This window comes from Clostridium nigeriense (assembly GCF_050585245.1).
Taxonomy (GTDB): Bacteria; Bacillota; Clostridia; order Clostridiales; family Clostridiaceae; genus Clostridium; species Clostridium nigeriense_A.
The window spans coordinates 1-461,373 of sequence record NZ_JBNOOF010000001.1 but is presented as its reverse complement, the minus strand read 5'-3'; the positions used below and the strand labels follow the sequence as shown (position 1 = coordinate 461,373).

Sequence of the window (461,373 nt, the reverse complement as noted above, 5' to 3'; positions counted from 1 at the left end):
AATACTTAAGATGCTTTATAGAAATGCAGAAGTTCTTATTTTTGATGAACCAACAGCTGTATTAACACCTCAAGAAATCGAAGATTTACTTGTGATAATGAAGAATCTTATAAAAGAAGGTAAATCAATAATTTTAATTACACATAAATTAAAAGAAATTAAAGAGGCAGCAGATAGATGTACTGTTATAAGAAGAGGAAAGTACATTGGAACTGTAGATGTTAAAGAAACTTCAGAAGCAGAAATGGCAAAAATGATGGTTGGAAGACAAGTGTCATTTAAAGTTGAAAAAGAAGGTTCAAAGCCAGGAGATGTAGTTTTAAGAATAGAAAACTTATCAGTTAAAAATAGTAAGAAAGTTTTAGGATTAAAGAATTTTAATCTGGAAGTTAAAAAAGGCGAAATCGTTGGTATAGCTGGAGTTGAAGGTAATGGTCAAACAGAATTAGTAGAAGCTATAACAGGGATGAGAAATGTAGATTCCGGAAAGATATTCTTTAATGAAAATGATATTACAAAGCATTCTATTAGAAAGAGAATAGATGAAGGAATAGCACATATTCCAGAAGATAGACATAAAAGAGGACTTATTTTAGATTATACTATGGAAGATAATATGGTACTTAAAGCTTATAAAAATCCGCCATTTTCAAAGAATGGTTTAATAAATAGAGAAGAAGTAAGAAAGTACTCAGATGAAATTATAAAAACTTTTGATGTTAGATCTGGGGAAGGGGGAGCATCAATAGCAAGATCTTTATCTGGTGGTAACCAACAAAAAGGAATAATAGGTCGTGAAATTTTATCAAATCCAGATTTATTAATTGCTGTTCAACCAACTAGAGGCTTAGATGTAGGTTCTATAGAATACATACACAAAAGACTTGTTGAACAAAGAGACAATGGTAAAGCTGTACTTTTAGTATCTCTTGAATTAGATGAGGTTTTAAATGTTTCAGATAGAATAGCTATTGTTAATAATGGTGAACTTGTAGGAATTGTAAATGCCGCTGAAACTGATGAAAATGAAGTTGGATTAATGATGGCAGGAATAAAGAAAGGAGAAAGCTAATGGGAAAAAATCAAGGTATTAAATCCATAATGGCTGTATTGTTAGGTATTTTAGCTGGAGCTTTATTAATGCTAATTATGGGCTTTAATCCCGTAGAAGGATATATATATTTATTTAAAGGCGGTTTAATGAACCTAGAAAGAATAGGTAATACTATTGCAACAGCAACTCCATTAATGCTTACTGGACTTTCAGTTGCCTTTGCATTTAAGACAGGATTATTTAATATTGGAGCTCCTGGACAAATGTTATTTGGAGGATTTTGTTCTATAGCAATAGGATTAACTTTAGATTTGCCTAGAGGAATATTAGTACCTATAATTGTTCTTGCTGGAGTTCTTGGAGGTGCAGTATGGGGAATAGTTCCAGGATATTTAAAGGCTAGATTTAATGTTCATGAGGTTGTTTCATCGATAATGATGAACTGGACTGCATATTGGATAATTTATTATATGGTACCACAATACTTTAAAGGAGAGTTCTTAGAAACTGAATCTAGAATGTTATCAGAATCAGCTACTTTAAGAGTAGATTGGCTAACGAACATATTTAAAGGATCTTATATAAATTTAGGAATTTTTTTAGCTTTAATAGCGGTTTTAATAATATGGTTTATTTTAAATAAGACAGTTTTAGGATATGAATTAAAAGCTGGTGGATTTAATAGATTTGGTGCAGAATATGCAGGTATGCCTGTTAATAGAAATATAATTATCTCTATGATGATAGCTGGTGCATTATCAGGGCTTGCAGGTGCTATACAATATACAGGTAATGCTAATATAATGCAAATTGGAGTTATGCCAAGCCAAGGTTTTGATGGTATAGCAGTTGCATTACTGGGAGCAAGTAATCCAGTTGGAGTTATATTCTCATCTTTATTTTTCGGAGTTCTATATGTTGGTAAAGGCTTTATGAATGCGGCTGTAAAAGTACCACCAGAACTTGCAGATACTATAATGGCTACAATAATTTACTTTGCAGCTACAAGTATGGTAATGGATAGAGTAGTAAGGTGGCTTAAAAAGAATAAAAACAAAGGAAAAAATGATGGAGATACATCTTCTGAAAGGATGGTGGAAAAATAATGTGGAGTATAATTGAACAAGTTTTTCCATATGCAATTTCTTACACAGTTCCTTTGCTAATAACAGCATTAGGGGCACTTTACTGTGAAAGAAGTGGTATTGTAAATATAGGTTTAGATGGACTTATGATAGTTGGTTCTTTTGCAGGAGCCTTAACAGTTTCTAAATTACAGGCAAATGGAGTTGCAGGAGCTTTATGGATAGGTTTATTAGTAGCAACTTTAGTTGGAGTATTATTCTCATTACTCCATGCTTTTGCAAGCATAAATTTAAATGCAGATCAGGTTATAAGTGGTACGGCAATAAATATGATGGCAGGAGCTTTGACAATTTACTTAGCAAGAAATATTACAGGAAGTGGTAACATAAGAGTAACTAATGGATTTATTCCAAAGGATATTCCGGTACTTTCAGAAATACCTGTAATAGGTCCACTTTTCTTTACAAAGACTTATGCAACTACTTGGTTAGTATTATTAATTTTAGTTGTAAGTATATTTATACTTTATAAAACTAGCTTTGGATTAAGATTAAGAGCATGTGGTGAGCATCCACAAGCAGCAGCAGCAGCTGGTGTTAGTGTATTTAAAATGAGATATATAGGTGTTATGATATCTGGAGGACTTTCAGCTTTAGGTGGAGCTATAATATTAGTAACATATTCCGGAGAGTTTAATGGAACAGTTTCAGGACTTGGATTCCTTGCTTTAGCAGCATTAATATTTGGACAATGGAGACCTCTTGGAATACTTGGAGCAACTTTCTTCTTTGGATTTGCTTCAACTATAGCAAATGTATCACAAGCAATTCCATCATTAGCTCAAATACCAGGAGTTATACTAAAGATATTCCCATATGTAGTAACATTAATAGCTTTAGTTTTATTCTCTAAATCATCACAAGCACCAAAGGCAGCTGGAGAGCCTTTTGATGCAGGAAAAAGATAGATTTAAAGTTAAAGATATTAAGAGTTAGATTATATATACTATAAATTGAAAAGTAAGAAATACTATATTATTGTGATGATATTATATGGTGTCACAAGATATAGAATATTTCTTACTTTTTTACTATTTTAAAAATTATATTTTTAAATGATTTATCAGAAGTAATAATGGTAAATTATAAAATAAATTAGTATAATGGATATATTAGCAATAAGAAATTGTAAAATTACGCTAAAAAAATTTAAGGGGGAAGAAAAATGAAAAAAGTCAAAATTGCTTTAATGGGGCTAGGCAATGTTGGACGTGGTGTTTGGATGATATTAAATTCAAACAAAGAAGAAATCATGAAAAGATCGGGCTATGAAGTAGAAGTAGCCAAAATTTTAGTTAGAGACATTAATAAAAAAAGAGGTTTTGAAGTACCTAGAAATATTTTAACTACAGACTTTAATGATATTATTGAAGATGATTCAATTAAAATTGTAGTTGAAGTAATGGGTGAGATTGAACCAGCTAGAGAATATATGCTAGCAGCTATGGATAGGAAGAAGCACATTGTTACAGCAAATAAAATGCTTCTTGCAACGGGTGGAGATGAGCTTTTTGAAAAGGCTGATAAAGAAGGTGTTATGTTCAATTATGAAGCTAGTGTAGCTGGTGGTATTCCAATAATTAATGGAATAAATGAGAGTTTAACAGCTAATAAAGTAGAAAGATTATATGGAATAGTAAATGGAACTACTAATTATATTTTAACAAAGATGGAATATGATGGATTAGATTTTTCAGAAGCTTTAAAAGGTGCTCAAGATATGGGATATGCTGAAGCAGATCCTACCTCAGATATTGAAGGATTTGACTCCCAATATAAGCTTGCCATATTATCTTCGTTAGCTTTTGGAACTAAAATTAATGTAGAAGATGTATATAGAGAAGGAATAACAAAAATTGAATCTATAGATATTGAGTATGCTAAAGAATTTGATAGAGTAATTAAATTGCTAGCTATAGTTAAAGATAATGATGGAATTTTAGATCTTAGGGTCCATCCTACTATGATACCTGAAAACCATCCTTTAGCTAATGTTAATGATTCATTTAATGCAGTTTTAATTAGGGGAAATGCAGTTGGAGATTTAATGTTTTATGGTAGAGGGGCAGGGGATCTTCCAACAGGAAGTGCTGTAGTTTCAGATATAGTTTCGATATTAAGAAGTAATATTGATATTGATAATTTAAATCCAGTAGTAAAAAACAACTTATGGAAGAAAGAATTCAATGCTATTAATGAAATTAATAGCAAATACTATATTAGACTAACAGTTGAAGATAGACCAGGAGTATTAGGAGAAATAACTTCAGTTTTTGGTGGAATGAATGTTAGTTTAAAGTCAGTTATTCAAAAAGGAATAGAGTCTTCCGAAAATAAAGTTACGCTAGTATTAGTGACTCATGATAGCAAAGAAGTAAATATTCATAATGCAATAAATAGTGTATGCAATTTAAATTCAGTTTATAAAATAAATAATTTAATTAGAATGGAAGATTTTACTTAATGAATTAAAAGGGGCTATTTGCGATAGCTCCTTTTTGATGTGAAAAATTAGAAGTAAAGTAATAAAAAAATATTGAATAAAAAAATTTATAGGTATTTTAATAAAAAGTGATTCTAGAAATTAAATTTCAAGTTTAATGCAGTAAAATATCTTTAATTCTCATCTAAAGGATTAATTTAATTCCAATGCTTAAGTTGAGTATACTAAACTTAAGTATTATAATAGTATAAAAATAATAGGAGATAAGATGATGAGTATTAAATCAATAAATAGTAATCAAGCTGAAAAACTAATTAAAAATAATAAGGAACTGGTAATTTTAGATGTTAGAAGAACTAATGAATTTAAAGAATCAAGAATACTAAACTCTATAAATATACCACTGGAAGAGATTGAGTGGGAGGTGGAAGAACTAGAAGAATATAAAGATAAACCTATTTTAGTATATTGTAAAGTAGGTGTAAGAAGTAGTATGGCTTGCGCATTTTTAGAAGAAGAAGGTTTTGATAATTTATATAATTTAAGAGGAGGAATATTAGATTTTAACGGTGAAATTGAGTAAAATATTATTATTTTTACATAAGAATATAGTATAAAATTTTTAATTTTTGTATAAAATAAATATGAGAAAATAATTGACAATAATAAAAAACAATGATAAAATAAATTATGTATTTAAGTAGAAACAGCCGTTTCTCACCTTACGGCAATGCTTAGTAGGGTAATTAGTTATGTAATAATTACTAGTTGTATTAACTAGATTTTTATAATTACTAGAGGGCGGCATTATATGTCCTCTATTTTTGTTGTGTTTTTATTTAAAATTTTGGAGGTGACTTGATATAAGTAAGGATTTTACTTGTAATGAAGCTATAAGAGTTAAGGAAGTTAGATTAATTGATGCAGATGGTGCTCAATTAGGAGTTGTTCCTACAAAGGATGCTCAAAAAATTGCAGATGAGAAGGAATTAGATTTAGTAATGATTTCTCCAAATGCTATTCCACCAGTATGTAAAGTAATGGATTTAGGAAAATACATTTATGAGCAAGCTAAAAAAGAAAAAGAAGCAAAGAAAAAGCAAAAGGTTACTACAATTAAAGAAATAAGATGTAGTTTAACTATTGAAGAAAATGATATTGCTATTAAAGCAAAAAATGCTAGAAAGTTTTTATTAGATGGTGATAAAGTTAAAATCACTGTTAGATTTAAAGGTAGAGAAGCACAATTAGGACATATTGGACAAAGAATTTTAGAAAATTTTGTTTCGAAACTAGAAGATGTTTGTGTAGTTGAAAAACCAGCTAAACATGAAGGAAGAAATATGACAATGGTTTTAGGACCAAAAAAAGCATAACCTGAGAGGAGAATAGTATCATGCCAAAAATGAAAACCCACAGAGGTGCAGCAAAGAGATTCAAGAAGACTGGAACTGGAAAATTAAAAAGAGCTAAGGCTTTTAAGAGTCATATATTAACAAAGAAAAGTTCTAAGAGAAAGAGAAACTTAAGAAAGTCTGCGTACGTTTCAACTACTCAAGAAAAAGCAATGAAGAAATTATTACCATACCTATAATATAGAGGTTTTTTAGGAGGATTAAAATGGCTAGAGTTAAAAGAGCAACAAATGCTCGTAAGAATCATAAAAAAGTATTAAAGCTTGCAAAAGGTTACTACGGTGGAAAGAGCAGATTATTTAAGACTGCTAACGAATCAGTAATAAGAGCTTTAAGAAATGCTTATGTTGGAAGAAGATTAAAGAAGAGAGATTTCAGAAGACTTTGGATAGCTAGAATAAATGCAGCTACAAGAATGAACGGACTTTCATATTCAAAATTCATGAATGGAATTAAGTTAGCTGGAATAGACATGAACAGAAAAATGTTATCTGAAATTGCAATAAACGATCCAAAAGCATTTGCAGATTTAGTTGAATTAGCAAAAAATTCTGTTAAATAATATATAACTATCTTAGTAGTTTATGCTAAAATTAGCCTATATAGTAGATTGCATCTACTATATAGGCTTTTTGCAATTTATATAAGAAATAGAAGTTCAACAAATAAGTTTCAGAAATACTAAAAAATTTAATATTTTTAATATAATATTAATGAAGTAAAGAGAACAAATGGGCTATAATTAAAATATAATAAATTACAATTACTAACGTTATAAAAGAGGGGATTACTATGAAGATAGGCTTAGTTTTATCTGGTGGGGGAGGAAAAGGCGCATATGAGCTTGGGGTTTGGAAGGCTTTAAAGGAACTCAATATAGATAAATACATAGAGGTTTTTTCAGGAACATCAATAGGAGCCTTTAACGCGGTCCTATTTGCTCAGGATAATATGGAAGCTGCTGAAGCCTTATGGGAAGAGGTAACAATGGATAAGCTTGTTCCAATAAGTAAATTTGATTTGTTAAAAAAGGGAATAGGACTTTTTATTGGTGGCAAAAGTATGAATTTTGCTAAAAAGTATATGAATCAGAAAATAGATGAGGGATCGGTATCTAAAGATGGTGCTAAAGAAATAATAGATAAGTATTTAGATATAGAAGCGGTTAAAAAGAATAATAAAATATGTTATGCAGCTTGTACTGAACTACCAGATTTTAAGGTTAAATATTTTAAAGTTAATGATTATGCTTTAGAATTAGGAAAAGATATTATAATTGCATCAGCATCTCTTCCCTTAATATATGAATCAACTGAGGTGTTGGGCGAAAGATATATAGATGGTGGTATAGCTGACAATACACCAATACAGCCAGTATATGGAGAAGGTTGCGATATAATTATAGTAGTATTATTATCAAAAGAAGCAAGAATAGATAGATCATTATATCCTAATACGCATATAATTGAAATTTATCCTAGAAATTTAAATGAAAGTGTTATAAATGGAACATTAAATTTAGATGAAGAAGCTAAGAAAAATAGAATTAGAGAAGGTTATATGGATGCAATGGCTCTTATAGCGCCTATTATGAAAATGGCTGAATGTAAAATTAAGATGGAGGAAGAAAAAATGCATCCGAGATTATATAAATTTTATAATTTCTTAAAGAAAATTTTTGAAGAAAATAGAAATGATAAGTTAGTATAAGTATTTAGGATGATATTAATATATACTTCTGACTTCTAGATATATATAGAAATAATAAGATTATTAAAACGGTGTAACTTTATAGATACACCGTTTTTCATTTTAATAAATAACTTAAATTATAATTGCTAATAAATAAAAATATAGTTAAATTTAATTATTTTAAAATTAATATTTTAACTTATTTTATAGTCATAAGTTAATCCTTCATATATAAATTCTTTATGATTAATATTTAATAAATCACTAGGTTTAGTTAAACTAGGAACTTTGTTTGAATCATATATATTACTTTGAATTAACAAATGGGATACAAATTCGGAACAAAAATATCTATTAGGTCTCTTTATAGGCTTTTGCAGTGCTACGCCTATTAATCCAAGCAAGCTATACTTGTACTTTTTTTGATCTTTTAAAAAGTTTTCAAGCTCTTTTATAAGTAGAGAATATTGTCTATTACTTACTTGAATCTTATAAATTACACATTGACTATTTTGAAATCTTTTATATACTCCATCTTTTAAATTTTCTTCAACAAGCCCTCCTATAAATGGGTTGCTAGGGAAAATCCTTCCGAAGGAATACATTTTCTCAAAAGAATCATCTAAGCTTAAAGAGACATGTACATATTTATCTTTTGTATAATAATTAATACACTTTGATAGTATTGTTCCTGTATTAGAAAATACTAGATATATATACTTTTTACTCATTACAACAAATCATCCTCCAATAAAAATAAGATTATAAAAGATAAATATATATAATTATATAATATAAATCTTAACATATCCTTAAGAAAATATGAAAAATGTTAAATATATTAACAAATTATATAAAAATAATAAATTAATTATGAATATAATATAATAAAAAACTCTTTTTAACTAAAAATAGAAATATATAAATGATAAATGTTATAATTTATAAATGAGGATTTACAGTATATTTGTTAAGAGGTGAGGATTTGAAGAAAAATGCAATGCAGAGGGAATTTAAAAAGTTAAAATCCCAGATTAATCATATTGAAGAAATTGCTCATAATTCCAAAGTAGGATCATTAATAGAACAAGAATCTTCCTTAAGAAAAAAAATAAGACTACTTATAGATATGGAAAAGGAAGGGTTTAAGGAATATTCGGATGTTAGAGAAAGATATGAAGATCTTTTAGAATATGTATCTAAAAGATTATTAGATGATTATAACAAGAAAAATAATACTGATTTTGACTTTTATCAAGTTATTAGAGGAAATTATAATAGTTTTATTAATTCAGGATTTATGTCTGTTTTAACTAAACAACATATACCTAAAATAATATCTAAGGAATTTGAAGAAAACTTTCCTGATAATCCAAAGGATGAGTATAAATTAGCAAGAAATATGAGAAGAAAGGTATATATTCATCTAGGAGAGACTAACACTGGAAAAACTTATACAGCTATGGAAAGATTAAAGGAAGCAAAGCATGGAGTTTATTTATCTCCTCTTAGAATATTAGCTTTAGAAAATTATGAAAAATTAAATAATAGTCAAATTTTGTGTAATCTCTTAACTGGAGAAGAGGAAATAATTAAAGAAGGAGCAACACATACTTCTTGTACTATAGAAAAAGTAGATTTAAAGAAGGAATATGATATTGCTATTATAGATGAAATTCAGATGATAGATGATTCCCAAAGGGGAGCTGCGTGGACAAGAACATTACTAGGATTAAGATGTAATGAAATTCATATATGTGGAGCACTAAATGCAAGGGAAGTAGTTGAAAAAATACTAGAAGATTGCAATGATGACTATGAATTTAAGGAATATAAGAGAAGTATTCCATTAGAAGTGCAGGATAGGAATTTTAGCTATAAAGATGTTGAAGAGGGGGATGCAATAGTAGTATTCTCTAAGAAAAAGGTTTTACAAATAGCTCAGCAATATTCTGAAGAAGGAATAAAAGCTAGCATAATTTATGGAGATTTACCACCGGAAGTAAGAAGAAAACAATATGATATGTTTATAAATAAAGAAAATAAAGTCCTAATAACTACAGATGCTATAGGAATGGGTGTTAATTTACCAATTAAGAGAATAATTTTCTTAGATATTCAAAAGTTTGATGGAGAAGAAATTAGAAATTTAAAATCGCAAGAAGTAAAACAAGTAGCAGGAAGAGCTGGAAGAAAAGGAATTTATGAAGTTGGATATGTAGCTACGGTAAGAGATAATCAAAAGTTTATTAAAGAAAAGTTAGAGGAAAAGGATAGAATAATAAGAAAGGCTGTTTTAGGACCTTCGGAAGCTATCTTAAATATTAAAGGATTACCTTTAAATGAAAAATTAGCATTATGGGCTACAAGGGAAGATATTTTAGATTATTATAGAAAAATGGATATAAATGAATATTTAATTATACTAGACAGAATTAAAAGGTATAAGTTAAAAGAAGAAATTCAATGGGAGCTATTAAAAATACCTTTTGATATTTCTAAAGATGAATTAATGAATGCCTTCTTGGGATATGTAGAAGAATTATTTATGCTAAAAAATAAGGTTATAAGTAAGCCTCAATGTTTTAAAGGCAATTTAGATGAATTAGAGCTTTACTATCAAAGAATAAATATGTATTATTCATTTTGTAAGGTATTTAATTTAGAATTTGATTTTAAATGGATTTATGAAGAGAGAATTAAAGTAAGTGAAGAAATAAATGAAATATTAATTAGATTATAGCCATTATGATATAATATATTTGATTAAGCCTCGAAAGGAAGAGATAAATGGAATACAAGTTTAGTTTTGATGGAAAAGAGTACGAATTAGGAGAAGATAATTTAGAATACTTTGCTAATGATGAGAATGAAGAACTTAATGGAATAGATGTAGACAAGATTTTAGAGCTACTTTCCAATAGTGATGAAGTTGATTTCCAAAATGCTTATTATGAAAGTTGTTGTAGCAACTGTAAAGCTGGAAAAGAAGAAAAGAAAAAAGTATTTGATTTCTTAGAATATTATTTTTATGCATATGGAAAAGATAATAATTTTATAACTAGTAGTATAGATTCTGAATATGACAAAAAGTCTTTCACTAGATTAAATATAGAAGGAGTAGTAGATAAAAGTTATTTAGTAACTATTATGGTGTGTAAGAATTGTGGAACATATTCAATAGAAATTGAAAATTTTGAAGTTTAATATAATTGTAGAATAAATGTATTAAAATTTATTTAGGGTATAAAATACATTTGAAAGGATGTGTTGTTATGCCGAAGAATACTAAAACAGAAACTCCTAAACAAAAAGGACAAAGAAGGCAAAGGTTGCATAAAAATCAAAATAATATAGGTAATGATAAAAATAAACCAGAGTATACAGATTTCGATGGAAATCCAATTTAAAAAAAGAGCTGTTTTCACAGCTCTTTTTTTAATAGTTAAGAAAAAATTACAAATGATTTTTATTAGTAATAAAAATACAAAATTATGATAATATTTATTATGATTATAAATGAGAGAGGTGAAGCTTTGAAAAGATATATAGATTTAATACTAGGTATTATTATAATTTTGTATGCGATAGCTATAAATTTAATATTTGGGAAAATAACTTTTAGTGAAGTTTTTCTTCTTATAGGTGTTTTATGTGTTATTTATCATTTTATAAAAAGTAAACTAATGATTTTGATAAGTAAAAATAAGACATTAAAAATAGGATTTAATGTGTTTAGATTTTTAGTTTCAATAGGGATAATAATATTTATAATTATTGAAGCTGCAATAATTATTTTCCCTAAACAGAATGATTCATATTCAAACTATGTAGTTATATTAGGTGCTGGTGTAAAAGGGGAGACACCAAGTTTAACCTTAGTACAAAGGCTAGAAAAAGCTATTGAATATGTAAATAGTCAAAAAAATGAAGTTAAGATTATTGTATCCGGTGGTCAAGGAGCGGGTGAAGATATATCAGAAGCAGAGGCCATGAGAAGATATTTAGTGGAGAATGGTATAGAAAATGAAATAATAATGGAAGACAAATCTACTGATACTCGAGAAAATCTACTTTTTTCTAAAGAAATTATAGAAAAGGATTCTAATAAAAATATTGAAGATATAAATATAAAGATAATAACTTCAGATTTCCATGCTTTTAGAAGTAATTTAATTGCTAAAAATTTAGATTATGAAGAGAGCAGTTTTTTAACTAATAAGACATTAACAGCTTTAATACCTGTAATGTATACAAGAGAATTTTTTGCCATTATTAAATACTTTTTAATAGAAATATTATATATTTTTACTTTATAAAAAGGTAAATTTAACTTTATGTAGAATATAAATTATAGTAATGCAATTTATTGATACTGAAGCTAATATCATAATAGTATTTAGGCTTAAAGGGGGAAAAGTAATGAGTAAAGTTGCAGAGTGCTCTATAATTATAAAAGATGATTTTAATAATATTTTTATAGTTAGAAAGAAGACGAAAAAGAATCAGCCACAATTATGGTACATTGTGGGGAGAAAAATAAGAGGAAGAGAAATAGAAGAAAAATGTATATCGCGTGCTGTAAAAGATGATTTAAAGTCTATAGTTTTTAATTTAGCAAGAGTAGGAGAATACATATTAGATGAAAATTTAAATGAAGTTTGTGCAGTATATGAAGGTGTATTAAATGAAAAAGTAGTTTATGGAAGTGATATCGCTGAAGGTAGATGGATAAGCACAAATGAATTAGATGATTTTGATTTTGCAGATGATGAAAAAGAGAAAATTTTAATGTATATAAAATAATTAAGTAGATTAAGCACTTCATATAAAAAATGAGGTGCTTTTATAAACTTAAAATATTCATAAGAGATTAAGTATTGACATATTTATATGCAATATTTATGATGTAAATATAGAATAATAAATACTCATTTGATTAGAGATTTTTTATCTTCACTCATTTGTATATTTGTTATCTTTAATGGTATAAAAATAATTATTTATCTAACAAAAAAGAGAAATCTAATTTGGAAGAAAATAGAAATTATATATTAATAATAAAGGTTATAAATTAATTTTTAAATAGTTTTATTTAAGTTAGTAGCTTTTATTATTAATATTTCCTGTTTTCTTTTATTGGAAGACAGGCTTTTTTATTTTTTGGGGCAAAGACATTTAAGTTAATTCATTAATTAGTTTGGGGGAGTGAACTATGAAGATTGGTGTAATAAGTGCAATTTTAGAAGAACCAAGTAAGTGTAATTCGGAATTTAATGAGGTGGTTGCTAGTTTTAGAGGAAGCATAAGAGGAAGGATGGGGATACCATTAGAAAATGAAACTTCAATTATTTCAATAGTAGTTGTTGGAAGTTTAAATGAAATAAATAGTTTAACAGGAAAGCTTGGAAACATAGATGGAGTAACAGTAAAAACAGCTATTAGCAAGAAAGAGGTAATATAGAAAAACTTACTAACATGTTTATGGAGGTATATTATGAAGGTTAAAAATATTATAGATAAGCTTTATAAAGAGAATAATGCTAGTGAGGAGGAGTTATTATTTTTGCTAGATAATTTAAATGAGGAAGATAAAAGTTATTTAGTTGAAAAATCTCATGAAACTAGGATGAAAAGCTATGGTAATACAGTTTATATGAGAGGATTAATAGAATTTACAAATATTTGTAAGAAAAACTGTGTTTACTGTGGGATTAGAAGAGAAAATAAACTTGCTGATAGGTATAGGCTTACTTTAGATGACATTTTAGAATGTGTAGAAATTGGAGATAGACTTGGTTATAAGACCTATGTACTTCAAGGTGGGGAAGATGATTATTTTACTGATGATAGAATGATAGAAATCATTAAAGAAATAAAAAAGAAATATCCTAAAAATGCTATTACCCTATCATTAGGAGAAAGAAGTTATGAGTCATATAAAAAAATGTTTGAAGCTGGTGCAGATAGATATCTTTTAAGGCATGAAACTGCAACCAAAGAACTTTATGAATCTCTTCATCCTGGTGCAAGTTTTGAAGAAAGAAGAAAGTGCTTAAGAGATTTAAAAGAAATTGGATATCAAGTTGGAGCTGGTTTTATGGTGGGGCTTCCAAATCAAACTAATAAAGATTTAGTTAATGATCTGCTATTTGTAAAAGAGTTTGAGCCTCATATGTGTGGTATAGGACCATTTATACCACATAAAGATACACCATTAAAGGATGAAGAAGCTGGAACTGTAGAAAAGACTACTACAATGTTGGCTTTAATTAGATTATTACTTCCAAATGTTTTATTACCTTCAACTACTGCTCTTGGAAGTATAGATCCAGTGGGAAGAGAAAAAGGATTAAAGGCTGGAGGAAATGTAGTAATGCCAAATCTTTCTCCAACTAGTGTAAGAGAAAAGTATTCATTATATGATGGAAAAATATGTACAGGTGATGAAGCAGCAGAGTGTAGAAAGTGCATAGAAGGAAGAATAAATAGGGCTGGTTTTAGAGTTGAAGTTACTAGAGGAGACAATATAGCATGGGCTAAAGATAATGGCTATTATAAAGTTACTAAAGGAAATATTCAACTTGAAAATATTCAATTAATATAAAATTTATAATGTAGGAGTGTTTATATGTTTATTGATCATGAGTATATTGAAAGAATTTTAGAGGAAGCAAAGGGCGCAACAAGTGAAGATATTAAAGTTGTTTTAGAAAAAGCTAAAAAAAGAGAAGGCTTATCTTATGAAGATATTGCAGTTTTACTTCAAGTTGAAGATAAGGGAGATTTAAATGAAATATTTAAATTAGCCGGAGAAATAAAGGATTCTATTTATGGTAAAAGAGTTGTTATTTTTGCTCCATTATATGTTAGTGATTACTGCGTAAATAATTGTGTATATTGTGGATATAAGAGAACTAATGAGTTTTGTAGAAGAAAATTAACTATGGAAGAAGTAGCTGAAGAAGTTAAGATATTAGAAAAAATGGGACATAAAAGGCTTGCATTAGAACTCGGAGAGGATCCAGTAAATGCTCCTATAGATTATGTATTAGAGTGTTTGAAAACTATTTATGCAACTCAAAATGATAATGGTGAAATAAGAAGAGTTAATGTAAATATTGCAGCAACTACTGTAGAAAATTATAAAAAGCTAAAAGAAGCAAAAATAGGAACATATATTTTATTCCAAGAAACCTATCATAAACCAACTTATGATAATATGCATCCAAAATCTTTAAAGGGAGATTATAATTATCATTTAACTTCTTTTGATAGAGCAATGGAAGCTGGAATAGATGATGTTGGAGCAGGAGTATTATTTGGATTAGCTGACCCTAAGTTTGAGGTTATAGGACTTATGATGCATAACAAACATTTAGAAGATAAGTATGGAGTAGGATTTCATACAATATCTATGCCAAGATTAAAACCAGCTTCAGGAGTAACATTACAAGAGTTCCCTCACTTAGTAGATGATGAAATGTTTAAAAAGTTAGTCGCAATTATAAGAATAGCAGTTCCATTCACAGGAATAATAATGTCTACTAGAGAAACAGCAGACATGAGAAGAGAATTATTAAGATATGGAGTATCTCAAATAAGTGCAGGCTCAAGTACAGGAGTTGGTGGTTATAAAGAAAGAGAAGAGGGAAGAGAAACTCTTCAATTTAAAACTTCAGATGATAGAACTCCTTTAGAAGTTATTAAATCTGTTTTAGATGATGGATATATTCCTAGCTATTGTACAGCTTGTTATAGGAGAGGAAGAACTGGAGAAAGATTTATGAAGCTTGCAAAGAGTGGGGAAATTCAAAATGTTTGTGAACCAAATGCAATAACTACTCTTTTAGAATTCGCAATAGACTATGGTGATAAAGAAATTTTAGAAAAGGCTGAATCTGTTATTAATACTGAAAAAGAAAAAATTAAGAGAAAAGATATCAAAGATTTACTAGAAAAGAATTTAGAAAAATTAAGAGCTGGTGAAAGAGATCTATACTTATAGGAGGTGTATGTAATGAATTCGACACCAAATGCAAATAGAAAGCATATTGCTATTTATGGTAAAACTAATGCAGGTAAATCATCATTGATTAATAAGTTTTTAGGTCAAGAAGTATCTTTAGTTTCAGAAAAGAAAGGAACTACTACAGATCCAGTTCAAAAGACCATGGAATTAATACCTGTAGGACCAGTTCTATTTATAGATACAGCAGGATTTAAAGATGAAAGTATCCTTGGTGAAATAAGAGCCAAAAGAACCCTAGATATTTTAAAGAGAACAGATGTAGCAATATATGTCTTTGATGCTCTTGACATGGATTTAGAAGAGTTTGAAAATATAAAGAGAAGTTTTAAAAAATACAATATTCCATATATAGTAGTTATTAATCAAATAGATAAATTAAAAAAAGAAGAACTAGATTTATTAAAAGAAAGAAATAAGAACTATTTATTCTTATCTTCATTAACAGGAGAAGGAATTGAAGATTTAAAAGAAAAGCTTATTAGCATATTAAAGGAAGAAGAAGAGGAACTTCCTATAGTTGGAGACTTATTACCGTATGATAGTAAGGTAGTGCTAGTAGTTCCTATAGATTCAGAGGCTCCAAAGGGGAGAATAATACTGCCACAAGTTCAATGTATAAGAGATTGTTTAGATCATGGAATAAAGAGTTATGTAGTTAGGGATACTGAGCTAGAGTCAGCATTAGAAGATATAAAAAATGTAGATTTAGTTATAACAGACTCTCAAGCATTTAAAGAAGTAGATAAAATAGTTCCTAAAGATATTAAACTAACTAGTTTTTCAATGTTATTTGCAAGACAAAAGGGAGATTTTGAAGAGTTTATAAAAGGAGCCTTTAAAATTAAAGAGCTAAATAAAGACTCAAAAATATTAATAGCAGAAAGTTGCACACATAATGTATCGCATGAAGATATTGGAAGAGTGAAAATTCCTAAGTTAATAAATAAATTTGTTGGATCAGAGCTAAGTTATGATTATAGTATTTTTCATGATTTCCCAGAAGATATAGATAAGTATGATTTAATTATTCATTGTGGTGCATGTATGATTAATAGAAAAACTGTTATTAATAGAGTAAAAGAATGTAAAAATAAAAATGTTCCTATTACTAATTATGGCATAGTTTTAGCATATTTAAATGGAATATTAGAAAGAAGTTTATCTTTGTTTAATATAAAAATAGATGATATAATATAAAAGCTAAAATTATACAAAGGAAAAAGGGGAGTTAGAATGAAAGACTTAGTTTTAGAATCAAATAGGTGCTACCTTTGTAAGAATCCAAGATGTAAAGCAAATTGTCCAATAAGTACTCCTATCCCGGAAATAATAGAATTATTTAAGGAAGGACAAATAGCAAAGGCTGGGGAAATATTATTTAATAATAATCCATTATCTTTAGTTTGCTCAATAGTTTGTCCTCACGAGGATCAATGTAAGGGAAATTGTATTAGAGGAATTAAGGATGAGCCAGTTAGATTTTGTGATATTGAAAGGCATATATCAAAATATTATTTAGAAAATATTAAATTAGAAAAAGAAGCAGAATTAGAAGAACGAATTGCAATAGTAGGTGGGGGACCAGCTGGAATTACTATAGCATTTATTTTAGCACAGAAGGGATATAAGGTTACTTTATTTGATGCCCATGAAAAAATAGGTGGAGTATTGAGATATGGTATTCCAGAATTTAGATTACCGAAAAGTATAATAGATCACTATGAAGAACGATTAGTGGAATTAGGTGTAAAAATAAGGCCTAATACTTTAATTGGACCAGTATTGACTTTAGATAAGCTTTTTTATGATGGATACAAAGCTATATTTATTGGAACAGGAGTATGGAATCCAAAGACTTTAAACATAAAGGGAGAGACACTAGGTAATGTACATTATGCCATTGATTATTTAAAATCTCCTGAAGTGTATAATTTAGGTAAGAAGGTTTGTGTAATAGGTGCTGGAGATGTAGCAATGGATGCTGCAAGGACTGCTAAAAAGAATGGAGCAGATGAAGTATATATATTATATAGAAAAGGAATGGAAAATATACCTGCAACTAAGGCAGAACTTGAAGGTGCTATTTCAGATGGAATTAAGTTTGAATTATTTAAATCACCAGTTGAATTATTAGAAGAAGGTATAAAATATATTGAAACTAAAAATGAAATAGATGAAAATGGTAAAGTTAATACAGTAAATATTGATGGAAAAGAAGGTATATTTAGCTGTGATTCCATAATAGTTGCAGTAAGTCAATCACCAAAGAATAATATAGTTTCGAACACAACAGGACTTGAGACTAATAAATGGGGATTATTATTAACAGATGAATTAGGTCACACTACAAAAGAGGGAGTTTTTGCATCAGGGGATGTTGTAACAGGAGCTAAGACAGTAGTTCAAGCTGCAGCTCATGCAAAAGTAGTTGCTGAGGAAATAGAAAAATATATAAAAAATAGTAAATAAAAAGAAAAACTCAAGATTTAATGCTTGAGTTTTTTCATGTTCTAGTGAAAAACTTTCTACATAGTAGATTAAAGAAAATTTATTTGAGGATGGGCAATCTATTAAAATACATAAAATTAATATGAGTGATTTATTTTTTTAGATTTTTATTATAATATTAAATAAATAAGCATAAATACCCTATTTTCAATAAATTTATAGTAGGAATATTATAAAAAATATGTTATAATAAAGATAAAAATAAAGTAATATGTAAAAAGGAGGAGCTATTAGTGGCTTTGTATAATTTAATTGAAAAGAAAAGAAAAGAGAAAAAAAGAAAATTAGTTAGAACTGCAACAGTTTCAACAGTTATTGGTGGAGCAGTAGGAGTTTTATCAGGAGTATTATTGGCTCCTAAGTCAGGAAAAGAAACTAGAAATGATATAAAAGAAAAAGTAGATGAAGTTAAATCAATGACTATAGAAAAATCAAAAAATATAAAAAGTAATGTAGAAGAAGCTAAGTATAAAATAAAAGATTATTTAAAAGAAAAGAAAGATAATTTAAATAAAGAAGAAATCATAGTTGAAGATAATAATGAAGAAAATAATGAAGGAAATGATTTAGAGTAGGTATAAATAATGTATATTAGTTTAGACGGACTTTATAAATTTACAATTTTTTCACTATTAATATTTGCATTAGTATTTGGTATTATTATATTATTTAAGTTAAATAAATTGATAAATAATATTTTTCAGCTAATAGAAAATAATAAAAGAAATATTGAGAATACATGTACTGATTTACCTATTATAACTAAAAATATAAGTGAAATAACTGAGAATATTAAAGATATAAGTGAGGTAGCAACGGAGTTTACTGCTGATGCTATTGTAACTAAAGAGAATATTGTTAATAATTATGAGATTTTAAAAGATATTTTAAAGATAATAAAATCAGTATTTTTAAAATAGAGAAAAATATAATAAAAATAAATTTGAAAGAGCCTATTTAATATTTTAGGCTCTTTTTTATTACATTACTTTAAATTTATTATATAATATATATTGAAAAGGATTTATAAAAGGGTGGATGTATATGGTAGCAATAGTCGAATTATTAAAAGAATTATGTGAGGAAACAAAATTAAAAATTAGATTACTAGATAATAACAATAATATAATTTTTGATAACTTGCCTTTAACTGAATCAAATATAACAAGAAAGCTTTCTATAGCTAATAAGACTTTCAAGATAATCTTAGAGCAAGATAATATTAAGCTAATAGCTATGATAGAATATTTACTTAATAAATTAATAGTAAGAGAAAATATTATAGAAGAGCTTATAGAAGGAAGAAAGCAATGGGATGCAATAGAAGAAAAGATTATTGTGAATTCTAGCAAATTATTACTTATAGAAGTAAATAATAAAAATGATGCTATTGAAATAGTAATGGATACCTATGATAATAATGAAGTATATGTGGGAGAAATATACGATAGAATAATATTAATAGGGGAATTAGAAGATGAAGAAGATCATGCTATATCTTTAAAAGAAACTATAGATGAGGTTTTAGGATTAAATGCTAAAATTAGTATTGCAAAATTTGATAAAACCTTTGAAGGCTTTATAAAGGCATATAATGGAGCTGTACAAGCTTTGAAAATAGGTAATAAATTTAAAATGAAACCTGAAATATATAGCATTAAAGAAATGTATTTAGAAAAGGCAATATATAATTTATCAAAGAATTATTCACAAGAATTAATGGTAGAATATAAAGATGTATTTAAAGGTTTTAATCATGAGTTAATCCAGACTTTAGAAGAAGTTTTAAAATGTGATTTATCTTTAACAAAGGCAGCAAAAAAATTGTTTATACACAGAAATACATTAATGTATAGAATTGAAAAAATAAAGAAGGAAACAGGATTTGATATTCGTAATTTCAAAGAAGCAACTTTTCTTTATATATTATATATGAATAGTAAAAATAATATTTGGAAATAAGGAATATGAAAAATAGAATATATTATTTAATAGTTTTATAAGGGGGTGGAATTTTGCCAATAAAAATTCCAAAGGAACTACCAGCGTTTACAGTATTATCAGATGAAAACATATTTGTAATGAATGTAGAAAGAGCACAAACACAAGATATAAGACCATTAAAAATAGCAATTTTAAATTTGATGCCAATAAAAATTCAGGCAGAAAATCAATTGTTAAGATATTTATCAAATACTCCAATTCAAGTTGAAATAAAATTGTTACAAACTAAGACACATACTTCACAAAATACACCTATAGAACATTTAGAAAAATTTTACAATTATTTTGATGAAGTAAAAGATCAAAAATTTGATGGATTAATAATAACTGGGGCACCTGTTGAAACTATGGAGTTTGAAGAGGTTGATTACTGGAATGAATTAAAGGAAATTATGGAATGGAGTAAGAAAAATGTATTTTCAACCTTGCATATATGCTGGGGAGCTCAAGCAGCATTATATTACCATTATAATATAAGAAAAAAAACACTAGAAAAAAAGATTTTCGGCGTTTTCCCTCATAAAATAAATAAATATAATGAGAGTTTAACAAGAGGGCTTGATGATATATTTTATGCACCACACTCGAGGCATACTACTACACTTAAAGAAGATATTGAAAAGATTAAAGAACTTGATATATTAGCTGAATCAGAAGAAGCTGGAGCATTTATTATTGCTACAGAGGATAAGAGGCAAGTATTTATTACAGGACATTTAGAATATGATAGAGATACTTTAAAAAATGAATACTTAAGAGATTTAAATAAGGGAGTAGAAATAGATATTCCTAAGAACTATTTTCCAAACAATAATATAAATGAAATTCCATTAGTAAAGTGGAGAGGAAGTGCCAATATAGTTTTTGGCAATTGGTTAAATTATTGTATTTATCAAAATACTCCATTTATGATTGAAAATATTAAATAATTTAGAAAAATGCTATTATAAAATGAATTTAATGTTGCAATGGCACTTTTTTTAGTTTTAAATAGTATAATATTTTATGAATCATAAAAATGGAGGAAATATGAAATCTAGAGCTATAGTTTTAGGCGAAATTAATGAATCTTTATTGGAATTTTGTAAATATCTTATTAAGAATGACTTAGAAGTATATTTAGCTCTTAAAAAAAATCAAGAATTTATAACTTTAAAGGATATTGAAAATACTATACCTATAATAAGATTTAATGACGAATTTGAAGAAATAAGATTTTTATTAAACTCTATTGAGCCAAAAGTTATTTATAATTTATATGGCTTAGAACATAAGAATGAGTTGAAAGAATTATTAGAGAATAGCTATGTAAATGTTATATTATTTTTAGAGGCTTTAAAAACATCACATAATACTAAGCTAATTAATTTAGTAGATAAAATACAAAGGGATGATAAAGGAAATCCATTAACTCTTCATACTGCAGTTTTAGATTCTTTAAATAAAGTAACTAAGTTTTACAATGATTTTTATAATATACAAGCATTGGTTAAATTTAAAGATGAATATAAAATTTAAAAACTACATTTATCATTATGAAATGGTTGAAATAAATATAAATAAAGTATATAGTATTATTAACAATTAATATTAAATAGTAATTTTTGTTGGAGTGTGGAGTAGATATGAAGAAGTATTTTAATTTATCAATTTTTTATTTAGTTTTAGGACTAGTTATGGGAGTATTCTATAGAGAGTTTACAAAAATTAATGGATTTGAAGGACAAACTATTTTATCAGTTGTTCATACTCATGCATTAACTCTAGGGTTTATATTCTTTATTTTGGTATTACTTTTAGAAAAAAGTTTCAATATATCAAATAATAAAGGATTTAAAGGATGGTGTATACTTTATAATGTCTCATTAATATATTTATTAGGAACTCTTACTGCTAGAGGAATACTTCAAGTATTAGGAAATAGTTTTGCTGGCTTAAGTCATATATCAGGACTTTCACATGTATTATTGTCAGTTGCTTTAATTTGGTTTGTAATTATAGTTAATAAATCAATTAAAGAATAATAAGCTATATATTGGGAAAAATAAATATACTTTAAGATAAAAAACATTTTTAATTAATAAAATGTTTTTTATTTTTATCTAATTTTGCAGTTTTTATATTTCTGTTATATAGTTTAATATAAAGTACTTTTTTATAGGATGGGTGCAAATGAATGAAAGAATTAGTAAAAGCTCAATTAAATAAAATGGAGCTATTTGATAAACTAAGTGAAGAAACTAAGGAAGCATTATCTGAATTTGGTGAAACAAAATGTTATTTAAAGGGAAGCCATATATTTATGGATAAAGAAAAAGTAAATAAGATATATATAGTGTATACTGGGAAGGTTGCGCTATATAAGTTAAATGAATATGCGCATAAGAAAGTAATTTTTATATTAAGTAATGGTGCAATTATTAATGCTGTAGTATTAGATGACTTAGCTTCATCAATAAATTGTGAGATTTTTGAAAAGGCAGAAATATTGTCTTTTGAAAAAGAGAGATTTGAAGAATTGATGAGAAGTGATTTTGAATTAACAAAGTTAGTTATATCCTCTTTAACAATAAAGGTAAGAAGATTATATAGACAATTAAAGAATTCTACCCCAATTAAGGTTGAGAAAAGAGTAGCAGCAAAGCTTTGGAAACTTTCTAAGGATTATGGAATTAAAGTTGAAAAAGGAATTTTAATTGATTTAAATATAAGTATAACTTATCTTGCTGACATGTTTGGAACTCCTAGAGAAACTATATCTAGGGCATTGAAAATTCTTCAAGAAAATGATTTAATTATTTTTGAAAATAAAAGGATAATTATTAAAGATAAAGATAATCTTTCTAAATTCTTTAAAGGTATTTCTTAGAAATTTGAAATTAGTATTCAATACATTTTTTATTAATACCTTAATATTTCAATTATATATAACAAATAAAAATAATAAAAATAAAAACTGTGATGTTTATCACAGTTTTTATTTTTAATAAGATTTATAATCTAAGAAAGATATTGTTATATAAATAACAATTATTTGCAAGTTTAAAAGTTTTATATAATATTTTAAATTTTAAATATTCAAATATATTGATATTAATTTTTACGTTGATATTTTATGATTCTAAAAAGCAAATATTAAACTAAGAGGTGTTTAAGATGGGATATAAATTTAAAGCAGAGGAATTTAACAAAGGTTTAAAAGAGTTATCGAAGAAATATAAGATATATGCACCAAAGATTTTTGAAGGGCAAGGTAAATTTTCAGATACTGATATAGTTAGATATGGTGAAGTTTCAAAAATTGAAGAAATTGAATTTAATCAAAAATCAAATTTTTCTTATAAAGAAGTATTACTTCCAATAACTCAAACTTTATTTTTCTTTACAGAAGATGAGTTTAAGGAACCTAATGTAGATGAAAAATCTATACTAATATTTTTAAGAAGTTGTGATATGCATTCCTTAAGAAGAATTGATGATATATATTTAAGAAATAAATTTGAAGATCCATACTACAAGAAACTAAGAGAAAAAGCAAAGTTTGTACTTATAGGATGTGAAAAAAGCTTTGAAAATTGCTTCTGTGTAAGTATGGGAACTAACAAAACTGATGAATACAGTGCTTACGTAAAGCAAAATGGAAATGATGTTTATTTAGATATTAAAGATGAAGAATTTGAAGAGTTATTTAAGAATATAGATAATGAATCTTTGGAAGTTAATCCTGACTTTGTTGAAAGCAATGATGTTAAAGTAAATATCCCAGATAATATAGATTTAAAGATTATAAATTCAAAAGTATGGGATGAGTATTCAGAAAGATGTATAGCTTGTGGAAGATGTAATTTTGTGTGTCCTACATGTACATGTTTCACTATGCAAGATATTTTCTATAAAGATAATGGAAAAGCAGGAGAAAGAAGAAGGGTTTGGGCATCTTGTCAAGTAGATGGTTATACAGACATGGCTGGAGGTCATAGCTTTAGAAAAGAAAAAGGACAAAGAATGAGATTTAAGGTTCTTCATAAGGTTTATGATTATAAAAAGAGATGGGGATATCATATGTGCGTAGGATGTGGAAGATGTGATGATGCATGTCCTGAATATATTTCATTCTCAAATTGTGTAAATAAATTAGAAAAAGCTATGGATGAGGTGAAGTAATATGACTAAAAATGAATATATACCATTTATTTCAGAAATATTAGAAGTTATTAAGCATACAGAAATTGAATATACTTTCAGAATGGAATTTAAAGGTGATGTTAAGCCAGGTCAATTCTTTGAAGTATCATTACCAAAGTATGGGGAAGCACCTATATCAGTAAGTGGAATAGGTGAAAATTATGTTGACTTAACAATAAGAAGAGTTGGTAAGGTAACAGATGAAATCTTTAATAATTATGTTGGAGATAAGTTATTCTTAAGAGGACCTTATGGAAATGGCTTTGATATAAACAATTATAAAGATAAAGAAGTTATAGTGGTAGCTGGAGGAACTGGACTTTCACCAGTTAAGGGAATAGTAGATTATTTCTCAAATAACACTAAAGATTGCAAGAACTTTACTTTAATATCAGGATTTAAGTCCCCTAATGACATTCTTTTTAAAGATGATATAAAGGAATGGGAAAAGAATATAAATCTTATATTAACTGTTGACGGTGCTGAAGAAGGCTATCAAGGGAAAGTGGGACTTGTTACTAAATATGTTCCAGAAATTGATATTGAAGATAAAGAAAATGTACAAGTAATTGTTGTAGGACCACCTATGATGATGAAATTTACAGTTTTAGAGTTTTTAAAACTTGGAATTAAAGAAGAAAATATATGGATTTCACAAGAAAGAAAAATGTGTTGTGGAATTGGTAAATGTGGTCACTGTAAAATAGATGATACTTATATTTGTTTAGATGGACCAGTTTTTAATTATGTAAAAGGAAAAGAATTAATAGATTAGGAGGAGACACTATGGATATCAATACTAAAAAGCTGAAAAAGAATGCCTTTAGAGTAACTAAAAGAAGAGGAATAACAGCTTCTAGAATAAGAGTTCCAGGTGGATTCTTAAAGGCTGAATATTTAGGGTTAATTCAAGAAATTGCAGATAAATACGGTGATGGAACAGTTCACTTAACTACAAGACAAGGTTTTGAAATTCCAGGAATAGATATGGAGGATATTGCTGAGGTTAACATTCTTCTTCAACCTATAATAGAAGGGCTAGAAATAAATCAAGAAGTTCCAGGAAAGGGATATACAGCAGCTGGAACGAGAAATGTATCAGCTTGTATAGGAAATAAAGTTTGTCCATTTGCAAATTATAATACTACAAATTTTGCGAAAAAAATAGAAAAAGCAATATTTCCAAATGATTTACATTTTAAAATAGCATTAACAGGATGTCCAAATGATTGTATTAAGGCTAGAATGCATGACTTTGGTATTATAGGAATGACTGAACCTCAATTTGATAGAGATAAGTGTGTATCATGTGGAGCTTGTGTTAGAGCTTGCACTAAGAAATCAACAGCAGCTTTACATGCAGAAAACTATAGACCGGTTAGAGATCATAGTAAGTGTATAGGTTGTGGTGAATGTGTAATTAACTGTCCAACAGGAGCATGGACTAGAAGTAAAGAAAAGTATTATAGATTAGCTATTATGGGAAGAACAGGAAAGAAGAACCCAAGATTAGCAGAAGATTTTATAGTGTGGGTTGATGAAGAAAGCATAATTAAAATAATTTTAAACACTTATAAATATGTTGAACAATATATAGATAAAGATGCCCCAGGTGGAAAAGAGCATATTGGATATATAGTAGATAGAACTGGTTTTATGGAATTTAAGAAATGGGCCCTTGAAGGAGTTGAACTTTCAGACAAGGCTATACTTAAAAACAATATTTATTGGAGTGGAATAAAATATTAATATAAGTAATTGCTTATAAGTTACATTATAATTACCTAGTGGACAAATACAATGTTAAATATGTAAAATAAATATTATAAGTTTTTAAGACCGCTATATTAAATTAGCGGTCTTAAATTAGTTTGTAAAAGAAAAATATATTTAAAATGTAAAAAATGAAAAAAATAATTAATCGGTGTATAATAAGGGTAATATAATAAAAACACAGAAGTATATTTGTTTTAGGAGAAAAATTATGATTCAGCTTTTAGGAATTAGGAAAAATACTGGAGTAGAAATAAGAGAAAAACTAACGTTATCTCCAAAAAAGAGAAAAGAATATACAAAGGAGTTACTTCAATATTTTGATGAAATAATTATTTTAAGTACATGCAACAGAACAGAAATTTATTATAATGGCTCTTTAAGAGGAGAAGAAAGCTTATTAAAAATTTTTGAAGTTTTAAATTGGGATATTGAGCTTAAAGAAAACTGCTTTTATTTAGAAGAAAAAGACACTATAAAGCACTTAATGGAAGTAGTTTGTGGATTTCATTCTAAGATTTTAGGGGAGGATCAAATTTTAGGACAAATTAAAGAAGCATATGCTTTAGCTATGGAAATTGGATCTGCCAATCGTGAACTTCAAAGACTTTTCCAAGAAGCAATTACTTGTGGTAAAAAGTTTAGAACAGAAGGAAAATTATATGAAATACCTGTTTCTTCAGCATCTATTGCAGTAAGTGAGGCTACAAAAAGTAACTGCAAAAAAATTATGGTTATAGGATATGGAGAAGTTGGAAGTCTTGTAGTTAAATATGCTCTTTCAAGTAATATAGAAAAGCTAAATTTAGTAGTTAGAACCGTAGAAAAAGTAACTAATATTTATGATGAAAGAGTAGAAGTTATGACTTATGATGATGGTAGAGAAGTAATAAATGAAATGGATTGTGTTATTTCTTGTACATCTGCACCACATTTAATTATAGAGAAAAGACATATTAATGAAGAAGGAAAAAATATAGTTATTTTTGATTTAGCAATGCCTAGAGATGTAGATGAAAAAATTAAAGATTTTAGCAGAATTAAACTTTTTGATATAGATGAAATAAGTTCTATTGATGATGAAAATAAAAATTTAAGAAAAGAAAGGATGCTGCAATATAAAAGCATAATTAAGGAACATATAAACAATTTTTCTGAGTGGAAAAACTTAAGAGAAGTATCTGATATAATTAAAAGTATGAAAAAAAATAGCTCTAAAGTTATAAAGGAAAGACAAAAAACATTAGAGCATAAATGTCATGATAAAAAGGATATAGAAATTGCTGAAATTCTTATAAAAAGCACTTCAGATTATTATGTTAATAGAGCTATAGAAGTATTAAAAGAAGAGCAATTAAAGGGGCAAGGCAAAGAATGCATGAAGATATTAGAAAAGATATTTCTAAAGGAAGTATAGAGTATACATATCTCTCTATTATGTCTAACAAATTTAATGTTGGAATAATAGGTGGAGGCAAGGTTGGATATATTAAAAGTAAAAATTTTTTATTAAAAAAATGCAATGTAGAAGTATTATCCTTAAACTTTGTAGATGATTTTAAACATATAAAAAATATTAAGCTTATTAAGAAAGGTTATTATAAAGAGTTTATAAAAGATAAACATTTAGTTATAATAGCAACTGATAATAAAGATTTAAATTTAAGAATAAAAAAAGATTGTGAGGAAGCTTATAAAATATATATATTTGCTGAAGATTACTTAAATAGTATGGCAATTGCCCCTGTACAAAGAAATCTAAATAATATAAGTTTTGCAGTAAACACTAATTACGGAAATCCAAAGGGCTCATTAATGGTAGCCGAAAAAATAATAGAAACTTTAAAAAAATATGATGAATTCATTGGATATTCTTCATTAATTAGAAAAAGTGCAAAAAATATAGAAGAACATAAAAAGCAGATAATAGACTTTGTATGTAGTGAGGATTTTAAATATATATATGAAAAGAAAAAAGATAAAATAGTTATAGAAATGTTTTTTGGAGAAGAAGTGCTAAATAAAATATATAAGAATTTATAGGAGATATTTTATGGAAATAATAATTGCAACTAGAAAAAGTAAGTTGGCTCAAGTGCAAGCAGATAAAGTTATAGAACTTATTAAAGAAAAAAATAATATAAGCTCAAAAAAACTTTTAGTAGTTACAGAGGGAGATAAAAGACTAGATGTAACATTATCTAAAATAGGTGGTAAAGGCTTATTTGTAAAGGAAATAGAATATGCTCTTTTAAATAAAGAGGCTCATGCAGCTGTTCATAGTATGAAAGATGTTCCGTTTAATCTACCAGAAGGATTTGAACTTGTAGCAATTCCTGAAAGAGAAGATATTAGAGATGTATTTGTATCTAGAAATAATATTCCTTTTGAAGATTTAAAAAAAGGGGCTGTAGTCGGAACCAGTAGTATAAGAAGAGCTGCAATGCTTAGAGAAATTAGAAAAGATTTAAAGATAGTTCCAATTAGAGGTAATGTTCAAACAAGATTAGAAAAAATGAAAAATGAAAATATGGATGGAATCATATTAGCAGCAGCAGGGTTAAAGAGACTAAATATGGAGGACATTATTACAGATTATTTTGATCCTAAGATATTCCTACCAGCCATAGGACAGGGGGCATTAGGAATAGAAGCTCTAGAAGGTAGTGAGTATAACCCATATTTAAAAAAATTAGATAATAAAGAAGTTAGAGTAGCAGTAGAGGCAGAAAGAAGTTTTATGAAAGAATTAAATGGTGGATGTCATACTGTGATAGGTGTTTATTCTGAAATTAAAAACAATGATTTATATATGATTGGAACTTTTGATATAGGGGGAAAAGTAGTTAAAAAAGATATTTTAGGGAATAAAGAAGAAAATATTGAACTTGGAATTAAGCTAGCAAAGAAAATATTGAAAGGATAATTAAAATGAGTAAGGTTTATATAATTGGTACAGGACCAGGGGATGAGGATTTATTAACTTTAAAAGCTGTAGATACTTTAAATAAGTGTACAGCAGTGTTATATGATAGATTAGTTTCTAATAATATATTAAATTACTTAAAAGAAGATTGTAAAATTTTTTATTGTGGAAAGGAACCAGGAGCTCATTATAAAACTCAAGAAGAGATTAATGATTCTTTAGTAAAATTAGCTAAAGAAGGTCATATAGTTGGAAGAATAAAGGGTGGAGATCCTTATGTTTTCGGAAGAGGTGGAGAGGAGGTCTTAGCGTTAATTGATGAAAATATAGAATTTGAAGTTATTCCTGGGGTAACTTCACCAATATCTGTATTAAATTATGCAGGAATTCCGATTACTCAAAGAGAAATGTCCCAAAGCTTTCACATTATTACAGGTATGACATCAGGAGTTTTAAATATTAATTGGGAAGCTATTGCAAAAGAAAAAGGAACTTTAGTATTTATGATGGGACTTAATAACTTAGGTTCTATAATTGAAAATTTATTAAAATATGGAAAAGATGAAAATACCAAAGTTGCTGTAGTAATGAGAGGAACTTCTTCAAAACAAAGGAAGGTCGTAGGAACTATAAAGGATATAGAAAAAAAAGTTCAAGATGCTAAATTACAATCTCCATGTATAATAGTAATGGGAGAAGTTGTTTCATTAAATGATAAACTTAATTGGTATGAAAAAAAACCTCTTTTTGGTTTAAATATTTGCGTTACAAGATCTAGAGAGCAATCATCTAATTTAAAAAAGAGATTAAGAGAATTAGGTTCAGAGGTTACAGAAATAAATTCTATAAAAATAGAGCCTACGAAAGATAACTTAAATGAAGTTAAGGATAAGCTTTCTGATTATGATCATATAATATTTTCTTCGGTAAATGGTGTAAATATATTTTTTGATTATATTATAGAAAATAAAATAGATTTGAGAGCAATAAAGGCAAAATTTTCAGTTGTAGGAAAGGCTACACGAAAGGCTCTTGAGAATAGAGGTATTCAAGCTTTTGTTATGGGAAGAGAATTTGTAGGTGAGGGCTTGTTTAAAGCATTAGAACCTCATTTGAGAAGTGAAGAAAAAGTATTGATTCCGTGTTCATCAGCAAGTCGAGAGTATTTAAAAAATGAAATTGAAAAATTAGAATTAATTGTAGATAGAATTCATACGTATAATACTGTTTGTGGTGAAGTGAAAAATGAAAGAGCATTTGAAGAGGTTGATTTTATTTTATTTACTAGTCCAAGTACTGTTAATAATATGATATCATTATTTGGTAAAGATAAAATAAAAGAAAAATATAATATTGCGATTGGTCCACAAACTTTCAAAGCTTTAAAGGAAAATTCAATAGAAGCGCATATGTGTAAAAAACATTCGGAGGATGGCTTCTTAGATGAAATAGTAGAAATATACAAAACATATAAAGAAAGATAAGGTGATTTAAATGATTAAAAGGGGAAGAAGATTAAGAGCAAATTCAGCAATTAGAGATTTAGTAAGAGAAAATGTTTTAAATTCCAATGATTTTATTTTCCCAATTTTCGTTGTAGAAGGAGAAAATATAAAAGAAGAAATAGCATCAATGAAAGGAAATTATCATTGGTCTTTAGATAGACTTCCTGAAATAATTAAAGCAGTTGAAGAATGTAATATAAGAGGAGTAATCTTATTTGGATTACCAAATCATAAAGATGATTGTGGGTCAGAGAGTTATAAGGATAATGGAATCGTTCAACAAGCAATTAGAAAAATAAGAGAAATTTCTAAGAATTTATACATAATAACAGATGTTTGTATGTGCCAATATACTAGTCATGGTCATTGTGGAATATTAAATGGAAATGAAGTTGATAATGATAAAACTCTTGATGTATTAGGAAAGATATCATTATCTTATGCTAAAGCTGGAGCTGATATGGTAGCACCTTCTGATATGATGGATGGAAGGATAGGTTATATAAGAGAGGCCTTAGATGAAAATGGATATGAAAATGTAGCTATAATGAGTTACGCAGCTAAATATTCATCAGCATTCTATGGACCATTTAGAGAAGCTGCTCATTCAACACCACAATTTGGGGATAGAAAGACTTATCAAATGGATCCAGCTAATTCAGAAGAAGCATTAAAAGAAATTCAATGGGATATTAATGAGGGTGCTGATATAATAATGGTTAAACCAGCAATGTCTTATTTAGATATTATTAGAAGAGCTAAAGAGTTAGTAAATGTTCCAATTTGTGCGTATAATGTAAGTGGAGAGTTTGCAATGGTTAAATCAGCAGCAGAGGCAGGTCTTATAGATGAAAAGTCAGTAGCCTTAGAAATGTTGTTATCTATGAAAAGAGCCGGTGCAGATATTATAATAACTTACTTTGCTTTAGATGCAGTAAGATGGTTAAAGGAGAATTAAGTTATGAGGAATGATGTAATATTTCATGAATCCAAAAAATATATGCCTGGTGGAGTTAATTCACCTGTTAGATCTTACAAAAATACAGGAATGACTCCTCCAATTATAAAAAGTGGAAAAGGGGCAATAATAATAGATGAAGAAGGAAAGGAATATATTGATTTTGTATTAGCATGGGGACCAATGATACTAGGGCATTCTGATAAGGATGTAGTAAAGGCTATAAAGGAAGTATCAGAGAGTGCAATAGCTTTTGGAGCTCCAACTGAATTAGAACTAGCTATGGCAAAGTTTTTATGTAAAAACTCAGAAAATGTTGAAATGATAAGAATGGTCAATTCAGGAACAGAGGCAACTATGAGTGCTATCAAATTAGCTAGAGGGTATACTAAAAAGAATAAAATTATAAAATTTGCAGGATGCTATCATGGACATTTTGATGGATTTTTAGTAGAGGCAGGTTCAGGTGTATTAACTAATGGGATTCCAGGTTCTTTAGGAGTTCCTGAAGATAGCATTAAAAATACATTAATTGCAGTTTATAATGATAAAGATAGCGTGAAATCTTTATTTGATAAGTATGGAAATGATATTGCAGGAGTTATAATAGAGCCTGTAGCTGGAAATATGGGAGTAATAAAGGCTGAAGAAGACTTTATGAATCTATTAAGAGAAGAATGTGATAAATATGGAACTTTATTAATATTTGATGAAGTTATGAGTGGATTTAGAGTATCCTATGAAGGGGCTCAAAAATTATTTACTGCAAAGCCTGATTTAGTTACATATGCAAAGATTATTGGTGGTGGTCTTCCTTGTGGTGTCTACGGTGGTAAAAAAGAAATAATGGAATATTTATCTCCAGTAGGTGAAGTTTATCAAGCAGGTACTATGTCAGGAAATCCAATAGTAATGGCAGCAGGGCTTGCAACATTAAATAAGCTTAAAAACAATAAAGAAGAATATTATAAAAAAATAGAGAACCTTGGAAAATTATTAGAAGATGGATTATTAGAGATAGCTAAAGAAAAGTCCATTCCATTAACTATAAATAGATATGGTGGAATGCTTACTATATTCTTTACAACTTTAAAAGAAGTAAGAAATTATGAAGATGTAAAAACTTGTGATGCAGAAATTTTCAAGAAGTATTTTAAACATATGATTGAAAATGGAATTAATATACCTCCATCTCAATATGAAGCATTATTTTTAAGTGTTGCTCATACAGAAGATCATATTAATAAATTCCTAGAAGTCTTCAGAAATTTTAATATTTAATAGGGGGATGATTATGTCAAAAGCAATTGTTATTGTTTCATTTGGAACATCTAATTTAGATGGATTAAAAGAGATAGAAGACTTTGAAGAAGAAATAAGAAAAAGTTTTAATGATAAGTACTATGTATGTAAGGCCTTTACATCTAGTATAGTATCTAATATTTTATTTAATAAATATGGAAAGATAGTACCTAGGCTAGAAGAGGTACTATTTAATTTAAGTAATGATAAATATAGAGAAGTATATATACAACCACTTCATATTATAGAGGGTATTGAATTTTTATCTATTGAAAAAACTATAAAAGAATACAATTATTCTTTTTCTAAAATAACTTTAGGTGAAGTTATTATGGGAAATGAAGAAAAATCATTGCATGAAGGATGTAAGTTGATTGTAGATGCTATGGATGAGGATTTAAAGAAAACTCAAAACATAGTATTAGTTGGTCATGGTTCAAAAAGTATAGATAATGAAAGTTATAATGAATTAAAAAATACTTTCATTAAAAAAGGGTTTAAAAGTGTATATATGGGAACATTAGAAGGTGAAATTAAGAAAACCGATATATTAAGAGAACTTATAAAGAATAATATTGAAGAAGTATCAATGGCTTCAATTTTGATGTTGCCTGGAAATCATATTAAAAGAGATATTTTTGGAGATAAAAACTCTTGGAGAACTTTAATGGAAGAAAATAATATCAAAGTAAATCCAGTTAAAAAATCATTATTAGAATATAAAGAAGTTAGAGAGTTTTATATAAGTAAAATCCATGAAAAAATTAAATAATATAGATGAAAAACAAAGTTTTAATTGCAAAACTTTGTTTTTCATTATACAATATTTTTTAGCAAAAAATTAAATTACTAGTTTAAGTGATTTGCAAAAAATTGATATTATATAGTGGGGTGCAACATGTACAGCAAAGAAATTCATAATTTAGCCCATTCAGCAGAGGTTAAAAGTAATTTATTAAAAAGAAGTAAAGCTAGATACTTAATAAGTGCTGCTTTAGGAAGCTTATTTGTAAGTTTAGGAATTATGCTAATTTATAGTATAGGTGGAATATTGCACCATAATGGAGTGGATACTTATAAAATTTTAATGGGAGCATCTTTTGGAGTAGCACTTAGTTTAGTATTAATGGCAGGTGGAGATTTATTTACAAGTAACGCCATGATTATGACTATGGGAGCTTTAGAAAAAACAGTAACTTGGATAGATGCTTTAAAAATTTGGTTTGCAAGTTGGATTGGAAATATACTTGGAGGAATTATTGGCGCAGTTCTATTTGTCCAAGCTGGTTTAGCAAGTGGTAAAAGTGATTATATTGGAGAATTTATAGTTAGTAATGCTCTTGCTAAAATAAATACTCCAGCAGAGCAGTTAATTATTAGGGGTATATTATGTAATATACTAGTTTGTTTAGCCGTTTGGATGTGCTATAAGCTAAAAGAAGAAACTGCTAAAATATTAATGATATTCTGGTGTTTATTTACTTTTATAACTGCTGGGTTTGAACATAGTGTTGCAAATATGAGCTTTTTAGCTATGGGTTATTTAATAGATCCAGCAACAATTACTTTAGGTGGATATGCATATAATATAGTTTTAGTTTCACTAGGAAACTTTATCGGTGGAGTATTATTTTTAGCTTTACCATATTACTTTATTACTAGTGGAAGCAAAGAAAAATAATTTAAGAAATTAATCTATGAGTAATTTATAAATAAAATATAGAAGGAGATAAAAATCATATTTTTATTGTTTAGAGCTTTAGCAATGGAATAATAAATATGATTTTTATCTCCTATTCTATTTGTAAGGAATTTGTTAGAAATATTATAGATTATTTTTAACTTTATAACTTAATATATAATTGATAGATGTTATAATTTACATATAATAACTTAAAGAAAAGGGAGAAAAAAATAAAAATATGGGGAAGTATAATGTTTTAGTAGTTGATGATGAAAAAGAAATAACAGATGCAATTGAAATTTATTTAAAAAATGAAAATATAAACGTAATTAAAGCCTATGATGGAATAGAAGCATTAAATATAGTAAAAAAAGAAGATGTACATCTAGTTATAATGGACTTAATGATGCCTAAAATGGATGGAATGAGGGCAACTATGAATATAAGAGAATATAAAAATATACCTATTATAATTTTATCAGCAAAATCTCAAGATACAGATAAGATTTTAGGCTTAAATATTGGTGCAGATGATTATATAACTAAGCCTTTTAATCCTTTAGAGCTTATTGCTAGAGTAAAATCTCAATTAAGAAGATATGTAGATTTAGGTAATTATTCAAGAGAGAATGAAGAAGATGTTTTATCCTATGGAATAATAAAACTAGATAAAAATAAGAAATTATTAGAATTAGATGGAAAAGAAATAAAGATAACTAAAACAGAATATAAGATTTTAGAATTACTTTTAAGAAGTCCTGGTAGAGTATTTTCTGCAAAAGAAATATATGAAAGAGTATGGGAGGAACCATGCTTTAATACAGATACAGTAATGGTACATGTAAGAAGAATTAGAGAAAAGATAGAAGTAGATCCTAAAAAACCAAGATATATAAAAGTTGTATGGGGAGTTGGATATAAGTTTGAAAAATAAAGGAGAAAACTTAAAATATTTATTTTTTATTTTATTAGGTATTTTATTAATTTTATTGGTGGTATATATAGTTCCACAATATAAAACCTTAGTATCGATTATTATAGTTTTGACATTATTAAATGTCTTAATGTTTATAAAGTTATTTAAAAATAATAGTATGAGTTCTTTTGTATGGAGTGGTATTGAAAAATGGATAAAGGACTTTAAAAATGAGGAAAAATCAAGTTACTATATTCAAAGGGAAGTGTTTAATAAAGAAAATATTGAACTACCTATAGATAGAAATTATTTAAATTTAATAGATAAAATTAATTATATATCCCTAGATTTAAAAAAATCTGCAATAAATATTAGAAAAAATGAAAAGGTTAATATGGAGCTTATAAATAATTTAACAAATAAATTAAATAAGCCATTAGAAGATATAAGTACTAATATAAATAAATTGAAGATAGAAGAAGATAATGATGATGCAATAAAAATTTTAAAGATTAAATCAAATAACTTAAAGAAATTAGTTGAAGAATTATTTGAAGCTTCTAAAACTGCTACAGGAGATATGGAAATAGAATTAAATGATATTGAAGTAATAGAGTTCTTAAAGCAAGCAACTATAGAAATAGAAGATAAGTTATTAGATAAGAACTTAATAATTAAGAGTAGTTTTCCTAAGGAAGGACTATATATATCCTGCAGTGGAGAAATGCTATGGAGAGTATTTGATATTATTTTTGAAAATGTTGTAAAGCATTCTTTAGAAAATAGTAGAATTTATTTAGATGTGAAAAGAGAAGATGAAAAGATATATATAATTTTAAAAAATACTTCTAAAAAGGAATTAAATATAGATCCAAAGGATTTAGTATATTTAATTAATAGTAATAAAAGTGAAGACGTTTCCGGTCTTGGGTTAGAAATTGCAAAAAATTTAGTTTTATTACAAAAGGGAGATTTTAAAATAAATATAGATGGAGATTTATTTAAAGTTATTATTACCTTTAATATAAAGTTATTAACTGAAGCTTCCTTAGATAAGGTGGTGAATTAATGTTATTAGATAAGGTTTTATTAAAAAATAATATAAGCTGGCTTAAGGATTATGAAGTTAAAAATTTAATATTAATAAATGAAAAAGTATTATTAGAGACAATAATAGGTAAGATTTTAATTTTAATTAATTATTTTGTTGTCAGAAAATTAGTTAATACAACAGGTAAAGAGTTTTTACCAAATTACAATACTGAAGGACCTAAATATATAGTTTTATTAACTTGGATAGTTTTCACTATAATAGTAGCTATTTCAGTAATTCAAATAGTTTTAAAATGTAGAGTATATAATAAAAGTAATATAGAAGAATATGAAAAGAGATTTTATAAGGTAAAAGTATTTGATAGATTCATAAAGATAGTAATTAATGTGATTTTTTATATGGTTTTTTATCAAATTATTTTTCAAATAACTATGAGTGGAATAGATATAAAAGAAACTATATTAGTTTGGATAATTATATTAAATACAATTGTTACTTTATATCTTTATATAGGTCTTGTAAAAAATAATTTAATAATTAAAAATATAAACTTAGTTTTAGATAAAACTATTAAATGTTTAGAAGATGGTAACTTTACTAAGGTTATTGAAATATTAAATATTAATAAAAGTAATTATGCAATTCTTAATGGAGTTGAGTTTAATATAATGAATAGAGCCATTTTTGATTTTATTTTAATATCTAGGGACATAGAAGATAGAGAAGCTATTTCTAATATAAATAAGATAGATTTAATAACTAATGTATCTCATGACTTAAGGACTCCTTTAACATCAGTAATAAATTATGTTGATTTTTTAAGTAAAGAGGATATTAATGCTAAGAATAGAAAAGAATATATAAATATATTAGAAAGAAAAGCAAATAGAATAAGTATATTATTAAAGGATTTAAAAGAGTCTATAATTGCAAATTCTGAAACAGTTATTTTAGAAATAAAAGAAATAGACTTAATAGAAGTATTGAATCAAGCTTTGCTTGAAGTAAAGGAGAAATTACTAGAAAAAGAATTAAATATTAATATAAAGATTTATATTAACTCTAAAGAATCTAGTATAGAAGAGAAAAAAAGGATTATAGTTAGCGGAGACTATAATAAAATATTAAGAATATATCAAAATCTAATATCCAATATTATTAAATATGCCATAAGGCCCTCAGATGTTTTTATAATAATTGAATATGATGAAAGTAAGGTTAATAAAAAGAGTAAAGTGATATTTATTAATAAGGTAGAAGAAAATATAAGTATAGATGCAGAAAGATTAGTTGAAAGATTTAAAAGAGGAGACGTTTCAAGAAGTACAGAGGGATCAGGCCTTGGATTAGACATTGCAAGGGGATTAGCTGAGGCACAAGGTGGAGATCTAAGTATAGAACTTAAAGATAGTATGTTTATTGTGAATATTTGTATATAATTTTCTTTAGATTAAAAGTTCACATATGTAATTTTGCGATGACTTGGAGCGAAGCGTATGAATAAGCAAAATTTACATATGTGAACTTTTTATAGTTTAATTTTCTTTAGATATTTTATCTAAGCAATCATTAAGCCAATCAATATAATTTTTTTCTCTCATTATTGCTCCGTTTAAAACAATATAGTCACCAAATCCTGGGGAAGAGACTTTTGAAATCTCTTTATCTTTTAATAAATTTTCCATGGCACTTTCTAGATAAGATAATCTTTCTGTATGTTTTGCAATGGCACTTTGAAATTGAGAATTTAGTGTTTCTTTATCCATTTCATCACAGAAATAGGCTTTTAATCTAAAAATATCTTTAGGTGTCTGTTCTAAAGGATCATCTTTTTTTAGCCAATTTTGAAGGCTAAGTCTACCTTTTTCAGTAATAGAATATAATTTTTTTTCAAGTTTCTCTCCTTGAATAACTACTTCATAAGAAATAAGTCCTTCTTCGGTTAATTTTTTTAATTCAGGATAAATCTGACTATGTTTTGCATACCAAAACTCAATTAATCCTGAATTAAAAGCTTTAGTTATATCATAGCCTGTTAATGGACTCCTATTAACAAGACCTAAGATTGCATATTTTAATGTCCTCATATGTACTACCTTTCTTACAATATTTATATTTAATATTTTATCATGAAAAAATATAAAATAAAATATTAATATAAATATAAACATGTAAATATTGACATGTTTATATTTGAGTAATATAATGGAGTTGTAAATGTTAATTTTTTAACTAACAGGGGGGATTTTCGTGAATAGATACAAAAAATTATTTGAACCAGTTAAAATAGGAAAATGTGAAATAAAAAATCGTTTTGCTATGGCACCAATGGGTCCACTAGGATTATCAGATAGTGAGGGTGGATTTAATCAAAGGGGAATTGACTATTATACTGAGAGAGCAAAAGGGGGAACAGGATTAATAATTACTGGTGTAACTTTTGTAGATAATGTTGTTGAAGAACATGGAATGCCTAATTGTCCTTGTCCAACACACAATCCAGTTCAATTTATTAGAACTGCTAGAGAAATGACTGAAAGAATACATGCTTATAACGCAAAGATATTTCTACAAATGTCAGGTGGTTTTGGTAGAGTTACAATACCTACTAACTTAGGAGAATTTCCACCAGTTGCCCCATCACCTATACAACATAGATGGCTTGATAAAATTTGTAGAGAGTTAACTATAGAAGAAATAAAATCTATAGTTAAGAAATTTGGAGATGGTGCGTATAACGCTAAAAGAGCTGGATTTGATGGAGTTCAAATTCATGCTGTTCATGAAGGATATTTAATAGATCAATTTGCCATATCATTATTTAATAAAAGAAGCGATGAATATGGTGGAAGTTTAGAAAATAGACTTCGTTTCGCTCGTGAAATAGTTGAAGAAATTAAAGAAAGATGTGGAGAAGACTTTCCAGTAACTCTTAGATATTCACCAAAGAGTTTTATAAAAGATTTAAGGGATGGAGCTCTTCCAGGAGAAAAATTCACTGAAAAGGGAAGAGATTTAGAAGAAGGAATAGAAGCTGCTAGATTACTTGTATCTTATGGATATGATTCATTAGATGTAGATGTAGGATCATACGATTCATGGTGGTGGAGTCATCCTCCAATGTATCAAGAAAAAGGATTATATAGACCTTTTGCTAAATTAATGAAAGATACAGTTAATGTACCAATAATATGTGCAGGAAGAATGGATAATCCAGATATGGCTCTTGAAGCTATTGAAAATGGAACATGTGACATGATAAGCCTTGGAAGACCATTACTTGCAGATCCTGATTATGTAAATAAGTTAAGAGCAAATAGAATTGAATCAATTAGACCATGTATATCTTGTCAAGAAGGATGTATGGGACGTATTCAACATTATTCTATGCTTAATTGTGCAGTAAACCCTCAAGCATGTAGAGAGAAGGATAATGCTTTAAATCCTATATTAAAAAAGAAAAAAGTTTTAATAGTTGGTGGTGGAGTAGCTGGATGCGAAGCTGCTAGGGTATTAGCATTAAGAGGACATATCCCAGTAGTTTATGAAAAGAGTGACAAATTAGGTGGTAATTTAATTCCAGGAGGTGCCCCAGATTTTAAAGAGGATGATATTGCGTTAGCTACTTGGTATGATAATACTTTAAAAAATTTAGATGTTGAAGTAAATTTAAATACAGAAATTACAAAGGAAGATATTCTTAATTCAAATGCAGATGAGGTAATAATTGCAACAGGTTCTGCTCCAAAAGTATTTTCTCTTGGTGACGATAGTAAAGTATATACAGCAGCAGACGTATTAATCGGAAAAGAAGATTGTGGAGATAATACTGTTATAGTAGGTGGAGGATTAGTTGGTTGTGAACTAGCACTTGATCTTGTAAAGAAAGGAAAGAAAGTTACAATAGTTGAAGCACTTAATAAAATATTAGCGGTAAATGGACCTTTATGTTCAGCAAATAGTGAAATGCTAGAAAGATTAATTCCATTTAATAATATAGATGTAAAAGTAAATTCAAAGGTTAAATCATATAATAATGGAGTTCTTGAAATAGAAAGAGAAAATGGGTTAGAAACTATAAAATGTGATTCAGTTATTCTTGCTATAGGATATAAAGAAGAAAATTCATTATACAATGAGTTAGAGTTTGAAGTTCCTAATATTCACCTTTTAGGGGATGCTCGTAAAGTTTCTAATATAATGTATGCAATTTGGGATGCTTATGAAGTAGCAAATCATATTTAGTTATAAAAAATGATGTATCATCACTATGTGATACATCATTTTTTATAATATCTTAAAATGTTAAAAATAATGAATTATAATTATTTTACTTCAAATATCCAACCCTCTGGTGCTTCAACATCACCAAATTGAATTCCACAAAGTATTCTATAAAGTTCTTTTATAACAGGGCCAACTTCCTTTTCGCTATAAAATACATGAAGTTTATCATTATATTCTATGCCACCAATAGGAGTTATAACAGCAGCAGTACCACAAGCACCAGCTTCTTTAAACTCATCTAGATTATCTACATAAACATCTCTTTCATATACAGGCATATTTAAATAATCTCTAGCAATATCCATTAGGGAGTATTTAGTTATACTTGGAAGAATTGATGGTGATTTTGGAGTAACAAATTCATTATTCTTAGTTATACCAAAGAAATTTGCAGCACCAACTTCTTCAATTTTTGAATGGGTTGCAGGATCTAGATAGATACAATCAGCAAAACCTCTTTCAGCAGCAATTAAATGTGGATGTAATGAAGCAGCATAGTTTCCACCTACTTTTTGGCCACCTGTTCCTTGTGGAGCAGCTCTATCATAGTCTGCTATCATAAAGTTACATGGTGATAAACCTTCCTTAAAGTATGGACCTACAGGTACAGCAAACACGCAAAATATGTATTCAGGTGCAGGTTTAACACCAATATTATTTCCAACACCTATCATAAAAGGTCTTAAATATAATGTAGCACCAGTACCATATGGTGGAACATAATGTTCATTAGCTTTTACAACTTGCATACAAGCATCTATAAATTTTTCCTCTGGTATTTCTGGCATAAGTAATTTCTTAGTGCTATCATTCATTCTTTTAGCATTTCTATTTACTCTAAATAATTGAACTTTACCGTCTTTTCTTCTATAAGCTTTTAATCCTTCAAAGCATTGTTGACCATAATGTAGGGCTGTTGAAGCTTCACTTATAGTTAACATATTATCTTCAGTTAGTATACCTTCGTCCCATTTTCCATCTTTCCAAACTGATATATATCTGTAATCAGTTTTAATATAGTTAAAACCAAGATTATCCCAATCAATTTTAACATCTTTATTCATAAATACTACCTCCCTCAGAATTTTAATATTATTTTATCACTTATTAATAAATTATTAAAGTTTTTATTAAAAAAATATTAAACTAATATAAAAAAATAAAATAAATTACTATAAGAAAAATATATTGATTTATTTTATGTTGAAGTTTTCTTTGAAACAGTGTATAGTTTTATTAGTAAAAAATGGATATGAATATTTTAAATAAAATCCAATAAAAAAATACATAAAAGAAAGGGTGTATATTATATGCAAAAAGAAATTATTTCAACTCCTAATGCTCCAGCAGCAATAGGACCTTATTCTCAAGGAATTAAAATAGGAGATATGGTATTTACTTCAGGTCAAATTCCAGTCAATCCAGTAACGGGAGAAATTGCAATAGAAATAAAGGCTGCTACCAAGCAATCTTTAGAAAATGTTAAAGCTATTTTAGAAGAAGCTGGCACTAGTCTAGATAAGGTAGTTAAAGTAGTGGTATTTATTAAGGATATGAATGACTTTGCAAAAGTAAATGAAGTTTATGGACAGTATTTTACTGAAAATACTCCAGCAAGAAGTTGTGTAGAAGTTGCAAGACTTCCTAAGGATTGTTTAATAGAAATAGAAGCTATAGCAACACTTTAATTTTAATAGGGGCTATAGGGCCCCTATTAAAATTAAAATGAATAATTATTGATATAATTTAATCTAAATCACTAAAATTTAATAGCTTTAAATTTTAGTGATTTTTTAGTTCGGTTAGGTTATTCCAATATCTTTTAGGCATTGATCTTTTTTGAAGTTTTAAATTACTTCTTTCTTTTATAGAAGTAGATTTAAAATAATTTCTCCAAAGATCCTCAAATTCATCATTATAATTTTTAAAAGAATTATATAAATCATTATCCATTTCGATTATTCCCCAAGAAATCTTATTGTAGATAGAAGCAATATTTCTTTTAACATCATGAATAATCCAATATTCATTACTAAATCTACTCTTAAAATGAGGAGATATTAATTCAAGAATATTATTATCAGGCTCTATTGAAGAATATAGAAATTTATTATTTATTAGTGAAAAACGAATAAATCCAGTAAATCTATGGGCTTCTAGAGAAACACGTCTTTCTATTAAGTCTAGTTCTCTAACTTCATTTATATATAAGTGCTTGTGTATATTTGTTCCTAATTTAAAGGCTAGTTTTAAATATTTATAGCATAGTAATCCTTTATTTTTATAATTTGATAAATAAAGTTTATATATTTTATTTAGGGCAAGAGGATCAATTTTTAAAACTATAGAATCTTTAACTTTTTTATATTTTTCTATATCTGTCTCTACATATTCAACTTTAGTTAACATATCAACATCAAAATCATTCTCAGTTGTTATAGAAGTTATTTCGTCTTTAGAGTAAAAAGCATAATAAATTGCACATAAAAAACCTTCAAAGGAATCCTCATAAATTATTTTTAACATAGATTCACCACCTTATATTTCACCAGTAATAGAAGTAAATTTATCTTTTGGAAGTATAATCTTCTTAGGTTCTGGAAGAAGTATATTACTTTTAGAACTAGTATATATATCATCAAAAAAAGATAATTGCTTAGAATTTTCATTATCTAATTTAGGTTTATCCATATATAACAATCTAGTTCTAATTTTTTCATCATTAAAAGACACATCTCCATAGTATTTTCCTTTGCAAGTAATAAAATATTTAGCTCTTTTTAAAACTACTCCTATCTTTTTTAAATCTTCAAATGAAAGAGAGTGAACTCTTCGAGCCATTAAAATTCTTTGAGCAGAACGAACTCCTACTCCTGGAATCCTAAGAAGTTCATTATAGGAAACTTTATTTATTTCCATAGGAAAGCTATATATATTATTTAGAGCCCAGGAAGTTTTAGGATCAAAATTTAAATCAAAGTTTTCACTTTCATTTTTTAACAATTCATTAGCTTTAAACCCATAAAACCTTAATAACCAATCTGCCTGATATAATCTATGTTCTCTAACTAAAGGTGGATGAGTTATATCTGGTAGAGCCTTTTCATTTTTAACTACAGGAACATAAGCAGAGTAATAAACTCTTTTTAAATTAAATTTATTATATAGATTTTCTGATAAATTCAAAATCTTATAGTCACTTTCTTGAGTAGCACCTACAATAAGTTGGGTACTTTGTCCCCCAGGAACAAATAAAGGAGTAGATTTTATATTCTTTTTTAAGTCTTTATTTTCTAAAATTGAATTTTTAATAATTCCCATAGGAGCTAATATATTTTCTTTAGTTTTTTGAGGAGCGAGAAGTTTTAAGCTAGAAGAGGATGGAAGTTCAATATTTACACTCATTCTATCAACAAATTTCCCAGCTTCTTTAATTAAATCTTCATCTGCTCCTGGAATAGCTTTTAAGTGAATATAGCCATTAAAATTTTCCTCTAATCTTAGCTTCTTAACAACTGAAAGCAAAAGCTCCATTGTATAATTAGGATTTTTAAAAATCGCAGAGCTTAAGAAAAGCCCTTCAATATAATTTCTTTTGTAAAAATTAATAGTTAAATATACAACTTCTTCAGGGGTAAAAGCAGCTCTAGGAATATCCTTAGAGGAAGCATTTATACAATATTTGCAGTTATAAATACAGTAATTAGTTAATAAAATTTTTAAGAGAGAAATACATCTTCCATCTGCTGCGAAACTATGGCAGATACCACTATTAGCAGCATCCCCTAAACCATTATTAGTATTTTTTCTTTTAGATCCGGAAGAAGAACAAGATACATCATATTTAGCAGCTGCTGAAAGAATATTTAGTTTTTCTTTTATATTCATAAAATCACCTACTTAAATTAATTAAGATTATTATACCGAACAAACGTTCTTATTTCAATAGAAATATAAATATTAAATATGTATAAAAAAGGATATAATAAAATATATAATTTATATGGATATTTTTTACTTGCAATAAATAAAATACACTTTATAATTATTATTGTTAAATAATTATTGTAAATGAAAGGAAGATTATAAATGAAAAGGTCTATGAAGATTTCTGCGTTAATTTGTAGTTTAGTTTTAACTTTTGGATTATTTGCAGGATGCCAAAAAAGTGATAAGAAAACTATAAATGTGCTAAACTATGGGGAAAACATAGCAGATGGAATAATAGAAGAATTTGAAGATAAGTATAATGTAAAAGTAAATTATAAAACTTTTGATGATATGGAAACTATGTACATAGAAGTTTCTTCAGGAAAAACTAATTGGGATGCAGTTTTAGTATCTGATTATATGGCTGATAGAATGATTCAAGAAGGACTACTTCAAAAGATAGATAAGGATAAAATCCCTAATTTAGAAGAAATGAATGAAAGTGATATGGGACAACCATATGATCCTAATAATGATTATACTGTTCCTTATATGAATGGTACTATCGGTATTATATATAATAAAGATTTAGTATCTGATCCAGTAGATAGCTGGGATATAATGTGGAATGAAAAATACAAGAAACAAATCTTTGTATTAGATGCCCAAAGAGATGCTATAGGAATGGCATTAAAGAAATTAGGATATTCATTAAATACAACTGATGAAAAAGAGTTAGAGGAAGCTAAGAACGCATTAATTGAACAAAAACCATTAGTATTAAAATATGGTGCTGATGAAGTTAAAGATTTAATGACTTCAGGAGAAGTAGCTATTGCTATGATATGGTCTGGAGAAGGTTTAACTTTAGCAGATGAAAATGAAAACTTAGAATACGTAATTCCAAAAGAAGGGGCTAATTATTGGTTAGATTCTTGGGCTATTCCACTTAATGCAAATGATAAGGAAACTGCAGAAGAGTTTATAAATTTTGTAAGTAGTAAAGATAATGCTTACAAAATTGCAGAAGAAATAGGATATACAACTCCAAATAAATTAGCTATGGAAGAGCAACCAGAGGAAGTAAGAAATAATGAAGGAGCATATATGCCACAAAATATTATGGAGAAATGTGAAGTTTATAAATACTTACCTCAAGAAAAGCTTAAGTTATATGAAAATGTTTGGGATGCAGTAAAAACAGCAAATTAATTAAAATTTTATTAAAAAATATTAATATTAAATTAAGTCAATAGAATAAAGTATGGATTAATAGTATAATATTAATAACATCTATTAAACATATAGGAGTTGATTAGTATTATGGATAGAATTATAGATTTTAATGAATTAAAAAATAGAGTAAATGACAAAGATATAGATAAATTTGAATCATATATTTATAATTTATATTATGATATGTCTTCTGGAAAATTAAATATGTCAGACTTCACTAAAAAGATGATGGAATATATGGAAGAAAATAATATATCCCAAGATAAGTTTTTAAAAATGCAAACTAAGCTTATGGAAAGATACGGATTTGATTCATCTGGAATTGAGGAACAAATTAAATCTTTAGGATTAAGTAATGTTATTCCAGGTGCAGGAGACATTGAAAAAATAAGAAAAAATATAAGTTTTCAAGAAAAATATAAAGATGGGATAAAGGTTTCTACAGTTAATCGTTATTCTATAAAGAATGATAAAAATGATTTAAATATATTAACAGATGGAGAAAAAATTATTTTAACTAGTAAAGGAAAAGTAGATTTAAATGATATAGAGCTAAATGACTTTTTATGTTCTTATAAAAAAGTTATAGATGATAAAACTTTAAGTATTTCTATCTGTGAAAATATTAAAGAATATGAATACTAAAATTGTTAAAAAAAATCTATTTATTTTCTTAGATTATAGTTTATAATAGGTAAGGTATGATATTAATCATACCTTATTTTTGTGAAAAAACAATTAAATTTTTAGTAAATAGATATAACTACAGGAGGCTAGTAAATGAGCGTATTAACAGTTAAAGATATGAGTCATGGCTTTGGTGATAGAGCTATATTTGAAGATGTGTCCTTTAGATTATTAAAGGGGGAACACGTTGGATTAATTGGTGCCAATGGTGAAGGGAAATCAACTTTTATGAGTATAGTTACAAATAAACTTATGCCAGATGAGGGAAAAGTTATTTGGTCAAACAATGTTAGAGTTGGATATATGGATCAACATGCAGCCTTAGAAAAAGGACAAAGCATTAGAGATTCACTAAGAGATGCTTTTAAATATCTTTTTGATTTAGAAACAGAGATGAATTCTCTTTATGAAAAAATGGGAGATTGTACACCAGAAGAATTAGAAAAGATGCTAAATAGAACAGCAGTTATCCAAGATCTTTTAGATCATAATGGATTTTACATAATAGATGCAAAGGTAGAGGAAGTTGCAAAGGGGCTTGGTCTTTTAGACTTAGGTTTAGATAGAGATGTAGATGATTTATCAGGAGGACAAAGAACTAAGATACTTTTAGGTAAGTTATTACTACAAAATCCAGATATACTACTTCTAGATGAGCCTACTAACTATTTAGATGAAGAACATATAGAATGGCTGAAGAGATATCTTCAAAATTATGAAAATGCATTTATATTAATTTCTCATGATATACCATTTTTAAATTCAGTAGTTAATTTAATATATCATGTTGAAGAAAGAAAGCTAACAAGATATGTTGGTGATTACTATGAATTTAAGAGATTATACGATGAAAATAAAAAGAGATTAGAAGCAGCTTACGAAAAGCAACAAAAAGAAATAGCTAGATTAGAAGATTTCGTTGCAAGAAATAAAGCAAATGTTGCAACTGCTAATATGGCTAAGTCAAGACAAAAGAAGTTAGACAAGATGGAGATTATAGAACTTTCTAAAGAAAAACCAAAACCAGAGTTTAACTTTAAAATTGCTAGAACTTCTGGAAAAACTATATTTGAAACTAAAGACTTAGTTATAGGATATGATTCACCACTTACAAAACCTTTAAATCTTTATATGGAAAGAGGACAAAAGATAGCTTTAGTTGGAGCTAATGGACTTGGAAAAAGTACATTATTAAAAAGCTTACTTGGAAAAATTCAGCCTTTAAGTGGAGAAGTTTATTTAGGAGACTATCAACATATAGGATACTTTGAACAAGAAGATAGAGAAAAAAATACAAATACATGTATAGAAGAAGTATGGCAAGAGTTCCCAAGTAAGACACAATACGAAATAAGAGCAGCCCTTGCTAAATGTGGATTAACAACTAAACAATTAGAATCAAAAATAATGGTTTTATCAGGTGGAGAAGCAGCAAAGGTAAGATTATGTAAGATATTAAATACAGAAACAAATATATTAATCCTTGACGAGCCTACAAACCATTTAGATGTAGATGCAAAGGAAGAATTAAAGAGAGCATTAAAAGAATATAAAGGTTCAATTTTACTAGTATCTCACGAACCAGAATTCTATAGAGATGTTGTAACGGAAATATGGAACTGTGAGGATTGGACAACTAAAATAGTATAATAGCTTGCTTTAGTACTATTGGATTTAGGATTATAAATAGTGAATCGTAACCAAATTAAACAGTTAAATTTTATATTTGGCCATGAGAACTTACTCATATAAAGATGCAAGAATTATTTCTTACTTTAGAAGATATAGAATATATTTTTAATGGGACAATACATTGATTTCGGAGGAATAATATTGATATTATATCTAGAAATTGAGGCATATCTGACAAACTTAAAATTCTGTAGTAAAATAAATGTGTAATAGAATAGTTTAAGTAATTTATTTGAAAAGGAAGTTATACTATGGGAGAAAATATAAAAATGAGATCCCCAGGATATTTTAAAGAATTTAAGTGTATAGGTGGAAACTGCAAAGATAGCTGTTGTGTTGGTTGGGATATAGATATAGATAAGGCTACCTTCAAACAATATTATAAAATTCAAGATAAAGAAATGAAAAGAATGTTTCAAAAAAATGTTCATAACAATGATTTTTGTACAAGTTATGATGTAGATTATGGGAAAGTAAAGTTAAAAGCTGATAAAAGGTGTCCTTTTTTGGATGAAGAAAATTATTGCATTATTTATTCTAAGCTTGGAGAAGAATATCTTTCAAATGTTTGTACATCTTTTCCTAGAATAATTAATAAAATAGATGGTTATTATGAAATGTCCCTTGATGTAGCCTGTCCTGAAGCTGCAAGAATTCTTTTGTTAAAGGAAGAGGGAATTAAGTTTAAAGAAAGTGAAGAAAACTTAGGAAAACATATAGTATCAAGTGAGATTGATACTAAATCTAAAAAATATAATAAGTCACCAATAAAGTATTTCAAAGAAATTAGAGATCTTAGTATTAAAATAATACAAAACAGAAAATTAAATTTAAGTAAAAGGCTTTATATATTAGGTGATTTCATTAATACATTAGAGGACGAGCTTAAAGATAATTATAGTAATGTACCTAAATTTATTAAAAAATATGATATAAATTTAGTTAATGATCATTATGAAAAAAATCAATTAAATTATCTTATTCAAATTGATTTTTTTAAAAAAATGTTAGAGTTTTTAAATGTATCTAAAAATGTGGATAGCTTTTCTTTTAAAGAATATACAAAGCAAATTATAGTTGGATTTAAGTTTGATGAAAATGTTGAAATAAGTGAATATTCAGGATTATACATAAAAGCATTTGAAGATTATAATGAAAATTTCATTAATAATAATAGCTATATTTTTGAAAATTATTTAGTAAATTTCATATATAATAATATTTTTCCATTTTCTGAATCTGAATCAATATTTGATGGATATATTATGCTTTTAACAAGATATTCATTTATTAGATTTTATTTGGTTGGGAAATATATATACAATAAACAGGAATCTAAAGAAAGCATAGTTGAATTTATCCAAGTTTTTTCTAAAACTATAGAACATCATAAAAGTTATTTAATTGATTCATTAGAGTACATAAAAGAAAATGAATTTGATAATATGGAATTTGCTAAAATACTTTTATAATAAATTAATCGGTAGTGCTTTTCCAATTGAATTTGAATTAAATAAAATATTGATTTTATAGTTTAAAGTTATAATTAAATTAGGATAGTATAGAATGAACCGGACCTCAAACAAATGAAATATTTGTAAAAATTTGACATATGATAAATAAGGAAAGCTTAGTGTTACATCACTAGGCTTTCTTTAGGATATTTATTCGATTACTTTGTTTTCTAAGTTGCTACGTCTACAGTCCAGGGGGTTTAAGTTTATGTGATGTACAGTTTCAGATTCAGTAGGATTCATTATAAGTTTATCTAAAGGAATTCTACCTTGTGGAGTATTTGCAATAATCATGATAACTCCATTCTTTTTATATTGAACCCAGCTAAACTCATCAGTTATAACAGTGTGTAAATCTTCAGAAGAAATTAATGCTCTAGCATGTGGAGTGCCGTATTTATTAGTTAAGATGATAGCAATTGTGTTATCATCAACTTTTTCATAATGATTTTTCTGAGCCCTTGGGACTATTTCTAAATTAGATTTTCTGTTATCTAGCATATTTTCATTAATATGTTTAACAGGAGCTTTTTGATTAGTATTTAAAATAACTGTTTGAAGACTTTGTTTTAAAGGTTTAGTTCCTTTTGATTTGCTTATATTTTGAATTGTATAAGCATTAAAGTCTTTATTCCATTCAGCAAACCAAGTTCCCATAGATTTTATTCTTTCAACATCATCAGCATCTATTAGGAAAACTAATTCACTTCCATCTTTCCTTAAAACAGTGGCATAAGCAATGTTTTCTTTAACATCAAATTTATTTTCAAAAGTTTTATAATTCATTAAATATGTACCTTCTTTCATAATGTCTAAATGAAAGTATAACATATGATGAGTAAATTAGCTCTGTTATCTTTCAATTAATTAACATAATTTAAATAAAATTTTGAGAGAGTTAACAAATAACTCAGAAGCTTTTAAATAATAAAAAAACCTTACAGTAAGAGTAAGGTTTTGGTTGCGGGAGCAGGACTTGAACCTACGACCTTTGGGTTATGAGCCCAACGAGCTACCAACTGCTCCATCCCGCGATATTATGTTTACATATTGGCTTAGCCAACTTGTATTATTAGTATATGTCTAATAAAGAGTTATGTCAAAGAGAGATATCATCATATTGTGGAATATGATGATAAGAGGTAGCTTAGCATGTCATATGATATCAAATGCTACGAAATAAGAAAAAGTTTCTAGAAAAGTAAAAAGTTAATTTTATAGCTATAAATTTTAAAGACGAAAGATTTAAATTAAATGGATTAAATCTTTTGTCTTTTTTATAATCAGCTTTATAATATCATATAGTAATTAACTTATATTAATTACATTAAATAGTTTAGAAAATGATAATAATATAATTAAATATTTAAAGTATATAAGGAAACAACCTCCAAGTAAAAAGGTAAAGGTGAAAAAATCTAAAAATATACGTAAAAAGTAAAGAAGGTATGAGAACAAACTCATACCTTTTAATTAATAATCAATTCCTGCTGACTTTATGTTATTAATATCACTTTGAGAACATGGAGTAATTCCATAAGTCATTTTACAATTTGGACAAACAGTTACAAAAGTCTCCATTACAAATTCTTCTCCACATGAACATTTTATTGGATAAGGAGTAGTTAGTTTTAAATTTGCTTTTCCTTTTTCTCTTAATCTATCAACAATAGCTTTTCCGTCTTTAGTATTTGTTCCACAACCACAACTCATAATTTTACCTCCGAAAATTTAAATTAATAGTAATTATATATAAAATATTAATTTAAGTATGTAACAATAGTTACATAGGAGAGTTTTTTATTTATTTTGAGAAAGTTTTTCAAAGCAGGATCTACACATGCAAGATTTTCCTCTTTTTTCTTCTGGAACCATTTCTAAAATTTCTTTTGTAAATTTCACAGTATGGCACCAACATTCTTTTTGTCCAACTTGACAATTATTATCTTCTCCACATATAGGACATGTTTTATTTGGTTTATGTTCGCTCATTATAATCACTCCTTAGCAAATAATAGAACTTTAATTTTACTATACAATATTACTATAAATTATAATATTTTTAAATGAAATCATGTAAGTTTTATTCTTTCTTTGATTTTTAATTGTCTTTACATAGATAGGTAATTATGCAATAAATAATATATAGTAATAATAAGTAAATTTTAATAGAAGGACTTTTAATTTTAAATTATAAAGATATATAGAAATAAATAAATAAAGAAGAGGAATTTATATATGGCTATAAGTGTGAAAGAAATTCTTGTTGAGGGATTACTAGAATTATGTGAAATAAAATCTTTAGAAAAGATAACTATTAAAGAGCTTTTAATTAAAACTGGAGTTAGTCGTCAAACTTTTTATAATCATTTTTTAGATAAGAATGATTTAATTCAGTATATTTATTTAAGTAAGATAATTCCTGAATACAGTACTAATTCATCAGAAAATATGAATTTTCATGATTCATTATTAGCTTCATTAAAAAGAATGAAGGAATATCATAATTTTATGAAGCAAGCTTGTTTAATAGATACTCAAAATTGTTTGAAAAATTATATATTCGAACATTGTAAACAATTTGATTTAAAATGGCATCAAAAGCTTTATGGTAAAAATGAAATGCCAAATTCATTACGGTTTGCAACTGAATATCATGCAATGGCATCAAGTAGTATGGTGTTATCTTGGATATTATCAGATATGCCTGCTTCATGTGAAGAAATGGCAGATTTAATTAATCAGCTTAGAAGTATAGGGATGGAAAAGCTATTTAAAGATGGAGAAATAGGAAAAAATCCATATATAAGATAGGTTGACATTTTTATATAAATGTCAAGATATTGATTTTACTTTAGCTTTGTAAATTTTAATATTAATTAATATTTTTTATAATAATTTTATAAATGAAAGGTGGTAAGATTAATGAAATATATAAAGCTTGGTAATTCGGATTTAAATGTATCCCGTATTTGTATGGGTTGTATGGGTTTTGGAGATTCTACAAAAGGTCAACATACATGGACATTAAATGAAGAGGATTCTAGAAAAATTATTAAAAGAGCTTTAGAACTAGGAGTGAATTTTTTTGATACTGCTATTGCATATCAAGGAGGAACTAGTGAAAAGTATTTAGGAGGAGCACTTCGAGATTATGCAAAAAGAGAAGATGTAGTTGTGGCTACAAAATTTTTGCCACGTACAAAAGCGGAAATAGAGAAAGGTATAAGTGGCCAAGAGCACATTGAAAATATGTTGAATAAAAGCCTTGAGAATCTTGGAATGGACTATGTGGATTTATATATCTATCATATGTGGGATTATAATACCCCACTGTATGAAATTATGGATGGACTAAATAGAATGGTAAAGGCAGGAAAGGTTCGTTATATTGGTATTTCTAACTGCTTTGCATGGCAGATAGCAAAAGCAAATGCTTTGGCAGAAAAAGAGGGATTTGCAAAATTTATTTCTGTACAAGGACATTATAATCTTATTTTCAGAGAAGAAGAAAGAGAAATGGTTCCTTATTGTAAAGAAGAAAATATTGCACTAACTCCGTATAGTGCATTAGCTGGGGGAAGACTTTCTAAGTATCAAGGAGAAAGGTCCGAACGTTTACAAAAGGATAATTATGCAAAATCTAAGTATGATTCATCAAAGGAACAAGATGAGATAATTATTGATAGAGTAGCAGAATTATCTAAAAGAAAAGGAGTGTCTATGACAGAAATATCATTAGCATGGCTATTGAGCAAAGTAGCTTCGCCAGTAGTTGGAGCAACAAAACTTCATCATATTGAGGGGGCTGTCAGTGCTGTAGATATAAATTTAACAGATGAGGAAATTTTATATTTAGAAGAGTCTTATGTGCCACATAGTTTAGTAGGAGTTATGGCGGAAAACAGGTAAATTTAAAAAAAGTATAATAGAAAATAAGCTCTATTATACTTTTTCATTATTTTTTTAATTATCTTTCGTAGAAAGATCCCATATATGAGATAAATTCATCTTCAGTATGATTAGCTTTCCAATTATGAATATTAGCTTTGTTATGCTCACCTGCAATAATAGAGAATTTCTTTCCTAAGTTTTCGAAAGCTTCTTCAACACAAGCCTCTGGGGTTAATGCAGATTTCATTACTGCTTCTCCAGCAGGACCTCCAGGAAGGTTTTTTAATAAACTAGGAGTTATTGTTGTGCCAAGTGTTATTACTTCTACATCAACATTAGTTTTTGAAGCTTCATAAGCAACTGCTTCAGTTAACTTAAGTATATAAGATTTTCCTGCGCCATATTGAGCGTTATATGGAGATGCACTAATTCCAGTAAGTGAGGATACATTTATTATTGCACCACGATCTTGCTTAGAAAAAATACCCATATAATGATAGAAGCATTTTAAAAAGGTTATTATATTGACATTTAGCATTTGTTTATGTTTTTCCCAAGGAGTATCTTGAAGTTTTCCAAAGGTATGGAAGCAAGCTACATAGGACATAAATCCCATATCTAAATCTTTAGTTTTTTCAAATATTTCATCTGCAGAATTAGAGTCAGAAAAATCTGCTTTAATAACTAAGTGTTCAACACCATACTTAGATGAAATATCTTTACCTAAAGCTTTTAGCATTTCTTCACGTCTACCAACCATAACAACATTCATACCTTCAGAAGCAATTTTTTCACAAAAAGCTTTTCCAACTCCTTCTGTAGCACCTAGAATAATTCCCCATTCACCATATTTATCTTTTAGATTCATTTATACCACCCCTTAATTTTTTATAGATCACTTATATAATAACATTTAAATAATTATAAGTAAAATTATAGATTAAAAGTAATTAATTTGAAAAAATAAATTGCATATTAAAATTATATTAGTTTATTTTTGATATAATTAATAAGAGTATATTAATTGTATTATAGTTAAAATAGTTAATAAGTTGGGGGAAGAGGATATATGAAAATTAATATTAAATACTTAATAGCGTTCATTATTTTATTTTTAATTGAAGTCGGAATTGCACTGTTTATAAATGATAGAATTATTAGGCCCTACATTGGAGATATTTTGGTAATTATCTTAATGTATACCTTTATAAAAAGTTTTATAAATAAAGAAATAAGATTTTTATCAATATATTTATTTATCTTTGCGGCATTTGTTGAAGTAATACAATTATTTAATATTCTAGAGATAGTGGGATTACATAATAATAGAATACTTTCAATTATTCTTGGAAGTACATTTGATTTTAAGGATATTCTATGTTATCTAATTGGAAGCATAATTTTATTAATATGGGACAAAAGATTCAATTTGAAAAAGATATGCCATAAAAGTTGGTCTATAATGAAGAATTATATAAAAATATAAATAATTTTACTAAATGTACAAATTCTATAGCAATATCTATACCTGTAAATTTGATCATAGAAATATCATTATTACTATCTCCAATGAACATAACTTAACTTTTATCTAAATTAAAGTATTTTGATAAATATTTTACTGCCTCTCCTTTTGAGCTACTTTTTAGAATTAAAAAAATAATAGTTAATTCTAAAAAATGCTATTTGATTTACAAGACTTTTTTGCTGAAATATGGTAAAATTTATGAGATAATGTTTTAACTAGGGGGAAAATATGAAAATTAAAAACTTATTTTTAAAAAATAAAGGCACAGTTATTTCATTAATTATAGCCTTGGGAATTGGTTTTATAGGTGGCATAGGGAATATGTCACAAGAAGAGTATAACAGTCTAATTAATCAAAATCAAAACTTAGAAAGTGAAATAGTTTTATTAGACAAGCAGTTAACAGATATTCAAGATGATGTAAATACTCTTCAAGAAAAGAAGGAAGAAGCAGAAAGAATTGCTAAGGAAGAAGCTGAAAAGAAAGCTAAGGAAGAGGCCGAAAAGAAGGCACAAGAAGAACGTGAAAGACTAGCACAAGAAGAAGCAGAAAGATTAGCCAAGGAAGAGGCGGAGATAGCTGCACAAAATCAACAAAGCTCAAGTACTTATGTAGTATCTGGAAATAATAATTACAATAATAATTCAGTGGTTTCAGAAACACCAGTTGGTGAAATGGTTTGGTTATCAGCAACAGGAACTAAATATCATAGAATTAATAATTGTGGAAATATGAATCCTAATAAAGCTAGACAAGTTACTCGAGAGAGCGCAATATCACAAGGGTTCGAAGCGTGTAAAAAGTGTTATTAATAGGTGATTTCGTAAAAATATATGGAGGTAAAGGTGCATTAAAATATAAAAAATTAATACATAGTAATTAAAGAGAAATAATGATTATAGAGAAAATAAAATAATATTTGTAATGTGCTGAAAGAAAATATGATATTAAAAAAAGTTTTAAAAGTATTTGCTGCGATAATTATAGGGATTATTTTAGGAAATTCAATAGGTAGTATAAATAGAGTTGATTATTCTTTATCTACTGAAATAAATTCAAAAATTGAAGAAAATAAAAAGATTATAGAAAGTAAACAAGATGAATTAGAAAATTTAAATTCTAAGAAGATTCAATTAGAGTCGTATCTAAATAATTAATAATTTATGGTAGATTTATTATATAAGTCTACCTTTTTTGTTTAATTAATAATTTATATTAAATTTAATAATTGTTGGATATTAATTAAAATAACTAATATAATTGATTTTAAGTAATAGAATTTAAAATATGAAGTTTGAGCTTATTAAAAGGGATGAAATTTATGAATGAAAATATTTTAATTAAAGTAAAAGAACAACTTGCAAAAGATTATAATTGTAGAATTGAAGATTTTGATAATAATAAAAATTTAATTACAGATTTAAAAATAATAGATGGTAGTAGAAAATATAGCAGTGATAAAGAAATACTAAAGATACTTATAATCAATGGAAAAACAGTGATATCTGCTGATAAGTGTATTAAAAACTGGTGCATTGAAAAATTATCAAACTTTCCTGGAGAGTGGATGTTTTTATATTCAGTTTTAAGAAGAATTGATAAAAAGTTAAATGAATTTGGTTATGAAATAGATAATACTCATCATTATTACTTACCAAAGGATAGTAACTTGGAAGAAATTAATGGCTTTAAATTAAAATGGTTTGAAAAAGATGATATACTACAATTTAAAGATGATAATAGATTTGATGAAGCCTTTGCTTTTAACAAAAATTATCCAGATGTTTTAGGAGTTGCAGTAGTAGATAATGAAGAGAATATTTTAGGAATGGCTGGAGCAAGTGAGGATTCTAATATTATGTGGCAAATTGGAGTTAATGTTTTACCAGAAGCAAATGGAAGAGGAATTGCTAGTGCTTTAGTACAATCATTAAAAAATGAAATATTAAAAAGAGGGAAGGTACCTTTTTATGGTACTGTTGAATCTCATATAATATCTCAAAAGGTAGCATTAAAGTCAGGATTTTATCCAGTATTTGCAGAAGTAAAGATAAGAAAGGTTAATAAGGAGATTTAATATGAGTGAGATAGAGAAAAAATTAACTTTAAAAATATTAAAGGATAGATATTCAGTTTGTAGATTAAATAAAAATGATGAAATTCCAAAATGGATTTTTCAAGAAGAATTCTTTTCTATAACTAGGACAGATGATGAATTGTCTATAGTGTGCTTACAAGATAAAATTAAAGAAGATATCAAATGTGAAAAAGATTGGAAGATATTAAAAATAGAAGGTCCATTAGATTTCTCTTTACTAGGTATATTATCAAGAATAAGTACATTAATGGCTAATAACGATATTAGTATATTTGCAATTTCTACTTATGATACAGATTATATCCTTATAAAAGAAGAATCAATAAAAAGAGCAATAGAAGTTTTAGAAAACAATAATTATAATATAATTTAATGTACTAAAAAATCATTTTTTAAGAAAGAATATAATCGAGTATTACTTTTGAAAGGATGATTTATATGAATAAGGAAAAAGTTGCATATTATAAAAATAAACTTAATAAAGAGAAAAAGAGAGTTGTTGATGTTATTAAACAACTAAGCGATAATGGAATGACTAAATTTAATGCTGAGACTGCTAGTGAATTATCTTTTTATGACAATCACCCTGCTGATATAGCAAGTGAAACCTTTGAAGTTGAAAAAGGTAGAGCACTTGAAGCAAATGAAACATCATTACTAGATAAGATAAATGATGCATTAAATGCAATAGAGGATGGAAGTTATGGTAAGTGTAAAATATGTGGCAAAGATATAGATGAAGGAAGATTAGAGTTTTTACCTTATGCACTAAATTGCATTGAATGCCAAGATACAATTAGTAATATACAAACCTATAATTCTAATCAAAGAGTTGTAGAAGAAAGTGTAATCGGTAAACCATTTGGACATAAATCTGAGCATAATGATAAAGATGAAGTAGGCTTTGACGAAGAAGATAGCTATCAAGCTGTAGGAAGATTTAATGAAATAAGAAATTCTCCAGAATACGATTATAATTATACTGATAGTAATTATAATGACAATGGTTATGTTGAGGATATTGAAAGAATAAGTAATGAAGAATATAAGAATCAACTACCTGATTAAATTTTATTTTATGAAGTATAAGTTGTAAAAAATAGTAGCTAATTTAGGCTGCTATTTTTTAGTTATAAGAAAGTATTTTGTACTTTTTTCGTTTTTACTTCTAATTAAACTAAAATAATACAATGATTAAACTATACTAACTATTAAATATTTGCAAAAAAATATATATGATATATAATTAAATAGTAAGTAATAAGTAGTAAGTAAATGTAAAAAAATTACTTAGTATAATTAAAAGAGGTGTTTATTTATGAGAGAATTAAAATTATCACAAAATTTTTCGATGATTGCTTTGAATGCACAAGATAGTGTTAATATGACAACTATTAAAAAGGTATCACTTCATGCAATTGCAGCTGCTGTTGTTTTAGAGTCATATTTAGATGGATATTTTGAAGAAGTAGATGGAAAGTTAGTATTGAATAAATCATTTTTTGATAATCCTAATGTTACTTTATATCAGGAAACTATTTTTAAACCTCTTTTTAATGAAAAGGAATATATAAGAGAGGATTTAAAGTGGTGGTTATATAAATCTTCAAATCTTTCAAAAAAACATTTGAAAGCTCTTGAAATTGCTATGTCAGATTCTTTAAAAGGGGATGATTATATAGAAGAAATCCCTAATTTATTAGGGTGTGATATGTATTATCAAACAGCAGGATTATCATTAAAAGAGTATAGAAGTAATGGTAATGAATATTCTAGAATTATTGAGGGACTGAAGGCAGATGTTCTTGAAGAAGGTGAAATAAGTGATGAAAGTATAATTATGTTATGGCTATTAAGAGAAAGTGGCTGTATTCAGGATGTATTTTCAAAGGCAGATTTAGAAATAGTATATAAAAATATGTATAATTTATTTATAGATAATAGATTTTCTAAAGAACTTTATAATATTCATATTTATCATGGTATTGAAATAGCAGTAAAAAGTTTTTTAAGAATGAAAAAAAATGCAATTAAAACGCCTATAGGAACTGGTTTAAATTTTATATTTCCAGCACTTGAACGTTCTCAATCTATATTTATTGATACAGAAGAATGGTTCCATAATTCAAGAGAGAGATTTGATAGTGTTAAAAAAAGGTTAGAAGAAAATGGTCATATTTATACTATTGTACGTTTGGGAGATGTACCTTTACTAAAAATAGACAATATATTATATGAAGCTATACCAGAAGCAGTTAGAGGGAGAGTCCCAATACATGGAGTACGTCTTAGAAGATACCCAATTTAAAGGAGTTGAAAATTAATGTCTAGACAGCGTTCTATGGAAAAAATATTAGAATCTGAATATGTTACAATTGGGGAGCTTGTTAGAATTACTAATTCAAGATACAGTACTCTTAAGTTTTATACTGAAGAAGGAATGTTACCTTTTGAACAAGAGGAAGAAAAATTAACAAGAAGATTTCCAAGAGAAAAAGCTGTAAAAAGAATAGATGAGATTAAAGAATTAAAAAGACAAGGGCACAGAGTAGATGAAATTAAGGAATTATTATTAGAATAATAAAAAATAGTATTCAGGTATAAATACTAATATAATTTTAATTTCTGCATAATGAGGCTGCTTGAAACAGCCTCATTTTCATTCTTTTAAAGAAATTGCTTTTCCTACAGTTCCGCCTAATTTTCTCCAAAAGTAATTATGTTCATCAACAGCTTGAGAGAAGTCATTATTTTGCCATCTAGTAAGGACCTCTAACATATAGTCCCTATCTTGGTAATCAACTTTTTCTATTAGGGTTTTTAATGAAGTAATATATTCAGGATCCATTTCTATCATTCCCCAAATTTGATTGTCTTCAGCAACTATTTTAGTATTACTCATTCTATGCATAATATCATAGATTTTTTCTATAGGGTAATATTCACTATCTTGTATTTCAGATGATTCTTCATTAGAAATTTCTTTATCTATTTTCTGAATTTCAGATATATTTGATTTAGCCTCTAAATTTCCAGACTTACTTTCCTTATAAAATAAAAAAGAAAAAGCACCGACTACAAGTATAAGAATAATAACAAGAACTCTTATAAATATCTTATTTCTAAATAAATTTTTTATAGAAATTACCTCCTTTGTAATAAAATATAATTACATTATATTCCAAAGATTGTATAATTAAAATATGTAGATACAAAAATTAACAATTCTAATTGAGTAAAGATAAATTATTAAGTATAATACAACTCATTAAATGGAAATTCTAATAAATATTGTGGAGTGATTTAAATGAATGTTATAGAAATTAACAACCTTACTAAGGATTATGGAGATAAAAAAGGAATATTTAATATAACTTTTTCAGTTAAGAAGGGAGAGGTACTTGGGTTTCTTGGCCCAAATGGAGCAGGAAAAACTACAACTATTAGACATTTAATGGGTTTTTCTAAAGCGGATAAAGGTAGTTGTAGTATTAATGGATTAAGTTGTTTTAATAATTCTAGTGAGATAGAAAAATTTCTTGGATATTTACCGGGGGAAATTGCTTTTTTAGATGATATGACAGGAATAAAATTTATAAAGTTTGTAGCAGAAATGAAGGGAATTAAAAATTTATCTAAAGCTTATGAATTAATAGAAAGATTTGAATTAAATCCTAATGGTAAAATAAAAAAGATGTCTAAGGGAATGAAGCAAAAGATTGGAATAGTATGTGCATTTATGCAAGAGCCAGATATTTTAATATTAGATGAACCAACCAGTGGATTAGATCCTTTAATGCAAAATGAATTTATAAAATTAATTCTTGATGAAAAAGAAAAGGGAAGAACCATATTGATGTCTTCTCATAGTTTTGAAGAAATTGAAAAGACTTGTGATAGAGCAGCTATTATAAAACAAGGGGAAATAGTAGAAGTAGAAAATATATCTACTTTAAAAGAATCTAAACAAAAGCTATATAATATAACCTTTGAAAATTCTGATATGGTAAGTAACTTTATAAAGGAAGGATTTAAAATTAAAGAGGTAGAAGGAAACAATGTTACTATAATTGTAAAAGGAGATATTATGCCTTTTATTAAAGCTTTAGGGAAATATAAAGTTTTAAGTTTAGAGTCATATTCACAAAGCTTAGAAGATTTATTTATGCACTTTTATGGAGGTGAAAATAATGATTAGTATTCCACTTTTAAAAAGAGAAATAAAATCAAATTATAAGATATTTTTAATTTTTGCAGCAGTATTAACTATGTATATATCAGTAATAATTCCAATGTTTGATCCGGAAATTGGTAATGCATTGGCTGAATTTGAAAAAGCTATGCCAGAAATGATGGCTGCCTTTGGAATGAGTAATTCTGGGACAACATTAATAGAATTTATTAATACCTATTTATTTGGATTTTTATTTATTGTATTTCCAATGATATTTGAGATAATAATAGTTAATAAAGTAATTGCAAAATATGTTGATAGTGGATCAATGGCTTATCTTTTAGCGACTCCAAATAAGAGAAGTAAAATAGCAATAACCCAAGCAATTTTTATGCTATTTTCTTTAGGCGCTTTAATAGTATTTATTACTTTAGTTGGAATAATTTCTAGTGAAGTATATTTCCGAGGAGATTTAGATATAAAGAAATATATCTTAATGAATATAGGTCTGTATTGTCTTCATATTGCAATAAGTGGATTAGGATTTTTTGCTTCTTGTATTAGTAATGATACAAAGCTTTCTTATTCAATAAGTGCTGGAATTCCAATTGGATTCTTCATTATACAACTTTTAGCTAATATGGGTGGAAAATTAGAGAACTTTAAATACTTTACTATCTTTACTTTATTAGATACAGATAAATTAATTAAAGGTGAATCTATTGGGGTATGGATGTTTATTATTTTATTAGTAATTGGACTAGTATTATATATAGGGGGAATTTTAAGATTTAGTAAAAGAGATTTGCCTCTATAAAATAAATATAAGATTTTAAATATATTTTATAATAAAGTTTTTAAGGATACTAAGGAGGAAAGAATATGAAAGATATAAAGAAAAAAATATGTCCAATTTGCGGTGAGACAATGAAAGAATATGAATATGCTTATGATAATAATCAGTATGGAAAGAAATATTATAAATGTAGTGAATGTGGACATAAAGAAAATACTATGAATTAGATAAAAATAGATATTGGATTAAATTCAATATCTATTTTTATTGTGATTAATTAAGAAATATAATTTATGGGTTACATAAAACAAAGAATTATATAAAAAAGCAATATATTTACAATATATCCCAATTTTGATAGATTATTCAATAGGATTATATATTAAAATATAATTGGGTTTGTAAATGTATACAAGGGGGAAGTAGTATGAAAAGAAAATCACTTAATAAAAGTATTGCTTTTATAATAGCTGCTGCAGTTGCAGTTGGGCAAATACCGGCTTCTGTATTAGCAGGTGTAAATACTGAGCAAGTAGATAGTATTCAAGAAGCAAGCGATTCCTTTATTTATAATCAAGAATATAGTGACTATGATAGTAATACTTGGACAAGACTTGTTGGAGATGGTGAAATTAAAGAAGTTTTTGACTTTACTGATGGAGATTCAAAAGGGGCCCTAACAGTTAAAAGAGGCAGTAGTAATAATAACTTAGTTTTTGTAGAAGATCAAAGTCCAGAGCTAAAGGATTTCGAAGCAGAAACGAGATTTAAATTAAATCCAGAAAGTGGTCAAGAGGCAGGGAGGTTTGGTCTCGTATTTAGAGGAAAAGATGCTAATACCTATGGATTTGTAGGATATAATATTGCAACAGGATGGTTAATAGAAACACCTACTTCTTGGAAAGATGATATAGTTGGACCTAAAATAGAAGGAGACCAATGGGTTACTATGAATGTAAAGCTTAAGAGAAATAATTTAACTTTAACTGTTAATGGAGAAGAAATATTTAATGATACTATATCAATGAATAATTTCCCTCAGGATGCAGGTAAATTTGGATTTAGGACTTGGTATGATAATAAGAATATTACTGTTGACTATTTAAAAATTAAGGAACTTGATAGTGTAGTTGCAAATGATATCATTAGTATTACTCCATTAAATATTGAAACCTTAGTCAAGGCTAAGCCAGAATTACCATATAAAGTTAATGTAACATATGAAGATGGAACAACTGGTGAAGAAGTAGTTATTTGGAATTATATTGATCCAAGTAATTATGATACTGCTGGAACATTTAAGGTTGAAGGTACAATAAGAGGGGCATCTGAAGAAACTCCTAAGGCTGTTGCAAACATAACTGTAAGAGAAAAGGTTTCATATGAAGCTAATTTTGATTCGCCAGAAAGTAGTGGAGATTGGAAAGTATTAAAACCAAGTGGATTAACTACTACAATAGAAAATGGAAAAGTTAAGGTACCTATGAATGGAGTTTCTTTAGCATATGATAATAAATCTCCAAATGTAAAAAACTTTACGTATGAAACAGAGTTTAGTGTAAATAGTGATACTGGAAGAATTGGATTAGCATTTAGAGTTCAAGATGTAAATAACTGGGGAGCTTTATGTTATGATGCAGGATCATGGGTATGGAAAGCAGCTAAAAATGGAGAAGAGAGTTATGGATCATTCCCTGGATCAAGTAAGATTGAAGCTAATAAAATTTATAAATTAAAATTAAAAGTTGAAGATAGCAATATAACATTATGGATAAATGATGAATTATTAGGAAGCACAACAACTTCAAATATACCTAGTGATGCTGGAAAAATAGGATTAGTAGGATGGTTTGCAAATAAAACAGTAACTTTAGATAATGTGAAAGTTGAAGAAATAACTCCAGAAGTTGAAGAAGAATTACCAGAAGTGCAAGTTCAAAGTATAGAGTCAGACGACATAAAAGTTAATCTTGATAATACTTTCCCAAGAATAATAGATTATATTTGGAAGGCAGATGCTTCTAAATTGATAGGTCAAGAAGATAGATATAATAAAGTTCAAATAAATAATGAAAATTATTCTCCAGAAGTAATATGTGTCATAGAAGACAATATTGCTAAATATACTTTGTATATTGAAGAAATAGGTGTTACATTAACATTAAATGTATCTGTAAATAATAATAAAGTTAGAATGGAAATAACAGATATAAAAGAAGAGGGGAATTTTAAAGTAAAGAAAATATCTTTGCCTAATAATAGTTTTGCAACAGTTAAAAGTAATGAAGGCGGAGCTATAGCAGGAGTTTTATCAACAGGTGCATGGCATCAAATAACTGATGAAATAAGTACTGTTGAAGATTTAGAGCCATCAGTAAAGAATAAAACATATGCATTTATTAATGACAACAACTTTGCTATAACAATGAATAATAATGTAATTGAGTATTCAAAAAGAATACTTTTAAATACCCAAAATAAAAATGGATATAAAGCTACATCAATGGGAACTGGAGAATGGACATATAGAGAAGTATTAGAGTCAGATACTGAATTATATGCTGAAGAAACTTTATGGACAGAAGTTATGATAACAAAGGATATGAATTCAGATGGAGAATTAGATTGGCAAGATGCAGCAATAGAATATAGAAATAATGTAGAGACTCCTATGGGAGGAGACATGATTAAAGATAGTCTTTCCTATATAGCATTTAATATTGGATATACACAAAGTCCATTCTTAAGAACATTAGATACTGTAAAGAAATTATATAACTATACAGATGGATTTGGGCAAATGGTACTTGAAAAAGGTTATCAAGCAGAAGGACATGATGATTCAATTCCTGATTACGGTGGACATATAGGTATAAGACAAGGTGGGGTTGAAGATTTTAATACATTAATAAATGAAGGTGCTAAATATAATGCAAAATTTGGTGTTCATATAAATGCAACAGAATATCAATTAGATGCCTTTCAATACCCAGACGGAATAGTTAATGAGAATTCCGCTGGATGGGGTTGGTTAGACCAAGCTTATTATGCTGATCAAAGAGCAGATATTTTAACAGGAAAATTATTTGAAAGGTTAGATCAGTTAAAGGAAGATGTGCCAAATCTAGGGTGGGTTTATGTAGATGTTTATACAGGCAATGGATGGAATGCTCATCAGCTTGGAGAAAAACTAAATGAGTTAGGTTACCCAGTAGCAACAGAATTCCACAGTCCATTAGAAGAACATGTAATTTGGAATCACTGGGGTTCAGATCCGGCATATCCAAACCAAGGTAGTACAAGTGAAATATTGAGATTTATAAGAAATAGCACTAAGGATGGATTCTTATCAAATCCTTTATTAAAGGGAAGTAAGCATTTATTATCAGGTGGATGGGGAAATAACCATTCAATAGAAGGTACAAATGGAGTAGAGAGATTCTATAATCAAGTTCTACCTACTAAGTATATGCAACATTTTGATATAATGAAAATGACAGAAGATGAGGTTATATTTAATGAAGATTTAAGAGCAGTAAGAGAAGGGAAAAATATAAATTACTATAAAGATGGTAGATTAGTTGCAACAACTCCTGAAAATACAATTAATTCAATTGGAGAAGGAAAAACTACTTTGTTCTTACCTTGGAACCCTGTTGAAGAAGATGAAAAAATATATCACTGGAATCCACTTGGAACTACTTCTGAATGGGAACTTCCAGAGAGTTGGGAAAATTTAAAAAATGTTGAGCTTTATGAATTATCTGATTTAGGAAGAACTAAAGTTAAGACAATTAATGTTGTTAACGGAAAGGTAACTTTAGATGTTGAACAAAATACTCCTTATATAGTAACTAAAGGAGAAGTTTCAGAAGATAGAATAGATTCATGGGGTGAAGGAAGTAATATAGTTGATCCAGGATTTGATTCACAAAGTTGGAATTATTGGAATAAAGAATCTGAATCTGGAAGCACAGATCATATAACCTTTGTTAATGAAGATAATAGCGTTAGAAAAGGAAATGATATAGTTTCAATTGGAGAAAGTCAAGGAAAAATAAGTCAAGATATAGAAGGATTAGAAGTAGGAAAAACTTATTCACTATCTGCTTGGGTTAAAAATAGTGGTAATAGGGAAGTGATTTTAGGAGTTAACTTAGGAGACGAAAGTCTTAATAATGTTATTACCAGAGGCGGAAGAGTAAGGCAAGGAGAAGGTGTTAAATGGTTAAATGATACTTATGTCAGAATGGAAGTAGAATTTACTGTTCCTGAAAATATAGATTTAGCTAATATCTATATAGAGGCTAAAGAAGGAAATACTCCAGTATTAATTGATGATTTTAGAATTTGGGAACACCCTGGTCATACCAATAAAGATGGATATGTATTCTACGAAGATTTTGAAAATGTTGATGAAGGAATAACGCCATTCTTCTTAGCACCAGGAAGAGGTACTTCAAATAGAACACACTTAGCAGAAAAAGATTTATATGGAAGACAAAAAATGAATTGGGTTCTTGATGGAAGATTCTCATTAAAGAGTAATCAGCAAGCTGGTGAAACAGGAGAAATGATAGTGACTGATTCATCAACATTAAACTTAGAGCCTAATACTAAATATGAACTTGGATTCTTATATTCTCTTGCAGACGCAGCACCTGGATATTCTATTAAAGTTAAATCATTATCAGGGGGAACTTTAGTTGATATTCCATTAGCAGCCACTGATGTTGCATCAGGACAATACACAAATGCTAAAGAAATAGCTAAAACATTTACTACTGATAATAAAAATGACTACTATATTTCGTTAGATAAAGGAAATGGATTTAAAGAAATAATTTTAGATAATATGTATGTTAAAGAAATTAATGAAGAAGAAAATCCAAATTTGAAATATGTAAATTTAAATATTATTTTAAATGAAATACCAGTAGACTTAGCAGTTGATTTTAGTGTTAATGCACTTATGAGTAATGGAACTAATGTAGATTTATCTAGTGCAGAAGTTAAATATGTTATTTCAAATGAAAGTGTGATTTCTATAGAAGATGGAAAAATAAGAGGATTAAAGGATGGAGATGCTACTTTATCAGTAGAAGTAACCGTTGATGGAAATACTGTAACTTCAAATATTGTAAATATAAAAGTGGGAAATGGAGGAGAAGAAGCACCTGTAGAAGTTGATAAGACGATATTAGGAATAGTTATAGATTATGCAGAAGAGGTAAAGACAAATGGTGCTCTTGAAAATGTTGTTCCAGCAGTAGTTAAAGAATTTGAAGCTGCATTAGAAGAAGCTAAAACTGTTTTATTAGACAAAAATGCTTCAGAATCTCAAGTAGATATAGCTATAAAGAGGTTAATAAATGTAATTCATATGTTAGATTTTAAACAAGGTGATAAGGAAGAACTTATAAAGCTTGTTGCAATAATTACTGCTTTAGATGAAAGTAAGTATACAAGTTCAACTTGGGCAGTATTACAAGCTGAACTTGAAAAAGCTAATAAAGTAATAGCAGATGAAAATGCTATGGAAGAAGAAGTAGCTAAAACTTACGAAAATTTAAATAAAGCATTTATGGATTTAGAACTAGCAGCTGATAAATCTAAGCTTGAAAATTTAGTATCAGAATTAGAAGGTAAGGATTTATCTAAGTATACAGTAGGAAGTGTTAATAAGTTTAATGTAGCATTAGCTAATGCTAAAGAAATATTAAATAATAAAGATGCTGCTCAAGAAGAAATAAATGAAGCTTATAATAAGTTGATTAAAGCTTATCTTGATTTAAGATTAATACCAGATAAATCTATTCTAGAAGATTTGATAAATAAAGCTGAGTCAATAGATACATCTAAATACACTAAGGCAAGTGTTAATAAGCTTAATGAAAAGCTAAACGAGGTTAAAACTGTATTAGATAATGAAGAAGCTAGTCAAAAAGAAGTAGATGAAGCTGCAAAAGAATTAGAATTAGCTTTAGCTGGTTTGGAATTAGCAAAAGGTAATAATGATGAAAGCACTGAAAATAGTGGCACTAATAACGGAAGTGCTGGAAGTAATAATACTGGAAAAGGTAATATTTCAAATAACTTACCAAGTACAGGAGGAAATTCACCAGCTGCAGTTGGATTATTCGGTACCATTAGTGCCTTAGTAGGATCATTTATGATTAGAAGGAAGAAAAATAATCAATAGTCATTTTAATTCTTAAGATAACTTTAAAATTGAGAAAGTAGATAGATTTTAGAAGGATATTAAGAGAATAAACAGTTATAAAAAACTATCTAAATCTTAAAATGAAAATAAAATTATAAAGCTCAAGCTTTTTAGCTTGGGCTTTATGTAGTTGTTAGTTAAAAAGGATTACTTAATAATTTGATTTATTAATATATTTTGTTAACATAATTTAAATATGTGAATAAAATGTACCATAGAGGGTGATTTAATATGAATTTTGATTGGTCAAGGTTTAAGAATTATGGATTATGGGTGTCTATTTTTGCATTAATACCAATTATATTAAATTCCTTTGGGGTAAAGATAGTGCCAGATGAGTATCAAGCTATTTCAAATACTATTTTAACTATCTTGGTTGCATTAGGAATAATAAGCAACCCAATGACTGAATGCAAATGGTATATAGATGATAAGAAAAAGAATAATTCAGATAGTGTAGACAAATAAATATAAATAGAATTTATATTTATTGCCTTAGAATAAAAAAATAGAAGGTACAAGGAATTAACCTTGTACCTTTAACCATTTTAACATATTAAGTATATTATTTTCTTGTGGAATATTAACATCTCCTACATTACCATGAGATATATCACTTGGAATACCATGACAATCAGAGCCACAAGAAATATATAAATTCATTTTCATTGCTAAATCTAAAAATTTATCAGTATCAGATGGAGTATTTTTATAATAAATTGCCTCAAGTCCATCAAAGCCTAGCTTAAGTAAATCTTCTACAGGTGTTTTTTTAACTAATACAGGATGGGCTAGGAAAACTAAAGCATTAAATTCCTTTAATAGCTTAATTCCATCTATAGTAGATAATTTAGTAGAAGGTACATATGCAGGACAGTCATTTCCTATAAAATTTTTGAATATATAGTCATGATTATAGGGGTATCCAGCATCTATAATAGCTTTTGCTATATGAGGTCTTGCAATAGTATCTTTTCCGTTAGATAAAACCTTATTTATATCTAATTCTATATTATGAAATTTTTTCAAGTTTTCAACTATCTTATATGCTCTTGAAATTCTCTTTTCTTTAAACTCTTCTAATATACTATTAAGTTTAGGATTATTATAGGTTTCTTTATTAAAAAATCCTAAAACGTGGATTGATTCACCGTTATATTCTGTAGATAACTCAATGCCAGGAATAAAATTAACATTAAGTTTTTTAGCTTCTTCCATAGCATCATTTATACCTGATAAAGTATCATGGTCTGTTAAAGAAATATAATCTAAATTTCTTTCATTTGCCATTTGTATTATTTCTTCTGGCTTAAATCTTCCATCTGAGCAAATTGAATGGGTATGCAAATCACACTTAAACATCGTATCTCCTTTCAATTTAATAAATTATTATGATATAATCTATTCATTAAAAATATTTTAACACATAAACATAGTTTTTAACATAAAACTTGGAGGATAAATATGCTTTTAATGATAGACAATTATGATTCCTTTGTGTTTAATTTAGTTAGATATATTGAAGAACTAGGGGAAGAAGTTTTAATCTATAGAAATGATAAGATTTCTATAGAAGAAATTAAAAAATTAAATATTGATGGAATAATTATTTCACCAGGGCCTAAATCTCCAAAGGAAGCTGGAATATCTTTAGATATTTTGCATAATTTTAAAGGATTAAAGCCAATCCTTGGAATATGCTTAGGGCATCAATGTATAGGACATTATTTTAATAATAAAGTAATTAAAGGAAGAGAGCCTGTGCATGGAAAAATAAGTTATATTAATCATAATGGTAGAGATTTATTTGAAGGGGTCAAAAATCCACTAAGAGTAACTAGATATCATTCTCTTATAATTGATAACGAGAATCTTAATAAGGATATAGAGATTACTAGCTATACAGATGATAATATAATTATGGGGGTTAGACATAAGACTTATCCTATATTTGGAGTTCAATTTCATCCTGAGGCTGAAATGACTGAAGAAGGACATAAGATACTAGAAAATTTTATAAAGATAACAAAAAAACTTAAGGAGGATAAAAATGCTTAAGGTAAAGGAAGTAAATATAGATTTTAATCCTCTTGAAATATATAATGTTTTTAAAAATGAAAAAGATAGTATATTACTTGATTCTTCAAAGGAAGATGAGAATTTATCGAAGTTTTCTTTTATTGGACTAAATCCATTTATGATATTTGAATCTAAAGAAAATAAAGCCTTTGTAGATGGAAAAGAAGTAGATGGAGATCCATTTAATGTTTTAGATAACCTTATAAGCAAATATAAAGTTTCTGAAGATATTTTTAGTGGTATTCCACTATTATCTGGAGCAATCGGGTATATTTCCTATGATGTTTGTAGAATCTTAGAGAGCATACCTGATAGTAGTGAAGAAGACTTCAATATTAGTGATATGAAATTTATTTTTTATAATAATATTATTATTTTTGATTTGAAAAATAATAAGCAATATATAACTTCTTTAAATGGTAGAGATGAGGAAATTAATGCTATTCAATATAAAATTGATGAAGCAATTCATTTATATGAAGAGGTAGTAAAAGAAGTTAATAAAGAGTTTATATCTAATTTTAATAAGGAAGATTATAAATCAGCTATAAATAAGTTGAAAAACTATATAGTAAGTGGAGATGTTTATATTGCCAATATGACTCAGAGATTCTATACAGAAAATACTGAGGATTCATTTGAAATATATAAAAAGCTAAGAACTATAAATAAGGCTCCTTTTTCAGCATTTATGAACTTTGAAGATTTTCAAATTATAAGCTCTTCTCCAGAAAGGTTTCTTGAAATAAATAATAGAAAAGTTATTACAAGACCAATTAAGGGAACAAGACCTAGAGGAGAAAATAAAGAGGAAGATATAAAAAATAGTTTAGAACTTTTAAATAGTGAGAAAGACAAAGCTGAATTATTAATGGTTGTGGATTTAGAAAGAAATGATTTAAGTAAAGTATGCAAACCACATTCTGTAAAGGTAACAGAATTATTTAAGTTAGAAACTTATGCAACAGTATTTCATTTAGTTTCCACAGTTGAGGGAGTATTAAAGGAGGATGTTTCTGCTATAAAATGTATTAAGGAATGTTTCCCAGGGGGATCTATTACTGGAACTCCTAAAATAAGAGCTATGGAGATTATAGAGGAATTAGAAGGATTAAAAAGAAATATATACACAGGTTCCATAGGATATTTTGATTTTAGAGGAAATGCGGATTTTAATATAGCTATAAGAACCATAGTTAAAAAAGATAATAAGGCTTATTTTGGAGTTGGTGGCGGTATTACTTATGATTCTATAGAAGAAGATGAGTATAATGAAACTTTAGATAAGGCTAAGGCGTTAATGAGGGTACTATAATGAGAGATATAATATTTAATGAAAATAAAATTAATTTAGATAGTGGATATTTTTTCGGAAGAGGCGTGTTTGAAACCATTTTAATTAAAGATAAACCAATTTTTTTAGAAGAACATATTTCTAGATTAAATGAAGGTATTAATATTTTAAATATTGGTGAGAAAGTAAGACTAGAAGACATTTTAAAAATAATTAATGAAAATAATATTAAATATTGCGGACTTAAAATTGTAGTTACTGAAAAAAATATAGTTTTAGAAAAAAGGGATATACCTTATAAATATGATGATTATTTAAAAGGATTTTCTTTAAAGCTATCTAATATTAATAGAAACTCTAAATCTAAGCTATCTTACATAAAATCAATAAATTATTTAGAAAATATTTTAGCTAGAGAAGAAGCTTTGAAGAATGGATATAATGAAGTCTTGTTTTTAAATGAAAATGGATATTTATCTGAAGGTAGTATGTCTAATATATTTATTGTAAAAGATAAAAAAGTTTATACACCAAGTATTGAATGTGGATTGCTACCAGGTATAGTTAGAAATTTTCTTATTAGAGAATATAAAATAATAGAAAAAGAACTTACAATTGAAGATGCAATGATGGCTGATGAAGTGTTTATTACTAATAGTTTATTAGGTATAATGGGAATAAGTAAATTTGAAAATAGAATTTTCACAGAAAATAAAATAACTACTATGCTTAGGAAAGAATATGAAGCAAGAATTGAAATTAAGGAGGAGACTTAATGATAGATAAGGAAAAAATTAAAGAGGGAGTTAAGCTTATTATTGAAGGTATTGGAGAAGATATTAATAGAGAAGGCTTATTAGAAACTCCTGATAGAATAGCTAGGATGTATGAAGAAATTTTTTCAGGTATAGGACAAACAGCAGAAAAAGAATTATCAAAAACTTTTACAGTTGAAGGTAATGATTTAGTGTTAGAAAAGGATATTACTTTTTATTCTATGTGTGAACATCATTTTGTTCCCTTCTATGGAAAGGCTCATATAGCTTATATTCCAAAAGGAAAAGTAGCAGGACTATCAAAGCTAGCTAGATGTGTTGAAGTTTACGCTAAGAAACCACAACTTCAAGAAAGACTTACAACTGAAGTTGCAGATGCATTAATGAATTATTTAGATGCAGAAGGAGTTATGGTTGTTATTGAAGGTGAGCATATGTGTATGACTATGAGAGGTGTTAAAAAACCAGGAGCAAAAACTATTACGACTACTTATAGAGGATGTTTTAAAGAGGATTTACACTTAAGAAGAGAAGTAATGAGTTTAATTAAATAACCTATATTAAAAGAAGGTGAAAAATTTGGATAACGTAAATATGATTTTACACCATCCTAAGTATAAATCATTATTAGTAGAATTAAATGAGTTAGAAAAGGATAGAGAATTTTGTAATCATACATTAGAACATTTTTTAGATGTTGCTAGAATTGCATATATTAAAGTATTAGAAGAAGGGTTAAATTATAATAAAGAGGTAATTTATTCTATTGCACTATTACATGATATTGGAAGAGTGTTACAATATAATAAAGGAATAGATCATAATGAAGGAAGTGGAATAATAGCTGATGAATTATTATTAGAAACTTCTTTTAATAAAGAAGAGAAGGATCAAATTATTAAGGCTATTAAAGAGCATAGAAAAGAAAGTGAAGATAAATTATCTAAGATAATTTATGAAAGTGATAAGCTTTCAAGAAATTGCTTTAACTGTAATGCCTATAAAGATTGTTATTGGGGGGAGGAAAAGAAAAATAAAATTATAAAATTATAGTAAAGGGTGAGAAAAATGAAAATAGGTAATAAAATTATAAACTTAGATGAAAGAACATATGTTATAGGAATATTAAATGTAACCCCAGATTCCTTTTCAGATGGTGGTAACTATAATGAAATAGACGCAGCAGTAAAAAGGGCAAAGGAAATGGTAAAAGAAGGTGCTGATATTATAGATATTGGTGGTGAATCTACAAGACCTGGAGCAAGCTATGTATCAGAAGAAGAAGAAATAGAAAGAGTTATTCCTATAATAAAAGCTATAAAAAAAGAGCTGGATGTGTTAATTTCAATAGATACGTATAAAAGTAAAACAGCAGAAGAGGCAATTAAAGCTGGTGCTGATATAATAAATGATGTATGGGGATTAAAAAAAGACAGTAATATGGCAAAGGTTGCAGCTGAATATAATGTTCCATGTATATTAATGCATAATAGGGAACCAAAGCCTTATAAGAATTTGATGAAAGAAGTATTAGAAGATTTAATAGAAAGTATTAATATAGCATTAGATGCAGGAATAAAAAGAGAAAATATTATCTTAGATCCAGGTATTGGCTTTGCTAAAACTTATGAAGAAAATCTAATAGTTATGGATAATTTAGAAAAAATTGTAGACATAGGATTCCCAGTTTTATTAGCAACATCTAGAAAGTCAATGATTGGATTAGCTTTAGATCTACCAGTAGATGAAAGAGTAGAGGGAACCGTTGCAACTACTGTTATAGGAATAATGAAGGGATGCAAAATAGTTAGAGTACACGATGTTTTTGAAAATAAGAGAGCTTGTGTTATGACTGACAAAATAATAAATAGGAAATAGAGGAATAACCATGGATAAATTGTACTTAAAAGATGTAGAGATATTTGCTAATCATGGCGTGTTTCAAGAAGAAAAATCTTTAGGGCAAAAGTTTATTATGTCTTTAGAATTAGATGTAGATTTGAGAGAAGCAGCGGTAACTGGAGATTTAAGTAAATCTGTTCATTACGGAGAGCTATGCCATAATATAGAGAAAGAATTTCAAAAGGAAAGCTATGATTTAATTGAAACAGCAGCAGAAAAGGTAGCAGAATATATTTTATATAATTATGATTTAGTAAATGGAGTTAAGGTTTTATTAAAGAAACCTTGGGCTCCCATAGGAAGACACTTAGATACTGCAGCAGTTGAGATATATAGAAAATGGAATAAAGCATATATTTCTATAGGTAGTAATATTGGAGAAAAAGAAGATAATATTAATATGGCTATAGAAAAGCTTAAAGAAGTAAATGAAATAAAAGTTACAAAAGTTTCAAGTATAATAGAGACAGAACCTTGGGGATATGAAAACCAAGATAGCTTTAAAAATGCAGCTATTGAAATAAAGACTTTTTTAAATCCAAGAGAACTTATGACTATATTATTAAATATAGAAAAAGAAATGAAAAGAGAAAGAATAATTAAATGGGGTCCAAGAATAATAGACTTAGATATAATATTATTTGATGATTACATAACATCTGATGACTATGTAACTATACCACATCCAAGGATGGAAGAAAGAGAATTTGTGCTAGTACCATTAAATGAAATTGCACCAAATTTAATACATCCATTAACCAAAAAAAGAATATTTAGAATGCTAAGTGAGATTCAAAATCTTTGATTTTGCTAATCGAAAATCATATAGCTTAAATAGAAACTCAAAACTAAAATTTTGAGTTTCTATTTAGTTTATAACGAGATCTAGAATAGTTAGCCTTCAAAACCTCTAGAAACTTTCTTTATATATTCGCAGAACTTATATAGATTATAATAATCAGGAATACCTTCCATGGAAATAGTATCTTCAGGATAAACACCATCCCAAGGATAAATGGAAATTAACTTATCATTATAAGTATTTATTATATATTTTTCTTTATCAAATTCGATTATAATTTTATATTCAGGAGTTATATCTTTAGTTATTTCAACTCCATAATTTTCATCATTTAAATAATCTATAAATTCTGGAAGGATACTATGTTCTTCTTTGCTTACTTCATAATACTTATATATATTTAAATCAAATACTTTAATAGTATAATCTTTATTTTCATTTAACTTTTCTTTAATTTCATTAGTATAATAATTTGAAGTAGGTTTAGCATCTGGCCTTATGTATTGAGATTTATTAAAATTACAACCAATTAATAAAGATGTAATTACAATAGATACAATAAAAAAAATATACTTTTTCATAGAAACCTCCTTTAGGATTAAGCTCTATATTAATTTATTCTTTTGGAAAAGACTTTAGAACATTTTAATTGAAAAGAGAATAAAATGAAAGAATAATAAATTTATCTTGGAGGTATAGTGAAATACGGGATTGATATTAATAATGAGAGAATTTTAAAGGCTATATCTGAAGGCTTAAAATACAGAGGAAACTTTATTGTTGATTTAACTGAACATGAAAATATAATTATTGGAAAAATGCTTTTAAAAAAAGTGTTAATTGCTAATGTAACTAATATAGATTTTTATTTTGCTATTGAATTTAAAAATTCATGGTTTAATTGTGAAATATTTTATGGAGAAGGTAGTAGTTCAAAAATTTATAGTGAAAAGATTATGAACCTTTTAAATAGTAGATTTAAAAATACAGTTTGTAATGATGGGCAGCATCTTTATTTATTAAAAAATACAAAGGCACCAGTAGTTTATGTAAAAATACCATTGCAATATGAAGAAAAATTAGAGGGGTTATTCTTAGATGAATTAATTAATATATTAAGAAGTATTGAATTATGAAAAAAGAAGTCTATTAAATATAATTTTTGCAAGATTATATTTAATAGATTTTGTAATAAAAAAATTAATTTCATAGTAAAGATAAATGATAATAATATTGTGGAGAGTAATATGAACATAATTGCAACTATAGGTCCAAAATCAATGAATAAATGGGTTATAAAAGAGCTTATTGAAAATGGAGTAAATATATTAAGATTGAACTGTTCTCATTTTAATAAAGAGGAATTTGAAACAGTTATAAGATACTCTAGAGATATAAAAAGTGATGTACATATATTAGTTGATTTATCAGGAAAAAAAATACGAATATCTAAGAATTTAAAGTATATATACAAGGTTTATAATAATCAGGAAGTATATTTTTGTGGAGAAGATTACTATAACAAGTTAAATATAAAGGAACTAAAAGATAAAAAGTATATTCCAATAAATATAGAAACGGAGAAAATAAATAAGAGTAATATTTATTCTATATCTATGAAAGATAATACTATGAAGTTTGAAGTTGTAAATAAAAAGGATGGTGTAGTAAGAGCTAAAGTTTTAAATGGTGGAATAATAAGAGGTGGAAAAGGGTGTAACATATCAGAAATATACGATAATAATAGTAATTTAAGTAAAAATGATATTGAAAATATAACCTGGGCTTTAGAAAATAATTTAGATATAATATGTCAGTCTTTCGTTGAAGAAAAAGATGATATAGAAATAATAAGAAATTTAATTAAGGAAAGAAATAAATATTGTGATATTTGGGCAAAAGTTGAAACGCCTGTTGGAATAAATAACCTCAATGAAATATTAGAAACAGTAGATACTGTTGTAATAGGAAGAGGTGACCTAGTTCCTGAGGCAGGAGTATTAAATTCAATTAATCTTCAAGAAAAAGCTATAAAGGTTATTAAAGAAAAAAATAAAAAAGTTATTATAGCAACACACTTATTAAACAGTATGAAAAATGGGTATTTAGCAACTCTACCAGAAATAGAAAGTATATATAAGTTTATTAATTATGAAGTAGATGGATTTCTTTTAGCTGGAGAAACATCTATAGGAAAGGCTCCAATTCAAACAGTTAAATTCTTAAAGAATGCTATAGATTATTATAATGTAAAGGAAGAGAGCCATGAATAAAGCTAATATAATAAATATAGTATTATGGATAATCCTAGGAGGATTTTTAATATTAGCACTTTTATATGTATATAATTTGATATTAAGATTTTAGTAAATTAAAAGAAATAATTTCTTACTACTTTTGTAACAATATTGACATATAGTCATAGTATTATATAAATATAGTTGTTAGTGCTTAACAATTAGTTATTTATCCCCTTAATAAAAAAATGATATCCTCTCAAGGATATCATTTTTCATTTATACTATCTTTTAGAAAAACTTTCACAATTGGTTTCACTGTATAAATTAGCTCCATTACCAGAAATATTTATGGAGTCAAGAGAGCATAATTGATTTTCATTATATTTACAGCTATTAACATTACATACTAAGCAATCACAAGGTTCTCCACTTTGAAATACATTATTTGTTAAAGTTCCATAAGTTTGACTATCTAAAAATGAAGAACAAGAAGTATCTCCATCCTTATTTGAGTTTATTCCTACAATATTTATTCTATTAGAGTAGCAAACTCTTTCTTTATTATGAGAACAGTTAACTGCATTACAATTTATAATTTGCATTAAAATCTCTCCTTTATTTAAAATATCTATTTAACAAGCCTTTAAAAGCACATCCATGTCTAGCTTCATCTTTACACATTTCATGAACTGTATCATGAATAGCGTCTAAATTTAATTTTTTAGCTAAATCAGCAAGTTGCTTTTTACCGTCGCAAGCACCATATTCAGCTTCAACTCTTGCTTGTAGATTAGCTTTAGTATCAGCAACTACAACTTCTCCTAAGATTTCAGCAAATTTACATGCATGTTCAGCTTCTTCATATGCAATTCTTTTATAAGCCTCAGCTACCTCAGGATAACCTTCACGATCAGCCTGACGAGACATTGCTAAATACATACCAACTTCAGTACATTCAGCGGTGAAATTAGATCTTAAAGCCTCTAACACTTCAGGATTAAGATTATTTTCGGTTCCAATTCTGTGTTCATCGGCCCAGGCCATTTCCTCTTTAACCTCTTTAAATTTTTCAGGTCCTACTTTACAAACAGGGCAAATTTCAGGTGGGGTATCCCCTTGATGGATATAACCACAAACAGTACACACAAACTTTTTCATTAATATTCCTCCTTTTAGTAAATTTATCTAATATCTAAAAGACAATAGTATTATTTACTAAAAAATATAAAATATACATAAAAAGTAATCTTACATGCTATTTTTATAATTATGTTTTCTTGTTGAGATTTTTATATTTATATTATTAATATAAGTATTATTCAGAATAATATTTGGAGAAAAAATATACAATCAATTGTCTTTACATAGAATTCGTTGTTATGAACAGTTTTTTATTAAAAAGTTTCCGTTATTTTAAAAAAACCAAAATATGAATAATATGGGAATATATTATATCGAATTGGGTAAAATATATAATAAATATAATTACATTTAAATAAATATAAGATTATAATATTAAGATTTTAATTGTATCTTATTTTGTGATTTGCTAAAATATAGAAGAAATTTATTGTAAATACAGATTGGAGGATTATATGAGATTTATAAGAAAAGTTTTTGACTTAGTTAAAGATAACTTTAAGATTAAATTAGGAATATGCATATTTCTTATAGTTATTTTAATTACAGTAGTAGTAAGTGGAGTACTTTATTCAAATGATTTAAATAGTAAGAATTTAGCTTTTCAAGTAATTAAAAAGAATAATTCTACTGAAAAAGACGCTAAAGTGGATAAAGAGAAAGAAGAAGAAACTAAAAAGAAGGAAGCTTTAGAAGAGATAAAAAATAAAATAAAAGAATTAGATGAAAGTGTAGATTTAAATATAACTGAAGGAGATATAGATAAAGATATATTATATTATGAAAATCTTTATAATGAGTTGTTGACTAATGAGGAAGATGAGGGAGAAGATGAAAATAAAGAAGAAACTTCCGTAGATAATATATATAATGATGAAACATATTATGAGTCTAGTGGAAGTACTAGTACTTGGGGAAATACTAGTACAGGAGGAAGCGCTAGCACAGGAGGAAATACTAATACTGTAACACAGACGCCTCAAGTATCAAATCCACCATCTACAAAACCAGTAGTTCCAACACCGCCAGCAAGTGAAGAAACAGTAGAACCTGATCCAGAACCTCAACCTGATCAACCAAGTGATCCAGATATTGATTTTAATAAACCATCTGATCCTAGTAGTGGAGGAAGTGGGGAAGTAGAAGGTGAAGGCTCTTCAAATTCTTCAGATACTCAACAACCTTTAGAGCAAAATACAGGGACTAGTGACTCTCAAACAGGTGATAATAATAGATCTCAATTAAATGATCAGATTAATGTAATTGAACAATAATAAATAGCATATATTTGAAATTAGGACTACCAGTTTGACTAGTAGTCCTAATTTTATACAAAATATTTAAGTATTAGAAAGGTAGGATAACATCTTGAATTAAAGGGTAATATTTCATATTGAGTTAATTAAAATCATTGATAATTCTATTGAGATTTCTTTTTTCACTAACTATTTTTCTTTGAAAAAGTTAGTTTGATAGTAATTATTTAGTGATGGATTTCCTACCATTATACCTATTTGTCTAATGGGTTCTCCTGTCCACATTTCATAAAATGTATCCCGTACAAATGTTTATATGCAAAGAGTGATTTTATTTAATGTTTAAGAATCTTTAAACATTAAATATAGAAGTTTACCTATTAATAAATATCTATATATTGGAATATACAACAAAGAAGTTTTTACTAAAGTAGCAAAGTTAGAATAAAATCATACCATATCACATAGATATTTATCTATATAATATTATTTAAAAACAATAAAATTAATAGGTATATTGACTACATATAGATAATTGTCTATATTTATAAATATAGACCATTATCTATATGAGGAGTGATAATATGAATAATAATTATGAAGTGAATGCTAAAATATTTAAGGCTTTAGGAGATCCTAATAGATTAAAAATACTGGATATCTTATCTTGTGGAGAAAAATGTGCGTGTGATTTATTAGAAAGCTTTGAGTTTACTCAACCTACATTATCACATCATATAAAAGTTTTAACTGAATGTGGATTAGTGCTAACAAGAAAAGAGGGAATATGGAATTATTATAGATTACATATGACTAATGCTAACAGATTAATGTTAAATTTAATGAATATCATTACTGATACTGAAGAATGTATTTGTAAGCAAACGGAGTGTGTATGTAAAAAAGATTAAATTAAGGAGTGTGTAAATTATGAAAAAAATGATTATTTTTGACCCAGCAATGTGTTGTTCTACAGGTGTTTGCGGACCATCTGTAAATCCAGAACTTTTAAGGATATCAACAACAGTAAATAACTTAAACAATAAAGGAATATTAGTTGAGAGATATAACTTAACAAGTAATCCTCAAATATTTGTTGATAATAAAACTATAAATGAACTACTGATGAAAAAAGGTGTTGATGTGCTTCCAGTAACAATGCTTGAAGGGAAGATTGTAAAAGTGGGAAGTTATCTAACTAATGAAGAAATATGCAATTTACTAGAAATATCTCCTGACTTATTAAAAGCAGAAGTCAATAAATCTAATGGTTGTAACTGTAAAGGCGGATGTTGTTAATTAAAAGGAGGTAATATAGATGTATAAAACATTTAATATAAAAGATATCAACTTAACTAAATATTTGTTTTTCACAGGAAAAGGTGGAGTTGGCAAGACATCAACAGCTTGTGCAACAGCTGTATCTTTAGCAGATGAAGGAAAGAAGATAATGCTTATTAGTACAGATCCAGCTTCTAATCTTCAAGATGTTTTTAATACAGAACTAAATAATAAAGGTATTCCAATAAAAGATGTTCCTAATTTAGTAGTGGCAAATTTTGATCCTGAAGAAGCAGCAGCAGAATATAAATAAAGTGTTATATCACCATATAGAGGTAAGTTACCAGAAGCTGTACTAAATAATATGGAGGAACAACTTTCAGGATCTTGTACAGTTGAAATTGCTGCTTTTAATGAATTTTCTTCATTTATTACTGATGAAAAGGCAGCTGATGAATTTGACCATATAATTTTTGATACAGCACCAACTGGTCATACATTAAGAATGCTTCAGTTGCCATCAGCTTGGAGTGATTTTATAAGTGAGAGTACTCATGGAGCTTCATGTTTAGGACAATTATCAGGACTTGAAAGTAAGAAGGAGATTTATAAAAATGCAGTAGCTAATTTATCAGATACTAGAAAGACAACTCTTATTCTTGTATCAAGACCAGAATTATCTCCACTGAAGGAAGCTGAGAGAGCATCAAATGAGCTGAAAGAAATTGGTGTGAAAAACCAGGTGCTATTTATTAATGGAGTCTTGGAAAACCATGATGATAAATTATCTAAAGCATTATATGAGAAGCAACAGAATGCATTAAAAGATATGCCAGAGAATTTGAAGAACATTGAAACTTATAAAATACCACTAAGACCTTACAATGTAACCGGAATTGAAAATGTACGGGCATTATTAAAAGACAACAATATAAGAATAAGTACAGATAAAATAAATACGACAAAAATCCTTAAGTTAAAAAATGTTGTTGAAGATTTATTTAATAGTGATAAAAAAGTTATCTTTACAATGGGAAAAGGAGGGGTAGGAAAGACAACTATAGCAGCTGCAATTGCAATAGGACTTGCTAAAAAAGGTAAGAAGGTTCACTTAACTACTACTGATCCAGCAGCCCACTTAAAGTTTGTTATTGATGAAAATTATGGAATAACTCTAAGTAGTATTGATGAAAAAGAAGAATTAGAAAAATATAAAGAAGAAGTATTAACTAAAGCAAGAGAAACAATGAGTGATGCAGATATAGAATATGTTGAAGAAGATTTAAGATCTCCTTGTACTCAAGAAATTGCAGTCTTTAGAGCTTTTGCAGATATAGTTGAAAAATCAGAAAATGAAGTTGTGATTATTGATACTGCACCGACTGGACATACATTATTACTTCTATATTCAACTCAAAGCTATAATAGAGAAATTCAAAGATCAGAAGGAGATATACCTGAATCAGTTAAAAAGCTTCTACCAAAATTAAGAAATGAAAAAGAAACAGAAGTAATAATTGTAAGCTTAGCAGAAACTACGCCTGTATATGAGGCTATGAGATTACAAAAAGACTTAAATAGAGCAGGATTAAATAGTAAATGGTGGGTTATAAATTCAAGCCTTTATGCTACTAATTCTAGTAATAAAATATTAAAAGCAAAGGCAAGTAATGAAATACAATGGATAAATAAAGTAGATAAAATATCTAAAGGAAATTTTGCATTAATTGAATGGAAAGCTGAAGAAGTAAAAGGCGATAAACTATTGGAAATAATTATCTAGAAGGAGAAAGTAAACATGAAAAAGAAAGTAGCGTTTATATGTGTTCATAACTCGTGTAGGTCTCAAATGGCAGAAACATTAGGAAAATTATATGGAAGTGAAGTTTTTGAAAGTTATTCAGCAGGTACTGAAACTAAACCTCAAATTAATCAAGATGCAGTGAGAATTATTAAAGATTTATACAATGTAGATATGAATGAAACTCAAAAGTCTAAATTACTTACTGATATACCAGATGTAGATATTGCTATAAAAATGGGATGTAATGTTGTATGTCCTGTGATATCGGCTAGTCATGTTGAGGATTGGGGATTAGAAGATCCTACTGGTAAAAGTGATGAAGAGTTTATTAAAGTGGCTAAAATTATAGAGGAAAAAATAAAAGATTTAGCAAAGAGAGTTGAGAATAAGGAGATATAGGAGGGAATCATGGAAGAAGAAAAAAACGGAAAGGGGCTGGGAGTATTTGAGAAGTACTTAACAATATGGGTTGTTATTTGTATTGTTATAGGCATCTCAATTGGACAGCTACTTCCTATTATACCTGAAACATTAAATAAGTTTGAATATTACAATGTATCTATACCAGTAGCTATTTTAATATGGCTCATGATATATCCAATGATGTTAAAGATAGATTTCTCAAGTATTTTAAATGCCACTAAAAAGCCAAAAGGATTAATTGTAACTTGTGTAACAAATTGGCTTATAAAACCATTTACTATGTATGCAATTGCAGCATTTTTCTTATTAGTAGTATTTAAAGGAATTATTGCACCAGATTTAGCTAAAGAGTATTTAGCAGGAGCAGTTTTATTAGGAGCAGCACCTTGTACAGCAATGGTATTTGTATGGAGTCATTTAACTAAAGGTGATCCAGCTTATACTTTAGTACAAGTAGCGGTGAATGATTTAATTATTTTATTTGCATTTGCTCCTATAGTAGCATTTTTACTAGGTATAGGTAATGTTTCTATACCATTTGAAACTCTTATATTATCAACTATCTTATTTGTAGTAATTCCTTTGGTACTAGGTTATATTACTAGAACTTTAGTAATCAAAAATAAAGGAAAAGATTATTTTGAAAATGTATTTTTAAAGAAGTTTGATAATGTAACTATAGTAGGGTTACTTTTAACTTTAATAATATTATTCTCATTCCAAGGTGATACTATATTAAATAATCCAATTCATATATTATTAATTGCAATTCCGCTTACAATTCAAACATTCTTTATATTTGGATTTGCATATATTTGGGCAAAACTTTGGAAGTTGCCTCATAATATTGCAGCACCAGCTGGTATGATAGGGGCAAGTAATTTCTTTGAACTTTCAGTAGCAGTTGCTATTTCTCTTTTTGGAATGCAATCAGGTGCTGCTCTTGCAACAGTTGTAGGAGTATTAGTTGAAGTACCAGTAATGCTTACTCTGGTCAAAATAGCAAATAAAACAAAGAAGTGGTTTCCAAATTAGAAATATGAGAACAAATTAATTAATAGAAAATAGCAATAAAATATGATTTTGAAAAGCCTGCTATGTTTTATAAGCAGGCTTTTAATTTAATAAAGTTTATTAATATTAAACTAATTTTAGATATTTTTGATTTGTAGAACATTGTATTTAGTAGCATTTAATTAATTTCGCTAAATAACGATTATGCGAAATATAGATAACAAATGATAATTTATTTTTTATAAAGGTTTTTTCTATTATCTGTAGAATTATAAAAGGAAAGGTAAAAAATGGAAAATAAATTGAAGAATGTAAGAAATATATATTGTTATGAAGTTACAAGAGAGAATCCAATTATTATTAAGCTAGATATAAGTAAAAAGCAAAGGTTATTTCATTATACAGGTGAAATTGCAGCTAATAATATATACGATAATGGATGTATGTGGGTTACTCAGTGGAATTATTTAGATGATAATGAAGAGTTAAAGTATATTTCAAAAATATTGAGAGGTGCTATAAATTATTTAATTAAAAAACAAGATGAGTATGTAAAAAATAATTTGGAGAAAGAAATTTTCTTGAATATAATTTTTGTAATTAAATCTATAATAAATATGTATGAAGAAGGTAATATACCTGTAAGTGATGCAACTTTTTTTCTGCTATCTTTAACTGAGAAAAAGAATAATAAGTATTTGATAGAAAATTATTCGAAAGGAAATGGTAAAATAATAGAAATTAATAAAAAAGAATTGAGTGATCTATATATTAAAGAAAAGAAGGATTGCTTAATAATAGAAGGAAAGGTTATTTATAATATTAAAGATAATCATAGAAGATATAAATGATATATATAATGAAATAACACGATCATATTAAATGACTATAAAGTTAATAGAGTAGAGTTAAGAGAAACAATAAAATCTATACTTTATTTAAAGGCTATAAATTATTCAATATTTTTTAAAAGAAATAAATTCAATGAAGAAGAAGAGTATAGAATTGCTATTTTAGTTGATAATAATATACTTAAAGATAATATAAAATATAGATACAAAGAAAATATGTCTAACTTTAAAATACCTTATATAGAAGTAAAGATTGATAAGCAATATCTGAAGTTAAAAAGTGCTGAAAATATAAAATAAAAGTTAAAAAGAACTCTATTTGTAGAGTCCTTTTTTAGTTGTAACAAATAGTGTAACAAAAAGAAAAAATGGCTTTATCAAAAACTATTTAAACCTAGTGATAAAGCCATTTCTTATAATTATTGGTGCCGGCAGAGGGAATCGAACCCTCACGGTTTCCCGCATGATTTTGAGTCATGTGCGTCTGCCAGTTCCGCCATGCCGACTTAAGACAAAAATAATTATAACAAAATATGATTAAAATAGCAAGAGATAATTTTTATAAAAGAAAACATAAGTTTTTTATAAGAAAATATTGTTAGACCTTTTTACATCTGTTATTATAGATATAGGATAAATATGCCCATAGTGGGGCTTTATTTGTCCCGATTAAAGTAGCATAAGTTTAAGTGGAGCTATAAACATACGATGGCTACAGAGATCTATAATTAGGGAGGAGATATAATATGATGTATTCAAGAGAAGTGGAAGAAATGTGCGTTGTTGCTAAGGGACCAAATCATGGACCTGCACCAATTCCGGTTGAAGGAAGATGGGTACAAGCTAAAGAAGTAAAGGACATTTCAGGATTAACTCACGGTGTTGGCTGGTGTGCACCACAACAAGGAGCTTGTAAATTAACTTTAAATGTTAAGGATGGAATAATAGAAGAAGCATTAGTTGAAACAATAGGATGTTCAGGAATGACTCATTCAGCTGCTATGGCTTCAGAAATATTACCAGGAAAAACTATATTAGAAGCTTTAAATACTGACTTAGTTTGTGATGCAATTAACACAGCTATGAGAGAATTATTCCTTCAAATAGTATATGGAAGAAGTCAAACTGCATTCTCAGAAGGCGGACTACCTATAGGAGCTGGACTTGAAGATTTAGGAAAGGGTCTTAGATCACAAGTTGGTACTATGTACGGAACAGTTGCTAAGGGATCAAGATACTTAGAGATGGCAGAAGGCTATGTAACTAAAATAGCTTTAGATGCAAACAATGAAATAATTGGATATAGATTTGTTCACTTAGGAAAGATGATGGAAATGGTTGCTAAGGGAATGGATGCTAATGAAGCTATGGAAAAAGCTACAGGACAATACGGTAGATTTGACGAAGCAGTTAAAGTTATCGATCCAAGACACGAATAATTTGAAGGGGGAACAGTATTATGCCATTATTTGAAAGTTATGAAAGAAGAATAAATCAAATCATTCCTGTATTAGAAAAATACGGTATGACTAAAATAGAAGATGCAAAGACAGTTTGCGATGAAAAAGGTATAGATGTTTACGAAATCGTAAAATCAACTCAACCAATTGCTTTTGAAAATGCTATGTGGGCTTATACTTTAGGTGCTGCTATAGCTATTAAAAAAGGATGTACAAAAGCTGCTGATGCTGCTGAAGCTATTGGTGAAGGATTACAAGCTTTCTGTATCCCAGGTTCAGTTGCAGATGATAGAAAAGTTGGTTTAGGACACGGAAACTTAGGAGCTATGCTTTTAAGAGAAGAAACTAAATGTTTTGCTTTCTTAGCAGGACATGAAAGCTTCGCTGCTGCTGAAGGTGCTATTAAAATAGCTGAAAAAGCTAACAAAGTAAGAAAAGAGCCATTAAGAGTTATATTAAATGGTTTAGGAAAAGACGCTGCATACATCATATCAAGAATAAATGGATTTACTTATGTAGAAACTAATTTTGATTTCTTCACAGGTAAATTAGAAATAGTTAGAGAAGTTCCATATTCTAATGGACCAAGAGCAAAAGTTAAATGTTATGGTGCTAACGATGTTAGAGAAGGTGTTGCTATAATGCATCACGAAGGAGTTGATGTATCAATTACTGGTAACTCAACTAACCCAACAAGATTCCAACATCCAGTTGCAGGAACATATAAGAAAGAATGTGTAGATCAAGGAAAGAAATACTTCTCAGTAGCATCTGGTGGTGGTACAGGAAGAACTCTTCACCCAGATAATATGGCTGCAGGTCCAGCTTCATATGGTATGACAGATACTATGGGAAGAATGCACTCAGATGCACAATTTGCAGGATCATCTTCAGTTCCAGCTCACGTAGAAATGATGGGCCTTATCGGAATGGGTAACAACCCAATGGTAGGAGCTACAGTTGCTGTTGCAGTTGCTATTGAAGAAGCAATGAAATAAAGTAAAATCAATGTCTTAAGAATTTTTTAATAAATTTATACTTATAAGTAATTATATTAAAAATCATTGAAAATTTAATTTTGTCAACAGATTGTCAACGGTATTTTATATATGTTGACATCATGTTGACAGATAGTAAGAGGGTGACTAATTTATTAGTTGCTCTTTTTTATTTAATATGGGGTGTATTTTTTATCTAAAAAGGAGTGAAACTATTTAATAAAAAATATTAGAAAAAGTTAATTGTATAACAATTAAAAGAGTATATATAACCTTTTAAAAGAATAAATAATATCTCTTATTGAAAAAATATTTTATCTATGGTATAATAACTTCAAGGTGGAGAAAAATAATATTAATAAATTAAAGAGGTATTAAAATATGAGTGACAGCATTAAAAGTTTGTTATATATTGCAGGTACAATATTAGTTATTGGAGTAGTAGGAGTTCTAGCTTTTAAACTTTTATTATTATTGCTTCCAGTTATAATAGCTTTATGGGTTATCTTTAAAGTAAAAAATTATTTTGGAAGAAAAAAAAGGACTAACTCAACAGGTAACTATACTTCAGAATATAAATCTTCTTATACTAATGAAAAGATAGATGATTCTATTGGTGAAGTTATTGATGTTGATTATGAAGATGTAAAGAAATAATAATATAAGAAAAACTCAGCCTTGGCTGAGTTTTTTATTATTTAAAAGGGGAGAAAATAGTGAATTTTAGAAAGCTTAAAATTTTTTATGAAACTGCAAGGTATTTGAATATGACAAAAGTTGCTAAAGAAATGTACATAAGTCAGCCGTCTATAAGTCAAAGTATTCATGAATTAGAATTAGATTTGGGGGTTAAATTATTTGATAGAATAGGGAAAAAATTATTTTTAACTCATGAGGGAGAAGTATTTTTAAACTATACTAGAAGAATTCTTAATTTATATGATGAGGGAGTTAAAACCATAAGAGATTTTAACAGTAATGAAAAAGGGAAAATAATTATAGGTGCGAGTACTACTATAGGTATATATATATTACCAGAAATAATAAAGGATTTTTCAAATAAATTTAAGGATATAGAAATATCTTTAATAATTGAAAATACTAAAAATATAGAAAATTTAATTTTAGAAAATAAAGTAGATTTTGCTTTTGTAGAAGGGGATATACATTCAGAAGAAATAACAAAAGAAGTTGTTTGGAAAGATGAATTAGTATTTATTTGTGGAGACCAAAATCGAATTAAAGATTATAATGAAATTCCAGGGAAAATGCTTGAAGATGAGAAGTTAATTATGAGAGAAACTGGAAGTGGGACAAGAGAACATATGGAGTTATTCCTTAAGAAAAATAAAATAAAATTTAATACATTCCTAGAGTTAGGAAATACAGAGGCTATTAAGAAAACAGTAGAAGCAAATTTAGGAGTGGGATGTCTTTCTTATAGGGTTGTAGAAGATAAAGTCAAAAGTGAAGAATTGTTTATGTTTAGATTATTAGAAGGAAGAATAGAAAGAGATTTATGCTTAATAATGCATAATGATAAATTTATTTCTAATAATATGAAGACCTTTATTGAGTATTCAAAAAGTTATATATAGGTAAATGGTTATTATAATAATAAAATAATAGTATTTTAACTTTTAACAAATAATATCTATAATGAATTTTGGTAAATAGTTTATAGATATTGAGGTGTTAAAATTGAAAAAAGTAATAAATATTTTACCAGGGATAGTTATTTGTTTAATTATTGGAATTATATCAGAAGTACTTGGTAAAAAGTTTTCTACAGTTGGAGCAGCTACCTTTGCTATTTTTATAGGTATAGTTGCAGGTAATACTATATTTAAAAGTAAAAAGTATGATGAAGGAACTAAATTTGCAGAAAAGGACTTATTAAACTACTCAATAGTTTTAATGGGAGCAAATTTAAACCTTGCAGAAATAATGGGCTTAGGCTTCAATGGATTACTTTTCATTGTTCTACAAATGACTTTAACTATTGTTACAGCATATTGGATAGGGAGAAAGTTGAAATTCAATGAAAAATATTGCTTATTGATGGCTTCAGGCAATGCAGTTTGTGGATCTTCTGCAATAGGAGCAACAGCTCCAGTAGTTAAGGCTAACGATTCTGATAAGGTAATAGCCATTACTATTGTTAATGTAATAGGTACAATACTTATGATTTTATTACCATTTATAACAGCAGCATTATATAATAATGAGACTCTACATACATCTGCTATGATGGGCGGTATATTGCAATCTGTAGGTCAAGTAATAGGATCAGCTAAGTTTGTATCGGATGATGTTGTAAATTTAGCAACTGTATTTAAAATTATTAGAATAATATTACTTGTAGTTGTGGTTTTAGTATTTGAAAAAGTAGATTTAACTGCATATGAAGTACCACATGAAAATGATGAAGTTATTCATATTGATAAAAAAAGAAGAATAAATATTCCTTGGTTTATAACAGGATTTTTCATTATATGTGTACTGTATACAGTTGGATTTATTCCACAATCAATTTCAAAATTGTTTAAATGGATAAGTAGCAACTTTGAAATAATAGCTCTAGCTGGTATAGGTATGAGGGTGAAAATTTCAGATTTAGTTAAAGAAGGACCTTTAGCAATGCTTTATGGTGGAACAGTAGGAATTTGTCAAATTGTTTTTGCAATAATTCTTATTAGTATATTCTTTTAAAAGTACATATATATGTACTTTTTTATTTACCAAAAAGAAAGATAATTGTAAAAACTTATCTTATAAGTTATAATTAGCTTATTAAAGATTTGAATTGGGGGGCTAAAAGTGGAAAAAATTAAAATGATAAATCCATTGGTTGAAATGGATGGAGATGAGATGACAAGAATCTTATGGGGCATTATTAAAGATGAATTGTTATATCCATTTATTGATTTAAAAACAGAATATTATGATTTAGGTTTAGAATATAGAAACGAAACTAATGATGAAGTTACTTCATTAGCAGCAGAAGCTATTAAAAAATATGGAGTAGGAGTAAAATGTGCTACAATAACTCCAAATGCTGCAAGAATGAAGGAATATAATTTAAAAGAAATGTGGAAAAGTCCAAATGGAACTATTAGATCTATATTAGATGGCACTGTATTTAGAGCACCTATTATAGTTAATTCTATAAAGCCTTATATTAGAACATGGGAAAAGCCTATTACTATAGCTAGGCATGCCTATGGAGATATTTATAAAGATGTAGAAATGAAAACAAAAGGCAAGGGAAAGGCAGAATTAGTTTTTACTAATGAAAATGGAGATGAAAAGAGAGAATTAATCCATAACTTTAATGGAGATGGAGTAGTTCTAGGAATGCATAATTTAAATAAATCTATTGAAAGTTTTGCTAGAAGTTGTTTTAATTTTGCAATAGATACAAAGCAAGATCTTTGGTTTGCTACTAAGGATACTATTTCTAAAAAATATGATCATACATTTAAAGACATTTTCCAAGAAATATTTGATAGTGAATATAAAGAAAAATTTAATGAATTAAACATTGAGTATTTTTATACATTAATAGATGATGCTATAGCAAGGGTTATAAAGTCTAAAGGTGGATATATATGGGCTTGTAAGAATTATGATGGCGATGTAATGAGTGACATGATAGCTACTGCTTTTGGATCTTTAGCTATGATGACATCTGTATTAGTTTCACCAGAAGGATATTATGAATATGAAGCTGCTCATGGAACAGTTCAAAGGCATTATTATAATCATTTAGAAGGAAAAGAGACTTCAACTAATTCTATTGCTACTATATTTGCATGGTCAGGAGCTTTAAGGAAAAGAGGAGAATTAGATAATAATAATGAATTAATAGAATTTGCTAATAATTTAGAAAAGGCTTCTATGCAAACAATAGATGAAGGTTATATGACTAAGGATTTAGCCTTACTTTCAGATTTGAATAATATTACAGTAACTAACTCTTCTGAATTTATTAAGGAAATAAGAGTTAGATTAGAAAAACTATATAATAATTAACAAATTAAGTAGTTGCAAGATTTTGTAGCTACTTTTTTCTTAGAATAAAAAACACCTTATATATTAAAACTATTTAAGGAGGTGTTTATAATGGCTCATAAAAATAATAAGAATTCAAAGAAAAATAAAAAATCAAGTCAAAAAACTAAAACAGAACTTAAAAAGATGAAAGTTGAGACAGCAGATGAAATAGGATATTCAAAGGAATCTAGAAAGCTTGGTAAGAATAAACCAAGAAAAGAGGATAATTAGTTAAAAGATAAAAGGATAGTTAATCCTTTTATCTATAGTTTAAAAAGCTGAGGAAACTCAGCTTTTTTACATTGCCCAGTTTCCGTTTTTAAAGATTTGAATTTCTTCATTATCTGAAGTATAGCCAACAATGTTTAAATCTTTTGTGCCTACCATAAAGTCAACATGAACGATAGAAGAATTAGCACCTTTTTTAGCCAAATCCTCTTTAGATAAGTTTTCACCATTTACTAAACAAGTTGGATAAGCTTCACCAAAAGCTAAGTGACAAGCTGCATTTTCATCAAATAATGTGTTATAGAAAATTATGTTTGAGTTAGAGATTGGTGAGTCATATGGAACTAAGGCAACTTCACCTAGGTATCTAGCTCCTTCATCGCTATCTAATAAGTCTTTTAGTGCATCATATCCTTCTTCTGCTTTAAAATCTATTACTTGACCGTCTTTAAAAGTCAATGAGAAGTTATTAATTAAGTTACCACCATAGCTTAATGGCTTAGATGAAGTAACTATACCATTGACACCATCTTTTTTAGGAAGTGTGAATACTTCTTCAGTTGGCATATTAGCATTAAATTCTATTCCTAAATTACATTTTTCAGAGCCTCCAAGCCATATGTGATCTTCAGGAAGTTCAATAGTTAAATCTGTACCTTGAGAATTTGTATAATGTAGTGTTTTAAATTTATATTTATTTAAAAATTCTAGTTTTTTATCTAGGTTTACATTATGTTCATCCCAAGCTTTAATTGGATCATCATTATTTAATCTAACAACATTAAATATAACATTCCAAAGCTTATCTACAGCTTCTTCTGCATTTGATTCATTAAATACTTTTAGAGCCCAAGCTTCTGTTGGAACTGAAACTACTGTCCAACGAATTTTATTAGACATAGAGTAAGTATAATATTCTTTTAATGCTATTTGTCTGCTCTTTTGATATGCGGATATCTTTTCCATAGGAATTCCTTTATATGCGTCTGGATCAGAAGCTGAAATTGAAATTACACAGCAACCTTCTCTTGCATAAGAGATATATGATTCAGCAACCCAGTTTGGAACATCCTTTAAGGTATCTATAGTTGCATATTGAAGCTTAAGTCTTTGTATATTTTGATCACCATAATGAACAATGACTTCTTTTGCACCTTCTTCATAAGCAACCTTTGTAATAGCTCTTGCAAAATCTACACATTCTACAGGAGAATTTATTAATAAAACTTGATCCTTTTGTAAGTTAACACCTTTTTTTACTGCTAGTTTTGCATACTTTTCTAGCATATTTTTCATATTCATAAAATCACCTCAATAGTATAATTAAAATCTTTCTACTATTTATTCTTACATAATATAGAAAAATAGTCTAGTTAAAAATATATAAGTATAAATTTCCTTGTGTATAATAATAATTATTAATATAATAGATATTACGAAAAGCTTAGGAAAAATAAGAGGTGAAAGTTTATGTTTAATTTATTAAATACACTAGTAGAAAAAAATAGAGAATATGGTAAAGAGGGAAAGCTTGCATCTTATATTCCTGCGTTATTAGAGGCAAATCCAAATGACCTTGGAATATATCTGGTAGATTCTAGGGGAAAGGAATATTACTCAGGGGAGTATGATAAAAAATTTACTATGCAAAGTATATCAAAGATAGTTACTTTGATATTGGCTATAAGAGATAATGGGAGATATAATGTATTTAAAAAAGTCGATGTAGAGCCAACAGGAATGGGATTTAACTCAATAGTTAATTTAGAGGCTAGTGATACTGGAAAGCCTTATAATCCAATGATTAATGCTGGAGCTATAGTAACTACTTCATTGATAGATGGAAAAGATGTAGAAGAAAGATTTGAGAAAATATTAGATTTTATGAAAGCTGTAACTAATAATGATAAAATTACAGTAAATGAAAGTGTATATTTATCGGAAAAAGAAACAGGAAATAGAAATAGAGCCTTAGCTTATTTTATGAAAAGTACTGGCGCTTTAGAGGGAGATGTAGAAGAAATATTAGATTTATATTTTAAGCAATGTTCAATAGAACTAACAGCAAGAGACTTAGCAAGATTTGGCGCAGTACTTGCTAATGATGGAGTTATACCATGGACAAATGAAAAAATAATTCCAAAGGAAGTATGTAGAATAGTAAAGACTATTATGGTTACATGTGGAATGTATGATGCTTCGGGTGAGTTTGCAGTTAATGTAGGAATACCGGCAAAGTCAGGTGTAGGTGGTGGAATAATTGCTACAGTACCAAGAAAATATGGAATAGGTATTTATGGTCCTGCTCTTGATGACAGAGGTAATAGTATAGCAGGAATAAATCTAATTAAAGACTTATCACAGGAATTAGATTTAAGCATTTTTTAAGCTATATATTTATGAAAATATAATGATTTATTTTCATAAAAATAGTATAATTTATATAAAAATACCTTTAAGGAATTTATCCCTTAATTTGGAGGAAAACATGGAAAGATTATTAATTTTAGATTCAAATGCTCTTTTAAATAGAGCTTTTTATGCAATTCCAGAGCTTACAACTTCAGAAGGCATTCATACTAATGCTGTTTATGGTTTTGTAAATATGTTGTTCAAGATGAAAGAAGAATTAAAACCAGATTATATAGTAGCAGCTTTTGATAAAAAAGGACCTACTTTTAGACATAAGGAATATGAAGATTATAAGGCAGGAAGAAAGAAAATGCCATCGGAATTAGCTGAGCAGTTTCCTATAATAAAGGATTTACTTGCCTTATTATCAATAACAAAATATGAGTTAGACGGATTTGAAGCAGATGATATTATTGGATCTCTAGCAAAATATGCAGAAAAAAATAATATTGAAGTTTTTATAGTAACAGGAGATAGAGATGCTCTTCAATTAGCTTCAGAAAATATAAATGTAGTAATTACAAAGAAAGGTGTAACAGAAACTGCAACATATAACTATAAAAGCTTTGTTGATGAATTTGGAGTTACACCAACTCAATTTATAGATGTTAAAGGGCTTATGGGAGATAAGTCAGATAATATCCCTGGAGTTCCTGGAGTTGGTGAAAAAACAGCTTACAAATTAATTCAAACGTATGGTTCTATTGAAGAAGTATTAAATAATATAGATAATATTAGTGGTAAAAAGTTAAAAGAAAATTTAGAAACATATAGAGAACAGGCTATTTTTAGCAAAAAATTAGCTACTATAGTTACAGAAGTACCAATAGAATTTGATTTAGATGAAATTAAGAGTCAGGAATCTTATGATAGAGATGGATTAAAGAAATTATTATTTAAATTACAAATGAAATCTATGATTGATAAGTTACCAAAGGGGAATGAGATAGAGGAGGAGATTTTAGAGGAAACTATAGATATAACATATATAAATAGTTCTAAATCTTTTTTAGAGTTATCTAAGAATTTAAAAGATGAGATTTATATAACATATGAAACTATTAATAGTGAAAAATATTCTGAAATTTTATTGAAGAATGTTTACTTATCAAGTGATAGTAAAACTTATTTTATAAAGTTTGATGAAATTGTAAATGAAGATAAGGAGAATGCTTACCTAGCCTTAAAAACTATTATGGAAAACAAGGATATAAAAAAGGTTATTCATGATGGAAAATCATTAATTACTATATTAAATAAGCTTAATATTTCTATTAAAAGTTTTGAGTTTGATACAGCAATAGCAGCATATTTAATTAATTCAGCAAGAAATGCATATGATTTATTATCTTTAATAAATGAATATCTTGGCGAAGATGTAAATGGTAGTGATGATGAAATTAAATGTAAGGTAAATAGTAAGTTAAAGGATATTTATAATATACTTCATGGAAAAATAGAAGATGAAAAGATGGAAGAGCTTTATTATAAAGTTGAACATCCTTTAATATTTGTATTGTCTTCTATGGAATCTTTAGGCTTTAATATTAATAAATCTATGTTAGAGGATTTAGCAGTAAAATTTAAAGAAGAAATTACAACAACAGAAAAAGAAATATTTGCTTTAGCGGAAGAAGAGTTCAATATTAATTCACCAAAGCAATTAGGAAAAATACTTTTTGAAAAGCTTGACTTACCAGTTATTAAGAAAACAAAGACAGGGTATTCAACTAATGCTGAAGTTCTAGAAAAACTTCAAGATAAGCATGAAATAATACCTAAAATAACTTATTATAGACAAATAACAAAACTTAATTCTACTTATGTGGAAGGTTTAAAAAATGTTATTGATGTAGATGGAAAAATACATTCAACTTTTAATCAGACAGTAACAACTACAGGAAGATTATCAAGTACAGAACCTAATCTTCAAAATATACCTATTAAATATGAAATGGGAAGAGAAATTAGAAAGGTATTTATACCTGATGAAGCTGAAGATATATTATTATCTTGTGACTATTCTCAAATAGAGCTTAGAGTTTTAGCTGAAATGTCTCAAGATACAAATATGATAGATGCTTTTAAACATCATAGTGATATTCATAGAAAAACAGCTTCAGAAGTATTTAAAGTTCCGGTAGAAGAAGTTACATCTTTAATGAGAAGTAGAGCTAAGGCTGTTAATTTTGGTATAGTGTATGGTATAAGTGATTTCAGTCTTTCACAAGATCTTCATATAACTAAGAAGGAAGCTGCTGAATATATGGAAATATATTTTGATAGATATCCAAAGATTAAAGGCTATTTGGATGGATTAATTGAAGAAGCAAAAGAAAATGGATATGTACTTACTATTTTAAATAGAAGAAGATTTATACCAGAAATTAAAGCTTCTAATAGAATCGTTAAAGCTTTAGGTGAAAGATTAGCTATGAATGCACCTATTCAAGGAAGTGCAGCAGATATAATTAAGCTAGCTATGGTAAATGTATATAATAAACTTAGAGAGAAAGAATTAAAAAGTAAGATTATTTTACAAGTTCATGATGAACTTATTTTAAATGTTAAGAAAGATGAATTAGAAGAAGTGAAGAATATTGTAAAAAATGAAATGGAAAAGGTATTAGAAATGAAAGTACCTTTAGAGGTAGATATAAATATAGGAAAGACATGGTATGAAGCTAAATAGGGGGGGCCTAACTAAAATGATAAAAATAGGGTTAACAGGAGGAATTGGTTCAGGTAAAAGCACTGTATCAAAAATGTTAATTGAAAATGGGTTTAAGCTAATTGATGCTGATGTTATAGCAAAAAATGTTTTAATTAAATATCCTGAAATAATTGATAAAATTAAAATTGAATTTGGAACAGGCTTTTTTGATTGGAGAGGTGAATTTAGAAGACGAGAGTTTGGTAACCATATATTTAGATTTCCGAAGCAAAGAAAAAAATATGAAGATATTATACTTCCATATATAAATAAAGAGATATTTGATGCTTTAGATGATTATGAACAGGCTGATGAAAAAATAGTAATTATTGATGCACCAACTTTAATAGAAAATAATCTCCATACATATATGGATTATATTATAGTAGTTTGGGTTGATAATAATACTCAAATAATTAGATTAAAAAATAGAGATAGATTATCTAGAGATGAAGCTATAAATAGGCTTAATGCTCAGCTATCATTAGATAAAAAAAGAGATTATGCCCATATAATTATAGATAATAACGGAGATTTATTAAAAACTAAGGAGCAGGTAGAGAAGGTAATTGAGTTTCTAAATGTAATTAATAAGTAAGGAGAAAATAATGAAATTTAAGCGTATATTAACCATTTTAATTGTAGCACTTATAGCTTATTTTGGACTTATGTTTGCAATGAAGAAGTATGTATATCCTTACAAATATGCTGAGTATGTAAATAAATATAGTGAGGAATATGAATTAGAGCCATATCTTGTTTTGGCAGTAATAAAAACAGAAAGCAATTTTAATCAAGAAGTTGTATCTAATAAGGATGCAAAAGGTTTAATGCAAATAATGGATACTACTGGTGAATGGGTGGCTGAGGAGTTAGAACTCAATGATTTTGAAACTTCCATGCTTTTTGATCCAGAACTTAATATAAAAATAGGCTGTTGGTATTTAAAAAATTTAGAAGATGAATTTGATGGAAATTTAGACTTGATTTTAGCAGCTTATAATGGTGGTAGTGGAAATGTGAATAAATGGTTAAGTCAGGAAGAATATTCTTTAGATGGGGAAAACTTAGATTATATTCCTTTTCCAGAAACAAAAAAATATGTAGATAAGGTAAAAGCTAATTATAATATATATAAATTCTTTTACGATAAATAAGAAAATGCACCTTTTGGTGCATTTTTTATTTAAATATAGCTGTTATCCATTCATTGCTTTGATATTTTTCTTCTAATTTAAATCCATATTTTTCAATTATAGATTTCACTTTATCAAAACTCCACTCAACAAGTCCTGATACTAATAGGCTACCATTAGGTAGTAAATGCTCTTTTATTAGATCCATAAATAATTCAGTTTCTTCTCCACCGATATTTATATAAATCCAATCAAATTTATCATTAATTTGAACTTCACCATTAAGTGCATTACCAACTAAGGTTTCAACGTTGTAAAGGCCATTTAATGCTGCATTTAATTCAACTTCTTCTCTTACATCTCTTATATCTAATGCAGTTACTTTAGAAGCACCGATTATTGCAGAGGCAATAGATAATATTCCTGATCCAGTACCAATATCTAAAACTCTTTTACTATTTAAATCTATTTTAGTTAAAATAATATTTAATAAGTCTTTTGTAGTTTCATGTAAGCCTGTTCCAAAAGCACCTTGAGAAATAAAAGAAATTTTGCTTATATTTTTATCATTTATATCCTCATTAGGGGAGGCTAGTACCCAATTATCATTTATATGAACCACTGGAAAATCATAAGTTTCATAATTATTATGAGCTTCTTCAATTAAAATACAATCGCTGTTTAATAATGAAGTAAGTTTACCTTTGAATAAGTCTAAACCTTCTTTATCTTCATCATAAGCAATTTTAATATCGATTGTATTAACTTCTTTTTCTAAATAGCCATATCCATATTCATCAGTTGTAATTTCTAATGGGCTTTCATAAAAAACATTAAAAATATCGTTGATTTGTAAAGCTTCTATTTTTTCATCTAGCTCTTTAAATTTAATATTATAAGTTAATATAAACATACTGCGTATCCCCCGAATTAATTCATTTCAATATAATTGAGTATAGATAGATTTTTAATTAATGTCAAGGAAGCTATTGGAATAATCATAAAATATACAAATAAAATATTTTATTTTTTTCTTTTTTTCTTTTTTATAGAGTATCCAAAAGACCCTAGAGGCTTAGCATTTAAGCCATAATATTCACCGTGATTATAACATATTAAATTAGCTTTATTGAAACAGATTTTACCTTTTTCATCTATTATTTCTTCATTTACCTTAACATTAACAACATCTAATAAGAATAGATCATGAGTTCCAAGAGGAGTTATACTTTTTACTTTACATTCAAGAGCAACAGGGGATAAATCTATTGATGGAGTGCTAATGGCTACACCATCATTTAATTTATATCCGAAATGTTTTATTTTATCTATTTTTCTTCCGGATACAACACCGCAGTAATCCAAGAACTTCACCATATCTCTTGTAGGTAAATTAATAACACATTCACCACTTTCTTTTATATACTCATAAGAAAGACGTTCAGGTCTAACCCCCATAGCAAGTATTGGCTCTTTAGTACACACAGTACTTATCCATCCTACAGTAAAAGCATTTACTTTATCTTCTTTATTTTTACAAGTAACTATTACTACTGGTGTAGGGTTTAACATTACGCTACCTTTGAAGTTTTGTTTTTTCATATAATTTAACCATCCTTTATTTTTTGATTTTATAAAAAGATAAAAACTCCCTTAGGAGTTTTTAAAATAAAATTATTATTTATTCGGAATCTTTAATAGTATCTTCTTCTACTTTTTCTTTTTTTAGTATTAATTATTTTAATAATTAATACTACTAGAACTACTACTATAACTAAAATTAATAATGATAATAAGTATAATGGTAAATTAGCCTTTATAAGCTCCATAGATGAAATTTTAATTGTTCCAGTAATATCTTGAGAATAACCAGGTGTTGAATAAGTTAATGTAACTTCTTTATTACCACTTAATTTCCATGCATCTTTTATATCACCATTATATGAGATAGTTGCATTTTCATCATTAAAATCATTTTTATAGTATTCTACATCTTCAGTTAAGTATATTGGAGCAGTTATTTGTTTTTCAGCACCAAAAAATCTAAAAGTTTTATAAGTTAAGTCTACAGTACCTACTTCATCACCAGAATTTTTATATATCTCTTTCTTTGCAGAGTAACCATAATCAGCTATTTTTTCTGTATCTTCAAATACATTTAAGCCAGTTGCACCATATTCTGATTTTAGAACTACAGTAACTAAGTCTCTACCATCTCTTTCAAAGAAACCAACGAAACAGTGTCCTGCTAAAGTTTCAGTGCCAGTCTTTCCACCAATATTTCCATCTTTACCAAGAATCTTATTTCTAGATTCAATAATTATTGGAGAGCCAGATAGGTTAATAGTAGTTTCAATATTCTTAGGGGACATGGTTTCTTTAATCCAGTCATTTTTAAATGCTTCAATAGCAATTTTGGCTAGGTCATAGGCTGTAGTTTGATTTATTGTTGCATTATTTGGATTTAAAGGATCTTCTTCTAGACCAGAAGGGTTTTCAAAATGAGTATTTTTAAGCCCTAATTCAGAAGCCTTTTCATTCATCATATTAACAAAATTATCAACTGTTCCACCTACAGATTCTGCCATTAAGTAAGCAGCATCATTAGCAGAATAAATAAGTACAGCTTTCATTGTATCATCGGCGGAAATTGTATCCCCTGAATGTAATGATACATAATTATTTAATGCAGTTTCTGTTACCTTTAAAACAGTATCAGAAAAAGTTAAAACATCTGTTTTAGACTTGTTTTCTGCAAATAGTAATGCAGTCATTAATTTAGTAGTACTTGCTGGTGATAGTTTCACATCTGCATTTTTAGAATAAATAACTTCTCCTGTATCAATATCCATAGTTATGGCAGCTTCGCCCATAATTTCTGGAGCTTGAATATTTGTCTCTTGTGCACTAACTTTATTAGCAATAGGAGCTAATAATGAAACTGAAAGAGCAAATGCTAGTGTTTTTAATAAGTGTTTTACTTTCAAGTTCATCTCCCCATTTCATTAGAATTTCATTTATTATGTATACGACTTAAACACTGTTTACAGTATAGCATCTAAAATAAATAATAACAATATTTTATCCATATGTTAAGTAGTTTAAATTATATATAATATAAATTTAATAATTAATGACAATGTATTTTTTACTTAGATATTTAGTTTATAAATACAATATGAATTATATCCAGATTTAGTATATATAGTCATTTCTTAAAAATAGAATTGTTATTTAATATTTTGCTTATATGAAATTAAAATAAAGGGGATGCAACTAAGACATCCCCCGTAGTTTATTTATTATCTAATTTTTTAATCATAGTATTTTTAGCTTTAATTTCTAATTCATCATCTAAAGGTGATAAGTTAACTTCGCCATATTTTTTTGTTAGAGCAATTTTTAAAAATTTATCAGCTAATTCAGGATTTTTCGCTAAAAGAGAACCATGGAAGTATGTACAATAAGTATTTTTATAAATACACCCTTCATATCCGTCTTCTCCGTTATTACCATAACCATGAAGGCATTTGCCGAGAGGTTTTAGGTTATTTATATAAGTTCTTCCAGAATGGTTTTCAAAGCCTACGTAAGTTTCATTGAACTCTTCATTATAAATTACAGTATTACCTATAAAACGCTTTTCTCCACCTTCTGTATATATATCTAAGATTCCAAGACCTTCAATTTTTTCTCCATTAGGAGCCATATAATAATTACCTAAAAGTTGATATCCACCACAAATTGCAATAACTACTTTTTCATTCTCTATATATCTTTGTAAATCAGTTTTCTTTATATTTTTTAAATCATCAGATACTATTGATTGTTCAAAATCTTGACCACCACCAAAAAATAAGATGTCCGTATTTTCTGAATCAAATTTATCATTTAATGATGAGTTTATTATATTAACCTTTATTCCTCTTTGTTCAGCTCTATGTTTTAGTATTAATATATTACCAACATCGCCATATACATTAAGTAAGTCAGGATAAAGATGACAAATATTTAATTCCATTTAATAGACTCCTTTCTTACCAAAGCTTTTTAATATAACCTTTTGAGTATAGGTATTTTCTATAATTAATCATTGCAGTATAAGTAGCAAGAATATATATTTTATTATTTTTACTAGATTTAATTTTTTCAGTTAATAATTCGAAGTTTTCTTCAATTATGAAATTTTCTTTATTTAATCCAGCAATTTTAAGTCTTACGGCCATATCGTAACATCTAGTACCAGAAATAAATATTTCATCTATATTCAAATTATGAAGCTTTTCGAAATCAACATCCCAAATCCAAGAAACATCAGTACCATCTGCATAATTATCATTTAATAAAAATGCAGCAGCAAAGGTATCCTTATTTAAGCAAAGAGTATCTAAAGCTTGATTATATCCAGCTGGATTTTTAACTAATATGATTTTAACATCTTTTTCATCAATATTTAAAGACTCCTGTCTTCCAAAACTTGAATCTTGATTTTGTAATGATTTTTTTATTGAATTATCATCAATTTTAAGCTCCTTAGCAATGGAATATGCACATAAAGCATTATAAATATTATAAACTCCTGATTGACTTATAGTAACTTCTAAGTCATTTAATTTAACAGTAGAACTATTTGGAGTTAATTCTAATATTTCATTTACAGCGTACTTTAACTCAGATCTTTTAAATCCACAGCCTGTACAGTAAAAATCACCTAAGTGATTATATGTAATATGATTATATTTATAAGGAGACTTGCAGAACTTACAGAACTTTGCATCTGCATTAATATCGATATTTTTATTTTCGTTTATTTTTGCATTAAAACCATAAAATACAGTTTTATTAGGAAGATCAAGCTTACCTAATAGAGATTCATCACCATTTAAAGCTAATGTGGTACTTGGTGAAAGTTTGATACCCTCTAAAATTTTACTTAGAGTAGTGTATACTTCGCCATACCTATCTAATTGATCTCTAAAAAGATTAGTTACTGTAATTATTTCTGGAGAAATATATTCAGTAATATATTTTAAGTTTGCTTCATCTACTTCAATAATTGCATAAGAATCTTTAGGAGTACTAAAGAATTTGTAATTATCAATAAATGTTGTTACTATACCAGGGAAAAGATTGGCACCGGTATTATTTGTAATTACTTCTTTTCCACTTTCTTTTACTATGTTGTATATCATGCTTGTTGTTGTAGTTTTACCATTAGTTCCTGTAACTAAAACTACCTTGTAACCTTTTGATACTTTTTTTAGTATATTTTTATCTATTTTTAAGGCCACTTTTCCTGGAAATGTCGTTCCCCCTTTTAGTATTGTTTTTGTTAGAAAAATTGTTAATTTTGAAGCTATAATGCTTACTATAGATTTAATACTAATCTTCTTCACCACCTTATAATACTTATCCAATATTATGTACAATAATATTAAGAGATAATCAAAGATTAAAATAATTTTTGATTTTTACTATGAATAGTATATCATAACTTTATATACTTAAAAATAAAGTTATGATAAGATTTTATTAAGAATATTATAAAGGAGAGTATTTTAAGTGGAGAAACACAATTTCACAAATAAAGAAGGTTCAATTATAACTTATTATAAATGGGGAAAAAATGATAATCCTAAGGCTATAATTCAAATTGTACATGGAATGTCTGAGTGGGTAGGAAGATATGATTATTTTGCAAATAAATTAGTCAGTGAAGGATATATAGTTTATGGACATGATCATAGTGGACATGGTAATAGCGCTAAGAGCGTAAATGACTTAGGTTATATAAGTGATAATAATATTTTTTATACTATGTTAGAAGATATTAAAACTTTAAATGATATTATTAGAAATGAAAATAGAGATGTTCCTGTTATTTTATTTGGACATAGTATGGGATCTTTTTTAAGTCAAAGATATCTAGAGGAGTATGGAAATACTATAGATGCATTAATACTATCTGGTAGTAATGGAAGACCAAAGTCATTTACCAAGTTAGGATTATTAGTTTGTAGAAATGAAATGTTAATAAAAGGTAAAGGAAATAGAAGTAAACTTATGGATAAGTTATCTTTTGGAGGATTTAATTCAAGTGTGAAGAATCCAGATACTGATTTTGATTGGTTATGTAGAAATTTAGATGAAGTAAATAAGTATATTGAAGATGAATTTTGTGGATTTATTTATCCAACAGAATTTTATTATGATTTAATAAATGGACTTTGGGATATTCATAAAAATGAAAATTTAGAAAAGGTTAAGAAATTAAATATACCAATTTTTATTTTTGCAGGAGATAGGGACCCTGTAGGGTATTTAGGAAAGGGTATTATTAATTTATATAATACATATAAAAAAATAGGAGTTAAAGATTTAGAATATAAATTATATAAAGATGGTAGGCATGAAATGTTAAATGAAGATAATAAAGATGAAGTTATATCAGATTTATTATCTTGGTTAAAAAAACATAAATTTTAAAACAAAAAGGAGGATTATGTCCTCTTTTTTTGCTTATTTTATATTAATATACAAAAGTTTACAACTATATTCACAGAATTAAAAAAATGATGTAAAATTATGTAGTGATTATATTTGGGTGAGGGAAAAAACGTGGATTATAATAACTTTAAAGAAAAAATTTATTATATGAATTTAAGAGATATATTAATGTATATTTTTATTACTACGGTAACCTTTTTATTAGTAATTATAATAGCATTATTCAATAAAGAAATAGCAAATGATTTAACAGGATTAATAGGATTAATAATGACGATGGTTTTGCTTATGTTTGCAATTCATTTAAAGAGATTAACTAATAGAGATATATATGGATTGTTTCAGATATTTCTTCTTATAAATTGTATTATTTATCTAGTCTATTTAACTCCCTATGGACAATTTATATCTTTTAAATCATTTTTAGAAAAGATAGGTTATAGCAAAATTTATAATATTAGATATATGAATATTATTATGATGTATTACATGATAGCTAAGTATAGAAAACAGGAAAATATAAGTAAAATTATTTATATTGAATATACATTTTTACTTATATTATCTAGTGTTATAGCTTATATTCGTAATGTATATTCATGGTTACCGATATCGGTAATATATATATTGTTATTAGCAGTATTTATTTTATTTGCTTATAAAAATATATATTATTTTGAGTTTAAGGTAAATGAAAAGATAGATTTATTAAAGTTAAATGTATTTTTAGCATTAATTACTTTTTTATTAAAATTAGCATCAAAAATATTCAATATATATGCAATAAATATTGTTGCTAGTATAGTTATGCAAATAGTATTTATATCTACATTAATATCTATAATATTTAATATATCCAAGGAGAACTATAATTTTGTTTTTAAAGAAGCTATAGATACAAGCAAGTATCTTGAATCTATAAATAGGAGAATAATAAAAAATAATAATAAATTAGAGGAAACATACAATAAATTAAAAGATAGACAAAGATTATATAAGAGCTTTTTAGGAAGCTTACCAAATCCAATAGTAATAGTAAATCATAATCTTAGGATTTCTTATTGTAATTCAAAGTTTATATATGAAATAGGAAAGAAGAATATTAAAGAAGTTGTAAATAGAAGAATAGATAATTACATTGATTTTAATTTAGATTTGAATAAGGTAGTATTAGATATTAATGAGGGACCACAAACAACTACTATAGATATTAATACAAAAAAAGTTGAAATAAGATTTTTCCATTTAGATAATGATGAAAAAGAATGCATAATGTTATTTAAAGACTTAGCAGAAGAAACAAAATTATCTACTATGAAGGAAGAACTTGAAAGTATTAAGCTTAGAGAAGAAATAAAGAAAAACTTTCTATCTAATATATCTCATGATATTAAAATACCAGTTAATGTAATATATTCAGCTATCCAATTAGAAAAAATATTAATTTCTAATAATGATATTAAAAAGATGAAGGATTATAACGAAATTAGCAAAGAAAATTGTTTTATACTTACAAAATTCACTAATAATTTAATTGATATAAGTAAAATTGATTCTGAAAATCTAGAAGCTAATATGATTTTAGATAATATAGTTGAATTCATTGAAGAGTATTTAGTTTCCTTAACACCTTATATTAATAATAGTGGGATTGATGTTATATTTGATACTGATGAAGAAGAAATATATATATATTTTGATAAAGAGATGATGCAGAGGGTGGTATTAAACTTAGTGTCAAATTCAATTAAATTTACTAATCCTGGTGGAGTAATTTCCATAAAGATAAAAAATTCCTTAAATACTGTTTTTATTGAGGTTAAGGATAGTGGTTCAGGAATGAGCAAGGAGTTCGTAAATAAAGCATTTAATAAATATGAAATGGAAGATAGATCTAGAATTAATAATCCAACTGGATCTGGTGTAGGATTGTTTGTTGTATATAATTTAATTAAAGCACAAAATGGGAATATAGAAATTAATAGTGAGGTAGGTAAAGGTACTACTTTCATTATACATTTAAATAAGTGAAGGGTGTTTGAATAATATATGATTAAAGGGATGATTAATTATAGGTATAGAGGATTAATGGCTCATATGTTTACTCCTATAATTTTAGTTCTTACTATGCTTAAAATAATTTTCAATATGACTGAAGAATATATTTTTATAACTAGAATATTATGTTTATCTATATCAGTATTAATTTTTATTATAAGCATAGTTAGGGTTAATAACAAAGAAAAAGGTGTTTTAAAGTATTATGGGATAGGATGCTTTTTTATATCTATACTAAGATTTATTGATATAGAAGTATCTAAGTACATAATGGATATAAGTATTCTTATAATTTTTACACAACTTATAACTTATTTAGAATTATTAAATAGTATTTTAAGTATATACTTTTACTACAAAAATTATTCAATTAAAATGTTAAGTTCTATATTACTTATCTTAATGCCAGTAGGTTACTTTATATTGGCAAACGAATGTCAAGGATTATATTATTTATCATGGATATGTACAAATAAAGACGGAATAATAGTAAATCAAATAGTAATGTTTATTTTATTTATAATAATATTATTTTTATATAAGAAGGTTGGAACTAAAGAAAAAGATAATTGGATTGTTTTTTTTAGTTTTTTAATACTATTAAGTAATTCTTTTTTCTTTATTTCAAGATTAATTGATTTGGAATTAACATTTTTTATATGGATTACTAAATTATTAGCATACTTTATAGCATATAATAAGTTTGAGGAAACTTTATTATTTAATGCCTATTCTAGTGCATATGAAAATTTGAATAAAGCAAAACAAACTAAAAAGAACTTAAATAAAAACTTGAAAAGAAGAGAAAAAGAATTAAAGGAATTAAACCTAGTATTAGAAAAAAGTGAGAAAAAGTATCATGATGTTGTACATGCTTTTTCTAAAGGCTTATTACTTTTTGAAAATGATATATTAACATATTCTAATAATTATGAAGAAACTTATTATAATGAAAATGATGAATTTAATTTTGATGGAAAGATTTTTACACTTAATAATATTTTAAATAAAATTACTGGTGATGAATATCCAAGTGAAATGGATATTAATGAATTTACAACTGAAATAGTAACAACCAATGCAAATGATGAAAAAAAGGTTATTGAAATATATTTGATGAAAATCTATGGAAATAAAAAAATCCTTGTGTTTAATGATATTACTGAAATATTTAAGCAAAGAGAAGAAATAATAAAGATAGAAAATAAAATTACTGAAGAAAATATAAAAGATGAGTTTTATTCTAATATTTCTCATGAATTAAGAACCCCTATTAATGTAATTTATTCTGCGTTGCAATTAAATGATATATATTTAAAAAATAAAGAATTAAATAAGATAAGTAAGAATAATGATATTATTAGACAAAATTGCTTAAGACTTATTAGAACTATAAATAATTTTATAGATAGTAATAAGCTTTCAGAAGGTTATTTAGATATGGATTGTAAATATTATAATTTAGTAGATATAATTGAAAATGTTGTTTTATCTTGTGATTTTTACATGAAGCTTAAAAAAACTAACCTAATATATGATCCACAATATGAAGAAATATATTTATATTGTGATAAAAATCATATAGAAAGAATAATGCTTAATATTTTATCAAATTCATTGAAATATGGAAAAGAGAATGGAAATATTTATGTTGCAGTTAAAATAGATAAAAATAATAAAATAATAATAGAAGTAACCAATGATGCAGAAGCAATTCCAGAAGATAAAAGAAATGTTATTTTTGATAAATTTACAAAAGTAAATACTTCTTTAAATAGACCTTCTGAAGGAAGTGGTTTAGGACTTTATTTAACAAAAGGACTAGTTGAGCTTCATAGTGGAGAAATTAGTATTAGTGCTGGAATAGAATACGGTAATATATTTAAAATAGTATTACCATATGACAAATCTATAGAAAAAAATATTACTTTACAAAATAATAATGTAGAGATTAATGAGTTACAACAAAAAATAGATATCGAGTTTTCTGATATTTATTTTTAATAACATAACTTTATTATTTAATGCATATATAATAAGGAATATCTTATAGAGGTGCATTATATGAAAAAAAAATTAAAAAGAAATGTAAAAATTATTCCTTTAATAGTAAATATATTAATTCCAATACTAGGATCATTTATTGTAGGATATATAAATAGAAATTCTATTGATACATATAGATCTTTAAAAAAAATTTTTTTAACTCCTCCAGATATAGCATTTGTAATAGTTTGGGAAGTATTGTATTTATTAATGGGAATTGCTGCATATAGAATATACATTAAAAATAAATCATCTGTAGATGATAAGGGGGCCTATTTCTTTTATTTAGTTCAACTTATATTAAATTTTATGTGGAGTTTTATCTTTTTTACATTTAGATTATATGGGATTTCATTTTTATGGATAATATTGTTATTTATATTTGTTTTAATAACTTTTATTAAATTTATAAGAATAGATATAAATTCCGGGCTTTTATTGATTCCATATATGCTTTGGCTTATTTATGCAGGAGTTCTGAATTACTTTATATGGTTTTTTAATGAAATGTAAATTAATTTGTAGTATAATAAAATTAGACCTTCTTATGAAGGTTTATTTTTGTTTAGAAAGGAAGTTTCTATGGGAAAAACTTTATTTATTGCAGAAAAACCTTCAGTAGCAATGGAATTTGTTAAGCTACTAAATGTAAAGGGAAAGAGAAATAATGGATATATAGAAGGTGAAAGAAGCATATTTACTTGGTGTGTTGGGCATATGGTAACAATGAGTTATCCAGAAGTTTATGATGAAAAATTAAAATTTTGGAATTTAAGAGACTTACCTTTTTTACCAAAAGAATATAAGTATGAAGTGATTCCTTCAGCATCTGCTCAATTTAATGTGGTGAGTAGATTAATGAATAGAGATGATGTAGAGACAATTTATGTATGTACAGACTCTGGACGAGAAGGAGAGTATATATATAGACTTGTTGACGATATGGCAGGAAATCCTAAAAAGATAAAGAAAAGAGTATGGATAGACTCACAAACAGAAGAGGAAATAAAAAGAGGTATAAAGGAAGCAAAGCCTTTAGAAGAATATGATTCACTAGCTCATTCAGCTTATTTAAGAGCCAAAGAGGATTATATTTTTGGTATAAATTTTTCAAGGCTTTTAACATTACAATATGGAAAAACCTTAGCTAATGCACTTCAAAAGGATAAGAATGTAGTGGTAGCTGTTGGTAGAGTTATGACTTGTGTCCTTGGAATGGTTGTAGAAAGAGAAAGGGAGATTAGAGATTTTAAGAAAAAATCTTTTTATAAGATTTCTGGAAATTTTTCTAAGGAAAATGATACTGCTGAAATTATAGCAGATTGGAAAGCTATAAGTGGTTCTGATTACTTTGAATCTACTAAGTTATATAGTGAAGTGGGTTTTAATAAAAAAGAAGATGCAGAGAAATTAATATCTAATCTAAGGGACATCGGACATGGAACTATTAAAGAAATTAAGAAAACTAAAGAAAAGAAAAATCCTCCATTGTTATATAACTTAGCAGAACTTCAAAATGAATGTACTAAAAGATTTAAAATTAGCCCAGATGAAACATTAAAGATAGTTCAAAATCTTTATGAAAAAAAGATGGTTACATATCCAAGAACTGATGCTAGGGTATTATCTACGGCCGTAGCAAAGGGCGTGAAGGGAAATATTATTAAACTTAAAAATATGCCTATTGGTGAGGATTTATCTAATATTGCAAATGAAATATTAGATAAGGATTATACAAAAGGAATATTAAAAAGTAAATATGTAGATGATAGCAAAATTACAGATCACTATGCTATAATACCAACTGGTGAGGGCAGAGATACTTTATTAAAATTACCTAATTTAGATAAACAAGTTTACTTTGTAATTTTGAAAAGATTTTTATCTATATTTTATCCTCCAGCTCAATATAGTAAAATGGCTATAACAATATTAGTAGGAAAAGAACACTTTATATTAAATAAAAAGATTTGTATTGATAAAGGATATTTAGTGATTCTTGGAAATGATAAGGGAGAAACTGAAGAAGCATTTCCTGAGAATCTACGAAAAGGTACAACAGTTAATATAAATGACTTAGAAATAAAAGAAGGGGAGACTTCACCACCTAAAAGATATACTACTGGATCAATGATTATAGCTATGGAAAACGCAGGTAAGCTTATTGAAGATGAAGAGCTTAGAGAACATATAAAGGGAGCAGGAATAGGAACCTCTGCAACTAGAGCAGAAATTCTTAAGAAGCTAATTAATATTGAATATATGCAGGCAAATAAGAAGACTCAAATTATAACTCCAACTAACCTTGGAGAAATGATTTATGAATCAATTAAAGTTTCTATACCTTCGCTTTTAAATCCTTCACTAACAGCTTCTTGGGAAAAGGGATTAAAGCTTGTAAATGATAAGGAAATAGAACCAGAGGAATTTATGACTAAGCTTGAAGCCTATACAATAAAGAATACTGAAAGAGTATTAAAGGCTTCAAATATTGGTTTATTAAATACAAAGTTATTGAAAATTAAGAATCAACAATAGAAATAGGCTGTCCTTTAGGCAGCCTAAATTCATTCCTTCCAGTTTTGAAGTGAAATTATTACCTTCAGTGGATAAAGAGATAAATATTGTATGAGGTTGACTTGGAGTTTACGACGGAGCAAGGAATATAATATTTATCTCTTTTCTATTTTGTAAAAATTGATAATAATGCATAACAAGCAGGAGCTAAAAATACTGTCATTATTCCTGCAATTCCAATAGATAATGAGCTCATGGCACCTTCGGTTTCACCCATTTCTAAGGCTTTTGTAGTTCCAAGAGCATGTGAAGATGTCCCTAGTGCCACTCCAACAGCAACTTTATCTGTTATTTTAAAGATTTTACATAATATTGGTCCAATTATGGCTCCAATTATTCCAGATAGAATAATTGCCAAGACTGTAACAGGAACTAAACCACCAAGTTGATTTGTAATTTCGATACCAATAGGTGTTGTAACAGATTTCGATAGTAAGGATATAGTTAATATTTTTTCTAAACCAAATATATTAGATAATAATATTATAGAAGAAATACCTATAGTACTACCAAATAAAATACCTAAAATTATTGGAACTAAATGTTTTTTTAGTAATTGGAGTTGTTTATATAAGGGTACAGCTAAAACTACAGTTGCTGGTCCTAAAAACATATTTATAAAATCTCCACCTTTATTATACACATCTACATCAATATTAAAAATTAATAAAAAACTAATTACTAATGCAATTGCAATTAATAAAGGATTAAATAGAGGAAATTTAGTTTTTTTATAAATAAATAATCCTATTTCAAAAGCTATTAGTGAAATTATTACTCCAAATAAAATGTTTTCTGATAAAATTTCCATTATTCTTATTTATCCTTTCTTAATTTTATTACTTTTTATTTTTATTATAAATTGAACAATTAGTCCCGTGCTAATTATTACTATAGCGGTAGTAATAATACATAAAATTAAAATATATACTAAACTATCCTTTATAGAATCAAAGGATGATATTAAAGCCACTCCAGCAGGAATAAAGAAAAACGAAAGATGGTCTAAAAAGAAAGTAGATATATTTTCTATTTTTTCAACTTTAATAACTTTTGTACATAACAATATTAATAACATAATCATTCCAATAATATTACCTGGTAATGATAAGGAAAAACCTTTAGATATAAGCTCCCCTATTAAATATATACTAAGAACTATTATTGCTTCTCTAAAAATTTTCATTTATTTAACCTCCTTAAACTATCAATTAATAATTTATCACTATTGATTAGATATGTAAATGCAATATAGCATTTACATTTCATTAAAATTTATAAAATGTAAAAATTAATTATAATTTCTTGCTTTTTAACAAAATTTGATATTATCTCATATTATGAAGCATAGATAAATTATAAATATTTGAGGAGTTTTAAATGAAAAGTAAATTTATTAAAATTGCTTCAATGGTTGCTTTATTAGGAGTAGTATCTTTAAGCTTAATTTCTTGTAATAAAAAAACTGTTGATACAGAAAAAAAATTAACTAAAGTTAGATTAAATGAAGTTGTACGATCGGTTTTCTATGCGCCAATGTATGTTGCAATAAATGAAGGATTTTTTGAAGAGGAGGGTATAGAAATAGACCTATCAACTGGACAAGGTGCAGATAAGACAATGCAACAAGTTTTGAGTAAAAATGCAGATATTGGTTTTGCAGGTCCTGAACAAGCTATATACATTAATAATCAAGGGAGAGAGGACTATCCGATTATTTTTGCACAATTAACTCAAACTGATGGAGCCTTTATAGTAGGAAGAGAAGCAAATGAGAATTTTAAATGGACAGATTTAAAGGGAGCAGAAGTTATTGGGGGAAGACCGGGTGGAGTTCCTGAAATGGCTTTTGAATATGCACTTAAGTTAAATGGATTAGATCCGAAAACAGATGTTAACTTGATTACAAATATAGATTTTACAGCTACATCAGGAGCTTTTAAAGCAGGTACTGGTGAGTATGTAACTTTATTTGAGCCAACTGCATCAATGATTGAGAAGGAAGGCAGTGGACATATAGTTGCATCTATTGGAAAAGAAGTTGGAAACCTTCCATATACTGCCTTCTTTGCTACTAAGTCTTATATCGATGAAAATCCAGAAATAATACAAAGATTTACTAATGCAATATATAAAGGACAATTGTGGGTTGAATCTCACAATAATGAAGAAATAGCTGATTCGATAATATCATTCTTTCCTGGAACTGATAAAGATATTATTATTTCAGTTGTTAAGAACTACAAAGATATTGATGCTATAGCAACTAAACCGACTATAGAAGAGGAAGATTTAAATAGGCTTATGGATGTTATAGAAAGTTATGATAGTAGCTTGTTACCAGCAAGACCTTCCTTTGAAAAAATAGTTAATAATAGCTTTTCAGAAGAAGCAATGAAAGCTAAGTAGTTTATTAAGCTAGCTCTATAGAGGGCTAGCTTAGAAAAAATTAATTATTTTTACATAATTAGAAGGGAGGAAAGACGATGAGTTTAATAAATATTTCTAATATAAGCTTAACCTATCATTCTTTAAAGGGAGAAACACCAGCGATAGACAATTTGAATTTTTCAATAGAAAAAGGAGAGTTCATAAGTATAATTGGACCATCTGGTTGTGGAAAGTCAACTTTATTAAATATAATTAGTGGCTTATTAAAGCCATCAGATGGAAAGATTATTTATAATGATAAAGATATTAAAAATAGATTAGATAAAATGGGATACATGTTTCAAAAAGATTATTTATTTGAATGGCTTTCGGTTAGAAGTAATGTTATGCTTGGACTAAAGATAAAGGGATTAGATACAGAAGAAAATATTAAAAGAGCAGATAAACTATTAGAAAATTATCAATTAGATAGATTTAAAAATCATAAGCCTTCAGAGTTATCTGGTGGAATGAAACAAAGAGTTGCATTAATAAGAACACTTGCTTTAAATCCTGATGTACTACTTTTAGATGAGCCATTTTCTGCTTTAGATTATCAAACTAGATTAAAAGTATGTGATGATGTTAAAGGAATAATTAAAAAAGAAGGTAAGACGGCCATAATGGTTACACATGATTTAGGAGAAGCAATAACAACGTCGGATAGAATAATAGTTCTTACTAAAAGACCAGCAAAATTGAAATTAGATGTAAAAATTAATTTTAAAAATAAAGAAGCGACTCCTTTTCAAAGGCGAAAAGAGCCTGAGTTTAATGAATATTTTAATTTATTATGGAAGGAGCTTGACACAGTAAATGAGTAAGGAACATTTAGAATATATAAAAAAGATAAAATCAGAGATTTTAAAGATTACTATATTTAGAGTTGCTATATTAGTTGTATTTATAGCATTGTGGCAAATATTAGCACAATTAAAGATATTGGATACATTCTTGACTTCTAGTCCTATTAGAATAGTAGAATCATTAATTTCTTTTATCAAAGAGGGAACGTTATTTTCACATATATTAATAACCTGCTACGAAACAATATTAGGATTTACATTAGGAACAATATTAGGAGCAATAATTGCAGTTATATTATGGGCTTTTCCGTTTGTATCAAAGGTATTAGATCCATATTTAGTAGTATTAAATGCATTACCTAAAGTAGCATTAGCACCTATAGTTATATTTTGGGTAGGAAATGGTATTACAGCAATTATAGTTATAGCACTGCTTATATCTATAGTAACAACTATTATAACGGTTTTAACTGGATTTAAAGAAGTTGATAAGGGAAAGTTAAAGCTTATGGAAACTTTACAGGCAAGTAAATTTCAAACCTTAAGATATCTAGTTTTTCCAGCGAATATTCAAGTTATTATTTCAGCATTAAAAATCAATGTTGGATTATCATGGGTTGGAGTAATTATGGGAGAATTCTTAGTTGCAAGAAAGGGATTGGGATTTTTAATAGTTTATGGGGGACAAATATCTCAATTAGATATGGTTATGATGAGTATAGTAATACTTTCTATTATAGCATTTATAATGTACAAAATAGTAGCAAAGCTGGAAGATAAATTGAAGAGTATAAATTAAATATGGTAATAAAAAGCTAGTATTATTAAAAGTAGTATTAGCTTTTTAAATTTTTATTAATATAATAGTAATAAAATATTAATTGTAAAAATTATAAATTTTTGATAGAATCAATATGTATAAAATCATATGGATAAAGTAATTTGGAGGGAAATATGAAAGAAGTAAAAAAGCTTTTTTCTAAGTTCGATAAAAGTGTAAAATTGTTTATCAATAAAGTTAAAAGTGCATGTAAACCAGTTCATAGGACGTTGAATAATATTTGCAAAAAAATAAGCAATAAATATAGACAGGTAAATTCAAAGAATAAATATGTAGAACCAATAATAGTAATAGGTACTTCCTGTTTATTTGTTCTAATGATGATTTTGGGAATTAAGAATTTTACAACAGTAGAAGAAATAAGTATTACTAGTAACCAAGCAGAATATTTATATTATGAAAACAAATATGATGAAGCTATTGAGGAATATAAAAAAATGCAAGATGAAGATAATTGGCCTATATGGACAGTTAAGATTGCAGATATATACTCTTTAAAGGGTGAAACTGATAAATCAAGTACATTATTAAAAGAAGTTATAGTAAAAAGAGATAAAATTGTAAATGATGAAGGCTATGATAAGAATAAGGAGAGGGATTTAGAGTTAATTAATTCAATGTTATTTACTTTTACATTAAACAAGCAATACGATGAAGCTATTTCCTTTGGAGAGCAATATATGAATGAGTATGGAGAAAATAAGGATATGCTTAAAACTTTATTCTTAGCATATGTTGCAAATAACCATATATATAAAGCAGAAGAAGTTTCAGAAAATTATCCGTTAGATGAAGAGTCGGCATATGATATTTCAGAACTAGCTAGTATGAATATGATGGTTAATAGATGGGATAAAGGAATAGAATTGTTAAAGGATGCATGGTCATTAGATAAAAATGAATTGAAAATATATAGTGTATTAGAAAGTATGTATTTATTTAATAAAGATTCTTTAATTAACACACTAGAAGATAAGTTAAAAGAATCTAATGAGGATGCTTATAAAGTATTTTTAGCTAAAACATATTCAATGAGTAAAGATACTTCAGATAAAGGATTAGATATAATCAATGAATTAGATGATGAAGGAATAGATAATATAGGAACAGATTTAATTAAGTATGAAATTAATAAGAATTTAAATAATGTAGATGAAGCAAGTGATTACCTAAATGGAGCTATAAGCAAATCTGAGGCTATAAACAAAGAGTCGTACACTACATATTATTTATTATCTCTTAGATCTATAAATAATTCTAAATATGATGAAGCATTAATTTATGCTAAAAAAAGTATTAATGCAAGCAGTAATAATGCTGACAGTTATGGGGTTTTAATACCACAGATATTAATTAGTAAGCAAGAATTTAATTCTGTGGAATCTTATTATAGAACTGCATTACAAAAAGAACCATATAATTATGAGTTAATAATGAACTTGGCTGATTATTATGCAAATATAGTTTCTAATGATACTAAAGCAAGATATTATTATGAACTTGCTTTAGATATAAGAAAAGATGACAGCAGTTTATATTTAAAAATATTTGATTTAGATATAAAAGAGGTAAAAACTGATGAAGCAATAGCAAAACTAGAGGAAGCTATTAAGTTAGATGAAGAAAACCCAGTTTATTATAGAACTTTAGGAGCTTTATATCTAGAACAAGGTATTAATGAAGAAGGAATAGAGCTTACACGTAAAGCTTATTCAATGAATGAAAAAGATTCAATTACATTAAATAATGCAGGTTGGTATTATCTAATGGTGGAGAATGATATTGCAAGAGGTTATGAAAATATTAAAGGTGCTTATGATGATATATCAGCATCTTTAGATGAGGATAGTAAAAAGATAATAATAGATAATTACAATAATGCAAAAAAAGTTTACCAAGAATTCTTAAGTAATGATTCTCAAGAATTTGATCTTAGTGGAATTAAATTAATATATTAAAAGTGCTATTTAGCACTTTTTTTATATATAATAAACTTTATAAAGACCTAGTAAAAAAATATAAAATAATAAAATTTTAATATTTTAAGTAATAGACAGTATTTGTTTATAAAGGTATAATAAACTTTGTTGTAAGAGATGAAGTGATAAGGGAGGAAAAGTAATGGGTTTAGATTTTATCTATATACTTAAAGCTATAGTAATAGCTATAGTTGAAGGTCTTACAGAATTTGTACCGGTATCATCAACAGGTCATATGATATTAGTTGGAAGTTTAATTGGATTTAGGTCTGGATCAGCTGGAGCAGCAGAGTTTGCTTCAATGTTTGAAGTTGTAATTCAACTTGGAGCTATATTAGCTGTAGTAGTATTATATTGGAATAAGCTTTGGGGAGCTGTGGTAGATTTCTTTACTTTTATATTTTCAGGAGGAAAAAAAGGAGAATCAGGCTTTAAATTTGGAATTAATGTAATAATTGCTTCTATTCCAGCTTTAATAGTAGGACTAACTTTATATGATAATATAAAAGGATTATTTAAGCCTTCAGCAGTAGTTGTTGGATTTATAGTTGGTGGTATATTATTACTAGTTATAGAAAATAGATTTAGAAATAGAGTGTCAAAGATAGGAAAAACTCCAACAACAGACGTATTTGATATTACGCCAGTTCAAGCTATAAAGGTTGGATTATTCCAAGTTCTATCTATGTGGCCAGGAATGTCAAGAAGTGCTTCAACAATCATGGGTGGATGGATTGCAGGACTTTCAACACCAGTAGCAGCAGAATTTTCATTTTTCTTAGCAGTTCCAGCTATGGTTGGATCTTCTGCAATGGATTTAATTAACTTTGACTACTCAATAATGAACTCTACTTATATAGTAGCATTAATAGTTGGATTCTTAGTTGCTTTTATAGTGTCAATAGTTGTTATGGATATGTTTGTAAGCTACTTAAAGAAGAAGCCTATGAGAATATTTGCTATATATAGAATAATTGCAGGTATAGTATTATTAGGATTATCTGTTGCTGGAATAGTAACATTAACTATATAAATAATAGGGCATATAAAGCCCTATTATTTTTTTAATTCTTCCTCTAATTTCAATTTTAAACTATCTAATTCTCTTGAATATGCTTTAGATTTATTAGTTAAATTACTTTGAATATTTATAACTTTATTTTTTAAGTTTATTGTTGAGTCTAAGGCAGAATTGATCTTTCCTTGGATGAAATAATCTGTAAAGAAATTATCAAAGAAATAGTCCATCACACTTGATAATCCATCTAACTGTAATGATATGTTTATCTCTTCACTTAAGTCATCTAATTCAGTATTATATTTTTTTAACATTACTTTAATTGAATTAATAGATTTAGAAGCATCATCCATTTTAGATCTTTTAGCCATAGTTGCTAATAAGTCTCCTCCCATAATATCGTAAATTCCCCAATTATGAGCACTATTTAAATGTGAAATAGAATTATTTATACATGGAAGAAGTCTATCTCCCTCAAATAAGGCCTCTCTTATTTCTTTTTGTTCTAAAGAAATAAATTTTATTCTGTCTAATATTTCTGAAATCTTTTGACTTTTTTCATTATTTAACTTTAATACATATTCAGCTGAATTGTTTAGTAAATCATCATATTTTAAATCTAAATCTCCTATAGTAGAGATTTCTTTAATTAATTCCTTCTTGTTAGTTATTAACCTATTCAAATAATCTTTTGATTCAATTAATTTTGCTTGTGCTTCAAAAAACTCAAACTTTTCTTTAGATAGTTTTTCATCTATATTACCTTTCATCTTATAATAAATATAAGATAAGCTAAAGTATTCAAGTTTATCCACATCATTTTTTTCTTTAGATAAATTTTTATTAAGGTTATCTAATATTTTTTCAGCCTTATTTATTTCATTTTTTATAGTAGAAAGTTTAGAATTTAATTTTCTTAGTCTATTTCTGTCCTCTTCTATTTTTAGAAATTCTTCATTAAAATTATACATGTTACCCTCCTAAACCGATATTTATAAATGTATTATACAGTAAATAATACTATTTATCAATGATTTTAGTAAAATCTTATAAAGTATTATTAGTTTTTACAATACATTTACTATTAAAAAATCTTGAAAATATAAATAAATTCACTTTTCAGCCTAATATCTTTATGATATTATAAATATGATAAGAAAAACAAAGAAATAAAAACAATTGCACATAAAAAAGAAGAAATATTTTTTTTAATTAAAATTGACAGAAAATTTCAAAAGTATAGTCAATTTGATAGTAACTAAATGGGTAGGGGGAATTTTTATGACACAACAAATTAAAAAAATAGCATTACTAACAGGTGGTGGTGATTGTCCAGGGTTAAATGCAGTAATAAGAGCCGTAACGAGAACAGCTATATTAGATTATGGTATGGAAGTAATAGGCTACAAGTTTGGTTATAGAGGATTATACAACAATGATTTTGTATCTCTAACATTAGACAGCGTTTCAGGAATACTCCATAGAGGAGGGACTATTTTATATAGTTCAAATAAAGATAATTTATTTGATTATTCAATTGAAGAAAATGGTGTTATGGTTAAAAAGGATGTTTCAGATGTAGCGGTAGAAAATCTAAAAAAAGAGGGAGTAGACGTTTTAGTTGTAATTGGAGGCGATGGAACTTTAACTTCTGCAAGAGATTTTGCAAGAAAAGGTGTTAAGGTTATAGGAGTTCCTAAAACAATTGATAATGATTTAGCCTCTACGGATGTTACTTTTGGATTTAATACAGCTATAGATGTAGCTACAGAAGCTTTAGACAGGCTTCATACAACTGCAGAATCACATCATAGAGTTATGATTTGTGAAGTTATGGGCAGAGGAGCAGGATGGATTGCGCTAGAATCAGGTATTGCAGGATCAGCAGATGTTATACTTTTACCTGAAATGCCTTATGATATTAATAAGATTGTTGAAAAAGTTAAAGAGAGGGAAGATTCAGGAAAAAGATTTAGTATAATAGTAGTTGCAGAAGGGGCTAAACCTAAGGATGGAGAGGTTGTTGTTGCTAAGATTGTCGCTGATAGTCCAGATCCTATAAGATTAGGAGGAATAGGTAATAAATTAGCAAATGATTTAGAAAAATTATTACCTGATAAGGAGATTAGATGTACTGTTCTTGGACATATCCAAAGAGGTGGAATAACATCAACATATGATAGAATTCTTTCAACTAGATATGGGGTAGGAGCAGTTGAATTAATAAATCAAGGAAAATTTGGTTATATGGTTTGCTTAAAAGATGGTAAAATCTCAAGTGATAGCTTAGAAAATGTTATTGGTCAAAAATCAAAACTAGTTAATCCAGAAGGAGAACTAGTTCAAATTGCAAAGAAAATAGGAATTTCTTTTGCGGATTAGGGTATTATAAGTGGTGGGGATTTACTTCACCACCTTTTTGTTTAAATAATTACAATGAATACTTCAAAATTTTCTGACAATATGATATAATTGTAATAGGCAAAGAATACGGTAAGAAAGCTGGAGGGTATTATGAAAGAAATAAAGAAATATTTAGAATCAAGAATTGGAACATATGGATTTTTCTTTGAGGATTTAAAGAGTGGTTATATTTATGGGTATAATGAAAACGTTCAGATGATAGCGGCTGGTTGTATGAAATTGCCTATAGCTGTGTCATTAATAAAATCAGTTGAAGATAATAAGATAGACTTTTTAGATAAGATTAAAATAGATGGTAAAGATAAGGTTTATGGGACAGGGATAATTCATGAATTTAATGAAAGAGAGTATACAGTTTTTGAATTATTAGTTGCAATGTTAATTCAAAGTGACAATACAGCTGCAAATAAAATTATTGATATAGTTGGTATGGATAATATCAATAGAGATATTAAAGCTATGGGATTAAAAAATACTGTTTTAAATAGAAAGACTACAGATGAGAGAAACTCTAAAGATGAAGTTGAAAATATGACATCAGCTTATGATCTTGCTCAAGTATGGAAGAATTTATATAATGGAACATTCTTAAATGAAGATAATAGCCAAATGCTAATAGATATACTAATGAGACAACAGATTAAAAACAAATTAGCTCTATATATTCCAGATGACTTAAAATATGAGATTTCTAGTAAAACTGGAGATAAAAATGGAGTCGAGAATGATACTGAATTAATTAGATTACCAAAAGGCAATTTTTCCTTTACAGTATTATCTATGGGGATACCTAATAGTGTATATGGGACTGTAACTCTTGCAAAATGTGGGAAAATGATGTGGGATGAGGTTATGAACAATTGGCATTAAAATAGTAAGTCTTATAGCTCCTAGGATTCTAGGGGTTATTTTTATTTCTAAATTCTATTTAATTTAATTTGAGAGATATTTTTCTAATTCCAATAACATAATTTATTTTAATTAATATAATGAATAGAGAAAGTAACTAAAAAAATACAGATTTATTATTATAAACAAAGGTGGAATTTAGAGTGGAAAATATATATGGAATAGATGTAAGTGTATGGCAGGGCAATTTCAATTTTAGACAAGCTTTATCAGAAGGTGTTAAATTTTCAATATTAAGAGGTGCCTACAATATAAGTAAGGATACTAGGTTCGAGGAATACTATAACAATGCTAAAGCCGTGGGATTAAATGTTGGCGTTTATCAATATAGTATGGCATTATCAGTGCAAGAGGCTTTAGAAGAAGCAAAATTTTTGGGAAAAAATGTTTTGATTAATAAGAAATTTGAACTTCCTATATATTTTGATATAGAGGATAATATTCATAAAAATTCAAGTAAAGAACAAGTTTCTAATATTGCAAAAGTTTGGCTAAATTATTTACAAGATAAAGGCTTTTTTGTTGGAGTTTATTCAAGTAAGTATTTTTTAGAAACTTATTTGAATGATGAAATAAGAAATAACTATTCTATATGGGTTGCTCAATGGGCTGAAAAATGTACCTATCAAGGTCAATATGGAATGTGGCAATTTGGTGGGGAAACGAACTTAATTAGAAGTAATAAAGTTGCCGGAGTAGTCTGTGATCAAAATTATATGCTTGTAGATTATCCAAGTATTATATTAGAAAAAAAGATGAATGGTTATGGAAGTTCAAATAATAATGGAGAAAGTAATTCGAATGAAAATAGCAATTCGATTTCTGTAATAAATTATGTAGTTAAATCAGGAGATACTTTATCAGAAATAGCACAAAATTATGGAACAACTTATCAAGCTATAGCAAAATTAAATGGAATAAGTAACCCTAATTTAATATATACAGGACAAGTTTTAAAAATACAAGTATTAAATAATAACTCTAATTCAGGTACTGTATATTATACTGTAAAATCAGGAGATACATTGTCAGAAATAGCACAAAATTATGGAACAACTTATCAAGAAATAGCAAGATTAAATGGAATAAGTAATCCTAATTTAATATATACAGGACAAGTTTTAAAAATAAAATAGTAAAGATAGAGTGTCCAATAAATTTCTAGGACATTCTTAATATATAAATAGTTTCTTGACAATAGATATTATAAGTGTTATTCTAGTGAAAAGATAACCTTTAACTTAATCCAGAGAGATTGATAAGGGAGATAAGAAGTAATTTAAATTCTTAGGTTTATTATATCTTCCTTTTACATAAGGAAGTTTTTTTTATGTATAAAAACAGTAAAACCTTTAAATTTAACACAGAGATGTTAACAAGGAGTGATAATATGAAAAACAAACATTTAATTGATCCAATGGATTTTTCTAAAGAAGAATTAGAAGAAATATTTAATTTAGCACGTCAAATTATATCAAATCCAAAAGAATACTCACATGTATGTGATGGAAAGATATTAGCTACACTTTTTTATGAACCAAGTACTAGAACAAGATTTAGTTTTGAAGCTGCTATGATGAGACTTGGAGGTAAAATATTAGGTTTTTCAGAACCCAATTCAAGTTCAACAGCAAAAGGTGAAACTTTAGCAGACACTATTACTATGGTATCTATCTATTCAGATATAATAGCAATGAGGCATCATATGGAGGGATCAGCAAGACTTGCTAGTATGTACTCACAAGTTCCAGTAATTAATGCAGGAGATGGTGGACATCAGCATCCAACTCAAACTCTAACGGATCTACTAACTATTAATTCTTTAAAAGATGGTTTATATAATCATACAATCGGAATATGCGGTGATTTAAAAAATGGAAGAACAGTTCATTCATTAATAAAAGCAATGTCTAGATATGAGGGAACTAAGTTTGTACTAATATCACCTAAGGAATTATCTATACCAGATTATATCAGAGATGAAATATTACTTAAAAATAACATAGAATTCAAGGAAGTTGAGAAATTAGAAGAAATAATTAATGAACTAGATATTCTTTATATGACAAGAATTCAAAAAGAAAGATTCTTTAATGAAGAAGAGTATTTAAGGCTTAAAGATAGTTATATACTAGATGTAGAAAAGATGAATTTAGCAAAAGATGATATGATTGTACTTCATCCACTACCAAGAGTAAATGAAATAGCAATTGAAGTAGATAAAGATAGCAGAGCGTGTTACTTTAAGCAGGCCGAATTTGGCATGTATGTAAGAATGGCATTAATTGCAAAACTTTTGGGGGTGCTATAGATGTTAGAAATAACTAGTATAAAAGATGGATTAGTAATAGATCATATAAAAGCTGGAATGGGAGTAAAAATATTTAATTATTTGAAATTAGATAAGGTTAATAGTCAAGTTGCATTAATTATGAATGTAAAAAGTAAGAAGATTGGTAAAAAAGATATTATTAAAATAGAAAATTCTTCAGAGATTAACTACACTATATTAAGTTTGCTATCACCACATCTAACTATTAATGAAGTTAAAGATGGAGAAATATGTAGAAAGTTAATACCGGAATTACCAGAAAAGGTAGTAGATGTATTAAGGTGTAATAATCCTAGATGTATAACTACTGTAGAAAATTATGTTCCACATACATTTAGTTTAATTAATAAAGATAGAGGAACTTATAAATGCGATTATTGTGATAATATAACAAAGTTATCTGATTTATAAGGATAAGAGGTGTAATTATGGATTTGATAATAAAAAATGCTAGAATAGTTGATTGTTCACAGGATTTTATTGGAGATATTTATATAGAAAAAGGAATAATAAAAGAAGTAGGATTAAGTATTAATATAGATAATATAGAAACTATTGATGCAAAAGGGCTTTTAGTAATGCCTTCTTTTATAGATACACATGCTCATTTTAGAGAACCTGGATTAACTTATAAAGAAGATATAGAAACAGGTTCTAGGGCCGCTTTAAGAGGTGGATATACGGGGGTTTGTTTAATGGCAAACACTCAACCGATATGCTCAAGTAAAGAAGTTTTAGGAAGAGTGAGAAATAGAGAAAAAGAATTAGGATTAGTAGACTTACATCAATGTGTTTCTGTTACTAAGGGATTTAATGGAAAAGATTTAAGTCATCTAGATGATTTTATAGAGGATGAAAGGCTTAAAGCAATTTCAGATGATGGTGTTGGAGTTATGGATTCTGAAATAATGTATAAGGCAATGCTTAAAGCAAAAGAGCATGGATGGATAATAATGTCCCACGCAGAAGATAAAGGCTTTTCAGATATAGATATGAAGATAGCTGAAAATATAATGACATTAAGAGATATATACTTAGCAAAAGAAACAGGGGCTAGACTTCATATGTGCCATGTTAGCACAAAAGAAGCCATTAAATATATTAGGGATGCAAAGAAGTGCTTTAGCAATATAACTTGTGAGGTTACTCCTCATCATATATGTCTAACTAAGGAAGTAAATAATTATAGGGTAAATCCTCCTATAAGGGAAAAAGAAGATGTAAATGAGGTAGTAAAGGCAATTAAAGATGGAGTAGTTGATTGTATAGGTACAGATCATGCTCCGCATACAAAGGAAGACAAAGAAAAGGGCTCACCTGGAATGGTTGGATTAGAAACTGCTTTTCCAATATGTTATACAACCTTAGTTAAATCAGGAGAAATAAGCTTAAATAAATTAAGTGAAATAATGTCTAGAAATGGTGCTAAGATTTTAGGAATGAATAAAGGAAGAATTAGCCCAGGATTAGATGGAGATTTAGTATTGCTAGATTTAGAGAAAAAAGTAGTGGTTGATTCAAAAGAATTTCATTCAAAGGCTAAAAACACACCTTTTGAAGGAAAGGAATTTTATGGTGAAGTTCAAATGACAATAAAATCTGGTAGAGTACTTTATAAAAATTAGGAGGATAATATGAAAAGTTTTATAATAGATAAGTTATACAATAGAGTAAAGGAAAGAGGCGTGGTATGTGTTGGCTTAGATACAGCAATTGAATATATACCAAGTCATCTTTTGGAAGGAAGAAGTGAAGTAGAGGCTTTAGTTGAATTCAATAAGCAAATAATAGATGCCACTATAGATATAGTAGCTTGTTTCAAGGTACAAATAGCTTATTATGAAGCTTTAGGATTAAGAGGACTTATAGCATATAAGGAAACATTGGATTATTTAAGAGAAAAAGATGCAATTATAATTGCAGATATAAAAAGAGGGGATATAGCAGCAACAGCTAAACAATATGCAAAGGCTCACTTTGAAGGAGATTTTGAAGCCGATTTTATAACATTAAGTCCTTATATGGGAATGGATAGTATAGAGCCATATATGCCGTATATGGAAAAAGGAAATAAGGGAGTTTTTTCACTAGTTAGAACTTCTAATCCAGGAGCAGAAGATATAGAAATGCTTAAAACTGTAGATGGAAGAGATATTTATAAGGTAGTTGGTGATAAAATTACTGAGATGGGTAGTAAAGTATCTGGAGATTGTGGATATTCAAGCATAGGTGGAGTAATAGGGTGTACTCATGTTGAAGAAGGGATAGAAATAAGAAAAAGATTTAAAAATATGTTCTTTTTAATACCTGGATATGGAGCACAAGGTGGAAAAGCAGAGGATGTAGCATTATATTTAAACGATGGAAATGGAGGAGTTGTTAATTCCTCAAGAGCTATACTTTTAGCTTATAAAAAGCAAGAAGGAAGAGAAAAAGAATTTGCATTGTGTGCAAGAGAAGAAGCTATTAGAATGAGAGATGAAATAAGAGCTGCAGTAGAGAGTCTATAGGAGGAAAACTAATGAAGATGGCTTATACTAAATCAAAAGTTATATCAAATGAAAAGATAGTTCATGGAATATATAAAATGGTTGTAGAGGACAATAATGAAGTAAGAGCAGGACAATTTTACATGTTAAAGTTAAATGGACAAACTTTACTTCCAAGACCAATAAGTGTATGTGAAAAAAATGAAGGAACTATAACTTTCTTATATGCAGTAGTAGGAAATGGTACTAAAGAATATGTAGACCTTAAAAAAGGAGATTACATAAATCTTACTGGACCATTAGGAAATGGCTTTAATGTATATGAAGAGCTTGGAAAAGTTGCATTAGTTTCAGGAGGAATTGGTACTGCACCAATGCTTGAGGTAGCTAAAAAACTAAGAGAAAACAATAATTCTTCAAAAATAGATTTATATGCAGGATTTAGGGACGATATTTATCTAATAGATGAAATAAAGGAATATACTGATAATACATATGTAAGCACTAATACTGGAAAGCATGGTCATAAGGGATTTGTAACTGATATTATTAAAGTTGAAGAATATGATACTGTACTTTGCTGTGGCCCAGAAATAATGATGAAAAAAGTTATAGATATGTGTAAGGAGGATAATGTTAAAATATATGTATCTATGGAAAAACATATGGCTTGTGGAGTAGGTGCTTGTTTAGTATGTACTTGTAAAACAAAAGACGGGCATAAGAGAACTTGCAAAGATGGACCAGTTTTTGATGGAAATTATGTTGAGCTTTAAAATCAAGGGAGGAAATTATAATGTTAAAGGTAAATATAAATGGAGTAGAATTTAAAAATCCAGTAATAGCTGCCTCAGGAACCTTTGGATTTGGAGCAGAATATAACAATTTTTACGATGTGGGAATATTAGGTGGAATATCTTCAAAAGGATTAACATTAATGCAAAAAGAAGGAAATGAAGGAATTAGAGTATATGAAACTCCATCAGGTATGATGAATTCGGTTGGACTTCAAAATCCAGGAATAGATAGATTTATTTCTGAAGAGCTTCCAAGAATGAAAACATTAGGAACTAATATTATTGCAAATGTTGGTGGCGGATGTATGGAAGATTATGAAGAAGCCATAGAAAAATTAAGAGGAACTGATATTGACATGATAGAGCTTAATATATCATGTCCTAATGTTAAATCAGGGGGAATGGCTTTTGGAATAAAATCGGATGTAGCATATGATGTAGTTTCTAAAATAAAGAATATTGTTGATAAGCCACTAATGGTTAAACTTTCTCCTAATGCAGAAGATATAGTAAGAATGGCGGTTAGCTGTGAAGAAGCAGGAGCTGATTCAATATCACTAATAAATACATTAAAGGGATTTGCAATAGATCCATATAAAAGAAAACCTATATTTAATAATACATATGCAGGGCTTTCGGGACCAGCTGTAAAGCCGATAGCACTTAGAATGGTTCATGAAGTATCAAAGGCTGTAAATATACCTGTAATAGGTCTTGGAGGGATTTCTAATGGACAAGATGCAATAGAATTTATGATGGCAGGAGCATCTGCAGTTCAAATAGGAACTATTAATTTTGTTAACCCTATGGCTGGTAAGGAAATTATAGATGAAATGGAAGTTTTCTGTAAAGAGCAAGGTGTTAAAGATATAAATGAAATAGTCGGATGCATATAAATGAATAATTAATAATTTTACATTAAAGGCTATCTTGGATGGCCTTTTTTCTTTTCTTAAGAAAATTTTAAGAAATAGCTTTATATTGTTTGTTAAATAAGTTAAAATATATAATGAACAATAATATAATAAAAATCATTGTATAAATAAAATTTTTTAGTTTTATTAATATAGTAGGTAAGGAGGATACAATGAGGATTAAAAAAGCAAGTATGGTTTTTAGTGTAGTTATTATAGTATTGTTATTACTTATAGGATTTATAGTGAATAATATACTAAAAAGAGGTACAAAAGAAGTTAAAGTCGCGAAGGATTTTATAGAGGAGCTTTATGATAGTGGCATAATAGAAAATAGTTATAGTATTAAAAAAGCTGTAATTAAAGAAGAAACTTTAAATAAATTATCAAATAAGAATTCTATAATAAAATATTCTGTTATAATTGGAAAATATGGTGTAGATATAGATAAGAATTTCAATGTGTTAGGCTTTTCTAATAAAAATATTGATGAACATATGGTAAAATCTAATTTAATAAGTGAAGAGGATGCTATTTATTTGGCCAAGTCATACTTATCAAAGATAACTAAGGATGAATTTGAATTTAAAGAAGTTAAAAAGGAAGATAATATAGAAAGCTCATTTTATAATATTATTTTTTATAAATATAGAAATGGTTATCCATATTATAAACAAGAAATAAAAACTGTAATAAATAAATTTACAGGTAAATTAGAGGGATATACAAATTATCCAATAGAAAATATTAAGTATAGTGAAGAAATTAATATTGATGAAAAAGAGGCAATTAAGATTTTAAAGGATAACTTTGAAGGCTTAAAGTTAGAAGTAACATCAATGGAGGATCCATTACTATCTTATATAAATGTTTCAGATAAGGAAATGGTACTAGCTTATATTTTTAATTCAAATTTAAAAGATAAAGATGGAAAAGAAGAAAGTTGTACTTCTTCAGTAAGAGCAGATACAGGGGAAGTAGTAAACTACAATTTAGAGTCTGTAGCAAAAAAATAAATAAGAAGAGCTGTAATAAATTCGTTTATAAAAATTTATTACAGCTTTTTTATGGTATTAATTAATAATCTATTTCCATTCAGTTAATTCGTCATCTAACTCAGGTATAGATGATGAATTAAATATTGGATCTTTAATTCCAGATCTTTTTTGAATCATATAATCTTCTAAAGCTTTGAAAGCAATTTTACTTAGTAAAACTATAGCGATTAGATTAATTATAGCCATTAGTCCCATAAATACGTCTGCTAAATTCCATACAATATCCATGCTAACTAAAGAACCAAAGAATACCATTAAAGCAACAAAGATTCTGTATAGACCTAAATATATTTTTTTATTGGTTATAAATTGTATATTTGTTTCTCCATAGTAGTAATTACCAATAATTGAACTATAGGCAAATAGTAAGATACATATTGATATAAATATTCCTCCCCAAGAACCAACTTGAGAGTTTATAGCTAATTGAGTAAGTTCAATACCTTTAACTGAGCCGTCTAATGGAACATCAGATAGCAATATAATAAAGGCTGTACAGCTACAGATTATTAATGTATCAGTAAATACTCCAAGAGTTTGTATAAATCCTTGTTTAACAGGATGAGATACTGTTGCAGTAGCTGCTGCATTTGGTGCAGAACCCATACCAGCTTCATTTGAAAATAAACCTCTTTTAATTCCTTGCATTAGTGCAGCACCGATACCTCCACCAACAACTTGATGAATGCCAAAGGCATTTTCAAAAATCGTCTTAAATACGTTAGGTAATGCTGTAATATTTTTAAACACTATAAATAAAGCAACTAATATGTATGCAATAGCCATAATTGGTACTATAACACTGGATACCTTAGCAATCCTATTAACTCCACCAAAAATAATAACTAAGGTTAATATTGTTATAATAGCACCTATTATTGTCTTGTTAAAGCCAAATGAACTATTCATTGAAAGTGCAATTGTATTTGCTTGAACAGAATTAAAAACTAATCCAAATGCAATTGTAATTAAAATTGCAAATAAAACACCCATCCATCTCTTTTTTAGGCCTTTTTCCATATAATATGCTGGACCACCAATATAGTTGTCGCCATCTTTTTCTTTATATATTTGAGCTAATGTTGATTCAATAAAGCTTGAAGCAGAACCTATTAAAGCTATAAGCCACATCCAGAAAATAGATCCTGGACCACCAATAGAAATAGCAGTAGCAATACCTGCAAGATTTCCAGTTCCAACTCTAGAAGCTGTACTTATGCAAAAAGCTTGGAAAGATGAAACAGAGTTTTTATCTTTATCGCTTGTAGCTCCATCATTTAATAATCTAAACATTTCTTTTATGTTTCTAAATTGAACAAACTTAGTTCTAAAAGTAAAGTAAAGTCCAACTATTATTAGCATTCCAATTAATATATATGTCCATAATAAATCATTAAATGCTAATATTGCATTATTTAAAGAATTCATAGAATAAGTCCCCCTTTTTCATTTGTATTTAAAATTTATTTTACTAAAGATATAATATATTATATCTTGAAATATTGCAAGATTAAAATATGGAAAATTCATAAATGCAATTTAAAGCGGTAATATAATTTATTATTTACATATATATTGAATTTTATTTATAAAAGTTATTCATAATTTTGAAAAAAGTGTATTGGTATAGTTTACTTTATTTAGTCACAATATTTTAATTAAAAATTTAAAGCTAAAGTACAGAAGGTAATAAATAGTTAATAATATAGTAAATTTTTTATACTTTCTTGTATATAAAAAATGAGAGCTTTTCAGCTCTCATTAATATTTATTCATCTTCATCATTTCCTGTTTGATTATTATTAGTAGAATTATTATCTCCAGTATCATTTCCATTGTTATTTGTAGAATCTGATTCTAGTTCTATAACTATAGTATCACCTTTTTTAGCTTTATCTGATGATATACTCTTAATTGTTCTATTTTTAGAGTCGTTATTTTTAATAGTTATATTAACACCTTTAGATTTTAAAATACTAATTGCATCATCTGCATTACCTCCAACTTTAATACCTAAGTCTGATAATTTAAATTCTTCATTTGCAGATGCTTTTGTATCATCTTTTTCAGTTGGAAGGATATATTGATAATCTAAAGTACTTGAATTTGGATTTTGTTTCTTTATAAATACCTTTTCCACTATTAAATTTTCAGGAGTATTTTCAGTAGCCAATTTATTATTGTTCTTATTTACTTTAGCTGTTACGTGAACATCACAAACTCCTGTAGGTTCAGTACCAGATATAAACATTTCAGTATAAACTCTTGATCCCCTTTGATCCTGAGCACAAAGGTCGGTAGCTATTTTTCCTGAATCCTTGCATATTGATACTGTGGTTACTCCTCCTGGGTTTCCATCAAATTCCTTGTATTCTAAGTTTTCATGAATAGGAGCCATTATAGCACCCCATAAAGATGCAGCTGATGAACTATAACTAGCACCACCTATTACTCTATTGTCGTCATATCCTATCCATACTGCACCAGAATAATAAGGGGTTAAACCAGCAAATAAGAAATCTGTAACATCGTTTGTGGTACCTGTCTTACCTATAACAGGCATATTTGGAATTTTTGCTAAGGCACCATCGAAACTTAAAGGCCCTTTAAGTAGATCTCTCATAATATAAGCGGTTTGTGGAGAGAAAACTTGTTCTTGTTTAGCTTTCTTTTCTAATAATACATTTCCATTAGCATCAACAACTTTAGTATAAAGCATAGGTTCTGTATATAAACCATTATTTCCAAAAGCACTATAAGCAGCAGCAAGTATAAATGTATTACCACCATCTGTAGAGCCATCATCATAGGTACCAGTAAATTCACCTAAAGATAGGGTAGATAATGTTTTAGAATTTTCACCATATACAAGCCCTAGTTTTTCACCATAAGCTAGACCGGTTTCTAGACCAAGCTTATCTTCAATAATTATAGTTGGAACATTTTTAGATAAAGCAAGAGATTCTCTTGCAGTAATATATCCATTTGATACTTTGTTCCAGTTAGTTGGAGTCCAACCAGGATATTTACTAGTTATTGAACTTGGAAGGGTAGAATCATCTATAACAGTTCCAGCAGTTATTGTTTTAGTATCAATTGCAGGTCCATATACAGTTAAAGGTTTAGTAGTTGAACCTATAGATCTTAGTGCATAATAAGCTCTATTAGTAGATCTTGCAGGTTGATCACCTCTACCTCCAACTAAGGCCTTTACCTCACCAGTTCTATAATCCATAATTACAGCAGATGCTTGGAGTTCTAAAACACCATTTTCATCAGTAACTTCTGGGTTAGCATATATATCAAGTTGTTGAATGCTACTTCTATCATCTATTACTGCTTGAGTAGAATCCTGTATTGATCTATCCATAGTAGTATAAATTTTTAAACCACCTGTAGAGAATAATCTGTCAACTTCTTCATCAGTATATTTATATGTTTCTTTTAAATCAGATCTTACTTGATCTAATGCAGGGTAAACAAACCATTCATAGTTTATCTTATAAGTTGTAACTGTTTGTGAAAATGCAAATTGATTTCCATCTACAAAAGCATATGCTTCATCATACTCTTCTTGACTGATTTTTCCTAATTCTAACATTTTAGATAAAACTGTTTTAGTTCTATCTAAGTACAGACTAGGATCCTCTATATTATCAGGATTATATGGACTATAAGTTGTAGGAGCTTGAGTTAAACCTGCTAAAAAGGCGGATTCAGGTAAAGTTAAGTCCTTTGCACTTTTATCAAAGTAATATTTAGCAGCAGCTTCAACGCCATAAATTTTTCCACCAAGGGGAATAGTATTTAAATAAGCTTGTAATATTTGATCTTTAGTTAATTGTTTTTCTAAGTTTAGAGAAAGATAAATTTCTCTAATTTTTCTTTCAATTTTTACATCATTAGTCAATAATGTATTTTTTATTAATTGTTGAGTTAAAGTAGAACCGCCTTGTACAGTACCATTTCCTGTAATATAATACACTGCTGATCTAAAGGCAGATCCTAAAGTTCTTTTAATATCTATTCCTTTATGTGTATAAAAACGTTCATCTTCTATAGATATATAGGCATTTTTTAAGTAATCAGACATTTCATCCAGACTAACTTTGTATCTTTCTTCATTAGTAGGAAGATTATCAATATAATCTCCATTACTATCATAAATCATAGAAGGTTCATTTAAACTTAAAACCTTATTAACATCAAGTGGATCTGTACTTTTTATTATTGCAAACACATATCCTAGGCCTACAACAAAACATAGAAGACCAGCTATTAGTATTCCAAGAAATGTACCTTTTAAAATTTTCTTATATTTAGGTTGATTTTTTTTCTTATTCTTTTTGCTACTATTCTTTTTATTCTTAACAGTAGCTTGGCTTTTTTCTGTTCTAGAAGTGTCTTTCTTAGCCATTTGTTCCTCCCTTATAATTTATAATTATTTAATGATGTGAAATAAATAATATAGTATATTATAGCATATTTATATAAAGAGTAAAATAATAACTCTAGAAGGTGCCTATGAAGTATTATACAAAAAGACCTAAAATGCGATTCAAAATTAAACACCCGAAGATTATAATGGTTATTATTGCCATTTTTGTATTGTTTAATTCTATATTGTACATTTTTGATAAAAATATTCTACCTGCAGCGTTAATTATTGGCGAGGAAAAGCTTAGAAGTGAGGCAACAACAATAATTAATGAAACTGCACTAGATATTTATTCTAATCAATTTGATTATTCAGATATAATAATTGTTGAAAAAGATAATGATGGTAATATTACAATGCTAAGAGCAGATACTGTTAAATTAAATTATCTATCCTCAAGATTAATATTAGCATCTAATAAAAAAATTAGTGAATTAGAAGAAGTAGGATTAAATATTCCTCTAGGATATATGACTAAGAATCTAGTTTTCTATAATTTGGGTCCAAAGATTAACATTAAAATGACGCAGGTAGGTAATGTTACAAGCAGTTATGAATCTGTATTTGAAAGTGCGGGAATAAATCAAACTAGACATAAGATTTATTTGAATGTAAATATGAAATTAAAAATAGTAGTTCCATTAAAGAGCAAAGAAGTAGAAATAGTATCACAAATACCAATAGCAGAAACAATTATTGTTGGTAAAATACCGAATACAGCAATAGAGCTAAACAAGCAATGAAGAATAAAAAATGAATAATGAATAATGAAGAATTAATGAAAAAACTCCCGTATGGGAGTTTTAAACTATTTATTAGTAAGTTGAAACAAATTTCATATCTAAGTATGAATTATAAATTTTTAGTTGTTTTCCCAGTTGAATACATAAGGAACATTTCTATAGAAACTTTCATAATCAAGTCCATATCCAACTACAAATAGGTCATCTATTTCAAAGCAGCAATAGTCAGGTGATAAATCAACTTTTCTTCTAGAAGGTTTATCTAATAATGTACAAGTTTTTACTGAGTTAGCTCCACGTTTTTTAACGTAGTTTATAACAAACTCCATTGTGTAACCTGTATCAATTATGTCATCTACTATAAGTACATCCCATCCTTCAATATTATCAGGAATATCATTAACTACTTTAACTTCTCCAGTACTTTCTTCTCCATGACCATAACTTGAAGTAGTCATAAATCCAACTTTTGCTTTACAATCTAGTGCTCTAAATATATCAGCTCCAAAGATAAAACTTCCTCTAAGTAGTGGAAGAACATAAAGTTTTTTATCCTTATAATCTTCAGTTATTTCTTTACCAAGTTCTTTTATTCTTGTTTGAATTTGCTCTTCTGTAAAAAGTATGTTTCTCTTATTCTCATTCATTAGTATAATCCTCCTAAAAGTTTATGTGAAAATAAATGCTTTTTAAAACTAATAATATTATTAGTTTTATATTACATATTATTTAACGTTCTTGCAACTTATTTTTGGTATCAGTTAAATATAAGTAATTAATAAAATTAAAATATATGTTGATGCCTTAGTTTACAATGATTAATTATTAGTATAAAATTATAGGAAAGTTGCTAATAGTATATAAATGAGGTGATATAATGATATTCGGTAATATAGATGGGATAAAAAAATCTTATTTAGAGGAACTCGAAAATATTTATAGAATAAGAGTTTTAAAAGATGAGGTTTGTAGTTCTGAAATTATAAATATAATTTCAAGAATATCATCTGTTATAGAAAGAGAAATAAGCGTTGCTATAGATAGGAGAGGAAAGGTAGTTTCAGTTGCTATTGGTGATTCAACATCAGTAGAAATTGGAATGATAGATATTAGAGAGAAGAGATTATCTGGAGTAAGGGTAATTCATACACATCCAAATGGCTTTTCTAATCTTTCAGCTTTAGACTTGTCTGCTTTATTAAAATTAAAGCTGGATGCTATTGTAGCTGTTGGTGTTTATAATGGAAATATAACAGATTATTCTTTAGGTATGATTACAATAACTAATGATTTATTAGATTATGATGAAAAACTAAATCTTTCTTTAGATGAACTTCTTTCAATTCATATATTAGATAAAATTCAACATATAGAAAGTTTAATAAAGGAAAGGGAAATTATTGAAGATGAAGGCGAAAAGGCCATCTTAGTTGGATCGGATACTAAAGAGAGCTTAGAAGAACTAAGCGAATTAACTAAGGCTTGTGATATACCTGTTTTAGATTTAGTTTATCAAAGCAGAAACAAGGTGGATCCAGCATTTTATATAGGTAAGGGAAAAGTTTTAGAAATAGCATCACTAAGACAAAGTAGACATGCAAATTTAATTATATTTGACGATGAGCTTTCTGGATCTCAAGTGAGAAATTTAGAAGCTGCTTTAGGAGCTAAAGTTATTGATAGAACAACATTAATTCTGGAAATATTTGCTAGAAGAGCAAGGAGTAAAGAATCTAAGATTCAAGTAGAACTTGCTCAACTAAAATACAGAATGAGTAGACTTCAAGGTCTTGGAACAGTGCTTTCAAGAACTGGAGGAGGAATAGGTACTAGAGGTCCTGGAGAAAAGAAATTAGAAACTGATAGAAGACATATAAAAGAAACAATTTATGATTTAAATGACGAACTTAAAAAGATTAAGAAAAATAGAGAAGTACAAAGAGAAAAAAGAAATAAAGAAAGTATACCAAAAGTATCTTTAGTTGGTTATACTAATGCAGGAAAATCAACTCTTAGAAATAAATTATGTGATTTAGCGGCTCAAAAAGAAGTTCAAGGAAAAGAAAAGGTTTTTGAAGCAGATATGCTTTTTGCAACTCTTGATATAACAACAAGATCTATTATTCTTAAAAATAAGGGAGTAGTTACAATAACTGATACAGTTGGTTTTGTTAGAAAACTTCCACATGATTTAGTTGAAGCATTTAAGTCTACTTTAGAAGAAGTTATTTATTCAGACCTTTTATGTCATGTGGTAGACGCATCATCAGATAATGCAATAGATCAAATAAATGCAGTAGAAGAGGTTCTTGAAGAGCTTGGAGCAAGGGATAAAGATACAATTTTAGTATTAAATAAAATAGATAAAGCTGATGAAGAAAAGTTAGAAGAGTTAAGAAAATTATGTGAATCTTATTTAACTATAGAAATTTCAGCAAAGGAAGGCATAAATTTAGATGGACTTTTAGATTTAATTGAAGAAAAACTTCCTTATAAAATGAAAAAGTGTGAATATTTAATACCTTATAATAGAAGTGATATGAATTCGTATCTTCATAGAAATGCTAGGGTTTTAGAAGAGGAGTATAGAGATAACGGAAGCTATATGAAAGTGGAAGTTGATGATGAAACCTATAATAAATCTAAAGAGTTTATTATAAATGTATTAGCTTAAATTTAATATTAATTAAAGTAAAAACTGCAATGAAGGATATACTTTATTGCAGTTTTTATATATATTCTATATAATTATTGTAATAATACAATTCTTGTAAAGTAGGGGGATGAGTAATGGCGAAATCAGTAGTAGATTACCAAAATGCCTATATGGAGATAACTGAGATACTAAAGAAAAACACTAATATTATTTCTATATTTGTATTTGGCAGCATGGTAAGTGGAGACCTATGGGAAGGTTCAAATATAGATTTGTTTGCAGTTTATAATGATGATTTTCATGAAATAAGAGATGTATATTCAGAGGTTCTAGAGATTCCAATACATATAAAATTTATAAGTAAGGATTCCTTTAAAAAATATTATAATGAAGCAGGTAAAAGAGATATAATTAAAAGCTCATTAATGTCTTCTAAGATGATTTATTCTATAGATCATGAGATAACAGATTTATATCAAAAAATTATTTATATGCTGGATTCGGATAAAGGAAGATTGAATTTGGTTTATCTTGGGAATTTCTTCAGGGATATTGGAATATGTAAAAAATATTTGAGTAAAGGAAGTAGATATACTGCTCATGAATTACTTATAAGGGCATTAAATAATTTTTCTATGCTTTATTTAAGTATCAACGGTTATACTGTTAGTAAGGATTCCTTAACTATGGCATGTAATTTAAATGATAGTTTAAATGAGAAGGTTAAAAATCTTTTATACAAAGAAGTAAGTGATGAAAGTATAAAAGAATTATTGAATTATATGGAAAACTACTTAGAATATAATATAGAGAAAGCTTCAAATGAAATAATTGATTTTATAAAAGCCGAGGATAAGCCCTTAAGTGCTCATGAAATTACTATGAATCCATATTTTAAAAATTTTAAAATTAAGGTAGAAGAAATTTTAAAGGTATTAAACAAGAATAACATTATAATTAAGGACAAGAGAGAGTTTAGAGATTCTAAAGGAAGTTTATTAGCAATGGAAAATGTATATAGTTACAAGAATTAGTTGATTTGGGGGCTCTGTATGAAAGAATTATATGATATAACTTTTCAAGAAGAAATTCCTAAATATATTCAAATAGCAGATTATTTAAAAAAATTAATAGATAATAAAAAAATTAAAGATAGTGAAAAACTACCTACTATAAGGGAGTTATCTAAGAATTTGGATGTAAATAAAGTTACTATAGTAAATGCGTATAATAAATTAAAGGCAGATGGATATGCTTATCAAAAAGTTGGATCAGGTACTTATGCAAAAAGAAAAGAAATTACATCTGCATTTAATAGGGAGTATTCTAAGATATTTAAAAGTATCAAATCTGAAGATTTAGAAAGAATAATAGACTTCACAGGAGAAACAAATTCGGAGATTTATTTTCCTATGGAGGATTTTAAAAATGTAATTAATAAAGTTCTAGATAGGGATGGGGCTAATGCCTTATTAATAAAAGAACCACTTGGATATGAGAGCTTAAGAAAAACTATAAATAAATCCTTTTGGAATAATGAAATAGATTTAAATAATATTCTTATAGTATCTGGTGCTCAACAAGGAATAGATATAGCATCAAAGGCAATAGTTAATATTAATGATAATGTAATAGTAGAAAAGCCTACTTATGGAGGTGCTATATCAGTATTTAAATGGAGAAGGGCAAATATTTTTGAAATTGAATTAGAAGAAGATGGTGTTAATTTAGAAGCTTTTGAGGAAATATTAAAGAAAAATAGTATAAGTTGTTTTTATACTATGAGTTATTTTCATAATCCTACGGGTATAAGTTATAGTTTAGAAAAAAAAATGAAGTTATTAGAATTAGCTAATAAATATGATTTTTATATAATAGAAGATGATTATTTATCAGAGCTTATTTATGATAAGAAGATTAATCATGAACCTTTTAAAAGTTTAGATAAGTATGAAAGGGTAATTTATATAAAAAGTTTTTCTAAGGTGTTTTTGCCGGGAATACGGCTTGGATATATGATTACTCCATCATCTTTTAATGAAAGTATTCAAAGTTCTAAAATTAATACAGATATTGCAACATCTAGTCTTATGCAAAGGGCATTAGAGTTATATATTAGTGAGGGATTTTGGAAAAAACATATAGATTATCAGCAAAGGCTTTATGAAGAAAAGTATCAATTGATGAAAAATTTAATTGAGAGTGAGCTTAATGATAAGGTAGAGTATATTGATCCGAAAGGAGGCTTATATTTTTATTTAAAAATAAAAAATGAAAATATTACTTCTAAGGAATTATTTTATAAATTAAAGAAAAAGAATGTATACATTACTCCAGGAATAATATTTTTCAAAGATTCTTTAAGTGAAGATTATCATTTTAGAATTAGTTTCTCACAAGTAAGTAAAGGCAAAATAATAGAAGGAATAGAACTAATAAAGGAGGAACTGCAATGAGTTATGTTACTATAAGAGATTTTGGAGAAGATAGATTTATAGAAAAGAAATCAGAGTTTATAGGATATGCTAAAAGATGTGAAACTGAAGAGGAAGCAAAGGCTTTCGTTTCTGAAATTAAAAATATGCATAAACAAGCAACACACAATTGCTTTGCATATGTTATTGGAGAAAATATGGGAATTCAAAGATATAGTGATGATGGAGAACCACAGGGTACAGCAGGTATACCTATTTTAGAAGTTATGAAAAAAAGTAATATTACTGACTGTGCAGTAGTAGTAACAAGATATTTTGGAGGAATATTACTTGGAGCAGGTGGACTTACAAGAGCGTATACTAAAGGTGCTTCAGTGGCTTTAAAAGCTGCAGGAGTAGTTGAAAAGGTAAGAGGAGTTAAAGTATCTCTTTGTATGGAATATGATATGCTTGGCAAAATTCAATATACTTGTAATGAAAACAATTGGCATATTGAAGATACTGAATATACAGATAAGGTAGTTGTACACTTATTAGCACAATTAGATTTAGCAAATGAAATTGAAAAAAAAGCTATAGAAATATCTAATGGAAAAATAACAATAAATAAAAGTGATGAAGATATTTACTTTAAAGAAGAAAATAGGCTTTACAAGATAATTTAAGGTATTTGTCATAATAAAATAATTGTGATATAATTTCCACTGTATTTATAAATTTAAATTAATGTTGGGAGGAATTAAAAATGTCAGGACATTCAAAATGGCATAATATACAAAACAAAAAAGGAAAAGCAGATGCAAAAAGAGGAAAAATCTTTACAAAGTTAGGTAAAGAAATTGTTATAGCAGTTAAAAATGGTGGTCCTGTTCCCGACACTAACCCAAAATTAAGAGACGTAATTGCAAAGGCTAAGGCAGCAAATATGCCTAGTGATACAATAAATAGATCAATAAAAAAAGCTTCAGGTGAACTTTCAGGAGTAAACTATGAGAAAATAGTTTATGAAGGTTATGGGCCATCAGGAGTTGCAGTAATAGTAGAAACATTAACAGATAATAAAAATAGATCAGCAGGAAATGTAAGAAGTGCCTTTACTAAAGGTGGTGGAAACATGGGAGCTACAGGCTGTGTAGGCTTTATGTTCCAAGAAAAGGGCGAAATTGTTATAGAAAAAGAAGATAAAGATGAAGATGAAATAATGATGCTTGCATTAGATGCTGGAGCAGAAGATTTTGAATCTGAAGATGAAGTATTTGTAGTAACAACTACTCCAGAAGATTTTGGAACAGTAAGAGAAGCTTTAGAAGCAGAAGGATTAGAATTCTTAGAAGCAGCAGTAAAGATGATTCCAGATACATATACTGAAATAAATGAAGATGATGCTAAGAAATTCCAAAAGATGTTAGACTTACTTGAAGATGATGACGATGTGCAAGAAGTTTACCACAATGCTGAATTCCCAGAAGGATGGGATGAGTAGACCTTGTAATCATTGAAATTACAACTTTTGAACAAAATTAAAGTTTAATTAAGAAAAATAATATATTGTGACATACATCAATTAAGATCTTTGTTTATGATGTGTTTTTTAAAGACTATTTTCTATTTTAAAGAATAGGAGGTAGTCTTTTTTTGTTATTTGATTTTATAAAGAATTTCAAATTTTAAAATAATACTAAGAAATGTCGCATTTTTGATGTTTTATAATTAAATAGAAAGTAAATAATCCTATTTACATTTATCAGCTTTTTTAAAAGAAATTAGGTAAAAATAACGAAATTGACAGTAAAAAATAGTGAATATATAATAATGCTAAATACTGAGAAATGATTCAAAAATATTTGTTTTAGTTACATGTAATAAAGGAGAGCTTAATATGAAATTATTAAAAAAAATAAGCCCAGGCAGAATAATTGTTTTGGGGTTTTTTTATGTCATTGTGATAGGAACTATATTATTAAAGCTGCCGATATCCATTAATGAGGGGGTAGAGGTCTCGGTTGTTGACGCTTTATTCACTTCAACTAGTGCAGTTTGCGTAACTGGATTAATTGCTGTAGATACGGCCGACACTTTTACTGTTTTTGGACGAGCTGTAGTAGCTTTGTTGATTCAAATAGGTGGACTTGGAGTTACTTCTGTAGGTGTCGGCTTTATTATATTAATGGGTAAAAAGGTTGGGATTAAGGAAAGAGTGCTAATTAAGGAATCTATGAATCTAGATTCAATGAAAGGTCTAGTAAAATTAGTTAAATCAGTATTACTATTAACACTAAGCTTTGAAGTAGTAGGGGTAATATTAAGTTATATAGTATTCTCTAAGGATTACAGCCCTTTAGATGCATTAGGTATAAGTGTATTCCATTCAATAGCTGCTTTTAATAACTCAGGATTTGATATTTTAGGTGGACTTAAAAATTTAATACCTTACAAAAGTAATATTTTATTAAACTTAACTACATGTGGGTTAATTATTTTTGGTGGTCTTGGATTTTTAGTTATTAAGGAAATAATTAAAAAGAAAAGGTTTAAAAAATTTAGTTTACATACTAAGATAGTACTTACTATGACAGCTAGCTTACTTGTAATTGGGACTGTGCTTTTAAAGGCAACTGAAGATATTACATGGCTTGGAGCATTTTTCTTTAGTACTTCTGCAAGAACTGCAGGTTTTAGTACGTATCCATTAGGAAACTTCACTAACGCAGGGTTGTTTATTTTAACTATTTTAATGTTCATTGGGGCATCTCCTGGATCTACTGGAGGTGGTATAAAGACTACTACATTATTTACTTTGTTTAAGAGTATATATAGTACTTCTACTAATAAACATTGTGTAGCATTTAAAAGAAAGATACCTACTTCAGTAATTTTTAAAGCATTTAATTTAATTATATTAGCACTTACTGTAGTTTGTCTTGGTACTTTTGCTTTAACTGTAATTGAACCTCAGTATTCATTTATACAATTACTGTTTGAAGTAACTAGTGCATTCGGTACGGTTGGTTTATCTACTGGGATAACACCAGATCTTACAGACTTAAGTAAGATGATAGTATCTTTAATAATGTTTATTGGAAGGCTTGGACCGATGACAATGGCTAGTATTTGGTATTTTAAAGAATCATCAAATGCTTGTTATTCAGAAGAAACAGTTATAATTGGATAGGGGGATAATTATGTTTAATCATAAATCATCAATAGAATTTGGAATAATAGGAATAGGGAGATTTGGTTTTGCATTAGCTAAAACCTTAATAGAAGCAGGAAAAGAAGTAGTAGTTTTAGATAGCGATGAAGATAAAATAAAGCAAATTAGATCATATACAGAAAATGCTTTTATTGTAAATAAATTAAATAAGGAAACTTTAGAGGAAACTGGAATACAAAACTGTGAAACTGTATTTGTATGTATTGGAGAAAAGATAGATGTAAGTATACTAACTACATTAAATGTAATAAATATGGGAGTGAAAAGAGTTATTGCAAAAGCAAACACTTATGAACAAGGATGTGTATTAAAGAAAATAGGAGCAGAAATTGTTTATCCAGAAAATGATATGGCAATTAGAATTGCTAATAGATTATTAAATGAAGAAGCATTAGAGTTTATTGAATTAAATAATGATATTCATATAGAGGAAATAAGGGTTACAGATAAGATAGATGGAAAATCTGTGATAAAATCAAAAATTCGTAATGACTTTAATTTAAATATTATTGCATTAGAGAGAAATGAAGAAACTATTATCGAAGTTGATCCTAATCATATACTACGAGAAAATGATTTAATAGTACTAATAGGTAAAAAAGATAACATAAGAAAATTTGAAGAATATTTAAATGACTAAATATTAAGTAGAAAAGGAATTTGTATAAAATCATCTTTTCATCTTAAAAATTTTATGATATAATCTTGGAGTATTTTAAGTATGGGGGAGTATAGTTATGAAACATATTAAAACAATTAACAAAACTAATATTAAAAACAGCTTAGTTAAACCAGGCTGTAAAGAATGTGCTAACTCATGTCAATCAGCTTGCAAAACATCATGTACAGTTGCAAACTTAGAGTGTGAAAACTAATTAAAAAGAAAGCGGCAGCATTAAAGTTGCTGCTTACTTTTTATTCTTTAGGAAATTGTAAAAATGTTACACTGTAACTAACTTTTTATAATTTCCATCATTCAGCTTTCAAGTGCATCTATTAATTTTGAGATGACTTGGAGCAGAGCGACGGAATAAGCAAAATTACATAGATGTACTTTTTTATAAATCATTTGGAGGGATTAAGATGTCTTTAATACACAAATTTAAACAAGGTGAAAATTATTTTGTATTAGATGTAAATACAGGTGCTGTTCATATAGTAGACGAGCTAGTATATGATTTAGTGCATGATGATGGAATGAAAGATAAGGAAGAAACTATAAAGCTTTTATCTCATAAATACGATAAAGAAACTATTGAAGAAGCTTATGATGAAATATTAGAGCTTATAAAAGATGGAATGCTATATTCAGAAGATAAGTATGAAGATATAGCTCATGGTTCAATGGAAGATAGAGATTATATTAAAGCAGTTTGTTTAAATATAATTCATGGATGTAATTTAAGATGTAAGTACTGTTTTGCAGATGAAGGAGAATATAATGGACATAAGGGTGTTATGTCTATTGAAACTGCTAAAAAGGCTATTGATTACGTAGTAAAAAGAAGTGGTCCAAGAAGAAATATTGAAATAGATTTATTTGGTGGAGAGCCGACAATGATAATGGATACTGTAAAGGAAATAGTGCAGTATGCAAGAGATAATGAGAAGAGTTGGAATAAAAATATTAGATTTACTATGACAACTAATGCAACACTTTTAAATGATGATATGATGGATTTTATGGACAAGGAGCTTGGAAACATAATCCTTTCATTAGATGGAAGAAAATCTGTTAACGATAATGTAAGAATTAAAGTTAATGGTAGTGGGTCTTATGATGATATTTTACCAAATATCAAAAAGATGATTGAAAAGAGAACTCCAGGTAAAACATATTATGTAAGAGGAACTTTTACAAGAGCTAATACTGATTTCTTTGAAGATGTAATGGCAATGGTAAATGAAGGATTTGATGAAGTTTCTATTGAACCAGTAGTGTTAGAAAATGGACATCCTCTTGCTTTAAGAGAAGAGGATTTACCTACTATAATGGAAAACTATGATAAGTTATATGAAGATATGGCTAAAAGAAAAAGAGAAAAGAATGGTGAATATAACTTCTATCACTTTAATGTAGACTTAAATGGTGGACCATGTGTATATAAGAGAATTTCAGGCTGTGGAGCAGGTTTTGAATATGTAGCTATAACTCCACAAGGAGAAGTTTATCCATGTCACCAATTCGTTGGAAAAGAAGAGTTTAAGCTTGGAACTATATATGATGATACATATAATTCTGAACTTGGTAAGGAATTTAAAAAAGCTCATATTTATAATAAACCAAAATGTAGAGATTGTTGGGCAAGATTTTATTGCAGTGGAGGATGTCAAGCAAATAACGTTAGCTTTAATGGAGATATGAAAATACCTTATGAAATAGGCTGTAAAATGCAAAAGAAGAGAATTGAATGTGCAATTGCTTTAAAAGCAGAATAAGGATGAACTATAGCAAGGGGCTGTTTTTTAAACAGCCCCTTAAATTTTAATTTTACATTAAATGTGTATTGCAAATTCTTCATTTTCATTATATAACAGCCCTTTTAGTTTTACATTTAATAATAGAAATATTAAAATAATATTAGTAAATATATGGAGGTAGTAATGGAAGCGGTATTAAATAATGGAATAAAGCTAATTTATAAAAAAACAATGTCTAAGCTTACATCAATATCTGTTTCAATAGACGCAGGTGCTTGTAAAGAAAGAGAAATTTTAGGGTTAGCACATGCTACAGAGCATATGGTGTATAAAGGAACTAAAAATAGAAGTGAAGAAGATATAAATAAGGAATTAAGTAGAGTTTTTGGATTTCAAAATGCAATGACAAATTATCCATATGTTATTTATTATGGAACTATGTTAAGTGAAGATCTAGGAAAAGCTATAGAACTTTTTTCGGATATAATAATAAATCCAAGTTTTGAAGAAAAAGGATTTAAAGAAGAAATGGATGTTATAAAAGAAGAATTAAGGGAATGGGATGAAGAGGTAGATCAGTTTTGTGAAGATAAACTTTTTCTTAATAGTTTTGAAGAGCGAAGAATAAAATATCCAATTATAGGGACTATGGAGAGTTTGAATAAAATTACTTTAAGTGATATAAAAGGTTTTTATTTAGAAAATTATAATCCTCAAAATACATCTATAGCAGTTGTATCATCATTAAATTTTGAAGAAATTAAAGAAATAATAGAATTATACTTTGGAAATTGGTCAATTAATAATGATAATAAAGATAATGAAATAATTTATGATATAGATAGTTTTGGAGTTTATAAAGATGTTAAGGAAGGAATCAATGGTTCTAAGGTGGAAATTATATTTCCAATAGATAGCCTTAGTATTGATGAATTAAAAGCCTTAAGAATATTTAATGAGTATTTTGGAGAGGGTGTCAATTCAGTACTATTTGATAGATTAAGAACGAAAAATGGCCTTGTATATGATGTTTTAACTAGAATTGCTTATGAAAAATATATTAAGCTATATAAAATAACTTTTAGTACTTCAAAGCAAAATTTAGATAAGGCTTTATCATTAATAGAAGAATGCATAAGGAAAGTAATAGGCGAAGAAACAGATATTAATGATGAAGATATAAAAGATTATATAAAGTCTATAAAGTTAAAGAGATGGTTTAGAGAAGAACAAAATATAATTCTTGCAAAAGAGTTATCTACTTATAATACAATGTTTGGAAATTATAGGATATATGATGAAGAATTAGATGGTTTAGAATATTTAAATAAGGAATTTATTTTAAATGTTGCGAAAAAGGTATTAAATAATAAGTCTATTGAAATAATAAGCAACTAATTAAAGGAGAAGAGATGAATAAGGCACCATTATTAGAAGAATTATTAAAATATAAAAGTGAAAATAATTTAATTTTATCAATGCCAGGAAATAAGTCTGGAAAAGGTTTTTTAAGAGATAAATTAGGAAGAAGATTAAAAGATTCTTTAGGAGAATTAGATATAACAGAAGTTGATCCTTTAGATAATCTACATAATCCAGAGGGAGTTATAAAAGAAGCACAGGAACTTTTAGCAAAGACATATAAAGTTAAAAAAGCTTATTTTTTAGTAAATGGTAGCTCATCAGGTAACTTATCAGCTATATTTTCAGCGTTTAATGAAGGCGATGAAGTGCTAGTAGAAAGAAATTGTCATAAATCAATTTATAATGCACTAATTTTAAGAAAGCTAAAAGTTATATATATTGATGCTGTGGTAGATAATAATTTAGGCATATTTTTACCCCCTAGAGAAGAGGAGATAAATGATGCTTTAGAAAAGGCAAAAAGCCCTAAAGGTATTATTTTAACTAACCCGAATTATTTTGGAGTTTATTACGATTTAGAAAAAACAATAGAAAAATTAAGAAAAGAAGGATTGAAAGTTATAATTGATAGTGCTCATGGTGCTCATTTTGGATTTAATGATAAATTGCCTAAATCTATGGCTACATTAGGTGATTATGTAGTAGTTAGTGCTCATAAAACCTTACCTAGCCTTACCCAAGGAGCTTTTTTATTATTAAATAGTGTAGATGATAATATTGAGTTTTACTTAAAAGCCTTTATGACAACCTCTCCTTCATATTTAATTATGGCATCCTTAGATTACTCAAGATATTACTTAGATAACTATTCTAAAGATGATTATGATAATCTAATTGAAATGGCAGAAAAATATAGGCAAGATATAAATTCATTAAATAAGGTATATATAGTTAGCAATAAAGATATGGAAGAAAAATATAAAATAGATAAAAGTAGATATTTAATGACTGTGAGAGATGGGTATAGTGGGCATAAGCTTTTAGAATATTTAAGATCAAAAAAAATACAAGCAGAGATGAGCTTTGGCAAAGGTGTAGTCCTAATTTTATCTCCATCAAATACAGAGGTGGATTTTGAAAAAATATATTTAGCTATTAAAGATCTTAATATCGATTTATTAAAAACTGAAGAAAATATAATAGAATTTAGTAAGTCATATCCTAAAAAAATTTTAGAACCTTATGAAGTCTTTAATTTTAAATATAAATATATAAGTTTAGATAACTCGTTAGATAAAATATCTAATGAGTTTATAGTTCCATATCCTCCAGGCATACCTGTAGTTTGTCCAGGGGAAAAAATAACTAGTGAAGTTATTGATATAATAAGGAATTATATAGACAATAAATTAAGTGTAATTGGGCTAGAGGATAATAGGATTAAAGTACTAGATATTTAAAGAGTTAGTATATAATTATTATTTTCATTAATATAAATTAAATAATAAATCATAAATGAACTAAAATAGGATATAGTAAATATTGACATAACTTTTTCTATTTACTAAAATTATTTCATATAAGAGGAGGAATTATTTATGGAGAAAAATAAAGGAAATATATCAATTCATACAGAAAATATTTTCCCAATTATTAAAAAGTGGCTTTATTCAGATAAAGATATTTTTATAAGAGAGCTTATTAGTAATGGGTGTGATGCAATAAGCAAATTAAAAAGGTTAGTAACTTTAGGAGAAGCAAATATAGACGAAAATCAAAAGTATAAAGTTTTAGTTACTGTTAATAAAGAAAATGGTACATTAAAGTTTACTGATAATGGAATTGGAATGACTGAAGAAGAAGTAAAAAAATATATTACGCAAGTTGCTTTTTCTGGAGCTGAAGATTTTATAAATAAATATAAAGATAGAATAGATGATGATAAAGATATAATAGGACATTTTGGACTTGGTTTTTATTCAGCATTTATGGTAGCTAAAAGAGTCCAAATAGATACCTTATCATACTTAAATGGATCAGAAGCTGTAACTTGGGTTTGTGATGGTGGAACTGAATATGAAATATATCCATCTGAAGACAGAAAAGAAAGAGGAACAACTATTACTTTATATGTAGATGATGATAGTAAAGAATTTTTAGAAATTTATAAGGTTAGAGAAATTATAGAGAAGTATTGTTCTTTCTTACCTACAGAAATATACTTAGAAGAAGAAGGAAAGGAAGAGAAAGAAGAGGATAAAAAGCCTTTAAATGATACAACTCCATTATGGATGAAGTCTCCAAAGGATTGTACAGATGAAGAATATAAAGATTTTTATAAAAAAGTATTTTTAGATTTTAATGATCCTTTATTTTGGATTCATTTAAATGTCGATTATCCATTTAATTTAAAAGGAATATTATATTTCCCTAAATTAAAACATGAATTAGAAGCAACAGAAGGTCAAGTAAAACTTTATAATAATCAAGTTTTTGTAGCCGATAATATTAAAGAAGTTATACCAGATTTCTTATTATTATTAAAAGGAACAATAGATTGTCCTGACTTACCATTAAATGTTTCAAGAAGTTTCCTTCAAAAAGATAAGGACGTTATGAAGATTTCTAAACATATAGTTAAAAAGGTAGCAGATAAGTTAATAGGACTTTATAAAAATGAAAGAGAAAATTTCAATGGTTTTTGGAAGGATATACAAATATTTATTAAATATGGGTGTCTAAGAGATGAAAGCTTTTATGAAAAAATTAAGGATATAATTGTTTTTAGAAAATTAAATGGTGAGTATATTACTTTAAAAGAATACCTTGAAGAAAATAAAGAAAAACATGAAAATAAGGTGTTCTATGTAACAGATGAAAAGCAACAATCTCAATATATTAAGATGTTTAAGGAAGCTAACTTAGATGCTTTAGTATTAGATTGTTCTTTAGATAATCATTTTATTAGTTTCTTAGAATCTAAGGAAGCTGGGGTTACTTTTGCAAGAATAGACTCTGATATTTCAGAAACTTTAAAAGGTGATGAAACAGAAGAGCTAAAGGATTTAAATGAAAAAATAGAAAATTTATTTAAAGAAGTAGCTTCTAATGATGTAAAAGAAATAAAAGTTGAGAGTCTTAAGAATTCAGAAACACCAGCAATGATATTAGTTTCAGAACAGTCTAGAAGAATGGCTGAAATGAGTAAAATGTTTGGTGGTATGGATATGCCTAATATGTTCAGCGAAGAAAGAACTTTAGTAATAAACAATAATAATCCAATTATTAAGAAGCTAACTAATGTAAGCTTAGAAGATAAGGAAAGGATTAATTTAATATGTAATTATATATTAGACCTTGCTTTATTATCCAATAAGGAATTAACTTCTCAAGAAATGGATAGCTTCATTGATAGAAGCAATAAACTATTAAAATTGGTAATAGATTTATAAAAAATAAATATAAAATTAGTTTTAATAGGGATAATAGATTTTTAATTTATTATCCCTAATTTCATTCCTTTAGTTCGGAAGTGCTTATATTAATTTTGCGATGACTTGGAGCTTACTTCTGAATAAGGAAAATTATATAGAAACACTTTTATTGTATCGATACAATGGACAAAATTTAACTATTGAATTATTATAAAGTAAATAAATTTAGAAGTAGGTGCACTTATGAATAAAGTTAAAAAGGTAGCAACAATTAATGATTTATCAGGAGTTGGAAGATGTTCTTTAACAGCAGCAATACCAGTTTTATCTGTATTAGGGGTTCAATGCTGTCCTTATCCAACAGCCGTATTATCATGTCATACTGGGTTTGATAATTATACTTTTTTAGATATTACTAATGAAATGATTAGTTATAAGGAGGCCTGGGATAACTTAAATATAAATTTTGATTGTATATATAGTGGCTTTTTAGGATCAGAAGAGCAAATAGACATAGTTTTAAATTTTGTTAAAGGAAAGGAAAAGGCTTTAGTTGTAGTTGATCCTGTAATGGGAGATAATGGTGCTATTTATGATACTTTTACAGAAAACATGTGTAATAAAATGAGATACTTGGTTTCAATTGCTAATATAGTTACACCTAATTTAACGGAAGCTTGTATTTTAACTGGTGATATATATGATAAATATAATACTAGTGATGAAAAGATAATAGAAATAGCAAAAAAGATATCTGATATGGGACCTGAAAAGGTAATTATAACTGGAATTATAAGAGAAAATAAAATTTTCAATTTTGCATATGATAAAAAAACAAGTGAATTTTTAAAAGTAGAATCAGATTTTAATAATGAGTCTTATAGCGGTACAGGGGATATATTTACATCAATTATAATTGGACTATTGTTAAATGGACACGATTTAAACTATGCTATTAAAAATGCTACAGATTTTATATTTAAAGCTATTGAGTTTACTTCAAAATTTAAATCTGATTCAAGAGAAGGAATTATGTTTGAGCCATGTTTAAAGGAGCTGATATTAATAAATGAATATAAGCAATAAAACTAAAAATATTGTATTAGCAGCACTCTTTGCAGCAATAATATGTACAACTATTGCTTTTATACCTCGAATTCCAACTGGATTTAATGGAGGGTATATTCACTTAGGGGATACTTTTATATATTTGGCAGCTGTACTTTTACCTACACCATATGCTATGGTGGCAGCAGGAATTGGTGCTGGACTTGCAGATGCTTTAAGTGGTGGAATAGTATGGATTATAGCAACTATAATAATAAAACCTGTTATGGTGCTATTCTTTACATCTAAATCAGATAAATTATTATGCAAAAGAAATATATTAGCATTATTTATTTCTGGTTTTGTAGGATGTTTTGGTTATTATTTAGCAGGAGCTATTATGTCAGGAAACTTTATTGCACCTCTAGCAACTTTATATTTAGAGGCTATACAACCTGTAGTTAGTGGTATAATATTCTTATTAGCTGGATATGCTTTTGATAATATAAAAATTAGAAAAAGAATTTTAAAGTAACAGCAAAATAACTATAAATAACGAGGTATTACTATGAAGGTAATGACTTTTAATTTAAGAACAGATTTTCCTTTAGATATCAATAATAGATGGGATAAAAGGAAAGAAATAGTTTATGAACTAATAAAAAATAATGATTTTGATATAATTGGAGTTCAAGAATTAAATAATAAAATGTTTAATGATCTTACTTCAGAAATATTTAATTATAATTTTGTTGGAATGCCAAGAAGTAGTAAGTTTTTTATAGAAAGAAATGATATTTTAGTTTCTAATAGGCATAGAATAATAGAGTATAATACTTTTTGGCTGTCTAAAAATCCTGAAAAAATAGGTAGTTCTGTTTGGTATTCTGTTTTTCCAAGAATCTGTACTACTGCATTAATTGAATTAGAGGATGGTAATATAGTTAGAGTTTATAATACACATTTGGATTTTCTATTACCTAAAGCTAGAGAATATGGACTTAAAAAAATAGGGGAATATATAGAAAATCAACATGAAAAAGATGATTACCCAGCTATATTAATGGGTGATTTTAATTCTAGTCCTAATAGCAAAGTAATTAGAAATTTATCAGAAGGTAAATACAGTAGTAAGAAATTTATAGCTGTTCAAGATAGTAAAAAGGAAATATATTCTTTATCAACTTTAAGTAAATTTAAAGGAAGTAGAAAAGGCCTTCATATAGATTATATTTTTGTTACAGAAGAGTTTGATGTTAAAAACAGTGAAATAATATACTATAACATTGATGGAAGATATCCTTCAGATCATTATCCTATTAGTGCAGAATTAAAAATTAAAGATCGACTAGTATAGAAATTATACTTATTTTTAAAAAATCTAATTTATTATTATTTAAAAATTCATATAACATTAAAAATATTTATATATAATTACGAATAAAAATTTGACTCTAATAATATTGGTATTATATACTTCTAATATATTATTAAACAAAGGAGAAATGGAATGGGAAAAAATTTATCTATTAAAACGATAGTTGCAATAGGAATAGGTGCGGCTGTATTTATGATATTAGGACGTTTTGGTTCTATTCCATCAGGAATAGCAAATACTAATATAGAAACAAGCTATGCATTTTTAGCCCTAATGGCAGTATTATATGGTCCAATAGCAGGACTTTCTATAGGTTTTATAGGACATACTTTAAAAGATTTAGTTTTCACCGGTTTACCTTGGTTTAGTTGGGTTATAGCTTCATCTTCTGTAGGTCTTATATTAGGATTATCATGGAGAAAATTAAAGGTTAATGAAGGAGATTTTGAAAAAAAGGAAATTATTTTATTTAACATTTATCAAATAGTTGCAAATGCTATAGCATGGCTTTTAATTGCTCCTACATTAGATATCTTTATTTATGCAGAACCATCAAATAAGGTATATTTACAGGGAATAGCAGCTACAATTTCTAACTCAATTACAGTCGGTGTACTAGGGACTATTTTAATTTATACATATTCAAAAAGTAGAGTTAAAAAAGGAAGTTTAGATAGAGAGTAGTATGTAGTTAAAATGCTAGAGACTTTAGGTTTCTAGCATTTTTTTGTATACATATTGCGAAAAATGTAGTAATATTTTAAATCGGAGACAAAGTCTTTAATATATATTTTACATGTAAAGGGAGATTTGCTATGAAAAAACCTGTAATTGAGTTCAATAACTTTACCTTCCAATACAGAGCTCAAGCAAAGCCAACATTAAATAATATAAATTTAACAATATATGAAGGTGAAAAAGTTCTTATTGTTGGTCCATCTGGATCAGGTAAAAGTACAATTTCAAATTGTATAAATGGATTAATTCCATTTTATCATAAGGGGAATATAACAGGAAGCTTAAAAATAAATGGTAAAGAAACTAAAGAAATGAGTATTTTTGAATTATCTAATTCAGTAGGTACTGTTCTTCAAGATCCAGATAGTCAATTTATTGGATTGACTGTTGCTGAGGATATAGCTTTTAAATTAGAAAATGATTGTGTACCTCAAGATGAGATGATGGAAAAAGTGAAAATAACTTCTGAAATTGTTGGTATCGATAATTATTTAGATTTGGCACCATATAGTCTATCGGGTGGTCAGAAACAACGTGTAACATTAGCTGGTGTTATGGTTGGAGATGTAGATATATTATTATTTGATGAACCACTTGCAAGTTTAGATCCAGCTACTGGTAAAAATGCAATTGAATTAATTGATGAAATACAAAAGAAGACAAATAAAACAATAGTTATTATAGAACATAGATTAGAAGATGTATTACATTGTAACGTAGATAGAATAATAGTTGTAAATAATGGAGAGATTACTGCAGACATGACTCCAAATGAACTTTTAAGTTCTAATATATTATCTAGAGTAGGAATACGTGAACCACTTTATATTACAGCTTTAAGATATGCAGGGTGTGAAGTTATTTCAGATATTAACCCAGAGCATATAAATACATTAAATTTAGATAAATGCAAAGATAAACTTAAACATTGGTATGATGAAGCAGTTGGACAAAGTAACAACAAAGATAATGAAGTTATATTAGAATTAAAAAATGTTAAGTTTGGTTATGAAAAAGATAGAGAAACATTAAAAGGTATTTCTTTTAATGTGAAAAAAGGTGAAATGATTAGTATAGTTGGAAAAAATGGAGCAGGAAAATCTACAGTATCAAAGCTGATTTGTGGTTTTTATAAACCAACTGAAGGGGAAATATTATTTAATGGAAGAAACTTAGAAAATGATACTATTAAAGAACGTGCAGAGAAAATTGGAATAGTAATGCAAAATCCAAACCAAATGATATCTAAAACAATGATATTTGATGAGGTAGCATTAGGTCTTAGGGTAAGGGGATTAAATGAAGAGGAAATTAAGGAAAGAGTATTTAACACATTAAAAATTTGTGGGTTATATGAATTCCGTAATTGGCCTATTTCAGCACTTAGTTTTGGACAAAAGAAACGTGTAACTATTGCATCTATATTAGTATTAAATCCTGAGGTAATTATTTTAGATGAACCAACGGCTGGACAAGATTTTAAGCATTATACTGAAATTATGGAATTTTTAAAAGAATTAAATAAAAAAGGAGTTACAATAATTATGATAACTCATGATATGCATTTAATGCTTGAATATACAAATAGAGCTATAGTATTTTCAAATGGATTAAAATTAGCAGATGATATTGCTGCAAATGTAATAACAGATAAAAATGTTATATCTGAAGCAAATTTGAAAGAAACATCTCTATATGAACTAGCAATAAAGTCTGAATTAGATAATCCAAGAGAATTTGTTAAAAAATTTATAGATTATGATAGGAGGATTAGAGGTATATGAGTAAAATGTTAGAGTATTCAAACATAGATTCACCTATTCATAAATTGACAGGTGCAGCTAAGTTAATTTCTTTTATAATATGGGCAGTAGCATCTATGATTACATATGATACAAGAGTGCTTATTTTAATGTTCGTTTTAAGTATAGTTGTATTTAAAATTTCAAAAGTAGAGTTTAAACAAGTTTCATTTGTGCTTTATTTTATATTAGCATTTTTATTACTAAATAATTTAGCAATTTTTATTTTCTCACCATATGAAGGAGTACAAATATATGAAAGTAGAACTGATTTGTTTAAGATAGTAGGGCCTTATACATTAACTTTAGAACAGTTATTTTATCAATTTAATATAACGATAAAATACTTTTCTATAATACCGATGGCATTGTTATTTATTGTTGCAACTAATCCAAGTGAATTTGCAGCATCATTAAATAGAATTGGTGTTAATTATAAAATAGCTTACTCTGTATCAATTGCATTAAGATATATTCCAGATGTTCAACGTGACTATCAAGATATATCATTTGCGCAGCAAGCTAGAGGAATAGATATGTCTAAAAAGGAAAAATTAACAAAAAGAATTAAAAATTCAGCTTCTATATTAATGCCATTAATATTTTCAAGCTTAGAGAGAATAGAGACTATAAGTTCAGCAATGGAATTAAGAGCTTTTGGAAAAAATAAGAAGCGTACTTGGTATAATGGAAGAAAGTTTGAAAAAGGAGATTATATAACAATTGCATGTGCAATAATATTATTAATTTTAGCTATAATTGCTACTAAAATTAATAATGGAAGGTTTTATAATCCGTTTGTTTAAATATATATTAAAAATTAATAGAAAGAGCTTATTAAATTATTTATAAAATAATATTTTATAGGCTCTTTTTTCATTCGTTAGGAAATTGTAATAAAGCTAAATTTTAGGGTAACTATAATAAATATGTATAAGTAAAAGTTTGACTTATATTACTAGAAAATATATTATTAAAATACATAAATAATTGAACATAGAATGAGGTGGTGAAAAATGGAATTTACAAATACTCAAAATAAGTTTATAAGACATAAGTCTTCTGGATATCAAGTTTTAAAAGGTAAAGAAGGAACAGGTAAAAGTACGGCATCCATATATAAAGCTTTAAATCTAGAAAATAACTATTGCCTTTATGAAGATGATAAAATATTATTTGTTACATCAAATTATAGTAAAAATAGTGAAGCTATTGAATTATATAATAAGGAAAGTAGTAAAGAATATTTTTATTCATTATTTTCATTAGATAAAAATAGAGTAAATATAGTTACTTTCGAGGAGCTTATTAATACATACTATAATGCTTATAGAAGAGAAAAGGGACAAGTGTTCAAAATAGTTAGTAAAAAGGACGCTTTAAGGTTATTAGAAAGCTTAGATGATGAAATATCTTCTTTTTATAAAAAATCTAAGTTTATTGAAAAAGCAAAATTAGAATTTTTACTAGATGAAATACTCTGGATTAAAGCTAGCAATTTTGAATTAGAAGATTATTTAGTTATAGATAGAAAGGGAAGAAAAAAAAGAATAAAGAAAAGCTCATATACAAGGGAATCAATATATAAAATAAAAGAATTGTATAATAAAAAATTATCAATGAATTCTCTTATTGATGAGTATGATCATGTTTTATTTGCACTTTCATATGTTAAAAAGTTCAAAGGATTATATAGTCATATAATTTTAGATGATATAGAAAGATTAACCAAGGCTGAAATAGATTTTATTAAGTCTATATATAAAGAAAAAGATTATTCTTCATTTATTTTTATATTAAACAGCGAACTAAATAATAAGGAAAATTCTTGGATGATAAAAGGTAGGAAGTTTAATTCATTAGGAGTTGATGTAAAAGGGAAGAGCTTTAGTTTTAAATTAAAGTTTGAAAAGAAGAAGAAGGTAATTAATACAATAGAAAAATATGAATATATTAATTTAAGAAATAAAGATGTAGTAGAATTTAATATAGATACAGCATCTAATAAAAAAGAAATATTTGATAACGAAAATACTATTTATAATGAAGAAGATTTAGTAGATTTACCTATGTTTAGTAACATAGCAGCAGGAAATCCTATTGAAATTAACGATAACATAGAAGGAAAGTTCTATTTACCTAAATATTGGCTTGAAAGAGGAAAAGATACTTTTATATTAAGAGTAAAAGGTGACTCCATGGTTGAAAAAAATATTTGTGATGGAGATTTGGTTGTAATTAAAAAACAGGCAAATGCAAATCATAATGATATAGTAGCCGCTAGTTTAGATGGAGAAGCAACGTTGAAAACATTAAATTTAAATAGTGATTCCCCTAAATTAATGCCAGCTAATTCATTATATTCACCAATAGAGCTAAGTAATAGAGATGTAAGTATTTTAGGAATTGCAATAGGTGTAATTAAGCAAGAGATAAGTTAATCTTATCTCTTTTTTGCTTTTAATAATTAAATAAAAATAAGTGACATAATATTTTATCTATAAGAATAATATAAAATAGGAAGGGGGAATATTCATGGATATGAACATATTAGTAGATCAAAAAAGAAAGATTTTAGAAAATATTAATTATGCAAAGGAAATTAAAATAAATAAAATTTCAGCACTTCTTGTCTGCAATGAAGAGGAGATACAAAAAGAACTATTATCTTGGTTAATTTTTGAAGGATATAAAGTATCGTTAATTAAGGATGATGTAAATATTCTAACAATTGAGTGGTAAACAATAATCTATTAGGATGTTGACAGTGTAAATAAAAGCAATATAATTAACATTATACGAGGTAATTATATGCTTTTGAAGGGGATTTGATATAATGAAAACTATAATTATTTTTGCTGCAATTAGTTTATTATTTATAGCAATTGGATTAGCTATAAGTAAATATAGATGCTATTGGTTAATTTCTGGATATAATACTGCGTCCAAAGAAGAGCAATCTAGAATAGAAATCGAAAAAGTAGCTATGCATATGGGGAGAATGTGTTACTTAATTGCTTTAGTATTATTTATAGGTGGAATTGTTACAAACTATACAAGAATATCAATATTCCCAGTTACTATACTAATTATGTTAATAGTTTTTGGATACTTATTTTACTTGCAAAGGTTTGATCATAATAAGAAAAGCAAAGCAGAGACTATTGTATTTATTGTAATTGCTTTTATAACATTTTCTATAACTATAATAACTTTTTCTTATGGTAGAGAAACTAATGAAATTAAAATAAATGATAAAACAATAGTTATAGATGGTAGTTTTGGAACAACTATTAAAAAATCAGAAATAAGAAATATTGAATTGGTTGATGAGTTACCTAAAATATCATTAAAAGTTAATGGCTATAGTGATGGGAGTTCAATAAAAAAAGGTGATTTTAAATTGGAAAATGGAGAAAATGTAAAGTTATATATTCAAGGCAAAAGTGGACCATATATAAAAATATCTACAATAGATAATGAAATATATATTAATTATAAAGATAAAAATAAAACTATAGATTTATTGAATGTTTTAGAATAGCAAAGAAGAGCTCTTAGTTAGCTCCGTTATCTTTGCTATTTTTTCTTTGTTTAGGAGTTTCAGATTTCATTTCCCAATGAATTATTAAGGTTAAAAAGCCTCTTAAAAGAGTTATTGAACCTAAAATAATTAATTCATTCATATTTCTAATAATAACTGTCTTAAGAATTTCAGCAGCAAGCTTGAATTCTAATGCTGTTGCCATAGAGTTTGCATATTCCCATTTTAACGGATAATTAGTATTCTTAATTAAAGAATCAATGTAATGATAAAAAGCTTTTAAAGAACCTATACATATAATAAAAATACCTATTAACTCTAATATGTTAACTAAGATAGGAATTATAGTTTTTATAAATAACTCTAACATGATTACCACCTATAATAATAATTTTATATTTAGTATTCCATAAAAAATGAAAAAAATTAGTTTAATTTAAATTTAAGAAATAAATAATAATGAGTAATTTAAAATAGGATATAATAAGTATATATAATTATTATTTAATGGAGCGATGAAATGATAATAAGTGAAGAATTTTATAAAAAAGGAGCAATAGAAGTTGCAAAAAGTATTTTAGGGGATTTTCTTGTTAGAGAAGTAGACGGAAGAAAAATTAAGTCTATTATAGTTGAAACAGAAAGTTATATTGGAGCAATGGATAAAGCTTGTCATGCATATAATTACAAAAAGACAGAAAGAACTAAACCCTTATTTGAAGAAGGTGGTTTAGCATATGTTTATTTCATATATGGACTATATCATTGCTTTAATATAGTAACAAATGTGAAGGATGAACCAGAAGCTGTTTTAATAAGAGCAATAGAGCCTATAGATAGCTTTGATTATCTTGCTAATAAGAGGTATAAAAAGAATTATAATGAATTAACGAAATATCAAATGAAAAATTTAACAAACGGGCCTTCAAAACTTTGTAGTGCATTAAGTATTACAAGGGAGGATAATTATAAAAAGTTATATTTACAGGAAGATTTATATTTGGAATATAATCCCGATAAGAATATAGAAATAGTAGAGACCAAACGAATAGGAATAGATTATGCAGAAGAAGCAAAAGATTTTCTTTGGCGATTCTATATAAAGGATAATCCATATGTATCTAGAAATTAATAATTAAAAAAATGAATATTTATATTAAATAATATAAAACTATTAATGATATTTAAATTCAAGGAGGTTTTTATATGAAAATTAAAAAATCATTAGTAGTAGTTTGTTCACTTTTATTATTTTCTTTTATTTTAGTTGGTGCTGATCCAGGACATGGGATGAATCCTAAAAGTCCTGTTGTTATTGGAGAAATTACAGAGGTTAAAGAAGGTGAAGATGGTAAATCTATTATGATTACTGTAGAAGGTTATATTAAGGATAAAGAGGTCTATAAAACAACCTTAGTTGGAATAATTAATGATGAAACTAAGATAATGAATTCCGCTAATGATAAAAAGGAAAACATTAAATTAGAGAAGGGTGATTTAGTATATATGAGAGTTAGTGATGCTATGACTAAATCAATTCCACCACAAACTGCAGTAAAAAGAATATTTGTTACAAAGAATAAATAGAAAAATATACATTATACATATATAATATAAATAAATGGAGGATGGATAATGAGTAAAAATAATAAAGAGAATTTAAGAAATAAATTAACGGATATTCAATATAAGGTTACACAAGAAAATGGAACAGAGCCTCCTTTTTTAAATGAATATTTTGATAATTTTAAGGAAGGGATATATGTAGATATAGTTTCTTTGAAACCCTTATTTATATCAACAGATAAATTTGAATCTGGATGTGGATGGCCTGCATTTTCAAAACCTATTGATAGAAGGTTGATAAATGAAAATATAGATAGAACACATGGGATGATAAGAACTGAGGTTAGGAGCAAATCTTCGGATTCTCATTTAGGACATGTATTTTGTGATGGACCTGAAGAGCTAGGAGGATTAAGATATTGTATAAATTCTGCTGCCTTAAAGTTCATACCAAAAGATAGGATGAAAGAAGAAGGTTATGAAGAATATTTAGTCTTATTTGAAAATAAGTAAAGGTGATCTTTCACTTTTACTTTTATTTAATTTAGTATACTTAACTGATTTACATAATGATTTATTTTTTGTTATAATTAAGTAATATAGCCTATGAAATATAATTACAACCATGGGGGGTTAGGATGAATAGAAAAGTTAAAAGTGCTAAAAGAAAAAATAAAAATAGTAATAGAGTAAGAGCGTTATATGTGACTTTAGGAGTTTGTTTAGTTTTTTTAATGTTAATATGCAAACTGACTTATATTATGATATATAAAAGTAAAGAGTACAGACATATGGCTCAAGGACAATGGAATTCTCAAGTAACAGTCGAAGCAGATAGAGGTGATATTACTGACAGAAATGGTGCTATTCTTGCAACTTCTATTGATGTTTACAGAGTTGACTTAGATTTAGAAGCAATAGATATATATATAGAGGATGAAGGAATAACTAAAGATAAAGTGGCACAAAAACTATCAGAGGCGTCAGGATTAACTTTGGAAGAAGTTAATCAAAAATTAAGTTCTACAGACGAAAATGGAAATCAAATTAAGACAAGCACTCTAATAACTGGCATAGATAAAGAGCTAGCAGATAAAATTAAGGATTTAGATATATATGGAGTTGTTATTACAATTAGTCCTAAAAGATATTATCCTAATAATAATTTTTTAGCTCATGTATTAGGAAGTGTAAACTCTGATAATACAGGCTTAAATGGTATAGAATTACAATATGATTCAGAACTTACAGGTATAGCAGGTTATAAAATTTCTGAGGTAGATGGGAACTTAGATGAGTTACCTTTTCAAACAGTAAAATATACTAGTCCTGTTGATGGTAAAAACGTTGCATTAACAATAGATGAAAATATTCAATTAATTGCTGAAAAAGCAGCGGAACAAGGATATGAAGATAATAAGGCAAAAGAAGTAACAATAATTGTTACGAATCCCAATAATGGTGAGATATTAGCTATGGTTAATAAGCCTGATTTTAATCCTAATACTCCATATGAAGATTATGAAAATTTTCAAGGTGATAATGATTTTGACAAACTTCAAAATATGTTCAGAAATGATGCAATAAGTGATTCCTTTGAACCTGGATCAACTTTTAAAAATTTTACTTTAGCAGCAGCTCTAGAAGAAGGAGTTGTAAGTGAAAATGATACATTTTATTGTGGTGGAGGATTGAAGTTTGGATCTACTACTATAAAATGTTGGAATACAAATGGACATGGTACTCAAACTTTAGCACAAATTTTACAAAATTCATGTAATGTTGGATTTATGGAAGTGGGTGCAAGACTTGGGAGTGAAAAGTTAAAAGAGTATATAGACAAGTTTGGATTTGGTCAATTAACTGGGATTGATTTACCTGGAGAAAGTGACGGGATAGTTAAATCAGTTAGTGATATGAGTGAGATGGATTTAGCAACTATTGCATTTGGACAAACTAATACAGTTAATAGTGTTCAATTAATACAAGCATTTAATGCTATAGCTAATGGTGGTGATTTAATTGAACCTCACGTTATGAAAGAAATTAGTTATGAAGCAAGCAACGGTACAAAAGTAATAGATGAAGTTTTTAAACCAACTGTTCAAAAAAGTGTAGTTTCAGAAGGAACAACTGCTATTATAAGAGATTATTTAGAAAGAACTATAAATGCAGGTGGAGAAATTGGAACCTTTATGGGAGATAAGAATAGAAGAGTAGGTGGAAAAACTGGAACGGCTCAAACTGTAGATACAGAAAATGGAGGGTATTCATCAGATAAGTATATAGCCTCAGTTTTATCATTATATCCAGTTGATGATCCGCAAGTCACTATATATATTAAAGTAGTTGAACCAAGTGCTGGCCAATATTATGGAGGACCTGTAACTACTCCAATATTAAAATCTTTACTAACAGATTTATTTAGCTATATGGATTCTGAAATATATGAAGAAAGATATACAGAAAAAAATAAAGTTATAGTTCCAGAATTAAGAGGCAAAAGTGTTAATGAAGCTAAAAAGATTTTAGATGAATTAAATTTAAATATTGAATTAGAGGATAGTTCATCTAAAGTTACAAATATGGTACCATATCCAGGAGCTTTAGTTGAAGAAGGAGCTACTATTAGCATAAATGTATCTGATGATACTGTTGATAATAACAAGCTGATTATGCCAGATTTAGAAGGTAAGACCTTAGAAGAAGCTACTAATATATTAAATAGTATGAATATTAGTTTTAGTACAAATGGTACTGGGGTAGTGGATGGACAAGATGTTATAGCTGGAAAACTTATAGAAAAAGATACTAAGGTAACTTTAAATTTGAAAGAATAATATGGTAGGAGATAAGATGGAAAAAGTTAAAAAGTCAAATATAAAGGGGAGAAAGTCAAGTAGAAAAAGAAAAAAGTATAGTATGAAAAGTATAGATTATGGTTTGTTATGTGCTATATTAGTATTATTATTTATAGGTATAGTTATGGTGTATTCATCAAGTTCATATTATGCTTTGTATCAAAAAAATGTATACAATACAGAATTTTATTTTTACAAAGAAATAACCTGGGCTATAGTAGGTATAGTAGGTATGTTTGTTACTATGTCAATAGATTATCATGTCTATAAAAAGTGGACACCGTGGCTAGTATTAATTACATTAGCATTCTTAGTATTAGTTTTGTTTATTGGATCTGATATAAATGGAGCTGTTAGGTGGATAAGGCTTGGGCCATTATCCTTTCAGCCTTCTGAATTAGCAAAATATGTAGTTGTACTTTATTTAGCATTACTAATAGATAAGAGAAAAGGAAAGATAAATAAGTTTAAAGAAGGAACAATATTTTATCTAGCTGTAGCAGGGGTTTTTGCAGGATTGATATTACTTGAGAAAAACTTAAGTATAACAGCTGTAGTTATGATGGTTGCATTTATAATGATTTTGGTTGGAGGAGCTAAAATTAGCCATTTGTTTTCATTAGTACCTGTAGGATTAGCTGCAGGAATTGCATTAATATTTACTCAAAGCTATAGATTAGAAAGATTAACAAGCTTTTTAGATCCATGGGCAGATATGTCAGATAATAGCTATCAGTTAATACAATCACTTTATGCCTTGGGATCAGGAGGTATATTTGGAGTAGGTCTTGGAAATTCAAGACAAAAGGCATTATTTATGCCGGAACCACATAATGACTTTATTTTTGCTATTATAGGTGAGGAACTTGGTCTTATAGGTTGTATTGTTATTGTTTTAATATTCATGTTTCTAGTAATAAAAGGTATATCTATTGCTATAAAATCTAGAGATAATTATGGATTTCTAGTAGCTGTTGGAATTATTTCGGTTATTGCTATTCAAGCTATAATTAACATTGCGGTTGTATCTGGTTCTATGCCAGTAACAGGGGTTCCAATGCCTTTTATAAGTTATGGTGGAACATCTTTGGTATTTAATTTAGGGGCTATGGGTATATTACTAAACATATCTAGACAGAGTAAAGAAGAGGATTTATAATTAAGAAAATAAAAAAATATGATATGAAGTGATAGAATTCATATTAGTAGAAATGGGAGTAATTATGAGGAAAATAATAATTTTCACAGATTCTTGTTGTGATTTACCTATAAGTTTTGTTGAACAAAATAATATTCAAGTTATGCATTTAAGGGTGAATATTAAAGGTAAAGATATACCAGATGATTTAGGTGTAAGCATATCGCATAAGAATTTTTATAATCTTATTAGAGAAGGAGAAATGCCAACAACATCTCAAGCTAATGTAAGTAATTTTGAAGAAAGCTTTAGAAAGTTTGTTAAAGAAGGGTATTCAATTATTTATATTGGCTTTTCATCAGCATTAAGTGGTTGTGTAAATAGTGCAAGATTAGCAAAAGAGGTTGTTGTGGAAGAAATAAAAGATGCTGATATAACAATAATTGATAGTAAGAGTGCTTCAATGGGGCTTGGGCTTATTGTGTATTATGCAACTAATATGCTTGATGAAGGAAAAAATAAAGAAGAAATAATAAGTTGGATAGAAGAAAATAAGCTTAAAATAAATCATTGGTTTACAGTAGATGACTTAAACCACTTAAAAAGAGGTGGAAGAGTTTCTAGTACAGTAGCTATTGTTGGTACAATGCTAAGTATAAAACCTGTAATGCATGTAGATAATGAAGGTAGATTAATTCCTATATCAAAAGTTAAAGGAAGAAAAAAATCTATAAAGGCATTACAAGAAAAGTTGAAAGAAAGAATTGTAAATCCAGAACAACAAGTTGTTTTTATAAGCCATGGAGATTGTTTAGAGGATGCTGAACATTTAAGAGCGTTAATATTAGAAGAAGTGAATGTAAAAGATGTTATTATAAATAATGTAGGTCCAGCAGTAGGTAGCCATTCAGGGCCTGGAACAGTGGCATTATTCTTTATAGGAAATGATAGATAAGTTAGAAGTGTAAAATAAAAAATTAGTTATTTCAATAGAAATATTATAGTAACTAAAAATTTTACAGTGTATATTGTAGATAATGAGGTTGCTTACGCAGCCTCATTTTTTTGCCTTGAATTATTTTATCTATAATGATAAAGTATAGTGTAGATTAAAATTTTATAGATTATTTTTTTATTGGCATAAAGGAGGGATAGTTGTATGTACGAATACATAAAAGGAAAATATAAAGGTATAAATAAAGATTATATAATTGTAGAAAATAATGGTATAGGATATAAAATTTTTACTTCAGGGGCAACTATGTCATCTATGCCTAAAATTGATGAAGAAGTTATGCTTTATCTTGAACAAATAGTTAGGGAAGATTTTTTAGGACTATACGGATTTGATTCTAAAGAAGAACTTGAAATGTTTAAGCTTTTAATTTCTATAAATGGAGTTGGATCAAAGGCGGCATTATCATTACTTTCTATTAGTAGAATTAACAATCTTAGATATGCAATTATGATGGGAGATGAAAAGCATTTATGTAAAGCTCCTGGAATTGGAAAGAAAACTGCTGGAAGAATTATTTTAGAACTAAAAGATAAGATTAAAAAGGAAGATTTAGTAGAAGGCATTGAAAATGTTGGAGATTTTGAAGATATTATACCTGAAAATGCAAGTAATATAGCGGAAGCTTTAGGAGCACTTTTAGCTTTAGGATATTCTGAAAAAGAGGCTGAGATTGCTCTTAAAAAAGTAGATAAAACGGATAGCTTGGAGAATATCATAAAGAATTGTTTAAAAGTTCTTATGGGTTAGAGGTGAATTTATGGAAAGAATTATAACTCCACAGGAAATTTTCGAAGATGGTAGTAATTTAAGTTTAAGACCTCAATCATTAGAGGAATATATAGGGCAAGACAAAGTAAAAGAAAGATTAAATATATTTATTAAAGCTGCTCAAAATAGAGATGAGGCGTTAGATCATGTTTTATTGTATGGGCCCCCTGGACTTGGAAAAACTACATTAGCTAATATTATTGCTAAAGAAATGAATGGAGAGCTTAAGATTACTTCAGGACCTGCTATTGAAAGGGCAGGTGATTTAGCGGCTATTTTAACAACATTAAAGGATAATGATGTTTTATTTATAGATGAAATTCATAGATTAAATAGAAATGTTGAAGAAATATTATATCCAGCTATGGAGGATTATGTTTTAGATATAGTAATAGGTAAGGGAGCAGCAGCTAAATCAATTAGATTAGATTTGCCTAAATTTACTTTAATAGGAGCAACTACAAGGATTGGAATGCTTACATCTCCTCTTAGAGATAGATTTGGAGTATTATGCGATATGCAATATTATACAGAAGAGCAACTTAAAGAAATTATTATAAGATCTGCTTTTGTTTTAAATTGTCATATTACTGAAGAGGGGGCATATGAACTTGCAAGGCGTTCAAGAGGCACTCCAAGAATCGCAAACAGGTTATTAAAAAGAGTTAGAGATTATGCTGAAGTATATTCTGATTCATTAATAAGTTATAAGGAAGCGAAGGCTGCTTTAGAATTATTAGAAGTAGATAATAAGGGCTTTGATAGAGTTGATAATAAAATATTACAAGCTATAATTGATAATTTTAATGGAGGACCTGTTGGTATAGAAACTCTTTCTTATTTTATTGGAGAAGAGCTTGGAACTATAGAGGATGTATATGAACCATATTTATTACAAACTGGTTTTATTGTTAGAACTTCAAGAGGAAGAGTTGCAACTGATAAGGCTTACGAACATTTAGGAAGAAGCAAGAAAAAAAGAGGAAACTTAGGGGAACAGCAAAAATTATTTTAATAAATATGCAATTAAAGATAAGGAGATAATAAAATGAGGGTTAGCGATTTTGATTTTGATTTACCAGAAGAATTAATAGCACAACATCCTTTAGAAAAAAGAGATGCTTCAAGATTAATGGTTTTAGATAAGAAAACTGGAAGTATAGAACATAGACATTTCCATGATGTAATGGAATATTTAAATGAAGGAGATACTCTAGTATTAAATAATACTAGAGTAATGCCAGCAAGATTAATAGGGGAAAAAGAAGGAACTGGTGGAAAAATAGAGTTCTTGCTCTTAAAGAGACTAGATGGGGATAAATGGGAATGTCTTGCAAAGCCTGGTAAAAGAGCTAAAATAGGTCAAAGTTTTATTTTCGGTGAAGGAAAGCTAAAATGTAAAGTAGTTGATATAATTGAAGAAGGAAATAGAATAATTGAGTTTTCATATGATGGTATATTTGAACAAGTATTAGATGAACTTGGAGAAATGCCTTTGCCACCATATATAACTGAAAAACTTGATGATAAAGAAAGATATCAAACAGTATATTCAAAAGAAGAAGGTTCAGCAGCAGCTCCAACAGCAGGGTTACATTTCACTAATGACTTATTAGAAGAGATTAAGGCTAAGGGAGTTAATATAGCATATTTGACTCTTCATGTGGGACTTGGTACTTTTAGACCAGTTAAAGTTGAAGATATTAATGAACATATAATGCATTCAGAATATTATCATTTAGATAAAGAAAATGCAGATTTAATTAATGAAACTAAAAAAAGAGGAAACAAGGTTATAGCTGTAGGTACTACTTCTACAAGAACTTTGGAAACTATAGGTGATGATAATGGATTTGTAAGAGAACAAAGTGGCTGGACTGATATATTTATTTATCCAGGTTATAAATATAAGGTTATAGATGAACTTATTACAAATTTTCATTTACCAGAATCTACATTAATTATGTTAGTTTCTGCATTAGTAGGTAAGGAAAATGTAATGAATGCATATAATATAGCTGTTAAAGAAAAATATAGATTTTTCTCCTTTGGAGACTCTATGATTATTAAAGAATAACAAAAAGAGGAAGTGAAAAATTGAGTAAAAAAAGATATACTTTATTAAAAAAAGATGGAAATGCTAGAAGAGGAAGGTTTGAAACTCCTCATGGAACGATTGAGACACCTGTATTTATGAATGTAGGTACTTTAGCCGTAATTAAGGGGGCGGTATCTACTATGGATTTAAAAGAAATAGGATGTCAAGTAGAATTATCTAACACGTATCATCTTCATTTAAGACCGTCTGATAAGGTAGTGGCTCAGCTTGGTGGATTACATAAGTTTATGAACTGGGATAGACCTATTTTAACTGATTCAGGTGGATTCCAAGTATTTTCTTTATCTGGAATGAGAAAGATAAAAGAAGAAGGAGTATATTTTTCTTCGCATATAGATGGTAAAAAGATTTTTATGGGACCAGAAGAATCTATGCAAATACAAAGTAATCTTGCATCTACAATTGCTATGGCCTTTGATGAATGTATTCCAAATCCATCAACAAGAGAATATGTAGAAAAGTCTGTAGCAAGAACTACTAGATGGCTTGAAAGATGTAAAATTGAAATGGATAGACTAAACTCACTACCAGAAACTATTAATAAAGAACAAATGTTATTTGGTATTAATCAAGGTGGTTGTTATGAGGATATAAGAATAGAGCATGCTAAGACTATTACCAAAATGGATCTTGATGGATATGCAATAGGTGGATTAGCAGTAGGTGAGACTCATGAAGAAATGTATAGAATTATAGATGCAGTAGTACCACATTTACCAGAAGATAAGCCAATATATTTAATGGGAGTTGGTACTCCAAGTAATATATTAGAGGCTGTAGATAGAGGAGTTGACTTCTTCGATTGTGTACTACCTGCAAGAAATGGTAGGCATGGTCATGTATTTACTAAAGAAGGTAAGATAAACTTAATGAATGCTAAGTTTGAGTTAGATATAAGACCAATTGATGAAGGATGTGAATGTCCAGCATGTAAAAGCTATACAAGAGCATATATTAGACATTTATTTAAGGCTAAAGAAATGCTTGCTATGAGACTTTGTGTTTTACATAATCTTTATTTCTATAATAAGCTTATGGAAGATATAAGAGCTGCTATAGATGGAGGATACTTTAAAGAATTTAAGGAGCAAAAACTTAAAGAGTGGAATGGAAGAGCTTAAAGTATTAAATATCTGTTAATATAATTGACAGTACTATTTAAATGTTATATTATGAAGTTATCTAAAATTAAGAATTTAAAGTGAAGAATAAAAGTTGATTAAAACTCTTAAAGAAGTTATTTTTAGTAGTTTGGAATAAATTACATCAATAATTATTTATTATTAATTTTTAATTATGCATTTTTATAAGAAGGGAATGAATATAATGGAAGTTGCATTATCACTAGTATTACCATTTGCTTTAATGTTTGGTCTAATGTATTTCTTATTAATATTACCAGAAAAGAAGAGAACAAAAAAATACAATGAAATGTTATCAGCTTTAGAAAAAAATGATGAGATAGTTACTAGAGGCGGAATTATGGGGAAGATAATTATCGTTGAAGATGATTATGTAATCATTGAAAGTAGTGCTGAAAGAACAAAACTTAAAATTTCTAAAAATGGAATAGCTACAAAAGTAAATAAAGTACAAGAATAAGAATAATGCCCCCTAGTAAATCATAAGATTATTACTAGGGGGTGAACTTTTATGGAGTGGATAAGTTACTTTAAGAGTGTATTAAGAGGACTTATTTGGGCACTTGTAGTTACAATAATAACCACAGTTATTTTTTCCTTTGTAATGAATAGAGTTCCTATTGAAGAAAAAATATTCAATATTATATATGTGGTAATTACATGTTTAGCTTTAGTTTTAGGTTCTGTAATTGCTGTAAAATCATATGGTAGCAAAGGGTGGATTGTTGGTTTAGCTGTAGGATGTATCTTTTACATAACACTATATATTTTAGGGATATTATTCGGGGCTGAAGCTACATTAACCATATATGATTTTATAAAATTTGTTTTATGTATATTTATTGGATTGCTATCTGGAATGCTTGGAATAAATTTATAGCTATTATCGAACAATGAAAAATGAAGAAGGTAAAATGAAAATTAAGGAGAAAACTCCTAATGGAGTTTTTAATTTAAATTATTTTTAGCAATTTGTAACAAATTGTATCAATAATTATTCATTTTTAATTCTTCATTTTTAATTTTAATGTCTTTGTATTATATGATTTTGATAATATAAAAATTAAATAAAGAAATTTCAACTTAATATTGGCAATATTATACAAACTATATAAAAAGCTATTGATATTACTTAACATAAGTAATATAATTTAATAGAAAATGTACCAGAGGGGGAAGAATATGAAAGGGAGAAGCAAAAGCAAGAGCAAAAGCTCAATATTATTTGTACTTTGTGTAGTTGTAATTATGTCACTAGCTTTTGTAGGTTTCAATGGATTTGAAATAGCGGGCTGGGAAGTTAAATCTTTTAATAATGCAATTACAAAGGGTCTTGATCTTCAAGGTGGAGTTTCTGTTTTAATGGAAATACAAGAAGATAACGTTTCATCTGATGTACTTGAAAGAACAAAACAATTATTAGAGCTTAGAGTTAACAGTATCGGAGTAGCTGAAACTGTAGTTACTGTAGAGGGGGATAACAGAATAAGAATTGATATCCCTGGAGAATATGACTCTAATGAAATAGTTGAGAATTTAAGTAAGACTGGTAATTTAGAGTTTAGAGATTCGGATGGAAATGTACTTTTAACAGGGAAAGATGTTAAAGAAGCAACAGCAGTCTTAGATAGTACATCTAGTCCTGTAGTATCATTAGAGTTTAATGATGATGGAAAAGAAAAATTTGCTGAAGTTACAGCAAATAACATTGGGAAAGCCATTAGTATATATATGGATGATGAATTAGTTTCATCACCTGTAGTACAAAGTGCAATTACTGATGGTAAGGCTGTAATTAATGGAATGTCATCAATGGATGAAGCAACAAAGCTTGCAGGAGTAATAAGTTCTGGTGCATTGCCGGTTGAAGTTAAGGCGGCTTCAATTAGTAATGTTGGAGCGCAATTAGGTGCAGAAGCACTTCCCAATGCGATAAAGGCTGGAGTTATTGGCGTAGGAATAATATTCTTATTTATGATTGTTTATTATAGAATACCAGGATTATTTGCAAGTATTGCATTAACATTGTATATTACTTTAGTCCTTTTAGTGTTTACAGAAATGAAGGTTGCATTAACATTACCTGGAATAGCGGCTTTATTATTAACTATTGGTATGGCTGTAGATGCCAATATATTAATATTTGAAAGAATCAAAGAAGAATTAACAAGAGGAATATCTGTTAAAAGCGCAATTAAGGCTGGATTTGAAAATGCTATGGCATCAATAGTTGATTCAAATTCAACAACATTTATTGCTGCATTAATATTGTATTTTATAGGTTCTGGATCGGTTAAAGGATTTGCAGTTACCTTAATGATTGGTATTGTTTTAAGTTTATTTACAGCTTTAATAATTACTAAGCTTTTAGTTAATTTAGCTGTAGATATGGGATTATTAAAGAAAATATGGCAGTTTGGAACCAAGAAAGAGAGAAAAGTATTAAAGATAGTTCAAAAAACTAAAATTTGGTTTGCAATATCTTTAATATGTATATTAATTGGAGTAGGATTTACAGTTACAAGAGGATTAAACTTAGGAATAGATTTCCAAGGTGGTACTAAGGTAGTTGTTGAACTTGGAGAAGGTTTTAACAAAGAAGAAGTAGATGAAGTTGTTAAAGCATTAGTACCTGATGCTGTTACTAATGAAGTTGAAGATACTCAATATGAGATTAAAGCAAAGGATTTAGATAATGATAAAGTTTCAGAAGTATTTAAGGCATTACAAGATAAATACAATTTAGAAGATGATGCCTTATTATCTCAAGATCAAATAGGAGCTTCGGTTGGTAAAGATCTTACTAAAAATTCAATAATTGCTTTAGTTGTTGCTTGTTTAGCTATGTTATTATATATTGCTGTAAGATTTAAGATGGATTATGGTATAGCAGCAATAGTAGCTCTTGTACATGATGTATTAATTACAGTTAGTGTTTTTGCAATTTTTGATATACCTGTGAATACGCCATTTATAGCAGCTATATTAACAATAGTTGGATACTCTATTAATGATACAATAGTAATATTTGATAGAATAAGAGAAAATGCTAAGAGTATGAGAAGAGCCTCTGATACAGAAATAGCAAACAAGAGCTTAACTCAAACAATGGCAAGATCTATTAATACTACACTAACCACTTTAATTACTATTGCTGCAGTAAACATATTTGTTCCAACAGTAAGGGAATTTTCATTCCCATTAATTATAGGAATAGCAGCAGGAGCATATTCTTCAATATTTATAGCAGCACCAACTTGGGTTGTTTTAAGAAAAAGAGAAGCTAAGAAAGCTGAAGGTAAAGTGAATTAAACCATAAAATATATAAAAAACATATAAACCTCCTAAATTATTTGGAGGTTTATTGTTTTTTTATAATAAAACATTTGTAATATTTATGATTTTACATTATAATATATGTGTTTTCTTAAGTTTTATGGAGGAGTTTATAATGCGTAAGTTTTGGGAGAGTATTTATAGTCCAAATTATATTACTGGATATAATCCCTTTATACTTAAAAATATGAATAAGGCTATTGAACATATGGTAGAGGCAATAAACAATAGAAAAAAGATAGTTGTTTATGGGGTACCAAATGTTGATGGATTATGTGCTATATCATCTTTAAATCTAGTTTTAAAGTATTTAAATGCAGATATAGAATATGTAATCCATGATGAAAATTCTGATTCTGGAATTACTTCTAAAAGTATAATAGACGATGTTAGCTTTTTAGGAGGGCAACTTTTAATAACTTTAGGGTTAGATTTAAATTCAGAGGAAGAAGAAAAGCTTTGTAGGGATCTTGGGATAGATTTGATAGTTTTGGAAAATAAAGAAGTTAATGAAGAAAGAAAGTACATATACATAAATCCTAATCAAAAGGGATGTCAATATAGATATAAGAATTTGTCGATTAGTGGACTTACTTTTAAATTGATGCAGGCAATTGCAATTTACTATAATATTAAAAGTATAAACAAGTATTTAGATTTAATTCTTATAGGAGAACAATGGGCAGAAGTTCCTTTAAAAGGTGAAAATGGTGTGATTTTAAAAGAGGGTAGAAAGTTTCTTACTAATACAAATAATTATGGGTTAAGAGCTATAATGAATCATTATAATATGGTAGAAATGGATGATAAATGTATTTTAAAGATTATAGATGTCATTACACCAACGATAAATGCTGTAAGAATGATGGACAATGCACGTATTATTATAGAACTTTTAACTACTAATAAAAAGGATAGGGCAGAACAAATAACTAAATATTTAAATAAATCAAGAATGACTATATAATTATTTTAATTATTACTATAATAATAAAGCTATATTATTTTTATGTAAAAGTAGTTATAATAATTATATAGTTTATAATTTTTAGTAATGGAGGAGTTATCATGAATCTAAAGGAAAAAATAAGAGTAATTGAAAATTTTCCAAAGGAAGGAATAAGTTTTAAGGATATTACAACTGTAATTGGAGATGGTGAAGCATTAAAATATTCAATAGATAAAATAGTAGAGCATTTAAAGGATAAAAATATAGATTTAATAGTTGGACCAGAAGCAAGAGGATTTATATATGGAGTACCTGTAGCATATGCTATGGGAATAGGATTTGTTCCAGTAAGAAAGCCAGGTAAATTACCTGGAGAAACAGTATCAGTAACTTATGACTTAGAATATGGTAGCGATACATTACAATTACACAAGGATGCAATAAAAAAAGGTCAAAGAGTAGCTATAGTAGATGATTTATTAGCAACTGGTGGAACTATAGATGCTGTAGCTAAACTTGTAGAATTAGCTGGTGGGGAAGTTGTTTGCTTAGACTTTGCAATTGAACTTACTGGACTTAATGGAAGAAAAAAATTAGAAAAGTATGAAGTCATGTCATTAGTTGATTATGAGTTTTAATATTGTTGAAATATCAAGATAAATATTATATAATATAAGAAAAATGGCTGGTTTTAACAACCAGCCAATTATTTTAGACTAAATCAAAGGAGATTACCCATATGTATGAATGCCTATTACAGAAAATAAAGGAAAATTGTAATAATGTTGATACCAATATAATTAAAAAAGCATATGATTTAGCATCTGATGCACATAAAAATCAAAAAAGAGAATCTGGGGAACCATATGTTACCCATCCGATTGATGTAGCTGTAATACTTGCAGAAATGGGTATGGATACTAGTACAATAGCTGCAGGCCTTCTTCATGATGTAATAGAAGATACTGAATATACCTATGATGATATTAAAAATATTTTTAACGAGGAAATTGCCAATTTAGTTCAAGGTGTTACAAAACTTGGCAAAATAGAATATAAAACAAAAGAAGAGCAACAAGCAGATAATGTTAGAAAAATGCTTTTAGCAATGGCAAAAGATATTAGAGTTATTATTATAAAACTTGCAGATAGACTTCATAATTTAAGAACTTTAAAATATATGCCAAAGGCAAAACAAAAACAAAAAGCAAAAGAAACTTTAGATATTTATGCTCCTTTAGCTCATAGATTAGGTATTTCTAAAATCAAATGGGAGCTTGAAGATTTATCTTTTAGATATTTACATGAAGAAGAATATTATGATTTAGTTAAAGAGATAGCTGAAAAAAGAGTGGAAAGAGAAACTTATATATCAGAAATAAAGGAAGATTTACATAAAAGACTTGAAGAGTCTGAAATAGATTCAGATATAGATGGAAGACCTAAACATTTTTATAGTATTTATAAAAAAATGGTTACAAAGAACAAAAGTATAGAGCAAATATTTGATTTAACTGCTATAAGAATACTAGTTAATACAGTAAAGGATTGTTATGGCGTATTAGGTATAGTTCATACTATATATAAGCCTATTCCAGGTAGATTTAAGGATTATATTGCAATGCCTAAGGCCAATATGTACCAATCTCTTCATACTACAGTAATAGGACCTCAAGGTAAGACATTTGAAATCCAAATTAGAACTTTTGAAATGCATAAAACTGCTGAATATGGTATAGCAGCTCATTGGAAGTATAAGGAAGGGGATACTCAAGATGATAAAGAGAATTCCTTTGAAAATAAGCTAGCATGGGTTAGAGATATGCTTGAGTGGCAAAAGGAAACTGCAGATGCAGAAGAGTTTATAGAAGGATTTAAAATAGACTTATTTACAGATGAAGTTTTTGTATTTACTCCTAAGGGGGTAGTAATAAACTTACCAAGTGGAGCAACACCGATTGATTTTGCATATAGAATTCATACTGATATTGGAAATAAGTGTGTTGGGGCTAAAGTAAATGGTAAAATAGTACCACTTGATTATAAATTAAAGACTGGTGAGATAGTAGAGGTTTTAACTTCTAAAAATGCAAAAGGACCTAATATAGATTGGCTTAATATGGCTAAGAGTAATCAGGCTAAAAGCAAGATAAGACAATGGTTTAAGAAAATTAAAAAAGAAGAAAATATAGATAAAGGAAAAGAAGTCTTTGAAAAAGAAATAAAAAAGCAAGGAGTTATATTTTCAGAAATTGCTAAGGGAGATGGATATGATAAGGCAGTTAAAAGATATAACATCCACAATATGGAAGATTTGTATGCAGCAATAGGCATAGGTCAGATTTGTGCCTCTGCATTTATTTCTAAACTTAAAGAAGATAATATAATTGAAAAACAAACTTTTGAAACTTTAAATAAGGTGATTGATGATCATATTAGTAAGGCTGATAAGTCTAATATTAAGTCTGCACCAGCTAATTCTTATGGAGTAACAGTAAAAGGTGTAAATAATATTATGGTTAGATTTGCTAGATGCTGTAACCCTGTACCTGGAGATGAAATTCAAGGATATATTACTAAGGGAAGAGGGGTTTCAGTACATAGAAGTGACTGTAGCAATTTAAAGTCATTAATTAATTATGATAGTGGAAAAGTAGTTGAGGTATCTTGGGGGTTATCAAAAGGAGCTGCGTATGTTGCTGAAATACAAGTTAAGGCAGAAGACAGAATTGGAATATTATCTGATATAATGACAATAATAACTGAAGCTAAATTACCTCTTAATGCATTAAATGCAAAATCTTCTAAAGGAAATATTGCTGTAATAAATATTAGAGTAAAAATAGATTCTATTGAGCAACTTAAAGAGCTTATGAGAAAAATAAGAAGGTTAAAAGGTGTAATGGACGTATATAGATTGAATAGTTAGAGGGGTAATATAATGAGAGTAGTAGTTCAAAGAGTAAACTCTTCAAGGGTTATTGTAGAAGATAAAATAATAGGTTCTATTGGTAAAGGACTTAATTTACTTATTGGCATTTCTAAAGAAGATACTGAAGTAGATTTACTATATTTAAAAGATAAAATTGTAAACTTAAGAATTTTTGAAGATGAAAATGATAAAATGAATCTTTCACTTTTAGATGTTAAGGGTGAAATTTTGGCTATATCTCAATTTACTTTATATGGTGATTGTAGAAAAGGAAGAAGGCCTAATTTTATGGAAGCTGAAGGTGGTGAAAGAGCCAAGGTTTTATATGAAAGATTTGTTGAATTATTAAGAGAATCTAGTTTGAAAGTTGAAACTGGAGAATTTGGAGCTCATATGATAGTTGATATTCAAAATGATGGGCCAGTTACATTAATGTTAGATAGTAAAAAACAATTTTAGTTAGGAGGAATAATTTATGATAGTTAAGGCATATTCTCTTGGATCATTACAAACTAATTGTTACTTAGCCATTGATGATAAGACAAATAATGCAGCAATAATAGATCCAGGAGCACAAGCAAATTATTTAATTAAGGAAATAGAAGCTTTAGGTATACAAATAGATGTTATTCTCTTAACTCATTGCCACTTTGATCATAATGGAGCGGTAGTAGAGTTAAAAGATAAATATAATGTTGATGTATATATAAATAAAGCTGAAGAAGAATATATGGAGATAGATTCTTCAGGTATTTTTGGTAAGTTACCAAAGCTTTATAAATATATAAATGAAGGGCAAGAAATTAAAGTTGGAAATTTAACTTTTAAAACTATATTTACACCTGGACATACAAAGGGAGGTACTTGTTATTTAGTAGAAGATAATGTATTTACAGGTGATACCTTATTTAATGGTTCAATAGGAAGAACTGACTTCTTAGGTGGAAGTTACAATGAACTTATAAATAGTATAGAGAGTAAGCTAATGATTTTAGATAATGATATAAATGTATATCCTGGTCATGGGCCAAAATCAACTATTTTTCATGAAAGGATGAAAAATCCATTCCTAGTGTAAGAGGAGAATAAATGGAAGTAATAGTAAAATTAAATGATTTAAAGTACAGATATGATGTATATCAAATGTTTAATATATATTATCCTTTAGAAGAAATTAAATTCGAAGATAGGGGAGAATATATAGTAAATATAGAAGAAAATAAAGTTTCTTTTTTATATAAAGACTTTTATAAAGAGTCCAACTTAAGTGAAAATATTAAAGAAGACATTAAAAGACTTATTTTTTCTTCTCTTAAGGATATAACTGGGGACTATTATCCTTGGGGGATATTAGTTGGAATAAGACCATCTAAAATAGCCCTTAAATATTTAGAAGAGGGAAAAAGTGATGATGAAATAGTTGAGATATTTAAGAATAAACACTTAGCTTCTGAAGATAAAGCAAGGCTTTGTATTGAGGTTGCAAAAAAAGAAAAGGAATCAATAAATAAGGATGAAAAAAATATTGCTATTTATATTGGAATGGCTTTTTGTCCAACTAGATGTTTTTATTGTTCATTTACAGCTAATCCAATAGGTGGTAATAAAAAATTAGTGAATCCTTATTTAGAAGCATTAACATATGAAATTAAAGAAATGAAGAATTATGTTGATGAGAGAGGATTAAAAATAGAAAGTGTATATTTTGGTGGAGGAACTCCAACTGCGGTAAATAATGAAGAATTTGAAGCTATAATGAAAGAAATATATATAGCTTTTGTTAAAGAAAGAAATATTCTTGAGTTTACAGTTGAATGTGGTAGACCAGATAGTATAACTTTAGAAAAGTTAGAAACTATGAAAAAATATAAAACTACTAGGATAAGCATTAATCCTCAAACTATGAATGACAATACATTAAAGATGATAGGAAGAGGACATACATCTAAAGATGTTATTGATAAGTTTAACTTAGCTAGGAACCTTGGTTTTAATGATATAAATATGGATATGATAATTGGTCTCCCTGGAGAAGGAATTAAAGAGGCTGAGCATACTGTAGAAGAAATATTGAAGTTAAGACCAGATAGCTTAACAGTTCATGGTTTATCATTAAAAAGAGCTTCAATTCTTTATGAAAATTTCATTTTAAAAAAGGGAATACAAATTAAGAAGCAAGAAGAACTTTCTTCAATGTACGAAGTAAGTAGAAAATTGGCTAATAGCCTAGAAATAAAACCATATTATATGTACAGACAAAAAAATATGGTTGGAAATATGGAGAATTTGGGGTATTCTAAAGAAGGAAAAGAGTGTTTATATAATATTCAAATGATAGAAGATAAACAAACTATTATAGCATTAGGAGCAGATGCCGTATCTAAAGTAGTATTTTTAGAAGATAATAGAATCGAAAGATTTGGAAATGTAAAAGACATTAGAGAGTATACGAGCAGAATTAAGGAAATGGTAGAGGAAAAGAAAAAACTTTTAGATACACTTTACCTTAAATAGGAGGAGATAATATGGAAATCCAAGCACCTAAGGGTACTAAGGATATGCTACCTCAAGATGCATATAAGTGGCATTATATTGAGGAAATTTTAAGAGAAGTTTCAAAGACATTTGGAGTAAGAGAAATAAGAACACCTATATTTGAACATACAGAGTTATTTTTAAGAGGTGTTGGAGAAACTACAGATATAGTACAAAAGGAAATGTACACTTTTAATGATAAAGGTGATAGAAGTATAACGTTAAAGCCAGAGGGAACAGCCCCTACTGTTAGAGCTTTTATAGAAAATAGATTGTTTAATGAAGCTCAACCTACGAAGTTATATTATATGATTCCATGTTTTAGGTATGAAAATGTACAAAAAGGAAGACTTAGACAATTTCATCAGTATGGAGTTGAAGTATTTGGTTCGAAAGAGCCATCAATGGATGCTGAAGTTATTTCTTTAGCTATGGAAGCTTTAAAAAAATTAGGACTTAAAGGCTTAAGTTTAAATATAAATAATTTAGGATGTCCAAAATGCAGACCTAAATATAATGATGCTTTAAAGAAATATTTAGAAGAAAATTACAATAATCTTTGCGATGTATGTAAAACTAGATTTGAAAAAAATCCAATGAGAATTTTAGATTGTAAAGAACGAACTTGTAAAGAAATTACTAAAAATGCTCCAATCATATTAGATTATGTATGTGATGAATGTGATTCTCACTTTACTGAAGTAAAGAGATATCTTGATGCTTTAAATATAAAATATACTATTGATCCAGGTATAGTTAGAGGCTTAGACTACTACACTAAAACTATTTTTGAAATATTAAATGATGATTTCACAGTTTGTGGTGGTGGTAGATATGACAAACTTATTGAAGAAATAGGTGGCCCAGAAATGCCAGCAGTAGGGTTTGGTTTAGGATTAGAAAGACTTATAATGACATTAGAAAAGGAAGGAATAGAAATTCCAAGGGAAGATATTATTGAGCTTTATATAGGAGCTAGAGGTGATGAAGCAAAAACAGAGGCCTTTGTCTTAGCAAATAAGTTAAGAGCTAATGGAATTAAAACAGAAGTAAATCACATGGGCAGAAGCATAAAAGCAGAAATGAAATATGCTAATAAAATTGGATCAGCATTTACTACTATAATAGGCGATGACGAACTTCAAAATAAAGTGTTAAAACTAAAAAGAATGAGTGATGGTGAACAATTTGAAGTTAGTTTAGATAATATAGATGAAATAGCGAAGGTTATTAAATAGTTAGGAGGAAGAAAAATGGGCGAAGCTTTAGGCGGATTAAAGAGAACCCTAATGTGTGGAGAAGTTAGAGAAAGTAATGTTTCTCAAAAGATTACATTAATGGGATGGGTGCAAAGAAATAGAAAATTAGGAGGTCTTCAATTTATAGACTTAAGAGATAGAACAGGAATTATGCAAATAGTTTTTGGAGAAGAAATTAATGCAGAAGCCTTTGAAAAAGCTAAAGATGTTAGACCAGAATATTGTATAGCTGTAACTGGAGAAGTAGTTTTAAGAGAGGCTCCAAATCATAATATGCCAACTGGATTAGTTGAACTTAAATGTGAAAGTTTAAAAATACTTTCAGAGTCAGATACTCCTCCTATTTACATAAAGGAAGGGTTAGATGCAGCAGAAAATATAAGATTAAAATATAGATATTTAGATCTTAGAAGACCTGATATGCAAAGAATATTTATGATTAGAAGTAAAGTTTCTAAATCAGTACGTGATTATTTAGATGCAAATAACTTTTTAGAAGTGGAAACTCCAATGTTAACAAAGAGTACTCCAGAGGGAGCAAGAGATTATCTTGTGCCTTCAAGAAACTATCCAGGAATGTTCTATGCACTTCCTCAATCACCACAAATATTTAAGCAACTATTAATGGTTTCAGGATTTGATAGATACTATCAAATTGTTAAATGCTTTAGAGATGAAGATTTAAGAGCAAATAGACAACCAGAATTTACTCAAATAGACTTAGAAATGAGTTTTGTTGAAGAAGAAGATGTAATAAAAATGAATGAAGGTTTAATATCTCATGTATTTAAAGAGGTAGCAGGAGTAGATGTTAAGTTACCTATAAAGAGAATGACATTTAAAGATGCTATGGAAAAATACGGTTCAGATAAGCCTGATTTAAGATTTGGAATGGAAATCACTAATATTACAGAAGACGTAAAGGATATGGATTTTGTAGTATTTAAATCAGCAATAGAAAATGGTGGTTCTGTAAGAGCTCTTTGCTTAAAAGGTGGAGCATCTTTAGGAAGAAAGCCAATAGATAAATTAGGTGAATTTGTTAAGACATATAAGGCTAAAGGACTTGCATGGATTCAAATTAAAGAAGACGGAATTAAATCATCAATTGCTAAATTCTTAACTGATGATGTAACAAATTCAATTATAAAAACTATGAATGCTGAAGTTGGTGATGCTATATTTATAGTAGCAGACAAAAATTCAGTAGTATTCCAAAGCTTAGGAGCATTAAGATTAGAGCTTGCAAAGCAGTTTGATTTAATAAAAGATAAGAATGAATTTAACTTTACTTGGATTACAGAATTCCCTCTATTTGAATATAATGAAGAAGAAGGAAGATATCATGCAGCTCACCATCCATTTACATCACCAATGGATGAAGATATAGATATGTTAGAAACCAATCCAGGAGCAGTTAGATCAAAAGCTTACGATTTAGTTTTAAATGGAGAAGAATTAGGTGGAGGTTCTATAAGAATTCATGATTCTAAGCTTCAAGAAAAAATGTTTAAGGCTTTAGGATTTACAGAAGAATCAGCTCAAGAAAGATTTGGATTCTTAATAGATGCATTTAAGTTTGGACCACCACCACATGGCGGATTAGCTTTTGGACTTGATAGAATGATTATGTTCTTAGCAGGAACTGAAAATATTAAGGATGTTATTGCATTCCCTAAGAATCAAAATGCTTATTGCTATTTAAGTGAAGCACCTAATATTGTAGATGAAAATCAACTTGAGGATTTAGGAATTTCAATAATTAAAAAAGAACAATAGTAGTTAAAGAGATAGTTTTAAAAACTATCTCTTTTTTAATGTCTAGGAAAGTGTAAAAGTTTATCCTTTTAATAACTATTTATACTTTCCTTTCTGCATATATTAATTTTTCAATGACTTGGAGCAAAGTGACGGAGCAAGCACTGTTCTTAATTCCGATTTAGCGTAAAATAGATAGTATAGTGTGGCGACTTGAAGCAAAGTGATGGAGCAAGCACTATGATATATTTCTATTATTGTTATTTAAAGATAAAAATTAAAATTTGAAGAATTAGAATTAATGGAATTCCTACTGTAAACTTTTTGTGTTTAGTTTTATGTCTAAATGTATACATACCTAAAAGAGTTCCTAAGCTTCCTCCTACAGTTGATAATAAAAATAAAGTTGATTCCTTGATTCTCCACTTATGTTTAATAGCTTTTTGTTTATCTATATAAATAGTAATAAAAGCAATAATATTAATTAAAATTAAATAATAAAATAAAATATTTTCCATACTAATCTCCTATAAAATTTATTTTATAGGTTAATTATATACTGGAATAATTATTATAGAAATAAAAATTATTTAATTAAATTATAAAGAGTTGAATTTATTATTTTTAAAAATTTTTAATTATAATAAATTTATTGTTCTAATTTTTTGATTTATATGATATATTGTACATAGAAAATTGGCATTATAGAATATTATATTAAAAATGAGGTGGAATTATGAAGAAAAATGAATATGGCTTATTTACTGCCATAGGTATGATAGTAGGTATAGTAATTGGATCAGGTATATTTTTTAAGAGTGATAATATACTTGTTGCAACAAATGGCAGTATAAGTCTAGGTGTTATAGTTTTCTGCATAGCTGCTTTGGGAATTATATTTGGAAGTTTAACTATTTCAGAGCTTGCTTCTAGGGAAAGTAGACCAGGGGGAATAATAACATATGCAGAATATTCTTATAATGAATCTGCAGCATGTGCATTTGGATGGTTTCATACATTCTTGTATTATCCAACTTTAATTGCTGTAGTTTCATGGGTTGCAGGAATATATATATGTATGTTATTTGGAATTGATGGTGGACTAGCTCTTAATATAGCTATTGGATTTGCATTTATAGTAATATTTTATATTTTGAACATATTATCAGGAAAATTAGGTGGCTATTTTCAAAATATATCTACAGTCATTAAAGTTATTCCTTTAATATTAATTGCATTAGCTGGTGTATTTTTCGGAAATCCAAATGTAATTAATATTGGTGATGTTACTCATATGAAGTCAGCAACATGGATGGCAGCAATAGCTCCAATTGCATTTTCTTTTGATGGTTGGATAATAGCTACATCTATTGGACATGAAATAAAAGATTCAAAAAAGAATCTTCCAAAAGCTTTAGTAATTGCTCCATTATTTATACTAATAATATATGTTTTGTATTTTGTTGGAATTAGTATATATGTAGGACCTGAAAAAATAATGGCTTTAGAAGATGCACACGTTAATTTAGCAGCTAATATGTTATTCGGTACATGGGGAGCTAAAATTATACTAACATTTGTAGTTGTTTCAATATTAGGAACTTTAAATGGACTTATTATGGGACATATAAGAATGCCTTATTCATTAGCAATTAGAGGTATGTTCCCAAAATCTAGAAAGATAAAAATTGTTAATGAAAAATTAGGAATGCCAATTTATTCAGCAATTATAGCTTTCATAATAACTCTAGTTTGTTTAATAATTCATTATATAACTCAAAAAAATAATTATTTACCAAATACAGATGTATCTGAAATATCTATAACTGTAAATTATTTATTATACATATTATTGTATTTTAAAGTTTTTAGAATGGGTTTAAGCGGAGAAGTTAAAGGAGTTTGGAAGGGAAAACTTAATCCAATCTTAGCATCAGTAGGATCACTTATAATTTTCTTTGGTAGTCTTACAAATCCATTATTTTTAGTATATCTTGCAATTTGTGGAGCTTTATTGTTAGCAGCAATTATATTCTGGAAATTTAAAGAAAAATCTATTTAATATAATAATAAAAAAATATACATATTAGAGTTGAATTTATAAAGTTTGAGAAACTTAGCAAAAAAAAAGAAGGGTAACCTTCTTTTTTTGTATATATAATAAATTTTATGTTATTATTAAATAAAAAATAAGTAGGTAATTGGGTGATGGGAATATGAAGAGAATATTAGAAGTATTTAAAAAAATTTTTTATGGCTTTTTATTAGCAATATTTACTATAGGAATTTCAACTATTATATCATTAAATTTTAAGTTTATATATAGTTTTTCTATAGATAAATATAATCTAGATAAAGTGGGACAAGTATCTAAAAAAATGCTTATGAAGGATTATAGTACATTAATTAATTATTTACAAAATCCGTTTGTAGATAAGTTGAATTTTGAAAATTTTTCTATGAGTAATAATGGAGAGTTTCATTTTTATGAAGTTAAGAAAATATTTTTAGCAATTTATCTTTTAACATTTATAATTTTTATATTTTTTATTGTTTTATTTATTATAAGAAAGAGTAAGAAGAAAAAAATTAATATTTACAAGCTATTTAATTATGGAGCTAATACACTTACAGGTATAATAGCTGTACTTTTATTAGCTATATTTATTGATTTCTCAAAAGCATTTATTATATTTCATAAGATATTCTTTAATAATGACTATTGGATTTTTGATGAAAGAACAGATCCTATTATAAAAGTTTTACCAGAAGAAGTTTTTATGTTATATGCAATAGTTATAATTTTTATAATAATGGCTTATATATTTATATGTAAATTATATTATTATAAAAAGACTTTCAGTAAGAAAAATAAAGAGGAGAAAAGTATATCAGTATAGAGATTATTATAGAAAAGCAAAATGGAACTGACATAAGCAGTTCCATTTTGTTTAATTTAACAAGTAAAAATTATAGAGCCAATTTAAATATTTCTAAAGCTTCCCTTTCTCTTATTTCTACAAAGTTACCAACATGATCACAATAAGCAACTAGTTTTTTAGACATTTCTTCAATGCGACTATCATCAATATCTACATGACTTAATCTAGTTGGTAAATCCATATCAGTAAAGAAGTTTTCAAGTGCTTCTATACCCTTTAAAGAAGTTTCTTCAAGATTGTTAATATTAATATCAATATTAAAGACTCTATTAGCAAATTGAGCAAATCTATTTAAATCATGTTTATATACATATTTCATCCAAGCAGGGAAAAGTATTGCAAGCCCTGCACCATGGGCTATATCATAAATACCGCTTAGTTCATGCTCGATATCATGAGTTGCCCAATCACCAATTCTTCCCATGCTTAAAGAGTTATTATGAGCTATCATTCCTGATAGCATAATTTCAGCTCTTGCATTATAGTCATTAGGGTTTATGTTTAATCTTAAAGCATTTTCAATGATAACTTTTAAAGTACCTTCGCATAATCTATCTGTTAAGTCAACATGCTTTTCATTAGTAAAGTATCTTTCGAGAATATGGGCTATCATATCTGCAATTCCACAAGAAGTTTGATATTTTGGTAGAGTAAAAGTAAGTTCTGGATTCATAATTGAAAAAACAGGTCTTAGAGTAGGATGGCCAGCGCTTCTTTTATACCATCCATCTTCGTTAGTTATAACACAACCAGAGCTTGTTTCACTACCAGCTGCTGGAATAGTTAATATAGTTGCAACATTTAAACAAGGATGATTAATAGAAGTATCTATAAATAAATCCCAAACATCACCATCATAATTTACTCCAGCAGCAATTGCTTTAGCAGAATCTATGACACTTCCTCCTCCAACAGCAAGTATAAAATCTATATTATTTTTTCTACAAATTTCAATGCCTTTTTTAACTAAAGAAAGTCTTGGGTTAGGTTTAACGCCAGGAAGTTCAACTATTTCAATATTTTCATTTTTTAAAGATGAAATAACTTTATCATATAATCCACTAGACTTTATACTACCTCCACCATAATGAAGTAAAATCTTATTAGTATATTTTTTTATTTCCTTGCCGATTTTTTCTTCAGTATTTTTACCAAAGATAATTTCTGTTTCATTTTTGTAATTAAAATTTCTCATAACTCCTCCTAAATAAATATATTTATATATTAATAATACTTTAAAAAATAGAGTGTTTCAAATAAAAAAATATAGTTGTTTTATTTCATAAGCTTTTTTATAGTGGAAAGCTTATTATTGTATGGGGCAAATCTAATAGGAAGCTCAAAAAAAGTTCCTCTTTTTATAATTGATTTTTTATGGGAAAATGTATCAAAGCTTGCTTTCCCATGATATTGCCCAGTTCCACTAGTACCTACACCACCAAAGGGGATATAGGAAGAAGCTACATGAATAATAGTATCATTAATAGTTGCTCCGCCAGAAGAAACATTTAATAATACTTTTTCAATAGAAGATTTATTTTCTGAAAAATAGTATAAGGCTAATGGTTTCTCTTTTGATCTAATAAATTTAATTGCCTCATCTAAGTTTGAATATTCTATAATAGGTAGGATAGGGCCAAATATCTCATCTTCCATAACTTTGGAGTTCTCCTTTATATTTACTAGAATAGTAGGTTCTAAATATAGATTTTCATCATCAAAAGAGCCACCAAAATATACTTTACCATCAGTAAGATATTCTTTAAGCCTATTTAATGAGCTTTTGTTTACCACTCTAGGAAAGTCAGGGCTAGATTTAATATCATTTCCAAATTGACTTGTAATTTCTTTTACTAAAGCCTTTAATAGTTTGTTTTTAATGCTACTTTCAACTAATATATAATCAGGAGCTACACAGGTCTGTCCTGAATTTAAAAATTTACCCCATATAATTCTTTTAGCAGCTAAGTCTATATTAGCTGTATTATCTACTATACAAGGACTTTTTCCTCCTAATTCTAATGTAACAGGAATTAAGTTTTTTGATGCTTTCTCCATAATAATTTTTCCAACTATTACACTTCCAGTAAAGAATATATAATCAAATTTTAAATCTAATAAATAAGAAACAGTTTCCTTTCCACCTAGAGGATCAATAACTGAGATATAACTTTTATCAAAGTTATTGTTTATTAATTTCTCTAGAAGTAAAGCAGTTTTGGGGCTATTTTCAGAAGGCTTAATTATTGCACAATTTCCAGCAGAAATAGCACCTATTAAAGGAGCTATAATAAGCTGAAAAGGATAGTTAAAAGGTCCAATGATTAAAGCAACTCCATAAGGCTCTTTATATATATAACTTTTTGCAGGAAAATGTACTAGAGGAGTTTTCTTTTTTTCTTTTTTTGCCCAAGATTTTAATTTCTTTATATGAAGGTTAATTTCATCATATACTATTCCTATTTCAGTGGCATAAGACTCAAAGTTCGATTTTTTTAGATCTTTGTATAATGCCTCCATGATTTCTTCTTCATTTTCTTTAATGATAAGTTTAAGTTTTTTTAAAGTATTAATTCTAAAATTTAAATCATTAGTTTTATTAGTGTAAAAAAAGTTTTTTTGCCTATTAAATATCTCTATTATTTTGTCCATAATAACCTCCAAGGTATCACATTATAAATAAATTAACATAATAATATATATTAATTATATCATTTTATATTTATTAGAATGATATATTTTTATTAATTGAAAGATACATAGATAAATGTTAAAATAAAGATACCCTATAGAGGTATAGTAATATGGAGGTATTAAATTGGAAGAAGAAAATGAAAAGATAAGAAAAGACATTATTAATAGACTTAAAAGAATTGAAGGACAGGTAAAAGGAATTCAAGGTATGCTTGAAAAAAACGTTTGCTGTTCAGACATACTAGTACAAATTTCGGCTATTAGATCAGCTATAAATAGAGTCGGAGGACTAACTATTGAATATTATGCTAATAATTGCTTAAATATAGAAGAAGGATCAATGGAACAGGAAACATTAAAACAACTTATTAAAACTATTAATACTTTTGTAAAATAAATTCAATAATAATTCAAAAAAAGTATTTACATTTTTATAATAAGATGATATTATTTATTTCAATAAAATATTGTATATAGAGGCAATGAAGAGAAGAAGTAGAGTTAATGTATCTTCAAAGAGAGTTCTACCATGGCTGAAAGTAGAATAAGAAAGTTAATTTGAATAACATCTCTGAGCTATATCCCGAAAGATAACAACTAGTAGGCGGTAATCAGGTTCACCTGTTATAGTGATAGAGTATCTAAGTTTACTTATGTACTTGATAAGGTTATTATTGTGAAATAATAGCGAATTAAGGTGGCAACATGGAATTTTACTTTCATCCTTTTATAGGATGAAAGTTTTTTATTTTATAAAATAAATTACTAATAGATTAAAGGGGGATTTTTCTATGAAAATCGAAGGAATAATAGTACCAAAGGATTATAAAAGTAACACTACATTAATTGAAACAGAAGTAAACATTAAGAAAATTAAGGATTTTTTTGAAAAGACTTTAGCAGAAAAATTAAATTTAACTAGAGTTTCAGCACCTTTATTTGTAGATGCTAAAAGTGGGGTAAATGATAATTTAAATGGAGTAGAGAGACCTGTTAAATTTGATATATTAGCAACTGGTGAAGAGGTTGAAATAGTTCATTCTTTAGCTAAATGGAAAAGATTAAGCCTATATAGATATGGATTTAATGTAGGAGAAGGTTTATATACAGATATGAATGCAATTAGAAGAGATGAGGAATTAGATAATTTACATTCAATTTATGTAGATCAATGGGACTGGGAAAAAATTATAACTAAAGAAGATAGAAATGAAGAAAAATTAAAAGAGATAGTTAAAGATATATATGATGTTTTTAAGAAAACTGAAAAATATGTTCATAGTGATTTGATTAAAGAAGAGGATAAACTTCCAGAGGATATTTTCTTTATTACTACTCAGGAGTTAGAAGATATATATCCTAAATTAACACCAAAGGAAAGAGAAGATGCTATATGTAAAGAGCATAAGGCCGTATTTATAATGAAAATTGGCGATAGTTTAAAATCAGGAGAAAAGCATGATGGAAGAAGTCCTGATTATGATGATTGGAGCCTAAATGGAGATATACTATTTTGGTATCCATTATTAGAAAGAGCAGTAGAACTTTCATCTATGGGTATTAGAGTAGATAAAAAAGCATTAGATTATCAGTTAAGAGTTTCAGGTAATGACCATAGAAGAGAATTGGAATTTCATAAGCTTTTATTAAAAGAAGAACTTCCATTTACTGTTGGAGGTGGAATAGGACAATCTAGAATTTGTATGTTCTTTTTAAATAAAGCTCATATTGGAGAAGTTCAAGCAAGTACATGGGATGATAAAAATATGAAAATATGTAGAGAATACGATATAAAACTATTATAAGCAATTTAATTTGATGCAATTAATATTTATCGCATATTATGGGTTGTGAAAATTATTGACAATTTTCAATAATTATTTATAATGATGGTATAAATAGATGTTAACTTATGGAAAAATGAGTTTAATATAAATAAAGGAGGCGGGTTTATGAAAGCATTTGTTGATGAAAATACATGTATATCTTGTGGATTATGTGAAGGAATTTGTCCGGAAATATTTACATTAGAAACAGGAGTATCTACTGCAAAAGAAGGAGATGTTCCTGCAGAATTTGAAGATGCTACAAGAGAAGCTTGCGATAGCTGTCCAGTAAGCGCAATATCAGTAGAAGAATAATAGACAAGAAAAAGCCGCATAGTTAAGAAATATGCGGCTTTTTTTTGGCTAATTTTTCTAATTCACGAACTTCTCTTTTCTTTTTAGCTGACATAAAAAGTCTAGTTAAAGTAGATACAAAAATTATTCCTAAGGCTAAGGAGCCAGCATTAGCCATGGTATGTAAACCTAATTCAATAGATTCCATAATGTTTCCGTTGATTGCCTCATACATAGTATAATACATCCCACCACCTGGAACCAAAGGGATTAATGCACAAATAATTAAAGTGGTAACAGGCGTTTTTAAAACTCGAGCCATTATTTCCGAATAAATACTAAAAATAATAGAGGCTATAAAAAAGGAAGAGGTTGTATCAAATCCTAGATTCTCAAAGTATAAACTAATAAACCAACTTATACCGCCACCTAATCCAGCATAGAAAAGCTTATGACCCTTAATGTTAAATAATATTCCAAAGCCAAGGGTAGCAAAAAAAGCAAAAATTGATTGCGTAATCATTGTTGTGTTACTCATTATAATCCTCCAAATGTAGAAATCCAAAAGCTAAGTACTGCTCCTGTTCCAACAGCAATTGATATTGCCACTAAAAAAGCTTCAACGGCTCTAGTTAATCCTGCTAATAAATCTCCAGAAATAGTGTCACGTATAGCATTAGTAATAGCAAGACCTGGAACTAATAGCATTATAGATCCAATAATAGTTTTATCAATATCATTTATAAGGTTTATTTTTAAAAATATAATTGCCATTATTGCAGTTATTCCTGCACATATGCTATTAATAAAAAATTGATTTATTTCTAGGGCAGCAAATTTTATAGATAATGACTTTATGACAAGTCCAATAAAAAATGCAGCTATTGCTTCAGGAACTTTTCCACCAAAAAGAAAAACAAAGCAAAATGCACCTAGAGCAGAAATTATTATAGCTGTTTTATCATTATATCTTTCACCATTATTAATTATTTTAAGTTGTTCTTTTAATTCTGAAACTGTCAATCCTCTATTAATTATATTTCTTGATAAATCATTAACCTTATCTACTTTATCTAAATCTATAGTCCTAGTTGAAACTCTTCTAATAAGAGAGTAAGTTTTTCCGTTATGGCAAATTGAAACCATTATTCCAGTAGTAGTTACAAAACTTTCTGCTTCTTCTATACCGTAAATTTTACATATTCTCCATATGATTTCTTCAGCTCTATAAGTTTCTCCACCAGACTCAAGCATAATTTTTCCAGCGAATGTGGCTACATGAAGTATTTCATTTAAATCCATAAGATATACTCCTTATATCTAAAATTTCTTAAGGTATTATAACATATTGAATATTGTATAGTATACACTACTTTCTATATTTAATAATAAAAAGGAAAAAATAATAAAAATAATAATTAATTACATATTTTAATTGATTATTATTGAAATTAAATTTATAATTTATTAAAAAGTATATTTTTAAATATTAAATTGGGGTGATAAAATGAATTTTGAAAATCTTTCAAAGGAAGATAAAGTTATTAACGAATTAATTAATAAGGAATTAAAAAGACAGCAAGATGGAATTGAATTAATTGCATCTGAAAATTTTGCTTCTAAAGCTGTTATGGAAGCAATGGGATCATATCTTACTAATAAATATGCAGAGGGATATCCAAATAAAAGATACTATGGTGGATGTCACGTAGTAGATGAAATTGAAGATATAGCTAGAGAAAGAGCAAAAGAACTTTTTGGAGCAGAGCATGCAAATGTTCAGCCTCACTCTGGATCACAAGCCAATATGGCTGTATATTTATCAATACTTGAATATGGTGATACTGTATTAGGAATGGATTTAAGTCATGGAGGTCACTTAACTCATGGTTCACCAGTTAATTTTTCTGGTAAGCTTTATAATTTTGTTTCTTATGGAGTAAATAAAGAAACAGAAACAATTGATTATGATGAAGTTAGACAAATTGCATTAAAACATAAACCTAAGTTAATTGTAGCAGGCGCTAGTGCATATTCAAGAGTAATTGACTTTAAAGCCTTTAGAGATATTTGCGATGAGGTTGGAGCTTATCTTATGGTTGATATGGCTCATATAGCAGGATTAGTTGCAACAGGAGCACATCCATCACCAGTTCCATATGCAGATTTTGTTACATCAACTACTCATAAAACCTTAAGAGGACCAAGGGGAGGTATGATACTTTGCAAAGAGAAATATGCAAAGCAACTTGATAAGACTATTTTTCCAGGAATACAAGGAGGACCTCTAATACATACTATAGCAGCGAAAGCAGTATGTTTTAAAGAAGCATTAGATCCATCTTTCAAGGAATATATAAATAATGTAGTGGTTAACTGTAGCGTATTATCTAATGAATTAAACAAATATGGATTTAAAATTGTTTCTGGTGGTACAGATAACCATTTGATTTTAGTAGATTTAAATAATAAAGATGTTACTGGGAAGGATGCAGAAATTCTATTAGATTCAATAGGTATTACAGTAAATAAGAATACAGTTCCTAATGAAACAAAGAGTCCATTTATAACATCAGGAATCAGAATTGGAACAGCTGCTATTACAACTAGAGGATTTAATAAAGATGATATGAAGGAAATAGCTTCTATTATAAATGATACTCTTTCTGTAGAAAATCCTAATATAGATAGCTTAAAAGCTAGAGTAAAAACTTTATGTGAAAAACACCCTTTATATAAATAGCATATAAATTTATTATGTTTTACCTGGTAAAACTGTTATAATATATATAAAATATTTTTACTATAAAGGAGAAATGTAATGAAGTTAATATCATGGAATGTTAATGGAATAAGAGCTTGTGTTACAAAAGGCTTTTTAGATTATTTTAATAAAATGGATGCAGATATATTTTGTATTCAAGAAAGCAAGCTTCAAGCAGGTCAAATAGATTTAAACTTAGAAGGTTATCATCAATATTGGAACTATGCTGAAAAAAAAGGTTATTCAGGTACAGCAATATTTACTAAAGAAGAACCTTTAAATGTTTCTTATGGTATTGGCATAGAGGAACATGATAAAGAAGGAAGAGTTATTACGTTAGAGTTTGATAATTTTTATATGGTAACAGTTTATACACCTAATTCTAAAAATGAACTTGCTAGATTAGATTATAGAATGGTTTGGGAAGATGCTTTTAGAGAATACTTATTGGAGCTAGATAAGATAAAACCAGTAGTAGTTTGTGGAGATTTAAATGTTGCACATAAAGAAATAGATTTAAAAAATCCGAAAACTAATTTAAGAAATGCAGGCTTTACAGAAGAAGAAAGAGGTAAATTTACAGAATTATTAAATTCAGGATTTATAGATACATTTAGATATTTTTATCCAGATGTAACAGGAGCTTATTCTTGGTGGTCATATAGATTTAAAGCAAGAGAAAAGAATGCAGGATGGAGAATTGATTATTTCTTAGTATCAAATTCTTTAAAGGATAAGTTAGAAGATGCTAAAATTCATACAGAAATTCTAGGCTCAGATCACTGTCCTGTAGAAGTTACAATTAATATTTAGGCGAATTTAAAGTTACTTTATCATTTTTAATATAATGATAAAGTAACTTTTTACATTTATAGGGGAAAAAATAATATAATAGTAAATGGGGGTGATGTAGTGTCAATAAAGGAAGTTAAAAATTATTTACCAGAGGATCTTATAGAAATTTTAGAAAAAATATATACAACAGGGCAATTAGATTCAATTTATAAAAGTTTTTATAAGGGAAGAAGTACTAGCTTTAGAATTAATACTTTAAAGGGAAGTACAAAGGAAGTAATGGAAGAGCTTATGAAAAGTAAAATTAAGGCAGTAAACCATCCGGTATTGAAAAATGCCTTTATAGTTAGAGATAAAAAGGGGAGTACATTAAGAAAATTAGAGGTATATAAATATGGAAAAATTTATTTGCAAAATATATCTTCTATGTTTCCACCTTTATTTTTAGACTTAAAAGAAGATTTAGTTATATTAGATATGTGTGCAGCTCCAGGAGGGAAAAGCCTTTATATGGCTGATTTAACTAATAATAAAGCAACAATTTTAGCTAATGATGTTAATGAAATAAGAAGAGAAAGATTAAATTATAATATAGAAAAGCAAGGGGCTAGTTCAATTATAGCATTTGGATCTGATGGATCTTTAATAGGAAAACGTTTAAATAGATATTTTGATAGAATACTTTTAGATGCTCCATGCTCAGGAGAAGGAATTATTCAAATAAATTTTAATAAACGATTTAATGGATGGAATAAGAGAAGACTAGAATATTATCCTAAGCTTCAAAAAAAATTAATAGATAGTGCCTATAATGCACTAAAACCCGGTGGAACTATGGTATATTCAACATGCACTTTAAATACTTTTGAGAATGAAGAAGTAATTCATTATATCTTAGAAAAATATAAAGATTTGAGGTTAGAGAAAATTAATATAAATTTATCCAATATTATTAGAGGAAGAGTTAAATATGATGATAAAATTTATAATGATGACTTAAAAAACGCTATTAGAATAATACCTAATAAACATATGGAAGGATTTTTTATTGCTAAATTAATAAAGGCTAAGGAATAATTTGAACAAGCCTTGGAGACTATAATATTAAATTATTATAGCTTTGGAGGTTGAAATGAAAAAGTTTAGAAAAATAAGTTTATTTTTATTAACAATAGTATTTATAAATTTTAATGTCAAATTACCTTTTGCTTATAGTGTAATAGAAAGTCAAAAGCAATTTACTATATGTATTGATCCAGGGCATCAAAAGAAAGGTAATAGTAAATTAGAATCTGTTTCTCCTGGTTCAGGAAATAAAAAACCTAGGGTATCTCAAGGAACAGAGGGAGTAGGAACAAAAAAACCTGAATATGTAGTGAATTTGGAAGCTTCACTTATATTGAAAGATATTTTATCTAATAAAGGATATAATGTGATCATGACTAGAGAAAGTCATGATGTTAATATAAGTAATGCCGAAAGGGCTGAAATTGCAAATAATTCAAAGGCAGATATGACTATTAGAATCCATTGTGATAGTTTAAAGGATGGAAACAAAACAGGAGCTACTATATTAGTTCCATCTAGTAAGGAAAGTAATACTAAGGCTATTTATGAAGAAAGTAATAAGTTTGCAACTATATTAAAGGAAGATTTAAAAAATAAAGGTATAAAAGTAAATGGAGTTTTTGAAAGAAATGATATTACAGGATTTAATTGGTCAACAGTACCAGTTTTAATATTAGAAATGGGATTTATGAGTAATTACTGTGAAGATAAGATGTTATGCGATGAAAATTATCAAAAAAAGTTTATGAATATAGTGGCAGATTCATTAGATAAATATAAGGAAATGAAAAATTAAAAATGTAAGATGAAAAATTAATTAAAAAGCTCCGTAAGGAGCTTTTTAATTTAAATTTTATTAATTTGGAACAAATAAAATCATCAATTCGGCATTCTTAATTTTTAATTATCTATATACTTTTACAGACATAGTTTTAAAAATAGTATAAAGCTCAGTTCCCTTTTCAATAGATAACTCGTTTAAGGATTTTTTAGTTATTAAAGCTACTATAGGTATACCGATATTTAGGATTACCTTAGCACTAGTACCATCTAAGATAATATTAGAAACAATTCCTTTATGGACATTTCTTGCACTACTTATGAAGGAATCTTTACTTAATATAATATCCTCTGGTTTAATAGAAACTTTAACTCTGCCTTCTAATTCAGTATTTACATGTATTTTTACTGAATTTATTTTTGCAAATACTTCCTCATCTTTAAAAATTAAATCAGCTTCATAACTATTCTCGTATCCTTTTGCTTTTAAAAGATAAATTTCAAATTGAGATTTAGATATACGGATATGCTTTCCCATACGATGAGCATCTAAATCTCCACGTTTTATCATTTCATATACAGTATTCTTAGTTATTTTTAATTTTTGAGCAATCTCATCTGGTGTATATAATATATCTTCGATCATTTTACTCACCTTTTTCATTTTTTATTCTTTAGGAAATTATAAAAATGTTACCCAGTGAATAACGTTTTATAATTTCCATCCTTCAGTTTTGAAGTATTAAAATATCATAGCAAAGTGACTTGGAGCGAAGCGACGGAACCTAGATATCATATTTTAATACTTTTTTATTATAAAAATAATTTAACATAATAATTAAAATATAACAAATAAAAATATATAATAAATAAAATGATCTATCAAATTTATATATTTAAATCTGGATGGGAATAACTATATAAATAAAATAATTTTTAGAATGAGATGGAGCTTACATGAGCAATAAATATCAACATCTTAGTTTTCCAAGAACTTATTGGGGAGAATGTTAGCCATTATCTATCACTTAAATTAGCTCGGAGTGTTTTAGATGGTAGACATAGGATAAAAGTTTATTGACACTGGGTAATTTTTACATTATAATCAATGTTGTTCATTTTAGTTCTGTTTTATTATGTTTTATTTAGTTTTATTAAAATTAATGGATATTAAAATTAATAATTATTTTATAGGTAGGAGAATAAAAAATGAAAAAGAAAATTAGTTTAATTTTAAGCATGGGATTATTAGCATTCAGTTTAAGTGGATGCACTAATAATAATCAATCTTCAGACAATACAAATAATAATGAAGAAGAAGTAACCATTACTCTTGCTGCAGCGGCAAGTTTAAAAAATTGTATGGATGATAAATTAATCCCTATGTTCAATGAGAAGTATCCTAATATCAAAGTACAAGCAACTTATGATAGTTCAGGGAAATTACAAAGTCAAATTGAAGAAGGCGCAGATATAGATGTATTTATGTCTGCAGCAAAAAAGCAGATGAACGAATTGAACGAAGAAGGACTAATTGAAGATGGATCTATAGTTGAGCTTCTTGAAAATAAAATAGTACTTATTGTTCCAAAGGGAAGCGATAATGGAATAAAAAACTTTGAAGACATATTAAAATCTGATAAAATTGCTATAGGAGATCCAGCAAGTGTACCTGCTGGACAATATGCTCAAGAATTATTTGAAAATCTTAATATTTGGAATGAAGTATCTTCAAAAGCAAGTTTAGGAACTAATGTTACAGAGGTTTTAAATTGGGTTGCTGAAGCTAGTGCTGATAGTGGTGTTGTTTACTCAACAGATGCTACTTCAAATGATAAAGTTGAAGTGGTGGCAGAAGCTCCTGAAGGAAGTGTTTCTAAAGTAATATATCCAATAGGAATAATAAAGAATAGCCAAAATAAAGAAGCAGCTAAGAGTTTTAATGATTTCCTACAAACTGAGGAAGCATTGAAGGTATTTGAGTCTTATGGATTTTCAGCAAATAAATAGGAGAATGTAATGGATGTATCACCGATAATAATTTCCTTGAAAACTGCAACTGTATCAATGATTATTACGTTTTTATTAGGTCTTTTTATAGCAAGGTTTATAGTGAATATAAAATATGAAAAAGTAAAAATTATTTTAGATGGAATTTTAACATTACCATTAGTTTTACCACCAACAGTAATGGGTTTTTTCTTATTAATTGTTTTTGGAATTAATAGGCCTATAGGTAAGATGCTATTAGATTTTCTGGGAGTTAAGATAGTTTTTTCTTGGTCAGCAACAGTAATAGCTTCTATAGTAATATCATTTCCACTTATGTATCGTTCAGCAAGAGGAGCTTTTGAACAAGTGGATCAAAATTTAATTATGGCTGCAAGAACTTTAGGTATGTCAGAAAGAAAGATTTTTTGGCGTGTAATTATGCCAATGGCACTACCTGGAGTTACTTCAGGAGGTATCTTAGCCTTTGCAAGAGGATTAGGTGAGTTTGGAGCTACAGCCATGATAGCGGGAAATATTGCTAATAAAACAAGAACATTGCCATTAGCAATTTATTCTGAAGTATCAGCAGGGAATATGGATACAGCTTTAAACTATGTATTAATTGTTACTGTGATTTCATTTGTAGTTGTTGTTTTAACAAATTATTTTACCATAAAAGAAAGAAAATATTTAAAATAAGGAAGAAGCTAATGGGTTTATTTGTAGATATAAAAAAGAAGTTAAAAGGATTCTCTATTAATGTTTCTTTTGAAACAAATGGTGATTATCTTGGAATTTTAGGAGCCTCTGGAAGTGGAAAAAGTATGACACTTAAATGTATTGCAGGAGTTGAAACACCTGATGAAGGTATTATAGTGTTAAATGGAAAAGTGTTATTTGATTCTAAGAATAAAATTAATTTGAAGCCTCAAGAAAGAAATGTTGGATATCTATTTCAAAACTATGCTTTATTTCCTAATATGACGGTAGAAGAAAATATAGGAATAGGTTTTGTTGGATCTAAAAGTAAAAAAGAAAAGAAAGTAAAGGAAATGATTAATTTATTTCGTTTACAGGGACTTGAAAAAAAGTATCCAAATCAGCTTTCTGGTGGACAACAACAAAGAGTTGCTCTATCTAGATGTATAATTTATAAACCAGATATATTAATGCTTGATGAGCCTTTTTCTGCATTAGATTCATATTTAAAGGAAAAACTTCAAACAGAACTTTTAGAGCTTCTGAGATTGTATGAAGGTGAAGTACTGATGGTTACCCATAGTAGAGATGAAGTTTATAAATTTTGTAAAAATATAGTTGTAGTTGAAAAGGGAAGTTCTATTTTAATTGGTAATACTAAAGATATTTTTGAAGATCCTAAAATTAAAGAAGTAGCAATTCTTACGGGATGTAAAAACATTTCAGGGTGTGAAGTAATAGCTGATAATAAGGTTTATGCTTTAGATTGGGATATTACTTTGGAAGTAGAGAAGGCATTGATGGATAATATAAATTATGTAGGAATTAGAGCACATAGTTTTGAAATTATTGATAATATCCACGAAAATAATAATAAAAATATTATAGAATGTAAAATAAATAAGATAGTAGAAGATGTATTTGAATATAACATAATGTTTGAAAATAAAAATTCAAATATAAAAAGTGATAACAATATAATTTTATATAAGGTAAAAAAAGAAGAGTGGGATAATAGAAAAAATAAAGAAACTCTATATTTAAGATTGCCTGAAGATAATTTGTTATTTTTAAAATAGAATGATTGTAAATTAAGGGGCTGTCGTATACAGCCCCTTAATTTAATATTTTTAAGTAATTTGTTTCAACTTACTCAATAATTATGCATTATTAACAATTAATAATTAATAATGAACATGTATAAGGTGAAATTTGATATTATCGTTACTCCAACCTAAGTCATAAGGAACTAAAAGCCTATTAGTATTATGACAAGTTACAAGAGGATATCCTTTAGAATCAAATCCTGTTACTGTAGATACATGAGTTATTCTTCCTTTCTTTTCATATGCTACGAAATCACCTGGTCTCATATTAAAAGCAGCTTTATAAATTTGTTCATAGGATCCTTTAGCAATATAGGAAGCTCTACCACTGTTAACCATATAATTTTTAAAGCCTTGAGCATTTAACCAAGCTTTTGTACCTGCTTTACCTGCATAGTTCCATGCAGAATTTTTCTTGAATTCTCCTCCTTCAAATAAGATTTGAGAAGCAAAATTTGCACAATCGCCACCATCAGGGTTATGATCTTTATAATTAGAATTATATTTAAATGTAAATTCTTCATCTTCAGAAACTCCACAGTATTTATGTGCGTAATCTATTGCATTTTGTATTTTTTCACTAGGAGTATATTCTGGAGAGTTTTGGTTTAATATATATTCTTTTATTTCTTCAGATTTTAAATTCTTTAACTCTAAAGAATCTGCAAAGGGATCGGTGTACCATTCCTTAGTTATAATATATTTATCTTCTTGCTTTTTTAAATTTAAATAATGATTAGTTCCAAGTCTAAAATGATTAATAGTTTCAGGACTATCTATGTAATAATAATTAAAATCGGTTGCTACATCACAAATAACACCATAAAGGTTAGGTTCTTTTTCAGCAACTTTTCTAATTCTTACTATAGACTTTATATCTTTAAATTTAACAGCTTGCTTTTCTGACCAATTAATTAAATACTGAGTTTTTTTAGCTTCGCTTTCATAGGCCCATAAGCTAACTTTAATGTCTAAATCATAAAATCCCTTAAGGAGTTCAGTGTCAGCTGAAACTATGGCAGCGTTTCTTTGTGCAAATAAGTTTTCTAATAAATCCTTAAATTCTTTTTTTACTTCATCAGAGGAATAATCTACTTTAGAAGAATTAGATTCATCTTCTAATGCTAAGCAAATGGATATAGGAATTATATTAAAAATAAGCAAGGTAATTAAGATTATATTAATAAATTTCAACTTCACAAATTTCTTTCCCCTTTCGTTTAAACTTTATATGTAGTTTGTACTAAAAGAATTAAATTTATATATAAGTTATGATTATTTAAGTAGGATGTTTTTAGCAAAAAAGTTATATAAACCATATAATATATATAATTAATTTTTAAAAGGTAGTTAAATGAAAAGGTTAAATCATTTATATGAAAATTCAAAGGAAGTTAAATTTGGAGATGATGATAATTTTGTTTTTATTTCTGATGTCCATAGAGGTGATGGAACATATTACGATTCTCTTTTGCCTAATAAAAATATATATAAAACTGCATTATCTTATTATTATAGAAAAGGCTTTACTTATGTAGAAGTTGGAGATGGAGATGAACTATGGAAAAATAGAAATTGTAATGATATTTCGTATATTTATAATGACATTTTCAAATTATTAAATAAATTTAAAGAAGAAAATAGAATTTATCTTATTTATGGTAATCATGATATAATAAAGAATAGGGAAAGCTTTTATAATACTCAATACAGAGCTCTTAAAAAAGTAGGTAAAAATTATGGGAAAAACTTTTTAAAATTTATAAAGGATATAGAGTTTTTTGAAGGAATAAATTTTAAATATATTCCAGTTAATGAAAAGTTTTTAGTAACTCATGGTCATCAAGCAGATCCAATGAATTCAACTTATTGGTTATTATCTAGATTCCTTGTAAGATATGTATGGAAATTTTTAAATGGACTAGCTGGCTTTAATGATCCAACCAGTCCTGCTAAAAATAATAAAAAAGGTAGTAAAGTTGATAGGAAGCTTGAAAAATGGTCAAAAGATAGCTGTAAAATGATACTTTGTGGACACACTCATAATAGTCGTATGCCAGAATGTAAAGAGCCACCTTATTTTAATGATGGATGTTGTATATTACCTTATGCAATTACAACAATAGAGGTTGAAAAGGGAAAGATAGCTTTAGTTAAGTGGAATATAGAATCTCAAGAATCAGGAGTTTTATGGGTTAGAAGAAAAGTTATTACAGGACCTAATAGTTTAGAGGATTATTTGCTATGGGCAAGAGATGAAAGAATAAGAATGATAGAAGAAAAGAAGGAAGAAAGATTAAGGAGGGAATAATATGTATTCAATTGATTTACACTGTGATACTGCAAGTAGATTACTATATGAAAATTTCAAATTAAAGGAAAGTGAATGTAAGGTAGATATTAAAAAACTAAAAAAAGCTAATGCAAAAGCTCAAGTTTTTGCTCACTTTATAGAGTTAAATATTGTAGATAATCCTTATACTGAATTTAAGAAAATGTATAGTAATTTCATGAAAGAATTAGAAGAAAATAAAAATGATATAGAGTTAGTTACAAATTTATTAGAATTAGAAGAAGTAAATAATAAAGGTAAGATTGGAGCATTTCTATCTATAGAAGAGGGAGAGGTTTTAGAAGGAAAGATAGAAAGAGTAAAAGAAATTTATGATATGGGAATTAGATTTATTACTCTAACATGGAATTTTAAGAATAGTATTGGATATCCTAATGCTGGATTTAAATATAAAGATTATGGATTAACAGAAAAGGGAAAAGAAATAGTTGAAGAAATGGAGAGAGTGGGAATTATACCAGATTGTTCTCATTTATCAGATGGAGGGTTTTATGATTTGGTCGATATATGTAAAAAGCCTTTTATTGCAACCCATTCAAATGCTAGATTAATTACAGATCATTCAAGAAATTTAACTGATGAAATGATAGTTAAACTTGCAAATAAGGGGGGAGTTATGGGATTGAATTTCTGTGCGCCTTTCTTAGGAAATGAGAAGGTACCTTCAATTAATTCAATGATATCTCATGTAAAACATATAAAGAACGTTGGTGGTATAGATGTACTAGCACTTGGTACAGATTTTGATGGAATAGGAAATGAAGTTGAAGTTGAGAATATAGGTGAAATTGGTAAGTTAAGAGATGCATTATTAAAAGAAGGATTTACTAATTCAGAAATTGATAAGATCTTTTATGGAAATATTAAAAGAGTACTTAAGGAATGGTTATAATTTAAATTAAGGAGTTAAAAATGGAAAACTTACAAGGTAAAATAGCATTAGTAACAGGAGCCTCAAGAGGAATTGGAAAGGCTATAGCTATAGAATTAGCAAAAGAAGGAGCTACAGTAATTATAAATTATTCTAAGGATGATTTATCTGCTGAAGAAACACTTAAGGAAGTTCAAGATATAGGTGGATATTGTAAATTGTATAAAGGTGATATATCAAATTATGATATATGCAAAGGTATGATAGATTATATAATAGATACATTTGGCAAAATAGATATATTAATAAATAATGCTGCAGTATCTTTTAGAGGATTATTTATGGATTTTTCAGAAAATAACATAAATGATATCTTTGAAATAAATGTATTAGGAGCTATGTACTTAAGCAAAGAAGCAATTCCGCATATGATTAATAGAGGAAAAGGTAATATAATAAATATTTCATCTATATGGGGTGAGGCTGGAGCGTCATGTGAAGTCTTATATTCTAGTACTAAGGGAGCTATTAATTTATTTACAAAATCACTTGCTAAAGAAGTAGCACCGATGGGGATAAGAGTAAATGCTATAGCACCAGGTGTGATTGATACAGAAATGAATTCATTTCTATCAAAGGAAGAAAGAGAAGAATTAGAGGAAGAAATTCCATTTGGCAGATTCGGAAGTCCTATGGAAGTAGCTAAAATGGTAACTTTTTTATGCAGTGATAAGTGTGAATATTTAACTGGGCAAATTATAAAAGTAGATGGTGGAATGGTTTAAGTGATATCGCACAATTGAAAATGAATAATGTATTATACATTAATGGGCTGTTTGTAACAGCCCATTATTTTGATTTTTTAGCTTGTTTTGAGTATTTTTTATAAAGATTTTTTATAGCTAATATAATTAGTTTAATTAGAAGATAAATTAAGAATATATAAATAAAACCGTATAGTCCATAGACAATATCAGCAAATTCCATATTACCTCTATTTGTTAGCTTTTGTTGGATTTCTATTGCAAAGACTATAACTATCATTACTGTGAATGTGTAGATAAATGAAATTGCAGTAATACTATATTTAGCTAGTTGTTTAAATATAAGTTGAGTAAAAGCAAATATAAAAATACCAATTAAAGCCATAAATATAAAATGAAGTTGTTTATCATTTAATTGATAACCTGCAATGTTTACAATATCTAATACTTTGTCATGTAAATCATTTATAAAACTTGCTGTTAATTTTAATATTTCTACCATAAACTTGTCCTCCGTTAGATGTTTATGGTTATTATATCATAAAATAACAATAATTCTAACTCTATGGTATAATGACTTTAGTGCTATGGCACAATTAAAAATGAAAAATTATTGATATAATTTTTTATTTTTAATTAATAATTCTTAATTTGCTGTCCTTAAGGCAGCGCCAGAAAGGATATGAATATGGGAAAAATACTAGTATTAGCAGAAAAACCCTCGGTAGGTAGAGATATAGCAAAGGTTTTAAAATCTAATGTAAATAAAGGAGCTTATATTGAAGGAAATAAATACGTTATTACCTGGGCTTTAGGACATTTAGTTGGACTTCAAGATCCGGAAAGATATGATGAAAAATATAAAACTTGGAGTATGGAAACTCTTCCAATGTTACCTAATAATATGAAACTAACAGTTTTGAAGAAAACATCAAAGCAGTTTTATGAAGTTAAGAAACTGTTAAATAGAAGTGATATTGAGGAAATAGTAATTGCAACTGATGCTGGAAGAGAAGGAGAGCTTGTTGCAAGATGGATAATTGAAAAAGTAGGAGTTAAAAAGCCTATTAAAAGACTTTGGATATCATCTCAAACAGATAAGGCTATTTTAGAAGGTTTTAAAAATTTAAAGCCAGGAAGTGAATATGAAAATTTATATAAGGCAGCAGTTTGTAGAGCAGAGGCAGATTGGATAGTTGGACTTAATGCTACAAGGGCATTAACATGTAAGTACAATGCTCAGCTATCAGCAGGTAGAGTTCAATCACCTACATTAGCGATGATAGTAGATAGAGAAGAAGAAATTAAAAACTTTAAACCTAAGGAATATTTCACTATATATACTAAAGGCAAGGATATAAGTTTCCAATGGACGAATAAAGATAATAATTTAAGAATATTTAATGAAGAATTTGCCAATAAAGTAGTTAATAAAATACAAGGACATGATGCAAAGATAGCTTCAATAACAGAAACTCCAAAGAAAAAGTTCTCACCAGCTCTTTACGATTTAACAGAGCTTCAAAGAGATGCAAATAAGATATGGGGCTATTCAGCAAAGCAAACTTTATCAATAATGCAAAGACTTTATGAAAATCATAAGATATTAACCTATCCAAGAACTGATTCAAGATATATTTCTACAGATATAGTTGCAACTATACCAGAAAGATTAAGAGCTATATCAATAGGTGAATATAGGTTGGCTACATCAGATATACTTAAGAAAAAGATTAATGCTAATAAAAGTTTTGTAGATAATAGTAAAGTAAGTGATCACCATGCTATAATACCAACAGAACAAAAACCAAATTTAAGCAATTTAAGCAGTGAGGAAAGACATATATATGACCTTGTTGTAAAGAGATTCTTAAGTGTACTTATGCCTCCTTTTGAGTATATACAAACTAATATAAGAGCAGAAATAAATGGAGAAGATTTCATTGCTAAAGGAAAAGTAATTAAATCTAAAGGATGGAAGTCATTATATGATAAGGAATATTCTGAAGAGGATGTAAATGATGATGAGTTAAAGGAACAGGTTATTCCTAAACTTAGCCAAGGTGATTTAATAAAAGTAAATAAAATTGATTTAATTAAGGGAGAAACTAAGCCACCAGCAAGATTTAATGAAGGAACACTTTTATCTGCAATGGAAAATCCTCAAAAGTATGTAAATGTAAATAAGGAAGCAGCTAAAACTTTAAATGAAACAGGAGGACTTGGAACAGTTGCTACAAGAGCTGATATAATAGAAAAATTATTTAATTCATTTGTTATTGAAAAGAGAGGAAAAGAAATAATTCCAACTTCAAAAGGAAAGCAACTTATAGATTTAGTTCCTAATGAGCTTAAGTCACCTTTACTAACAGCAAAGTGGGAAAAAAGATTAGATGAAATAAGTAAGGGTAAGCAAAATCCAAATGCTTTTATTAAAGAGATGAAAAATTACGCAATTGCATTAGTTGAGGCAGTAAAAGAAGACAATAGTAAATTTATTCATGATAATAAGACAGGAAAAAAGTGTCCTAATTGCGGTAAATATCTTTTAGAAGTAAAAGGTAAGAATGGTGTTATGAATGTTTGCCAAGATAGGGAATGTGGATATAGGGAAAGTGTAAGTAGAATTACTAATGCTAGATGTCCTGAATGTAAAAAGAAACTAGAAATCAGAGGTCAAGGTGAAGGAAAGATTTATGTTTGTACAGGAGCAAATTGTAACTTTAGAGAAAAGGCTTCACAATTTGAAAAGAGATTTGATAAGAAGGGAAAAGTTGATAAAAGAGAAGTAAATAATATTATGAAAAAAATGAAAAAGGAAGCAGAAGACTTTAATAATAATCCTTTTGCAGCTCTTCTTGGTGAAATGAAACTTGATGATAAATAATTAATATAATATTATTAAATTAGGATATATAGTGTACTGTATATCCTATTATTAAATAATTAAAAGTAATACTTTGCTATATACAATAGAAAGAAGGTTTAATCATGTATACATATGAAGAGTTTAAGGAAAATGAAATTATGTTAGAAGGAATGAAAACCTTAGATATGAATGATGAAGAACTTGAAAGTTTATATATTCCTGATGTTGAATATGTTAATTATGACGGAATAGGAAGAGTTCTTCAAATATTAGTTCCAAATAAGAGAGTTAATAAAGATGAGAAATATCCATTGTTAGTTTATGTTCAAGGATCAGCTTGGCATAAACAAAATGTTTATTCTCGTATTCCTCAATTAGGTTATGTTTCAAGAAAAGGATATGTAATTGCAATTGTACAATATCGTGAAAGTGATATTGCTCCGTTTCCAGCTCAAATTCAGGATACTAAAACAGCAATACGTTTTTTAAGAAAACATGCTGATGAATATCGTATAGATACAAATAATGTGTTTGTTTGGGGTGACTCATCAGGTGGTCATACAGCCTTATTAACAGGATTAACTGAAGATATTAAAGAATTAGATAATAATCTCTATCCTGAATATTCCTGCAATGTAAATGGGATTATTGATTTCTATGGTGTTGTTGATATTCGTATGACTGATGGCTTCCCTAACACAGATAATCATCAACAAGCAGATAGTCCAGAAGGATATCTTTTGGGGAAGGTTAATGTTTTAGAAAATATGGAACTTGCGACTAAAACTGTTCCGATGGAGTATTTGGAACATGACATTCCACCAATTCTTATGATTCATGGAACGAAAGATAGAACTGTTTCTTTTAAACATAGTATTGAGTTATATAAGGCACTTAAAGAAAATAATAAAGAAGTTGAATTTTATCGTTTAAGAAAAGCAGATCATGGGGGACCAGCTTTTTATCAAGATAACGTGTTAAATATTGTAATTGGATTTGTTAATAAATATAGAAAATAAGATGGATTCATTTTTCATACATCATTAATGGAAATAACTAAGGTGTTCTTATAGTGACTTAGTTATTTCTTTTTTTTATAATAATATCAATGTTATAAGCATAGAATTTAATAAACATAACATAAGTATTAAAGGGTAATTTGAATGAAGGGAGGAAAGTGTTTGGTACAAGAATTGGAAGAAAAAACATATATAAATGATGAAATGTTTTTAACAAATGGAATAAAAGCATTTATTAAGGATTATGAAATAAATATTAGGGATGTTAGTATAAAGGAAATTTTATATATTAAAAGATATTATGAAGCAAAACTATATACTATTAGATATATTAAATCTAAGAGAAGTGAGTTCAAAGAGAAAATTAATTTTATTGAAAATAATATAATATTGCTAAATAATACTTTAAAGGAATTAGAAATCGAAAAAGATATAAGATTGAAAAAAATCAATGAGGATAGTGAAATTAGTAAGGAAAAGCTAGAAGATATTACAGATGCTATATTAGAAAGTAAAAGAATACGAGATATTGAAATTAAAAAAGTAAATTATATAAAGGAACAATTTGATAGTTTTAATAAATCATCCTTAGAAGAGGAAAATTTAGTTTATATATTTTTAACATATATAAAAAGAGAATTTAATAAAGAAAAAAGAAAGATAGTTAATGCTTTAAATTTTAATAGTCTAGAGGATTTAGAGTTAATATTGAATTTTGAGCATTTAACATTAATAACTAAAAAAATGCAATTTATAGAGGAGGAGTTATTAGGTGGATAACTATTTATGGGAAGATACAATAAAGGGCAGTGTCAAAGAAAAGCTAAAACTACTTTATAAGGATGTTGTAATTGATGATATAAAAGAAGAGGTATTAAAAAGTAAAAATGAAGTAATACAAAATATTAATGAGATTAGTGAAAATAAAAAGGTTAATAAAGAAATTTTAATTAAGTTAGATCAATTACTAATAATTGTAGATATGATTGAAAATAAGGAAGAAAAGGATTTGAAAAGTATTGTTTTTAATAATAAGTTACTGTTAATTTCAAATATCGTATTATCTATTTTACTAGTTACAAGTTTCTTTATATAAAAAATAACCAAAAGATAATTGTAAAAAAAATCAAATAAATATATAATATATTAAGACCATAGATTTACAGAATTGGTATGAGTTATTTAAAAAGAAGGGAGATTGAGATGGATAATAATATTACACCACAAACAAATGAAGTAATTAATAAACCAAAGAATAAAGTAAAGAAAATAGTATTCTTTGTAATATTAGCTATTGTTATATTGGTTGGAGCAACTGTTGCCTATTTAAGTATAGAAAATAGAGAACTTGTAAATTCCTATAATGATAAAGTATATCCAGGAACCTTTGTCTTTGATGAAGATGTTTCAGGATTAACTAAAAGTGAATTGCATAATGTTTTAGAGGAAATGGTAAATGATATTTCATCAAGAAAGATAAACATTTCTATAGGTGATAATACTTTTGAAGAAAGTTATTTAGATTTTGATACTACTATAGATTATGAAACTTTTGAAAATGAAGTATTAGGGTATGGAAAGGATATGAGTTTTTTTGAAAAGCTTAATCTGATAAAAAAACCTGAAAGTAAAACTTATGAGTTTAATTTAACATATAGCGATGAAAAGATTTCTACATTTTTAGATAAGGTAAATGAACAGGTATTAGTTAATCCTACTGATGCAGGAGTAACTATAAGCAATGGAACTGTAAATATTACACCTAGCGCAATTGGATATGAGTTAAATAAAGAGGATTTAACTACCAAAATAGAAACAGCATTATCTGATATAAATGGAGAAAATTTAGTCTCAATATCTGGACAACTTAATGAAGTACAACCATATATAACTGCAGAAGCATTACAATCAGTAGATACTAAGATTTCTTCTTATACTACTCATTTTCCAGCAGGACCTAGTGGAACTAATATAACAAGAGGAGCTGGAATGATAGGTAGTAGAGTGCTTATGCCTGGGGATGAATTTTCAACAGTAGAAGCTATAGGACCTACAACAGTAGATCGTGGATTTGTATCTGCTAATACTTATCTTAATGGTAAAGTAGTACCAGGCCTAGGTGGTGGAGTGTGTCAAATATCTAGCACTATTTATAATGCAGAGTTAAGAGCAGGAATTATTCCAACTTATAGAATGAATCATGAAATGACAGTATCATATGTACCACAAGGGTTAGATGCAACTATTGGTGATGAATGGCCAGATTTGATTTTTGAAAATCCATATGATTATCCTATAGTAGTAAATGTTTATTCTGATGGTTCTGGATCTATTACAGCAGAGTTTTGGTCAAATAGCCAAGCAACAGCTGGAATAACTTACGAACCAAAGGCTTATCAAACTGGTACTTTATCAGCAGATACTTATTTATATGGATATAATTCAGCTGGTGAACAAATATCAGAAGTATATATAGATAGTAGTGTTTATAAACCTTTTAGCTAATAAAAATAATCACAAAAGCTTATTCTTATTAGATTATAAAAAAGAGGAATTCATATTTAGAATTCCTCTTTTTTAGTTTGAAGATATATTGAAAAGTTTTTAAAATAATTTCAAACTAATAAATAAATGTTATATTAGTTCAACATCATCAGCTTTTTTTAATGTAAATTCAAATTTTACTCCATCTTCTGTATTATATAAAGAGTAGGAGCTTTCATGTAAATTTAAAATTCTTTTAACTATAGCAAGACCTAAACCATTACTATTATTTGAGGAATTTCTAGCTTTATCTATTCTATAAAATTTATTATATAAGTTATCTATTTCTTCTTCAGGAATATGAATACCCTTATTTTCGATTGACAAGTTTAGTAAGTCATCAATACAATTTACTTCTATTATTACATTATTTCCATTTGGCGTGTATTTAAGTGCGTTGCTTATAAGGTTAGTTATTACTTGCTCTAATTGAAAAACATCACCTATAACATAACAATATTCTAAATCTGTATTAAGCATTATATTAATATTCTTTGAATCAAATTCTAGTTTAAAGCTCTTAAGTAATTTTCGAATTAATCTTAAAATATTAAATTTTTCTATTACTAGTTCTAAATTACCTGATTCTAGTTTTGATAGCTCTAACATATTTGTTACTAATTTATTCATTTTATGTGATTCATCAATTATAGTTTCAAGATATAATAAGGCATCTTCACCAGTAGCTATTCCATCTTTTAATCCTTCAGCATAGCCTTCAATTATACCTATAGGGGTTTTTAAATCATGGGAAACACTTGCAACAAAGTCTTTTCTCATTTCTTCAAGTTTACGTTCTTTTTCAATATCTTCTTCAAGTTTTTTATTTTTAAGTTTCAAATCATCTAATGTATTTTTCAAGGTCGATGATAAAAAGTTTAGCGTAATAGCAAGATTTCCAATTTCATCTTCAGAGGTTTCTTCACATTTTACAGTAAAGTCCATAGCGGACATTCTTTTAGCTACTTTATTTATATTCACTAAAGGTTTTGATATTAAGTTTGCATAAACAGAAGATAAAAATATTCCAATTACACTAAAGCCTAAAAATAAATAAATATAAAACTCTCTTATCACAACATTAGCTTCATGAATAGGTTGCATTGAAGACACAGTTACTATAATAGAGTCATTTTTTGAATTTAAAGACATTGGAGCTACAATACCAATTTTAGTAGTATTACTAACTTTGTTTTCAAAAACACTAGCTTGTGCTTTACCAGTAGTAAGAACTTTATTAATAAGAGATTTATCATTAATAAGTTCTGAAAAGAATGAAGTTAATGTATGCAAATCATCACTATTTGTATTATTATAATTAAGTAAAAATTTAAGTTGACCGTCTGTAGAAAAAATAGCAATTCTAGAATTTGTTTCTTGTTCAAATCTAAATAAAGCTGTTTTTAGATTATTATAGTCTGAAATATCATAGGAATAAATTTCACTAAATTTTGTTGTTTCTCTTGTTAAATCTTTAATTTTTTTACTTAAATAGAAATCTTCAAAAAATAAGATTTGAAATAGCATACTAATAATTAATACTATAAAAATTAATCCAAATGTTATTAAAAATAATTTTTTTGAAAGACTAAATTTAATTTTTTGCTTCAAATCTATATCCACTTCCTCTAACTGTAATTATATATGAAGCCTTATCCCCAAGTTTTTCTCTAAGTCTTTTTATATTTGTATCTACAGTTCTTAAATCCCCATAATAATCTAATCCCCAAACATTATCTAATATGGTGTCTCTAGATAAAGCTATACCTTCGTTTTCACATAAGTATAGTAATAACTCGAATTCTTTAGGAGAAAGGTTTATAATTTCATCATTAATCTTAACTTCATGAGATAATTTGTTAACAGTTAAACCATCATATTCATTTAAGCTAGAAAAGGTTTCTTCTGATGTTCTTTTAAGTAGAGCTTTTACTTTAGCAATTAATACCTTTGGAGAAAATGGTTTAGTCATATAATCATCAGCACCCATTTCATAACCAAAAAGTTTATCTTCTTCTTGTCCCTTTGCTGTTAGAAGAATTACAGGTACAGAAGAAACTTTTCTAATAGTTTCAAGAACTGTTATTCCATCTACTTTAGGCATCATAATATCTAGGATTACCAAATCTATTTTATTATTTATAAAGTAGTTAATTCCTTCATCCCCGTCACATGCTTCTATAATATTGAAACCTTCTTTTAGAAAATAATCTCTAAGTAAAAATCTTATACGAGTTTCGTCCTCTATTAAAAGGATATTTTTTTTCATAAAAGTCCTCCTCTTTTATTTTTTAGTAAATTATAAAAATGTTACCCTGTGAATAATGTTTTATAATTTCCATCATTAAGCCTCGAAGTGTGCTATATAAGGATGCGATGACTTGGAACGAATGTGACAGAATAAGCAAATTTATATATCACACTTTTTTTTCTTGTTATATTTATTATAAATGCCAATAAAAATATGGTAAAGTCTTATTATAAATTATTTAAATTAAATAAGACAAATTATGTAGATAATTACTATAAACATGGATATAATTATATTGTTATATTTTTAATGTAGTCATATTATATTTTAAATAAACAAGATAATATGAGGATGGGTGGACTAGAATGTTAAAATTGAACTTTGATGTCGAAAGACATTTTTTGGATAATGGATTAGAAGTTATTACTATAAAAAAGGATACTAAAATAACTTCAATTAATGTTGGAGTTAAGGTTGGATCATTATATGAAGAAATAAATGAAAAGGGAATATCACACTTTATAGAACATATGTTATTTAAAGGCACTAAAAGTAGAACTTATGAGGAGTTAAATGATGAACTTGAGTTTTTAGGGGGAGAGTATAATGCATATACAGATTATACATCCACTGTTTATACTATTAGTTGTCTTGAAGAAGAAATTAAAAATGCAATTAGCATATTGGGTGATATGATAATAAATCCTGCATTTAATAGTGATGAGTTAGAAAAAGAAAGAGGAGTAATACTTGCTGAAATGAGAGCAAGTAAAGATGATATTGAAGATTTAAGTTTTAAAAGAACTAATGAAATTGCATTTAATAAGAATCCGTTAAAATATGATGTAGCGGGGGTGGAAGAAAATGTTAAAACATATAAAAGAAAGGATTTGTTGAATTATTATAATAAGTATTACTTGCCAAATAACTCTTTAGTTACTATGGTATCTTCTTATGAGCATAGTGAAGCTTTCGAGGAAATTAAAAAAGTATTTTCTAATTGGGAAATGGGGGAAAAACCTAACAAATCATTTGTTCAAGAAAATAATTTTCAAAAATCAGTAACTACAATTAAAGATAATATTGAGCAAAATACTATAGTTTATTTATATACTTTTTATAATTTAAGTAAGGATTTAGAATTACCTCTTAGAATTTTAAATCATAGGCTAGGTGAAAGTTCTAATTCACTATTATTTAGAGAAGTAAGAGAAAAAAGAGGACTTGCATATGATATTTATACTAGTATAGATATGACTAATAATGTAAAGACTTTATATATATATACGGCAGTAGGGGAAGAGGATTTAACTTCTGCTATTGAAGCAATAGATGAAACAATAACATCTGTTAAAAATGGTGATTTATCAATAGGGGAAAGAGACTTAGAACTTATGAAAAAGGTTCATAAGACTGCTGTTATTTCAACTTTAGAAGACCCATCTGAATTATGTAATTATATGCTTCATCAGGCACTAGATAAAGAAGATATTTATGAGTTTGTAGATGATATGGAAAAGCTTAATGGATTAGATATAAATAAGATTCATGAAGTTGCAAATACAGTTTTAAATAATCCAACTATCCATATATTAAAATCTTAATAAAGTGGAGATAATTATGAATATTATTACAAAAATTGAATCACAAAAGAGGAACAAAGATAGGGCTAATATCTATATTGATAATGACTATGCTTTTTCTTTAAGCTGTGAGTTAGTTTATAAAGAAGGACTTAAGGTTAATGAAAAAGTTGATATAGAAAAAATAAAGGATATCGCAAATAAAGATAATTATTTAAAATGTAAAAATACTGCGTTAAGAATAGTGGAAAAAGCATATAAAAGTGAAAAAGAGCTAAAGGATAAACTTATTTTAAAAGGATATGATAATGAATCTATATATAAAACAATGAATTTTTTAAAAGAGTATAATTTCCTAAGTGATAATAATTATGCAAAGATGTATGTTAAGGATAAAAGTAGAATTCAAGGAAAAAAGAAAATTAAGTTTGATTTAATAAAAAAAGGAATAACAGATAATATAATAGAAGAAGAAATATCAAACATAGACAGAGAAGGTGAAAGAGAAGGTGCATATAATTTAGCAATAAAAAAATATAATACAATAGCTAAAAGAGAAGATGATAAATTTAAATTATCACAAAAGTTATATAGATTTTTATTATCAAAAGGATATGATTATGACACAGTTTCATATGTTGTAAAGAAAATTACAAATATGAATAATATTTAAAATATTTTAAAGGAGAGACAATAATGATTGCATATTTACCACAAATTATTGGTGCCTTATTAATTATTTTTTCAATAAAAGATAGTATTAAGGGTTCTCTAGAAGAAGAAAGTGCAAAATACTCCTTAAATAAGTTAATATATTATTTTTCTATATTTATAACATTTTTAATTATGCTCCTAAATTTAGAAAAAATATATTTAGTAATTTTAAAATTTATAAGCAATAATCCTAATTTATATGGCTTAAATAATAATTTATTTAAGGCTTTAATATTAGGAGGGATATTTCTTATCCTTCAATGTATTATTTATTTGATTTTGAAATGGTTAAATGAACCTTTAACTAAAGTATATAACTTTTTATTAAATAAAGGTAAAATAAGAATAGTTTTATTTTCAACAATTTTTGGCTTTGTAAAAGGTTTAATAATTATATTAATAATGTTTATGGGAGTGATAACATATAATTCTACCTTTGGCAGAGGAATGAAAATAAACATTTTTAATGATATAAACGGATATAATACATTAGAAAATATAGTAACTATTAATAAGCCAATTTTATCTTATAATGATTTTAAAGAATATATACCAGCTAATACTAATGTCATTGTTTACTATAATGGTGTAACCTTAGAAGATGGAATAAAATCTTTACCAGAAATAGATGAAAAAGCAAAAGAAATAGTAGAAAATGCTAAAACAGATAGGGAAAAAGCAAAAAGACTATATGCTTGGATTGGTTCTAATATAAAATATGATTTTAGTAAAGCAGAAAAGGCTCTTGGACCTGAAGGGGTAACTAATAGTGGAGCAATAGAAGCGTGGAATACTAGAAGTGGTATATGCTTTGATTATGCATGTCTTTATGTAGCAATGTCTAGGGCTGTTGGGCTTGGAAGTAGAATAATTACTGGAGAGGCTTATGATGGGCAAAATTATGGGCCTCATGCATGGAATCAAGCTTATTTAGAGGATGAAGGAATATGGATTAATGTAGATCCAACTTTCTATTTATCAGGAGATTACTTTGATAATATAGATTTTAATAATGATCATTTAAATGCAGAAATTGCAGGGGAATGGAATTAAAGGAGCCTTATGACCTAAAAAGGTTATAAGGCTTTTTTATTTTTTGTCATAATTAAATTAATTGCCTTTTCACAATCTTTATCAGAGGGGTCTAAAGACCAAGACATATTAAAATAAATCAATGCTTTTTTCATATCATCTTTCATAGCATAGCAATATGCCAGATTAAAAAAATATTTACTTTCCTGTTGACTAGATAAAGCTATTTTTATCATTTCTATTGATTTATCAAAATTTTTTAATTTTATATAACAAACTCCAGAATTGTAATAAGAGCACGCGGTATGTTCATTATTTTCTATAGACATTTTATAAAAATCTATAGCTTTTTCATAATCTTTGAGATTATAATATTTATTGCCTTCGTTAAAGAAACTCATAAATACCTCCAGAAATAATTATCTTTTAATAAAATTATTGACATTTTAGTAAGTTAATATTCAATATATGAAGGCTATATAAATTATGGGTACAAATAGATAGTTTTATAGCAAAAATAAAATTCGACAAAGTTTTTAAAAAATTTCTTTATTTTTTTATGTTTCTTTAATATAATGTATTTATGTTTTTTTGAATGGACTTTATAGATCGGGAGAGATGGTATGTGTAAGAATAAACCTTATATATTAGTATTAGGGGCATCAATAGTAGATATTATAGGCTTTAGTAGAAAAAAATATCAGAAAAGAGATTCAATACCTGGACATATTAAAATATCTTTAGGTGGAGTTTGTAGAAATATTGCTGAAAATTTAGCAAGAGTTAATGTAAATACTGAGTTTATATCTATATTAGGTGGCGATGATCAAGGTAGAAATATATTAGATAACTCTAAAAAAATAGGATATAATATGGAGCATTCTTTAATTTTAGAAAATGAATATACACCTACATATATGGCTATTTTAAATGAAAATGGTGAAATGGAATCAGCTATTGTAGATATGGAATGTTTGAATAAAATGGATACTTCTTTTATAGATTCAAAAGCAAGTGTTATTGAAAATGCTGAGTATGTAATTTTAGATGCAGATAATCCAGAATTATTAGAATACATTTTAACTAAGTTTTATGGAAAAACTAAATTTATTTTGGATCCAGTTTCTGCAACTAAAGCAAAAAGAGTTAGTCATTTAATTAAATATTTTCATACAGTAAAACCAAATAGAATTGAAACTGAAATGCTATGTGGATTTAAAGTTGAAAATAATGAAAGTTTAATTAATGCAGCAAATTATTTTCTATCATTAGGAGTAGAGAATGTCTTTATAAGCTTAGATGAAGATGGAATATATTATAAAAATTATAATGAAGAAGGAAAGATTAAAACTACTTGTGTTGACGTGAAGAATGTTACAGGAGCTGGAGATTCATTCGTAGCTGGTGTAGGATATGGATACATGAATAATCTTTCAATAAGGGATACTGTAAAATATGCTATGGCTATGTCTATAGTAACTATAATGCACGAAGAAACTATAAATCCAAATATGAGTGAAGACTTTGTTAATGAATTTATAAAAGATATGACTTGGATAGAAGGTTAATTACATAATTTAATTTCTTTTACATAAGCTAATTATACAAGCTGGAGGTGAAAGAAGTGAGTAAAAAATCTAAAAATAGTCATAAAAAACATATTAATCATAATCCACAAGTAGAAAGTGTAAAAGCAGCTTTTGGAGAACCAAAAGCAAAAGAACACGATACAAAGGATTTTAAAATTTAATATTATAAAAATAAGCTACCATTAAGGTAGCTTTATATTTTAAAATTTTATTTGAATAGCAGAATATTGACAAAAATAATAATATAGTATAAGATAACCTTACAAAATCATATATTAAAAGCAATGATAAAGAGGAGTAGGGAATACTGCATATAAAGAGAATGAAGGTCACAGGCTGAAAGCCTTCTATATTAAAGTATCCTGAAGGTAGCTTTTGAGCATCTTTACTGAAATAAAGTAGGTAAAGGCGGCTGTTCTTAGTCGTTAATAATTAAAGAGCTTAATATAAAGATTTATATTAAGAAAAAAGGTGGTACCGCGAGTCTTCGTCCTTTTGTGATGAAGGCTCTTTTTGTTATTTAAAAAGATATTTATAATAGGTTAATAGCCATATTATTTTAAATATTATATTTCTATTATTAGCTAATTAGATAAAGGAGGAAAATATATGTCAGAAAAGAAGAACTTAGCTACAACATATAACCCAAAAGAGTTTGAAGAAAGAATCTATAAAAATTGGGAAGAAAATAAGTATTTTACACCAGTAATTGATAAAAATAAGAAGCCATTTTCAATAGTTATGCCACCACCAAATATAACTGGAAAGCTTCACTTAGGTCATGCACTTGATAATACACTTCAAGATATGCTTATAAGATTTAAGAGAATGCAAGGATATTGCACTTTATGGCTACCAGGACAAGACCATGCTTCAATTGCAACTGAAGTTAAGGTTGAAAATGAACTTTTAAAAGAAGGCTTAGTTAAAAAAGAAATGGGAAGAGAAGCATTTCTTGAGAAAGTTTGGGAATGGGCAGATGAATATAGAGGAACTATAAGAACTCAGCTTAAGAAAATGGGAGTTTCTTGTGATTTTTCAAGAGAAGCCTTTACTATGGATGAAAATTTAAATAAAGCAGTTAGAACTGTTTTTGTTAAGTTATATAATGAAGGCTTAATTTATCAAGGAAATAGAATAACTAACTGGTGTCCAAAGTGTTCAACAGCACTTTCAGATGCAGAAATAGAATATGAAGAACAAGAAGGATTCTTCTGGCATATAAATTATCCATTAGCTGATGGTAGTGGATATTTAGAAATAGCAACTACAAGACCTGAAACTTTACTTGGTGATACTGCTGTTGCTGTAAATCCAAATGATGATAGATTTAAACATTTAGTAGGAAAAACAATAAAATTACCATTAACGGATAGGGAAATACCTATAGTTGCAGATAATTATGTTGATATTGAATTTGGAACAGGTGCTGTTAAGATTACCCCTGCTCACGATCCTAATGACTTCCAAGTAGGACTTAGACATAACTTACCTCAAATTAGAGTTATGGATGACCATGGAGTTATTAATGAGTTAGGTGGAAAATACCAAGGCTTAGATAGATATGAAGCAAGAAAGCAAATGGTTAAAGATTTAGAAAACTTAGGATTATTAGTTAAAGTTAAACCTCATACTCATAATGTAGGTACTCATGATAGATGTGGAACTGTTATAGAACCTATTATATCAAAGCAATGGTATGTTAAGATGGAATCTTTAGCAAAACCAGCAATAGAAGTTGTAAAGAATAATGAAACTAAATTCGTTCCAGAAAGATTTGATAAAATATACTTCAACTGGATGGAAAATATTCAAGATTGGTGCATATCAAGACAATTATGGTGGGGACATAGAATTCCTGTTTGGTACTGTGATGATTGTAGAGAAATGATAGTTGAAATTGATGCTCCAGCTGCTTGTCTAAAATGTGGATCAAATCACTTACATCAAGATGAAGATGTATTAGATACTTGGTTCTCATCAGCATTATGGCCTTTCTCAACTTTAGGATGGCCAAATAAAACAGAGGATTTAGAATATTTCTATCCAACAAATGTTTTAGTTACTGGATATGATATTATTTTCTTCTGGGTTGCAAGAATGATATTCTCAGGATTACACAACATGGATAAAACTCCTTTTGACACTGTATTAATCCACGGAATTATTAGAGATTCTCAAGGAAGAAAAATGAGTAAATCATTAGGAAATGGTGTAGATCCATTAGAAGTTATAGATGAATATGGCGCTGATGCTTTAAGATTTATGCTAGTTACAGGTAACTCTCCAGGAAATGATATAAGATATATTCCAGAAAGAGTTGAAGCAGCTAGAAACTTTGCAAATAAAATGTGGAATGCATCTAGATTTGTTATGATGAATTTAGATAATGAAATAATGAAGAAATATGCAGATTGTAAAGAGTATAGTTTAGCTGATAATTGGATTCTTTCAAGAATGAATACTTTAGTTAGTGAAGTTACTGAAAACATGGAAAAATATGAATTAGGAATTGCTCTTCAAAAAGTATATGATTTTATGTGGACTGAGTTCTGTGATTGGTATATAGAATTAGTTAAGGGTGTATTATATGGTGAAGATGAAAAAGCAAAAGGAATAGTTTATAATGTTTTAAATGAAGTACTACAAACTGGACTTAAGTTATTACATCCTGTAATGCCATTTATAACTGAAGAAATATATACTACTTTAACAGATGGTGAATCAATAGTTACTTCAAATTGGCCAGAATATAATGAAGCCTTAAGAAATGATAAGGCAGAAAAAGATATGGACTTTATAATTGAAGCAATTAAAGGATTAAGAAATGTTAGAGCAGAAATGAATGTTCCACCATCAAGAAAGGCTAAGGTTATAGCTCATACTACAAATGAAGCAAAAGAAGCCTTTACATTAGGAGTTAACTATATTGAAAAATTAGCTTCTGCTTCAGAAGTAGTATTTATTGATAATAAAAATGAAGTTCCTGAAAATGCAGTATCTTTAGTTGTTAAAGGTGGAGAATTATTTATGCCTTTACTAGACTTAGTAGATAAGGAAAAGGAACTTGAAAGATTAAATAAAGAAAAGAAGAAATTAGAAGGCGAAGTTGAAAGAATAGATAAAAAGCTTTCTAATCAAGGTTTCGTATCTAAAGCACCACAAGCTGTAATAGATGGCGAAAAAGAAAAGAGAGAAAAGTATCAAGAAATGCTAAATGCAGTTTTAGTTAGAATAGAAGCGCTTAGTTAAGAATGAAGAATTAAGAATGAAAAATTAAAAATTAATGAAGTAATTTGTACCAAATTACTGAGATTAGATTTATTAAAAAAACTCCCAATAGACTTGATATTCTCAAGTTTATTAGAGAGTTTTTTATTATGAAAATAGCTATAAAAACAATAAATTTTAATAGACAACTTTTTAATATTAAAATATCTGTAATATAGTATTGGCCAATGAGCTAGTAGGATCTTCATTAATTACTTCTTCAGCTATTTTTATAGCATCATATTGCTTTAGATAACTAGTTGGCAATGTAGAGAATATAAGAATCCATTCTTTATATTTAATATTATCATCATATTTTAAAGCTCTTTTTATATGATTAAAAGCTAAAGACTCATAGGATAAAGGCGTTAGAACTATAAAGATATAATAAGACATTAGATAGTGGGCATATGCTAAATCTTTATTATTATTTGTATCTTCAAAATAGTAAATCTTATTTATAAGCCAAAAATAGAAATTGTTTTTTAAATAATAATCACAATTTTTTAGTTCTATTAATTTTTCTTCATTTATTTCAAAAATAGATATATTGTCTAAATTTAAATTTAATACTTCTTTTAAATCATTCATAATTATCTCCTTTGTATTTTTTTGATAATATAAGTATATATGTTGACAAAGAATTTTAAAAGTGATAAAAATAGGTTAATTAATACTACATATCAAGAGAGTAGGTTGAATATGACAGGATGGATAATATATAATGGAACATTAAATGTACCAAAGATAAAAGAACTAGTAGATACTCTAGTTGAGGAAGGAAAGAAATTAAATATAAAGTTAGAAGCTGTTAAAAATACTGAAATAATTCCTATGTATTCAAATGAAGGAAAAGCAGAATTAGTGTATCTAAATAAATTAGAAGAACCAGAGTTTATAATTTTTTGGGATAAAGATGTACTACTTGCTAGTCATTTAGAGAAAATGGGTTATAAAGTTTTTAATTCAAGTAAAGCAATAAAGTATTGTGATCATAAAGGACTAATGCATTTAGTTCTATCAAATAATAATATAAAAATGCCAAGAACTATTTTATCTCCTATGATATTTGATTATTCATTAAATAGTGAAGATTACTTAATAAAATGCTATGAGACTTTAGGTGAAAGTGTAATAATAAAAGAGTCCATGGGATCTTTTGGAATGCAAGTTTACTTAATAAATAATAGGGAAGAATTTATTAATAAGGTTACTGAATTAAATAAGAATAATATTGATTTTATAATTCAGGAGAATATTAAAAGTAGTTTTGGAAGAGATATAAGAGTTAATATAATTGGGAATAAAGTAATAGGGGCTATGCTTAGAGAGTCTAATAGCGATTTTAGGGCTAATATTTCACAAGGTGGCAAGGGGAGATTAATAGAGCTTACTAAATCACAAGAAGAAATAGCACTAAAAGCACATAAAGTTCTAGGATTAGATTTTTCAGGTGTTGATTTATTATTTGGAGAAAATAACGAGCCTTTATTATGTGAAGTAAATTCAAACTTAAATTTTTTAAGTTTTGAAAAGATTTGGGGAAAAAGTTTTGGTAAAAAAATATTACAATATATATTAGGGGAAATCTTATGATAGATGGTTTAGTTATTTATGATGAAAAAGATGTAGACAGAAATAAAAGTTATATTAATTGGTTAATAGAAGAAGGAAAGAATAAAGATATTAATATAAATCTTATGTTAGATAAGGATATAGATAAATTAAGAAGTAAATATGAATTTGCAATAAATAGATCTAGAAACTTTAATGTAACTTATAAGTTGGAAGAAAGTGGAATTAGGGTTTTTAATGAATATAAGTTTTGTATATTAGGAAATGATAAATTAATTGCCTATGATTATATTGAAAGCTTAGGAATAAAATATCCTAAGGTATACAGTAGCTTAGAGGATTTTGAAAAAGATAAAAAAATTATAGAAAAACCTAAAAATGGTCATGGTGGAGCTAATATAAGAATATTAGAAGATTTTAATAGTTTAAATTTTAGCAAAAATGTCTATCAAGAGTATATAGATGATTATGTTGGAGATATAAGATTTTACATAATAAATAACAATATTGAACATGCAGTAATAAGAATTCCCAAGAAGGATAGTTTAGTTTCAAACTTTACAAAAGGTGGGGATGTAGAAGTTTATAATTATTCTATTAAAGAAAAAGAAATTATAAATAAGATTTTAAAAAATATAAATATAGATTTTGGTGGAATAGACTTTCTATTATTAAAAAATGGAGAAATATTATTTAATGAATTTGAAGATGCTGTTGGAAGTAGGATGTTAAGCTACTTAGGTATAAATGATACTATGGAGAAGTTTTTAAATCATATAGTTAATGAAATTAAAGGGATGGAGTAAAAATGAAGGATGTAGATACATTAAAATATTTAGAAGAATTAAGAGTACTTGGATCAAATTATGGTCTAGAACGTACAGAAAGATTATTAGAACTATTAGGAAATCCACATAATAGTTTAAAGTTGATACATATTGCAGGTACTAATGGTAAAGGTTCAACATCTGCAATTTTAGGTAGTATACTAATAGAGCATGGATATAAAGTTGGTTTTTTTAATTCTCCACATTTAGAGGAAGTTGAAGAAACTATAAGAATAAATGATGAAAATATAAAAGAAGAAGACTTTATAGATTTAATAAATGAAATAAAACCTTTTGTTAATCAGGTAGTTGAAGAAGGGTTTAATCATCCAACTGAATTTGAAGTTTTAACTTGTATTATGTTTCTATATTTATATAGGCAAAATGTTGATTTTGGAGTTATAGAAGTTGGACTTGGAGGTAGATTAGATTCTACTAATGTATTAACTCCAATTTTATCTGTAATCACATCAATAAGCTTAGACCATACCAATATTTTAGGAGATACTATTGAAGAAATTACAAGGGAAAAGTCAGGTATTATTAAGAAGCTTATTCCTATTGTAACATGTATACAAAAAGATGGAGCAATGAAGGTGATTACTGAAAAAGCTATTAAGATGAATTCTAACTTAATAATAGTTAATCCTAATAATTATAATTTCCTAAAAATAGATAAAAATAATACAATAAGTCAAAAAATTTTAGTCAATTATAAAGGTAAAGATGAATTATTAAATTTATCCTTACTAGGAAAGCATCAAATTATTAATCTATCTCTTGCTATAGAAGCTGTAAAAGAGTTAGAAAACTTAAATTATATTGATTTAGATATTAATAAAATTAAATTAGCTGTTCAAAAAGTAAAATGGAAGGGTAGACTAGAAATATTAAGTAAAAATCCTTATATAGTGATTGATGGTGCACATAATGTAGCTGGAATTCAATTTTTAAAAAGAAATATAGAGGAATACTTCGCTTATAAAAACTTATATTTAATTATTGGAATACTTGCTGATAAGGAAGTAGAAAAAATAGTAGAAATAATTAGTCCTTTAGCTAAAGAAGTTTATACAGTAACTTCTAATTCTATTAGAGCAAAAAGTTCAGAAGATTTAAAAGTAATAGTAAAGAACTATAATAAAAATTGTTTATCCTTTGAGGATTATGAAGAGGCAGCTAGAGTTGCAATAGAAAAAGCAGGTAAAGAAGATTTAATTTTAGCAGCTGGATCATTGTATATGATTGGACAAATGAGAGATATATTTAATAGGCTAAATAAGTATAAAATATAGTTAATATAGAGTGTTTTTATATATACTCTTTTTAAAATAATAATATAAGTATATAATAGTATAGGATTATAAAAAGTTTTTATAAATATAAATTAAGGAGGCTTTTAAAATGTCAAAGCATTTACACATAATGGCTAGTGAAGGAGCAATAGCAGAAACAGTATTATTACCAGGAGATCCACTAAGAGCAAAATTTATTGCTGAAACTTACTTAGAAAATCCTGTTTGCTACAATACAGTTAGAGGAATGTATGGTTATACTGGTACATATAAGGGAAAAAAAATATCAGTACAAGGAACAGGAATGGGATTACCATCACATTCGATTTATGTAAATGAATTAATAAGATTCTATGGGGCAAAAAGACTTATAAGAATTGGATCAGCAGGTTCAATAAATGATAATGTTAATGTTAGAGATATAGTTTTAGCTCAAAGTGCATCTACTAATTCAGGAATAAATAAAAGAAGATTCCTTGGAATGGATTATGCTCCTACAGCAAACTTTGATCTTTTATTAGAAGCATATAATAAAGGAAAAGAAAAAGGTTTAAATATAAAGGTTGGTAATATATTATCTTCAGATTTATTCTACGATGATACAAATGTAGGTGGAGCAAAGCTTTGGGCAGAATATGGATGCTTGGCTATAGAAATGGAGTCAGCAGAACTATATACCCTTGCTGCAAAGTATGGAGTAGAAGCATTATCAATTCTTACTATATCTGATCATGTATTTAAAGGAATAGAAACTACACCAGAAGAAAGACAAGAAAGCTTTACAGATATGATGGAAATTGCTTTAGAGCTTGCAAAATAAAAAAAGATTAAAATGAAAACTCCTACGGGAGTTTTTTCTATAATTATTCATTTTTAATTATTAATTATTCATTGTGCGAAGCACACTAAGGGGTGTATTATGATAGATTTAACTTTACTTGGATGTGGTGGTGGAATGCCTATGCCTAATAGACATTTATCATCTCTTTTTATTAATGTTAAAGGAAGAAAGATATTAATAGATGTGGGAGAAGGAACACAAGTTGCAATAAGAAAAAATAAGCTAGGATTTAAAGATATAGATATAATATTAATAACTCATGCTCATGGAGATCATATTGTTGGATTGCCTGGACTTCTTTCTACAATAGGGAATAGTGGAAGAGAAAATCCGTTGACTATTATCGGTCCAATGGGAATAATTGATGTAATAAAGGGACTAAGTGTTTTATTTAAATATTTGCCTTATGAACTAAAAATAATAGAGAATCCAAGAAAGTTGGAGTTTATTTTTAATAAGGATTTAATAGACTTAAGTAGTAAGGATAAATGTGACTTTATTCTAAATACTGAGGAGCTTGATCATTCTGCTCCTTGTTTAGGTTATAGTTTATATTTTAAAAGAAGAAGAAAATTCAATTTAGAAAAAGCTATAGAAATGAATGTCCCAAAGGAATTATGGAGTAAGTTGCAAAAAGAAGAAATGGTTGAATTTAATGGATTACTCTATGATAGTTCTATGGTTTTAGGCGATGAAAGAAGAGGAATAAAGTTAAGCTATATTACAGATACAAGGCCAATAGATAAAATTATAGAATTAATAAAAAGTAGTGATTTATTTATATGCGAAGGAACTTATGGTAGTGATGATGATATAAATAAAGCTATTAAAAATAAGCATATGACCTTTAGAGAAGCAGCAACCTTAGCCGATTTAGGAAAAGTCAATGAATTATTACTTACTCACTTTAGCCCTGCAATGAACGAACCTAAAGATTTTATAGAAAATGCAAAATCTATATTTGAAAACACTATAATAGGGGATGATGGAATGATAAAAGCCTTAAAGTTTATAAATTAAACTTTAAGGCTTTAAATTTAATTGCTATAAGAAGTATCTTCTATTTCTTCTAATTGAAATTAAGAAAGCCATATCATATTTCTTACAACTGAGATTAATGCAAAAACACCACTTATGCTTTTCATTTTATTTATATTTAAAAAGTGATATAATGGAAGAATCAGGAGGGACGAGATTATGAATAAACAGAATAAAGTTAAATTTAGTTTGGCATTATCAATTTTTATGTTGTTAGCATTTGTGGGATGTAGCCCAAAAGAAGAGGCTAATGATAATGCAAATATAGTGAAAAAGGAAATTTCTTTTGTTGCACCTAGTGGAGTACCAGCTACAGCTATTTCTAAGATGATAAAAGAAAATGTTCAAATAGATGATAATTATAATATTAATTATTCTATTGAAAATACATCTGATACTTTAGCTACAGCAGTTATGAAGGGAGAACCTGACATAGCAATAGTTCCATCTAATTTAGCTCTTCAAGCGTATAATAAGGGATTAGGATATAAGTTAGTAGGAACAACAGGACTAGGAGCCTTATATTTAGTATCAACTGAAGGAGAAATAAACTTTGAAGATCTAAGTGGAAAAGAAGTATTTAATATTGGAAGTGGATTAACACCAGATATAGTATTTAAGGCTCTATTAAATGAAAGTGGAATTAAAGATGTTACATTAAGTTACGTTGGTGGGGCAACTGAATTAGCACCATATATATTAGGGGGAAAAGCAAATTATGCAGTAGTTCCAGAGCCGGTATTAACTACTATATTAACTAAAAATCCTGATATTAAGGTAATTGCTAGTTTAAATGATTTATGGAAAGATAAATTTAATAGTGATACTGGTTTTCCGCAATCAAGTCTAATAGTAAAAGAAGAGTTAATTAATGAAAATAAAGACTTTATAAATAAGTTAACAGAGGAAATAGAAGCTTCTATAAACTGGGTAAATGAAAATAACAAAGATGCGGCAACATATTCAATAGAAAATGGTTCACAAGTAGAAGAAGCAATATTAGAAAAGTCAATATCTAACAGCAATATAACATTTATAAAAGCGAAAGATAATGAAGAAGATTATATGGCTTACTTTCAGGTTTTAGAAAGTGAAAATGCTAAATCTATAGGAGACAAGTTACCAGATGAAAACTTCTTCTATGAAGAATAAAAAACTTATATGTATATCATTAATATTAATAATTCTTATTTGGATTATTATATCCAATATAATAAATAACTCTATATATTTACCTAAGGTAAGTGAAGTAATTAAGGAAATTAGTAATATTGCAAAAGAAAAAGGATTTATTCAAAATATAATATATTCTTTGATAAGAGGAGCTCTTAGCTTTATAGTTGCTTTAATAATTGCAGTTATATTGGGTATTATCTCAAGCTTTAACAAAGTATTTTATAACTTCTTTTATCCAATTAATGCAATATTAAAATCTATACCTAATATTGCATTTATACTTATAGCATTAATTTGGCTAAATAAAAACTATGCACCATATTTAATTGGAATTGTTATAGCTTTTCCAATATTATATGAAAGTACATTGAACTCTATTTTGAATTCTAATGAAGACTTACTTGAAATGCTTAATTCTTTTAATATTAATTTTATTGATAGACTTTTGAATTTACATATTCAGTCTATTATAATTAATATTTCACAAATTGCAACCTCAACATTTTCATTAGTATTTAAAGTTGTAATTGCAGGAGAAGTTTTTGGACAGCCAACCTTTGGTATAGGAACAGCAATACAGGGAGAAAAAATTAATTTTAATACAGCAGGAATATTTGCATGGATTATTATTGTTTCAATTTTATGTTTTATAACTGATAAAGTAATTATGAGTTTTATAAACAAGCTTTTAAAAGGTGGTAGATATTTAATTGATTAAGTTTACTAATATAAATTTATCCTTTGGTGAGAGAATACTGTATAAAGATTTTTCTATTTCATTTATTGAAAACTCTATAAATTTTATAATGGGGGAATCAGGAATAGGGAAAACAACATTAATAAAGTATTTAAAGGATGAACTTTTAACAAAAGGAAATAAAATAAGTATTACATTTCAAGAAAGTAGATTAATTCCTTGGAAGAATGTATATAAAAACTTAGAATTAGTTATAAAAGATAAATATAGTAAAGATGAAAGAAGAAAAATAATTAAAGAAATATTAAATAATATGAATTTAAAAGGTATAGAGAGTCTTTTTCCACATGAACTTAGTGGAGGAATGAAACAAAGAGTTAGCATTGCTAGAGCAATATTATCTGATGGAGATATATTTATTATGGATGAGCCTTTTAAGGGTCTAGATAAGGATAATAAAGAAAGAATTATAAATTTTTTGAAAGATTATTTTAAGGAAAAGCAAAAAACAGTAATAATAATTAGTCATGATATTAATGAAGTAAAGGAATTTGTTAATAGATATATTTTGCTTAAGGGTGAGCCTGTTGTGCAAGAGATGTTATATATATAGAAGAGGTTAAATTAACCTCTTTTTTGTATTTAGAAAACCACTAATCTAATTTTGTTAATAAAATAACAAAAAAATATTTTAATTGTGATTATTATCACAGTTTATGTTTTTTATAAATGTTAAAATATAATCAATATAAATTAATTTCTAAAATTAGAAGTGGAGATGTAAATTATATGAAAAAAATTCAATCAACTTGTAACTTATGTGCTTTAGCATGTAACATAGATTTTTATGTTGAAAGTGGTGAAATAAAAAAGGTTTCCCCTACTAAAGATTATCCTGTTAATAAAGGATTTTGTTGTATAAAGGGATTAAATTTAGATAAGCAACAAACTAAAATAAAGGCAAGAAAATCTCCATTATTAAGAGATGAAAATGGAGATATGAAGGAAGTATCTTGGGAAGAAGGAATCAAGGTATTTGCTGGAAAAATGACAGATATCCAAAAAAAATATGGAAAAGAAAGTGTTGCCTATATTAGTACAGGTCAAATGACTACTGAGGAAATGGCTTTACTAGGTCATGTTGGTAGAAATTATATGGGAATGCATGGAGATGGAAATACAAGATTATGTATGGCTACATCTGTAGTAGCTCATAAGCAAAGCTTCGGATTTGATGCTCCTCCATATACTCTAAATGATGCTGAGCTTTCAGATACAATTTTCTTAATAGGAGCGAACCCTGTTATTGCTCATCCGGTTTTCTGGGGAAGAATAAGAAAGAATAAGGATGCTAAGATAATTACAATAGATCCAAGAAAATCAGAAACAGCTGTAAATTCAAACTTATGGATTGATATTAAGCCAAAAGCTGATTTAATTTTAATGTATACATTAGCCAATACATTGATTCAAAAGAATTGGATTGATAAAAATTATATTGAAGAACATACAGAGGGATTCGAAGAATTTAAGGCACATGTTTCTAAATTTACTTTAGAAGATGTTGAAGAAAAAACAGGAATTTCTAAAGAAAGGGTTCTTGAATTAGCAGAAATAATACATAATGGTAAAAGAGTGTCTTTCTGGTGGACAATGGGTGTAAACCAAGGTTATGAGGCAGTAAGAACAGCTCAATCTATCATAAACTTAGCTTTAATTACTGGAAATATAGGAAGACCAGGAACAGGAGCTAACTCATTAACAGGACAATGTAATGCAATGGGATCAAGAGCATTTAGTAATACGGCTGGACTTTATGGCGGTGGAGATTTTGATAACCCTGTAAGAAGAAAAGCTGTTTCAGAAGCTTTAGGTGTTAAAGAAGAAGATCTTGTTACTAAGCCAACATTACCATATAACGTAATAATAGAAAAAGCTATTGCTGGCGAAATTAAAGGTTTATGGGTAGTTTGTACAAATCCAAGACATTCATTTGTTAACAATGAAGAATTTGTTAAGGCTGCTAAAAACTTAGATTTCTTAGTAGTTCAAGATATATATGAAGATACAGATACAGCTAAGCTTTGTGATTTATACTTACCTTCAGTTCCAGCTATTAAAAAAGAGGGGGTACTTATAAATACTGAACGTAGATTATCAAAGGTTAACCCTGTTATACCTAAAGAAGAAGGCGAACTTACTGATTACGAAATATTCTTCAAAATAGGTGAAAAGGTAGGTATGGGAAGCCTATTAGATAATTGGAAGACTCCAAGAGATGCTTTCGAATTATTAAAGAAATGTTCTAAAGGAATGCCTTGTGACATTACTGGTGTTACTTATGAGATGTTAGAAGGAGAAAATATGAGCGGCTCTAGAGGTGTTCAATGGCCATTTAGAGAGGGACAAGTATTAGAAGAAGATGAAAGAAGATTATATGAAGATGGAAACTACTATACACCTTCAAAGAAGGCTAAGATTTTATTTGAAGATATAGCAGAAAATCCAAATAAGACATCAGAAGACTTCCCTTATATACTTAACACTGGAAGAGGAACTGTTGGTCAATGGCATACTCGAGTTAGATCAAGAGAAATAGAACATAATAAGATTTATAGTAAAGTATCTTATGTTTTAATGAATCCAGAATTAGCAAAAGAATTAAATATTGAAGAAAACGAAAGAGTAAATATTACTTCTCAAAATGGAAATACTAGCGAATTTAATGTTGTATATTCAGAAAATGTAAAGAAAGATCATATATATGCACCTATGCATTATATTGAAACAAATTCACTTACTCCTTCAGTTTATGATCCTTATTCAAAGGAACCATCTTTTAAAACTGTTGCAGTAAATATTTCTAAGAAGTAGGAGATTTAAAGATGAAAAGAATTAAAATTGATAGATCTAAATGTGTTGGTTGTTTAACATGCACAACTGCCTGTATAGTTTCACATAATTCGGAGGATACAAGAAGTAGAATAACTATAGATAGTAATGGGAAATATGCTCCGATTTTTTGCAGACATTGTGATAGACCTGAATGTGTTTATACTTGTATGAGTGGAGCAATGAGCAAGGATAAAAATACGGGTTTAGTAACTTATGATAAAAATCGTTGTGCAAGCTGTTATATGTGTATCATGGCATGTCCTTATGGAGTTTTAAAAGCAGATAGTAGAACTCAGATGGAAATAATGAAGTGTGATGGCTGTAAAGATGCAGGCACTCCACAATGTGTAGAAAAATGTCCAATGGCAGCTATTACATTAGAGGAGGTATCTAATTAATGAGATATGTAGTTATAGGAGCATCTGCAGCTGGAATTAGCGGTGCAAAAACTTTAAGAGAATTAGATAAGGATGCTGAAATAATATTAATTTCTAAAGATACTGAAGTATATTCAAGATGTATTTTACATCATTATATATCTAATCATAGAAATATTGAAAAATTAAATTTTACATCTAAAAATTTCTTTGAAGAATATAATATAAACTGGATTAAAGGTGTAGAAGTTGTAGCTTTAAAGGATGAAGAAAAAACATTAAATCTTTCAAATGGTGAAACTGTTAAATATGACAAGTTAATGATTTGTAGTGGTGCTTCTGCTTTTATTCCTCCAGTTGAAGGATTAAGAGAAGGTAAAAATGTAGTAGGTCTTAGAAATTTAGATGATGCAATTTTAATAAAAGAAGAAGCTTCTAAGGTTAAAAATGTTGTTGTTTTAGGGGCTGGACTTGTTGGAATAGATGCTGTAAGTGGACTTATAGATACAGGGGTAAATATTTCTTTAGTAGAAATGGGAGATAAAGTCCTTCCTATTCAATTAGATAAATATGCTTCTTCAGTATATGAAAATAAATTTTCAGAGCAAGGTGTTAACTTGAAGCTAGGAGTAAGAGCAGAAAAGTTAATACTTGATGAAGAAAAAAATCCTAAGGCTTTATTATTAAACACAGGAGAAGAAATACCATGTGAATTAGTAATAGTTGCAACTGGTGTTAGATCTAATATTGGATTCTTAGCTGATAGCAATGTTGAATGTGATAGATTTGGTTTAATAATTGATGAAAAGGGAAAAACTAATATTAAAGATATATATGGAGCTGGCGATGTTACTGGTAGAAATCCAATATGGCCAACTGCAGTAAAAGAAGGTATAATAGCAGCTCATAATATGCTAGATAAAGAAATGATAATGACAGATTTCTTTGGTAGCAAAAATACAATGAACTTTGTTGGAATTGCAACTATGTCATTAGGAGATGTAGAACCAAAGGATGAAACGTATAAAGTTGAAATAAGCATTGAAGAAGGTAATTACAAGAAGATAATTCATAAAGATGGTAAAATATACGGTGCTATAATTCAAGGAGATTTATCTTATGCAGGTGTACTAACACAATTAATAAAAGAAAAGATTGATATATCAAAAGTAACTAAAAATATTTTTGATATAGATTATGCAGATTTCTTTAATTTAGAAAAGAATTTTGAATTTAGTTATAAATAGAATGTTTATATGGAAATTAGGAATACTAATTTCCATATAAATTTATTTTTATTAATTAGGTAGGTAAATATATATACTTGAAATTTTATATTTATTACTTTTTAATTGTTAAAATGATAAAAATTATTATAATAAGTATAGAAGATATATTTATATAAAATAGTTTTAATAATTTAAGCTAAAGGATGAAGTATTATGGCGAAAGTTATAAATATAGTTGGAGATAAATCTAATGTAGGAAAAACCTTTGTTATGGAAGGTCTAATAAAAGAATTAATATATAGAGGTCTTAGTGTTGCCACAATTAAACATGATATTCATGGCTTTGATATTGATAAGAAAGGCAAGGATACATATAAGCATAGAGAAGCAGGATCTGAAACAGTAATAATTTCTTCGCCTAAAAGATTTGCCATGATTAAAGAAGTTAAAGAGGAAGTGGATTTAGAAAGTCTTATTAATTTAGCTAAGGATAAAGATATAGTTTTAGTAGAAGGATATAAAAATAGTAGCCTGAGAAAAATAGAAGTATATAGAAAAGATTTTAGCAAGGAGATAATATCATCAAAGGAAAATTTAATAGCAATTGCTAGTGATGATGAATTGGAACTTGAAGATATTTTAGTAATAAAAAAAGATGATTTTAAAAAATTAGTAGATTTAGTTTTAAAAGAAAAAGAATATAATACTTAAAAATTAATTATCAATAAAATTTTCTAGAGTATAAGATTCCTAAGGAGCTTCTATGGTTCTTATACCTGAATTTTAAATTCACAGGGTACATATCTGAAAAGATAGTATCTCCACGTTTTGGGAAGGAAAATAAGTTGATTTAAATAGTAGCCTAAGAAATATTTTTATGGAAAATGTTATCTTAAGCTGAATTTTAATGCTATATTTATAGTTATTAAGTATATTTAAATTTAGGCTTATTATTCGCAAAATGAATAATAAGCCTTTTATTATTTAAGTATTTTTATAGGAGGCATATATGAGATCCTTTATTTCATTAGAAGAAGCTATAGATATATTAAATGAAAAAGTAAACAATTTAGATGATAAAGAAGTTACCTTATTTAATGGGTTAAAAAAAGTATTAAGTGAAGATGTATACTCTAAAATAAATAACCCACCTTTCAATAAATCTGCCATGGATGGGTATGCATTAAAAGTAGAAGATTCTTTTATTAATAATAAGGTAAAAGTAATAGATAAGGTATATGCAGGTGGAGTTTGTAAAAGTTTTGTAACAGAAAATACAGCAGTTAAAATAATGACAGGAGCTCCAATACCAAATGGTGCAAATGCTGTTATAAAGCAAGAAAATGTTATTCTAGAAGGAAATAATATAGTAATTAAAAGCAATATAAAAGAAAATGAAAATATATGTATTGAAGGAGAAGATATATCTAAAGGTGATTTACTAATAAGTAAAAATAAAAAACTTGATTATGCAGATATAGGGATTTTAGCTAGCTCAGGTATTAATAAAATAAAGGTTTTTAGAAAACCTAAAATAGCATTTATTAGTACTGGAGATGAAGTTATGGATGTAGGGGATAAACTATTAGATGGTAAAATATATAATAGTAATAAATACTCGATTATATCAAGGATTTTAGAGCTTGGATATGATATTAATAAAATTCTTCATGTAAAGGATGACTATAAGGAAATAGGTACTGTAATAGAAGAAATATCTAAAGAAGTAGATTTAATAATTACAACAGGTGGAGTATCTGTAGGAGAAAAGGATTTGCTAAAAGATGCTATTGATGTTACAAGTGGAGAAAAATTATTTTGGAAAATAATGATTAAACCTGGTTCAGCAGTTTTGTGTAGTAAGGTTAATGAAGCTATTGTTATTAGTTTATCGGGAAATCCAACAGCTGCATTAACTACATTTGAACTTTTAGCAAGAACTACTCTTGAAAAGCTGTCTGGATATAAGGAAATAAAAATTAATAGTGAAAAGGCTATATTAGCAGAAGGAAATATTAAAAAATCTTCTAAGAGAAGGTTTATTAGAGGATATTTTGAAATAAAAGATTGCAAACAATATGTTTGTATAACTCAAAAAAAATCGGGTAATGGAATACTTAGTTCAACAATAAATTCAAATTGTATAATAGAAGTTAGAGCTAATAATGAAGAAATACAAACTGGAGATTTAGTAAATATTATAAAACTTTAGGAGATAAAAATGATTAAAAAGACTTTAGCTATCTTAGCTGGTGGAAAAAGCAGTAGAATGAATTATAACAATAAGGCATTATTACTTTATAAAGAAAAAACCTTTATAGAAAATATAATAAATGCAGGAAATGAATTTAACGAAATAATAATTATAGCAAATAAAATAGAAGATTATAAAAACTTAAATTTAAAAGTTTATCATGATATATATATTGGTAATGGACCTTTATCTGGAATTCATTCGGCCTTAAAGAACTCAAAAAATCATAAGGTTCTTTGTATAGCTTGTGATATGCCCCTAATATCTAAGAAAACTTTAGATATCATCGGTGAGGTTGATGGTGATTATGAAGTTTTAGTTCCAAATGTTGATAATAGACTTCAGCCAATGTGTGCTATATATTCTAAAAGCTTAATTCCTAAGATTGAAAAGGCTCTGCTTAATGGTGAAAATAAGCTTCAAAAGTTCATTTTGTCTACAAAGTATAAAGTTTTAGAAAATAATTTATGTATAAAAGATTTTTCAAATATAAATACAGAAAAAGAATATGAATTACTGGAGGGGATTTAATTGTATACGGTTGGAATAATAACAAGTAGTGATAAGGGATATGCAGGAGAACGTGAAGATAAAAGTGGAGAGGTTATTAAAAAAATAGTAGAAGAAGTAGGTTTTGAAGTAAAAAGACAGGTTATTTTACCAGATGAAAAAGAAATGTTAAAAAAAGAATTTGTTTATATGAGTGATGAATTAAATTTAAATTTAATTTTAAGTACAGGGGGAACTGGTTTTTCAAAAAGAGATGTTACTCCAGAAGCTACTAAAGAGATAATTGAAAGAGAAGCACCTGGAATATGCGAAGCTATAAGAATGCTTAGCATGCAAATTACTAAAAGAGCAATGTTATCTAGAGCAGTATCTGGAATTAGAGGTAATACATTAATAGTTAATTTACCAGGAAGCCCTAAAGCTTGTGAAGAAGCTTTAGACTTTGTATTAGGAGAATTAAAACATGGTATTGGTATTTTATTAGGTGAACAAAAGGAATGTGCAAGAAAATAATTATATAGTAGGAGATGTTTTATATGAAGATGATAAGTGTATATGACTCAGTGGGATGCATTTTATCACATGATGTTACTCAAATTATACCTGGAGAATTTAAAGGTAGATTATTTAAAAAGGGTCACATAATAAAGGAAGAGGATATAGAGAAGCTTTTATCTATAGGAAAAGAGCATATTTATGTATGGGAAGCAAAAGAAGGGGAATTACATGAAAATGATGCTGCTATTAGATTAGCAAATCTTGTACTTGGTGAAGGTGTTAGTAAATCAGAGGAAATTAAAGAAGGCAAGGTAGACTTTTTTGCAGATAGAGATGGAGTATTAAAAATAAATAAGGATGAGCTACTTAAATTAAATTCTTTAGGTGAAATTATAGTATCTACATTACATAATAATACTCCTATTAGAAAAGGTGAAAAGATAGGTGCTACTAGAGTTATTCCATTGATAATAGAAGAAGATAAGATTATTAAAGCAGAAGAGCTTATACGAGATAAGATTATTTATATTCAGGAAATAAGACATAAAAAATGTTTACTCATAACTACAGGAAATGAAGTATATAGTGGTAGAATTAAAGATGCTTTTTTACCTGTAATTAAGTCTAAGCTTGGATATTATGGAAGTGAAGTTATTCGACAAGTAATTTTACCAGATTCTAAGGAAAGAATTATAGAAGAAATAAAAAAAGGATTTGATGAAAAAGTTGATATGATAATTTGTACTGGAGGAATGTCAGTAGATCCTGATGATGTGACTCCAACTGCAATTAATGAATGTGGTGGAGAGTTAGTAACATATGGATCTCCAGTATTACCAGGAGCTATGTTCCTATTAGCGTATTACAATAATATCCCAATACTTGGAGTTCCAAGCTGTGCTATGTATTCTAAAAGAACAGTGTTAGATCTAGTTTTACCTAGAGTTTTAGCAGATGAAAGATTAACTTTAGAAGATATAGCTGAATATGGGCATGGTGGTTTATGTTTAGATTGTAAAGTTTGTACATTCCCACATTGTTCATTTGGTAAGTAGGAGGTATTCATGGATAATAAATTAACTCATTTTGATAATAGAGGAAATGCTAGAATGGTAGATGTATCTGAAAAAGATAAAACTGAAAGAGTTGCTATTGCAGTTTCAAGAATAAGAGTAAGTGAAGAAACTTTATCTCTAATAAAGGCAGGAAAAATAGGAAAAGGTGATGTATTAGGAGTCGCGAGAGTTGCGGGGATTATGGCAAGTAAACAAACTTCAAATTTAATTCCTATGTGTCATCCTCTTATGATTTCTAGTTGTAATATTGATTTTGAAATTAATGATGAAGAAAGCTGTATAGATATTAAATCAACAGTAAAAATTGTAGATAAAACTGGAGTAGAAATGGAAGCATTAACAGCAGCTACTATTGCAGCACTAACCATTTATGATATGTGCAAGGTTGTTGATAAGAGAATGATAATAGAAGGAACTCATTTACTTAAAAAAACAGGAGGTAAGAGCGGAGAGTTTAACTTTTAAAAATAGGCTCTTTAATATAATATGAAGGATAAGTATGGCAGAGAAATAGATTATTTAAGAATCTCATTAACAGATAGATGTAATTTAAGATGTGTTTATTGTATGGAGGAAGAAGGTAATACTTTCTTTAAAGATGAAGAAAGACTTACGAAGGATGAAATATGTAAAATAGTTAGTGCAAGTGCAAAACTTGGTATAAAGAAAATTAGATTAACTGGCGGTGAACCTTTAGTAAGAAATGATATTATGGAACTTATGAAAGGAATAAATAATATTCCTGGAATAGAGGAGATTTACTTAACAACAAATGGAATCTTATTAGAAGAAAAAGTTGAAGTATTAAAAAAGGCTGGGTTAAAGGGTGTAAATATTAGTTTAGACTCATTAAAGGAAGAAATGTTTCAAAAGTTAACTAGATTAGGAGACTTAAAAAAAGTATTGTCTGCCATAGATAAATGTTTAGAACTTGGAATTAAGGTTAAGTTAAATACAGTTATGATAAAGGGCATGAATGAAGATGAAATATTAGATTTCGTAAATCTTACTTTAGATAAAGATATGGATGTTAGATTTATAGAGCTTATGCCAATAGGTGTTGGAAGTAAGTATAAAGGAGTAAGTAACGAAGAAATTATAAAATTAATTAATGAGAATTATAAAGATATTGAGGAAGTAAAAAGAAATAAAAATGGTGGCCCTGCAACTTATATTAAGTTAAAGGATGGCAAGGGAAAAATAGGCTTTATAAGTGCAATTAGTAATTGTTTTTGTGAAGATTGTAATAGAATTAGGATTACCTCAGAAGGATTTTTAAAGCAATGCCTTCATTTTAATTATGGTATTGATCTTAGAAATTTAATTAGAAGTGGAGCTTCAGAAGAAGAAATTTTAAATGTTATTAAAGATAATATCTTCAATAAGCCTGAAAAACATTTATTTTTAGAAAAAAGTAAAGATAAAGAATTAAAGTTTATGAATCAAATTGGAGGATAAATATATGTGCAAGGTATTAGCTGTATGTACAAGTAAGCATAAGGGAACTTTAAAAAAAGAAATTAATGAAGCAAATTTCATAGAGGATTTTGGAATAGAAGGAGATGCGCATGCAGGAAAATGGCATAGACAAGTTAGTTTATTAGCCTTTGAAAAAATAGATGAGTTTAGAAATAAAGGTGGAAATGTTGACTTTGGAGCCTTTGGAGAAAATTTAGTAGTTGAAGGTATTGAATTAAATAAGTTACCAATAGGACAAAGAATAGAGGTTGGAGAAGTATTATTGGAAGTAACTCAAATAGGAAAAGAGTGCCATGATAAATGTGCAATTTATTATCAAGTTGGTGAATGTATAATGCCTAAGAATGGAATCTTTACTAAGGTTTTAAAAGGTGGAAAAGTAAGAGTTGGAGATAAATGTACTTTATTAGAAAGTGAAAAAAAAGTTTTTACATTATAAAACATTGCTAGTAGTGCTGAAAAGTATTGCTAGCAATGTTTTTTGTTATATGAGGAAATTATAAAAAATAAAAAAGGAATTAAGCTTTGATTAATTCCAACCATTAGTTGTAGAGTGTTTAAATATCATAGCGGGGTGACTTGGAGTCAGCGACGGAACCCAGATATGATATTTAAACACTCATTTTTTACTCTTTAGGAAATTATAAAGATGTTACCCTGTAAATAACTTTTTTATAATTTCCTTCCTTCAGCTTTGAAGTGCTTCTATTAATTTTGCGATGACTTGGAGCTTGCGACGGAATAAGCAAAATTATATAGAAGTACTTTTTCATTAAAGGATAAATGAATATAGATAGTAAATACTTGAAATACTAATTATGAAATGTATATGAAAATAAAGGAGATAAAAATATGAAGGTTGTTAGGTCTACTTGTAATTATTGTTCTATAGCTTGTAATTTTGATTTTCATGTAAATGATAATGGATTTATTGAAAGAGTTAAACCAGCAGAGGATTATCCAGTTAATCAAGGCTTTTGTTGTGTAAAAGGTTTAAATTTAGACAAGCAAAATACTATACATGAAAATCCTGTTTTACCTCTAATAAGAAAAGAAAATGGAGAATTTGAACATATTTCTTGGAAAGAAGCTTTTAATGTTTTCGCAGATAAGGTTAAAAAAATTCAAGATAAATATGGAAAAGAAAGTTTTGCTTTTTTAAGTACTGGTCAGCTTTTAAGTGAAGAAATGGCATTAGCTGGACATATTGGGAGAAATTTTTTAGGTGGTAATGGTGATGGAAACACTAGATTATGTATGGCAACAGCAGTAGTAGCTTATAAGCAAAGCTTTGGCTTTGATGCCCCTCCATATACTTTAGATGATTTAGAGCATTCAGATGTAATGATATTTATTGGATGCAATCCTATAGTAGCTCATCCAATATTATGGAGTAGAGTTGCAAAAAATAAAAATAAGAACAAAAAAGTAATAGTAATAGATCCAAGAAAAAGTGAAACTGCGGTAAGAGCTGATATGTGGATAGATATTAAACCAAAATCAGACATAAGATTATTATACACTTTAGCAAATGTATTAATAGAAAAGGGATGGATTGATGAAGAATTTATAAAAAATAGTACAGAGGATTTTGAGGGATTCAAAAGTCATGTAAAAAAATATGATATTAATGATGTAGAAGAGTATACTGGAATATCAAAGGGGAGGGTTTTAGATTTAGCAGAAATAATTCATAAAGGAGAAAAAGTTTCTTTATGGTGGACTATGGGAGTAAATCAAGGATTTCAAGCAGTAAGAACTGCTCAAGCAATAATAAATATAGCATTGATGACAGGTAATATTGGAAAGCCTGGAACTGGTGCAAACTCTATTACAGGGCAATGTAATGCTATGGGGTCTAGACTTTTTAGTAATACAACAGGTCTTTATGGAGGCGGAGAGTATAGCGATGAAAAAAGAAGAAAGGCTGTAGCTGAAATATTAGAAATAGATGAGGAACTTATACCTAAGAAGCCGACAAAGCCATATAACGAAATAGTAGATGGTATAAATAATGGAGAAATAAAGGCTTTATGGGTCTTATGTACTAATCCCTTAGTTTCATGGATTAACGACTTAGAATTTAAGAAGGCTGCTGAAAAACTTGAATTTTTAGCAGTTCAAGATATTTATTCTGATACAGAAACTGCTAGATATGCCCATTTAATTCTTCCTTCAACAAGTGGGTTAAAAAAGGACGGAGTTATTATTAATACTGAAAGAAGACTATCTAAGATTCAGCCTGTTCTTGAGAAGAAAGAAAATGAATTATCAGACTATGATATTATGCTTGGAATAGGAAAAGCATTAGGGATGGGAAGTTTATTAGATAAATGGAAATCCCCTAAAGAGGCTTTTGAAGTTTTAAAAAAATGTACTAAAGGAATGCCTTGTGATATAACAGGTGTAAATTACGATGAATTAAATGGATCAGAAGGTGTCCAATGGCCTTATAGAAAAAATGAAAATATTGGAAATAATCAAAGAAGATTATTTGAAGATGGAAAGTTTTATACACCTAATAGAAAAGCTAAATTTATATATGAAGAAATTATGAATCCACCATATGATAAGAGCGAAGAATATCCATATATATTAAACACTGGTAGAGCAACTGTTGGTCAATGGCATACACAAACTAGAACTAGAGAAATACCAGATGTAGAAGCAATAATAGTTAAGGAAGGATATATTAATTTAAATACTGACTTAGCTGAGGAGCTTGATATTAAAGAAAATGATGTAGTAAAAGTAAGTTCACCTAATGGTGTAAGTAATAGATTTTTAGTTAAGTTAAGTAGGACTGTTAAAAAAGATCAATTATATGCTCCGATGCATTATATTCAAGCTAATTCAATATTACCTTCAGTTTTTGATACTTATTCTAAAGAGCCTAATTATAAATATGTACCAGTTAAAATAGAAAAGATAAAAGGTGATAGTTATGAAGAGAATTAAAATTGATAGAAAAAAGTGCATAGGTTGTTTAACATGTACTACTGCTTGTAAGGTTTCTCATGGATGTAGAGATACAAGAGGAAGAATTGTAATAAATAGTGAAGGAAGATATGCTCCTATTTATTGTAGACATTGTACTAGACCGGAATGTGTTTACGCCTGTCCAACAGGAGCTATGAGAAGAGACGATGAAACTGGTTATGTGATTTATGACAAAAGTAGATGTGCTACTTGTTATATGTGTATAATGGCATGCCCTTATGGAGTACTAAAAATGGATTATCAAACTAATAGAGAGGTTATGAAGTGTGATATGTGTTTATCTACAGAAAGTAAATATCCTCAATGTGTAGATAAATGTCCTATGGATGCTTTAACATTAGAGGAGGTAAAAGAATAATGAAATATGTAATTATAGGAGCATCAGCTTCAGGTATAAATGCAGCAAGAACACTTAGACAATTTGATAAGAACTGTGATATTACATTAATTTCTAAAGATATATATGTTTATTCGAGATGTATACTTCATCATTTTTTAGATGGTAGAAGAGAAATAGAAGATTTAGATTTTACACCAGATAACTTTTTTGATATGTATAAAATAGAGTGGATTAAAGGTGTTGAAGTAACAGGAATAGATATTAAAGAAAAGAAATTGGCTTTAGATAACGGGGAGAATATATCATATGATAAGGTGTTATTAGCAACTGGTTCATCATCTTTCTTGCCACCAATAGAAAATTTAAGAAGTGCTAATAATGTTATTGGATTAAGAAATTTAGATGATGTAATAAAAATTAAAGAAATGGCAACAAAGGTTAAGAATATAGCAATATTAGGAGCAGGACTTGTTGGTGTAGATGCTTTAGCTGGATTATTACATTATGATGTTAATATTACTTTAATAGAAATGGGAGATAGAATTCTTCCCTTGCAATTAGATAAATATGCTGCAAGTGCATATGAGGAAAGATTAATAAAAGAAGGAGTTAACTTAAAGTTTGGAGTAAGAGCAGAAAAAATTATTGTAGATAATGAAAATAATCCAGTTTCAATAAAACTAAATACTGGGGAAGAGGTGCCTTGTGAAGTTATTATAGCTTGCACAGGAGTGAGATCAAATGTAGGCTTTTTAAAGGATAGTGGAGTTGAATGTGATAAGTTTGGATTAATTATTAATCAAAGGGGAGAAACAAATGTTAAAGATGTATACGGAGCAGGTGATATAACAGGAAGAAATCCAATTTGGCCAACAGCAGTTAAAGAAGGAATAATAGCTGCTAATAATATGGTAGGAAAAGAAACATATATGGAAGATTTCTTTGGAAGTAAAAATACAATGAACTTTTGTGGACTCGCAACAATGTCTCTTGGAGTTGTAGTTAAACCAGATGATACTTATGAAGAAGTAATAGATATTGATGGCAAGGATTATAAGAAAATTATATATAAGGATGGGGCAATTTATGGAGCTATAATTCAAGGGGATTTATCTTATGTAGGGGTTTTAACTCAATTAATAAAAGAAAAAATCAATATAAATAAGGTTAAAAAACCTTTATTTGATATAGATTATTCTGATTTCTTTAATGAAACTCAAAATTTAGAGTTTGTTTATTAATAAAGTAGGTGATATTTTGGAATCAAATTCTATTTTGAAAAAACTTAAAAATATGCCTGTACCTATTTTACCAACTATGGTAGGTGCAGCAACATTATCTAATGTTTATCAAATAATAGGATATAATTGGATTAGGCATATTACTATGTGGTCAGCAACGATTATATTAATTTGTTATATAATTAAAATTACATTATATTTTGATACTTGTAAAAGTGAATATAGTAATACTGTACCTGCAAGTTTATATGCTGGATTTACTATGATTTTAATGATATTAGGTTCATACTATTTTACTTATAATAATTTTATAGGTAAAGCTATGTGGTTTGTAGGGCTGACCTTACATACTGTACATATAATAATATTTACTTACAGAAATGTATTCTTAGGAATTAATAAGGAAACCTTTGTTCCAAGTTGGTTTGTAACTTATAATGGAATTATGGTTTCAACAGTAGTTGGAAAGCCTATGAATGAGCCATTTATAGGAAAGATAGTAGTGTATTATGGGATAATTATATTTATAATAATTTTACCCTTTATGATTAGAAGGTTAAGAAAAGAACCTTTAAAAGAAGCGTTATTTCATACTCAAGCTATACTTTTAGCACCATCTAGCCTTTGTTTAGTTAGTTACTTAAATTTTATTAATAACCCTAATAAAATGCTAATTTATATATTATATATAATTATAATTTTAACATTATTATTTATTTTATATATGCTTCCTAGGTTTTTTTCTTATACTTTTACTCCTGGATTTGCAGGGTTAACTTTCCCTATGGCAATAGGAATAGTGGCATCTATAAAAGCATCTTCATATTTTGAAAGTATTGGTTATAAATCATTATTCTATATAATAAAAGAAGTTAGTGGAATACAAATATATATTACAACGACTATAATTGCTTTTGTTTTATATAATTTTATAAATATATTAGTGAAAAGTTATAATAAAAGTTAGATGTTAAATAAGCTAGAGAATTTTCTTTGGCTTATTTAACGTAAAAAAATATAAATTTTGTGATAATAATCACAGAACTTATATTTTAAAGGTGTATAATTAAAGAGCAATCTTATTTAATGAAATTATTATAATAATTTAAGTGAAAAAATTAACAAGAAAACGAAAGATAAGGTTAATTTAAGAAGTTATTAAATTAGGAGGGAAAAATGAATAATAATTTACTTAAAAAAACAGAAAACATTCCAGCACCTTTATTGCCAACTATGGTTGGAGCAGCAACATTATCTAATATTTATTCAAGTTTAGGATATAGTTGGATAAGACATATAACTATGTGGATAGCAACTGCAATTTTATTGGCTTACTTAGTTAAAATTTTAGCATTTACAGATACTTGTAAAAAAGAATATTCTAATACTGTTCCAGCAAGTTTATATGCAGGGTTTACAATGATTACAATGATTTTAGGATCTTACTATTTTGAATATAACAATTTTCTCGGTAAATCATTATGGGTTACTGGACTAACTTTACATGCTATACATATAATAATATTTACATATAGAAATGTTGTCAAAGGTATTAATAAAGATACATTTGTACCAAGTTGGTTTGTAACGTACAATGGTATAATGGTTTCTGTTGTAGTAGGAGGAGCTATGAAGGAACCACTAATAAATAAAATAGTATTATATTATGGTGTCTCAGTATTAGTTCTTATTATGCCGTTTATGGTAATTAGATTAATAAAGTTACCTTTGAAAGATGCTTTTTATCATACTCAAGCTATATTATTAGCACCGTCTAGCCTTTGTGTAGTTTCATATTTAAATGTTATAGAAAACCCTAATAAATTTGTTATATATCCTTTATATTTCCTTGTGGTTATTACATTTTTGTTTGTAGTGTACAAGCTAAATGAATTCTTTTCATTTAAATTCACTCCAGCTTTTGCAGGATTAACATTCCCAATGGCTATAGGAACTTTAGCTTCAATAAAAATGTCTGGATTCTTAAATAATACTGGTTATGAGACTTTTGGAAATATAACAAAACAAATATCAGGAATACAGCTATATATTACAACAGCTATAATATCATTTGTTTTATTTAATTTCTTAAAATTATTTTTAAGTTCAATAAAAGAAAAATAAAATAAAAAGAATTTGTATCTTAATTGATGCAAATTTTTTTTGCTTATTTAAAAAAAGGTATTCACAAATATGCTAAAAAGGAGTAATATATTATTAAAGGAAATAAACATATCGGAATAGTAGGAATAAAGGAGAGGTTTATATGAAAATAGCAAAAAGTTTAGTTCAATTAATAGGGAATACACCATTACTAGAATTATCAAATTATAATGAGGAAAAGGAAACTTTAGGCACAATTATTGGAAAACTAGAATATTTTAATCCAGGTGGTAGCGTAAAAGATAGAATAGGATTTGGAATGATAGAAGCTGCTGAAAAAGATGGATTATTAAATAAAGATACAGTTATAATTGAACCAACTAGTGGTAATACAGGGATTGCGCTAGCATATATCTCAGCAGCAAAGGGATATAGATTAATTTTAACTATGCCAGATACAATGAGTATAGAAAGAAGAAATTTATTAAAGGCTTTAGGAGCAGAATTAGTATTAACTCCAGGTGCAGAAGGAATGAAAGGAGCTATTGCTAAGGCTAATGAATTAAAAGCAGAAAATGAGAATTCAATTATTCTTCAGCAATTTGAAAATCCTGCAAATCCACAAATACACAGAGTAACTACAGCAGAAGAAATATGGAATGATACAGATGGACAAGTTGATATAGTAGTTTCTGGAGTAGGTACAGGCGGTACTTTAACAGGTGTTGGAGAAGTTTTAAAGGCTAAGAAGTCTGATGTTAAAGTTATTGCTGTTGAACCAACTAATTCACCAGTTATATCAGGTGGAAAACCAGGACCTCATAAACTTCAAGGAATAGGGGCAGGATTTATACCGAAAAATTTAAATGTTTCAATTATTGATGAAGTAATAAAGGTTGATAATGAAGCTGCTTTTAAAGCTTCGAAGGATTTAGCAAGGACAGAAGGATTATTGGTTGGAATATCATCAGGAGCAGCAATAGTTGCAGCAACAGAATTAGCAAAAAGAGAAGAAAATAAAGGAAAAAATATAGTTGTAATTTTACCTGATACAGGAGAAAGATATTTATCAACTGATTTATATAAATAATTTATAATAAAGTCATTGCTATTTTTAGTAATGACTTTTATTATTAAGATATATAATAAATAGAGAAAGGTGATTAAGTGAAGATTTCAACTAAAGGAAGATATGGATTAAGGGCTTTAATTGACCTAGCTATTAATATGGATTCTGAAAATGTAAGTATTAAGTCTATTTCAGAAAGACAAAATATTTCGGAAAGATATTTAGAACAAATTTTTTCTTTATTAAGAAAAGCTGGCATTATATTGGGCAGAAAAGGAGCACAAGGTGGATATATCTTAGGTAAGGATATTAGTGAACTTACAATAATAGAAATATTAAAGGTTTTAGAAGGAGATAGTATTTTTATAGATATTAATGAAAAAGAAGAAAATGAATTAGAAGACTTCATTAATAAAAACTTATGGAAAGATATAAATGTTTTAATTAAAGATTATTTTTCTTCAATAACATTAGAAGATTTAGTAGATAATTATAAGAAATCAAAAGATACAATTATATATTATATTTAAAAAGCTAATAAGAGTTTAATTACTCTTATTAGCTTTTTGATTTAAAAGAATTTAGAATTTAATTCATTAGATATTCCAATATTATAAATATATGAATTACATACTTCTAAAACGAATTCTTCCTTTTCGGTTTCATTAAAACTAAGATTGTTTAACATAGAGTGATAGTTCATAACATAAGCTTTTATATCTTTTAAGTCTTCATAAACATAGTAGTTTAGAGCTTCATCGCCTATTTGATAATGATCTTTTAATAGAGAGTAGAATATTCTACCTCCAAATAAATCAGCTAAAAATCTTGTATAAGCATGAGCTATAAGTAATTTTGGATTTTTTTCAGATATAGAATTTATTCTATCTACATAAGCTAAAGTTGAAGATAAAACTTCTATTTTATTGTTATTAGATAAAGCATTAACATCTTTTTTAATAAGCTCTGATCTATATATTTCAGGGGTAACAAAAGGTTTAACATCTTCAATATTTTTATATTTATTTAGGTTATTTTCTATTGCTTCATATACATAGCATAAATTATAAATATATTCTGTATAACTTTCAACACTTGCATTTTTATTTAGAAGTCTTTGATTAAATCCTGAGTTTTCAGCTGCTTTATGTAGTACATTACTTCTGTTTTTTATTTCTATCATAAAATTATTCATTATAGCACCCTTTCGATAACGATTATCATTTAATATTTTATATTTAAAGATTACAACTTTTTACTATAAATATCAAATCTAAAAAAGGCTCAAATTTTAGCAAATATCACTAAAAAGATTTGATTTTAATAGTTTTTTTCACTATATTGAACAATGTTCACTATAGCATATTAGCAATTTAGTAAGTAGATTTATATTATAAAGTATAAGAGATGATGAATTTGTATAAACACTAATCTCATAGAATATTTATGTTTTTTTATAATAATTATAAATATATAGTATAAGTTAGAAAGGAATTTTAAGTGTTTATAGTATTGAAAATAAAAAAGCTTTATCTTGTCCTAATTTTTGGTGTATTTATATTTTTATTATTTACTTTTATATTTAGAAATAATGTAAGGGAGTTTTTTAAAATTAGCTACAAAGATTACTATAATATTAAAATAGATAGTGAAGAAGTTGAAAATATGAAAAATAATCTAAATATTATAGAGATAGATTATAATTGGACTGAGGAATTAACATTAAATAATAAGCCTAACAAAATAATATATCATCATGCAGCAAGAAGTGAATGGAGCCCAGAAGGAGTAAATGAATTTCATAAATCAAAAGGATGGAAGGGAATAGGTTATAATTTTTATATTAGAAAAGATGGTACTATCTACTATGGAAGGCCTGAAAATGCAGAAGGAGCCCATACAAGAGGCGAGAATAACAATTCTATAGGTATTTGCATAGAAGGGAATCTCGAAGAAGAGGAATTAACTAAAGAGCAAATCAATAGTCTTGTAAATTTATCATTATATATTTCTTTGAAATATGATATTTATAAAATAATTGGGCACAGGGATGTATATGAGACACTTTGTCCAGGTGAAAACTTTCCTATGGATGAAATAAGAGATAAAGTAGTTAATCTAATAAAGAATAATAAAAAGGAGCTTTTATAGCTCCCCTTATATTTTATGCAGATTTTTTGTATTCTTCTAAAGCTTTTGATAATTGATCAGGACAAGAAGTATCTTTATTTCCACAAGTGATTCCTTTCAGCTTAGTGATAGCTTCATTTATGTTCATACCAGATACTAATGATGATATCCCTATTAGATTTCCAGGACATCCTCTAACAAAATTTACTTCTTTTATAATATCATTTTCAATATTAAGGTGTATTTCAGTTGAACAAACCCCTTTAGTTTTATAAACAAACATATATAATACCTCCAAATTTTATTGCAACAATATTATATATTTATATTTATAAAAAATAAAGACTATATGTAGAAAAATGAAAAAAAAGATAAAACTTTGGTCCAAATAATTATCTTATACATATACTATAAATGTATCTACAATAGGCTTAATAAAAATGGGGGTGCAGTATGAATTCTTTAATTGTATGTAATACGGGTAGTGATTCTATTAGTAAAATACCTTTAGTAAATTCTTTACAAGAAAGTATATTATACGAAGAAATATTTCTTACTGAAGGAGAAAAACCTCTAGGACCGAATGGTATTTATATTAAAGATAGTATAGCTTATATAGCAAATAATTATAGTAATTCTATATCTATGCTAAATATGGATACCTTAAAGGAAGAAAGCACAATATATGTGGGGGCTCATCCAAATGATTTAATTGGTTATGATAAATACTTATATATAGTCTGTTCAGAGTCAAATGCTGTAGTACTATATGATTTAAATGAAGAAAAAATAAGTTTAGAAATTAAAACAAATAACTGGCCTTATAATATTGAAATTAGCTATAAATTAAATTTATTATTTATTACAAATTTTCAAAGTCATAATATATCAGTTATTGATATTAAAACTAATAAGATTATTGGTGAGTTAGTTACATTAGAGTACCCAACAAAGGTTAAGGTTTCTAACGATGGGAAACTTCTGTACGTTTGTGAAAGCTATATGGGGGATGAAAATGAAGGATATATAGAGGTTTTTAATTTAATAACATTAGAATCATTAGGGAAAATCAAAGTTGGTAAGGTACCTATAGATATATATGAAGATAGGGAAATTCTTTATATATGCAACCTAATGGGTTCTAATATTGCTTTAATTAATAAGATTAATTTAAAAAAGATTAGAGAAATAAATATAGGTGGTATGCCTAGGGTATTAGTTAAACATGATAATATAGCCTATATTGGAGATTATCTTAATGGAAGGTTAGTTTGTTTAGATTTAAATAATAATGATATAAAAGCCATAACAATAGGTAAAGAACCTAATGCTATGACCTTTTATTAATTAGCCTCACTAAATAAAGAAATCATTAATTTATTGTAGATATCAGAAGGATTTTCCTTCCATCTATTGCATAAAGATAAAGCTTGTTTTTTTGTCGGTACTGAAACTTTTAAAGAAATCAATAAGTTATCATTTTCTAAAGCTTGTAAATCTACAATAAATGAATTATCCTTACCAAGAGTATAATCACTATGAATTGTTAGTTCTTTTTTTATAGAATCTTTTATTGAATGAAGATAGTCATCGATTATCTTCTTTTTTATTGAAGAAATTCGATCAGAAAAGAATGAAAGAGTATTTGAACCTTTTTCTGTTATATGTATTAGATTTTTATCATTTACTTTTTCATACTTTAAAAAATCTGATGAAATTAATTCACTTATATATTGTTGAAGAGTAAAGTAATTTATAAAGTTATTTTCTAAAATAATTTCTGTAAGTTGAGTATTAGTAATAGGTTGTTTTAATGACTCCATTACATAAAGAACTAATAATTTATTTTCTGCTAATTCAGCTGAGTTTTCGTACATATTAAACCTCCATTTTAGAAAGTATAACTTTATTATAACACAATATTTTAAAATTTCATAACCACATATTATTGTCATTATTACAAATTGTAGCGAATATAAATTAATTATAACAATATATAGGAGCTTAACTATGGAAAGAAGATACAGGGTTGTTGTAAGCTTATTACTACTAATATTAACAGTTGTAGTTTCTATTATAGCTACTGAAAAAGCAAAATATAGTTTTATGGAAGTATATAACGATAAACCAATTTATAGGGTTAATACAGATGAAAAAAAATTAGCTTTGACTTTTGATATAAATTGGGCAGAAAATGAAGAGCTTTTTAACATATTAGAAGTACTTGATAAATATAATGTAAAGGCAACCTTTTTTATAATGGGAGGTTGGGTAAATTATAGTGAAGAAAATAGGGAGAAACTTATAAAAATAAAGGAGGGAGGCCATGAAATAGGAAATCATAGCTATATACATCCTATATTTAGTAAAATCTCTGAAGAAAGGATGAAAGAAGAAATTGATAAAACAAATAAAATAATTGAAGAAACGGTAGGAGAAGAGGTTAAGTTATTTAGATTTCCAAGTGGTGACTATAATAAAAAAGCAAGTGAGTTTATATCTAAACAAGGAATGATTAGCATTCAGTGGGATGTTGATTCTGTTGATTGGAAGCAAACTAGTGCTGAGGAAGAGTATAATAGAGTTATGAAGAAAGTATCAGCAGGATCTATACTATTATTTCATAATAATGCAAAGTACACTCCAGGAAATTTGGATAAGATAATAAAAGAACTTCAAGGAGAGGGATATAATTTCGTTACAGTAGGAGAAATGATCTATTATGATGATTATTATATTGATGAAAAAGGTGAGCAAATAAAAAAATAATAAAAAATATTGAAAAATGATGATATAATGTATTATAATGGAAATATATCCATTGAAGTTATAAAATAGCAAAAGAATTAAAATTATTACTAAGGGAGAGAGGGGTTAGTGATGGACAACTTGATGTTAAATAACAAGATTTATTTAGAGGGAAAGGTAATATCAGAATTAGAATTTAGCCATGAAATGTATGGGGAAGGGTTTTATACATTTTCAATGGAAGTTATGAGGCTTAGTGACTCAGTAGATATTTTAAACATAACAGTATCTGAGCGACTTATTGCGAATATGGACTTATCTACTGGTAAAGAAATAATAGTAGATGGTCAATTAAGATCTTACAATAAATTTGTAGACGGTTCAAATAAACTTATATTAACAGTATTTGCTAGAAATATAGAACCTTGTATTGAAAGAAGTAAGAATCCAAATGAAATTTTCCTTGATGGATTTATATGCAAGGAACCTGTTTATAGGACAACTCCATTTGGAAGAGAAATTGCGGATGTGTTATTAGCTGTAAATAGAGCTTATAATAAATCTGATTATATTCCTACAATAGCTTGGGGAAGAAATTCGAGATTTTGCCAAACTTTAGAAGTAGGGGATAATATACGAGTTTGGGGTAGATTACAAAGTAGAGAATATCAAAAGAAACTAAATGATACAGATGTGATTAAGAAAATTGCTTATGAAGTATCAGTTTCTAAAATGGAAAGAGTTCAAGGGGAACAATTAGAGCCTGTTAATGAAAATAATGAACAAGAAGTAATGTAGAAATAAATAAAGGTGAAAAGTTTAGCTTTTCACCTTTTATTTATGTATTTTATTTTCTTAAATCATCTAATAATTTTGTCTTATCCCTTGTTTTTTCATCCACAGATTTTATAATTTTAGCAGGACTTCCAGCTACAACAACACCTGATGGAACATCTTTAGTTACTACAGAACCTGCAGCTATAACAGATCCATTTCCAACCTTAACACCTTCTAAGATAACAGCATTTGCACCAATCAATACATCATTGCCTATTTCGCAAGGTGATTTACTAGGTGGTTCTAATACGCCAGCGACAACTGCACCGGCACCTAAATGAGATCTTTTACCAATTTTAGCTCTTGCTCCTAAAACAGCATTCATATCTATCATAGTGCCTTCTCCTATTTCACAACCTATATTTATTACGGCTCCCATCATAATTACTGCATTTTTTTCAATTTTTACTCTATCTCTTATAATAGCCCCAGGTTCAATTCTTGCATCGATATTTAAAAGACTTAGCATAGGAATGGCAGAATTCCTTCTATCATTTTCAAATCTAAAATGATTTATTAATGATTTATTAGTTTCAATAAATTCAATAACTAAATCAGATTCACCAAAAATAATATAAAAATTATTATTTCCGTACCATTCTAAATTTTTAAAATTAACATCACTTAAGTTTCCGTTAATATAGGCTCTAATAGGTGTAGTTTTTTTTGAATCCTTAATAAATCTAGCAATTTCATAAGGATCAGTTAAATTATAATTCATAATAAAATCCTCCCCAAATAATAACATAAATAACATAAGTTGAAAAAATTATATCAATATATTAATGGGATAGCAAGAGTAGTATTATAAAAAACAACAAAAAATATTATAATATTTACAAAGAAGACATAATTAATGTAAAATTTATAAAAAGGAGTGATAATATTGAAGTTAGAACAAGGATTAGTTCAAGTATATACTGGAGAAGGTAAAGGGAAAACTACTGCAGCTATAGGACAGGGAATAAGAGCTTATGGTAATGGTTTAAAAGTATATATGATACAATTTTTAAAGAGTGGTAAAACAGGAGAACTTACCACCATAGAAGAATTAGGAGAGAATTTTAAAATATTTAGATTTGAAAAGCCTAAGGATTTCACTTGGAATTTAAATGACGAAGAGCTTGAAGAGTTAAGACTAGAAATTAGAGATGGATATAAATTTATTTTAGATGTTATAAAAGAAAATAAATGTGATCTTTTAATAATAGATGAGGTTATGGCTGTTTTATCAAATAAGTTCTTATCGGTAGAAGATGTATTATATATCATTGACAATAAGCCTAAAAATATGGAAGTTATATTAACTGGAAGAAATGTACCTAGTGAAATAATAGAAAAAAGTAACTTAGTTACAGAAATGAAATGTATAAAACATTATTATAATGAAGGAATACCAGCAAGAGAAGGTATTGAATATTAATTTATAGGGGGCTAACATATGAATAAGAATTTGGAAGAAATAGAGATGTCAGGTATAAGAAAGTTTTTTAATAAAGTTAAAAAAGTGGATGGGGCAATATCTTTAACATTAGGGCAGCCTGATTTTACAACACCTATGGAAATTAAATATGGGATGATTAAAGCTATAGAAGAAGAAAAAACAGTATATACAGATAATTTTGGAATTATAGAATTAAGAAATGAAATTTCTAAGTATTTAAATATTAGGGGAATTAATTATAGTCATAAAGATATTTGTATTACTGTAGGTGGTAGCGAAGCTTTATTTTCATCATTTGCAGCATTAATAAATAAAGGTGATAAAGTTCTTATTCCTACTCCAGCGTATCCTGCTTATGAAAATATAGTTAGAATATTAGGAGGAAAGGTTGTTAATTATAATTTAAATCAGGATTTTTCAATAAATTTTAAAGAATTAGAAGAAATAATTAATAACGAAAAAATAAAATATATGGTTTTATCTTATCCTTGCAATCCAACAGGAGCTATTTTAAGTAAAGATGAGTATATTAATCTAGTAAAATTAATAAAAGATAAAAACTTAATTGTTATTAGTGATGAGATATATGAAGCTTTTTGTTACGATAAATATTATAGCGTTGCTATGAATGCTGATATTATAAATAATATTATATATATAGGTGGGTTTTCTAAGATGTTTTCAATAACAGGTATTAGAATCGGATTTATTGCAACTAAGGATATATTCTTGAAAGAAATAGGTAAAGTGCATCAATATAATGTTTCCTGTACTAACTCTATCGGACAATATGGGGTTCTTGAAGGATTAAAATATGGATTATATAACGTTGATAAAATGAAAAATGAGTTCCTAAAAAGAAAAGAGTATGTTGAAAGTAGATTAAAAGAAATTGGTATAGATTTTATATCGCCAAAGGGAGCATTTTATATTTTTCCATCGATAAAGAGGTTTAATTTAACATCAGAAGAGTTCTGTGAAAATTTACTATATAAAGAAAAGGTGGCCTGTGTACCTGGAGGTGCATTTGGAATTGGTGGAGAAGGATATATTAGAATTTCTTATTGTTATTCAATAAATGAATTAAAAGATGCATTAGATAGACTTGAAAACTTTATAAAGAGATAAATTTAAAGTGCTTATTATATGAAAGAAATTATATTAATAAGCACTTTTTTTGAATAAATATTCTTTAGTTATTAAAATGAATATATAAATATGCTAAAAAATGTATTTGTATAACGAACAAATTACTAGATATGTCCGTATAATATTCAAATTATATAAAAAAATAGTTTAAAAAAATTATTAGATTAATAATAATTAGAAAAATGAAAGTTTAATATTTATACTTGCAAAAATATTGAAATAATAACACATTAAACGTTTTCGAAAGTTCGATATATCTTTTCTTAAGTATGAAAAAAAAGAATGTATTATTAACAAATCGACAAAATAATCAATTGAAAAATAAAAAGTTAATTGACAAATTTGAATAAGATAATATAATTATTAATAACTACAAAAATGAATGTTCGTAGTATTATGAATGGGGGTTGAAAACGAATGGTAAAGTATATAGGAAAGAGACTTTTAACTAGTATCATTACAATATGGGCTGTAGTAACAATAGTTTTCTTTCTAGTAAGAATAATGCCAGGTGGACCTTTTGATGGAGAAAAAATTACACCTGAAATGAAAGCACAATTAAATGAAAAATATGGATTGGACAAGCCTGTTGGAGAACAATATACAATTTATATGAAAAACCTTCTAAAGGGCGACTTTGGTAAGTCGATGAAGTATAAAGGTAGAGATGTTGCTTCTATAATAGGAAAGAGTTTTCCAAACTCAGCAAAAGTTGGTGTAGCTTCAATAATATTTTCAGTAGCTGTAGGTATAGCTCTTGGAATAATAGCTGCATTAAAAGCAGATAGATGGCCGGATAGGGTATGTATGATTTTATCAACCTTAGGTATTACAATTCCTAGTTTTGTAATGGGGACATTTTTAATTTTCATCTTCACAACGAATTTGAAATTATTACCATCAACAGGACTTAGCACACCAAATAGATATATAATGCCAGTTTTAGCTTTATCAGGAAGTTCTATGGCATTTATAACAAGATTAACAAGAAGTAAACTTATTGATGTATTAAAATCAGATTATATAAGAACTGCTAAGGCAAAAGGCTTAAGTGGAAGAACTATTGTATTTAAACATGCATTAAGAAATTCATTAATTCCAGTAGTTACATATTTAGGACCATTAGTAGCTGGAGTTTTGACAGGATCCTTTGTAGTAGAAAAAATATTTGCAATACCAGGACTTGGAAATGAATTTACAACAACAATAACTAATAGAGATTATACTTCGTTATTAGGTGTTACAGCATTCTATTGTACATTAATAGTTGTATGTAATCTTTTAGTAGATATAATATATGTATTAATAGATCCAAGAATTAAGTTAGAAGGTTAATAGGGGGTAAAGAAATGGAAAATTTAAAAGTTGATTTAAATATAGATAAAGAATTATTTACTCCTTTAAGTGAAGAGGAAAAGAATTTTGAACAAGTTGTTAGACCAAGTGTAGGATTTTGGGCTGATGCTTGGAGAAGACTTAAAACTAATAAGCTTGCTATAGTTTCATTAATAGCAATAGGAATTATATTTATTTTAGCATTTTTAGGTCCGATATTAATGGAAAAAATTATGGGATATACATATTATGCAACAGATTTAAATGCTACTAATTTAAGACCAAGTGCAGAGCATTGGTTTGGTACTGATAATTTAGGTAGAGATTTATTTGTAAGAGTTATGTATGGTGCAAGATATTCTCTTATAATTGCAATATCAGCAGCAGCTATTAACCTAGTTATTGGAGTATTATATGGAGGAATTGCAGGATTTTTTGGAGGAAAAGTTGATAATATAATGATGAGAATAGTAGACGTATTATATTCTATTCCTACACAAATTTATGTAATTATTTTAATGGCAGCATTAAAAAAAGAAGGATCAACTGGTCTTGTAACAATTATATTAGCTATGGCTATTTCTTATTGGGTTGGTATGGCAAGAATAGTTAGAGGAGATATATTACAATTAAAACAACAAGAATTTGTTCTTGCAGCTAAAACTTTAGGAGCTTCAAAAACAAGAATTTTATTTAAACATCTAATACCAAACTGTATGGGATCAATATTAGTAACATTAACATTATTTGTACCTCAAGCTATATTTACAGAAGCATTCTTAAGTTTTATTGGATTAGGTATAAATCCACCTCTTGCTTCATTAGGAACTTTAGCAAATGATGCTAGTGGATTATTAAGTACAGATGCTTATCAATTAATATTCCCAGCAGCTGCAATTTGTGTAATTATATTAGCATTTAATTTATTAGGTGATGGATTAACTGAAGCCTTAGATCCTAAGAATAAGAGATAGGAGGATATAATACTATGAGTAAGTTATTAGAAGTTAAAAATTTAAAAACCTCCTTTAAAACACATATAGGTGATGTAAAATCGGTAAGGGGTGTATCCTTACATTTAGATAAAGGAGAAGCTTTAGGTATAGTTGGAGAATCTGGATGCGGAAAATCAGTAACTATGATGTCTTTAATGAGATTATTAGCAGATAATGCTGTAATAGAAGCTGATACTATACTTTTTGATGGTAAAGATATAACAAACCCAACAGAAAAGGAAATGCAAGAAATAAGAGGAAATGATATGGCTATGATCTTCCAAGATCCTATGACATCATTAAATCCATTATTTACTGTTGGAGATCAATTAACAGAACATTTAATAAAACACAAAAAGGTTTCAAAAAAAGAAGCTAACGAAATGGCAATAAAAATGCTTGATATGGTTGGAATACCAAGCCCTGAGAAGAGATTATCACAATATCCACATGAATTTTCAGGTGGTATGAGACAAAGGGTTATGATAGCTATGAGCTTAATTTGTGAGCCTAAGCTTATAATTGCAGATGAACCGACAACTGCATTAGATGTTACAATTCAAGCTCAAATATTAGATTTAATGAAAGATTTAAAAGAAAAAGTAAATACTTCTATTATACTTATAACTCATGATTTAGGAGTAGTTGCAGATCTTTGTACTAGAATAAATGTTATGTATGGTGGATTAATTGTAGAAGAAGGGTCTGATGAAGATATTTTCTACAATGGTAAGCACCCATATACATGGGGACTTTTAAATAGTGTTCCAAATCCTAAGAGCGAGCTAAAGGAAAAACTAGTTCCAATTGAAGGACAACCACCAGATTTATTAAAGCCACCAGTAGGATGCCCTTTTGCTGCAAGATGTAAATATGCTATGAAGGTTTGTATACAAAAACAACCACCTTTATTTGAAATTTCAGAAGGACATAGGGCTGCATGTTGGTTATGTCATGAAAATGCACCAAAGGTAGAATCACCAATTAGGAGGGAAGAATAATGGAAAAGAAAAATGATGTAATATTAGAAGTTAAGAATCTTTGCAAGTACTTCCCTGTAGATAAAGGGCTTTTTGCTAAAAAAAGTTATGTTAAGGCTGTAGATAATGTTTCATTCTCTATTAAAAGAGGAGAAACATTAGGATTAGTTGGAGAATCAGGCTGTGGTAAAACAACAACAGGCAGAACAATTTTAAAATTATATGAACCAACTTCTGGACAAATAATATTTAATGGTGAAGATATAACTAATTTTAGTGAAAAGAAAATGGTATCTTTAAGAAAGAATATGCAAATGATATTCCAAGATCCATATGCATCATTAAATCCAAGAATGACAGTTGGAGATATTATAGGAGAAGCTATAGACATTCACGGATTATATAAGGGTGAAGAGAGAGAAAAGAGAATAAGATTTCTTTTAGATAAGGTTGGTTTAAATGGAAGTCATATAAACAGATACGCACATGAATTCTCAGGTGGACAAAGACAAAGAATAGGTATTGCAAGAGCTCTTGCAGTTCAACCAGATTTTATAGTGTGTGATGAGCCAATTTCAGCATTAGATGTTTCTATTCAAGCACAAGTAATTAATATGCTAGAAGAGTTACAAGAAGAAATGGGATTAACTTATCTATTTATAGCTCATGATTTATCAATGGTAAAACATATATCAACTCATATAGGAGTTATGTATTTAGGGCGAATGGTTGAAAAAGGACCGGCTGATGATGTATATATGAAACCAAAGCATCCATATACACAAGCATTACTTTCAGCTGTACCAATTCCAGATCCTAAGGAAGCTAAGACAAATAAGAGAATAGTATTAGAAGGTGATATTCCTTCGCCTATAGATCCACCAGCTGGATGTAGATTTAAAGGAAGATGTAAGCATGCAATGCCAATTTGTGGGGAAAAAGATCCAGAATTAAAGGAAGTTGAACCAGGACATTTTGTAGCATGTCACTTATTTAATAAATAGTTATCAATTGCATTTATGCAGTTAGTATAAAAATAAATACATTAAGGGGGAAACACAATGAAGAGCAATAAGCTTAGAAAAATTTGTGCTGTAGCACTAACACTTGCTCTTGGAATGTCTGTTTTTGCAGGATGCGGAAGTAGTAGTTCAGGAGATAGTAGAAAATTAATTTATAATTTAGGAGAAGATCCAGAGACTATCGATCCTACATTAAATACTTCTTCAGGAGCAGGAACTATAATAGAAAATGCTTTTGAAGGATTAATGAGACTTGATGAAAATGAAAAGGCGATTCCAGGAGTTGCAGAAAGCTATGAAGTTTCTGATGATAGTTTAGTATATACTTTCCATTTAAGAGAAGATGCTAAATGGTCAGATGGAGAACCTGTAACAGCCAATGACTTTGAATATGCTTGGGTTAGAGCATTAACAAAAGATACAGCAGCTGAATATGCATATCAATTATATTACATAAAAAATGCAGAAAAATTTTATAATGGAGAAGCTACAAGAGAAGAACTTGGAATTGAAGTTGTAGATGATTATACATTAAAAGTAACTTTAGAAGCTCCAACTGCTTATTTCTTAGAACTTACAGCATTTACTACATACTTCCCAGTTAGAGAAGATATAGTTGAAGCAGATCCAGAAGGATGGGCATTAGAACCAGAAACTTATGTTTCAAATGGACCTTTCAAATTAGTTCAATGGGATATGAAGGATCAATTAATATTTGAAAAGAATGAAAACTATTGGAATGCATCAGAAGTAAAGCTTCCAGGAGTAGTTTATAAATTAGTTACAGATCAAAATACTGCTTATGCTTCATTAAAATCAGGTGAATTTGATATGGTAGATACAGTACCACCTTCAGAAATAGCAAGTGGAGAAGAAGAAGGATTAGTTACTATATATCCAAATCTTGCAACTTACATGTTAATTTTTAACGTTGGTAAGCAATCAACTTTACCAGATGAAGTTAAAGAAGTTTTAAGCAATGCAAAAGTAAGAAGAGCATTATCAATTGCAATAGATAGAAAAGCGATTGTTGAAAATGTTACTAAAGCAGAGCAAGTTCCTGCATATTCATTTGTTCCACAAGGAATAAAAAATGAAGATGGAGAAGATTTTGCAGATAGAGAATATTATGATGCAAATCAAGCAAATATAGAAGAGGCTAAACAATTATTAGCTGAAGCAGGATATCCAAATGGAGAAGGAATTCCAACTTTAGAATTTATGTTTAATACAGAAGGTGATCATAAATTAATCGCACAAGCTATACAACAAGACTGGGCTAAAATAGGTGTTAATGTAGAATTAACTAACCAAGAATGGAAGGTATTCTTAAATACTAGACAAGAAGGTGGATATGAAATAGCAAGACATGGTTGGTCTGGAGACTATGTTGATCCAATGACATTCTTAGATTTATGGGTAACTGGCGGAGGAAATAACGATGCTGGATATTCTAACTCAGAATATGATGCATTAGTTAAAGCTGCAAAAGTTGAAGCTGATTTAGATAAGAGATGGGAAATGATGAAACAAGCAGAAGATATATTAATGGAAGATATGCCGATTATTCCATTATACTATTATACTAAGGTTAAAGGTGCTAAACCTGAAGTTAAAGGTGTTAGAGTATCAACTTTAGGACATGTATTCTTTGATAAGGCTTATATTGAAGAATAATATTAAAAAGAAGAGTCTTTCGACTCTTCTTTTTAATTTCCGGCTTTATTAATATGCTGGCTTGAAAATCCTTCTCTTTTTATAGATTTATGCTTGGCATTAGGGTTATGATTATGACCTTCTTCTGTTATTGGAGTTTGATAATTACATTTTTCCATTCTAGATCTTTTATTATCTGGTTGACTATCTTTAGGCATTTTTTACCCTCCTTAACTATATTATATTATAGTTTTTCACTTAATTTAAAAATTTAAACTGGAAATAAAAAGGCTACTGTATTTAGATACAATAGCCTTTTTATTTAAATTCCTAAAACATCTTCCATATTATAAACCCTAGGAAATATAATAGTGCTCATATATTCGGCTGCCTTTAAAGCTCCAACAGCAAATACTTCTCTAGATAGAGCGGTATGAGATAGTTCTATAATTTCACCAGAGCCTGCAAATATAATATCATGATCGCCAACTATAGAACCGCCTCTAACAGCATGGATTCCTATTTCGCTTTTTTCTCTCTTAGAATCTCCGCTTCTTCCATAAATATATTTAGTTTCAGTTGGGATTGATTCTTTAATAGTGTCTGCTAATAAGAGAGCAGTTCCACTTGGAGAATCAACCTTTTGATTGTGATGTTTTTCTATAATTTCAATATCGTAGTTTTCAAATAAAATTGGAACAACTTTTTTTAATAATGAATTTAATAGATTAATTCCTAAAGACATATTGGCAGATTTAAATATAGGAATTACGCTACTTTTTTCATTAATTAAAGTTAAATCTTCCTCACTATATCCTGTAGAACATAAAATTATAGGCTTATTATTTTTGATTGATAATTCTAATAAATCTTTAAGTGCATCAGGTCTTGAAAAATCAATTAAAACATCATAATCTATATTAACATCTCCTGCACTTTTAAAAATTTTAAAGTTACATTTATCACTAGAAAATCTATCTATACCGGCTACAATTTTTATATTAGGAAAATTTTTTGAAGAATCTATTATCATTTGTCCCATTTTTCCACAGCAGCCATTTAATAAAACTTTTACCATTCTTAACTCCTTAAATTAAATTGTATTTTCTTAATGTTCCAATTAGTAAATTAAGGTTATTATCATCCATTTCGCATAATGGAAGTCTAAGATTACCAACTTCTTTACCCATTATATTTAGAGCAGTTTTAACTGGAACAGGATTTGTTTCAATAAATAATTTACTAATTATATCCATTGTATTTAGTTGCAAATTAAGAGCTTTTTTGATATCGCTATCTAAATAAGCTTGGGCCATATCATGAACTTCTCTTGGCATTACATTTGCTAATACAGAAATTACTCCAATGCCTCCTAAAGACATTATTGGTATTATTTGATCATCATTACCTGAATAAAAATCTAATTTATCTCTACATAGAGATTTCATTTCAGCAACTTGACTAATATTACCACTTGCTTCCTTTATTGCAACAATATTATTAAGTTTAGTTAACTCTAATAATTGTTTTGGTGTTATATTAACACCAGTTCTGCTTGGAACATTATATAAAATTATTGGTGTATTTACGGAATTGTTAATTGCTTCGAAATGTTTAAACAAGCCTTTATTTGTAGTTTTATTATAATAAGGTGTTATAACTAGTAAACCATCAACACCAACAGATTCAGCATATTTACTCATTTCTATTGAAGTTTCAGTATTGTTTGTCCCAGTTCCTGCAATAACGGGTATTCTTTTATTAACAGTATCTACAGTGAATTTAATTGTATTTTCTTTTTCTTCTTTACTCATAGTACTTGCTTCACCAGTAGTACCACAAATTACAATGGCATCAGTTTTTTCTTCTATATGCCATTCTAGTAATTCTTTTAGTTTTTCATAATCAACTTTATTATTTTTATTAAAAGGCGTAACGATTGCAACAGCAGACCCTTTAAAAATTGACATTATTTATCACTCCCTATTAATAGTTCAGCTATTTGAACTGCATTTAATGCAGCTCCCTTTCGAATATTATCAGCGACTACCCATAGGTTAAGACCATTATCTATGCTAAAATCTCTTCTAATACGCCCAACAAATACATTATCCTTACCTGTTGACATTAAAGCGGTAGGATATTTAAGTTCAGCTACATCATCATATAATGTTATTCCTTTTGTATTGCTAAATAAATTGAAAACATCATTTAATTCAAATGATTTTTCTAGTTCTACATTAATACTTTCACTATGGCTATTTAACACAGGTACTCTAACGGTAGTTGCTGTAATCCTTAAGTCAGAATTATGAAGAATTTTCTTAGTTTCTTCAATCATTTTAACTTCTTCCTTTGTATAACCATTTTCTAAAAATACATCTATATGAGGCAAGCAATTTCCAGCTATCGGATAAGGGAATTTCTTTGGTGGATTACCTTTGATACCCTCTTCTAGATCAGAGATACCTTGAATACCCGCTCCTGAAACAGCCTGATAAGTAGAATATATTATTCTTTTAATTCCATAGTTATCTAATAAGACTTTTAATGGAAGCATAGCTTGAATTGTTGAGCAATTTGGATTGGCTATAATTCCATTATGCCATTTAACATCTTCTGGATTAACTTCAGGAACTACTAAAGGAACATTTTCATCCATTCTAAAAGCACTAGAATTATCTATTACTATAGCTCCATAAGATGAAAATATAGGAGAAAATTTTAAGCTTACATCTCCACCAGCTGAAAATAAAGCAAAATCAATTTTCTTATCCTTAATATTTTCTTCAGCAGTTTCTTCAACTAAATATTCATATCCTTTAAATTTTAGTTTGGAACCAGCTGACTTTTTTGATGCAAAAACATATAGATTTTCAATTGGGAAATCCCTTTCTTCTAGAATTTCTAAAAATTTTCTACCTACATTACCAGTAGCCCCAACTATAGCAACATTGTACATAAATTTTTCCCCCTTTTTATAATAGTAAAAATATAAAAAATATACTTACTATTAACTATAGTTAAATTATTCAAAAAATACAATACTTTATTACAATATATAAATATTCATTATATATAGTGATAAATAAATTTAGTAGTATATTCAATTTTATTTTGGAGAAAATATAAATATTAAATTTATAGGGGGTATATAAATGAGTAAAACACCTTTAAAAAAAATAATTAAATCAAAAATTAAGTCAAATAAAGAGCTAAGTGATGCTGAAATCCTAAGGGAAAAAATAAAGTATGAAATTGCAGAAGAGTTAGGGTTAAAGGATAAGGTTGATGTCTATGGATGGGGTGGATTAACAGCAGAAGAAACAGGACGCATAGGAGGAATAATGACTAAAAGAAAAAGAATACTTAAAATACCAACAAATGACGAAATATTAGGAAGAAAATAATAGTTTTTCTAATGCTTTTAATAAGTAGCATTGACTAAAAGAAAATTTACATTTAATATAGTTTTAGAAAACTATATAAGTGGGGGGGATTACTTTGGCATATGGAGATTTTGCAGAGATCTATGATGAATTAATATATGAAGATATTAATTATGATTCTATGTGTTCTAGGGTAATTGAAATATGTAATAAAGAAAATATATGTTTTAATAATTATTTAGACTTAGCATGTGGTACAGGTAATGTTACTTTAAGACTTGCAAAAAGCTTTAAGGAATCTTTTGCTGTTGACTTATCAGAAGATATGTTAAGAGAAGCTTTTGAAAAGCTAAAAAAAGAAAAAGTTAGATGTAAAATAATTTGCCAAGATATGAGTGAATTAAGTCTAAATAGAAAATTTGACTTAATTACTTCTGTATTAGATTCATCTAATTATATTATTGAAGAAGAAAAGTTTATGAATTATTTAAAATCTGTTAAAGATCATTTAAATGATGATGGATTATTTATTTTTGATATTAATTCATATTATAAGCTTTCTAATATATTAGGCAATAATATATATACATATAGTGAAGAAGATGTATTTTATACTTGGGAAAATACTTTTGAAGATGAGCTTCTAAGTATGTACTTAACCTTCTTTGTTAAAAGAGGAGAGTTATATGAGAGATTTGAAGAGGAACATTTAGAAAGAGCTTATACAGAAGATTTTATAGAAGAGGCTTTAAAAGAAACCGGTCTAAAGATAATTGGTAAATTTGATGGTTACACAGATAAGAAGGTAAGTATAAATACAGAAAGAATTGTATATGTAGTTAAAAAGGAATTATTTAAGTAATGGAGGAATTATAATGGATAAAATAATAAGAGCAACAGCCAAAGATGGAATGATAAGAATTATTGCTGGAGAAACAACAAATTTAGTTAATACAGGTACAAGTGTACATGAATGTACTCCAGTAGCAGCAGCTGCTTTAGGAAGAATGCTTACTGCAGGTGCTTTAATGGGGGTAACATTAAAGTCAGAAAAAGAAGTTGTAACATTAAAAATTAATGGCGGCGGAGAAGCAAAGGGAGTTACTGTAACAGCATATGAAGGTGGAATAGTAAAAGGATATATTGGAAACCCATATGGAGAACTTCCTTTAAATTCTAAAGGAAAATTAGATGTTGGTGGATATATTGGTGTAAATGGTGAATTTACAGTTATTAAAGATTTAGGTATGAAAGATCCCTATGTTGGTCAAGTTCCAATATATACTGGAGAAATAGCAGAAGATTTAGCTTATTATTTTACTGTTTCAGAACAAACTCCTTCAGCAGTAGCTTTAGGTGTTTTAGTTGATAAGGACTACTCAATTAAAACTGCTGGTGGATTTATAATTCAAATGATGCCAGATGCAGATGAACTATTATCTGATTTACTTACTTATAGATTAGAAGAAATTCCATCTATAACATCAATGCTATTAGAACATGGAAGCATTGAAAAAGTATTAGAATATATATTTGATGGTATGGATTTAAATATATTAGAAGAAGCAACACCAGATTTTAGATGCAACTGCTCAAGAGAAAAGGTTGAGTCTGTTTTAATTTCAATTGGAGAAAAAGATCTTGAAGAAATATATAATGATAAAAAAGAAGAAGAAGTAAAATGTAACTTCTGTAATGCTTCATATAAATTTTCTCATGAAGAAATAGGAGAAATTTTAAATAAAGCTAGAAGTAAATAAAAGATATATTAAAATTTCTTTATATTAAGTTATTTAATATGGTATTAATAAAAAGATTGCACAAAAATTATAATTTCTGTGCAATCTTTTTTTGGAGGCACCACCCAGATTTGAACTGGGGAATAAAGGTTTTGCAGACCTCTGCCTTACCACTTGGCTATAGTGCCAGATTTTATATTAATAGTATATACATAGATTGTATTTTTGATACTTATACGTAAATAAAAATTTTATATATGAAGATAATACTAATAGGAGGTGTTAGTTTGGACGCATTTAAAATAATAAATGATATATTATTAAATAGTGAAAATCCTTCTATTGAAATTGAAAAATTAATGGGAGAAGAAGAGTGTAATAATAGCATTTTTGAATTGTTAGCAAAGTTAAAAGATGTTCCTCAAGATAAGAAGTTTCATCCGGAAGGAAATGTGTGGAATCACACTAAGATGGTTATTGATTTTGCAGCTAAGGTTAGAAATTTTGCTAATAATAAGGAAGTATTTATGTGGTCAGCTTTATTTCATGATATAGGAAAAATAACTACTACTGAATTTATAAAAGGAAGATATAGATCATATAATCATGATACTGAAGGAGAAAAAATTACATATAATATATTGAAGTATTATATAGAAGATGAAGAAGTAAATGATATTAGTCAAATAATTAGGTTTCACATGCATCATATTTATATATTAAAGGATTTACCTTTTTCTGATATTCCTAATCTTATAAAAAGTAAAAATTATAATGATATAATATTACTATTTATATGTGATAAACTGGGGAGAGGAAATCAAGATATAGAAGATAAGATAAGAGTGTTAAATGAAATAGAAGCCATATTAGACAAGCTTCAAAGAGAAAATAGTAATATTAATAATGATATGAAATTTAAAATAGATGAAATAAAAAATATAATAATAAAATAGAAGGCGAGTTCGCCTTCTATTTTATTATTATATAGAAACATTTATATAGAAAATACGTATTATATAAAAGATTAAATTACAAAAAGACTTCCTCTGTCAGTAAGTTTACTATTTTTTAAATAAATAGGTTTAACGTTATATTTACTTAAAAATGAAACGACTTTATTACCATATTTATAATGATTTAAGTCTCCAAAAAAAGCCATTGTAGTATTATTTATTAATCCCCCTGTGCCACCAATAAATCCATAATTTAAGCCTTCTAGAATAATATCACCAGGTGGCAATAGTAGGATATCAAAATCATACTTGCATAGGGTGTTATATATACCAGAATCATTTGTTATTAATGCTTTATCAGAAACATATAAACAAGAACATTTAGTATAGCCTTGCTTAACATTTATTAAAATTTTATTTTTTTGATTATTAAGTAAGTTTTCATCTGTAAATTTTAAGTTATGTATAAAATAATTTTCTAAAATTAAAGCATTTAATATAATATTATTTGGATAACTATCCTTTAGTGAATTTTTACTTTCTATATAAGTTATTCCTTTATCTCTCAGCCTATTTTTGAAATTTTTGTTTATATTTTTGTTTATAATTACCTTTTTAGACTTCTTATCTAATATATTAAATTGAATATCAACATGTCCATTTATAGCTTCATATAAATTATTACATATTGGAATTTCAATAATTTCTAGGCCAAAAGAACTTAATTTTTCTTTTTCAGGATAAGTTGTTCTATAGTCAACAAAACAAACCATAATAACCTCCTAAATAAATTTAGTTAATTTATTATAAAATATTAAAAGTTATTTGTCGATTACTAAGAAATAATTTTTGAATATAGTTAATTTTTTTATACATACTATTATTAGAAAGGGAGTGGAATCCATGCTTGTATTAAGACTTGTTTACAACAGCGACTTAGATTTTGTAGGAGAAATTCAGGAGTTAAGATCAGTCCTAAAGAAAAAAGACATTAAAATAGGAATAGTTGAAAGTGTGGAATTGGATAATCACATTATAAAGATATTATGTGATGATAATAGTTTTAATGAAAGAGTTAAAGAAATTATTAATTTATATATAAGTAATGTACTATATAAAATTGTTTTAGAAGAATATAAAGAAAAAGAAATGTTTGATTATTTAACTGAAAATTATTTCTTTTTAAAACAAGATGAAATAATTGAGGTTGAAGAAAAAATTATGCAGATTTTATTAGGAAATGAAGCTTTAAATTTTGATAATCTAATATATTGCATGAATAAAATAAATTCTATAATTGAAAAAATTAAGAATTGTCTAGAAGAAAACTCTGAAATTAATATAAATGGTTTTATCAGGTTTAGAATGAAAGAACTTAGAGAAGATATAGAAGATATAATTGATAAAGTTATAGAAAGTTATATGGTTGAAAAGGAGTATAAGGAGTTTATTAAGCTTTTAAAATATTTTGTAGAGATTCAGGAAAGTAAAATTGAAGAAGTAAATATAGTAATAGAGGAAGGGGGGAATTATTTAATTATAGATAGAAATAAAAATGATATATTCAAAGAATTTATGAAAGAATTAATTGAATGTAAAGTTGATAGTGATGTAAAAATGGAAGATATTATAATTAGTGGATTAATAACTAATGCACCAAAAAGAGTTATAATACATGGTAAGAAGAATTGTAATAATAAAGAGTTTATGGATACTATTGAAAGCGTTTTTGAAAATAAGGTGTATTTTTGTAATGAATGTATATTATGTGTTGAAAAGCAAGTTAAATTATAAAATCATATTGACAAGTTTTTTGTCAAATAATATAATTACTATTGTTAAGAAGGAACAAAGCCGTTTCTCACCTTACGGCATAGCTTAGTAAGGTAGTATATTCTATTTTAATTTATTGATACTTAAATTAAAGAATGGATATTGTGAGGACGGCATAATGCTGTCTTTTTTATTTTGTATAAGTTTTTAAATATCTTAGTTATTTTTAAACTTATTATTAAAGCATAATTTGAGAGGAGGATTTTATTATGCCAAAAATGAAAACACACAGAGGTGCAGCAAAAAGATTTAAAAAGACTGGAACTGGAAAATTAAAGAGAGCTAAAGCTTTTAAGAGCCATATATTAACTAAGAAAAGCTCTAAGAGAAAGAGAAACTTAAGAAAAACAGCTTATGTTTCAACAACTCAAGAAAAAGCAATGAAAAAATTATTACCATATTTATAAGATTATAGGAGGATTGGAGCATGGCAAGAGTTAAAAGAGCGGTAAATTCACGTAAAAATCATAAAAAAGTATTAAAGCTTGCAAAAGGTTACTACGGTGGAAAGAGTAGATTATTCAAAACTGCTAATGAATCAGTAATTAGAGCTTTAAGAAATGCTTATGTTGGAAGAAGATTAAAGAAGAGAGATTTTAGAAGACTTTGGATAGCAAGAATTAATGCAGCTACAAGAATGAATGGTCTTTCTTATTCAAAATTCATAAACGGAATCAAATTAGCTGGAATAGATATGAACAGAAAGATGTTATCAGAAATAGCTATCAATGATCCAAAAGCATTTGCAGATTTAGTAGAATTAGCAAAAAGTCAATTAAATAAATAATTTACTGCGACCTAGTGGTCGCATTTTTTGTAGATAAAATAGAAATAAAATTGCAAAAATAGTGTACAATAATTAGTGTTAGTACAAAATTTAGTATATCTGTGAGGTGAAGATATGCAACATAACCTTAAAAATTTTTTTAAGTTAAATGGGGCTCAAATATTATCACTAGGATTTTTAGCATTAGTATTAATTGGTGCAGGCTTACTTACTCTACCTATTTCATCAAAAAGTGGAGAAGTTACTAATTTTTTAGATGCCATGTTTACGTCTACTTCTGCAGTTTGTGTTACTGGATTAATAACATTGAATACTAGTACACATTGGAGTATATTTGGTCAAACTGTTATAATGACTTTAATAGAAATTGGTGGACTTGGATTTATGTCTTTTGCAGTATTTCTATCTTTAATTTTAGGAAAGAAAATTACTTTAAGAGAAAGATTGGTTATGCAAGAAGCTATGAATACACATTCTATTCAGGGACTTGTTAAAATGGTCAAATATATTTTAATTTTTACTGTATCAGTTCAGTTTTTTGGAGCATTATTATTATCAACTCAATTTGTACCTGAATATGGATTAAGTAAAGGGGTATTTTATAGTATCTTTCACTCTATATCAGCATTTTGTAATGCTGGATTTGATTTGTTTGGAACAAGTCTTGTTGATTTTTCAAATAATTTTGTTGTAATTTTAGTAATAAGTGCGCTTATTATTATTGGAGGATTAGGTTTTGCTGTACTTTTAGAAATTTATGAATTTAAAGGAATAAAAAATTTTTCAGTTCATTCTAAATTAGTTCTTATAACTACTGGTATATTAATTTTCACTGGATCTATATTAATGTTGTTATTTGAATATAGTAATCCAGAGACTATAGGTTCTATGAATATAAGAGATAAATTTTTAAATTCATTTTTTGCGTCAGTATCTCCGAGAACAGCAGGATTTAATAGTGTTTCAACTAGCGGTATGACTTTAGCTAGTAAGTTCTTAACTATAATTTTAATGTTTGTTGGTGGCTCACCAGGATCTACTGCTGGAGGCTTAAAAACAGTTACTTGTAGCATTTTAGTTTTAACAGTTATTTCTGTAATTAAAGGAAGAGAAGATACTGAAGTCTTTGGGAGAAAATTTACGAAGGAAATAGTTTATAAGGCTTTTACTATTGTATTTATAGGATTATCTTTAGTAATTATTGTAACTATGATATTATCATATACAGAGGTTGGGGTTAGTTTTATTGATTTGCTTTATGAATCTGTATCAGCTTTAGGAACTGTTGGCTTAACACTTGGATTAACACCTAAATTAAGCTTAATAGGAAAGATTCTCATTATCTTTATGATGTATCTTGGAAGAGTTGGTCCATTAACAGTAATGTTAGCTTTAACAAGAAAGAAAAAGAAATTAGGGTACAAATATCCAGAAGGAAAAATTTTAATTGGATAGGAGATGAAGTAGTTGGCTAATAAACAGTTTGTAATTATAGGACTTGGAAGATTTGGTTCTTCAATAGCTAAAACGCTATATTCTTTAGGAAATGATGTATTAGCTATAGATAAAGATGAGGATGTAGTTCAAGAAATAGCAGATAGTGTTACTCATGCAGTTCAATTAGATGCAACTGATGAAAATGCATTAAAATCTTTAGGTATAAGAAATTTTGATGTAGCAGTAGTTACAATAGGTGATAATATTCAATCAAGTATTATGGCTACTTTACTAGTTAAAGAACTAGGTGTGAAATATATAATTGCCAAGGGTCATAGTGATTTACATGAAAAGGTATTATATAAAATTGGAGCTGATAGAGTAGTACTTCCAGAAAAGGATATGGGAATTAGAGTTGCGCATAACTTAGTATCGGCAAATATTTTAGATTATATTGAGTTATCAGAAGATTATAGTATTATGGAAATTCAGGCATTAAGGGAATGGTCTGGAAGTACATTGAACAAATTAAAGCTTAGAAGCAAATATGGAATTAATGTAATGGCTATAAAGAGAGAGAATAAAGTTAATTTATCTCCATCAGCAGATGATATAATTGAAGAAAATGATATAATAGTTGCTATAGGTTCCGCAGAGGATTTAAGCAGATTAGAAGGCATGATAGTTAAATCAAACTAATGAGGTGGTTGCTTTGATTTATATAGAAAGTAAAGATAATAACTTATTTAAGTTTGTAAAAAAACTTAAGGAAAGAAGATTTAGAGATAAAGAAGGACTTTTTATTTTAGAAGGACTTCGTTTGATAGAAGAAGCTATAAAAGCAAATATGGATATAGAATATATTATTATATCTAAAGATTATGAAAATAAGTTTAATGGAGTATTACTAGAAAACAATATTTCAAGTAATAAAATAAATATATTAGCTAATAATTTGTTTATGCAAGTAGCATCAACGGAAAATCCCCAGGGAATTATAGCTGTTATTAAAAAAAATGACAAGAAAAAAGATTTAATTGGAGATTTCTTTTTAATTTGTGATAAGGTTCAAGACCCAGGAAATTTAGGAACTATTATTAGAACTGCTCATGCAGCAGGAGTGGATGGAATAGTTTTAACAAAGGGAACTGTGGATATATATAATGATAAAACTATTAGATCTACTATGGGATCTATATTCTATGTCCCTATATTTTATGATGATAAAGATTTTACTATAATAAGAAATCTAAAGAAGGATGGATTTAGTTTAGTTGCAACATCCTTAAAAGAATCAAGGAACTTTTTTGAAGAAGATCTTAAGGGTAAAATAGTTTTAGCAGTTGGAAATGAAGGTAATGGAATAAGTGATGAACTTTTTGAGTTAGCAGATAAAAAAGTGAAAATTCCAATGCCTGGAGGAGCAGAATCACTAAATGTATCTATTGCCACTTCAATTATTTTATTCGAAAAAGTAAGACAAAATTTGATTTAGTAATAATTCAAAATTACTATTGAAATTATTTATATTTATTTGTATAATTAGTTGTAAAATAAATATGTAAAAACTGTGAATGAGAAAGTAGATATAAAGGACTTTTCAGGGAGAAATGGTCTAAGACTGTAAGCTGTTTCAAAGAAATTTATATTGAAGTTCGCTCAGGAGTTCTAGAAGTGAAATAATAGTAGTTTCTAGCGGATTTTCCGTTATTTAAATTAAGTTGGGTTAAGGTTTCTTAACCAATTAGGGTGGTAACGCGACACTTCGTCCCTTTATAGGGGACGGAGTTTTTTTATTTTTTAGAAAATTATATTTTCTAATTATATTAATAAGGGAGGAAGAAAAATGCAAGAAAAGTTAATGTCTATTAAAGAAAATGCATTTAATGAATTAACAAGTGCAGATAGCAGTTCAAAATTAGAAGAAATAAGAGTAAAGTATCTAGGGAAAAAAGGAGAATTAACAACTATACTAAGAAGTATGGGAGGTTTATCTAAAGAGGAAAGACCAGTAGTAGGAAAACTTGTTAATGAAGTAAAAAAAGAAGTTGAAGATAAAATAGAAGAAAAACTTAATGCAATTAAGGAAAAGGAGAAAAATGACAAATTAGCTTCTGAAATTATAGATATTTCTATGCCAGGAAAGAAAAATATGATAGGTAAGAGACATCCTCTTGATCTAACTTTAGAAAGTATGAAGGATATCTTTATATCTATGGGATTCACGATAGAAGAAGGACCAGAGGTAGAGTTAGATTATTATAATTTTGAGGCCTTGAACATACCTAAAAATCATCCAGCAAGAAGCGAACAAGATACATTTTATATAAATGATAATTTAGTGTTAAGAACTCAAACTTCACCAGTTCAAATAAGAGTTATGGAAAATCAAACTCCTCCAATAAAAATGATAGGACCTGGTAAAGTTTATAGATCAGATGCAGTTGATGCAACTCACTCACCAATATTCTATCAAATGGAAGGATTAGTGATAGATAAAGGTGTAACTTTTGCTGATCTTAAGGGTACATTAGAGCTTTTTGCTAAAAAGATGTTTGGAGATAAGGTTAAAACTAAATTTAGACCTCATCACTTCCCATTTACAGAACCTTCAGCAGAAATGGATGCAACTTGCTTTGTTTGTGAAGGTAAGGGATGTAGAGTTTGCAAGGGAAGCGGTTGGATAGAACTATTAGGATGTGGGATGGTTCATCCACAAGTACTTAGAAACTGTGGTATAGATCCAGAAGTATATAGTGGATTTGCCTTCGGATTTGGTGTTGATAGAATGGTTATGCTTAAATATGGCATTGATGACATCAGATTATTATATGAAAGTGATATGAGATTCTTAAATCAATTTTAATTAACAGGAGGTAAAGGATATGAAGGTACCATTTAATTGGCTTAAAGATTACGTTGAAGTAAATATAGATGCAAAAGAACTTGGAGATAGATTAACTTTATCAGGATCAGCACTAGAAGAGGTTATTACTCAAGGTGATGAAATTAAAAACATTGTTACAGGTAAAATTGTAGAAATAACACAACATCCGGATGCTGATAAACTAAAGGTGTGTCAAGTTGATATTGGAAAAGAAACAATTCAAATAGTTACAGCAGCAACTAATATGAAGGAGCAAGACATAGTTCCAGTTGCTCTTCATAAATCAATTTTAGCTGATGGAACTGAAATTAAAAAAGGTAAACTTAGAGGAGTAGTATCTAATGGTATGTTTTGTTCTGAAGAAGAGCTTGGCATAGCAGGAGATGAACCTGTACATGGCCTTATGATATTACCAGCTGATGCTCCACTTGGAATGGATATTAAAGAATATTTAAATCTTAACAAATCAATTCTAGATTTTGATATTACTTCAAATAGACCAGATTGTTTAAGTATTGTTGGTATGGCAAGAGAAACTGCAGCAACTTTAGGAACAGCTTATAAGATGCCAAACTTAAACTATGAAGTAAAGAGTAATGAAAATATAAATGATAAAATAAAAGTTGAAGTTAGAGACTCGCTTTGCAGAAGATATATGGCTAGAGGTGTTAAAAATGTTAAAGTTATGCCTTCACCAGGTTGGATGCAAGAAAGACTATTAGAAGCAGGGGTTAGACCTATAAATAATATAGTTGATATTACTAACTTTGTTATGTTAGAAATAGGTGAACCTATGCATGCCTTTGATGCAAGAGAAATTAAAAGTGGTAAGATTGTAGTTGAGAGAGCAAAAGATGATGAGGTATTTGTTACTTTAGATGGAATTGAAAGAAATTTAGACTCATCATATCTTTGTATAAAGGACAATGAAACCTCTATAGGTCTTGCAGGAATTATGGGTGGATTAAATTCAGAAATTCAAGATGATACAACAGAAGTTATATTTGAAGCAGCAAATTTTGATGGAACTAATATTAGAGTTAATTCTAAAAAGTTAAATTTAAGAAGTGAAAGTTCATCAAGATTTGAAAAAGACATAGATCCAAACCTTGCTGAGTTAGCTATAAATAGAGCTTGTGCATTAGTATGTGAGCTTGGTTGTGGAGAAGTTATGGAAGGAACTATAGATATATATAACTCTAAAAAGGAAGAGGGACATATTACTGTAGATTCTAAATGGATAAATAAGTTCTTAGGAACAGAAATTTCTGCTGGAGATATGAAGAAGTATCTTGATTTATTAGAACTAAAAACAGAAATAAATGGAGATGATTTAGATATAACAATACCTACTTTTAGAATAGATATTGCTATAAAAGAAGACATAGCTGAAGAAATTGCAAGAATTTATGGATATGATAATGTGCCAGCAACTATATTTAACATTTCGACTGGCAGAGAGCCTAAGTACAAAAATGAATTACTAAGAGATTTAATGGTTAGTAATATGGTATCAAGTGGTTTAAATCAATCGATAAGTTATTCATTTATATCACCTAAGGTATTTGATAAAATCAATCTTCCTGATGATAGTGAATTAAGAAAGGTTATAAAAATCAAAAATCCATTAGGGGAAGATTACTCAGTTATGAGAACAACTACTATTCACTCTATGATGGAATGTTTAGGAAGAAATTATTCAAGAAATAATGAGTATGCAAGACTATTTGAAATAGGAAAAGTATATATTCCTAATGAAGATGAAAGTGTTATACCAACTGAAAAGAATATTTTAACTATTGGAATGTATGGTAATTGTGATTATTTAGATTTAAAAGGAATAGTTGAAAACGCTCTTGAAGTGTTAGGCTTAAATAAGGTAATGTTTGTAAGAGAAAGTGATAATCCAAGTTACCATCCAGGAAAAACAGCAGCTTTAATGATAGGTAATAAAAAGGTTGGTGTTTTAGGGGAAGTACATCCAGATGTTTCAGAAAACTATGAAGTAGATGTAAATTGTTATTTAGCAGAATTAAACTTAGATTTATTATTTGAATATTCTAAGACAGATAGAAAATACAAGGCTTTACCTAAGTTCCCAGCAGTTACAAGAGATATTGCTTTACTTGTAAATGATGAGATCTTAGTTCAAGAAATAGAAGAGACTATTAAAAAAGCTGGTGGAAATCTAGTAGAAAAAGTAGAATTATTTGATATTTATAAAGGAGCTCAAATTCCTGAAGGAAAGAAAAGTATAGCTTATGCAATAGCTTATAGAGATGAAAGAAGAACATTAACTGATAATGATGTAAATAAAGTTCATGATAAGATTTTAAGAAGCCTTGAATATAAGCTTGGTGCTACTTTAAGATAATAATTAAATAAATAGGTAAAAGTGAAGAATAATTAAATTTTAGATATCTTAGATAAACATCTATCTAAGGTATCTTTATTTTTATTGTTTGAAATTTTATACTTTAAATTTTATTAAAACTATAATTAGATTATAATTTCATATATATAATTATATATTTTTATGTTAAAATTAAATTAATATAATTATTATGTTAACGAGGTGTATTATGAATACTGTTACAATTAATATAAATGGTATGGAGTATAATTTAAAGGGTAGAGAAAGCGAAGAGTATTTATTAAAAATAGCTAATTATGTAGATGAAAAAGTTAAAGATATAATGTCAAGTAATAGAAAGTTAAGTTCAACAGCTGGCGCAACATTAGTGGCTATAAACATAACTGATGAGCTATATAAAGCAGATAAAGAGATTGAAAGTCTTTTGAAGAAAAATGCTTCTTTAGAAGAAAGAAATTCAACACTTAAGGAAAGAATTAAGGAAATTAGAGATGAGTCTGAAAATATTGATGAATTAAAGAAGGCTATTGAAGATTTAAAAGCTGAAAATTTAACTCTTAGAGAAGAGGTTGAAAATTCTTATAAAGAAGTAAAAACTACTAGAGAAAATAATGATATACTCAAAGATAATGAAAAATTATATAGAGATAAATTTATTAAATTAAATGAAGATTATAGAATAATGGAAGAAGAATATAATAAGAGTAAGTTAGAAAAAGACAAGCTAAAAGAAAGGCATAAAGAAACTAAATTCCAGTTCCAAAATTTAAAATATAAGGTATTGGATTTAGAAAAAAAATTATTAGATGCCCAAGTTAATTTAGCAAACGAAAAGAAAAAAACTAATGCATTACTAAAATAATATGATTTTTCAGGAGATGATTTTGCATCTCCTTTAAAATTTTTTAGAGTAATTAAATATCACAATAGAAAAATAATAAAAATTGTGTTATATATAATAAGAAAGATTTTAGATAATTATAAACTAAAGCTTAGGAGAATTATTTATGAATAAAGTTGAGATTTTAGCTCCAGCCGGGAGCATGGAGAGTCTTATTGCTGCAATGAATAAAGGTGCCGATGCCGTTTATTTAGGGGGAAATAAGTTTTCAGCAAGGGCTTATGCCTCTAATTTCGATAATGATAATATGATTAAAGCTGTTGATTATGTACATAGCTATGGAGCTAAGGTATATGTAACGTTAAATACTATATTAAAGGAAAATGAAATTGAAGAAGCAGTAAGATATGTTGGCTTTTTATATGAAATCGGTGTAGATGCAATAATATTACAGGATCTTGGATTATTTAAAAGAATTAAGGAGGATTATCCTGATCTTGAAATACATGCTTCAACTCAAATGACTATACATAATGGAGAAGGGGCATTATTCTTTAAAGAAAGAGGATTTCATAGAATTGTACTATCTAGAGAACTTTCAGTAGATGAAGTGAAATATATATCAAAGGATTTAGGAATAGAAACGGAAATTTTTGTTCATGGTGCTTTATGTATATCTTATTCAGGACAATGTCTTATGAGCTCTATGATAGGAGGAAGAAGCGGGAATAGAGGAAGATGTGCTCAGCCATGTAGAATGGAATATACTTTAAAAGGAGAAACATCAGGGGAAAGAAAAGCCCATCTTTTAAGCCCAAAGGATACATGTACACTTGAAGATATAAAAGATATTATAGATTCTGGAACATATTCATTAAAAATTGAAGGTAGAATGAAAAGAGCAGAATATGTTGCAGGGGTAGTTGATAATTATAAAAAAGCTGTAGAAAAAGAATTGAATAATACTGAATATAATGTAAGTAAAGGAAAAAGGCAATTACTTCAACTTTTTAATAGAGGGGGTTTTTCAACAGCTTACCTACATAAGAATTTAGGTAAGGATATGATGAGCTTTAATAGTCCAAGAAATACAGGACTTCCTCTTGGTAGAATAGAAAAAAACAGTGAAATAATTTTAAAAGAAGATATTGCGTTAGGTGATGGTTTTAGATTTAGAGATACAGGATATAACGTAAATAAGATTTTAAAGAATGGAAATGAGGTTAAAGAAGCTAAAAGAGGGGATAAAGTTAAGATATTTCCAACTGCATATAAGGTAGGAGATGAAATATTTAAATCCTCAGATAAAAAGCTTTTTGATTCTTTAGAAGACTCATTGAAATCATATAATAGAAAGATTGCTTTAAAGGCTAAAGTTAGTTTTAAGATAGCAGAACCTTTAAAGATAACTATTAATTATAATAACAAAGAATATGAATTTTTAGGTGAAGTAGTTGAAAGGGCTGAAAAAAAGCCTTTAAGTAAAGAAAGAATTATTGAGGCATTAAATAAATCTTCAGATTGTGTATTTAAAATAGATAATGTTGAGTTTACAGATTTTGAAGATGGATTCTTAAGAGTAAGTGATTTAAATAATTTAAGAAGAGAAGCTGTAGAAGGTATTCAAAAATCAATTACTAAATCATATAGAAGAAGAAGACCTGAAAAGATAAATAAAATCAAAAAAGAAGTTTTTAAAAATTTAGATTTAGATATTATGTATCAATGTATCACAAATGAACAGTTAAATGCTCTATTAGAAGAGAATATTAATGATATAATTGTAGATGTTTTTAATAGAGATATAGATGCTATAAAAGTTAAAGATATAATTGATTTAGTTAGCATGAGAAATATAAATATATATTTAAAAGTACCAAATATAATAAAAAGTGAATTTAATAATGTTATTAAGGTAATTGAAAAAATTAAACCGTATATTAAGGGTATAGTAACAGTTAATGTTGGTATAATAAGAAAATATCAAAGGGAAATGACGATAATTGGAGATTATAAATTGAATATAATTAATTCGGAAGCTTTGAATTTTTATCAACAAGAAATTGATATTCCTACTCTTAGTTTGGAGTTAAATAGAAAAGAGATAAAATCTGTGTTAAAAGGCAATAGAGGGAATGTTCAAGGAATTATTTATGGAAAAACTGAACTTATGATAAGTGAATATTGTCCAATTGGAAGTACTTTTGGTGAAAAATCAGCTTGTAGGGATTGTAACTTGGCATGTACTAGAGATAAATTTACTTTAATAGATAGGATGAATGAAAAGTTTAGAGTAATGACAGATGTATTTTGTAGAAGTTATATCTTAAATCCTAAGCCACTTAATTTAATTGAAGAAAAAGAAGATTTAAGAAGCCTTGGAGTTAATTCCTTTAGAGTTGAATTTAGAGATGAAAATTATAAAGAAGTTAAAAAAGTTATAAAAATGATAAGTGGTGAAGAAAAAATAAATACAAGTGAATATACTAAGGGTCATTATAGAAGAGGTATAGAATAGGAGATAATATGGAAATAAGAACTCTTAAAGTATTAGAATTTAATAAAATAAAAGAAAAGCTTAAAGATTATGCTATTACTAAAGGTGGAAAAGAACTTATTGAAAAACTTGAGCCTTATGAAACTGTATTTGAAGTTAGAAATAAATTAAAGGAAACAGATGAAGCTTTAGACCTTTTAATTACAAAGGGAAATCCACCATTTGAAGGATTACATGATGTAAAGGATGGAGTTGAAAGGGCAAAAAAGGGAGGGATACTGACAGCTGGTCAATTACTTAAAGTTGGTGCAATGCTTAAGTGTTCAAGAAGATTTAAGGACTATATTTCTAGAAGAGAAGATGAAACTGCACATATAATTTTAGAAGATTTAGCATATATTTTAACCCCTATAAAATCTTTAGAAGAAGTTATAGAAGTATCAATAATTTCTGAAGATGAAATAAGCGATAGAGCTAGTGGTGCTTTAAGTTCTATAAGAAGAAACTTAAAAGAAAAGAATGCATCTGTTAGAGATAAAATTAACTCTATTGTAAGAGCAAATGCAAAATATCTACAAGATTCATTATATACTATGAGAGGAGATAGGTATGTTTTACCTGTTAAATCAGAATATAAAAGCTCAGTTCCTGGGTTAGTGCATGATCAAAGTTCAACAGGAGCTACACTTTTTATAGAGCCTATGAGTCTTGTTAATTTAAATAATGAAATTAAAGAGCTTAAGCTTAAAGAGAAAGCAGAAATAGAAAGAATACTTATGGATTTATCCAATAGAGTATATGAAGTTATAGATACTGTGGAAAGCAATTATAAGATTTTAACTGAGTTAGATTTTATATTTGCTAAAGGAAAATATGGATCAAGTTTAAATGCTATATGTCCGGAGGTTAATGAAGATAAGAGTTTTGATATAATTCAAGGAAGGCATCCTTTAATTGATTCAAAGATTGTAGTTCCTTCAGATATTTATTTAGGTAAGGAATTTAGCACATTAATGATTACTGGTCCTAATACTGGAGGCAAGACTGTTACTTTAAAGACAGTAGGATTATTACATCTAATGGGTTTAAGTGGATTATTAATTCCGGCTAAAGATAACTCAAGTATAAGCTTTTTTACAAATATCTTTGCAGATATAGGGGATGAACAAAGTATAGAGCAATCTTTATCAACATTTTCATCTCATATGACTAATACTGTTAAAATAATCAATAAATCTGACGATAATTCATTAGTTTTATTTGATGAAATTGGTTCAGGAACTGACCCTGTTGAAGGAGCTGCACTTGCTATTGCAATAATTGAAACCTTAAGAGGTAAAGGTTCAAGAATAATTGCAACTACTCACTATAGTGAGTTAAAAGGTTATGCATTAAGAACTTCAGGAATTGAGAATGCATCTGTAGAATTTGATGTAGAAACATTAAAACCTACTTATAGACTTTTAATTGGTGTTCCAGGAAAATCTAATGCCTTTGAAATATCTAAAAGATTAGGTCTTAGAGAAGATGTAATAACTAAGGCTAAGGAAAATATATCTTCTGAAAATCTAAAATTTGAAGATTTAATCAGAGATTTACAAGAAAAAAGTATTTTAGCAAATAGAGATGCAAGAGAAGCTAAAAAGATTAAAATTGAAGCTGAAGAAATAAAAAGAAAATATGAAGAAAAAGTAAAAAGACTAGATGAAGTAAGAGATAAAGCTTATAGTGATGCAAGATTAGAAGCAAGAAATATTATTTCTAAGGCAAAAGATGAAGCTGATGAAATACTTAAAGCTATGAGAGAACTTGAAAAGCTTGGTATTGCTCAAGGTGGGAGAGCAAGACTTGAAGAAGAAAGAAAGAAACTTAAAGATAGCTTAGAAAAGAAAGAAGCTTCACTTTATAAAGAAAGAGAAAATAAAGGAGAATCAATTGATAAAGTCGTATTAGGAATGGATGCTTATTTACCTTCTTTAAATCAAAATGTAATTATTATTTCTATGCCAGATTCTAGGGGAGAAGTACAAGTTGAAGCAGGTATAATGAAAATAAATGTTAAGCTTAAGGATTTAAGAAAATTAAATAATACATCTACTAAAAAAGAAAAGAAAAGAAGAGAACTTAATTTAAACTTAAAATCTATTGAAAGTAGAATAGATTTAAGAGGTATGGATTCAGAAGAGGCTTGTTATAAAGTTGATAAGTATTTAGATGAAGCATATATGGCTAATTTAGGAGAGGTAACTATTGTTCATGGAAAAGGAACAGGGGTACTTAGAAAAGCTATTAATAATATGCTAAAAAGACATCCTCATGTGAAAGACTATAGATTGGGAGAATATGGTGAAGGCGGAGATGGTGTAACGATAGTAATACTTAAATAATATTAAAAGAAAATTAATATAATGAGACTCATTTTTTAGAGTCTCTTTTTGTGATATAATTATAATTGGAAAAGAGGTGTTTATATGTACCTTATAAGTAGCTGTTTATGTGGAGTTAACTGTAAATATAGTGGTAGTAATAACTTAAATGAACAATGTCTTAAACTACTTAAGGAAGGAAAGGCAATATTAGTATGCCCAGAGCAGTTAGGTGGCCTTTCAACACCTAGAAGACCAGCTGAGATAAAAGGAACAGCAAATGGTGTTATAAAGAAGGTAGACAAGGTTGTCACTAAAGACAATATAGATGTTACTAAAGAGTTTTTAAAGGGTGCTTATGAAACTTTATATATAGCAAAATTAAGTAATGTAAATAAGGCTATTTTAAAAGAAGGAAGTCCTTCTTGTGGCGTAAATTATATATATGATGGCAGTTTTACTAGTAAAAAGATAGCTGGGAAAGGAATTACTGCAACTATTTTAAAAGAAAATGGAATTGAAATTATAAGCGAATTAGACCTTGGAGGAGAAAAAAATGGGGATTTTTAGTTTTATAAAGAGAATAAAAGATAAAAATAGTGAAGAGTTTGATGAAAAGATTGAAGAATATAAAAAAACTGTAGATTATATTGATAGTGATAAAGATGAAAATATTGAGATAAATTTAAAAGTTGAAGAAAAAGAAATAGAAGAGGAACCTAAAGAAATAATAGAGGAAGTTAAGCTAACTAAGGAAGAATTAGATGAATTAATCTATAATGAAATATTAAGAATAATAGATATATATGATGATTTTGAGGAAGTTAAAGTTGCTGCAATGGAAGCAGCTAAAAAAATTGGTAAAGAAAATTTAGGAGAAATTCCAAAGTTTTTAAATGGGAAAATACATAGGCCTGCTAAATATATTAATAAGTATTTTGAAGATTCCGAGTGGACAATCGTAGTAGAGAATTCAATATTAATGATTATATATAGTTTTAATGAGAATGCTGTTCCTATTCTTGAAAGAATTTCTCAAAAAAATTCTAAACTTAATTTAAAAGCTACTAACTTATTGTGTAAATTAGCTAGTGAAGGAGTTAAAACAGACGAAATAGTTAATTGGATAATGAACAATTTAATTGCTTTTAATGATGATAATAAAATTATAATATTAGGATTTATGTCACAAATTAAAAATAATAATCAAGTAATTGGGTTGATACAGCATTTTTATAAAGTATTTATAAAAAATGGTGAAATTGAATATGCATTTAAAACATTGAAGCACTTAATAAATGCAGCAGAAAGATTTACTCAAGGACATTTAAAATTTTTGAAATACATTGCAATGGGCAAAGAAAGTATAAATTTAGAAGAAATTACAATGTTAGAAGATGGAGATCCTAAAACTATTAATTTTCAAAAAATAGATGAGAATTTAAGTATAGAAGCAGCAGTAACATATTATTCTTTAGATAAAAATGATGATGATATTAATAGTAAGCTTTATTATTTAAGTGAATATTCATTAGATAAAAATTTAAGAGAAAGTATTAAAATGATTTTAAATGAATAAATATACCATAATATTATAATAAAATAAAAAAGATGGGGGTTTAAGTTTGAAAAAGAATAATAAAAAAAGATTTAAATTGAATTTTATAAAAGTAGTTTTATTTTTAACAGTATTGTGGTCAGTTTTATATATTCCTTTAAAAGTTAAACATTTTTCTTTAATAAAAAGAGAAGTAAGTGCTGGAGAAAGGTTTAATGAAAATTTAGAAGCAATACAGGACTTTAAATACATTAAAGATAGCTATAATAACCTTTATAGTGATGATGAAGAATTAAAAAAAATAAGTGATTCAATAAGCTACATAGAAGGTAAGTTATCTAATAAAATTAGTGACGAATTAGAAAATTTAATTTCAGAATTAAAATCAAAGGTAAATGATTTAAGTGCTGCCAATGAAAGAGAATTGGAAGAATACTTTAATAGCATAAATGATAGTGGCTTAAATAATTTCAATGAAGATGAAATTGCTGAAGTAAATAATCTTATAAACGAATATAATAATCTATTTAAAGAAAAAAATTACAAACAAGCTAAAAGTAAATTAGATGAATTAAGTAATTATATAAATGAAACAAAGAAGAATGTAAATCTAAGAAGTATTAATGAAAAATATGAAGAAAAATCAAGTGAAGATGCAAGTTTAAGAGAGCCTACATATATTAATGGAATATTAATTGCAAATAAAGAATATGGACTACCTGATGATTTTGCTCCAGGAGAAAGTGCTGAGGCAAGAGAAGCTTTTGAGGAAATGAAGACAGATGCTGCAAAAGAAGGAATTTATTTAAATGCATTTTCTACATATAGAAGTTACTGGAGTCAATATACACTATATAATAATTATGTATCAAATTATGGACAAGATTCAGCTGACACATTTTCGGCAAAGCCTGGATTTAGCGAACATCAAACTGGACTTGCTTTTGACATAGGTGGTGTAGATAGATCTCTTTGGGCAGAAGAGGATTTTAAATACACTGATGAAGCAAAATGGCTTAAAGAAAATTGTACTAAATATGGATTTATTTTAAGATATCCTGAAGGGAAAGAATGGATTACTGGATATATGTATGAATCTTGGCACTTTAGATATATAGGAGTAGAAAATAGTAAAAATTTTGAAAATAGTGATTTAACATTAGAAGAATATTTAGGATTAGAATAAGAAAGAAGCTATCACTAACAGATTTAGTTTTGTTGTGATAGCTTCTTTTTAATCTTTTAAGATATATAAAATTTAATTTTATACATTTTTATTTAGAAACTATTTTTATATATTTTACAGTGGAATCTTCAGTTCCTTGAACGTATAAATTTGCTCTTTTTAAATCATGAACGTAATCTATAACTTCTTTAGTTATTATTTCTCCAGGACAAAGTACAGGTATTCCTGGTGGATATGCAAGTAAAAATTCTCCCGAAATATCTCCTACACTATCTTTTAACAGCTTAGATGTTTTATCACTATAAAATGCTTCTCTTGGTTCTAGAATTTTTTTTGGAATAGTAGGTATATCTAAGAAATCTTGAACAGGCTCTCTTTTGCCATAGTATTCCTCTGAAATTTCTTTAAGAGCAGAAATTAATATATCCATTCCTTCTTTAGTATCTCCAAATGAACCTACAGCAAGAACATTATAAAAATCTGATAATTCCATTTGAATATGATACTTTTCAGATAAAATCATATCTAACTCAAAACCAGTAATACCAAGTTCTCTAGATGATATTGTAAGCTTAGTGGGATCAAAAGAATAAGAACCAGGTTTTCCTAAAACTTCGTCACCAAAACAATAGAAACCAGGAATTTTATTTATTTCATTTCTTGTATACTTACATAGCTCTATAGCGTTATTTAATAATTCCTTTCCTTCTAAAGCAATTTGTCTTCTAGCACAATCTAAAGATGCCATTAAAATATATGAAGGTGATGTTGTTTGTAGCAGATTCATTATTTGTTGAACTCTTTTTGGATCAACATATTTACTTTTTACATGTAATAAAGACCCTTGAGTTAAAGAGCCTATTATTTTATGTGTGCTTTGAGCGCAAATATCAGCTCCCGCTTCTAAAGCAGACATAGGTAGCTTTTCTGAAAAAGCTAAATGTGGACCGTGAGCTTCATCTACTATTAATGGTATATCAAAGCTATGAACTATATCAGCAATTTTTTTAATATCAGTTGCAACTCCGTAATAAGTTGGATTTATAATAAGAACTGCTTTAGCATCTGGGTTTTCTTCTAAAGTTTTAGCAACAGTTTCAGGAGTGACTCCATGTGCAATACCTAACTTTTTATCAATTTCAGGTTCCATAAATACTGGACTAGCACCACTTAAAATAATTCCTGAAGTAACTGATTTATGAACATTTCTTGGAACAAGGATTTTATCACCATCTTTTACTACAGATAAAATCATAGCTTGTATTGCTCCAGATGTACCATGGATTGAGAAAAATGAAGCATCAGCACCATAAGCATCAGCTACTAATTCTTGAGCTTTTTTTATTGGTCCTGTAGGATGATGTAAACTATCTACTAGCTTAAATACTGTAACATCTATTTTAAAAGGATTTTCTCCTATAAAATCTTTAAAATCTTTATCTATTCCAATTCCTTTTTTATGTCCAGGTACATGAAAGGGTAAAGTTTCTCTATTTACATATTCCATTAATGCGTTAAATAGTGGAGTTTCATTTTGATTCATTTTATACACTAAAAGCACCCTCTTTCTTAAGAATATTATTAGTTATCCTATTAGTTTTATACAAACATAAATATTATATTTTAATAATTAGAACTATGCAATAAAATCCTTAAATTTATTTAATAAATAGTAAATTAGTAAATTTTGAATAAAAAATAATAATTATGTTAACAATATTTTAAGAGAAAATGAATTATAGGAGGAGTTATTTGTGAATAGCCTAAATTTAAATAAGAGAGATACAAGTATATCTAATAATGCTAAAAAATTAAGAAGAGAAGGTAAGGTTCCGGGAATACTTTATGGAAAGAAAATAAATGACTTTTTGTTTGAGGTTGGAGAATTAGAATTATGTAGAGAAATATCAAAAAATGGTGAACATGGAGTTATTAATTTTGATTTAGACGGAGATAGTTGTAGTGCATTAATAAAGGATGTTCAAAGAGATCCAGTTACTCATAAAATAATTCACTTAGATTTAGAAGAATTAAATCATAATGATAAGATAATTTCGACTATACCTATTATTTATGAAGGAGAAAATTATTTGAATAAAAAAGGGATGGTGCTTCAAAAAGAAAAAGATTCTATAAGAGTTGAATGTATAGCTGATAAGCTTCCAAAGTATATAAAAATAAATATAAATGGAAGTAATAATGGATATGTATATAGAGCTGGAGACTTAGAGATTGCATCTGAGCTTTCTATAATAGATGATTTAAATATGGTAATTGCTTCGGTTACATATGAAAGAAAAACTGTAAGTGATGATATGGAATTAGCAGAAGAAGAAAATAATGAAAAATAAATAAAATGTAAAAAATGTAAAGAGATACAATATTTGCTCTCTTTACATTTTTTTATTCCAAAATCTATTTCTTTAGTGTATAATATTACCTGATTATTAAGTAGTTTAGGAGGTATAAAATGTTATATAAGGATAAATATAATGATTGGTTAACATCAAGTGTTATTGATGAGAAGATGAAAGATGAATTAAGACAAATTAAAGATGAAACAGAAATTGAAGATAGATTTTATAAGGATCTTGAGTTCGGGACAGGTGGACTTAGAGGGGTTATTGGAGCAGGAAGTAACAGAATGAATATATATACTGTATCTAAAGCAACTCAAGGTTTTGCTAATTACTTAAATGGAAGATTTGAAAATCCAGCAGTAGCAATTGCTTATGATTCAAGAAATATGTCTAAGGAGTTTTCTAAGGCAGCAGCTTTAACTCTTTGTGCTAATAATGTTAAAGTGTACTTATATGAAGATTTAAGACCTACACCAATGCTTTCTTTTGCAGTAAGACATTTAGATTGTATTGGCGGTATAGTAGTTACAGCTTCACATAATCCTAAGGAATATAATGGTTATAAAGTTTATGATGAGTTTGGTGGTCAAGTAACAGATGAAAAAGCAAATATTATCATAACTGAAGTAAATAAAATCAATAATTTTGATATGATTAAAACTATTTCTGAAGAAGAAGCAATTGAAAAGAATTTATTAGTTTATATTGGTGAAGCTGTAGATAAGGCGTATATAGATGCAGTAAAGTCTTTAGCTATAAGAAAAGAGTTAGTAGAAGCTAAGGCTAAAGATTTAAAGGTAATTTATACACCAATACATGGATCAGGAAATATGCCTGTAAGAAGAGTTTTAAAGGAGCTTGGTTATACTGGAGTATCAGTAGTTAAAGAACAAGAGATGCCAGATGGAAACTTCCCAACAGCATCTTATCCAAATCCAGAAGAACCAGCAGTATTTAAGTTAGCATTAGAAATGGCTAAGGAAGAAAATCCAGATGTAATTTTTGCAACAGATCCTGATTGTGATAGAATAGGTGTAGTTGTTAAAGACAGTGAAGGAGAATATAGAGTTTTAACAGGTAATCAAACAGGATTATTATTAACACAATATATTCTAGACGCATTAAAAGAAGAAAAAAGATTACCTGATAATGGAGTAGTTATTAAGACTATAGTAACTACAGATGGAGCTAAGAAGATAGCAGAATCATATAATATTGAAATCATGGAAGTTTTAACAGGGTTTAAATATATAGGAGAAAAAATTCAAGGTTTTAAAGAAAATAACAATAAAACTTATCTTTTTGGATTTGAAGAAAGTTATGGTTATTTAGCAGGAGATTTTGTAAGAGATAAGGATGCAGTAATAGCATCTATGTTAATTGCAGAAATGACTTTATATTATAAGGAAAAAGGAAAAAGCCTTTATGATGGATTAATAGATTTATATGAAAAGTATGGTTATTTTAAAGAAGCTTTAGTATCATTTGAATTAAAGGGGAAAGAAGGCGCAGAAAAAATAGCTAACTGTATTGACTCTTTAAGAAACGAAAAACTTGTAGAAATTAATGGCGTTAAAGTTAATACTAAGTATGACTATAAGCTAAGAATTGAAGAAGATATAGAAAGCGGAGAAAAGAAGGACATAAATCTTCCAAAATCAAATGTTCTTAAGTTTATTTTAGATAACGGATCATGGTTTGTAGTTAGACCTTCAGGAACTGAACCTAAGATGAAAGCTTATATAGCAGTTCAAGGAACAGGATTAAATGATTCAGGAGAAAAGCTTGAAAGCTTTAAAGAAGAAGTAGTTAAATTAATAAATGAAAAGTTAAATTAATATTAATATTAGTGGAATGTCTAGAGCTATTTGTTTATTCTTATAGTAAATAGACTTCCACTTTTTCTTTTAAATTAAAATAGTTATATTTTAAATAACTTTGTAGAATTTAAAAATGAGATTTGAAAGCTTCATAAATATATAGTATTATTTATATTAAGCCAAGATAAAGGAGGAATCTATTTGGATTATAATTCAGTTTTTAAGGAAAAATTAGGGAAATTATTATTCTTAGAAATAGATAAAGAGGGTTTTAAAAGAAATGTTGGTATACCAAGTTATATTTCTTTTGATAATAAGGAATTATATTTACCTATTTCTTCTGATTATATTACTAATAATATTCAAGATGAGATTAAAATAAAAAACTTACCAATATATTATTTTATAGAAGGAATGTTTTTAGCTATAGGGGCTGATGAGAAATTAAGATTTAATGATGACTATGAATTAATATTATCGTACATAAAGGATACTGATAATTGTATAAAAAGCATAATAGCTAAGAAGATTAAAGATGATAATCTTGTTGATGGATATCTACTTTTAAAAGGATATTATAGATTTTCAAAAGATATAGAGATCATGAAAAGGCTATTATTAGTAGGTGAAAGCATAAGAGAAAAAGATAGTGGATTTAAAGATATATTATTAAATGATATTCAATACTGTGAAGAGCATTTATTGAAAATTCCAGAAGCCTATCTATATAAAGCATTAGTATTAAAAGATAATGATGATTATAAGGCAGCTAAAGTTGCAATTAATGAATATATAAATTTAGGTGGTAAAGTTACAGAAGAAATAAAAGTGTTATTAGAGGATATAAATAATGTTTCAAATTATGAAATAGCTATTGATCACTTAAAAGATGATCCAGATAAAACTATAAAGATTTTATTAGAACTACTAGATAATTTTGATAACAATCCTTTAATTTACTATTATTTAGGTGTAGCGTATAGAAGATTAGAAAATTATGAAAAGGCTATATATTATTTAAATGAAAGTTTAGAAAGAGAAAGTGGAATTTACGAAGTAGTTGTTGAATTAGGTATAAATTATGCTTGTATAAATGACTTTGAGACTGCAATAAAATATTTTAAAAAGGCTTTTGAAGTAACTAAGGAAGTAGAAATATGTACTAATATAGTTATGTGTTATATGAATTTAAATAACTATGAAGAGGCTAAATTACATTTAGAAATTGCTAAAAAATTAAATCCAGAAGATGAAATAGTTAAGGATTTAGAGAAAATGCTGAATAAGTAATATTAAACGGGCTGTCTCTTGCGACAGCCCAATTTATGTATTATAAGTATTTACTTTAGCAATGCAGGTAAATATGATATTATAATTATGGATAATTTTACTTTTTAATTATTAAGGAGATAAGATGGAAGATAATAACTTTATTGATGTATTAGGGTACAAAGTTTTTAAAAATAGCTTAGTAGATGCTGTTAATTATGTTAATGGATTTAATAAAATTCATATAATATCAGGTAATCCTGAAGTTTTATATACTGGATTAAATAATAAAGTATTATTTGAAAACTTTACATCAAAGGATTCTTTTATTATACCTGATGGTGTGGGTGTTCAAATAGCTTCAAAAATTTTAAAAACTCCTGTTAAAGAAAAAATTGCAGGTATAGATTTAATGAAAGAAATTGTTAATAAAGCCTCTTTGGAAAATAAGAGTATATATTTACTTGGAACTACAGATGAAAATTTAAAGGCGTGTGTAGCTAATTTAGTAATAAAGTATCCAGGTATAAATATTACAGGATATAAAAATGGTTTTTTTGACATTAATAATCCTATTGAAATAATAAATGAAATCAAGGAGAAAAAACCTCATGCTATTTTTGTAGCAATGGGATGTCCAAGACAAGAAGAATTTATAGTAAGATATATGGATGAATTACCTTGTAAAATATTTATGGGAGTTGGAGGTAGCTTTGATGTAATTGCTGAAAAGGTTAATAGAGCTCCAAAATGGATGATAAAATTAGGATTAGAATGGTTATATAGAGTTTTAAAAGAGCCATGGAGAATTAAAAGATTAGGAAGTATCCCTAAATTTTTATTACTTGTTATAAGAGGAAAAAAGTAGATTATGAGTAAAAATAAAGTTTTTAAAGCAACATTTATAGTTATGGTAATTACTATTTTAAGTAGAGTTATTGGATTTGGTAGAGATATTTTAGCAGCCTATCATTTTGGGGTAGAAGGATCTTATGATATTTATATAGCTTCTGTTGCTATACCTGAATCAGTATTTATGATTGTTGGCCTTGCTATCTCAACTACATTTATTCCTATGTTAAGTGAAATTAAACATAATAAAAGTAAAGAAGAGATGTTTAGTTTTGCGAATAATGTTATTGATATTCTATCTATATTATCTATATTTGTTATAATTTTAGGATTAATCTTTACAAAAGAAATAGTTAATATATTTGTTCCTAATTTCTCTAATGAAAAAATGGCGTTAACTATTTTCCTAACAAGGATAACATTAATTAATGTTATTTTCCTTTGTATTAATTCTTGCTTTGCATCTATATTACAAGTTTGTGAGGATTTTATAATACCGTCATTATTAGGATTATTTTTTAATTTTCCTATAATTATTTATTTAATATTGTTTAAGGATGTTAGCGTTATTGGATTAGCTGTGGCTAATGTATTAGGAAATTTATTAAGAGTTATGGTGCAAATTCCTTCACTATATAAGCAAGGATATAAGATAAAGCTTTTCGTTGATTTGAAAGATGAAAAATTCAAAAGGATGATGAAATTAATAGTTCCAGTAATAATTGGAGCAGGTGCAAATTCTATAAATATGTTAGTGGATAAAAGTGTAGCCTCAGGTTTAGTTACAGGATCTATGGCAGCTTTAGAGTATTCTCAAAGAATAATACAATTTGCAAATACTGCTATTACAACCTCTTTAGTCTCAGTAGTCTATCCTATTATGGCTAATAGACTTAATGAGGGAGATAAGGAAGGATTTTTAAAATATTTAAGTAAATCAATAGTAATAATTTGTATATTCTTAGTACCAATTACTTTTGGAGTTATTTTCTTAAGTAATGACATTGTAAAGCTAATATATGAAAGAGGAAAATTTGATTCTAATGCTGTTATTCTTACTTCCATGGCCCTATTAGGATATTCAATTCAGTTACCTTTTGCAGGGATAAGAGATATATTGAATTCTTCTTTATTTTCAATGAAAAAAACAAAGATAACAGCCTTAAATGGAATAATTGGAGTTGTTATTAATATAGTTTTAAGTATTACTTTATCTAAATATTTTGGAGTGCTTGGAATTGCAATAGCTACATCTATATCCGCATTCATAATAGCAATATTACTATTGAATTCTACAAGAAAATTGATAGGTTCTTTTAATGTTGGTGAACTCTTGTTAAAAATATTTAAAATAATAATAAGTTCGTCAATTATGATAGTAGTACTTTATTATTTAAATAAATTAATAAATATAAATAGTTCATTTATATTTATTTTAGTAGACGGTACTATAGGAGCTATTATATTCTTTGTTTTATGTAAAGTTATTAATATAGAAGAATTTGAAGAAGTGTTAAGTATTATTAGAGAAAAATTTGTAAGGAGGGGATAGTTAATGAAAATTCTATTTATAGCATGCTATTCGCCATTAATTAATAATTCGGCATCTATAGAAACTCTTCAATATTTGAATAATTTAGCTAAGTTTGAAGAAAATGAAATTCATCTTTTAACTGTAAACTTTCCTCCAAACTCAATTTATTATGATGAATATATATTTAGTATGTTAGATCCGAGGATAAAGTTACATATAATTTCTGGAGGCATAATTTTTGAAAAAATTATGCCTAAGAAGAAAAAAGGTGAAGTTGTTACCGAAGTTAATAAATTAAATTTAAAGATAAAAGGTCTATTAAGAAAAATTAAAAAAATATTTGCAGTGCCAGATATGTATTTGTATTGGGCTATAAATGCAAGTAAATATGGAGTTAGATTAATGGCAAAAGAAAACTTTGATGTAATGTTTTCTATGCACGAGCCACCTTCAAGCCATATATGTGCTTATAAAATTAAAAAAAATTTCAAAAGCCTTAAATGGATAGCTTATTGGAGTGATCCTTGGCTTAAAGATTCTACAAGAGACAGCTCAACTCTTATAAGAAGAAAATTTGAAGGTTATTATGAGAAGAAAATAGTTAATTTAGCTAATAAACATATTTTTGTAACTAAAGCTAATAGAGATGATTATATAAAAACTTATAACCTTAAAAAGGATAATACTTTTATAATAACTAGAGGATATGATGATAAAGTATATAAGGAAATAGAAAAAAATGAAATTCCTAAGTTGATTAACAAAGAAAAAATTAATTTAGTTTACGCAGGAGAAATTTTTTCAAAACTTAGAGATATAAGACCTTTCATAAAAGCTATTAATAAGATGAAAAATGAAAATGGCGATCTATATAATAAGTTGAACATTTTATTCTTTGGGAATATAGATAATAATGAAGTTAAAGAAGAATTATTGGAAATAGATAATGTAAAAGTTTCTAATAGAATTCCATATAATGAAGCTTTAAGTTATATGATAAATGCTGATGTGTTATTGTTATTTGGAAATAAGAATTCTAAGCAAATACCTGCAAAAATATATGATTATTTTGGATGCTATGGATATATATTAGTAATTTTAGGTGATGAAAATGATCCAATTATTGATGTAGTTAATGATTTAGATAAGTGTAGTGTTTCTAAAAATAATGATGAGTCTATTAAGAATTCTATAATAGAGGTATGTGATAAAATTATTAAAAATGAAAAATCTAATCAAGTAGAGGAATATGAGTGGGAAAATATATCTAAAAGGTTAGATTCTATTCTAAGGGAGGATTAATATGCACGTTATGTTTATACCTTCATGGTATCATAATAAAAGGAATTCTGTTCATGGTAGTTTTTTTAAAGAACAGGCTTTAGCAATTCAAGAAAGTGGTGTAAAAGTTACGGTAGCATATAATGAAATTTGGCCTCTAACATTACTATTTAAAGTTAAAGAAAAAATAGGACTTAGTTTTAAAATTGAAGAAAACTTAAGAACTTATAGGTATAAGAATTTTAATTATTTACCTAAAAATCCGAAAATGTTTAATATATTCAATAAAAGATTAGATAAATTATATAATGAAATAGTTAAAAAAGAAGGTAAGATAGATTTGATACATTGTCAATCTTCCTTTTGGGCAGGTATTAGTGCTGCTTATATTTCAAAAAAATATAATATTCCTTTAGTTATAACAGAACATTCTTCTTTAGAAAAAGCTGTATATATTAAGGAAAGTTATAAACCATTTATAAAAAAATCCTATTTAGATGCTGATGTATTAATTGCAGTAGGAAATGGATTGAAAAAAGAAATGAGCGAGTTTTCAGGAAGAAATGATATAAGGGTAATACATAACTTAACTCCTGTAGAGAATTTTTATATTAGTGAAAATAAAAACAACACATTTACTTTTTTTTCATTAGCCTTTTTAGAGGGGGAAAAGGGAATGGATGTTTTAATTAAGTCTTTCAGCAAATATTTTAAAAATAGTAATGCAAAGTTACTTATAGGTGGAGAAGGTAGTCAAAAGGAATTCTTAATTAATCTATCTAAGGAACTTAAAATTGATAGTCAAATAGAATTTTTAGGAGCTTTATCAAGAAAAGAGGTTTCTGATTATATGAGTTTATGTGATGCATTTGTATTAGCTTCTAAGTATGAGACTTTTGGAGTAGTATATATTGAAGCTTTGGCTTCAGGAAAGCCAGTTATTGGAGCTTTTAATGGTGGAGCAGAAGATATTATTAATTCTAATAATGGATTAATAGTTAAAATTAATGATATTGATGATTTAGGAAATGCAATGATTTACATTATGAATAATATAAATTTATATAAGCCAGAAGAAATTAGAGATGAATGTATAAAAAGATTTTCTAAGAGTAAAATTACTAATGAAATATTAGAGGTATATAATTCATTGTTAGAAGGAAGGTTATGATTATGCTATTTAAGGATTATAGTATTGATGAATTTTTAAATGAACTATCCTCAAGTGAACCATCTCCAGGTGGAGGAAGTACTGCTGCGTTAGTTTCAGCACTTGCTGCTAGTTTAAACTCTATGGTGTATTCACTTACTATAGGAAAGAAAGTTTATGAAAATCTTAGTGACGAAGAAAAAGAAGAGATGTTAAGATTACATGATGAGACAAAAGATTTTATTAAATTATCTCAAGAATTTATGGAAAGAGATAGAAAAGACTTCTTGGGATTAATGGAATGTTATAAGTTACCAAAATCTACAGAGGAAGAAGTTAAGTTTAGAAAAGACAAAATAAAAGAATTCACTATTAAAGCAATGGAAAGTCCTTTAGAACTAGCTGAAGAATGTTTAAAATTTTATAATAATATTGATTTTGCTATAAAATTTGGAAATAAGAATTTAATATCAGATGCAGGTGTTGCAATTAGTTTATTACATTCAGCTATTGAAAGTTCTATAATTAATGTCAAGATAAATTTAAATTATTTAAGAAATGAAGATATTGTTTTTGAAATAGAAAATAAATGTACTAATATTACAAATGATTCTTATGTAAAGAAATGTAATTTGCTTAATGAAGTAGAAAAAATAATTTACCCTAAAAAAATATAGTCTCCTGTGAGACTATATTTTTTTATGGCAATTCATTTAATGATTTAAACTCATATCCTTGAGCTTTTAACTCTTGAATTACGTTTTTTAATATTTTAGCATTAGTGTCAGATACAGCATGCAATAGCATTATACATCCTGGATGAGCACCATTTACTATTTTTTTTATTGCTGCATTTTCCTCAGGTTGATTATCAACTAACCAATCTTTATATGCAAAACTCCAAAAAATAGTTTTATATCCTAGGTCCTGAGTTTTCTTTAATGAGTTCTTAGAGTATTTACCCATAGGTGGTCTAAAAAGTTTAGGCATATCTTCACCTATTAAAGCTTTAAACTCATCTTCAACTTCAGTAAATTCTAGTTTAAATTTTTCGTTGTCTTTTATACTAGCCATAGATGGATGATGAGATGTGTGGTTACATACTAAATGACCTTCTTCAACCATTCTTTTAACTATATCTCCTTCTTGCTTTATATATGGTTTTACTACAAAAAAGGCTGCCGGAACTTGCTCTTCCTTTAAAGTATCCAGTATTTTGGGAGTATTACCATTCTCATAACCTTCATCGAAAGTTAAATAAATTACTTTAGAATTAGTATCACCTACAAAATAAGCTCCATAGTCATTGAAAAAGCCAGCTGATTCCTTTGGGGATTCAGGAGTTGTTCCATTTTGTCTATTTACAAAATACCAATTTAATTCTAAATCATCTGAAGCTAGGGCTTTTTGAATATTTAAGTTAAATCCTAAAAATAATATAAGTAAAGATATTGTTATTTTTTTTATTATCTTCAAAATACTCACCTCCTATAATATTATTTTTATCTAAAATATATCTTTTACACTGGAAATAGACAGTAAATATCCTATTAATTTACCTAAGCATCTTTATATATTGAAATAATTCTTAGAGTAGAGTATAATTTTAAAGATGTTAAGATGTGATTATGTAAGGAAAGGAATGTACATAGATGAATTTAGGAATAGTTGGTTTACCTAATGTTGGTAAAAGTACTTTATTTAATGCAATTACAAAAGCTGGAGCAGAATCAGCAAACTATCCGTTTTGCACTATAGAACCAAATGTAGGAGTAGTTAGTGTACCGGATAAAAGATTAGATGTTTTAGAAAAAATGTATAATACTAAGAAAAAGGTATATACTGCTGTTGAATTTTATGATATAGCTGGATTAGTTAAAGGAGCATCGAAAGGTGAAGGGTTAGGGAATAAGTTCTTATCTCATATTAGAGAAGTATCAGCGATAGTACATGTTGTTAGATGTTTTGATGATGGAAATGTTGTGCATGTTGAAGGTTCCGTAGATCCTATTAGAGATATAGAAACTATTAATTTAGAGCTTATATTTGCTGATTTAGAAGTCCTTGAAAGAAGAATGGAAAGATCTATGAAACAAGTTAGATCAGGGGATAAAAAAGCAAAAGAAGAATATGCTTTAATGGAAAAGGTAAAGGCACATTTAGAAAAAAACTTACCGATAAGAACATTAGAAGTTACTGAAGAGGAAGAAGAAATTATTAAAGGATTATTCTTAATAACTTCAAAGCCGGTTTTATATGCTTGTAATATATCAGAAGATGATATGATGGAAGGTAATACAAATAATGCGTATGTTCAAAAGGTGAAAGCTCATGCAGAAAGTGAAAATTCAGAAGTAGTTGTAGTATGTGCTAAACTTGAAGAAGAACTATCAGGATTAGAAGATGAAGAAAAACTTGAAATGTTAAGTGAGTATGGATTGACAGAATCAGGATTAGATAAACTTATAAGAGCAAGTTATAGATTGTTAGGATTAATTAGTTATTTAACAGCAGGTGTTCAAGAAGTAAGAGCTTGGACAATAAAAGAAGGAACAAAAGCACCACAAGCTGCTGGTAAAATACATTCAGATATTGAAAGAGGATTTATTAGAGCTGAAATAGTTTCTTATGATGATTTACTTGAATGCGGATCAGAAGCTGCTGCTAAAGAAAAAGGTCTTTATAGATTAGAAGGAAAAGATTATGTTATGAAAGATGGAGACGTTGTTAATTTTAGATTTAACGTATAAAAGCTTTAATATATAAAATATATTATTTAAAAGGTATGAAATTTATATAAATTTCATACCTTTTATAATTTTCTTCCTTTAGCTTTTAAGTGCATCTATTAATTATGTAACGGCTTGGAATCTCTATAAACATAACAAAAATTCATAATTCCGAGGAATGAGGAATTATTACCTTCAGTGTATAAAGAAATAAATATTGTATGACGGCGACTTGGAGCTTGCGAGGTCGCAAGGAATATAATATTTATCTATTTTTTTATTTGAAAATAAGTAATACTAAAAATACAAATAATCCTTGAAGTATTCCTAGAAAAATAATAAAATAATAGTATAAAGTGGTTTAAAGTGGTTAAAAGTGGTGGAGAATTTCATTTTAAGGTAGGATTGAAGATGTTTATTGGAGAATATCAACATGGGTTAGATGCAAAAAATAGAATGATAGTTCCTTCAAAATTAAGAGAAGGTCTTGGTAATAAGTTTGTTATTACTAAGGGGTTAGATGGATGTCTTTATGCATACCCAATGGAAGAATGGAAGGCTTTAGAATCAAAGTTAAAATCTTTACCACTTACTAATAAAGATGCAAGAGCATTTGTTAGATTCTTTTTTTCTGGTGCTTGTGAAATTGATGTAGATAAGCAAGGAAGAGGTTTAATTCCTCAGAATTTAAAGGAATATGCATGTATTGAAAAGGAAATAGTAAGTATAGGGGTATTAACTAGAGTTGAAATTTGGAGTAAGGAAAAGTGGGAAGAATATAATGAATCGGATATAGATTTTGACTCTATTGCTGAAAAGATGAGTGATTTAGGAATATAAGGAGAATTATTATGGAATTTAAACATGTATCCGTACTTTTAAACGAGTGCATTGAGGGATTGAATATTAAAGAAAATGGAATTTATGTAGATGGAACTTTAGGTGGTGGGGGACATTCTTCAGAAATACTAAAAGAATTATCTGAAGATGGACTTTTAATAGGGATAGATCAGGATAAAGATGCTTTAAAAGCCGCAGGCTTAAGGTTACAAAACTTTAATAATGTAAAGTTTGTACATAGCAATTTTTATAATATAGACTCTATTTTAAATAATTTGCAAATAGAGAAAATAGATGGAATGTTAATGGATCTTGGAGTATCTTCTTATCAATTAGATAAAGGTGATAGAGGATTTAGTTATATGCAAGATGCACCTTTAGATATGAGAATGAATAGAGAAAATTCTTTGTCTGCCTATGAAGTCATTAATGATTATGAAGAAGAAGAAATCTATAGAATAATTAGAGATTATGGAGAAGAAAAGTTTGCTAAAAGAATAGCAAGATTTATTGTGGAAAATAGAGAAAATAAACCAATAGAAACTACACTGGAATTGGTTGAAATAATTAAAGCTGCTATACCAGCAAAAGCAAGGAGAGAAGGTCCTCATCCAGCTAAAAGAACTTTTCAAGCTATTAGAATAGAAGTAAACAGTGAACTCTCTATATTAAATAAAGCTATTGAAGATGGGGTGAATAGATTAAATAAAGGTGGAAGAATGGCTATAATAACCTTCCATTCTTTAGAAGATAGAATAGTAAAACTTAAATTTAAAGAATTAGCTACTGCATGTACTTGTCCTAAGGAATTTCCAATATGTGTTTGTGGTGGAAAAGCTAAAGTAAAGATAATTACTAGAAAAGCTATAGATCCATCTAAAGAAGAAGTTGATGAAAATCCAAGAAGTAGAAGTGCTAAATTAAGAGTAGTGGAGAAAATTTAAAAAAATTAAGTAAAATAATATGGGGGATGTAATAAAATGGTTAATAAGGAATATGAATATATAAGAGGAAATACAGCTCTAAACCCAAAGAGAAAGTATGACGAAGTAAAAAGAAGAAAAGAAAGAGAGAATCTTGAAAGACAAAGAAGAGAGCAACAAAGAAGAGAAAGAAATGCTAAAAAATCTGTAGTTAAAAATATATTACAAGTTGCATCTATTGCTCTAGTTTTAGGAGTATTAACAATAGCAAGAGACGGTAAAGTTTTTAAAATGCAAAATGATTTAACTAACGTTAAAAGTGAGATAAAAACTGTTACTGCAGAAGGGGAAGCTCTAAGAGTAAACTTATTAAAATATTCTTCTCTTGGAGATGTAAAATCAGCTGCTACTGAAGCTGGTATGAAAATTCCACAAATAGATGATACTATCACAGTAAATATAACTAAAGATTTTTTTGCTAATATTAGAGAGTAACATAAGGAATGAAATAGTACACTTGCCAGATAAAGAGTATGATACTCTACATGTTTTAATTAATTACATGGAGGCATTGATGTGAATAGAAAGAATTATAGAGATAAAGCGCTAATGAAAAAAAGAATATCATTAGCGCTTACAACATTAATATGTTTATTTGCTCTTTTAGTAATAAGACTATCGTATATAATGATAGTTAAGAGAGAAGAGTATTCAGCAAAGGCAGAAGAACAATGGACTAGTGAAGTAAAAATTGATGCAAGAAGAGGAAGAATTTTAGATAGAAATGGTGTTGAACTTGCTGTATCTGCTAATGTATATAGAGTTGATTTTGATTTAAACTCTATTAGAGCTCACTTAAGAAAAGAAAATTTAACTAATAATGATATAGCTCCCAAAATATCAGAGGCTTTAGGAATGGATGAACAGAAGGTTCTAGATAAGTTAAATACTAAGCTGCCTAGTGGTTCTGATGCTGGAGCTGCAATTTTAGTAAGAAGAATTGAAAAGGAACCTGCAGATAAAGTTAAAGATTTAAACATACCAGGAATTATAGTATCTCCAGATACAAAAAGATACTATCCAAATGGAAATTTCTTAGCTCATGTACTAGGAAGCACTAATATAGATGGTCAAGGTTTAACAGGAGTTGAACTTGAGTATAATGATTATTTATCAGGAACTCCAGGTCTTAGAATATCAGAATTAAGCAAATATAATGATGAACTTCCTTATACAATTTCAGAATTTACAGCTCCTGTAAATGGAAGCGATTTAGTACTAACTATAGATGCAAATTTGCAGGCTTTTGCGGAAAAGGTAGCTGAAAAGGGATATATAGATAATCAAGCAAAGCAAGTTTCAATAATAATTATGAATCCAAATAACGGTGAAATATTAGCTATGGTAAATAAGCCAGATTTTGATCCTAATAACCCTTATGAAGGAACTGAAAATTATGAAGGCGAAAATTTGGCCGAAAAGGTACAAAAAATGTGGAGAAATCACTTGGTAAATGATACATTTGAACCAGGGTCTATATTCAAAGTTGTGACTATGATTGGAAATTTAGAAGAAGGATTGGTAGATGAGTCTGATACATTTACATGTAATGGTAGTTTGAAAATTGGACCTCATACAATAAAATGCTGGAAAACATCAGGACATGGTACTCTAACATTACCTGAAATATTACAAAATTCATGTAATGTAGGATTTATGGAGATCGGAAAGAAAATTGGTAAAGAAAAGTTAAATGAATATATAAGTAAATTAGGATTTGGTCAAGTTAGTGGAGTTGATTTACCAGGTGAAGCAAAGGGGATAACTAAAAAAACTGAAAATATTAATGAGGCAGATCTTGCAACTATTTCATTTGGACAAACTAATACTGTAAATGCAGTTCAATATATGGCAGCCTTTAATAGTATTGTTAATGGAGGAAAATTAATCCAACCACATATAATGAAAGAGATTACTTCTAGTAATGAAAATGGGGAAACTGTTGTTGAAGAAACTTTTGAAGCAAAGGTAACAGAGGTTTTAAGCGAGAGTAATACGTCTATATTAAGAGATTATTTAGAAAGAACAGTATCTTATGGTGGATCTAGTAAAGCTTATGTTGAAGGTTATCATATAGGAGCAAAAACTGGAACAGCTCAAAAAGTTAATCCAAATGGCGGAGGATATGAATCGGGAAAATATATTTCATCATTAGCAGGGTTTGCACCAGCAGATGATCCACAAGTTACTGTTTTTATATCAATAGATGAACCGGGAACTGGTACTTACTATGCTGGTCAAATAGTTGCTCCTTTAGCAAATATATTATTCACCGATATATTTAATTATATGAGTGAAGAAATGCCTAAGGATGATGTAGAAAGTATAGTTAAGGAAGTAGTTATTCCTGAAATAAGGGGACTTGAAGTAAGTGAAGCGAAAAAAATATTAAAAGAATATAATCTAGAGTATAATATTGATGGAAATGGGTCTATAATAACAGATGTAAAACCTTATCCGGGATACACAGTGAAAGAAAATTCTAAGATTAATATAGACACAGGAGAAATTGAGCCTTATAATAAAAATGTCGTTATGCCTGATTTAAGGGGTTACTCTTTAGAGGCAGCAACTAAAATATTAGATGATTTAGGTATTACCCTTACTTATGAAGGTGAAGGTACTATTGTTAAACAAAGTATTTCAAAAGGCGAGATTATTACAAAAGGTACAAATGTTAAATTAATTTTAAATGAAGAATATGGAGATTAATTAGAATATCCCTTTACATTAGCATGTGGGACACTCACATGCTAAATTTATATACAAAAGACATAGGGATTTCGTTTAGAATATTAAGGAGATGGTGAAATGAAGTTATTAGATTTATTAGATGGAGTAAGCTATGAGATTTTAAGTGGAAGCTTAGATATTAATGTAAATCATATTCAATATGATAGCAGAAAGATAAAAGAAGGAGATCTTTTTGTGTGTCTTACAGGCTTCGAAGCAGATGGTCATGACTATGCATTCAAAGCTATTACAGCTGGTGCTAAGGTTGTATTATGTGAAAAAAATATAAATATAGATGTAGAAGGAATAACAGTATTATTAGTAAAAGAGGGAAGAAAAGCTTTAGCAACTATGGCTGCTAATTATTATAATCATCCAGCTAAAAAGTTAAAATTAATAGGAGTAACTGGAACTAATGGTAAAACTACAACTGTATATATATTGAAATCAATGCTAGAAAAAGCTGGCAAAAAAGTTGGATTAGTAGGAACTATAGCTAACTATATTGGAGAGAAGAAAGTTAAATCTGAAAGAACTACTCCAGAATCTTTAGAGCTTCATAAGTTATTTAAAGATATGGTTGAAGCAAATTGTGAATATTGTGTTATGGAAGTTTCATCTCACTCTCTATATCTGGATAGAGTTTATGGATGTGAATTTGAAATTGGAATATTTACCAACCTAACTAGAGATCATTTAGATTTTCATAAGTCTTTTGAAAATTATTATAAAGCCAAATTTAAATTGTTTGAAATTAGTAAAGCTTGCGTTATAAATATAGATGATGACTATGGTTATAGAATTGTGAGGGATATTGAAAACATAGGGAATAAGGAAATAAGGACATATTCAATAAAGGATGAAAGCGACTTTAAGGCTTCAGATCTTATGTTAAAAGAAGGAGATATACATTTCAAGGTTAATGGAGATAATTTTAATTCAATTTTACCTGGTGAATATAATGTATATAATGCATTAGGTGCTGTTGGAGCTATGAATATTTTAGGTATAAATAATGATTATATTAAAGAAGGGCTTTTAGATGTAGTAGTTCCAGGTAGGTGTGAAAGAATAGGATATAAATATGATATTCCTTATGATATTATAATAGATTTTGCCCATACTCCAGATGGATTAAAGAATATTTTAGAAACAATAAAAGATTATACAAGAAATAGATTAATTGCAGTTTATGGCTGTGGTGGAGATAGAGATAAAGTTAAAAGAGCAGAAATTGGAAGGATTGGAACTGAACTTGCTGATTTATCAATAATTACGTCAGATAATCCTAGAGAAGAAGATCCTATGGCAATACTAAAAGAAATAATTTCAGGAACAGATAAAACTAATTATATTGCAATTGAAAATAGATCAGAGGCAATAAAATTAGCTTTAAGTATGGCGGAAGAAGGCGATGTTATAGTATTAGCAGGTAAAGGACATGAAAACTATCAAATAACTCCAGAAGGATATGTTCATTTTGATGAAAGAGAAGTTATAGATGAAGTTTTAGCAAATAAAAGAAAAAATTAGAGGTGTAAGGATGGAACTATCTTTTAAAGAATTATTAGAAGCAATAGATGGTGAAGTTATAGTAGAGGGAAAAGAGACCTTTAATAGGCTTTGCATAGATACAAGAAAAATAGAAAATGGCAATATCTATTTAGCAATAAAAGGTGAAAGATTTAATGGTAATAAATTTTTAAAAGAGGCCTTTTTAAATGGTGCATCTATTGCTATAGTAGATGAAGTATTATTTAATGTAGAAGAATTGAAGGAATTAGGTACAGTAATAAAAGTAAATAACTCTGAAAAGGCACTATTAAATCTTGCAAGTTATTACAGAAAAAAACTTGGATTAAAGGTTGTAGGAGTTACAGGTTCTTGTGGTAAAACTTCTACAAAAGATTTGATTGCTGCATTTTTAAGTGAAAAATATAAGGTTTTTAAAACTAAAGGAAATTTTAATAATCAAATTGGATTACCACTTATGATTCTAGAGTTAGATAGCTCTATTGATGTAGCTGTACTAGAAATGGGAATGAGTAATCTTGGTGAAATAGATGTACTAGCTAATTGTGCAAGACCTGATATTGCTGTTATAACTAATATTGGGTTATCACATATAGAAAACTTAAAAACTCAAGACAATATTTTAAAAGCTAAATCTGAAATTTTTAATTATTTTGATGAAAATAATACATTAATTATAAATGGTGAAGATAATTATTTATTAAAAATTAATGATAAATGTTTTGAAATTAAAAGAATTGGCTATAATCATGAATATGATGTTTATGCTTATAATATTATACTAGAGGAGGATAATACTACCTTTTCAGTTAAAGAAAATAATCAGGAATTCATATTTAATATACCTATGGCAGGAAAACATAATGTTTTAAATTCAATGTTAGCTATAGCTGTAGCAAAAGAATTAAATGTATCACTTGAAGAAATGAAAAAAGGAATTAAAAATCTAGAAGCTACTTCTATGAGATTAGAAGTAATTAAAAAAGATAAAATCACAATAATTAATGATTGTTACAATGCAAGTCCTGATTCAATGAAATCTTCTATTGATGTATTAAATTCTTATAAAAAAGGAAGAAAAGTGGCTGTACTTGGAACTATGAATGAACTTGGTGATGAAGCTATAAATGCACATAGTGAGGTTGGCTATTATGCAAAGGATAAATTAGATTTGCTGATAGCAATAGGAAAGTATAAAGATTGCTTTAAAAACGGTTATTCTTTAGAGAGTATAATGACTTTTGAAAGTAAAGATGATTTTATTAGCAATATAAATATACTTATTAAAGAAAATGATGTGATTTTAGTAAAGGCTTCAAGAGGAATGAAGTTTGAGGAAATAGTAAATTCATTAGAAGAGCTGGAAATATAACAAAGGAGGTGAACTGCCTAATTTAGGCAGTAATAATGGGGGATAAGTTAATAGACATTATAACGTCAAAAATAGTAATAGGATTAGTATTATCTTTTATAATTTCAATTATATTAGGACCAATAATAATACCTATGCTGACTAAATTAAAGTTTGGTCAAAATATTAGAAAAGAAGGGCCTCAAAGCCATCTAAAAAAAGCCGGAACGCCAACTATTGGTGGCTTAATTTTTGTAATTTCTACATTAATAGTTACGGTGGCAATGAGATTTAATCCTAGAGATGAGGCAATGATTGCACTATATTCATTATTAGCTTTTGGATTCATTGGATTTTTAGATGATATATTAAAGATATTAAAGAAAGATAATGAAGGTTTAAAAGCATGGCAAAAAATGTTGTTATTAATAATTTTTTCTACTGCAATAGCAGTTTATGGTTATGTGCATTTAGGAACTAGTTTAAGAATACCATTTATAGAAACGAGAATACCATTAGGAATATTATATATACCTTTTGTTATAGTATATTATGCAGGTGCAACAAATGCAGTTAATTTAACTGATGGATTAGATGGATTAGCTTCTACTGTTAGTGTTTTAGTTTTAACTTTCTTTGGTGTTGTATCATTTACAATGGGACACGAATCGTTAGCTGTATTTTCTTTTGTTTTAGCAGGAGGATTACTAGGATTCTTAAAATTCAACGCATATCCAGCAAAGGTATTTATGGGTGATACAGGTTCCTTAGCAATAGGTGGTGCAATAGCGACAATTGCTTTAATTTTAGAACTACCATTAATATTATTTATAGTTGGTGGTATATATGTTCTTGAGACTATATCAGTAATTTTACAAGTTGCATCTTATAAGCTTACAGGAAAAAGGTTATTCAAGATGGCACCAATTCACCATCATTTTGAACAAATTGGATGGAGTGAAACTAAAATAGTAACAATTTTTGCAATAATAACTGTAGTGTTATGCTTTATAGGATTTGTAGCCCTTTAATCATTGATTGGAGGAGTTTTTATGAGAGCAGTAAAGCAAAAAGTTAAAATGGGAGAAATTGACTATGGTATTTTTTATGCTGTTATTATTTTACTTGCAATAGGAGTGATTATGATATATTCAGCTAGTTCATACTATGCTATGTTTAAAGAGGGAGATAGCATGGTATATTTGAAAAAACAATTAATTTGGGCTATTACTGGATTAGTTGTAATGAGTTTTATGGCTAGTTTTGATTATCACAAAATAAGAAAAATTACTCCGCATATTTTAATTATAACTATACCTTTATTAATTGCAGTATTTTTCTTTCCAGCAGTAAATGGAGCAAAAAGATGGATTCAACTAGGTCCATTATCTTTTCAGCCATCTGAGTTGACTAAGTATGCTGTAGTAATGTTCTTAGCAATGAGTTTAGATGCGAAGGGTGATGGCGTTAAAAAATTTTGGACTGGAATAGTTCCTTATTTAGGTGTATCAGGTTTTTTTGCTGCAATGATTTTAGCAGAGAAAAACTTAAGTATAGCTGCAATAATAATGATAGTTACTTTTATTTTACTTTTTGTTGCAGGAGGAAGATTTCAAGATTTATTTGGAAAAGTAGCCCCTGTTTTGCTTGTAGCAGTAATGTTCTTTATATTTGGAGAAGATTATAGAAGAGCAAGAATGCTTAATTTTTTAAATCCATGGCAAGATCCAGCTGGAGATGGATATCAATTAATACAATCTTTTTATGCTTTAGGTGCTGGCGGTGTAACGGGACTTGGTCTTGGTCAGTCTAGACAAAAAACATTATATATGCCAGAACCACATAATGACTTTATATTTTCAATAATTGGAGAAGAACTTGGATTGATTGGTTGTTTATTTATAGTATTTTTATTTGTATTTTTTGTATGGAGAGGAATAAAGGTTGCAATTAAAGCAAAGGATAGCTATGGAACTTTATTAGCCATAGGGATTACATCTATAATTGCAGTTCAAGCAATTATAAATATTGCTGTTGTAACAGGTTCTATGCCTGTTACTGGAGTGCCTATGCCATTTATAAGTTATGGTGGTACATCATTAGTTATTAATATGATGGCTATGGGAATTCTTTTAAACATATCAAGACAGATACAAGGAAAAGATTTATAGTCTTTAAAAAAGAGTGATTTTATATTTAAACTCACTCTTTTAATTTTATGTGTAAAACTATTAAGAAAGTATTAATTTATTATAAAACTTTAAATTTAGTAAAAATTTATAATGAAAAAACATCCAAAAAGTGATACTATTATAATTGATAATGTTATGTAAAAGTGGGAGAGAAATGAATACTAAGGTTAATAAATTTGTAAGAAAAAAAAGGAAAAAGAAAATAGTAAAGAGAATAATTTTAGGTTTTTTTGTATTTATAATAGGAATTGTAATTTTTATATATAAGGCGCCTGTTTTTAATTTGAAAAAAATAAATATTAATGGATTAGTAACTGTTACAAATGAAAGTTTACAAGAAAAATTAAAATATAATATTGGAAAAAATATATTTACTATAGACTATAATAAAATGGAAAAAGATTTAAAAGAAAATCCATATATAAATGAAGTAAAAATAAGAAAAAAAGGTATTAATCAAATAAGTATAGATATAGTAGAAAATAATATAGCATATTATTTTGAAAGTAATGGTAAAATAAAGTCTATTAATAATGATGGGGTAATAGTAGAGGAAGTTGATAGCTTAGAAGGAAGAAAATTAACTAAGTTAACAGGTATAGATTTAACAGAAAAAGGAGTAGGAGATAAGATAACTGAAGATAAAAAGCTGCCAGAAGTATTAGATACTTTTTATAAAATGATAGAAGTTATGCCTGAGGAATTTTATTTCTCAGAAATTAATATTTCTGATTTAAATGATATTGTGTGTTATATAGGAGATGTAGAGGTAATACTTGGAGATAGTTCTGATTTAATTGATAAGGTAAATATTGCGTTAAACCTTATAGAACAAGGAATAATTAGTAAAGGATATATTGATATGAGTTTTAATGGAGCACCTGTTATTAAGCAAAGTGAATAGAAAGGGGGAATTTTTATATGAAAAAAGTAACTTCACAAATTTTTGTGGCTATTGTTTGTGCGTTTTTAGGATTTTTATTAGCCCATCAGTTTAAATTGCTTAATGAAAAAGATAAAATGAATGTAGCAACTCAGAGTTTAGACATAATGGCTGAAATAGATGCATTAAAGAAAGAAAAAGAAGAACTTACAAAAGAAAATAGCTCTCTATCCCAAGAGTTAAAGCAATTAGAGGAAGCGGCTGCTCAAGAGGGGGATTTAGAAGCTGAAATAAAAAAGCAGTTAGATAATGCTAGAATGAATTTAGGCTTAGTTGATGTAAAGGGACCAGGAATAATAATAACAATTACTCCAAAGTCAAATATATTTAGTTCTAATATTAGTACATCTAGTAGTATAAGTGAAGATGAAATAGTTCATGTAGTTAATTCATTAAGATATATAAAGGCTGAAGCAATTTCAGTTAATGATTTTAGGTTAACACCTCAAAGTGGCATTAAAAACTCAGGAGATTGGATTTGGATAGGAACTGCTGGACAAATAGACCCTAAAGAAAAGATTGTTATTAAAGCAATAGGTGATAAGCAGGCATTAAGTGTAGCTGCTAATTTTCAAGGCGTTTTAAATTATGGTGCATTACAAAACTACTATTGTGAAGTAAAAGAAAGTGATGAAATAATAATTAATAAAACAAATCAATCTTTAAAGAATGAGTATATAAAACCAGTAAATTAGTAAGGGGGAATTAATATGATAGCATTTATAGGACTTTTATTAGGCGTGCTTTTAGGTTTATTATTAGACGTTAACATTCCAGAAACATTATCTCCTTACATATCTGTTGCAATACTTGCTTGCTTAGACTCAGTTTTTGGGGCTGTAAGAGCTTCTTTGTCTAAGAATTTTAAGGCTGATATATTTATTTCAGGATTTTTTGGTAATGCTATTTTAGCAGCGGCTCTTGCTTATTTAGGAGATAAGCTAGGAATACCAATATATATTGCTGCGGTTATTGTATTTGGAGGGAGAATATTTGATAACTTTGCTGTTATTAGAAGATTAATAATTGAAAGGTTAAAATCTCGTAAAAGAGGTGAATAAATGAAAATTATTAAAGGAAAAATATTTGTTTTAGCAGCATCAATTTTTACAGGATTCATTATTGTTAACAGCATAGATTTAAATGGAGTTGTTAATAATATATCATCTTTAAATGCAGTAGATTATAAAAAAGCTGTTGAAGAGCGAAATCAGCTTTATAAAGATATAGAAAGTATAAAAAGTGAAAATATAGATTTTAGATATAAAATAAGTAAATATGATGGAAATGACCCTGAAAAAAGTAAGAAGCTCGTTGAAGATATGAAAAATCAACTAGTTGATTACGGAGCTTTAAGTGGAATAACTACTATTAAAGGGCCAGGCTTGATTATAAAGATGCAAGATGGTGATTACGATCTTGATTTAGATACAGAAATTCAAGTTCTTAGAAAAACGATACATGATAATGATCTTGCTCAAGTTTTAAATTCTATAACAAATGCTGGAGCTCAAGCTGTAGCAATAAATGATCATAGAATGCTTCCAAATTCAGCAGTTAAATGTTATTGGGCATTTATTGGATTTGAAGATGAAACTACTACATTTGCACCTTTTTATATTTATGTGATAGGAAATCCAGAAGAAATTAAGACTGCCCTGTTATCTGAAAATAGTGTAATAGAGAGATTACTTCTTAGGGAAATAAAAATTGAAATTGAAGAAAAAGATGAAATAATACTACCAGCAACAAAACAAAATACTGATGCTAAGTATATGGAAAGATATGATGGAAAATAAATTTTTATAAAAAATTTATAAAGTATGAAGGAATTTAAGGTTTTTTGAAGAATACTTAAATTATGTAAATACGCTTCTTTAGGAGGAAATACATTGAGTATAGAAGAAAACTTAAATAAGATTAAAAAAAATATATCAAATAATGCTACACTAGTTGCAGTATCAAAAACTAAACCTATAGAAGATATACAAATAGCTTATGATTTAGAGCAAAGAGACTTTGGAGAAAATAAAGTCCAGGAACTTATAGAAAAGGAAGAGATACTACCTAAAGATATAAGATGGCATTTTATAGGGAATTTACAAACTAATAAGGTTAAATATTTAGTAAATAAAGTTTATTTAATACATTCTTTGTCTAGTATAAAGCTATTAAAAAAAATTGAAGATGAATTTTCTAAACAAAATTCTACAGCAAATCTTTTAATTCAAATTAATGTTGGAAAAGAAGAATCGAAGAGTGGAATTTATGAAGAAGATTTATTAGAACTGATAAATGAAGTTGAAAAATGTAATAGTTGTAAAGTAATGGGTCTTATGGCTATCATACCAAAAGGAAACGATGAAGAAAATAGATTTTATTTCAAAAAAATGAAAAGTATATTTGATGATTTAAGTAAAAAATCATATAAAAATATAAATATGAAAATTCTATCCATGGGAATGACCCATGATTATAAAATAGCTCTAGAAGAGGGCTCTAATTTGATACGAGTTGGAGAAGGAATTTTTGGCAAAAGAAATATAGTGGGAGGAATGACAAATGGGTAATATGTTTGGAAAATTTAAAGAAATAATTGGGCTTGGAGAATATGAGGACGACTTTGATGATTTAGAAGAAACTGAAGTTGAAGAAGAGGTTCAAGAGGAAATAGAACCAATTATATCAAAGCAAAAAGGAAATAAGGTGGTTAATATTCATACTGCGTCTACTGCAAAGGTAATGGTAACTAAACCGTTAAATTATGATGATGCTAGAGAAATTGCAGATGCTATAAAAGCAAGAAAAATAGTATTAGTAAATGCTACAACTTTAGAAACAAAAACTGCACAAAGATTAGTAGACTTTATTAGTGGTTCTTGTTATGTATTAGGTGCGACTTTACAAGAAATTGAACAAAGAGTTTATTTATTATCGCCATCAAATGTAGAAGTAACAAATGAATTGAAAAATGAATTAAGCTCAAAAGCATTATTTAACTGGAATAAGTAGGAGGAGATTTAAATCGAAATAGTTTTTGTAGCAATAAGATTATTAACTATAGCTCTGGAAATAACTATTTTATTAGAAGTTATAATATCAATGTTTCCTTCTATGAAGGAAACTAATATATATAATATAATTGCATCATTTAATTATCCTGTATTATTACCTTTTAGGGTTTTACAAGATAAAGTATTTAAAAATAATTTAATAGATTTTTCACCTTTATTTGCAATAATGATATTATCTTATATTAGGATGTTATTTTAATGTTAAGCAAAGAAGTAATTATTAAAAGTTTTGTTGAAGATGATGCAAAAGAAGCAATAAAAATATATGAAAATTATAAACTTGCCTATGATAAAGATATAACTATTTTTACTAATAGCTTTTGTCCACCTAACATATGGAACTTTTTTGATAAATATTGTAAAAGTAATGATTTTTTTATCGAAACAAATGGAGTTTTTGAAGAAGCTGAAAGGCGAATGATATCATTTAATAATACTTATAATATAGATTATCCAATTTGTGTACTAGAGATTAAAAATAAGTCAAACTTTTCAAATTTAAAACATAAGGATTATTTAGGAGCTATTTTATCATTAGGAATTGAAAGAAATAAGCTAGGAGATATTGTAGTAAAAGGAGATAAGGCATATTTACCTATTGTTGAAGAAATTAGTGATTATGTTCAATTAAATTTAACTCACATTGGTAAATCTCCTGTGGAAATAAATATTGTATACAATATAGTGGATATACCTTCTGTAGATTTTGAGGAAATTTTAATTAATGTTTCTTCATTAAGAGTAGATGGGATTGTTGCTAAAATTGCTAATATATCAAGATCAAAATCAATTGAAATAATAGAAAGTGGAAAAGTATTAGTAGATTATGTTAAGGCAAAAGATAAAAGCCAGGAGCTCGTGTTAGGATCTAGGCTAACTATTAGAGGTAGTGGAAAGTATATAATTGGGGAAATTATTGGGGAAACTAGAAGTGGGAGACAGAGAATTATAATAAAAAAATATATATAATGCGTAGAGGTGATTTTATGAAGCTTACTCCAATGGATATAAGCAACAAGGAATTTAGAAAAACATTTAGGGGATATGATAGCGAAGAGGTCGATGAATTTATAAATGAAATTATAGATAACTATGAAGAACTTTATAAAGAAAACTCAAGATTAAAAGAAAATTTATCCAGAGCAAATGAAAAACTAGAACATTATGTTAAGATTGAAAACACTATACAAAATACTCTTTTATTAGCTCAAAATGCAGCTGAACAGGCAAGAGCAACATCACAAAAAGAGTCAGAGATAATCCTAAAGAATGCTAATGAATCAGCAAAGAGGATAATTGATAAGGCACATAATGATGTTATAGCAATAAATGATGAATATGAAAAAGTTAAGCAAGAATTTGTAAAATTTAGAGCTAAGTTTAGAAACTTCATGAATGCTCAAACAGAAACTTTTGATGAATTAGAAAAAGATTTAACTAAGAATTATAATATTTCAGAACCTATAGAAAAGTTGATTGCAGAAAAAAATATTGAAGTATCTGATAAAAACTTAGAATCTACTGATGATGTTTATACTGAGGATATGGATGAAATAAAAAGCTTTTTTGCTCAAGAAGAAGAATAAAATCCGTTTAAGGCGGATTTTTTTATTTTTATATAGGTATATCTATTGAGTGTGAAGATTCAATATATTATAATGTGTAAAGAATTATAAAAAAGTGGAGATTTAATTAATGGATAAATTATTTTTTAAAGTAACTAATGAAAATGATATAGGTACAAGAATAGATAAATACTTATCAAATAATATAGAAGGTAAATCAAGATCCTTTATTCAAGGTTTAATAGACTCGAAGTCTGTATTAGTAAATGAAAAAGAAGTTAAAAGTAATTTTAAGTTAAGAGAGAATGATGAAATTGTTGTAAATATGCCAAAACCTATAGAGTTAGATGTAAAGCCAGAAAATATTGATTTAAATATAGTTTATGAAGATAAAGATATAATAGTATTAAATAAGCCTCAAGGTGTCGTAGTGCATCCTGCTCCAGGTAATTATTCAGGAACTTTAGTAAATGGATTACTGTATCATTGTAAGGATTTATCTGGCATAAATGGAGTTATAAGACCTGGTATAGTTCATAGAATAGATAAGGATACGTCAGGTATTTTAGTTATTGCTAAAAACGATGAGTCACATAATATATTAGCTGAGCAATTTAAGGAGCATAGCATCAAAAGAGAATATTATGCATTGGTAGAAGGAAAATTTAATAAGTTAGAAGGAACTATTGATAAACCTATTGGTAGAAATAAAAAAGATAGATTAAAGATGGCTATTGTAGATGATGGTAAAAGGGCAGTTACTCATTATAATGTATTGGAGCAATATAATAATGGTACTTCTCTAGTTAAGTGTACATTAGAAACAGGAAGAACTCATCAAATTAGAGTACATATGGCATCTATAGGACATCCATTGGTAGGAGATCCATTATATGGTTTGAAAAAACAAAGATTTAAGCTAGAAGGTCAAGTATTACATGCAAAGACTTTAGGATTTATACATCCAACAACAAAAGAGTATATTGAATTTGATTCGGAATTACCTAAATATTATTTAGATTTATTAGATTATTTAAGGAATTAGAGGTGGAGTAAAATGAAGTTAAAAGCAAATTTATTAGATGATAAGGCTATATATAGAACTTTAATTAGAATATCTCATGAAATAATAGAAAAGAATAAGGGAATTGATGATGTTGTATTAGTAGGAATAAAGAGAAGGGGATACCCAATAGCTGAAAGAATAGCTAAGAATATAGAAAATATTGAGGGAGTAAAGGTACCGGTAGGATCAGTAGATATTACTTTATATAGAGATGATATAAGTGAAATTAAAGATACACCAAAAGTAAATAACTCTAATTTAGGTGTTGAAATAATAGGTAAAAAAGTAATATTAGTTGATGATGTGTTATATACATGTAGAACAGTAAGAGCAGCAATAGATGCTATAATGGATTCTGGTAGACCTGACCAAATACAACTAGCTGTATTAATAGATAGAGGGCATAAAGAACTTCCTATAAGAGCAGATTATGTAGGAAAGAATATTCCTACATCTAAAAATGAAATTATAGCTGTAGAAATTGAAGAAATAGATGGAAAAGACTTTGTTAAAATTTACGAAGGAAAATAAAGGAGAAAGATATGGAATATAATTTAATTGCAACTACTACCTTTGGATTAGAAGGAATTACTGCAAAAGAATTAAAGGCTTTAGGATATGAGGATTTAAGAACTGAAAATGGTAAGGTCCATTTCAAGGGAGATGAAATGGATATAGCAATAGCTAATATTCATTTAAGAACTGCTGATAGAATTTTAATAAATATGGGAGAGTTTGAAGCTAGAAGTTTTGAAGAATTATTTCAAGGTACTAAAAGCATAAATTGGAGCGGCTTAATTCCTGTAGATGGAATTATGCATGTTAATGGCAAATCTGTAAAGTCTACTTTACATAGTGTTCCAGATTGTCAGTCAATAGTTAAAAAAGCAATAGTTGATAGTATGAGCAATTCTTATGGAATAACTCAATTTTCTGAAGATGGACCATTATATAAAATTGAAGTGTCAATACTTAAAGATTTAGTTACGTTAACTATTGATACATCAGGACCAGGACTTCACAAAAGAGGATATAGGGAAGAAGCAGGGGCAGCACCATTAAAAGAAACTTTAGCAGCAGCCATGGTTCTTATTTCAAGATGGAAAGAAGATTTCACATTAGTTGATCCTTTTTGTGGCTCAGGAACTATTTTGATAGAAGCTGCAATGATTATGCAAAATATTGCCCCAGGAATGTGTAGATCATTTACTTGTGAAACATGGCCAACGATAGATGAGGATATTTTTGAGCAAGTTAGAGAAGGTGCTGAAAGAGCAATAAAGCATAAGGATATAAAGCTTTTAGGATATGATATAGATGGTAGAATACTAAAGGTTGCTAGAAGTAACGCAGAAAAAGCAGGGGTATCTAAATATATAGAATTCCATAGAAGAGATTTTAAAGATTTTTCTAGTGGGGAGAAATATGGATTTATTATATCTAATCCGCCATATGGTGAAAGATTAGGGGAAAAGAAAGAAGTTGAAGAATTATATAAGATTTTTGGAAGATATAAGAAAAAGTTCTTTAATTGGGATTATAATATATTAACTTCTTATGAAAAATTCGAAACTCCTTTTGGTATAAAATCTAGCAAGAATAGAAAACTTTATAATGGTAAGTTAAAGTGTTATTATTATCAATATTTTGATAATGAATTAATAAAGAATCCAGGAGATATGGTTGTAAATCATATATAATTATCTAAAGAATAAAAAAGTTAAGATGAATAAAATCGTCTTAACTTTTTTTGTATTAGGAAAGCATAAAAAGTTTACCTTTTTATAATTTTATTATTTTCAAATTTAAAATTAGTATATTCACTTGGTTCAGTATATATAGTGTAATTTGTATGATAAATAACCATTCCAGGCTTTGCACCATTTGGTTTTTTAATATTCTTAACTATTGTATAATCTACTGGAACTTTAGTAGAATTTTTAGCTTTACTATAATAAGATGCAAGTATAGCTGCTTCCTCTATAGAAATATCGGATGGATTATCACTACAAAGAATGACATGAGATCCAGGTATATTTTTTGTGTGAAGCCATAGATGATTTTTATTAGCAAATTTTAATGTTAAATAATCATTTTGAATATTATTTTTACCTACATAAATATCAGTTCCATCAGAAGAAATAATATGAATTGGTTTAGAAGATTTATCTTTTTTATTCTTTTTAGAATTTCCCTTGAATTTTAGATAATTTGTTTCTATTAATTCTTTCTTTATATCATCAATTTCTATATAACTTTCGCAGTTTAAAATATTTGTTAAAACTGAATTTAAGTATTCCAGCTCTGCTTTATTTCTTTCAAGTTGTTCTAATGCAGATTCTTCTGATTTTTTTAATTTATTATATTTTTTATAAAAACTTTGGATATTTTCAGATGGAGTTTTATTTTCATCTAATTTAATGGTTATATATTCTTCTTCTTTTTCGTTATAGAAATTTAATAAGGTTATCTCTTTTTGACCTTTGTTAATCATATAAATATAAGAAGTTAATAAGTCTCCATATATTTTATATTTATATTTTTCTCTACATTCTTCTAAAATGTTATTTAATTTTTTATCTTTATTATTGCACCTATCTATATTATTCGAAATTAACTTCTGTAAGTATGTGCTTCTACTTAATAATCTATCTTGTTTGTCCTTAATAGTAAAGAATTCATCTAACAAAGTATTTGGATCATTAAAATTAATAGATGAATAAATATCATTAAAAGCCTTTAATTCAATGCAATGGAAATCTTTAAATACTTCATTTTCCTTATAAATGTTGTAAGAAAAATTTTGTTCTAAATTTTTGATAAATTTTTTAAAGAAATTAAAAATAAAATCTTTATTTATGGTATTATTATCTTGTAAGCAATTTATATATAGATTTTTAGATAAAGATTTTCCAATACCAGTGAAAATATTAGTAAATAAATATTCATTTATATTTAATTCAGTACTATCTAAATACTTATTAAATTCATCTTGAGAAAAATTAAATGGATTTAATTTGTTAGAGCTTGGAGGATATACATAATTTATGCCTGGATATAAAATTCTATAGGTATTTATATCTGAAGATATATGTTTAATGCATTCCATAATCTTATTATCTCTTTCTCTAACTAGAGTAATGTTACTATGTCTACCCATTATTTCAACTATTAATACATATTTACTGTCAAAACCTAGTTCATCAGTAGATTCAATATGTAATTGAATTACTCTATCACCATTTAATTGAGTAATATTGGTTATTTTTCCGCCAATTAAATACTTTCTCATTACCATAGTAAACGTTGGTGCTTGAAGTGGGTTTGGTTTACTTATATTGGTTAAATGGATTCTAGGGAATTTTGAAGAGGCTGATATTAATAATTTAATATTTTCCCTACCCTTTCTAAGTGTTAAAATTACTTCATCTTTTTCTGGTTGATTGATTTTATCTATTTTACAATTTAATATTGATTTTTTAAAATCATGTACTAAACTATATAGGTAGATACCATCTAATGCCATAAGTATCATCCTTTCTTTGGTAATAACATAAGGATAGTATAACATTTAATAGATAATTTTATCAATGGCAATGTAAATTTAAAAGGAGGGATTTTATGAATTTTATTAAAATGCAAGGCTTAGGTAATGATTTTATAATAATTGAAGATTATAATGATAAAATCATTGAAAATGAGATAGAATTGGCAAAGAAAGTTTGTCATAGAAGATTTGGTATTGGAGCTGATGGGTTAGTTATTATAAGAAAATCAAACATTGCAGATGCAAAAATGATAATTATAAATAGCGATGGGTCTAGGGCAAATATGTGTGGAAATGCAATTAGATGTTTTACTAAATATTTATATGAAGTAAAGCATATAAATAAAGAGGAAATTACTATCGAAACAGGTGATGGAGTTAAAAAGGTTAAGGTAATACTTCATAATAATTATGTAAAGTTAGTAAGAGTAAATATGGGAAAAGGAAGTTTTTTTGGAGAAGATGTATTGCTAAAAGATAAAAATACTTTAATAGATGAAGAAATTATTATAAATAATAAAGCCTACAAATTAACTAGTCTTTTAATGGGAGTTCCCCATACTATATTAATTAATAATAAAGGTGAATACTCTATTGAAGATGGAAAGATAATAGAAAAGTATGAGTTATTTACTAAAGGTACAAATGTAAATTTGGTAAAAAGAATTGATGATAATAATATAGAAGTAATAACATGGGAAAGAGGGGCAGGAGCTACTTTAGCATGTGGAACAGGATGTTGTGCATCTGTAGTTGCTTTAAATAAATTAGGTATGTGTTCAAATAGAGTTAATGTTATAACTTTAGGTGGACATCTAGTTGTAGAAATTATAAATGAGGAAGTTTATATGATTGGGGAAGCAAATTTTATTTGTAAAGGCGAATTATTAATTTAAAGAGGTAAAAAATGATTAAAAAAAGGAGAAAAAGAGTTTTCCTTAGTAGTTTAATTTTATTGTATAGTATTGGTCTTTTTGGTTGTAGTAATGATGAAGAAGAAATTAAAAAAGTTAAAATAGATAATGGCGCAATAGCAATAGAGAATTCAGGTGATTATAGTATTTATAATTTAGCTGATGAAAAATATGAGAAAGTAGAAACTGATTATATAATTACTTCATATGATTCAAAAAGTGAAAATTTCATTTATAGTGAAGATGGAAAATTTAAAGTAAATTACTTAGGAAAAGAAAAAGACATAGAAGATTCAAAAAATATTACATCACCTAAATTATCTATAGGTGGAGATTATTTATCCTATTTTGTAAGAGAAGATTATTTAAATCTTAAAATCAAAAATTTAAAAGAAGATAAGGATATTGATTTCAAAAGTAATGTAGCCATATCAGGAGAATTAATAGATTGGCTAAATAAAGATACTTTGGTCTATTATGGAATTGATGATAGTAGAAATAATGGCATATTTATATATAATATATCTGAAAATAAGGAAAAATTATTATATAAATTAGATTTAGGATATGTTGAATACTTAAAGGTAATTGATGATGGAATAGTATTTGTGCAAGAAAAAGAAGAAAAACAAAGAACATTAAAATTTATAGATGAAAATGGTAATATTACTGAATCAATTGATAATATTATAGATATAAGTGATGTAGAAGTAAGTGAAGATGGTATTTATATTTTAGGCAGGATAGAAAATAATAATTATTCCCTTTATAAATATAATAATGGTTCAGTAAAAAGACTAGTTTATGATTTTCCTAAAATAATAAATTTAGAAAAGGGATTATCTAAGGATAGTAGTGGAAATATATTATTTATTGGAGGAGATGATACTAGAATAGAAAAATTATATAAATGTGAAGATGGAACAATTAGTACTTTAGATGTAGATACAGGAACATATAATTTTATAGACTATAATTAAGGATATTTATAATTAAGTTATAAATATCCTTTTTTGATATATTTTATTATTTAGATTTGATATCAAAAAATTGTAATATTCTATATAAGTCAATTATTGAAAGCACTTTTGATATCGTATCCAGCCTCAAAGAGCAGATAGTTTTATAAGGATAAGAATTGATGAGTCGTTAGTCACTTTGAGAAAAATTAAAAATGAGAAATATCAGAAGTTCCTATTTAGACAAGCAATTCTAGAGGTTAACATAAGTAAAAATTTACCAAACTATAACATTTATTTAATATAGCTATAACAAAGATATATTAATATTTACTTCGTAAAGATTGATAATAAAGTAAATAAATGGGGGATGTTTATGATTAGAAGAAATAAAATTATAGCTTTATCAATAGCTATGGCAATAGCTATGGCAAGCGGAGTAATTGAAGCAGGTGCATCGAAATTAACAGTGAATAATGAAGTAGCTACTGAAAATTCTGAGAAAGGAATTGAAGCATATGATTTAGCAGTTAGTGAAGAGGAATACTCAAAACCAAAGCAAGTAAATGTTCATATGGGGGATGATCCATCAACCCAAGTTAACATTACTTATACAACAATAAATTTTGGATTAGAAACTAAGATTGTATTAAAAAAAGTTGGAGATAATAAAGAAATAACTGTACTCGGCGAAAATTCAATAGGTAATGCAAATAAATATTTTCATAAAATAGCTGTAAATAATTTAGAGCCTAATACACAATATGAATATATAGTAGGCACAGGAGAAGATACCTTTAGTGGTAAATTTAAGACAGCTCCAGCAGTTGGAAGTAAAGATAGTATTAAATTTGCTTATATTGCAGATACACAAGTATCAAATGCTACAAATGCTAAGGCATTAGGTGCTACATTAGAAGAAGTAAATAATATTGAAGATTTAGATTTTATTTATCTTGCTGGTGATATAACAGATACATCAGCAAATGAAACTCAATGGGAATTGTTATTTAATAATGATGGAGCTTTTCCAACAGGTGGACAAGACATGTTTGGAAATAACTTAGTTACTGTAGTACAAGGTAATCATGACAATAATTCTTTAACTAGACATATTAATGCACCAGCAGAATCTGGGAATATAGTATATTCATATGATTACGGTCCAGTAACATTCATAATGTTAAATTTAGAAACTGCGAGATATGATGCTGATGCAAGATTAGCTCAAAAGGAACATTTAACAGAAGTGGTAAGTAAAGCAAAGTCAAGAGGGCAATGGATATTTGTTGGTTTCCATAAATCAATATATACAGGGGCATCTCATATAACTGATTCAGATGTAATAGAGGCAAGAAAATATTGGTCTCCAGTACTTACAGATTTAGATGTTGACGTAGTAATGCAAGGTCATGACCATGTCTATTCAAGGGGATTTGTTGATGAAAATGGATATAAGGCAGAAATAACAACAAATGATGATGGTACTGTAGTTGATCCAGAAAATGTACCACTATATATGGTTGGAGGTCATGCTGGTGGATTAAAATGGTATTCTAAAAAGAATTACACAGTAGGCGATGGCGATTTACTTGCACCAGGATATTCATTCTTAGATGTTAATTCAACTGATACTGGTAGTGATGTTAAGAAAGAACAAGTAATTGTTGAAATGGAAGTTTCAGAAAAAAAATTTACATTAAACACGTATATGTTTAAATATGATACAGATACAGATACTATAACAACTAATAAATATCTATACGATACACTAACTGTAGTTAGAGATTTAAATGAAAGTCCTTATACAGCCAGTATGCCAAATATTGATAATATCGAAGGTAAAGCAGGCGTAGAGTTTAGAATTCCAGTTACGGTTAATGAGTTACCAACTGATTCTATAATAAGAGCTTCAGAAATGACATTTGATATTCCAGAGGATTTAGAAGTTAAAACTGTTGAGTTGAATAATAAGATAATTAAAGCAAATAATTGGGATTATAATGTTGATGAAGGTAAATTGCGTATTGCTCTTGCAAATTTAGATGATGAACCTATTTTTGTTAACAATACATCAGGTGATAAGAATATTGTTACATTAACAGTTGGATTAAAGGAAGATAAGTCTAAAGAAGAGAGTACTTCTATTAAGATGTCAGGATTAGTTTTAAGATGTGAAAATGATTTAGATATAGAATATGATACTAAAAATGCAAAGAGTAATATTACTTTTGTAGATAAAGAAGTAGCTCAAGTAAGTGCAAGGGAACTCTATGTATCAGATGGAATTGATGTAATCCCTGAAAATATGAAAGCTGTTGCAGCAGAGTTTACATTAGTAGAGAACACAACAAATATTAACTTTGGAGATAGTAAATTTTACTATAGCCCAGAATTTACAGAAAAAACAGGGAAAATAACTTATGTGGCATTAGTACCAGAAGAAACTAGTTTAGACAATTTATCTGATATGAAAAACTATACTTTAATAGAATCAAATAAGCAATCAGAATCAGTAGCATTTGGTGATATTAATAATGATGGAATAGATGCACAAGATGCATTAGTAGCAGTTAGTTCTTGGCTAAGAAAAAGAAATTTAGATAATAAAGAAATGATAACTGTCAATGTAAATGCCGATGGAAGAATTAATACAAGAGATGCCATAGATATAGTTGATAATTATGTATCAGCTAGAGAGTTCACAGTTTTATCAAAATAATATAGTTATGAAAGTATTACAAAGTGATTTGTATATCAATTTGTAGTACTTTTCGTATTTATTAATGTTAAGTTTTTATTACATATATTTAACAGAATGGTGAAAGAAATATAGAGTAATCTAATGTATTATATGTATATAATTTGAAATTATATTAAAGGGGAGAAGGATGAGTTTATGAAGCTAAAAGTAAATAAAAAATTATGGATAATCGGTGGAGGCTTGGTATTAGCTTTAATATTATCAATAATGATTTTAAATAATATAACAACACCTACATTAAAGTTAAAAGTTTCTAATGAAAATATTTCAGCTGATTATAAAGATGAGATTATAATACCAGCAGTATTAAGTAACTTACCTGATAATGAATATCCTGCAGCAAGTGTATCAATAAAGTTTGATAATAATAAACTAGAGTTTGTTGGTATTTCTATAGGAACAATGGAAACATACAACGATTATGATCCAGAAAGAGATGAAGAGACGTCTTATAAGATTCCACAATGGAGTTACAATGAAGAAGTTGCAAATCAAGAAGGAGAAATAAGGGCTATGTATTTAGATACAACAGCAGGTAAAAATGCATATGTTAAGAGTGGATTTGAGAGTAAAAAGAAAGATATACTATTTAAATTGATGTTTAAACTTAAAGATTCAGTTATTACAAGCGATAAACTAGCTATTGAAATTGACGAGGCTGTTTTTGCAACTGTTAATGGTGATAGTGATAAAACTACTTTATCTACAAAGAATAATTATGGAAAGTTAAATGTTAAAGATGGATTTATAAAAATAAATGGCTAGTTTAGAGTTAATGATAATTATATATAAGTAATATTAATTAAATAAAATTAAGAATAAAGAGGGAGTTACTTATGTCTAAATTTAAAAAAATAAATTTTGAAATTAATAAGGAGAGTATAATTTGGATAGTATTTATGTTAGCACTTTTTGTAGTTATAGTTATTTTTAATAAAACATTAAATTATAATAAACCAGGTGATAGACCAGTAGGTATTGAATATGCAAAAGCAGAAGTTATAAGTATAGTCTCTGAAGAACTAGAACCAGATCCAGATTTTTCTTATATTAATATAGGTAAACAGCAGCTGGAACTTAAGATTATAAGTGGGGAAGAAAAAGATAAAATAATTTTCATCAATAATTTTATTGGTAGAGTTGATAATAAGCCAGCAAAAGTTGGGACAAAGTTTATAATTTCTAGCTATGATAATTTTATTACAACTGTTATTGTGAATTATAGCAGAGAATTAAGTATTTATGCATTAGTATTAATATTTATTTTTATCGTAATATTTATTGGAAAATTAAAAGGAATGAAATCATTATTTTCTTTAGCAGTCACCATGATATGTGTAATATTTTTGTTTATTCCTTTGATAATAATAGGTGTTAATCCAATATTATCCTCAATAATTATTGTAATATTATCAACAGGTATTACTATGTTATCACTTAATGGATTTAGTAAGAAAACAATAGTTGCATGTTTGAGTTGTATTTTATGTACTGCTATTGCAGGAATATTAGCTTATTTATTTGGTGTTATAACTAATATATCTAGTTTTAATACTTATGAGGCAGAGGATTTGCTTTTTGTTGCACAAAAGACATCTTTGAGAGTAAAAGATTTACTTTTTGCAGGAATAATTATTGCTTCATTAGGAGCAATAATGGATACTACTATGTCCATTACTTCTTCTATATTTGAAATGCATGAGGTAAATAATAAATTAACTAGTTCACAGCTATTTACTTCTGGAATGAATATAGGGAAAGATGTAATGGGTACTATGACTAATACATTAATATTGGCTTTTACAGGAAGTAGTATTAATATAGTTGTTATTTATTTTATGTATAATCTTCCTTATATACAACTAATAAATATTGATAGTATAGTAATTGAAATAATTCAGGGGATATCAGGTGGAATAGCGCTTGTTTTATCTATACCAATAGCGGCTTTTGCTTCTTCAAAACTAGCAGTAAACCATGCAATTAATGAATCTGTGTTAGGTGATGAATTTTAAACTTAGAATATAATAATTTTTCTTTGACGATAATACACATAATGATAGATGGTTACATGAATTTGAAGCGTGAGATAAAAAGAAATATTTAGTAACAAGGTGTATCTAAATATACAAAATTATTATTACTGTATTATGCAAAAAAAAAAGGTGGATTATATTTAATCCATCTTTTCTCATCTGATAGGATAGTTGTTTTTGCAACAGATTATTTTTGATAGATATTATTAAATGACATAAATAAATTAGAATATATTGTATAAAAAGTAGTATTATGGGATATAAATTTAAATGGTGATTTGATATGAACAAAATAGAATTATTCGATATTAATTTAGATATTGCAAGGAAATTAGGAAATACAAAGGCTCAAGAATATTTTATTTTACCGATAAGGATAGAGAATAATAAATTAACTGTACTTTCTTCTGAAGAAAAATTAAATAACAAAGAAGAATTAGAATTTCTATTTAATAGTAAAATAGAAACTATTAAAATGAAGAATGATGATATTAGAGATTTAATATTTAAAGTATTTCTTGGAGAATCTGATAACTTATTAGAAGCAATATTATGTAAGACAATTATTGAAAGAGCTTCAGATATACATTTTGAGCCTCAAAGAGAAGATATTTTTATAAGGATAAGAATTGATGGATTATTAGTACCTTTTACAAAAATTAAAAATGAGGAATATCAGAAGTTGCTTTCTCAAATTAAAATTATGGGGAATATGGATATTACTGAAAAAAGAAAACCTCAAGATGGAAAAGCTTTTATTAAAGTACAGAAAAAAGATTATGATTTAAGGCTATCTACAATACCAATTGTATATGGAGAAAAGCTAGTTGTAAGAATTTTATATGGTGAAATATTTGAACATGAACTTAATAATTTAAATATGAGCAAGTTTCAAAGAGAAAAATTGAAAAAAATGATTGCTGTGAAGAATGGTCTTATTTTAATTAATGGACCAACTGGGAGTGGTAAATCTACTACTTTATATTCTATATTAAAGGAAATTAACAAAAAAAATATTAATATTACAACATTAGAAGATCCTGTTGAAGTTTTAATAAATGGAGTTAATCAAGTAAGTTTAAATAAAAAAGCAAATATTACATTTTCAACAGGTCTTCGTAGCATACTGAGACAAGATCCAGATGTCCTAATGATAGGTGAAATAAGAGATGAAGAAACTGCAAATATAGCTGTTACTGCATCTTTAACTGGACATAAGGTTTATTCAACAATTCATACTAAGACTCCTAAGGAAGTTTTATTAAGATTAGAAGATATGGGAGTAAAGCCTTATTTAATAAAGGACTCATTAATAGGAATTATTTCTCAGAGGCTTGTAAGGGTTTTATGTTTTAGTTGTAAGGGAGAAGGCAAGATAATAAATTTAGATAATAATGAGATAGTAGTATATAAAGCTGTTGGATGCAACCATTGTAATTATACAGGATATAAAGGAAGAAAATCAGTAAGTGCAGTTGTATATATCGATGAAGAAATTAAGAAAATAATTTCAAATATTTACCAGGAAATAAAAGAATTAAGTAACCAAGAAATGATAATGAATTTAAAATATTTACTTAAAAATGGATTTATAACAATAGAAGACTATAATAATTTTTTGATAGAAGAGGCTTTGGATTATGAAAAAAATAGAATTTTTATATAAGAAAGTAAATTATAATAATCTATCTTTGATTGCAGGAAATCTAGCAATACTTTATAAGGAAGGTATTTCTATGATCATGATAGTAGATTTACTTAATGAATTACCACTAAATAGAGATTATAAAGAAAGTATTAGAGGAATTAAAAGATATATTTTAGAGGGAAAATCTTTAGAAGATTGCTTTAAGGCTTATAATTATTTATATCCAGATTTTTTTACAGGAATGATAGCGATGGGTGAAAAAAGTGGAAACCTTTTTAAAGTTCTAAAGGGATTAGAAGATTATTATAACGTTAATATATTTTTTAGAAACACAGTTAAAAATGCTCTAGCTTATCCGATTTTAATAATTACAGCTACTATTAGTTTATTTATTTTTATTATACTTTTTGTAATACCAAATTTATATGATTTTTATATTAGTTTAGATGCTGATATACCTTTAATATGTAAATTAAGTTATAATTTATCAAATTCAATAAGAGAAAATCCAGTAAGAGTACTTGTTTATATATTTGATTTATTAGTATTATTCTGGTTTTTATACAAATATTATTTAAAAGACATTATTATAAGATTATTTAATAAAATTCCTTTATATAGAGAGTTTAGTGAATTTTTATTTGTTTCAATATTAGGAATAATAATGAAAAGTGGTGTTAACTTATCAGAAGGGCTTATCTGTGCAGCAAATAGCTTTAAAATAAGGGATTTAATAGATAGGTTTATAAGTTTAAATTACAGTATATTAAAGGGGAAATCAATTTCTGATAGTTTGATAAGTAAAAGATATTATTCAAGCTATACAATCTCTATTATTAAGTTAGGGGAAGAGGGAGGATCAATTGATGAAAGACTAGAATCATTAACCTCTTACTTAGAGAAAAAATTAATTGATGGTATTAATAAAAAAGTTGCTATTATTCAACCAGCATCAATATTAATTGTTGGAGGATTTGTTATTTCTTTTTTAATGATATTTGTAGTTCCATTATTTTCATCTATATTTGAGGTAGCGATATAATGAAAAAAGGGTATACATTAATTGAACTTATTATAGTTTTATCTATAATTGCAGTTATTTCTTCTATTACTACAATAAATATAGTGAAGTTTAAAGAGAAAATGGAGATTATTGAGTTTAATAGTGTGGCTAATGAAGTAAAATCTTTATTAAGTTTTGGAAAAGCCTATTGTAGAAAAAATAAAGTGTCAGGACAGATACTTGTGGGCAATAATAGGAAAACTATAACCTTTGAGGTGACAAATAAAGATTTTCCAATTACTAAGACTATAAAGTTAAATAAAGATATTGAAGTAGGAAGTAATTTTAAAGTTTCTAGTAGTATTACAAGTGATAATAATAATATTACAGATGAAGGATATATTAAGTCTGCTGGAACTATTACATTAACTCATAAAAGTAATAAGAGAATTAATATAACCGTAAGTGTAGGAAATGATATTATTAGAAGTTATGAAAGTGATGAAGAAGAGGGAGATATTATACAATGAAAAAAGGTAATACATTGGTGGAATCAATAATATCATTATCTATTATTTTAATAGCTTTAACGCTTTCTATTCAAATTATTGCAATTACATCAAAATCTATAAATTTAAGAAGAAATAAAGAAAAGGCTAATAGAGTGGCTTATGCAATAGAAAATGAAATAAAATATAATATAAGTTTTACTAATTTAAAAGATGTATTTAATAAGGGGAATTTATTTTTAAAATATAACGATGATATTTTAGAAAGCTTACTTACTACTCCTCTTACAGATTTAGAATCAGGAAATAACATTATAATAGAAAAGGTAATGGATAATTCTATAGAGGAAGATTATAAAATATCGACATTTAAAATAAAGATTTTCGATTTAAAGGGAGGAATTTTAGCTGAAAGGGAATTTATTAAGTCTTATTGGATGGATATTTAGGAAAAAGAAATATGGATTTACATTAATTGAATTGAATATATCTATGTTTATACAATTAATAGTATTAACCTTAGCATTTAATACAGCAATTATAACATTCAGAAATTATTCTTTGCTTATAAATAATTCAAAAGTTCAAGATTCCTTTGATGATGCAGTATTAAATATTGAGAGGCTTTTAAAAGGATATATGATTGAATCAATTAAAATTAAGGGAGAAAATGAAAATAATAAAGGGGAAATCTTAATCATATATAAAAAAGATAATAATCAAACTGACGTTAAGAAAAAGAAGGTTTATCTAGATTCAAGTAAAAAAAAGATAGTTTTAGAAACATATAATAAGAATGATTTTAAAATAGGTACTAATATAATTATGACAGATGTATCTGATTTTAAAATTGCAAAGAAAAACAACATATATTATTTAAAAATAATTAATTTCAATAGGGATGAAAGGATTATTTGTATATGATAAATAAGGGAAAGAAGAAAGCATTTGCTTTTATTGAAAGTTTAGTTATTCTTATGCTTGTTATTTTATTAATAACTATTTCACTGAATTTAATTACTTTAAATTATTTAAAAGCTCAAACCTATAAATCTTATAGTGATAAAAAAACATTAACTTTAGAAGAGGAATTTATATTAAAAGAAATTAACAAGAATAATAAAGAGGAGTATAAGGATTCTAATTATCAACTTGTTAAAAAGGAAAAGGAATATTTTCTAGTTAAAAAATTAAGTAATTCTAATATATATATTGAACTTGAAGTGAAAGAGTATAATGATAAGAAAATTTTTGTTCCAACTTATTATAAAACTAAAAATATAGTGGGAGATAAATTATGAGTAGTAATGTAGAAATTTATAAAGATAAGTTATATTTTAAAAATGTAGAGTATGACTATGATGCAATTAAATTGTTATTAAGTAGGATAAATAAGAAGATAAGAATTACAATTTGTTCAGAAAAAATCTTTATTAAGAAATATAAGTATCCAGAAGAAAAAATCAAAATTGAAAAATATATAGATAATAAGATATCTGAAGATTTTTCAGATAAATCAAATTTATTATTTCATTATGAGGTTGAAAAGAATGAAAGATATTTTTACCTATATTCTATGAGAAATGATAGAATAAATAATTTATTTTATGGTGCAAAAGAATTAATAATTGAACCAATACAATTTAAAGTAAAGAATAAGATTTTTAAAAAGTTAAGAAAACATAAGTATATATTAGTTTATTATAAAATAAAGGAATTAAATCATTTAATAAATATAGAAGATGGTTTTATTATAGATTCTTTAATTACAGAAAGTTTTGAGGAAGTTAACACTTATATTAATGAAAGAAGTGATTATGTATTAGTTGTAGATAAAAGCTTAAAGGATATCAAAATAGAAGATATCAATTATTATATTGATTTAGGAGTTGATATATATGAAAAAATATGTGAAAAATAAATATTTTATACCATATGAATTTATAGAAGGACAAAATAATAAATCTAATAATAATATTGAAAAGTTAATTGGAATTTTAATTTTTATTAATATATTTATAATACCTACTTCATTTAATAAAGTATCAAAAAAATTAAATAATAATGAAATAGTTCCTGTAGTAAGTGCTATTGAAAATAATCAGGATATAAATAAAGAGAAATTAAGTACTGTTATTAAAGCTATAAGTGAAAATATAATAAGTTTGAAAATAGAAAATGATTCTGGAAGTATTGAATTGAATTCAATTCAAGAAATATACAATATTGAAGAAGAAAAGATATTTAAGATTAATTCTTTAAATGTTGATGGTAAAGATAAATATTATATTGAGGTTGGATTATGAAAAGAAAAAATATAGTATATTTAATAGTTATTTTTATAACAATAATTCAATGCTTTATATTATTAAATTATAAAGATGAATCAGCAAAAAATATAAATGAGAGCGAATCAGATGGTATAACAGAAGTAAAAAATGCAAAATATATTAAAGAAATCGAAAAAGATTTTAAAGATTATAATACTTTAACAATTTTAAACTATAATAAAGCAGAAAATGGTCTATGGAAGCTAAATTGCAAACTAGAAGGAAGTAAAGAAGAGATACTGAATGATTTAGAAAAAATTGATTATTATAAAATAACTAATTATAGCTTAAAGTATGAGAATAACAATGTTTTATTAGAAGTAGATTTATTAAGCAAATAAAAGATAAATTACTTTATATTAATATAAATAATTGCATTTATTTGTGAATTTTGATAAAATAGCTTTGTTATGTCATAAACATTGTTGAAGTTATGACAATTTAGTTAGCATAAGTGTTAGACTAAATGTGGAATAAAGTTTTTGGAGGGATATTTAATGATATCAGCAGGAGATTTAAGAAAAGGTACTACTTTCGAGTATGAAGGACAAGTTTATACAGTAATCGACTTCTTACATGTTAAACCTGGTAAGGGAGCAGCTTTCGTAAGAACTAAGCTTAGAAATGTTATTTCAGGTGGTGTTACTGATACTACTTTTAATCCAACAGCTAAGCTTCAAGAAGCAGTTATTGAAAGAAAAGAAATGCAATACCTTTATTCAGATGGAGAATTATATTACTTCATGGATCAAGAAACTTTTGAACAAATACCACTAAACTATGAAAAAGTTGAAGATGCAATAAAGTTTATAAAAGAAAATATGTTTGCAGTAATTAAGTTCTATAAAGGAGAGGCTTTCTCAGTTGAAGCTCCAAACTTTGTTGAATTATTAATAACTCAAGCAGACCCAGGAATAAAAGGAAACACAGCTACAAATGCTATGAAGCCTGCTACATTAGAAACAGGAGCAGTAGTAAATGTTCCTATGTTCGTAAATGAAGGAGACGTAATCAGAGTAGACACTAGAACTGGTGAATACATGGAAAGAGTATAATAAACAAAAGCTAAGTATTTACTTAGCTTTTTATTCTATTGTTCCTTTTAATTTTATAATTGTAATATTAGGGTATAATTTAAATAGATTATATTTCTATTTATAAGGAAGTGAAAATATGAAGGATATTAAATGCAAAATTGATAGTGTTAAAGAAGAGATTTTAAGTATAGAAGATGAAAAATATAAAAATATATTTAAGAGTTTATTATCAATTATTAATGATATGGTGGATTCCATTGAAGAAATGGATTATAAACAAGAATCTTTGGAGGAAAGTGTTAGGTATATAGATGAAGATATCATTGGTTTACAAGATGAACTCTTTGAGGAAGTTTCAATTGAAGATTTAATTGAAATGGAAGAGGAGTATGTAGAAATAAAATGTAAGCATTGTAATAAGCCCTTATTTGTTGAAAAAGAATCTTTAGATAATAAAAAAGATATTCCATGTCCTTTTTGTAATAATGAAGCAATTTAATATTTTATTTAAACCTATTAGCAAAATGCTAGTAGGTTTTTTTAATTCACATAAATTAATTTATAGTTATTTTTAAATATTTTACATATTTAATTATTTGTATGAATATTATTTGATAGAAAGAAATAATTTTAAATATAACTATGGAATAGGAAGTGGTAGCTTGGGGAAGGAAGAAGAAATTTTAAAGGTATTGCCTGCAAGGATAAGCAATGAAGTTAAGGATTTCCTTTTGAAAGATTCTATACAAGAAATAAGGATAAAGGTTAATAAGCCGGTAATTATTAATTTACCTAGAAAAGAAGTAATTTTAAATATTATTACAACCCTAGATGATATAAAACAAATATTAGTTAGAGTATCTAATTACTCTTTATATGCCTATGAGGAAGAGATTAAACAAGGCTATATAACTATTAAAGGTGGACATAGAATAGGAATAGCTGGTGAATGTGTCTTAGCGCAAGGTGAAGTTAGGACAATAAGAAATATTTCGTCATTAAATATAAGAATATGTAGAGAAGTCAAAGGTTGTTCAAATGAAGTAATGAATTTTATTTCTAAAAATGATAGAGTTTTTAATACTTTAATTGTTTCTCCTCCTAAGTGTGGTAAAACAACAATATTAAGGGATATAGCAAGGAATATTTCAAATGGAATGCCAATAAATAATTTAAGAGGAAAAAAAGTAGCGATAATAGATGAGAGAAGTGAAATTGCTTCATGCTTTAATGGTATTCCTCAATTAGATGTAGGAATAAGAAGTGATATTTTAGATAATTGTTTAAAAAAAGATGGAATGATAATGTCCATAAGAAGTTTATCTCCAGAGATACTTATATGTGACGAAATAGGAACTGAAGGAGATATAGAAGCTCTTAACATGGCGTTTAACTCAGGAGTAAATATAATAGTTACTATTCATGGATATAGTATTGAAGATATTTATAAGAGAAGAGTTTTTAAAGATTTATTGGAAAATTCAATTTTAGATAGAATAGTTATTTTAAGTAATAGAAATGGACCGGGAACTATCGAAAATGTGTATTTAATAGGAGGTGGGGGTGAGATTAAATGCCTAAAATGATTGCAATAATAATTATATTTTTATCTAGCTGTTATATAGGTTTCTATTTTGGAGAGAGCTTTAAAAAAAGAAGTAGGCAACTTAACTCAATACTAAAATCAGTTATTTTTTTGAATAATGAAGTTATGTATTCAAATACACCTTTACCAGAAGCTTTAAAATATATATCTATCAAGATAGATAGCCCTATTAGTGATATTTTATTAAGTACTGCTTCGAAGCTTGAAATCGGAGAGTCTATTAGTGTTTATGATGCTTTTAAAGATGAATATACAAATTCAAAGCAAAACTTTAATTTAAATAGTGAAGATAAAGTAATAATCAAAGATTTTTTAAAAGGTCTTGGGGAGTCTGGAGTTTATGGACAAGATAAATTATTTAATTTAACTATAGAAAATATGAAGTTAAATTGCAAATCTGCAGAAGAATTAGGAAAGAAAAATTCAAAGATGTATAGAGCTATAGGAGTATGTATAGGCGCTATGATTTCAATTTTTTTATTTTAGTAGGGGGGAAATAAATGCAAGATATAAGTATTATATTTAAAATTGCAGCTATGGGAGTTTTACTTATAGTTATTGATAAGGTGCTGAAGGCAAGTGGAAAAGATGATATAGCAGTAATCATAAATATTGCGGGAATAGTTATAATTTTAATTACGGTTATAGGATTAATAAGTAATCTATTTAATACTGTAAAAACAATGTTTATGTTATAGGTGATGATAATGGAAATTATAAAAATAGTGGCTTTTGCATTTACTGCATTGTTTATTTATCTTATGTTTAAGGATAGAAGAGGGGATGTAGCGGTATTAGTAACATTAGCAGCTGGAACTATTCTTTTCTTGTTAATTATTCCCAGCATAAATGATGTTATAAATTTTGTTAGTGAAATAACTACAAAGGCTAATATAGATATGGTGTATATTGGAGTAGTATTAAAGATACTTGCAATATCATATTTAGCAACATTTTGTAGTGAAATATGTAAAGATGCAGGTGCGTCTAGTATAGCCAGTAAGGTTGAATTTTCTGCTAAAATATTAATTTTAACACTTGCAATACCTATACTTATGGCTGTATTGCAATCAATTTTACAAATATTGTAGGTGTATATATGTTTAAAAAATTAGTTACAAAAAAAATTATATTAGCAGTAGGTATAATAATTATTGCTTTTATAAATTTTAATATTAAAGATGCTTATGCTAATGAAAATAATATAAATAAAAATAATGAAATTATTCAGGAAGAGAATATTTTTGAAAATCAAGGAGTAAATAATAAACTAAATTCACTGTATAACTATATAAATAATGTAAAGTTGGATATTGAGATAATGAACGATTTAGATCCTGTAGATTATATAAAAGGATATATAGAAAATGGAGAAAGTAATTTATCTTTAAAATCCTTAGGAAGTGCTGTAGTTAGTTTTTTATTTAAAGAAGTTAAAACTGTACTTACATTATCAATAAGTATAATAGTAATTGCAATTATGTGTTCATTACTAAAAAATTTACAGTCAGCTTTTTCTAATGAAGGAATTTCAAACATTGCTTTTTTTGCATGTTATGCAATTTTAATAATAATTTTATCAAAGAGTTTTCTAGTTTCAATAAATATTGCAACAGATATCATAAAGGATTTATCTGATTTTATGGCTGCTATATTACCAGTATTAGTAATTATGTTAGGTTCTATTGGAGGATTTACGCAAGCAGCAACTATGGATCCAATTATAATGGGGGCAACCTTATTTATTCCTAGGATATATACTAATATAATAATTCCTTTAATACTAATAACTTTTGTTTTAGAATTTACAAATAATATTTCATCAGAACACAAGATAGGAAATTTGTGTAAATTAGCAAAACAAACAACTATATGGTTACAAGGTATAATTTTAACTATTTTTATTGGGTTATTAACTGTTAGGGGGATAACCTCTTCTACAATAGATGCAGTTACACTAAAAACTGCAAAATTTGCAATAGATAACTTCATTCCTATTGTTGGGAAGGCATTTTCAGATGCTATATCCTCTGTAGCTGGGTATTCTTTAATTATTAAAAATGCTGTTAGTTCTATTGGACTAGTAATAATTATACTTATGATGCTTTATCCTATAATTAAATTAGTTTTAATATCATTTGTATTTAAATTTACTGCCGCTATTATAGAGCCAATAAGTGATAAAAGGATAACTAGTTCAATAGCGTCTGCAGGGGATTCATTAGTATTAATAATGTCCTGTGTATTATCGGTTAGTTTAATGTTTTTTGTTCTATTAGCTATAATGGCATCTGCAGGCAAATTTGTTATTGGAGGTTAATTAATGGAGGAAATAAAAAGCTTTGTTATTACATTAGTAAGTATGATTATTCTAATTACGGCCATTGAGTTAATATCTCCTGATAATGGTATGAAAAAGTATGTAAAATTTGTTTTAGGTGCTATTCTTATAGCTGTTATGATAAGTCCGATAATTTCATTTATTAGTAGTGGTGAAGATGGATTATCAAAAAAAATTGAGGAATATATTGATGTTGCAAATAATAAATCTATAGAAACTAATAGTGAATATAATGAAAATACTACTGAATTAGCTTTTAAGCAGAGCTTAGAGGAAAACTGTAAAAGACTTTTAAAAGAAAAATTTAAAGATCTAGATTTTGAAAGTACTATTGATTGTGAAATAGATATGAAAAATATTACTTATTCAATTAATAAGGTAGATATAGGTGTTAAAAATAAAGAAATATCTACAATAAAAAAAATAATTATTAATAGAAATGATGAAAGTACAGAGGTATCTTCACAAGAAGATACGGTAGAAAACAAAGATGAGATTATAGATTATCTGTCTGTAACTTTAAATATAACTAAAGATAATATAAAGGTATATAAAATAAATTGATGGGAGTGAGAAAATGGGTAAGAGTAATATTAAAAGTGATTTGGCAAAAGTAATAAATGATAAAAAATTTTTGAATGCTGTTGTTATAGCATTAATATTAGCATTTCTTTTACTTGCTATTAGCTTTTTATCTACAACAAGAAAGAAGGAAACTGAAGAATCATTAAGTACAAGCGTTGACAATTCAAGTGCTATAGAAGAAGCTGCTAAAGATACTATGAGTAATTATGAAGAAAGTGAGAAACAAACACTTAGGACCTTACTTGCTAAAATTGAAAATGTTGGAGAAGTTGAGGTAATGATAAACTTTAAAAGTGGTGAAGTAAAGGTGCCAGCCATTGAGGAAAATACACAGGAAGCTTTAACAGAAGAAACTGATAGTCAAGGTGGAAACAGAACTACAACACAAAAAAATGGTGGAAGCACAGTGGTAATGGCCGGTGACGGAAGCAAAAATGAACCATATATTTTACAAGTTAATAAACCAGAAATAAGCGGCGTTTTAATAGTTGCAGAAGGTGCGAGTAGCGCAAAGGTTAAGTATGATATACAAGTAGCAGTATCAACATTATATGGAATATCTATTGATAAGGTTAATGTATATCCTATGAAAAATTAGCATATAAATAATATGAAAGATAGATGGGGGGAAATCACAATGACAAAAAAACAATTTGGTATTATTTTCACACTTATGGCTCTTATAGTATGTGTAGGAGTCATAGCAGCAAGATTAAATAAGACTGGCTTAAATGATCCAACAGACTTTAGCCAAGTAATATCACAACAAGGAACAGATGAAGAAAAAACTAGTGATGACGATAAGGACACTTTAGGTAGTCAAGATTATTTTTATACATTACGTAGTGAAAAAGAACAACAGGATGCAACTACAATGCAACAATTAAATGAATTAATTGCCGATGAACAAACCTCACAAGAACAAAAGGACTTAGCTACTAATGAATTAAGAGTAAAAACAATGTTAGTAGATCAAGAAGGTAGAATAGAGGTAAATGTCAAAAATAAGGGCTTTGAAGACGTTTTATGTTCAATTGAAGGAAATAATGTAAGAGTTGTTGTAAATGCTGATGAATTAACTGATACAGACACATCATCAATACAAGAAATTGTAGAAAATATTTCTGGAATAAGTGATGTAATAATAGAAACTAAGAAATAATTCATTGTAATATAATAATTGCTTTGATATAATTAACATATGAGAGAGTTTTGATTTCAAAACGCTTAGGAGGTAATTACATGGATAATAAGAACTACGAAGAAAATTTAGGAATCGTTAAGATTTCAGATGAAGTTGTTAGCGTAATAGCTGGAATAGCTGCAGAAGAAATAAATGGTGTAGAAGATCTACAACACTTAGTTGGAAATAACATATCACAATTGTTAAAAGGTAAGAAAAACTCTGGTAAAAATGTTAGAGTAACATTAAATGAAGATTATGCAACAATAGATTTAAATTTAGCTGTTGAATATGGAGTTAAGATACCTGAGGTTGTAGGAGCTGTTCAAGAAAATGTTAAGAGAACTGTTGAAACCATGACAGGATTAAATGTTACAGCGGTTAATATTAACGTTCAAAGTATTTACGTTCCAAAAACTGAAAAAGAAGAAAGTAAAGAAATATAATCTCACCCTCTGATTTTTCAGAGGGTGTTTTTCTTGTACTTTAAATAAATTTGTTGTAGTATATTTATGATTAGAAAGTTTTAGAAGGTTAATAATATAATTATTAACAACACTTAGGAGGATAAAATGAATAGAAAAAGATCGAGAGAAATAGCAATGGAATTACTATTTGGAATGACTTTAAGTAAAAATACATTAGAGGAAACAATTGAAACTTTTGTAGAAGATTTTGAAATGAATTTAAATACTATAGACTTAGAATACATAAAAGAAATACTATTAAAAGTTGAAAAAAATAAGGAAGTAATTGATAAAAAGATAGAAGAATCACTAACTAACTGGAAATTAGATAGAATTTCAAAAGTTAATCTTTCAATTTTAAGATTAGCAATTGGAGAAATGATATATATTGAAGATGTACCAGAAAAGGTTGCAATTAACGAAGCTATAGAATTAACAAAGAAGTATTCAGATGAAAAGAGTGTTTCTTTTGTAAATGGAGTATTAGACAACGCATTTAAAAGTTTATAATAAAAAATAGCGAGGGGTTTTTATGGGGAAAATAATAGATGGTAAAAAAGTTTCACAAGATGTTAAGGAAGAAATTAAGACTTTTATAGAAAAAAGAAAATCTAAAGGACTTAGAGTGCCTAAAATAGTTTCCATATTAGTAGGAAATGATGGTGGTTCTGTTTATTATATAAATAGCCAAGAAAAGGTAGCAACTTCACTTGGTGTTAATTTTGAAAAAATATTACTAAATGAAGATATAAAAGAAGATGAACTTATTAGTGTTATAGATAAATTAAATAAGGATAAAGATGTAGATGGCATAATAATGCAGATGCCTCTACCAAGGAGTTTAAATGAAAACAAGATTATAAATACTATTTCTCCAGAAAAAGATATAGATTGTTTAACTTTCGTTAATCAAGGAAAACTTTACAATGGTGAAAAAGTATTTTTACCATGCACACCTAATTCAGTAGTAACTTTATTAGAAAGATATAATATAGAATTAGAAGGAAAAAATGTAGTTGTAATAGGAAGAAGCAATATAGTAGGAAAGCCAGTAGCTCAATTACTTTTAAATAAAAATTCCACTGTAACAATATGCCACTCTAGAACTAATAATTTAAAAGATATATGTAAACAAGCAGATATAATTGTAGTGGCAATTGGAAAAGCAAAGTTTATTAATAAGGAATTTGTTAATGAAAATTCAATAATTATAGATGTAGGGACATCATCTTTAAATGGAAAAATAACAGGCGATGTGGATTTTGATGATGTTATAAATAAAGTGAATATGATTACACCAGTTCCAGGTGGAGTTGGTGCACTAACTACAACTTTGTTAATTAAGAATTCATGCGAGGCGTTAGAATATAATGAAAATAAAAACTTTAACAGTTAGTGAAGTTAATAATTATATAAAAAAAATATTAGATAATGATTTTATACTTAATAATCTATTAGTCAAAGGGGAAATATCAAATTTAAAATATCACAGTAGTGGGCATATATATTTTTCACTAAAAGATTCATCAAGTAAAATTAATTGTGTAATGTTTAAAAGTAGCAGTATGGGTCTTGACTTTAAATTAGAAGATGGAATGCAGGTTATTGCTAATGCAAGATGCTCTATTTATCAAGGAACAGGAGCACTACAGTTATATATTGATAAACTATCAAAAGAAGGATTAGGTGAGCTTCATATTAAGTTTGAAAAGCTTAAGAAAAGGTTAGAAGAAGAAGGATATTTTGATTATGAACATAAAAAGCCTATTCCTAAAATGCCAAGAAGAATTGGTGTTGTTACTTCTGAGACTGGTGCTGTAATTAGAGATATAATAAATGTAACTAAAAGAAGAAGTTCAATAGTAGATATAGTTTTGTATCCAGCCTTAGTACAAGGCAATGGAGCTTATAAAACTATTATAGAAGGAATAAGATACTTTAATGATAAGAAATTAGTAGATACTATTATAATTGGAAGAGGTGGAGGTTCCTTAGAAGAATTATGGAACTTTAATGAAGAAGATTTAGCAAAAGAAATATTTAAATCTAAGATACCTATAATATCTGCTGTAGGGCATGAAGTAGATTTCACTATTTCAGACTTCGTAAGTGATTTCAGAGCGTCAACTCCTTCACAGGCAGCAGAAATTGCAGTGCCATTAGAAAGTGATATTAGAAATTTAATAAGGGATTATGAAGACAAGATTTATAAAATAACTATAGATACTTTGGTTTATGAAAAAGAAAGATTAAATAATTATAAAAAAATATTAACTTTGAATAGTCCTGAAGTTGTTTTATCAAATTCTTATATGGAAATAGATAGACTTCAAGATAAAATGAAAAATATTTTATTAAATAAAATTGAGAAAGAAAAAATTAAAATTAAATCATTAAATGATCTATTGGAGGCACATAATCCAATTAATGTACTAAAAAAAGGTTTTGCTATAGTAGAAGATAAAGATAATAATGTAATTTCATCGAAAGAAGAGCTGGAAAAAATAGATGAGATTAATATTATTTTTAGTGATGGAAAAATTAAAGGAAAATTTATAAAGGACATATAAACTATTTAAAAGGGAGTTGATAATTTATGGCTAAAAAGGAATCTTATGAGGATATGATAAATAATCTTCAAGATATCTTAAATAAGATGGAAAATAACGAACTTCCTCTTGAGGAATTAATGAAAGAATATGAAACTGGAGTAAAATTAATTAATAAATTATATAAAACCCTGAATTCTTTAGAGGGAAAGTTGACTATAATTAAAGATAATCTAGAATTGGAGCTAAAGAATGAGTAATAAAATTGAAATTTATAGGGATTATATAAATAAATATTTAAATTTGTATTTCGATAACAAAGGAAGTTATAATAGAGTTATATATGATTCAGCAAGTTATAGTTTAAATATAGGTGGTAAAAGAGTAAGACCTATATTATTCTTACTAACTTATGGGTTATACAAGGATAATTATAGAGACGTAATAGAAATGGCCTCAGCAATAGAGATGATTCATACTTATTCTCTTATTCATGATGATTTACCATCCATGGATAATGATGATTTAAGAAGGGGAATGCCAACTAATCATAAGAAATTTGGGGAAAGTATAGCTATATTAGCGGGGGATATGCTATTAAATGAGGCAATGAGTTTGCTTATTCAATTTTCTATTAAACATGGGGAAAAAGCATTAATTGCTTCAAGAGAAATAGCAGAAGCAGCCGGACCAGAAGGTATGATTGGTGGTCAAGTTGTAGATATAATCAATGAGGATAAATTAATATCAAAAGAAGAACTTCTTTATATGCATAATAAAAAAACTGGTGAATTAATAAGAATATCGATAGTAGCAGCTGCTATACTAGCAAATGCTCCTAAGAAAGATATAGAAATTTTAAATGATTTTGGATTAAAGCTTGGACTAGCATTTCAAATAAAAGACGATATTTTAGACATTGTAGGGGATGTTTCAAAGCTTGGCAAAAATACAAAAAGTGATGAAAGTAATAATAAGTCAAACTTTATATCTTTATTTGGTTTGGAATATTGTGAAAGAGAATGTATTAATTTAACTAAAGAATGTATTGATTTGCTGAAGGGTCTTTCTGTAGAAGCTATTGAGTTAGAAGAAATAACTTTAGATTTATTGAATAGGGAATTTTAACAGAAAGAAAGGTTTAGTTATGGGTAGAATATTAGATAAGATTACCTCTCCGGAAGGAGTAAAGGACTTAACAAATGTGGAATTAGAGGTTTTAGCAGCTGAAATAAGAGAGTTTTTAATTGAGAGCGTATCTAAAACAGGTGGACATTTAGCTTCTAATTTAGGAGTAGTTGAACTTACTATAAGTTTATTTAAGAGCTTTAACTTGGAAAATGATAAAATAGTATGGGATGTTGGACATCAATCTTATGTGCATAAGATTCTTACTGGTAGAAAAGAACAATTTGATAAATTAAGAAAATATAATGGATTAAGTGGATTTCCAAAAAGATGTGAAAGTAAATATGATGCCTTTGATACAGGTCATAGTAGTACTTCAATATCTGCAGCCCTTGGAATGGCTAGAGCCAGAGATATTAAAAAAGAGAAAAATGAAGTAATAGCAGTTATAGGTGATGGAGCACTTACTGGTGGTATGGCTTTAGAGGCTTTAAATGATGTAGGATTTAATAAGACTAAGATGATAGTAATATTAAATGATAATCAAATGTCCATTTCTAAAAATGTTGGTGGATTATCAATGCACTTAAATAAGTTAAGAATGGAGCCTAAATATAATAAATTAAAATCAAATATAAATGAAACATTAAAAACTTCTAAAGCAGGTGAGAAGGTTGCTAATTGTATTTCAAGATTTAAAGATAGCTTAAAACAATTTATAGTACCTTCAATGCTTTTTGAAGATATGGGATTAAAATATATAGGACCGATTAATGGACATGATATTGAAACTTTAACTGAAGTTTTTGAAATGGCAAAAAATATAGAAGAACCTGTAATAATCCATGTAGTCACTAATAAAGGTAAAGGATATGAACTAGCAGAAAAGAATCCTAATAAATATCATGGTGTAAGTCCTTTTGATTTAGAAAGTGGAGAAACTAATATATCCAGCAATAAAACATATTCTAAAGCTTTTGGAGATGCTATGATAGAGTTAGCAAAAGATGATGATAGAATAGTTGCAATAACAGCAGCAATGCCGGATGGAACTGGATTAAAAGACTTTGCTAAGGAGTTTCCAAATAGATTTTTCGATGTTGGAATTGCTGAAGCTCATGCTACTACATTAGCAGCAGGCTTTGCAGCTGCCAATATGAAACCTGTTTTTGCAGTATATTCAACATTTTTACAAAGAGCTTATGACCAATTAATACATGATGTTTGTATTCAAAATATGCCTGTAATTTTTGCAATTGATAGAGCAGGATTAGTTGGTGAAGATGGTGAAACTCATCAAGGAATATTTGATTTATCGTATTTATCAGCAATTCCTAATATGACTGTATTAGCACCAAAGCATTTAGATGAAATAAAGGTTATGATAAATTGGGCTTTACATCATAATGGACCAGTTGCTATAAGATATCCAAGAGGAGCTGATATTTGCAAAGATATTAAGCCGCTAAAAAATATAAATTACGGAAAATGGGAAAAAATAGTTATTGGTGAAAAAATAGCTATAATAGCGGTTGGTAAAATGCTACAACATGCATTATTAGCAAGGGAAGAGTTAAGTAAGCATGGAATAAACCCATTAATAGTCAATGCAACATTTGTTAAGCCATTAGATAATGAAGTATTAATGGAATTAGTTGAAGATGGTTATGATATTGTAACTATTGAGGATAATATGACTAATGGGGGATTTGGTAGCTACGTATTAATGAAGTTATACGAATTAGGTTTTAAAAATAAGTTTAAGGCCCTAGGTTTTATAAACACATTTGTTCCTCAGGGAGATATTAATTCACTATACAAAGAAAATAAATTAGATCCAGAAGGAATAGCAGAATCTATTTTAAAACTTAATAAATAAAGGAGATAAAAATGTCTGGGAAAAAGGAAAGACTTGATATACTTTTAGTAGAAAAGGGAATATTCACTTCAAGAGAAAGAGCCAAAACTAATATAATGGCTGGTAAAATATTTGTTGATGGGCAAAGAGTAGATAAAGCAGGTGAAAAAGTAAGCATAGACGCAGAAATTATATTTAAGGGCCAAGAAATTCCTTATGTAAGTAGAGGCGGCTTAAAACTTGAAAAGGCAATAAAGGAGTTTGGTGTATATTTAAAGGATAAGGTATGCATGGATATAGGTGCATCAACAGGTGGTTTTACAGATTGTATGCTACAAAATGATGCAAAAAAGGTTTTTTCTGTAGATGTAGGATATGGACAATTTGCATGGAAGCTTAGAACAGACCCTAGAGTTGTTTGTATGGAAAGAACAAATATAAGATATGTTACACCTGAGGATATTGGTGAAAAAATTGATTTTGCATCTATAGATGTTTCTTTTATTTCTTTAAAAAAAATAATGCCTGCTACCTTAAGTTTATTAAGTGATATTGGAGAGGTAGTTGCATTAATTAAGCCTCAATTTGAAGCGGGTAAAGAAAAAGTAGGAAAAAAAGGAGTAGTAAGGGATATAAATGTTCATAAGGAAGTTGTTATGAATATTGTTGATTCTTTACAAAAGGAAAATTTAAATATTATTTCATTAAGTTATTCACCTATTAAAGGTCCAGAGGGAAATATAGAGTATTTAGTATACTTTAGTAAGGATAAGAATAAGGAATCAGATTTTTCTATGGAAGATATAGAAAAAGTAGTAAATGAATCACACGATTTATTATAAAACATAAATTTATTTTTATTAAAGACTTCTTGATTAGCATGAAGTCTTTAATAAAATTTATGGTTATAAATATACTATAGGGGGCATGATTGTGAAAAAGGTTGCTATTGCAATTAATCTATCTAAAGATAAAAATAAACAAATGGCTTTTAAGGTTCAAGAAAAGTTACAGAAGTATTTTGAAAATGTTGAAATTATCATGCTAAATAGTTATGATATAATAAATTATAGATTTAAGGAATTTCTTGACCTTATAATAGTTTTAGGTGGAGATGGAACTATATTAAGTGTTGCTAGGGGCATTAATGGAAAACTTGATGTTCCTATATTGGGGATTAATATAGGAAATTTAGGGTTTTTATCAAGTGTTGAATTTTCAGATATAGATAAAGCTTTTAAAAAATTAAAAGAAGGAAACTATAGAACAGAAAAAAGGATGTTATTAACTTGCGATTTACCTTCAGAGAATATAGTTAATGAATCATTAGCATTAAATGATATAGTAATTGCTAGAGAAAGCCTATCTAGAATGATGAGTTTTCAAATATTTATCGATGGTAGAAGATATTATAATTTTAAAGGAGATGGATTAATTATTGCAACTCCTACAGGATCTACAGCATATTCATTTTCAGCTGGTGGTCCATTTGTTTATCCAACTGTTGATGCAATTACATTAACACCTATATGTGCCCATACAACAGGGGTGCAACCTATTGTATTAAATAGCAATAGTAATATTGAAGTTAAAGTTATAAATAATAACGAAGAATTTAATATTATTTTTGATGGTCAAAGAACAATTAGATGTGTCAATGAAGTAATTATTAATATAAAAAAAGCAAAAGAATATGCAAAAATAATATTATTTGATGACTATGATTATTTTAAAGTATTACGGGCAAAAATTATTAATAATTGGAAAGATTGTGAAGGTGATTAATTTGAAGTCAAGAAGGCATAATAAAATACTAGAAATAATAAGTGAAAAGGATATAGAAACACAAGAAGAGTTGGCAGAAGAACTTAAAATAGCAGGGTATGATGTTACTCAAGCTACAGTATCGAGGGATATAAAGATACTTAAGCTTATAAAAATGCAAGGCGTATCAGGAAATTATAAATATGTAGCATCCTCTAAAGAAACAAAGGATATTAATGATAAACTATCTAGTATATTGTCAAATGCTGCAGTATCAGTTGAAAATGTTGACAATTTTGTAGTTGTAAAAACATTAACAGGATCTGCTATGGCTGTGGCTGAAGCAATTGATAATTTATTTGATACTGAAGTAGCTGGAACTATTGCAGGTGATAATACTATATTTATATTGGCCAGAAGTTTAGAAAAGGCTGAAGAGTTAGTTGAAAAGGTTAGAAGAATGATATTATAAATTAAAGGTGATATTGAATGTTATTGCAATTAAATATAAAAAATTTTGCTTTAATTAGAGAATTATGTGTTGAATTTGGAAAAGGATTTAATATTTTATCTGGAGAAACAGGTGCTGGTAAATCTATTTTAATAGATACTATAGATTATGTTTTAGGAGGAAAATTTTCTAAAGATTTAATTAGATATGGAGAAGAAAAAACCTTTGTAGAAGCTATATTTTCTATAGAAAATCCTGAACTAGTAAATGTGTTAGAAGAACAGGGAATTGAGGATGAAATATTAATAATATCTAGAGAAACAACTATATCAGGAAAAAGTATAATTAAAGTTAATGGTAAATCAGTAGTTTTATATTACTTAAAAAGAATAAGAGAAAAACTTTTGGACATACATGGTCAACATCAAAATCAGAACTTATTGAATAAAGCTTTTCATATTTTATATTTAGATGATTTTATTGGTGAAGAAATTAATAAACATTTAAAAGTTTATGAGGAACTAAGAAAAGAACAAAGTTCAATTATAGAAAAAATCAATGAATTAAACGGTAATACTGATAGAGAAAAACTTTTAGATTACATAAAGTTTCAAATAGATGATATTGAAAAAGCCAATCTTAAGATAAATGAAGAAGAGGATTTAAAAGAAGAATTTAATTTACTTTCTAATGCTGAAAAAATTTCTTTAGCTTTAAGTAAGAGTTATGCAATTTTAGATAGTCCTATGGAGGGAATATCTGTTATTGAAGGACTATCTAAAGCTGTTTATGAACTTTCCGTTATTGAAAATCATTTTGAAAAAATAAAAGACAGAAGAGAGAAAATAGAAGAATCTTTATATACTTTAGAAGAAATAGCACGAGAGATTAGAGATCTTTCCTCAGAAATTCATTATGATGAATTTGAACTTGAAAAGATAAATTCAAGAATATATGAAATTAGTTTATATAAGAAAAAATATGGCGAATCTATTGAAGAAATTTTAAATTATTTAAAAAAATTAAAATCTCAATATGAAGAGCTGGTTAATTCTGAAGAGATTATCAATAGACTAACTTCGAAAAAAAATGAAATTGAAAAAGAAATGAAAAATGTATGTGAAATAATGCATAATATTAGAAAAGAATATGCATGTAATTTAGAAGAAAAAATAAAGTCTGAATTAAATTATGTTGGGATGGAAAAAGCGGAGATAAAAATAGATATAGAAAATAGTGATAGTTTTAATTCAAGAGGATCGGATGATGTGACTTTTTTAATTTCTACAAATCCTGGGGAACCTTTAAAAGTTTTAGAAAAAGTTGTATCTGGTGGTGAGCTCTCTAGAATTATGCTTGCTATGAAATGTGTATTTGTTGATAAAGATAAAATACCAACTTTAATATTTGATGAAATAGATACAGGAATAAGTGGAACAATAGCAAAAAGAGTTGGTGAAAAGATGTTTGAAGTATCTTCAAAGCATCAAGTACTATGTATAACTCATTTACCACAAATAGCTGCATTATCTGACTGTCATTATTTTGTGTCCAAAAAAGTTGAAGATGGAAAAACTTATACAGAAATTAGAACTTTAGATAAATATGAAAAAATTAAAGAAATAGCAAAAATGACTAGTGGAGATGAAGTTAGTGACGTTACTTTGGAAAATGCTTCAGAAATGGTTGCTTTTGCAGATATTAAAAAACAAGAAATATTAGAAAAATGCTTATAATATAATACATAAGTATATAAATTTTTGAACAAAATAAAATCATGGTTCTTTACCATGATTTTATTTTTTTATATTTTTAAGTTATTTCTTTAAAATTTTTAACGGTTTTAACAAACTTAATACAGCATATATGAATGTATATGAGGGCAAGTTAAATACAGAACAAAGGAGGAGATAATATGAAAAAAAATAGAAAATTTAAATATTTAGTTATGATAATAACTCCAATGTTGATTCTGAGTTTATTTACATATTTTAACTTGTTTAAAATACCAGAAAAAATATATATAAACGAAGATACAAATAGTGTTAATGTTACAAATAATATATTTATTAAGGATAGCAAAATTATTAAGGATAAACTTGAAGTTAAGCTTTTAGGTTTAATACCGATAAAATCAGTTTCAGTTTCTAAGGTTAAAGATTTAGAAGTATATCCTGGGGGAGTAAATGTTGGAATAAAAATTTCAACAAAAGGAGTATTAGTGGTTGGACACTCGGATATTAATACTATAGAAGGAAAATTAGAAAGTCCTGCAAAGGTTTCAGGAATAGAACTAGGAGATATAATTACAAAGATTAATGGAGAAGATGTAGAAAACTCAAGAGATCTATCTAAGAAAATTAGTAATTTGCATAAAGAAAGTATTACAATAGAATATATGAGAAATGGGGTAGTTAACAACAAAGCAATTGAATTAGAACAAGAAAATAATGAATATAAATTGGGCCTTTGGGTGAGAGATTCTACGGCAGGCATAGGAACATTAACTTTTTATGATAAAAATACAAATATATTTGGAGCATTAGGGCATCCAATAACTGATGGAGATACTAATAGACCTTTTACAATTAAAGAAGGAAATTTACTTAATTCATCAGTTATAAGTATAAGAAGGGGTGAAAAAGGTTCACCAGGTGAATTAAAAGGATTATTTGTAAATGAAAAAGATAGTTTAGGTAATATAGCTAAAAATACTGAAGCTGGAATTTTTGGTAGTGGATGCGATAAGTTAATTAATCCTGTATTTAATGAGCCATTAAAAGTAGGTTTTAGGAGTGAAATAAAAGAAGGCGCTGCTAAAATTATAACTACTATTGATGAAGAAGGACCAAAGGAATATGATATTGAAATAATAAAGCTATTACCACAAGAAGAACCAGGTGCTAAAAGTATGGTTATTAAAGTAGTAGATCAAGAATTATTAGAAAAAACTGGTGGAATAGTTCAAGGAATGAGTGGAAGTCCAATAATTCAAGACAATAAGATAATAGGTGCCGTAACTCATGTACTTATAAACAAACCAGATGTGGGATATGGAATATATATAGAGTGGATGTTAAAAGATGCAGGCATAATTGAATAGATTAAATTTTATCTAGATTAAATTTGAAAAAAATGTAAAAAAACTATTTTATTTAAATAATATGTGTTATAATGATACTAAAGCGATTTTAGTAAATTGTAATTTAATGGAACATCTATAAATAGTATTTATAGATGTTTTATAAAGATAAAAATTTAAAGAACTATAATTTACTCATTTTATGTGGAGTATTTGGGAAGATGGGGGAGAAAAGTATGAATGATTCCAAAATTTCAGTATTAATAGCTGATGATAACAAAGAGTTTTGCAGTATTTTAAATGATTATTTATTGAATCAAAGAGATATTATTGTTACTGCTGTAGCTAAAGATGGAAGGGAAGCTTTAGCTTTAATTGAAGAAAAACAACCGGATTTGGTGGTATTGGATATAATTATGCCACATTTAGATGGATTAGGAGTGCTTGAAAAGCTTAATTCTATGAATTTAGAAAAAATGCCTAGAATTATAGTGCTTTCTGCAGTAGGTCAAGACAAAATAACTCAAAGAGCTATTACTTTAGGTGCAGATTATTATGTTGTTATGCCTTTTGATATGGATGTATTTACAAAAAGAATCAGAGAAATGTTTAATGAAACTACAAGTAATGTAATTAAAAAGCAAACTAATACAGTGATAGAAACAGATGTAAAAGTACAATCTAAGGGTCCTATAGATTTGGAAACAGAAATTACAAACATAATTCATGAAATCGGTGTACCAGCTCATATTAAAGGGTATATGTATTTAAGAGAAGCAATTACTATGGTGGTAAACGATATGGAATTATTATCAGCTGTTACGAAAGAACTATATCCTTCAATAGCGAAAAAATACAATACTACAGCCTCAAGAGTAGAAAGAGCTATAAGACATGCAATTGAAGTTGCTTGGGGAAGAGGACAAGTAGATGCAATAAACAAACTATTTGGTTATACTATTCATAATGAAAAAGGTAAGCCAACAAATAGTGAATTTATAGCAATCATTGCAGATAAGCTAAGACTTAAGAATAAAGTAAGTTAGAACGAGTAATAAAGCCAAAGTTGAAAAATCCTATACCAACCAACACTAATAATGAGGGTATGAAAATAGGTTTTTCAAACCAATAAATATACAACATATATCACTTCTAATTCATAGGTTGGCAATTTATGATTAGGAGTGATTTTTTGTGCCCAAAATTATTAAAACAAAAACTATTAATAGTATAATTGTAGAATATTTGGAGTATTGCAATTATAAAAATTTAAGATTAAAAACTATAAAATCATATCATCAAACTTTGATGCTTTTTGCAAAATATTTAGAAGAAGAATTGGAAATAACTGATATAAAGAAAGTTAATAAAAAGATTGTAGAAGACTATTTAGCTTTTACCAAAGATAGAGGTAAATATAGTTTTGCATCTAGTGAAGCTGGAATAGAAAAAGCAAACATAGATAAAAGGCATGATGTAGGTAAAGAAATTTCTGATGTTACTATCAATGGATATCTAAGAAATATTAAAGCTTTTTTTACATATGCAGAAGAAAATAACTTAGTAAAAAAAACAAATATTCATTCTATAAAATCTTTAAAAGTAACAAGAAGACCAAAAGAACAGTTAACAGATGAAGAATATAAAAAGCTTATTAAAGTTTTAGATTTATCAAAGTTCCACGAATTTAGGGATTTTACAATTATCAATTTAATTTTTGATACTGGAATGAGATTAGGTGAAACTTTAGAGTTGAAGCTTGAAAACATAGATTTGTTTAGATGTACCATATTTCTTGATGGAGATATAACAAAAGGAAGAAAAGATAGAGTAGTTTTCTTTAGTTATGAAATGCAGAAGCTATTACAAAGATGGATTAAGTTTAAAGATGTAATACAAGAAAGTGATTTATTATTTCCAACTCAAAGAACTAATAGAAAGATTGAACAAGGAAATTTTGAAAGAAATTTTAGAGGCTATTTGTCTAGAGCAAAGATAGATAAAAATATAACTCCACATGGATTAAGAAATAACTTTAGTAGAAGATTTTTACTTAATGGAGGTTCTATTTTTATTTTATCCAAAATATTAGGTCATAGTAGTGTATCGGTAACGGAAAAGGCTTATTTAGACTTGAAAGATGAAGATTTAAGAAAGAAATACATGAATTACTCCCCATTAGAAACAATGAGAAATAAGTAGTAAATCAAACTTTTAATTCTCAAAAATCTAAATTAAAAAAATATATATTATAGAAAAGGTTACTTTTAAAAGTGACCTTTATTTTTTATGGAATTATCAAAAATTACTTAGAAGTTCCACAGTGAAACTTCTAGAAATTCCACTATAGGAATTTGATATATATTACTTTACATATATTACTTTTATTAATATTAGTATTATTAGCTAATAGGAGCAGAAGCTCTATTGGCTGAATTTAAATAAAAAGTGAGTAAGTTAGTTTCTAACCTACTCACTATATTTTTTAGATAACATTTCTAATGCTTCATCATAAAGTTTTGATTTAGGAATTTTAGTTGCTTTATGAATTTCTTCTAATCGTTCTACAAGTTTTGTATCTATCGAAGTTGATACTCTAGTTCTATTTACAAGTTCTCTTTGTCTACTATTTTTATTCTCCATTAAAATACCTCCAAGTATTGAATTATCTATATATAGTATAACATAAACTTAATACAACTTAAAGAAATTTAAAAGAACTTTGTTTAAGGTAGTTGCATTAAGTTTAAAGCTATGGTAATATGTTTATAGAAACTTAATGCAACTTAATTCAATGAAAGGAGGTAGTGGTTATGATTAAAGACTTATTAGCAAGTATGAATGATATCTATTCTGATTCAAATCTAAACTTAAAAGAAAAATCAATTCTTATGTATCTAATAAAACAATTCAATATAAAAGATAACTATGCATATCCCAAATATGAAGATATCATGTCTGCAACTGGAATCGGAAGAAGAGCTAATATTGCTGATACAATTAAGTCTTTAGTTGTTAAAGGCTACATTACAGTTAAGAAAACTATAGGTAATAAATCACATTACTTTATAGAAAGATATCTACATTTTGTAGGAGAAAAGGCTCAAGAAGTTGATTCTAATAAAAAACAAAATTCAACTAAAGCTCCAACAGAAGAAACGCCAGTTGTAGAAGAAGTTGAAAATGAAGATGATACTATAAAGCCAATTATAGTAAGTGATTGTAAAGAATCAGGATTACAAATGACAATAAATGATATTAAAGATAATGAAGTTGAGATTTCAGAATATTCAATAGAACATCAACAAAAAATTGGATTGGTTTTAAAGCAAGGTATTAAATTAAGTCAAAAGCAAGAGTTTTTAATTGGTGATATGGATTTGGAAGCACTTAGAAAGGCAATACACCAGTTTAAAAAGAAGAAAGGGAAATACTTTAGTTTGTTACTAAGTCTTTATATAGACCAAGCTGAGGAAGCTGGAGTATATGTTAGTAGAGATATTGAAAAGTATTTAAAAGGTAGTTACATAAGATTAACTCCTGAAGAAAGGGAAACTCAAGAAGCACTAAGAGAGTTAGAGCTATATGGAGTTCCATATGGAGCTTAAAATAAAAAAAGCACTCCAAAAGGTAGGAGCACTCTTAACTAACCATTAAGAATTATACTACCTTGTGAGTTTAAAATCAAGGAGGAAAAAATGAGTATATATGTATTAGAAGAGTTTATAAAAGTATGTAAAGCGTTGGACATAGAGCCAACTTGGGATAGATTACACAAATGGAAAAAGGAAATGTGGAGAGATTAAAATGATAAAAGGTAGATTATTCACAAATGACCAAGGAAGATACCAAATTAAAGGTACAAGCTATTATTTCACAAGTGGTGATACTATAGAGCTTTTGGATGAAGATACTCTAGAATGGCTACGAGGAACAATAGAGCACCATTATGACTATGGATATTATGCAATAGTAACTGTAAAAGGCTGGTGTGGGATTGAACAAGAAGAAGAAATTTATAACTTAGATAATTGGATAGCTAGAGTTTAGCTGGAGAGAGCAACAAATATTAAAATTAAGATACAAAGGAGAATAAAAATGAATTTAGAAGAATTTTTAGATAAGAGATTAACAAGGGAACAATTAGAGCTATTAAATGCTAATAGTAAAATTGAGAGAATAGAAGAAGGTAAAGTGGATAAGAAACTGACAATAACATTACCAAATGAGCTTGTTGGTATGATTAATAGTAATACTGAATGTAAAAAGATATTAAGAAGTAATGTTATTAAATTTGTTAGGGATTTAAAGAAGGAGTTAGAGTTTGAAAGAGATATAATAAGTATAGATACAATACGTTACATATAGTAGTTTAGAAGTTGGATTTATTTCAGCTTCTTTTTTGGATAGATAAAAGATGAATTTTATTTAAATAATTTTTAAGTAGTACCCCCTTTTTTGTTTAAAAATGTGATATAATTCAATAAAATGTAAAATTAAGGAGGTAGAGTATGGTTGAAAATCTTTTAAATAATCCATTAATGGCGTTAACACTTGCAATTAACGGAGTAATTATATTTATAGAATTAATAAGGCTTATTATTGTTGGAATAGAGTTAATAGTATTAAAAATAAACGTAAAGTCAAATAAGTTTAAGAAATTAGTAGGAAATAATATAATAAAGATGATAGAAAAAATATATAAAAGAAATAAGATTTTTTCTAAGGTAAGATTAGTATTAATGGTTATGAGTACTATTGTTATTTTTATTATATCAATTAATCTTGTTTATGATGCTATACATATTTTAAGTATATTGCTGTTAAGTATTTTTAATAGTGATGCTAAAATATCAGCGTATATTAGTTTAACATTAACGTTATGTATTATGGCATATTTACCGCAGAAAAGTGGACTACTTATCTTTAAAATAGTGGATGGTATTTTTTCTAAAGTTTTTAAAAGAACTAGAGTCAATGAGTTCGAAAAAATAATGACTTTCCATAACAATGTAATAATTACACTAAGTCCTAAATTATGGATATATCTTATATCGATATTTATAACAGTATTAAACTCGTTAGAAAAAATAACGAATACTCAATTAGTATCTATACCAATATGGGTAGATATAAGACTAGTTGTTGTAGAATCGGTATTAACAATGATAGTAATAGATAGATTTTTAAAAATGTTAATAAGTGAATATAAAAATATAATAAAAAACAAAGAAAATTTAATCAATAGCTATGAGAAGATTAAATAGTAATTATTATATTGAAATGAAAGTATGAATTTATTTAATAATAAAAAATAGATAAATGGAGATTGTTACAAATGGAGATTTTAGAGTGGTGCTATACGGATAACTATAAAAATCTTGATGAATGGTTTTTCTTAGCAAAAAGAAATGAGGAAGTATATCCAAGGTTTAGGATTCCATACCATGAATGGTTAGATGAATATATTAAAAATATAGAAGGTAAAAATGAAAGTGATGTTTTAGAATTGCTCAGGCATTTATTAACACCTTTTACTAGGGGATTAGATATGTCGGATTATAAGTATGCAAAGATTTGCTATGAAAATATTAAAGAAAACAATACTATAATGAATGATGATGTTGTTGAGCATAGTATGGCAAGAAGCTTTGAAAAAATTGAAAAGTATAGAAGGCTAGATGAGGGGCAAGATGCTTGGGAAGGTCTAACATGGATATTGCAATTATTACCATATAATCCATATAAGGCGATAAAAGCGTTAGGTACGTATTTATCTTCAGAGGTAGCATATATGCCTGATGATAGAATAATAGGAATAAATCAATGTATATCGATAATAGAAGCAAAGTTTATATATTGTAATGATGGATTAGAGAAGTATATACTAAATTTAACCCCAAGAGAGTTTGAATTATTAATAGCAAGTTTGTATGAGCATTTAGGATATGAAGTACAAGTAACACCAGCTACTAGAGATGGTGGAAAGGATATTATTGCAAGGATAAAAAGGGAAGATGGGGATGAAGTAGTTTATGTGGAATGTAAACTATATAAAACCACTGAATTGGATGTTACGATTATAAGGGCACTTTTTGGAGTAATTAGCTATGACCATGTTAATCGTGGAGTTATTTTTTGTACTGGATATGTAAGCGAAAAATTAAAAAAAGAAAATCCGCGTATTCAAATATGGACAATTGAAGAAATGATAACGCTTTTGAATGCACATCTCGGAAGTGATTGGTTTAAGAGAATGCATTTACTAATTAATAATCAAAGATATAAATAAAATATCGAATTTATATAAGGAAGCTCTAATAAAGAGCTTCCTTTTTTTAATCTAATTCATTTTCAGATATAGAGTATTCTTTCCAATCTTTAAAACTTAAGAATACTATTCTTTTACCATTTTTTTGTCTTTGATATTTAGCTTGTTTTTTAGTAGGTTTATCTAGATAAGCCATTCCTTTAGTTCCATCATTAGCTACTGCATAGTATATTCCATTAACACTTTGTATCCATTTTAAAACTTCTTCAAAAGACATATTTTTAAAGAAAGAACTATCTTGCATACTAAGTTGAAATTTGCATTCATTCCATACATAGTTTTTTATTGAAAATGCAAAGTTTAATTCATCTTCATTGTATGTTGTAATTATGGATTCGATAGAGTTAACTAAGTCATTATTAAGTGTATACTGGTAGAAAATATGGTTTAATAATTTAATTTTAAGTTCTTTATTACCAACATTAAAATAGTCTTTGATACTTTTTCTAGCAGTACGAATATCATGGTATCCATTATTTTTAAATATGTAAAATTCCATTAAATCTTTTTGAGAAAATTCTACACAATCGATTATGTTGCCATTATCATCATATTCTTCAAGTTTTAATTTACGGTTGTAAGTAATATCATTATCTTTAAAGTTATTATCAATACGAAACATTAAGCATTTACCTCCCACATATGAAAAAGATACACATATTTTAAATAATTTCCTTTATTTCTACACCTATTTCTTTACAAAGTAATTCATTCATATAACTTTCATTATTTTTAAACATATGAACAAGCATTTCATTTGGAAATGTTACAGTTTTAGGTATTAAATATCCATCTTCGTTTTTTTCATCTTCATATTCAAAAATTGACATATATAATTTATACCAATCATCATTTCCTTTGAATAAATTTTTTACATTATCATTAAAAAATTCATCAATTTCTTCTTGTGAATATCTTGAGTATCCATATCCGTTATATATATGTTCTTCATAATTATCTTCAAATAAACTTTCTGCATACGACATATTTACGCAGGGAGAATATACATCTTCTAAAAAAAATTCATTTTTAATACCTATATTAGCAATATATTTTTCAATGGCACTTTCCTTATTATCAGCTAAAACAATTGCTACCTCAGCTTCTCTTAATTCTAAATCATCTATACCTATTAGATATTTTTTTAAACTCATTTTTATATCCCCTTTTATTAGATTTTTTACTTTTAAATAGTAGCATTTATTGATGTAAAATTCAATAAAAATAACTATTTAAAGTAATTTTTATAAATCTATAATAAGTTAGTATTTACTAGGTAATGACTAAGTAAATACTTGGTTAATACTTAGAGAATTTAAAATAAATAATGGGAATAAAATCAGGAGTTTATTTATTGAGAGGTTTAGATTAATTGGAGCATCTTTTTTGTGTAATAAAAAAAGAATTTGATATAGTTAAGTGATGAAAAGCAAAAAAGCTAGTGCTCGAACACTAACTTTTTTAAAACCCTTATCTAAAATGTAGTCACAAATCTTTACACTTGCTTCCTTACTTTTATAATATCATTTAGTATTAACAATTACAATATGTAAGATGAAATTTGATTTTTATTGAAGCTCCAATTACTAATATTAAAAACAATGAACTAGCTATTATAGACCAAAGAGAGTTATTAGGTAAAAATTTTAGAATTTATGGAACAAAAGAAAATCCACTATTCTTAGCTAAAGATGTGGCTGAATGGATTGAGCATAGTAATCCAAGTAAGATGCTTAATACAGTAGATGAAGATGAAAAAGTAACTATGGTATGTGATGTAACTAATAGTTATAGCACATCCAAATCAAGAAATACTCAACAGATGCTGTTCTTAACAGAAGATGGACTTTATGAAGTGCTAATGCAAAGCAGAAAACCAATAGCAAAAGCTTTTAAGAAAGAAGTTAAAGAAATATTAAAGCAGATAAGAAAAACAGGTGGTTATATTCCAGCAAGAGATAAAGATGAAAAGCTGAAGGCGATAATATCGCACTCAGGTCAAAATAGATAAAAGTAGTAAGGAGCATATGTTTGTATGCTTCTTTTTTTATCTTTAAATAACAGAGCAAAAATATTTTTAGTAAAAAAATAAAATAATTTTACGTTTTTTACTGTACGTTACGGATAATAGCTCGTTGGAATAATTAATAAAGAAAAGGAGAATGAATTATGGCAAAACAAGTTAAAGCAATTAATATTAGGATGAGTGAGGAACTGAATAAGAGAGTAGAAGATTTTTGCTGGGACAATCGTGTTCGAGTAAGTTCGTGGATAAGAGAAATTATAGAAGGAAAATTAAATGAATTAGAAACTAATGGAGGTACAAAATAATTATGATTAATAATGTGAAATTTGGAAGTTGTGAAGGATTTATAAAACCGTTTGGAGGAATAGAAAAAAGAGGGTCTAAACCAGAAAATAACATTATAAAAGTTAAAAATGATATGAGAAGAATTTTAAAGGCTTTATTAGATTTAGGTTTTGAAATTTCAATTTATCAAAATGAAGAGTGTACAATACTTAATTGTAATAAAGCTGATATTAGAATATTTATTACAAAAGGAAATAATTACTATTCTAGATATGAAATAAATATTATATATGATGATGAAAAAGATTCAGTTATATATTTTAGTTCTCAAAGCAGTGTACTAAATTATCTTAGAAATAACTCTTAGAAAATTATGATAACTAATGCTGGAGCAAATAAGACAATCTCCAGCAAACTCATTAAAAGTTGATATAAGAACTAAATTGCTAATGCTTGTATGAGTTTTTACCTTAGGAAAGTAATTGCTTAATGAAGGATGAATTAAGGAGTAGAGAAGGTGATAAAAATATGATAAACAAAGGAGTAGATTAAATTATGAGTAATTTTAATTTTGGTAATGATTTTAATTTCAATGGAGGAATGTTTGGAGATATCAGACAAAAAGGAATCATCAGAGATACATTTGATGAGAATGGAGAGCCTATTGTATATGATATATATGGGAATCCAGTAAGGGAAGAAGCTCCAGCTACAGTTGGACAAGTTGAGGAAGTTAAAGAGCAATTTCAAGAAAATAAAGTTGAAATTATAGCTCCTAAAGCCACTAAAAAGAAAGAAGATTGGAGTATTAATATGCCAACTAGCAATGAAACACTTATTAATAGAAAAGAGTTTAATTATGAGGTATTGATTAGCTTGTTATTAGAAAGTAAATGGAATGCTGATATGAAAGAAACACATCGTTATATTTATAAAAACAATATAAATTTTACGGAGTTATCAAAAAAAGCTGGTGTATCAGTTAATACCTTTAAGAAAGCTTTTAATAATCTTATCAAGTTAGGATTTATAATTGATACTACTTTTAATGATGAAAGAGTTTATAAAATTCCACAAAAATATATAGGTGGAAATCTATTGTTTGATGTGAAGTTTTTAGATGACCTTTTAAAGTTGCTTCATAAGAATTTAATAAGAATCTATATTCAGTATTATAAGTATTGCTATAAAAATAATAATACTGGTATTTATAAAATGCCACAAGCTAAAACACTTGAAGCAGTTGGACTAAGTGTTAATGGCAAAAATAAGGATTACTTAAAAAAAGTAAATAGGTTACTTGAAAAAGTTGGGTTAATCGAAATAATTGAGATTAAACACCACAGTGGAACACCTCAAGAAATTAGATGTCCACACTATAAAGAAAGTGCCTTTTATAAAGAGATACTTAATAAAAAAGAGTAAACTATCAAAAAGTAGATACACTTCAATAGGCTATCAAAAAGTAGATATACTTTATATATTATTCATCAAAAAGTAGATATACTTAATTATATTAATCATCAAAAAGTAGATAACATAATAATAGATAAATTAATAATAGATAAAAATCATAATAGATAACTCTCAGCGAATTTCTAACGAAATTCTACTGAGGGGAGTCTATTAGATTCTAATGAAAAACTTATTGTAAATGAAAAGTAAAGGAGGGGAAGTTCACTGGATGCAGTATTAAGTTGCATCAAATATATACAATAAGGGAGATACAAAAGATTATGGACATTACAGAAGTAGAATTAAAAAAGGAAATTGCAAGTGCAAAAGCTAGAAGCAAGTATTTAGAAAGCATTCTAGAAACTAATGAAATTAAGGATTCTTATACTAATGCTAATGATAGGAATTTCAATAAGCTTAGTGAGGATAATTACAACAATAGAAGGATTGAAACTTATAGTAATTGGTTGCTTAAAGGTTCAATGGATAAAGAGAAACAGTATTCTTATACTACGCTTACTGACAAGCAATATAATGATGCTGAGAAGCCTAAGAGATTCATTGCTAAAGGGGAAGGGAATACAGAAGAGCAGAAAGAAGCTCAAGAGAATAAGTTAAAGACTAATGGTATTCAATATAAATCAAATGCTATTACAATTACACCAGCACTATTAAAGGAACAATCAAATCTTGGGGGAATTTTAAGGGGGTATCAACCATTAAGGGAATTCCTAGGTCAAGAGTTTCAGAAGATAAAGAAAGGAGAACATACAAGGGAAATTATTATTAAAAAGAAAAAGGATGGAGAACTTATAAGAACACCATTAAGCTTTAAAATAATAAGGGAGCATCTAGGAGAAGTTAACGCTGATATGAAGTTAAGCATAACAAAGTTAAAAGGTTTGGAATGTGAAAGACCAACTCCAACCAAAGTATATGAAAATAAGTTGGATATTATTAATTATAGTAATTGGATGCACATTAAGAAGTTATTAGGACATTTATGGTTAGGAGAAACACTTTTGAATTTAGATGATATAATCCTTGTTGCAGATTTACAAAGGGCACTTAAAGAATTGAATCTTAGTGCATTAGATAGTAGTATCATTACAAAGTACAATGAGGGTTGGACAATCCAAGAGATAGGCGAAGAAGTTGGATTGCATCATTCAAATGTTAGTAGAAGAATAGATAAGGTGTGCAAATTAATATCCGAATATTTAATAAAAGTAATTTAAAAATATTCGTAAATATCGCACAAAAAGAGTCATAAATCATATAGTATTTGAGGGGGTATATAAATAATATATATCACCTTTAGGAACGACCGAAAACCGAAAAACAAAAGATAAAGGCTCTAGTTCATAATGCTAGAGCTCTAGTTATTAAAAAGAAAGGAGCAATTAAGACTTGAAATATTCTATGTTATTGAACCTAGATGAAGAGTTGAAACAGAAGTTAGAACAGATAGCTAAAAAATTGCATACTAGCAGAAGTCAGGCAATAAGATATTTAATACTAAACTGTGATAAAGATTGATGTTTACTCAAAGCTTACATTTCATAATAAAAACCACTAAGGTAAAACCATAGTATTCTAAATTTCATGTAAGTTTTGAGTAGCTATCATTTATCATTCATTTCAATAGTGGTAGCTATTGATTCTAAACATTCCATAACTAGCATAAAAATAAAATCTCCTACTAGGAAGTAAAAGTATCTCTCTACTATACTAGTTCTTTAAGCTAGAGTATCATATAGGAACGGTGATATTCTAGCTTTAAAGATTGTATTTAAGTGCATACGTTTAGATGTGTGTAGATAAATGCAATCTCTCAAAGGGGATTGTAAATATAATAAGTAGAGTTTTTATCTTTGTATAAATTCAAAGCTTATTAAATTCTTTTATTTGTTTTATTATAAATAGTATAGGTAATAGTCAAAGGAAGTTACATTGATAAAGAATGTAAGGACAGCTAGGCTATTACCTATACTAAATTAAATACCAGTAACAACAACCTCATTTAACAACTTAAGAATAACTATGCAATAAGAATATATTATAAGTTGATTAAATAATAATGTGTTAGTAAGTCACAATAGAATATGGGGGAGTTATAGAGTATTAAAAAGTAGATTGATATATATCTATGAGATATTGAAATGAGTTGAATAAAGTAAGTGTATGATGAATTGATACATTAGATGATATGTAGATAAGTAAGTATTGAATGTGATTAGATAATATTAAATATGATTATAAATAATGTTTGATGATGTGAGGAAAGAAAAAAATAAAAGTAAGAAGCTAAATTCTATTGGAATGATTAACAATGGCATAAATGACCTTCTTTTTTTTATTTAGTGTGCTATAGAGTTCAGCCCCTCCCTTTTGTGAAATATTTTAAAAAATCACCAACTTTTTAATTAGCACATGAAATACAAATAAAAAAATAAAACGTAACACAAAAAAAGCCTTGTAAGCTAGTTAATTCAATAGCTCAAAGGCTTTTTTTATTTATGAGATTATCTTAGCATGATGATAAAAAATTTGTCAAGCATAGATTCAAGATTAATTTTGAGGAAAGGAGAGAAAGTTTTGAGAAACAATAAGAGTAAGAGTACAACAATTTCAATAAGATTCACAGAAGAAGAAAAAGAAATGCTTAATCATGCTTCTTTTAAGAAGTGTATATCAATAGCAGATATAATCAGAGAAAGTCTTAAACTGTATTTTAACAATCCTTCGGCTTTTGAAACCAGCACAGAAAAGAGGTCAAGAGTATGGAAGATATGATTTTCAATAATAATCTTAATGTAACAAAAGAGGAACAGTTACAGAACTTCTTTAATGCTTTTGATTCAGATAGGGTTGAACAATTGATAGAACAAGTTTATGGACATAAACAAAAAGCAATAGCTAGAGCTATTCTTAATGATTATCCAAACCTAGTAAACACTGATTTATTTTCATTAAAGATATTGGTTGAGCTACTGGATGATGCTGACTATTTAAACACTCAATGCAGAGAGTGCAAAAAAGAAGGAAACTTGATGCTATTCAATAAGTTATTGAAGAGTAAGCTGGATGTATATTCAAAAATAAATACTATATTGGTTGAGTTTGGAATGACTCCTAAGAGTAGGAAATCAATTTTAGTATTAGATATGGAGGAACAATGATAAAAAAAGTTAAGACAAAAAAGAAAAGAAATTCTATTATGAATGATGAATTTATGCAGTGGTTTATCAAAGCTAGATTTAAAGCAATGAAGCCTAAACTACCACATGAGTATATTTTTACTGGTAAGCTATATCAGATTATATTGAATTACGAGAAATGGCATAAAGAAAAGTATGGTAAGAGTATAAGGGAATATCTTATGCAAGATTACCTCCAGTATATAAAGGAAGAATATAGAGAAAAAGAGATACTGGAGCTTATGAAGTTGGAAAATTATACAGATGAAGAACTATTAGAGTATGCAAGAGCAGAAAAAATTAAAAGATTAAAAGAAAATAACTAGAAAAAGGAGAATTTAATTTTATGGTAAGAAGCAAAAGTATAACAAATAAAGGTATAAACGCAAAGAGAATACAAATGATTGAAAATTATGATTTATCATTAGGTATGCTCGTGAATCCAAACATTAAACAACAATTAGTTCTAAATCCTATTGGTGTTTCAGTGGCATTAACAACTCTAAAACAACTTAATGAAGAGTTAAACAATTATGAGATAAAATTGGATGAAATTGATTGTAATAAAATTTTTGATGATATAGAATCTTTGACTGAAACAGAAGTATTTATTAGAAGCATTAATAGTCATTTAAGCTACAGAAGTGACTATAATAAGATTTTACAAACTAAAGAGTTAGATAAGGATTTTCCAAGAGAACAAAGGCAGAAACTTGCTGATGACTTAGAGGAAGAAATAAAAAAAGAGTACAGAAAAATTACGACTGTGGGAAGAATAAATAAGACACTAAGACATGCTTCTGAGGAGAAAGTTAAGGAGTTAGGTGTGCAACTTAGAGATATTTTAAGCACCTTGGAAGTACCAACTGAGGAACATATAAATAATATGTTATATCTAATGGCTACATCAAAAATAGCTGAAATCAAGAGTAGAATAGAAGAAAAGATAATTTATCTTGATAATTTATCTTGAGGATGTTATGGAGGATATAGCATAATGTTAGAAACTAGAATTTTAGAGAACGAAACAAGAAGCATTAGTGTTACAAATGCAGAGATAAGAGTTGGGACGAATCACATTTATATTGGGGGCTCATTGCCTCTTAGAAGCCTTTCAACTCCAATTACTGATAGAAAGACTGGCAAAAAATTTAGGGAGAAAATCTCACCACTAGCGTTTAAATTAGCATTACTAAGTAATAAGGCTCATAGTTATAAAACAAAACTCCTGAAAAATCATTCATATTCCCATGAATTTGAATATGAAGAGTTAGAATTTGAAGAGATTAATAACGAATTAAGATTTTTATTCACATTGCCAAAAAGTGAAAGAAACTTAGAGCTTTTAAAAGATGTACCAAAGAGTAATGCAAGTTTTTCATTTGGGTTTGTAGTTGGTTTAGAAAGGAAGCAAATTTCAAGGGAATCAGGTATCTCATATATAAGGATTATTGATTCCTTTAAAGAGCTTCGTGAAATAAGTGTGCTCGATAAATTTACGCTACCAGCATACGAAAAGGCAAAAGGATTTTCAGCTGGGAGTTATGCAAGTGCAGAAAAGAAAGCAGAAAAGTTTATTATCAAAAAGAATCGAGAATCTTTGTGTGAGCAATATGATAAAAAGCTTGAAGAGATGAAACAATATATTTACAAGCAAAAGAAAAACGCACTATTTGGATTTGGTGCAAATGTGAAAATACCAATGAATTAAATTAATCGGGATGCAGTAGTTAGCTTAATATTAGTTAGCTATTGCATCCCGATTTTTTTTGCTTTTTGTAGCAGAAATAAATTTTAAAAATAATTCTTAACTATACATAGTAGTTTTTAAGGATTATAGAAATTTTAAAATTAACAGAGAGCCTTCAAACCAAGTATTTACCTAGTGTTCACCTAATTAAAATTTGGATTTTATTGATTATTTGAATTTTTGTTTTACGGGTAAGAAGGTACAAATACGGATAATAGTAAAAGAAATTTTTTAGGAGGAACTAGGTTTATGAATATTAAGAATAAACATGGCTTAGCTAAAAAGACTAAGTTATATGGAAGATGGGTTATGATGAAACAACGTTGTTACAACCCTAATAATAAAGATTATTATAATTATGGTGCTAGAGGTATAAAAGTATGTGATGAGTGGAGAAATAGCTACTTGAATTTTCACAACTGGGCATATGATAATGGGTATAATGATATGCTCAGTATTGATAGGATTGACGTAAATGGCAACTATGAACCTGATAATTGTAGATGGGTAGATAAGAATATACAAGCAAACAACAAGGCTTGTACTATTTATATAGATTATGAAGGTAAGATTGTTACATTAACCGAATTGAGTCATATTACTGGTATAAAAAGAGAAACATTAGAAATGAGATATATTAGAGGAGATAGAGGCGAAAGACTTTATAGACCAGTTAGAAAAAGAGCTGGATAAGTATCGCAAGTATTGACAAAATGTAAATAAAAGTATACTATTACACCAATAAATATTTTTTGTCTAAACCTATCAATTTAGAAGAAAATATATGTTGTAATATTTTAACAAATGGCTTAAACACTAGCTTTGAATGATGTTTACTTATACAGGTAAGCCTACAAATAGTGAATTTATAGCAATTATAGCTGACAAGCTAAGACTTAAGAATAAAGTGTCTTAAAGCTAGTAATAGCAATGGCTTAAGAAATTCAAATATGGATAAATTATAAAACTTGCTATGGATTTTTGAAAACAGTGTCTATATATAATTAAATATTATGATAAGAAGAATCTCTTATTTATTGATTAAGAATTAATAAATAAGAGATTCTTATAAAATGATTTTAGTTAAATAACGGTATATTGTTTTCTAATTTTTATTATTACCTATATAATATGTTCATTTATAGAAAATAAAATTTAATATATAAAATCATGAAAGAATTTATGCTTATTATAAATTGATGTTTATATAAGATTATTTTTATTATTCAAATTATAATGAATTAATATGATATAGAAGTTACAACATAAAAAGATATATTTAAGTAAAAAATGTATTTACGATGAAATTGATATTGAAATAATTTGAAAATTATAGTAATATTTAAGTAGTTAATCTACTAAAGAAATAATCTATAAATAACTCATATAACAAAATAATTCCTAAAAAACACTTTTAATTAGAGATCACTTCTTTAGTTAAAAGTGTTTTTTGTAAATATAAAGGAGAAAAAAATGAATTTGGATGAAAAAATATTAAAAGAAAAGTTAATTTATAAAGGAAGTTTTTTGAATATCGTGAATGTAGATATAGAACTTCCAAATGGAAAAAATTACTCTAGGGACGTAGTTAAACATCCGGGAGCTACAGCTATTATTGCATTTTTAGATGATGAAAATATTATTTTAGTAGAACAGTTTAGATTAGCTTTAAATAAGAGAATATTAGAAATACCTGCTGGAAAGATTAATAAAAATGAAGACATAAAAGAGTGTGCAAGAAGAGAACTTCAAGAAGAAACCGGATATATAGCTGAAAATTTAGAATATTTAGGATGTATTGCAACAGCACCAGGATTTTGTGATGAAATAATATATTTATATAAAGCAACTGCCTTAACTTTAGGAAATAAGCATGAAGATGAAGATGAGTTCACAAATGTTAAGATTATGAATATTAATAATGTTAAAGAAATGATAAAAAAAGGTGAAATTATTGATGGAAAGACAATAAGCGTTTTTTCTTATTTATAGAAATTATTTAAAGGCTATGGAAAAGTTAATTATTAAATTGACTTTTCCATAGTTTTTTCATTTACATATATTCAATTATGAATAATACAAAGATTGGTATCATATTATGTTTTATAGCAACTTTCTAGGGGGAATATTATGAATTTAATGGAAAAGATGAACTCTAATTTTAAAGAAAATAAAATGTTCTATTTATTGGTACTAACATTCTTTTTTGTTGGTATATTACTGGGTGCATATACCATAAAATATATGGATGGAATAGATGCTAAGGATTTATCAGACTATTTTACAGCATTTATAAAAAGTATTAATAATCAAGAAATAAAAACAAATGAATTGCTCTTTAGCATAATTAAAAATAATTTTTTAACTATTTTACTTATAATAGCACTAGGATTTACTGTTTTTGGAGCACCGATAATTTTAATCGTTGATTTAATAAAAGGGTTTACTTTAGGATATACCTTTAGTTTTTTATTAACTACTTTTGAAGGAAAAGGAATTTGGATTGCTCTAACTTCTACAGTACCACAAAATTTACTTTATGTACCTTTTTTCGTTGGAATTAGTATAATTTCATTAGAATTATCATCTATGAAAATAAAAGAAAAGTTTTTTGGTGTAACTAGATTTAACAAAGTAATGTCTAATGGATTGATTATAAAGTTATCTTTCTTCTTTATTCTATTTATAATAGGAGTTTTTATAGAGTGCTATTTAAGTCCAGGATTAATAAGGTTAGTGTTAACTAAAGTTTATAAAATAACCTAATCCAATGAAAACAAAGAAGGAATTATAAATTTTTTGTCGAATATTAATAAAATAGGATAGGGGAGTATTATGAAAGAAATTGTTAATAATTATAAGGAGTCTTTATTGAAAAGCCATAAAAGTGAAAATACTGTTTATGCATATGTAACTGATGTAAACTTATATGTTAAGTATTTAAAAAGTAAGGATATAAGTATTGATAAAACTGATAATGTGTCAGTTTTAGGTTATATACAACATTTATTAAGTCAAGGTAAATCTGAAAGATCAATAAATAGGATAGTAATAAGTTTAAGAAGTTTCTATAATTACTTGAAAGATCAAGAAGTTGTTAGAGAAATTCCTAAGATTTATTATAAGAATACTACCACTACAAGAAAACTACCTGAAATATTGACTATTGAAGAAGTAGACAGAATAATTAAAATTGTAGATAAAGATTCTAATAAGGGAATTAGAGATAATGCTTTATTAGAGCTTATGTATGCAACAGGTATGAAAGTTTCAGAAATAATTAACATAAAGGTTTATGATATTAATTTGGAGTTGAATTTTGTAAAATGTTTAGATAATAAAAATTTTGAAAGATTAATACCAATAGGAAGAAGTGCAGTTGAAGCATTAAAAGAATACTTTAAGATTAGAGATAGAGTTGCATCAGCTGGAGTTGATAATTTATTTGTTAATTTAAATGGAAATCAATTAACAAGACAAGGTGTATGGAGAATAGTAAAAGAATATTCTCATAGGGCAGGAATAAAAAAAGAAGTCAATTTAAATACCTTTAGACATTCCTTTGCAGTGCACTTATTACAAAATGGAGCTAATGTTAGAGCAGTACAAAAACTTTTAGGAAATCAAGTGCTGACTTATATGGACACATATTATGAGATAATAAATAATGATAAAATAAATATAGTATATAAAAATTCCCATCCTAGAGCATAATAAAACTACAGAATAGATAATTCTAGGCTTTATAGTTTGAAAGGAGAAGATAAAATGAAAAGAGTAATTTTAATAGTTATGGACAGCTTAGGAGTAGGTGAATTACCAGATGCAAACCTTTATGGAGATGTTGGTAGTCATACCTTAGACAATACTTATAAAGCCTGTGGGGGATTAAAGATTGATAATCTTGAGAAATTAGGATTTGGTAATATAGAAGGGGTTAAATATTTAAATAAAGTTAATGATAGTATTGGGGCTTATGGAAAGCTTGCAGAAAGATCAAAGGGAAAGGATACAGTAACAGGACACTGGGAAATTGGAGGAGTTATACTTAATACTCCTTTAAATACTTATCCTAATGGTTTTTCAGAAGAAATCATTGAAGAATTTATAAAAAGAGTAAATAAAAAAGGAGTTTTAGGTAATTGTGTTGCATCTGGGACTGAAATCATAGAAAGACTTGGTGATGAACACGTAAAAACAGGTTATCCAATAATATATACTTCAGCAGATAGTGTTTTTCAAATAGCTGCACATGAAGATGTAATACCTTTAGAAGAACTATATGAAATGTGTAGAATAGCAAGAGAGATGCTTGTTGGAGAAAACGTAGTTGGAAGAGTAATTGCGAGACCATTTATAGGCGAAAATGGCAACTATAAAAGAACCCCTAATAGAAGAGACTATGCCTTAGATCCATTCTCAAAAACAATGCTTGAGTATTTAAAGGAAAATGGAAAAGAAGTAGCAGCAGTAGGTAAGATAGAAGATATATATAATAAAAAAGGTGTTACAAGAGCAGTTCATACTAAAGATAATATGGATGGTGTAGATGCTACTTTAAGTTATATGGATGAGGTAAAAGAAGGTCTTATATTTACTAATTTAGTAGATTTCGATATGTTATATGGACATAGAAATGACCCTAAAGGATATGGTAAAGCAATTGAAGATCTAGATAATAGATTAAAAGAAATATATGATAAGATGACAGAAGATGATATATTAATGCTTACTGCAGATCACGGTTGTGATCCGACTACAGAAAGTACTGATCATTCAAGAGAATATATACCTCTATTAGTATATGGAAATAAGATTAATCCTGTTAATATAGGAACAAGAGAAAGCTTTACTGATATAAGCAAGACTATTTTAGACTATTTTAACATTGAAAATAGTATTGATGGAAAAAGCTTTTTAAGCAATATACTTAACAAATAGGAGGTCATTTTCTAATGAGAATATATGACATAATAGTGAAAAAAAGAAAAGGTCTAGAATTATCTAAAGAAGAAATTGATTTTTTTGTGCAAGGTTTTACAAGGGGAGAGATACCAGATTATCAGGTATCAGCCTTGCTTATGGCTATATTTTTTAATAAAATGAATAAAAGAGAAACTACAGATTTAACTATGTCTATGGTAAACTCAGGTGATGTTATAGATTTATCATCAATAAAGGGTGTAAAAGTTGATAAACATTCTACTGGTGGAGTTGGTGACAAGACAAGTATTTGTTTAACTCCTTTAGTTGCTTCATTAGGAGTTCCTGTGTCAAAGATGTCAGGAAGAGGGCTAGGGCATACAGGAGGAACAATTGATAAATTAGAATCTTTTAAAGGATTTTCAGTAGAACTTACTGAAGATGAGTTTATAAATAATTCTAATACTATTGGAATAGCAATTACAGGACAAACAGGAAATATTGCACCTGCAGATAAAAAATTATATGCTTTAAGAGATGTTACTGCTACAGTAGACAATATGTCTTTAATTGCATCAAGTATTATGAGTAAAAAAATTGCTTCTGGTGCTGATGCTATAGTGTTAGACGTAAAAGTTGGAGATGGGGCATTTATGAAAACTCCTGAAGATGCAAAAGCTTTAGCAAGAGAAATGGTTGATATAGGAACATCCGTTGGAAGAAAAACTATTGGTGTAATTTCAGATATGGATCAACCTTTAGGATATGCAATTGGAAATGCATTGGAGGTTAAAGAAGCAATAGAGCTTTTAAAAGGAAATGGACCAGAAGATTTATTAGAATTAACATTAACATTAGGAAGTTATATGCTTATTTGTAGTAATAAAGTAAAAACTTTTGAAGAAGGAAAAACTTTATTGTTAGAAAATATTAGGAATGGTAAGGGAATTGAAAAACTTAAAGAGTTTGTTAAGGCACAAGGTGGTGATGAATCACTTGTCGATAATACTGATAATCTTCCTAAAGCAAAATATATAGAAGAAGTTAGAGCTACTAAAAGTGGTGTAGTTACTAAAATTAATGCAGAAGCCTTTGGACTTATAGCTATGGAGCTAGGAGCTGGAAGGGAAACAAAAGAAAGTGATATAGACTTGGCTGTAGGAATAGTATTAAATAAGAAAAGAGAAGATAAAGTAAATGAGGGGGATATACTAGCATATATCCATAGTAATGATAAAAGCAATATAGAAAAAGCAAAAAATAGTATTATTGATAATATAATAATATCAAAAGAGTTAAATGAAAAGCTTCCATTGATATATGATGTAGTTCAATAAATATAGAAAATATGATAAGAAGAATTTATTTCTTTTTATCATATTTTTATTTTTATTGGTAATAATAAGCTTGAAAGGAGGAGACATAATGAATAAAAAAATAATTAATAAAGTTATAGCACTTACTTTAAGCTTATTATATCTAAATATTGTACCAGTAAAAGCTGATGTTGAGACATATAATGAGGAAGTTGAAACATACGAAGAATGGAACATACAGACATTCAATGAGGAGGGAATTGCTGTAGAGGCAAGATCTGCATTATTAATTGAGCCAACTTCAGGAAAAATTCTATTTGAAAAAAATGCGGATGAAAAATTTGCTCCTGCATCAGTTACTAAAATTATGACTATGCTACTTACAATGGAAGCTGTAGATAGTGGTAAGATATCATTGAGCGACAAAGTAACATGTAGTGAAAATGCAAAAAAAATGGGCGGAAGCACGATGCTTCTAGATACAGGAGAAGTTAGAACTGTTGAAGAATTATTAAAGGGAGTTGCAATTGCATCAGGAAATGATGCAGCAGTTGCATTAGCTGAATACTTAGGAGGAACAGAAGAGGCTTTTGTAGAAATGATGAATAAAAGAGCTCAAGAACTAGGAATGGCTAATACAACATTTAAAAATTGTAATGGACTACCAAAAGAAGGACATTTATCTACAGCAAGGGATATTTCAATTATGTCACTTGAACTATTAAAGCATCCAACTATATTAAAGTATACAGGTACTTATATGGAAACTATATCTGAAGGAAGATTGTCACCTATTGAATTAGTAAATCATAATAAACTTGTTAGATTCTTTGAAGGTTGTGATGGATTAAAAACTGGATATACAGAAGAAGCAAAATATTGTATTTCAGCTACTGCAACAAGAAATGGAGTTAGAATGCTTTCAGTAATTATGGGAGCTCCTACATATAAAATTAGAAATAGAGATGCTGGAATGTTAATGAATTTTGGTTTCTCAAAATATGAAGGTAAAAAGATATTAGTTAAAGATGAAGAGGTAGAAAGTATTTATTTAAGTAAAAATACTGATAAGTTCTTTATAGCAAAGGCTAAAGATGATTTAATAGCAATTATTCCAAAAGGAGACAATAGGGAAGTTGAAAAGAAGATAGTAATTGAAGAACTTAAAAAGGAATATAAGGTAGGAGATATAGTAGGTAAATGCGAAGTTTATCTTGGAGAAGATAAAATAGGTGAAGTGGAATTATATTCAGATAGAGATATAAAACTAGGTGGAATATTTGAAAACTTTAAGTTTAATATGAAAAATATGTTCAGAAAAGGTGTTTAAAAAAGGGATTCTATATGGATCCCTTTTTCTTATATCAAAAAAGGTTGTCCTTTACAAGTAAAATTGATATTATTATATTCTAAGGAAAATGTATAATTAAAGGCGGATGATATATATGGAAATGCCCAAGGTTAAAGTAGCAAATTTTGAAGGCCCCTTTGATCTATTGTTACACTTAATTAAGAAAAATGAAATGGATATATATAACGTTGAAATATATAAAATTACAAATCAATATTTAAAATACTTAGATGATATGAAAATTATGGATTTAGAAATTACTTCTGAGTTTATTGTAGTTGCAGCAACATTAATTGAAATAAAATCAAAAAAGCTTTTACCAGTAGTAAGAAATGATGAGGAAAATGAAGAAGATATAGAGAAAAATTTAATGGAAAAGCTTATTGAATATAAAAAAATAAAAGGTGCAGCTTTATTTTTAAGAGATAGATATATTAATTCAGGAGATATTTATGTTAAAAAACCTGAAATTATTGAAGAAGTTAATGTAGGGAAAAAGGAAGAAGATATTTTCAAAAATATAACACTATTAGATTTGTATAATATCTACAATAATTTGATTGATAATTATATTAATAAGCAAAATAAAGAGAATGTAATTCAAAGAAAAATATTTGTTGATAAATATAAAATTGAAGATAAAATGAATGATTTATTATTAGATATAGATAATAAGAAAATAATTAGGTTTAAAGATATTATAAGAGAAAGTGAATGTAAATTAGAAGCTATAGTATCATTTTTAGCGTTATTAGAACTTATTAAACTTAGAATTATTAAGGTTTACCAGGATGATAACTTTAATGATATCCTAATGGAAAGGAGAATCAATAATGAATAAATTAGAAGTAGCGCAATATGAATTTGAACAAATATCATCAAAGCCTAAAATAAAGTCTGCTATTGAGTCCTTACTATTTGTTAGTGGGGATCCATTAACAATAAAGGATATTAGTAATGCTTTAGAAATTTCAACTAATACAATAAAAGGTATATTAGATGAAATGATAAAAGAATATGAAGAAGAAAAAAGGGGTATAAAGTTAATATCTATTAATGGTGAGTTTCAATTAGTTACAAAAGCAGAAAATAGCAATTATATTCAGAAATTATTAAAGAAAAATAAAAGACAATCATTGTCACAAGCCTCTTTGGAGAGTTTAGCTATTATAGCATATAAGCAGCCTATAACAAGGGTTGATATAGATGAAATAAGAGGTGTAAAATCAGAAAGTGCAATGCAAAGATTATTAGAGAAAGATTTAATAAAAGAAGTTGGTAGACTAGAAGTACCTGGTAGACCTATTTTATATGGGACTACGGAGGAGTTTTTAAGACAGTTTGGCTTAAAAGAATTAAATGAATTACCTTCTTTAGATCTTTATAAAGATGAAGAAGATAAATTAATAGAAAATATGAGTGAAATGATAAAAGAAATATAAGATATATTTTAGATATTCTAAAATATATCTTATATAAATTATAATATAAATTAATATAAATTATTTGAAGAAGAATCGCTGTTGTCGCAACTATCAGAAGTTGATCCTTCTTCAAATTTATTTTTTTTATCTTTTTCTTCGTTAAAAAACCCCTTAACTATATCTATGATTTGTGGAACAGAATCTACTATTCTATCATAAGTATTGTTTTGTTCAACTGGTAAAAGTCTTACGACATCTTTTCTTAATACTAAAAAAGCCACTGGCTTAACAGTTATTCCAGCACCTGAACCACCTCCAAAAGGATGATTAGCTACTAATTCAGTAGGAACAGTGCATGGATTTCCAAATTCACTTCCACCGGATACAAATCCAAAAGTTACTTTAGAAATTGGAATAATATAGCTACCGTCTTTAGTTTCTAATGCATCACCTATTATAGTATTAACATCAATCATGTCTTTTAAGTTTTCCATAGTACTTTTCATTAAATTTTCTACAGGATGTTGATTTGTCATATATTTCTCCCGTGGTTGGGAGCCACCTCCTTATTTTCCATAGATTTAAATATTAAATAGAATATATATATAATATTGGCAATATTAAAATAAAATATACTAGTTATTCCAAATGATAAAGTTACAGTATTAAATTTTGGATTAATATCAAATATTAATCCCTTAACTTTAAAAATTTTATCTAATGAAAAGTAAACTATATTTGGCAAATTGCATAGTAATCCATATAATAATGCGCAATAAGCTGCATCATCAAGTCCATAAGTTAAAAAGCCTTTTACTTTAATTAAGGGTTTAAATTTATTAGAATTTATATTGTAATATAATTTTTTAAAAGAAATTCTTTTCTTATTTCTATTATTTTTATGGCTTTTACTTTCTTTATTTTTCTTTATTTTAGTTGGCAGTTTATTTAAAAAGCTTTTTAAATATTTATTTTTTATGCCATTTTTTGAAGAAAAGATTATAAATCTAAATAATTTGAGAGTAAAATCCTCATTAGAATATTCAATTTTAATTTTAAGAGGAATAGGGAAAATTATAATTAATAAAATTATTAATAATATAAGTAGTAATGCCATTTTTAAAATCCTTTCTTCTAATAAAAACTAGTAGATAATTAAAAATTATGTAGAAATAATGTTTAAAATTTATCTTTTAGAACAAACTACACTTAGATGGTTAGTATAGAGGGTGATAATATGAATATTATAAAAAAAGTTATAGCAACTAGTTTATTAACATTATTGACATTTACATGGAATATTTATTCAGTTAAGGCATATACAGATGAAAATATTGATAATGATTATGAATCTATGGAAATTATTGAAGAGGATTCTATAGATATATCATCTGAAGAAGTTAATATTGATGTACCTTTAAAGGTATCTGCTAGAAATGCTATTGCAATAGATGCAGAAAGTAGGCAAGTGTTATGGAGTCAAAATGGATATGAAATAGTACCTATGGCTAGTACTACAAAAATTTTAACATCTCTAATAGCAATAAATTATGGAAATTTAGAAAGAAAAGTAACCATCAGTAAAAATGCTTCATCTATTAGGGGTTCAACAGTAGGATATGCTGCAGGTGAAGAAATATCTATGAGGGAATTATTATTTGGACTTATGTTTAGATCTGGTAATGATGCTGCAATAGCTATTGCAGAGGATATAGGTGGATCCATAGAAGGATTTGCAAATATAATGAATGATTATGCTAAGAGTCTTGGAATAATAAATTCGCATTTTGAATCTCCGCATGGGTTGGATAGCCCAAGGCATTATTCTTCGGCCTATGATTTAGCTATATTAACAGCTAAGGGAATGGAATATGAAGAATTTAGAGAATTTGTTGGAGAAAAAGTTATTTATAAAGATAAGTATAATTTCACAAGAGATTATCAAAATATTAATAAGATATTATATAAGATTCCTGGAGCAAATGGAGTTAAAACAGGGTATACTGGTGGGGCAGGTAAATGTTTAGTTTCTTCTATAAATCATAATGGTAGAAATATAATAATAGTTGTTTTAAATTGTGTTGATAGGTGGAATGTAACAGAAAAAATATATAATTATGTAATTAAATCTAATGATTTTATTAATAAAAGTAATAAGGATATATTAAAGGAAGAAAAGTTAGCTGGATTAGGTGATATAATAGATGAAGAAGATATTACATACGGTTATAAAGAAAGTGATGTAGTAGAGGTGGAGGTATTTAATCCAAGTCTAGATATAGAAGCAGGAGATATACTTGGAAAAATATCAATTAAGAATAAGATTTATGAAAAAGGTAAATTTCCTTTAATAAGTAATATAAGTTTAAGTAAAGAAGAATTAGAAAAAATAATTTTAGGAGAAAAGTAGAGGTAATATAATCTGAACTCAAGATGTTAAGAATTTGAGTTCAGATTATATACTCTATTTTTTATTTTAAAAATATTGTAACAAAATAAAAGATAAAAAATAATCTGATATTGTATAATGAATATCTGGGGGACATGAAAAATGAGGGAAATTGTTGAATGTATTGATTCAGGAACAGAGTATTGCCCATGTAAGTTAGCAGAAGCTGGTGAATGTATAATTTGCTCACAATTACAAGGAGGATGCTTTTGTGATTGTTTAAATTGGAAAGGAGTCTGTATATATCATGAGTTTATTAATAATGGCTCGAAAGCAAAGGAAGGAAGAAAAACATATAATTGTTTAGTAAAAGAAACTAAGTTGTATGAAAAAGATATTCTACTAATAAAATTTGAGGTTCCTCATAAATTGGCAATAGATCTAGTAAAGCCAGGTAGTTTTATTTTTATTAGACCAGATGAAGATAATATATATTTTGATGTGCCCATCTCTATTCTAGAATCTAATATAGAAACTAATATAGTTTCTATAATGATTGAAATAAGAGGAATAAAAACTAAAAATTTATTAGAAATTAAAGATGGAGAAAGTATAACTATAAGAGGTCCTTATTGGAATGGTGTATTTGGTCTTAATAATTTAAATAGTCAGATAAATAATAATGTGCTAGTTTTAGCAAGAGGTATTGGAATGGCGCCTATGATACCTGTTATTAGAAAATTATCAATAAATAAAAATAATATAAATTTAATTTTAGATAATACCCCATATAAAGATAATTATGTTAAAGAGTATCTAGATGAATATGCTGTAAAAATAACTAATGAGATATTAATAGATAAAGGTGAGTTAAGTGATGAGTCAAAGGTAATTATAAAAAATTTAATAAATGAAAAAGATATAAAGTATATACACATTGCTGGTGCAGATATACTAACTGTAAAATTAATTGATTATTTAAATAGTTTAGATAGAAAAGATATAAAGCTTTCATGCTGTAATAATATAAAAATGTGCTGTGGGGAAGGCATATGTGGTAGTTGTACTGTAAGGTTTTCTGGACATAGGGTAAAAAGATTTTGTAAAGTACAAACAGATCCAAGAAATGTATTTGAAGGGAGAAGGTTTATATGATAAAGGTTATTATAGTTGGTGGTGGATGGTCAGGGGTTGCTTCTGCGATTACGGCAAAAAAAGCTGGTGCAGAAGTGCATATTTATGAAAAAACTGATTTGTTATTAGGTCTTGGTAATGTCGGAGGGATTATGAGAAATAACGGAAGATGGACAGCCTCCGAAGAATTAATAGAGCTTGGTGCTGGTGATTTAATAAATATAGTTGATGATACCGCTAGGCATAAAGATATAGAATTCCCAGGTCATAAACATGCAACTCTTTATGATGTTAATTTAATTGAAGGTAAGGTAAGTAAGTATTTAGAAGACATGGGTATTAACATTCATATAGAAAGTAGAGTAACAGATGTTAAGTTAGAAGAAAAACGAGTTAAGGGAATTTTCTTAAGTGATGGTAGTTATGAAGAGGCAGATGTATTTATTGAGACAACAGGAACTACAGGACCAATGGGAAATTGTTTAAGATATGGTAATGGTTGTTCTATGTGTATATTAAGGTGTCCAGCTTTTGGACCAAGATTAAGTATAAGCGAAAGATGTGGAGTCTCAGATATTCAGGGAGAAAGGGATGAAGATAATTTAGGAGCATTTTCAGGTTCATGTAAATTAGCTAAGGAAAGTTTATCTAAAGAAATAGTAAAAGAACTAGATGAAAAAGGATGTGTAGTTTTAGAAGTTCCAAAAGAAGATATAAATTATGATAAATTAAGTTCAAAAGTATGTCAGCAGTATGCATTAAAGGAATTTGCTGAAAATATAATCCTCTTAGATACTGGACATGCTAAGCTAATGACAACTTATTATCCTTTAAAAAAATTAAGGAAAATAAAAGGCCTTGAATATGCAAAATATGTTGATCCTTATGCAGGTAGTAAAGGGAACTCAATTAGATACCTATCTGTAGCCCCAAGGACTAATGATTTAAAAGTTCAAGGGGTTGATAATTTATTTTGTGCTGGAGAAAAATCAGGCTTGTTTGTTGGACATACAGAAGCTATTGCCACTGGAAGTTTAGCTGGTCATAATGCAGTAAGATTAGCAATGGGAATACCATTGCTAATACTACCTTCATCTATTGCTATAGGTGATATAATATCTTATGCTAATGAAAAAGCAGCAAAAAGAGAAGGAAGAAAAAATAGATATACTTTTGCTGGATCAGAATATTTTAATAGAATGAAAGAATTGGGATTATATACTATTGATAAAAATCAAATAAAGGAAAGAGTTAAAAAAGTTAATTTAGACAATGTATTTGATCAAAAATTAATTTAAAAATAAAGGGTGATATTTATCGCCCTTTATTTTTAAATAATATATCTTAAACAATATACTCGTAAATGATGAAATAAACAAAATAAAAAAAGAAAGACAAAACAATATTAGTGAAAGCAAAACAATATTATGGTAAAATACATATAAATAATTCATAGAGGAGCTTTTATGTTAGATTTAGATTTAATGATAATATTTAATGGTTTTATAAGAAATTATGTGAATTTTGGATTAAATAAGTATAGCAATAGTATGGATATTATGAAAAAAGAGAATAGATATTTTCTTACCTTAGGAAGACTTTTAGGCTTTTCAGTTATTAATAAAAAAAATAATGATATAAGAAATACAGAAATTTCTTGGTATGAATATGAATTTGAGAATATTAGTAATTCACAAGAGAAAATGAAAATATTAAGAGAGTTTGATTTAGAAAAAGATTTATCAGCAATATATAATTTAATTAATTTAGTTAAAGAAAAATCTAGTAATGGTTATATACAAATTTTAGAAACTTCATCAAGGAATAGAATTGATTTTTTCAATAAGATAATATTAAATTCTTTAGTAAAAGAAAAAAATGAATTTCTAGTTATTTATATTACAAGAGATGTTATAAAAGATTTTACTTTTTATAATGCATATTTATTTGAAAATAGTCAAATTACTAAAAATAAAATTGGAGTTTCTTCATACGATAAAGAGGGAACTTTAAAAGCAAATTTTTATATAAAATAATATGTAGGTGATTTTGAATGAATATTGAAAAAAGTAAAATTTTTGAATTATGGAATATAGATCATAGTAAAGTAGTTAAGTATAGGCAAGTAATTAAGAATAAAACCTTAAATGAATTAATGGAAATTGAAACCGAAACTTTAAATGATTTAATTGAAAAGGTTAGAAGTAAAGTTAATAAATGGAATAATATAAATTAAGGAGCAGTCTTAATGGATTTGAAAATTATAAGTCAAATGGATTTTGAAAATATTATAAAAATTAAATTTAATAATATTTTAGAGGGGTTTGATAAGTATAATTACATGGAATTATATTCAAATGAAAATAATAAAAGTGAAGCAGAGTTAAATTTTATAAAATCTATTGAGATGTTTTTCGATTTAAACCAAGGTTTTTTAATAATAGATTTTTATAAAAATAATTTAAATAATGAAAGTATTAATTTTATTAAACGTAATCTAGATAATGAAGATATAAAGATTTTTGATGAATTGCTGAAATTAGTAAATGAACAAAGCATATATTATAAGATTGAAAATAAAAAATACATTAATTTACTTACAAAATTATGTACAAGAGAATTATTCTTTATAACATTTTATTTTTATAAATTCCATTGCACTATATGGGGAAATTATAATATGAAATTCCCATTATTTTATAATGATTCTGATAATATTAGTAGTTATATAAATATAGCTAAAATTAATGATTTGTTATAAATTCATAAATTTAATTTTTATATCATAAGATAATTATTATATGATATAGGTGGATTTTATGAATAATTTGAAAAACTTTTTTTATAAGTTAAATGAAGAGTATTATAGTGAAGATAATGAGAAATATGAGATTTTAAAATGTGTTTTATGTAATAAAATTATACATTTAGGAGAATCATATATAAAAGATGAAGATTTTAAAATATACTGTTCAAAAAAATGCTATTTAGAAAACTTAAATTCAAAATATTATTAATTTAAAAGGGTACATTATGATAAGTACCCTTTTTACATTATAATTTGCTTATTGTATTCACTATCACAATTTGAAAATAAATAGATAGTAGATAATCTTAGCTTGCCATTTTCCAAAACTCTAAGATACCATTTTAAATTACTGCTATTAGAGTTGGATATAATGGCTCTTCCTTGATCTGATTTATAACTGAATTTAGGATATATTAAATCAGAATTTTCATTTCCGTCAAGAAAAACAATTATACTAAATTCATAATCAGTACATAAAGAATTTAATTCTTTTAAATTGATGATTAAATTGCTTTTATTAATAAAAGAATTACATTTTAATAATTCTCTAGTTTTTATATTTTTTAGAAATACATTAATAGTTTTATATTTTTTAAAATCAACATTACAAAAAGATATGGTAAGAAAATCTTCATTTAAAGTATAAGAATCTATATTTTTTTCTATTGAATTTAAATAGCATATATTTAGTTTATTATAATTATTAATATTATTTGGTTTTTTCATAGTTCCTCCTTGGAAAATAGTATATAAAATATAATATTTACTTAACTATAAAAAGATACCAAATTTTAATGCTAAAATATTATTTTTTTAGCATTTCGATCATCATATCTAAAGTGGATTTAGTTCTATTTAAATTATCGATATAATCTGCAATATGATTTTTATAGTATTCTATTCCTGAATCAGTAATTGAATAAACTTTTTTACTTCTTTTATTTAAAAATTCATCTCCAGTCCAATTGCTTTTAACATAGCCTTTTTCTTCTAAATCATAAAGAGTTTCGTATATTGTACTTGATGAAACTGGGAATGGTAGAGAAGTTGTTGAAAAACAATTTTTAAATTCTTCTAAAACTTTATTACCAAAAATAGTATTACCTTTGGCAAGTTCTTTTAAAATATAGAAACTATAAAGCATTTTTGTATTTACAACATTTCTAGGTGCTATAAGTCTATTTCTTTTTTCCATAACAATACCTCCTGTTTATATAAATACTATCATATAGTAAGGTGTAATACAATTTATAATATATTAGTAAATAAAATACTCGTAAATGATAATTGATAAATAAAAAGATAAACAGAACAAAATTAATACTTAAAGAGTACTATATACTATACAAAAGAGTAGGAGTTGATAAACATGTCAAGGAGATCATGCAATAGCTGTTGTTGTAGAAATAATTGCTGCGGATGTAATAGAAACTTCGGTTGTGGCTGTGGCGGATTCGGTGGTGGCTTTAATAATGGCTGTGGCGGATTCGGTGGTGGCTTCGGTGGAGGTTGCGGTGGTTTCGGTGGCGCTTGGCCATTATTATGGTTATTTTTATTGGGCGGCTGTTGGTAATAAAGTGATAAAAGGATGCAGATTCTGCATCCTTTTATTTTAATAATATAAAATTTATTATATTAAACATATGTATATGGTAAAATAAATTAGAGGTGAAAATATGATTGAAGACAGATGTTTTTGTGAAAAATGTAGAAAGATACAGCCAATAAGGGTTATTAGTATAAAAGAACATAAGGATTTTAATATAGGTAGGATAACTTATAAAAAGTTAATAGGTAATTGTAATATTTGTGGTGGGGAAGTATATTCTTTAGAATTATCTAAAAAAAATAAAATTGAATTAAGTAAAAAAATAAAAGAATTAGAAGATGAAGTAACTATATTTAAAATAATTGAGAATAGCAAATCTGGAACATTAAAGGTTAAAGAAGGCGATGAAGAAATTTTAAAGGAAATTGAAAAAATTTTACTTAGCAAAAATAAAGAAAGGTAAGAGTTATTAAAATTATAAAATATTAATATAATATGGTGTATAGCATGAATTCCTAGGAGGATAAAAGTGTTAGACTTACTTGTATATTTAGACGAATTGTTAATTAAAAATTTGAGTTCATTAGCTTTAAATGGGTATATTGATATAAGAACCTATAGACGAATTAGAGATAGGACTATTGGCGGAAATGTCAGAATAGGAGATAGGAGTTCAAATGGGGTAGATTATAAAGATCAAAAAGATAAAATATCTGGATATAAAAGTAAACATAATACTTGTGAAGAGCATTTTCAAGATGGTAGTGAGAGAAATCTAGGATTTGAAGGTAGGGATTTTGATAGAAATGAGCAAGAAATTAAAAAAATCAGAACTGTCTTTACTCTTCATAATGAATTGTTAACTAATATGTATTCTAACAATAGAGTTAGAAATCTTGTTGACATGGAAGCAATTGCTGATGGAGATGTAAAAGTTGGTGATTATGTAGAAATTAGTGGTTGTGTTCAAGAAATTTCAATTCCATTATATATAGATACATTAATAGAAAGTATTAATTGTTATGGGGTAGATTTTTTGAACTCTTTTTTGGATAAAAATAAATTAAAAGAACTAGATTTTACAATAATATCACGTCTTTTAGTAAGTTTGAAAAATTCAATAAGCAAAAATGGTACAGCTGACTTAGTTCTAAAGACAGGAGAAACTTCCTTAGTATTAGCTATAAATGAAAATAATTTCGTTAATAATGGATATAATTCTGTAGACTTTATACAATGTTCATGTAAAATTTTTGGAAAAGTAATGATGATTAAAGAAGATGATAATAAATGCATAAGTTTATTACGAAAATCATCACAAGAAGAATATTATGAAAGAATCTTAGAATCCATAGATCCATATTTAGATGTATTAAAATCTAAGAATATAATTCTACCTAAGAAGCCTAAGTGTGATATAAAGGGTAAAATGATAATGATTTTACCTATAAGCATATGTATATGATTTATATACATATGCTTTAATTTTTATAGAAAGGAGGAAAATTTTGTTGTATAATAAATGAGTTACTTAAAGAATAAAGAAAAGAGGCAGAGATATGGAGATAGGATTTGATCATAAAAAGTATTTAGAAGAACAATCTAAATATATTTTAGAAAGAGTAAATAATTATGATAAGTTATATTTAGAATTTGGTGGAAAATTAATGTATGATTTACATGCAAAAAGAGTTTTACCAGGATTTGATGAAAATGCTAAAATTAAATTACTTCAGAAATTAAAAGAAAAAGTCGAAGTAGTTATTTGTGTATATGCTGGAGACATAGAAAGAAATAAAATCAGAGGTGACTTTGGTATTACATATGATCTAGAAGTTTTAAGATTAATTGATGATCTAAGATCTTACGAGTTAGATGTAAATAGTGTAGTAATTACAAGATTTGATGGCCAACCTGCTACGACAGTATTTATTAATAAGCTTGAAAGAAGAGGAATAAAAGTATATAAACATAAAGCAACAATGGGCTATCCAACAGATGTAGATACCATTGTTAGTGATAAAGGATATGGACAAAATCCGTATATTGAGACATCTAAACCAATAGTAGTAGTTACAGCACCTGGGCCAGGTAGTGGAAAATTAGCAACATGTTTAAGTCAATTATATCATGAAAATAAAAGAGGTAATGTTGCAGGATATTCTAAATTTGAAACATTTCCTGTTTGGAATGTACCTCTTAAGCATCCTTTAAATATAGCTTATGAAGCTGCTACAGTTGATTTAAAAGATGTAAATATGATAGATTCATTCCATTTTGATGCCTATAATAAAGTAGCAGTTAATTATAACAGAGATATAGAAAGTTTTCCACTTTTAAAAAGAATTATAGAAAAAATAACTAAAAAAGAATCAATTTATAAATCACCAACAGATATGGGTGTTAATAGGGTTGGCTTTGGAATAGTTAATGACAATGTAGTTAAAGAAGCATCTAGACAAGAAATTATTAGAAGATATTTTAAAACTATTTGTGAATATAAAAAAGGATATGTAGATAAGGAAGTTGCAAATAGAGCAAAATTAATTATGGAAGAGTTAAATCTTAAAGAAAGTGATAGAAGAGTTGTGCTTCCTGCAAGAGAATATTCATTAAAGAAAAAAAATGAAAATAATAAAAGTGAAGTTTCCTCAGTTGTAGCATTACAACTTGAAGATGGTACAATAATTACTGGAAGAGGATCAGAAGTTATGGATGCACCAGCAGCAGTTATATTAAATTCTATTAAACATCTTGCTAACATTTCTGATGAAATACATTTAATTTCTCCAGTAATTTTAGAACCAATACAAAACTTAAAGTTTAAAACTTTAGGAATAAAAAATACAGTTTTAAATTGTGAAGAAGTATTAATAGCATTAAGCATATGTGCCGCTACAAATCCTACGGCTCAAGTGGCTTTAAATAAATTATCACATTTAAAAGAATGCCAAGCTCACTCAACTACTATAGTATCACACAATGATGAACAAACCTTTAGAAGATTGGGAATAGATATTACTTGTGATTCTGAATATCAAAGTGAAAATTTATATTATAATAATTAATTATACATCCCTTAGAACTTTCTGAGGGATTAATTTTTAACATTTTTAATTTTATATTGTTTTTTTGGTAATACTACTCCTATTAGAATAGGAGGTTTTTCAATGGATAAGGATTTATTTGTAAAAGTAATTCCATTAGGTGGAGTTGGAGAAATTGGGAAAAATATTACTATTATAGAAAGTAAAGATGAGATAATAGTTATAGATTGTGGAATAGCTTTCCCGGATGAAGAAATGTACGGAGTAGATTTAATTATTCCAGATATAACTTATTTAATTGATAATAAAGAAAAAGTTAAAGGATTTTTCATAACACATGGGCATGAAGACCATATAGGTGCAATTCCGTATATATTAAAACAATTAAATGTACCTATTTATGGAACAAAATTAGTGTTAGCTATAATAGAAACTAAGCTTAAAGATCATGATTTAGTAGAAACAACAGAGCTTATTAGTGTTGATCCCGGATCAAAAGTAACTTTTCAAAACTTAAGTGTCGAATTTATACAAAGTACTCATAGCATTGCTGAATCTTGTTGTTTATCTATAGAAACTCCATTAGGGGTAATTTTTCACACAGGAGACTTCAAAATTGATTTAACACCGATAGATGATAAAGTCATAGACTTAGATAGAATATCTACTATAGGAAAAGAGGGTGTTCTATTACTTATGGCTGATAGTACAAATGTTGAAAGAAGTGGATACACTATGTCTGAAAAATCCATAGGGAATACTTTCAATAGAATTTTTAGAGGGGCAAAGGGAAGAATTATAATTGCTACATTTGCTTCTAATATACATAGAATGCAACAAATTGTAAATGCATCTATAGAAAATAATAGAAGAGTTGCTTTTTCAGGAAGAAGTATGGAAAGCATATCTAAACTTGCATTAGAACTTGGATATCTATATATTCCAGAAGATATGATGGTTGAAATAGATGAAATTAAAAATTATAATAATGAAAATATAACAATTATAACTACTGGAAGTCAAGGGGAACCAATGGCTGCATTAGCTAGAATTGCTTATGGTAATCATAGAAAAATAAAAATTGAAAAAGATGATTTGTTTATAATATCAGCATCTCCAATACCAGGAAACGATAAATTGATTTCAAAGGTTATAAATGAACTATTTAAAAAAGGAGCAGATGTTATATATGAAGATTTGGAAGAAGTTCATGTTTCAGGTCATGCATATAGAGAAGAATTAAAATTAATGCATAGATTAACTAAACCTAAATATTTTATGCCGGTACATGGTGAATATAGACATTTAAAACATCATAAGGATTTAGCAATTACACTAGGAATGGAATCAAAAAATATTTTTATATTAGAAAGAGGAAAAGTACTTCAAATAAATAGTGAAGAAGCAAAAATTTCAGGAAAGGTTCATTCGGGAACAGTATTAGTTGATGGATTAGGAGTAGGAGATGTTGGAACATTAGTATTAAGAGATAGAAAACATTTAGCTCAAGATGGATTAGTTAATATAGTAGTAACAATAGAAAAAGAAAGCTATAGCATAATAGCTGGTCCTGATATAATTACTAGAGGCTTTGTATATGTAAAAGAATCTGAAGAGTTAATAAATGAACTAAAAGAAATTGCAACTGAAGAATTACAAAATTGTTTAGATGAAAAAATACTAGAATGGTATTTAATTAAAACTAATATTAAGAAGGCTTTAGAGCGATATATTTATGATAAAACAAAAAGAAGACCAACAATTATACCAATAATTATGGAAATTTAACAAAAATGTTATATAATATATATTAAAACAGAAATGGAGGGATTTTATGAAGAATGTAGCAGCATTTTTTGATATTGATGGAACAATATATAGAGAAGGATTAATTACCGAAGTTTTTAAGAAGATAATAAAGTATGAATTAGTAAGTGAAAATAAGTGGTATAAAGATGTAAGACCAGCTTATTTAAAATGGGATAAAAGACAAGGGGATTATGATGCATATTTATTAAAAATGGTAGATATATACATTGAAGCTATAAAAGGTATTGATAAATATCATATAGATTATATTGCTAAAAAAGTTATAGAGCAAAAGGGTGATAGAGTTTACACTTTTAGTAGAGAAAGAATTAAGTGGCATCAAGAGCAAGGTCATATTGTAATAGCAATTTCAGGATCTCCTATAGAATTAGTTAGAGAAATGTCTAAAAAGTATTATATGAATGATTATAAAGGAACTATATATAAACTAGATGATAATAATAAATATAGTGGCGAAGTGATACCTATGTGGGACCACGAAAGCAAATTAAAAGCCATTAAGGAATTTGAAAGTAAATATAATATTGATTTAAGTAAAAGTTATGCTTATGGTGATACATCAGGAGATATAACAATGTTTAAATCTGTAGGAATTCCATACGCAATAAATCCAACAAAAGAACTTTTAGATAAAGTAATGGAAGATAAAGAAATAAAAGATAAAATAAAAGTTATAGTTGAACGTAAAGATGTAACTTATAGTTTAAATGTAAATTGTATAAATCTAATATAATAAAATAGACAATAAACTCCTTAGGTTATATAATATTAAAGAATTATTTAATTAATATTATTTAAGGAGAAGAATATGCTAACTATAGAAAATAAATTAGTAGAAGAAAAAATAAAGCAATTAAGAAAAGCAATTGAAATCGTAGGTGGAAAATCTTTTCTTGACGAAGTAAAGGAAAATGGAGATTTAGCCAATTTAATTATTAGTTCTTCTTTTAATGGAGAAAGAGTTATATTCAAAATTATGAATAATGAATATCAAATTAATGAATTGATGAAAATAAAATTAGATTATGAAAAAAACTATATAAAAATGAAAAAAACATATTTAGAGAAAATATGTTATAAGATAAAGGAATATAACACTTACTTAGATTCTTTAATAAGAAAATATAGAAAAAATGGTGGACTTGAGGAATTTAGAGCAATTAAAGAAGAAATTGAACTAAGATACTCTAAGGATATAAATTCATTTTTACTTAGTAAGATCGATATTGAAAAAAATGAGGAAACAAATGATAAATATTATTATGGAGAATATTTAAATTCAAAAAAAGAAGATTTTATAAATTCTATAATATGTAATATAGTTTAAATCATAAAAAAAACTCTTAAGGGAAAAATAAATATTGAAGTACAACCTTAGGAGGTAATAATTATGAAAAATAAATTAATGAAAAAAATGAAAAGATCACTTAGAAAAGGTAGATCAAAAGGAATGCTTTTAGTTGAAATGGCTGATGACTTTATGGATATTATCCAAAATGCAAAGTTATATAAGAAAATGAACAGAGGAAGAAGAAAACTTAGATAGAGATTAAAAGAATGTGGTGAAAAAGTATAAATATAGTTTTTCACCATTTCTAATTTAAATTTGAAAAATAAATTAATACATTTGAATAATCTTAAATCCATTTTCATTTAAAGTTGATTTAATTAATTCTATATGTTCAATTCCATTAGTCTCAACAGTTACTTCTAGTAAAACATTTTTTAATCTATTTGATGCTTTGAATTGATTGTGTTCAAGTTGAACAACATTGGCATTTAATTCAGATAATATTTTTGAAATTTCTTGAAGTTGTCCAGGAGTATCAGGTAGTTCAACAGAGAAACAAAATAATCTTCCTCTTTCAACTAAACCATCACTTATTAGAGAGGAAATAGTTAGCATATCTATATTTCCTCCACTTATTATAGAAACTACTTTTTTGCCACTTAAATTTAGTTTTTTAAGTGCAGCTAATGAAGCAGCCCCAGAGGCTTCCGCTAATATTTTATGTTTTTCACATAAAATTAAAAATGATTCAGCTATTTCTTTATCAGAAACTGTCACTATATCATCAACATAATCTTTTATAATGCTAAAAGTTAGTTCTCCAGGGCATTTTACTGCTATACCGTCAGCAATAGTATTAACTGAATTTAAGCATATTATATTACTGTTCTTAAAACTTTGTTCCATTGCATTAGCACCTTCGGCTTGTACTCCTATTATTTTTACATTTGGATTCAATTCTTTAGCAGCAACTGAAATACCACTTATTAAACCACCACCACCTACAGGGCATAATATTACATCTATGTTTTCAATATCTTCAAAAATTTCTAAAGCTATAGTAGCTTGTCCGTAAATTACATTTATATCATTAAAAGGATGAATAAAAACTGAGTTATTCTCAGATTCTATAAACTTTGCTTTCAAAAAAGCATCATCATAACAATTTCCATGTAACACAACATTTCCGCCAAATTCTTTTGTTGATTGGACCTTTAGATAAGGAGTATTTTTAGGCATTACAATAGTAGAATTCACTCCTAATAATTTAGCTGCATAAGCAACCCCTTGTGCATGATTACCTGCAGAAGAACAAACAACACCTTTATTTCTTTCTTCTTCACTTAGAGTCCTTATTTTATTAAGAGCACCTCTAATTTTATAAGCTCCAGTAATTTGTAAATTCTCACATTTCATATATAGAGAGCAATTGTTTATTGCTGAAAAAATTGGACTATATAATAATGGAGTTTTATTAATTATATCCTTTATATTGTCGTGTGCTTTTCTTATTTCATTTAAATGCATATATTCCCACTCCTAGCAAATTTTATAATAATTATTATATCACTGGTTAATAAATATATGAATACTTTAAATTTTATAAAAAGTATATTTTATTAGAAATAATAGAATAATAGATATAAATAGATAAAGAAAGGGGAGAAATAATATGAAAAATTCATTAATTGATATAAGTAACGTTGGAAACTTTACAAAAATAGCTGTTAAAAGATTTGAAAATAATATAGTAAATGAAAGAAATTATTTAGAAAGTGTAAAAACTAGTAAACTAGGAGAAGAATATAACTTTATGGAGGATAAATATGAATAATAATTTTCCAAAAAACTTTCAGCCACAGCATCAAAATGTACAACCTGGAATAGAAGAAAATATGAACCCTAAACCAATTTTTAAGAATAGTAATTATGTTTTAAGTGGAAAACTTAAGGATAAAGTTGCAATAATAACTGGTGGTGATAGTGGGATTGGAAGAGCTGTAGCAATTGCTTATGCAAAAGAAGGTGCTAAGGTTGCTATAATATATTTAAATGAACATCAAGATGCAGAAATAACAAAGAAAGAAATCGAGTCTATAGGTGGTGAATGTTTATTAATAAGTGGAGATATTGGTAATGAAGAGTTTTGTATTTCTTCTATTAATACTGTTAGAAATAAATTTAATAAAATTAATATTGTTGTAAATAATTCAGCTGAACAACACGTATGTAATAATTTAACTGATATAACAACAGAACAATTTGAGAAAACATTTAAAACTAATGTTTTTGGAGCTTTCTTTATAACTAAAGAAGCTTTAAAGTATTTAACACAAGGAGATTGTATTATTAATACTACATCTATAACTGCATATAGAGGTAACGAAACATTAATAGACTATTCAATGACAAAAGGAGCTTTAACCTCTTTTACTCGTTCATTAGCTCTAAATTTAGTTACTAAAGGTATAAGAGTAAATTCAGTTGCACCAGGACCAGTATGGACTCCACTTATATCTGCTTCTTTTGATGCAACACAAGTTTCAACTTTCGGTCAAGATAATCCTATGAAGAGAGCAGCTCAACCTGTAGAATTAGCGGAAGCATATGTATTCTTAGCAAGTGATGGAGCTGCATTTATAACTGGAGAAACTATTCATGTAAATGGAGGAGAAATTGTAAATTCCTAACAGAAAATTTTGTACTATATCCTTTAAATGTAATATTCCTACATAAGTTAATTATTGACAAATTATGAACATATAATACAATTTAATATATATAAATTAAAACCATATTATGAGGTGTATTATGTCTAAAGAAAAAATAAATAAAACAAATGCAATGAGAATATTAGACTCAAGGAAAGTAAAATATGAAATCATTACTTATGAAAGTAATGATGGGAAAATAGATGGTATATCGGTAGCACATAAAATTGGATTAGATGAATCTCATGTATTTAAAACATTAGTAGCTCAAGGAACAAGCAAAGAGTTATATGTATTTGTTATTCCAGTTGCAGAAGAGTTAAATTTAAAAGAAGCAGCTATAATAGTAGGCGAAAAGAAAGTAGAGATGATCCATGTTAAAGATATAATGAAGTACACAGGTTACTTGCGTGGTGGATGTTCTCCTATAGGTCAGAAACGAGAGTATAAAACATTTATACATGAAAGTGCAAGGAAATTAGATTTTATAATTATAAGTGCAGGGAAAATTGGTCAACAAATTAAAATAAATCCTAATGATTTAATTAATATAGTAAAAGGTAAATTTATATTTTTAATAAAGTAAGGGGTTTGGTAAGTTTATTAAAATAAGTATACTTAGAATGTAATGAGAAAATTAGATATTACTATGATTTGTAGTTTCTTGGGGAAATTTATAATCAGAGCTTTAAATTGACACATTTAAATAAAAACTATATATTTATATAAATTATAATAACCTTATTAAGAGAGGTGGAGGGACTGGCCCAATGAACCCCAGCAACCTACTATTGTGTGTGGTGCTAAATCCTACAGAGTGATCTGGAAAATAAGAGCAATAGTTATTTGTATTTTAATCTCTTCTTTTTTAGAAGAGATTTTTTTATTTCATAAAAGGGGGCACAGATTGAATTCAAATTTTAAAATAATAGATGATTTAAAAAATAGAATATTAGTTATAGATGGGAATAGTGGAACCAATATTCAGAGTTATAATCTAAATGAATAGGATTATAGAGGAGAGTTATTAAAAAATTTTAATATTGATCAAAAAGGAAATAATAACTTATTAAGTATAACAAAGCCAGAAATAATTAAAAGTATTCATAGAGGATTCCTACAAGCAGGAGCAAATATTATAGAAACAAATACACTAAATTCAAATAAAATATCACAAAGTGATTTTAATCTTGAAAATTTAGTTTATGAATTAAATTTTCAAAATGCAAAGATAGCAAAGGAGCTTTGTGAAGAATTTACATTAAAAGAAGGGAAAAAGAAATAAGTTGCAGGATCTATCGAGCCAACTAATAAGATGGCATCATTATCACCTGATGTTGAGGATCCTTCATTTAGAAGTGTTACCTTTGATGAATTAAAAAGCACATATATATATAGCAAATAGCTGCACTTATAGATGGAGGAATTGATTTAATTTTAATTGAAACCATATTTGATTCATTAAATGCAAGGGCTGCAATTATTACTGAAAATGAAGTTTTTAAATTAAAAAATATAGCTTTACCTATTATGATATCTGGTACAATAGCTGATAAATTAAGAGAGGCAATGCATTCTGTATTTTTATATTATGCAATAAAAAATGGGCTAGTGAAAAACTATTAGAAGCAGCAAATAACTATAAATCTGATAATAAAAAATAAGAAGTAGTTAAAGAAGATTGGAGAAATAAATCATGTAAAGATAGATTAGAATACTCCTTAGTTAAAGGTATTACTAATTATATAGAAGAAGATTTGAATGAAGCATTAAAAATATATGATAAAGCATTAAGTATAATAGAGGGTCCATTAATTAATGGGATGAAAAGAGTTGGAGCGCTTTTTGGAGATGGTAAAATGTTTTTACCCCAAGTAGTAAATCTGCAAGAGTTATGAAAAAGTCTGTTTCATTTTTAACACCATATATAGAAGATGGTGACGGAAGCTTCGCTAAGTATGGAAAAATACTAATTGCAACAGTAAAAGGTGCCGTACATTATATTGGTAAAAATATTGTAGAAGTTGTACTATCTTGTAATAATTTTGATGTTATTGATTTAGGTGTAATGGTTCCATTTGAAGAAATAATAAATCGAGCAATTGAAGAGAAAGTCGATATCATAAGGCTAAGTGGGTTAATTACCCCATCATTAAATGAAATGATTACTGTTGCAAAAGAAATGGAGAAAAAAGGATTAAATATTCCTCTTCTAATTGGAGGGGCTACTACTTCAAAGGTTCATACTGCACTAAAGATAGATCCTAATTATAGTGGCCCTGTAACTTATGGATTTGATGCTTCTAAAACAGTTGAAATATGTAAAAAACTATCATCAGTTTATGGATTATACTTTGCAAATGACAAGGCAAAGTATTTTGATGTTTATAAAATAGATGAAAAACAATTAGAAGACTATTCTAATAGACACGGATCAAGTTTAGATTAATTAAAACTTAGACTTCCATATATACTAACTTAATTTGTAGTTGTTACATAGAAGATTATAAAAATTTTAGTAAAATTGAGGTAATTATATGGAAATATGATTCATTTAGCTAATACTTAGTTTTTTTCTAAAATATTCAATAATCTATCAATTTGAATATATAGATTTTTAGTGTATTATATAATTAATGATATAAATACACAAAAAGGAGAATTTAAATGAAAACATTAGTAATTAACTGTGGAAGTTCATCGTTAAAATATCAATTAATTGATATGGAAACAGAAGAATCATTAGTTCAAGGATTAGTTGAAAGAATAGGTATTGATGGATCGATTTTGACTCAAAAAGTTGAAGGCAAAGATAAATATATTATTCAAGAAGATATGCCAAATCATAAGGCTGCAATACAACATGTACTAAGTGCATTAGTAAATAAAGAGCATAATATTATTAATTCAATGGACGAAATAGGGGCTGTTGGACATAGAGTAGTACATGGAGGAGAAAAATATTCTCATTCTGTTATAATAGATGACGTTGTTTTAAAATCGATAAGAGATTGCATATCTTTAGCTCCACTTCATAACCCACCTAACATAATAGGAATAGAAGCTTGTAGAGAACTTATGCCTAATACACCAATGGTAGCTGTGTTTGATACTGCATTCCACCAAACTATGCCAAAGGAAGCATATATTTGTCCTTTACCATATGAATTATATGAAAAGTACGGTATTAGAAAATATGGTTTTCATGGAACCTCACATATGTATGTTTCTCAAAAAGTTGCTGAAATTATGGGAAAAGATATTAAGGATTTAAAAATAATTACTTGTCACTTAGGTAATGGATGTTCTCTTGCTGCAGTAAAGGGAGGAAAATCAATAGATACATCTATGGGCTTCACACCACTTGCAGGGGTTATGATGGGTACTAGATCAGGAAGTATAGACCCTTCAGTTATTAGTTTCTTAGTAGAAGAACATGGCTATACTATTAATGATATAGATGAATTATTAAATAAGAAATCTGGTGTACTAGGTATATCAGGAGTATCCTCAGATTTTAGAGATGTTTTAGCAGAAGCAGAAAAGGGGAATGAAAGAGCTAAACTTGCTTTAGATATATTCCATTATAAAGTAAGAGCTCAAATTGCTGCTTATGCTGGTATAATGGGTGGCGTAGATGTTATAGTATTTACTGCAGGGATAGGTGAAAACTCTTCATTTACAAGAAGAGAATGTTTAAGAGGACTTGAATTCTTTGGATTTAATATAGATGATGAAAAAAATTCAGTTAGAGGTAAAATTCAAGAAATATCGACTGAAGATTCAAAAGTTAAAGTATATGAAATCCCAACTAATGAAGAACTTATGATTGCAAGAGATACTGTTAAATTAGTTAGTAATAAATAATTTAATTAGATATAAATAAATTATAATGATTAAAAGCAGACTATTAATGGTCTGCTTTTATATTTAATATATACTAAATAATGTACTAAAATATAATATTTATATATATTTTGTTTAGAAATCATATTCGTAAATGATATAAAAATATGGTGATTTTATTAAATGAGTAAGGGAGTAATAATCCAGAAATATAAAAAACTAAATAAAAATACTATTGATGAAATTTAATTTTATAAAATTAAACATTACAAAATTCATAATATAAATAAGATATTGAGAGAAAAATAAAGAAAATAAGAAATCCTTTGGATAATTAGAGTTTGTAAATAATAATTATTCTTAATATAATTAAATTAATAAAATTATTGTTAAAAGGAGAGTAATTATGATATCAGTTTGTCCAGTATGTTCAGGTGTAGATATTGATAAATTAGAATTAAAATTTGGAGCTGAAAATGTTGAAGTAGGTTGCATAGGAGAATGTGGTGGTAGAGATGGTCTATTAATTGGATATGCTAACGGAAAATATATTGAAGCAGAAACAGACGAAAAATTTATAAGTCAAATTGAAGCGTAGTGTTAAAAACCTTAGAGCAATTCTCTAAGGTTTTTGATTTTTATTTAAAATAGATGTATTATATTTTAGTAAGGAGTGATAAAATGAGTAATTTAACTGATAGAGTTAAAGGAATTATATTTATTATATTTTCAGCTTTTGGTTTTGCAGGAATGTCAGCCTTTGTAAAGTTGGCAGGTGACTTACCATCTTTTCAAAAAACTTTCTTTAGAAATTTAGTTTCATGTATAGTAGCTTTAATCTTTATAATAAAAAATAAAGAAAGCTTTTTTGGTAAAAAAGATAGTCAAAAGCTATTAATATTAAGATCAGCATTAGGGACAATAGGAATAGTGCTTAATTATTACTCAATAGATAGACTTATATTATCAGATGCAAATATGCTAAATAAATTGAGTCCATTTTTTGTAATAATATTTTCAGCCTTATTCTTAGGAGAGAAGATAAACTTAAAACAAGTTATATCTATTCTTATTGCTTTTGTAGGAGTTTTATTTATAATTAAACCAAGTTTTAATGTTGATTTGATACCTTTTATTATGGGAATACTAGGTGCGGTTTTTGCTGCAGGAGCTTATACATGTCTTAGAACTTTGGGCTCAAAAGAAAAACATTATACTATAGTTTTCTATTTTTCATTATTTTCTTTAATAGTTATATTTCCATTCATGATGTTTGTATATAAACCTATGACATCATTGCAACTTTTTTATTTATTAATGGCAGGTGTTTTTGCTAGTATAGGTCAATTTGGCATTACTATAGCTTATAAATATGCTCCAGCAAAGGAAATATCTATATTTGATTATTCAAACATAATTTTTTCAGCAATAATAAGCTTCGTAGTATTCGGAGCACTTCCAGATAATTTAAGCTTTATTGGATATATTATAATATTTGCAGCTTCATTTTATATGTTTATATATAATAAAAAATTAGATAAATTAGAAAAAGTTAAAGGAAAGTAGATATTCCTTGAAGAAAGTAAAATAAAGAAATCCTCCTAATAAAAGGAGGATTTCTTGCTATTTAAGCATATCTTTTACCATAGGATTAATTTTAGATCTATCAAACTTTCCATTAACTTTAGGCATTATTTCTTTCATTATCTTACCCATATCTGAAGGACCATAATTTCCATTTTCAATTATTTCCTTTAACATAGCTTTGACTTCGTCCTCGCTTAGTTGTTCTGGAAGATATGGTGTAAGTAGGTTAATTGCAAAATTACCTTCTTCAATTTTAGCTTCATCATTTAATTGAATTGAATATTGTAAAGTTTCTTTTAATTGTTTAAGTTGTTTTTCTATTATTTTTATTACTACTTCATCTGTAGCATCTTTTCTTTCATTGACTTCATAAGCTTTAATTTCAGAGTTAACTAATCTTAAAACACTTACTTTTTGTTTATCTCTAGCTTTCATTGCTGCTATTTCATTCTTTTTTAGTTCTTCTTTTAACATAATTTCACCTCAAATGATAAATTATAATAAACAAAGGTCTATTATAGTATAAATTATAACTTTAATAAAATATTATTTCAAGAATGGAAAAGTTCTCTACCTTAGTGTAATGTTCTTACCAATAGGAATTAATTTTGAATTAGCAGAATGCCCTAAATCGTATGTTCTTGCTATTGGTATATTGTAGTCTTTTAATTTTTCTAAAAATAAGTTTTCTATATAATTATTATTATATTTTTCATCAAGCTCTGTAAAAGTACCAAGAATAATACCATTAATTTTTGAAAAAGCTCCAATTTGCTTGTATTGAGCAATAAAAGTAGAAATTTTATTAACATCTCCACTTAAAGCTTCTAGAAATAGAATTTTATTTTCAAAGGATGGAATATAGTTTGTACCTGCAAGTTTTAAAAAGCAACGAATATTTCCACCTATTAAAATACCTTCCATATAATTTCCTTTTATAAATTTATAATTAATTTGATTTATTATATCTTCATCTAACAAAAATATTTTTTTGAAATATTTAATTTGATTTTTGCTATCTTCTCTAATCAAATTTCTTAATTGATAATTATAATTTACAAACCTTGTTCTACTATATAATGCATTTAATATTACAGTTAAATCGCTATATCCTATAAAAGGTTTTTGTGAAGATATTATTTTTTCGTAGTCTAAATAATCTAGAACTTCATTACATAAGTCTCCACCAGATAAGTCAAAGATTGCCTTAATATCTTTATTATTATATAAACTCATAAGTTCATTTGCTCTAAATTTTCCATTAGTAGTGGAACCATCAATATTTTTATATAAAGCTTTAGATTTAATTACATTTATTTTCATTGATGATAATAAAGAAATTAATTCATCAATCCTATCTTTCATATTATGATCTAATCCATTTGAGCAAGATATTAATCCAATAGTATCATTTTCTTTTAATATACACATTGTATCCTCCTTATTTATTAGTATTTAGTATAAGTATAAATATAAATATAGAAAATGCAATTAGAACTTTAGTTACTTTTTAAGAATAATAAATAAATTTTAGGAATAGTTTATAAAGTATAAGTTTATAAGTGGAGGATATATGAAATATAGACTTTATGTCAGTGGATTTTGTAACAACACAAGAAATTTACAAAGCAGTATGGGTATAGGTGGAGTAATATTAAACGATAGAGGAGAAGAAAAGGTTTTTTCTGAAATGATTGGAAAAGGTACTATTATGGAAGCTCATTGTTATGCAATTTTACATGGAATCAATGAAATTCTAAATGATAAAACCGCAAAATTCATAAATGTCTACAGCACAAACTTATTAATAATTGATTATTTAAATAAGAAAAATGTAAAACTACCAATGAAAGCAGAAGCACTATTAGAAAAGATTTTAGAAATATTAGATACTGCAAAAATCAGTATAAAATACGAGTATTTTGAAGTAAATGACTATGTATATGTTAGAAATCTAGCAGAAGAAGCTATAAAGGTATAATAAAAAAATTGTAAAGTTTAGATAAAAGTAGTAAAATATAGGCATACAAATAATTATGAAGGAGTGATTTAAATGATAGAAAAATTACAAGTATACAAATGTGAAGTTTGTGGTAACATGGTGGAAGTTTTAAATGCTGGAGGCGGTACTTTAGTATGTTGTGGTAAGCCAATGACATTATTAAACGAAAATACTGTTGATGCAGCAGTAGAAAAACATATTCCTGTTGCTGAAGAAAAAGATGGAGAATTAGTAGTTAAGGTTGGAGAAGTTGAACATCCTATGATAGCTGAACACTTTATTCAATGGATAGAAGTAATAACAAAAGATGGACAAGTTCAAAGACAAAGCTTAACTCCAGGTGAAAAGCCTGTGGCTACATTTAAAGTAAAAGGTGATGTAGATAAAGTTAGAGAATACTGTAATCTACACGGCTTATGGAGTAATAAATAATTAAATTCTTAGGCTATCTTTTTAGATAGCCTTTTATTTTGCTAAAAATTATTATATTATATAATAAAAATATAGTGGAGGTTAATACAAATGAAAAAATATTATGGGATAACTACTTTTTTAACATTTGGAGTTTTTAGTATTCTATCAACCTTTTATTTCCCGTACTTAAATCAGGAAATAGGCCTATCATTAAGTGAAGTTGGAAAAATAGTTTCAATTGGTGCTTTCTTTACATTAGTGTTCCAGCCAATATTGTCAAACAGATTTTCTAAATCTAAAAATAAAAATAGATTTATATTAACATATTTAACTTTTGTTTTTATAACTATTATTGGACTAATGATGATTAACAAAGATTTAACTATTATATTTGCACCATTTTATGGAGCAATATTAGGCTCTTTAGCTGGAATATTTGAGGTTTATATAGAGGAGCTATGTATAAAAAGTAAATATGAATTTTCTGATGTAAGAAAATGGGGTTCTATAGGATATGCAATCATAGTTTTTATTTCAGGAATTATAATTAATAAATTTGGATATAGAATTCTTCATATTTTAGCATTAGCAATGGTTGCAATAATGTTTTTCATTATTATTCTTAAATTTAAAGTTAATGTAAGTGTGAAAGAAGATATAAATAAAGTTAATTTTAAAGACTTATTTAAAAATAAAAATATAGCTTTACTCATTATTGTGGTGTTCCTAGGTATGGGTAGCTATATGGGATTAGATTTTGCTTATTCTTCTTATTTAGTTGATGTTGTAGGAGATGTAAATAAAGCAAATGAAATATACAGTGCTTCTATTAGCTTTAGAGTAGTTATTGAATTCTTTGCTTTTATGATAATTGCTAAATATTTTAGTAATTCAAACAGTAAGAATGCCTTGGTAATAGCTTTATCTATTGTAGCCCTAAAAATATTAATGTTTTCATCTGGAAATTTAGTATTAATTGTTCTTGGTGATCAATTACATGGAATTATGTATGGATTATATTTAAGCTTTTTATTTAAATATCTAAGAAATATTTTAAATGATGAATTAATAGCTACTTCATTTGCAATATTATCTGTATTAAGCACAGGTGGGGCAAACTTTATATATCCATCTATATATAGCTTTATTCAAGGAATTTTTGGCTACTTAGGAATGTATATATTAGCATTTATTTTATCAGTGATTTCAGTAGTTATTTTCTTTATTTTCTTACCAAACCCTAAAAAGAAGGTTAGTTAGTTTATATGAAGAAAGTTATTAATTTAAACAATAATATTTTTTATTATACTGTCTTATTTAAAGATAAAAAAAATATTTCTATAAAATTAGATTCTAATGGAGAAATAATTGTTTATGCTCCAATAGGTATAAGTTATAAATATATAGAAGGTATACTTTTAAATAAACAAAAATGGATAATAAATAATATAGATAAAATTAAAAATAGTTATTTAAATAGTAAAGATAAGATACTGTTTTTAGGAAATCAATACATCCAACAAATAGAGAAATCTGAAAATGAAAAAATAGATATTAATGGCGAATGTATTTTTATAAAAACTAAGAGCTTAAATAAGGAATATATAAATACACTGTTAATAAAATGGTATGTAATGCAAGCTAATAAAGTTTTAATTAATAGACTAACTAATTTAGCTAGAAGTTATAATTTAATTCCCTCTAAGGTATTTATAAAAAATCAAAAGTCACGATGGGGAAGTTGCAATAGTAAAAATGAGATAAGATTAAACTGGAGACTTATCTTAATGCCATATTCAGTTATTGATTATATAATAACACATGAATTATGTCATTTAGAGCATATGAATCATTCTAAAGATTTTTGGAATTTAGTTGAAAATTTTATACCTAATTATAGAGATTCAGAAAAATGGCTTAAAAATAATGGAATATCAATTTTAAAAATAGGATATTAATATAAGAATATACTAGAAAATTTTAAATATTAACTTTATAATAATTATATAATTACTTTAAATAATATAAGGAGACAAACATGAGAGCAGTATATAAAAATCCAAAAGAATTAGCAACTTGTTTAAAGGATCTAGTAGATAATTATTTGGAGTTCTTAATAAGTTATGACGAATTAGAAGAAAAAATTAGAAAAATAGTTTCTGCAAATGGAGATAGAGTTTATAAAGATGGAATATTTTCATCAAAGTTATATCCATACTTAGGCGATGAAAGAGTGGAAATTATAAATAAAATTATTGAAGAATAGAAATATAAGCCTCCTTAGTAAAATATTTAGGAGGCTTTTACTATATTATAAAGGAAGTATAAATATGATAGAAGAAGTAATAAAAAAATATAGTAATTACACTTCATATATTAATGGTTGGGATACTATGAAAAAAGCAGCAGTTGCTATTTTGATGGTAGATATAGATAATGAAACAAATATAATATTTGAAGTAAGGGCTTTGCATATGAGAAGTCAGCCAGGAGATATATCTTTTCCTGGTGGCAAAATTGAGGATGATGAAAGTGCAGAAAATGCTGTAAAAAGAGAAATTTGTGAGGAACTAGGCTTAAATATTAATGATTTTGAGATAGTTACTCCTTTAAATTTACTTGTAACTCATTATGGATTAATAATTCATCCTTTTTTAGGATATTTAAAAAATTATAATAATATAAATATTAATACCGATGAGGTTGATCATATATTTTTAACTTCATTAGATAAGTTATTAAAAATAGAGCCACTAAAAGTAATAAGCAAATTGAATGTTGATAGAAATAAGGATTTTCCTTTTCACCTCATTAATGGAGGTGAAAATTATAAATTTAAGGAAGGAATATATAAATCCTTATTTTATAATTATGGTGAGTACAATATTTGGGGAATGACTGCATTAATACTGGAAGATTTTTTAAAAGTTATAAAAAATGAAAGCTAGGTATAACCCTAGCTTTTAAATTGTATTTAAAATAAAGTAAAGAATAAATATAAATGATACTATATACATAGTAGAGGAAATATCTTTACTCTTTTTACTTGCTATTTTCATTATGGTATATGAAATAAATCCAAAAGCTATTCCATCTATTATACTAAATGTTAATGGAATTAATACAATAATTAAAAAGTTTGGAATTGCTTCTGAAATATCATTAAAATCAATATGAACTATTCCTTTAATCATTAAACTTCCTATTATTATTAAAATTGGTGCAATTACTTCATTAGGAATTATATTAATAAAAGGAATAAATAATAAGGATATTAATAGTAAGAACCCTGCTATTAATGAAGTTAAACCTGTTTTTCCACCTGCAGCTATACCAGCAGTACCTTCAACTGTAGATACTGATGGACTAGTTCCAAAAAGTCCACAAGCTATTGTCGATAAAGCTATTGCATTTAATGCCTTATTTTGTTTTTCAGGAGTTTTTAATAAGCCACTAATTTGACCATGTAATAATCCAATATTTTCAAAAAGTAAAACTAAAGTTAAAGAAAATGTTGCAATCCAAAACTTAGAGTTAAAAATTTCACTTAAGTCAATATTAAAGAGTATGGTTTCGTATTCTGCAAAATTTGGTAATGTAAAATTTAAGTTTGACACATCTACAAATTTAAATAAAATTGCTATTACTGTACCAGTTATAATGCTAATCAAAAAGCTACCTGGAATATTCTTAGCAAAAAGTATTATTGTTAGCACAAATATAAAAATAAAAAATATTATCCTTGGATTTGATAATTCTCCTATTTTTACAAAAGTAGAAGGGTCAGATGTAATAAGACCACTTTTTTGAAGGCCTAAAAAAGTTATAAATAGGCCTATACCAATAGTAATTGATTCCTTCAAAGAATTTGGAATCGCTTTATCTAAAATATTAGATAAAGGTGTCATAGCGATAATTAAAAATAATAATCCAGCTATAACTACACTTCCTAATGCCTGATTAAAAGTTAACCCCATTCCTAATACAATAGTATAAGTAAAAAGAGCATTAATCCCCATTCCAGGCATTATTACAAGAGGAGAATTGCTTATAAGTGCAACTAATAAACATCCTATAAAGGAAGCTAGAACAGTTGCGATTATAAGTGGCTCTTGAGATATGCCTCCATCACTTAATATACTTGCATTAACCACAACAATATATACTGCGGCAAAAAAAGAAGTCAAACCAGCTATTAGCTCGGTTTTAAAATTTGTCTTGTGTTCTTTAAGTTTAAATAATTTGTCCATCCTTTCTGTAAAACCTCTTTTCTTTTTCCCTCGCCCACCCACATCTAAGATGCTTAATTATTATAACATTAAATTTAAAATTTAGAATAGATAAAAATGAATTTTTATCCTAAAAGATATTTGAATCTAAAACTATCTATTGTATTAATTTAAGTTATTTAAATTAATTTATTCAAACTTTTAGAATTATTAATATATAATTTTGAATAAAGTGACTTATTTAATGAAATCCTATCTATAGGAAAAATATTGACAAAAATTTTATAAATACTATAATTAAATTATAGACACCCCTAGAGGGTGGGGAGGTATAAAATGAATAGTGAAAGAAAGAAGGCTTTGCAATCGTTAAAAACTGCTAAAGGACAGATTGAAGGAATAATAAAGATGATTGAAGAAGATAGATATTGTATAGATATATCTAATCAAATCATTGCTTCTCAGTCATTATTAAAAAAAGCAAATTTAATAATTTTAGAAAATCATTTATCTCATTGTGTTAAAGATGCATTCATAGATGGTAACGGTGATGAAAAAATCAATGAAATAATGAAAATATTAGATAAAGTAATAACAAGATAATATTAAGGAGGATTTTTAAATGAAAAAGGTAATAAATATTGAAGGTATGAGTTGTAACCATTGCGTTGCACATGTTAAGGAAGCTTTAGAAGGAATTACTGGCGTTGATGTTTTAGAAGTTAGCCTAGATAATAAAAAAGCAGTAGTAGAAACTGAAGTTGAAAATAATATATTGATAGATGCTATTGAAGAAGAAGGATATGATGTAGTTTCTATATTATAAAATTAAAATGAGTATCAAAATAATTTGATACTCATTTTAATTTTATAATTATATTTTGCATATCTTTTATTAATTCGCCTAAATGCTCTAAATCATGATTTTCTAATATTGAAATTTTATTTGATAAAACACATTTAAAATCGCTTAACTTTTCTTTTATAAAATTTTCACCTTTCTCCGTTAATTGAACATTTATTTTTCTTCTATCGTTTGGATCATTAAACCTTTCTACAAAATCTTCTTCTATTAATTTATCTATAATAGGTGTCATATTAGATTTAGATATATCCAAGCATTTTGCAATATCAGAAATTGATACTGATTTTTTGTGATGTAAATAAAAAATTGTTTTTATATGTGATGGCGGAAATACATCATTTTTTCCTATTTCATTGAATTTGAATAATTTATTATGAATTTCAAATAATAATGTCATTAAATCATTCGCAATTTCTTTTGGCATAGAATTACTCATAGTACCCCTCCTAGATAATTATATATTTATTATATATTATTATTTTTAGTTATACAACTATAATTATTATTGACATATAATAGTTATGAAAATATAATATATATATATTCATAATAAATTGTATTTGAAAGGAGATTAATTTAATGTTTAAGCTGACTAAATACTTAAAACCATTTATAGCTTCAATAACAATTGTAATAGTACTATTATTTATTCAAGCAATTAGTGAGCTATCCCTTCCTGACTATATGTCGAATATAGTTAATGTAGGAATACAACAAGGAGGTATTGAGAACTCAGTTCCCAAAATAATAAGAGAAAGTGAACTTGAAAAGCTTTCTATTTTCATGAATGAAGATGATTATAATTTTGTTAAAGAAAATTATAAAATTATAAATAAGGAGTATTTATCTGAAAAAGATCTTGATAAATATCTTAATAAGTATCCAAGCCTTGAAAAGGAAACTTTATTAGAAATTAATACAAAAGACGAAGATACTTTAGAAAAAATAAATAGTCTTCTTTCTAAACCAGAGCTTATAGTTTTAGGGTTAGAATCAGGGGAATATAATGAAAAAATGAACTTACCTGAAGGCTCCGATCCATTTGAAATTCTAAGTATGCTACCAAAGGAAAATCTAAATAGTATGGTAGAGAGTATTGATTCTCAATTTGATGAAATGCCAGAGAGCATGTTAAAGCAAGCTTCAGTTTCCTTTGTTAAAAATGAATATAATGCAATAGGAATGGATACGGATAAGCTACAAACAAATTATATTATAATAGCTGGACTTAAAATGCTTGGTATAGCATTTATAAGTATGATAGCTGCTGTAATAGTTGGTCTTATATCTTCTAGAATTGCAGCAGGACTTAGTAAAAATTTAAGGAGAGATGTTTTTGAGAAAGTAACAAGTTTTTCAAATGCTGAATTTGATAAATTCTCAACTGCATCATTAATAACTCGTAGTACAAATGATATTCAACAAATTCAAATGCTTATGGTTCTATTATTTAGAATAGTATTCTATGCGCCTATTTTAGGTATTGGCGGTATACTTAAGGTCTTGAAAACAGATACAAATATGACTTGGGTTATAGGGGTTGGAGTAATATTAATACTAGTTTTAGTAGGAACATTATTTAGTTTAGCCATGCCAAAGTTTAAATCAGTTCAAAAATTAGTTGATAAAGTTAACTTAGTTACAAGAGAAAGTTTAATAGGAATGCTTGTAATAAGGGCTTTCAGTACAGAGAAATACGAAGAGGAAAAATTTGATAAGGCAAATAAAGATTTAACAAGAACAAATCTTTTTGTTAATAGATTAATGTCTTCAATGATGCCAGCTATGATGTTTATAATGAATGGTTTAACTATTCTTATAGTATGGGTTGGTTCTCATCAAGTTGACCTAGGAACAATGCAAGTTGGAGATATGATGGCATTTATGCAATATGCAATGCAAATAATAATGTCATTCTTAATGATATCAATGATATCTATAATGCTTCCTCGTGCTTCAGTATCAGCAAATCGTATTAGTGAAGTATTATTTACTGATTTATCTATAAAGAACAACGGAACTAAAGAATTTCCAAAAGATAAAAAAGGAATTGTTGAATACAAAAATGTTAGCTTTAAATATCCAGGTGCTGAAGATTATGTAATAAAAGATATAAGTTTTACAGCAAAGCCAGGTGAAACTACTGCAATAATAGGAAGTACAGGTAGTGGTAAGTCTACATTAATAAACTTAATGCCTAGATTCTATGATGTAACAAAAGGTAGTATAACATTAGATGGTGTAGATATCAAAGATGTAGAGCAAAAGAAATTAAGAAGCAAAATAGGTTATGTTCCTCAAAAGGGAATTTTATTCTCAGGAACAATAGAAAGCAACTTAAAATATGGTATGGAAAATGCAAGTGATAAGGATATAGAGTTTGCATCAAAAATATCTCAAGCAACAGAGTTTATAGAAACAAAACCTGAAAAATATAATACTGAAATTTCACAAGGTGGTTCTAATGTTTCTGGAGGACAAAAGCAAAGACTTTCTATAGCTAGAGCCTTAGTTAAGAAACCAGAAGTTTATATATTTGATGATAGCTTCTCAGCTTTAGATTTTAAAACAGATTCTAATCTTAGAAAGGCTATTAAAGAAAATATTAAAGATGCTACTATGATAATAGTTGCCCAAAGAATAAGTACAATAAAAGATGCAAATCAAATTATTGTATTAGATGAAGGTAAAATAGTAGGAAAAGGGACTCATAAAGAACTATTAGATTCTTGTGAAGTTTATAAACAAATAGCATTATCACAACTTTCAAAGGAGGAGCTAATGCATGAGTAATAAAAGAGGAAAAGGTCCTATGGGTTTTGGTGGCCCTATGGGTGGAGCCGTGCATGGTGGCGCTAAAGCAAAGGATTTTAAAGGAAGTAGTAAAAAATTATTAAATTATTTAAAACCATATAGATTATCAATAATAATAGTTCTTATTTTTGCAATTGGAAGTGCAGCCTTTTCAATAATTGGGCCTAAAATATTAGGTAAGGCTACAACAAAACTATTTGAAGGGTTAGTAAGCAAAGTTTCAGGAACAGCTGGAGCTGGAATAGACTTTGAATACATTGGTAGAATAATTATTATACTTGCAGTTTTATATTTAATAAGTGCTCTTTTCTCATTTATACAAGGTTATATAATGTCTGGAATTGCACAAAAGGTTTCTTATAATCTTAGAAAAGAAATTTCTATTAAAATAAATAAGCTACCTTTAAAGTATTTTGATAAATTAACTCATGGTGAAGTTTTATCAAGAGTTACAAATGACGTTGATACAGTAAGCAATACTTTAAACCAAAGTTTATCACAAATTTTCACATCATTTACCACTCTAATTGGGGTTTTAATAATGATGTTATCCATAAGTGTAAGTATGACTTTGGTATCTGTATTAATACTTCCTTTATCGGCTATACTAATATCATTTGTAGTAAAAAAATCTCAAAGGTATTTTAAAGAGCAACAAAACTTTTTAGGTCACGTAAATGGACATGTTGAAGAAATTTATGGTGGACATAATATTATGAAAGCCTTCAATGGAGAAGAAAAAGCTGTAAAAGAATTTAATGAATTAAATGAAACATTATATAATTCTGCTTGGAAATCTCAATTCTTATCAGGTATGATGATGCCTATAATGAGTTTTATAGGTAATATAGGATATGTTTTAGTTTCTATATTAGGTGGATATCTAGCAGTTAAGAAGACTATAGAAGTTGGAGATATTCAATCATTTATCCAATATATAAGAAGTTTTACTCAACCAATATCTCAAGCCGCACAAATTGCTAATGTTCTTCAATCAACAGCAGCAGCTACTGAAAGAGTTTTTGAATTCCTTGAAGAGGAAGAGGAGTCAGATAATTTATCTACACCTGTAGATATAAATGAAATTAAAGGCAGTGTTGAGTTTAAGAATGTTCACTTCGGATATAATGAAGATAAAATCATAATAAATGACTTCTCAAGTAAAATTAAACCTGGTCAAAGAATTGCAATAGTAGGACCAACTGGAGCAGGTAAAACTACTATAGTAAAACTTCTTATGAGATTCTATGAATTAAATTCAGGAGAAATTTTACTAGATAATACTAATATAACTTCATTTAAGAGAAGTGATTTAAGAAAAGTATTTGGTATGGTTCTACAAGATACATGGTTATTTAATGGAAGTATAATGGATAATATTAGATATGGAAGATTAGATGCTACTGATGAAGAAGTGTTAGAAGCAGCAAAAGCAGCCCATGTTGATCACTTTATAAAAACATTACCAGATGGATATAATATGGAGTTAAATGAAGATGCAAGTAATGTATCTCAAGGTCAAAAGCAATTATTAACTATAGCTCGTGCTATACTTGCAGATCCTAAAATACTAATTTTAGATGAAGCTACAAGTTCTGTTGATACGAGAACTGAAGTTTTAATACAAAAAGCTATGGATAATTTAATGAATGGAAGAACAAGCTTTATAATAGCTCATAGATTATCTACAATTAAAGACGCTGATTTAATCCTTGTAATGAAGGATGGAGATATAATAGAACAAGGTAATCATAAAGAATTACTTGAAAAGAAAGGCTTTTATGCAAGTCTTTATAATAGTCAATTTGAAAATAGTGAAGCATCATAAAAAAAGGCAGAAATGCCTTTTTTTATTTAGTAAAATTATAAGTAAAAATATTAGTAAAATATCAGTAAAATTTATTGAAATAGTTTTCCATATATGATAATATTTAATTGTAAATAATTATAAAATATTTAATGGGGAGCGATATTATGAGAGATGAAATCAATAATATTTTCAAAAAAGTTTTTGGAGATAATAATAAAACAAGAACATTTTTTTCACCTGGAAGAGTTAACTTAATTGGAGAACATACTGATTATAATGGTGGTAATGTTTTTCCATGTGCTTTAAGCTTCGGAACCTATGGTGTAATAAGCTTAAGAGATGATAGTAAAGTTAGAATGTACTCAGGGAATTTTGAAGAAATAGGAATCATTGAATTTTCTTTAGATGATATTAAATATAAAAAAGAAGATAATTGGGTTAATTATCCTAAGGGGGTAATTGATGTAATAAAAAAACATGGTTATAATATAAACAGAGGTTTTAATGTAGCTGTTTATGGAAATATACCAAATGGTGCAGGACTATCCTCTTCAGCATCATTAGAACTATTAATTGCAGTTATGATGGATAGCTTATTTAACTTTAATATAGATAGAGTTGATTTAGTTAAATTCTCACAAGAAGCAGAAAATAAATTTGTTGGTGTTAATTGTGGTATTATGGATCAATTTGCCATAGGAATGGGAAAAGAAAATAATGCAATTTTATTAGACTGTAATACATTAAAATATAATTATTGTCCTATAGAATTAAAAGATGAAGTATTAATAATAGCTAATACTAATAAAAGAAGAGGATTAGCTGATTCTAAGTATAATGAACGTAGAAGCGAATGTGAAGAGGCTTTAAAAGAATTAAGAGTTAAACTAAATATTACTTCTTTAGGCGAGCTTTCAATAAACGAGTTCGAAGAAAATAAAGAGCTAATTAAAAGTGATATTAGAGTAAAAAGAGCTAAACATGCTGTATATGAAAATCAAAGAACATTAATGGCAAAAGAGGCTTTGGAAATCAATGATTTAGTGACTTTCGGTAAGCTTATGAATAAATCACATATTTCTTTAAGAGATGATTACGAGGTTACTGGTATAGAATTAGATACATTGGTGGAATTGTCTTGGAAACATGAGGGCGTTTTAGGAGCTAGAATGACTGGTGCTGGATTTGGTGGTTGTACAGTTGCTTTAGTAAAAAATGATAATGTTGATGACTTTATAAAGAATGTAGGACAAGGTTATAAAGAAAAAATAGGATATGAAGCTAGTTTCTATATTGCTAACGTTGGAAATGGAACTAGAGAAATTTAGGAGGTATTAAAATGATTTTAGTTTGTGGCGGTGCAGGATATATTGGAAGTCATGCAGTTTATCAATTAATAGACAAGGGAGAAGAAGTTGTAGTAGTAGATAATTTAGAAACAGGTCATAAGGAAGCTGTTAATCCAAAGGCTAAATTCTATAATGTTGATATAAGAAACGAAGAAGAGTTAGATAAAGTTTTTAAAGAAAATAATATAACAGAAGTTATACATTTTGCAGCTAATTCATTAGTTGGAGAAAGTATGACTAATCCATTAAAGTATTATAATAATAATGTTCATGGAACTGAAACTTTATTAAAAGTTATGGTAGCAAATAATGTTAAGAAAATAGTATTTTCATCAACAGCAGCAACTTATGGAGAAGCCACTAAAATGCCTATAGTTGAGACTGATAAAACTGAGCCAACTAATGCTTATGGAGAAACAAAGCTTGCTATGGAAAAAATGATGAAATGGTCTGATATTGCTCATGGAGTAAAATATGTTTCATTAAGATATTTCAATGTTGCTGGTGCTCATGTAAGTGGAGATATTGGAGAAGATCATAGTCCGGAAACACATTTAATACCATTAATATTACAAGTACCTCTAGGAAAGAGAGAATTTATATCTATATTTGGAGATGATTATGATACAGAAGATGGTACATGTATTAGAGACTATATTCATGTAATAGATTTAGCTAATGCTCATATTCTTGCAGTAGATTATTTAAGAAAGGAAAATACTAGTAATATATTTAATTTAGGAAATGGTAATGGATTCTCTGTAAAAGAAATGATAGAATCAGCAAGGAAAGTAACTGGTCATGAAATTCCAGCTAAAATTTGTGAAAGAAGAGCCGGAGATCCAGCTAGATTAATCGCGTCTGCAGAAAAAGCTAAAAATACATTACATTGGGAGCCTAAATATACTAATGTTGAAGATATAATAGCTTCAGCTTGGAATTGGCATAAAAAAAATCCAACTGGATTCAATAAGTAGGTGTTATTATGGGAATTTATAGAGAGATTAAAAGATTAATTCAATATGGATTAAAGCATGATTTATTTAAAAAAGAAGACGAAATATATATTAGAAATTCTCTATTAAATATTTTAAATTTAGATGAATATGAAGATTTGGATATAGATGATGAATATTTATCAACTCCTACTGATATTTTAAACAATATATTAAATTATGCTTTTGAAAAAGGTATCTTAGAATCTAATACTCCTATATATAGAGATTTACTAGATACTAAAATAATGGGAGTTTTAATGCCAAGACCTTCTGAAGTAATTAAAGAGTTTAATTCTAGATATGAAAAATCACAAGAGGAAGCTACTAATTATTTATATAATATTAGTAAATCTTGTGATTATGTTAGAACAGATAGAATTGCTCAGAATTTAGTTTGGAAATCTAAAACAGAATATGGTGATTTAGATATAACAATTAATTTATCAAAACCAGAGAAGGATCCTAAAGCTATAGCAGCTGCTAAAAATCTTCAGCCTTCAAAATATCCTAAGTGCTTATTATGTAAGGAAAATGAAGGTTATAGAGGAAGAATAAATCATCCTGCGAGGCAAAATCTTAGAATAATTCCAGTAACTTTAAAAGATGAAAAATGGTTTTTGCAATATTCACCATATGCTTACTATAATGAACATTGTATTGTTTTTTCTAGTGAGCATGTTCCAATGAAGATTACTCAAAATACCTTTGATAGAATTTTAGAATTTGTTGAAATGTTTCCTCATTATTTTGTAGGATCAAATGCTGATTTACCTATAGTAGGAGGCTCAATATTAACTCATGATCATTATCAAGGTGGAAATTATGAGTTTGCTATGGATAGAGCTCCAGATTTTATAAAATTTAAATTAAAAAATTATGAAAATATTGAATTGTCTATTGTAAAATGGCCACTAACTGTATTAAGATTAATAGGTGAGAATAAATTGGAGTTAAGTGAATTAGCTAACAAAATTTTAAATCATTGGAAAAACTATAGTGATTATAAAGTTGATGTTTATGCTTTTACTAATACTATTCCTCATAATACTATAACGCCTATAGCAAGAATGAAAGATGGTAAATTTATATTAGATTTAGTTCTTAGAAATAACCGAACTAGCGATATATATCCTGATGGAATTTTTCATCCACATAAAGAACTTCATAATATTAAAAAAGAAAATATAGGATTAATAGAAGTCTTAGGACTTGCTGTTTTGCCGGCTAGATTAAAAGATGAATTAGAAATTATAAAAAAATCATTAACTACTAAAAAAGATGATATTTATAATAATGAAAATATGAAAATTCACTTAGAATGGTATGAAGAAATTAAGAGAAAAAATTCAAATATTACTACTGAAACTGTAGATAATATTGTAAAAAACGAAGTCGGTATTGTATTTACTAAAGTATTAGAGCATTGTGGAGTTTTTAAATGGAACGATGAAGGAAATGAAGCTATGCATAGATATATTAATAGCTTAAAGTTAACAATTTATTAAAATAAGATGAGGCATTATAGAAAATGCCTCATCTTTAATTGTATTTTTAAGTTATAAATTTAAGTGAGTAGGGGTGTGTAATATGGCAACTATTAAGGAAATAGCAAAGGCTGCTGGAGTTTCTATTTCAACAGTTTCCCGTATTCTAAATTTGGATAAAACCTTAAATGTTTCAGAAGAAACTAGAAAAAGAGTTTTGGGCATAGCTGAAAAAATGAATTATGTTACCATAAAGGAAAGAAAGAGTAAATTAAAAAAATATAATATTGGTATAGTATGTTCATTTACTGAAACTAAAGAATTAAATGATCCGTATTTTTTATCTATAAGAATGGCTATAGAAAAAAAATGTATGGAAGAAAGTATCGATTTTAAATCTTTATATTTTAGTAAAATACTAAATGGTGATTCATATAGCTATAAGGATTTAGATGGAATAATAGCTATTGGTATATTTCAAAATGAAGAAATATTAAAGATTAGAGATTTAACTGAAAATATTGTTTTTATAGACTCATCTCCAGAAGAATGGGAGTATGATTCAATAGTAGTAGATTTAAAATATGGAGCTAAAAAAGCTTTAGATTATTTATATTATTTAGGACATAAAGATATTGGATATATTGGTGCAAAAGTTATACCTCATAATAATAATAATGATGGAGTAGAATTAATAAACTATAGGGAAGCTACCTATAGAGATTTTATGACTGAAATTAATAATTTTAAAAGTGAATGGGTATTTAAAGGAAACTTTACTCTAGAAGATGGGTATTCCTTAATGAAGGAAGCTCTGAAGCTAAAAAAAATACCAACAGCATTTTTTATAGCAAGTGATCCAATGGCTGTAGGGGCATATAAGGCCATTCAAGAAGAAGGGTATAATATTCCAAATGATATAAGTATAGTTGGTTTTGATGATATAGCAACGGCTCAATATTTATCTCCCTCTTTAACAACAGTTAAAGTATTTACTGATTTTATGGGAGAAACTGCTCTTGATGTTTTAATGGAGAGAATAAAGGGTAAAAGATCTTTAAGTAAAAAGATAGTATTACCAGTTAAACTAATAATAAGAGATAGCTGTAAATGTGTATAATTTGAGCCCTATAAGAGTATATGCTTATAGGGCTTGATTAAATATATTAATATATGAGTGGAGGTAATATAAGTGGTATATAAACTAGGTATAGATGCAGGTTCAACTACAGTAAAATTAGTCCTACTAAATGAAGAAAATGATGTTATTTATAAAAGTTATACAAGGCATTTAACAAAAGTTAAAGAAACAATATTAAAAGAACTAAATAATATAAAAGATATAGTGAAAAATAATAAGTTAAAAGTTTCTATAACTGGTTCAGCAGGATATGGTCTAGCTATAGATTCAGGTATATCTTTTGTGCAAGAGGTATTTGCTACCACAATAGGAGTAAAAAAGCTTTTTAATAATATTGACGTAGTAATAGAATTAGGTGGAGAAGATGCTAAGATAATATATTTAACAAATGGCTTAGAAGAAAGAATGAACTCTAGTTGTGCTGGTGGTACAGGTGCATTTATAGATCAAATGGCAAGCTTAATGGGAATTACAGTAGAAGAACTAGATGAAATTAGCTTTAAATATAAAAATATTTATCCTATTGCATCAAGATGTGGGGTTTTTGCTAAATCTGATATTCAGCCATTATTAAATCAAGGAGCAAATAAATCTGATATAGCTGTAAGTATTTATGATGCAGTAGTAAATCAAACTATTGGTGGTCTTGCACAAGGAAGAGAAATAAAGGGAAATATATTATTTTTAGGTGGTCCGTTATATTTCTATAAAGGCCTTAGAAGTATGTTTATAAAAAAACTAAATTTAAATAAAGATGAAGGAATAGTTCCAGAAGATGCAGAGGTTTTTGTTGCTAAAGGAGCTGCATTATTTTCCACAAACGAAGACATAAGTTATACATATGAAGACTTGACTTTAATACTAAACAATAATAAAAGTAATTTAGACTTAAAAAAAGAAGTTAAGCCATTATTCGAAAATGAAGGTGAATATAATAAGTTTATTGAAAGGCATAATAAAGCTAAGGTTTTAATTAGAGATATAAATAAATATAAAGGTGACGTGTATTTAGGTATAGATGCAGGAAGTACAACTACAAAGCTTGTTTTAATTGATAATGATTGTAATATATTATATCAATACTATGCTCATAATGAAGGTAATCCAGTAAAGGTTATAAAAAAACAAATAGAATATATATATGAAAATTTTGGGAATAGAATTAATATAAAAGGAAGTTCAGTCACCGGATATGGAGAGGAATTAATAAAAAAAGCTTTTGGAATAGACTATGGATTAGTAGAAACATTAGCTCATTATATTGCAGCAAGTAAATTTAATCCTAATGTAGATTTTATATTAGATATAGGTGGACAAGATATTAAATGCTTTGAAATAGAAAATAAAGCTATTAAAAGTATTATTTTAAACGAAGCATGTTCATCTGGATGTGGTTCTTTTATAGAGACATTTGCCAAAGCAATGGGATATGATGTTGAAAATTTTTCTAAACTAGGTCTATTTGCCAAACATCCAGCCGATTTAGGATCAAGATGTACTGTTTTTATGAATTCTTCTGTAAAACAAGCACAAAGAGATGGTGCAACTATAGAAGATGTTTCGGCTGGTTTATCAATTAGTGTTGTAAAAAATGCTTTGTATAAAGTTATAAGAACTAGAAACATTGGTAAAAATGTAATAGTTCAAGGTGGTACATTATGTAATGACGCTATTTTGAGAAGTTTAGAATTAGAACTAAATCAAAACGTAACAAGATCAAATATATCAGGATTAATGGGGGCGTATGGAGCTGCAATATATGTAAAAAATAAAAATCTATTAAAATCAAAAATAATAAGTAAAGAAGATTTAATGAACTTTACACACACTTCTAAAGGTGCTAAATGTGGATTATGTACAAATAATTGTAATTTAACTATAAATACTTTTAATGGTGTAAGAAAATATATATCTGGTAATAGATGTTCTAGACCAACAGGTAAATATGAAGAAAATAATATTCCTAATTTGTATGAATATAAACATTCAAAGCTCTTAGATTATGAAGATAATAACGCTGAAAAGGGTGTTATAGGGTTACCTATGGTATTAAATATGTATGAAAACTTACCTTTCTTTGTTAAGTTTTTTAATGAATTAGGAATAAAAGTAGTTTTATCAGATGCCTCTTCCAAGAAATTATATTTAAATGGTCAGTATACTATACCTTCAGATACCGCTTGTTATCCAGCTAAGCTAGTTCATGGACATATAGAAAGTCTTATTGAAAAGCAGGTTAATAATATCTTTTATCCATGTATGACATTTAATTATGATGAGGGGATATCTGATAATCATTATAATTGCCCAGTTGTAGCTTATTATCCTGAAGTTATAAAAAATAATGTTTATAATCTAAATAAGTGCAATTTTATAAGCCCTTATTTAGATTTAAATTCTAGTAAAAGTACTATTGAAAATTTATATACTAGTTTAAAGGTTTATTATCCATGGATAATAAAAAATGAGATTGAAAAGGCCTATAATTTAGGAATAAATGAGTACAAAGAATTTAAAAAAGATATATTAATTAAGGGAGAAGAAGCTATTAATTATGCAAGAGAAAATAACATGCTAATGGTTGTTTTAGCTGGAAGACCCTATCATGTAGATAAAGAAATTAACCACGGCATAGATAGAATGATGAATTCATTAAGCCTAGTTATATTAACAGAAGACTCTATTCCTTTTGATCATAATAATGTTAATGTTAATATTTTAAATCAATGGACATATCAAGCAAGGCTATTTAACGCTGCTAAATATATTGTGAAAAATAATGACATGCAATTAGTTCAATTAGTTTCCTTTGGTTGTGGTACAGATGCAATAACAGCTGATGAAATTAAAGGAATTTTAGAGGAAAATGGAAAGATATATACTCAATTAAAAATAGATGAAACAAATAATCTAGGAGCTGCAAAGATAAGAATACGAAGTATGGTTGAAGCTATAAAGAACAGGTGGGAAATAAATGAATAAGGATTATAAGATTTTTACGAAGGAAATGAAGAAAAATTATAAGATATTAGTTCCTAATATGTTACCAATTCATTTCAAGGTTTTAGACAAAATATTAAAAGATTATGGGTTTGATATTGAATTCTTAGAAGATGATGTTACAGATATAATCGATGATGGATTAAAATACTCAAATAATGATATTTGTTATCCAGCAATGATAGTGATAGGTCAGTTTATTTCGGCATTAAAAAGTGGAAAGTATGATATTAATAAAACTGCTCTTCTTATGACTCAAACTGGAGGAGGCTGCAGAGCTTCTAATTATATTCATTTAATAAGAAAAGCATTGGAAAACAGTGGTTTTTCTGAAGTACCAGCTATAGGTTTAAGTGTATCTGGGATTGAAAAACATCCAGGACTGCAGCTTAGTCCAGGCCTTGTTTTAAAGCTATTTTACGCTGTAATATATGGTGATCTTATAATGTGCCTATATAATAAAGTTAAACCTTATGAAATTAATGATGGTGAATGTGATGTAGTGTTAGAAAAAATGATTGGTTATTTAAATAATAACTTTTCACATTTAAGTTACTTAAAGGTTAATAAAATTTCAAAAACAATTGTCAAAGCCTTTGATGATATAAAAATTAATAAGACTGATAAAATTAAGGTTGGAATAGTTGGAGAAATATATATGAAGTATTCTAGAATGGGTAACAATCATCTTGAGGAGTTTCTAATAAAAGAAGATTGTGAAGTAGTTCAGTCAGGTCTTATGGACTTTATAAATTATTGTATTTTAAACTCTGTTATTGATTATAAGTTATATAAGAAAGGGTTTGTAAAATCGAAGTTTGCTTCGTTAGGATACAAAATTGTTTTAAAAATCCAAGGAAAGATAAATAAAGTAATAAAAGAAAATTCAAAATTTGAACCACCAACAGATTTTGAAGAGGTGCGAAAAATGGCTGATGGATATATTGGATATGGAGTTAAAATGGGAGAAGGATGGCTGTTAGTTGCGAATATGTTAGAACTTATACATTCAGGTGCAAATAATATAATTTGTGCTGAACCTTTTGGATGTTTACCAAACCATATAGTTGGAAGAGGTGCTATTAGAAAGATAGTTGATAATAATCCTACAGCTAATATAGTAGTAATTGATTATGATCCATCCCAATCCAAAATAAATCAAGAAAATAGAATTAAATTAATGTTATCTAATGCACGTATAAATCTTTTCTTATAAATAAAATACTATTTTAAAAAGGGCTATATCTATAATGTAATACAATAGATATAGCTACATTTTTTTCTTGAGATAAATTGTAATTAATGATAATTCTTTCTTAATATAGTATACTAATTTTAAACAAACTATAAAGAAAGAGAATTGGTAAAATTATGACTAATACTAAACACTTTTTTATAATAAACCCTGAAGCAGGGAAATTTAATATTTCTGAAAAGATAACTAAAGATATAAAAAAAGCTTTTAAAGATATTAATGAAGAATATAAAATTTATATTACAAAAGGAAAATATGATGCTACAAATTTTACTAAATCTATCTGTGAATCAGAGGAAGGTAATTTAAGATTTTATGCTTGTGGAGGAGATGGAACTCTAAATGAAGTTATTAATGGTTTAATAGGATATAAAAATGCTTGTGTTTCAGTAATTCCATATGGAACAGGTAATGATTTTATAAATAATTTTAAATCAAAAGTTAGATTTTATGATATTGATAAACAAATAGAGTTTAATGAGGAAAAAATAGATTTACTAAAAGTAAATAATATTTATTCAGTTAATTTATGTAATATAGGGTTTGATGCAAAAGTTGCTAAAAATATGAATAAATTTAAGCGCTTTCCATTAATAAGTGGACAAGGAGCCTATACCTTATCTATCTTTTATTCACTATTTCATAAAATGTATAATACATTAGACATAATTATTGATAACAAAGAGTTAATACATGGAGATTTTCTATTATGTGTAGTTGCAAATGGAATGACATATGGTGGAGGATATAAGGGTACTCCATTAGCAAAAATAAATGACGGATTAATAGATATGTGTTTAATAAAGAATGTTCCAAGATTAAAACTAGTTAAATTAATTAATATTTATAAAGACGGAAATCATCTAGAAAATGAATCTATTAAAGAATATATTATATATAGAAAATGTAAGAGCATAAATATTAAATCTAATGACGGATTTACTACTTGTATTGATGGTGAAATATTAATTAATAAAGATATAGATATTTCATTAGAGAATAAGGCAATAAATTTTTTAGTTCCATAATAATCTCTAATGATAAAGCTAATAGAGTATTTTTATTTTACTGTGCTTTAATGACTATATTATATTGTAATATATTACTTCATTTATTCTTATATAAGATAATTTATTAATTATATTACTTTATAATTGCATAAGAACAAAAGGTTGTTTTAAGTATATACTATATAGAATAAAATAATCCTAGGAGAAAACAATGGCGTATAGTGATATTTATAAACAAATTGGATTTCAAAAGGAATTAATGAGGTTACAAAAACAAGCTAATTTTGGATCAGATAGAGAAATTAAAATGCTTAGAAACTTAGGTATAAAAGATGATAGTGTCATTTTAGAAGTAGGAAGTGGTCCCGGATTCTATACTAAAGTATTGTTAGATAACTTTCCTAACTCAGAAATTATAGCTTTGGATAATGATGAGGCCTTACTTAATTTTGCACATAATATGCTTAACAATTATGGAAATAGAGTTACATTTATGCAAGATGATATAATGAAATGTACTATCCCTGATGAATACTTTGACATAGTGATAGCTAGATTTGTATTTCAGCATTTAAGTGATCAAATTATAGCTTTAAAAGAAATATACAGAATATTAAAACCAGGTGGTAAAGTAATTATAATAGATGTGGATAGCGAACTTTGGGGATTAACATATCCTAAAAATGAATTAATAAAGAATTTAAACTCTAATCTCTCTAAATATCAAACATCAATAAATGGAAATAGAGAAATAGGACGAGTATTATTAACTTTATTAAAAAAGTTAAATTTTAAAAATTTAAATATTGAAGCAGTAATTAATCATAGCGATATTTTAGGTAAAGAAAATTTTAGGTTTAATTTAGATAAGGGTATAGAAAATGACCCGAGGTTAGGAGTCATTTTTAAGGAATATAATGATTTCTTTAACTTAAACTATTCTTCAATTATGATTCTAAAATTATTTTTTTACGGAGAAAAGAGTAAATAGGTACCTAGTACAAGAAGTGGATAAAACCACTTCTTTTTGTTATAATAAAAGAATATTGTTTTTAGGGTGATTAATATGATTAAAGAATTATTATTAGATAAATTTAATAAAAATGTATCAGGTAAAGATAAAACTGTAGGAAAAAGAATTTTAGAAGAGGATTTAATATCTGATTTTAATATATCCTCAGATGAGGGATTAGTTTACATAAATTCAAAAGTCTTGTCTGAAGACTTTTATAGTGAATATATTAATAAAATTGAGTTAGATATAAAAAATAAGTCTATATTGTCTACATATTGTTCCTGTGAGGATTTCGAAAAAAATGAATTCCGTAAAGAAAATTACTGCTGCAAACATCTATTTGCTACTTTTTATAAATTTTTAAGAGACTTAGATAATTATGAAGATATAAAAAAGAAGATAGATACCTCAACAGTTGCCGTAAATAATATTTTTAAAAGTAATGATAGTATTTTAAATTTACTCTTAGAAGAAGAAAATAAGGAAGAAATAAAGTTAGAAGTTTATATAAATAGAAGAGGAATAAAAAACAGAATTACTGCAGAGTTTAAAATAGGTTTAAAGGGACTATCTTCTAACAAATTATATGTAATAAAGGATATAAATCAACTCTTAATATCAATTTATAATAAAATACCAATAAAATATGGTAAAGATTATATTTTTGATCTAAGATATCAAAGATTAGGGATTAAAGAAAGTAAAATAATTAGTTTTATTGAAAAAATAAAGGACATTGAAAATTTACAATTAAATTTTGTTAAAAGACAAGAGAAATTTATAGATGGAAAGTCTCTAATTATTCCTGATTTTTTAATAAGAGAGTTTTTTGATACTATATCTAAAAATAGAATGTATTTAAATGATGGTTTCTTTTATAGGCCTGTAGACACTGAGATAATTTATGATAAGCCTAATTTACAGTTCAATTTAAAAGAATTAGATAATGAATATATATTATCAATAGATGATGGATTACCAGAAATTTTAGATAAGAAAAATACAGTATTTTTATATGGAAGCAGTATTTATTTACCAAGCTTTGATTATTGCCATAATATTTCTAAGTATTTAGAAATATTTAAAAATAGTAGTTCTATTTCATTAACTAAAAATGAAGAGCTTAGAATACTATCAAGTTTACTGCCAAAACTTTATACATTGTCGGATTATGTAAAAATAAGTAAGTCGATTAAAGATAAGGTTGTTAATGAGGATGTTAAATTTTGTTTCTATTTTGATAAAATAAATAAGGACTTAACGTTAGTTCTGAAAGTTAGATATGGAGAACATGAATTTAATATTTTTCATGAATACAAAAATAAAATTATTTATAGAGACTTAAATAAAGAAGGAAACGTATTATCAATCCTAAGAGCTTTAGGATTCGAAGCTTCAGGTGATAAATTTTACCTATTGCTTGGAGATGATTATATATTTAATTTCTTTAAAAATGATATAAATAAATTACAAGAAATAGGTGAAGTGTTTTATTCAGAAAACTTTAAGATTATAAAGCAAGTTAATAATAAAAATATAATAGGGCAAATTCAAGCAGGAAAGTACGATTATTTTGAATTAAAATTTAGTATAGATAATATTTCTAATGAGGAAATAAAAGATGTTTTGCTAGCCTTTAAAGATAATTTAAAGTACTTTAAGCTTAAAAGCGGTGAATATCTAGATCTAGAAGAAATAGAACTTAGAAACTTTTTAAAACTATTAGATGTGCTTTCTATTGAAAATGATATTAAGGATGATAAATTAATATTTAATAAAAACAAATCAATATTTATTAGTGATTTTATTAAAGATAATAATTTAAGATATATTAAAGGTAAAAATGAATTAACTAAGATACAAAAGAAAGTTAAAGACGTTAAAAAAATTAACTTTAAAGAGCCTGTAACTTTGAATGCTAGTTTAAGATCTTATCAAAAAGAAGGATACAATTGGCTAAAAACAATGGATTACTTAGGCTTTGGCGGAATACTAGGAGATGAAATGGGTCTTGGTAAAACAATCCAAGCAATAGCTTTCATTTTATCGACACTTCCTTCTAAAACATTAATTGTTGCACCTACTTCATTAATTTATAATTGGGGCAATGAACTTGAAAAGTTCGCTCCAAGTATTAAGGGGGTAGTTGTTAATGGTCCAAAGGATGAAAGAATAAATATATTAAATAACATTAATAATTACGATGTTATAATAACAACTTACAATATTTTAAAAAGAGATTTAGATATCTATAGTGATATTAATTTTGATTATTGCTTTATAGATGAGGCTCAGTATATTAAAAACAGTAATTCTCAAAATGCATTATCTGTAAAGAAAATAAATGCAAATAGAAAGTTTGCATTAACAGGTACACCTATAGAGAATTCTGTTATGGAATTATGGTCAATTTTTGATTTTATAATGCCTGGATATCTGTTTGATGAAAATAGCTTTAGCGTTAGATACTATAAAAAATTACATGAATCTAATGAAGTTATAGAAGAATTGAACAAGTTAATAAAGCCTTTTATATTAAGAAGATATAAAAAAGATGTAATAAAAGAATTACCTTTAAAAATTGAAAAGAGACTGTTAGTTTCAATGTCAGAAGAGCAAGAAAAGGTATATACTATATATTCTGATTATGCTAAAAATCTAATAGAAAAGAAAGTTAAAGATGATGAATTAAAAAATAGTAAAATTGAGATTTTATCATATATAACAAAATTAAGACAAATATGTTTAGACCCATCTGTATTAATAAATGATTATATAGGTAATAGTGGAAAAATAGATTCTTTAATTGAATTATTAAATCAAGGTATAGAAGAAGGTCATAAGATTCTTGTATTTTCACAATTTACCTCAGTATTAAAGAATATAGCTAAGAGATTAAATTATGAAAATATATCATATAGCTATTTAGACGGAAGTATACCATCTGAAAAAAGAATACATTTAATAGATGAATTTAATAATGGAAATAACTCCGTGTTTTTAATAAGTTTAAAGGCTGGAGGAACTGGTTTAAATTTAACTTCTGCAGATATAGTTATTCATTTTGATCCTTGGTGGAATCCAGCTGTTGAAGCGCAAGCAACAGATAGAGCACATAGATTTGGCCAAAAGAATATAGTAGAAGTCATTAAATTAATTTCTAAAAATACTATAGAAGAAAAAATAGTAGAACTTCAAGATGAAAAGAGAAAATTAATTGAAAAGATAATTGATAATAGTATGGAAGCATCAAATATAAACACTTTAAGTGATGAAGATATATTAAATCTATTTTCAATTTAATAAGGGTAGTCCATAATTGATGTAATTAATCATATATGGACTACTTTTTAAGTGTATATAGATTAAAAAAGTAAATATAATCTTGAATACATTTAAACTGAGTATTAAAATTATTTTATTAAAAAAATACAATATTATACTTAATAAGATGTGAGGGGAAAATGAAGATAAGAACACCAGATTATTTTAACGAATTTAAATGCATTGCTGATAGATGTGAGGATACTTGTTGTGCTGGATGGGGAATAGTAATTGATGATGAAAGCTATAAAAAATATTTATCTACTAAAGGTAAATTGGGAGAAGAACTAAGAAGTAAAATAATTAATGATGATGGGGATAATATATTTGTTTTAAAAGGAGATAGATGTTCCTTTTTAAATGAAAGTAATTTATGTGATATATATAGTAATTTAGGATCAGATGGATTATGCTACACTTGTAGACAATATCCACGTTATTTAGAGGAATTTGGGAACTTACGTGAAGTTGGTATATCTTTATCTTGTCCTGAGGCAGCAAGGATAATCTTAAGTAAAAATGATAAAATGAAATTTAATCTTTCGGAAAACAATGAAGAGGTTAATAGTTATAATGATATAAACCCTAATATTTATATCAATCTTATGCAGAGTAGAAAAATTGTTTTAGATATATTGCAAGATAGAAAAATGGAGTTAAGAGATAGATGTACTCTAGTGCTTACTTTTGCAAATGAAATTCAAGAAAAAATAGATTCAAATGATATAAACTCAATTAAAGATATTAATAAAAAGTATTTAAATAAGGATTTTTTATATAAGTTTATTATCTCTTTTCAGGAATTTAACAATAAATTAGATCAGAAATACTTAAATATCTATGAAATTATTAATATATTTATAGATTTAAAGCATTTAAAGCCGAATGATATATTAGGATTAGAAAATTCATTAAGATATTTTTGGCAAAATGAAGAGGATATAAAAGTTTACCAAGATCTTAATGATAGCTTTAATGAATATTATAAAGATAATGAATATCAATTTGAACAGATTCTTATATATTATGTATTCAGGTATTTTATGAAATCAGTATTTGATTATGATGTGTTAGCAAAAATAAAATTTGCCCTAATAAGTTTTATAGTAATTAGAGAATTGTCTATAATACGTTATTTAGAAAACAAAAAGTTTTTAGATGAAGATATGGTAGATATAGCACATATATATTCTAGGGATATAGAGCATTTAGAGGAAAATATAGAGGTTTTAGAAGAATTATTTGAAACTAGAATTGAATTTAGTGTTGAAAATTTAATAATAACTTTATGTAACTAGGTAAAATAAGAGAGTGTTATTAAATAAAATTTATTAGTCAATACTCTCTTATTTTGCATTATAACTTATTGCTTTTTATTGTTGTTAGTTTATAGTATAATAGTCATAAAACCTTATATTTACAAGGTTTGTACTTAAATTTATGTTTGTGAGGTATAAGAATATGTTAACTCCAATGATGAGACAATATTTTGAGATAAAAGAAAATTATAAAGATTGTATTTTATTTTTTAGATTAGGTGATTTTTATGAAATGTTCTTTGAGGATGCAAAAATTGCTTCTAGAGAATTAGAACTAGTATTAACTGGTAGAGATTGTGGACTTGAGGAAAGGGCACCTATGTGTGGAATTCCTTTTCATGCAGCCTCTTCGTATATATCAAGATTAGTTAATAAAGGATATAAGGTTGCTATAGGGGAACAAGTAGAAGATCCTGCTGCAGCTAAAGGAATAGTAAAAAGAGATGTTATAAAAGTTATCACACCAGGTACTTTTATTGAAGCATCTGAAGATAGTGAATATAAAAATACATATTTAATGTGCATAATTGAAGAAAATGGTAGTTTTGGAGTTTCTATATCAGATATATCTACAGGAGAATTTAAAGTTACTTCATTTTCTGCTATTAAAGCGACTTTATTAGATGAAATAACTAAAATTAACCCTAAAGAAATATTAGTTGATGAAAATATAAGTGAAGGGCTTTTATCAGAAATAACATCTGTTTCACAAGCTTTAATTACAAAGAGAGATTTAACTAAATCCATATGTACTGAAGATGAACTTATTAATCAATTTTCTGAAGTATGTGTAGCAAATTTAAATAAATTATCTAAGTATGTATCAAAGGCTTTACTTAAATATATTTATGATACTCAAAAAATCACATTAACTAATATAAATCTTTTAGAATATTACGATATAGTAAATTATATGACTATAGATGGAAACTCTAGAAGAAACTTAGAACTTACTGAAAGTCTTAAAGAAAAATCAAAAAAAGGTAGTTTAATATGGGTTCTAGATAAAACTTCAACATCTATGGGGGGAAGAGCTATTAGAAAGTGGATAGAAGAACCTCTAATTATAAAAAAAGAAATTGAAAAGAGATTAAATGGTGTTGAGGAACTATTTAGTAATAGCTATTTTAATGAAGATTTAAGAATACTACTAAAAGAAATTTATGATATTGAAAGAATAGTTGGTAAGATTTCTAATAAGAATGTAAATGCTAAGGATTTAATATCATTAAGAAATTCTATTGAAAAGTTGCCAGGAATAAAAGAACATTTATCTAAAGCAAACTCTAATATATTAAAGGAGTGGTTTAATGATTTAGATGAGTTAATTGATATTAAAGATCTTTTAAGAAAATCTATTTTGGATGATCCATCTATATCTTTAAAAGAAGGGAATATAATTACAGATGGATATAACGAAGAAGTTGATAGTTTAAGAACGGCCAAACTTCACGGTAAAGAGTGGATTGCTGCTTTAGAAAATAGAGAAAGAGAATTTACAGGAATTAAGTCCTTAAAGGTAGGTTATAATAAAGTATTTGGTTATTATATAGAAATATCTAAAGCTAATTACTCTTCTATACCAGAGGGAAGATATGTTAGAAAACAAACATTAGCTAATGCAGAAAGATATATCACTCAAGAATTAAAAGAAATGGAAGACAAGATATTAGGTGCAGAAGAAAAGCTAATATCTTTAGAATATAATTTATTTATTGAAATTAGAGAAGCTATTGAGAAAGAAATACCAAGACTTAAGCAAAGTGCTAGAATAATAGGTAATTTAGATGCTCTATCTACTTTAGCATTAATTGCTTTAGAAAATGATTATATAAAACCATCCATAAATGAAGAAGGAGTAATAGAAATAAAAGAAGGTAGACACCCTGTAGTAGAAAAAGTTATTGGAAATGGTGAATTTGTTTCAAATGACACAACACTCAATACAAATGATAATAGATTGTTACTTATTACAGGTCCTAATATGGCTGGTAAATCTACTTATATGAGGCAAGTAGCATTAATAACATTAATGGCGCAAATAGGATCATTTGTTCCTGCAAAATCTGCTAATATTTCAGTGTGTGATAAGATATTTACTAGAATTGGTGCCTCTGATGACTTAGCTGGCGGTAAGTCTACCTTTATGGTTGAAATGTGGGAAGTATCTAATATATTAAGAAATGCTACCTCAAGAAGTTTGGTTCTATTAGATGAAGTTGGAAGAGGAACATCAACTTATGATGGATTAAGTATTGCATGGTCTGTTATAGAGTATATTTCTAAAAATAATAACCTTAAATGTAAGACTTTATTTGCTACTCACTATCATGAGCTTACTAAGCTTGAAGGTAATATAGATGGAGTAAAGAATTATTCAGTTGCTGTTACAGAAGTAGATGATAATATTGTTTTCTTAAGAAAAATAGTAGAAGGTGGAGCAGATCAATCCTACGGAATTGAGGTTGCAAAACTTGCTGGATTACCAAATGAAGTTATTGAAAGAGCAAAGGAAATCTTATCTTCATTAGAAGGAAATAAAGATGATAGTAAACATATTGAATTAATTAAAGAATATGAAACAATTAAGGAAGTTGCTATAGCTAAGGAAGAAAAGCATAAAACTAATAAAAAAACAAAGAACGAAGAGAATTATCAGTTAGATTTTTCAACAATAGAGAAAGATAATTTAATTAATTCTATAGCTGATTTAGATGTTATATCATTAACACCTATGGATGCAATGAATGCATTATATAAGTTAACATTAGAAGCTAAGAAATTAAAGTAAATTAAGGGGGGAGAGTATGAAGAGAATCAATATATTAGATGAACATACCTCTAACAAAATAGCTGCAGGAGAAGTGGTTGAGCGCCCTTCTTCTGTTGTAAAAGAATTAATGGAAAATTCTATAGATGCCGATGCAAAGAATATAACTATTGAAATAGAAGAGGGTGGAATTTCGTTAATTAGGATAATAGATGATGGTCATGGGATTCATAGAGATGATATTAAAAAAGCATTCTTGCCACATGCAACATCCAAAATAAAAGATGTAGATGATATATATTCAATTATGACTCTTGGATTTAGAGGAGAAGCTTTAGCATCAATAGCATCGATATCAAAAGTAAGCTTAAAAAGTAAAATTGAAGATGATGATTTTGGTTCAGAAATTATTATAGAAGGCGGAGAGATATTATCTTTAAATAATATAGGCACTAACAAAGGGACTATAATAGAGGTGAAAGACTTATTTTATAATGTTCCTGCAAGGAAGAAGTTTTTAAAATCTACTTCGAGGGAAGGTGCTTTAATTAGTGATATTGTTAATAGAATAGCATTATCTCATCCAGATAAGTCTATTAAGTTTTATAATAACGGTAAGAAGGTATTACATACTTATGGTACAGGTAATCTAATAGATGTAATAAGGACTATATACGGTAAAAACATTAGTGAAAACTTAATTTACTTTGAGAGCAAAGAAGATTCTATTTCTTTATATGGCTATATAGGAAAAGAAGAGATCTCAAGAGGTTCTAGAAATAATCAAAGTATATTTGTAAATGGTAGATATATTAAAAACAAAACTATTGTAGCTGCTGTAGAAAATGCTTTTAAATCTTTTGCGACTGTTAATAAGTTCCCATTCTTTGTTTTATTCTTAGATCTTTATCCTGAATTCGTAGATGTAAATATACATCCAACTAAGGCTGAAATTAAGTTTAAGGAAGATAGAGGAATATTTAAAAAAGTTTTTGATTCTGTGCATAAAGCTTTTAAAAACGAAGTTTTTGAAGATTTTTATATACCAGAAGAAGAAAAAATAGAAGAAAATAAAGAAAATACAGTTGAAGAAATAGAGTTTAATATTAACGAGCTTATTAATGAACCCAAAGAATCTAAAAATGAAAAAATAATTAGTAAAGATTTAGAGAATATATCCTATGAAGAAGTAAAAAAGGAAGAGGAAATATATAATAGTCTAAGAAATTTAAATAATATTCTTAAGCCCACAATATCTAATAATATCGATATGCCTGTAGTTTATGAAAAAAAGAATGAATTAAATTATATAAGTACTGATTCTACAAAAGAGAAAGTAGCTAAATTTCCAAATCTAAGAGTTATAGGACAATTCAATAAAATGTATATATTAGCAGAGTATGATGATATTTTATATATTATCGATCAACATGCTGCTCATGAAAAGATATTGTTTGAAAAGTACTTAAAGAACATCGAAGAAGGAGATATTGTAGTTCAACAATTATTAGTTCCAATTTTAATAGATTTGACTACAGATGATTTTTGTTTTTATGAAGAAAATCTAGATGTTTTTTCTAGAGCAGGTTTTATAATAGAAAGCTTTGGTGGTAATACTATCGCTATAAAAGAGGTTCCATACTTTCTAGGTAAGCTTGATGCGAAAAATTTATTTATGAATATTTTAGATAATATTAAAAGTTTGGGTAGCGGTAAAACTACTGAAGTAAAATATAATAGAATTGCTACATTAGCATGTAAAGCTGCAGTTAAAGCTAATAATTATTTAAATGAATCAGAGATGGAAAAGCTAGTTTATGACTTAAGATATATTGATGATCCGTTCCATTGTCCTCATGGTAGACCTGTAATTATTAAATTTACTAATTACGATTTAGATAAGAAATTTAGAAGAATAGTATAGGGAGAAATAATGAAGAAGAAACTATTAATTATTGCTGGACCAACCGCTGTTGGAAAAACTAATTTATCAATAAAACTTGCAAAAGAATTAAATGGTGAAATAGTATCAACTGATTCAATGCAAATATATAAATACATGGATATTGGTTCTGCTAAAATTACAAATGAAGAAATGGAAGGTATACCTCATCATATGATAGATGTAGTAGAGCCGGAAACTCCTTTTTCTGTTGCTGAATATAAAAGTATGGCTATAAAATATATTGAAGATATTTTATCAAGAAATAAATTACCAATACTAGTAGGTGGCACCGGTCTTTATATAAATGCTCTTACTTGTAATATGAATTTTACAGAAGCAGATAGTGATGAAGAGTATAGAAAGGAATTAGAATTACTTGCTGAAGAACATGGTAATGAATATATTCATAATATGCTTAAGGACATAGATCCTATAAGTTATAAAGAAATTCATCATAATAATAGAAAGAGGGTTATAAGAGCTTTAGAAGTTTATAAACTTACAAATAAACCTTTTAGTTCATTTAATTCAGGAGATGAATTTTATAACGGACCTTATGATGTTAACTATTATGTATTAAACATGAATAGAGAAAAGCTTTATGAAAGAATTAATCTGAGGGTAGATATTATGCTAGAAAATGGACTAATTGACGAATGCATAAAATTAAAGAATATGGGGTATAATTCTCTTATGCAGTCAATGCAAGGTATAGGTTATAAAGAAGTATTCTATTACTTAGAGAATAAAATAACTTACGATGAAGCTGTAGAGATGATAAAGAAGGGATCTAGGAATTATGCTAAAAGACAGTTGACATGGTTTAGACGAGATCCTAGAGCTGTTTTTGTAAATAAAGATGAATTAAGTGAGAAAAAGATATTTATGAGAATAGTAAATGATTTAAATTCATAAATTATATAACATAGTATTATGGAGGTGGCTTGGATGAATAAACAACCTAATAACTTACAAGATATCTTTTTAAATGGAGCTAGAAAGAATAGAATACAGGTTATTATTTATTTAACAAATGGATTTCAACTAAAAGGATACGTTAAAGGTTTTGATAGTTTCACTGTTGTTTTAGATAGTGATGGTAAACAAATGCTAGTATATAAACATGCAATCACAACTATAACTCCTTCTAAATCAATATTATTTAACAATGATGAAGAGTAGGCAAATTTGTCTACTTTTTATTTTATATATAAGGTAAGTGTTTGAAAAAACTATGAAATATGATAATATTATCTTTATGACGATAAAAATTTTATAGAAGGAAGGGGAGTAACATATTAGATAACTAATATGTAGGTATACTATGCTTAAACAAACAGAAGATTTGATGATGAAAACTCTAAACTTTAAAGAAAACACTTTTGAGTTATATAAGAAGGCCTTAAAGGATGTAGAAGAGGTTTTTAGTTCTTATGATGATATAAGAGAATATAATCAATTAAAAGTATTAAAGGCTTTCCAAGATGAGAGAATAAGTGAATCACATTTTACTAATTCATCAGGATATGGTTACGATGATATAGGAAGAGATTCATTAGATAAGGTATATGCAAGAGTATTCAATACTGAAAGTGCTTTGGTTAGACCTCACTTTGTCAATGGTACACATGCAATAGGATGTGCTCTTATGGGGAACTTAAGAACTGGAGACACTATGGTATGTATTTCAGGAGCTCCATATGATACTCTTCATAATATTATAGGTATAAGTGGTAAAGAAAATATAGGATCTCTTAAGGAATATGGAGTTAACTATAAACAAGTTGATTTAAAAGATGGAAAATTTGATTTTGAAAAAATAAGAGAAGTATTATCAAATGATGATACAATAAAATTAGTACATATACAAAGAAGTACAGGATATGGATGGAGAAATTCTTTTTTAGTAAGTGAACTCGGAGAAGTAATTGAATTTGTAAAAGATATAAGGAAAGATGTAATAGTATTTGTAGATAACTGCTATGGTGAGTTTATCGATACTATTGAACCAACAGATGTTGGAGCAGATTTAATTTCAGGATCCCTTATTAAAAATATAGGTGGTGGAATAGCTCCAACAGGAGGGTATATAGCAGGTAAGGCTAAATATGTTGAACAGGCAGCTTATAGATTAACGACTCCAGGAATAGGAGGAGAGTGTGGTTCAACTTTTGGAGTTATGAGACAACTATATCAAGGTTTATTTTTAGCACCTCATATAGCAATGGAAGCTGTAAAAGGAGCTGTATTTTGTTCTAGAATAATGGAACTTGCAGGTTTTGAAGTTCTTCCTAAATACAACGAAAAAAGAAGTGATATAATTCAAGCTATTAAATTTGGTGAAAAAGATAAATTAATTCAGTTTTGTAAGGGAATACAAAAAGGTTCTCCTATAGATTCTTTTGTTGAATGTGAACCATGGGCTATGCCAGGATATACTGATGAAGTTATAATGGCAGCTGGAGCATTTATTCAAGGCTCTTCTATTGAATTATCAGCAGATGCACCTATTAGAGAGCCTTATATAGCTTATCTTCAAGGTGGATTAACTTTCGATCATGCAAAGATAGGTATAATGATTTCTCTAAATAATATTTTAAATAATTAATAAAAAAGTGTGATATATAATATTCTTGTTTTTTAATGTATTAATCATTTTAATAAGAATTACTATATCACACTTTTATAATAAAAAAATAGTTTATATATCTAAGAATAAAAAATAATTTCATTTGTAGAAAGTTTAATCTTACTCCCTTTCGAATAATTTTTAATTATTAAAATTAAATAAATAATATCTTTTGTAGCTATAATAGCTGATGAAGAAGCTAATAAATATAAATACATATTAAATTCCAATATATAACTTACTATAGTAGGTATAACAACTAGTAGTATAAAAGGAATTACTATAGATATAATAACTCTTGCTATAGATATATTTATCTTTGATGATATATCTATAGCAAGAGTATAAGGATTTAGCTGGAGAGTAATAGTATCTTTATTGAAGACCTTAGGTAAAAATAAAGCTTTAAAAAATGAATAGGGAAAGTCTATAAATATATATGAAATAATAAGTAAACCTAGAAATTTAACACCTACCTTTATATAATTGTCACCAAGGAAGAATAAACTATATCCTAGACCAAATGCGTAAACCATAGCTACAATAACTTTTGAAATTAAGATTATAGTAGAAAATTTACCTTTATCTATAAGATTATTTTCATCTAACATTGATTCATTTAGGATTTGATCTTTTTTAAAAATGGAAACTTTCAAAACAAACCTCCTTCAAACATAAAAAATAAAGTCATACACAATATTGTATGACTTATAATTATTAATATGCTCTAAATAGACCAACTAATTTTCCTAATATACTGCAATCCTCAACAATAATAGGAGATAAACTATCATTTTCTGGTTGAAGCCTTATATGATCTTTTTCTTTATAAAATGTTTTAATAGTAGCTTCATTTTCTATTAATGCTACAATTATTTCACCATTTTGGGCCGTTTGTGCTTTTTCTATTATAGCATAATCACCATCGTTTATTCCTGCTTTAATCATACTATTTCCTGTAACTTTAAGTATAAAAAGTTCATCATTATGTTTTACATAATCTATAGGAATAGGAAATGTATCTTCAATATTTTCAGTAGCTAAGATCGGTGCCCCTGCTGTTACTTTTCCAATTATAGGAATATTTAACATTTCTTTTTTGTTATTAGACATTTCTATGATTTCAAGAGCTCTTGGTTTAGTTGGATCTCTCCTAATAAGACCTTTTTTCTCTAATCTTTTTAAATGTCCGTGAACTGTCGAAGTTGATCTTAAATTTACAGCTTCGCAAATTTCTCTTACTGAGGGTGGATAGCCCTTATTCTCTGTATATATTTTTAAAAACTCATAGATCTCCAATTGTTTATCACTTGCTTCCATTACAAAACACCTCACTTTATTGGGAATATTATAACATATAATGATTATAATATCAAACTTATGTTCTTTAATGATATTTTTTACAATAAATATAATTTGATTATTTTAAATAACTTTGATATAATATGTTTTACGTTAAAATGTAAAAAGAATCGTAGGTGGTGTTTTAGTGAATATTAATAAATATACTGATGATGATATATGCGATATATATCCAAATAGAATATGTGACAACTGTGGCGATTGTCTAAAAGAAGAAGGTATAGATGTTAGAGCGATTAAAATAGAAGATATAGCTAAGAATGTTGAAGAAAATGAATTTTTGGAAGCAGAGTATAAGAAAATGCTTGAAGCATTAAAAGAAGAAGAAAATTCTAGATTAGAAGAAGTGAATGAATATGAAGATGAGGGTTCTTTAGAATATGTAGATGCCTTTGATCATATAGAATATATTGATGACTTAGATTATTTAGAAGAAGATTTTGATGATGCTACAGAAGAAGTATTTCCTGGTTTTAGAAGATTAAAGAAAAAGTAATATATAGTAAAAATGAATATCTTATAATTTAAAGAGTATAGTAGGTATTAAGTTTTATCTTAATACCTACATTTATTATATAAGAAACTCGTCCTATTAAAGTTTAAGAAGATTAGATTTCTATAGCTTAGAAAGTGGGTTAGACTTAACTGCATCTCTTAATATTTCTTCATCCACATGGGTATAAATTTGAGTAGTAGATATATTTTCGTGACCTAATATACTTTGTAAACTTCTAATATCTACATTACCATGCTTGTACATTAATGTAGCTGCTGTATGTCTTAATTTGTGTGGAGTATATTTTTCATCTCTTAAACCAGAATTAGAAATATGTTTCTTAACTAATAATTCTACAGTCCTTTTATTTATAGGTTTGAAGCGGGAGGAGAGTAGTAGATACTCTTTATCCTCAGGAAGACATTTAGAATCATTTCTGACCTTCAGATAATTATTTATAGCTTTTATGCAGGCTTCATTTAAATAAACAGTTCTTTCTTTATTACCTTTACCTATAATAGTTAAGGTATCTCCCTTTATTTTATCCATTCTTATACTACAAAGCTCAGATAAACGCATTCCACAATTTAAGAACAAAGTTAATATACAATAATCTCTACAATAATTTTTACTTTTTTCATCAAGAGAATTTAATAAGTTTAAACTTTCATCTAACGTCAAATAAATCGGATGTCTTTTATTAATTTTAGGAGATTCTAGATCTAAAGTTGGATTATCTTCAATAATCTTAGCTTTGCCTTGAAGAAATTTAAAATAAGATTTTAAAGCAGCAACTTTTCGAGCTCTTGCATAATTACCATTACCTCTTTGTTTTTCAGCAAAATTTAAGAATGCATAAATATCTGTTAGTTTTATATTTCTTAAAAAATAATTATCTATATCTTTTATGTTAATTTCATGAAATTCTAAAGATTCATCAAATACTAAACCTTTATAGATTTTTAAAAATTTAAAAAACATAGATAAATCAATTTCATATCCTTTAATAGTATTTACAGACTTCCCCTTTATAGTTTCTAAATAATTTAAAAACTCCATTAAAGATTGTGGTAAATTTTTAATTTCAACTTTTTCAATTCCATACTTATTTCTGAGTGTATCTACAGTTGAAATTTTATTTTCATCAGATTTTAAATTTATATTTAAAGATGAATTTTTCTTTTTTAGTTTTTGACCTTTTTTAATCGTTCTATTAATTCCAAGTTCTTTTAACCATATTTGAATATTACGAACTCCTGTATTATAAATTTCAGATAGCTGGACCGTAGAAAGTTTGTGTATTTCAGCTAATTTGTACAAATCCTCAATTATATACTCATAACCTCGTTCAGAACCTAGACTATAGTAATTAGAGTAAACTAAGTGAAGTTTTTTCTTATCTTTATTTGATAATTCTATGTTCAAAAGTCGCTTTATGTCATCACTATAATTAAAATCTTTATATTTATATGTTATTTTTCGTATTGTAGACATTTTTTCACCTCAATTTTATCTTATTAAGCCTTGATTTTATTATATCACAGCCGTTTTCCGCTTGCAATATTACGAAATACACTAAATGTATATTTAGCGAAATTAATATTAAGAAATTCTATATATTTTTATCAAACTATATGCTAACCATATTAAATATTATGTAAAGTAAATATGAAATAAATATGATTTTATATCATATTTATTTCATATTTACTTTTATCAAATTTCTTTATCAAGAATTTTGTTCTATTTATTTCTTTACACTCTAATAAAAACCTCCATATATTTTTACTATATCCATTAATAATTATGACTTTATCAGATTTTTTTATATAAAAGTTTTCATTGAAATTATTTAAATTCCAAAGTTTAATTTTAGGCATTTCATAGCCAGCTTTAATCCATTTTTCATTGATCTCATCTATATTATCTAATTTTAAGTTGTTTTCATTATTATATATAAACAATATAGATTTTGGTGAAGAACTTTTTTTTGAATTTTTCTTAATTAATGTAAATAAAATCAAATCCATACCAATGTTGAGATTTATATTATAATTAATATAATTTAAAAATAAATCACCTAAATCAAAAGATAAATTCTCTTCATTTATTTTTTTGAATTTAGGAGTTTTGTTATAGTATAAATAATAGTCTTTAAATGCGTTCAAATTTATTTTTTTATATAAAAGCATTGCTTTTATTAATATTTTAATTTCTTTATAATTTTTCTTCGTTCCCAATCCCTCTATACCATTAATTATAAAAGTATCCTCTAAATTCTCTAAATTCTCAATCATTTTAAAAATTTCATTATTACATAAATTCAAAAACAATATATTATTCTCTATATTTTTAGTATTAACAATATTTTCATTGTTTGTAAAATTGTCAATTATATTTATATTATATTTATTTTTAATATTCTCATTATAAAATATATTGTCAATATTCTCTAAAATAATATTTTTCTTAATAAATGAATTATTCTTCATTTTCAAATAATTTTCCTTATCATTTTTCAAAAAAGCCTTTTTATATTTCATTAAAACAGAGGGAGATATATTATCATAATTAATATCGCTATAATTAGAAGTTCTAATATTATTTTCAACTAAATTTAATTTTTTTCTCAAATCAGTAAGTAGTATCCTATATTCTTTACTAGAGTATCCAAGTAATAATTTAGTTTTAGTAGCTAAAGCTTTAGTTTTTTTAGAGGATGTATTTTCAGATTTTAGCCACTTTGATAAAGTAGATGGGTATTTAGTATTTATATCTTTTTGTAGTTGTTTTTTAAAAATATTAATCACATTATTTTCTAAAGGTGTTTCAAACAACGAATAATAGTCATCCCATCTACCATATAAACTAATTAAGTTTAGATTATTTATTAAAATATCTGGTTCATTCTCTCCTAGAAATCTTAACAAAACTCTAAATATACGTCTCTCTCCTAGCCCACCCCTAATATCTCTTATAAAAAATAGAAGTTTAAGCCCAAGCACTTTATCAGAGTAGAAAATAAGTTTAAAAGATAGTATTATTTCTTCTTCTGAAGCTACTCTTAAGTAATCAATGCCATTAAAAAACTCAACAATATAATTAATACATGTTATATCAACCTCAAAATCTATATTAGATATTTTATATAATTCTTCTCTTAACTTTTTAAAAGCCTTAGACATACTTACCTCCATATAATAGTCAAGACACATTTAAATAAAAAGCTGTTAGTGTCTTATCAAGATACATATTTTATATATTAGCTGTTAGTATCTTTGCATTATTATTATATTGTAAAGTCTAAGGCTTTAGAACTTAATTTATATATTATTCTATAATTTTAGTGATTAAATCATTTAAAATTAATTCAGATTTAGAGGAACCTTTTTTAAAGCATCTAATTTGCTTATACTCTACTTTATTTAAATTCAAATCAACTATATCTATTTTTTCTCCTTCATACACAATTGGATCCTTTTTTCCTTTTAAAAATATAGAAACTTTCATATATAACTTCCCTTCCTAAATAAAAAAATAGTGTTAAAGTATACTAAAACTATAACACTATTTCGTTAAATATCCTATATAAAATTATTTAAAAATATTAAACGGCTTTCCAACAGGTAAGAATATTTTACCAAAATGCTTATTTAAAACAGCTGCTGCAGATCCGTAGAATGATAGAATTGCAATACCTAATTCAGAATAAGCCGCTATGTTATGAGAAAGATGAGGAATTATATTGAATGCATTTAAAGCTAGTCCTATGAATAAGAAATCAATTAAAACAAAAATCATAAATAAAACCTTATGAGTTTCCATTGCTCCTATAGTCATAAATAAAGTAAAAATTAAATATGCTAGAAATGCAAAGCCTAATTGTTTAGAATCAGCTGCAGCTGCAAGCTTTTCTCCAAAAACACCATTTTGTATAAGCCATGTCATCCCCATTGAATACCAGAAGAATGCATATGCTCCAAATGCAGTTGCACCAAATGTATTGTTATGCTTGAAATCATTTATACAAGCCAGTAATTGAGCAGTTGCACCTAAAAATAAGGCCCATGGTAAAACTAATGAAACACCGCTAGTTAAACCTAATTTTTGAGATGAAGCAACTAATGTTATAACTGCTAATCCAAATAAACCTAAAGCTGAAGGATCAGCTACTAAGATTTTAACTTCTTTTGTATCTTTCATAATTTCCTCCTAAGTTTTTAAAATGCCTTAAAAAGGTTATCAAATAATTATCTTTTTGTCAATAATATATAAATATTTTTTAGTATTTAAGCTTTGATATATTTAAATCTTCAGATATATTTTTCAAACTATACATAATTATTACATTATCAAAATTATGACTTTTAAAAAAATCATTAAACTCATCACCAAAACTTCTTAAATCAACTATATAAGTTTCTTTATAATTATTAGCTATAAACTGTATAAATGAATTTGCATAAGAGTCTTTTATTACTAATATTTTAGAATTATTATTCTTATTGTTATTTTTAACTAAAGTAATAGCGTTATTACCTCTTAAAAAAGCCGAATACTTATCACTACTACTCCACTTACTATCATTATTTATATTAGCAACCTGTAATTTATCTATAAAAACCTCTATATTATCAATATCATAATAAGTGATTATGTCTGCTTTCGCATCTACCTTTTTACTTTTAGAAAAATAAGTTCCATAAAAATTAGGAACACTATTTTCTTTCAAATCATTTATATCAATGGGTATTATATTATTTTGTTTACAGAATTCTAAATAAGCTAAATAAGCTCCATATGAAGTCCAGTGATGATCAGTTTTATAATAAATATAACTATCTCTATTTTGTTTTAAACTTTCTAGTATATCTATACTTTTTACATTTTTAAAATTATCAAACTCAGAATATATACTATTTATGTATCTTTCTTCATCGACTAAATTTATTCCATAAGGTAAAAAATCTTTATATATAGTAAAAGACTCTGGTATTATCATCAAATTAAAATTCAAACTATCATATTTAGATATAAAACTATTTATTATAGATATATTTTTAGCTAAATTATCTTCATCAATATTTTGAAATTTATCAAAAAGAAAATCATTTTTCCCATAAACCACATTATTATTTTCTTTTTTGCCTAATATATTTTCAGAAATTGATTTTATATTAATCCATTTATCTCTAAATATAAACTGATCATTTACATATCTATCATAGTTATTAAAAAATCTTCCTTCTATAAAAGCACTATAATAGAACTTTGGCTTTTGAGCTAGAGATCTATTTTCATAATCCGAAAATGTAATATCCTTATTAAATATATCCAAAACAGTAAAAACTATAATAATACTTGTAAAGAAAATAGTTATAGGATATTTTTTTATTTTTTTTAAAATTAGTGTCATAAATAAATCTTCCTTTATTAAGTTTTTTAAAATCTAAAATATAAAAAAGGATTATAGGTACTATCTACTAAGTAAGCTATTGATAAAATAAATAAAATAAACATAATAATTACTTTTATATTTTCATTAAGTTTCTTATATATTTCTAATATTAAAGGTGTAGAGCATAAGATACAAATCAACAAAATTATAAAGTAATTTTTTATATAATAAATCCACTCAATGGAATAGCTAAAAGTAAGCATTTTTTTCAAGTAAAGAAACAATAATTCTATATTATCTATTGCGAATATACACCAACCAATAAGCAAAAAGAAAATTGTATATATATGAGAAAAAACTATATGCTTATCTAAAAAATTCTTTATAAATCTACTTTCTATATAAACTAATATAAAGAAATATAATCCCCATATAATAAATGTATATTCAGCTCCATGCCAAAATCCAGTAAAGAACCATAGTATTAATAAATTAAAAAAATATCTTGTTCTCCCTACTCTATTTCCTCCAAGAGGTATATAAATATATTCTTTGAGCCATGAGCTTAATGTAATATGCCATCTTCTCCAAAATTCCCTTATGCTTTTTGATATATACGGAAAATTAAAATTCCTTGGAAAAGTAAATCCTAGCATCTTTCCAAGCCCTATAGCCATAGAAGAATATCCACTAAAATCAAAATATATTTGAAATGAGAATGCTAATACCCCAAGCCAAGCTAAAGGTGTTGTTATATCTTTAATACTTTTACTATATATATCAGTCCAGAGCATACCTATATTATTAGCTAAAAGCACCTTTTTAGCTAATCCTACTATAAATATCTTTATACCTTCTTCTATATTAGTAAGTTTTATTTCTCTATTTTTTATTTCTTTATCTATATCACTATATTTTACTATTGGTCCAGCTATAAGTTGAGGAAATGATGATACAAATGCTCCAAAATTAATTATATTTCTTTCTGCCTTAACCTCTCCTCTATATACATCTATTGAATATGACAATGTTTGAAAAGAATAGAAGCTTATACCAAGAGGTAATGTTATATTCAATTCATTTATAGACAATCCTAAAATCATATTTACATTATTAATAAAAAAGTTGAAATATTTAAAGAAAAATAACGAACCCATATTAAATAAAATAGATATTAATAATAAATGCTTACATTTTTTTCTGTTATCAAAGTTATTTTCTATATTTATTCCAACAAAATAATCTACTAAAATAGATGCAATCATAACGATAAAATATTTAGGCTCTCCAAAAGAATAAAACAAAAGACTTCCTATAAGTAAAATTAAATTTCTGTATTTTATTGGTGATAAAATATATGTTATAAAAAATAAAGGTAAAAATCTGAAAATAAATAAAAGACTACTAAAAACCATAAAGTTCTCCTAAATATATATTTATTAAAAAAACTAGATAAGAATATTCTTATCTAGTTTCTACCTATTTCCTATTCAAAACATTCATTGACTGCTTTTTCTGCTGATTTAACATCCTCATTTATTAAAAGTATAACATAATTTCCTTTTTCAGTTAATATCGCATTTTCAGTTTTTTCTTTTTGATCTGGTAAATAAGCGTTATTTTTTTCAGTATCTAACATTTCTTGTAAAGCACTTTTAACAGATTCAACCTTACCATCTTTTGCTTTTACTATTGCAGTAACATCAGCTGAGTTAATGATCATAGCTTTAGTTATAGCATATTCTTCTACATCTTCTAAATTTATAGTAGTTAAATCTGAAACAGTTGAATCATCTAACTCCATAGGCATTTGCATTGGTGCCTTTTCTTCAACTTTTGCAACCACATCTGCTACTGTTATTCCTTCTTTTAATTCTGAACTCTTAGTTCCACAGGCAACTAAAGAAGCACATACTAATATACTACTTAATAGTTTTGTTATTTTTTTCATTATTTATCTCCTTTTGTTGTATTTCTCATAAATTATACTATATGAACTATAGTATTTAAAGAAAAATTTAATTTTTCCTATATTCCTTTATTTTTTTATCTAAGTCTTCTAGATACTCTAATCTTTCGTATTTAAATAAAAGTTCTTCTTCTAACCCTTCCTTTTCTTTTATTAGTTCATTTAAAATACCATAATTACTTGCATTTTCTAGCATTTTTTCTTCTAAAGATTCTATATTTTTTTCAAGACTTTCTATAACATCATATATTTCTTCAAATTCTTTTTGTTCCTTAAAAGTAAACTTAGGTCTTTCATCTTTATTTTTATAGCTTTTATTCACTATTTTCTTATTATTTTCTTTATCTTTTATTTCTGGATTTTTTATCTTTTCATATTCTTTATTTATTAAATAATCACTATAGTTTCCTGTATACTCTTTTATTAATCCATTTCCTTCATAAGAGAATATTTTATTACATAATCTATCTAAAAAATATCTATCATGAGACACTATAATAACTACTCCCATAAACTCATCTAAAAAATCTTCTAAAATTTTTAGCGTTTCTATATCTAAATCATTTGTAGGTTCATCTAAAATAAGTACATTTGGTGATTCCATTAACACTCTAAGCAAATGCAATCTTCTTCTTTCACCACCAGAAAGTTTTTCTATTGGCGTATATTGCAGTGTTCCATCAAATAAAAACCTTTCAGCTAATTGTGAGGCAGTTATAGTATAACCATCTTCTGTTGGAATATTTTCTCCGCCTTCCTTAATATAATCAATTGCTCTTTGATTTAAATCCATATGAGTATTATCTTGCGAGAAAGTACCTATACTTACTGTATCCCCTATTTCTATAATACCCTTATCAGGCTTTATAGATCCAGTTATAATGTTAATTAAAGTAGTTTTACCTGCACCATTTTTACCTATAATACCTATTCTATCACTTTTAGAAAATATATAATTTAAATCTTTTATAAGTACTTTATTTTCATAAGCTTTTGAGATATTATTAATTTCAATTATCTTTTTACCTAATCTTCTACCTATAAACGGCATTTCAACCTCAGAGTTTAGCGCTGTATATTCTGTATTAACTAAGTCTTCAAATCTTTGAAGTCTCGCCTTTTGTTTAGTAGTTCTAGCTTTTGCACCTCTTCTAACCCATTTTAATTCCTTTAAAATAAGTTTTTGCCTCTTCTCCTCTTTAGCAGCCTCTATCTCTAGTCTTTCAACTTTTTTTTCTAAAAAGTCACTATAGTTACCTTCATATTGATATAGTGATCCTCTATCTAATTCTAATATTTTATTAGTAACTCTATCTAAAAAATATCTATCATGAGTTATCATAATTAAAGCACCTTTTCTAGAATTTAAATATTCTTCTAACCATTCAATAGATTCTGAGTCTAAGTGGTTAGTAGGCTCATCTAAAACTAGCAATTCACAAGGTGTAATTAATGATGAAGCTAAGAATACTCTCTTTTTTTGTCCTCCTGAAAGTTCACGCATTTTTTGATTAAATTCCATAATTCCAAGTTTAGTAAGAATTGTTTTAGCGTCACTCTCTAAATCCCACAGATTCATAGTATCTATTTTACTTTGTAATTGTATAAGTTTATCATTTAAAGAAGGATCTTTAGATACCTTATCTAATAAGTCCTCATATTCCATTAAAAGCTTCATTTCAAGAGTATCACCCTTAAATATTTGTTCTAATACTGTAGAATTATCTTCGTACCTTGTATCTTGAGCTAAATACTCTATTCTAACATTTTTACTTTTTGATACCTTTCCATCAAAGAATTCATCTCTTCCAGTTAATATCTTAAGTAAAGTTGACTTACCGGCACCATTTAAACCAATTAGTCCTATTTTATCACCATCATTTATATTTAAGTTTACATTTTTTAATAAAACTTTTTCACTATAAGTCTTATTTATATTTTCCAATGTTATTAAATTCATAAGTTTCTCCTTAATGTTTATCTATTATCTAAATATATTTTAATCAAAAAAATAGGCTTAGACAACTATAAAAGTATCTAAGCCTATTTTTTATATTAAAACTTCTTTTATTCTAGTTTTTTCAAGTAACTTAAAGACCGGAACTCCAGCAATTGTTATTACTACAAATTCACCAAAGGCAACTTGTAACATTATAATAAATAATGATACAGCTGAATCTACGCTTGATGCCCAAATTACCCATCCAACGATAATTCCATTAAATATTGTTGGCCATAATGACGCTACTACTAGAGAAATATTTTTATTTTTTATTATTTTAGATGTTCCATATATAGCTAATACACTTATAAAAGTAGCTAAAGTTCCAAATATAATATCTAATATTCCTAGTCCACCTAAAATATTAGCTAATAAACAACCTAAAGTTAATCCACCTATATATATTGGATCAATAAAAGCTAATAACACTAAGATTTCTGATACTCTAAATTGAAATGCTCCATAGCTAATTGGGGCTAATATTAATGTCATAACTGCATAAATAGCTGCAATTAATGCTGTTCTTACCATTTTTTTAGTTAAATCGTGTCTCATATTTACTCCTCCATTTTTAAATATAAAAGGCGCCTATAGTATAATAGACACCTCAATATACGAATTTAATAAAAGCTAATTTGTATAAAAATAAAAAGAGGTTTATTAAAATAAATAAAACCTCTACTAATAAAATCACACTTAATACAAATTGCAATTAATCACCGTAGTTTTGTTTATAGACAGGAGGCTTACGAACTGTCTTATTTAATTTACTTAACTAGTATAGTGCAATAGATTAATATTGTCAATTACTTTATATTTCTTTTATATATTTTTCAAGCTTAGTATATTCTCCATATTTATCTATCCACCAATCTCTATACCATACCCTATAAATTTTAATATTATTTTGTCTATAATAGTTAAGTTTATATATATCATTTAATAAAAGGTCATAATTTAAGTTCTTACTACTAGGAGATACTATAACTATTATCTTTTTCTCTGAATCATTTTTTAAAAGTTCTAAATAATTCCCGCTAACATTTGCATTTATTGCTAATCCCTTACTAATTAAAAAATTATTTATTTCGTTAATTAGTATGCTTTCATTATGAGAAGTTATATAAGGATTATATAACCCTATACTATCAATTATTTTAAAATCATTTATACTATTATTTTTACTTTTAGATAATATAATTATATTTTCTCCTAATCTATTTAATTTATTTAATATATTTTCATTAAAAATATAATACTCATCTAGTTCAACAACGATTCTTTTGAAATAGAACTTTTTGTCAATTAAATTATCTAATTCATCTATGGACCCATTAGATATTACACAGGGAAAAAATCTATTTACTGATTCTATAGATATATAATTTATCTTTTCCATTAATAATGAATAACCATCTTTTAATTGATTATCCCATACACTATTTATAGCACTATATAATAAACTATCCCTTTTGTATATATCATTAAAAATATCTTCTATTATTTTATCATATTGATTATATATTTTAATAATGTCATTATATCTAAATTCCTCTTCTTCTATTTCTAAATAAAGCTTCAGATTGGGTAAATATGATATTAAATTATTAATTTCCTTTTTCTCTTCTAAATCATCATAGCAATAATTAAGTATGTCCTTTTCTATTGGAGATAAACTATTTACTATCTCAAGATCTGTCTTAGCTTTATCTGCAACTTTAAATATTTTTAAATAAAATTTTAAAGTTTCGTATACATCTTCTCCTCTAACAATATTTCTAAGAGTTTCAATGTAAGTTCCGTCATTTAAAATTTCTTTTAAAAATGATAAATTATCTTTTAAACTGCAAATTGAATTATAGTTATTTATATATTCATCATATATTTCTTTTTGACACTTTGTAAATAGATTCAATTTATCTTCTTTCTCTAATCCTTTTTTCTTTTTAAATATGTTAAACCATTTCTTTTTTTCATTAATACTTAGCAAATCATGATTATATTTCAAATTAATTATATTTGATAAGGAGGCAATATAATTTTCATCCATAGTCTCATTTAAAAAGAATAAATCAATAAAATCACTAGTATATTTTGAGTATGTTAAATTATAATTTATTATTTTATTGCTAGTTATATGGTTAATTTCATCTATAGTTTTACTTAGGAGATTATAATCTATAGGATATATTAAGCATTTAAATATATCATTATCAATGAATCTTTTATATTTTACATAAGAAAAACTAAAACCTGAAGATAATATATTTTTACAGGATTCTTTTACTTTTGAATAAGAATATTTGTTTAGAGGTTTCTTTATTCTATATGATTTATAATACTTGTAATATAAATCATAATTATTTATCTTTCTTTCAGTAATCTTATACTTTTCTATTAGTGAAATATTATTAATATTCTTATTTAAAAATAAGTCATTAATTCGTAATAATATTTCATACTTTTTCTTAATATCTCTATTTATTAACTCTATCTTACTTATAATAGTTTTACCTGTTTGCGGGTATAAATCTAGTAATAACTCTTTTATTCTATAATTTAAATCATCATTATCATGAAAGTCTATAATCCTTTTCCCAAGGGATTTAAATATCTTTTGACTTAAAATTTTGCTTTTTTCAGTATTTGAAATAATTAAAACCTGCTCTTTATTAAATAAATAATGAGATGTAATTTCATTAATAGCTTTTAATATATCTTCTTCATTCAAATTATTTATTAGTAACTTACTACTGTCATTATTATTTAAAATAACGTTTGAAATATAACTAAGACTCAATAGGTTAAAAGTACTTTCCATAAGTTATTTGTTGCAAACAGCAACTTCCTCCTTATATTTTTAAATTTAAATATTAGTACAATATATTCATATAAGATAAAAATTATAATTAAATTTCATTTATATTTAATATTTATGTCAATACTATAAATATTAAATATAAGGAGTTGATTATTTGAAGAAAGTACTTAAAGTTTTTACCATTTTTATTACATCAATCCTATTAACTACATTAGGTATAATTCTTTATTTTAAAGATTCCTTAACAATAGCTTATAATGTTTATATAGAATTAAAAAATTCTAATAAATCAATCGAAACATTAGCACAACTAACTAACTACTATGTAACTAATACTATGGATGTTAGAGGGTTAAAATATAAAGAATCTAAATCTAATGATGTTTTTTTAGATATATATAGATCAGAAATAGAAAATGAACCTTCACAAGTCATTTTATACATACATGGTGGTAGTTGGATATATGGTGATAATGGAATTCCCATAGGACTAGAACCAGTAATAAAAGCTTTTAATAAAAAAGGATATACAATAGTAAGTGTATCCTATGAACTATTAAAAGAAAATACCCGGATAGAGAATCCAATTAAAGACGTAAAAGATGCAATTAGATGGATATATAAAAATAAAGATACATATAACTTTGATGTTGATAATATTGGAATTTTAGGTATATCATCAGGGGCACATCTAGCACTTATGGCTTCATATTCAGAAGAAGATGACTTTATTGGAGATAAGGAATTAATGAAGTACCCATCTAAAGTAAGTTATATTATAGATGTATTTGGACCTACAGACTTATATAGTCTAGACACATCATCTATAGAGATAGAATATAAATATAAAATTGAAAGCTTGTTAAAATCAACTAAAAGCTTAGATAATTATAGTCCAATTAAATATATAAATAAATCATCACCTAGTACATTAATAATACATAGTAAAACAGATGAAATAGTTCCTTATAAAAATGCTACTAGCCTATATAATGAATTATTAGATAACAGTGTTGAAAGTAAACTACTTACATTAAATTCAGGATCTCATTATTTTAATGGTTATAGTCAAAACGAGATAACTTTATTAGTTTTTGAAGTGTTGAAATTTTTAGATTTTAATAATAAATAAAAGGTGTCTAAAAACAACACCTTTTATTTATATGTAACACCATATTTTTCATAATAAGCTTCTATAGCAGCTTTCATTGAATCATCTATATATACTTTACCATTTAATTCTTTGTTATATAAATACTCTACAACTTCCTTCATTGAAACTATTGAATATGTAGTTATGCCAAAATTCTCCTTAATTTCATCTTGTGCAGACTTTTCAGATTTTCCTTTTTCCATTCTATCTACGGAAATAATAAGTCCTTTAATATCAATATTTCCTTGGGCCTTTAAAATAGGAGTAGTTTCATATATTGATGTACCAGCTGTCATTACATCTTCAACAATTACAACTTTAGTTCCATCACTTAATGCTCCTCCTAATAAAATACCACCTTCCCCATGATCTTTTATTTCTTTTCTGTTAGAGCAATATTCTACATTGATATCATATAATTCATTTAATGAAATTGCCGTTGTAACAGTTAGTGGAATTCCTTTATATGCAGGTCCAAATAATACATCAAAATCCTTTCCAAAATGTTTATTTATAGCTTTGGCATAAAACTCCCCTAATTTCTTTAATTGAGCTCCTGTTGTGTAATTACCTGTGTTTATAAAGAATGGAGTCTTTCTTCCACTTTTAGTAACAAAATCACCAAATCTTAAAACATTACTTTCAACCATAAATTCAATAAATTCTTCTTTATATCTCTCCACAATAAACATTCCTTCCGGTACAAATATTAAACGTAAAAATTATAAAATAATACGTTTAAATAATTTTATCATTTATTTAAAAAAATTACTAATATTTTTTAAAAGAAAAAGCATTAAATTAATTTTAATGCTTTTCTAATAATATGAATATCTAAACCCTAAATTATTCTCTTGCTTCTTTATTAAGCTTATAAAGTTTCTCTCTTTCAGGTAATGTTAATTCTACATTACCTTCTCTTTTCTCTATTAAATTTTCAAGTTCTTTATACTTTTCTTCACCTAATTTGCTTTTAATCACTTCAGATTTAATAGCCTTTAATTCATTTTTTTCTGTAATGGTTAAGAATTCACCATTTTTTACTTTCTCTCTTAAACTAGTAATTTTCTCTTTTTGAGATTCATTAAGATATCCTTCATTTTTAGAGGTCCAAAAGTCATCAAATTTATCTTCCTTATTAAGATCTAAAGAATATTCTTTAAATACCCTAAAAGCATTACCTTTTTGCCTAATTTCATCAGATTTTACTATATTCGAAGTTAATATGGTTGTTGAAACTAAAAAAATTAAAGCAAACTTTTTTATCATCTTTAGCCCTCCCTTTTAGATATTCATATTATTAGTATATGAATATCTAAAAGATTTAAAGGAAGTAAATTTTACTATTCATAAATTCTTTTTACCATTTTTTATTTTTACATTTAATATTTATGAATAATTTAGTCTAGATATTCATTTATACTTTTAGCAGCTTCTAAGCCTTCCCGTATTGCCCAAACTACTAATGATTGACCTCTTCTGGCATCACCACAAGTAAATATCTTTTCTTTATTGGTCTTAAAAGATTTATATTTAGCTTTTATATTTCCTCTATCATCTAAATTTAAATTCAAACTATTACTTATATATTCCTCTGTCCCCAAGAATCCCATAGCAAGTAAGACTATATCCACTTCTATAACTTCTTCACTACCTTCTATTTCTTTAAAGGTAAATCTACCTGATTTATCAGTATACCATTGAACTTTTATAATTTTAGCAGATTTTATATTCCCCATATCATCAGAAATAAATTCCTTAACACTTTTACAATACTTTCTAGGATCTTCACCAAATATTTCAAGTGCTTCTTCTTGTCCATAATCTACTTTTAATGTTCTATTCCATTCTGGCCAAGGATTACTTTCTAATCTTTCATTTGGTAATTGGTTAGTTATTTCTAATTGAATTACAGATTTACACCCTTGTCTTATCGAAGTAGCAACACAATCAGTACCAGTATCTCCACCGCCAATTACTAAAACATTTTTATCTTTACAAGAAATAAATTTTTCATTTTTTAAATTATTTAATAAGTACCTAGTGTTTTCTTTCAAATAATCCACAGCAAAGTAAACTCCATTTAAGTTTCTTCCAGGAATATTTAAATTCCTGGGTTTAGTTGCTCCAGTAGCCAATACTATAGCATCGTATTTATTTAAAACTTCATTTCTAAAATCCTCATCTAAACATATATCATAATTAGTAAAGAAATTGATCCCTTCCTCTTTTAAAATTTCTATTCTTCTATCAACGACTTCCTTATCTAATTTCATATTAGGTATTCCATACATTAATAGTCCACCTATTCTATCTTCTCTTTCATAGACATCGACAGAATATCCATATCTATTTAAATAATAACTACATGATAACCCTGCAGGCCCTGAACCTATTACCGCAACTTTCTTTTCATTTCTATACTTAGGATCATCAGCCTTAAGAAACCCTTCTTCATATGCATTATCAATAATGAATCTTTCATTTTCTTTAATACTAACTGCTGGAGAATTTATTGAGACAGTACAAGCAGATTCACATGGTGCAGGACATACTCTTCCTGTAAACTCTGGAAAAGGATTTGTCTTTAATAATCTGTCTAATGCTAAATTTAAATTATTCTTATATACTAAATCGTTAAACTCAGGTATTAGGTTGTTTAAAGGACAACCTGATGCCATTCCTTTAATAAGTATACCGGATTGACAAAAAGGAATTCCACAATCCATACATCTAGCACCTTGTTCTATTTGCTCATCTTTAGAAAGTAAATTATGAAATTCGTTGTAATGAGTTACTCTTTCAGTTACAGAATCATTTTTTCCCAATTTTCTTTCAAATTCTAAAAATCCAGTTGGTTTTCCCATTACATTACACTCCTTTCATAAAAGGCAGCAAGTAATGCATCATCATGACTTAATCCTTCTTCTCTTTTCTTATCAATTAAAGTTATTATTTTTTTATAATCACTAGGAACTATTTTTTTGAACTGCTTAACTTCTTCACTCCATTTATTTAATATGTTTTTAGCAAGAGTAGACTCAGTTAATTCAACATGCTCTTCTATTAAACCTTTTAGTATGCCCAAATCTTTATCATCTAAAGCTTCAATTCTAATCAATTCCTTATTCAATTTATTATTCAAGGAATTATCTTTATCGAAGACATAAGCTATACCACCACTCATACCTGCTGCAAAATTCAAACCACACTTTCCTAATAATACTACTGTTCCTCCAGTCATATATTCACACCCATGATCTCCTACACCTTCAACTACAGCAGTTGCACCAGAGTTTCTTACAGCAAATCTTTCACCTGCAACTCCATTTATAAATACCTTTCCTGAAGTTGCACCATATAAAGCAACATTCCCAATAATTATATTTTCTTCAGGATTTATATTACAATTTGAAGGATTTTTAACTACAATTTTTCCTCCTGATAATCCTTTTCCTAAATAATCATTACAGTCCCCATCAACTTTTATAGTTATACCTTTAGGAATAAAAGCACCTATACTTTGTCCTCCTGAGCCTGTGCAGTTTAAAATTATAGAATCCTCATCTAATGTGTTAAATCCATATTTTCTAGTAATTTTAGATCCAAGAAGCGTACCTAAAGCTCTATCCGTATTATTTATATTTATACTTATATTTAATGATTCTTCATTATTGAAATATTTATCTACCATCGGTATTAATAAGCTTCTATCTAAAGTATTTGCTTTCTTTTCTTTGTAGTTTTTATTAAATTTATTATTTGCTATAAAAAATCTAGAATCTTGAATTAATAATGAAGATAAGTTAACCTTACTTCTCTTAAATCCTTTTTTACTATCTTTTTCTTTAAGTCTATCAAATCTTCCAACCATTTCATCAACAGTTCTAAACCCTAATTTAGACATATATTCTCTTAATTCTTCTGCAATAAAATACATAAAGTTAATTACATACTCTGGTTTACCTTTGAATCTCTTTCTAAGTTCTTTATTTTGAGTAGCAATTCCAACAGGACATGTATCTAAATTACAAACTCTCATCATTACACAACCTAAAGCTACTAACGGTGCTGTTGCAAAGCCAAATTCTTCAGCACCTAAAAGCGTCGCTATAGCAACATCTCTTCCTGTCATTAATTTACCATCAGCTTCTAATCTAACCCTATCTCTTAATCCATTTAAAATTAATGTTTGATGAGTTTCTGCAAGTCCAAGTTCCCATGGTAATCCCGCACTTTGTATTGAGGTTTTTGGTGATGCTCCAGTTCCTCCATCATGACCTGAAATTAATATTACATTAGCACCAGCCTTTGCAACTCCAGTAGCTACTGTTCCAACTCCAGCTTCAGCAACTAACTTAACAGATATATCAGCTAAATCATTTGATTGTTTTAAATCATAAATAAGTTGTGCTAAATCTTCTATAGAATATATATCATGGTGTGGAGGAGGTGATATTAATCCTACTGCTGTAGTAGCGCCTCTTGTTTTTGCTATCCATGGATATACTTTCTTAGCTGGAAGCTGTCCACCTTCACCAGGTTTAGCACCTTGAGCCATTTTTATTTGTAGCTCAGTTGCATTTATTAAATACTCAGATGTTACCCCAAATCTTCCTGAAGCTATTTGTTTTATAGCAGAACGTTTCCAATCTCCATTTTCATCCGGAATAAATCTCTCACTATCTTCTCCTCCTTCTCCTGTATTAGATTTTCCACCAATTCTATTCATTGCAATAGCTAAAGCTTCATGTGCTTCTTTTGAAATAGAACCATAGGACATTGCACCAGTTTTAAATCTTTTAACTATAGATTCAACACTTTCAACTTCATCTAATGGAATTGGATTGCTTAAAAATTTAAAATCTAATAAGCTTCTTAAAGTAATAAAAGAATCCTCAGCATCAATTAATTTAGTAAATTCCTTATAAGTATCATAATTACCTGTTCTTGTTGCTTGTTGAAGTTTGTATATTGTTAATGGATTATATAAATGCTCTTCCTTTTCTGATCTATATTTATCTTTTCCATTAGAATCCAAAGTGAACTTAAAATTTAAATTACTATCCCTATATGCATTTCTATGTCTTTTTAACACTTCATCCTGAATTTCTTTTAATGAAATTCCTTCAATTCTGCTGATAGTATTAGTAAAATACTTATTTATAACATGTTGATTTATACCTACAGCTTCAAATATTTGTGCCCCTTTATAAGATTGAATAGTTGAGATACCCATCTTAGATATTATCTTCACTAATCCCTTCAATATTGCCTTTTTATATTTTTTTATTAAAATATTGTAATCTTCTTTAAGTAAAAAATCATTTTTTAACTTATAAATTGCTTCATATGCTAAATATGGATTTATTGCAGAAGCTCCAAAACCTATTAAAGTTGCAAAATGGTGGACTTCTCTTGGTTCTCCACTTTCAACTATTAAATCAACTTTACTTCTTAATCCTTTTTTAATTAAATAATGATGGACAGAAGAGATTGCTAAAAGTGAAGGAATAGGTATTAATCTGTCATTAACATTTTTATCGCTTAAAATAATTAAATTATATCCTTCTAATATTGCTTTTTCAGATTTCCTACATAAATTATCTACAGCCATTTCTAAATCATATTCTTCATTAGTTTTTCCATATGAAATTGAAATAGTTTTTACTTTAAAGTGATAATTTTCTATAGTTCTAATTTTTTTCAAATCCTCATTAGATAAAATTGGGGAAGATAACTTAATCTTTTGCTGATTATCTTTTAAGTTACCTAATATATTTCCTGATGATCCAAGATATACTGTTGTTGATATTATTATTTCTTCTCTAATAGCATCTATAGGTGGATTAGTTACTTGAGCAAATAGTTGTTTAAAATAATTAAATAATAATTGTGATTCTTTTGATAATATAGCTAATGGAGTATCAACCCCCATTGAATTTAGAGGTTCTTCACCATTTTCACACATAGGTAAGATTGTATTTTTTAAATCTTCATAAGAATAATTGAATATCTGCAGAAGCTTGTCTCTATTTATATTAAATTTAGCATCATCTATACTATATATAGATAAATCTTCTATACTAATAATATTTTCATTAATCCAATTTAAATATGATTCTTTTGAATAGTATTCTTTTTTAACTTCCTCATTACTTAGTAGTTTCTTATTAATAGTATCAACCAATAAAATCTTTCCTGGAGTTAATCTACCTTTAGATACTATTTCTTCATTTCTTATATCTAAAGCACCAACTTCTGATGATAAAACTAAAGTATTTTCTTTAGTTATATAATATCTAGCAGGCCTTAATCCATTTCTATCTAAAGTTGCTCCCATTACATTACCATCTGAAAATACAATAGCAGCAGGACCATCCCATGGTTCCATCAAAGTGGCATTATATTCGAAGAAAGCTTTTTCTTCCTTTGAAATAAAATTATTTTTTTCCCAAGGCTCCGGAACTAACATCATAATTGCTTCTTCAATACTCTTACCATTCATAATTAGAAATTCCAATGTATTATCTAATATAGCAGAATCTGAACCTTCACTATTTATTATTGGTAATACCTTCTTAAGATCATCACCTAATACATCTGAAGATAAACTACCTTCTCTAGCTAACAAACTATTTATATTGCCTCTTAAAGTATTTATTTCACCGTTATGAATAATATATCTATTAGGATGAGCTCTTTTCCAACTAGGTACAGTATTTGTACTAAATCTTGAGTGTACCATTGTTATTGCTGATTCAACTTTTGCATTAGATAAGTCAATATAAAAGTTTTTAAGTTGTCCTGCTAATAATAAGCCTTTATATACTATTGTCTTTGAAGATAATGATGCTATATATGCATTTTCTGTTACTAATTCTTTTTCAAACCTTCTTCTTATAATATATAATTTTTTTTCAAAATCTCTAAAATCTAATATGCTTGAAGGTTTTTCAATTATAACTTGTTTAAAAGAAGGCATAGATGAAGTAGCAAAATCACCTAAAACTAATTTATTTACCGGTACAGATCTCCAAGCTAATATCTTTAAATTTTCTTCTTCACACAATTTTTCAAATATATTTACACAAGCTTCTCTTTCTAATTTATCTATTGGTAAAAAGAACATCCCAATAGCATAATCGCCTTCCTTTGGAAGAATTACACCAAGTTTTTGAGCTTCTTCCTTAAAAAATCTATGAGGTATTTGGAATAATACACCAGAGCCATCACCAGTTTTACCATCGGCTCCAGTCCCTCCTCTATGCTCTAAATTAATCAATATATTTAGAGCATCTTGAATAGATTTATGAGTTTTATTTCCATCAATATTAACTATAGCTCCAATTCCGCAAGCATCGTGTTCAAAAGAACTTCTATATAAGCCTATATCCTTAAGCATAAAAGTCCTCCTTTCAATAAGTAATTTTTTAAGAGATAATCTTATACTAGCCCAAAGGCTAGTATGAGATTAGTGATTTATTTGATTTAAAATATTCTTTGCATAATCAATCATTTTAAGACCAGCATTCATACTATTCTTTTGAATGTATCTATAAGCTTCTTGTTCAGAAATACTCATTTCTAACATAAGTATCCCTTTAACCTTTTCTATTACTTTTCTTTCATTTATTTTTACTTCTAAATCATTTACTTTTTCTTTAAGTTTTTTAACTCTTTTCTCGCTTTGATAAATAATGTCTAAAGTATTTATTAATAATGAAGTATTTACGGGACTAGAAATACAAAAAATATCCGTTGCTTCTTGTACAAAAGATCTATATGGTTCATTTACTATAGCAAGAAAGCTGCATTCATCCCCAATATTCTCATAAATATCAATTAAATTTATATCTTTAAATTTATATCCACTAATGACTATAGATGGAGAAAACTGTCTTATAGTTCGTATAAGTTCATTACCATATGTGCACATACCTATAACATTGTATCCATTTCCTGTTAATATAGTTTTTATCTTTTGAGAAATTACATCGTTATTTAGTGCAATAATTACATCTATTGCCATTTATATTACTCCCTTACAAGTAAAATTAATATTGATTCAAGTAATTATCTAATTCCCATTGATGCACTTTACTTCTATAATCATCCCATTCTGCCTTCTTAGCCTTAATATAGTTATTGAAAGTGTGTTCACCTAATGTTTTCTTAACTAATTCACTTTCTTCCATACATTTTATAGCTTCTTCTAAGCTTCCAGGTAAACTTTCTATAGCTTCTTCTTTTCTATCTTCTAATGACATCTTGAATATATTCTTTTCAACACTTTCTGGTGGCACTAAATTATTTTTAATTCCATCAAGTCCTGCAGCTAAAAGACATGCTAGTACTAAATATGGATTTGCTGATGGATCTGGACATCTAAGTTCAACTCTTGTTCCATTTCCTCTTGTAGCTGGTACCCTTATTAATGGACTCCTGTTTTTGGCAGACCATGCAATATAAACTGGAGCTTCATATCCTGGAACTAACCTTTTATAAGAATTTACCAGAGGATTAGTTATAGCAGATATTCCCTTAATATGTTTTGTTAATCCTGCAATAAAGCTATAAGCTGTTTTACTTAAGCCTAATTTATCATTTTCATCAACGAAAGCATTTCTTCCATCTTTATTTAATGACATATTAACATGCATTCCTGATCCGTTAATTCCAAAAAATGGCTTAGGCATAAATGTTGCATGAACTCCATGTCTTTGAGCAATTGATTTAACTACTAACTTAAATGTCATTATATTATCTGCAGTAGTTAATGCATCTTCATATTTAAAGTCTATTTCATTTTGTCCAGCTGCAACTTCATGGTGTGATGCTTCAATTTCAAATCCCATATCTTCTAATGCTAATGTAATATCTCTTCTTACATTTTCACCAGCATCTAAAGGGCTTAAATCAAAGTATCCAGCATCATCTTGTGTCTTTAATAATGGTTGTCCATATTCATCTGTATTCAACAAGAAAAATTCACATTCTGGTCCAACATTCATTGAAAATCCTAACGCTTCTGCTTCTTTTAAAACCTTCATCAATATATTTCTAGGATCTCCTTCAAAAGGATCTCCTTCAGGTCTATAGATATCACATATCAATCTAGCAACTTTACCTTGTTGAGGTCTCCATGGAAAAATAACAAAGCTATCTAAGTTAGGTCTTAAATACATATCTGATTCTTCTATTCTAACAAAACCAGAAATTGAAGAACCATCAAACATAATTTGATTGTCTAGTGCCTTTTCTAATTGCTTATTTGTAATAGCAACATTTTTTAATGCCCCAAATATATCAGTAAATTGTAATCTGATAAATTTAACCCCATTTTCTTCTACTAACCTTAATACATCTTCCTTCGAATATTTTGACATAATAACTTCCCCCTTTTATTTATAAAAAAAAGCGCACAATAGAAAACCATCTATTGAACGCCATTGTTCAAAACTTATTTTTTATTATTATATTATTAATTTAATAACTTTGCAACAGTAATTTGGAAAATTTATATAAAAATATATATTTATTGTATTAAAAGACTATCTTTTACGTATTTTCATTATAAAACTATTAATCTAGTTTTTGTGCTTTTGTACAAATTTTTTTATTCTTTTAACAGCTTCTATTAGATCTTCTGTAGAAGAGGCATAACATGCTCTTATAAAGCCTTCTCCACATTCACCAAAAGCATTACCAGGTACAGCTAGTACTTTTTCTTCTATTAATAGTTTTTCACAGAATTCATCTGAAGTTAGACCCGTAGATTTAATGCACGGAAAAACATATAATGCACCTAATGGTTCAAAACATTCTAATCCCATTTCTCTAAATCCTTCAACTAGAATTCTTCGTCTTCTGTTATATTCTCTTGCCATTTCTCTAACACTATCATCACCATTTTTAAGAGCTTCAATAGCAGCATATTGTGCTGTTGTTGGTGAACACATTATTGCATACTGATGTATTTTCTTTAGGGCATCTATTAAGATATGATTCCCACAAACATATCCTAATCTCCATCCTGTCATAGCATAAGCCTTAGAAAAGCCATTAATAACAAGAGTTCTATCTTTAACTTCTTGAAAAGAAGCAATTGAATAATGATCTTTATCATAAGAAAGCTCAGCATAAATTTCATCAGAAAGTATTATAATATCTTTATCTTTAAGCACTTCTACAATTTCACTAAGTTCATCTTTCGTCATAATAGCCCCTGTTGGATTATTAGGAAATGGAATTATAACTACCTTTGTTTTAGGAGTTATAGCCTCTTCTAATAATTTTGCAGTTAGTTTGAATTCATCTTCCTGCCTTAAATTTATTGTTACAGGTGTAGCTCCACAAAAAGTTGCACATCCCTTATATGCTACAAAGCTAGGCTCAGGAATTATAACCTCATCACCAGGCCCTACTAACGCTCTTAAAGCAAGATCTATACCTTCACTACCACCTACGGTTACTAATATTTCATTATTATGGTCATATTTTAAATTAAATCTTCTATTTAAATAATTTGAAATTTCTTTTCTTAACTCAATGAAACCTGCATTAGAAGAATAGTGAGTGTGTCCTTTTTCTAATGAATATATCCCTGCTTCTATCACATTCCATGGAGTAACAAAATCAGGCTCTCCTACTCCAAGAGATATAACATCATCCATTTCATTAATTAAATCAAAATATTTTCTAATTCCAGATGGAGGCATGTTTCTTACGTTACTTAATATCATTTCTTCTAGAATCATATAAATATAGCCTCCCTAGCTTCATTTTTTCTTTCTTTAAATACTCTACCATGGTCTTTATATTTCTTTAAAACAAAGTGAGTTGCAGTTCCAGTTACATATTCTTGAACAGCAAGCTTCTCAGATACAAATAATGCTACTTCCTTCATTGTTTTTCCTTCAACTATTACAGTTAAGTCAAACCCGCCAGAAGACATTAAATAACAAGCTTTTACTTCATTAAATTTATATATTCTTTCTGCTACTTTATCAAATCCAACACCTCTTTGAGGAGTTATTTTAACTTCTATCAAAGCTGTTACAGTTTCTTTCCCTGTATTTTCCCAATTAATTAGAGTTGTGTATCCAGCAATAATATTTTTTTCTTCATAATCTCTTATTGCGTCTCTAACTTCCTCTACAGTTTTGCCAGTCATTGTAGCTATTTCTTCATCCTTATACCTACTATTTTTTTCTAAAACTTCTAAGATTTCATCCATTATAAATACCTCCATATATATAGTTATCCAGGTGATTATTTATTATTAAATAACAAAATAAGTCCTTCGTCCCTAACAAAAAGGGACGAAGGACGAAGCTTCCGCGGTACCACCCTAATAAGTAAAATAAATTACTCACTCAGTATGAATATAAATATATTCATTTCTCTTTAACGGGAGAAAACCGTCAATACCTAATTAAGATTAATCTTATTTTTCAATATGAGATTCAAAGGCTGCTTTTATTTAACGTCCCATACTAAACTTTCACCTTGCTTTAGCTCTCTTTAATGTTTAGTTAAATTACTTTTCCTTATCACAATCTTTATTAATATTACTTTTTTCCATTATAATAATAAAATTAAAAATATTCAATAGGTTTTAATATAAAAGTTATTTTATTTTAATAAATAGTAAAATTTTTGAATTACTCTACCTCTCCAACAAGTGAGAATGGTTGTGCTCTTACTATTTTTACATTTACTAAGTCACCTGGTTTTACATCTTCACCTGAGAAGTTAACTAGCTTTCCATTTCTAGTTCTACCAGTAAATTTACTTTCATCATTTTTACTTGGACCTTCAGTTAATACTTCTACAGTTTTTCCTTCAAACTCTTTATTTTTTCTTATTACACTTTCATTTACTGCTTTTATTAATCTATCAAATCTATGATGTTTATCTTCATCTGGAACTTGATTTAACATCATATCAGCTGGTGTATTATTTCTTCTTGAGTAAATAAAAGTAAATGCTGAATCATATTGAACCTTATTAACTAAATCTAATGTATCTAAGAAATCTTCTTCAGTTTCTCCTGGAAACCCTACTATTATATCTGTAGTTATAGATACTCCCGGAATTTCTTTCTTTATAAGTTCAACTAATTCTAAGTAAGACTCCTTAGTATAATGTCTATTCATTTTCTTTAATATTCTATTAGACCCACTTTGAACTGGAAGATGAACTTGCTCACATAACTTATCACACTCTTTGATGGCCATTATAACATCCTTAGTTAAATCCTTTGGATGAGGAGTCATAAATCTAATTCTTTCTAATCCTTCAACTTCATTTATTTTTCTTAAAAGTTTAGCAAAGTCTATATCTTCTTCTAAGCCTTTACCATAAGAGTTAACATTTTGTCCTAGAAGCGTTATTTCTTTATATCCCTTAGATACTAAATCTTTAATTTCATTTATTATATCTTCAGACTTTCTACTTCTCTCTCTTCCTCTTACATATGGAACTATGCAATAAGTACAGAAATTATTACAACCATACATTATTGTAACAAAGGCTTTTACTGAGCTTTCTCTATCTATAGGCACACCTTCTATTATTTCTGTTTCCTTATTAAATATTTCTTTAACTTGAACCCCTTCAGTTCTTACTCTATTTAAATACTCAGGAAATTTATAAGCATTATGTGTTCCAAATATTATGTTAACGTGTGGAAATTTACTAAGTATCTTATCTGCCATTCCTTCTTGTTGCATCATACAACCACAAACTGCTACAATTAAATCAGGATTTTTCTTTTTTAAGTGCTTTAATTCTCCTAAGTTACCAAATACCTTGTTTTCTGCATTTTCTCTAACACAACAAGTATTATATATTATTATTCCAGCTTCATTTAAATTATCTGTCTTACTATATCCTATACTTTTAAGCATACCAGATAACTTTTCAGAATCTTCTTCATTCATCTGACATCCCCAAGTTTGAATACAGAAGAGTTTTTTTTCACCTTTTGCTTTTAACTCTTCAATCGATTTATTATCAAATTCTTTAAACATGTATATTCCTCCATAAATAAAATTTAACACAAACAAGTATATCAAATTATTTTTCTAATTTGTAGATTTTTTATGCAAAACCTCTAACAAAACTTTTAAAAACTCTTTTTCCTCACTATTCATGTGACTTCATCCCCCTTGCTTAAACGTAAATAATCATATCAAAATTCATAAAAATTATACCAAACAAATGTTCTGTATTCAACCTATTTTTTCCTTAAAATCCTATTACTTATATAGTAATATACAATAAAAAGCTAGATACCTAATTGTTGGTACCTAGCTTTTCTTATCTTATAAATTAATTAGTTATATATTGTTTTTATAATCTTAGAATCCTGTTATTTCAGCTAATTTGTAAGATGCTATTTCACCATCAACATCAATTCCCATAGCTTTGAACTTCCAAGTTCCATCTGCTTCAAGATTATTTATATTATCCAAAGCTGTTCCTATTTGATTTCCTTCAGCATCATATAAATTAAAAGTTACTTGAACATAACTACAATCTTTACCACTATTATTTTTTATAACACCTTTTAAGTAAGTTGCAAATTGATCTGTCTCTGTTTCTACTTCCCCAACTAATTCAAACTTTTCCTTCTTTGCTGTAGAATTTTCTACTTGTCCAGTTTCAGTTGTTCCACTATTTGGCGTAGTAGAATTACCACCACCTGCTGCATTTATTGCTCCAACTAGTATCAAAAGTACTATAACTATAAACCATACTCTTTTGTATATTGGTTTTTTATTTTTTGCTCCACATCCTGGACAAACTTTAGCACTCGATGCTATTTCTTTAGAGCAAGATTTACATTGTATCATTTTTTTCATTTATTATTCCCCCTAAAAACAAAATATTCGCTTATGATAATAAAAGATTTTCTTTATTCCTTCAAGCCTTTCGACAAACACTCTATTATTATTATATAATTCGACAACTTATAATATCTTATTACAACTTTATTTGTTATTAATTTACTAATTCTAATATGTATAAAACATAATATTACTGTCTATAATTAAACTAATAAGTTAATATTATTAAAATCAGTATTCAAAACATTTTATTCACCAAAAAATAACACCTAACAAAAGCGTAAAAGTTAGGTGTTATTTTCGTTTTATGTGGATTTTTTTATAGGTAATACTTATTAATCATATATTGAGTGTGGCTTAATAAACTTACTAGTTTTATATGATTATTAACAAGTATTACTAATTATATTTTATTTACTGATACAATTGTAGTCAATATTTTTATACATTTTTTAACATCATAAAAGCACCTAGATTGTTCTGGGTGCTTTTGTTATATTTATTATAAAATTCTTCTACCTTCAACAAAATTATAAATATTAGAAATTTTAACAACATCCCCTTCATCTGGTGAATGTATCATTTGTCCATTTCCAACGTATATTCCCACATGATCATAATTATTCGTAAATACCAAATCACCAACTTGTAAATTTGAATATGATACAGATATTCCTTTATATCTTTGAGTATAAGTAGTTCTTGATATATCAATTCCAGTTGCTTCTCTATATACGTATTGTGTTAATCCCGAACAATCAAATCCACTTGGTGTAGTTCCACCCCATAAATAAGGAACTCCAAGGTGTTTCTTAGCTTCTGCCACAACTCGTTCACCTTTTGTTTGTGATTGTACAACAGTTCCATCATACATGGCAATCAATCTTGTAGTTTGTCCATCAAATTTACCTACTGCAACTCTTCCAATTACTCTTTCTGCTTCATAATTGCTAATTACTCCATGCCTTACAGAAGAAAAATTATTATTTGATTGTAACTCCCATGTAAATACACCAGTTTCATTATTAGCATAGTCATATAGAGCAATTATTTTGTCTTTAGTTCCATTTTTATTATGTGTAGCTACTACTTTATCTGTTATTTTAGATGCATCAAAGTCCGATGTATACCATTTCTCTATTCCAGCATAATTATTATTCTCATAATTTAAAGTCCATATTTTTGTAGTAGCATTTCCATAATCATAGAACATTGCTACTTCATCTTTTCCATCTCCATTAAAATCTCCTGCCACAGTTTTCCCTTTAATTTTGCTCGCATTATAAGTTTTACTCTCCCAAGCTTTTCTACTTGTAAGTTTTCCATCTGAACCCATTTTTATTTCAAACATTCCAGTAACATTATTTTCATAATCATAGAATAATAGAATTTCATCTTTCCCATCTCCATCAAAATCTCCTGCTACCATTGCTGCCATATGATCTGCATCAACCCCAGTAGCTTTCCATACTGAATTAGCAGAAAACTTTTGTGTATTATTATCTAATGAAAATTGAAACATTGTAGCTGTAGTATCATAGTGATAATATAGTGCCATTATCTCATCTTTCCCATTACCATCAAAATCTCCTGATACAACTCTACCTGTTATGCTTGGAGCATAAAAGTTTCCTGTCTCAGACACCCATGGTGTACTATAAGAATAACTTCCTCCATTTTCGGAAAGCATATGAATTCTAGTATTATTACTACCATAATCATAAAATGCTACCATCTCGTCCTTGCCATCTCCATTAAAATCCCCTGTTGTCATTCTATCAGTAACTTTTTCCGGAGTGTAGCTTGTAATATTTTGTGTCCATAAATCTGCTGTACTATTAAAATTATTTATGTCCCATGAGTTTATTTTTACCTTACCATCTCCACCTGCATTATATGCCTTCGCTTCTTTCACTAAAAAAGCAGATGAAAAAATTGCTGTAATCATCATTATTGTCAAAAATCTTTTTAATTTTTTATTAATCATTTTACCACCCCTTCATTCACATATTACCATATTATGTAAATAAAGTAAATATTTATTATTTTGCTAAAATAAAAAAGCCTAGTAAGCAAGGATATTCCTTACCTACTAGGCTTAAATTTATCTATTAGTTACTGCATTCTTTCTTATATAAACATTTTGTCCTTCTATATTTAATATATAATAAGCAGATACTTCTTGTGTAGCTGTTATCATTTCTCCTTTATAGAAAGGCTTAACTTCTTTAGCAAAAGCCCTACATGTTTGTACAGTAACTTTTAATGTAGCTCTTCTATAGCGTGAATCAGATTCTCCTATAACTTTAACATTTTCTTTTTCTACCCAACAACGCTTACCATCTAATTCTATAGCATAGGCCCATTGGTTTTCTGCGTCTGCAGTAAGCAAATCTCCTTTAGCGTAAACTTTAACTTGTTCTGTATAAGACATAGCATCAGAAATCATTTTTAAAGGTAATGGAAATTGACTAACTTCTACTTTTTTATTTGCTATTGCTTCTGCTATAGACTTTCCAATAGCATCTGGACCTAACTTTTTATATAAAGCAACATCTTCGGTAGCTTCTACAAAACATACTTCTACTATTATACTAGGCATTTTCGTAGCCTTTAATTCATATAGTTCTGTAGAAGTTTTAACTCCTCTATTTTTAAAACCTAAAGCTCCTATAGTATTTACTATTCTTTGTGCATATTCTTCATCATTATAATTATCATTTTTGCTATATACCCAAGTTTCTGTTCCTATCGCACCAGTGTAGCTATTATAAGCTTTATTGAAATGTATAGATATAAATAAATCTGCTCCCCAGTTATTAGCTTTATTTACTCCATAAATTAAATCAGAATCTGAATCTATATCCCCTGGAGTAGCATCTAATACCTCATAACCTAATTCTTTTAAATATTTAATAACACTATCTTTAACTTTTCTATCTTCTGTTGTTTCATCTATTAATGCACTCGCTCCTTTTGCTAGGAAGTTATGTCCTCCTCTTACTGCTATTTTCATATTATCATTCCTTCTTTCATTAATTAATTTTTATAAAATAAAAGAAGCAAGATTACTCCTGCTCCTTGGCTGATTTAACTGTACTCTTTACTGTAGATTGTCCAAAGTAAAAAGATACTATCATTATCGCTACTGTAGTAAATTGCTCTGTACTTATTACTTCTCTAGCACTAAGAATACAAAATACTGTTATAACAATTAATGCTATAATCTTTTTAACTTCTATTAAACTTGTTAATTTAGTTACTAGTTTACTCATTTCTATTCCCTTCTTTCTCTTTTAAAACTTTATCTAATTTAAAATCCATAGAGTTTACTTTAACATCCATGTGATCTACTTTCTTTACTAAGTTCTCCGTTAAAATTCTATTGCTTGTACTTAGCTCCTCATTTGTTTTAGTAACTCTATCCAGTGTCATTTCAATTCTTGGCCATATCTTCTTATACATAAACCATATAAGTAAAATACATAGAGCTACTGGGAATACAAAGGTATTAAATAACCCTGTTATTTCATTCATTTTGCACCTCCTTCTTTCTTTATTTTTTGATATAAAAAAGAGACTAGATTTCTCTAATCTCTAAAACATCTTTCTCTATTAATTTATCTGTTTCTTTATATTCTCTTTCACTTCCTAAAGGGTCTATTGCTTCCGAATACATTACACCATCTCGTTCTATATATAAACCCTCGCTAGAGTAATTGTAAGCATATTGTACTCCGTTAATTTCTTTTATTTCTTTTACAACCATTCTATATACCTCCTGCTATATCTGGATAATCTTCTATTGCTCTAAATTGTGTTGCATATGTAACCCAGTTTGTTGCTGTTTTATATTGTTCTATTAA

The 461,373-nt window shown here is 27.2% G+C and carries 461 protein-coding genes, 3 tRNA genes, 4 pseudogenes, 2 riboswitches and 4 other annotated features (1 of these 474 only partly in view); of the genes and pseudogenes, 374 read left to right on the top strand and 94 right to left on the bottom strand.

Annotated elements, in window-relative coordinates; translation table 11 throughout:
• From ACQPUY_RS02340 to ACQPUY_RS02300, 9 genes are all read left to right on the top strand, one after another.
• Positions 1-1,072 carry the 3' portion of an ABC transporter ATP-binding protein gene (locus tag ACQPUY_RS02340; protein WP_430839305.1) on the top strand. Its footprint begins 449 nt before the window's first position, so only the last 1,072 of its 1,521 coding nucleotides appear in the window; the start codon falls outside the window, past its left edge; it ends in the stop codon at positions 1,070-1,072.
• Positions 1,072-2,160: an ABC transporter permease gene (locus ACQPUY_RS02335; protein WP_430839304.1), complete on the top strand. Its 1,089-nt coding sequence runs from the start codon at positions 1,072-1,074 to the stop codon at positions 2,158-2,160. Before ACQPUY_RS02340 ends, ACQPUY_RS02335 begins: the two co-directional genes overlap by 1 nt.
• Complete coding sequence (locus ACQPUY_RS02330) at positions 2,160-3,107, top strand: ABC transporter permease (protein ID WP_430839303.1); 948 nt, start codon at positions 2,160-2,162, stop codon at positions 3,105-3,107. Before ACQPUY_RS02335 ends, ACQPUY_RS02330 begins: the two co-directional genes overlap by 1 nt.
• A 257-nt stretch (positions 3,108-3,364) precedes the next feature.
• On the top strand, positions 3,365-4,663 hold the full coding sequence (locus ACQPUY_RS02325) for a homoserine dehydrogenase (protein WP_430839302.1): 1,299 nt from the start codon (positions 3,365-3,367) through the stop codon (positions 4,661-4,663).
• 250 nt (positions 4,664-4,913) lie between these two features.
• On the top strand, positions 4,914-5,225 hold the full coding sequence (locus ACQPUY_RS02320) for a rhodanese-like domain-containing protein (protein WP_430839301.1): 312 nt from the start codon (positions 4,914-4,916) through the stop codon (positions 5,223-5,225).
• A gap of 280 nt (positions 5,226-5,505) precedes the next feature.
• Positions 5,506-6,018, top strand: coding sequence for a translation initiation factor IF-3 (gene infC, locus ACQPUY_RS02315; RefSeq protein WP_430839521.1), 513 nt, complete (start codon positions 5,506-5,508; stop codon positions 6,016-6,018).
• Positions 6,019-6,038: 20 nt separating this feature from the next.
• Positions 6,039-6,236 (top strand): 50S ribosomal protein L35, encoded by a 198-nt coding sequence (gene rpmI, locus ACQPUY_RS02310; RefSeq protein ID WP_195265317.1) that lies wholly within the window; start codon positions 6,039-6,041, stop codon positions 6,234-6,236.
• A gap of 26 nt (positions 6,237-6,262) precedes the next feature.
• Positions 6,263-6,619, top strand: a complete 357-nt coding sequence (gene rplT / locus ACQPUY_RS02305; RefSeq protein ID WP_430839300.1) for a 50S ribosomal protein L20 — start codon at positions 6,263-6,265, stop codon at positions 6,617-6,619.
• A 230-nt stretch (positions 6,620-6,849) separates the two neighbouring features.
• Positions 6,850-7,767, top strand: coding sequence for a patatin-like phospholipase family protein (locus ACQPUY_RS02300; protein WP_430839299.1), 918 nt, complete (start codon positions 6,850-6,852; stop codon positions 7,765-7,767).
• Between the two features lie 176 nt (positions 7,768-7,943).
• Here the strand turns inward: ACQPUY_RS02300 and ACQPUY_RS02295 are convergent, their stop codons facing one another.
• Positions 7,944-8,480, bottom strand: coding sequence for a hypothetical protein (locus ACQPUY_RS02295; RefSeq protein ID WP_430839298.1), 537 nt, complete (start codon positions 8,478-8,480; stop codon positions 7,944-7,946).
• A 254-nt stretch (positions 8,481-8,734) separates the two neighbouring features.
• On the opposite strand from ACQPUY_RS02295, the gene ACQPUY_RS02290 reads away from it, so the two are divergent.
• The 31 genes from ACQPUY_RS02290 (at position 8,735) to ACQPUY_RS02140 (ending at position 38,035) form a co-directional block, all read left to right on the top strand.
• Complete coding sequence (locus ACQPUY_RS02290; protein WP_430839297.1) at positions 8,735-10,492, top strand: SUV3 family DEAD/DEAH box RNA helicase; 1,758 nt, start codon at positions 8,735-8,737, stop codon at positions 10,490-10,492.
• Positions 10,493-10,539: 47 nt separating this feature from the next.
• Positions 10,540-10,956 carry a DUF3785 family protein gene (locus ACQPUY_RS02285; RefSeq protein WP_430839296.1) on the top strand — a complete coding sequence of 139 codons (417 nt, stop codon included), beginning with the start codon at positions 10,540-10,542 and terminating at the stop codon, positions 10,954-10,956.
• A gap of 68 nt (positions 10,957-11,024) precedes the next feature.
• Positions 11,025-11,159, top strand: a complete 135-nt coding sequence (locus tag ACQPUY_RS02280) for a clostri-philic family protein (protein WP_430839295.1) — start codon at positions 11,025-11,027, stop codon at positions 11,157-11,159.
• A gap of 126 nt (positions 11,160-11,285) precedes the next feature.
• Positions 11,286-12,068: a YdcF family protein gene (locus ACQPUY_RS02275; RefSeq protein WP_430839294.1), complete on the top strand. Its 783-nt coding sequence runs from the start codon at positions 11,286-11,288 to the stop codon at positions 12,066-12,068.
• Positions 12,069-12,171: 103 nt separating this feature from the next.
• Entirely contained in the window at positions 12,172-12,555 is a 384-nt protein-coding gene (locus tag ACQPUY_RS02270; RefSeq protein WP_430839293.1) for an NUDIX domain-containing protein, read from the top strand.
• Between the two features lie 409 nt (positions 12,556-12,964).
• On the top strand, positions 12,965-13,213 hold the full coding sequence (locus ACQPUY_RS02265) for a TM1266 family iron-only hydrogenase system putative regulator (RefSeq protein ID WP_430839292.1): 249 nt from the start codon (positions 12,965-12,967) through the stop codon (positions 13,211-13,213).
• 33 nt (positions 13,214-13,246) lie between these two features.
• Positions 13,247-14,356: a [FeFe] hydrogenase H-cluster radical SAM maturase HydE gene (gene hydE / locus ACQPUY_RS02260; RefSeq protein ID WP_430839291.1), complete on the top strand. Its 1,110-nt coding sequence runs from the start codon at positions 13,247-13,249 to the stop codon at positions 14,354-14,356.
• Between the two features lie 24 nt (positions 14,357-14,380).
• Positions 14,381-15,757 (top strand): [FeFe] hydrogenase H-cluster radical SAM maturase HydG, encoded by a 1,377-nt coding sequence (hydG, locus tag ACQPUY_RS02255; protein ID WP_430839290.1) that lies wholly within the window; start codon positions 14,381-14,383, stop codon positions 15,755-15,757.
• A 12-nt stretch (positions 15,758-15,769) separates the two neighbouring features.
• Entirely contained in the window at positions 15,770-16,978 is a 1,209-nt protein-coding gene (gene hydF, locus ACQPUY_RS02250; RefSeq protein WP_430839289.1) for a [FeFe] hydrogenase H-cluster maturation GTPase HydF, read from the top strand.
• A 36-nt stretch (positions 16,979-17,014) separates the two neighbouring features.
• Positions 17,015-18,250, top strand: coding sequence for an NAD(P)-dependent oxidoreductase (locus ACQPUY_RS02245; RefSeq protein WP_430839288.1), 1,236 nt, complete (start codon positions 17,015-17,017; stop codon positions 18,248-18,250).
• A gap of 272 nt (positions 18,251-18,522) precedes the next feature.
• The gene (locus ACQPUY_RS02240; protein ID WP_430839287.1) at positions 18,523-18,864 is read left to right on the top strand and encodes a YtxH domain-containing protein; all 342 of its coding nucleotides are present in this window, start codon (positions 18,523-18,525) and stop codon (positions 18,862-18,864) included.
• Positions 18,865-18,873: 9 nt separating this feature from the next.
• On the top strand, positions 18,874-19,209 hold the full coding sequence (locus tag ACQPUY_RS02235) for a hypothetical protein (protein ID WP_430839286.1): 336 nt from the start codon (positions 18,874-18,876) through the stop codon (positions 19,207-19,209).
• 124 nt (positions 19,210-19,333) lie between these two features.
• Entirely contained in the window at positions 19,334-20,251 is a 918-nt protein-coding gene (locus ACQPUY_RS02230) for a PucR family transcriptional regulator (protein ID WP_430839285.1), read from the top strand.
• A gap of 53 nt (positions 20,252-20,304) precedes the next feature.
• Complete coding sequence (gene metA, locus ACQPUY_RS02225; protein WP_430839284.1) at positions 20,305-21,222, top strand: homoserine O-acetyltransferase MetA; 918 nt, start codon at positions 20,305-20,307, stop codon at positions 21,220-21,222.
• A 100-nt stretch (positions 21,223-21,322) separates the two neighbouring features.
• The gene (locus tag ACQPUY_RS02220; protein WP_430839283.1) at positions 21,323-21,811 is read left to right on the top strand and encodes an NAD-dependent dehydratase; all 489 of its coding nucleotides are present in this window, start codon (positions 21,323-21,325) and stop codon (positions 21,809-21,811) included.
• A 107-nt stretch (positions 21,812-21,918) separates the two neighbouring features.
• On the top strand, positions 21,919-22,317 hold the full coding sequence (locus tag ACQPUY_RS02215; RefSeq protein ID WP_430839282.1) for a DUF2871 domain-containing protein: 399 nt from the start codon (positions 21,919-21,921) through the stop codon (positions 22,315-22,317).
• A 152-nt stretch (positions 22,318-22,469) separates the two neighbouring features.
• Positions 22,470-23,162: a Crp/Fnr family transcriptional regulator gene (locus ACQPUY_RS02210; protein WP_430839281.1), complete on the top strand. Its 693-nt coding sequence runs from the start codon at positions 22,470-22,472 to the stop codon at positions 23,160-23,162.
• A gap of 287 nt (positions 23,163-23,449) precedes the next feature.
• Positions 23,450-24,457: an anaerobic sulfite reductase subunit AsrA gene (gene asrA / locus ACQPUY_RS02205; protein ID WP_430839280.1), complete on the top strand. Its 1,008-nt coding sequence runs from the start codon at positions 23,450-23,452 to the stop codon at positions 24,455-24,457.
• A gap of 1 nt (position 24,458) precedes the next feature.
• Entirely contained in the window at positions 24,459-25,253 is a 795-nt protein-coding gene (gene asrB, locus ACQPUY_RS02200) for an anaerobic sulfite reductase subunit AsrB (protein ID WP_430839279.1), read from the top strand.
• A gap of 11 nt (positions 25,254-25,264) precedes the next feature.
• Positions 25,265-26,227, top strand: a complete 963-nt coding sequence (gene asrC, locus ACQPUY_RS02195) for a sulfite reductase subunit C (protein WP_430839278.1) — start codon at positions 25,265-25,267, stop codon at positions 26,225-26,227.
• A 235-nt stretch (positions 26,228-26,462) separates the two neighbouring features.
• Entirely contained in the window at positions 26,463-27,668 is a 1,206-nt protein-coding gene (gene hemA / locus ACQPUY_RS02190; RefSeq protein WP_430839277.1) for a glutamyl-tRNA reductase, read from the top strand.
• A complete protein-coding gene (locus tag ACQPUY_RS02185; protein WP_430839276.1) occupies positions 27,626-28,294 on the top strand; it encodes an NAD(P)-dependent oxidoreductase in 669 nt (222 codons plus the stop codon). Before hemA ends, ACQPUY_RS02185 begins: the two co-directional genes overlap by 43 nt.
• Positions 28,295-28,304: 10 nt before the next feature.
• Positions 28,305-29,177: a hydroxymethylbilane synthase gene (hemC, locus tag ACQPUY_RS02180; RefSeq protein ID WP_430839275.1), complete on the top strand. Its 873-nt coding sequence runs from the start codon at positions 28,305-28,307 to the stop codon at positions 29,175-29,177.
• Between the two features lie 5 nt (positions 29,178-29,182).
• Entirely contained in the window at positions 29,183-30,661 is a 1,479-nt protein-coding gene (gene cobA / locus ACQPUY_RS02175) for a uroporphyrinogen-III C-methyltransferase (RefSeq protein WP_430839274.1), read from the top strand.
• Between the two features lie 10 nt (positions 30,662-30,671).
• The gene (hemB, locus tag ACQPUY_RS02170; RefSeq protein ID WP_430839273.1) at positions 30,672-31,640 is read left to right on the top strand and encodes a porphobilinogen synthase; all 969 of its coding nucleotides are present in this window, start codon (positions 30,672-30,674) and stop codon (positions 31,638-31,640) included.
• 3 nt (positions 31,641-31,643) lie between these two features.
• Positions 31,644-32,921, top strand: coding sequence for a glutamate-1-semialdehyde 2,1-aminomutase (gene hemL, locus ACQPUY_RS02165; RefSeq protein WP_430839272.1), 1,278 nt, complete (start codon positions 31,644-31,646; stop codon positions 32,919-32,921).
• 13 nt (positions 32,922-32,934) lie between these two features.
• Positions 32,935-33,714 carry a sirohydrochlorin cobaltochelatase gene (locus ACQPUY_RS02160; RefSeq protein WP_430839271.1) on the top strand — a complete coding sequence of 260 codons (780 nt, stop codon included), beginning with the start codon at positions 32,935-32,937 and terminating at the stop codon, positions 33,712-33,714.
• Positions 33,715-33,840: 126 nt separating this feature from the next.
• Positions 33,841-34,623 (top strand): formate/nitrite transporter family protein, encoded by a 783-nt coding sequence (locus tag ACQPUY_RS02155; RefSeq protein ID WP_430839270.1) that lies wholly within the window; start codon positions 33,841-33,843, stop codon positions 34,621-34,623.
• Between the two features lie 241 nt (positions 34,624-34,864).
• Positions 34,865-35,560 (top strand): response regulator transcription factor, encoded by a 696-nt coding sequence (locus ACQPUY_RS02150; protein WP_430839269.1) that lies wholly within the window; start codon positions 34,865-34,867, stop codon positions 35,558-35,560.
• Entirely contained in the window at positions 35,550-36,611 is a 1,062-nt protein-coding gene (locus ACQPUY_RS02145) for a sensor histidine kinase (RefSeq protein WP_430839268.1), read from the top strand. The genes ACQPUY_RS02150 and ACQPUY_RS02145 overlap by 11 nt, the downstream gene beginning before the upstream one ends.
• Positions 36,611-38,035, top strand: coding sequence for a sensor histidine kinase (locus ACQPUY_RS02140; RefSeq protein ID WP_430839267.1), 1,425 nt, complete (start codon positions 36,611-36,613; stop codon positions 38,033-38,035). The genes ACQPUY_RS02145 and ACQPUY_RS02140 overlap by 1 nt, the downstream gene beginning before the upstream one ends.
• Before the next feature lie 96 nt (positions 38,036-38,131).
• Here ACQPUY_RS02140 and ACQPUY_RS02135 read toward each other — a convergent pair whose 3' ends face one another.
• Entirely contained in the window at positions 38,132-38,683 is a 552-nt protein-coding gene (locus tag ACQPUY_RS02135) for a PadR family transcriptional regulator (RefSeq protein WP_430839266.1), read from the bottom strand.
• Positions 38,684-38,846: 163 nt separating this feature from the next.
• Between ACQPUY_RS02135 and ACQPUY_RS02130 the strand changes: the two genes are divergently transcribed.
• Positions 38,847-40,841, top strand: a complete 1,995-nt coding sequence (locus ACQPUY_RS02130; protein ID WP_430839265.1) for an FAD-dependent oxidoreductase — start codon at positions 38,847-38,849, stop codon at positions 40,839-40,841.
• 80 nt (positions 40,842-40,921) lie between these two features.
• Here the strand turns inward: ACQPUY_RS02130 and ACQPUY_RS02125 are convergent, their stop codons facing one another.
• On the bottom strand, positions 40,922-41,947 hold the full coding sequence (locus ACQPUY_RS02125) for a branched-chain amino acid aminotransferase (protein ID WP_430839263.1): 1,026 nt from the start codon (positions 41,945-41,947) through the stop codon (positions 40,922-40,924).
• Between the two features lie 246 nt (positions 41,948-42,193).
• On the opposite strand from ACQPUY_RS02125, the gene ACQPUY_RS02120 reads away from it, so the two are divergent.
• Complete coding sequence (locus tag ACQPUY_RS02120; RefSeq protein WP_430839261.1) at positions 42,194-42,571, top strand: RidA family protein; 378 nt, start codon at positions 42,194-42,196, stop codon at positions 42,569-42,571.
• A 94-nt stretch (positions 42,572-42,665) separates the two neighbouring features.
• Here ACQPUY_RS02120 and ACQPUY_RS02115 read toward each other — a convergent pair whose 3' ends face one another.
• A complete protein-coding gene (locus tag ACQPUY_RS02115; RefSeq protein ID WP_430839259.1) occupies positions 42,666-43,409 on the bottom strand; it encodes a TIGR03915 family putative DNA repair protein in 744 nt (247 codons plus the stop codon).
• Positions 43,410-43,421: 12 nt separating this feature from the next.
• Positions 43,422-44,771 (bottom strand): putative DNA modification/repair radical SAM protein, encoded by a 1,350-nt coding sequence (locus tag ACQPUY_RS02110; RefSeq protein WP_430839257.1) that lies wholly within the window; start codon positions 44,769-44,771, stop codon positions 43,422-43,424.
• A 201-nt stretch (positions 44,772-44,972) separates the two neighbouring features.
• Between ACQPUY_RS02110 and ACQPUY_RS02105 the strand changes: the two genes are divergently transcribed.
• From ACQPUY_RS02105 to fliB (ACQPUY_RS02090), 4 genes are all read left to right on the top strand, one after another.
• Entirely contained in the window at positions 44,973-46,025 is a 1,053-nt protein-coding gene (locus ACQPUY_RS02105; RefSeq protein ID WP_430839255.1) for an ABC transporter substrate-binding protein, read from the top strand.
• 111 nt (positions 46,026-46,136) lie between these two features.
• A complete protein-coding gene (locus ACQPUY_RS02100) occupies positions 46,137-46,694 on the top strand; it encodes a DUF3867 domain-containing protein (RefSeq protein WP_430839253.1) in 558 nt (185 codons plus the stop codon).
• Positions 46,695-46,829: 135 nt separating this feature from the next.
• Positions 46,830-48,386 carry an ABC-F family ATP-binding cassette domain-containing protein gene (locus ACQPUY_RS02095; RefSeq protein WP_430839252.1) on the top strand — a complete coding sequence of 519 codons (1,557 nt, stop codon included), beginning with the start codon at positions 46,830-46,832 and terminating at the stop codon, positions 48,384-48,386.
• A gap of 293 nt (positions 48,387-48,679) precedes the next feature.
• Positions 48,680-49,900, top strand: coding sequence for a flagellin lysine-N-methylase (gene fliB, locus ACQPUY_RS02090; protein ID WP_430839251.1), 1,221 nt, complete (start codon positions 48,680-48,682; stop codon positions 49,898-49,900).
• Between the two features lie 192 nt (positions 49,901-50,092).
• Here fliB (ACQPUY_RS02090) and ACQPUY_RS02085 read toward each other — a convergent pair whose 3' ends face one another.
• The 4 genes from ACQPUY_RS02085 to ACQPUY_RS02070 form a co-directional block, all read right to left on the bottom strand.
• Positions 50,093-50,728: a hypothetical protein gene (locus tag ACQPUY_RS02085; protein ID WP_430839250.1), complete on the bottom strand. Its 636-nt coding sequence runs from the start codon at positions 50,726-50,728 to the stop codon at positions 50,093-50,095.
• A 172-nt stretch (positions 50,729-50,900) separates the two neighbouring features.
• Positions 50,901-50,976: transfer RNA gene (locus ACQPUY_RS02080), tRNA-Met, on the bottom strand.
• Positions 50,977-51,415: 439 nt separating this feature from the next.
• Positions 51,416-51,655, bottom strand: coding sequence for a hypothetical protein (locus ACQPUY_RS02075; RefSeq protein ID WP_430839248.1), 240 nt, complete (start codon positions 51,653-51,655; stop codon positions 51,416-51,418).
• Between the two features lie 87 nt (positions 51,656-51,742).
• Entirely contained in the window at positions 51,743-51,934 is a 192-nt protein-coding gene (locus tag ACQPUY_RS02070; protein ID WP_430839247.1) for a cysteine-rich CWC family protein, read from the bottom strand.
• A 246-nt stretch (positions 51,935-52,180) separates the two neighbouring features.
• On the opposite strand from ACQPUY_RS02070, the gene ACQPUY_RS02065 reads away from it, so the two are divergent.
• Entirely contained in the window at positions 52,181-52,756 is a 576-nt protein-coding gene (locus ACQPUY_RS02065) for a TetR/AcrR family transcriptional regulator C-terminal domain-containing protein (RefSeq protein WP_430839246.1), read from the top strand.
• A 111-nt stretch (positions 52,757-52,867) separates the two neighbouring features.
• Positions 52,868-53,854, top strand: coding sequence for an aldo/keto reductase (locus ACQPUY_RS02060; RefSeq protein ID WP_430839244.1), 987 nt, complete (start codon positions 52,868-52,870; stop codon positions 53,852-53,854).
• A 58-nt stretch (positions 53,855-53,912) separates the two neighbouring features.
• Here the strand turns inward: ACQPUY_RS02060 and ACQPUY_RS02055 are convergent, their stop codons facing one another.
• Entirely contained in the window at positions 53,913-54,704 is a 792-nt protein-coding gene (locus ACQPUY_RS02055) for a 7beta-hydroxysteroid dehydrogenase (protein ID WP_430839243.1), read from the bottom strand.
• Between the two features lie 201 nt (positions 54,705-54,905).
• Here ACQPUY_RS02055 and ACQPUY_RS02050 point away from each other — a divergent pair, with 201 nt between their 5' ends.
• The gene (locus ACQPUY_RS02050) at positions 54,906-55,322 is read left to right on the top strand and encodes a DUF2809 domain-containing protein (protein ID WP_430839241.1); all 417 of its coding nucleotides are present in this window, start codon (positions 54,906-54,908) and stop codon (positions 55,320-55,322) included.
• Here the strand turns inward: ACQPUY_RS02050 and ACQPUY_RS02045 are convergent.
• Entirely contained in the window at positions 55,294-55,413 is a 120-nt protein-coding gene (locus ACQPUY_RS02045; RefSeq protein ID WP_430839239.1) for a hypothetical protein, read from the bottom strand. The genes ACQPUY_RS02050 and ACQPUY_RS02045 overlap by 29 nt on opposite strands.
• Before the next feature lie 179 nt (positions 55,414-55,592).
• On the opposite strand from ACQPUY_RS02045, the gene ACQPUY_RS02040 reads away from it, so the two are divergent.
• The 7 genes from ACQPUY_RS02040 to ACQPUY_RS02010 all read left to right on the top strand — a co-directional run bounded on the left by ACQPUY_RS02040 (position 55,593) and on the right by ACQPUY_RS02010 (position 60,044).
• A complete protein-coding gene (locus ACQPUY_RS02040; RefSeq protein WP_430839238.1) occupies positions 55,593-56,177 on the top strand; it encodes a hypothetical protein in 585 nt (194 codons plus the stop codon).
• Positions 56,178-56,306: 129 nt separating this feature from the next.
• A complete protein-coding gene (locus ACQPUY_RS02035; protein ID WP_430839236.1) occupies positions 56,307-56,522 on the top strand; it encodes a hypothetical protein in 216 nt (71 codons plus the stop codon).
• A 164-nt stretch (positions 56,523-56,686) separates the two neighbouring features.
• Positions 56,687-57,442 (top strand): GNAT family N-acetyltransferase, encoded by a 756-nt coding sequence (locus ACQPUY_RS02030; RefSeq protein ID WP_430839235.1) that lies wholly within the window; start codon positions 56,687-56,689, stop codon positions 57,440-57,442.
• Between the two features lies 1 nt (position 57,443).
• Complete coding sequence (locus tag ACQPUY_RS02025; RefSeq protein WP_430839233.1) at positions 57,444-57,836, top strand: ACT domain-containing protein; 393 nt, start codon at positions 57,444-57,446, stop codon at positions 57,834-57,836.
• 65 nt (positions 57,837-57,901) lie between these two features.
• A complete protein-coding gene (locus ACQPUY_RS02020; RefSeq protein ID WP_430839231.1) occupies positions 57,902-58,531 on the top strand; it encodes a TraR/DksA C4-type zinc finger protein in 630 nt (209 codons plus the stop codon).
• Positions 58,532-58,781: 250 nt separating this feature from the next.
• Positions 58,782-59,771, top strand: a complete 990-nt coding sequence (locus ACQPUY_RS02015) for a hypothetical protein (RefSeq protein ID WP_430839230.1) — start codon at positions 58,782-58,784, stop codon at positions 59,769-59,771.
• 15 nt (positions 59,772-59,786) lie between these two features.
• A complete protein-coding gene (locus tag ACQPUY_RS02010) occupies positions 59,787-60,044 on the top strand; it encodes a helix-turn-helix domain-containing protein (RefSeq protein WP_430839229.1) in 258 nt (85 codons plus the stop codon).
• Positions 60,045-60,122: 78 nt separating this feature from the next.
• Here the strand turns inward: ACQPUY_RS02010 and ACQPUY_RS02005 are convergent, their stop codons facing one another.
• Positions 60,123-60,365, bottom strand: a complete 243-nt coding sequence (locus ACQPUY_RS02005) for a DUF6241 domain-containing protein (protein ID WP_430839227.1) — start codon at positions 60,363-60,365, stop codon at positions 60,123-60,125.
• 405 nt (positions 60,366-60,770) lie between these two features.
• Between ACQPUY_RS02005 and ACQPUY_RS02000 the strand changes: the two genes are divergently transcribed.
• The 5 genes from ACQPUY_RS02000 to ACQPUY_RS01980 all read left to right on the top strand — a co-directional run bounded on the left by ACQPUY_RS02000 (position 60,771) and on the right by ACQPUY_RS01980 (position 69,124).
• Positions 60,771-61,661: an ABC transporter ATP-binding protein gene (locus ACQPUY_RS02000; protein WP_430839226.1), complete on the top strand. Its 891-nt coding sequence runs from the start codon at positions 60,771-60,773 to the stop codon at positions 61,659-61,661.
• The gene (locus ACQPUY_RS01995) at positions 61,654-62,454 is read left to right on the top strand and encodes an ABC transporter permease subunit (protein WP_430839225.1); all 801 of its coding nucleotides are present in this window, start codon (positions 61,654-61,656) and stop codon (positions 62,452-62,454) included. Before ACQPUY_RS02000 ends, ACQPUY_RS01995 begins: the two co-directional genes overlap by 8 nt.
• 65 nt (positions 62,455-62,519) lie before the next feature.
• Positions 62,520-62,660 (top strand): hypothetical protein, encoded by a 141-nt coding sequence (locus tag ACQPUY_RS01990; protein WP_430839224.1) that lies wholly within the window; start codon positions 62,520-62,522, stop codon positions 62,658-62,660.
• Positions 62,661-62,860: 200 nt separating this feature from the next.
• The gene (locus tag ACQPUY_RS01985; protein WP_430839223.1) at positions 62,861-68,635 is read left to right on the top strand and encodes an endo-alpha-N-acetylgalactosaminidase family protein; all 5,775 of its coding nucleotides are present in this window, start codon (positions 62,861-62,863) and stop codon (positions 68,633-68,635) included.
• Between the two features lie 252 nt (positions 68,636-68,887).
• Positions 68,888-69,124 (top strand): holin, encoded by a 237-nt coding sequence (locus ACQPUY_RS01980; protein WP_430839222.1) that lies wholly within the window; start codon positions 68,888-68,890, stop codon positions 69,122-69,124.
• A gap of 57 nt (positions 69,125-69,181) precedes the next feature.
• Here ACQPUY_RS01980 and ACQPUY_RS01975 read toward each other — a convergent pair whose 3' ends face one another.
• A complete protein-coding gene (locus ACQPUY_RS01975) occupies positions 69,182-70,018 on the bottom strand; it encodes a PHP domain-containing protein (protein ID WP_430839221.1) in 837 nt (278 codons plus the stop codon).
• 102 nt (positions 70,019-70,120) lie between these two features.
• Here ACQPUY_RS01975 and ACQPUY_RS01970 point away from each other — a divergent pair, with 102 nt between their 5' ends.
• Genes ACQPUY_RS01970 through folK form a run of 7 tightly spaced genes read left to right on the top strand, consistent with a single transcriptional unit; the run spans position 70,121 to position 75,512 of the window.
• Positions 70,121-70,714, top strand: coding sequence for an anthranilate synthase component II (locus ACQPUY_RS01970; protein WP_430839220.1), 594 nt, complete (start codon positions 70,121-70,123; stop codon positions 70,712-70,714).
• Complete coding sequence (gene pabB, locus ACQPUY_RS01965) at positions 70,707-72,050, top strand: aminodeoxychorismate synthase component I (RefSeq protein WP_430839219.1); 1,344 nt, start codon at positions 70,707-70,709, stop codon at positions 72,048-72,050. Before ACQPUY_RS01970 ends, pabB begins: the two co-directional genes overlap by 8 nt.
• Positions 72,050-72,805 carry an aminotransferase class IV gene (locus ACQPUY_RS01960; RefSeq protein ID WP_430839217.1) on the top strand — a complete coding sequence of 252 codons (756 nt, stop codon included), beginning with the start codon at positions 72,050-72,052 and terminating at the stop codon, positions 72,803-72,805. Before pabB ends, ACQPUY_RS01960 begins: the two co-directional genes overlap by 1 nt.
• Positions 72,805-73,359, top strand: a complete 555-nt coding sequence (folE, locus tag ACQPUY_RS01955) for a GTP cyclohydrolase I FolE (RefSeq protein WP_430839216.1) — start codon at positions 72,805-72,807, stop codon at positions 73,357-73,359. Before ACQPUY_RS01960 ends, folE begins: the two co-directional genes overlap by 1 nt.
• A 25-nt stretch (positions 73,360-73,384) precedes the next feature.
• Complete coding sequence (locus ACQPUY_RS01950; protein ID WP_430839214.1) at positions 73,385-73,858, top strand: HD domain-containing protein; 474 nt, start codon at positions 73,385-73,387, stop codon at positions 73,856-73,858.
• A gap of 15 nt (positions 73,859-73,873) precedes the next feature.
• Complete coding sequence (folP, locus tag ACQPUY_RS01945; protein ID WP_430839213.1) at positions 73,874-74,683, top strand: dihydropteroate synthase; 810 nt, start codon at positions 73,874-73,876, stop codon at positions 74,681-74,683.
• A gap of 10 nt (positions 74,684-74,693) precedes the next feature.
• Positions 74,694-75,512, top strand: coding sequence for a 2-amino-4-hydroxy-6-hydroxymethyldihydropteridine diphosphokinase (gene folK, locus ACQPUY_RS01940; RefSeq protein ID WP_430839212.1), 819 nt, complete (start codon positions 74,694-74,696; stop codon positions 75,510-75,512).
• Positions 75,513-75,601: 89 nt separating this feature from the next.
• Here the strand turns inward: folK and ACQPUY_RS01935 are convergent, their stop codons facing one another.
• Positions 75,602-76,090 (bottom strand): DUF4883 family protein, encoded by a 489-nt coding sequence (locus tag ACQPUY_RS01935; RefSeq protein ID WP_430839211.1) that lies wholly within the window; start codon positions 76,088-76,090, stop codon positions 75,602-75,604.
• Between the two features lie 117 nt (positions 76,091-76,207).
• Between ACQPUY_RS01935 and ACQPUY_RS01930 the strand changes: the two genes are divergently transcribed.
• Positions 76,208-76,645: a hypothetical protein gene (locus ACQPUY_RS01930; protein WP_430839210.1), complete on the top strand. Its 438-nt coding sequence runs from the start codon at positions 76,208-76,210 to the stop codon at positions 76,643-76,645.
• A gap of 111 nt (positions 76,646-76,756) precedes the next feature.
• The gene (locus ACQPUY_RS01925) at positions 76,757-77,782 is read left to right on the top strand and encodes a pyruvate kinase (protein ID WP_430839209.1); all 1,026 of its coding nucleotides are present in this window, start codon (positions 76,757-76,759) and stop codon (positions 77,780-77,782) included.
• A 248-nt stretch (positions 77,783-78,030) separates the two neighbouring features.
• Here ACQPUY_RS01925 and ACQPUY_RS01920 read toward each other — a convergent pair whose 3' ends face one another.
• Positions 78,031-78,351 carry a DUF1540 domain-containing protein gene (locus tag ACQPUY_RS01920; protein WP_430839208.1) on the bottom strand — a complete coding sequence of 107 codons (321 nt, stop codon included), beginning with the start codon at positions 78,349-78,351 and terminating at the stop codon, positions 78,031-78,033.
• Positions 78,352-78,364: 13 nt separating this feature from the next.
• The gene (locus ACQPUY_RS01915) at positions 78,365-78,907 is read right to left on the bottom strand and encodes an NADH peroxidase (RefSeq protein WP_430839207.1); all 543 of its coding nucleotides are present in this window, start codon (positions 78,905-78,907) and stop codon (positions 78,365-78,367) included.
• A 437-nt stretch (positions 78,908-79,344) separates the two neighbouring features.
• Here ACQPUY_RS01915 and ACQPUY_RS01910 point away from each other — a divergent pair, with 437 nt between their 5' ends.
• The 7 genes and pseudogenes from ACQPUY_RS01910 to ACQPUY_RS01880 all read left to right on the top strand — a co-directional run bounded on the left by ACQPUY_RS01910 (position 79,345) and on the right by ACQPUY_RS01880 (position 85,518).
• The gene (locus ACQPUY_RS01910; protein WP_430839206.1) at positions 79,345-80,163 is read left to right on the top strand and encodes a hypothetical protein; all 819 of its coding nucleotides are present in this window, start codon (positions 79,345-79,347) and stop codon (positions 80,161-80,163) included.
• Positions 80,164-80,729: 566 nt separating this feature from the next.
• Positions 80,730-81,056, top strand: coding sequence for an ArsR/SmtB family transcription factor (locus tag ACQPUY_RS01905; protein WP_430839205.1), 327 nt, complete (start codon positions 80,730-80,732; stop codon positions 81,054-81,056).
• A 19-nt stretch (positions 81,057-81,075) separates the two neighbouring features.
• A complete protein-coding gene (arsD, locus tag ACQPUY_RS01900; protein ID WP_430839203.1) occupies positions 81,076-81,444 on the top strand; it encodes an arsenite efflux transporter metallochaperone ArsD in 369 nt (122 codons plus the stop codon).
• Positions 81,445-81,463: 19 nt separating this feature from the next.
• Positions 81,464-83,209 (top strand): annotated as a pseudogene (gene arsA / locus ACQPUY_RS01895) (arsenical pump-driving ATPase).
• 15 nt (positions 83,210-83,224) lie between these two features.
• Complete coding sequence (locus tag ACQPUY_RS01890) at positions 83,225-83,629, top strand: arsenate reductase ArsC (protein WP_430839202.1); 405 nt, start codon at positions 83,225-83,227, stop codon at positions 83,627-83,629.
• A 9-nt stretch (positions 83,630-83,638) separates the two neighbouring features.
• Positions 83,639-84,688 (top strand): ACR3 family arsenite efflux transporter, encoded by a 1,050-nt coding sequence (gene arsB, locus ACQPUY_RS01885; protein ID WP_430839201.1) that lies wholly within the window; start codon positions 83,639-83,641, stop codon positions 84,686-84,688.
• Between the two features lie 269 nt (positions 84,689-84,957).
• Positions 84,958-85,518, top strand: a complete 561-nt coding sequence (locus ACQPUY_RS01880; RefSeq protein ID WP_430839200.1) for a hypothetical protein — start codon at positions 84,958-84,960, stop codon at positions 85,516-85,518.
• Positions 85,519-85,941: 423 nt separating this feature from the next.
• Here ACQPUY_RS01880 and ACQPUY_RS01875 read toward each other — a convergent pair.
• Positions 85,942-86,024 (bottom strand) — tRNA-Leu (locus ACQPUY_RS01875).
• A gap of 240 nt (positions 86,025-86,264) precedes the next feature.
• Here ACQPUY_RS01875 and ACQPUY_RS01870 point away from each other — a divergent pair.
• The 7 genes from ACQPUY_RS01870 (at position 86,265) to ACQPUY_RS01840 (ending at position 92,263) form a co-directional block, all read left to right on the top strand.
• Positions 86,265-86,957, top strand: a complete 693-nt coding sequence (locus ACQPUY_RS01870) for an iron-sulfur cluster assembly scaffold protein (protein WP_066894354.1) — start codon at positions 86,265-86,267, stop codon at positions 86,955-86,957.
• Positions 86,958-86,977: 20 nt separating this feature from the next.
• Positions 86,978-87,976, top strand: a complete 999-nt coding sequence (locus ACQPUY_RS01865; RefSeq protein ID WP_430839199.1) for a GGGtGRT protein — start codon at positions 86,978-86,980, stop codon at positions 87,974-87,976.
• Positions 87,977-88,357: 381 nt separating this feature from the next.
• Positions 88,358-88,633, top strand: a complete 276-nt coding sequence (locus tag ACQPUY_RS01860; protein ID WP_430839197.1) for a hypothetical protein — start codon at positions 88,358-88,360, stop codon at positions 88,631-88,633.
• A 59-nt stretch (positions 88,634-88,692) separates the two neighbouring features.
• On the top strand, positions 88,693-89,574 hold the full coding sequence (locus ACQPUY_RS01855; protein WP_430839196.1) for a LysR family transcriptional regulator: 882 nt from the start codon (positions 88,693-88,695) through the stop codon (positions 89,572-89,574).
• Between the two features lie 103 nt (positions 89,575-89,677).
• Positions 89,678-90,688, top strand: coding sequence for a YeiH family protein (locus ACQPUY_RS01850; protein WP_430839195.1), 1,011 nt, complete (start codon positions 89,678-89,680; stop codon positions 90,686-90,688).
• A 108-nt stretch (positions 90,689-90,796) separates the two neighbouring features.
• Complete coding sequence (locus ACQPUY_RS01845) at positions 90,797-92,011, top strand: NADP-dependent isocitrate dehydrogenase (RefSeq protein ID WP_430839194.1); 1,215 nt, start codon at positions 90,797-90,799, stop codon at positions 92,009-92,011.
• 90 nt (positions 92,012-92,101) lie between these two features.
• Positions 92,102-92,263 (top strand): small, acid-soluble spore protein, alpha/beta type, encoded by a 162-nt coding sequence (locus ACQPUY_RS01840; RefSeq protein ID WP_430839193.1) that lies wholly within the window; start codon positions 92,102-92,104, stop codon positions 92,261-92,263.
• A 66-nt stretch (positions 92,264-92,329) separates the two neighbouring features.
• Here the strand turns inward: ACQPUY_RS01840 and ACQPUY_RS01835 are convergent, their stop codons facing one another.
• Positions 92,330-93,562 carry an aminopeptidase gene (locus ACQPUY_RS01835; RefSeq protein WP_430839192.1) on the bottom strand — a complete coding sequence of 411 codons (1,233 nt, stop codon included), beginning with the start codon at positions 93,560-93,562 and terminating at the stop codon, positions 92,330-92,332.
• A gap of 168 nt (positions 93,563-93,730) precedes the next feature.
• Between ACQPUY_RS01835 and glsA the strand changes: the two genes are divergently transcribed.
• From glsA to ACQPUY_RS01815, 4 genes are all read left to right on the top strand, one after another.
• On the top strand, positions 93,731-94,648 hold the full coding sequence (glsA, locus tag ACQPUY_RS01830) for a glutaminase A (protein ID WP_430839191.1): 918 nt from the start codon (positions 93,731-93,733) through the stop codon (positions 94,646-94,648).
• A 100-nt stretch (positions 94,649-94,748) separates the two neighbouring features.
• Positions 94,749-97,364 (top strand): DNA polymerase I, encoded by a 2,616-nt coding sequence (gene polA / locus ACQPUY_RS01825; protein ID WP_430839190.1) that lies wholly within the window; start codon positions 94,749-94,751, stop codon positions 97,362-97,364.
• 16 nt (positions 97,365-97,380) lie between these two features.
• Positions 97,381-97,983: a dephospho-CoA kinase gene (gene coaE / locus ACQPUY_RS01820; protein ID WP_430839189.1), complete on the top strand. Its 603-nt coding sequence runs from the start codon at positions 97,381-97,383 to the stop codon at positions 97,981-97,983.
• A 10-nt stretch (positions 97,984-97,993) separates the two neighbouring features.
• On the top strand, positions 97,994-98,542 hold the full coding sequence (locus ACQPUY_RS01815) for a lytic transglycosylase domain-containing protein (RefSeq protein WP_430839188.1): 549 nt from the start codon (positions 97,994-97,996) through the stop codon (positions 98,540-98,542).
• A 25-nt stretch (positions 98,543-98,567) separates the two neighbouring features.
• On the opposite strand, the gene ACQPUY_RS01810 is transcribed toward ACQPUY_RS01815, so the two are convergent.
• The 5 genes from ACQPUY_RS01810 to ACQPUY_RS01790 form a co-directional block, all read right to left on the bottom strand.
• On the bottom strand, positions 98,568-99,434 hold the full coding sequence (locus ACQPUY_RS01810; protein WP_430839187.1) for a 50S ribosomal protein L11 methyltransferase: 867 nt from the start codon (positions 99,432-99,434) through the stop codon (positions 98,568-98,570).
• A 110-nt stretch (positions 99,435-99,544) separates the two neighbouring features.
• Positions 99,545-100,123: a flavin reductase family protein gene (locus tag ACQPUY_RS01805; protein ID WP_430839186.1), complete on the bottom strand. Its 579-nt coding sequence runs from the start codon at positions 100,121-100,123 to the stop codon at positions 99,545-99,547.
• A gap of 92 nt (positions 100,124-100,215) precedes the next feature.
• Entirely contained in the window at positions 100,216-101,514 is a 1,299-nt protein-coding gene (locus ACQPUY_RS01800) for a D-alanyl-D-alanine carboxypeptidase family protein (protein ID WP_430839185.1), read from the bottom strand.
• Between the two features lie 302 nt (positions 101,515-101,816).
• Positions 101,817-102,542 (bottom strand): type 1 glutamine amidotransferase, encoded by a 726-nt coding sequence (locus ACQPUY_RS01795; RefSeq protein WP_430839184.1) that lies wholly within the window; start codon positions 102,540-102,542, stop codon positions 101,817-101,819.
• A gap of 16 nt (positions 102,543-102,558) precedes the next feature.
• Positions 102,559-103,917 carry a MurT ligase domain-containing protein gene (locus ACQPUY_RS01790; RefSeq protein ID WP_430839183.1) on the bottom strand — a complete coding sequence of 453 codons (1,359 nt, stop codon included), beginning with the start codon at positions 103,915-103,917 and terminating at the stop codon, positions 102,559-102,561.
• Between the two features lie 166 nt (positions 103,918-104,083).
• Between ACQPUY_RS01790 and ACQPUY_RS01785 the strand changes: the two genes are divergently transcribed.
• The 5 genes from ACQPUY_RS01785 to ACQPUY_RS01765 all read left to right on the top strand — a co-directional run bounded on the left by ACQPUY_RS01785 (position 104,084) and on the right by ACQPUY_RS01765 (position 111,670).
• The gene (locus ACQPUY_RS01785) at positions 104,084-105,007 is read left to right on the top strand and encodes an alpha/beta fold hydrolase (RefSeq protein ID WP_430839182.1); all 924 of its coding nucleotides are present in this window, start codon (positions 104,084-104,086) and stop codon (positions 105,005-105,007) included.
• A gap of 168 nt (positions 105,008-105,175) precedes the next feature.
• Positions 105,176-107,059, top strand: a complete 1,884-nt coding sequence (locus ACQPUY_RS01780; RefSeq protein ID WP_430839181.1) for an ATP-binding protein — start codon at positions 105,176-105,178, stop codon at positions 107,057-107,059.
• An 18-nt stretch (positions 107,060-107,077) separates the two neighbouring features.
• Complete coding sequence (locus ACQPUY_RS01775; RefSeq protein ID WP_430839180.1) at positions 107,078-109,090, top strand: ATP-binding protein; 2,013 nt, start codon at positions 107,078-107,080, stop codon at positions 109,088-109,090.
• 60 nt (positions 109,091-109,150) lie between these two features.
• Complete coding sequence (locus tag ACQPUY_RS01770) at positions 109,151-109,645, top strand: TspO/MBR family protein (protein ID WP_430839179.1); 495 nt, start codon at positions 109,151-109,153, stop codon at positions 109,643-109,645.
• Positions 109,646-109,714: 69 nt separating this feature from the next.
• Positions 109,715-111,670, top strand: coding sequence for a DNA topoisomerase (locus tag ACQPUY_RS01765; RefSeq protein WP_430839178.1), 1,956 nt, complete (start codon positions 109,715-109,717; stop codon positions 111,668-111,670).
• Between the two features lie 145 nt (positions 111,671-111,815).
• Here ACQPUY_RS01765 and ACQPUY_RS01760 read toward each other — a convergent pair whose 3' ends face one another.
• Entirely contained in the window at positions 111,816-112,520 is a 705-nt protein-coding gene (locus ACQPUY_RS01760; RefSeq protein ID WP_430839177.1) for an LrgB family protein, read from the bottom strand.
• A gap of 9 nt (positions 112,521-112,529) precedes the next feature.
• Positions 112,530-112,895: a CidA/LrgA family protein gene (locus ACQPUY_RS01755; RefSeq protein ID WP_430839176.1), complete on the bottom strand. Its 366-nt coding sequence runs from the start codon at positions 112,893-112,895 to the stop codon at positions 112,530-112,532.
• Between the two features lie 194 nt (positions 112,896-113,089).
• On the opposite strand from ACQPUY_RS01755, the gene ACQPUY_RS01750 reads away from it, so the two are divergent.
• From ACQPUY_RS01750 to ACQPUY_RS01730, 5 genes are all read left to right on the top strand, one after another.
• Positions 113,090-114,118, top strand: a complete 1,029-nt coding sequence (locus ACQPUY_RS01750) for an ABC transporter substrate-binding protein (protein WP_430839175.1) — start codon at positions 113,090-113,092, stop codon at positions 114,116-114,118.
• A 77-nt stretch (positions 114,119-114,195) separates the two neighbouring features.
• Complete coding sequence (locus ACQPUY_RS01745) at positions 114,196-114,963, top strand: ABC transporter ATP-binding protein (RefSeq protein ID WP_430839174.1); 768 nt, start codon at positions 114,196-114,198, stop codon at positions 114,961-114,963.
• On the top strand, positions 114,956-115,744 hold the full coding sequence (locus ACQPUY_RS01740; protein ID WP_430839172.1) for an ABC transporter permease: 789 nt from the start codon (positions 114,956-114,958) through the stop codon (positions 115,742-115,744). Before ACQPUY_RS01745 ends, ACQPUY_RS01740 begins: the two co-directional genes overlap by 8 nt.
• A gap of 155 nt (positions 115,745-115,899) precedes the next feature.
• The gene (locus ACQPUY_RS01735) at positions 115,900-117,744 is read left to right on the top strand and encodes a tetratricopeptide repeat protein (protein ID WP_430839171.1); all 1,845 of its coding nucleotides are present in this window, start codon (positions 115,900-115,902) and stop codon (positions 117,742-117,744) included.
• A gap of 163 nt (positions 117,745-117,907) precedes the next feature.
• Positions 117,908-118,798 (top strand): undecaprenyl-diphosphate phosphatase, encoded by an 891-nt coding sequence (locus ACQPUY_RS01730; protein ID WP_430839170.1) that lies wholly within the window; start codon positions 117,908-117,910, stop codon positions 118,796-118,798.
• Positions 118,799-118,821: 23 nt separating this feature from the next.
• On the opposite strand, the gene ACQPUY_RS01725 is transcribed toward ACQPUY_RS01730, so the two are convergent.
• Positions 118,822-119,754, bottom strand: a complete 933-nt coding sequence (locus ACQPUY_RS01725; protein WP_430839169.1) for a hypothetical protein — start codon at positions 119,752-119,754, stop codon at positions 118,822-118,824.
• Positions 119,755-120,064: 310 nt separating this feature from the next.
• Here ACQPUY_RS01725 and ACQPUY_RS01720 point away from each other — a divergent pair, with 310 nt between their 5' ends.
• The 10 genes from ACQPUY_RS01720 to ACQPUY_RS01675 all read left to right on the top strand — a co-directional run bounded on the left by ACQPUY_RS01720 (position 120,065) and on the right by ACQPUY_RS01675 (position 129,664).
• The gene (locus ACQPUY_RS01720) at positions 120,065-121,165 is read left to right on the top strand and encodes a 6-phosphofructokinase (RefSeq protein WP_430839168.1); all 1,101 of its coding nucleotides are present in this window, start codon (positions 120,065-120,067) and stop codon (positions 121,163-121,165) included.
• A 132-nt stretch (positions 121,166-121,297) separates the two neighbouring features.
• Positions 121,298-122,077 (top strand): serine hydrolase, encoded by a 780-nt coding sequence (locus ACQPUY_RS01715; RefSeq protein ID WP_430839167.1) that lies wholly within the window; start codon positions 121,298-121,300, stop codon positions 122,075-122,077.
• Between the two features lie 182 nt (positions 122,078-122,259).
• Positions 122,260-123,252, top strand: coding sequence for a LysM peptidoglycan-binding domain-containing protein (locus tag ACQPUY_RS01710; RefSeq protein WP_430839165.1), 993 nt, complete (start codon positions 122,260-122,262; stop codon positions 123,250-123,252).
• A gap of 254 nt (positions 123,253-123,506) precedes the next feature.
• Positions 123,507-124,427: an aspartate carbamoyltransferase gene (gene pyrB / locus ACQPUY_RS01705; protein ID WP_430839164.1), complete on the top strand. Its 921-nt coding sequence runs from the start codon at positions 123,507-123,509 to the stop codon at positions 124,425-124,427.
• Positions 124,428-124,859: an aspartate carbamoyltransferase regulatory subunit gene (locus ACQPUY_RS01700; protein WP_430839162.1), complete on the top strand. Its 432-nt coding sequence runs from the start codon at positions 124,428-124,430 to the stop codon at positions 124,857-124,859.
• Between the two features lie 17 nt (positions 124,860-124,876).
• On the top strand, positions 124,877-126,073 hold the full coding sequence (locus tag ACQPUY_RS01695) for a dihydroorotase (protein WP_430839161.1): 1,197 nt from the start codon (positions 124,877-124,879) through the stop codon (positions 126,071-126,073).
• A 9-nt stretch (positions 126,074-126,082) separates the two neighbouring features.
• On the top strand, positions 126,083-126,958 hold the full coding sequence (pyrF, locus tag ACQPUY_RS01690; protein WP_430839159.1) for an orotidine-5'-phosphate decarboxylase: 876 nt from the start codon (positions 126,083-126,085) through the stop codon (positions 126,956-126,958).
• A gap of 11 nt (positions 126,959-126,969) precedes the next feature.
• Positions 126,970-127,713: a dihydroorotate dehydrogenase electron transfer subunit gene (locus tag ACQPUY_RS01685; RefSeq protein ID WP_430839158.1), complete on the top strand. Its 744-nt coding sequence runs from the start codon at positions 126,970-126,972 to the stop codon at positions 127,711-127,713.
• A 20-nt stretch (positions 127,714-127,733) separates the two neighbouring features.
• Positions 127,734-128,630, top strand: a complete 897-nt coding sequence (locus tag ACQPUY_RS01680; RefSeq protein WP_430839157.1) for a dihydroorotate dehydrogenase — start codon at positions 127,734-127,736, stop codon at positions 128,628-128,630.
• A gap of 191 nt (positions 128,631-128,821) precedes the next feature.
• Positions 128,822-129,664 carry a hypothetical protein gene (locus ACQPUY_RS01675; protein WP_430839156.1) on the top strand — a complete coding sequence of 281 codons (843 nt, stop codon included), beginning with the start codon at positions 128,822-128,824 and terminating at the stop codon, positions 129,662-129,664.
• Between the two features lie 69 nt (positions 129,665-129,733).
• Here ACQPUY_RS01675 and ACQPUY_RS01670 read toward each other — a convergent pair whose 3' ends face one another.
• Positions 129,734-131,134 (bottom strand): alanine/glycine:cation symporter family protein, encoded by a 1,401-nt coding sequence (locus tag ACQPUY_RS01670; RefSeq protein WP_430839155.1) that lies wholly within the window; start codon positions 131,132-131,134, stop codon positions 129,734-129,736.
• 340 nt (positions 131,135-131,474) lie between these two features.
• A complete protein-coding gene (locus tag ACQPUY_RS01665; protein ID WP_430839154.1) occupies positions 131,475-134,123 on the bottom strand; it encodes a transglycosylase domain-containing protein in 2,649 nt (882 codons plus the stop codon).
• A gap of 107 nt (positions 134,124-134,230) precedes the next feature.
• Here ACQPUY_RS01665 and yunB point away from each other — a divergent pair, with 107 nt between their 5' ends.
• Positions 134,231-134,887, top strand: coding sequence for a sporulation protein YunB (gene yunB, locus ACQPUY_RS01660; RefSeq protein ID WP_430839153.1), 657 nt, complete (start codon positions 134,231-134,233; stop codon positions 134,885-134,887).
• Positions 134,888-135,006: 119 nt separating this feature from the next.
• Here the strand turns inward: yunB and hpt are convergent, their stop codons facing one another.
• A complete protein-coding gene (gene hpt, locus ACQPUY_RS01655; protein WP_430839152.1) occupies positions 135,007-135,534 on the bottom strand; it encodes a hypoxanthine phosphoribosyltransferase in 528 nt (175 codons plus the stop codon).
• A 230-nt stretch (positions 135,535-135,764) separates the two neighbouring features.
• On the opposite strand from hpt, the gene hflX reads away from it, so the two are divergent.
• The 21 genes from hflX (at position 135,765) to ACQPUY_RS01550 (ending at position 158,921) form a co-directional block, all read left to right on the top strand.
• Complete coding sequence (gene hflX / locus ACQPUY_RS01650; RefSeq protein ID WP_430839151.1) at positions 135,765-137,561, top strand: GTPase HflX; 1,797 nt, start codon at positions 135,765-135,767, stop codon at positions 137,559-137,561.
• Between the two features lie 116 nt (positions 137,562-137,677).
• Entirely contained in the window at positions 137,678-138,577 is a 900-nt protein-coding gene (locus tag ACQPUY_RS01645; protein ID WP_430839150.1) for a nucleotidyltransferase domain-containing protein, read from the top strand.
• 18 nt (positions 138,578-138,595) lie between these two features.
• Positions 138,596-139,999 (top strand): PLP-dependent aminotransferase family protein, encoded by a 1,404-nt coding sequence (locus ACQPUY_RS01640; protein ID WP_430839149.1) that lies wholly within the window; start codon positions 138,596-138,598, stop codon positions 139,997-139,999.
• Positions 139,996-140,643: a YigZ family protein gene (locus tag ACQPUY_RS01635; RefSeq protein WP_430839148.1), complete on the top strand. Its 648-nt coding sequence runs from the start codon at positions 139,996-139,998 to the stop codon at positions 140,641-140,643. Before ACQPUY_RS01640 ends, ACQPUY_RS01635 begins: the two co-directional genes overlap by 4 nt.
• An 80-nt stretch (positions 140,644-140,723) precedes the next feature.
• Positions 140,724-141,461 carry a YebC/PmpR family DNA-binding transcriptional regulator gene (locus ACQPUY_RS01630; RefSeq protein WP_430839147.1) on the top strand — a complete coding sequence of 246 codons (738 nt, stop codon included), beginning with the start codon at positions 140,724-140,726 and terminating at the stop codon, positions 141,459-141,461.
• Between the two features lie 396 nt (positions 141,462-141,857).
• Positions 141,858-143,150, top strand: coding sequence for a TrkH family potassium uptake protein (locus ACQPUY_RS01625; protein WP_430839146.1), 1,293 nt, complete (start codon positions 141,858-141,860; stop codon positions 143,148-143,150).
• 10 nt (positions 143,151-143,160) lie between these two features.
• Complete coding sequence (locus ACQPUY_RS01620; RefSeq protein WP_430839145.1) at positions 143,161-143,832, top strand: potassium channel family protein; 672 nt, start codon at positions 143,161-143,163, stop codon at positions 143,830-143,832.
• Positions 143,833-143,929: 97 nt separating this feature from the next.
• On the top strand, positions 143,930-144,067 hold the full coding sequence (gene scfA, locus ACQPUY_RS01615) for a six-cysteine ranthipeptide SCIFF (RefSeq protein WP_016208429.1): 138 nt from the start codon (positions 143,930-143,932) through the stop codon (positions 144,065-144,067).
• A gap of 208 nt (positions 144,068-144,275) precedes the next feature.
• Entirely contained in the window at positions 144,276-145,631 is a 1,356-nt protein-coding gene (gene scfB / locus ACQPUY_RS01610) for a thioether cross-link-forming SCIFF peptide maturase (protein ID WP_430839144.1), read from the top strand.
• Positions 145,632-145,796: 165 nt separating this feature from the next.
• Positions 145,797-147,011, top strand: a complete 1,215-nt coding sequence (locus tag ACQPUY_RS01605; protein ID WP_430839143.1) for a M16 family metallopeptidase — start codon at positions 145,797-145,799, stop codon at positions 147,009-147,011.
• A 14-nt stretch (positions 147,012-147,025) separates the two neighbouring features.
• Positions 147,026-148,438, top strand: a complete 1,413-nt coding sequence (locus ACQPUY_RS01600; RefSeq protein WP_430839142.1) for an aminotransferase class I/II-fold pyridoxal phosphate-dependent enzyme — start codon at positions 147,026-147,028, stop codon at positions 148,436-148,438.
• Between the two features lie 138 nt (positions 148,439-148,576).
• Positions 148,577-150,430, top strand: a complete 1,854-nt coding sequence (gene htpG / locus ACQPUY_RS01595) for a molecular chaperone HtpG (RefSeq protein WP_430839141.1) — start codon at positions 148,577-148,579, stop codon at positions 150,428-150,430.
• A 225-nt stretch (positions 150,431-150,655) separates the two neighbouring features.
• The gene (locus ACQPUY_RS01590) at positions 150,656-151,498 is read left to right on the top strand and encodes a pyridoxamine kinase (RefSeq protein WP_430839140.1); all 843 of its coding nucleotides are present in this window, start codon (positions 150,656-150,658) and stop codon (positions 151,496-151,498) included.
• Complete coding sequence (locus ACQPUY_RS01585) at positions 151,482-151,994, top strand: TIGR04002 family protein (RefSeq protein WP_430839139.1); 513 nt, start codon at positions 151,482-151,484, stop codon at positions 151,992-151,994. Before ACQPUY_RS01590 ends, ACQPUY_RS01585 begins: the two co-directional genes overlap by 17 nt.
• 33 nt (positions 151,995-152,027) lie before the next feature.
• Complete coding sequence (locus ACQPUY_RS01580; protein ID WP_430839138.1) at positions 152,028-152,816, top strand: endonuclease/exonuclease/phosphatase family protein; 789 nt, start codon at positions 152,028-152,030, stop codon at positions 152,814-152,816.
• 153 nt (positions 152,817-152,969) lie between these two features.
• The gene (locus tag ACQPUY_RS01575) at positions 152,970-153,521 is read left to right on the top strand and encodes an ECF-type riboflavin transporter substrate-binding protein (protein ID WP_430839137.1); all 552 of its coding nucleotides are present in this window, start codon (positions 152,970-152,972) and stop codon (positions 153,519-153,521) included.
• A 131-nt stretch (positions 153,522-153,652) separates the two neighbouring features.
• On the top strand, positions 153,653-155,359 hold the full coding sequence (locus tag ACQPUY_RS01570) for an ABC transporter ATP-binding protein (protein WP_430839136.1): 1,707 nt from the start codon (positions 153,653-153,655) through the stop codon (positions 155,357-155,359).
• Complete coding sequence (locus tag ACQPUY_RS01565) at positions 155,356-156,183, top strand: energy-coupling factor transporter transmembrane component T family protein (protein WP_430839135.1); 828 nt, start codon at positions 155,356-155,358, stop codon at positions 156,181-156,183. The genes ACQPUY_RS01570 and ACQPUY_RS01565 overlap by 4 nt, the downstream gene beginning before the upstream one ends.
• 210 nt (positions 156,184-156,393) lie before the next feature.
• The gene (lexA, locus tag ACQPUY_RS01560) at positions 156,394-157,818 is read left to right on the top strand and encodes a transcriptional repressor LexA (protein WP_430839134.1); all 1,425 of its coding nucleotides are present in this window, start codon (positions 156,394-156,396) and stop codon (positions 157,816-157,818) included.
• A gap of 94 nt (positions 157,819-157,912) precedes the next feature.
• Positions 157,913-158,119: a hypothetical protein gene (locus tag ACQPUY_RS01555; protein WP_430839133.1), complete on the top strand. Its 207-nt coding sequence runs from the start codon at positions 157,913-157,915 to the stop codon at positions 158,117-158,119.
• Positions 158,120-158,213: 94 nt separating this feature from the next.
• Complete coding sequence (locus ACQPUY_RS01550; protein WP_430839132.1) at positions 158,214-158,921, top strand: DUF3784 domain-containing protein; 708 nt, start codon at positions 158,214-158,216, stop codon at positions 158,919-158,921.
• Positions 158,922-158,934: 13 nt separating this feature from the next.
• On the opposite strand, the gene ACQPUY_RS01545 is transcribed toward ACQPUY_RS01550, so the two are convergent.
• Positions 158,935-159,291, bottom strand: a complete 357-nt coding sequence (locus ACQPUY_RS01545; protein WP_430839131.1) for a DUF1622 domain-containing protein — start codon at positions 159,289-159,291, stop codon at positions 158,935-158,937.
• A gap of 150 nt (positions 159,292-159,441) precedes the next feature.
• Between ACQPUY_RS01545 and ACQPUY_RS01540 the strand changes: the two genes are divergently transcribed.
• The 21 genes from ACQPUY_RS01540 to aspS all read left to right on the top strand — a co-directional run bounded on the left by ACQPUY_RS01540 (position 159,442) and on the right by aspS (position 182,323).
• Entirely contained in the window at positions 159,442-160,053 is a 612-nt protein-coding gene (locus ACQPUY_RS01540; protein ID WP_430839130.1) for a DNA-3-methyladenine glycosylase, read from the top strand.
• Between the two features lie 74 nt (positions 160,054-160,127).
• Positions 160,128-160,508: a hypothetical protein gene (locus ACQPUY_RS01535; RefSeq protein ID WP_430839129.1), complete on the top strand. Its 381-nt coding sequence runs from the start codon at positions 160,128-160,130 to the stop codon at positions 160,506-160,508.
• A gap of 48 nt (positions 160,509-160,556) precedes the next feature.
• Complete coding sequence (gene msrB / locus ACQPUY_RS01530; protein ID WP_430839128.1) at positions 160,557-161,000, top strand: peptide-methionine (R)-S-oxide reductase MsrB; 444 nt, start codon at positions 160,557-160,559, stop codon at positions 160,998-161,000.
• A 125-nt stretch (positions 161,001-161,125) separates the two neighbouring features.
• Positions 161,126-163,327, top strand: a complete 2,202-nt coding sequence (locus ACQPUY_RS01525) for a stage V sporulation protein D (protein ID WP_430839127.1) — start codon at positions 161,126-161,128, stop codon at positions 163,325-163,327.
• A gap of 16 nt (positions 163,328-163,343) precedes the next feature.
• Complete coding sequence (gene spoVE / locus ACQPUY_RS01520; RefSeq protein ID WP_430839126.1) at positions 163,344-164,507, top strand: stage V sporulation protein E; 1,164 nt, start codon at positions 163,344-163,346, stop codon at positions 164,505-164,507.
• Positions 164,508-164,571: 64 nt separating this feature from the next.
• Complete coding sequence (locus ACQPUY_RS01515; RefSeq protein ID WP_430839125.1) at positions 164,572-165,441, top strand: DegV family protein; 870 nt, start codon at positions 164,572-164,574, stop codon at positions 165,439-165,441.
• Between the two features lie 204 nt (positions 165,442-165,645).
• Positions 165,646-166,251 carry a Holliday junction branch migration protein RuvA gene (gene ruvA, locus ACQPUY_RS01510; protein WP_430839124.1) on the top strand — a complete coding sequence of 202 codons (606 nt, stop codon included), beginning with the start codon at positions 165,646-165,648 and terminating at the stop codon, positions 166,249-166,251.
• 10 nt (positions 166,252-166,261) lie between these two features.
• Complete coding sequence (ruvB, locus tag ACQPUY_RS01505) at positions 166,262-167,287, top strand: Holliday junction branch migration DNA helicase RuvB (RefSeq protein ID WP_430839123.1); 1,026 nt, start codon at positions 166,262-166,264, stop codon at positions 167,285-167,287.
• A gap of 33 nt (positions 167,288-167,320) precedes the next feature.
• The gene (gene queA, locus ACQPUY_RS01500) at positions 167,321-168,349 is read left to right on the top strand and encodes a tRNA preQ1(34) S-adenosylmethionine ribosyltransferase-isomerase QueA (protein WP_430839121.1); all 1,029 of its coding nucleotides are present in this window, start codon (positions 167,321-167,323) and stop codon (positions 168,347-168,349) included.
• Positions 168,350-168,369: 20 nt separating this feature from the next.
• Positions 168,370-169,512: a tRNA guanosine(34) transglycosylase Tgt gene (tgt, locus tag ACQPUY_RS01495; protein WP_430839120.1), complete on the top strand. Its 1,143-nt coding sequence runs from the start codon at positions 168,370-168,372 to the stop codon at positions 169,510-169,512.
• Between the two features lie 196 nt (positions 169,513-169,708).
• Complete coding sequence (gene yajC, locus ACQPUY_RS01490) at positions 169,709-169,993, top strand: preprotein translocase subunit YajC (protein ID WP_430839118.1); 285 nt, start codon at positions 169,709-169,711, stop codon at positions 169,991-169,993.
• A gap of 51 nt (positions 169,994-170,044) precedes the next feature.
• Positions 170,045-170,413 (top strand): TIGR04086 family membrane protein, encoded by a 369-nt coding sequence (locus ACQPUY_RS01485; RefSeq protein ID WP_430839117.1) that lies wholly within the window; start codon positions 170,045-170,047, stop codon positions 170,411-170,413.
• 302 nt (positions 170,414-170,715) lie between these two features.
• Entirely contained in the window at positions 170,716-172,845 is a 2,130-nt protein-coding gene (gene secD, locus ACQPUY_RS01480) for a protein translocase subunit SecD (RefSeq protein ID WP_430839116.1), read from the top strand.
• Between the two features lie 139 nt (positions 172,846-172,984).
• A complete protein-coding gene (locus tag ACQPUY_RS01475; RefSeq protein WP_430839115.1) occupies positions 172,985-173,836 on the top strand; it encodes a DHH family phosphoesterase in 852 nt (283 codons plus the stop codon).
• Positions 173,837-173,937: 101 nt separating this feature from the next.
• The gene (locus tag ACQPUY_RS01470; protein WP_430839114.1) at positions 173,938-174,456 is read left to right on the top strand and encodes an adenine phosphoribosyltransferase; all 519 of its coding nucleotides are present in this window, start codon (positions 173,938-173,940) and stop codon (positions 174,454-174,456) included.
• A gap of 101 nt (positions 174,457-174,557) precedes the next feature.
• Entirely contained in the window at positions 174,558-176,747 is a 2,190-nt protein-coding gene (locus ACQPUY_RS01465) for a RelA/SpoT family protein (protein WP_430839113.1), read from the top strand.
• A gap of 12 nt (positions 176,748-176,759) precedes the next feature.
• Complete coding sequence (gene dtd, locus ACQPUY_RS01460; RefSeq protein WP_430839112.1) at positions 176,760-177,209, top strand: D-aminoacyl-tRNA deacylase; 450 nt, start codon at positions 176,760-176,762, stop codon at positions 177,207-177,209.
• A 16-nt stretch (positions 177,210-177,225) separates the two neighbouring features.
• Positions 177,226-177,828 (top strand): MBL fold metallo-hydrolase, encoded by a 603-nt coding sequence (locus ACQPUY_RS01455; protein ID WP_430839111.1) that lies wholly within the window; start codon positions 177,226-177,228, stop codon positions 177,826-177,828.
• A gap of 11 nt (positions 177,829-177,839) precedes the next feature.
• Positions 177,840-179,264: a coproporphyrinogen III oxidase gene (locus tag ACQPUY_RS01450; protein WP_430839110.1), complete on the top strand. Its 1,425-nt coding sequence runs from the start codon at positions 177,840-177,842 to the stop codon at positions 179,262-179,264.
• Positions 179,265-179,275: 11 nt separating this feature from the next.
• Positions 179,276-180,523 carry a histidine--tRNA ligase gene (gene hisS / locus ACQPUY_RS01445; protein WP_430839109.1) on the top strand — a complete coding sequence of 416 codons (1,248 nt, stop codon included), beginning with the start codon at positions 179,276-179,278 and terminating at the stop codon, positions 180,521-180,523.
• Positions 180,524-180,538: 15 nt separating this feature from the next.
• Positions 180,539-182,323 carry an aspartate--tRNA ligase gene (aspS, locus tag ACQPUY_RS01440; protein ID WP_430839107.1) on the top strand — a complete coding sequence of 595 codons (1,785 nt, stop codon included), beginning with the start codon at positions 180,539-180,541 and terminating at the stop codon, positions 182,321-182,323.
• 239 nt (positions 182,324-182,562) lie between these two features.
• Here aspS and ACQPUY_RS01435 read toward each other — a convergent pair whose 3' ends face one another.
• Complete coding sequence (locus ACQPUY_RS01435) at positions 182,563-182,820, bottom strand: DUF1294 domain-containing protein (protein ID WP_430839106.1); 258 nt, start codon at positions 182,818-182,820, stop codon at positions 182,563-182,565.
• A gap of 218 nt (positions 182,821-183,038) precedes the next feature.
• Between ACQPUY_RS01435 and ACQPUY_RS01430 the strand changes: the two genes are divergently transcribed.
• Both ACQPUY_RS01430 and ACQPUY_RS01425 read left to right on the top strand, forming a co-directional pair.
• Entirely contained in the window at positions 183,039-184,364 is a 1,326-nt protein-coding gene (locus ACQPUY_RS01430) for an APC family permease (RefSeq protein WP_430839105.1), read from the top strand.
• Positions 184,365-184,518: 154 nt separating this feature from the next.
• Positions 184,519-185,202: a TIGR01906 family membrane protein gene (locus ACQPUY_RS01425; protein ID WP_430839104.1), complete on the top strand. Its 684-nt coding sequence runs from the start codon at positions 184,519-184,521 to the stop codon at positions 185,200-185,202.
• Positions 185,203-185,272: 70 nt separating this feature from the next.
• On the opposite strand, the gene ACQPUY_RS01420 is transcribed toward ACQPUY_RS01425, so the two are convergent.
• Both ACQPUY_RS01420 and ACQPUY_RS01415 read right to left on the bottom strand, forming a co-directional pair.
• A complete protein-coding gene (locus tag ACQPUY_RS01420) occupies positions 185,273-186,439 on the bottom strand; it encodes an iron-containing alcohol dehydrogenase (protein ID WP_430839103.1) in 1,167 nt (388 codons plus the stop codon).
• 80 nt (positions 186,440-186,519) lie between these two features.
• Positions 186,520-187,896: an aldehyde dehydrogenase gene (locus ACQPUY_RS01415; RefSeq protein ID WP_430839102.1), complete on the bottom strand. Its 1,377-nt coding sequence runs from the start codon at positions 187,894-187,896 to the stop codon at positions 186,520-186,522.
• A gap of 166 nt (positions 187,897-188,062) precedes the next feature.
• Here ACQPUY_RS01415 and ACQPUY_RS01410 point away from each other — a divergent pair, with 166 nt between their 5' ends.
• The 3 genes from ACQPUY_RS01410 to ACQPUY_RS01400 all read left to right on the top strand — a co-directional run bounded on the left by ACQPUY_RS01410 (position 188,063) and on the right by ACQPUY_RS01400 (position 190,079).
• The gene (locus ACQPUY_RS01410; protein ID WP_430839101.1) at positions 188,063-188,335 is read left to right on the top strand and encodes a metal-sensitive transcriptional regulator; all 273 of its coding nucleotides are present in this window, start codon (positions 188,063-188,065) and stop codon (positions 188,333-188,335) included.
• A 76-nt stretch (positions 188,336-188,411) separates the two neighbouring features.
• Positions 188,412-188,668, top strand: a binding site (T-box leader).
• A gap of 61 nt (positions 188,669-188,729) precedes the next feature.
• Positions 188,730-189,743, top strand: coding sequence for an aspartate--ammonia ligase (gene asnA / locus ACQPUY_RS01405; protein WP_430839100.1), 1,014 nt, complete (start codon positions 188,730-188,732; stop codon positions 189,741-189,743).
• 147 nt (positions 189,744-189,890) lie between these two features.
• Positions 189,891-190,079, top strand: a complete 189-nt coding sequence (locus tag ACQPUY_RS01400) for a ferredoxin (RefSeq protein ID WP_430839099.1) — start codon at positions 189,891-189,893, stop codon at positions 190,077-190,079.
• A gap of 22 nt (positions 190,080-190,101) precedes the next feature.
• Here the strand turns inward: ACQPUY_RS01400 and ACQPUY_RS01395 are convergent, their stop codons facing one another.
• Positions 190,102-190,581, bottom strand: a complete 480-nt coding sequence (locus ACQPUY_RS01395) for a threonine/serine exporter family protein (protein ID WP_430839520.1) — start codon at positions 190,579-190,581, stop codon at positions 190,102-190,104.
• 14 nt (positions 190,582-190,595) lie between these two features.
• The gene (locus ACQPUY_RS01390) at positions 190,596-191,360 is read right to left on the bottom strand and encodes a threonine/serine exporter family protein (RefSeq protein ID WP_430839098.1); all 765 of its coding nucleotides are present in this window, start codon (positions 191,358-191,360) and stop codon (positions 190,596-190,598) included.
• Between the two features lie 205 nt (positions 191,361-191,565).
• Between ACQPUY_RS01390 and glyA the strand changes: the two genes are divergently transcribed.
• From glyA to ACQPUY_RS01370, 4 genes are all read left to right on the top strand, one after another.
• Positions 191,566-192,801 (top strand): serine hydroxymethyltransferase, encoded by a 1,236-nt coding sequence (glyA, locus tag ACQPUY_RS01385; RefSeq protein WP_430839097.1) that lies wholly within the window; start codon positions 191,566-191,568, stop codon positions 192,799-192,801.
• A 78-nt stretch (positions 192,802-192,879) separates the two neighbouring features.
• A complete protein-coding gene (locus ACQPUY_RS01380) occupies positions 192,880-193,635 on the top strand; it encodes an exodeoxyribonuclease III (protein WP_430839096.1) in 756 nt (251 codons plus the stop codon).
• Positions 193,636-193,734: 99 nt separating this feature from the next.
• A complete protein-coding gene (locus tag ACQPUY_RS01375; protein WP_430839095.1) occupies positions 193,735-194,694 on the top strand; it encodes an RsmB/NOP family class I SAM-dependent RNA methyltransferase in 960 nt (319 codons plus the stop codon).
• A 55-nt stretch (positions 194,695-194,749) separates the two neighbouring features.
• Positions 194,750-195,481 (top strand): N-acetylmuramoyl-L-alanine amidase, encoded by a 732-nt coding sequence (locus tag ACQPUY_RS01370; RefSeq protein ID WP_430839094.1) that lies wholly within the window; start codon positions 194,750-194,752, stop codon positions 195,479-195,481.
• Positions 195,482-195,589: 108 nt separating this feature from the next.
• On the opposite strand, the gene ACQPUY_RS01365 is transcribed toward ACQPUY_RS01370, so the two are convergent.
• Positions 195,590-196,111, bottom strand: a complete 522-nt coding sequence (locus tag ACQPUY_RS01365; RefSeq protein ID WP_430839092.1) for an excisionase family DNA-binding protein — start codon at positions 196,109-196,111, stop codon at positions 195,590-195,592.
• Positions 196,112-196,674: 563 nt separating this feature from the next.
• Between ACQPUY_RS01365 and modA the strand changes: the two genes are divergently transcribed.
• Genes modA through ACQPUY_RS01350 form a run of 3 tightly spaced genes read left to right on the top strand, consistent with a single transcriptional unit; the run spans position 196,675 to position 199,235 of the window.
• Complete coding sequence (gene modA, locus ACQPUY_RS01360) at positions 196,675-197,475, top strand: molybdate ABC transporter substrate-binding protein (protein ID WP_430839091.1); 801 nt, start codon at positions 196,675-196,677, stop codon at positions 197,473-197,475.
• Positions 197,476-197,484: 9 nt separating this feature from the next.
• Positions 197,485-198,156, top strand: a complete 672-nt coding sequence (gene modB / locus ACQPUY_RS01355) for a molybdate ABC transporter permease subunit (protein WP_430839090.1) — start codon at positions 197,485-197,487, stop codon at positions 198,154-198,156.
• A gap of 11 nt (positions 198,157-198,167) precedes the next feature.
• Entirely contained in the window at positions 198,168-199,235 is a 1,068-nt protein-coding gene (locus tag ACQPUY_RS01350; RefSeq protein WP_430839089.1) for a sulfate/molybdate ABC transporter ATP-binding protein, read from the top strand.
• A 105-nt stretch (positions 199,236-199,340) separates the two neighbouring features.
• On the opposite strand, the gene ACQPUY_RS01345 is transcribed toward ACQPUY_RS01350, so the two are convergent.
• Positions 199,341-200,462 (bottom strand): amidase domain-containing protein, encoded by a 1,122-nt coding sequence (locus tag ACQPUY_RS01345; RefSeq protein ID WP_430839088.1) that lies wholly within the window; start codon positions 200,460-200,462, stop codon positions 199,341-199,343.
• 154 nt (positions 200,463-200,616) lie between these two features.
• On the opposite strand from ACQPUY_RS01345, the gene ACQPUY_RS01340 reads away from it, so the two are divergent.
• Genes ACQPUY_RS01340 through ymfI form a run of 3 tightly spaced genes read left to right on the top strand, consistent with a single transcriptional unit; the run spans position 200,617 to position 203,271 of the window.
• The gene (locus tag ACQPUY_RS01340; RefSeq protein ID WP_430839087.1) at positions 200,617-201,573 is read left to right on the top strand and encodes a metallophosphoesterase; all 957 of its coding nucleotides are present in this window, start codon (positions 200,617-200,619) and stop codon (positions 201,571-201,573) included.
• 1 nt (position 201,574) lies between these two features.
• On the top strand, positions 201,575-202,507 hold the full coding sequence (locus ACQPUY_RS01335) for a dipeptidase (protein ID WP_430839086.1): 933 nt from the start codon (positions 201,575-201,577) through the stop codon (positions 202,505-202,507).
• Positions 202,508-202,527: 20 nt separating this feature from the next.
• Positions 202,528-203,271 carry an elongation factor P 5-aminopentanone reductase gene (gene ymfI / locus ACQPUY_RS01330; protein ID WP_430839085.1) on the top strand — a complete coding sequence of 248 codons (744 nt, stop codon included), beginning with the start codon at positions 202,528-202,530 and terminating at the stop codon, positions 203,269-203,271.
• Between the two features lie 64 nt (positions 203,272-203,335).
• Here the strand turns inward: ymfI and ACQPUY_RS01325 are convergent, their stop codons facing one another.
• Positions 203,336-203,752, bottom strand: a complete 417-nt coding sequence (locus ACQPUY_RS01325; protein ID WP_430839084.1) for a hypothetical protein — start codon at positions 203,750-203,752, stop codon at positions 203,336-203,338.
• 186 nt (positions 203,753-203,938) lie between these two features.
• Between ACQPUY_RS01325 and ACQPUY_RS01320 the strand changes: the two genes are divergently transcribed.
• From ACQPUY_RS01320 to ACQPUY_RS01300, 5 genes are all read left to right on the top strand, one after another.
• On the top strand, positions 203,939-206,137 hold the full coding sequence (locus ACQPUY_RS01320; protein WP_430839083.1) for a DNA topoisomerase III: 2,199 nt from the start codon (positions 203,939-203,941) through the stop codon (positions 206,135-206,137).
• A 104-nt stretch (positions 206,138-206,241) separates the two neighbouring features.
• On the top strand, positions 206,242-207,138 hold the full coding sequence (locus tag ACQPUY_RS01315; protein ID WP_430839082.1) for an alpha/beta hydrolase fold domain-containing protein: 897 nt from the start codon (positions 206,242-206,244) through the stop codon (positions 207,136-207,138).
• 162 nt (positions 207,139-207,300) lie between these two features.
• A complete protein-coding gene (locus ACQPUY_RS01310; protein ID WP_430839081.1) occupies positions 207,301-207,918 on the top strand; it encodes a hypothetical protein in 618 nt (205 codons plus the stop codon).
• Positions 207,911-208,234 carry a hypothetical protein gene (locus ACQPUY_RS01305; RefSeq protein WP_430839080.1) on the top strand — a complete coding sequence of 108 codons (324 nt, stop codon included), beginning with the start codon at positions 207,911-207,913 and terminating at the stop codon, positions 208,232-208,234. Before ACQPUY_RS01310 ends, ACQPUY_RS01305 begins: the two co-directional genes overlap by 8 nt.
• Before the next feature lie 107 nt (positions 208,235-208,341).
• Positions 208,342-209,643 carry a VanW family protein gene (locus tag ACQPUY_RS01300; RefSeq protein WP_430839079.1) on the top strand — a complete coding sequence of 434 codons (1,302 nt, stop codon included), beginning with the start codon at positions 208,342-208,344 and terminating at the stop codon, positions 209,641-209,643.
• A gap of 129 nt (positions 209,644-209,772) precedes the next feature.
• On the opposite strand, the gene ACQPUY_RS01295 is transcribed toward ACQPUY_RS01300, so the two are convergent.
• Both ACQPUY_RS01295 and ACQPUY_RS01290 read right to left on the bottom strand, forming a co-directional pair.
• A complete protein-coding gene (locus ACQPUY_RS01295; RefSeq protein WP_430839519.1) occupies positions 209,773-211,281 on the bottom strand; it encodes an ATP-binding protein in 1,509 nt (502 codons plus the stop codon).
• Positions 211,277-211,951 (bottom strand): response regulator transcription factor, encoded by a 675-nt coding sequence (locus ACQPUY_RS01290; protein WP_430839078.1) that lies wholly within the window; start codon positions 211,949-211,951, stop codon positions 211,277-211,279. Before ACQPUY_RS01290 ends, ACQPUY_RS01295 begins: the two co-directional genes overlap by 5 nt.
• A gap of 347 nt (positions 211,952-212,298) precedes the next feature.
• Here ACQPUY_RS01290 and ACQPUY_RS01285 point away from each other — a divergent pair, with 347 nt between their 5' ends.
• The 3 genes from ACQPUY_RS01285 to ACQPUY_RS01275 are packed head-to-tail and all read left to right on the top strand — an operon-like array spanning position 212,299 to position 215,283.
• Positions 212,299-213,537: a M16 family metallopeptidase gene (locus tag ACQPUY_RS01285; protein WP_430839077.1), complete on the top strand. Its 1,239-nt coding sequence runs from the start codon at positions 212,299-212,301 to the stop codon at positions 213,535-213,537.
• A gap of 16 nt (positions 213,538-213,553) precedes the next feature.
• Complete coding sequence (recX, locus tag ACQPUY_RS01280; protein WP_430839076.1) at positions 213,554-214,189, top strand: recombination regulator RecX; 636 nt, start codon at positions 213,554-213,556, stop codon at positions 214,187-214,189.
• 23 nt (positions 214,190-214,212) lie between these two features.
• Positions 214,213-215,283: a transglutaminase-like domain-containing protein gene (locus tag ACQPUY_RS01275; protein ID WP_430839075.1), complete on the top strand. Its 1,071-nt coding sequence runs from the start codon at positions 214,213-214,215 to the stop codon at positions 215,281-215,283.
• 23 nt (positions 215,284-215,306) lie between these two features.
• Here ACQPUY_RS01275 and ACQPUY_RS01270 read toward each other — a convergent pair whose 3' ends face one another.
• Positions 215,307-215,663, bottom strand: a complete 357-nt coding sequence (locus tag ACQPUY_RS01270) for a tetratricopeptide repeat protein (RefSeq protein WP_430839074.1) — start codon at positions 215,661-215,663, stop codon at positions 215,307-215,309.
• A gap of 222 nt (positions 215,664-215,885) precedes the next feature.
• Between ACQPUY_RS01270 and ACQPUY_RS01265 the strand changes: the two genes are divergently transcribed.
• The 3 genes from ACQPUY_RS01265 to ACQPUY_RS01255 all read left to right on the top strand — a co-directional run bounded on the left by ACQPUY_RS01265 (position 215,886) and on the right by ACQPUY_RS01255 (position 220,103).
• Positions 215,886-216,830 (top strand): carbohydrate kinase family protein, encoded by a 945-nt coding sequence (locus ACQPUY_RS01265; protein ID WP_430839073.1) that lies wholly within the window; start codon positions 215,886-215,888, stop codon positions 216,828-216,830.
• A gap of 56 nt (positions 216,831-216,886) precedes the next feature.
• Positions 216,887-217,012 carry a CPC_1213 family protein gene (locus tag ACQPUY_RS01260; RefSeq protein WP_430839072.1) on the top strand — a complete coding sequence of 42 codons (126 nt, stop codon included), beginning with the start codon at positions 216,887-216,889 and terminating at the stop codon, positions 217,010-217,012.
• 114 nt (positions 217,013-217,126) lie between these two features.
• Positions 217,127-217,349 (top strand) — a binding site (T-box leader).
• A gap of 111 nt (positions 217,350-217,460) precedes the next feature.
• Positions 217,461-220,103 carry a valine--tRNA ligase gene (locus ACQPUY_RS01255; protein WP_430839071.1) on the top strand — a complete coding sequence of 881 codons (2,643 nt, stop codon included), beginning with the start codon at positions 217,461-217,463 and terminating at the stop codon, positions 220,101-220,103.
• Between the two features lie 177 nt (positions 220,104-220,280).
• Here the strand turns inward: ACQPUY_RS01255 and ACQPUY_RS01250 are convergent, their stop codons facing one another.
• Positions 220,281-220,712: a hypothetical protein gene (locus ACQPUY_RS01250; protein WP_430839070.1), complete on the bottom strand. Its 432-nt coding sequence runs from the start codon at positions 220,710-220,712 to the stop codon at positions 220,281-220,283.
• 39 nt (positions 220,713-220,751) lie between these two features.
• Between ACQPUY_RS01250 and ACQPUY_RS01245 the strand changes: the two genes are divergently transcribed.
• The 26 genes from ACQPUY_RS01245 to ACQPUY_RS01120 all read left to right on the top strand — a co-directional run bounded on the left by ACQPUY_RS01245 (position 220,752) and on the right by ACQPUY_RS01120 (position 246,171).
• On the top strand, positions 220,752-221,717 hold the full coding sequence (locus ACQPUY_RS01245; protein ID WP_430839069.1) for an ATP-grasp domain-containing protein: 966 nt from the start codon (positions 220,752-220,754) through the stop codon (positions 221,715-221,717).
• Positions 221,714-222,502 carry an ATP-grasp domain-containing protein gene (locus ACQPUY_RS01240; RefSeq protein WP_430839068.1) on the top strand — a complete coding sequence of 263 codons (789 nt, stop codon included), beginning with the start codon at positions 221,714-221,716 and terminating at the stop codon, positions 222,500-222,502. The genes ACQPUY_RS01245 and ACQPUY_RS01240 overlap by 4 nt, the downstream gene beginning before the upstream one ends.
• A gap of 2 nt (positions 222,503-222,504) precedes the next feature.
• Positions 222,505-223,818 carry a bifunctional folylpolyglutamate synthase/dihydrofolate synthase gene (locus ACQPUY_RS01235; protein ID WP_430839067.1) on the top strand — a complete coding sequence of 438 codons (1,314 nt, stop codon included), beginning with the start codon at positions 222,505-222,507 and terminating at the stop codon, positions 223,816-223,818.
• Positions 223,819-223,927: 109 nt separating this feature from the next.
• A complete protein-coding gene (deoD, locus tag ACQPUY_RS01230) occupies positions 223,928-224,638 on the top strand; it encodes a purine-nucleoside phosphorylase (RefSeq protein ID WP_430839066.1) in 711 nt (236 codons plus the stop codon).
• A gap of 99 nt (positions 224,639-224,737) precedes the next feature.
• Entirely contained in the window at positions 224,738-225,679 is a 942-nt protein-coding gene (locus ACQPUY_RS01225; protein ID WP_430839065.1) for a ribonuclease Z, read from the top strand.
• Between the two features lie 177 nt (positions 225,680-225,856).
• A complete protein-coding gene (locus ACQPUY_RS01220; protein WP_430839064.1) occupies positions 225,857-226,849 on the top strand; it encodes an ABC transporter substrate-binding protein in 993 nt (330 codons plus the stop codon).
• A complete protein-coding gene (locus tag ACQPUY_RS01215) occupies positions 226,824-227,591 on the top strand; it encodes an ABC transporter permease (protein WP_430839063.1) in 768 nt (255 codons plus the stop codon). The genes ACQPUY_RS01220 and ACQPUY_RS01215 overlap by 26 nt, the downstream gene beginning before the upstream one ends.
• A complete protein-coding gene (locus ACQPUY_RS01210) occupies positions 227,584-228,183 on the top strand; it encodes an ATP-binding cassette domain-containing protein (RefSeq protein WP_430839062.1) in 600 nt (199 codons plus the stop codon). Before ACQPUY_RS01215 ends, ACQPUY_RS01210 begins: the two co-directional genes overlap by 8 nt.
• A gap of 176 nt (positions 228,184-228,359) precedes the next feature.
• On the top strand, positions 228,360-230,444 hold the full coding sequence (locus ACQPUY_RS01205; protein ID WP_430839061.1) for a molybdopterin oxidoreductase family protein: 2,085 nt from the start codon (positions 228,360-228,362) through the stop codon (positions 230,442-230,444).
• Positions 230,445-230,455: 11 nt separating this feature from the next.
• Positions 230,456-230,863, top strand: a complete 408-nt coding sequence (locus ACQPUY_RS01200; RefSeq protein WP_430839060.1) for a 4Fe-4S dicluster domain-containing protein — start codon at positions 230,456-230,458, stop codon at positions 230,861-230,863.
• The gene (locus ACQPUY_RS01195) at positions 230,863-232,089 is read left to right on the top strand and encodes an NAD(P)/FAD-dependent oxidoreductase (RefSeq protein WP_430839059.1); all 1,227 of its coding nucleotides are present in this window, start codon (positions 230,863-230,865) and stop codon (positions 232,087-232,089) included. Before ACQPUY_RS01200 ends, ACQPUY_RS01195 begins: the two co-directional genes overlap by 1 nt.
• A gap of 195 nt (positions 232,090-232,284) precedes the next feature.
• Positions 232,285-232,782, top strand: a complete 498-nt coding sequence (mobB, locus tag ACQPUY_RS01190) for a molybdopterin-guanine dinucleotide biosynthesis protein B (protein ID WP_430839058.1) — start codon at positions 232,285-232,287, stop codon at positions 232,780-232,782.
• Positions 232,783-232,790: 8 nt separating this feature from the next.
• Positions 232,791-232,926, top strand: a riboswitch (molybdenum cofactor riboswitch).
• A gap of 154 nt (positions 232,927-233,080) precedes the next feature.
• The gene (locus ACQPUY_RS01185; RefSeq protein ID WP_430839057.1) at positions 233,081-234,283 is read left to right on the top strand and encodes a molybdopterin molybdotransferase MoeA; all 1,203 of its coding nucleotides are present in this window, start codon (positions 233,081-233,083) and stop codon (positions 234,281-234,283) included.
• 9 nt (positions 234,284-234,292) lie between these two features.
• Positions 234,293-234,856, top strand: coding sequence for a molybdenum cofactor guanylyltransferase (gene mobA / locus ACQPUY_RS01180; RefSeq protein ID WP_430839056.1), 564 nt, complete (start codon positions 234,293-234,295; stop codon positions 234,854-234,856).
• Positions 234,857-235,348 (top strand): MogA/MoaB family molybdenum cofactor biosynthesis protein, encoded by a 492-nt coding sequence (locus ACQPUY_RS01175; RefSeq protein ID WP_430839055.1) that lies wholly within the window; start codon positions 234,857-234,859, stop codon positions 235,346-235,348.
• 23 nt (positions 235,349-235,371) lie between these two features.
• Positions 235,372-236,388 (top strand): molybdopterin-binding protein, encoded by a 1,017-nt coding sequence (locus ACQPUY_RS01170; protein WP_430839053.1) that lies wholly within the window; start codon positions 235,372-235,374, stop codon positions 236,386-236,388.
• A 9-nt stretch (positions 236,389-236,397) separates the two neighbouring features.
• Positions 236,398-236,874, top strand: coding sequence for a cyclic pyranopterin monophosphate synthase MoaC (moaC, locus tag ACQPUY_RS01165; protein WP_430839051.1), 477 nt, complete (start codon positions 236,398-236,400; stop codon positions 236,872-236,874).
• Between the two features lie 21 nt (positions 236,875-236,895).
• Positions 236,896-237,867: a GTP 3',8-cyclase MoaA gene (gene moaA, locus ACQPUY_RS01160; protein WP_430839050.1), complete on the top strand. Its 972-nt coding sequence runs from the start codon at positions 236,896-236,898 to the stop codon at positions 237,865-237,867.
• Positions 237,868-237,871: 4 nt separating this feature from the next.
• A complete protein-coding gene (locus ACQPUY_RS01155) occupies positions 237,872-238,327 on the top strand; it encodes an MOSC domain-containing protein (protein WP_430839049.1) in 456 nt (151 codons plus the stop codon).
• 413 nt (positions 238,328-238,740) lie between these two features.
• Entirely contained in the window at positions 238,741-240,846 is a 2,106-nt protein-coding gene (locus ACQPUY_RS01150; protein ID WP_430839048.1) for a molybdopterin oxidoreductase family protein, read from the top strand.
• Complete coding sequence (locus ACQPUY_RS01145) at positions 240,833-241,246, top strand: 4Fe-4S dicluster domain-containing protein (protein ID WP_291628098.1); 414 nt, start codon at positions 240,833-240,835, stop codon at positions 241,244-241,246. Before ACQPUY_RS01150 ends, ACQPUY_RS01145 begins: the two co-directional genes overlap by 14 nt.
• Positions 241,246-242,469, top strand: a complete 1,224-nt coding sequence (locus ACQPUY_RS01140) for an NAD(P)/FAD-dependent oxidoreductase (protein ID WP_430839047.1) — start codon at positions 241,246-241,248, stop codon at positions 242,467-242,469. Before ACQPUY_RS01145 ends, ACQPUY_RS01140 begins: the two co-directional genes overlap by 1 nt.
• 34 nt (positions 242,470-242,503) lie before the next feature.
• On the top strand, positions 242,504-243,436 hold the full coding sequence (locus tag ACQPUY_RS01135) for a TDT family transporter (RefSeq protein ID WP_430839046.1): 933 nt from the start codon (positions 242,504-242,506) through the stop codon (positions 243,434-243,436).
• A gap of 209 nt (positions 243,437-243,645) precedes the next feature.
• On the top strand, positions 243,646-244,593 hold the full coding sequence (locus ACQPUY_RS01130) for a TDT family transporter (protein WP_430839045.1): 948 nt from the start codon (positions 243,646-243,648) through the stop codon (positions 244,591-244,593).
• A gap of 142 nt (positions 244,594-244,735) precedes the next feature.
• Positions 244,736-245,662 (top strand): cysteine synthase A, encoded by a 927-nt coding sequence (gene cysK / locus ACQPUY_RS01125; RefSeq protein WP_430839044.1) that lies wholly within the window; start codon positions 244,736-244,738, stop codon positions 245,660-245,662.
• A 77-nt stretch (positions 245,663-245,739) separates the two neighbouring features.
• On the top strand, positions 245,740-246,171 hold the full coding sequence (locus ACQPUY_RS01120) for an RrF2 family transcriptional regulator (RefSeq protein WP_430839043.1): 432 nt from the start codon (positions 245,740-245,742) through the stop codon (positions 246,169-246,171).
• A 41-nt stretch (positions 246,172-246,212) separates the two neighbouring features.
• Here ACQPUY_RS01120 and ACQPUY_RS01115 read toward each other — a convergent pair whose 3' ends face one another.
• On the bottom strand, positions 246,213-246,836 hold the full coding sequence (locus ACQPUY_RS01115; protein WP_430839041.1) for a heme oxygenase (biliverdin-producing): 624 nt from the start codon (positions 246,834-246,836) through the stop codon (positions 246,213-246,215).
• 470 nt (positions 246,837-247,306) lie between these two features.
• On the opposite strand from ACQPUY_RS01115, the gene ACQPUY_RS01110 reads away from it, so the two are divergent.
• Entirely contained in the window at positions 247,307-247,792 is a 486-nt protein-coding gene (locus tag ACQPUY_RS01110) for a peptidoglycan recognition protein family protein (RefSeq protein WP_430839040.1), read from the top strand.
• Between the two features lie 13 nt (positions 247,793-247,805).
• Here ACQPUY_RS01110 and ACQPUY_RS01105 read toward each other — a convergent pair whose 3' ends face one another.
• Positions 247,806-248,054, bottom strand: a complete 249-nt coding sequence (locus ACQPUY_RS01105; protein ID WP_430839039.1) for a TIGR03905 family TSCPD domain-containing protein — start codon at positions 248,052-248,054, stop codon at positions 247,806-247,808.
• A 170-nt stretch (positions 248,055-248,224) separates the two neighbouring features.
• Between ACQPUY_RS01105 and ACQPUY_RS01100 the strand changes: the two genes are divergently transcribed.
• Positions 248,225-249,118: a YncE family protein gene (locus ACQPUY_RS01100; RefSeq protein ID WP_430839038.1), complete on the top strand. Its 894-nt coding sequence runs from the start codon at positions 248,225-248,227 to the stop codon at positions 249,116-249,118.
• Here the strand turns inward: ACQPUY_RS01100 and ACQPUY_RS01095 are convergent.
• A complete protein-coding gene (locus tag ACQPUY_RS01095; protein WP_430839036.1) occupies positions 249,115-249,648 on the bottom strand; it encodes a DUF4364 family protein in 534 nt (177 codons plus the stop codon). The two genes, ACQPUY_RS01100 and ACQPUY_RS01095, sit on opposite strands and share 4 nt — an antisense overlap.
• Positions 249,649-249,781: 133 nt before the next feature.
• On the opposite strand from ACQPUY_RS01095, the gene ACQPUY_RS01090 reads away from it, so the two are divergent.
• Both ACQPUY_RS01090 and ACQPUY_RS01085 read left to right on the top strand, forming a co-directional pair.
• The gene (locus ACQPUY_RS01090) at positions 249,782-250,540 is read left to right on the top strand and encodes a polysaccharide deacetylase family protein (RefSeq protein WP_430839035.1); all 759 of its coding nucleotides are present in this window, start codon (positions 249,782-249,784) and stop codon (positions 250,538-250,540) included.
• Positions 250,541-250,651: 111 nt separating this feature from the next.
• The gene (locus ACQPUY_RS01085; RefSeq protein WP_430839034.1) at positions 250,652-251,317 is read left to right on the top strand and encodes a single-stranded DNA-binding protein; all 666 of its coding nucleotides are present in this window, start codon (positions 250,652-250,654) and stop codon (positions 251,315-251,317) included.
• A gap of 49 nt (positions 251,318-251,366) precedes the next feature.
• On the opposite strand, the gene dapD is transcribed toward ACQPUY_RS01085, so the two are convergent.
• Positions 251,367-252,077: a 2,3,4,5-tetrahydropyridine-2,6-dicarboxylate N-acetyltransferase gene (gene dapD, locus ACQPUY_RS01080; protein WP_430839033.1), complete on the bottom strand. Its 711-nt coding sequence runs from the start codon at positions 252,075-252,077 to the stop codon at positions 251,367-251,369.
• Positions 252,078-252,239: 162 nt separating this feature from the next.
• Between dapD and ACQPUY_RS01075 the strand changes: the two genes are divergently transcribed.
• The 7 genes from ACQPUY_RS01075 (at position 252,240) to ACQPUY_RS01045 (ending at position 259,958) form a co-directional block, all read left to right on the top strand.
• On the top strand, positions 252,240-252,779 hold the full coding sequence (locus ACQPUY_RS01075; protein ID WP_430839518.1) for a cob(I)yrinic acid a,c-diamide adenosyltransferase: 540 nt from the start codon (positions 252,240-252,242) through the stop codon (positions 252,777-252,779).
• 18 nt (positions 252,780-252,797) lie between these two features.
• Entirely contained in the window at positions 252,798-253,928 is a 1,131-nt protein-coding gene (locus ACQPUY_RS01070; protein ID WP_430839032.1) for a pyridoxal phosphate-dependent aminotransferase, read from the top strand.
• A gap of 438 nt (positions 253,929-254,366) precedes the next feature.
• Positions 254,367-255,284 carry an ABC transporter permease gene (locus ACQPUY_RS01065; protein WP_430839031.1) on the top strand — a complete coding sequence of 306 codons (918 nt, stop codon included), beginning with the start codon at positions 254,367-254,369 and terminating at the stop codon, positions 255,282-255,284.
• Positions 255,285-255,298: 14 nt separating this feature from the next.
• Positions 255,299-256,258 carry an ABC transporter permease gene (locus tag ACQPUY_RS01060; RefSeq protein WP_430839030.1) on the top strand — a complete coding sequence of 320 codons (960 nt, stop codon included), beginning with the start codon at positions 255,299-255,301 and terminating at the stop codon, positions 256,256-256,258.
• Positions 256,259-256,272: 14 nt separating this feature from the next.
• A complete protein-coding gene (locus tag ACQPUY_RS01055; RefSeq protein WP_430839029.1) occupies positions 256,273-257,280 on the top strand; it encodes an ABC transporter ATP-binding protein in 1,008 nt (335 codons plus the stop codon).
• Complete coding sequence (locus ACQPUY_RS01050) at positions 257,280-258,263, top strand: ABC transporter ATP-binding protein (RefSeq protein WP_430839028.1); 984 nt, start codon at positions 257,280-257,282, stop codon at positions 258,261-258,263. Before ACQPUY_RS01055 ends, ACQPUY_RS01050 begins: the two co-directional genes overlap by 1 nt.
• Before the next feature lie 57 nt (positions 258,264-258,320).
• Complete coding sequence (locus tag ACQPUY_RS01045; RefSeq protein WP_430839027.1) at positions 258,321-259,958, top strand: peptide ABC transporter substrate-binding protein; 1,638 nt, start codon at positions 258,321-258,323, stop codon at positions 259,956-259,958.
• Positions 259,959-259,990: 32 nt separating this feature from the next.
• Here ACQPUY_RS01045 and ACQPUY_RS01040 read toward each other — a convergent pair whose 3' ends face one another.
• The 4 genes from ACQPUY_RS01040 to ACQPUY_RS01025 form a co-directional block, all read right to left on the bottom strand.
• On the bottom strand, positions 259,991-260,155 hold the full coding sequence (locus tag ACQPUY_RS01040; protein WP_430839026.1) for a hypothetical protein: 165 nt from the start codon (positions 260,153-260,155) through the stop codon (positions 259,991-259,993).
• Positions 260,156-260,259: 104 nt separating this feature from the next.
• Complete coding sequence (dapB, locus tag ACQPUY_RS01035) at positions 260,260-261,015, bottom strand: 4-hydroxy-tetrahydrodipicolinate reductase (RefSeq protein WP_430839025.1); 756 nt, start codon at positions 261,013-261,015, stop codon at positions 260,260-260,262.
• A 10-nt stretch (positions 261,016-261,025) separates the two neighbouring features.
• A complete protein-coding gene (dapA, locus tag ACQPUY_RS01030; protein ID WP_430839024.1) occupies positions 261,026-261,907 on the bottom strand; it encodes a 4-hydroxy-tetrahydrodipicolinate synthase in 882 nt (293 codons plus the stop codon).
• On the bottom strand, positions 261,907-262,899 hold the full coding sequence (locus tag ACQPUY_RS01025) for an aspartate-semialdehyde dehydrogenase (protein ID WP_430839023.1): 993 nt from the start codon (positions 262,897-262,899) through the stop codon (positions 261,907-261,909). Before ACQPUY_RS01025 ends, dapA begins: the two co-directional genes overlap by 1 nt.
• A 196-nt stretch (positions 262,900-263,095) precedes the next feature.
• Between ACQPUY_RS01025 and ACQPUY_RS01020 the strand changes: the two genes are divergently transcribed.
• The 3 genes from ACQPUY_RS01020 (at position 263,096) to hslO (ending at position 265,086) form a co-directional block, all read left to right on the top strand.
• Positions 263,096-263,347 carry a small, acid-soluble spore protein, alpha/beta type gene (locus ACQPUY_RS01020; protein WP_430839022.1) on the top strand — a complete coding sequence of 84 codons (252 nt, stop codon included), beginning with the start codon at positions 263,096-263,098 and terminating at the stop codon, positions 263,345-263,347.
• A gap of 94 nt (positions 263,348-263,441) precedes the next feature.
• Positions 263,442-264,188: a class I SAM-dependent DNA methyltransferase gene (locus ACQPUY_RS01015; protein ID WP_430839021.1), complete on the top strand. Its 747-nt coding sequence runs from the start codon at positions 263,442-263,444 to the stop codon at positions 264,186-264,188.
• A gap of 10 nt (positions 264,189-264,198) precedes the next feature.
• On the top strand, positions 264,199-265,086 hold the full coding sequence (gene hslO, locus ACQPUY_RS01010) for an Hsp33 family molecular chaperone HslO (protein ID WP_430839517.1): 888 nt from the start codon (positions 264,199-264,201) through the stop codon (positions 265,084-265,086).
• 92 nt (positions 265,087-265,178) lie between these two features.
• Here the strand turns inward: hslO and ACQPUY_RS01005 are convergent.
• Positions 265,179-265,253 (bottom strand) — tRNA-Cys (locus ACQPUY_RS01005).
• Between the two features lie 99 nt (positions 265,254-265,352).
• On the opposite strand from ACQPUY_RS01005, the gene ACQPUY_RS01000 reads away from it, so the two are divergent.
• Positions 265,353-266,021 (top strand): HD domain-containing protein, encoded by a 669-nt coding sequence (locus tag ACQPUY_RS01000; RefSeq protein ID WP_430839020.1) that lies wholly within the window; start codon positions 265,353-265,355, stop codon positions 266,019-266,021.
• Between the two features lie 71 nt (positions 266,022-266,092).
• On the opposite strand, the gene ACQPUY_RS00995 is transcribed toward ACQPUY_RS01000, so the two are convergent.
• Positions 266,093-266,794, bottom strand: coding sequence for a DUF6873 family GME fold protein (locus ACQPUY_RS00995; protein ID WP_430839019.1), 702 nt, complete (start codon positions 266,792-266,794; stop codon positions 266,093-266,095).
• 130 nt (positions 266,795-266,924) lie between these two features.
• Between ACQPUY_RS00995 and ytxC the strand changes: the two genes are divergently transcribed.
• From ytxC to ACQPUY_RS00925, 14 genes are all read left to right on the top strand, one after another.
• On the top strand, positions 266,925-267,815 hold the full coding sequence (ytxC, locus tag ACQPUY_RS00990; protein WP_430839018.1) for a putative sporulation protein YtxC: 891 nt from the start codon (positions 266,925-266,927) through the stop codon (positions 267,813-267,815).
• 248 nt (positions 267,816-268,063) lie between these two features.
• Positions 268,064-268,261 (top strand): 50S ribosomal protein L35, encoded by a 198-nt coding sequence (gene rpmI / locus ACQPUY_RS00985; RefSeq protein WP_008679235.1) that lies wholly within the window; start codon positions 268,064-268,066, stop codon positions 268,259-268,261.
• 20 nt (positions 268,262-268,281) lie between these two features.
• On the top strand, positions 268,282-268,641 hold the full coding sequence (gene rplT, locus ACQPUY_RS00980) for a 50S ribosomal protein L20 (RefSeq protein ID WP_066892995.1): 360 nt from the start codon (positions 268,282-268,284) through the stop codon (positions 268,639-268,641).
• Between the two features lie 114 nt (positions 268,642-268,755).
• Complete coding sequence (locus ACQPUY_RS00975; RefSeq protein ID WP_430839016.1) at positions 268,756-270,096, top strand: TrkH family potassium uptake protein; 1,341 nt, start codon at positions 268,756-268,758, stop codon at positions 270,094-270,096.
• A gap of 12 nt (positions 270,097-270,108) precedes the next feature.
• Positions 270,109-270,777, top strand: a complete 669-nt coding sequence (locus tag ACQPUY_RS00970; RefSeq protein WP_430839014.1) for a potassium channel family protein — start codon at positions 270,109-270,111, stop codon at positions 270,775-270,777.
• A gap of 13 nt (positions 270,778-270,790) precedes the next feature.
• A complete protein-coding gene (locus ACQPUY_RS00965; protein WP_430839011.1) occupies positions 270,791-271,573 on the top strand; it encodes a TrmH family RNA methyltransferase in 783 nt (260 codons plus the stop codon).
• Between the two features lie 66 nt (positions 271,574-271,639).
• Positions 271,640-271,854: a binding site (T-box leader), on the top strand.
• Between the two features lie 70 nt (positions 271,855-271,924).
• Complete coding sequence (pheS, locus tag ACQPUY_RS00960) at positions 271,925-272,944, top strand: phenylalanine--tRNA ligase subunit alpha (protein ID WP_430839010.1); 1,020 nt, start codon at positions 271,925-271,927, stop codon at positions 272,942-272,944.
• Positions 272,945-272,963: 19 nt separating this feature from the next.
• On the top strand, positions 272,964-275,339 hold the full coding sequence (gene pheT / locus ACQPUY_RS00955; RefSeq protein ID WP_430839008.1) for a phenylalanine--tRNA ligase subunit beta: 2,376 nt from the start codon (positions 272,964-272,966) through the stop codon (positions 275,337-275,339).
• A gap of 208 nt (positions 275,340-275,547) precedes the next feature.
• Positions 275,548-276,201, top strand: coding sequence for a cell division protein ZapA (gene zapA, locus ACQPUY_RS00950; RefSeq protein ID WP_430839007.1), 654 nt, complete (start codon positions 275,548-275,550; stop codon positions 276,199-276,201).
• Between the two features lie 145 nt (positions 276,202-276,346).
• On the top strand, positions 276,347-278,698 hold the full coding sequence (locus ACQPUY_RS00945; protein WP_430839006.1) for a DUF3656 domain-containing U32 family peptidase: 2,352 nt from the start codon (positions 276,347-276,349) through the stop codon (positions 278,696-278,698).
• Between the two features lie 8 nt (positions 278,699-278,706).
• Positions 278,707-281,064, top strand: a complete 2,358-nt coding sequence (locus ACQPUY_RS00940) for an endonuclease MutS2 (RefSeq protein WP_430839005.1) — start codon at positions 278,707-278,709, stop codon at positions 281,062-281,064.
• A gap of 84 nt (positions 281,065-281,148) precedes the next feature.
• Complete coding sequence (locus ACQPUY_RS00935; RefSeq protein ID WP_430839003.1) at positions 281,149-281,613, top strand: DUF523 domain-containing protein; 465 nt, start codon at positions 281,149-281,151, stop codon at positions 281,611-281,613.
• Positions 281,600-282,622 carry a hypothetical protein gene (locus ACQPUY_RS00930; protein ID WP_430839002.1) on the top strand — a complete coding sequence of 341 codons (1,023 nt, stop codon included), beginning with the start codon at positions 281,600-281,602 and terminating at the stop codon, positions 282,620-282,622. The genes ACQPUY_RS00935 and ACQPUY_RS00930 overlap by 14 nt, the downstream gene beginning before the upstream one ends.
• Before the next feature lie 46 nt (positions 282,623-282,668).
• Positions 282,669-283,787, top strand: a complete 1,119-nt coding sequence (locus ACQPUY_RS00925) for a M15 family metallopeptidase (RefSeq protein ID WP_430839001.1) — start codon at positions 282,669-282,671, stop codon at positions 283,785-283,787.
• Between the two features lie 88 nt (positions 283,788-283,875).
• Here ACQPUY_RS00925 and ACQPUY_RS00920 read toward each other — a convergent pair whose 3' ends face one another.
• The gene (locus ACQPUY_RS00920; protein ID WP_430839000.1) at positions 283,876-285,339 is read right to left on the bottom strand and encodes an aminotransferase class I/II-fold pyridoxal phosphate-dependent enzyme; all 1,464 of its coding nucleotides are present in this window, start codon (positions 285,337-285,339) and stop codon (positions 283,876-283,878) included.
• 202 nt (positions 285,340-285,541) lie between these two features.
• On the opposite strand from ACQPUY_RS00920, the gene ACQPUY_RS00915 reads away from it, so the two are divergent.
• The 8 genes from ACQPUY_RS00915 to ACQPUY_RS00880 all read left to right on the top strand — a co-directional run bounded on the left by ACQPUY_RS00915 (position 285,542) and on the right by ACQPUY_RS00880 (position 294,730).
• Positions 285,542-286,138, top strand: coding sequence for a 50S ribosomal protein L25 (locus ACQPUY_RS00915; RefSeq protein ID WP_430838999.1), 597 nt, complete (start codon positions 285,542-285,544; stop codon positions 286,136-286,138).
• Positions 286,139-286,257: 119 nt separating this feature from the next.
• Positions 286,258-287,985, top strand: coding sequence for a phospho-sugar mutase (locus ACQPUY_RS00910; protein ID WP_430838998.1), 1,728 nt, complete (start codon positions 286,258-286,260; stop codon positions 287,983-287,985).
• Between the two features lie 183 nt (positions 287,986-288,168).
• On the top strand, positions 288,169-289,257 hold the full coding sequence (locus tag ACQPUY_RS00905) for a tetratricopeptide repeat protein (protein ID WP_430838997.1): 1,089 nt from the start codon (positions 288,169-288,171) through the stop codon (positions 289,255-289,257).
• 124 nt (positions 289,258-289,381) lie between these two features.
• Positions 289,382-290,104 carry a WecB/TagA/CpsF family glycosyltransferase gene (locus tag ACQPUY_RS00900; protein WP_430838995.1) on the top strand — a complete coding sequence of 241 codons (723 nt, stop codon included), beginning with the start codon at positions 289,382-289,384 and terminating at the stop codon, positions 290,102-290,104.
• A gap of 3 nt (positions 290,105-290,107) precedes the next feature.
• The gene (gene murJ, locus ACQPUY_RS00895; RefSeq protein ID WP_430838994.1) at positions 290,108-291,640 is read left to right on the top strand and encodes a murein biosynthesis integral membrane protein MurJ; all 1,533 of its coding nucleotides are present in this window, start codon (positions 290,108-290,110) and stop codon (positions 291,638-291,640) included.
• A gap of 3 nt (positions 291,641-291,643) precedes the next feature.
• Positions 291,644-292,924, top strand: coding sequence for a glycosyl transferase group 1 (locus ACQPUY_RS00890; protein WP_430838993.1), 1,281 nt, complete (start codon positions 291,644-291,646; stop codon positions 292,922-292,924).
• Between the two features lies 1 nt (position 292,925).
• The gene (locus tag ACQPUY_RS00885) at positions 292,926-294,074 is read left to right on the top strand and encodes a glycosyltransferase (RefSeq protein ID WP_430838992.1); all 1,149 of its coding nucleotides are present in this window, start codon (positions 292,926-292,928) and stop codon (positions 294,072-294,074) included.
• The gene (locus tag ACQPUY_RS00880; protein ID WP_430838991.1) at positions 294,071-294,730 is read left to right on the top strand and encodes a cyclodeaminase/cyclohydrolase family protein; all 660 of its coding nucleotides are present in this window, start codon (positions 294,071-294,073) and stop codon (positions 294,728-294,730) included. The genes ACQPUY_RS00885 and ACQPUY_RS00880 overlap by 4 nt, the downstream gene beginning before the upstream one ends.
• A 22-nt stretch (positions 294,731-294,752) precedes the next feature.
• Here ACQPUY_RS00880 and pdaA read toward each other — a convergent pair whose 3' ends face one another.
• Positions 294,753-295,505: a delta-lactam-biosynthetic de-N-acetylase gene (gene pdaA, locus ACQPUY_RS00875; RefSeq protein ID WP_430839516.1), complete on the bottom strand. Its 753-nt coding sequence runs from the start codon at positions 295,503-295,505 to the stop codon at positions 294,753-294,755.
• Between the two features lie 200 nt (positions 295,506-295,705).
• Between pdaA and ychF the strand changes: the two genes are divergently transcribed.
• The 21 genes from ychF (at position 295,706) to ACQPUY_RS00770 (ending at position 314,762) form a co-directional block, all read left to right on the top strand.
• Positions 295,706-296,803, top strand: a complete 1,098-nt coding sequence (gene ychF, locus ACQPUY_RS00870) for a redox-regulated ATPase YchF (protein WP_430838989.1) — start codon at positions 295,706-295,708, stop codon at positions 296,801-296,803.
• Between the two features lie 390 nt (positions 296,804-297,193).
• Positions 297,194-297,622, top strand: coding sequence for a division/cell wall cluster transcriptional repressor MraZ (mraZ, locus tag ACQPUY_RS00865; RefSeq protein ID WP_430839515.1), 429 nt, complete (start codon positions 297,194-297,196; stop codon positions 297,620-297,622).
• A gap of 11 nt (positions 297,623-297,633) precedes the next feature.
• A complete protein-coding gene (gene rsmH, locus ACQPUY_RS00860) occupies positions 297,634-298,566 on the top strand; it encodes a 16S rRNA (cytosine(1402)-N(4))-methyltransferase RsmH (protein WP_430838988.1) in 933 nt (310 codons plus the stop codon).
• A 36-nt stretch (positions 298,567-298,602) separates the two neighbouring features.
• On the top strand, positions 298,603-299,040 hold the full coding sequence (locus ACQPUY_RS00855) for a cell division protein FtsL (protein WP_430838986.1): 438 nt from the start codon (positions 298,603-298,605) through the stop codon (positions 299,038-299,040).
• A gap of 81 nt (positions 299,041-299,121) precedes the next feature.
• The gene (locus ACQPUY_RS00850; protein ID WP_430838985.1) at positions 299,122-301,317 is read left to right on the top strand and encodes a stage V sporulation protein D; all 2,196 of its coding nucleotides are present in this window, start codon (positions 299,122-299,124) and stop codon (positions 301,315-301,317) included.
• A gap of 99 nt (positions 301,318-301,416) precedes the next feature.
• Entirely contained in the window at positions 301,417-302,871 is a 1,455-nt protein-coding gene (locus ACQPUY_RS00845; RefSeq protein ID WP_430838984.1) for a UDP-N-acetylmuramoyl-L-alanyl-D-glutamate--2,6-diaminopimelate ligase, read from the top strand.
• A 10-nt stretch (positions 302,872-302,881) separates the two neighbouring features.
• Complete coding sequence (locus tag ACQPUY_RS00840) at positions 302,882-304,243, top strand: UDP-N-acetylmuramoyl-tripeptide--D-alanyl-D-alanine ligase (protein ID WP_430838983.1); 1,362 nt, start codon at positions 302,882-302,884, stop codon at positions 304,241-304,243.
• Between the two features lie 35 nt (positions 304,244-304,278).
• Positions 304,279-305,253, top strand: coding sequence for a phospho-N-acetylmuramoyl-pentapeptide-transferase (gene mraY, locus ACQPUY_RS00835; protein WP_430838982.1), 975 nt, complete (start codon positions 304,279-304,281; stop codon positions 305,251-305,253).
• A 21-nt stretch (positions 305,254-305,274) separates the two neighbouring features.
• A complete protein-coding gene (gene spoVE / locus ACQPUY_RS00830; RefSeq protein ID WP_430838981.1) occupies positions 305,275-306,393 on the top strand; it encodes a stage V sporulation protein E in 1,119 nt (372 codons plus the stop codon).
• A 175-nt stretch (positions 306,394-306,568) separates the two neighbouring features.
• Positions 306,569-307,318 carry a cell division protein FtsQ/DivIB gene (locus tag ACQPUY_RS00825; protein ID WP_430838980.1) on the top strand — a complete coding sequence of 250 codons (750 nt, stop codon included), beginning with the start codon at positions 306,569-306,571 and terminating at the stop codon, positions 307,316-307,318.
• A 17-nt stretch (positions 307,319-307,335) separates the two neighbouring features.
• Positions 307,336-308,052 (top strand): DUF881 domain-containing protein, encoded by a 717-nt coding sequence (locus tag ACQPUY_RS00820; RefSeq protein WP_430838979.1) that lies wholly within the window; start codon positions 307,336-307,338, stop codon positions 308,050-308,052.
• Between the two features lie 15 nt (positions 308,053-308,067).
• Positions 308,068-308,418 carry a small basic family protein gene (locus ACQPUY_RS00815; RefSeq protein ID WP_430838978.1) on the top strand — a complete coding sequence of 117 codons (351 nt, stop codon included), beginning with the start codon at positions 308,068-308,070 and terminating at the stop codon, positions 308,416-308,418.
• Entirely contained in the window at positions 308,419-309,156 is a 738-nt protein-coding gene (locus ACQPUY_RS00810; RefSeq protein ID WP_430838976.1) for a DUF881 domain-containing protein, read from the top strand.
• 93 nt (positions 309,157-309,249) lie between these two features.
• The gene (locus tag ACQPUY_RS00805; RefSeq protein WP_430838974.1) at positions 309,250-309,927 is read left to right on the top strand and encodes a YggS family pyridoxal phosphate-dependent enzyme; all 678 of its coding nucleotides are present in this window, start codon (positions 309,250-309,252) and stop codon (positions 309,925-309,927) included.
• On the top strand, positions 309,920-310,369 hold the full coding sequence (locus ACQPUY_RS00800) for a cell division protein SepF (protein WP_430838973.1): 450 nt from the start codon (positions 309,920-309,922) through the stop codon (positions 310,367-310,369). The genes ACQPUY_RS00805 and ACQPUY_RS00800 overlap by 8 nt, the downstream gene beginning before the upstream one ends.
• 12 nt (positions 310,370-310,381) lie before the next feature.
• The gene (locus tag ACQPUY_RS00795; RefSeq protein WP_430839514.1) at positions 310,382-310,630 is read left to right on the top strand and encodes a YggT family protein; all 249 of its coding nucleotides are present in this window, start codon (positions 310,382-310,384) and stop codon (positions 310,628-310,630) included.
• The gene (locus ACQPUY_RS00790) at positions 310,630-311,400 is read left to right on the top strand and encodes an RNA-binding protein (protein WP_430838972.1); all 771 of its coding nucleotides are present in this window, start codon (positions 310,630-310,632) and stop codon (positions 311,398-311,400) included. The genes ACQPUY_RS00795 and ACQPUY_RS00790 overlap by 1 nt, the downstream gene beginning before the upstream one ends.
• Positions 311,401-311,417: 17 nt before the next feature.
• Positions 311,418-312,017 carry a DivIVA domain-containing protein gene (locus ACQPUY_RS00785; protein WP_430839513.1) on the top strand — a complete coding sequence of 200 codons (600 nt, stop codon included), beginning with the start codon at positions 311,418-311,420 and terminating at the stop codon, positions 312,015-312,017.
• 109 nt (positions 312,018-312,126) lie between these two features.
• Positions 312,127-313,041, top strand: coding sequence for an RluA family pseudouridine synthase (locus tag ACQPUY_RS00780; protein ID WP_430838971.1), 915 nt, complete (start codon positions 312,127-312,129; stop codon positions 313,039-313,041).
• A 12-nt stretch (positions 313,042-313,053) separates the two neighbouring features.
• The gene (gene pyrR, locus ACQPUY_RS00775) at positions 313,054-313,593 is read left to right on the top strand and encodes a bifunctional pyr operon transcriptional regulator/uracil phosphoribosyltransferase PyrR (RefSeq protein ID WP_430838970.1); all 540 of its coding nucleotides are present in this window, start codon (positions 313,054-313,056) and stop codon (positions 313,591-313,593) included.
• 11 nt (positions 313,594-313,604) lie between these two features.
• Complete coding sequence (locus ACQPUY_RS00770; RefSeq protein ID WP_430838969.1) at positions 313,605-314,762, top strand: THUMP domain-containing class I SAM-dependent RNA methyltransferase; 1,158 nt, start codon at positions 313,605-313,607, stop codon at positions 314,760-314,762.
• A 74-nt stretch (positions 314,763-314,836) separates the two neighbouring features.
• Here ACQPUY_RS00770 and ACQPUY_RS00765 read toward each other — a convergent pair whose 3' ends face one another.
• A complete protein-coding gene (locus ACQPUY_RS00765) occupies positions 314,837-316,588 on the bottom strand; it encodes an Rqc2 family fibronectin-binding protein (RefSeq protein WP_430838968.1) in 1,752 nt (583 codons plus the stop codon).
• Between the two features lie 95 nt (positions 316,589-316,683).
• On the opposite strand from ACQPUY_RS00765, the gene dapF reads away from it, so the two are divergent.
• The 38 genes from dapF to ACQPUY_RS00575 all read left to right on the top strand — a co-directional run bounded on the left by dapF (position 316,684) and on the right by ACQPUY_RS00575 (position 349,025).
• Positions 316,684-317,505: a diaminopimelate epimerase gene (gene dapF, locus ACQPUY_RS00760; protein WP_430838967.1), complete on the top strand. Its 822-nt coding sequence runs from the start codon at positions 316,684-316,686 to the stop codon at positions 317,503-317,505.
• Positions 317,506-317,516: 11 nt separating this feature from the next.
• The gene (locus tag ACQPUY_RS00755) at positions 317,517-318,503 is read left to right on the top strand and encodes a hypothetical protein (RefSeq protein ID WP_430838966.1); all 987 of its coding nucleotides are present in this window, start codon (positions 317,517-317,519) and stop codon (positions 318,501-318,503) included.
• Between the two features lie 355 nt (positions 318,504-318,858).
• Positions 318,859-321,204: a metallophosphoesterase gene (locus ACQPUY_RS00750; protein WP_430838965.1), complete on the top strand. Its 2,346-nt coding sequence runs from the start codon at positions 318,859-318,861 to the stop codon at positions 321,202-321,204.
• 177 nt (positions 321,205-321,381) lie between these two features.
• On the top strand, positions 321,382-322,011 hold the full coding sequence (locus ACQPUY_RS00745; RefSeq protein ID WP_430838964.1) for a hypothetical protein: 630 nt from the start codon (positions 321,382-321,384) through the stop codon (positions 322,009-322,011).
• A gap of 71 nt (positions 322,012-322,082) precedes the next feature.
• Positions 322,083-323,261, top strand: a complete 1,179-nt coding sequence (locus ACQPUY_RS00740; protein WP_430838963.1) for a YibE/F family protein — start codon at positions 322,083-322,085, stop codon at positions 323,259-323,261.
• 304 nt (positions 323,262-323,565) lie between these two features.
• Positions 323,566-324,948 carry a GspE/PulE family protein gene (locus ACQPUY_RS00735; protein WP_430838961.1) on the top strand — a complete coding sequence of 461 codons (1,383 nt, stop codon included), beginning with the start codon at positions 323,566-323,568 and terminating at the stop codon, positions 324,946-324,948.
• Positions 324,923-325,972, top strand: a complete 1,050-nt coding sequence (locus ACQPUY_RS00730) for a type II secretion system F family protein (RefSeq protein ID WP_430838960.1) — start codon at positions 324,923-324,925, stop codon at positions 325,970-325,972. The genes ACQPUY_RS00735 and ACQPUY_RS00730 overlap by 26 nt, the downstream gene beginning before the upstream one ends.
• The gene (locus ACQPUY_RS00725) at positions 325,972-326,463 is read left to right on the top strand and encodes a pilus assembly FimT family protein (RefSeq protein WP_430838959.1); all 492 of its coding nucleotides are present in this window, start codon (positions 325,972-325,974) and stop codon (positions 326,461-326,463) included. Before ACQPUY_RS00730 ends, ACQPUY_RS00725 begins: the two co-directional genes overlap by 1 nt.
• Positions 326,460-326,891, top strand: coding sequence for a type II secretion system protein (locus ACQPUY_RS00720; protein ID WP_430838958.1), 432 nt, complete (start codon positions 326,460-326,462; stop codon positions 326,889-326,891). Before ACQPUY_RS00725 ends, ACQPUY_RS00720 begins: the two co-directional genes overlap by 4 nt.
• Positions 326,851-327,366 (top strand): PilW family protein, encoded by a 516-nt coding sequence (locus ACQPUY_RS00715; RefSeq protein ID WP_430839512.1) that lies wholly within the window; start codon positions 326,851-326,853, stop codon positions 327,364-327,366. Before ACQPUY_RS00720 ends, ACQPUY_RS00715 begins: the two co-directional genes overlap by 41 nt.
• Positions 327,363-327,743, top strand: coding sequence for a hypothetical protein (locus ACQPUY_RS00710; protein WP_430838957.1), 381 nt, complete (start codon positions 327,363-327,365; stop codon positions 327,741-327,743). Before ACQPUY_RS00715 ends, ACQPUY_RS00710 begins: the two co-directional genes overlap by 4 nt.
• Positions 327,740-328,363 carry a hypothetical protein gene (locus ACQPUY_RS00705; RefSeq protein ID WP_430838956.1) on the top strand — a complete coding sequence of 208 codons (624 nt, stop codon included), beginning with the start codon at positions 327,740-327,742 and terminating at the stop codon, positions 328,361-328,363. The genes ACQPUY_RS00710 and ACQPUY_RS00705 overlap by 4 nt, the downstream gene beginning before the upstream one ends.
• Positions 328,341-328,748 (top strand): hypothetical protein, encoded by a 408-nt coding sequence (locus tag ACQPUY_RS00700; RefSeq protein ID WP_430838955.1) that lies wholly within the window; start codon positions 328,341-328,343, stop codon positions 328,746-328,748. The genes ACQPUY_RS00705 and ACQPUY_RS00700 overlap by 23 nt, the downstream gene beginning before the upstream one ends.
• Positions 328,745-329,113, top strand: a complete 369-nt coding sequence (locus ACQPUY_RS00695) for a hypothetical protein (protein ID WP_430838954.1) — start codon at positions 328,745-328,747, stop codon at positions 329,111-329,113. Before ACQPUY_RS00700 ends, ACQPUY_RS00695 begins: the two co-directional genes overlap by 4 nt.
• Positions 329,114-329,269: 156 nt before the next feature.
• Entirely contained in the window at positions 329,270-329,827 is a 558-nt protein-coding gene (gene efp / locus ACQPUY_RS00690) for an elongation factor P (RefSeq protein WP_430838952.1), read from the top strand.
• Between the two features lie 118 nt (positions 329,828-329,945).
• Positions 329,946-330,308: a CD1247 N-terminal domain-containing protein gene (locus ACQPUY_RS00685; RefSeq protein WP_430838950.1), complete on the top strand. Its 363-nt coding sequence runs from the start codon at positions 329,946-329,948 to the stop codon at positions 330,306-330,308.
• Between the two features lie 163 nt (positions 330,309-330,471).
• A complete protein-coding gene (spoIIIAA, locus tag ACQPUY_RS00680; protein WP_430838949.1) occupies positions 330,472-331,395 on the top strand; it encodes a stage III sporulation protein AA in 924 nt (307 codons plus the stop codon).
• Positions 331,383-331,901 (top strand): stage III sporulation protein SpoIIIAB, encoded by a 519-nt coding sequence (gene spoIIIAB, locus ACQPUY_RS00675; protein ID WP_430838948.1) that lies wholly within the window; start codon positions 331,383-331,385, stop codon positions 331,899-331,901. Before spoIIIAA ends, spoIIIAB begins: the two co-directional genes overlap by 13 nt.
• Positions 331,902-331,915: 14 nt before the next feature.
• Positions 331,916-332,113, top strand: coding sequence for a stage III sporulation protein AC (spoIIIAC, locus tag ACQPUY_RS00670; RefSeq protein WP_430838947.1), 198 nt, complete (start codon positions 331,916-331,918; stop codon positions 332,111-332,113).
• Positions 332,114-332,122: 9 nt separating this feature from the next.
• On the top strand, positions 332,123-332,506 hold the full coding sequence (gene spoIIIAD, locus ACQPUY_RS00665; RefSeq protein ID WP_430838946.1) for a stage III sporulation protein AD: 384 nt from the start codon (positions 332,123-332,125) through the stop codon (positions 332,504-332,506).
• An 8-nt stretch (positions 332,507-332,514) separates the two neighbouring features.
• Positions 332,515-333,735 carry a stage III sporulation protein AE gene (spoIIIAE, locus tag ACQPUY_RS00660; RefSeq protein ID WP_430838945.1) on the top strand — a complete coding sequence of 407 codons (1,221 nt, stop codon included), beginning with the start codon at positions 332,515-332,517 and terminating at the stop codon, positions 333,733-333,735.
• Between the two features lie 3 nt (positions 333,736-333,738).
• Positions 333,739-334,320: a stage III sporulation protein AF gene (gene spoIIIAF, locus ACQPUY_RS00655; RefSeq protein WP_430838944.1), complete on the top strand. Its 582-nt coding sequence runs from the start codon at positions 333,739-333,741 to the stop codon at positions 334,318-334,320.
• Between the two features lie 13 nt (positions 334,321-334,333).
• The gene (gene spoIIIAG, locus ACQPUY_RS00650; protein ID WP_430838943.1) at positions 334,334-334,939 is read left to right on the top strand and encodes a stage III sporulation protein AG; all 606 of its coding nucleotides are present in this window, start codon (positions 334,334-334,336) and stop codon (positions 334,937-334,939) included.
• Positions 334,940-334,978: 39 nt separating this feature from the next.
• Complete coding sequence (locus ACQPUY_RS00645) at positions 334,979-335,503, top strand: SpoIIIAH-like family protein (RefSeq protein ID WP_430838941.1); 525 nt, start codon at positions 334,979-334,981, stop codon at positions 335,501-335,503.
• Between the two features lie 80 nt (positions 335,504-335,583).
• Positions 335,584-335,970 carry an Asp23/Gls24 family envelope stress response protein gene (locus ACQPUY_RS00640; protein WP_430838940.1) on the top strand — a complete coding sequence of 129 codons (387 nt, stop codon included), beginning with the start codon at positions 335,584-335,586 and terminating at the stop codon, positions 335,968-335,970.
• 126 nt (positions 335,971-336,096) lie between these two features.
• Positions 336,097-336,501, top strand: coding sequence for a transcription antitermination factor NusB (gene nusB, locus ACQPUY_RS00635; protein WP_430838938.1), 405 nt, complete (start codon positions 336,097-336,099; stop codon positions 336,499-336,501).
• Positions 336,502-336,523: 22 nt separating this feature from the next.
• Positions 336,524-337,387 (top strand): bifunctional 5,10-methylenetetrahydrofolate dehydrogenase/5,10-methenyltetrahydrofolate cyclohydrolase, encoded by an 864-nt coding sequence (locus ACQPUY_RS00630; RefSeq protein WP_430838937.1) that lies wholly within the window; start codon positions 336,524-336,526, stop codon positions 337,385-337,387.
• The gene (gene xseA / locus ACQPUY_RS00625; RefSeq protein WP_430838936.1) at positions 337,362-338,561 is read left to right on the top strand and encodes an exodeoxyribonuclease VII large subunit; all 1,200 of its coding nucleotides are present in this window, start codon (positions 337,362-337,364) and stop codon (positions 338,559-338,561) included. The genes ACQPUY_RS00630 and xseA overlap by 26 nt, the downstream gene beginning before the upstream one ends.
• A 26-nt stretch (positions 338,562-338,587) precedes the next feature.
• Positions 338,588-338,800 carry an exodeoxyribonuclease VII small subunit gene (gene xseB / locus ACQPUY_RS00620; RefSeq protein WP_430838935.1) on the top strand — a complete coding sequence of 71 codons (213 nt, stop codon included), beginning with the start codon at positions 338,588-338,590 and terminating at the stop codon, positions 338,798-338,800.
• Complete coding sequence (locus tag ACQPUY_RS00615; protein ID WP_430838933.1) at positions 338,793-339,668, top strand: polyprenyl synthetase family protein; 876 nt, start codon at positions 338,793-338,795, stop codon at positions 339,666-339,668. Before xseB ends, ACQPUY_RS00615 begins: the two co-directional genes overlap by 8 nt.
• Positions 339,669-339,687: 19 nt before the next feature.
• The gene (gene dxs / locus ACQPUY_RS00610) at positions 339,688-341,547 is read left to right on the top strand and encodes a 1-deoxy-D-xylulose-5-phosphate synthase (RefSeq protein ID WP_430838932.1); all 1,860 of its coding nucleotides are present in this window, start codon (positions 339,688-339,690) and stop codon (positions 341,545-341,547) included.
• A gap of 11 nt (positions 341,548-341,558) precedes the next feature.
• Positions 341,559-342,368 carry a TlyA family RNA methyltransferase gene (locus ACQPUY_RS00605; RefSeq protein ID WP_430838931.1) on the top strand — a complete coding sequence of 270 codons (810 nt, stop codon included), beginning with the start codon at positions 341,559-341,561 and terminating at the stop codon, positions 342,366-342,368.
• 91 nt (positions 342,369-342,459) lie between these two features.
• Positions 342,460-343,311 (top strand): NAD(+)/NADH kinase, encoded by an 852-nt coding sequence (locus tag ACQPUY_RS00600; protein WP_430838930.1) that lies wholly within the window; start codon positions 342,460-342,462, stop codon positions 343,309-343,311.
• Between the two features lies 1 nt (position 343,312).
• Positions 343,313-343,762, top strand: coding sequence for an arginine repressor (locus tag ACQPUY_RS00595; protein ID WP_430838929.1), 450 nt, complete (start codon positions 343,313-343,315; stop codon positions 343,760-343,762).
• 17 nt (positions 343,763-343,779) lie between these two features.
• Complete coding sequence (gene recN, locus ACQPUY_RS00590) at positions 343,780-345,477, top strand: DNA repair protein RecN (RefSeq protein ID WP_430838928.1); 1,698 nt, start codon at positions 343,780-343,782, stop codon at positions 345,475-345,477.
• A gap of 179 nt (positions 345,478-345,656) precedes the next feature.
• The gene (gene spoIVB, locus ACQPUY_RS00585; protein WP_430838927.1) at positions 345,657-346,844 is read left to right on the top strand and encodes a SpoIVB peptidase; all 1,188 of its coding nucleotides are present in this window, start codon (positions 345,657-345,659) and stop codon (positions 346,842-346,844) included.
• A 215-nt stretch (positions 346,845-347,059) separates the two neighbouring features.
• Positions 347,060-347,869, top strand: a complete 810-nt coding sequence (gene spo0A / locus ACQPUY_RS00580) for a sporulation transcription factor Spo0A (protein WP_430838926.1) — start codon at positions 347,060-347,062, stop codon at positions 347,867-347,869.
• A gap of 148 nt (positions 347,870-348,017) precedes the next feature.
• A complete protein-coding gene (locus ACQPUY_RS00575) occupies positions 348,018-349,025 on the top strand; it encodes a tyrosine-type recombinase/integrase (RefSeq protein ID WP_430838924.1) in 1,008 nt (335 codons plus the stop codon).
• 267 nt (positions 349,026-349,292) lie between these two features.
• On the opposite strand, the gene ACQPUY_RS00570 is transcribed toward ACQPUY_RS00575, so the two are convergent.
• Entirely contained in the window at positions 349,293-349,466 is a 174-nt protein-coding gene (locus tag ACQPUY_RS00570; RefSeq protein ID WP_430838923.1) for a ribbon-helix-helix domain-containing protein, read from the bottom strand.
• Positions 349,467-349,636: 170 nt separating this feature from the next.
• On the opposite strand from ACQPUY_RS00570, the gene ACQPUY_RS00565 reads away from it, so the two are divergent.
• The 5 genes from ACQPUY_RS00565 (at position 349,637) to ACQPUY_RS00545 (ending at position 353,115) form a co-directional block, all read left to right on the top strand.
• Complete coding sequence (locus ACQPUY_RS00565; protein WP_430838921.1) at positions 349,637-350,431, top strand: hypothetical protein; 795 nt, start codon at positions 349,637-349,639, stop codon at positions 350,429-350,431.
• 199 nt (positions 350,432-350,630) lie between these two features.
• Complete coding sequence (locus ACQPUY_RS00560; RefSeq protein WP_430838920.1) at positions 350,631-350,873, top strand: DUF5348 domain-containing protein; 243 nt, start codon at positions 350,631-350,633, stop codon at positions 350,871-350,873.
• A gap of 48 nt (positions 350,874-350,921) precedes the next feature.
• Positions 350,922-351,191 (top strand): hypothetical protein, encoded by a 270-nt coding sequence (locus ACQPUY_RS00555; protein WP_430838919.1) that lies wholly within the window; start codon positions 350,922-350,924, stop codon positions 351,189-351,191.
• Between the two features lie 143 nt (positions 351,192-351,334).
• Positions 351,335-352,090 (top strand): hypothetical protein, encoded by a 756-nt coding sequence (locus tag ACQPUY_RS00550; RefSeq protein ID WP_430838918.1) that lies wholly within the window; start codon positions 351,335-351,337, stop codon positions 352,088-352,090.
• A gap of 71 nt (positions 352,091-352,161) precedes the next feature.
• Positions 352,162-353,115, top strand: coding sequence for a restriction endonuclease (locus ACQPUY_RS00545; protein WP_430838917.1), 954 nt, complete (start codon positions 352,162-352,164; stop codon positions 353,113-353,115).
• 46 nt (positions 353,116-353,161) lie between these two features.
• On the opposite strand, the gene ACQPUY_RS00540 is transcribed toward ACQPUY_RS00545, so the two are convergent.
• Entirely contained in the window at positions 353,162-353,776 is a 615-nt protein-coding gene (locus ACQPUY_RS00540; RefSeq protein WP_430838915.1) for a hypothetical protein, read from the bottom strand.
• A 40-nt stretch (positions 353,777-353,816) separates the two neighbouring features.
• Positions 353,817-354,308, bottom strand: a complete 492-nt coding sequence (locus ACQPUY_RS00535; protein ID WP_430838914.1) for a hypothetical protein — start codon at positions 354,306-354,308, stop codon at positions 353,817-353,819.
• Between the two features lie 407 nt (positions 354,309-354,715).
• Between ACQPUY_RS00535 and ACQPUY_RS00530 the strand changes: the two genes are divergently transcribed.
• The 21 genes and pseudogenes from ACQPUY_RS00530 to scpB all read left to right on the top strand — a co-directional run bounded on the left by ACQPUY_RS00530 (position 354,716) and on the right by scpB (position 370,902).
• Positions 354,716-355,165 carry a BRO-N domain-containing protein gene (locus ACQPUY_RS00530; protein WP_430838913.1) on the top strand — a complete coding sequence of 150 codons (450 nt, stop codon included), beginning with the start codon at positions 354,716-354,718 and terminating at the stop codon, positions 355,163-355,165.
• A 158-nt stretch (positions 355,166-355,323) separates the two neighbouring features.
• Positions 355,324-355,485 (top strand): hypothetical protein, encoded by a 162-nt coding sequence (locus tag ACQPUY_RS00525; protein ID WP_430838912.1) that lies wholly within the window; start codon positions 355,324-355,326, stop codon positions 355,483-355,485.
• 2 nt (positions 355,486-355,487) lie between these two features.
• Positions 355,488-355,832, top strand: a complete 345-nt coding sequence (locus ACQPUY_RS00520; RefSeq protein WP_430838911.1) for a hypothetical protein — start codon at positions 355,488-355,490, stop codon at positions 355,830-355,832.
• Positions 355,833-356,020: 188 nt separating this feature from the next.
• Positions 356,021-356,890, top strand: coding sequence for a hypothetical protein (locus tag ACQPUY_RS00515; protein WP_430838910.1), 870 nt, complete (start codon positions 356,021-356,023; stop codon positions 356,888-356,890).
• Positions 356,891-357,201: 311 nt separating this feature from the next.
• On the top strand, positions 357,202-358,158 hold the full coding sequence (locus ACQPUY_RS00510; RefSeq protein WP_430838908.1) for a hypothetical protein: 957 nt from the start codon (positions 357,202-357,204) through the stop codon (positions 358,156-358,158).
• A 172-nt stretch (positions 358,159-358,330) separates the two neighbouring features.
• Complete coding sequence (locus tag ACQPUY_RS00505; RefSeq protein ID WP_430838907.1) at positions 358,331-358,459, top strand: ribbon-helix-helix protein, CopG family; 129 nt, start codon at positions 358,331-358,333, stop codon at positions 358,457-358,459.
• Positions 358,460-359,518: 1,059 nt separating this feature from the next.
• Positions 359,519-359,716 (top strand): hypothetical protein, encoded by a 198-nt coding sequence (locus ACQPUY_RS00500; protein WP_430838906.1) that lies wholly within the window; start codon positions 359,519-359,521, stop codon positions 359,714-359,716.
• Positions 359,704-360,102, top strand: coding sequence for a hypothetical protein (locus ACQPUY_RS00495; RefSeq protein ID WP_430838905.1), 399 nt, complete (start codon positions 359,704-359,706; stop codon positions 360,100-360,102). The genes ACQPUY_RS00500 and ACQPUY_RS00495 overlap by 13 nt, the downstream gene beginning before the upstream one ends.
• The gene (locus ACQPUY_RS00490) at positions 360,099-360,446 is read left to right on the top strand and encodes a hypothetical protein (RefSeq protein ID WP_430838904.1); all 348 of its coding nucleotides are present in this window, start codon (positions 360,099-360,101) and stop codon (positions 360,444-360,446) included. Before ACQPUY_RS00495 ends, ACQPUY_RS00490 begins: the two co-directional genes overlap by 4 nt.
• Before the next feature lie 20 nt (positions 360,447-360,466).
• A complete protein-coding gene (locus ACQPUY_RS00485) occupies positions 360,467-361,093 on the top strand; it encodes a hypothetical protein (RefSeq protein ID WP_430838903.1) in 627 nt (208 codons plus the stop codon).
• Between the two features lie 24 nt (positions 361,094-361,117).
• A complete protein-coding gene (locus tag ACQPUY_RS00480) occupies positions 361,118-361,831 on the top strand; it encodes an HK97 family phage prohead protease (RefSeq protein WP_430838901.1) in 714 nt (237 codons plus the stop codon).
• A gap of 288 nt (positions 361,832-362,119) precedes the next feature.
• Entirely contained in the window at positions 362,120-362,563 is a 444-nt protein-coding gene (locus ACQPUY_RS00475; RefSeq protein ID WP_430838900.1) for a hypothetical protein, read from the top strand.
• Between the two features lie 151 nt (positions 362,564-362,714).
• A pseudogene (locus ACQPUY_RS00470) lies at positions 362,715-362,786 on the top strand (sporulation initiation factor Spo0A C-terminal domain-containing protein); the annotation flags it as partial.
• A gap of 557 nt (positions 362,787-363,343) precedes the next feature.
• Positions 363,344-363,862, top strand: coding sequence for an NUDIX hydrolase (locus tag ACQPUY_RS00465; RefSeq protein ID WP_430838899.1), 519 nt, complete (start codon positions 363,344-363,346; stop codon positions 363,860-363,862).
• Between the two features lie 138 nt (positions 363,863-364,000).
• Positions 364,001-364,636 (top strand): stage II sporulation protein M, encoded by a 636-nt coding sequence (gene spoIIM / locus ACQPUY_RS00460; protein WP_430838898.1) that lies wholly within the window; start codon positions 364,001-364,003, stop codon positions 364,634-364,636.
• A gap of 69 nt (positions 364,637-364,705) precedes the next feature.
• Positions 364,706-365,584 (top strand): tyrosine-type recombinase/integrase, encoded by an 879-nt coding sequence (locus ACQPUY_RS00455; protein ID WP_430838897.1) that lies wholly within the window; start codon positions 364,706-364,708, stop codon positions 365,582-365,584.
• Between the two features lie 54 nt (positions 365,585-365,638).
• Positions 365,639-366,811 (top strand): phosphopentomutase, encoded by a 1,173-nt coding sequence (locus ACQPUY_RS00450; protein ID WP_430838896.1) that lies wholly within the window; start codon positions 365,639-365,641, stop codon positions 366,809-366,811.
• A gap of 14 nt (positions 366,812-366,825) precedes the next feature.
• Positions 366,826-368,130, top strand: coding sequence for a pyrimidine-nucleoside phosphorylase (locus ACQPUY_RS00445; RefSeq protein ID WP_430838895.1), 1,305 nt, complete (start codon positions 366,826-366,828; stop codon positions 368,128-368,130).
• A gap of 88 nt (positions 368,131-368,218) precedes the next feature.
• Positions 368,219-369,439 carry a D-alanyl-D-alanine carboxypeptidase family protein gene (locus ACQPUY_RS00440; RefSeq protein WP_430838894.1) on the top strand — a complete coding sequence of 407 codons (1,221 nt, stop codon included), beginning with the start codon at positions 368,219-368,221 and terminating at the stop codon, positions 369,437-369,439.
• A gap of 115 nt (positions 369,440-369,554) precedes the next feature.
• Positions 369,555-370,301, top strand: coding sequence for a segregation/condensation protein A (locus tag ACQPUY_RS00435; RefSeq protein WP_430838893.1), 747 nt, complete (start codon positions 369,555-369,557; stop codon positions 370,299-370,301).
• Complete coding sequence (gene scpB, locus ACQPUY_RS00430; RefSeq protein WP_430838892.1) at positions 370,294-370,902, top strand: SMC-Scp complex subunit ScpB; 609 nt, start codon at positions 370,294-370,296, stop codon at positions 370,900-370,902. The genes ACQPUY_RS00435 and scpB overlap by 8 nt, the downstream gene beginning before the upstream one ends.
• A 50-nt stretch (positions 370,903-370,952) precedes the next feature.
• Here the strand turns inward: scpB and ytfJ are convergent, their stop codons facing one another.
• Both ytfJ and ACQPUY_RS00420 read right to left on the bottom strand, forming a co-directional pair.
• A complete protein-coding gene (ytfJ, locus tag ACQPUY_RS00425; protein ID WP_430838891.1) occupies positions 370,953-371,420 on the bottom strand; it encodes a GerW family sporulation protein in 468 nt (155 codons plus the stop codon).
• A complete protein-coding gene (locus tag ACQPUY_RS00420; RefSeq protein WP_430838890.1) occupies positions 371,417-372,001 on the bottom strand; it encodes a DUF2953 domain-containing protein in 585 nt (194 codons plus the stop codon). The genes ytfJ and ACQPUY_RS00420 overlap by 4 nt, the downstream gene beginning before the upstream one ends.
• A gap of 120 nt (positions 372,002-372,121) precedes the next feature.
• On the opposite strand from ACQPUY_RS00420, the pseudogene ACQPUY_RS00415 reads away from it, so the two are divergent.
• From ACQPUY_RS00415 to ACQPUY_RS00385, 7 genes and pseudogenes are all read left to right on the top strand, one after another.
• Positions 372,122-373,051, top strand: a pseudogene (locus ACQPUY_RS00415) (D-alanyl-D-alanine carboxypeptidase family protein); the annotation flags it as partial.
• Between the two features lie 384 nt (positions 373,052-373,435).
• Positions 373,436-374,428 (top strand): sulfide/dihydroorotate dehydrogenase-like FAD/NAD-binding protein, encoded by a 993-nt coding sequence (locus ACQPUY_RS00410; RefSeq protein ID WP_430838889.1) that lies wholly within the window; start codon positions 373,436-373,438, stop codon positions 374,426-374,428.
• Complete coding sequence (locus ACQPUY_RS00405; RefSeq protein ID WP_430839511.1) at positions 374,428-375,705, top strand: FAD-dependent oxidoreductase; 1,278 nt, start codon at positions 374,428-374,430, stop codon at positions 375,703-375,705. The genes ACQPUY_RS00410 and ACQPUY_RS00405 overlap by 1 nt, the downstream gene beginning before the upstream one ends.
• Before the next feature lie 168 nt (positions 375,706-375,873).
• Positions 375,874-376,443: a hypothetical protein gene (locus tag ACQPUY_RS00400; protein WP_430838888.1), complete on the top strand. Its 570-nt coding sequence runs from the start codon at positions 375,874-375,876 to the stop codon at positions 376,441-376,443.
• 17 nt (positions 376,444-376,460) lie between these two features.
• Positions 376,461-376,643 carry a hypothetical protein gene (locus ACQPUY_RS00395; RefSeq protein ID WP_430838887.1) on the top strand — a complete coding sequence of 61 codons (183 nt, stop codon included), beginning with the start codon at positions 376,461-376,463 and terminating at the stop codon, positions 376,641-376,643.
• Between the two features lie 12 nt (positions 376,644-376,655).
• The gene (locus ACQPUY_RS00390) at positions 376,656-377,168 is read left to right on the top strand and encodes a hypothetical protein (protein WP_430838886.1); all 513 of its coding nucleotides are present in this window, start codon (positions 376,656-376,658) and stop codon (positions 377,166-377,168) included.
• A 58-nt stretch (positions 377,169-377,226) separates the two neighbouring features.
• The gene (locus ACQPUY_RS00385) at positions 377,227-377,424 is read left to right on the top strand and encodes a hypothetical protein (protein ID WP_430838885.1); all 198 of its coding nucleotides are present in this window, start codon (positions 377,227-377,229) and stop codon (positions 377,422-377,424) included.
• Positions 377,425-377,456: 32 nt separating this feature from the next.
• On the opposite strand, the gene ACQPUY_RS00380 is transcribed toward ACQPUY_RS00385, so the two are convergent.
• Positions 377,457-377,942: a hypothetical protein gene (locus ACQPUY_RS00380; protein WP_430838884.1), complete on the bottom strand. Its 486-nt coding sequence runs from the start codon at positions 377,940-377,942 to the stop codon at positions 377,457-377,459.
• A 79-nt stretch (positions 377,943-378,021) separates the two neighbouring features.
• On the bottom strand, positions 378,022-378,411 hold the full coding sequence (locus tag ACQPUY_RS00375; protein WP_430838882.1) for a PadR family transcriptional regulator: 390 nt from the start codon (positions 378,409-378,411) through the stop codon (positions 378,022-378,024).
• A gap of 174 nt (positions 378,412-378,585) precedes the next feature.
• Here ACQPUY_RS00375 and ACQPUY_RS00370 point away from each other — a divergent pair, with 174 nt between their 5' ends.
• The 8 genes from ACQPUY_RS00370 (at position 378,586) to ACQPUY_RS00335 (ending at position 385,188) form a co-directional block, all read left to right on the top strand.
• Positions 378,586-378,789 carry a hypothetical protein gene (locus tag ACQPUY_RS00370; protein WP_430838881.1) on the top strand — a complete coding sequence of 68 codons (204 nt, stop codon included), beginning with the start codon at positions 378,586-378,588 and terminating at the stop codon, positions 378,787-378,789.
• Between the two features lie 103 nt (positions 378,790-378,892).
• The gene (locus ACQPUY_RS00365) at positions 378,893-379,228 is read left to right on the top strand and encodes a hypothetical protein (RefSeq protein WP_430838880.1); all 336 of its coding nucleotides are present in this window, start codon (positions 378,893-378,895) and stop codon (positions 379,226-379,228) included.
• A gap of 66 nt (positions 379,229-379,294) precedes the next feature.
• Complete coding sequence (locus ACQPUY_RS00360; protein ID WP_430838879.1) at positions 379,295-380,230, top strand: hypothetical protein; 936 nt, start codon at positions 379,295-379,297, stop codon at positions 380,228-380,230.
• Between the two features lie 94 nt (positions 380,231-380,324).
• Positions 380,325-381,833 carry a DUF1846 domain-containing protein gene (locus ACQPUY_RS00355; RefSeq protein ID WP_430838877.1) on the top strand — a complete coding sequence of 503 codons (1,509 nt, stop codon included), beginning with the start codon at positions 380,325-380,327 and terminating at the stop codon, positions 381,831-381,833.
• Between the two features lie 102 nt (positions 381,834-381,935).
• Positions 381,936-383,600 (top strand): ribonuclease J, encoded by a 1,665-nt coding sequence (locus tag ACQPUY_RS00350; RefSeq protein WP_430838876.1) that lies wholly within the window; start codon positions 381,936-381,938, stop codon positions 383,598-383,600.
• Between the two features lie 46 nt (positions 383,601-383,646).
• Positions 383,647-384,375, top strand: coding sequence for an HAD-IB family hydrolase (locus ACQPUY_RS00345; protein WP_430838875.1), 729 nt, complete (start codon positions 383,647-383,649; stop codon positions 384,373-384,375).
• 75 nt (positions 384,376-384,450) lie between these two features.
• Positions 384,451-384,969 (top strand): hypothetical protein, encoded by a 519-nt coding sequence (locus tag ACQPUY_RS00340; protein ID WP_430838873.1) that lies wholly within the window; start codon positions 384,451-384,453, stop codon positions 384,967-384,969.
• A 63-nt stretch (positions 384,970-385,032) separates the two neighbouring features.
• Positions 385,033-385,188 carry a hypothetical protein gene (locus ACQPUY_RS00335; RefSeq protein WP_430838872.1) on the top strand — a complete coding sequence of 52 codons (156 nt, stop codon included), beginning with the start codon at positions 385,033-385,035 and terminating at the stop codon, positions 385,186-385,188.
• Between the two features lie 72 nt (positions 385,189-385,260).
• Here ACQPUY_RS00335 and ilvA read toward each other — a convergent pair whose 3' ends face one another.
• A complete protein-coding gene (ilvA, locus tag ACQPUY_RS00330; protein WP_430838871.1) occupies positions 385,261-386,460 on the bottom strand; it encodes a threonine ammonia-lyase in 1,200 nt (399 codons plus the stop codon).
• A gap of 145 nt (positions 386,461-386,605) precedes the next feature.
• Between ilvA and ACQPUY_RS00325 the strand changes: the two genes are divergently transcribed.
• The 7 genes and pseudogenes from ACQPUY_RS00325 (at position 386,606) to ACQPUY_RS00295 (ending at position 393,056) form a co-directional block, all read left to right on the top strand.
• Positions 386,606-386,767, top strand: coding sequence for a hypothetical protein (locus tag ACQPUY_RS00325; RefSeq protein WP_430838870.1), 162 nt, complete (start codon positions 386,606-386,608; stop codon positions 386,765-386,767).
• Complete coding sequence (locus tag ACQPUY_RS00320) at positions 386,760-387,623, top strand: SDR family oxidoreductase (protein WP_430838869.1); 864 nt, start codon at positions 386,760-386,762, stop codon at positions 387,621-387,623. Before ACQPUY_RS00325 ends, ACQPUY_RS00320 begins: the two co-directional genes overlap by 8 nt.
• 121 nt (positions 387,624-387,744) lie before the next feature.
• On the top strand, positions 387,745-388,230 hold the full coding sequence (gene ybaK, locus ACQPUY_RS00315; RefSeq protein ID WP_430838868.1) for a Cys-tRNA(Pro) deacylase: 486 nt from the start codon (positions 387,745-387,747) through the stop codon (positions 388,228-388,230).
• Positions 388,231-388,382: 152 nt separating this feature from the next.
• Positions 388,383-388,480, top strand: a riboswitch (SAM riboswitch).
• A gap of 71 nt (positions 388,481-388,551) precedes the next feature.
• Positions 388,552-390,054: pseudogene (locus tag ACQPUY_RS00310) on the top strand (homocysteine S-methyltransferase family protein); the annotation flags it as partial.
• 257 nt (positions 390,055-390,311) lie between these two features.
• Positions 390,312-391,511 (top strand): acetate kinase, encoded by a 1,200-nt coding sequence (locus ACQPUY_RS00305; RefSeq protein ID WP_430838867.1) that lies wholly within the window; start codon positions 390,312-390,314, stop codon positions 391,509-391,511.
• A gap of 385 nt (positions 391,512-391,896) precedes the next feature.
• Positions 391,897-392,088 carry a DUF1450 domain-containing protein gene (locus ACQPUY_RS00300; RefSeq protein ID WP_430838865.1) on the top strand — a complete coding sequence of 64 codons (192 nt, stop codon included), beginning with the start codon at positions 391,897-391,899 and terminating at the stop codon, positions 392,086-392,088.
• An 83-nt stretch (positions 392,089-392,171) separates the two neighbouring features.
• Positions 392,172-393,056, top strand: coding sequence for a DMT family transporter (locus ACQPUY_RS00295; RefSeq protein WP_430838864.1), 885 nt, complete (start codon positions 392,172-392,174; stop codon positions 393,054-393,056).
• A 57-nt stretch (positions 393,057-393,113) separates the two neighbouring features.
• Here the strand turns inward: ACQPUY_RS00295 and ACQPUY_RS00290 are convergent, their stop codons facing one another.
• Positions 393,114-393,551, bottom strand: a complete 438-nt coding sequence (locus tag ACQPUY_RS00290) for a GatB/YqeY domain-containing protein (RefSeq protein ID WP_430838863.1) — start codon at positions 393,549-393,551, stop codon at positions 393,114-393,116.
• Between the two features lie 96 nt (positions 393,552-393,647).
• Positions 393,648-394,508, bottom strand: a complete 861-nt coding sequence (locus ACQPUY_RS00285) for a S66 family peptidase (protein WP_430838862.1) — start codon at positions 394,506-394,508, stop codon at positions 393,648-393,650.
• Positions 394,509-394,650: 142 nt separating this feature from the next.
• Between ACQPUY_RS00285 and ACQPUY_RS00280 the strand changes: the two genes are divergently transcribed.
• From ACQPUY_RS00280 to ACQPUY_RS00255, 6 genes are all read left to right on the top strand, one after another.
• Complete coding sequence (locus tag ACQPUY_RS00280; RefSeq protein WP_430838861.1) at positions 394,651-395,058, top strand: reverse transcriptase-like protein; 408 nt, start codon at positions 394,651-394,653, stop codon at positions 395,056-395,058.
• Between the two features lie 72 nt (positions 395,059-395,130).
• Positions 395,131-395,511: a desulfoferrodoxin gene (locus tag ACQPUY_RS00275; RefSeq protein ID WP_430838860.1), complete on the top strand. Its 381-nt coding sequence runs from the start codon at positions 395,131-395,133 to the stop codon at positions 395,509-395,511.
• A gap of 90 nt (positions 395,512-395,601) precedes the next feature.
• Positions 395,602-396,753, top strand: a complete 1,152-nt coding sequence (locus tag ACQPUY_RS00270; RefSeq protein WP_430838859.1) for an MFS transporter — start codon at positions 395,602-395,604, stop codon at positions 396,751-396,753.
• A gap of 5 nt (positions 396,754-396,758) precedes the next feature.
• Positions 396,759-397,451, top strand: a complete 693-nt coding sequence (locus ACQPUY_RS00265; RefSeq protein WP_430838858.1) for a M48 family metallopeptidase — start codon at positions 396,759-396,761, stop codon at positions 397,449-397,451.
• 80 nt (positions 397,452-397,531) lie between these two features.
• Positions 397,532-397,759: a TIGR04540 family protein gene (locus ACQPUY_RS00260; RefSeq protein WP_430838857.1), complete on the top strand. Its 228-nt coding sequence runs from the start codon at positions 397,532-397,534 to the stop codon at positions 397,757-397,759.
• A 64-nt stretch (positions 397,760-397,823) separates the two neighbouring features.
• Positions 397,824-398,441 (top strand): NUDIX hydrolase, encoded by a 618-nt coding sequence (locus ACQPUY_RS00255; protein WP_430838856.1) that lies wholly within the window; start codon positions 397,824-397,826, stop codon positions 398,439-398,441.
• A 15-nt stretch (positions 398,442-398,456) separates the two neighbouring features.
• On the opposite strand, the gene ACQPUY_RS00250 is transcribed toward ACQPUY_RS00255, so the two are convergent.
• Positions 398,457-399,743, bottom strand: coding sequence for an NCS2 family permease (locus ACQPUY_RS00250; RefSeq protein ID WP_430838855.1), 1,287 nt, complete (start codon positions 399,741-399,743; stop codon positions 398,457-398,459).
• A gap of 315 nt (positions 399,744-400,058) precedes the next feature.
• Here ACQPUY_RS00250 and ACQPUY_RS00245 point away from each other — a divergent pair, with 315 nt between their 5' ends.
• Positions 400,059-400,325 (top strand): metal-sensing transcriptional repressor, encoded by a 267-nt coding sequence (locus ACQPUY_RS00245; RefSeq protein WP_430838854.1) that lies wholly within the window; start codon positions 400,059-400,061, stop codon positions 400,323-400,325.
• A 19-nt stretch (positions 400,326-400,344) separates the two neighbouring features.
• Positions 400,345-400,548, top strand: a complete 204-nt coding sequence (locus ACQPUY_RS00240) for a heavy-metal-associated domain-containing protein (RefSeq protein ID WP_430838853.1) — start codon at positions 400,345-400,347, stop codon at positions 400,546-400,548.
• A 31-nt stretch (positions 400,549-400,579) separates the two neighbouring features.
• Here ACQPUY_RS00240 and ACQPUY_RS00235 read toward each other — a convergent pair whose 3' ends face one another.
• Entirely contained in the window at positions 400,580-401,023 is a 444-nt protein-coding gene (locus ACQPUY_RS00235; RefSeq protein ID WP_430838852.1) for a MarR family winged helix-turn-helix transcriptional regulator, read from the bottom strand.
• Between the two features lie 143 nt (positions 401,024-401,166).
• On the opposite strand from ACQPUY_RS00235, the gene ACQPUY_RS00230 reads away from it, so the two are divergent.
• From ACQPUY_RS00230 to ACQPUY_RS00150, 17 genes are all read left to right on the top strand, one after another.
• Positions 401,167-403,380, top strand: a complete 2,214-nt coding sequence (locus ACQPUY_RS00230) for an ABC transporter ATP-binding protein (RefSeq protein ID WP_430838851.1) — start codon at positions 401,167-401,169, stop codon at positions 403,378-403,380.
• Positions 403,373-405,229: an ABC transporter ATP-binding protein gene (locus ACQPUY_RS00225; protein ID WP_430838850.1), complete on the top strand. Its 1,857-nt coding sequence runs from the start codon at positions 403,373-403,375 to the stop codon at positions 405,227-405,229. Before ACQPUY_RS00230 ends, ACQPUY_RS00225 begins: the two co-directional genes overlap by 8 nt.
• A gap of 146 nt (positions 405,230-405,375) precedes the next feature.
• A complete protein-coding gene (locus ACQPUY_RS00220) occupies positions 405,376-406,539 on the top strand; it encodes a galactokinase (protein ID WP_430838848.1) in 1,164 nt (387 codons plus the stop codon).
• An 11-nt stretch (positions 406,540-406,550) separates the two neighbouring features.
• The gene (galE, locus tag ACQPUY_RS00215) at positions 406,551-407,537 is read left to right on the top strand and encodes a UDP-glucose 4-epimerase GalE (protein ID WP_430838846.1); all 987 of its coding nucleotides are present in this window, start codon (positions 406,551-406,553) and stop codon (positions 407,535-407,537) included.
• An 8-nt stretch (positions 407,538-407,545) separates the two neighbouring features.
• Positions 407,546-409,063 (top strand): UDP-glucose--hexose-1-phosphate uridylyltransferase, encoded by a 1,518-nt coding sequence (galT, locus tag ACQPUY_RS00210; protein WP_430838845.1) that lies wholly within the window; start codon positions 407,546-407,548, stop codon positions 409,061-409,063.
• Positions 409,064-409,145: 82 nt separating this feature from the next.
• Positions 409,146-410,162 carry a LacI family DNA-binding transcriptional regulator gene (locus ACQPUY_RS00205; RefSeq protein ID WP_430838844.1) on the top strand — a complete coding sequence of 339 codons (1,017 nt, stop codon included), beginning with the start codon at positions 409,146-409,148 and terminating at the stop codon, positions 410,160-410,162.
• A gap of 72 nt (positions 410,163-410,234) precedes the next feature.
• Positions 410,235-413,165, top strand: a complete 2,931-nt coding sequence (locus ACQPUY_RS00200) for an acyl-CoA dehydratase activase (protein WP_430838842.1) — start codon at positions 410,235-410,237, stop codon at positions 413,163-413,165.
• Positions 413,158-414,399, top strand: coding sequence for a 2-hydroxyglutaryl-CoA dehydratase (locus ACQPUY_RS00195; protein WP_430838841.1), 1,242 nt, complete (start codon positions 413,158-413,160; stop codon positions 414,397-414,399). The genes ACQPUY_RS00200 and ACQPUY_RS00195 overlap by 8 nt, the downstream gene beginning before the upstream one ends.
• 155 nt (positions 414,400-414,554) lie before the next feature.
• Positions 414,555-415,466, top strand: coding sequence for a diacylglycerol/lipid kinase family protein (locus ACQPUY_RS00190; RefSeq protein WP_430838840.1), 912 nt, complete (start codon positions 414,555-414,557; stop codon positions 415,464-415,466).
• 193 nt (positions 415,467-415,659) lie between these two features.
• On the top strand, positions 415,660-416,439 hold the full coding sequence (locus tag ACQPUY_RS00185; RefSeq protein ID WP_430838839.1) for a class I SAM-dependent methyltransferase: 780 nt from the start codon (positions 415,660-415,662) through the stop codon (positions 416,437-416,439).
• A 75-nt stretch (positions 416,440-416,514) separates the two neighbouring features.
• Positions 416,515-419,766 carry a DEAD/DEAH box helicase gene (locus ACQPUY_RS00180; protein WP_430838837.1) on the top strand — a complete coding sequence of 1,084 codons (3,252 nt, stop codon included), beginning with the start codon at positions 416,515-416,517 and terminating at the stop codon, positions 419,764-419,766.
• Between the two features lie 161 nt (positions 419,767-419,927).
• The gene (gene fliB / locus ACQPUY_RS00175) at positions 419,928-421,085 is read left to right on the top strand and encodes a flagellin lysine-N-methylase (RefSeq protein ID WP_430838836.1); all 1,158 of its coding nucleotides are present in this window, start codon (positions 419,928-419,930) and stop codon (positions 421,083-421,085) included.
• Between the two features lie 163 nt (positions 421,086-421,248).
• Positions 421,249-423,897 carry a DNA mismatch repair protein MutS gene (gene mutS, locus ACQPUY_RS00170; protein ID WP_430838834.1) on the top strand — a complete coding sequence of 883 codons (2,649 nt, stop codon included), beginning with the start codon at positions 421,249-421,251 and terminating at the stop codon, positions 423,895-423,897.
• 16 nt (positions 423,898-423,913) lie between these two features.
• Complete coding sequence (mutL, locus tag ACQPUY_RS00165; protein ID WP_430838833.1) at positions 423,914-425,800, top strand: DNA mismatch repair endonuclease MutL; 1,887 nt, start codon at positions 423,914-423,916, stop codon at positions 425,798-425,800.
• 9 nt (positions 425,801-425,809) lie between these two features.
• Positions 425,810-426,736: a tRNA (adenosine(37)-N6)-dimethylallyltransferase MiaA gene (gene miaA / locus ACQPUY_RS00160; RefSeq protein ID WP_430838832.1), complete on the top strand. Its 927-nt coding sequence runs from the start codon at positions 425,810-425,812 to the stop codon at positions 426,734-426,736.
• Between the two features lie 33 nt (positions 426,737-426,769).
• Positions 426,770-427,003, top strand: a complete 234-nt coding sequence (gene hfq, locus ACQPUY_RS00155; RefSeq protein ID WP_430838831.1) for an RNA chaperone Hfq — start codon at positions 426,770-426,772, stop codon at positions 427,001-427,003.
• A 142-nt stretch (positions 427,004-427,145) separates the two neighbouring features.
• Complete coding sequence (locus tag ACQPUY_RS00150; RefSeq protein WP_430838830.1) at positions 427,146-428,429, top strand: aminotransferase class I/II-fold pyridoxal phosphate-dependent enzyme; 1,284 nt, start codon at positions 427,146-427,148, stop codon at positions 428,427-428,429.
• A gap of 101 nt (positions 428,430-428,530) precedes the next feature.
• Here ACQPUY_RS00150 and ACQPUY_RS00145 read toward each other — a convergent pair whose 3' ends face one another.
• On the bottom strand, positions 428,531-429,106 hold the full coding sequence (locus ACQPUY_RS00145; protein ID WP_430838829.1) for a metalloprotease family protein: 576 nt from the start codon (positions 429,104-429,106) through the stop codon (positions 428,531-428,533).
• A 61-nt stretch (positions 429,107-429,167) separates the two neighbouring features.
• Complete coding sequence (gene lexA, locus ACQPUY_RS00140) at positions 429,168-429,770, bottom strand: transcriptional repressor LexA (protein ID WP_430838828.1); 603 nt, start codon at positions 429,768-429,770, stop codon at positions 429,168-429,170.
• Between the two features lie 169 nt (positions 429,771-429,939).
• Here lexA (ACQPUY_RS00140) and ACQPUY_RS00135 point away from each other — a divergent pair, with 169 nt between their 5' ends.
• Positions 429,940-430,308 carry a hypothetical protein gene (locus tag ACQPUY_RS00135; protein WP_430838827.1) on the top strand — a complete coding sequence of 123 codons (369 nt, stop codon included), beginning with the start codon at positions 429,940-429,942 and terminating at the stop codon, positions 430,306-430,308.
• Between the two features lie 120 nt (positions 430,309-430,428).
• On the opposite strand, the gene ACQPUY_RS00130 is transcribed toward ACQPUY_RS00135, so the two are convergent.
• The 10 genes from ACQPUY_RS00130 to ACQPUY_RS00085 all read right to left on the bottom strand — a co-directional run bounded on the left by ACQPUY_RS00130 (position 430,429) and on the right by ACQPUY_RS00085 (position 442,498).
• Complete coding sequence (locus tag ACQPUY_RS00130) at positions 430,429-431,367, bottom strand: tyrosine recombinase XerC (RefSeq protein ID WP_430839510.1); 939 nt, start codon at positions 431,365-431,367, stop codon at positions 430,429-430,431.
• Positions 431,368-431,993: 626 nt separating this feature from the next.
• Positions 431,994-433,493, bottom strand: a complete 1,500-nt coding sequence (locus tag ACQPUY_RS00125) for a DUF2828 family protein (RefSeq protein ID WP_430838826.1) — start codon at positions 433,491-433,493, stop codon at positions 431,994-431,996.
• A 145-nt stretch (positions 433,494-433,638) separates the two neighbouring features.
• The gene (locus ACQPUY_RS00120) at positions 433,639-433,818 is read right to left on the bottom strand and encodes a hypothetical protein (RefSeq protein WP_430838825.1); all 180 of its coding nucleotides are present in this window, start codon (positions 433,816-433,818) and stop codon (positions 433,639-433,641) included.
• Positions 433,819-433,902: 84 nt separating this feature from the next.
• Complete coding sequence (locus ACQPUY_RS00115) at positions 433,903-434,511, bottom strand: acetate uptake transporter (RefSeq protein WP_430838824.1); 609 nt, start codon at positions 434,509-434,511, stop codon at positions 433,903-433,905.
• 79 nt (positions 434,512-434,590) lie between these two features.
• Positions 434,591-435,724, bottom strand: coding sequence for a DHHW family protein (locus tag ACQPUY_RS00110; protein WP_430838823.1), 1,134 nt, complete (start codon positions 435,722-435,724; stop codon positions 434,591-434,593).
• 26 nt (positions 435,725-435,750) lie between these two features.
• Positions 435,751-437,121 (bottom strand): MBOAT family O-acyltransferase, encoded by a 1,371-nt coding sequence (locus ACQPUY_RS00105; RefSeq protein ID WP_430838822.1) that lies wholly within the window; start codon positions 437,119-437,121, stop codon positions 435,751-435,753.
• Positions 437,122-437,192: 71 nt separating this feature from the next.
• Complete coding sequence (locus ACQPUY_RS00100; RefSeq protein ID WP_430838821.1) at positions 437,193-437,657, bottom strand: DUF4358 domain-containing protein; 465 nt, start codon at positions 437,655-437,657, stop codon at positions 437,193-437,195.
• 67 nt (positions 437,658-437,724) lie between these two features.
• Complete coding sequence (locus ACQPUY_RS00095) at positions 437,725-439,635, bottom strand: ABC-F family ATP-binding cassette domain-containing protein (protein WP_430838820.1); 1,911 nt, start codon at positions 439,633-439,635, stop codon at positions 437,725-437,727.
• 90 nt (positions 439,636-439,725) lie between these two features.
• Positions 439,726-440,232, bottom strand: coding sequence for a QueT transporter family protein (locus tag ACQPUY_RS00090; protein WP_430838819.1), 507 nt, complete (start codon positions 440,230-440,232; stop codon positions 439,726-439,728).
• A 256-nt stretch (positions 440,233-440,488) separates the two neighbouring features.
• On the bottom strand, positions 440,489-442,498 hold the full coding sequence (locus ACQPUY_RS00085) for a hypothetical protein (protein ID WP_430838818.1): 2,010 nt from the start codon (positions 442,496-442,498) through the stop codon (positions 440,489-440,491).
• 154 nt (positions 442,499-442,652) lie between these two features.
• Between ACQPUY_RS00085 and ACQPUY_RS00080 the strand changes: the two genes are divergently transcribed.
• Positions 442,653-443,630 carry an alpha/beta hydrolase fold domain-containing protein gene (locus ACQPUY_RS00080; protein ID WP_430838817.1) on the top strand — a complete coding sequence of 326 codons (978 nt, stop codon included), beginning with the start codon at positions 442,653-442,655 and terminating at the stop codon, positions 443,628-443,630.
• A 23-nt stretch (positions 443,631-443,653) separates the two neighbouring features.
• Here ACQPUY_RS00080 and pyrE read toward each other — a convergent pair whose 3' ends face one another.
• The 15 genes from pyrE to ACQPUY_RS00005 all read right to left on the bottom strand — a co-directional run bounded on the left by pyrE (position 443,654) and on the right by ACQPUY_RS00005 (position 461,276).
• On the bottom strand, positions 443,654-444,334 hold the full coding sequence (pyrE, locus tag ACQPUY_RS00075; RefSeq protein ID WP_430838816.1) for an orotate phosphoribosyltransferase: 681 nt from the start codon (positions 444,332-444,334) through the stop codon (positions 443,654-443,656).
• A 163-nt stretch (positions 444,335-444,497) separates the two neighbouring features.
• Positions 444,498-444,920 (bottom strand): hypothetical protein, encoded by a 423-nt coding sequence (locus ACQPUY_RS00070; protein WP_430838815.1) that lies wholly within the window; start codon positions 444,918-444,920, stop codon positions 444,498-444,500.
• Positions 444,921-445,051: 131 nt separating this feature from the next.
• On the bottom strand, positions 445,052-446,518 hold the full coding sequence (locus ACQPUY_RS00065; protein WP_430838814.1) for a glutamate synthase subunit beta: 1,467 nt from the start codon (positions 446,516-446,518) through the stop codon (positions 445,052-445,054).
• A complete protein-coding gene (gltB, locus tag ACQPUY_RS00060; RefSeq protein ID WP_430838813.1) occupies positions 446,518-451,056 on the bottom strand; it encodes a glutamate synthase large subunit in 4,539 nt (1,512 codons plus the stop codon). Before gltB ends, ACQPUY_RS00065 begins: the two co-directional genes overlap by 1 nt.
• Before the next feature lie 69 nt (positions 451,057-451,125).
• The gene (locus tag ACQPUY_RS00055; RefSeq protein ID WP_430838812.1) at positions 451,126-451,683 is read right to left on the bottom strand and encodes an ANTAR domain-containing response regulator; all 558 of its coding nucleotides are present in this window, start codon (positions 451,681-451,683) and stop codon (positions 451,126-451,128) included.
• A 25-nt stretch (positions 451,684-451,708) separates the two neighbouring features.
• On the bottom strand, positions 451,709-453,040 hold the full coding sequence (gene glnA, locus ACQPUY_RS00050; RefSeq protein ID WP_430838811.1) for a type I glutamate--ammonia ligase: 1,332 nt from the start codon (positions 453,038-453,040) through the stop codon (positions 451,709-451,711).
• A gap of 201 nt (positions 453,041-453,241) precedes the next feature.
• Complete coding sequence (locus ACQPUY_RS00045; protein ID WP_430838810.1) at positions 453,242-454,411, bottom strand: aminotransferase class I/II-fold pyridoxal phosphate-dependent enzyme; 1,170 nt, start codon at positions 454,409-454,411, stop codon at positions 453,242-453,244.
• Positions 454,408-454,890, bottom strand: coding sequence for an Lrp/AsnC family transcriptional regulator (locus tag ACQPUY_RS00040; RefSeq protein ID WP_430838809.1), 483 nt, complete (start codon positions 454,888-454,890; stop codon positions 454,408-454,410). The genes ACQPUY_RS00045 and ACQPUY_RS00040 overlap by 4 nt, the downstream gene beginning before the upstream one ends.
• 78 nt (positions 454,891-454,968) lie before the next feature.
• Positions 454,969-455,219: a binding site (T-box leader), on the bottom strand.
• Positions 455,220-455,317: 98 nt separating this feature from the next.
• On the bottom strand, positions 455,318-456,688 hold the full coding sequence (gene miaB / locus ACQPUY_RS00035; protein ID WP_430838808.1) for a tRNA (N6-isopentenyl adenosine(37)-C2)-methylthiotransferase MiaB: 1,371 nt from the start codon (positions 456,686-456,688) through the stop codon (positions 455,318-455,320).
• 330 nt (positions 456,689-457,018) lie between these two features.
• Complete coding sequence (locus tag ACQPUY_RS00030) at positions 457,019-457,522, bottom strand: FxLYD domain-containing protein (protein WP_430838807.1); 504 nt, start codon at positions 457,520-457,522, stop codon at positions 457,019-457,021.
• 487 nt (positions 457,523-458,009) lie between these two features.
• The gene (locus ACQPUY_RS00025) at positions 458,010-459,494 is read right to left on the bottom strand and encodes an NlpC/P60 family protein (RefSeq protein ID WP_430838806.1); all 1,485 of its coding nucleotides are present in this window, start codon (positions 459,492-459,494) and stop codon (positions 458,010-458,012) included.
• A 117-nt stretch (positions 459,495-459,611) separates the two neighbouring features.
• Positions 459,612-460,523, bottom strand: coding sequence for an N-acetylmuramoyl-L-alanine amidase (locus tag ACQPUY_RS00020; protein WP_430838805.1), 912 nt, complete (start codon positions 460,521-460,523; stop codon positions 459,612-459,614).
• 52 nt (positions 460,524-460,575) lie between these two features.
• A complete protein-coding gene (locus tag ACQPUY_RS00015; RefSeq protein ID WP_430838804.1) occupies positions 460,576-460,782 on the bottom strand; it encodes a hypothetical protein in 207 nt (68 codons plus the stop codon).
• Positions 460,775-461,044 carry a hypothetical protein gene (locus ACQPUY_RS00010; RefSeq protein WP_430838803.1) on the bottom strand — a complete coding sequence of 90 codons (270 nt, stop codon included), beginning with the start codon at positions 461,042-461,044 and terminating at the stop codon, positions 460,775-460,777. The genes ACQPUY_RS00015 and ACQPUY_RS00010 overlap by 8 nt, the downstream gene beginning before the upstream one ends.
• A gap of 43 nt (positions 461,045-461,087) precedes the next feature.
• Positions 461,088-461,276 (bottom strand): hypothetical protein, encoded by a 189-nt coding sequence (locus ACQPUY_RS00005; protein ID WP_430838802.1) that lies wholly within the window; start codon positions 461,274-461,276, stop codon positions 461,088-461,090.
• Positions 461,277-461,373: the final 97 nt, after the last annotated feature.

Coding starts and splice junctions, on each gene's coding strand:
- pyrR (WP_430838970.1), top strand. CDS start 313,054: ATGAAGTTAAAAGCAAATTTATTAGATGATAAGGCTATATATAGAACT.
- ACQPUY_RS00230 (WP_430838851.1), top strand. CDS start 401,167: ATGTTTAAGCTGACTAAATACTTAAAACCATTTATAGCTTCAATAACA.
- ACQPUY_RS02100 (WP_430839253.1), top strand. CDS start 46,137: ATGGATAGAATTATAGATTTTAATGAATTAAAAAATAGAGTAAATGAC.
- ACQPUY_RS00010 (WP_430838803.1), bottom strand. CDS start 461,044: ATGAATGAAATAACAGGGTTATTTAATACCTTTGTATTCCCAGTAGCT.
- ACQPUY_RS00150 (WP_430838830.1), top strand. CDS start 427,146: ATGCTTAAACAAACAGAAGATTTGATGATGAAAACTCTAAACTTTAAA.
- ACQPUY_RS02005 (WP_430839227.1), bottom strand. CDS start 60,365: ATGAGTAATACTAAAATAGTTGCTGAAGACAATCAAATTTGGGGAATG.
- ACQPUY_RS00790 (WP_430838972.1), top strand. CDS start 310,630: ATGTTAAGCAAAGAAGTAATTATTAAAAGTTTTGTTGAAGATGATGCA.
- ACQPUY_RS02235 (WP_430839286.1), top strand. CDS start 18,874: ATGTATATTAGTTTAGACGGACTTTATAAATTTACAATTTTTTCACTA.
- ACQPUY_RS01740 (WP_430839172.1), top strand. CDS start 114,956: ATGAGTAAGGAACATTTAGAATATATAAAAAAGATAAAATCAGAGATT.
- folP (WP_430839213.1), top strand. CDS start 73,874: ATGAAAATAGGTAATAAAATTATAAACTTAGATGAAAGAACATATGTT.
- htpG (WP_430839141.1), top strand. CDS start 148,577: ATGGAGAAAAATAAAGGAAATATATCAATTCATACAGAAAATATTTTC.
- ACQPUY_RS00370 (WP_430838881.1), top strand. CDS start 378,586: ATGTCAAGGAGATCATGCAATAGCTGTTGTTGTAGAAATAATTGCTGC.
- ACQPUY_RS01215 (WP_430839063.1), top strand. CDS start 226,824: ATGAAAACTTCTTCTATGAAGAATAAAAAACTTATATGTATATCATTA.
- ACQPUY_RS01275 (WP_430839075.1), top strand. CDS start 214,213: ATGATTGCATATTTACCACAAATTATTGGTGCCTTATTAATTATTTTT.
- ACQPUY_RS02140 (WP_430839267.1), top strand. CDS start 36,611: ATGTTATTAGATAAGGTTTTATTAAAAAATAATATAAGCTGGCTTAAG.
- ACQPUY_RS02060 (WP_430839244.1), top strand. CDS start 52,868: ATGAAATATATAAAGCTTGGTAATTCGGATTTAAATGTATCCCGTATT.
- ACQPUY_RS00245 (WP_430838854.1), top strand. CDS start 400,059: ATGAATAGTGAAAGAAAGAAGGCTTTGCAATCGTTAAAAACTGCTAAA.
- ACQPUY_RS00880 (WP_430838991.1), top strand. CDS start 294,071: ATGATTATGCTATTTAAGGATTATAGTATTGATGAATTTTTAAATGAA.
- ACQPUY_RS00720 (WP_430838958.1), top strand. CDS start 326,460: ATGAAAAAAGGTAATACATTGGTGGAATCAATAATATCATTATCTATT.
- ACQPUY_RS00475 (WP_430838900.1), top strand. CDS start 362,120: ATGAATATTAAGAATAAACATGGCTTAGCTAAAAAGACTAAGTTATAT.
- ACQPUY_RS01240 (WP_430839068.1), top strand. CDS start 221,714: ATGATAGATGGTTTAGTTATTTATGATGAAAAAGATGTAGACAGAAAT.
- scfB (WP_430839144.1), top strand. CDS start 144,276: ATGTCTTTAATACACAAATTTAAACAAGGTGAAAATTATTTTGTATTA.
- ACQPUY_RS01975 (WP_430839221.1), bottom strand. CDS start 70,018: ATGTTTAAGTGTGATTTGCATACCCATTCAATTTGCTCAGATGGAAGA.
- ACQPUY_RS00785 (WP_430839513.1), top strand. CDS start 311,418: ATGAAGCTTACTCCAATGGATATAAGCAACAAGGAATTTAGAAAAACA.
- ACQPUY_RS01265 (WP_430839073.1), top strand. CDS start 215,886: ATGTGTAAGAATAAACCTTATATATTAGTATTAGGGGCATCAATAGTA.
- ACQPUY_RS00390 (WP_430838886.1), top strand. CDS start 376,656: ATGGATTTGAAAATTATAAGTCAAATGGATTTTGAAAATATTATAAAA.
- ACQPUY_RS00400 (WP_430838888.1), top strand. CDS start 375,874: ATGTTAGATTTAGATTTAATGATAATATTTAATGGTTTTATAAGAAAT.
- ACQPUY_RS00900 (WP_430838995.1), top strand. CDS start 289,382: ATGGAAGATAATAACTTTATTGATGTATTAGGGTACAAAGTTTTTAAA.
- recN (WP_430838928.1), top strand. CDS start 343,780: ATGTTATTGCAATTAAATATAAAAAATTTTGCTTTAATTAGAGAATTA.
- ACQPUY_RS01055 (WP_430839029.1), top strand. CDS start 256,273: ATGAGTAAGTTATTAGAAGTTAAAAATTTAAAAACCTCCTTTAAAACA.
- pabB (WP_430839219.1), top strand. CDS start 70,707: ATGCTTAAGGTAAAGGAAGTAAATATAGATTTTAATCCTCTTGAAATA.
- ACQPUY_RS01045 (WP_430839027.1), top strand. CDS start 258,321: ATGAAGAGCAATAAGCTTAGAAAAATTTGTGCTGTAGCACTAACACTT.
- ACQPUY_RS00015 (WP_430838804.1), bottom strand. CDS start 460,782: ATGAGTAAACTAGTAACTAAATTAACAAGTTTAATAGAAGTTAAAAAG.
- ACQPUY_RS00455 (WP_430838897.1), top strand. CDS start 364,706: ATGAAAGAAATTGTTAATAATTATAAGGAGTCTTTATTGAAAAGCCAT.
- spoIIIAF (WP_430838944.1), top strand. CDS start 333,739: ATGGAGGAAATAAAAAGCTTTGTTATTACATTAGTAAGTATGATTATT.
- mraY (WP_430838982.1), top strand. CDS start 304,279: ATGGGGGATAAGTTAATAGACATTATAACGTCAAAAATAGTAATAGGA.
- ACQPUY_RS00525 (WP_430838912.1), top strand. CDS start 355,324: ATGGCAAAACAAGTTAAAGCAATTAATATTAGGATGAGTGAGGAACTG.
- ACQPUY_RS01750 (WP_430839175.1), top strand. CDS start 113,090: ATGAAAAGTAAATTTATTAAAATTGCTTCAATGGTTGCTTTATTAGGA.
- ACQPUY_RS00555 (WP_430838919.1), top strand. CDS start 350,922: ATGAATTTAGAAGAATTTTTAGATAAGAGATTAACAAGGGAACAATTA.
- scfA (WP_016208429.1), top strand. CDS start 143,930: ATGAAACATATTAAAACAATTAACAAAACTAATATTAAAAACAGCTTA.
- hisS (WP_430839109.1), top strand. CDS start 179,276: ATGGAAATCCAAGCACCTAAGGGTACTAAGGATATGCTACCTCAAGAT.
- ACQPUY_RS00385 (WP_430838885.1), top strand. CDS start 377,227: ATGAATAATTTGAAAAACTTTTTTTATAAGTTAAATGAAGAGTATTAT.
- ACQPUY_RS01645 (WP_430839150.1), top strand. CDS start 137,678: ATGGCGAAATCAGTAGTAGATTACCAAAATGCCTATATGGAGATAACT.
- lexA (WP_430838828.1), bottom strand. CDS start 429,770: ATGGAAGCAAGTGATAAACAATTGGAGATCTATGAGTTTTTAAAAATA.
- ilvA (WP_430838871.1), bottom strand. CDS start 386,460: ATGCATTTAAATGAAATAAGAAAAGCACACGACAATATAAAGGATATA.
- ACQPUY_RS01565 (WP_430839135.1), top strand. CDS start 155,356: ATGAGTAAAATGTTAGAGTATTCAAACATAGATTCACCTATTCATAAA.
- ACQPUY_RS00685 (WP_430838950.1), top strand. CDS start 329,946: ATGAAGGATATTAAATGCAAAATTGATAGTGTTAAAGAAGAGATTTTA.
- moaA (WP_430839050.1), top strand. CDS start 236,896: ATGAAGGATAAGTATGGCAGAGAAATAGATTATTTAAGAATCTCATTA.
- msrB (WP_430839128.1), top strand. CDS start 160,557: ATGAGTAAAAATAATAAAGAGAATTTAAGAAATAAATTAACGGATATT.
- ACQPUY_RS01060 (WP_430839030.1), top strand. CDS start 255,299: ATGGAAAATTTAAAAGTTGATTTAAATATAGATAAAGAATTATTTACT.
- ACQPUY_RS00340 (WP_430838873.1), top strand. CDS start 384,451: ATGCTAACTATAGAAAATAAATTAGTAGAAGAAAAAATAAAGCAATTA.
- ACQPUY_RS00395 (WP_430838887.1), top strand. CDS start 376,461: ATGAATATTGAAAAAAGTAAAATTTTTGAATTATGGAATATAGATCAT.
- rsmH (WP_430838988.1), top strand. CDS start 297,634: ATGGAATTTAAACATGTATCCGTACTTTTAAACGAGTGCATTGAGGGA.
- ACQPUY_RS01745 (WP_430839174.1), top strand. CDS start 114,196: ATGAGTTTAATAAATATTTCTAATATAAGCTTAACCTATCATTCTTTA.
- ACQPUY_RS00055 (WP_430838812.1), bottom strand. CDS start 451,683: ATGGCAATAGATGTAATTATTGCACTAAATAACGATGTAATTTCTCAA.
- hpt (WP_430839152.1), bottom strand. CDS start 135,534: ATGAATGAGAATAAGAGAAACATACTTTTTACAGAAGAGCAAATTCAA.
- ACQPUY_RS01390 (WP_430839098.1), bottom strand. CDS start 191,360: ATGGATTTAAATGAAATACTTCATGTAGCCACATTCGCTGGAAAAATT.
- ACQPUY_RS00735 (WP_430838961.1), top strand. CDS start 323,566: ATGAACAAAATAGAATTATTCGATATTAATTTAGATATTGCAAGGAAA.
- ACQPUY_RS02015 (WP_430839230.1), top strand. CDS start 58,782: ATGAGAGAATTAAAATTATCACAAAATTTTTCGATGATTGCTTTGAAT.
- ytfJ (WP_430838891.1), bottom strand. CDS start 371,420: ATGACAAATCAACATCCTGTAGAAAATTTAATGAAAAGTACTATGGAA.
- ACQPUY_RS00515 (WP_430838910.1), top strand. CDS start 356,021: ATGAGTAATTTTAATTTTGGTAATGATTTTAATTTCAATGGAGGAATG.
- spoVE (WP_430839126.1), top strand. CDS start 163,344: ATGGAAAAAGTTAAAAAGTCAAATATAAAGGGGAGAAAGTCAAGTAGA.
- ACQPUY_RS01835 (WP_430839192.1), bottom strand. CDS start 93,562: ATGAATATGAAAAATATGCTAGAAAAGTATGCAAAACTAGCAGTAAAA.
- ACQPUY_RS00940 (WP_430839005.1), top strand. CDS start 278,707: ATGGAAATAAGAACTCTTAAAGTATTAGAATTTAATAAAATAAAAGAA.
- ACQPUY_RS00765 (WP_430838968.1), bottom strand. CDS start 316,588: ATGGCATTAGATGGTATCTACCTATATAGTTTAGTACATGATTTTAAA.
- ACQPUY_RS00935 (WP_430839003.1), top strand. CDS start 281,149: ATGTACCTTATAAGTAGCTGTTTATGTGGAGTTAACTGTAAATATAGT.
- ACQPUY_RS01095 (WP_430839036.1), bottom strand. CDS start 249,648: ATGTACGAAAACTCAGCTGAATTAGCAGAAAATAAATTATTAGTTCTT.
- ACQPUY_RS01580 (WP_430839138.1), top strand. CDS start 152,028: ATGAAGGTAATGACTTTTAATTTAAGAACAGATTTTCCTTTAGATATC.
- ACQPUY_RS00695 (WP_430838954.1), top strand. CDS start 328,745: ATGAAAAGAAAAAATATAGTATATTTAATAGTTATTTTTATAACAATA.
- ACQPUY_RS00260 (WP_430838857.1), top strand. CDS start 397,532: ATGAGAGCAGTATATAAAAATCCAAAAGAATTAGCAACTTGTTTAAAG.
- ACQPUY_RS00110 (WP_430838823.1), bottom strand. CDS start 435,724: ATGACACTAATTTTAAAAAAAATAAAAAAATATCCTATAACTATTTTC.
- ACQPUY_RS02270 (WP_430839293.1), top strand. CDS start 12,172: ATGAGTAAAGTTGCAGAGTGCTCTATAATTATAAAAGATGATTTTAAT.
- ACQPUY_RS01755 (WP_430839176.1), bottom strand. CDS start 112,895: ATGAAAATTTTTAGAGAAGCAATAATAGTTCTTAGTATATATTTAATA.
- ACQPUY_RS02045 (WP_430839239.1), bottom strand. CDS start 55,413: ATGTTCATTGGAGATAGTAATAATGATATTTCTATGATCAAATTTACA.
- ACQPUY_RS01090 (WP_430839035.1), top strand. CDS start 249,782: ATGGAAAGAAGATACAGGGTTGTTGTAAGCTTATTACTACTAATATTA.
- ACQPUY_RS01195 (WP_430839059.1), top strand. CDS start 230,863: ATGAGATATGTAGTTATAGGAGCATCTGCAGCTGGAATTAGCGGTGCA.
- ACQPUY_RS00020 (WP_430838805.1), bottom strand. CDS start 460,523: ATGAAAATAGCAGTAAGAGGAGGACATAACTTCCTAGCAAAAGGAGCG.
- ACQPUY_RS01185 (WP_430839057.1), top strand. CDS start 233,081: ATGAGATCCTTTATTTCATTAGAAGAAGCTATAGATATATTAAATGAA.
- rpmI (WP_195265317.1), top strand. CDS start 6,039: ATGCCAAAAATGAAAACCCACAGAGGTGCAGCAAAGAGATTCAAGAAG.
- spoIIM (WP_430838898.1), top strand. CDS start 364,001: ATGAATTTAATGGAAAAGATGAACTCTAATTTTAAAGAAAATAAAATG.
- dapD (WP_430839033.1), bottom strand. CDS start 252,077: ATGAATTATAATTTAACTGATCCTTATGAAATTGCTAGATTTATTAAG.
- ACQPUY_RS00450 (WP_430838896.1), top strand. CDS start 365,639: ATGAAAAGAGTAATTTTAATAGTTATGGACAGCTTAGGAGTAGGTGAA.
- ACQPUY_RS00090 (WP_430838819.1), bottom strand. CDS start 440,232: ATGAGACACGATTTAACTAAAAAAATGGTAAGAACAGCATTAATTGCA.
- ACQPUY_RS00435 (WP_430838893.1), top strand. CDS start 369,555: ATGGAAATGCCCAAGGTTAAAGTAGCAAATTTTGAAGGCCCCTTTGAT.
- ACQPUY_RS02020 (WP_430839231.1), top strand. CDS start 57,902: ATGAATAAGGAAAAAGTTGCATATTATAAAAATAAACTTAATAAAGAG.
- ACQPUY_RS02055 (WP_430839243.1), bottom strand. CDS start 54,704: ATGAATCTAAAAGATAAATATGGTGAATGGGGAATTATTCTAGGTGCT.
- ACQPUY_RS02025 (WP_430839233.1), top strand. CDS start 57,444: ATGAGTGAGATAGAGAAAAAATTAACTTTAAAAATATTAAAGGATAGA.
- moaC (WP_430839051.1), top strand. CDS start 236,398: ATGGATAATAAATTAACTCATTTTGATAATAGAGGAAATGCTAGAATG.
- spoIIIAD (WP_430838946.1), top strand. CDS start 332,123: ATGGAAATTATAAAAATAGTGGCTTTTGCATTTACTGCATTGTTTATT.
- ACQPUY_RS01435 (WP_430839106.1), bottom strand. CDS start 182,820: ATGGAAAATATTTTATTTTATTATTTAATTTTAATTAATATTATTGCT.
- ACQPUY_RS00270 (WP_430838859.1), top strand. CDS start 395,602: ATGAAAAAATATTATGGGATAACTACTTTTTTAACATTTGGAGTTTTT.
- zapA (WP_430839007.1), top strand. CDS start 275,548: ATGAATACTGTTACAATTAATATAAATGGTATGGAGTATAATTTAAAG.
- ACQPUY_RS02110 (WP_430839257.1), bottom strand. CDS start 44,771: ATGAATATAAAAGAAAAACTAAATATTCTTTCAGCAGCTGCTAAATAT.
- ruvB (WP_430839123.1), top strand. CDS start 166,262: ATGGAAAGAATTATAACTCCACAGGAAATTTTCGAAGATGGTAGTAAT.
- galE (WP_430838846.1), top strand. CDS start 406,551: ATGATTTTAGTTTGTGGCGGTGCAGGATATATTGGAAGTCATGCAGTT.
- recX (WP_430839076.1), top strand. CDS start 213,554: ATGAATATTATTACAAAAATTGAATCACAAAAGAGGAACAAAGATAGG.
- ACQPUY_RS00560 (WP_430838920.1), top strand. CDS start 350,631: ATGATAAAAGGTAGATTATTCACAAATGACCAAGGAAGATACCAAATT.
- ACQPUY_RS02010 (WP_430839229.1), top strand. CDS start 59,787: ATGTCTAGACAGCGTTCTATGGAAAAAATATTAGAATCTGAATATGTT.
- ACQPUY_RS00440 (WP_430838894.1), top strand. CDS start 368,219: ATGAATAAAAAAATAATTAATAAAGTTATAGCACTTACTTTAAGCTTA.
- ACQPUY_RS01025 (WP_430839023.1), bottom strand. CDS start 262,899: ATGTACAATGTTGCTATAGTTGGGGCTACTGGTAATGTAGGTAGAAAA.
- ACQPUY_RS00065 (WP_430838814.1), bottom strand. CDS start 446,518: ATGGGAAAACCAACTGGATTTTTAGAATTTGAAAGAAAATTGGGAAAA.
- ytxC (WP_430839018.1), top strand. CDS start 266,925: ATGCTTGTATTAAGACTTGTTTACAACAGCGACTTAGATTTTGTAGGA.
- ACQPUY_RS02120 (WP_430839261.1), top strand. CDS start 42,194: ATGCAAAAAGAAATTATTTCAACTCCTAATGCTCCAGCAGCAATAGGA.
- ACQPUY_RS01635 (WP_430839148.1), top strand. CDS start 139,996: ATGAGTTATGTTACTATAAGAGATTTTGGAGAAGATAGATTTATAGAA.
- ACQPUY_RS00085 (WP_430838818.1), bottom strand. CDS start 442,498: ATGGAAAGTACTTTTAACCTATTGAGTCTTAGTTATATTTCAAACGTT.
- ACQPUY_RS00300 (WP_430838865.1), top strand. CDS start 391,897: ATGATATCAGTTTGTCCAGTATGTTCAGGTGTAGATATTGATAAATTA.
- ACQPUY_RS00755 (WP_430838966.1), top strand. CDS start 317,517: ATGATTAAAAAAAGGAGAAAAAGAGTTTTCCTTAGTAGTTTAATTTTA.
- ACQPUY_RS02300 (WP_430839299.1), top strand. CDS start 6,850: ATGAAGATAGGCTTAGTTTTATCTGGTGGGGGAGGAAAAGGCGCATAT.
- ACQPUY_RS00615 (WP_430838933.1), top strand. CDS start 338,793: ATGAGTAATAAAATTGAAATTTATAGGGATTATATAAATAAATATTTA.
- ACQPUY_RS01935 (WP_430839211.1), bottom strand. CDS start 76,090: ATGAAAAAGTATATTTTTTTTATTGTATCTATTGTAATTACATCTTTA.
- ACQPUY_RS01170 (WP_430839053.1), top strand. CDS start 235,372: ATGAAGATGATAAGTGTATATGACTCAGTGGGATGCATTTTATCACAT.
- ACQPUY_RS02105 (WP_430839255.1), top strand. CDS start 44,973: ATGAAAAGGTCTATGAAGATTTCTGCGTTAATTTGTAGTTTAGTTTTA.
- ACQPUY_RS00840 (WP_430838983.1), top strand. CDS start 302,882: ATGGAACTATCTTTTAAAGAATTATTAGAAGCAATAGATGGTGAAGTT.
- pheS (WP_430839010.1), top strand. CDS start 271,925: ATGCAAGAAAAGTTAATGTCTATTAAAGAAAATGCATTTAATGAATTA.
- ACQPUY_RS00710 (WP_430838957.1), top strand. CDS start 327,363: ATGATAAATAAGGGAAAGAAGAAAGCATTTGCTTTTATTGAAAGTTTA.
- ACQPUY_RS00945 (WP_430839006.1), top strand. CDS start 276,347: ATGAATAAAGTTGAGATTTTAGCTCCAGCCGGGAGCATGGAGAGTCTT.
- ACQPUY_RS01985 (WP_430839223.1), top strand. CDS start 62,861: ATGAAAAGAAAATCACTTAATAAAAGTATTGCTTTTATAATAGCTGCT.
- ACQPUY_RS01720 (WP_430839168.1), top strand. CDS start 120,065: ATGACACAACAAATTAAAAAAATAGCATTACTAACAGGTGGTGGTGAT.
- ACQPUY_RS02150 (WP_430839269.1), top strand. CDS start 34,865: ATGGGGAAGTATAATGTTTTAGTAGTTGATGATGAAAAAGAAATAACA.
- dtd (WP_430839112.1), top strand. CDS start 176,760: ATGAGAGTAGTAGTTCAAAGAGTAAACTCTTCAAGGGTTATTGTAGAA.
- ACQPUY_RS02085 (WP_430839250.1), bottom strand. CDS start 50,728: ATGAATTATAAAACTTTTGAAAATAAATTTGATGTTAAAGAAAACATT.
- ACQPUY_RS02035 (WP_430839236.1), top strand. CDS start 56,307: ATGATATTAAAAAAAGTTTTAAAAGTATTTGCTGCGATAATTATAGGG.
- ACQPUY_RS00345 (WP_430838875.1), top strand. CDS start 383,647: ATGAAGAATGTAGCAGCATTTTTTGATATTGATGGAACAATATATAGA.
- ACQPUY_RS01285 (WP_430839077.1), top strand. CDS start 212,299: ATGTTAAAATTGAACTTTGATGTCGAAAGACATTTTTTGGATAATGGA.
- ybaK (WP_430838868.1), top strand. CDS start 387,745: ATGTCTAAAGAAAAAATAAATAAAACAAATGCAATGAGAATATTAGAC.
- ACQPUY_RS01995 (WP_430839225.1), top strand. CDS start 61,654: ATGATTAGTATTCCACTTTTAAAAAGAGAAATAAAATCAAATTATAAG.
- pyrB (WP_430839164.1), top strand. CDS start 123,507: ATGAAAAACAAACATTTAATTGATCCAATGGATTTTTCTAAAGAAGAA.
- ACQPUY_RS01365 (WP_430839092.1), bottom strand. CDS start 196,111: ATGATCGAAGATATATTATATACACCAGATGAGATTGCTCAAAAATTA.
- ACQPUY_RS00700 (WP_430838955.1), top strand. CDS start 328,341: ATGAAAAAATATGTGAAAAATAAATATTTTATACCATATGAATTTATA.
- ACQPUY_RS00445 (WP_430838895.1), top strand. CDS start 366,826: ATGAGAATATATGACATAATAGTGAAAAAAAGAAAAGGTCTAGAATTA.
- ACQPUY_RS02320 (WP_430839301.1), top strand. CDS start 4,914: ATGAGTATTAAATCAATAAATAGTAATCAAGCTGAAAAACTAATTAAA.
- secD (WP_430839116.1), top strand. CDS start 170,716: ATGAAAGGGAGAAGCAAAAGCAAGAGCAAAAGCTCAATATTATTTGTA.
- mraZ (WP_430839515.1), top strand. CDS start 297,194: ATGTTTATTGGAGAATATCAACATGGGTTAGATGCAAAAAATAGAATG.
- ACQPUY_RS01540 (WP_430839130.1), top strand. CDS start 159,442: ATGATAATAAGTGAAGAATTTTATAAAAAAGGAGCAATAGAAGTTGCA.
- ACQPUY_RS01880 (WP_430839200.1), top strand. CDS start 84,958: ATGGAAAATAAATTGAAGAATGTAAGAAATATATATTGTTATGAAGTT.
- ACQPUY_RS00745 (WP_430838964.1), top strand. CDS start 321,382: ATGAAGCTAAAAGTAAATAAAAAATTATGGATAATCGGTGGAGGCTTG.
- ACQPUY_RS00740 (WP_430838963.1), top strand. CDS start 322,083: ATGTCTAAATTTAAAAAAATAAATTTTGAAATTAATAAGGAGAGTATA.
- hfq (WP_430838831.1), top strand. CDS start 426,770: ATGAATAAACAACCTAATAACTTACAAGATATCTTTTTAAATGGAGCT.
- miaB (WP_430838808.1), bottom strand. CDS start 456,688: ATGTTTAAAGAATTTGATAATAAATCGATTGAAGAGTTAAAAGCAAAA.
- ACQPUY_RS02155 (WP_430839270.1), top strand. CDS start 33,841: ATGTACAGCAAAGAAATTCATAATTTAGCCCATTCAGCAGAGGTTAAA.
- ACQPUY_RS00105 (WP_430838822.1), bottom strand. CDS start 437,121: ATGGTTTTTAGTAGTCTTTTATTTATTTTCAGATTTTTACCTTTATTT.
- ACQPUY_RS01915 (WP_430839207.1), bottom strand. CDS start 78,907: ATGAAAAAGTTTGTGTGTACTGTTTGTGGTTATATCCATCAAGGGGAT.
- ACQPUY_RS01145 (WP_291628098.1), top strand. CDS start 240,833: ATGAAGAGAATTAAAATTGATAGAAAAAAGTGCATAGGTTGTTTAACA.
- ACQPUY_RS00235 (WP_430838852.1), bottom strand. CDS start 401,023: ATGAGTAATTCTATGCCAAAAGAAATTGCGAATGATTTAATGACATTA.
- spoIIIAC (WP_430838947.1), top strand. CDS start 331,916: ATGCAAGATATAAGTATTATATTTAAAATTGCAGCTATGGGAGTTTTA.
- ACQPUY_RS02330 (WP_430839303.1), top strand. CDS start 2,160: ATGTGGAGTATAATTGAACAAGTTTTTCCATATGCAATTTCTTACACA.
- ACQPUY_RS00250 (WP_430838855.1), bottom strand. CDS start 399,743: ATGGACAAATTATTTAAACTTAAAGAACACAAGACAAATTTTAAAACC.
- ACQPUY_RS00045 (WP_430838810.1), bottom strand. CDS start 454,411: ATGATTCTAGAAGAAATGATATTAAGTAACGTAAGAAACATGCCTCCA.
- aspS (WP_430839107.1), top strand. CDS start 180,539: ATGGGCGAAGCTTTAGGCGGATTAAAGAGAACCCTAATGTGTGGAGAA.
- ACQPUY_RS02000 (WP_430839226.1), top strand. CDS start 60,771: ATGAATGTTATAGAAATTAACAACCTTACTAAGGATTATGGAGATAAA.
- ACQPUY_RS01200 (WP_430839060.1), top strand. CDS start 230,456: ATGAAAAGAATTAAAATTGATAGATCTAAATGTGTTGGTTGTTTAACA.
- ACQPUY_RS01380 (WP_430839096.1), top strand. CDS start 192,880: ATGAAGTTAATATCATGGAATGTTAATGGAATAAGAGCTTGTGTTACA.
- fliB (WP_430838836.1), top strand. CDS start 419,928: ATGAAGATAAGAACACCAGATTATTTTAACGAATTTAAATGCATTGCT.
- ACQPUY_RS01640 (WP_430839149.1), top strand. CDS start 138,596: ATGAAAGAATTATATGATATAACTTTTCAAGAAGAAATTCCTAAATAT.
- ACQPUY_RS00225 (WP_430838850.1), top strand. CDS start 403,373: ATGAGTAATAAAAGAGGAAAAGGTCCTATGGGTTTTGGTGGCCCTATG.
- ACQPUY_RS00975 (WP_430839016.1), top strand. CDS start 268,756: ATGCAACATAACCTTAAAAATTTTTTTAAGTTAAATGGGGCTCAAATA.
- ACQPUY_RS00070 (WP_430838815.1), bottom strand. CDS start 444,920: ATGATAAAAAAGTTTGCTTTAATTTTTTTAGTTTCAACAACCATATTA.
- ACQPUY_RS00335 (WP_430838872.1), top strand. CDS start 385,033: ATGAAAAATAAATTAATGAAAAAAATGAAAAGATCACTTAGAAAAGGT.
- glyA (WP_430839097.1), top strand. CDS start 191,566: ATGAATTTTGAAAATCTTTCAAAGGAAGATAAAGTTATTAACGAATTA.
- ACQPUY_RS00265 (WP_430838858.1), top strand. CDS start 396,759: ATGAAGAAAGTTATTAATTTAAACAATAATATTTTTTATTATACTGTC.
- ACQPUY_RS01235 (WP_430839067.1), top strand. CDS start 222,505: ATGAAGGATGTAGATACATTAAAATATTTAGAAGAATTAAGAGTACTT.
- gltB (WP_430838813.1), bottom strand. CDS start 451,056: ATGCTTAAGGATATAGGCTTATATAGAAGTTCTTTTGAACACGATGCT.
- ACQPUY_RS01020 (WP_430839022.1), top strand. CDS start 263,096: ATGAGTAAAACACCTTTAAAAAAAATAATTAAATCAAAAATTAAGTCA.
- ACQPUY_RS02295 (WP_430839298.1), bottom strand. CDS start 8,480: ATGAGTAAAAAGTATATATATCTAGTATTTTCTAATACAGGAACAATA.
- ACQPUY_RS00645 (WP_430838941.1), top strand. CDS start 334,979: ATGACAAAAAAACAATTTGGTATTATTTTCACACTTATGGCTCTTATA.
- ACQPUY_RS01780 (WP_430839181.1), top strand. CDS start 105,176: ATGAATTTAAGAGATATATTAATGTATATTTTTATTACTACGGTAACC.
- ACQPUY_RS00125 (WP_430838826.1), bottom strand. CDS start 433,493: ATGTCTAAGGCTTTTAAAAAGTTAAGAGAAGAATTATATAAAATATCT.
- ACQPUY_RS01470 (WP_430839114.1), top strand. CDS start 173,938: ATGAATCTAAAGGAAAAAATAAGAGTAATTGAAAATTTTCCAAAGGAA.
- spoVE (WP_430838981.1), top strand. CDS start 305,275: ATGAGAGCAGTAAAGCAAAAAGTTAAAATGGGAGAAATTGACTATGGT.
- ACQPUY_RS00480 (WP_430838901.1), top strand. CDS start 361,118: ATGTTAGAAACTAGAATTTTAGAGAACGAAACAAGAAGCATTAGTGTT.
- ACQPUY_RS02070 (WP_430839247.1), bottom strand. CDS start 51,934: ATGAGCGAACATAAACCAAATAAAACATGTCCTATATGTGGAGAAGAT.
- ACQPUY_RS01805 (WP_430839186.1), bottom strand. CDS start 100,123: ATGAAAAAACAAAACTTCAAAGGTAGCGTAATGTTAAACCCTACACCA.
- ACQPUY_RS01115 (WP_430839041.1), bottom strand. CDS start 246,836: ATGAATAATTTTATGATAGAAATAAAAAACAGAAGTAATGTACTACAT.
- ACQPUY_RS00115 (WP_430838824.1), bottom strand. CDS start 434,511: ATGAAAGATACAAAAGAAGTTAAAATCTTAGTAGCTGATCCTTCAGCT.
- ACQPUY_RS01680 (WP_430839157.1), top strand. CDS start 127,734: ATGTTAAAGGTAAATATAAATGGAGTAGAATTTAAAAATCCAGTAATA.
- ACQPUY_RS01625 (WP_430839146.1), top strand. CDS start 141,858: ATGAAATTATTAAAAAAAATAAGCCCAGGCAGAATAATTGTTTTGGGG.
- mutL (WP_430838833.1), top strand. CDS start 423,914: ATGAAGAGAATCAATATATTAGATGAACATACCTCTAACAAAATAGCT.
- ACQPUY_RS00705 (WP_430838956.1), top strand. CDS start 327,740: ATGAGTAGTAATGTAGAAATTTATAAAGATAAGTTATATTTTAAAAAT.
- ychF (WP_430838989.1), top strand. CDS start 295,706: ATGAATTTAGGAATAGTTGGTTTACCTAATGTTGGTAAAAGTACTTTA.
- ACQPUY_RS01050 (WP_430839028.1), top strand. CDS start 257,280: ATGGAAAAGAAAAATGATGTAATATTAGAAGTTAAGAATCTTTGCAAG.
- ACQPUY_RS01760 (WP_430839177.1), bottom strand. CDS start 112,520: ATGGAAATTTTATCAGAAAACATTTTATTTGGAGTAATAATTTCACTA.
- mobA (WP_430839056.1), top strand. CDS start 234,293: ATGATTAAAAAGACTTTAGCTATCTTAGCTGGTGGAAAAAGCAGTAGA.
- ACQPUY_RS01475 (WP_430839115.1), top strand. CDS start 172,985: ATGCGTAAGTTTTGGGAGAGTATTTATAGTCCAAATTATATTACTGGA.
- ACQPUY_RS01585 (WP_430839139.1), top strand. CDS start 151,482: ATGAATATAAGCAATAAAACTAAAAATATTGTATTAGCAGCACTCTTT.
- ACQPUY_RS01155 (WP_430839049.1), top strand. CDS start 237,872: ATGTGCAAGGTATTAGCTGTATGTACAAGTAAGCATAAGGGAACTTTA.
- ACQPUY_RS02280 (WP_430839295.1), top strand. CDS start 11,025: ATGCCGAAGAATACTAAAACAGAAACTCCTAAACAAAAAGGACAAAGA.
- arsB (WP_430839201.1), top strand. CDS start 83,639: ATGGAAGAAGAAAAAAACGGAAAGGGGCTGGGAGTATTTGAGAAGTAC.
- mobB (WP_430839058.1), top strand. CDS start 232,285: ATGGCGAAAGTTATAAATATAGTTGGAGATAAATCTAATGTAGGAAAA.
- ACQPUY_RS00030 (WP_430838807.1), bottom strand. CDS start 457,522: ATGAAAAAAATGATACAATGTAAATCTTGCTCTAAAGAAATAGCATCG.
- ACQPUY_RS01810 (WP_430839187.1), bottom strand. CDS start 99,434: ATGTTTATATTAACTTATAATATTAAATTTAAAGAGCTAGATGAAAAA.
- ACQPUY_RS00545 (WP_430838917.1), top strand. CDS start 352,162: ATGGAGATTTTAGAGTGGTGCTATACGGATAACTATAAAAATCTTGAT.
- rpmI (WP_008679235.1), top strand. CDS start 268,064: ATGCCAAAAATGAAAACACACAGAGGTGCAGCAAAAAGATTTAAAAAG.
- spoIVB (WP_430838927.1), top strand. CDS start 345,657: ATGAAAAAAAATAGAAAATTTAAATATTTAGTTATGATAATAACTCCA.
- ACQPUY_RS00565 (WP_430838921.1), top strand. CDS start 349,637: ATGATTAAAGACTTATTAGCAAGTATGAATGATATCTATTCTGATTCA.
- fliB (WP_430839251.1), top strand. CDS start 48,680: ATGGGAGAAAATATAAAAATGAGATCCCCAGGATATTTTAAAGAATTT.
- asrA (WP_430839280.1), top strand. CDS start 23,450: ATGGGATATAAATTTAAAGCAGAGGAATTTAACAAAGGTTTAAAAGAG.
- galT (WP_430838845.1), top strand. CDS start 407,546: ATGGGAATTTATAGAGAGATTAAAAGATTAATTCAATATGGATTAAAG.
- ACQPUY_RS01925 (WP_430839209.1), top strand. CDS start 76,757: ATGAACATAATTGCAACTATAGGTCCAAAATCAATGAATAAATGGGTT.
- ACQPUY_RS00780 (WP_430838971.1), top strand. CDS start 312,127: ATGGATAAATTATTTTTTAAAGTAACTAATGAAAATGATATAGGTACA.
- ACQPUY_RS00535 (WP_430838914.1), bottom strand. CDS start 354,308: ATGAGTTTAAAAAAATATCTAATAGGTATAGATGATTTAGAATTAAGA.
- ACQPUY_RS01725 (WP_430839169.1), bottom strand. CDS start 119,754: ATGTATAATTTTAATGAAGAATTTCTAAAAATAGAAGAGGACAGAAAT.
- ACQPUY_RS02075 (WP_430839248.1), bottom strand. CDS start 51,655: ATGAGTTGTGGTTGTGGAACAAATACTAAAGACGGAAAAGCTATTGTT.
- ACQPUY_RS01100 (WP_430839038.1), top strand. CDS start 248,225: ATGAATTCTTTAATTGTATGTAATACGGGTAGTGATTCTATTAGTAAA.
- ACQPUY_RS01395 (WP_430839520.1), bottom strand. CDS start 190,581: ATGATTACGCAATCAATTTTTGCTTTTTTTGCTACCCTTGGCTTTGGA.
- nusB (WP_430838938.1), top strand. CDS start 336,097: ATGAATAGAAAAAGATCGAGAGAAATAGCAATGGAATTACTATTTGGA.
- ACQPUY_RS01415 (WP_430839102.1), bottom strand. CDS start 187,896: ATGGACAAAATAATAGAGATATTTAATAGGCAAAAAAACTTTTTTTAC.
- hydE (WP_430839291.1), top strand. CDS start 13,247: ATGAAGGTTAAAAATATTATAGATAAGCTTTATAAAGAGAATAATGCT.
- efp (WP_430838952.1), top strand. CDS start 329,270: ATGATATCAGCAGGAGATTTAAGAAAAGGTACTACTTTCGAGTATGAA.
- ACQPUY_RS01815 (WP_430839188.1), top strand. CDS start 97,994: ATGAAATTTAAGCGTATATTAACCATTTTAATTGTAGCACTTATAGCT.
- spoIIIAG (WP_430838943.1), top strand. CDS start 334,334: ATGGGTAAGAGTAATATTAAAAGTGATTTGGCAAAAGTAATAAATGAT.
- ACQPUY_RS01335 (WP_430839086.1), top strand. CDS start 201,575: ATGTATTCAATTGATTTACACTGTGATACTGCAAGTAGATTACTATAT.
- ACQPUY_RS00820 (WP_430838979.1), top strand. CDS start 307,336: ATGAAAAAAGTAACTTCACAAATTTTTGTGGCTATTGTTTGTGCGTTT.
- ACQPUY_RS01105 (WP_430839039.1), bottom strand. CDS start 248,054: ATGTTTGTTTATAAAACTAAAGGGGTTTGTTCAACTGAAATACACCTT.
- ymfI (WP_430839085.1), top strand. CDS start 202,528: ATGGAAAACTTACAAGGTAAAATAGCATTAGTAACAGGAGCCTCAAGA.
- ACQPUY_RS01735 (WP_430839171.1), top strand. CDS start 115,900: ATGAAAGAAGTAAAAAAGCTTTTTTCTAAGTTCGATAAAAGTGTAAAA.
- ACQPUY_RS01250 (WP_430839070.1), bottom strand. CDS start 220,712: ATGAATGATTTAAAAGAAGTATTAAATTTAAATTTAGACAATATATCT.
- ACQPUY_RS00630 (WP_430838937.1), top strand. CDS start 336,524: ATGGGGAAAATAATAGATGGTAAAAAAGTTTCACAAGATGTTAAGGAA.
- pyrF (WP_430839159.1), top strand. CDS start 126,083: ATGAAAAGTTTTATAATAGATAAGTTATACAATAGAGTAAAGGAAAGA.
- ACQPUY_RS00280 (WP_430838861.1), top strand. CDS start 394,651: ATGAAATATAGACTTTATGTCAGTGGATTTTGTAACAACACAAGAAAT.
- ACQPUY_RS01325 (WP_430839084.1), bottom strand. CDS start 203,752: ATGGTAGAAATATTAAAATTAACAGCAAGTTTTATAAATGATTTACAT.
- ACQPUY_RS01065 (WP_430839031.1), top strand. CDS start 254,367: ATGGTAAAGTATATAGGAAAGAGACTTTTAACTAGTATCATTACAATA.
- asrB (WP_430839279.1), top strand. CDS start 24,459: ATGACTAAAAATGAATATATACCATTTATTTCAGAAATATTAGAAGTT.
- ACQPUY_RS00910 (WP_430838998.1), top strand. CDS start 286,258: ATGTTATATAAGGATAAATATAATGATTGGTTAACATCAAGTGTTATT.
- hydG (WP_430839290.1), top strand. CDS start 14,381: ATGTTTATTGATCATGAGTATATTGAAAGAATTTTAGAGGAAGCAAAG.
- ACQPUY_RS00355 (WP_430838877.1), top strand. CDS start 380,325: ATGGAGATAGGATTTGATCATAAAAAGTATTTAGAAGAACAATCTAAA.
- ACQPUY_RS01715 (WP_430839167.1), top strand. CDS start 121,298: ATGAAAGAAATAAAGAAATATTTAGAATCAAGAATTGGAACATATGGA.
- ACQPUY_RS01430 (WP_430839105.1), top strand. CDS start 183,039: ATGAAGAAAAATGAATATGGCTTATTTACTGCCATAGGTATGATAGTA.
- ACQPUY_RS02135 (WP_430839266.1), bottom strand. CDS start 38,683: ATGAGGACATTAAAATATGCAATCTTAGGTCTTGTTAATAGGAGTCCA.
- ACQPUY_RS01575 (WP_430839137.1), top strand. CDS start 152,970: ATGGGAAAAAATTTATCTATTAAAACGATAGTTGCAATAGGAATAGGT.
- ACQPUY_RS01085 (WP_430839034.1), top strand. CDS start 250,652: ATGGACAACTTGATGTTAAATAACAAGATTTATTTAGAGGGAAAGGTA.
- ACQPUY_RS00750 (WP_430838965.1), top strand. CDS start 318,859: ATGATTAGAAGAAATAAAATTATAGCTTTATCAATAGCTATGGCAATA.
- ACQPUY_RS01990 (WP_430839224.1), top strand. CDS start 62,520: ATGAAAGATATAAAGAAAAAAATATGTCCAATTTGCGGTGAGACAATG.
- ACQPUY_RS00255 (WP_430838856.1), top strand. CDS start 397,824: ATGATAGAAGAAGTAATAAAAAAATATAGTAATTACACTTCATATATT.
- cobA (WP_430839274.1), top strand. CDS start 29,183: ATGAGTAAGGTTTATATAATTGGTACAGGACCAGGGGATGAGGATTTA.
- hemL (WP_430839272.1), top strand. CDS start 31,644: ATGAGGAATGATGTAATATTTCATGAATCCAAAAAATATATGCCTGGT.
- ACQPUY_RS00240 (WP_430838853.1), top strand. CDS start 400,345: ATGAAAAAGGTAATAAATATTGAAGGTATGAGTTGTAACCATTGCGTT.
- ACQPUY_RS00025 (WP_430838806.1), bottom strand. CDS start 459,494: ATGATTAATAAAAAATTAAAAAGATTTTTGACAATAATGATGATTACA.
- arsD (WP_430839203.1), top strand. CDS start 81,076: ATGAAAAAAATGATTATTTTTGACCCAGCAATGTGTTGTTCTACAGGT.
- ACQPUY_RS00640 (WP_430838940.1), top strand. CDS start 335,584: ATGGATAATAAGAACTACGAAGAAAATTTAGGAATCGTTAAGATTTCA.
- ACQPUY_RS00375 (WP_430838882.1), bottom strand. CDS start 378,411: ATGGAAAAAAGAAATAGACTTATAGCACCTAGAAATGTTGTAAATACA.
- spo0A (WP_430838926.1), top strand. CDS start 347,060: ATGAATGATTCCAAAATTTCAGTATTAATAGCTGATGATAACAAAGAG.
- ACQPUY_RS02050 (WP_430839241.1), top strand. CDS start 54,906: ATGAAAATTAATATTAAATACTTAATAGCGTTCATTATTTTATTTTTA.
- ACQPUY_RS01350 (WP_430839089.1), top strand. CDS start 198,168: ATGGGTTTATTTGTAGATATAAAAAAGAAGTTAAAAGGATTCTCTATT.
- ACQPUY_RS00130 (WP_430839510.1), bottom strand. CDS start 431,367: ATGGAGTTTTTAAATTATTTAGAAACTATAAAGGGGAAGTCTGTAAAT.
- ACQPUY_RS02185 (WP_430839276.1), top strand. CDS start 27,626: ATGCATGAAGATATTAGAAAAGATATTTCTAAAGGAAGTATAGAGTAT.
- ACQPUY_RS01700 (WP_430839162.1), top strand. CDS start 124,428: ATGTTAGAAATAACTAGTATAAAAGATGGATTAGTAATAGATCATATA.
- ACQPUY_RS00930 (WP_430839002.1), top strand. CDS start 281,600: ATGGGGATTTTTAGTTTTATAAAGAGAATAAAAGATAAAAATAGTGAA.
- ACQPUY_RS00495 (WP_430838905.1), top strand. CDS start 359,704: ATGGAAGATATGATTTTCAATAATAATCTTAATGTAACAAAAGAGGAA.
- hflX (WP_430839151.1), top strand. CDS start 135,765: ATGATATTCGGTAATATAGATGGGATAAAAAAATCTTATTTAGAGGAA.
- xseA (WP_430838936.1), top strand. CDS start 337,362: ATGAAAATAAAAACTTTAACAGTTAGTGAAGTTAATAATTATATAAAA.
- ACQPUY_RS01890 (WP_430839202.1), top strand. CDS start 83,225: ATGAAAAAGAAAGTAGCGTTTATATGTGTTCATAACTCGTGTAGGTCT.
- coaE (WP_430839189.1), top strand. CDS start 97,381: ATGATAAAAATAGGGTTAACAGGAGGAATTGGTTCAGGTAAAAGCACT.
- ACQPUY_RS00285 (WP_430838862.1), bottom strand. CDS start 394,508: ATGTGTATATTAAAAGAAAATGATACTATTGGATTAATATCTTGCTCA.
- pheT (WP_430839008.1), top strand. CDS start 272,964: ATGAAGGTACCATTTAATTGGCTTAAAGATTACGTTGAAGTAAATATA.
- lexA (WP_430839134.1), top strand. CDS start 156,394: ATGGAATTTACAAATACTCAAAATAAGTTTATAAGACATAAGTCTTCT.
- ACQPUY_RS01525 (WP_430839127.1), top strand. CDS start 161,126: ATGAATAGAAAAGTTAAAAGTGCTAAAAGAAAAAATAAAAATAGTAAT.
- ACQPUY_RS00800 (WP_430838973.1), top strand. CDS start 309,920: ATGGGTAATATGTTTGGAAAATTTAAAGAAATAATTGGGCTTGGAGAA.
- ACQPUY_RS01110 (WP_430839040.1), top strand. CDS start 247,307: ATGAAAAATAATCTAAATATTATAGAGATAGATTATAATTGGACTGAG.
- ACQPUY_RS01300 (WP_430839079.1), top strand. CDS start 208,342: ATGGATAATAATATTACACCACAAACAAATGAAGTAATTAATAAACCA.
- ACQPUY_RS00465 (WP_430838899.1), top strand. CDS start 363,344: ATGAATTTGGATGAAAAAATATTAAAAGAAAAGTTAATTTATAAAGGA.
- yunB (WP_430839153.1), top strand. CDS start 134,231: ATGAAGTATTATACAAAAAGACCTAAAATGCGATTCAAAATTAAACAC.
- ACQPUY_RS00320 (WP_430838869.1), top strand. CDS start 386,760: ATGAATAATAATTTTCCAAAAAACTTTCAGCCACAGCATCAAAATGTA.
- ACQPUY_RS00365 (WP_430838880.1), top strand. CDS start 378,893: ATGATTGAAGACAGATGTTTTTGTGAAAAATGTAGAAAGATACAGCCA.
- ACQPUY_RS01220 (WP_430839064.1), top strand. CDS start 225,857: ATGAATAAACAGAATAAAGTTAAATTTAGTTTGGCATTATCAATTTTT.
- ACQPUY_RS01860 (WP_430839197.1), top strand. CDS start 88,358: ATGAGTGACAGCATTAAAAGTTTGTTATATATTGCAGGTACAATATTA.
- ACQPUY_RS01455 (WP_430839111.1), top strand. CDS start 177,226: ATGATAGTTAAGGCATATTCTCTTGGATCATTACAAACTAATTGTTAC.
- cysK (WP_430839044.1), top strand. CDS start 244,736: ATGAAAATAGCAAAAAGTTTAGTTCAATTAATAGGGAATACACCATTA.
- dapA (WP_430839024.1), bottom strand. CDS start 261,907: ATGTCAATTTTTAAAGGGTCTGCTGTTGCAATCGTTACGCCTTTTAAT.
- glsA (WP_430839191.1), top strand. CDS start 93,731: ATGTTTAATTTATTAAATACACTAGTAGAAAAAAATAGAGAATATGGT.
- modA (WP_430839091.1), top strand. CDS start 196,675: ATGAAAAAGAAAATTAGTTTAATTTTAAGCATGGGATTATTAGCATTC.
- ACQPUY_RS00410 (WP_430838889.1), top strand. CDS start 373,436: ATGAGGGAAATTGTTGAATGTATTGATTCAGGAACAGAGTATTGCCCA.
- ACQPUY_RS01465 (WP_430839113.1), top strand. CDS start 174,558: ATGTATGAATGCCTATTACAGAAAATAAAGGAAAATTGTAATAATGTT.
- folK (WP_430839212.1), top strand. CDS start 74,694: ATGGATAAATTGTACTTAAAAGATGTAGAGATATTTGCTAATCATGGC.
- ACQPUY_RS01315 (WP_430839082.1), top strand. CDS start 206,242: ATGTATACATATGAAGAGTTTAAGGAAAATGAAATTATGTTAGAAGGA.
- ACQPUY_RS01245 (WP_430839069.1), top strand. CDS start 220,752: ATGTTGACAAAGAATTTTAAAAGTGATAAAAATAGGTTAATTAATACT.
- hemA (WP_430839277.1), top strand. CDS start 26,463: ATGATTCAGCTTTTAGGAATTAGGAAAAATACTGGAGTAGAAATAAGA.
- ACQPUY_RS01665 (WP_430839154.1), bottom strand. CDS start 134,123: ATGGCTAAGAAAGACACTTCTAGAACAGAAAAAAGCCAAGCTACTGTT.
- ACQPUY_RS01920 (WP_430839208.1), bottom strand. CDS start 78,351: ATGCAAATTATAAATTGTAATGCAGTTAACTGTTCTCATAATAAAGAA.
- ACQPUY_RS01420 (WP_430839103.1), bottom strand. CDS start 186,439: ATGAGAAATTTTAATTACAAAAATGAAACAGAAATTATCTTTGGTAAA.
- ACQPUY_RS02245 (WP_430839288.1), top strand. CDS start 17,015: ATGAAAGACTTAGTTTTAGAATCAAATAGGTGCTACCTTTGTAAGAAT.
- ACQPUY_RS01130 (WP_430839045.1), top strand. CDS start 243,646: ATGAATAATAATTTACTTAAAAAAACAGAAAACATTCCAGCACCTTTA.
- yajC (WP_430839118.1), top strand. CDS start 169,709: ATGAATATAATGGAAGTTGCATTATCACTAGTATTACCATTTGCTTTA.
- ACQPUY_RS00845 (WP_430838984.1), top strand. CDS start 301,417: ATGAAGTTATTAGATTTATTAGATGGAGTAAGCTATGAGATTTTAAGT.
- ACQPUY_RS01370 (WP_430839094.1), top strand. CDS start 194,750: ATGAAAAAGTTTAGAAAAATAAGTTTATTTTTATTAACAATAGTATTT.
- ACQPUY_RS00420 (WP_430838890.1), bottom strand. CDS start 372,001: ATGGCATTACTACTTATATTATTAATAATTTTATTAATTATAATTTTC.
- ACQPUY_RS02115 (WP_430839259.1), bottom strand. CDS start 43,409: ATGTTAAAAATAATTTATGAGGATTCCTTTGAAGGTTTTTTATGTGCA.
- ACQPUY_RS01515 (WP_430839125.1), top strand. CDS start 164,572: ATGAGGAAAATAATAATTTTCACAGATTCTTGTTGTGATTTACCTATA.
- mutS (WP_430838834.1), top strand. CDS start 421,249: ATGTTAACTCCAATGATGAGACAATATTTTGAGATAAAAGAAAATTAT.
- ACQPUY_RS00190 (WP_430838840.1), top strand. CDS start 414,555: ATGACTAATACTAAACACTTTTTTATAATAAACCCTGAAGCAGGGAAA.
- ACQPUY_RS00725 (WP_430838959.1), top strand. CDS start 325,972: ATGAAAAAAGGGTATACATTAATTGAACTTATTATAGTTTTATCTATA.
- ACQPUY_RS00605 (WP_430838931.1), top strand. CDS start 341,559: ATGTCTGGGAAAAAGGAAAGACTTGATATACTTTTAGTAGAAAAGGGA.
- rplT (WP_430839300.1), top strand. CDS start 6,263: ATGGCTAGAGTTAAAAGAGCAACAAATGCTCGTAAGAATCATAAAAAA.
- folE (WP_430839216.1), top strand. CDS start 72,805: ATGATAGATAAGGAAAAAATTAAAGAGGGAGTTAAGCTTATTATTGAA.
- ACQPUY_RS01255 (WP_430839071.1), top strand. CDS start 217,461: ATGTCAGAAAAGAAGAACTTAGCTACAACATATAACCCAAAAGAGTTT.
- hemC (WP_430839275.1), top strand. CDS start 28,305: ATGGAAATAATAATTGCAACTAGAAAAAGTAAGTTGGCTCAAGTGCAA.
- ACQPUY_RS00205 (WP_430838844.1), top strand. CDS start 409,146: ATGGCAACTATTAAGGAAATAGCAAAGGCTGCTGGAGTTTCTATTTCA.
- ACQPUY_RS00195 (WP_430838841.1), top strand. CDS start 413,158: ATGAATAAGGATTATAAGATTTTTACGAAGGAAATGAAGAAAAATTAT.
- ACQPUY_RS01605 (WP_430839143.1), top strand. CDS start 145,797: ATGGAAGCGGTATTAAATAATGGAATAAAGCTAATTTATAAAAAAACA.
- ACQPUY_RS00810 (WP_430838976.1), top strand. CDS start 308,419: ATGAAAATTATTAAAGGAAAAATATTTGTTTTAGCAGCATCAATTTTT.
- ACQPUY_RS01205 (WP_430839061.1), top strand. CDS start 228,360: ATGAAAAAAATTCAATCAACTTGTAACTTATGTGCTTTAGCATGTAAC.
- ACQPUY_RS02335 (WP_430839304.1), top strand. CDS start 1,072: ATGGGAAAAAATCAAGGTATTAAATCCATAATGGCTGTATTGTTAGGT.
- ACQPUY_RS00815 (WP_430838978.1), top strand. CDS start 308,068: ATGATAGCATTTATAGGACTTTTATTAGGCGTGCTTTTAGGTTTATTA.
- ACQPUY_RS01140 (WP_430839047.1), top strand. CDS start 241,246: ATGAAATATGTAATTATAGGAGCATCAGCTTCAGGTATAAATGCAGCA.
- ACQPUY_RS00855 (WP_430838986.1), top strand. CDS start 298,603: ATGGTTAATAAGGAATATGAATATATAAGAGGAAATACAGCTCTAAAC.
- ACQPUY_RS01550 (WP_430839132.1), top strand. CDS start 158,214: ATGAAAACTATAATTATTTTTGCTGCAATTAGTTTATTATTTATAGCA.
- ACQPUY_RS01980 (WP_430839222.1), top strand. CDS start 68,888: ATGAATTTTGATTGGTCAAGGTTTAAGAATTATGGATTATGGGTGTCT.
- ACQPUY_RS02095 (WP_430839252.1), top strand. CDS start 46,830: ATGAGCGTATTAACAGTTAAAGATATGAGTCATGGCTTTGGTGATAGA.
- ACQPUY_RS01150 (WP_430839048.1), top strand. CDS start 238,741: ATGAAGGTTGTTAGGTCTACTTGTAATTATTGTTCTATAGCTTGTAAT.
- ACQPUY_RS02325 (WP_430839302.1), top strand. CDS start 3,365: ATGAAAAAAGTCAAAATTGCTTTAATGGGGCTAGGCAATGTTGGACGT.
- ACQPUY_RS00380 (WP_430838884.1), bottom strand. CDS start 377,942: ATGAAAAAACCAAATAATATTAATAATTATAATAAACTAAATATATGC.
- ACQPUY_RS01590 (WP_430839140.1), top strand. CDS start 150,656: ATGAATAAAGTTAAAAAGGTAGCAACAATTAATGATTTATCAGGAGTT.
- scpB (WP_430838892.1), top strand. CDS start 370,294: ATGAATAAATTAGAAGTAGCGCAATATGAATTTGAACAAATATCATCA.
- ACQPUY_RS00220 (WP_430838848.1), top strand. CDS start 405,376: ATGAGAGATGAAATCAATAATATTTTCAAAAAAGTTTTTGGAGATAAT.
- ACQPUY_RS02220 (WP_430839283.1), top strand. CDS start 21,323: ATGAAATCTAGAGCTATAGTTTTAGGCGAAATTAATGAATCTTTATTG.
- xseB (WP_430838935.1), top strand. CDS start 338,588: ATGGCTAAAAAGGAATCTTATGAGGATATGATAAATAATCTTCAAGAT.
- ACQPUY_RS02215 (WP_430839282.1), top strand. CDS start 21,919: ATGAAGAAGTATTTTAATTTATCAATTTTTTATTTAGTTTTAGGACTA.
- hemB (WP_430839273.1), top strand. CDS start 30,672: ATGATTAAAAGGGGAAGAAGATTAAGAGCAAATTCAGCAATTAGAGAT.
- ACQPUY_RS01340 (WP_430839087.1), top strand. CDS start 200,617: ATGAAAAGGTTAAATCATTTATATGAAAATTCAAAGGAAGTTAAATTT.
- ACQPUY_RS01485 (WP_430839117.1), top strand. CDS start 170,045: ATGGAGTGGATAAGTTACTTTAAGAGTGTATTAAGAGGACTTATTTGG.
- hydF (WP_430839289.1), top strand. CDS start 15,770: ATGAATTCGACACCAAATGCAAATAGAAAGCATATTGCTATTTATGGT.
- ACQPUY_RS02230 (WP_430839285.1), top strand. CDS start 19,334: ATGGTAGCAATAGTCGAATTATTAAAAGAATTATGTGAGGAAACAAAA.
- ACQPUY_RS00825 (WP_430838980.1), top strand. CDS start 306,569: ATGAATACTAAGGTTAATAAATTTGTAAGAAAAAAAAGGAAAAAGAAA.
- ACQPUY_RS02210 (WP_430839281.1), top strand. CDS start 22,470: ATGAAAGAATTAGTAAAAGCTCAATTAAATAAAATGGAGCTATTTGAT.
- ACQPUY_RS01695 (WP_430839161.1), top strand. CDS start 124,877: ATGGATTTGATAATAAAAAATGCTAGAATAGTTGATTGTTCACAGGAT.
- ACQPUY_RS02030 (WP_430839235.1), top strand. CDS start 56,687: ATGAATGAAAATATTTTAATTAAAGTAAAAGAACAACTTGCAAAAGAT.
- dxs (WP_430838932.1), top strand. CDS start 339,688: ATGGGTAGAATATTAGATAAGATTACCTCTCCGGAAGGAGTAAAGGAC.
- ACQPUY_RS00295 (WP_430838864.1), top strand. CDS start 392,172: ATGAGTAATTTAACTGATAGAGTTAAAGGAATTATATTTATTATATTT.
- ACQPUY_RS00520 (WP_430838911.1), top strand. CDS start 355,488: ATGATTAATAATGTGAAATTTGGAAGTTGTGAAGGATTTATAAAACCG.
- ACQPUY_RS00350 (WP_430838876.1), top strand. CDS start 381,936: ATGGATAAGGATTTATTTGTAAAAGTAATTCCATTAGGTGGAGTTGGA.
- ACQPUY_RS01600 (WP_430839142.1), top strand. CDS start 147,026: ATGAATAAGGCACCATTATTAGAAGAATTATTAAAATATAAAAGTGAA.
- ACQPUY_RS00485 (WP_430838903.1), top strand. CDS start 360,467: ATGGTAAGAAGCAAAAGTATAACAAATAAAGGTATAAACGCAAAGAGA.
- asnA (WP_430839100.1), top strand. CDS start 188,730: ATGAAAATCGAAGGAATAATAGTACCAAAGGATTATAAAAGTAACACT.
- ACQPUY_RS01770 (WP_430839179.1), top strand. CDS start 109,151: ATGAAAAAAAAATTAAAAAGAAATGTAAAAATTATTCCTTTAATAGTA.
- ACQPUY_RS01425 (WP_430839104.1), top strand. CDS start 184,519: ATGAAGAGAATATTAGAAGTATTTAAAAAAATTTTTTATGGCTTTTTA.
- ACQPUY_RS01070 (WP_430839032.1), top strand. CDS start 252,798: ATGAATAAGAATTTGGAAGAAATAGAGATGTCAGGTATAAGAAAGTTT.
- ACQPUY_RS02285 (WP_430839296.1), top strand. CDS start 10,540: ATGGAATACAAGTTTAGTTTTGATGGAAAAGAGTACGAATTAGGAGAA.
- ACQPUY_RS02065 (WP_430839246.1), top strand. CDS start 52,181: ATGGCTATAAGTGTGAAAGAAATTCTTGTTGAGGGATTACTAGAATTA.
- ACQPUY_RS01620 (WP_430839145.1), top strand. CDS start 143,161: ATGTTTAATCATAAATCATCAATAGAATTTGGAATAATAGGAATAGGG.
- ACQPUY_RS01225 (WP_430839065.1), top strand. CDS start 224,738: ATGATAGATTTAACTTTACTTGGATGTGGTGGTGGAATGCCTATGCCT.
- ACQPUY_RS00570 (WP_430838923.1), bottom strand. CDS start 349,466: ATGGAGAATAAAAATAGTAGACAAAGAGAACTTGTAAATAGAACTAGA.
- ACQPUY_RS00095 (WP_430838820.1), bottom strand. CDS start 439,635: ATGAATTTAATAACATTGGAAAATATAAATAAGACTTATAGTGAAAAA.
- ACQPUY_RS01535 (WP_430839129.1), top strand. CDS start 160,128: ATGAAAATTAAAAAATCATTAGTAGTAGTTTGTTCACTTTTATTATTT.
- dapB (WP_430839025.1), bottom strand. CDS start 261,015: ATGGTAAAAGTTTTATTAAATGGCTGCTGTGGAAAAATGGGACAAATG.
- ACQPUY_RS01670 (WP_430839155.1), bottom strand. CDS start 131,134: ATGAATTCTTTAAATAATGCAATATTAGCATTTAATGATTTATTATGG.
- ACQPUY_RS01765 (WP_430839178.1), top strand. CDS start 109,715: ATGGGAAAAACTTTATTTATTGCAGAAAAACCTTCAGTAGCAATGGAA.
- ACQPUY_RS01870 (WP_066894354.1), top strand. CDS start 86,265: ATGATGTATTCAAGAGAAGTGGAAGAAATGTGCGTTGTTGCTAAGGGA.
- ACQPUY_RS01910 (WP_430839206.1), top strand. CDS start 79,345: ATGAGATTTATAAGAAAAGTTTTTGACTTAGTTAAAGATAACTTTAAG.
- ACQPUY_RS01795 (WP_430839184.1), bottom strand. CDS start 102,542: ATGGAATTAAATATTTGTCATCTTTATCCTGACTTACTTAATGTATAT.
- ACQPUY_RS01040 (WP_430839026.1), bottom strand. CDS start 260,155: ATGCCTAAAGATAGTCAACCAGATAATAAAAGATCTAGAATGGAAAAA.
- ACQPUY_RS01555 (WP_430839133.1), top strand. CDS start 157,913: ATGGATATGAACATATTAGTAGATCAAAAAAGAAAGATTTTAGAAAAT.
- ACQPUY_RS00185 (WP_430838839.1), top strand. CDS start 415,660: ATGGCGTATAGTGATATTTATAAACAAATTGGATTTCAAAAGGAATTA.
- ACQPUY_RS01320 (WP_430839083.1), top strand. CDS start 203,939: ATGGGAAAAATACTAGTATTAGCAGAAAAACCCTCGGTAGGTAGAGAT.
- ACQPUY_RS00885 (WP_430838992.1), top strand. CDS start 292,926: ATGCACGTTATGTTTATACCTTCATGGTATCATAATAAAAGGAATTCT.
- ACQPUY_RS00290 (WP_430838863.1), bottom strand. CDS start 393,551: ATGTTAAAAGAAGAACTAAAAAAGAATGAAATAGCAGCAATGAAAGCT.
- ACQPUY_RS01970 (WP_430839220.1), top strand. CDS start 70,121: ATGCTTTTAATGATAGACAATTATGATTCCTTTGTGTTTAATTTAGTT.
- ACQPUY_RS01570 (WP_430839136.1), top strand. CDS start 153,653: ATGAAAAAACCTGTAATTGAGTTCAATAACTTTACCTTCCAATACAGA.
- ACQPUY_RS00040 (WP_430838809.1), bottom strand. CDS start 454,890: ATGGATGAAATCTTAGAAGTTTTAGAAAAAAATAGTAGGTATAAGGAT.
- ACQPUY_RS01960 (WP_430839217.1), top strand. CDS start 72,050: ATGAGAGATATAATATTTAATGAAAATAAAATTAATTTAGATAGTGGA.
- modB (WP_430839090.1), top strand. CDS start 197,485: ATGGATGTATCACCGATAATAATTTCCTTGAAAACTGCAACTGTATCA.
- ACQPUY_RS02265 (WP_430839292.1), top strand. CDS start 12,965: ATGAAGATTGGTGTAATAAGTGCAATTTTAGAAGAACCAAGTAAGTGT.
- ACQPUY_RS01290 (WP_430839078.1), bottom strand. CDS start 211,951: ATGAAAAAAAATATCCTTTTAATAGAGGACGAAACTCGTATAAGATTT.
- ACQPUY_RS00550 (WP_430838918.1), top strand. CDS start 351,335: ATGGTTGAAAATCTTTTAAATAATCCATTAATGGCGTTAACACTTGCA.
- glnA (WP_430838811.1), bottom strand. CDS start 453,040: ATGTCAAAATATTCGAAGGAAGATGTATTAAGGTTAGTAGAAGAAAAT.
- ACQPUY_RS01840 (WP_430839193.1), top strand. CDS start 92,102: ATGGCTCATAAAAATAATAAGAATTCAAAGAAAAATAAAAAATCAAGT.
- ACQPUY_RS01450 (WP_430839110.1), top strand. CDS start 177,840: ATGGAAGTAATAGTAAAATTAAATGATTTAAAGTACAGATATGATGTA.
- deoD (WP_430839066.1), top strand. CDS start 223,928: ATGTCAAAGCATTTACACATAATGGCTAGTGAAGGAGCAATAGCAGAA.
- murJ (WP_430838994.1), top strand. CDS start 290,108: ATGAGTAAAAATAAAGTTTTTAAAGCAACATTTATAGTTATGGTAATT.
- ACQPUY_RS00890 (WP_430838993.1), top strand. CDS start 291,644: ATGAAAATTCTATTTATAGCATGCTATTCGCCATTAATTAATAATTCG.
- ACQPUY_RS01730 (WP_430839170.1), top strand. CDS start 117,908: ATGGGTTTAGATTTTATCTATATACTTAAAGCTATAGTAATAGCTATA.
- ACQPUY_RS02160 (WP_430839271.1), top strand. CDS start 32,935: ATGTCAAAAGCAATTGTTATTGTTTCATTTGGAACATCTAATTTAGAT.
- ACQPUY_RS00490 (WP_430838904.1), top strand. CDS start 360,099: ATGATAAAAAAAGTTAAGACAAAAAAGAAAAGAAATTCTATTATGAAT.
- ACQPUY_RS01865 (WP_430839199.1), top strand. CDS start 86,978: ATGCCATTATTTGAAAGTTATGAAAGAAGAATAAATCAAATCATTCCT.
- ACQPUY_RS01800 (WP_430839185.1), bottom strand. CDS start 101,514: ATGAACTTGAAAGTAAAACACTTATTAAAAACACTAGCATTTGCTCTT.
- ACQPUY_RS00305 (WP_430838867.1), top strand. CDS start 390,312: ATGAAAACATTAGTAATTAACTGTGGAAGTTCATCGTTAAAATATCAA.
- miaA (WP_430838832.1), top strand. CDS start 425,810: ATGAAGAAGAAACTATTAATTATTGCTGGACCAACCGCTGTTGGAAAA.
- ACQPUY_RS01545 (WP_430839131.1), bottom strand. CDS start 159,291: ATGTTAGAGTTATTTATAAAAACTATAATTCCTATCTTAGTTAACATA.
- ACQPUY_RS01675 (WP_430839156.1), top strand. CDS start 128,822: ATGAGGATTAAAAAAGCAAGTATGGTTTTTAGTGTAGTTATTATAGTA.
- ACQPUY_RS00100 (WP_430838821.1), bottom strand. CDS start 437,657: ATGAAAAAAATAACAAAACTATTAAGTAGTATATTAGTATGTGCTTCT.
- ACQPUY_RS01905 (WP_430839205.1), top strand. CDS start 80,730: ATGAATAATAATTATGAAGTGAATGCTAAAATATTTAAGGCTTTAGGA.
- ACQPUY_RS00180 (WP_430838837.1), top strand. CDS start 416,515: ATGATTAAAGAATTATTATTAGATAAATTTAATAAAAATGTATCAGGT.
- spoIIIAB (WP_430838948.1), top strand. CDS start 331,383: ATGCCTAAAATGATTGCAATAATAATTATATTTTTATCTAGCTGTTAT.
- asrC (WP_430839278.1), top strand. CDS start 25,265: ATGGATATCAATACTAAAAAGCTGAAAAAGAATGCCTTTAGAGTAACT.
- ACQPUY_RS00120 (WP_430838825.1), bottom strand. CDS start 433,818: ATGAAAGTTTCTATATTTTTAAAAGGAAAAAAGGATCCAATTGTGTAT.
- ACQPUY_RS00540 (WP_430838915.1), bottom strand. CDS start 353,776: ATGTTTCGTATTGATAATAACTTTAAAGATAATGATATTACTTACAAC.
- ACQPUY_RS00325 (WP_430838870.1), top strand. CDS start 386,606: ATGAAAAATTCATTAATTGATATAAGTAACGTTGGAAACTTTACAAAA.
- ACQPUY_RS00510 (WP_430838908.1), top strand. CDS start 357,202: ATGGACATTACAGAAGTAGAATTAAAAAAGGAAATTGCAAGTGCAAAA.
- ACQPUY_RS01775 (WP_430839180.1), top strand. CDS start 107,078: ATGATTAAAGGGATGATTAATTATAGGTATAGAGGATTAATGGCTCAT.
- ACQPUY_RS00275 (WP_430838860.1), top strand. CDS start 395,131: ATGATAGAAAAATTACAAGTATACAAATGTGAAGTTTGTGGTAACATG.
- dapF (WP_430838967.1), top strand. CDS start 316,684: ATGAATTTTATTAAAATGCAAGGCTTAGGTAATGATTTTATAATAATT.
- ACQPUY_RS01630 (WP_430839147.1), top strand. CDS start 140,724: ATGTCAGGACATTCAAAATGGCATAATATACAAAACAAAAAAGGAAAA.
- ACQPUY_RS01270 (WP_430839074.1), bottom strand. CDS start 215,663: ATGAGTTTCTTTAACGAAGGCAATAAATATTATAATCTCAAAGATTAT.
- ruvA (WP_430839124.1), top strand. CDS start 165,646: ATGTACGAATACATAAAAGGAAAATATAAAGGTATAAATAAAGATTAT.
- ACQPUY_RS02040 (WP_430839238.1), top strand. CDS start 55,593: ATGAAAATTAAAAACTTATTTTTAAAAAATAAAGGCACAGTTATTTCA.
- ACQPUY_RS02125 (WP_430839263.1), bottom strand. CDS start 41,947: ATGAATAAAGATGTTAAAATTGATTGGGATAATCTTGGTTTTAACTAT.
- ACQPUY_RS01400 (WP_430839099.1), top strand. CDS start 189,891: ATGAAAGCATTTGTTGATGAAAATACATGTATATCTTGTGGATTATGT.
- ACQPUY_RS00770 (WP_430838969.1), top strand. CDS start 313,605: ATGGAATATAATTTAATTGCAACTACTACCTTTGGATTAGAAGGAATT.
- ACQPUY_RS01685 (WP_430839158.1), top strand. CDS start 126,970: ATGAAGATGGCTTATACTAAATCAAAAGTTATATCAAATGAAAAGATA.
- rplT (WP_066892995.1), top strand. CDS start 268,282: ATGGCAAGAGTTAAAAGAGCGGTAAATTCACGTAAAAATCATAAAAAA.
- spoIIIAE (WP_430838945.1), top strand. CDS start 332,515: ATGTTTAAAAAATTAGTTACAAAAAAAATTATATTAGCAGTAGGTATA.
- ACQPUY_RS00730 (WP_430838960.1), top strand. CDS start 324,923: ATGAAAAAAATAGAATTTTTATATAAGAAAGTAAATTATAATAATCTA.
- queA (WP_430839121.1), top strand. CDS start 167,321: ATGAGGGTTAGCGATTTTGATTTTGATTTACCAGAAGAATTAATAGCA.
- polA (WP_430839190.1), top strand. CDS start 94,749: ATGGAAAGATTATTAATTTTAGATTCAAATGCTCTTTTAAATAGAGCT.
- ACQPUY_RS00005 (WP_430838802.1), bottom strand. CDS start 461,276: ATGGTTGTAAAAGAAATAAAAGAAATTAACGGAGTACAATATGCTTAC.
- ACQPUY_RS00995 (WP_430839019.1), bottom strand. CDS start 266,794: ATGGTTTGTTTTGTTGACTATAGAACAACTTATCCTGAAAAAGAAAAA.